This is a genomic window from Streptomyces sp. NPDC014801 (assembly GCF_043082085.1).
GTDB lineage: Bacteria > Actinomycetota > Actinomycetes > Streptomycetales > Streptomycetaceae > Streptomyces.
In genome coordinates, this window is the sequence record NZ_JBIBXG010000011.1 from 1 (window position 1) to 416,675 (window position 416,675).

A 416,675-nucleotide genomic window follows, 5' to 3' on the forward strand; every position below is an offset into this window, starting at 1 on the left:
GGTCGGCGTAGACGGCCACGCTCGCGATCCCCGCGTCCCGGCAGGCCCGGGCCACGCGGACAGCGATTTCGCCACGGTTGGCGATGAGCACCTTGGTCAGCATGCCGACTCCTGTACGTCCTTCAGGCCGGCGCTGAGCCGGTCCACCGTCTCGACGATCCCGCGCATGTCCGCGCCGGGGGTGAACACCGCGTGCACGCCCATCGCCTCGAGGGCGGTGACGTCGGCGTCCGGGATGATCCCGCCGACCAGCACGCGGACGTCGTCCGCCCCCTCCCGCGCCAGCAGCTCGATCACCCTGCGGACGATCGTCAGATGCGCGCCCGAGAGGATGGACAGGCCGAGGAGGGGGGCGTCCTCGGCGATCACGGTGGCGACGATCTGCTCCGGGGTCTGGTGCAGCCCGGTGTAGATCACCTCGTAGCCGGCGTCGCGCAGCGCCCGGGCGATGACCTTGGCACCGCGGTCGTGGCCGTCGAGCCCGGGTTTGGCGATGACCACGCGGGCGCGTGGCGCCAGGGCCGCAGCGCCGTGGTCAGGGCGCTGCTGCAGGACGTTCATGATGTCTCCGTTCCGGATGTTCAGCGAGGCAGGGCGGGCGCGAGCCAGCCGGTCGGGCCCCAGGAGTGGGCCGTACGCAGCTGGAGGCGGCGCGAGGCCCAAACACTGGTGGGACGCGCGGGCGCGGGAGGGGCGGCCGGAGTGCCGGCCACGGTCAGCACGGAGACCACGGCGGCCAGCTCCTCGGGCGTGGGCTTCCCACGGACGACCTTGATCACAGCTGCTCCTCAGAGGGGGATGTTGCCGTGCTTCTTGGGGGGCAGGGTTTCCCGCTTGGTGCGCAGTTGACGCAGGCCGCGGACGATGTGGCGGCGGGTGTCGGAGGGCTTGACGACGGCGTCGATGTAGCCGCGTTCGGCGGCGATGTAGGGGTTGAGGAGGGCGTCCTCGTACTCGCGGATGAGGCGGGCGCGTACGGCTTCGACGTCCTCGCCGGCTGCTTCGGCTTCGGCGAGGGTGCGGCGGTGGAGGATGTTGACGGCGCCCTGGGCGCCCATGACGGCGATCTGGGCGGTGGGCCAGGCGAGGTTGAGGTCGGCGCCCAGGTGCTTGGAGCCCATGACGTCGTAGGCGCCGCCGAAGGCCTTGCGGGTGATGACGGTGATCAGGGGGACGGTGGCTTCGGCGTAGGCGTAGATGAGTTTGGCGCCGCGGCGGATGATGCCCTCGTGTTCCTGGCCGACGCCGGGCAGGAAGCCGGGGACGTCGACGAAGGTGATCACGGGCAGGTTGAAGGCGTCGCAGGTGCGCACGAAGCGGGCGGCTTTTTCGGAGGCGGCGATGTCGAGGCAGCCGGCGAACTGCATCGGCTGGTTGGCGACGATGCCGACGGGGTGGCCCTCGACGCGGCCGAAGCCGGTGAGGATGTTCGGGGCGAACAGGGCCTGGGTCTCGAAGAACTCGCCGTCGTCGAGGACGTGCTCGATGACGGTGTGCATGTCGTAGGGCTGGTTCGCGGAGTCGGGGACGATCGCGTCGAGTTCGAGGTCCTCGCCGGTGACCGTGAGGTCGGCCTCTTCGGGGAAGGCGGGGGGCTCGGAGAGGTTGTTGGAGGGCAGGTAGGACAGCAGCTGCTTGACGTACTCGATGGCGTCTTTCTCGTCGCCGGCCATGTGGTGGGCGACGCCGGAGGCGCTGTTGTGGGTGCGGGCGCCGCCGAGTTCCTCGAAGCCGACGTCCTCGCCGGTGACGGTCTTGATGACGTCGGGGCCGGTGATGAACATGTGGCTGGTCTGGTCGACCATGACGGTGAAGTCGGTGATGGCGGGGGAGTAGACGGCTCCGCCCGCACAGGGGCCGACGACCAGGGAGATCTGGGGGATGACGCCGGAGGCGTGGGTGTTGCGGCGGAAGATCTCGCCGTAGGCGCCCAGCGAGGCGACGCCTTCCTGGATGCGGGCGCCGCCGGAGTCGTTGATGCCGATGACGGGGCAGCCGGTCTTGAGGGCGAAGTCCATGACCTTGCAGATCTTCTGGCCGTAGATTTCGCCGAGGGCGCCGCCGAAGACGGTGAAGTCCTGGGAGAAGACGGCGACGGGGCGGCCGTCGACGGTGCCGTAGCCGGTGACGACGCCGTCGCCGTAGGGGCGGTTGGCGTCCAGGCCGAAGTTGGTGGAGCGGTGCCGGGCGAACTCGTCGAGCTCCACGAAAGAGTCCTCGTCCAGGAGCAGTTCGATGCGCTCACGGGCCGTCAGCTTGCCCTTGGCGTGCTGCTTCTCGACGGCGCGTTCGGAGCCGGCGTGCGTCGCTTCCTGGATACGGCGCTGCAGATCCGCGAGCTTGCCCGCGGTCGTATGGATGTCGTTGTCGTTCACTTCTCGCTCCACCAGGACTTCCTCTAGCTCCACCGGGTCTTCGCTGGTCAGAATGTGTCGTGCGGGACGTGCACGCCCCACACGTCGCGCAGGGCGTGGGACACCTCGCCGACGGTGGCGCGCTGCCGCAGCGCCTCGCGCATCGGCGGCAGGACGTTGTCCGTGCCCCGGGCCGCGGCCCGCAGGTCGTCCAGGGCCCGCTCCACGGCGTCCTTGTCGCGCTCCTCGCGCAGCACCGCGAGCCGTTCGCACTGGTCGATCTCGATCTGCGGGTCGACCCGCAGCGGCTCGTAGGGCTCCTCCTCGTCGAGGACGTACTTGTTGACGCCGACGACCGTACGCTCCTGGTGGTCGATCTCCAGCGCGATGCGGTACGCCGACTTCTCGATCTCGGACTTCTGGAAGCCCTGCTCGATCGCGGCGACCGCGCCACCGCGGTCCTCGACGGCCTGGATCAGCTCCATCGCGGCCGCCTCGATGTCGTCCGTCATCGACTCCATGACGTAGGACCCGGCGAAGGGGTCCACCGTCTTGGTCACATCGGTCTCGTAGGCGATGACCTGCTGGGTGCGCAGGGCCAGGCGCGCCGCCTTCTGCGTGGGCAGCGCGATGGCCTCGTCGTAGGAGTTGGTGTGCAGGGACTGGGTGCCGCCGAGGACCGCGCCGAGGCCCTGGAGGGCGACCCGGACCAGGTTGACCTCGGGCTGCTGGGCGGTGAGCTGCACCCCGGCGGTCTGCGTGTGGAAGCGCAGCATCTGCGACTTGGGGTTCTTCGCGCCGAACTCGTCGCGCATGATCCGCGCCCAGATCCGGCGGGCGGCGCGGAACTTCGCGATCTCCTCCAGGAGCGTGGTGCGGGCGACGAAGAAGAACGACAGGCGCGGCGCGAAGTCGTCGACATCGAGCCCGGCGGCGATCGCGGCGCGCACGTACTCCTTGGCGTTGGCCAGGGTGAAGGCGATCTCCTGCACGGGCGTCGCCCCGGCCTCGGCCATGTGGTAGCCGGAGATGGAGATGGTGTTCCAGCGCGGCAGTTCCCTGTTGCAGTACGCGAAGATGTCGCTGATCAGGCGCAGGGACTGCTGGGGCGGGAAGATGTAGGTGCCCCGGGCGATGTACTCCTTGAGCACGTCGTTCTGGATCGTGCCGGTCAACTGGTGGCCCGACACGCCCTGTTCGGCGGCCACGAGCTGGTACAGCAGGAGCAGGGTCGAGGCGGGGGCGTTGATCGTCATCGACGTCGACACCTTGTCCAGCGGCAGACCCCGGAACAGGGTGCGCATGTCCTCGATCGAGTCGATCGCCACGCCGACCTTGCCGACCTCGCCGCGGGCGATCGCCTCGTCGGAGTCGTAGCCCATCTGGGTCGGCAGGTCGAAGGCCACGCTCAGTCCGCCGGTGCCGGCGGCGACCAGCTCGTGGTAGCGCTCGTTGGACTCCTTCGCCGTGCCGAATCCGGCGTACTGGCGCATCGTCCACGGCCGGCCCGTGTACATGGTCGGGTACACGCCCCGGGTGAACGGGAACCGTCCCGGCGCGCCGAGCTTGGCGTCCGCGTCGAAGCCGGCGAGCGACCCGCCGTCGTAGACCGGCCGGATCGGCAGGCCGGACTCGCTCTGCCCTACGGAATCCACACGGACCTCCTGTGGTACTCGATATCGATACGACGGTACTGAGTACCGTAGGGTGAGGGCAAGTGGTGTCCGGCGAACGGAACAGGGGAGGATGGGTGGTCATGAGCAAGTCACCCGCACGGATCCGGCTCGCGGACGCCGCCTTCGCCCTGTTCGACGAGCGGGGATACGAGCAGACGACCATCGACGACATCGCCGAACGGGCCGGTGTGGGGCGCACGACGTTCTTCCGGCACTACCGGTCCAAGGAAGCGGTGATCTTCCCCGACCATGACCGGCTGCTCGACCTGATCCGGGACCGGCTGGCCACCTCCAGTCACAGCACGGCGCTGGTCGCCGTCTCCGACGCGGTCCGCCTGGTGCTGCTGCACTACATCGACGAGGGTGACCTCGCGCGCCGCCGGTACGCCCTGACCAGCAAGGTCTCCGCGCTGCGGGACCGTGAGATCGCCAGCGTGGCGCGCTACCAGCGCCTCTTCCGCGAGTTCATCGCCGACTGGATGGGCGATCCGACGGAGTCGGCGTCCCTGCGGGCCGAACTGATGGCGGCGTCCGTGGTCGCGGCCCACAACCACGTGCTGCGCCGCTGGCTGCGCGGCGAGTCCGCCGACCCGGTCGCCGAGATCGACGAGGCGATGCGCGAGGTGCTGGCCCTGTTCCCGGCGCCCGCCGCCGGGGAGGGCTCCGGCGGGACGACCGTGATCGCCTTCCGCTCCGGGCAGGACCTGGAGGCGCTGCTGCCCTCCCTGCGCCGGGTCATCGAGGGAGCGCCCGGCCGCTGACGGGCGCGCCCGCCGCCGGTGCCCGCCGTCCGGGCCGGCACGTCAGGCGGCGTCGGACGCCACAGCGCGAAGGACGGACGCGAGGCCTCGCGGGTCGCGGCGGGCGATGTTGTGGCCGACGGGGATCTCGTGGAACCGCCAGTCGGCGTCGTGACGCAGCCGTTCGGTCAGGGCCGCGAAGGGGCTGCCCGGCCATGGGCCGCCGCTGACGAACGTACGAGGGGGCGAGCCGGCGCAGCGGCCGGCCAGCCGGACCGACTGCAGGAGGCTCGGCAGCGGGTGCGGTCGCGCACGCGGGTCGAGTCCCTCGGGGACGGCGACCCACCGGCCGTCGGCGCGGGAACCGGCGACGAACAGCTCCCGGAACGTGTCGCTGGTCAGGGACCAGCACGAATCGCCGTCGTCCGGCACGTAGGCGTCGATGAAGACCAGCCGGCCGAGGCGGTCGCCGAGCCGGTCCGCGACACCGGCGATCACGAGTCCGGCGTAGCTGTGGCCGCACAGCGCCACGGGGCCCGCGTCGCCGCGGTCGACGATCTCGGCGACCTGGTCGATGTGGGTGTCGAGGTTCGCCGGGCGGTCCGCGTCGGCGGGACCGTCCGGTTCCAGCCCCGACAAGGTCACCGCCTCGACGTGGTGACCGTCCCGGCGCAGCTCGGCGGCCACCGCGTCGAACGCCCATCCGCCTTGCCAGCCACCCGGCACCATCACGAACCTCACCGCGTCATCGTAGGGCGGGAAGCACCGCCGAACAGGCGCTTTCCCGTATCCGCCGGACCGGGCCGCGCGGCGGCGCCGACGGGACACGCCACCGGACGGACGAACGTGCGGGTGGGCGGCGTAGTCGGTCATACCGTGCCACATATGATGAAACGCCACTTCTCCTACCTGGCGTGCACCGCCGTGCTGGCCGGTGCGGGCATCGGGGCAGCCCCGCCCGCGCACGCCCCGCACACGCACGTCGTGCACCCCGGGCAGTCGATCCAGAAGGCCGTCGACGCCGCGCGTCCCGGCGACACCGTGCTCGTCGCCGCCGGCACCTACCACGAGAGCGTCACGGTGCGCACCGCCGACCTGACCCTGCGCGGCATGGGCCGGGACACGGTGATCGAGCCCTCCACCAAGAAGGCCGCCACCACCTGCGCCGCCAACGGCAACGGCATCTGCGTGATCGGCACCAAGAACCACAACCTCAAGGGCGTCACCGTCGCCTCCCTCACCGTCACCGGCTTCCCGAAGAACGGCCTGTTCGCCATGGGCACCGACGGGCTGACGGTGCGCCGGGTGCACGCGCTGAAGAACGGCGTCTGGGGCATCGCCCAGGAACGCTCCGTGCGCGGCGTGTTCGTGCACAACACCGCCCGCGGCAACGGCGACGCCGGCCTGTTCCTCGCCAACACCGTCGCCACCGAGGCCGGTGCCACGAACACCCAGGGCACGGTCGTCGAGTACAACCGGCTGCAGGACAACCGGATCGGCGTCACCGTACGCCGGCTGCGCAACCTGACCGTCGCGCACAACGGCATCACCGGCAACTGCGCGGGCGTCTTCGTCGTCGGCGACGAGAACAAGCCCAAGGCCGGCGACCTCACCGTGGCCGACAACCGCATCGCGCAGAACAACAAGTCCTGCCCCAAGACCGCGCGGCTGCCCGCACTCCAGGGCTCCGGCATCGTGCTGACCGGCGCCGAGAAGGTCCTGGTGACCGGCAACGAGGTTACCGGCAACTCCGGCACCTCCCCGCTGTCCGGCGGCATCGTGCTGTTCAAGTCCATGGTGGGCGCCACCAGCGAGCGCAACACCATCCGCGACAACAAGCTGTCCGGCAACTCCCCGGCCGACCTGGTCAACAGCGACACCGGCAAGAACAACACCTTCACGGGCAACGCGTGCGCGGCCTCCCGGCCCGCGGGCCTGTGCTGACCCCCGGACCCGACGCCCGGTGAACCCGGACAGGAAGGAAGGCGGCGCATGACGACCGCTCAGACCGCCCCGCCGCCGCCCATGCGGCTCAGGGAGCTCGTGTTCGGGGCGGCGTGTGCCGCCGCCCTCCGCGCGGCCGCCCGGCTGGGCGTCGCCGACGCACTGGGGGAGACCCCCATGGCCGTGGAGGACCTCGCGGCCGCCGTCAAGACCGAACCCAAGCCGCTGCGCCGGCTGCTGCGCGCCCTGACCTGCTACGGCGTCTTCGCCGAGCGGCAGGACGGCACGTTCGCGCACACGGAGATGTCCCGGCTGCTGCGCGAGGACGACCCGCACAGCCTGCGGGCCATCACCCTGTGGTGCACCGAGCCGTGGACCTGGGACGCCTGGCCGCGCCTGGACGAGGCCGTGCGCACCGGCCACAACGTCGTCGAGGAGCTGTACGGCAAGGAGTTCTTCACCTACCTGCACGAGGACGCCCCCGAGTCGGCGGCCGTCTTCAACCAGGCCATGACGACCTCCAGCCGCCAGTCGGCCGAGGACGTCACGCGCCTCCTCGACCTGTCGGGGAGCGCGTCCGTCGCCGACATCGGCGGCGGTCAGGGGCACGTGGTCGCCGGATTCCTGGAGAAGTACCCGGCGATGCGCGGCACCCTGCTCGACCTGCCCGGCGTGGTGGAGAACGCCGACCCGCGGCTGCGCCCGGGCGGCTCCCTCGCCGACCGGGTGGAGATCGTCGCCGGCGACTGCCGGGTGGCGATCCCGGTGAAGGCGGACGTCTACATCATCAAGAACATCCTGGAGTGGGACGACGAGAGCACCGCCCGGTGCCTGCGCAACGTCGTCGAGGCGGGCGGCCCGGGCGCACGGGTCGTCGCGATCGAGAACCTCGTCGACGACACCCCGTCGATGCGGTTCAGCACCGCCATGGACCTGCTCCTGCTGCTGAACGTCGGCGGCGCCAAGCACACCACCGACAGCATGGTGAGCCGGCTGACGGCCGCGGGGCTCGTCATCGACGGCATCAGCCCGGTCAACCCCTATCTGCACGCGTTCGACTGCACCGTGCCGAACTGACCGGCGGGCCACGGCCCGGCACACGACGGAGGCGGGACCGCCCGGGTCCCGCCTCCGTTCGCGTGCCGCCGCCGCGTCACTCCTCGGGGGAGCAGCGGTCCGTGATCGGCTCCATCCGGGCCAGCTCCACCACGTGCCGCAGATCGACCCCGTCGGCCACGGCGCCCTCGCCGTCCAGCAGCGTCGTCAGATCGGCGACCTGGCGCGCGTCGGTCAGGCCGAGCACCCGCGCCGGGTCGGCGTCCAGCCCGCCGCGCACGTCGAGCAGCCGTACCACGATCTCGTCGCGCTGGAAGATCGTGCTGCGCAGGACCGGGCTCCCCGGGTCCTCCGCCGCCGCCTCGTCGCGCTGCGCGAGCAGCTCGGCCAGCCGCATGCCCTCGCCGGGCCGGGCCGGGTAGTACAGGGCGTGCCGCTCGCCCTCGGCGCCCTGCCCGTGATCCGTCGTCACATGGTGGACGGCCGGCAGCCCGGCGCGCGTGAAGAACACCCGCGCGGAGTCCGGGTCGTCCAGGTCCCGGTCCTGCTCCAGATGCGGGTTGATGGCCTCCTCCACGGCCCGCACCTGCGGCTGACGCGCCACGTGGCGCAGCGCCGCGAGCAGGTCGCCGCGCACCTCGATGGCCCGCACGACCCGGTTGCCGTGCATGAACAGGGAGGTGCGGCACAGCCGGGTCGTGTCGTCGACGCGCGGCTCGGGCGAGGCGTAGTCGGCGAGGATCTTCGCGACGACCTCCTCGCTGCCCGGCTTGACCGTGAAGGTCAGCGCGTGCCGGATGATGCCGTCGCCGATCCGCGGGGAGGCCTGCAACTGCGCGGTGGGGGCCGTGCCGGGCGCCTCCGAGCCGGTCTCGCGCACCACGTGGAAGCGCAGCGAGCGGGTGTCGCGGACACAGCCGTGCAGCGGCCGCACCATCCGCACGTGCTCCTCGCTGTTGACCCAGGCGAGGAACGGCGGGGCGCTCTCCCACTCGCTGGTGATCAGCCACTGCGAGGGGTTCTCGATCGACTGGCACAGCTGCTCGCTGACATGCCCGGGCACGGACGCGACATGGCTGCACAGCTGCTCGTAGGCCTCCAGGAACTGCTGCTGGGCGCCGTCGTTGACGTCCACCAGCAGGACGACCCGCAGTCTGGAGCCGTCGAACACGGACTGGGAGACCCGCTGCGACACCTGCCGCGCCGGCGGTCGTTCTGAGGTGGTGGTCATCCTGCGCACGTCTCCTTCGCGGGACAGCGGAACACAAGGAACGGGGAACGGTAGGGAAGTGGGGGACAGAGCGGGTGGGGCGTTCAGAAGAGCGGACTGCGGGGACGCCGGCGAGGCCGGTCTGCGTCCGATCCTGGGCCGCCCGCCGCACCGCCGCGACTCGTGCGGACCACGCGGGTGAGTGCCGCCCCACCGCGGCCGTGGCCCCTCTCTCCAGGTGAGGAGAGGGCTCCGGAGGGTACTCGCGGGCCGTCTCACCCGCACCCGGAGGTGAACCGTGTCCCGATCCGCCGACCGCGTCCAGGACCCCTGGGGAGCCCGGACGCCGTACGCGCCCGGCAGCCCCTGGCCGGAGCGCATCGACCAGCACCTGGCCGAGGGGATCACCGAGGACCAGGTGGAACGCTGGGTCCCCGCGGCCTCGGTGCTGCACTCCAACGGCGACGCCATGGACATCGCCGTACGGCAGGGCCGCATCGTGGGCGTGCGGGGCCGGCCCGGGGACCGGGTCAACCGCGGCCGCCTCGGCCCCAAGGACCTCTACGGCTGGCAGGCCAACCACTCCGCCGACCGGCTCACCCGGCCCCTGGTGCGCGAGGGCGGGCGGCTCGTGGAGTGCGACTGGGACACCGCGATGGAACGCGTCGTCGCCCGCACCAAGGAGCTGCTGGACGACAAGGGGCCCGGTGCGATCGGCTTCTACACCACCGGCCAGCTCTTCCTGGAGGAGTACTACACGCTCGCCGTGCTCGCCCGGGCCGGCATCGGCACCCACCACCTGGACGGCAACACCCGGCTGTGCACCGCCACCGCCGCCGAGGCGCTGAAGGAGACCTTCGGCTGCGACGGGCAGCCCGGCTCCTACGAGGACATCGACCACTGCGACACGCTCGCCCTGTTCGGGCACAACATGGCCGAGACCCAGACCGTGCTGTGGGCGCGCGTACTGGACCGGCTGGAAGGCTCCGAGCCGCCCCGCCTGGTGTGCGTCGACCCGCGGCACACACCGGTCGCACGGCGGGCCGAGGTGCACCTCGCGCCCCGCCCCGGCACCAACGTGGCGCTGCTGAACGCGCTGCTGCACGAGATCATCCGCACCGGCCGCGTCGACCGCGACTACATCGAGCGCCACTCCGTCGGCTTCGACGAACTGGCCGCCATGGTCGAGCCGTGCACCCCGCGCTGGGCCGCCGGCATCTGCGACGTGCCGGCCGCCGCGATCGAGGCGGCGGCCGAGATCCTCGGCGGCGCCGAGCGCCTCACCTCCACCGTGCTGCAGGGCGTCTACCAGTCCCACCAGGCCACCGCGGCCGCCGTCCAGGTCAACAACCTGCACGTCATCCGCGGCATGCTGGGCCGCCCCGGCTGCGGTCTGCTCCAGATGAACGGCCAGCCCAGCGCCGAGAACACCCGCGAGTGCGGCGCCGACGGCGACCTGCCGGGCTTCCGCAACTGGGAGAACGACGAGCACGTCGCCGAACTGGCCCGCCTGTGGAACGTCACCCCGGACCGGGTGCCGCACTACGCGCCGCCCACCCACGCGATGCAGATGTTCCGCTACGCCGAGCAGGGCTCGATCCGCATGCTGTGGATCTCCGGCACCAACCCGGCCGTCTCCCTGCCCGAACTCGCCCGCATCCGCTCGATCCTGGCGCAGGAGCGGCTGTTCGTGGTGGTCCAGGACCTCTTCCTCACCGAGACCGCCCAGCTCGCCGACGTCGTCCTGCCCGCCGCCACCTGGGGCGAGAAGACCGGCACCCTCACCAACGCCGACCGCACCGTGCACCTCGCGGAGAAGGCCGTCGACCCGCCCGGCGAGGCCCGCGCCGACCTCGACATCTTCCTGGAGTACGCCCGCCGCATGGACTTCCGCGACAAGGACGGCGGCCCGCTCATCACCTGGCACGACTCCGAGTCCGCGTTCGCGGCCTGGCAGCGGTGCAGCGCCGGACGGCCGTGCGACTACACCGGCATGAGCTACGCACAGCTGCGCACCGGAGGCGTCCAGTGGCCGTGCACCCCGGACAGCCCCGAGGGCACCCGACGCCTGTACACCGACGGTTTCCCCTTCGCCCACCCCGACACCTGCGAGAGCTACGGCAGGGACCTGGTCACCGGCGCCTCGGTGGACCCCGTCGAGTACCGCTCCCTCAACCCGGACGGCAAGGCGGTCCTCAAGGCCGCCGAGTACCTTCCGCCGCACGAGGGCACCTCGCCCGAGCACCCGCTGGCGCTGATCACCGGGCGCACCGTCCACCACTTCCACACCCGCACCAAGACCGGCCGCGCCCCCGAACTGAACGCCGCCGCCCCCGACGTATGGGCCGAGATGAGCCCCGAGGAGGCGTCCCGGCAGGGCCTGGCCGACGGCGACCTCGTGCAGGTCACCACCCCGCGCGGCGCGATCCGCGCCCGGCTGCGCACCACCGCCATGCGCGACGGCACCGTCTTCGTGCCGTTCCACTACGGCTACTGGGACACCCCGCAGGGCCACCGCCCGCCCGACGACGGACCCGGCCGCGCCGCCAACGAGACGACGATCACCGACTGGGACCCCGTCTCCAAACAGCCGCTGTTCAAGACCGCCGCGGCCCGCGTCACCCTGGTCGCCCGCCGCGACGCCGCGGAGCGCGCCCGCACCGGGACGGATCGTGCCCGCACCGAGACAGGGAGCAGGACATGACCGGCATCAGCATGACGCTGCGCGCCCTGCACAACGGGGAGCGCGACCTGGAGGAGGCCCTGCTGGCCGCCGCCGAACGGCACCGCACCGACCACGAGTTCCACCACGTGGCCGTCGACTGCGCCCGCTGGTCGCGCGAGCACAGCACCCGGCTGGCCGCCATCGGCCACCACTACGGCCTCGACCTGCCCGGCCCGCACGACCACCCCACGCCCGGCGCCCTCGCCACGCTGCGGGAGAAGGCCGCCGAGGCGCTCGGCCGGCGCCCCGAGACCGGGCTGCTGCTCCTGCACGACCTGCGCGATCTGCACCTGGCCGCGGCCGGCAACTCCGTGCACTGGGAGATGCTGGCCCAGGCCGCGCAGGCCGCCCGCGACGAGCACTTGCTGGAGCTGGTCTCGTCCTGCCATCCGCAGACCCTGCGGCAGATGCGGTGGACCAACACGATGATCAAGGTGCTGTCCCCCCAGCTGCTGCTGAGCACGTAGGGATCGCCGGACCGCCTCGCGTAGGGTCGTACGCCTCAGCAGCACCGGCCCGCACCGTGCGCACGCCGACGCGCACCCCGGGCCGGGAGACGTGTTCCCGCAGGAGGACTGACTCATGACCGACCGGCCCTTGACGCTCATGGCCGTGCACGCCCACCCGGACGACGAGGCCACCGGAACCGGAGGGGTCCTCGCGCGGTACGCGGCGGAAGGCATCCGCACGGTGCTCGTCACGTGTACCGACGGCCGCTGCGGTGACGGGCCGGGTGGCGTCAAGCCGGGGCAGCCGGGCCACGATCCGGCGGCGGTGGCCCTGATGCGCCGTCAGGAACTCGAGGCGAGCTGTGACGTCCTGAAGATCAGCCACCTGGAGACGCTCGACTACGCCGACTCCGGGATGATGGGCTGGCCGACCAACGACGCCCCCGGCTCCTTCTGGCAGACCCCCGTCGAGGAGGGTGCCGCCCGGCTCGCGGACCTCATGCGTCACTACCGCCCCGACGTCGTCGTCACCTACGACGAGAACGGCTTCTACGGCCACCCCGACCACATCCAGGCCCACCGCATCACCATGGCCGCGCTGGAGACGACCTCGCTCGAACCGAAGGTCTACTGGACCACGATGCCCCGCTCGATGATGCGGCGGTTCGGCGAGATCATGCGCGAGTTCGGTGCGGACATGCCGGAACCGGACCCCGCCGAGGCCGCCGCGATGGCCGAGATCGGCCTGCCCGACGACGAGATCACCACGTGGGTGGACGCCACGGCTTTCAGCGGCCAGAAGTTCGACGCCCTGGCCGCGCACGCCAGCCAGGGCGAGAACATCTTCTTCCTCAGGATGGGCAAGGAGAGGTTCGCGGAGCTGATGGGCACGGAGACCTTCGTCCGCGTCCAGGACCCCACCGGCGCGCCCACCCCGGAGAACGACCTCTTCGCCGGCCTGCGCTGACCCGGACACGCTCGCCGGGCGCGGACGCTCACCAGGAGACGCGCAGACGCTCACCGGGAGACGCGCTCACCGGCCCCGCTCACCCCGACCGGAGGGGCGGGGCCTGACCCGGGTGGGTGAAGGTCTCGCCCGTCTGGCGGGCGCGCAGTTGCTCCAGGGTGCGTTGCTGGCGTCCGGCGCGGTCCAGGAGTTCGTCGAGACGGGCGGCGTCCAGGCGGGGGTCGACGTCGGCGAGGCGGCGCAGTGCCTGCCAGCCCGAGGTCTTGCCCTCCACGGCCAGGCGCAGCAGCTCCAGCTCCAGCAGCGTGCTCAGCGGGGAGCGGCGCACCAGGCGGCCGTTGGTCTTCAGCCGGCCCGCCTTCTCGCCGAGCCAGCCGGCGTACGCCTTGTAGCGGCGCACCGGCACGCCCACCGACCGCATGATGTCCAGCAGGCTGCGGCGGTCCTGGTCGATCTCGGCGGCGACCGGCCGCAGCGCCGCGCCGAGCGTGGTGCCCCGCTGCGCGTGGGTGAGGTGGCGGACGCGCTCCACGCCCGCGGTGGCGCCCGCCAGGTGGTCGTTGAGGTAGATCCCGAGCAGTTCCGTGTCGAGGGCGCGGGCCTCACCCGCGGCCGTGCGGTCGTTCATCGTTCCTCCTCGGGTTCCTCGGCGGGCGAGGCCCACGAGAACGCCGGACGCGCCGCCCGACACTCCCTGGCCCCTAGGCCGTGTCCGCAAAGTCCCGTCGTCCGCCCGGAGGGCGGGCCCCGCGGCGTCCGGTGCGTGCTCTCGGCGTGCCGGGCGGAGGCACTCGTACTGGACGTACTCGGGGCTTCGCCCGGTGCGGCGAGAGTGCGTGCCGGGCGCCGCGGGGCAGGCGGGACTTTGCGGACACGGCCTAGCCCCCGCCGTGCCCCGGCTCGGCCATCCTGCGGTGGACGGCGGCCTTGGCGGCGTCGGGCAGCACCCGGTCGGCCACGCCCTGCGCCTTGGTCTTCACCGACCCGGTGACCAGCTTCCTGCGGCCCTTCATCACCGCCGTGAACGCCTGCTCGGCGACCTGCGCCGGATCGTCCTTCTGCGCGCTGCCGACCCGGGTGTCCGCCATGCCGGCCCGGCGGAAGAAGTCCGTCTCGGTGGGGCCGGGCATGAAGGAGGTGACGGTGACGCCGGTGTCCTTCAGCTCCTCCTGCAGGGCCTGCGCGAAGGACTGCACGAAGGACTTCGACGCGTTGTACACCGGCTGGAACGCGCCCGGCATCATCGCGGCGACCGACGACGTGAACAGCACCCTGCCCGTCCCGCGTGCGACCATCCGCCGCAGCAGCGGCTTGGCCAGCCGGACCGTCGACGTCACGTTCAGGTCGATCACCGCCTGGTCGTCGTCCAGGTCCGTGTCCACGAACGCGCCGCCCTGCCCCACCCCCGCGTTCAGCGCGGCCACGTCGACCTCCAGGCCGGTCGTCGCGGCGACCAGCCGGTCCACGCCCGCCGGGTCGCGCAGGTCCTCGCGTATCGCCCGCACCGAGGCGCCCGTCTCGTCCCGCAACCGCTGCGCGGCATGCTCGAGGCGGTCGTCCTCGGCGTTCACCAGCAGGTCGAAGCCGTGGCCGGCGAACTGCCGGGCGAGTTCGAATCCGATGCCGCCGGAGGCCCCGGTGACCAGGGCGAGCGGCCGTGTCTCAGTCATGCGGACCAAGTAACCCCGCCGCGCCCCGCCAACCGTCGGGCACGCCGTGTTCGTCCAGCGGCCCCACCGCCAGGCCCGCCTCCCGGCAGCCGGCGACGATGTCCGGCAACGCGGCGAGCGCGGCGCGCCAGCAGCCGGGCGCCGAGGTGACGTCGGAGTCGTGCAGCAGGAGCGTGCCGCCGCCGCGCAGGTCCGCGGCCACCGTCGCCCGCACGGAAGCGGCCGTCGCGTCGTCCGTCCAGTCCCGGCCCCACGCGCTCCACAGCACCGGCCGCAGCCCGGCGGCCCGGGCGGCCGCCCAGCGCCCGGAGGTGAGGATGCCGTACGGCGGGCGGTACCAGCGCGGACGGCGGCCCGTCAGCTCCCGCACCGCCGAGACGCAGGCCCGCATCTCCCGGGTGTCGCGCACCGGGGACGGCAGCCAGGGGCGGCCGTGGTCCCAGCCGTGCACGGCGACCTCGTGGCCCCGCGCGACGGTCTCCCGCAGCACCGACGGGTGCGCCGCCGCGCGTGCGCCGAGCACGAAGAACGTCGCCCGCACCCCCAGCCCGTCCAGCGCGTCCAGGAAGCGCGGGGTGGACACCGGGTCGGGCCCGTCGTCGAAGGTGAGCGCGACATGGCCCGGGGCGCCCGCTCCGGCCAGCCCCGGCAGCCAGCGCCGCCGTGGCCCCGGCAGCCAGGTGGCGGCCGGCCCGATGTGCGCGAGCGCCAGGGCCGCGGCGGTCAGCAGCGCCGTACGGGGGCCGTGGCTCATCCGGTCTCCGCCTCCTCGTCGCGCGCCGGGGGCGCGTCCCAGGCGCCGGACACCGACGGCGCCCGGGCCAGGCCCACGCTGCCCAGCCCGATCAGCGTGACGCCGATCAGCTCCGGCAGCACACGCACCCCGAGCAGGATCTGCTCCTGGAACAGGGCCCAGCCCAGCGCCACGCTGGTCAGCGCGTCGCCCAGCGTCAGCGCCGGCTGCGACGCCGCCAGGGTGCCCGCCCGCAGCGCGCCCTGCAACAGCACGAACGCCGCCAGTCCGGCCACGGCGGTGGCATACGGCGGCCACTGCGCCAGGACCGCGCCCACCCCCTCCCCGAGCCGGCCCATGACCTCCTTCAGCAGGGCCGCCGTGCAGGCGAACGACACCGCCGACGCCAGGCCCAGCAGGGCGGCCCGGGGCGCGCCCACCACCGTGCGGGCCACCAGCACGACGACCGCCACCACCCCGAGGGCCACCGCCCCGGCCAGCAGCCAGCGCCCGGGCGAGGCGGTGGTCCGCGCCCCGGACGGCGCGGCCGTGCCCAGGAACAGCGCCAGACCGGCCGCGAGCGCCGTGAACGCCAGCCAGGTGCGCCGGTCGGGCCGGTGCCCGAACACCACGCTGCCCACCGCCAGCGTGAACAGCAGCTCGGCGGTCAGCAGCGGCTGCACCAGCGACAGGCTGCCCCCGGCCAGCGCCGCCGCCTGCAACACCGTGGAGGCGAGCAGCAGCAGCGCCCCGGCCAGCCAGTACGGCCGCCGCAGCAGCCGGCCGAACACCCGCAGCGCGCCGGCGGCGCCCTCCCCGTGCGGCGGTTCCTCGGCCGCGGCGCGGCGCTGGAAGACGGACGCGGAGGCGTTGGACAGCGCGGCCAGCAGCGCCAGGACGACGGTGAGCGCGGTCACCGTACGGTCACCCGGCGATCCGTCCGGTGCGGGGCCGCTGGGCGGATCGTCGCGTGGGCCGCCGGGCGGGCCGTCGGGTGGATGGTCCCGCGCGCCCTCGGGCGGGTCGCGCGGTGCTCCACCCCGTCGCTCGTCCGTCCGTTCATCCGGTGCCGCCCGTTGGTCCGGTCGTTCACCCCGGGCTCACCCGAACCGGGCGGCGAGCCGCCGGTACAGGCCCGGGGCCATGCCGTGCACGCGCACGGGCAGCCGCAGCCAGCCGGGTACGTACACCTCGTCCAGATCCCGGCGCACCGCGCGCCACACGGCCTCGGCCACCCGCTCCGGCGGGACCGGTTTGGGCCGCGCCCGCCGGTAGGGCTCGCCCCGCCGCTCGAAGAACGGCGTGTCCACGACCCCCGGCACCACATGGCTGACCCGCACACCGGTGCCCCTCAGCTCGTAGCGCAGCGCGTCGGCGAACACCCCCAGCGCGGCCTTCGCGGCCGAGTAGACCGCCTCCCCGCGCACTCCCACGGAGCCCGCCAGCGAACCGACCAGCACCACCCGTCCGGACCCCGCCTGGACCATGTGCGGCACCAGCTGCCGCACCACGCCGACGGTCGCCGTCAGATCCAGGTCGATCACGTCCTGGATGGCGCGCGGCGGCATGGTGCGGAAGTCCCCGGCCCAGCCGATGCCCGCGCCCGCCACCAGCAGATCGACCCGGCCGGTGCGGTCGAGGACGAAGTCGGCGAGCCGCCGGTCCGCATCGGGGGCGGTCAGGTCCGCAGGGAAGACCGCGCCGGACGCCTGCCCCGCGACCCGCTCCAGACGCAGCATGTCCCGGCCGTTGAGCACCAGATACCAGCCGCCGGCCGCGGCCAGCCGGCGGGCCACGGCCGCCCCGATCCCGGAGGAGGCGCCGGTGACCACCGCCACCCCCCGGTGCGCCGGACGCCCGTCGGCGCCGAGCAGCCCGGGGTCGGCGACCCGGCCGGGCACACCCACGGGCGGCTGGTCGGCGGATCGGGCGCTGAGCGGGGCACGGGGCATGTCGGAAGACCTCGCGGATGCGACGGAGGACGCCGGAGAGGAGTATCCCGTCCCACGCCCGCCGAAACGCCCCCCGGCGGAGGCCGTTTGGGTGTCGGCGGTCCGGGGGACAGCCGGAAGACGTGAACGCCACCTCCTCCGCCGCGGGCGCACCCGTGCGCCTCCTCGTCGTCAGCGCGAGCATGGGCGCGGGCCACGACACCGTGGCCGCCGAACTCGTGCGCCGGGCCCGCGAGCGCGGCCACGGGGCCGACGTCGTCGACGTCCTCCAGCTGCTTCCCCACCCGCTGGGCGCGGCTCTGCGGCACGGCTACCGGTCCGCCGTCCTGCACGCCCCCTGGGCCTACGCCGGCGTCTACCGGGCGATGCTGCGCCGCGGCGGCGGGCCGCGCCCCAGCGGTGTCCCGCTGGCCCGGCTGGCCGCCGGGCCGCTGACCCAACGGGTGGAGAGCGCCGGCGCCGACGTGGTCGTCCCCGTGTTCCACCTCGCCGCCCAGCTCACCGGCCATCTGCGGGAGCGCGGCCTGCTGCGGGTGCCGAGCGCCGTGTGCCTGGTCGACTTCGCGGTGCACCGCCAGTGGCTGCACCCCGGCAACGACCACTACCTCTGCCTCACCGAGCAGGCCGCCCGGGAGGTCCGCGAGGACATCGGCACCCCGGCCGAGGCGACCGGCCCGGTCGTGGCGCCCGCCTTCTTCGGGCCGCGGGACATCCGGTACGGCACCGAAGCCCCCGCCCGGAACGCCGGCGCGCAGGAAGTCTGCGCCGCCGGTGAGCGGGCGCCGTGCGCGGGCCTGGAGACCACCCCGCACAGCCCCTCCGCCTCCGGTGCCGCCCGCTGGCGGGAGCGGTTCGCCCGCCACGCCCACGGCGACCGGCCCGTCGTCCTCTCCGCGGGCGCCTGGGGAGCCGCCTCGCACCTGCCGGGCACCGCCCGGCTGCTCGCCCGCGCGGGCTTCCTGCCCGTCGTGCTGTGCGGGCGCAACGACCGGCTGCGCGCGCGGTGCGCCCAGCTCCCGGGCGTCCTCGCCCCGGACTGGGTCGACGACATGCCGGCGCTCCTGCACGCCGCCCGCGCGCTCGTCGACAACGCCGCCGGCCAGACCGCCGTCCAGGCGCTCGCCGCGGGACTGCCCGTGGTCGGCCACCGGCCGGTGCCCGGCCACGGCGCGGAAGGCGTGGCGCGCATGGCCGCGCTCGGCCTGTCCGACGCGGCGGACGACGAGGCCGCCCTGCTCGCCTCACTCGAACGGCTCACCGCCGACGGCCCCGAGCGCGCCCGGCGGATCGCGCACGGCCACGCGCTGTTCCGCCAGGACGTCCTCACCCGGGTGGCCGACATCGCGCGGTCGGCGGACGTGTAGGCCCCCACCCGCCGGGCCTGCGGCCACGCCGCCGGGGGCCGGGCGGGGGAGTCCGGTGATCGCCGCGCCGGGTGTCCCGCGCCCCGGGACGGGCACCCGGCGCGCATGAACGTCACAGAACGGCCCCTGCTCGACCGTTCCCTCACGGCCCTCGCCCAGGGATACACCTGGCTGCCCGCCCTGCTGCGCCACACCCCCGGCGGCGCGGCCGCCACCCGGGTGCTCGGCCGCCCCGCCCTCGCCCTGCGCGGTCCGGAGGCGGTGCGGTTCTTCTACGACGAGCGGCACGTGCACCGCGCCGGCGCCCTGCCGGGCCCCGTCCTGAGCACCCTGTTCGGCCACGGCGCCGTGCACACCCTCGACGGGGACGCCCACCGCGCCCGCAAGGCCCTCTTCCTGCCCCTGCTGCACGGCGACCGCATCGCCGCCCTCGTCGAGGAGGTGACCGCGGCCTGGGACGACGCCGCCCGGGAGTGGGCCGCAGCCGAGCAGGTGGTGCTGTTCGACGCGGCCGCCGAGGTGCTCACCCGCGGCGTGTGCCGCTGGGCGGGCATCCCGCTCGACGACGAGGCCGGCGAGCCCGAGCGCCTCGCGCACGATCTCGTCGCGATGGTCGACGGCTTCGCCACGGCCGGCCCCCGGCACTGGCGCGCCCGCCGCGCCCGCGCCCGGCAGGAGCGGCGCTTCGAGCGGCTCGTCGCGGACGTACGCGCCGGACGGGCCGAGGCCCCCGCCGGGTCGGTGCTGGCCGCGGTGTGCCGCCACCGCGAGGCCGACGGCGAACGGCTGGACGACCGCACGGCCGCCGTCGAACTCCTCAACGTCGTACGCCCCACGACCGCCGTGTGCTGGTTCGTCGCCTACGCCGCGCACGCCCTGCACCGGTGGCCGCAGCACCGCGAGCGGCTGCGCGACGGCGGCCTCGCCGAGGCGGTCGCCTTCGTGCACGAGGTGCGCCGGTTCTACCCCTTCGTGCCCTACCTCGGCGGCGTGGCCGCACAGAGGCTGACCTGGCGCGGGGTGTCGGTGCCCGAAGGCGGGCTGGTGCTGCTCGACGTCTTCGGCCAGAACCACGACGCCGGCCTGTGGGGCGACCCGTACACCTTCCGCCCCGCGCGGTTCCTGGAGCACGTCGTCGACCGCGACGAGCTGATCCCGCAGGGCGGCGGCGACCCCGCGACCAACCACCGCTGCCCGGGTGAGGGCCTGACCATCGGGCTCCTCAAGGCGCTCGCGCTGCGGCTGGCCGGCCTGGAGTACACGGTGCCGCCGCAGGACCTGCGGATCTCCCTGCGGCGCGTCCCCGCGCGGGTCGCCGACGGCTTCGTCGTCCGGGACGTGCACGCCGGCACCCACACCACGAGCCCCGCCGCCCGCGCGGCCTGAGCACACCCCCCGGGACGCGCCGCCCGCTCACACGCGCGGCGCGTCCGCCGTCCGTACCTCGAATCCGCCCCGCCCGTCGAACCGCACCTCGTACACCGCGTCGAAGCCGTCGGCGGGCCCGGGCCGGCGCAGCCGCCGCAGCGTGGCGTGGACGCCGACGTCCGGCACCCGCTCGCGGCCCTGCCGCGCGGCGTTGCGGCGCAGCGACCCGGCCAGGTCGGGCGGGAACCAGTAGGCCACGGCCCGCGCCCCGTGCGCGCGGGCCACGGCGATCAGGGGACCCCACTCCTCGGGCGAGGGATTGGTGTTGTCCACCGCCACCGACCGGCCCGCGGCGAGCGCCTCCTCGACCAGCCGCATCTGGCGGGCCTGCTTGTGCCGGGCCGAGCGCGGGAAGAGGTCCTTGCTCACCAGTACATGACGATCCGCCAGACACCGCCGGTGGAACGTGATCTTGCCGGACGCCTGCAGGCCCACCAGCACGGCCAGATCCGGCACCGCGCTCAGCCCTCCGTGCTCTGCTGCGCCCACGTCCAGGCGTACTGCAGCCAGTCCGCCGCCGTCAGCGCGGTCAGCCCGGCGCACACCAGCCGCGTGCCCCGGGGCGTGACGGCGTAGGAGCCGACGAGGACGCCCGCCACCCACGCCGAGACGCAGAACGGGCAGGAGACGAGGTCGCCGACGGCCCGCTGGGCGCCGCCGCCGCGCGGGGCGTCCATGACCTCGCTGCCCTCGCCCTGCTCGGTGCGCCGGGTGAACGGCGCCCGCAGAAAGCTGGTGATCTTGTCCCTGGAGATCAGCCGGGAGGCCTTGAACACCGCCGTGCCGAGCAGCGCGACGTCCCACGGGGGAACCTGCTCGGGCGGCCGTACGCCCCGGCGGTGGGCCAGCGCGGCGAAGAGCGCGGCGCCCGTGGTGAAGGTCGTGGCGAGGGCGGCGTACCCCCCGAGAGGGACCTCGCCCCCGTCGTCGTAGCGCGGCGCCGTCATCTGAGAACCTCCCTGGTCGGCCGGTCGGGCCGGGCCCGAGTGCCCGCCGCGCGCAGGGCCACACGCGACCGCACACTGAACACATCGCCCCTGCCGCAGGGGGTGCCCGTCCGCGAGTGGTTTCCCCCGGGCGGCGCAGGCAACCCGGTGCCGACGGCACGATCCGCGCCGGGGTTCCGTCCCCCGCCGTCGCGTTCCGAGGAGGTCCGGATGACCATCACCGAGCCCTCGCCGCCCGGCCCGGGCCGCCCGCGCATCGGTGTGCTCGGCTCCTACGGCGGCTTCAACACCGGCGACGAGGCCATCCTCACCTGTGTCCTCGGCTGCCTGCGCAGCCACCGGCCGCGGGCCCGGCTCGTCGTCTTCAGCCGCGACGCCGCGCACACCCGCGCCCACCAGCGGGAGGCCGACGAGGTCGTCGACTGGGAGAACGTCCCGCAACGCCCCGTCCTCGACGTGCTGGCCGGCCTGGACCTGCTGGTGCTCGGCGGGGGCGGCATCCTCTACGACGGCGAGGCCCGCCGCTATCTGCGCCTGGTCGGCGCCGCGCACGCCCGGGGCGTGCCCACGTTCGCCTACGCCGTCGGCGCCGGGCCGCTGCGCGAGGCCGACGACCGGGCCGCGGTGCGCGCGGTGCTGCCGGCCATGGCCGACGTCGTGGTGCGCGACGAGGAGTCCAGGCTCGTGCTGGAGGAGGTCGGCATCGACCGCGACCTCGCCGTCACCGCCGATCCGGCGCTGCTGCTGCCGCCCGAGCCGTTCACCGAGCAGATGATGCGGCAGGAGGGCGTGCCGGGCGGGGTGCGGCTGGTGGGCATGTCGGTGCGCGAGCCGGGCCGGGCCGCGGAGAAACTCGACGAGGGCGACTACCACGCGCTCCTCGCCGACGTCGCCGACTTCCTGGTGCGCCGGCTCGACGCGCACGTCGTCTTCGTCCCGATGGAGCGGCAGGACGTGCGGCACGCGCACGGCGTGCTGTCCCGGATGACGGCACCCGACCGCGGGCGGATCCTCCACAACGCCTACAGCCCCGGCCAGGTCCTCGGCTTCATGAGCCATCTGGACCTGGTGGTCGGCATGCGGCTGCACTTCCTGATCTTCGCAGCGCTGTCCGGGGTGCCGGTGCTGCCGCTGCCGTACTCGGGCAAGGTCTTCGACTTCGCCCGCCGGCTGGGCGCGCCGGCCCTGGTCGGGGTGGCCCGCGAGCAGGCCGGGCTGCTGCTGGCCGAGGTGGACCGGCTGTGGGACGAGTTCCCGCAGCGGCGCGCGGACTTCGACGAGCGGGTCCGGCTGCTGCGGGAACGCTCCCGCGAGACCTGCGTGCGATGCGGGACGCTGCTCGACGGCCTCCCGGCGCTCCCGGCGGACCCGGTGGACCCCGTGGATCCGGTGGACCCTGGGGAGCCGCCCGACCCCGCCGGTCCGGTGGGCGCCGCGGACCCGGTCGACGCCGGGGAACGGGCCGATCCGGCGGATCCGGTGGGCCCAGCCGGTCCGGGCGACCTCACCGGCGGCGAGCGCCCGCGCACGGAGGACCGGCGCTCGCGTGCCGGCTCGGCGTTCCGCGTCTGACGGGCCCTCGCGGAGCCCGGCGCGCAAGCGTCCGCCCCCGGCACCCCGCCCGACGCCCCGATACCGAAGCCTCCCCCCGATGTCCCGCCCGACGCCCCCGCCCGACGCCCTCGCCGGGCGACCGGCCCCGGCCGGCCCCGGCCGACCGCACCGGTCCACGGACCCAGCCGACGGGAAAAGCCATGCCCCTCCTGGAACCGCCCCCACAAGCCCGCACCGTCACCGTGCCGGCGCGCCCCGCACGGCACGGAGGGCGCACGGACGTCCTGGTCGTCGGCGGCGGCCCGGCCGGCACGGCGGCCGCCCACGCGGCCGCGCAGGCCGGCGCCGACGTCGTCCTCGTGGAGCGCTACGGCTTCCTCGGCGGCAACGCCACCGCCGCACTCGTGATGCCGCTGATGTCGTTCCACAACGAGCAGAAGCAGGCCGTGTTCGACGGGGCCGGCCAGGACGGCCGGCGGCTGCTGCCCTCCGACCACGGCGAGGGCGAGGCGGTCGTGGCGGGCTTCCTGTGGCTGCTCCTGGACCGGCTGAACGCCCGCGGCGGCTGTGTCCCGCCGTCCCTGGACACCGGCTACACCGTGCCCTTCGACCCGGAGATCTTCAAACTGGTCCTCCTGGACCTGCTCGACGAGGCCGGCGTACGGCTGCTGCTGCACTCCTTCGCCTCCACCGCTTTGCCCCTGGACGACGGCTGGCGGGTGGTGTTCGAGACCAAGTCCGGCCCGGTGGTCATCGACGCGTCCGTGGTCGTGGACGGCACCGGGGACGGCGACGTGGCGGCCGCCGCGGGCGCGCCGTTCGAGGTGGGGCGGCCGGAGGACGGGCGGGTGCAGCCGATGACGCTGATGTTCCGCGTCGCCGACTTCGACCCCGCGGGCTTCGCCGGGTACGTCCGCGCCCACCCCGGCCAGTGGCGGGGCGTGCACGGGCTGTGGGACCTGGTCGAGGAGGCCACCGCGTCGGGCGAACTGCGGCTCGCCCGCGAGGACATGCTCTTCTTCTCCACCCCGCATCCGCACGAGCTCAGCGTCAACAGTACGCGGGTCACCAACGCGCTGGGCATCGACGTGTGGGACCTGACGCGGGCCGAGTGCGTCGCCCGTCGGCAGCTGGAGCAGATCGACCGCTTCCTGCGCACCCGGGTGCCGGGTTTCGAAGCGGCGTACGCCGTGCAGAGCGGCACCCAGATCGGGGTCCGCGAGACCCGCCGGATCCTCGGCGACTACCAGCTCACCGGCCACGACATCCTCGGCGCCCGCTCCTTCCCGGACGTCGTCGCGCACGGCGCGTACCCGGTGGACATCCACAACCCGCGCGGCACCGGCACGGTCCTCAAACGCGTGCCGCGCGGCCGTTTCTACGACATCCCGCTGCGCTGCCTGCTGCCCCGCGGCACCGAACGGCTGCTGGTCGCCGGGCGCTGCATCTCCGGCTCCCACGTGGCGCACTCCTCCTACCGCGTCATGCCGATCGCCATGGCGACCGGGCAGGCCGCGGGCGTGTGCGCCGCCCTCGCCGTACGGCAGGGCAGCACGCCTCGCGAGGTCCCCGCCGCCCAGGTCCAGCAGGAACTCCTGCACCAGGGCGCCCGCCTCCAACGCCCTGTGCGGGGAGGGGTCCCGGCGGGAGGCGGCCAGGGCCGGTGAGCGGGGACGATCACCGAGACTGATCGCCCTGCTGCGCAATACCAGGCGCGCCGGGCGCCCGCCTGCTCCGCTTCCGTTCCCGTCCGCGGAAGACTCCTCGGGCAGACGGGCCCGTTCGAGGAGCGGCCCGCGTACCGCATGGGCCATACGGCGGTGCGGTCGCCGTCGCTGGCGCTCAGGCCTCGTTGTCGCGCCAGCGGCCGCCCTGGGGGGCCGCGTCGTAGCGGGTCGAGCGGTCGGCGTTGCCGGAGAAGTCGTTGTCGGTGACCCGGCCGCCCTCCCAGTGGCCGTCGGCCGTGATCCACAGGGCGTGGGACTGGGTGCGCGGCTCCTGGTCGTCCCAGAAGCGGTTGCCGTGCACATGCGGCCGGGTGAGCGGGGCCGCGATGGTGAGCCCGGCGCGCGGGGCGGGGGAGTCGGGCAGCCGGTAGGCGGTGCCCGCCGCCGGCGTGCTCCCGCTCCACGCGGTGTCCGCGCCGGGCCGGTGCGGTGCGAGGGTCAGCTCGCTGGCCGTGTTGCGCAGCACGACCGCGCTCTGCCCGCCCACCGTGACCCGTTTGCCCCGGTGGCCGTCGGCCGGCCAGCCGGCGTGCTCGTCGATCACCGACCGGGCCAGGTACCGCACCCCGTCCCCGCCGCCGGCCGCCGCGGGCGCGGCCCGCCGCCCGTTGCCGCGGAACCGGTTGCCGAGGAACGCCGGCTCGCGCAGCCCGGCGTCCACCCGCACCCCGTCGAGGGCGTTGCCGCGGATGTCGTTGGACTCCAGGACGACGTCCACGGCCGGTTCCTGCTCGCCGCCCGCAAGGTTGTGCTCCCAGTAGCCGTACCGCCCGTTGTCGCTGATCCGGTTGCCGCGGAAGGCGTACGGGCCCGGCGAGTTGCCGAAGCCGATCCCGTCGCGCACGTTGCCGTCGACGACACAGCCGGTGACGACCCCGCCCCGCCCGCCGATGCCCGACGTGCCCTGCGCCGACACGTCGAACCCGGCCTCGTGGTTGCCGATCATCGTGCAGTTCGCCACGAGCAGCCCGTCGGCGCCCCAGTCGGAGATGCCGAACCGGTTGTCCTCGGCGTGGCAGGCGGTGATCCGTACGCCACGCGGCGGCGTCCACCGCGCCTGCTGCAGCTCCAGGAAGATCCCGTTGGTGCCGTTGCCGGTCGCCGTGCACGCCGTCACGGTCAGCCGCTCGACGTCGCCCCAGCCGCCGATCCCGATGCCGATGCCGGCCCCGCCCATCTTCTCGCCGGGGTCCTGCGCGCCGCACCGCTCGGCCAGCACCCCCTCGACGACCGTGTCCTGCAGGAAGTCGCAGCCGAAGCCGGTCGCGGCCGAGTCGTGCACGTACAGGTCGCTGAAGCGGCCGCGCAGCACGTACTGCAGCCCGATCCCCTTGGCCAGCGGCTCGTACTCACGTGTCCGCGCGCGTGACGCGTCGATCTCGAAGTGCGCGAAGGTGACGTCGGCCAGGTGGTGGTCCGGTCCGGCGCCGTGCTGCTGCGCGGTGAACCACGCCAGCGGCACCGGATCGGCGGGCCGGCCGGGGTTGGCGAGCACGAAGCAGGTGGCCCCGCGCCCGGCGCCGATCAGCGACACGCCGCTGCGCCACACCACCGGCTCGTCGCGGATCAGGTACCGGCCCGGCGGGACGAGGATGCGGCGCGGCAGTCCGTCCGCCGCGCGGGCCGCGCCGAGCTCGTCCACCAGCGCGGCGAGCGCCGGCCGGTCGTCGGTGGTCCCGTCGCCGGCCAGCCCGTAGGCGCGCGCGTCGACCGTCCAAGGCGTGGACATCGGCATCCTCCTCCTCGCCGCGGACGAGGCCCGAGTACCGGAATTCGGCCGCGCACACGGCCCGAGTACCGGACTTGCGTCCTCCGCATGCGTGCGCCGGCCGGAGGGATGCACGGGGGTATGCCCGGACCCGCCGGGTACCCGGGCGGCCTGGACAGCACGGAGCGCGAGGAGTGAAACATGCCTCCGCAGGGACGAACGGCCCCCTTCGACACCCGCCGGCACGGCCGGGCACCGGCCCGCACGACCCGGCGCCGCGACCCGGTCGGCGGTCTCGACGACGAACCGGATCTGCTCGGCCAGTACCTGGCCCAGATCGCGGCCACCCCGCTGCTGGACGCGGAGCAGGAGGTGCGGCTCGCCCAGCGCATCGAGGCCGGCGTCCAGGCCCTGGAGGAACTGGAGCAGGCCGACGCCGGCGAGCGCGCGCTCACCCCGGGGCGGCGCCGCGAGCTGGAGGCCGCGGTCCGTGACGGGCAGGAGGCCAAGGACCACATGGTGCGGGCCAACCTGCGGCTCGTGGTGTCGATGGCCAAGCGGCACGCCCACCGCGGGCTGCACCTGCTGGACGTCATCCAGGAGGGCAACCTGGGACTGATCCGCGCCGTGGAGAAGTTCGACCACACCCGGGGCTTCAAGTTCTCCACCTACGCCACCTGGTGGATCCGCCAGGCCATCGAGCGGGGCCTGGCCAACCACGCCCGCACGGTACGGCTGCCGATGCACGTCGTCGAGCAGCTGCAGAAGCTCGCCAAGGTCGAGCGGCGCCTGCACCTGGACCTCGGCCGCGAGCCGACGCCTGAGGAGGTGGCCCGCGAGGGCGAGCTGGCCCAGGACAAGGTGGTCTGGCTGCGCCGGGTGGGGCGGCAGGCCGTCAGCCTGGACACCCCCGTCGACGACACCGGCGAGACGGTCGTCGGCGACCTCATCCCGGACACCGACGTCCTGCAGGCCCCCGAGGTCGCCGAGTACCAGGCGCTCGCGGAGGAGTTGCGCGACGCCGTCGGCACCCTGGCCCCCCGCGAGGCGATGATCCTCAGTCTGCGCTACGGCCTGCACGACGGCCGGCCGCGCACGCTCGACGAGGTGGCCCGCCACGTCGGCCTGACCCGGGAGCGGGTGCGGCAGCTGGAGAAGCAGTCGCTGGCGCTGCTGCGGGAGCAGGAAACGGGCGAACGGCTTGTGGCGTGGGCGAGTTGACCGTTCTCACCACCCGAATCCTCACGGGAAGATCACACTTCCCTCATCTCCTTGCCTAAGTCAATCAATTGTCCTACCTTCGTGGGCCGTATCGATGCGCGCTGCCCTCACGGAGGCCCCACCGTCATGTCCCACGCACACCCCCGGCCCGCCGAGGAGGTGTCCGCCCCCGGGCGGGCCAACCTCGTGGTGGCGGTGCTGGCCTTCGGCGGGATCGTCGTCTCGCTGATGCAGACCCTGGTGATCCCGGTCGTCCCGGAGCTGCCGAAGCTGCTCGGCGCCTCGGCCTCCGACGCGGCCTGGGCGGTCACCGCGACGCTGCTCGCGGCCGCCGTGGCCACGCCCGTGATGGGCCGCCTCGGCGACATGTACGGCAAGCGGCGGCTGCTGCTGGCCAGCGTGGTGCTGCTGATCGCCGGTTCGGTCACCGCGGCGCTCAGCGACAGCCTGACGCCGATGATCGTGGGGCGTGCGCTGCAGGGCCTGGCCTCCGGGGTGATCCCGCTCGGCATCAGCATCATGCGCGACGAACTGCCCGCCGAGCGCCTGGGCTCGGCGACCGCCCTGATGAGCGCCTCCCTCGGCGTCGGCGGCGCCCTCGGCCTGCCCGCCGCCGCCTTGATCGCGGACCACTTCGACTGGCACGTGCTGTTCTGGACCTCCGCGGCACTCGGCGCGGTGGCGTTCCTGCTGGTGGTGACGCTGGTCCCGGAGTCGGCGGTACGCACCGGCGGCCGCTTCGACGTCCTGGGCGCGCTCGGGATGGCCGGGGGCCTGATCTGTCTGCTGCTCGGCATCTCCAAGGGCGCGGACTGGGGCTGGAGCAGCGGCACCACGCTGGGCCTGTTCGCCGCGGCCGTGATCGTCCTGCTGTTGTGGGGCGTGTACGAACTGCGCACGACGGAGCCGCTGGTGGACCTGCGCACCACGGCCCGCCGTCAGGTGCTGGTGACCAACCTCGCCTCGATCGCGTTCGGTTTCTCCATGTTCGCGATGTCCCTGGTGCTGCCGCAGCTGCTGCAGCTGCCCGAGGCGACCGGCTACGGCCTCGGCAAGTCCATGCTCGACGCCGGCCTCGTCCTGGCGCCCACGGGCCTGGTGATGATGGCGACGGCCCCGCTGTCCGCCGCGCTCTCCCGCGCCCGGGGCCCCAAGGTGACCCTCATGCTCGGCGCGGTGATCGTCGCGGCCGGCTACGGGCTGAACATCTGGCTGATGGACGCCGTCTGGCAGCTCGTGCTGGTGTCGTGCGTGATCGGCGCGGGCGTCGGCCTCGCCTACGGGGCGATGCCCGCCCTGATCATGGGCGCGGTCGAGCCGTCCGAGACGGCCGCCGCGAACAGCCTCAACACCCTGATGCGGTCCATCGGGACCTCCGTGGCGAGCGCGGTGTCCGGCGTCCTCCTCGCCCATCTGACGACGGACTTCGCCTCCGTGGTGCTGCCCAGCGAGAACGGTTTCAAGGTCGTCATGGCCACCGGCTCCGGCGCGGCCCTCCTCGCCCTGCTGGTCGCCGCGTTCATCCCGGGCCGCCGCCCGGCCGCGACACCCGCAGCCGCTGAGGAGACGGCACCCGGCGAGCCGGCCGGCCGGGCCGACGGCCCGCAGACGGCCAGTGACTCCGGCGAGAACACCGACGGCGAGGACGCCGCCGGCCCGCGGACCGTCGGCGAGCAGGCCGTCGGCGCGGCGGTCGCCGTACCGCTCGCCCAGGCCGTCGCCGAGCTGGTGGCCGCCGTCCCCGGTCTGGCCGGCGAGGCACCGGCACCCGTCGGCGCCCTGGTGCGGGGCGAGGTGCGCGGCGCCGAGTCCGCGCCGGTGCCGGGGGCCGCGCTGACTCTGATCTCCCTGGAGGGACGGCAGCTGGGCCGTGCCGTCGCCGCCGACGACGGCTCCTACACGCTCACGGCACCCGGACCGGGTACCTACGTGCTGATCGCCGCCGCGGACGGCTGCCGGCCGCAGGCCACCACGCTGGTCGTCACCGCACGCGAGGTTTCCCACGACGTGCTGCTCGACGGCTCCGGCGGGCTGACCGGCGTCGTGCGGGCCGCCGAGGGCGGCGCGCCGGTCGCCGACGCGGTCGTCATCGTGACGGACGTGCGCGGCGACGTCCTGGCCACCGGACGCACCGACGCCCTCGGCGAGTTCACCGTCACCGACCTCGTGCCCGGCCCGGTCACCCTCGCCGTCAACGCGCCCAAGTACCGCCCGCTGGCGCTGGCCACCGCGATATCCGGCTCCGGCGTCACCCGCGTCGACGTCGAACTCACCTCTGGTGCGTACGTGCGGGGCACCGTACGCGGTGCCGGGGCGCCGCTCGGCGACGCCCGGGTCACGCTGGTGGACGCGGCCGGCAACGTCGTCGGCACCACCACGACCGGCGCCGACGGGGCGTACGCCTTCTCCGACCTCGACAGTGGCGCGTACACGGTGATCGCTACCGGCTACCCGCCGAGGGCGACCGGCGTCACCGTCGCCGGCGGGGGAGTGGGCGAGCACGACATCGACCTCGCCCACCCGTCGGCGTAGACGAAACCCGCCGGTCGGTGAAAGGTCCCCTTCACGTGGCCTGTTGGGGTCCCCGGTCGGTCGCTAGGCTGGCGCGGACGACGAGTCGGGAGGAGCACGGACGTGGCCGAGAGCACCATCCAGCAGCAGCCGCTCGCGGGCTGGGACAAGCCGGAGCTGGACCTCAGCAGCGCCCAGTGGCAGTCGACGAGCCGCGGCCTGGGGGATGTCCAGATCGCCTTTGTCGAGGGGTTCATCGCGATGCGCAACAGCCGCCGTCCGGAGAGCTCCTCGCTGATCTTCACCCCGGCGGAGTGGGGCGCGTTCGTCTCCGGCGCACGGGAGGGCGAGTTCGACCTGACCTGACCTGAACCTGACCTGACCTGAACCTGACCTCCTGACCCGCACCTGACCGGAGCCGCGCGCCCGTACTCCACGGGCCGCGACGCCGGGCGCGGATGCCCCGGCGCGCGCCGGGCCGGATCCGCGCCCCCCGGGACGCCGCACCCTTCGGCTTCCCTGAACCGCGCGCCGTCCTCCCGAGGCCCGCGCACCCCGGCTCCCGGCAACGCCCCTGTGCGGACGGACGACCACGGAAGAACCCCCACGGACTGCGCCCGCGCCCGGCTGGGCCCAGGATGAGGAAGGTCGTACCTGGCGGAGGTGAGGGACGCATGAGCACGCTGCCGGTCATCGCGGCGGTCGACGGCTCCGAGGGCAGTCTGCGCGCACTGGACTGGGCCGCCGAGGCGGCCCGCGGGCGCACGGCGACGCTGCGCGTGATCCACGTGCGCCAGTACGTCGCCTGGGCGCAGCCCGGCGCGCCCGTGGTCGTCCCGCCGCCACCGGAGGAGGACCCGGTTCTCGCCGAGGTCCGTGCCCACCTCGCGGACCGTTCCGGCCCGGCGGTCACGGAGTACGTCGGCATCGACGGCGCGCCGGGCGCGGCCCTGCCGGAGCTGGCCGCGGACGCCCAGCTGCTCGTGCTCGGCTCACGCGGCCGCGGAGGCTTCACCGCCCTGCTGCTCGGCTCCAACGGCATGACCGCCGCGCGTGACGCCGAGTGCCCCGTGGTGATCGTGCCCCGGCCCGATCGCACGGTGGAGGACACCGGACCTGTCGAACCGGGCCCGCGCGTCGTGGTGGGGCTGAACGCGGACGGCCCCGACGACGCCACCCTCGACTTCGCCTTCACGGAGGCCGCGCTGCGCGGCGCCCGCCTCCAAGTGATCGCCGCCTACCCCTGGCCCGCGCAGTCCTGGACCGCGCCCGGCGAGTTCCTGCCGGAGGCCGTCGACCAGGCGGCCGTCGAGGCCGAGACCCGCGCCCTCGTCGACGGCTTCCTCGCACCGCACCGCGAACGCCACCCCGACGTGGAGGCCGATCAGACGCTCCTGCCCGGCGACGCGGCGGGCCACCTCGTCGCGGCCTCCCGCGGCGCCGAACTGGTCGTCGTCGGCCGTCACCGCCGCAGGCTGCTCGCGCCCACCCGCCTGCTGGGCTCCGTCACCCACGCGGTGCTGCTGCACGCGGTGTGCCCGATCGCCGTCGTACCGCCGCAGCCGCCGCAGGAGTGACGCCGGCCCCCCGCCCGCACGCCCCCGCCCGCACGCCCCCGCCGGCGGCCGGACGCGGCACGCACCGGTCGTGCCGCGACGGAGTCGGAGCGCGCCCGCGCGACCGGGGCCGGGGCGCGTGCTCCCGCAAGATCACCTGGGTGGCGGCCCGCACGGCGCCGACCGGCCGCGGGCACGTACCATTGCGGCATGTCGTTCCTCCGTCGCCGCAGCGCCACCCCCGCCGGGCCCGACTTCGACGTGCTCGCCATGGACCCGGGCGACTGGCCCGGCAACCTGGGCGCCGGCCTGCTGCCCGCCCCCGACGGCACCTGCCAGGGCGTCTACCTGCGCTACGACCTCTTCGGCGGCCGTGGCCCCGCCATGATCATCGGCAATCTCCCCGAGGGCTCCCCGGCCCGTGAGGTCGGCGAGGGCGAGGTCCCCTTCGAGGTGGCCCAGCTGCTGCTGGCCCTGGAGAACGACGAGGAGGTGACCGTCGTCGGCACCGAGGACGTGCCCGTCCTGCAGGGCGACAACCTCCTCATCGTGCGCCGCCTGAAGCTGTCGGAGTCCCGGATCTCCTGCGTCCAGTTCGACCGCAGCGACAACGTCCTGGTCACCATCGCCGCCTGGGACCGGCCCATCACCGACGACCTGTACGCCCTGCTGAAGCCGCTCCCCGCGGAGCTGTTCCAGCAGGGCTGAGGCCCGCCGCGGCTAGCCGGCCGACTGCGTCACCCGCACGTCGGCCGCCCGCACGAACGCCACGCGGTGGCCGTACTGGATCTCGTAGTACAGGTCCTTGCCGACCACGACCCGGTGCGAGGCCTCGTCGAAGGTCACCGCGTAGTAGTACTCACCCGGCACCTTGTCCCCGACGACGTAGCGCTGCCCCTGCAGCACCTTGTACGGCAGCGGCGACACCGACTGGGCCGGCACGCCCGCCGGATAGGCGGAGGCCTCCGGGTAGGCCCGGCCGTACACCGGGATGCTCGCGGCGCCGTCCTTCGGCGTCACGACCAGGCCCGCCGCCGGGACCGCCGCCGGTGCGCCCTCGGGGTTCTTGAACCAGGCCTTCTGACCCAGGTACCAGATCGCCGTCCAGTCCCCTTCCCGCCCGGCCACCGCGAACTGCTGGCCGGTGGAGACCCGCGAGGACAGGTCGTTCACGCCGGTCGTCGGGGTCGTCCCCAGACCGATGTCCTTGATCAGCGGGGAGTTCTCGTCCGGCTGCGTGTACAGCCGCACCTCGCTGGAGCCGTGCGCCGGGCACGGCTGCCCGGCCTTGGTGCAGCCCGTGTACACCGGCTGGTTCGCGGCGTAGTCCGGCCGGATCGTGACCAGGCCGCCGCCGTTGCGCGCGGTCCGCTTGACCGGGTGGCCCAGCAGCTCGAAGTAGTGGCGCCAGTCCCAGTACGGGCCGGGGTCGGTGTGCATGCCCGGGATCGTCCCGGTGGTGGGGCCGGGCACCGTGTCGTGGCCCAGGATGTGCTGCCGGTCCAGCGGGATGCCGTACCGGTTCGCCAGGTACTTCACCAGCCGGGCGGAGGAACGGTACATCGCCTCCGTGTACCAGGCGTCCGGGTTCGCCAGGAAGCCCTCGTGCTCCAGACCGACCGACGCGCCGTTGATGTACCAGTTGCCCGCGTGCCAGGCCACGTCCTTGGCCTTCACGTGCTGGGCGATGTGCCCGTCGGTGGAGCGCAGCGTGTAGTTCCACGACACGTACGTCGGGTCCTTGATCAGGTTGAGGACGCCCTCCCAGCGGCCCTCGGTGTCATGGACGACGATGTACCGGATGCGCTGCGAGGCCGGCCGGTCGCCGAGGTCGTGGTTGCCGTAGTCGTGGTCGCCGAACTCCTCGTACGGCGCCGGCACCCACTCGCAGGACACCGACGGCGGGCACTCGGTGCCGGCGCGCTTCGCCCTGCGCAGCCCCGTGCGCTCCAGCTGCCCGGTGTCGGGGGCCACGCCGGGCTGCGCCGCGAGGGCCACCAGCTGCCCGGAGTCCGTGAAACGTTCCTGCCCGGTGTGGATCACGTCGTACACGTCGTTCGCGTACGCCGCCGCGGTGGCGGTGTCGTCGGCGCCGGAGAAGCGGGCGACGGCGCCGTACCACTCGGCCGGGTCGGCGCTCAGCGGCTCGCCCAGCTCCTTCTGCGCGGCGGCCAGCAGCGCGGCGCCGCCCTCGATGTTCGCGGCCGGGTCCGAGCGCAGCTCCTCCTGCGTCAGGCCGCTGAGTTCGGCGGCGCGCGGGAGGGTCTTCAGCCGCGCGGGCAGCGCGGACTCATCCGGGACCTTCGGCTCGGGGCGCAGCGCCGGGCGGGCCTCGTCGCCGCGCGCGTCCTCCGTGCCGTCGCTGTGGTGCGGGGTGGTGGCCAGGGCGGTGCGCGCGTCGGTGAGGTGCATGGGGCCGTAGCCGCCGGTGACGCTCGGCGCGCCGGCGTGCGTGTCCCAGCGCGACTGCAGATAGGAGACGGAGAGCAGCACGCTCTGCGGCACGTGGTACTCGGCCGCGGCGGCGGCGAAGGCCCGCTGGAGCGCGCCCGCCGAGTCGTCGGCGTGGGACGGGACGGCGCCGAGCAGCGGCAGCAGCAGCGCGCCGGAGGCCACGGCGACGGCGCCCCTGCGGGCGAGACGTCTGTGACCGGGGGAGTGGTGGGGGTCGGTGGCGGAACCGCGCAAAGCTGCCTCCAGAGACGTGCGGTCATGACGGGGCGTGCGGGGCCGAACCCGGTCAGTGGTACCGGCTGGCCGACGATCCGTCAATCATGCAAGCCTGGAGGTGATTTCCCACGTCACGCGGTGGGTGAGGCGGGTTTCGGGGCGGGTGGTTCACCCGCCTGCACGGCGTCAGTGGCCCATACCAGTGGTCGCGGGCCGGGCGACGGCCCGCGACCGCGGCACGTCGCCGTCCCCGGCGTACCGCGGGGCGCTGTCCCGGCCGACGAGCACCGACCGGCGAGGGGAGGGTGCCGGCGCTCGACGACCGGTGTACCGGGTGCCTTGCCCACCACGGGCAGGCGGGCCGGGGCGGGCCGCCGGGGAGGAGGGCGGCGCGCCTGCCGGTGGGGGTACGGCAGGCGGCTCCGCGCCCGCGTGGCCGTCAGCGAGTGCCGACCGCCGCGCGGACGGCCCGGCGGACCAGCTGGCAGTCGTCGTGCAGCCGGCGCAGCAGCAGCCGCAGTTCCTCCCCGGAGGGCACGGCGCCCGGGTGCGCCGCTCCCGGTGCCGCCGGGGCGGCCTCGTGCATCGAACGCTGCACGGCCGTCTCGTAGGTACGGATCTCCCGGGTGAGCACCAGCATCAGATTGACCAGGAACGCGTCCCGGGCCGCCGGTCCCGCCTGCTGCGCGAGCTGGCTGATCTGCCGCCGGGCCACCGGCGCGTCGCCGATCACCGACCACAGCGTCGCCAGGTCGTAGCCCGGCAGGTACCAGCCCGCGTGCTCCCAGTCCACCAGCACTGGACCGGCCGGTGACAGCAGGAGGTTGGACAGCAGGGCGTCGCCGTGGCAGAACTGGCCCATGCCGCCCCGGCCCGCCGCGTGCGCGATGCCGTGCAGCAGCTTCTGCAGGTCGCCCAGGTCGCGGTCGGTGAGCAGGCCCAGTTCGTGGTACCGGTTGATCCGGGCCGCGTAGTCCAGCGGCGCGTCGAACGTGCCGGCCGGCGGCCGCCAGGCGTTGACCCGGCAGATCGCGGCCAGCGCCGCCCGTACGTCCGTCAGCGGGGGTGTCTCCACCGGGTGCCGCTGAAGTGCCGCCACCCGTCCCGGCATCCGCTCGACGATCAGCGTGCCGTTGTCCGGATCCGCCGCGATCAGTCTCGGCACCCGCACCGGGGGGCGGTGCCGGACGAACGTGCGGTATGCGGCTATCTCGTGCCGGTACCGCTCGGACCACTCGGGGGAGTGGTCCAGTAAACACTTGGCGACGGCCGTGCTGCGACCGGTCGTACCGACCAGGAGCACGGAGCGTCCGCTGCGGCGCAGCACCTGCACCGGGGCGAACTCCGGGCAGATCCGGTGCACCGAAGCGAGCGCCGTGCGCAGCTGCGCGCCCTGGGGGCCGGACAAGTCGAGTCTCCCGCTGAGCGGTTGCGTCCCGGACCCCGGGCCGCGCCGCCCGCGGCCCGCGCCGAGCACGGGGGCGGCCGGCCGCGCGGGGGCCAGGTAGGGGCCGGTGCCGCCCGCCGCGGGGCGGGGGATCAGCGGCCGGGGCGGTGCGGACACGGAGGACGATGCTGCGTACATGGGCGAAACAGATCCCTTCGTGTGCCTGCGACGTCAAAGCGCCGTCCGGCCCGGCCGCCGTGGTGCACCCTGGGGAATGCGCCGGCCGTACGTCCGCGGCACAGGCACGTGCCGGGCCGTACGACCGGGTGGCGACCGGGTCGGGGTGGCGCATTCCTACCTGACACCCGATGGCCACTGGCACACCATCTGGCGGACCCTGGCGAACCCTGGCGAATAGTCGCCCGGCACCTTTCACCGGGCTAGTGTCAACTCAGCCGAGAACCTGGGGGCTTGAGTGAGCGGACAACCCAACACCCGTCTCGCGGACCTGTTCGGCCTGGCCGGCTGGTCCAAGGGAGAACTCGCGAGGCTGGTCAACAAGCAGGCGGCGGCCATGGGCCACCCCCAGCTGTCGACCGACACCTCACGGGTGCGGCGGTGGATCGAGACGGGAGAGATCCCGCGCGATCCGGTGCCGAGGGTGCTGGCGGCGCTGTTCACCGAGCGTCTCGGCCGTGTCGTGACCATCGAGGACCTCGGTCTGGTCCGGCACGGGCGCACGGGGAAACGGCAGGGCGACGGGAGCGTGGAGCATCCCGACGGTGTGCCGTGGGCGCCCGAGCGGACCGCGGCGGTCCTCACCGAATTCACGGGAATGGACCTCATGCTCAACCGACGCGGCTTGGTGGGCGCGGGTGCCGCGCTCGCCGCGGGATCCGCACTCAGCGGAGCCATGCACGACTGGCTGCACACCGACCCGACCCTCTCCGCCGACGCCCCCCACACCGACCGCCCCCTGCACGCCGACCCCGCTGGGTTCGACCGCTACGAGGCCGCCCCCATCGGGACGCAGGAGGTCGAGGAACTCGAACGCTCGGTCGAGGTCTTCCGCGCCTGGGACGCGGCCCGCGGCGGCGGGCTCCAGCGCAAGGCCGTCGTGGGGCAGCTCAACGAGGTGGGGGGCATCCTCTCCTACCACCACTCCCCGAACATCCAGCGCCGCCTGTGGGGCGTGGCCGCCAACCTCGCCGTCCTCGCGGGCTGGATGTCCCACGACGTGGGCCTGGAGCCCACCGCGCAGAAGTACTTCGTCATCGCCGCGCACGCGGCCCGTGAGGGGGGCGACCGGCCGCGCGCCGGGGAGGCCCTGTCCCGGGCGGCCCGGCAGATGGTGCACCTGGGCCGGCCCGACGACGCGCTGGACCTGATGAAACTCGCCCAGTCCGGCTCCGGTGACCGGCTGCTGCCGCGCACCAAGGCGATGTTCCACACCATCGAGGCCTGGGCGCAGGCGTCCATGGGCAAGGGCCAGGCGATGCGCCGCACCCTCGGCCGGGCGGAGGACCTGTTCGTCTCCGACAAGGGCAACGACGAGACGCCGGACTGGATGCAGACCTTCAAGGACGAGGATCTGTACGGCATGCAGGCGCTCGCCTACCGGACCCTGGCGGAGTTCGACCCGGGCGCCGCCGTGCACGCCCAGTACTACGCGCAGAAGGCTTTGGAGCTGCGGATCGACGGCCGGGAGCGGTCCAAGATCTTCGACCATCTGTCGATGGCGTCGGCCTGCTTCATCGCCGACGACCCCGAACAGGCCGACCGCTACGCCCGGCTGGCGCTGATGTCGATGGGCTCCAACTCCTCGCGCCGCACCTGGGACCGCCTGCGCCAGATGTACCGGCTCACCGCCGAGTACGCCGGCTACCCGAGGATCCAGGAGCTGCGCGAGGAGATCATGCAGGCTCTGCCCAAGACCAAGGGCGGCAGCTCGGGAGGCGGCGCACCGGCGTAGCGGGCGTGCGTGCGGCCCCGCGCACCGGCGCGGTCAGAACTCCGCCGCGGTCACGACTCCACGCGGGCCACCAGGACGCACGCGTCGTCCTGACGCTCCTGGGCGGCACCGAACTCCTCGACGACCGCGCGCACGCAGTCCCGTGCGTCGGCGGCTTCGGCGAGGCGCGGGGCGAGGTCGAGCAGGGCGTCGGAGCCGTCCGTCCCGGTCCGTCCGGGCACCAGGCCGTCGGTGTGCAGCAGGAGCAGGTCGCCGACGTGGAGGGTCTCCTCGGCCTGCCCGTAGGAGGCGGTCGGGGTGGCGCCGAGCAGCACGCCGTCCGGGGGTGTCAGCCGGCGCCCCGACCCGGCGCGGTAGAGCACGGGAGCGGGGTGACCGGCCTGGGCCCACACCAGGGTGCGGTCGGCCGGCCGGTAGCGGCAGCACAGGGCGCTGCCGAGGGCCGGGCGGGCGGTGGTGTCGAGCAACTGGTTCAGCAGGGCCATCAGCCGGCCGGGCTGCGCGCCCGCCATCGCCATGCCGCGCACGGCGCCCAGCAGCATCGCCATGGTGGACGTCACGACCGGTCCGCGGCCGGTGAGGTCGCCGACGCCGAGCAGGCTCTCGCCGGCGGGCAGTTCGAGGGCGTCGTACCAGTCGCCGCCGATCAGCTCGCTCGCCGGGGCGGGCAGATAGTGGGCGGCGATGTCGAGGGAGCCCGTGCCGCGGCGCGGGAGCCGCAGGGAGCCGTGCCACGGGGGGAGCACGGCTTCCTGCAGTTCGACCGCGACCCGGTGCTCGGTCTGCGCCCGCTGCCGGCGGCGCTGGAGCGAGTCACGGGTCTCGCTCACCGCCCGCTCGCTGCGGCGCAGTTCACTGACGTCGCGCAGCACCGCCCACATGGAGGCGGTGCTGCCGTCGGTGTCGAGCACCGGTTCGCCCATCATGTGCACCGTGCGGACCTCGCGGTCCGGGCGCACGACGCGGAACTCGCCGTCGATCGGCTTGGCGTCGATCAGGCAGTCCGTGACCATCGCCGTCAGCTTCGGGCGGTCCTCCTCCAGGACCAGGGAGGGCAGTTCGTCCAGGGTGAGCGCGGGGCTCGCCGGGTCGCGGCCGAGGATGCGGTACAGCTCACCGGACCAGGTGGCCTCGTCGGTCAGCAGGTTCCACTCCGCGCTGCCCACCCGGCTGAGCAGCGAACCGCTCGGCGGGTCCGCGGCACTCGGCGCGCCCGCGGGCGCGGCGGACGGCTCCTTCGGTGCGGGTCCGGCCGGAAGAGGGCCGTCGCGGAGTTGCGCCAGGTGCTCGTCGAGGTCGTTGAGCTGGTGCAGGGCGAGGTCGTACAGGGCCCGCTGCCAGCGCTCCTGTGGGTCGCCCGCATCGCCCTGCGTGCCGCGCCGTACGGCGTCCACGTCGCCCTTGAGCCGCCGCGTCTGCGTTATCAGCGCGTCCACCGAGCCGCGGGAGGGCGGCTGGGCGGAGGGGCGGTCCGCGGAGACATGGGACGGCATGACGCACTCCGATGCGGGGACGGTAGGGCCGGGTGGTGGGTGGGACCGGTTACGACTGTTGCACAGCCCGCGATGCCGTGTAAGGGATTTGGCGCCACACGATACGGTGGTGCTTCTGGCATATGCCACCGTCTTCCCGGAGCGGTGTCGCGGTACCGTTGACGTAGGCCGCCGGCACCGGCAAATCGTAGTGCACGTACGTGACTTGACGGACCGTCGGACGCCTCGCGCAGACGTTCAAGCGCGTGTTCGACGGGCATGTGTTCGCCTCGTGTTCGCCCCTGGGCGGAAGCCGTCCGACGGGTCCCGTTGCGCGCGGTGTTCCGGCGGGGCAGGGCCGGCTCACCGGTCACGTGGAGAGCGGCGCGCCCGGCGTCAGCGGCTGACCGTGTCGTACAGCGCCGGGCGCGGGGCGAGGCCGACGGCCACCCGCCCGCCGTCCTCCAGTGAGCGCACCCCGGCCTCGGCGACCACCGAGGCCGCGTAGCCGTCCCAGGCGCCGGGGCCGGCGACCCGGCCCGCGCGGGTGGCGTCGACCCAGGCCTGGACCTCGCGGTCGTAGGCGTCCGCGAACCGCACCAGGTAGTCCTGCGGCACCTCGACTCCCGCGGTGCCGCCGGTGGTGACCACCGTGCCGCGCTCCTCGCCGATCCGCGCGCTGCCCGCCTCGCACACGGCCTCGCACCGCACCTGGTAGCCGAAGCCGCAGTTGACGAAGACCTCGACGTCCACCAGCGCGCCCCGCTCGGTCTCGAACAGCACGAACTGCGGGTCGGCCAGGCCCTGCGGGGCGCCCGCCGAGGGGCGGGGGCGCAGCACGGTCACCGCGGTCAGCTCCTGTCCGAGCAGCCAGCGCGCGGCGTCGATCTCGTGCGAGACGGAGCTGTTGACCAGCATGGCGCTGGTGAAGCCGGGCGGGGAGGAGACGTTGCGGTGCACGCAGTGCAGCATCAGCGGCCGGCCCAGCGTCCCGCCGTCCAGCAGCGACTTCAGCCGCTGGTACTCGGCGTCGTAGCGGCGCATGAAGCCGATCTGCGCGAGGCGCCGGCCGAGCCGGGCCTCCGCCTCGACCACCCGCAGCGCGCCCGCCGAGTCCGGCACCATCGGCTTCTCGCACAGCACCGGCAGCCCGCGCGCGAACGCCGCGAGCAGCGCCTCCTCGTGGGCCGGCCCCGGGGAGGCGATCAGCACCGCGGCCACACCCGGTGCGTCCAGCGCCGCCTCGGCGTCCGCGTGCACGCTCACCCCGTCGATCCCGGCGGCCGCCTCCTTCGCACGCCCGGTGTCCGGGTCGGCCACGGCGGCGACCCGCGCCCCGCTCACCACCCGGTCCAGACGGCGTATGTGGTCGGCACCCATGTGTCCGGCGCCCAGCACGGCGACACCCAGCGGTTCTGCCACGGCTCCTCGGCTCCTTCCCCGGTCGCGTGCGCACGCCCGGCGGCGCACGCGACCCAGGGTGTCACGGCCGTCAAGGCCGCCCGGGGGAGCGGAGGGGCCGCTCAGAACCGCAGGACGCCCGCGATGCCGTCCGAGTCGCCCAGCGAGCCGTCGGGGACGAACCGCACGTCGGCGCCGGTCTCCAGGCACTGCTCGACGATCTCGTCGACGATGTCCTCCCGCGCGTCGAGCTCGTCGCCCGCCGCGGGTTCCAGATGGTCGCCGACGTCGCGGACCGTGACCTGGTAGTTCTCCTCGACGGCGAGCAGCCGCACCCGGGCCTCGCGGGCGCTGCGCCAGATCTCGTCCAGGCCCGCCGCGAACGCCCGCCGCCCGCGGGCCGCTTCGAGTTCCCGGGCGACGGAGTCGGCCGTCTGCCGCTCCTGCTCGGCCACGACCGGCCGCACGGCCTGCCACACCGCCTCCGGGGAGGCGTGCGCGAGGCCGCCGTGCCGGATGTGCACCGCGCACTTGGCGACCGTGCCGACGTCGTCGAACAGGGACAGCGCCGCCTGCTCGCCGGTGACGTACACCGGCCGGGGAGCGTCGCGCAGCACCTCGGTCATCGCCGTGTCCGCCTCGCGCAGGAATTGGCGGGTGCCCTCGTCGCGGAACGTGCTGGGCAGGTCGCCGATGCGTTCCTGGCGCTCGGAGTCGAAGTTCTCCCGGCTGCGCACGCGCGGGAAGCCGCCGACGTGCTCCTCGGCCACCCGGTCGTGGCCGCCGCTCCACAGCGTGACGCGGTCGGCGGAGACCGACAGCACCCAGAACGGCCGGTCGGCGGCCTGTGCCGAGACCAGGTTGCGGGTGAGGAAGGTGTCCGAGAGCACCACGCGTTCGGGCACCGGGCGGGCGAGCGACCACACCTGGTGCTCACCGGGAGCGGCGAAGATCACCAGCCCGTCCTCGGAGTGGGTGAGGTCCACTTCGGCCAGGGCCCGGTCGAGCTCGCGCGCGACCTCGGCGCGCCGCTCCCGGCTGACCGCCGGATCGGTCTCCAGCCGGCGCTTGGCCTCGGCCACGACATTGCGCAGCCGGACCCGGTCCTGGGTGTTGTCGGGTTCGCGGCGGTGCGTCGGCGTCAGCACGGACACCGCCGGATACGGGCGCGGTCGGCGCAGTTCGGCGAGAGTTGCTGGGCTGAGTGCGTGCTCCATGACAGCACCATAGGGCCGATTCACGTATCGGGCATTTGGGGTAATGGTGGTGACGCGGGCGGGAGATCCTCCGTCGGTACGGCGGTGACGCGCGCCTCGCGGACGGCTACGCTACCCGCCAGTAACCGCACCGCTCCCAGGAGACGCCCATGCCGCAGCTCGCAGTCGACGGCGCGACACTGACGTACGACGACGAGGGTCCCCGCGACGGCGACCTGGTGCCGCTGGTGTTCGTGCACGGCTGGACCGCCGACCGGCACCGCTGGGACCATCCGTTCGCGCACTTCGCCGAGCGGCGCCGGGTGATCCGGCTCGACCTGCGCGGACACGGCGACAGCGACGGAGCGGGCGTCCCCACCATCGCCGCGCTCGCCGACGACGTCCTCGCGCTGCTCGACCATCTCGCGGTGGAGCGCTGCGTCCTCGTCGGCCACTCCATGGGCGGCATGATCGCGCAGACCATCGCCCTGGCCCACCCCGCGCGGGTCGAGCGGCTGGTGCTCGTCGGCTCCATCAGCCGCATGACCTACAGCCGGGCCCGCGGCCTGCTGATGGCGGCCTCCACGCTCGTGCCGTACCGCCTCTTCGTCGCCGCCAACATCCAGCGGGCCTTCGCCCCCGGCCATCCGCGCGAGGAGATCCGCCGGCACATCGCGGCCTCCGCCGCCACCCCGCGCGAGGTCGTCATGACCCTCTACGGCGCCATGCGCGCCTTCGACGTCCTCGACCGCGTCGGCGAGATCCGTACGCCCACCCTGATCGTGCACGGCACCCACGACGTGCAGCTGCCCGTCGCGCAGATGCTGCGCATGGCCACGGCCTACCCGGACGCCGTGGTCCGCCTCATCGACGCCGGGCACGAACTGCCCCTGGAGAAGCCACGGGAGGTGACCCGGGCGATCGACCGGTTCCTCGCGGCGGCCTGAGGGGGCGGACCGCACCGGACGCCGCTCCCGTACGGCACGGACAGGGGGACGTCAGTCCTCCTCGTCCTCCCCGCAGGAACTGCCGCTCGGCGGGAGCGTGCCGTACAGCAGGAAGTCGTCGACCTTGCGGTGCACGCACTTGGACGACGCGTACCCGGTGTGGCCGTCGCCCCGGTTGTCCAGCACCACGGCCGACGAGCCGAGCCGGGCGGCGGTCTCCACCGTCCAGCGGTACGGCGTCGCCGGGTCGCCCCGCGTGCCGACGAGCAGCATCCGCGCCGAGCCGAGGTCCTTCACCCGCTCGCGGACGAAGTCGGTGCCCTTGGGCCGGCCGTAGCACATCAGCACCTGCGTCAGCCGGAACCGGCCGAAGACGGGGGAGGCCTGCTCGTAGGCGGCGCGCAGCCGGTCCAGGTCCGCCGTGATCCGCTCGGCGGACGGACGGTCGGGGTCGTCGGCGCAGTTGATCGCCATCAGCGCCGCCGGGAGGTTGTCCAGCGGCACGTCCTCGGCGTCCGTGAGACCGCTGTTGCCCTGGCCGCCGCCGGGGTGATCCCCCGCGGTGCGCCGCACGGGCGGGGCGAAGCCGCCGGACGTGAAGCCCAGGACACCGCTGGGGTCGCCGTCCTCGACCAGCTCGGCCAGCGCCCGCTCCAGCGAGGGCCACAGCTTCGTGCTGTACAGCGCCTGCGCGATCGCGGTCACCAGATCCTGGCCGGTGAAGGGCTTGCCGAAGTCGCTCGGCACCGGGTCCTCGTCCATCGAGCGGATCAGCTTCACGACCTGCTCGCGGCCCGAGCGCGCGTCCCGGCCGAGCGGGCACGCGATGTCCTGCACACACCAGTCGACGAAGTCCTCCAGGGCCACCTGCTGCCCCTGCGCCCCGGCGATGCCCTGCTCGGTCAGCGGCTCGGTGAGCGTGTCCACGCCGTCCAGCGCCATCCGGCCCACCTTGTGGGGGAACTCCGCCGCGTACACCGCGCCCAGCCGGGTGCCGTAGGAGAAGCCGAGGTAGTTGAGCTTCTTGTCGCCGAGGGCCGCGCGCATCACGTCCAGGTCCCGCGCCGCGTTCACCGTGCCGATGTGCCGCAGCACCGGACCCGAGTGCCGGACGCAGGCCGCGGCCGCCCGGCGCAGCTGCTCCAGCGCGGCCCGCGGATCGGCCAGCCCGTCCTCGCCCGCGGTCGCCGCCAGCGCGTCGTCCTCGCCCTCGCCGCAGCTCACGGGGGAGGAGCGGCCGACACCGCGCGGATCGAACGTCACCACGTCATAGCCGTTGGTGAGCCCCATGAAGTCCTTGCCGCCCTCGGCGAGCTGGGGGACGCCCGGGCCGCCCGGACCGCCGAAGTTCAGCACCACCGAGCCGCGCTTGTCGCCGGTCGCCCGGTAGCGGGCCAGGGCCAGATCGAGGGTGCCGGCCGTGGGGTGGGCGTAGTCGAGCGGGACGGTGATCTTCCCGCACTGCAGGTCCCGGGGCATCCCGTCGCCCTGGCAGCGGCCCCAGGTGATCTTCTGCTGGTAGAACCGGCTCAGGTCGGGCTGGGTCCCGGCACGCGCCGCCGGCACCCCGGCGCCCAGCAGGGCGAGCCCGAGGGCTCCGGAGAGCGCGCAGCGGCGTATCGCCGCGGACCGCGTTGACCGCTCGGACAGCATCCATGCCTCCCAGGGCGCCCCGTCGCGGACCGGAATCGGCGCCCTCGCTCACCATAAGCGGCCCTCGCGGCACCCGCCCGTTCGCCAGGAGGCCGCCGGGAGGCGCGCGCTGCGGATGGGCGGGAGGTGCCTTACGCTGCGGGTCGCGGGCAGGCGGGAGGTGCCTTGCGCTGCCGGTCGCGGGCAGGCGGGAGGTGCCTTGCGCTGCCCTGCCGGCGGGAGGAGCCGTACGCCCCCGGCGCCCCGCTTCCGGCATGCGCCCCGTTTCGGCCCCGCCCGCCCGCTTCGGCCACGCACTCTCGCCTTCGCGACGCCCTTCCCCCCGTCGCCATGCCCCTGCGGCCCCTCCGCTCCGCGTCCCGGTCGGCGGCTCCCTGACCGGGATGTCGCGTCCGGGCGGCTTTACCGCTTGTTCGACAACCATGCCGCTCGATGGGGTGAAGAAACCATGAACGTCCCATACGCCCTCGCCCGGGTCGTTGACTTGCGTGTCAGTCGGTGCGGGCGCGTGCCCGCGACCATGTCTGGAAGGCAGGGACCCCATGAAACGGGTGACCCGAAACGGTCTGATCGCCGTCGCCGCCGCTTCCGGCGCGATGGCGGTGACGGGGGCGGCGTACGCCTACTCCGGAGCGGACGCCGGCGCGGCCGGCTCGCCCGGGGTGCTCTCCGGCAACACCCTCCAGCTCCCGGTGCACGTGCCGGTGAACGTGTGCGGCAACACGATGAGCGTGGCCGGCGTCCTCAACCCGGCGGCGGGCAACCACTGCGCGAACACCTCCGGCGACACCTCGGCGGCGGGCGCCTCCACGGCGGCCCGGTCCGGCTCCGCGGGCCCGGCCGCCGCGCGCTCCGGTCACGGCTCCGGCTCCGTGACGTCCGGCGGGGCGACGGCCGCCGGTGAGACGGCCGGGTCCCCCGGGGTCCTCTCCGGCGACGGCCTCCAGCTCCCCGTCGACCTGCCGGTGAACGTCAGCGGCAACAGCGTCGACGTCGTCGGCGTCGGCAATCCGGCCACCGGCAACACGTCCGTGAACCACTCCGGCGACCACCCGGCCCCCGGCGCCGAGCGGCCCACCCCCCGGCCGGTCACGCCCCCGCAGCACCACCCCGCCCCGCACACCCCGCGGCAGCAGACCGTCATGTCCCTCGCGCACACGGGCGCGGACCTGGACCTGCCCGCCGCCGTCGGCAGCGCGGCCCTGATCCTCGGCGGTGCCGCCCTCTACCGGCGCTTCCGCCCGCAGACGGAACACTGACCGGGGCGGTGACCCCACCGCGGCCGGGTGCCCCACCAGGCTCCGGCCGCGGGGGGCGGGCCGCCCGACTCGGCCGGGGTAGGCGGACGGCCCGATTCGGCCGGGGTAGGCGGACCACCCGACTCGGCCGGGGTAGGCGGCCCGCCCGACTCGGCCGCGGTGGGCGGACCACCGCACCGGCCCGCCCGGCCGCCGGCAGGTGAACGGCGGTGCCGCTCCCGACGGACCGTCACCCCTGGTGGAACCGGACGTGCAGCGCCCGGACCTCCTCCGCCAGTTCCGGCACCGGTCCCTCGACCGTCACGCCCGGCGCGACCTCCCGCACGGACAGCATGCGCACCGGCGGCGCCGGCACCCGCAACTCCTTAAGCCAGCCGCCCAACTGCGCCGACGAGACGGCGTACACGATCCGGCCGAGCCCGACCCAGCCGTGCGCGGCGGCGCACATGGGGCAGTGTTCGCCGGAGGTGTACACCGTGGCGTCCGCCCGCTCCTGCGGCGTCATGTGGTCCGCGGCCCACCGGGCCAGCTCGAACTCGGGGTGCCGGGTGCGGTCGCCGCCCGCGACCCGGTTGCGGTCCTCGGCGAGCACCTTCCCGTCCGCGCCGACCAGGACGGAACCGAAGGGCTCGTCGCCCTCCTCCAGCGCCGTCCGGGCCAGTTCCACGCAGCGACGCAGATACGGCAACTCGGTTTCCCTGACCATGGCGTACGACCTTCCCGACGACGTGACCGACCGCGGCCCAGCCTAGAGAGCGTTCCCGGGGCCCGGCGCGTGGCCGGCCGGGGCGATCGGGGGAGCGCCCGGTCTGTTCACCTCGGCGTCATGCCATGTACCTTTCAACCGTCTCCACGCGTGTAGAACACTCCCGCTCGACCCGTTCTCTACGCGCGCAGAATCGGCGCCCGCACCGCCTTCTCTCCCCCCTCACCCGGAGGTTCGCCGGATGCCTGGATCCACCAGACCCCGCCGCACGGTCACCACCGTCCTCGCCGCTCTCGGTCTGTGTCTCACCGGAGCCGCGCTCCAGACCGGGGCCACCGCCACCCCGGCGCACGCGGCCACCCCCCACCGCGTCCTGTTCGACAACGCCCACGCCGAGACGGCCGGCAACGCGGACTGGATCATCTCCACCAGTCAGCCCGACCCGCTCGGGCAGGACTCCACCCCGTCCGCCGAGACGGACTGGACCGGCGCCCTGTCCTCCTGGGGCGTCGCCCTGCAGAAGACCGGCGACTACAGCCTGAAGACGCTGCCGTCGGGCTCCGGCCTGAGTTACGGCGGCACCTCGGCCACCGACCTGAAGAACTTCGACACGCTGGTGCTGCCCGAGCCCAACACCCTCTTCACCAGCGCCGAGAAGACGGCGATCATGAACTTCGTCAAGAACGGCGGCGGACTGTTCATGATCTCCGACCACACGGGGGCCGACCGCAACAACGACGGCGAGGACGCGGTCGAGATCCTCAACGACCTGATGACCAACAACAGCGTCGACTCCACCGACCCGTTCGGCTTCTCCATCGACGCGCTGAGCATCAGCTCGGACCACCCGGCCGCGATCGGCGACGCCGGCGACCCCGTGCTGCACGGCTCCTTCGGCACCGTCACCAAGAGCCTCATCGCCAGCGGGACCACCGCGACGCTCAAGCCCGCCGACAACCCGAACGTCAAGGGCCTGCTGTACCGCACCGGTTACTCCGGTACCACCGGCGCCTTCTTCGCCACGTCGACCTTCGGCAGCGGCCGGGTCGCCTTCTGGGGCGACAGCTCGCCCGTCGACGACGGCACGGGCCAGTCCGGCAACACCCTCTACGACGGCTGGAACGACACCAGCGCCACCAACGCCGCGCTCGCCCTGAACGCCACCGCGTGGCTCGCCGGCGCGAGCGGCTCCACCGGCGGCGGGACCGGGGGCGGCGGCACCTGCACGGCCGCCCAGCTGCTGGCCAACCCCGGCTTCGAGTCCGGCGCCACCGCCTGGACCGCCTCCAGCGGCGTCATCAGCAACGACACCGGCGAGGCCGCCCGCACCGGCTCCTACAAGGCCTGGCTGAACGGCTACGGCGCGGCCCACACCGATACGCTCGCCCAGTCGGTGACCATACCCGCCGGCTGCACCAGCGCCACCCTCAGCTTCTACCTCCACGTCGACACCGCCGAGACGACCACGACGACGGCGTACGACACGCTCAAGGCGCAGGTCCTCGACAGCAGCGGCACGGTGCTGTCCACGCTCGCGACCTACTCGAACCTGAACGCGGCGAGCGGCTGGACCCAGCGCAGCTTCAGCCTCGCGGGCTACGCGGGCCAGACGGTCACGATCAAGTTCACCGGCACCGAGGGGTCCACCCTGGAGACGTCCTTCGTCATCGACGACACGGCACTCAACGTCGCCTGATCGCCCGGGAGTCGTACGGACACCCCGAGGGAGGTACGTACGCCGGCACGCGAGGGGCCTGCCCGCATCGTGCGGGCAGGCCCTGTTCCGTCACCTTCCTCTTCCGTCACCTCTTCCGTGACCCTTGCGGGGTGTCATGGCCTGGGCGCGCTCCTCGCCGCCGTGCCGGCGCACAGCATGCCCAGGACCAGCGCCAGGGCGCCGATGATGATGTTGTTCACCACCACGCCCGCGTCCGGGCTGCTGCCGACGACCCACGGAGCGATGATCATCCAGATGCCCAGTGCGCACATGGCCCAGCTCAGGCCGTACATGCGCTCGGGGGCACGGGTGAAGCCGAGGGCCAGAAGGCCGATCGCGATGCCGATGATCAGGTTGTGCGTCACGAGCGGGGGCTGGCTGGTCGTGTAGTGGACCACCCACGGCGACACGGCGCAGTACAGGCCGAGCAGGAACACCGGTCCGTCCACGAGCGCCACATCACGACCGCCGAGCATGCGGGCGTAGCGTGCCCGCATCTCGGAGACATCAGGGTGAGTGGTGATGTCACCCCGGCTGTGCGAGAGGTTGGCCATGGCTCGTCTCCTTCGACTGGCTGGGTCCATTCTGCGCTTATATGACCCTTATGTGTAGAGGTCGCAGGGGGGTTGGCCGGTGAGCGGGCGCGCCCTCGCGGGGGTCCGCGATACGAGAACCGGCCGGGTTGTCCTTGACGGTCCTCGTGCGCGACTGCCACGATCCATGGCATGACCATGCGACTGGACCTCACGCGGCGACGCCACGTCGACCTCGCGCGCGTCTCCAGCGCCTCCTGTCGCCCCGCGGCCTGACTCCGCGCCGCGTCTCTTCACCCCACCGCCGCCTGAGTCGGGCGCTCCGCCGTCCGCGGCCCGCCGTGCGACCCTGCTGCTGCCCGACGTGAACCCGGCGTCCCGCCGTATGCCGCCCGCCGGGCACCTTGCCGCCCGCGGTGATCGGCCTGCCCGCCTTCCCGTTCCGGCGCCAGTCACCTGTGCCGCGTGCCCGCGCGCTCGCACCCTTGTCCCCGCGCCACCTTCTCTCACGCCCCCACGCGCTGCCCGTGCGCGCAGCCTCCTGCCCGCGCACACCCGCCGCTCCGCCCCGCGGAGTTCCGTAAGAAAGAGGACCCATGGCCACCGTCCTGTCCGTCTCCGGCAGCCCCTCCGCCACCTCCCGCACCGCGCGCCTCGTGCGCCACCTCGACCAGCGGCTGACCGCGCAGGGCCACGAGGTCGTCCCGCTCGACGTACGCACCATCCCCGCCGAGGCCCTGCTCGGCGCCGACTTCCGGCACCCCGCGATCGTCGAGGCCACCGAGCTGTTCGCCCGGGCCGACGGGGTCGTCGTCGGCACGCCCGTCTACAAGGCGGCGTACTCCGGCGTGCTCAAGGCGCTGCTGGACCTGCTCCCGCAGTACGCGCTCACCGGCAAGACCGTGCTGCCGCTGGCCACCGGCGGCAGCACCGCCCATGTGCTGGCCCTCGACTACGCGCTGCGCCCGGTGCTCAACTCCATGGGCGCCGCGCACATCGTCCCCGGCTGGTTCACCCTCGACCGGGACATCACCGTCCGCGAGGACGGCTCGGTGACCGTCGCGCCGGCCACCGCCGAGGCCCTGGAGCAGATCGTCGACCAGTTCGCCGCGGCCCTGGGGCGCAGCCCGGTCCTGGCCGCGGCGAGCTGACCGCGGCCGGCTGACCGAGGCGCGCGACCCGCCGTACGGTCCCGCGCCTCCCGGCACCCCGGCCGCCCCGCCCGGCGGGCCCCGAGAACGCCGTCCGCGGTCCGTCGTCCGCCGGTCTGCCGGTCTGCCGGTCCGTCGGTGCGCTGGTCCGCCGCCCCCCCGTTGCTCCTCCCCGACCCTCGTGAACGGAGCCCCCCCCGTGTCCCTCACCTTCCACTGGTTCCTGCCCACCAACGGCGACAGCCGTGACGTCGTCGGCGGTGGGCACGGCACGCCGGCCACCGCCTCCGGCCGGGACCGGCCGCCCACGGTCGGCTATCTGAGCCAGATCGCCCGCGCCGCCGAGGACCTCGGCTTCGAGGGCGCGCTCACCCCGACCGGGGCGTGGTGCGAGGACGCCTGGCTGACCACCGCCATGGTCAGCCGGCACACCGAGCGGCTGAAGTTCCTCGTCGCCTTCCGCCCGGGCTTCCTCTCCCCGACGCTCGCCGCGCAGATGGCGTCCACCTTCCAGCGGCACACCGGCGGTCGGCTGCTGCTCAATGTCGTCACCGGCGGCGAGAGCCACGAGCAGCGCGCCTACGGCGACTTCCTCGACAAGGACGCCCGCTACCGCCGTACCGGCGAGTTCCTGGAGATCGTGCGGGGACTGTGGGAGGGCAAGAGCGTCGATCACGACGGTGCCCACCTGCGCGTCGAGGACGCGACGCTCGCCCGGCTGCCCGACCCGGTGCCTCAGGTGTACTTCGGCGGCTCCTCACCCGCCGCGCTGGAGGTCGCCGCCCGGCACGTCGACGTCTACCTCACCTGGGGCGAGCCGCCCGCGCAGGTCGCCGAGAAGATCGCCCGGGTGCGCGAGCTCGCCGCCCGGCACGGCCGCACCCTGCGGTTCGGCATCCGGCTGCACGTCATCACCCGCGACACCTCCGCGCAGGCCTGGGCCGAGGCGGACCGGCTGCTCGCGGGCTTCGACCCGGAGACGGTGCGGGCGGTGCAGGCCGGGCTGGCCCGCAGCGAGTCGGAGGGGCAGCGGCGCATGCTCGCCCTGCACGGCGGCGGCCGGGACGGGCTGGAGATCCACCCCAATCTGTGGGCCGGCGTCGGTCTGGTGCGCGGCGGCGCGGGCACCGCCCTCGTCGGCAGCCACGACGAGGTCGCCGCGCGCATCCAGGAGTACGCGGCCCTGGGCATCGAGGAGTTCGTGCTGTCCGGCTATCCGCATCTGGAGGAGGCGTACTGGTTCGGGGAGGGGGTGCTGCCCCGGCTGGCGGCCGAGGGAGTGTGGCGGCATCCGCTGCACCCGGAGCCGGCGGCCGCGGCGCAGGTGCCGTTCGCGAGCTGAATTTCGGTGAACGGTCAATCGAGGAACGTTCAACTTGCCGTCGCGCCACGGGACTTGAGTCGAGAGATGACCGGTTTGTCACTAGGATGACGGTATGACCCAGACACCGGAGTTCTACGTGGTAAGGGAGGGCGACACGCTCTCCGCCATCGCGGCCCGGTTCCATGTGAGCCTGGCCCAGATCCTGAACTGGAATCCCCAGATCACGAATCCCGACATCATCCACCCGAGGCAGCGGATCCGGGTGTCCGCGCCCACCCCGAATCCCGTGTTCGACGACGAGCCCTTCCCCGGAAAGGACTTCTTCCAGCCGTCCGTGAGCAGCCCCATCATCGAGGTCATGGGCTGGCGTCTGATCGACGAGGGCTGCTCGGCGTACGCGGACGGACCCGACTTCCAGTGGAGCGAGGCGGACCGGAAGTCGTACGCGATGTGGCAGCGCAAGCTCGGCTTCAGCGGCTCCGACGCGGACGGCACCCCCGGCCGCACCAGTTGGGAGAAGCTGCACGTGCCCGCCCTGCCCGTGAACGACTAGCCCGTCGCCCGCCCGGCGAGGAGCCGCCATGGTCACCTCCGCGGCGGCCGGGGACAACCCCTGGGCCCGTACCCGCCGGCGGCTGGCCGCCGCGGCGCACCCGCGGCCGCCCCGATCCCCCTGGCGCGCACGGGCCCTGACCCAGCTCGCCCACCTCGACGTCCAGCTCGCCCGTGAGGAGGCGAAGCCCCCTTCCGAGGACCGACGGGTCCTCATCGAAGGCACCCGCGCCCATCTGCGGGCCGCCGGCGCGGCCGCCCACGAGACCTTCGGCTGGCGGCGGCCCTGGTCCGGCTCCACGGCCCGCGAAGGTGTCTGGTCCAACCTGCGCACCGCCGAGGTGCTGCTCCTGCGGCTGGTCTCCGACGACGAGGCCGTGGGCCGGGTCGACGAGGTCATGGCGATGGCCGAACGCCACCTGGACCGCCGCGACCCGCGGCGGGCCAGGCTCGCCAAGCGCCTGCGGCCCATCCTGGCCGGGGAGATGACCCCGAGCGACCGCGAGCTGATGGCCGGGACGCTCGACAGCTCCTACAAGGCGCTGGACGCCGAACTCGCCCGCGTCCGCAGCCTGCGCAACATCCTGTGGGCCGCCACCTTCGCCGTGCTGATCGGTGTGGCCTGCCTCGCGATCTACGGCTGGGTCTTCCCCCAGTCGCTCAGCCTGTGCTTCGCGCCCCGCAACGGCCCCGTCGGCAGCGACACGATCGACATCGTCTGCCCCAGCGCGGACTACAAGGGCCGCAGCCCGAGCGTGGTGCCCAGCGACTTGGCCCAGCCGCAGGACATCCTCTGCGTGGAGATCGCCGGACTGGCCGGCGCCGCCCTCACGGTGATCGCCTCCCTGCGGCGCATCCGGGGCACCAGCGCCCCGTACATGCTGCCGCTCGCCTCGACCGTGCTGAAGTTCCCCACCGGCGCGCTGTCCGGCTTCCTCGGCGTGCTGCTGATCCGGGGCGCGTTCGTCCCCGGGCTCAGCGACCTCGACAGCCGGGCGCAGGTCCTCGCCTGGGCCGCGGTCTTCGGCGCCGCCCAGCAGGTGGTGACCCGGCTGGTCGACGACCGCGCCCAGATGACGCTGTCCGAGGTGGGCCACCCCACCGCCGCACCGTCCGGCGCGCGGACCGGCGCCGCCCCGGACGACGACCTCGAGGAGGCCCCCGACGGCCGGGCCGCCCCCGGAGCCGGCGGTTCGGTGCACTGAGCGGTCCCGCGCGCGGCCGGAGTCGTGCGCGGGATTTTTCTGCGCTCCGGTCGGCCGGGTGTCGATCCGGGCGGGTGCCGTTCGTGTAGGAGGTGGAAGAACCCGACGAGGCCGAGGAGGCCGTCATGAAGTACTACCTGCTCAGCGTGATGCAGCCGGCCGGCGAGCCGCCCGCGCCCGAGGTGCTGGCCGGGATCGGCCGCAACCTGGAGGTCTTCCACCGGGAACTGCGCGAGGCCGGGGCCTGGGTGTTCGCCGGGGGACTGCACGGGCCGGAGTCCGCGACCGTCCTGCGGCCGAAGGCCGGCGACGTGCTGATCACCGACGGGCCGTACGCCGAGGGCAAGGAGCACCTCGGCGGGATCTGCCTGATCAAGGCGCCCGACCTGGACGCGGCCCTGGCATGGGGCCGCAAGGCCGCCCTGGCCACGACCCTGCCGATCGAGGTGCGCCCCTTCATGGGCGAAGCGGACGGATGACCGCCGACGTCGAGGCCGTCTTCCGCGCCGAGTACGGTCGCGCGGTCGCCGTCCTCGTCCGCTTCCTCGGCGACATCGACCTCGCCGAGGAAGCGGTCCAGGACGCCTTCACCACCGCCCTGCGGACCTGGCCGGAGCGGGGCGTGCCGCCGAGCCCCGCCGGATGGATCATCACCACCGCCCGCCGGCGCGCCATCGACCGGCTGCGCCGCGAGGCCGGCCGCGACGCCCGGCACGCCGAGGCGGCCCGGCTGTACGCCCCCGACCCGCCCGCCGAGGAGGGACCCGTGCGCGACGACCGGCTCCGCCTGATCTTCACCTGCTGCCACCCCGCGCTCGCCACCCCGGCCCAGGTCGCCCTCACCCTGCGGCTGCTCGGCGGGCTCGGCACCGACCGGATCGCCCGCGCCTTCCTCGTGCCCGAACCGACCATGGCCCAGCGTCTCGTCCGCGCCAAGGCCAAGATCCGCGACGCCCGCATCCCCTACCGCGTACCCCGGGACGCGGACCTGCCGGAACGGCTGCGCGGGGTGCTGGCCGTGGTGTACCTGATCTACAACGAGGGCCTCACGGGCGACCCCGAACTGTGCGCCGAGGCCGTACGGCTCGGCCGGCTCCTGGCCGACCTGATGCCGGACGAACCCGAGGTCCTCGGCCTGCTCGCGCTGATGCTGCTCACCGAGTCGCGCCGCCCGGCCCGCACCGACGCCTCCGGCGCCCTGATCCCGCTGCCGGAGCAGGACCGCTCCCGCTGGGACCGCGCGCTGGTCGTGGAGGGGCAGGAACTGGTCCGTCGCTGCCTGCGCCGGGGCCGGCCCGGGCCGTACCAGATCCAGGCCGCGATCAACGCCGTGCACAGCGACGCGCCGACCGCGCAGGACACCGACTGGGACCAGATCCTCCAGCTGTACGACCACCTCATGGCCCTCACGCCGAGCCCGGTCGTCGCCCTCAACCGCGCGGTCGCGGTGGCCGAGACGGAGGGCCCCGGGCCGGCCCTGGTCCTGGTCGACGCGCTGGACCTGGACGGTTATTACGTCCTGCACGCCGTACGTGCCGAACTGCTGCGCCGGCTGGGGCGCACCGCGGAGGCCGTCGAGGCCTACGACCGGGCGCTCGCGCTCGACCCGGGCCCGGCCGAGCGCGGTCATCTGGAGCGCCGCCGGCGAGCGCTGGCCGGGTGAGGTGGATCACCCTCGCACGCCCCGGGAATTCATTGCAGAACCTGAAAGGTTGGCATTTGCATCAACCTTCAGGAGGAACCGTGAACCAGAACCCCGAGCAGATCGCCGCCACCGTCGCCCGGCTGCGCGCGACCTTCCGCACCGGCCGCACCCGGCCCGTCGCCTGGCGCACCGCCCAGCTGCACGCCCTGCGCGCGATGCTCACCGAGCAGGGCGCCGAACTGGCCGCCGCCCTCCACGCCGACCTCGGCAAGAGCGAGCCCGAGGCCTACCGCACGGAGATCGACTTCACGGTCCGGGAGATCGACCACACCCTCGACCACCTCGACGCCTGGCTGCGCCCCGAGCCCGCCCCCGTCCCGGCCCACCTCGGTGCCGACGCCACCGCCTGGACGCAGGCCGACCCCCTCGGCGTCGTCCTCGTCATCGCGCCCTGGAACTACCCCGCGCAGCTTCTGCTCGCCCCGCTCGTCGGCGCCCTCGCCGCCGGCAACGCCGTCGTCGTCAAGCCCAGCGAACTGGCCCCCGCCACCTCGGCCGCGCTGGCCCGGCTGCTGCCCGCCCACCTCGACACCGAGGCCGTCGCCGTCGTCGAGGGCGGGGTCCCCGAGACCACGGCCCTGCTCGCCGAGCGGTTCGACCACATCTTCTACACCGGCAACGGCACCGTCGGCCGGATCGTCATGCGCGCCGCCGCCGAGCACCTCACCCCGGTCACCCTCGAACTCGGCGGCAAGTCACCGGCGTTCGTCGACGCCGGCACCGACCTCGACGTCGTGGCCGACCGGCTGGTGCGCGGCAAGTTCCTCAACGCCGGGCAGACCTGCGTCGCCCCCGACTACGTCCTGACCGACCCCGCCACGGCCGCCGCCCTCGAACCGGCCCTCGCCGCCGCCGTGGAGAAGGTCTACGGACCCGACCCGCGCACCGCCCCGCACTACAGCCGCATTGTCAACGAGCGCCACTTCGACCGGCTCACCGCCCTGCTCGACTCCGGCCGCGTGGTCACCGGTGGCGGCAGCGACCGGGCCGCGAAGTACATCGCGCCGACCGTCCTCGCCGACGTCGATCCGAAGGCGCCCGTCATGCAGGAGGAGATCTTCGGGCCGATCCTGCCGATCGTGACCGTCGACGGCCTCGACGAGGCGATCGCCTTCGTGACCGACCGCGACAAGCCCCTCGCCCTCTACGTCTTCTCCGCGTCCGACGACACCCGGCGCCGCTTCGCCGCCGAGACCTCCTCCGGAGGACTCGGCTACGGTCTGCCGCTCGCCCATCTCACCGTCCCCGACCTGCCGTTCGGCGGCGTCGGCGAGAGCGGCATGGGCAACTACCACGGCCGCTGGTCCCTGGAGACCTTCAGCCACCGCAAGGCCGTCCTGGACAAGCCGCTCGCCTGAGCACCGCCCCACCGCACGGATAGGATCCGCCGATGACCACGGAAACGATCACCGCCGAGCACGCGGGCACCTGGACTCTCGGCGACCTCACCGTCAGCCGCGTCGGCCTCGGCGCGATGCGGCTGACGGGCAGTGCCGCCTTCCACCACGGCACCCCCAGCGACCGCGACCGGGCGATCGCGGTGCTGCGCCGGGCGAGGGAGCTCGGCGTCGACCACATCGACACGGCCGCGTTCTACTTCTCCTCCCTGCGCTCGGCGAACGAACTGATCAACAGCGCCCTCGCGCCGTACCCGGACGACCTGGTGATCGCCGCCAAGGTCGGCCCGTTCCGCACCTACACGGGGGAGTGGGGCACCTCCGCCCGGCCCGAGGAGCTGCGCGGGCACGTCGAGGAGAACCTGCGCCAGCTCGGCCGCGACCACCTCGACCTGGTCTACCTGCGCAGGATGAGCCAGGAGTCCGTCGGCGAGCACTTCGGCGCCCTCGCCGCGCTGCGCGACGCCGGCCTGATCCGCCACCTGGGCCTGTCCAACGTCGAGCCGCGCCATCTCGCCGAGGCGCAGGCCATCGCCCCCGTGGTGGCCGTGCAGAACCGCTACGGGATCGACCACCGCACCCCCGCGAGCGAGGAACTCCTGCGCCTGTGCGGCGAACAGGGCATCGCCTTCGTCCCGTTCTACGCCGTCGCCGGCGAGGCCGCCGAACAGGGCGCGACCACCGCGCACGACGACGCGGTGCTCGACATCGCCCGCGCCCACGGCGCGAGCCCGGCGCAGATCCGGCTCGCCTGGACCCTGCACCAGGGCCCGCACGTGCTCGCCATCCCCGGCACCGGCAACCCCGCCCACCTCGCCGAGAACGTGGCGGCGGGCGCCCTGCGCCTCACGGACGACGAGCTCGCACGGCTGGGCAACGAGCGTGCCCGCTGAGGCCGTTCAGCCCGCGTAGGCCGTCACCGGGTAGTGGTCGGAGAGGTTCGTGTACGTGTAGTCGGTGCCCCAGCTCGACACCGTCCAGGGCGCCGACTCCTCCTTGACCACCTCGTTCTTCCACACCGCGGGGCGGACGTGACCCGCGCGGAACAGGACGAAGTCCAGGTCCTCGCGCGGATCGTCCGGGTAGCGGTAGCGGGCGACGGAGTTCTCCTGGGTGTCGAAGGAGTACGGGTGCCCGGTGCGCGCGTCCGCCCCGACGAGCCCCGCGTCGCCGAGCATCGAGCCGTACTCGGCGCTGCGCGAGTCCACGTTCATGTCCCCGGCGACCAGCACCTCCTCGTTCGCCGGGATGTTCTTGGCGTCGAGGAAGGCGTCGATCGCCTTGAACTGCCGGCTGCGCAGGGCCGCCGCCTCGCCCGGGTCGCAGCCCGGGTCGGTCGACTGCGCGTGCGTGCCGACGACGTGCACCTTGGTGCCGTTCACGTTCAGCACCACGTACGCGAAGCCCTTGTTCGACCACCAGTCCGCCCCGCAGGCGTCCCGGTAGACGTACTGCTCCTTGCGCAGGACAGGCCACTTGCTGAGCACGGTGACCCCGCCGTCCTCCGGCGTCGTCGCGCTGTACGCGCCGCCGGTCGCGTCCCAGCCGTCCTTGCCCCGCCCCACCACGGGCGTCTGGTAGGGGTACGCGCCGGCGGCGGCGCTCTTCAGCGCGTCCGAGGCCGAGTTGTCGAACGCCTCCTGCAGCACCACGACGTCGTTGCCCTGGAAGAAGGACGCCTTCGCGATCGCGGCGGCGCGGTGGTCCTGACCCCAATTCGGGTACAGGTTCCGGCTCATGAGGAACGTGTTGTACGTCAGCACCCTCAGCTTCGGCGCGGGGTCGGCCGCGGCCGCGGGCGCCGCGCCGGCCAGTGCGGCGGCGGGGAGGGCGAGGGCGAGCACGGCTGCGCCCAGGGTGCGGCGCGGTGCGGGTGGCGTCACTGGATCTCCCTGTGGGTGAGGGGCGTTGAGTGGCGCGGCACATCAAACCACCGGGAATTACCGCCGGGTAACCCCTGGGAGGGCGGAGGATGGCCTCCGGGCGGCGATCAGCCCGGGCATTCGCTTCAGGAGGTTCCGACGATCAAGCCGTCCGCTGTGAGGGTCGGGCCACTGTCTGGCCCCATGAGTGGGTGCGGGCCTCGTGCAGCAGCTCGTGCCCGCACGCCGGACCAGTAGCAGTCGCCTGCACCCTCCAGGGGGAGGCCGAGCGCCTCGACGAACAGCTTGCGGTACGTCTCCACGTCCCCGTCGACGAGCACGACGTCCTGCGTGTCGCCGAGCGCCGGCCGGGCACGCCGGCCGTGGTGCAGATCGCGGCCGGTGGGGTTGGCCGCCCGGGTCGACAGCCAGAAGGATTCGCCGTCCCGGGCGAACCAGAGCGCCACCAGGCACGGGATCCCGTCGGCGTCCGCCGACGCCACCCACACGTCCCGTTCGCGCCCCAGCCGCGCCAGCACGTCCCCCTTGCGCCGGGCCGCGTCCCGCGGCTCGTCCGTGATCTTCATGCCGGCGACGCCGGCCCCCGGCCGGGAGCGCCGCCTCGGCCCGGTCCCGGCCGGGATGCGGCCTTCGTCGTACGTCCGAGACGCCGGCGAACAGGCCTCCAGCCCAGGACTGGCGTCCCACACGTTTTACGTATAACCTCTCCCGCTAACCCCCCGCACGGAAGGTTCCGATGAGACGCATCGCCCTGGTCACCCTCGTCGTCGACGACTACGACGAGGCGGTCCGCTTCTACACCGAGGCCCTCGGGTTCCGTCTCGCCGAGGACGCCCCGCGCCCCGACGGCTCCCGCTGGGTCGTCGTCGAGCCCGGCGCCGGCACCTCGGGGACCGGGCTGCTGCTGGCCCGGGCCAAGGGCGAGGACCAGGCGGCCCGCGTCGGCGACCAGGCCGGCGGGCGCGTCGGCTTCTTCCTGCACACCGACGACTTCGCCCGCGACCACGCCCGGATGACGGCCGCCGGCGTGACCTTCCTGGAGCAGCCGCGGCACGAGCCCTACGGCACGGTCGCCGTCTTCCAGGACCTCTACGGCAACCGCTGGGACCTCCTCCAGCCCGCTGGCTGACCCCGCGCCGCCACCCCCGAACCACCCCGCTCGACGAAAGACACACCATGAACGCTACGCGCGTAGACGCCGATGTGATCCGCCGCCTCCCGAAGGCCGTCCTGCACGACCACCTCGACGGCGGCCTGCGCCCCGCCACCGTCGTGGAGCTGGCCGCCGAGGTCGGGCACACCCTGCCCACCACCGACCCCGAGGAACTGGCCGCCTGGTACTACGACGCCGCCAACTCCGGTGACCTGGTCCGCTACATCGCCACCTTCGAGCACACCCTCGCCGTGATGCAGACCCGCGAGGGCCTGCTGCGCACCGCCGAGGAATACGTCCTCGACCTCGCCGCCGACGGCATCGTCTACGCCGAGGTGCGCTACGCCCCCGAGCTGAACACGCGGGGCGGGCTGGCCATGAGCGAGGTCGTGGAGACCGTCCAGGAGGGTCTCGCCGCCGGTATGGCCAAGGCGGCCGCCGCCGGCACGCCCGTGCGGGTCGGCACCCTGCTGTGCGGCATGCGGATGTTCGACCGGGTGGGCGAGGCCGCGGACCTGGCCGTCGCCTACCGCGACGCCGGTGTCGTCGGCTTCGACATCGCCGGCGCCGAGGACGGCTTCCCGCCCGCCGACCACCTCGCCGCCTTCGAGCACCTGCGCCGCGAGAGCGTGCCGTTCACCATCCACGCCGGCGAGGCGCATGGCCTGCCCAGCATCCACCAGGCCCTCCAGGTCTGCGGCGCGCAGCGCATCGGGCACGGCGTGCGGATCACCGAGGACATCGTCGACGGCAAGCTGGGCCGCCTCGCCTCCTGGATCCGCGACCGGCGGATCGCGCTGGAGATGTGCCCGACGTCCAACCTGCAGACCGGCTGCGCCACCTCCATAGCCGAGCACCCGATCACCGCGCTGAAGGACCTCGGCTTCCGGGTCACCCTGAACACCGACAACCGGCTGGTGTCGGGCACCACGATGACCCGCGAGATGTCCCTGCTGGTCGAGCAGGCCGGCTGGACGCTCGCGGACCTGCGCACCGTCACGGTCAACGCCCTCAAGAGCGCGTTCATCCCGTTCGACGAGCGCAAGGCCCTCATCGAGGACGTCGTCCTGCCGGGCTACGCGCTCTGAAGCAGCCCGCGGACGTAGGCGGCCTGTCCGACGTGCTGCAGATCGTCGGACAGGACGCTCACCAGGCGCACCCCGAGGGTGACCGGCGGGTCCCAGCGCTCGTCCACGATGCGCTCCAGGTCCTTGGCGGCGAGGGAGCGCAAGGCGGACAGGGTCTGCTCGTGCACGGCGTCGTAGTAGCCGGTGAGCAGGTCGGGGGAGTCGACGCGGACCTTGCCGACCTTCGCGGAGGTGTGACCGTACCCGGTGTCCCGGCGCGGCAGGCCGAGGCCGAACCGCTTCTCCCAGTCCTGGGTCAGCCACACCTGGTCGAGGTCGAAGGCGTCCGCGATGTGGTCGTCCTGGACGCGGGTGAGGTGCCACACCAGCCAGGCGATGGAATTGGCGTCGGCGGAGGGGCGGGCGTTGAGCTCGTCCGGGCCCAGCCCCTCGACCACGGCATGGACTTCTTCCCGGATGCGGCCGATGCCGTCGATGAGGATGTCCTTCGCATGCATACGACCACCATCGCGCAGCCGGAGCCGCGGCGCCCCCTGTTCGCGGATCACCGTGCGCCGGGCAGGCCGGGTAGGCGGTCGCCCGTGTGCGTCCCTCGGGATCACGCGCCGTACGTCTCCCGCAGCGCCATCAGGGCCCTGGCCGCCGGGCTGGTGGACTGGGCGGGCGGCAGCAGGGCCACCGTCTCGTAGGCGGGGCGGTCCGCGCCCTTGACCGGGAGGGCGGTCAGGGACGGGCGCTTGTGGCGGAAGTGGCGCGGCACGACGGCGATCCCGAGGTTCTCGTCGACCAGGTCCAGCAGGCTGTGCACGTCGTTGACCTCCAGCGCGACCGTGCGCCGCACCCCGTCCGCGGTGAAGGCGGCGTCGGTGGCGCGGCGCGGGCCCCAGTCGGGGTGGAAGTCGACGAAGACCTCGCCGCCGAGGTCGTCGAGCGTGACCGGGGCGCCGGTGACGGCCAGCCGGTGCGTGGGATGGCACAGCACCGTCATCGGCTCGCCGGCCAGCGCCACCGAGCGCAGCTGGTCGCTGTCGGCCTGGGTGCGGTAGGCGAACGCGCAGTCCAGGCGCCCGGCCGCGACCTCCTCGGCGAGCGCGCCCGAGCCGGTCTGCCGCAGCCGGATCTCGACGTCCGGATGCCGCCGCCGGAAGGCCGCGAGCAGCCCGGCCACGTTCACCCCGGCGATGCACTGCTCGGTGCCCAGGGCCAGCGTGCCGCGCAGTACGCCCTGGACCGCGGCGACCGCCTCGTGCGCGGCCCGTACCCCGGCCAGGATCCGCTCGGCCTCGCGCAGCAGGGCGCGCCCGGCCTCGGTGAGGGTGACCCGGCGGGTGGTGCGCACGAACAGCGGGGTCTGCAACTCCCGCTCCAGTGCGCGGATCGACGCCGACAGGCCGGACTGGGACACCATCAGCCGTTCGGCCGCCCGGGTGAAGTGCTGGTCCTCGGCGACGGCCACGAAGTGCTGGAGATGGCGCAGTTCCATGATTGAGCAGCCTAACCGCTGAATCCCATCGGATTCTTCTGTTGGACCACTGCCCCCAGGTCAGGCCAGAGTGGGTACCGGTTCCCCGCACCGGAAACCGTGCCTTACCCCTCATGGAGTCGCGTTGTACACCGCACATCCCGACCGTTACGCGGACATGCCCTACCGGCGCACCGGACGCAGCGGCCTGAAACTGCCGGCGCTGTCGCTCGGATTGTGGCACAACTTCGGCCCGGACCGCCCGGCCGAGACCCAGCGGGCCATCCTGCGCACCGCCTTCGACCTCGGTGTCACCCATTTCGACCTGGCCAACAACTACGGCCCGCCGCCCGGCGCCGCCGAGGAGGCCCTCGGCGAGGCGCTGAAGGCGGACTTCGCCGCCTACCGGGACGAGCTGGTGATCTCCACCAAGGCCGGCTACCTGATGTGGCCCGGGCCGTACGGCGAGTGGGGCTCGCGCAAGTACCTGCTGTCCTCCCTCGACCAGAGCCTGAAGCGGATGGGCCTGGACTACGTCGACGTCTTCTACTCGCACCGCCCCGACCCGGACACTCCTCTGGAGGAGACGATGGGCGCGCTGCACTCGGCGGTGCAGCAGGGCAAGGCGCTGTACGTCGGCGTCTCCAACTACTCGGCCGAGCAGACCCGTGAGGCCGCCCGCATCCTGGCCGACCTCGGCACTCCGCTGCTGATCCACCAGCCGCGGTACTCGATGCTCGACCGGCGCCCGGAGGAGAGCGGCCTGCTCGACGCCCTCGACGAGCTCCAGGTCGGCTCGATCGCCTACTCGCCGCTGGAGCAGGGCCTGCTCACCGCCCGCTACCTGGACGGCATCCCGGAGGACTCCCGGGCGGCGAGCGACAGCCCGTTCCTGCAGCGGGACGCGGTCACCGCGGACCTGGTCGCGAGCCTGCGCGAGCTGAACGAGATCGCCTCCTCCCGCGGTCAGTCGCTGGCCCAGATGGCGCTGGCGTGGGTGCTGCGCGGCGGCCGGGTCACCTCCGCGCTGGTCGGCGCGAGCAGCCCGCAGCAGCTGCGGGACAGCGTCGCGGCCACGGCCAACCTCGCCTTCGACGACGAGGAGCTGGCCCGGATCGACGCGGCGATCAAAGGCTGAACCGCGCGTCCGGGCGCCGCGCGGGCGGCTGCGGCGGCTGATCAGCGGCCGAGGCGCTCGGTGAGCCGGACGGTCACCGTGTCGCCCGCCTCCTTGCCGATGGCCCGGCGGACGTCGGCCTTGACGGGGAGCTTGTGGGTGCCGTCGCCGAGCGCCATGAAGGAGCTCTCGAAGGGGTGGCCGTCGACGGTCCCGCGCACCTTCACCAGTCCGCGGGTGCCGAAGAAGGCGACCGATTCGGGCCAGAGCAGATAGGTCCAGCCGCCCTTGCTCGGGCTCTTGCGCAGGACGGCGGTGAAGGCGGCGTCCAGCGCGGTGTGCGTGGTCATGATGTCCTCCGGCGGTCGGTGGTCCTGCGAGTGCGGACCCCCGGCCGCCGGAGAACTCATCGGTCCGCCCGGTCAGGCCCCGGCCGGCACCCGGTCCAGGAAGCCGAGAACGGCACGGATGCGGCCCTCGCCGTCCAGGGTGATCACGTCGGAGCCGGCCACCGGCGCCGAGCCGTCCGCCTCGCTCACCAGCTCCCACGAGAAGCGGGCCGTGTCGTGGTGCCCGTCCACCGCGCCGGTCAGCCGGAAGACGAACCCCGGGAACTGCTCGCGGACGCCGGCGATCAGGGCGGCGACGCCGTCGTGGCCGCGCACGAAGGCGAGCGGGTCGGTGTAGGAGCCGTCGGCGGTCCAGGCGGCGGCCACCGCCTTGGCGCGGGCCTCGGCGCCGTCGGCGTTCCAGGCCTCGAAGTAGCGGGCGACGGCGGAGTCGTAGCGGTCGGTGGTCACGGACATGGGGAATCACCCTCCACGAGGTCGTACGTCCTGGTCGGAACCCGGACCGGGGCTCGGTGCGATCCGGTGACTCCACGGTGCCCGAGCGGGCCGGTGGGGTCGATTACCCCGGAGGTAAGGAGGCCCGGCCGGACCGTCCGCTGCGTTTCGGCCAGTAAGGGCCCGGAATATGCCAGGAGACTGGCCGGAAAGTCATGGTGACAGTGTTTCAGCCGTGAACATACTCGGACACGTGCGGTAGTCCACCGCACACGAGCCGCACCGAAAGCGAGGCCCGGCGCGCGAGCGACCGACGGGGGAGTGGGACGGTGCACGACGAATTCCTGTGCCATGTCACGGCGTACGGGGTCTGCGACGGCCGGCGCATCGGCGTACCGCTCGGCACCTACCGGGCGCCCACGCTGGCGCTCGCCCTGTGGTGGCTGCGCGACCGGGCCTCCTGGATCGCCGAACGGCTGGACCCGAGCCCGCAGAGCGCCGCCTATCCGCCGAGCGCCCTGGTGCCGGTCGCCGACACCGTTCCGGACGTGCCCGCCGTGCTGCGCGCCTGGTGCGCGGACCTGGCGGGGCAGGAGCAGGTCGCCGACGCGCTGGCCGCCGGGCGGCTGATCCGGGTCGCCGCCCGCGACGACACCACCGAGTACGAACTGCTCGCCGAGTCCGTCGACGCGCTGCGCATGCAGCGGGCCGCCCCGGTGCTGGTGGCGCCGGTCGCCTGACCCGCCGTCCCCGGCCCGCGCGACGCCCTTCGTCACTCGAACGGCGGAGAAGGGGCCGAATCGGTAGAATCCTGGCATGGCGGAGCGCCCTGTCGCGTCGACCGCGCCCGAGCTCGTGCTGGAGACCGACTCGGGTACCACGGTGATGACCCCCGGCCGTGACTACCACGTCGGCCGCGACCCCCTGTGCGACATCGTCCTCGACGACGCCCGGGTCTCCTGGCACCACGCGGTGCTCCACCCGGACGCCGGACACTGGACCCTCCACGACGACCACAGCACCAACGGCACCTGGGCCGACGGGCGGCGCGTGCACGAGTGGAGCGTCGGCCCCGGCACCGTCATCCGGTTCGGCAACCCCGCCGACGGCCCCTGCGTCGTCCTGGTCGGCGCGCCCACACCCGCGCCCGCGCCCGAGCGGCCCTCCGGCGTGTCGATGCCGGCCCTCACCGGCACCTTCGCCCGGCCCACCACGGTGCGCCCGCTGCCCACCCGGACCGTCCGCATCGGCCGCGCCTCCGACAACGACCTCGTCCTCGACGACCTCGTCGTCTCCCGCCGCCACGCCGAACTGCGCCACCTGCCCGACGGCACCTACGAGATCGCCGACCTCGGCAGCCACAACGGCACGTTCCTCAACGGACGGCCCATCGAGGTCGCCACGATCGGGCAGGGCGACATCGTCGGCATCGGCCACTTCGCGTTCAGCCTCGTCGGCGACCAGCTGCAGGAGTACGTCGACACCGGCGAGGTCTCCCTCGACGTCCAGGACCTCACGGTCGCCGTCGACCGGGGCCGCAAGACGCTGCTGGACCACGTCTCCTTCCCGGTCGGCCAGAAGTGCCTGCTCGCCGTCGTCGGCCCGAGCGGCGCCGGCAAGTCCACCCTGCTCGGCGCCCTCACCGGGCAGCGCCCCGCCGACCACGGCACCGTCCTCTACGACGGCCGCGACCTCTACCGGGACTACGCCGAGCTGCGCCAGCGCATCGGACTCGTCCCGCAGGACGACATCCTGCACCCCCAGCTGACCGTCCGCGCCGCGCTCTCCTACGCCGCCGAGCTGCGCTTCCCGCAGGACACCGTGAAGGCAGAACGGCGCGCCCGCGTCGAGGAGGTCATCCGCGAACTCGGCCTCGAACAGCGCGCCGGACAGCCCGTGCACAGCCTCTCCGGCGGCCAGCGCAAACGGGTCAGCGTGGCCCTGGAGCTGCTCACCAAGCCGTCGCTGCTCTTCCTCGACGAGCCGACCTCCGGACTCGACCCCGGCATGGACCGCTCGGTGATGCACATGCTGCGCGGCCTCGCCGACGACGGCCGCACCGTCATCGTCGTCACCCACAGCGTCCTCAGCCTCGACGTGTGCGACCGGCTGCTCGTCCTCGCCCCCGGCGGACGCGTCGCCTACTACGGGCCGCCCGACGAGGCACTGCCCTTCTTCGGCTTCGACCAGTGGCCCGAGGCCTTCGAGGCCTTCGAACGCGACCAGGACCGCGACTGGGCCGGCCAGTACCGCACCTCGCCGCAGCGCCGCCGCTACGCCGACGCCGGAGCGCAGCCGCGCGTGCCCCGCGAGGGCCCGGTGATCATGGAGCCGCCGTCCCCGCCGCGCAGCTGGAGCGCCCAGCTCGGCACCCTGATCCGCCGCTACACCGCCGCGCTCGCCGCCGACCGCACCTTCCTCGCCATCATGATCGCGCTGCCGTTCGTGATGGGCGCCATGGCCCGCGCGCTCGCAGGCAGCCACCTCACCCGCGACTCCGCGATGAACGCGCTGCTCATCCTGTGCGTCGGCGGCGTCCTGACCGGCGCGGCCAACGCCGTGCGCGAACTGGTCAAGGAACGGGTGATCTACCAGCGGGAGAGAGCCGTCGGCCTGTCCAGATCGGCGTACCTGATGTCCAAGGTCGTCGTCCTCGGCACGATCACGATCCTCCAGGCGGTCGTGCTGACCCTGGTCGCGCTGGCCGGCGTCGACCTGAACGCGCCCGGCGGCAAGGGCGTGCTGATGCCGCCGCTGGTGGAGATCACGGTGGCGGTCGCGCTGCTGGCGTTCACCGCGATGATGCTCGGCCTGCTGGTGTCCGCCCTGGTGCGCAAGGAAGAGGTCACCATGCCGCTGCTGGTGCTCCTCGCCATCGTCCAGGTGGTCTTCTGCGGGGCCCTGCTCAAACTCCACGGCGTGCCCGGACTGGAACAGCTGGCCTGGCTGGTTCCCTCGCGCTGGGCGCTCGGCGCGATGGCCGGCACCGTCGGGCTCGCGCGGATCGTGCCCGGCACCCTGACCTCCGACCCGCTGTTCAGGCATTCGGCCGGGGTGTGGCTGCTCGACATCGGGATGCTGCTCGTGCTGTCCGCGCTGTTCGGCTGGGTGGTGGCCCGGCTGCTGCGCCGCCACGAACCCGTCGTGATGCGGAAGTAGGGCCGCGATGAGCACGCCGGCACCCGGCTTCGCGCCCACCCACGTCGTCCCCCGGGCCGGCCTGCCCGCCTGGGAGGAGCCCGACCCGGCCCGCCCCACGGTCGCCCTCGACCCGCTGCTGCCCGTGCGGCTGGTGGAGCGGCGCGGCGACTGGGGCCACGTCGTGTGCGCCAACGGCTGGTCCGCCTGGGTCGACGGCCGTCTCCTCGTCGCCGTGCCCCAGGACCCGCCGCGCTCCGGCGGACCCCTCGCCGCGACGGCCGACCCGCGTCCGCTGCTCTCCGGCGCGGAAGCGGCCCTCGCCCGCTACCGCAGCGCCGTCGAGGACCTCGCGGCCGGCGCCCTGGACGGCGAGACCTTCCGCCGGCGCACCCACGGCACCCGTATCGGTGTCGTCGTCGACGGGGAGGACGTGTGGCTGTTCGACGCCGCGCACGAACGGTGGGTGTATGCGGACGGGACCCGGCTGACCCCCTACGCGGCCGACGGCGCCCCCCGCGCGGACGCCCGCCCGGCCGGCGGCGCACCCCGCGCGGACGCCCGTCCGGCCGGCCGTGCCGCCGGTGACGCGCCCGGCGCCGACCCGCCGGACACCCACGCCGCCACCCGCGTGGTGAGACCCGATGAGCCGTGACACCAGCCTGTTCTCCGGCCGCCCCTCCGACCTCATCGGCCGCCAGGTCGCCGGCTACCGCATCGAGGACGAGATCGGACGCGGCGGCATGGCCGTCGTCTACCGCGCCCACGACCTGCGTCTGGACCGCACGGTCGCGCTCAAGCTCCTCGCGCCGGAACTCGCCCGCAACGACACCTTCCGGGGGCGTTTCGTGCACGAGTCACGGGTGGCCGCCGCCATCGACCACCCGCACATCGTGCCCGTCTTCGAGGCCGGCGAGACCGACGGCATCCTCTACATCGCCATGCGCTACGTCGCCGGCAGCGACCTGCGCCACCTGCTGGACCGGCGCGGCCCGCTGCCGCTCGGCACCGCCGTGCGCATCGCCGCGCAGGTCGCCTCCGCGCTCGACGCCGCCCACGAGCACGGCCTGGTCCACCGGGACGTCAAGCCCGGCAACATCCTCGTCTCCCGCGGCACCGACAGCGACCACCCCGAGCACGTGTACCTCACCGACTTCGGCCTGACGAAGAAGTCGCTGTCCCTGACCGGCTTCACCACCGTCGGCCAGTTCGTCGGCACCCTCGACTACGTCGCCCCCGAGCAGATCTCCGGCCGCCCCGTCGACGGCCGCTGCGACGTCTACGGCTTCGCCTGCGTCGTCTACGAGTCCCTCGCCGGCCGTCCGCCGTTCCGCCGCGAGGACGACATGGCCCTGCTGTGGGCCCACCAGTACGACGACCCGCCCCCGCTCACCGAGGCCCGCCCCGACCTGGACCCGGCCGTCGACGCGGTGTTCGCCCGCGCCCTCGCCAAGAGCCCCGAGGAACGTCACCCGACCTGCCTCGTCTTCGTCGCCGACCTGCGCGCAGCGGCGGCGGGCGGCCCGGCCGGCGGCCACCCGCCGACGAAGGTGGACCTCGGCGCCGTACCCCGCGCGGCGCAGCAACCGAAGGCACCACCGGGCTGGGCACGGCCGGTGTTCGAACCCGGCCCCTAGGGGGGGCTAGACCGACGCCGGATCCGACGGGGCCGGGGCGCGGGGGCCCCTGCGGCCCACCCGCACCGCCGCCAGGGAGCCGAGGAAGCCGGCCACCAGGCCCCACAGCAGCGCCCAGCCCATCGCCGACCAGATGTCCGGCCGCAGGAACAGCTGTCCGGACAGCCCGCCCCCCAGGTCGCCGACGCCCAGCAGGGACAGGCCGTAGTGCGCGGAGATCCGCCCGACCAGACAGATCATCAGCACGGTCAGGGCGAGCGCGATCGCCAGGTGCACCGCGTGCTGCCACGGCCGGACCCGGGCCGGCGAGCGCACGGCCATCACGAACGCCGCCCCGAGCAGCAGCACCGCCACCACGACCACCAGCCACCACACCCTGCTGTCGTGCTCGGCGAGCGTGCGCAGGTTCAGCGTGGAGACGTCCGGGGTGCGCAGCACCTCGTCCAGCACATGCGGCATCGGCAGCCCGAACGGCCCGTCGACCCGGCCGTGCCAGGTCGCACCGAGACCCAGGGTGAACGCCAGCCAGACCACGTTCGGCAGCCCCAGCAAGATCACCGCGAACGTCTCCGCCGCGTGGCCGCGGGTCGCCGCGACGACCAGGCCGGCCACCGCGCCCAGGGCGACCGACGCGAGCAGCAGCGCCACCATCGCGTACGCCGCCGGGCGCACCGAGTCCGCGAACCGCACCGCGCGCGGCGGCAGCGGCGCCCCGCGGGCGACCAGCAGCGCCAGCGCCAGCACCCCGGCCAGCCACAGCAGACCGAACAGCACCGTCAGCGGCACGTCCGTGGTGAAGCCCACCTCGGGCCGGATGCCGAAGATCTCGCCGAGATCGCTCAAGGTCTCGTTGCCGATCGGGATCGCGAACGTGTGGCGGGCGGCGAAGGCCAGGCCGAGCAGGGCCGGCAGCCACAGCAGCGCGATCCGCCCGGCCCACCCCGCCAGCTCGGCACCCCCCGTCACGGCCCGGTGCCGCAGCGGCCGCAGGAAACCCCACGCCACCACCAGCGCGCCGACCAGCGTCACCGACAGCGGCATCACCGTCACCCCGGCGCCCGTGTCGGCGAGCGACCCGGCGCTGCCGGTCACCTCGACCGAACCGCCGACGGCCGTGACGAGGGTCGCGGCCACCACACGCCAGAAGCCGCCGTCCGGCAGATCCGCCGCGCCCGCCGCCCACAGCCCGAGCGCCGCCGTCACCCCCATCACGACGAGTCCGGCCACGACCGTGACCAGGGCCTGACCCCAGCCGTGCCGGGCCACCACCGGGGCGGACGTGGTTCGCTGGCTCACATCGCCACGCTAAGCAGGCCCCGGCCCGCCCGCGCGCCGGGAGAGCCGTCCGCGTCGGCCCGCCCCGTTCTCCCTGGTCGCCGTGGAGCGCCTCGCGTGCGCTCGCGAGCCGGGCCCCGGCGTGTCCACAATGAGGTTGGTGTGGATTGTGGTGGCCGACGGGACTGAGAGGCCGCGCAGAACCCACGCGGGAAGAGGAGCTCGTGAGCGTCCAACCCCCCTCCTCGGGCCGCCCGACCGGACCGCCGTCCGGTCCCCTCTCCGGCGGCGGCTCCGCCCAGCCGCCCTCCGGACCGCCCGCGCAGCCGTCCGGTGGCGGGCCCCAGGCCCCCGAGCCACGCCGCCCCTGGTGGAAATCCGTGCCCCGGGTCGCCGCGCTCGCCGCGGTGATCGTGGCCGCGGTGGTCGTCGCCGTCGTCCTCAGCCGCCCCGGCGGCGGCTCGGGCAACAGCGCCGGCAGCGACCGCAGCGGTGGCGAGGTGTTCCTGCAGCCCGCCGCCGCGACCGGGCCCGACCCGTTCACGCCGTCCACCGCCGTCGACAGCTCCGCCCCGCCCGCCTCCCCCTCCCCGGCCACCGAGTCGGCGCCCGCGAACGCGGTCCGCGCCGTCGACGGCGCGGCGCCCGGCCTGTACGGCGGAACCCGCAAGGTGTCCAGCTGCGACGTCGAACGGCAGATCCGCTATCTGCAGGCGGACCCGGAGAAGAACCGCGCCTTCGCCGCCGTGGCGGGCGTACGCGCCGACCAGGTGCCCTCCTACCTGCGCTCCCTCACCCCCGTGCAGCTGCGCATGGACACCCGGGTCACCAACCACGGCTACCGCGACGGCGCCGCCACCAGCTACCAGGCCGTCCTCCAGGCGGGCACGGCCGTCCTGGTCGACGCCCACGGCATGCCCGGCGTGCGCTGCGCCTGCGGCAACCCGCTCACCCCGCCGGTCGCCCAGCAGGGCAGCGTCCGCCGCGTCGGCGACGCCTGGCCGTCGTACCGCTCGTCGAACGTCGTCGCGGTCGAGCCGAGCACGCGGATCGTGGAGGTCTTCGTGCTGTACGACCCCGACCACCGCGCCTGGGTCGCCCGGGACCGCGGGGACACCGGAGCGCACGACAAGAACACGCACCCGCCGGCGTCCCCCACCCCCTCGGCAAGTGTGTCGGCCCCCACGAGCACGCCGCCGTCCTCCGGCTCCTCGACTCCGGGCCCGACACCGCCCTCCTCGCCGTCGACCCCCTCCTCGCCGCCGACGAGCGAGCCGCCGACCAGCGTGCAGCCCCCGTCGAGCGCGCCGCCTCCCTCCAGCGCGCCACCCCCGTCGAGCGTGCAGCCCCCGGCCAGCGCGCCCTCCCCGCTCAGCGTCCCGCCGCCGAGCAGCGCGCCGCCCGCGAGCTGATGCGCGCTGTGACCGACACCGCTCGGCGAGGCGACCGGCACGGGGAGTGCCCGGCGAGTCTCGGGGTAGGGGCACAGATGCATCAGACGTCCGGCCAGTCCGGCTTCCTAGAGAGACACGCATGACCGAGCACCTGGGCGAGGAAGTGATAACAACGGGTTTCGACGTGCCCGTGGAGCCCCTGAGACGGGCCACCCACTACACCGGGGAACCCGGCAGCATCGCCGAAGCACGCGGCTTCACCGCGCAGTTCGTCGAGCAGCTGCGCGTCGAGTGGTGCGCGCGGATCGGCGAGCGCGCCGAGGAGGCGCTGCTGCTCGTCGCCAGCGAGCTGGTCACCAACGCCGAACGGCACAGCAACGGGCCGTACATCCTGGAGCTGGAGGGCACCGACACCGCCGTCACGGTGTCCGTCTACGACAGCAGCGTCGCCCTCCCGATGCGCTTTCCGCGCGACCCGGAGCGGGTCGGCCGGCACGGGCTGGAGATCGTCCACGCCCTGGCGGCGGAGGTGACCGCGGAGCGGGTGCCCGTCGGCAAGCGGGTCCGCGCGCTCGTCCCTCTGCACACGGACTGAGCGGGCGGCACACCCTCCCGGCAGGTCGTCCTCCCGGGGCAGGTGCACCGCCCGCCGTCGTTCTTTCTCAGGCGCAGCCCAGCTCGCCCAGCATGCCCTGGCGCAGCCGCGTGATGATCCGCTTGATCAGCCGCGAGACGTGCATCTGGGAGCAGCCGAGCCGCTCACCGATCTCCGCCTGCGTGGCCTCCTCCACGAACCGCATGTGCAGGATCTGCCGGTCGCGCTCGTCCAGCTCGGCCATCAGCGGGGCCAGCGACTGGAAGTCCTCCACCAGCCGCAGCCCCTCTTCCTCGACGCCGATGAAGTCGGCGAGGACGGCCTCGCCGTGCTCCGGTCCGTCGCCGGTGAGCGCGGCGTCCAGCGAGGAGGAGTTGTACCCGTTCGCGGCGATCTGCGCCTCGACGACCTCCTTCTCGGAGATGTTCATCAGCGTCGCCAGCTCCGCGACCGTCGGCTCCCGGTCCAGCCGGCTCGCCAGCTCGTCGCGGGCCTTGGCCAGCTCCACCCGCAGCTCCTGCAGCCGCCGCGGCACGTGCACCGCCCACGTCGTGTCGCGGAAGAACCGCTTGATCTCACCGACGATGTACGGCAGCGCGAAGGAGGTGAACTCCACCTCGCGCGAGAGTTCGAACCGGTCGATGGCCTTGATGAGGCCGATCATGCCGGTCTGGACGATGTCCTCCATGTCGTCCCCGCGGCCGCGGAACCGGCCGGCGGCGAAGCGGACCAGGGACATGTTCATCTCGATGAGGGTGTTGCGGGCGTACTGGTACTCGTGCGTGCCCTCCTCGAGTTCCGCCAGACGCCGGAAGAACTGACGGGACAGTGCCCGTGCGTCCCGCGGGGCGATCGTCCGCGGGTCCTCGACTCCCGGCAGCGGACCCTCGCCCGTGCCGGTCCCGGCGGCCTTCGCGTCGACCTGTGCCTCAGACCCGATCACGGCGGTGGACATCGGCTTTCCCTCCCACGGAAGTAACAGTGCGGCTTTGGCGCTGCCCCTCCGCCTACCCGGAGTCGAGCGGGACATGCCACCCGGTTCGCGAGAGTGCCGGAAATCCTTTCCCACCGCCGGACGCACGACACTTCACCCAGGGCGGAACGCCGAGGCCTTCCGCCCGCCAACACGGCTTCTAGGCTGGGTGGGTGAGCACTCAGACGCCGAACCAGCCCGGCACCCGGACCGCCGACGAAGCCCGAGTCATCCCGTTGCGCCCCGCGGCCGCCCGCCCGCCGCAACGCCCCGCCGTCAAGGAGCCCCTGTGGCGCGACCTGGTCGGTGACGTCCTGCGCCGCGAACGCCAGGCGCAGGAGCGCACCCTCAAGGACGTCGCCGAGGCCGCCCGGATCTCCATGCCGTATCTGTCGGAGGTGGAGCGCGGCCGCAAGGAGGCCTCCTCGGAGGTCCTCGCGGCCGCCGCCCAGGCGCTCGGCCTGAGCCTCGCCGACCTGCTGGGGCGCGCCCAGGGCGAGCTGATCCGGCTCACCTCCCGGACCGCACCCCGGGGCCGCACGACGACGTCCACCGCGGCGCCGTACAACGGCCTGTGCCTGGCCGCCTGAGGGCGCGGCGGCTCACGGGATCCGGACCTGGCGCTTGCCGAGCACCTCGTCGGCCAGCCCGTACTCCACCGCCTCCCGCGCGGTGAACACCTTGTCCCGGTCCATGTCCGCGCGCAGCGTGGCGACGTCGTGGTGCGTGTGCCGGGACAACACCTCCTCCACCTGGGCGCGGATGCGGACCATCTCCTTGGCCTGCAGGGCGAGATCGGACACCGTGCCCTGCCGGCCGCCGGAGGCGGGCTGGCCGAGCAGCACCCGCGCGTGCTCCAGCACGAACCGCCTTCCCGGGTCCCCGCCGGCCAGCAGCACGGCCGCGGTGGAGGCGGCCTGGCCCACACAGAAGGTGGAGATGGGCGCCTGCACGAACGTCATCGTGTCGTAGATCGCCATCAGCGAAGTGAACGATCCGCCGGGGGAGTTGAGGTAGATCGCGATCTCGTGCTCCGGGGCCGCCGACTCCAGGTGGAGCAGCTGGGCGATGACGACGTTGGCGACGCCGTCGTCGATCTCGGTGCCGAGGAAGATGATCCGCTCGTTCAGCAGCCGGCTGAACACGTCGAAGGACCGCTCGCCCTGCGGGGTGCGCTCGATGACGTTCGGAATCGTGTAGGTGCCCATGCTCACAGTCCCATCCGTCGCCGGGTGGTGGCCGGGCGGACGTCCGCGAAGGACTCCACGACCCGGTCCACCATGCCGTACTCCCTGGCCTCCTCGGCCGTGAACCAGCGGTCGCGGTCGCCGTCCCGGGAGATGGTCTCCGGGCTCTGACCGGTGTGCTCGGCGGTGATCCGCTCGATGGTCCGCTTGGTGAACTCCAGGTTCTCCGCCTGGATCTCGATGTCCGCGGTGGTGCCGCCGATGCCCGCGGACGGCTGGTGCATCATGATCCGCGCGTTCGGCAGCGCGTACCGCTTGCCGGGCGCCCCCACGCTCAGCAGGAACTGGCCCATGCTCGCCGCGAAGCCCATGGCCAGCGTGGAGACGTCGTTGGGGATCAGCCGCATGGTGTCGTAGATGGCGAGGCCCGCGTGCACCGAGCCGCCGGGGGAGTTGATGAACAGGCCGATGTCGGTGCGGGGGTCCTCCGCGGACAGGATCAGCAGCTGCGCGCAGACCCGGTTGGCGGAGACCTCGTCGACCTGGGTGCCCAGCAGCACGATCCGTTGCCCGAGCAGCTGGGCGGCGAGGTGGTCGTCGAACCGGGTCGGCGGGGTGTCGCCCTCCTCGGCGCGGGGGGCGAGGGCGGTGAGTGGAGTCATGGGATCTCCCGTCGCGTGGTGATGGCCGTCGGCTTCACTCTCGTCGCGGGACGGCCCGCGCAGGCCATTTGTCTGCCCGTGGCAGATTCGCCCCGGGCAGAGCACGCGGAGAGGGGTGGCGTACGGGGAGAGCGGCCGGGCGCGCGGAGACGGGCGGGGCACGCGGTGGCGGCGGGCGTGGAGGCCGTACGGGGGAAGGTGACGCGTGGCCGATGAGTTTCGCCGTTCCGGCCGGTCGACACTGATGACCGCGTTCCGCGCCGCTTTTTCGCCCCAGGAGGTGTCGCATGACCACCGACGGATTCACCACGTGTCTCTGGTTCGACGGCCAGGCCGAGGAGGCCGCCCACTACTACGTGTCGATCTTCAAGAACTCCAGCATCGGCCGGATCGGCCGCTACACCGAGGCCGGGCCGGGCCCCGCCGGCTCGGTGATCGCCGTCGACTTCACGGCCAACGGCCAGAAGTTCGTCGCCCTCAACGGCGGACCGCAGTTCACCTTCAGCGAGGCGATCTCCTTCCAGATCTTCTGCGACAGCCAGGAGGAGGTCGACCACTACTGGACCAAGCTCACCGACAACGGCGGCGAGCCGGGGCCCTGCGGCTGGCTGAAGGACAAGTACGGGGTGTCCTGGCAGGTCATCCCGAACGGGCTGATCGACATGATCAGCGACCCGGACCAGGAGAAGGCGGCCCGCACGATGAAGGCCATGATGGCCATGGGCAAGCTCGACAAGGCCGCACTGGAGAAGGCCTACGCCGGCCAGGAGTGAGGCGGCGGGGGCGCCGCTCGCCGAGCCGCCGCCCCCCGCCGCCCCGGCTCACACCCGGTCGGCGGCGATCAGCAGGTACTGGAAGCTGCCGTTGCGGTAGGCGTCGAGGAACGTGTCCTCGATGCCCGTCACCAGGTGCTCCGCCTGCCGGCGCAGCTCCCAGTACGGGATCGTGGCCTGCGTCAGGTCCTCGACGTGCACCGGTACCAGCCGGTTGCGGGCCATCGCCCGGAAGTACTCCGACCTCGGATGGATGTCGCAGATGTAGTGGGCGTTGATCAGGGACACCTCGCGGGAGGCCTGCCCGTAGGTGTCGTTGTAGCAGCCGGTGATGACCACGTACCGGCCGCCGCGGCGCAGCAGCCGCGCGTGCTCGGCGAACAGCAGGTCCAGCTCGACGTACATCGTCGACTCGTTGTTCCAGGACGCCGCGTACGCCCCCGTCGGCAGCCCCGTGTCGAGCATGTTGCGGTGGTGGTAGCGCACCTTGCCGTCGATGCCCCGCTTGCGGGCCTGCGCGTTGGCGAACTCGGCCTGCTTGGCGGAGATCGTCACCCCGTCGGCGTGGCAGCCGTGGCGCAGGTGCGCGGTGACACTGCCGCCGCCGCGCCCGCAGCCGGCGTCGAAGACCCGGTCGGCGGGGGTGAGCGGACCCAGGTGGGAGGCGAGGAGCTCGGCCTGGGCGTGTTCCAGGCGGTGCAGTTCCGCGGTGATCCGTTCCTGGCGCAGGTCCGGGTCGCTCTCGTCGAGCACCGAGAAGTCGGCCGCGCCGATGCCGTAGTGGTGGTGGTAGAGGTCGTCGATCCGTCCGAGTTCGAGGTTGACCGGATTCTCCTCGGCGTTCCAGTACTCCGCCACGCGGTTCTGGTACGTCGACTGGGTCGGCACCGAGGCGGTGCCGGTGTCGGATGCGGTGGCCAACGATGACTCCTAGTGGTGCGTCTGACACGGGGTCAGCGAGCGGGCGTTACCAGTAGTTCGGCAGGGAGTAGCGGTGGGTGTTGGTGGCGTGCCAGGCGTGGTTGCCGGCGACCCAGTCGTCCAGGCCCTGGGCGTAGCGCTCCACGAGCGGGCTGAGGGCCGACAGCACGGCGGACTCCTCCTCGAACGCCGTCATGATCTCGTTGTGGATCTCCACGGCCCGCAGATAGGCGTTCTTCAGCCCGCACCGCTCGTTCGCGGCGATCACCTGCGGCAGGTTGAGATGGGTGGGGTCGGCGGCCAGCTCCTTGGTGAAGGAGTACAGGTCGTTGACGAGGGTGGTGGCGTTGCAGGCCAGCGCGGTGACCCGCTGCACCTCGGGGCGGGCGTAGAGCTGCTCGGGCAGTTCGTAGCCGTCCACCGCGTCGACGATCGACAGACACGGACGGAAGTTGTTGAACTGCCGCATCACCAGGTACTCCCACACGCGCGGGCGGTGCCGGGTGTGCGCCCAGGACGCCTCCGCCAGGTAGCCCAGGTGCAGCCGGGCGATGTCGTGCACGAACCGGTCGGTCTGGCTGGGGGTGGCGAAGGCGGCGAAGTCCTTCATCGCCTCGTGGTAGGAGCGCAGCGGTCCGTCGGCCTCCATGCCCCGCAGCCACTGCGCCTGGGTCGTGGGGGTGCCGTGGAAGGGGTCGAGTGCCGACTGGGCGAGGACCAGCCGGCCGCCGAGGCGGCCGCGGGAGGCGCCCCGGCCCTCGTCCTCCTCGCAGTAGCACGAGTCGACGAGGTTCTCGGCCAGCAGCAGCTTCCCGGCGACGGTGAGGCGCTCCAGGTCGGCGGCGCGCGGATGCTGCAGGACCACCGCGCGGCCGAACTGGAACCCGGCGAAGTCCCCGTTCCAGGCGGGCGGGAACAGCTCCAGGCGGCGCGCCCACTCCTCGAGCCGGCGGTCCACCTCGGCCACCTTCGCCGGGTCGGCGGGGGCGACGGGCCGGTGTTTCAGGCCGGGGATCGGCCCGCCGCGCCGGGCGCGCACGGAGCGGGCGAGGCTGGGCGGCCCCGGCGGGACGAAGGAGGTGGCCTCGGCGTCCGTGTCCTCGGCGTCGGGGGGTGTGCTCATCGGGTCCTCCGCGCGGTCAGTCGGCCGTCCGGCCGATCTGGACGTTCTCCAGGATTCCGGCCGCGTCCGGGACGAGGATGGCCATCGAGTAGTAGGCGGTGACGAGGTAGCTGATGATCGCGGCGGTGTCGATGCCCATGAACCGCACGTTCAGGCCGGGCTGGTACTCCTCCGGGATGCCCGTCTGGTAGAGGCCGACCACGCCTTGATCCTTCTCGCCGGTGCGCAGCGCGATGATGCTGCTGGTGTGGTGCTCGGTGACCGGGATCTTGTTGCAGGGGAAGATGGGCACCCCGCGCCAGGCCGGGATCTCGTGTCCGTCCACGTTCGCCGTGCCCGGCACCAGGCCCCGCCGGTTGCACTGGCGGAAGAACGCGGCGATCGCCTTGGGGTGGGCGAGGAAGAGCTTGGTCTTGCGCCGCATCGACAGCAGCTCGTCCATGTCGTCGGGGGTCGGCGGGCCGGTGAAGGTGCTCACGCGCTGGCTGTAGTCGATGTTGTGCAGCAGGCCGAACTCCCGGTTGTTGACCAGTTCCCACTCCTGCCGCTCGCGGATCTCCTCCACGGTGAGCCGCAGCTGCTGCTCGGTCTGGTCCATCGGGTCGTTGTAGAGGTCGGCGACCCGGGTGTGCACCCGCAGCACGGTTTGCGTGAGCGACAACTCGTACTCGCGCGGGGAGAGTTCGTAGTCGACGAAGCCGGCCGACAGGGTCGGCTCACCGGTGTGGCCGGCCTGCACCGGCACGTCGGCCTCGCCCTTGCGGTTCATCGGCCGGCTCTGCCGCTCGGCGTAGGCGGCCAGATGGGCCGCGAGCGAGGGCGCCCGCCGCTGGAACTCGGTGAGCACGTCCCAGGGCAGCGCGAGCACGGTCCCGGAGGTCTCCGCCCGCACCGAGGTCAGCCACAGCGGGTCGGCCCGCCCGACGGCCTCGTCGCCTAGCCCGTCGCCGTCGGTGACGACCCCGACGACCTCCTCCTCGCCGTACTTGCCGGGCACGAACCGGGTGAAGCGGCCGTGTGCGATCAGGTAGGCCTCGGTGACCGGCTGGCCGGCCTCGAACAGCACCTGCCCGGCCCGCACCTCGCGCACCTGGAAGCGGGAGGCGATCTGCGTCAGCACGTCGAGGTCGGCGTAGCCGCGCAGCACGGGCAGTTCGGTGAGGGTGGCGGGGACGACCCGGACGTCGTCGGCGCCGTTCTGCTCGAACCGCACCCGGCCCCGGCCGGTGCGCAGCTGGAGCCGCCGGTTGACCCGGTAGGCGCCGCCCTTGACGTCGACCCAGGGCAACCTCCGCAGCAGCCACCGGGAGCTGATGGCCTGCATCTGGGGTGGGGTCTTGGTGGTGGTGGTGAGCTGCCGTGCGGCCTCGGTGCCGAGGGACGTGAGCTGTCCGTCGGCCCGGGGCTCGGCGACGGGTTCGTCGGTGGCGGGACCGGTGGTGCTTTCCGGTGCGGACACTTTCCCCTCCCGGGAGGTGAACTGCGGTGTGCCGGCCGGTCGGCGGCGGCCGGCGGGCCTGCGCGGATCCAGCCAACCGGTGCGGCGGGCGCACCGGTACGGCGTGCGGGGGGCGGTTTGCGTCCGGAGAGGCGCAAACATCGGGTCGAGGCCTAGGGCGCACGCAGCGCGCCGCCGCACGCCGGAGGGCGGCGCTCCGGATAAGGGGTGCGCCTGTGCGACGGCACCCGGAAGAGATCGTTCGCCAGTACGGCGACGCCGAACGAAATCGTCCACCTGCACGGCCCACCGGTGCCGCCCACCTGTACGGCCCCGAGGAACGGCTCGCTCGCGCAGGGCGGCGGCGGTACGCCGCTCGGACGGATCCCGGCGAGGGAAGGCACCCGCCCGCTCCCGTGCCCGCAGCCGCACGTTCGGCGCGCGGGGGAGCGCGGGGGTGGCTAGCGTGAGGAACCGTGACGAACCCCACCGGACCGGAAGAGGGCCGCGATCATGGCCGTATCACCTGAGGGAACCCCCTGCTGGGCCGACGCGATGTTCGGCGACGTGGAGGCAGCCAAGAGCTTCTACGGCGACGTCCTCGGCTGGACCTTCGGCGAAGCGTCGTCGGAGTACGGCAACTACACCCAGGCCTACGTGGACGGCAAGGCGGTCGCCGCGGTCGTGCCGCCCATGCCGGGGCAGGAGGGACAGTCCGCGTGGTGCCTCTACCTCGCCTCCCCGGACGCCGCCGCGACCGCCGCGAAGGTGCGCGAGAACGGCGGCGAGGTGCTGATGGAGCCGATGCAGGTCGGCGAGTTCGGCACCATGGTCCTCGCCCGCGAGCCCAGCGGGGCCGTGTTCGGCGTGTGGCAGGGCGGCACCCATGAGGGATTCGAGGCGTCGCCGCAGCAGCCCGGCGCGTACTGCTGGGCGGAGGTGTTCACCCGCGAGCCGGAGAAGACCGACGCGTTCCTCAGCGCCGTCTTCCCCTACCGGGTCAAGGAGCTCAAGGACGACGCGGTCGACTACCGCATGTTCGACGTCGGCGAGGACACCGTCCTCGGCCGGATGAAGATGGGCGACGAGTTCCCGCCGGAGGTGCCCTCGTACGTCAACGTCTACTTCAACGTGGCCAACTGCGACGAGGCCGTCGAGAAGGCCACCAAGCGCGGCGGCGTACTGCGCTTCGGCCCCATGGACAGCCCCTTCGGGCGGTTCGCCGCGCTCAGCGACCCGCAGGGCGCGAACTTCTCGGTGATCGACATCAGCACCACCACGGGCGAGATGCCGCAGACCGGGGACGTCTCCTAGACCTGCCGACCTGCCGACCTGCCGACCTGCCGACCTGCCGACCCCGCCGTCCGCCCCCCCGCCCGGCGTGCGTGCCCCGGGATCCGGCCGGGCGGGGGGCGAGGACGGGCGCATGGCATGATCGGGCGCATGCGTGAACGTGTGGTGGCGGCCTGCGACGGGGCGTCGAAAGGGAACCCCGGACCGGCGGCCTGGGCCTGGGTGGTGGCCGACGACGCGGAGGCTCCGGCCCGCTGGGAGGCCGGCCCGCTCGGCCGGGCGACCAACAACGTGGCCGAGCTGACCGCCCTGGAGCGGCTGCTGGCGGCCACCGACCCCGGTGTGCCGCTGGAGGTCCGCATGGACTCCCAGTACGCGATGAAGGCGGTCACCACCTGGCTGCCCGGCTGGAAGCGCAACGGCTGGAAGACCGCGGCGGGCAAGCCCGTCGCCAACCAGGAACTGGTCGTGCGCATCGACGAACTGCTGACCGGCCGCGAGGTGGAGTTCCGCTACGTGCCGGCCCACCAGGTCGACGGCGACCCGCTCAACGACTTCGCCGACCGGGCCGCCAGCCAGGCGGCGAGCGTCCAGCAGGCCGCGGGCAGCGACCTCGGCTCGCCCGAGCCGCCGGCCGCGCCCGACACCCCGTCCGCCGGCGGGCCGCGCCGCCGCACCGGCGGCGGGAAGCCCGCGCGGGCCGGCAAGAGCACCTCGTCGTCGCGCACGATCAAGGCGAAGTTCCCCGGCCGCTGCGTGTGCGGCCGCTCCTACGCGGCCGGCGAGCAGATCGCCAAGAACGCCCAGGGCTGGGGCCACCCGGAGTGCCGCACCGCGGCGGCCGGCTGACCGACCGGTCCCACCGGTCCCACCGGTCCCACCGGCCCGACCGTTCCGGTCAGTCCGTGTCGAAGGCGTAGTGGGCCGTGTGGTCGAGCAGCGCCGCGGGGGTCGTGTCGTTCCACGGCTTCATCGGCTCGTCGCGGTCCACCACGTCCGGCGTCCCGCCCGCCGGCAGGTAACCGGCGTCCGGGTGCCGGCGCTGCCACTCGGCCCACAGCTTGTCGACGAAGGCGTGGTGCAGCCAGAACACCGGATCGTTGGGGGAGACCCCGGTGGCCATGTGGCCGCCGACCCACACATGCACCCGGTTGTGCAGGTTCACCCCGCGCCAGCCCTCCAGATGGTTGCGGAAACCGTCCGACCCGCTGTTCCACGGCGCCCGGTCGTACACCGGCATCGCCAGCACCGACTCCACCTCCGCCCGCGTCGGCAGCTCGCGCGTGCCCGCCCCGAGGGCGCGCCGCAGAAAGGCGCGGCTGTCCACCCGGACGGTGATCGGCCAGTTCCCGCCCGCCGCGGCGAACGGCCCGTCCGTCACCCGGCCGTCCAGGCTGCGGCCGGTGCCGCCGAGGAAGTCCGGCGCCCACAGCGCCGCCCGGGGCGTGCGGTCGGTCGTCCAGTCCCAGTACGGCAGCGCCACGCCCGCGTCCACCGACTGCAGCGCCCGCTCGAACTCCAGCAGGAATCTGCGGTGCCAGGGCAGGAAGGACGGCGAACGGTGGCCGGTGCGCTCGCCGTTGTCGGTGTCGGCGACGATGAACGCGTTGTGCGTGGTCACGAACGCGTCGTAACGGCCGCTGCGCTTCAGCTCCAGCACGGCGGCGACGAACCGCCGTTTCTCCTCGGCGGTCAGGGTGGCCTGGTTCTTGCGGACGGTCATCGGTTCAGGGCTCCGGGGTGGTCGGGTGCGGAGGGTGGGGCGGCGGGGTCGACAGGGCCGGCGGGGCCGACGGGTTCAGCCGGCTCGGCCGGTTCGGCGGGTCGGGCTTTTTCGGCCGGCCGCCGGGCGGGTGGGCCGGTCCGGTCAGCCGGCCGGGAAGGGGAGCAGCCGGGCGCCCTGCAGTTCGTCCACGGCGGCGCGGGCCGCGTCGCGCGGGGTCGGCACCGGGGCGTAGTGGCCGACGACGCTGATCCAGCTGCCGTCGGCGTTGCGCATCACGTGCAGTTCCACCCCGTCGACGAAGACGGCGTAGCCGCCGCCGTGGTGGTGCCCGGACCCGGCGGCGGGCCCGCCCTGTATCCGGCGGCCCCGGTACACCTCGTCGAACGGCTCCGGCGAGCCGTGCGGACGGTCGCCGTGCGCAGCGCCGTCCGGATGCGGCCGGCCGGCGGCGGTGGCGGACGGGGCGGCGACGGCCGTGGCGGTCGTGGCGGTCGCGGCGAGGGCGGCGGCGCCGCCGAGCGCACGACGACGGCTGAGTTCCGGCATGCGGACCTCCGGGAATGCGGTGATCGAAAAGGACTCCGCATGCCTATCGGGCCGCCGGGCGCACGCACGAACAGTTGGCCGTGATCCGGACAAGTGCCCACATGTCGTACGGCGTTGAATCAAGTCGATCTTGCTGTGCGCGACGGCCCGGCGGGTGCGGAACGGGCAATTCCTTCTTCCGGGACCGCTGTTCCGCGAGGTAACTTCCCGGGCTCCCGGGGCGGGCGTGGCGCGGCTCACCCTCCGGATCCGACGCAAAGCGGACCGTCGCGGCTGCTACCCTGCGCTGTCAAGCGAACGCTATGGGTCATTTCTCAAGAGGTGCGCGTGAAGGTCGCCATCGTCGGCGGCGGGCCCGCCGGGCTCTATCTGTCGATCCTGCTCGCACGGCAGGACCCCACCCACGACATCACCGTCCACGAGCGCAACGCGGAGGGCTCCACCTACGGCTGGGGCGTCACGTACTGGCGCGCACTGCTCGACCGGCTCCACGCGCAGGACCCCGAGTCCGCGCGGGCCGTCGAGGAGAGCTCCGTGCGCTGGAGCGAGGGCGTCGCCCATGTGCGGGACCGGCTCACCCGGCAGCCCGGCGACGTGGGCCACGGCATCGGCCGCCACCGGCTGCTGGAGATCCTCGCCGGCCGCGCCCGTGAGCTGGGCGTACGGCTGGAGTTCGGATCCGAGGTGCGCGCCGACGACCTGCCCGGGGCGGACCTGGTGGTGGCGGCCGACGGCGTGCACAGCGCACTGCGCACCCGGCACGCCGGCCACTTCGGTTCCCACCTCGCGGAGGGCCGCAACCGCTACGTCTGGCTCGGCACCACCCGCGTCTTCGACTCGTTCACCTTCGCCTTCGTGGAGACCGGGCACGGCTGGATCTGGTGCTACGGCTACCCCTACGACGCCGGCCACAGCACCTGCGTCATCGAGTGCGCACCCGAGACCTTCACCGGTCTCGGCCTCGACCGTCAGGGCGAACCCGACCGCCTCGCCCTGCTGGAGAAGCTGTTCGCGCACGTCCTGGACGGCCACCCGCTCGCCGGCCGGCCCGCGGGCGACGGCGGCAGCCCCTGGGCGACCTTCCGCACCCTCACCAACCGCACCTGGCACCGCGGCAACCTCGTCCTGCTCGGCGACGCCGCCCACACCACCCATTACTCCATCGGGGCCGGTACCACCCTCGCCCTGGAGGACGCCATCGCCCTCGCCGACGCCCTGCACGCGCACGCGGACCTCCCGCAGGCGCTCGCCGCCTACGAACGCACCCGCAGGCAGGCCCTGCTGCCCGCGCAGAGCGCCGCCCGCCACAGCGCCCGCTGGTACGAGAACCTTCCGCGCTATCTGCAGCTGCCGCCGGAGCAGATGTTCGCGCTGCTCGGCCAGCGCCACTCGCCGCTGCTGCCGTACGTCCCGCCCCAGCTGTACTACCGGCTCGACAGGGCGGCGGGCCGGGTGGAGGCGCTGCGCCGCCTCAAGCGCTGGCTCGGCCCCAGGCTCGCCCGCGGCGTACCGGCGCGGGAGGCGGCGGCGAAACCGGCGCGGGAGCCGGCGGCGAACCGGCCGGACTGAGAAAAGCCTCGGAAAAGAGTGGAGGGTGAATTCCCATTCACCGGCTATGGTGAATGGGAATTCACCCTGTCCCCGCTCTCGACCGTTCCGGCCGTCCGGCCGCTGGAGTGCCCATGGCGTCGCCCGTACCGATATCCCGGCCGAACGGTCTACGGGGCCGGCTCACCATCCCCGTGCTCGCCTTCGGCGGCATCCTCATGGCCGTCATGCAGACCGTCGTCGTGCCCCTGCTGCCGGACCTGCCCCGGCTCACCGGCGCCTCGCCCGGCGCCGTGTCCTGGACGGTCACCGCGACCCTGCTGTCGGGCGCCGTCCTCACACCGGTCCTCGGCCGGGCCGGCGACATGTACGGCAAGCGGCGCGTGCTCACGGGGGCGCTCGCGCTGATGACCGTCGGCTCGGTGATGTGCGCGCTCTCCTCGGACATCGGCGTGCTCATCACCGCGCGCGCCCTGCAGGGGGCCGCCGCCTCCGTCGTACCGCTGTCCATCAGCATCCTGCGCGACGAACTGCCGCCCGAGCGGCGCGGCTCCGCCGTCGCCCTGATGAGCTCCACCGTGGGCATCGGCGCCGCGCTGGGCCTGCCGCTGGCCGCGCTCGTCGTGCAGTACGCCGACTGGCACACCATGTTCTGGCTGACCAGCGCGCTGGGCGCGGTGGGCGTGACGGCCGTGTGGTGGGCGGTCGAGGAGTCGCCGGTGCGCGAGCCGGGCCGCTTCGACGCGCTCGGAGCGCTCGGCCTCGCCGCGGGCCTGGTCTGCCTGCTGCTCGGGGTCTCCCAGGGCGGGCAGTGGGGCTGGACGAGCCCGCGGATCACCGGCCTGTTCGCCGGGGCGGCCGTCGTGCTCGCGCTGTGGTGGTGGCACCAGCTGCGCGCCGTGAGCCCCCTGGTCGACCTGCGTCTCGCCGTGCGCCCCCGCGTCGGCCTGTCCCATCTGGCCGCCGTGCTCACCGGCTTCGCGTTCTACGCCAACTCCCTGGTCACCGCCCAGCTGGTGCAGGCCCCGAAGGCCACCGGGTACGGCCTGCAGCTGTCGATCGTCGCGACCGGTCTGTGCCTGCTGCCCGGCGGCGTGACCATGCTGCTGCTGTCGCCCGTCTCGGCCCGCATCTCCGCCGCGCGCGGACCGCGGATCACCCTCGCGCTGGGCGCCGCCGTGATCGCCTGCGGCTACGCGCTCCGCATCGCCGACAGCCGTGACCTGTGGATGATCGTCCTGGGCGCGACGGTGGTGGCGACCGGCACCACGCTCGCCTACTCGGCGCTGCCCACGCTGATCCTGCGGGCCGTGCCGGCGGGGCAGACCGCCTCGGCCAACGGCGTGAACGTCCTGATGCGTACCATCGGCCAGGCGGTCTCCAGCGCCGCCGTGGCCGCGGTGCTCGTCCACCACAGCAGTCCGGTCGCCGGAGTGCCGGTGCCGACCCTGCACGGCTACCTGCTGGCCTTCGCGATGGCGGGCGCCGTCGCCCTCGCCGCCTGCGCGGCGGCCCTGTCCATCCCGGGCGACGCGGCGTCCGCCGGGGCACGCCGGCCCGAGGACCCGGCCCGGGCCGACCGCGACCAGGCGGCGGCGGGAACATGAGGGAGTGAACAGGTCATCCCACGACACGGCGGCGGACGCGACGGACACGGCGGCGGGCCCGCCGGATCCGGCTGACACGGCTGCTGAGGCCGATACGGCGGGCGGGGCGGACCGGGGCGCCGCCGCCCCGGCCCGCCGTGACGCCGAGACGACCCGGGCGGACATCCTCCGCGCCGCCCGGTACCTGCTGGCCCGGCACCCGCACGCCGACATCACCCTCAAGGCCGTCGCCGAACGGGCCGGGGTGAGCGCGCCGCTGGTGCTGAAGTACTTCGGCAACAAGGACGCCCTCTTCGCCCGGGTGATGTCCTTCGCGAGCGACGCGGAGGCCCTGCTCGACGCCCCGCTCGACGACCTCGGCCGGCACATGGTCCGGCACGTCCTGGTCAGCCAGCGCGAGCAGGGCGCCGACCCGATCCTGCGGATCGTCTTCGCGCCCCTGCACGGCGAGCACGGCGAGGTCCTGCGCGCCAACTTCCGCGGCCAGGTCACCGCGCGGCTCGCCGCCCGCCTGACCGGCCCCGACGCGGCCCTGCGCGCCGAACTCGCCGTCGCCACCGTGCTCGGTCTCGGAGTGATGGTCGGCATCGCCCGCGGCGACGAGGTGCGCGCGATGCCGGTCGACGACCTCGTCGAACGGTACGGGCCGACCGTGCAGGCGCAGCTCACGCCATAGCGCCCGGACGGCTTTGGTGAGGGTGGTGGCGAGGCCGGTGCGGGTGGCTTCGAGGCGTCCGGCGGATCCGCGCTGTCCGCCCCGGGCGCCTCCGAGACGTCAGGAGCAGCCCGTTCCGCCGTGTCCCGCCGGCCGGTGACACACTGACGCCATGGAAGAGCGCGAATTCCCCAGGTCCGGTCAGCACGCGTCCGTCATCGGTCTCGGCACCTGGCAGCTGGGTGCCGACTGGGGCGAGGTCGACGACAAGGAAGCCCTGACGGTGCTGGAGGCGGCCGCCGAGTCCGGCGTGACCTTCTTCGACACCGCCGACGTCTACGGCGACGGACGCAGCGAGTCCACCATCGCCACGTTCCTCAGCAGCCGCCCCGACCTGCACGTCGAGGTCGCCACGAAGATGGGCCGCCGCGTCGAGCAGATCCCCCAGAACTACGTCCTCGACAATTTCCGCGCCTGGAACGACCGTTCCCGCCGCAACCTCGGCGTGGACCGCATCGACCTGGTGCAGCTGCACTGCCCGCCCACCCCCGTCTACTCCTCCGACGAGGTCTTCGACGCCCTCGACACCCTGGTCGAGGAGGAGCGCATCGCCGCCTACGGCGTCAGCGTGGAGACCTGCGCCGAGGCGCTGACGGCGATCGCCCGGCCGAACGTGGCCAGCGTGCAGATCATCCTCAACCCGTTCCGTATGAAGCCCCTGCGCGAGGTGCTCCCGGCGGCCCGGGAGGCGGGCGTCGGGATCATCGCGCGCGTGCCGCTGGCGTCCGGCCTGCTGTCGGGCAAGTACACCAAGGACACCGTCTTCCCGGCGAACGACCACCGCACCTACAACCGGCACGGCGAGTCCTTCGACCAGGGCGAGACCTTCTCCGGCGTGGACTACACCACCGGCGTGGAGGCCGCCGCCGAGTTCGCCGCCCTCGCCCCCGAGGGATACACCCCGGCCCAGCTCGCCCTGCGCTGGATCGTCCAGCAGCCGGGCGTCACCACGGTGATCCCGGGCGCCCGGTCGCCCGAGCAGGCCCGCGCCAACGCGGCCGCGGCCCGGCTGCCCGAGCTGTCGCAGGAGACCCTCGCGGCGATCCGCGACCTGTACGACCGGCGCATCCGGGAGCAGGTCGAACACCGCTGGTAGGCCGCACGACCCCAGCCGCCCCGGCCCCGGCACGCTCCGGCCCCGCCTCGGTCCGCCCCGTTCCGTACCGTCCGGACAAGTCCGCCGTTCACGGGGTACTCGCTGAAGGAACGTCGTTCAGAGGTTTCCAGCGGGAGGAATGGTGGCGGTCGCCGAAGAGGGGCCTGTCCGGCGCCGGGGGCGCAACGAGACCGAGGAGGAGCGGGCCGACCGGATGTGGGTCGAGCTGATCCAGGAGGTGCGGGTCGCTCAGACCGGTGTGCAGATCCTCTTCGGCTTCCTGCTGACCGTGGTGTTCACACCCAAGTACGAGCAGCTGCAGAGCGCCGACCAGGCCATCTACATCGTGACCGTGGTGCTGGGCGCGTGCGCGACCGGGGCGCTGATAGGGCCGGTGTCCCTGCACCGCCTGGTCGCCGGCCGCCGGGTGAAACCGCAGGCGGTGCGCTGGGCGTCCCGGCTGACCTTCGTCGGGCTGGTCCTGCTGCTCGCCGCCATGACGTGCTCGCTGCTGCTGATCCTGCGGGTGGCGACCCACGACAGCTACGTCCCCTACCTGGTGTCCGCGGTGGTCGCCTGGTACGTGATGTGCTGGTTCGTGCTGCCGCTGTGGACCCGCCGCCGGTACACCTCACGCTGAGCCGGCGTGCGGGCCACGGCCCCAGGCACGGAAAGGGGCCCCTCTGCGTACGCACGGAGAGGGGCCCCTCTCAGGGCCTCACGCACTGGGCCGGGGCGGTCACGGCCCCACGGAGAGCTGGGCGAGGAAGTCGTCGACACGCACCTCCTCGCGCCCCGGCGGCACCAGCTGCCAGGTTCTGCGCAGGAACGCGGAGACGGCGGGGGCCCAGGCGTAGACGACGGCATGGTGACGCCCGCCGTCCGGGTGGGCGTCACCGAGGAACTCCATGCGCAGTTCGTCCCACAGCCCCGCGTCGGCCGGGCGCAGCCGGACGTCCCCGATGCCGACGGGCCGCCGCAGCCCCTCGCCGAGCATCTCGCGGTCGAGTTGCCACCGGGCCAGCACCCGGCCCCGGTGGCTGAACACGGCTGTGACGACGAAGGGATCGGCCGTGTCGTAGCTCAGATGGGCGAGCACGGCGAAACGGTCCGTGTCGCCCGCCTGCAGTTCCACCACCAGGGTCGTGTGCGCGAAGGAGTCCACCAGCACAGGCCTTCCGAAAGAATGAACGGGAGCTCACCCCTGGTACCCCGCCTGCGCCGTTGATGCTCAGCCGGCCGGGTGATTTCCGCGGCCGGAGCGCAGGGCCGTGAGGCAGGAGCCGATCGCCTGCTGCAGTTCCTCCAGTCGGCGCAGCATGTCGTCCTCGTAGAAGTCCTCGAGGTCGTCGGCGTCGTCGAAGGTCAGCTCCTCGAAGACCCGGGTGGCCCGCTGCAGGCTGCTGTAGAACTTCTGCCGCCGCTCCCGCACCCGCAGATCAGGGTCGGCCTCCACGGTCTCGACGACGAGCCCCTTCATCGTGTCGTACGCCTCGCTCGCCCACTCCGCGGCATCCTCGCCCTCGTCCAGCTCGTCGAGCAGGGACAGGTGCCGCTCCGCTTCCTGGCGCACCTCGGCGGGCGCCTCCACGGTCTGCCCAGCGGGCGTCCTGATCTGCCCGGACTCGGCGATCTGCCGCACATAGCCGATGCGGTCGGCGGAACGGCTCTCGGACGCGACCGCCTTCTTCAGGTCGTCGGTGCGCACCACGTCACGGGCGAGCGCGGCCTGCAGCTCCGGGTCCTCGCGCACCCGGTCCAGCAGCGCCTGCTGGGCGGCGCGGGCGGTGGAGGGGTCGGCGAGGATCGCGGCGCGCAGCGCGGTGGGGTTCTCGGCCACCTCCAGCGCCTTGGTCGGCCGGATGCCCTCCGCCGCGGCGGCCTCGACGATGGCGGTGCCCCGCTCGGAGGCGGCGCTGGTGCGCGCGGTGTAGTACGTCAGCCAGACGTCGGCGTCCGGCAGGTCCACCTCCTGCCCGGGGCGCAGCGCCTCGAAGTGCGGGACGAGGCCGTCGTCGGCGGCCCGGTCCCACGCCTTGTAGTAGCGCAGCACCCGCTCCGGCGAGCACCCCGCCAGCTCGGCGAACTCCTTCGCGCTCACCTTCGGCGTCTCCTGCGCGCTCTGCCCGCCGGGCCGCACGCTGCGCGCCACCATCAGCGCGAACGCCCAGCCCCCGGTCCTCGCGTACGTCCCGAACTCGCGTGCGTCACGGGCGACGAGGTCGTCGAGGGCGGAGGCCGAGCCGGGGAGCGGGGCGGGGGCGGGCTCGGGGGCGGCGGGCGGCTCGGACGGGGCGATCGCGTGGGTCACCGGGACACTCCAAGGGGGCAAGGCCGACGGTTTGTGCAGACCGGCAGCCTATATCCCTCATTGGCCCGCTTGTACGGACCTGCCCCTGCCGTCCCGGGCGCGCGGCCCGCCGTACGCGCCGGGCGCGGGCGGCGTGGGTGCCGGCGCTCAGGCGAACGCGTCGCGCAGCGCCGGCAGCAGCGTCTTCTCCGACCAGTCCAGGAAGGGCGCCTGCGCGTCTCCGCCGATCTGCACCAGCGCGATCTCGGTGAACCCGGCCTCGGCGTACGGCCGTACGGCGTCCACAAAGGCCTCCGGGTCGTCGCCGCACGGGATCGACTCGGCGACGTCGTCCGGTGTGACGAACTGGGTCGCCGCCTCGAAGGAGTCCGGGTGCGGCAGCTCGGAGTTCACCTTCCAGCCGCTGCCGAACCAGCGGAACTGGGCGTGCGCCCGCTTGATCGCGGTGTCCCGGTCGGTGTCGTAGCAGACGGGCAGCTGCCCGACCCGCGGCTTGCCCTGCCCGCCGTGCCGGTCGAACGCCTCCAGCAGGCCCGCCTTGGGCTCCGTCGCGATGACCAGGTCGGCCAGCCGGCCCGCCAGGGCGCACGAGCGCTCGCCGGACACCGCGATGCCGATCGGCGGCGGCTGCTCGGGGACGTCCCACAGCCGCGCCGACTCCACGTCGAAGTGCGTACCGCGGTGGTTGACGTGACCACCCTGGAACAGCTCGCGGATGATCTCCACGGCCTCCTCGAGCATTTCGTGCCGGACGTCCACGGAAGGCCAGCCGCCGCCCACCACATGCTCGTTGAGGTTCTCGCCGGAGCCGAGCCCCAGCCGGAACCGGCCCTCGGACAGCAACTGCAGCGTGGCCGCCTTCTGCGCCACGACCGCCGGGTGGTAGCGGAAGGTCGGGCACGTCACGTACGTCATGAGCGGGATCCGCTCGGTCGCCTGCGCGGCGGCGCCCAGCACACTCCACGCGTACGGCGCGTGACCCTGCGAGCGCAGCCACGGGAAGTAGTGGTCGGACGTCACGGAGAAGTCGAAGCCCGCCTGCTCGGCGCGCACCACGTGGTCGACCAGCTCACGGGGGCCGGCCTGCTCGGTCATCATCGTGTATCCGATTTGCACCATGGGTGCCGAGTCCCCGTGGGGCCGGAAGTGAAAACGGCGCACTGCGCGTCACCGCCCGGCCACCATGCGCGGGGCGCCGGTGGCCGGAACTCGCCCTCGCCCGTGCGCCGCCGCACCGGGCAGGATGCGGTGCATGAGCGCACGCCCCCTGCCCACCTCGGCCCCCGCCGCCCAAGGTGTCGACGCCGCCGGCATCGAGGCCTTCCTCGACGCCCTGGACGCCGCCCCCGGCATCGAGCCGCACAGCCTGCTGGTGCTGCGGCACGGCCGCCTCGTCGCCTCCGGGTGGTGGGCGCCGTACACCCCGGACCGCCGGCAGCTGCTGTACTCGCTCAGCAAGAGCTTCACCGGTACGGCCGCCGGGCTCGCCGCGGGGGAGGGGCTGCTGCGGCTGGACGACCCGGTGCTGTCCCACTTCCCGGAGTTCGCCGACGAGATCACCGATCCACGGGTGCGCGCGCTGCGGGTGCGGCATGTGGCGTCCATGGCCAGCGGGCATGTCGCCGAGACCCTGGACCGGGCGCGCGCCCTGGACCCGGACGACCTGCTGCACGGATTCCTGCGCGTGCCGCCCGAGCGCGAACCGGGCACGGTGTTCGCCTACAACCAGCCCGCCACCTTCACCCTCGGCGCGATCGTGCAGCGGGTGACGGGCCGGACGCTCACGGCGTATCTGCGCTCGCGCCTGTTCGACCCGCTCGGCATCGGCGAGGTGGCCTGGGCGCGCGACCGCCACGGCCGGGAGCTGGGCTTCAGCGGGCTGCACGCCACCTCCGACGCCATCGCCCGGCTCGGGCAGCTGTATCTGGACGGCGGGGGCTGGGAGGGCCGGCAGGTGCTGCCCGCGGAGTGGGTCGCCGAGGCGACCCGCGCGCACGTCCCGACCGCGGGCGCCATGGCCGGCGGCGACTGGGATCTCGGCTACGGGCTGCAGTTCTGGATGTCCCGGCACGGCTACCGCGGCGACGGCGCCTACGGGCAGTTCTGCCTGGTGCTGCCGGAGCAGGACGCGGTGGTCGCCCTGACCTCGCAGACCGTGCGGATGCAGGCGGTCCTCGACCTGGTCTGGGAGCATCTGCTGCCCGCGTTCCGGCCCGCGCCGCTGGAGGGGCGCGAGCGAGCCGACGCGGCCCTGCGCGAGCGCCTCGCCGGCCTGGCGCTCCCCCCGGCCGCCGGCAAACCGGCGCCGCCGGAGCGGGCCGACGCCTGGGACGGCGCCCGGTTCACGCCGGCCGGCGGGAGCAGCGCCGGCCGACCGGGACTGACCACGGTGTCCGCGGCGGGCGGCGAGGACGGCTGGACGCTGACGCTGACCGAGGACGGGCACGCGCTGCCGCTCCGGCTCGGGGAGGGCGGCTGGGCCGTCGCCGAGGAGCCGCTGCCGACGGCCGTCAGCGGCGGCTGGACCGACGCCGGCACCCTCGCCGTGGACATCGCCTTCCTCGAGACCCCGCACTCGCTCCGCGTGACCTGCTCCCTCCCGGACCGCACGTTCACCGCCGACTGGAACACGGTCCCCTTGATGCCGGCACCCCTGCGCGCGCTCCGGGCCCCGAGCGTGTGACCCCGGCCCGGCAACCGTCCAGGCCCATCCGGCCCTGCGGCCAACGCCTCCGGCTCGGACCGTCGCCAGCCCGCCGCCCCCGGCTCGGGCCGTGCCCGGCTCGCTGCCCCGGTTCGCCGTCCTCGGCTCGTGCCATGCCTGGCCCGCTGACCCCGGCTCGCGCCGCTCCCGGCCCACTGTCCTCGGCTCGCGCCGTGCCGGGTCCGCTGTCCCTGGCTCGGGCCGTGCCCGGCCCGGAGTGCGGCCGCCGGCTCTAATCCGGCCGGAAGGACCGCAGGAAGACGTTCTGGGCCCGGCTCCGGGCGGGGGTGTTCCAGTCCGCCGCCGGTTCCGGCCGTGCCGGGCCCTCCGCACTCGGTTCGGGCCGTGCCGGGCCATCCGCACTCGGCTCCGGGCCGTCCCCGGACTGCCGTCCCCGGCCCGGGCCGCCCAGGGCCCGCCGTCCCCGGCTCGGGCCGTCCCCGGCCCGGAGGGCGGCCGCCCGCTCTAGTCCGGTCGGAAGGTCCGCAGGAAGACGTCCTGGGTCTGGCTTCGGGCGGGGGTGGCCCAGTCCGCTGCCGGTGCGGTGAAGCGCAGGGAGAAGCCTCTCCCGCCGCCCAGCACGACACCGCGTCCGAATGTGCGGAGCCGTGTGCCGTCGGCCGTCGTCGCCAGCCACTCCATGTCGGCGGCCGGCCGCCCCTGGTAGGTCGTCGCCCGGATCCCGCCCACCCGCCGGTAGGCGTCCGTCACCGTCCGCAGCCGGGGTTCCACGTCGTCCCGCCAGACCGCGACCGGGTCGGCGCCCACGCGCTCGCTGTAGGTCACCGCCAGCGTGCGCGGATCGTCCGCCGCGCCGAAGAGCACCCGGTACGCCCCGTCCTGCCCCGGGAACGTCCGCAGCCGCGCCCAGCCGTCCGGCAGCGCCACCGAGAAGCCCTCCGGCGCCCGGTACAGCCGGAAGCCGGACGGCAGCCCCGGGGCGGGCGACCCCGACGGTCGCGGTGCGGGCGTGCCCGACGGTCGCGGTGGGGAGGTCGTACCGGTCGCCGTGGGGGAGGGGAGAGGCGGCCGCGCGGTGTCGCGGACGGTCCCGTCATGGCGCAGGGCGACGGCAGCGACCGCCGCCACGACGACCGCGGCCGCCAGCGCGGTGCCCACCAGCGGCCACCGCCCGCGCCACACGGGCGCCGCGTGGCAGGCCGCGGTGTACGCCCGGCGCAGCCGGGGCGCGGGCACGGCGGGCACGACGGCCTCGGGGTCCTCGTGCAGCACCCGCATCAGCACCTCGCGCACCACAGGACGGGGCAGCCGCTCCCGGGAGTCCTTGCGCAGCAGCCCCTGCACCACCCGGGTCAGCGGACCGGAGCGCACCGGGGTCCGCAGCGGCAGCCGGTCCACGGCCTTCAGCGTGGCCTCCGGCCGGTCGCGCTCCCTGAACGGCGGCCGGCCCTCGACCATCGTGTACAGCAGCGCCCCGAGCGCCCACAGGTCGGCGGCCGGACCGATCCGCTCGTCCCGTGCCTGCTCGGGCGAGGCGTACGACGGTGCCGCGACGCGCGGCGCGAGGGTCGCGCCGGCCAGCCCGAAGCCCGTGACCGCGACGGGGCCGCGGTCGCGCACCAGCACCTGACCGGGGCTCAGCTCACCGTGGGTGATGCCCTGCTCGTGCGCGGCGTCCAGCACGTCCAGCAGGTCCAGCGCGATACGGGCCGCCCGCACCGGGTGCAGGGGGCCCTCCTGGGTGAGGAGTTCGCCGAGCGGGGTGCCCTCGGTCCACTCCGTGACCGTCCACAGCGCGCCCTCCTCGCACACCGCGTCGACGACGGCGGGGACGCGGCCCGGGCACAGCCGGCCGAGTGTCTCCGCGGTGCGCAGGATGCGCCCGGTGGCGCGGCGGGCCTGCACCCGCTCGGCCTCGTCCGTCCCGGCGGCGGGCAGTCCGGTCCGGGTGAGCAGGCGGGGCTGCCCGGCCGCCACGTCCTCGCCGTACCAGCAGACGCGGTTGGTCTCCTCGTGGACCACGTCGAGGAGCCGGTACCGTCCGGCGACCAACGCGTGCGTGGAGCCGTGCGCCTCGACCATGGCCATCCCTCGCTGAACCCCCGGTCCGCCTCTTTCCCTCAGGTACGGCGGCCGGGACGAGGTGCGTTCAACGGGGCGGGGATTCCTGTCCTTCGTTCAAAAGGGCGCCGGCGGACAGGCGGTGCGGGGCGCGGGGATCCGCCCCGACCCAGGGGGGAGTGGGCCGGGGCGGAGTCTGGTGCTGCCCCTCAAGACGCCGGATCGGCGGGCGGGGTTGCCTCCCGCCCGGGAGGCTTTCAGCGGCGGGTGACGGGCGCGGCGGCGTCCTCGGGCCGCTCCATGACCGTGCCGCTGCGGCGGGAGGTCGCCGGCGCGCCGCAGAACGCCGACTCCAGGGTGCGCAGCATCGTGGTGTGCACGGCGCCGTTGTTGGAGGTGTCGGCGAGCGCGGCGAGGCTGCGCCGCCCGTCGGCGGTGGTGAACGCGTAGCTGTAGTAGCCCTGGACGGCGCCCGTGTGCCCGTACACCGACACCCCGCAGGACAGGTCGCGGCGGCGCAGCCCCAGGCCGTACGCCTGTGCTGTCCCGGCCGGCACCCAGCGCCGCATCTGCTGCAACCGGGCCGCCGACGTCAGCTTGCCCCGCAGCAGGGCGGAGTAGAAGGTGTTGAGGTCCCGGGTGGTGGAGATGATCGCCCCCGCGCTCTGTGCCCACGACGCGGTCTGCCGGGTGGCGTCGACCAGGGCGGCGCCCGGGGTGTCGGGGGTGAGGTAGCCATGGGCGTGACGGCCGGGCAGGGCGGTGTCGGGGTGCACGTAGAAGGTGTCGCGCAGCTTCAGCGGCGTGAAGATCCGCTCCTGGTAGGCGGTGGCCACCGGCCGGCCGGTCAGCTTCTCCACGAGCATGCCGGCCACCACGAAGTTGGTGTTGGAGTACGAGTAGGCGCCGCCGGGCTTGCCGGTCGGTGCGTGCCGCAGGGAGCGGTCCACCAGCTGCCGGTAGGTGAACACCTTGGTGCGTACGGCCTCGAAACCGGGCACCGTCCGCGCGAACATCTCGTCGGTGTAGTCGTACAGCCCGCTGCGGTGGCTGAGCACGTGCCGTACGGTGATCCGCCGGTCGGGCAGCAGGCCCGGCAGGTAGCGGTCCACGGACGCGTCGAGGTCCAGCTTGCCCTCGTCGGCGAGCTGGAGCAGGACCACGGCGGTGAAGGTCTTGGTGATGCTGCCGACGCGGAAGCGGTCGGTGTCCGCGAGGGCCCGTCCGGTCGCCCGGTCGGCCACGCCCACGGACGCGCGCAGCACCGAGCCGCCGTCGTCGATGCGCGCCATCGCGCCGGGCGCGCCCCGGCGCTGCGCCGTGCGCAGGACCTCCCGCAGCCCGGCGAGGTCGGGCCGTGGCAGGCCCGCGGCGCCGGCCTCCGGGGCGGCGGACTGCGTGGCAGGCGTGGAGCGCCCGGAGTGCGCGGGGTGCGTGGGGGTGGCGTGTGCCGGGACCGTCAGGAGGGACAGCACGACGGCCCCCAGGGCCGTGCCTGTGCGCAGTGCTGCGGGGATCATCCATGGCCTTTCGTTCCGTCACATGACTGCGGTGCGGCCACGCCTGACTGCCCGTCGGGAACGGGACGGTGTGGCCGCGCACAGTATCGCGACGAAAATCAAGAAAAGCGACAATCCGGGCGGCAGGCGTCGGTGCCGGAGGTGTCAGCGCCGGCCGGCGCGCAGCGGGGCCCGCTCAGGCCGACGTGCTCGGCTCCGTCGTGAGCAGCCCGTCCCGGTAGGCGATCGCCACCGCCTCCGTGCGGCTCGCCGCGCCCAGCTTGGCCAGGATGTTGGAGACGTGCACGCTCGCCGTCTTGCCGGTGATGAACAGCTCCTCGCCGATCTGGCGGTTGCTGCGGCCACGGGCGAGCAGCCGCAGCACCTCCTGCTCCCGAGCCGTCAACGGCGAGGCCGCCCCGGCGTCTTCGGCCCGCGGCGCCTCGCCGAGGCGCCCGCGCCGGATCAGCTCCTCGACCCGCTCCCGCAGCGGAGCGGCGCCGAGCCGCACGGCCGTCTCCCGCACCGCGCCCGCCTGCTCGGCGGCCTCGGCGCGCCGGTCCTCGGTGAGCAGCGCCTCAGCCCACCGCAGCCGGCACCGCGTCTGCTCGTACACATCGCCGTAGCCGAAGGCCGCGACCGCCTTCTCCCAGGCCGCCGCGTCCGGGCCCGACACGGCCCGGATCCACTCCGCCTCGGCCCGGGCCAGCCACGCCTGCCCCTCGGGACCCTGCGGCGGCCCGGCCTCGCTGTGCCCGGCCGCCCGCCGCGCCGTCTCCACCAGCTCGCCCGCCGCACGGGCCCACCGTTCCGCCCCCGCCGCGTCACCGGCGTGCCGCAGCGCGGCCGCCCGGTCGGCGACCGCGGACAGCGCCAGCGCCGCGAGACGCACCGCCGCGTCCGGGACGGTCCCCGCTTCGTCGGTGAGTGCCGCCGTCGTCGTGCGCGCCTGCTCCACCGCGGCTTCGGCGTCGCCCCGCATCGCCGCGGCGTCCGTCAGGGCGATGCCCGCGACCAGCGTCGCCATCCACTCGAACGGGCCGTCCAGCAGCGCCCGCGCCCGCTCGGCGGCCCACGCGTCCCCGCGCGCCAGCGCCACATACAGCACCGGGGCCGCCGTGAACCCGCCCACCGCCGGCACCGCCCCGGCCCCGTCCGCCGCCCGCAGGCACTCCTCCCAGCGGCCCAGCGTGTACAGCACCAACTGCTGCAGATACCGCATCTCCAGCGGGTACGGCGAGGACAGCAGCCCCGCGTCACGGGCCCGCTCCAGCCCCTCCGCCGCCCACGGCAGGCTCTCCTCGAAGGCGCCCGCCTCGAAGCAGCCGACCGCGAGATGGAACAGCGCCCGCATCTCCACCGGGGCGTTGCCCGCGCGCCGGGCCAGCTCCCGCGCCTGAACCAGCCGCTCGCGGCCCTCGGCCGTGCGCCGCGCGCCGCCCTCCAGGCCCACCAGCGAGATCAGCAGGTCGGCCTGCGCGTCGGCCACGCCCAGCTGCTCCGCCGCCCGCAGCGCCCGCCGCGCCACCCGCAACGCGGTCCCCGTCTCCCCGACCTGACGGGCCGCCATCACATGGGTGGCCGCCGCCCACACCCACGTACGCGACGGCGGTTCCGCCGGGATCAGCGCCAGCGCCTCGCTGCTGTAGGCGAAGGCGGCGGTCAGGTTGTCCACCGTCAGCAGGTTCCCGGCGAGGGTGTAGCGCACCCGGGCCGCGAGCTCGGAGTCCGCGTCCTGCCCGATGCCGGCGAGCGCCGCCCGGGTCAGCGCGACCGCCCGGTGCACCTCCCCGGCGTGCGCGGCCGCCGCCGAGGCGCGCAGCGTCAGCGAGATCCGGTCGGCGCCCTCGCCGGTCGGGCGGGCGGCCGGCTCCACCGCCGACCACAGGTCCAGCGCCGCCTCCAGGTGCCGCAGCTCCTCCGCGGGCGCGCCCACCCGGCGGGCGTGGTCGGCGGCCTGGAGGGAGGCGGCGAGCGCCGCGGGCAGGTCGTGGCTCTCCCGGGAGTGGTGGGCGCGCTCCGCCGCGCTCTCGCCGGCGCCCCCGCGTCCGGCGAGCAGCCGCGCGAACGTGCCGTGCAGCCGGGCCCGCTCCCCGGGCAGCAGATCGGCGTAGACGGCCTCCCGGGTCAGCGCGTGCCGGAAGGCGTAGGTGTCCCCTTCGCCCGGCACCAGCAGCTGGCGGCCGACGGCCTCGCGCAGCGCCGACTCCAGCGCGTCCTCGGGCAGCCCGACCGCCTCGCGCAGCAGGTCGTGCTCGACGCGCCGGCCGGCGACGGCGGCGGTGCGCAGCACGTGCTGCGCGGTCTCCGGCAGCTGTTCCACCCGGATCAGCAGCACGTCCGCGAGGGCGCTCGGCACTCCGCTCGCCGCCATGTCGGTGGCGGCGAGCAGTTCCTGCGCGTAGAAGGCGTTGCCCTCGGCGCGGTCCACGATCCCGCGCACCGTCGTCTCCGGGAGGGGGCCGCCGCGCAGCTCCCGCAGCAGCCGGGCCATCTCGGCGTCCGGCATGGGCCGCAGCTCCAGCCGCTCCACGGCGGGCAGCCGGACCAGCTCGGCCAGCAGCGGGCGCAGCGGATGGCGGCGGTGCAGGTCGTCGGAGCGGTAGGAGGCGAGCACCGCCAGCCGGTGCCCGGGCGCGCCCAGCGTCCCGCGGGTCAGCAGGAACCGCAGCAGGTCACGGGAGGACTGGTCGGCCCAGTGCAGGTCCTCCAGCACGAGCAGCAGCGGGGCGTCCTCGGCGAGGCCGGCCAGCAGGGCGGCCATGCCCTCGAACAGCCGCAGCCGGGCGTCCGCGTCCCGCGCCGCGTCCCCCCCGCGCACCTCGTCCCGGCGCGGCTCGCCCCCGGGCGTCCCGGGTCCGCGCGCGTCGGTCCCGCCGCCGCGCAGCCGCTCCACCGCCGGGTGATCGGCGAGGCGCGGGGCCAGGTGCTCGTCGGCGGCGACCCGGCCGAGGATCTCGGTGAACGGCAGATACGGCAGGCCGACGTCGCCGAGGTCCACGCAGTGCCCGGTGAGCACGCGCACGCCCCGTCCGGCGGCCCGCTCGGCCACCTCGTCCAGGAGCCGGGTCTTGCCCACCCCGGCGTCCCCGGCGACCAGTACCGCCCGTGCCTCACCGGCGCGGGCATGCTCCAAGGCGCCGAGCAGCCGGGTCAGTTCCCGGTCCCGGCCGACGAGCGGTGAGGTGAAGTCGGTCTGCGACACGGGTCAATCCTGGCACGCGCCACCGACAACGCCGGCGGGACGGTCGCGGGCGCTCAGCGCAGCGTCCGCGCCCAGTCCGCCGGGACCCGGCCCGCCGGTCCGGGGGCGGGCTGGTCCTCGGGGTGGCTGTGCGGGGGAGCGAGGGCGGGCCCGGACTCGAACAGCTCGTCGGTGGCGAAGTTCCAGAACCACTCCTCGCCCGGCTCGTAGCTCTGCACCAGCGGGTGCCCGGTCGCGTGGAAGTGCGCGGTGGCGTGCCGGGCGGGGGAGGAGTCGCAGCAGCCGACGTGCCCGCACTGGGCGCACCGGCGCAGGTGGAACCACCATCCGCCGGACGCCTCGCACTCCGCGCAGCCGGTGCCGCTGGGCGCGGCGGTGGGATCGATGCCGTCGGCCTGGGTCATGCCGCCTCCTCGGGTGGCGTGCCGGGCTCCCGCTGGGGGGTGCCGGGCTCCTCGGGTGTGCCGGGCCCGCCGGGTGTGCCGGGCTCCTCGGATGTGCCGGGCGCCGCCGCGGTGAGCGGCAGCAGCACCCGGAAGCGGGTGTCGCCGGGCTCGGAGTCGACCTCGATGCCGCCGTGGTGCTTGTTCACCACGATCCGCCAGGAGATGTCCAGGCCCAGCCCGGTGCCCTCGCCGACCGGCTTGGTGGTGAAGAAGGGGTCGAAGATGCGGTCCCGGATCTCGGCCGGCACCCCGGGCCCGGTGTCGCGGAACTCCACCAGCAGCCGGTCGTGCTCCCGGGCCGTCCGCACGGTCAGCGTGCCCTCGCCGCCGGTGTCGCGGATCGCGGCGACGGCGTTGTCGATGAGGTTGGTCCACACCTGGTTCAGCTCCGCCGGGTAGGCGGGGATCCGCGGCAGCGTCCGGTCGTAGTCCTTGACGACGCGGATGCCCTCGCCGAACTTGCCGGACAGCATCAGCAGCGTGCTGTCGAGCAGCTCGTGCACGTCGGCGACCTGGTAGGGCGCCCGGTCGAGCTGGGAGTACTGCTTGGCGGCGTCCACGAGGTGCGAGATGCGGGTGGTGGAGTCCTCGATCTCGCTCATCAGGAGCTCGGTCTCGACCGTGTAGTTCAGCCAGCCGACCGCGCCGGGCAGGACCTCGGGGTCCACGGCGGCGGCGACCTGCTCCAGCCAGTCGACGTCCAGCCCGGCCTGCACGAAGGTGGGCGCGAGCCGCCAGCCGTCGGGGACGTCGTGGTCGTCGAGCCAGTCGCTGAGCGCGTCCTCCCGGTCGGCGGCCTCCAGCGGGCTGAGCGCGGGCGCCTTGCCGACACGTTCGGCGGTGCGCTCCTGGATCTCGATCAGACCCGCGAGGACCTCGCGCGGATACGGCCCCGAGGAGATCACGGCTAGCTTGTGCCGCATCTTGGCCACCCGCTCGCGCAGCGTCGCGGTGGCCCGCACGGCGGCCGCGGCCGGGTTGTTCAGCTCGTGGGTGAGCCCCGCGGACAGCGAGCCGAGCGCCAGCAGCCGCTCGCGCTGCCCGATGGTGCGCTGGGTGTTCTTCGAGCCGAAGAACAGGCCCTCCAGCAGGTGGACCGCCATCGGGAACCAGTCCTGCATGACGCTCGCGAACGTCTCGGCGGGCAGCACGAAGAACCGCGTCGGCTCGGTGACGCGCATCGAGTTGTTGTAGACCTGCCGCACCCGGTCGCCGAGATAGGCCTGCATGGCGCCCGAGTACACCCCGGGCTGCGAGGTCCGGGTCACCTCCACGTCCTCGCCGCCCACCCGGCGCGACAGCACCACGGTCCCCTCGATCATCACGAAGAAGCAGGTCGCGGGGTCGCCCTCGGCGTAGACCGGGCCGGGTTCGAACTTCTCCACCCGGCCCTCGCTGCACAGCCGGCCCAGCTGGTCCGGGGAGAGCTTCTCGAACAGGAACAGCGAGCCGATCTCCGCCGGGCTGCACGGCATCGGCCGCCCGCTCACGACTGCTCCAGGTAGCGGTGGACGAGCATCACGGCCATGGCTCCCTCTCCGACGGCGGACGCGACCCGCTTGGCGGACTCGGCGCGCGCGTCGCCCGCGACGAACACGCCCGGCACATTGGTCTCCAGGTGGTACGGCGGCCGGTCCAGCTCCCAGCCCGCCGGGGGCGTGCCGTCCGGCGTGAGGTCGGGCCCGGCCAGGATGAACCCGCGCTCGTCGCGCAGGACCGTGCCGTCGAGCCAGTCGGTCAGCGGGGCGGCGCCGATGAACACGAACAGCCAGCCCGCGTCGACCTCCTCGCTCTCACCGGTGTCGACGTCGCGCAGGGTGAGCCGCTCCAGCCGGCCCTCGCCGTGCGCGGCCTCGACGACGGTGCGGGGGCGCACCCCGATGTTGGGCGCCTCCTCGATCTGCTGGATCAGGTAGTGCGACATGGACGCCGACAGCGACGGGCCGCGCACCAGCAGCGTCACGGACTTCGCGCCCCGCGCCAGGTACATCGCCGCCTGGCCCGCGGAGTTGGCGCCGCCGACGATGTACACGTCCTGGCCGTGGCAGGCGGGCGCCTCGGTGAGCGCCGAGCCGTAGAACACGCCGCAGCCGGTCAGGTCCTCGGCGCCGGGCGCGGGCAGCTGCCGGTACTGCACGCCGGTCGCCAGGATCACGCTGTGCGAGGCGACGGCCGAGCCGTCCGCGAACCGCACGATCCGCGCGGCGCCGCTCGCCTCCAGCCCGGTCACCTCGCGCGCGGTGAGGATCTCCGCGCCGAACTTGGCGGCCTGCCGGCGGGCCCGGTCGGTGAGCTGGGCGCCGGAGACCCCGTCGGGGAAGCCCAGGTAGTTCTCGATGCGGGAGCTCTGCCCGGCCTGTCCGCCGGTCGCCGACCGCTCCACGAGCACCGTGCGCAGGCCCTCCGACGCGCCGTAGACGGCCGCGCCGAGCCCGGCGGGGCCGCCGCCGATGACGACGAGGTCGTAGAAGTCGGCCGTGGGCGTCGTCGCGAGACCCACGCGGGCGGCCAGCTCGGGCGGGTCCGGCTCGACCAGCGGCTCCCCGTCCGGGGTGACGACGAGCGGCAGCCGCTGCCCGTCCTGGCCCGCCGCCGCGAGCAGTCGCCGGCCCTCGGGCTCGTCGGAGGAGTACCAGCGGTAGGGCACCTGGTTGCGGGCCAGGAACTCCCGCACCTCCGAGGAGCGCGCCGAGAAGCGGTGCCCGACGACCTTGGTGCTGGGCACCGGCTTGAAGTCGCTGCACTTCCACGCCTGGAGCAGATCGTCCAGGACCGGGTACAGCTTCTCCTCCGGCGGGTCCCACGGCTTGAGCAGGTAGTGGTCGAGGTCCACGACGTTGATCGCGTCGATCGCCGCGTTGGTGTCGGCGTACGCGGTCAGCAGGATCCGGCGGGCGCCCGGGTAGACGTCCATGGCCTGTTCGAGGAACTCGATGCCGTTCATCTGCGGCATGCGGTAGTCGGCCAGGATCACCGCGACCAGGTCGCCGCGCAGCTTCAGCTCGCGCAGCGCCTCCAGCGCGGACTCGCCGGACTCGGCGCGCACGATCCGGTACGACTCGCCGTAGCGCCGCCGCAGATCGCGGGCGACGGCCCGGGAGACCCCCGGGTCGTCGTCCACGGTCAGGATGACGGTCCGCGCTGCGTCGGCGGCCTGTGCCATACGACTCCCACCCCGAGGTCGGATACCGGCCCGGCGCGCCCTCGCGACACGCCGGCCCGTGGCCATCGTATGTTCGATCCGTCCGGCCCGCTCGGGTATTCGCCAGGGCCCGGCGTCCGGCCCGCTCGTGCAGGTGCCGGGGCCTTCCCCTCCGGTTCGCGCTCGGATTCCTGCCGGGGCCTTCAGGCGCGGCGCTCGCCGAGGACGCAGAACTCGTTGCCCTCCGGATCGGCCAGCACCACCCACGGCTGCTCGCCCTGGCCGACGTCGGCGCGGCGGGCGCCGAGCGCCAGCAGGCGCTCCACCTCCGCGCGCTGGTCGACGGGACGGAAGTCCAGGTGCAGCCGGTTCTTGACCGTCTTCGCCTCCGGGACCGGCACGAACAGCAGCCCGGGCAGGCGGTCGGGCGCCGGGCGGATCTCGAACTCGTCCGGATCGTCAGTGACGACCGTCCACCCGAGGGCCTCGGCCCACCAGCGGCCCAGGGCCCCGGGGTCGGCCGCGTCGACGATCACCTGTTCCCACTCCAAGGTCATGAGGGCAGCCTAGTGAGGAAGACTGGGGGAGAAGGACACACGCGGGACGACACGAGGAGGCGGCCGGATGACGGGCCCGATCACGGCAGGGGTCGACGGGACGGACGAGAGCCGCGCGGCGCTGGACTGGGCGGCCCGGGAGGCCGTGCGCCGCTCGCTGCCGCTGCGGGTGGTGCACGCCTGGGAGTTCCTGCCGACGGCGCCCACCGACGTGGCGGGCCGCGAGGCGCAGGAGGGGTGGGCGGTCCGCGCGGCCGGCGACGCGGTGCGCGCCGTCACCGAGCGGCACCCGGACCTGGAGGTCACCACCGACGTCCAGGAGGGCCCGGCGGTCCGGACCCTGCTGGACGCGGCGGCCGGGTCGGAGCTGCTGGTGCTGGGCTCGCGCGGGCACGGCCGGCTGGTCGGCTTCCTGCTGGGCTCGGTCGGTCAGCAGGTGATCGCGGAGGTCACGCGGCCCGTGGTGCTGGTGCGCGCCGGCAGCGAGGCGAGCGCCGAGGCCGGGGGGCGGGAGATCGTCGTCGGCCAGCACGGGGAGCCGGAGGACAGCGCCGACGTGCTGCGCTTCGCCTTCGAGACGGCCGCCGCCCGCGGCGCCACCGTCCGGGCCGTCCGGGCGTGGACGCTGCCGCCGGTGTTCGCCTACAGCCCGGGCTCCCTCCAGCTGCTCGACGACGCCGGAGGTCTGGAGCCGTTCGAGCAGAAGGCGCTGACGGCCGCGCTGCAGCCGTGGCGGGAACGGTTCCCGGACGTGCCGGTGGTCGAGCACGTCGAGATCGGCAGCGCGGGGCAGGTGCTGCTCGCCGCGGCGGACGACGCCCAGCTGCTGGTGGTCGGGCGGCGCGCCCACCGCACGGCGGTCGGTGCCCGCATCGGCTCCGTCGCCTACGGCGTGCTGCACCACGCGGGCTGCCCGGTGGCCGTGGTCCCGCACGCCTGAGGCGGCCGGCCGAAGGCGCCGGGCGTCACTCCGGGACGGTCGGCTCCAGCGTCGCCCGCGCCTTCGGCAGGATCCTCTCGATGTAGTCCTTGACCGCCGTGTCCAGCCCGATGTCGTGCTGGGCCCGCTCGGACAGGTACCAGCGGTGCTCCAGCAGCTCGTGGTAGATCTCCGCCGGGTCCATGCTCCCGCGCAGCTCGACGGGTACAGCCCGCACGGTCGGCCGGAACACGTCGCGCACCCAGCGGTGGGCGAGCACCTCGGGGCGGGCCGCGAGGGGATCGCCCGGGGCGTAGTCGTCCTGGGTGGCCATCCAGCTCTCCAGGTCGTTCAGCAGCCGCCGCGCCTGGTTCTCCTCGGCGTCCAGGCCGGTGAGCCGCAGCAGCTGGCGCTGGTGGTGGCCCGCGTCGACGACCTTGGGGACGAAGGTGACCGAGTCGCCGTGGGCGTTGTGCTCGATCTGCATCTCGGCCACGTCGAACCCGAGGTCGTTGAGCCGGCGTATCCGGCGCTCTATGTAGTGGTACTTGCCCGCCGGATAGACCGACGTGCGGGTCAGCTCCTCCCACAGCCTCGTGTAGCGGGCGCAGATCTCGGTGCCGAAGTCGACCGGGTCCACCGACGGGTGCAGCGCGCCGGACGCCTCCAGGTCCAGCAGCTCTCCGCTGATGTTGACCCGGGCCAGATCGAGGTCGTAGTCGCGCTGACCGGGGCTCAGCCGCGGATGCAGCTCGCCCGTCTCGGCGTCCACCAGATAGGCGGCGTACGCGCCCGCGTCGCGGCGGAAGAGCGTGTTGGACAGCGAGCAGTCGCCCCAGGCGAACCCGGCCAGGTGCAGCCGCACCAGCAGCACCGCGAGGGCGTCCATCAGCCGGTGCATGGTCGCCGGGCGCATGGTCGTCTCGAACATCGACCGGTACGGCATCGAGCCGCGCAGATGGCGGGTGATCAGCACCGGCTCCAGCGGGGCGCCGGAGGCGTCGGTGCGCCCGGTGACCACGCCGAGGGCGTCCACGGCCGGGATGGACAGCCGGTCCAGGTCGCGCAGCAGCTCGTACTCGCGCAGCGCGGGACGCTCGGCCAGTTCCTTGACGGCGATCACCTCGTCGCCGGCGCGGGCGTAGCGCACGACGTGCCGGGAGATGCCCCGGGGGAGCGGCACGAGGTACTCCTCGGGCCACTCCTCCAGGGGCAGCTGCCAGGGCAGTTCGAGCAGGAGCGCGGGGTGCTCCGGGTTGGTCGCGCTGATCTGCAGAGCCATGGCACGAACCCTAAGTCACGCTAGGCGGCCCGCTGCCGGGCCTGTTCGGCGGCCGCGCGCACGGAGCCGCGGTGGACGGGGCCGTGGCCGGGCAGCAGGGTGTCGCCGTCGAGGGCGCCGATCAGCTCCAGCGAGGCGAGGGCCTGTTCGCGCTCGTGGTGGAAGAAGTCCAGGAGCATCTGGGGGCCCTTGAGCCGGGAGGTCGCGTGGCCGGTGGCCAGGGCGTCACCGGAGATCACGATGCCCGCCTCGGGCAGGTGGAAGACGCAGTGGCCGTCGGTGTGGCCCGGGGTGAGCACGGGCACGGGCCGGCCGGGCAGGTCGAGGGGGCCGTCGGCCGGGAACGGCTGCGGCAGGGCGACCGGGTTGTGCTGCAGGCCGCCGACGCGCAGGACGTGCACGGTCCACGGCACGATGCCGGGCCGCCAGATGTTGCGGACCACGTCGCCCACGTTCGCCTGCTGCAGGAAGTCCCGCCGGGCGTGCGGCACTTCGGCCGGGTGGAGGTAGACCGGGGTGCCGTGGGTGCTGCGCAAGTACTCCGCGGAGCCGATGTGGTCGTTGTGCGCGTGGGTGATCAGCACCGCCGCGACCGCCTCGGGTGAACCGCCCACCTGGGCCAGGGAGTCCAGCACCAGCTGCCGGTCCCCGGGATACCCGGTGTCGATCAGCGTGAGGGCGTCCCCTTCTTTCAGGATCACCCAGTTGGTGTTGCTGCCGTGGACCAGGTAGGTGCCGTCGGCGACTTGCCGTACGTCCGCCCGCATTCGTCGTCCCCCCGCCGGTGAGATGCCTGCATGTCGGCGAACAGCAAAGCAGATCATGGTGATGGCCGGGAGCCCGGCCCGCTTCAGCGCACGCCCTGCGGGCGGAACTGCACGCTGATGCGCGGTCCCGTGGCCCGCGTGGTCTTGGGCACGCAGTGTTCCCAGGTGCGCTGGCAGGAGCCGCCCATCACGATCAGGTCGCCGTGGCCCAGCGGCCGGCGGACGGTGCCGCCCCCGCCCCGCACCGGGCGCAGCAGCAGGTCGCGCGGGGCGCCCACGGACAGGATCGCGACCATGGTGTCCTCCCGCGCCCCGCGGCCGATCCGGTCGCCGTGCCAGGCGACGCTGTCGCGGCCGTCGCGGTAGTAGCACAGCCCGGCGGTGGTGAACGGCTCACGCAGCTCCCCGGCGTAGTGCGCGGACAGCTGGTCGCGGGCCTCGGCGAGCACCGGGTGGGGCAGCGGGTCCTCGGCGCCGTAGAAGCAGAGCAGCCGGGGGACGTCGACGACCTGGTCGTACATCTTCCGGCGCTCGGCGCGCCAGGGCACCTCGGCCGCCAGCCGCTCGAACAGGGCGTCCGCCCCGCTCAGCCAGCCGGGCAGCACGTCGATCCAGGCGCCGGAGCCCAGCTCGGTCCGGCGGATCCCGCCGAGGGAGCCGAGGCGCAGCTCGTCGGTCTGGTCGAACAGGGAGCCCTGGAGGTGCGTGGCCATGACCTCAGAGTACTCCTTAATCGAAATTATGTTCTAACCGGATCTTGGATTCTCCCCGTCGGGAGCTTTCACCTCGTGACCTCTTTCGATACACCGATGTATCGAATACATTCGTGCATCGAAAGGGAGGTGGTCCCGTGCCCGTGGAGCAGGCGGCCCCGCGTGTCACCCGGCGGCGGGTGCGCACCCGGGCGAATCTGCTGGACGCCGCCTTCGCCGTGTTCGCCGCCAAGGGCTTCGGACGGGTCTCCATCGAGGAGGTCTGCGACGCCGCCGGCTACAGCCGCGGCGCCTTCTACTCCAACTTCGCGAGCCTCGACGAGCTGTTCTTCGCGCTGTACGAACAGCGCGCCGGCCTGATCGCCGAGCAGGTCGCCGACGCGCTCGCCGAGGACGGCGGCGACCTCGACGTGGCGGCCTGCGTCGACCGGGTCACCGAGGTGCTGCTGCTCGACGTGGACTGGCTGCTGGTCAAGACGGACTTCCTGGTGCGCGCCGCCCGCGCCCCCGAGGTCGCCCGCACCCTGCTGGAGCACCGCGCACGGCTGCGCCGGGCCATCGCCGACCGGCTGGCCCGCGCCACCGCGCACAGCCCGCTGCCCGCCGTGCTCGGCGACGCGGACGGCGCCGCCCACGCCGTCGTCGCCGCCTACGACGGCGTCACCACCCAACTGCTGCTGGACAAGGACGTCGAGCACGCTCGCGCCTGGCTCAAGCAGCTCCTCACCGCGCTGCTGACGGACGGCAGCCACACCCCCCGACCCTGAAAGGGGACGCGCGCATGGACGCGGACGTCATCGTCGTCGGAGCCGGACTCGCCGGCCTGGTCGCGGCGCACGAACTGACCAGCAGGGGCCGGCGCGTCGCCCTCGTCGACCAGGAGAACGCCGCCAACCTCGGCGGCCAGGCGTTCTGGTCCTTCGGCGGGCTGTTCCTCGTCGACACCCCGGAGCAGCGGCGCCTCGGCATCAAGGACTCCTTCGACCTCGCCTGGAACGACTGGCAGGGCAGCGCGGCCTTCGACCGGCTCGCCGACGAGGACTCCTGGGCGGTGCGCTGGGCGCGCGCCTATGTCGAGTGGGCGGCGGGGGAGAAGCGGTCCTGGCTGACCGGGCACGGCATCGAGCTGCTGCCCACCGTCGGCTGGGCCGAGCGCGGCGACCTGCGCGCCGACGGCCACGGCAACTCCGTGCCCCGCTTCCACATCGCCTGGGGCACCGGCACCGGTGTCGTCGAGCCGTTCGCGGACCACGCCAAGCAGGCCGCACGCGACGGTCTGCTCACCTTCCACCACCGCCACCGCGTCGACGAGCTCGTCATCGAGGACGGCACGGCCCGCGGCGTGCGCGGCAAGGTGCTCGCCGACGACGCCTCGCCGCGCGGCGTCGCCTCCAACCGCGAGGAGACGGGCGACTTCGAGCTGACCGCCCAGGCCGTGATCGTCACCACCGGCGGCATCGGCGCCAACCACGACATCGTCCGCCGTCACTGGCCCGAGCGGCTCGGCACCCCGCCCGCCGAGATGGTCACCGGCGTGCCCGCCTACGTCGACGGCCGCATGCTCGACATCAGCGCCGAGGCCGGTGTCCGGCTGGTCAACCGCGACCGCATGTGGCACTACACCGAAGGCCTGCGGAACTGGAGCCCGATCTGGCCCGGCCACGGCATCCGCATCCTCCCCGGCCCGTCCTCCCTCTGGTTCGACGCCCTCGGCCGCCGCCTGCCCGACCCCTGCCTGCCGGGCTACGACACCCTCGGCACCCTGAAGCACCTGCGCACCACCGAGGACATCGCCGGGTACGACCACTCCTGGTTCATCCTCACCCGCAAGATCGTCGAGAAGGAGTTCGCCCTGTCGGGGTCCGAGCAGAACCCCGACATCACCGCCAAGGACAAGCGCGCCGTGCTGCGCGACCGCCTCCTCGGCAAGGGCGCGCCGGGGCCCGTCGCCGACTTCCTGCGGCACGGCGCTGACTTCGTCGTCGCCGACACCCTGGAGGAGCTGGTGGAGAAGATGAACGGCCTCACCGACAAACCCCTGCTGGAGGCCGGAACCGTCCGCCGCCAGATCGAGGCCCGCGACCTGCAGATCACCAACCCCTACAGCAAGGACGCCCAGGTGCAGGGCATCCGCAACGCCCGCCGCTACATCGGCGACCGCCTCGGCCGCGTCGCCACCCCGCACCGCATCCTCGACCCGGCGGCCGGCCCGCTCATCGGCGTCAAGCTGCACATCCTGACCCGCAAGACCCTCGGCGGCATCCAGACCGACCTCGACTCCCGCGCCCTGGGCCTGGACGGCACACCGATCGACGGGCTCTACGCGGCCGGCGAGGTCGCCGGCTTCGGCGGCGGCGGGGTCCACGGCTACAACGCGCTGGAGGGCACCTTCCTCGGCGGCTGCCTCTTCTCGGGCCGCGCGGCCGGACGGGCGGCCGCCGCGCAGACCGCCTGACGGCAGGCCCCGAGCCCGCTTCGGCAGGTCCTACGTCCGCTTCAGCAGGCCCAGCAGGACGGCGGCGTGGGACTCCTCGGGCGCCTTGGACGCGGTCAGCAGGGTGACCCGGCCCCGGCGGGCCGAGGCGCGCAGATGAGCGAGGAGTTCCGCCGCCTCCGGCTCCGCGAGCTCCGCCTCGTAGCGCTGCCGGAACTCCTCGTAGGAGCCCTGGCCCGCGTGGTACCAGCGCCGCAGCTCCGTCGACGGGGTGAGCCCTTTCGGCCACTCGTCGACGTGCGCGGCGTCCTTGGACAGACCGCGCGGCCACAGCCGGTCGACGAGGACCCGGACACCGTCGTCCGGCTCCGGGGGGTCGTACACACGACGGACGCGGACGCTCATGCGCGGCCCTTTCTGCGGGGTGCGGTCGCTGCGAGCGTAATGCGGGCCGGGCGGGCGACGCCGTACGGCGTGGCCTGAACGAGCGGCGCCCGGACCGCCCGCACCTCCTACGCTGAGGGCCGGTTGATCACCCGGCATCCCCCAAGGAGCGCACGTGAGCCGATCCTCGCAGCGACCCGCCAGACGCCGCCTCCTCGGCGGCCGCACCCGAGGCGGCCCCGCCCTCGGTCGCAGGGGCGTCCTCGCCACCGTCCCCGTCGCCCTCGCCGCCCTCCTCGCCACCGCCTCGCCCGCAGCGGCCGGCACCACGGGCGCCGCCGGCGCCGGCGATCCCTACTTCGCGCTCGCCGGCAACGGCGGCTACCACGTCCGCCACTACGATCTGACGCTGCGTTACGACACGCGCACCCGTCACCTCGACGGCCGGGCCGTCCTGACCGCCCGCGCCACCCAGCGCCTGACCCGCTTCGACCTCGACCTGAGCGGACTGACCGTCACCGGCCTCACCGTGGACCACGCCGAGGCCGCCCACCGGCGCGACGGCCAGGAACTCGTCGTGACGCCCCGCCACGCGCTGCGCAAGGGCCAGGAGTTCCGCGTCACCGTCACCTACCACGGCACCCCGAAGCCGGTCACCGACCCCGACGGCTCCCTCGACGGCTGGATCCCCACCGACGACGGGGCGTTCGTCGCCGGGGAGCCGCAGGGCGCCATGACCTGGTTCCCGGCGAACAACCACCCCACCGACAAGGCGTCGTACGACTTCACCCTCACCGTGCCGAAGGGGCGCACCGCCGTCGCCAACGGTGTCCTGCTCGGCACCCGCACCGCCGGCGGCACCACCACCTTCCGCTGGCACCAGGCCGAACCCATGGCCGCCTACCTGGCCACCGCCACCATCGGCGCCTTCCGGGTGCGGCAGTACACGACCCGCGACGGCATCCGGGTCTACGACGCCGTCGACCCCAGGGAGGCGGAGACGGCCGAGCCCGTGCTGCGGCAGCTTCCGGTGGTGCTCGCCTGGGGACGCGGCGTCTTCGGGCCCTACCCCTTCCGGGCCGCGGGCTCGATCGTGGACCGCGCGCCCGACGTCGGCTACGCGCTGGAGACCCAGACCCGGCCCGTGTACGACTCCGCACCCGACCTGGACACCCTCGTCCACGAGACGGCACACCAGTGGTTCGGCGACTCCGTCTCGCTCACCACCTGGAAGGACATCTGGCTCAACGAGGGCTTCGCCACCTACGCCGAGTGGCTCTACAGCGAGCAGCACGGCGGCCGCAGCGCCCAGCAGGCCTTCGACACGCTGTACGCCCGCCCGGCGGGCGACCCGCTGTGGGCGTATCCGCCCGCCGACCCCGGCAGCGGCGCCCGCATCTTCGGCACCCCCGTCTACGCGCGCGGCGCCATGGCCCTGCACGTCCTGCGCCGGGCCGTCGGCGACCGCACCTTCCTGCGGATCCTGCGGACCTGGGCGGCCGAGCACCGCGAGGGCCACGGGACGACCGCCGGCCTCATCGCCCTCGCCGAACGCCTGTCCGGCCGCGACCTGCGCGGACTGCTCCACACGTGGCTGTACACCCCGGGCAAACCCGTCCGGCCTTAGAACCGCCCGGCCGGCACCGGACCCCCTGATTTCCCGTGCGTCCCACGGGTACTCCGTCGGCCTGAACGGCGAAACAGGGAGGTCCTGCCATGCACGAAGGGGACGACCTGCCGGTGGTGCGCACGCTCGCCGAGCTCACCGACCTGGTCGACGACAACCGGCGGCTGTACGTCCGCTGGTCCAAGGGGCCGGGGACCGATCTCGGCAAGGTGTCCAGCACCGACGAGCTGACGGGCGTCCCCATGCCCGGCCTGTCCGCCAACCCGCTCGACGTCGAGCGCTGGTGGGAGGGCCGCCCGCTCCGGCTCTGGGTGGCCCGCCGGCTGTACGACTACGCCCATCTGCCCCACGAGAAGGGGCCCGGCATCCGGCCCTGGGTGCTGCAGGGCCACGAGACGGGACGCGGACCGGACAACGAGCCCCTGGTCGCCGACGTGCGTCCGCTGCGCTGGATCGATCAGTCCGTGATCGACGAGGCCCGCGCGGAGGTGGAGAACCAGCACAACGACTGGGGACCACTGGACCGCACGGGCCGCGGCCGGGGCTCCTGACCGGCACGGCACTCCGCCGGTCCGGGGAAGCGACCGGTCCGGGGAAGCGACCGGTCCGGGGAACCGACCGGGCCGGGAAGCGACCGGGCCGGGAAGCCACCGGGCCGTCCGCCCCGGGCCCGTGCCCGGGGCGGACGGCCCGCGTCGGCGGGGGCTCAGCCGGCTCCGAAGGTCGCCGGCGGGCCTACCCGCTCTTGCGGCTGCCCGCGCGGCGGCGCATCCGGCGGCGTTCGGTCTCGCTGGTGCCGCCCCAGACGCCGATCGCCTGGTCGGTGTCCAGCGCGAACCGCAGGCACGGCTCCTGCACCGGGCAATCCCGGCACACCGCCTTCGCCTGCTCGGTCTGAACCAGCGACGGGCCGGTGGTGCCGATCGGGAAGAACAGGTCGGGGTCCTCGTGGCGGCACGCGGCGTGCTCTCGCCAGTTGTCCATCAAAGTCACCTTCGATCGTGCATCGACGTCTTGCGTGGCCTTGCGGATGCATCACTCGCTGACGGGTCACCTGTCGATGCGGAGGTGAAACAACCCATTCTCCCGGCTTGTTGAGGCGATGGCTGTAAACGGTGCCCCGCAGTCAGCCGCGCAGCGCCTGTGCGGCGGTCGCGGCGACCGCGTCGGCGACGGCGGCCAGCGCGGGGGAGTCCAGCCGCCACTGCTGCCAGTACAGCGGGACGTCCACCGCCTGCCCGGGTGCCGGTTCCACCAGGCGCCCGGCCCGCAGCAGCGGCCTGGCCTGCGCCTCGGGCACCATGCCCCAGCCCAGCCCGGCGGCCACCGCCTCGGCGAACCCCTCCGACGTGGGCACGTGGTGCCGCAGCGCGCTCGCACCGCCGTCACCGTCGCGCAGCCGCCGTACGAAGGCGTCCTGGAAGTCGTCGCGCCGGTCGAAGACGATCACCGGTGCCTCGGCGAGGACGTCGGGCAGCGGAGCACCCGTCAGATACCGTGCGGCGAACTCCGGTGCCGCCACGGGCAGATACCGCATCCGGCCGAGGGCCCGCACCGAGCAGCCGGGCACCGGGTCGGGGGAGGAGGTCACCGCGGCCATCACCGCGCCGTCGCGCAGCAGCGTCGCCGTGTGGTCCTCGTCCTCACGGCGCAGTTCGAAGCAGAGCCGCAGCTCCCCGGGGACCCGGGTGAGCACGTCCAGGAACCAGGTGGCCAGCGAGTCCGCGTTCACCGCGATCGTCACCCGTACCGGCTCCCCGGTGCCGCTGAGCCCCAGCTCCGCGTGGGCGTCCCGCTCCAGCCGGGCCACCTGGCGGGCGAGCCGCACCAGCACCAGACCGGACTCGGTGGGCCGCACCGGCTTGGTGCGCAGCAGCAGCACCCGCCCGGTGCGCTGCTCGAGCGCCTTCACCCGCTGGCTGACCGCCGACGGCGTCACGTGCAGCGCGGCGGCCGCGGCGTCGAACGTGCCCTCGTCGACCACCGCCAGCAGGGTGCGCACCTGGTCGAGGGGGAGTTCGCCGATCATCGCACCTTCACATCGGCTAATGATACGTAAGAATCTTTAGCTGTACCTGGAATGTCTCCTTCCGTAGCGTCGGGGGCATGTCCAGCTCTCTCGCCGCCGCTGCCGCAGGCTTCGGCACCGGCCTGTCGCTCATCGTCGCCATCGGCGCCCAGAACGCCTTCGTCCTGCGTCAGGGCATCCGCCGGGACGCGGTCCTCGCCGTCGTCGGCATCTGCGCCCTGTCCGACGCCGTCCTCATCGCCCTCGGCGTGGGCGGCGTCGGCGCCCTGGTGGTGACCTGGCCGGGAGCGCTGACGGCGGTCGGCTGGATCGGCGGGGCGTTCCTGCTCTGCTACGGCGCCCTCGCCGCCCGGCGGGTACTGCGGCCGGGGACGCTGCAGGCCGCGGGGGAGGCGGCGGGCTCGCGCCGGCGGGCGGTGCTCACCTGCCTGGCGATGACCTGGCTCAACCCGCACGTCTACCTCGACACCGTCTTCCTGCTGGGCTCCGTCGCCGCCGGCCACGGCGCGCTGCGCTGGACGTTCGGCCTCGGCGCCGCCCTGGCCAGCGTGTGCTGGTTCGCCGCACTCGGCTTCGGAGCCCGCCTCCTCGGCCGCTTCCTCGCCCGCCCCGCCGCCTGGCGCGTCCTGGACGCCCTGGTCGCCGCCACCATGATCGTGCTCGGCGTGTCCCTGATCGCCCGGAGCTGAGCCGGCCCGGGAGAGGCGCACGGCCGGTGCCCGGCGAGGCGCACGGCCGGTGCCCGGCGAGGCGCACGGCCGGTGCTGCGATAGTGAACCCCGGACACGAAAGATGTAACGACCATCCAGGGACGTCGTGGACACGAGCGAGAGCAGCACCGAAGCGAAGCGGCACCCGTCGGCGGAAGCCGGCGGGGCATCACAGGAACCGGCCCCATCACAGGTACCGGCCCCTGAGGCGGGAGACGAGCGGCCGGGGGCCATCCACGAGGAAGCGGCCGACCGGCCGGCGTCCGCCCCGCGCACCGGCTGGCGCCGCTGGGCGATGGACACCCGGCCCCTGCGCCGCCCGGCGTACCGGCGGCTGTGGTCCTCGACCATCGTCACGGCCGTCGGCAGCCAGCTCACCGCCGTCGCCGTGCCCAAGCAGATCTACGACATCACCGGCTCCTCGGCCTGGGTCGGCTACGCCAGTCTCGCCGGCCTGGTGCCGATGGTGGTGTTCGCGCTGTGGGGCGGCGCGGTCGCCGACACCATGGACCGGCGCCGGCTGCTGCTGATCACCAACACCGGCATCGCCGTCACCTCGGTGCTGTTCTGGGCGCAGGCCGCGACCGGCCTGGACTCCGTCGCCGTGCTGATGGTCCTCCTCGCGGCCCAGCAGGCGTTCTTCGGGCTGAACTCGCCGGCCCGCAACGCCTCCATCGCCCGTCTGGTCCCCACCGGGGAACTGCCCGCCGCCAATGCGCTCGGCTCCACCGTCATGCAGACCGGGCTGGTCGCCGGGCCGCTCCTCGCGGGCGCGCTGATCCCGGTGATCGGGCTGCCGGAGCTGTACCTGATCGACGCGCTCGCCTTGTGCGTCACGCTGTGGGCGGTGTTCCGGCTGCCGGCGCTGCCGCCCCTCGGCGAGGCCGCGGCCCGCCGCGCGGGCGTACGGCAGATAGCGGAGGGCTTCCGCTACATCTCCGGGCACAAGGTGCTGCTGCTGTCCTTCCTCGCCGACATCGTGGCGATGGTCCTCGGCATGCCCCGCGCCCTGTTCCCCCAGCTCGCCGCCCAGACCTACGCGCCCTACGGCGAGGGGCTCGCCCTCGGCCTGCTGTTCGCCGCGATCCCGGTGGGCGCGGTGCTCGGCGGCCTGTTCTCCGGCACCTTCTCGCGGGCGCGCCGGCACGGCTGGATGGTGATCGGCGCGGTCGTCGGCTGGGGCGTGGCGATCAGCGGGTTCGGGCTCAGCGGCAACCTGTGGCTCGCGGTGGCGTTCCTGGCGGCCGCCGGCCTCGCCGACATGATCTCGATGGTCTTCCGCGGGGCCATCCTGCTGTCCGCGGCCACCGACGAGATGCGCGGACGCATGCAGGGGGTGTTCACCGTCGTGGTGGCGGGCGGCCCGCGTCTGGCCGACGTCCTGCACGGCACCGCCGGGTCGGCCTTCGGCCCTCGCGCGGCGGTGGCCGGCGGCGGCCTGCTCGTCGTCGCCGTCATGCTGCTCCTGGCGACGGTGATGCCGGCGCTGCGGAGGTACCGGATCTGAACGGGGCCACCGGATCGGATCCGGGCGGGCGGCGGACCCCCGGGGCGCGGGCAGGCGTCGGCCCCGCGCTCCCGGAGGGGCCGTGGGGTGCCGGCTAGCGGGTGCGGCGCATCGCGTACTGCTCCATCAGCTTGTTGCGGGTGCTCTCCAGCCGGTGTGCCAGGATCTCCGCGACGATCCGCATGAGCGACAGCCCCAGCGCCGGGTCTTCTTCGCACAGCCGCAGTACCGGCTGGGCGTGGAACTCGTAGGCGCGCACGGGGCTGAACGCCTCGGCGCCGAAGTCCCACTCGTACGGCGGGAAGAGCCAGGACCAGCCGAGGAGGTCGCCCGCGCCGAGGGAGGCGACGGTGACCCGCTGGATCGACGTGACCTGCTGGGTCAGGGAGACCGAACCGGAGCGGATGATCCAGAAGCGGTCGGCCCGCCCGCCCGCATGGAAGATCTGGGTGTCCTCCGCGAAGGACACCTCGTGGGCGAGTTCCATGAGGTGTCGGCGCTGGGGCGGGGGCAGGGCGGTCAGCAGTTTCGTCGCTTTGGTCATGGCACGGGGCTCCTCGCCGGCGATGCTTCCGGGGCTTTCCCTACGCCCATTTCAGCCGCTGGCGGGCCTGCGGGCACCTCGGCGGACGGCGGGTTTCCGCCGCGCGGCCCGGGCACCGGCCGGCGAGGGCATGAAAAAGCCCTGGCTGGACGGGGGAAACCAGCCAGGGCCGTAAAGGGTGGCGTACGGAGGACTTCGACGGTCGACCCCGTCACCACGTATGGATGAACCGTAAACCATCTGGGGGACGAAATCCCAGCCGGAAGCCGGTCACGTGACCCGTTTCACTTCGCCACCCGCACGGTCTCCAGCTCCGGGTCGCCCGGGTCGGGCAGGAACATCCCCGCCGCCAGCCCCGTCCGCAGATAGCGCAGCACCGGCTCGGTCAGCCGCTCGCCCGGCAGCACCGCCGGGATGCCGGGCGGGTACGGCGTGATCATCTCCGCCGCGATCCGCCCCGCGGCCTCGGCCACCGGCACGTCCTCCGCCGGGCCGAAGAACGCGTCGCGCGGCAGCCGCACCTGCTCCAGCCGCAGCTCCTGCGGCGAGGGCACGTCCACCGCGGGCGCCGGCCGCAGCTCGGGCGCCGCGGCGGCCAGGTCCTTCAGCGCGGCCAGCAGCACGCCCGTCGTCTCCCGGTCGTCCCCGTGGGTGATCTGCGCCCCGATCCGCCGGTGGTCCACCAGGTGCATCTCCACCTCGCGGTGCTCGCGCAGCCAGTCCGCCGCCCGGTAGCCGGTGATCCCGAGACCGGAGACGTCGATGATCGTGGGCAGCGGGTCGAAGTCGTCGGCGAGGCCCGGTCCGCAGAAGTCGTCCCGGTCGTTGACGTGCAGCCCCTCGATGTCCTCGATCGCGCCGCGCACCTCGGCGGCCAGCTCCAGCGCCCCGCCCATGATCTCGCGGCCGTGCAGCGCCATCTGCCGCCGCCAGCCGTCCAGGCCGGCGTAGATCAGCACCGACGGGCTCGTCGTGCCGAGCAGGTCGGACCGGTTCTTCAGCAGCTGCGGAGGCACCAGGTCGCCCTGCACATGGAAGACCGAGCCCTGCTCCAGCCCGCTGCCCATCTTGTGGATGCTCGTCACGCAGATGTCGGCGCCCGCGTCCATGGCCCACGACGGCAGGTCCGGATGGAAGGGCAGATGGGCGCCCCAGGCCTCGTCCACGATCAACGGCACCCCGTGCCCGTGGCACACCTCCGCGATGGCACGCAGGTCCGCGCAGGCCCCGTACGGGGTCGGCGAGGTGACCAGCGCGCCCTTGGCGTCCGGATGCGCGGCGAACGCCCGCGCGAAGTCCTCGGCCGCGGGCGGGTGCGCCAGATGGCGTTCGGCGTCCCAGCGGGGTTCCACCCACACGGGCTCGATCCCGGACACCACGAGCCCCGACACCACCGCCTTGTGCGCGTCCCGCCCGATCAGCAGCTTCTCGTGCGGACCGGCCACCGCGAGCATGGCCGCCTTCACGGACAGGGAGCTGCCGCAGGTGGTGAAGAAGGTGTGCTCGGCATGTACCGCGTCGGCCATCAGCTCCTCGGCCCGCTGCAGCACCTGCCCGCGCGTCAGCCGGTCGTCCAGCCCGCCGGTCGCCAGCACGTCACCGAGGAACACGGCGTCCCCCAGCACCTCCCGTACGGCCGGGTCGGCGCCGCGTGCCTGCTTGTGGCCGGGCGGGGTGAACGACAAACGGCCCCGGCGACGGTAGTCGACCAGGGCTTGGAGAACCGGTGCTCGGGTGTGATCAGCAGCCATGCGGGTGCGGGTTCCCCGCACCCGCCTCCGGCAACCAGGCCCACCCGGGTGACCGGTCCGCCCGGTCCCGGGCGGTCAGCGCTGTTCGGTATGGCTGCCGGGCCTGAGGATCTCGTCCAGCACCTGGAGCACCACCTCGTACGCCACCGTGCGCACCGCCGCATCGGGGGCCGCGTCGTCCGTGCCCGCACCGGTCTCCGGCTCTCCGGTCCCGCCCCTGGCCCGCCCGGCACGCGCCTCCTGCGCGGCATAGGCCCGGGCGCGCTGGATCCGGCGCAACAGCTCATCTGAGTCCACGACATCCGTCATGCCGTCCGACTACCCCCGCCGAACGGGTCAATGACCGGAACATGCCCGAAACGTCAGGTTTGCCGCGGCCGGGAGAGGTCAGCCGGACTACGAGGGCCTCACACGTCCCGGTGCCACCGGGGGATGCCGGGGGCCCAGGGCCATCAGGACATGGTCGGCAGCGGTCGCGTCGACGAGGCGTCGGGCCCGGCCCGGTCCGCCGCACGAGCCGACCGCGCGCACGATCCGGACCACCACGCAAATCGTGCAGACCACCACGGGGATCGTGCAGATCACGAAAACCATGCAGAGCACCACGACCACGCAGAGCACGAAGACCACGCAGATCACGACGCGGAACGCGCGGGAGCATTGTGAGGGAGCGAAAGGATGAGCGCGGAGTACGCCACCCCCCTGGACGTCGGGGACGCACCGTGCGAGCGGTGCGGTCCCTGCTGTCCGGCCGACGTCCGCGCGGCCGTCCGCAGCGCCGTCGACCGGCGCTGCCGGGACACCGGAGCGCGGTTCGACGAGGCGGCGCTGTCCGACGCGCTGCTCGTCGCCTCGGAGCTGACGTCCAACGCCATCCTGCACGGCGGCGGGGTCACCGGTTTCGCCGTGGACCTCGTGGCCGGAGGGGTGCGCGTGTCCGTCAGCGACCGCAGTCGCCGGCTGCCCGTGACCGAGGCGCCGCGCGACGCCGAGGGACGGCGCAGGGTCGGCGGCCGCGGCTGGCCGATCGTGTGCCGACTGTCGCGGGACGTGCACGTCACGGACCTGCCCGCGGGCGGGAAGCGGATCACGGCCGAGGTCCCCGTCTACTGACTCCGAGCGCCTCGCCGAGCGCCGACTGCTGGGCGAAGTGTTCCCTGCCCTTGTTCCGCGCGCTTCCGGACGTCCCCCTTCCGAGCGGTTTCCGCAGCTCAATTCATTCGCTGTGTTTGCTGCGGGGAGGGAGGGGCACACGCAATTTCGTGCTTCGGACCGGAGGCGCGTCAGCGGGAGCGGTACAGCTGCCCGGGGCCTGACGGCGAACCGGCGGCACCCTCACCCTCCCGCGGTAAGTCCCTGAAACCACCTGTTCAGGAGCAAATCCGCATCATGCTGAGCGACATGTCGACAAGCCGACCTGGCACGGACGTCCGACCCACCTCGTCCCCCGGGCGGTCGCACGACGACGCCCCCGACACCGCAGAGGCGTTCGCCCGCCTCGCCGCGCTGGAGGACGGCCCCGAGCGCGAGGCCCTGCGCGACGAGCTCGTCACCGCCTGGCTGCCCATGGCCCACCGCATCGCCGGCCGCTTCCGCGACCGCGGCGAATCGCTGGAGGACCTGCGCCAGGTGGCCGCACTGGGCCTGGTGAAGGCCATCGACCGTTACGACCCTAGCCGCGGCGCCTTCGAGAGTTACGCCGTGCCGACCATCACCGGTGAGGTCAAACGGCACTTCCGCGACCGCATGTGGGCCCTGCGCGTCCCCCGGCGCGTGCAGGAGCTGCGCAACAAGGTACGGATCGCCCGCCGCGACCTCACCCAGAACCCCGGCTCCCCGGAGCCCTCCGTCGCGGATATCGCCGCGCACACCGGACTGACCGAGGACGAGGTCAACGCCGGGCTCGAGGCGCTGGACAGCTTCAGCACGCTGTCGCTGGACGCGGAGGTGTCGGCCGACGACGACGGCTACAGCCTCGCCGACACGCTCGGCGCGCCGGACGGCTCCTACGACATCGTCATCGACCGCGAGTCCGCCAAGGAGGGCCTGCGCCATCTGCCGGAACGTGAACGCGCCATCCTGTACATGCGATTCTTCGAGGACATGACACAGAGCCGGATCGCCGACCAGCTCGGCATCTCCCAGATGCACGTCTCCCGCTTGATCAGCCGCAGCTGTGCCCGGGTGCGCGAGGAGGCCATGGGCCGCCGGCCGCGCCGTCCCGGTTCCTCACCGCGCCGCGGCTGAGACACCGCCGGCACCCCACGACGTCGTACGCCTTCCGGGCTCCGCACCGCACCAGCGGAGGCCGGGAGGCGTACGACGTCGTGCCGTCGTGTCCGGGCGGCCGGCACACCGCCCGCGGCGCCGGCCGCCCGGGGGCGGTGTGCCGGAGCGAAGTCGGGGCATCCGGGAGTCCGGGAGGCGAGCATGAACACATATGCCATGGGGCGGGGCGGCCGTGCCGAGGCCGAACGGATGGCCCGGGGGACGGTGACCGAGAGCGCGGCGCGTGCCGGACTGGCCGCGCGGGGCGTGATCTACCTGCTGGTCGGCGCGCTGGCGCTGCAGATCTCCTTCGGCGACGGCGGCCACCAGGCGGACCGCGGAGGCGCCCTCGCCGAGCTGTCACGGCAGCCGCTCGGTTCCGTGCTGCTGTGGGCGCTGGGCGTCGGCCTCGCCGGGATGGCCCTGTGGCGGCTGTCCGAGGCGGTCTTCGGATCGGCCGGCGCGGACGGGCGCTCGGCCAAGAAGCGGCTCCTGGCGGTGGTCCGCTGCGTGTTCTACTGCTGCGTCGCCTACTCCGTGCTGTCGTTCGCGGCCGGGTCGGGCGGCGGCGGGTCCAGCGACCGGCAGTCCCGCGACGTCACCGCCCGGGTGCTCGATCTGCCGGCCGGCCAGTGGCTGGTCGGCGTGGCCGGGGCCGGGATCGCCGTCGCCGGCGTGTGGATCGGCGTGGCGGCCGCCCGGCGCACCTACCGCAAGCAGCTGCGGCAGGCCGCCATGCCGCGGTGGGGCCGCCGGCTCACCGACGTCACCGGTGTGGGAGGCGGCGTCGCGCGCGGCCTGGTCTTCACCGCCGCCGGTGCCTTCGCCGTACGTGCGGCCGTCGACACCGACCCGGGGCGGGCCAAGGGGCTCGACGACACGCTCCGCTCCTTCGCCGGGACCCCGCTCGGACCCTGGCTGCTCACGCTGGTGGCGGCCGGTCTCGTCCTGTTCGGCGTGTTCTCCTTCGCACTGGCCCGCTGGCGGCGCGTCTGAGCGGCGCGGGCCGGGGAACCCGGGGGACATGGACGACTCAGACCTCCCGCCGGACGAGCGCCCCGTGGACGTCTACCTCGACCTGCTGCGGTTCAGGATGGACACCGACGACTTCCAGCTGCTGCTCAGCGTGGTGGAGCCCGTGCTGCGGGCCATCGAGGAGCAGCGGTTCGGAGGCATGGAGCTGGTGGTGGACTGCGAGCGCGCCGAGGGCCTGCCGCAGACCATCCGCGACGAGGCGGCCCTCGTCATCGCCACCGCCGTGACCGGCCGCCTGGACAACCAGGTCGTCGAGATCGACGTGGAGGGCACCGGCCCGGTCCGCGTCGTCACGGACGCGGACACCGCCTCCGACCCGAACAGCCTCGACCGGATCGCGGGCTACCTCCAGGAACGCCGCCACACCGACCAGGAACTCCGCGGCATCGCCGAGGCAAGCGGCCTGCCCACCGACTTCTGACCCCGGCCCCAGCGGGTCCGCTGCCGCGCGCCACCGGTCGGCCTCGCGGCGGGCCGGCAGGCGCCCGGCCGGCCGGGCCTGCGGCCGAGGCCTGCACCTGGCACGCTTCCGCCCGCGGGCACCTTGCGCGCGCTCGTCGTGCCGACGCAGGCTGCCGCCAGCCGGCTTGCGGCGGCCGCCGATGCCTGCCCGGCCGAACCTGTGGCCGGCGCGCGTGCGCCTGTCTGGCCGCGTTCGCCCGCGGGTGCCCTGGGCGCGCTTGTCAGGCCGACGCTTGCTGCCGCTGGTCCGCCTTGCGGTGGCCGCTGACGCCCCGGCCGAGCCTGCGGCCGGCGGGCGTGCGCCTGTGCGGCCGGTTCATCCACGGTCGACCGCCGGGCGCGCGTCGGCCCGACGTCAGGCGAGCCGGACGGGCGGATGCCGGGGTGAGGCAGACAAGGCCGCCGAACCGTCGTCCCGCCCGGCACACGTCACGCCCGCAGGCTCCGCCTGCGGGCGCCCCGCGCGCGCTCGTCAGACCGACGTCAGCTGCCGCCAGTCGGCCTTGCAGCAGGTGCTGACGCCTGCCCGGGGGGAGCCTGAGGTCGGCGGGCGTGTGCCTGCCCGGCTGCTTCAGCCACGCTCGACCGCCGCGCGCGCGTCGGCGCGGCGTCAGGCGAGCCGGACGGACCGAGGCCGACAGGCCGCCGAGCCGTCGTCCCGTCCCGCTTACCTCACTTCGCCGGTTCCGCTCGTGGGGCGCCCAGTGGGCGGGCCAGGCCCACGACTGCCTCGTCCAGGCGTTGCAGGTGCCGCAGCACGCGGTCGGTGATGCGGCCGTAGCGCGGTGTGCCGGGGTCGCCGGGCTGGAGCAGCGCGGCGAGGCTCGGCCCCGTCTGCACCTTCCCGGCCGCCTCACCGTCGGTGACATGCGCCGCGATGGTGCGGATGTTGTCCAGGATGCGCTGCCCCGCCCCGCGCAGCCGCGGGTCCGCCGCGATGGCCGGATGTGTGGGGAGCAGTTCCGCCATGGCCGCGAGCGAGCGCGCGTGGTACGCGCACGTCTCCAGCAGCGCCACCACATAGCGCGCGGTGTCGCGCCGTGAGCGCAGGGGCGTGACCGGGTGGGTCAGCGGCTGCGTCGCCGCACTGAGGTCCGCCAGCGCCTGGTCCAGGTCGCGCGCGAGGTCCAGCAGCTCCACCGCGGGGCCGCCGCTGAGCTGGTCCACGGCCCGCTCGGTGACGTCGGCCAGCCGCTCCAGCACCGTCCCCAGCAGTTCGTCCGTACGCCGGCCCGTGTGCACCGGCAGCACCAGCGCCGCCGCGATCACCCCGCAGGCCGCGCCCAGCGCCGTCTCCTCCACGCGCAGCACCAGCACGGAGGCGCTGTAGGTGTGCAGCAGCGTGTAGAGCAGCCCCAGCGCGGCCGTCACGAAGAACGACATCAGCGTGTACGACAGCGGCGCGGTGTAGAACATCGCGAACACGAACAGCAGCACCAGCGCGAACGCCGTCCATGTGTGGTGCCCGACCAGCCCCGCCAGCGCGATGCCCGCCACCACGCCGAGCACGGTGCCCACCAGCCGCCGGTAGCCCTTGACCAGGATCTCCCCGGTGGAGGAGGTGTTGATGAAGACGATCCAGCAGGTGAGCACCGCCCAGTACCAGCGCTGCGCGGACAGGAACTCCCCGCCGACGATGGCGAGCGACGACCCGACCGCGACCTGCACGGCCGCCCGGGTGGTGGGCCGCTTCAGCCCGGCGAGCTGCTCCTCCTCTTCCCGCTCGCCCTCCTCCGCGCTGCCGATCGCGGCATCCTCGGCGTCCAGCTCCTCGCGGGAGCGGGTGGTGGCGGGGGAGTCGTCGGACTCGTCCTGCGGCCCGTCCAGCGCGACCCGCAGACCCATCACCGCGCGGGCCGTCTCGCCGATGCCGCGGAAGACGTCCTGCACGGCGGTCGCCGCCTCCGGCAGGTTCTCCTCGTCGCGGTAGCCGAGCAGCCGGTTGCGCACCTGCGCGAGCCCGGTGCCGCGGGCCGCCGCGGCCGGCTGCAGCACCAGCATCCGCAGCGCCTGCAGATCGCGGCGCAGCGCGCCGGTCGCCTCGTCCCGCACCGGCAGATGCCCGCCGGTGGGCAGCGTGGCGCCCGGCAGGTGGAGCGTGAGGGTGTCGGCGCGCTCGGCGCTGCGCGCGGTGAGCAACAGCAGCCCGAGGCGTTCGGCGGCGATCTCGGCGTCCGCGATGCGCCGCTGCACCAGCCGGGCCACGGCCTCGTCGGAGGTGCCCTCCTCCAGGCGCCCCTGGATCATCATCGCCGTCTCGTGCAGCCGCCCCGTGCCCTCGCGGACCTCCTCCAGGGCCTTGTCGATGTCCTCGGGCCCGGCGTCCAGCAGTTCCACCTGGGCCGCCAGCAGCTGGGCGAGGCGGGCCCGGAACGCCTGCCGGAGCCGTTCCAGGATCCAGGTGGGCCCGGTCGGCACCACCGCGAACCGCATCAGCGCGCTCGCGGCGAACGCGATCGCCACCACCCCGCACAGTTCGGGCAGGGTCTCGGAGGTGGCGCCCACGAACAGGGACAGGAAGTACACCTGGAACGCGATCAGACCGAGCGCGGTGCCCCGGTCCCCGAACCGCCGTGCGTAGACCGCGCAGAAGATGAGGACGACGAAGAAGATGTCACCGGCCACTCTCAGCGAGGTCAGCACGGCCCCCAGCGACAGCGACACCAGCGCCATGGGCAGCCCCAGCGCCAGCGTCACCGCCTGCTGTGTGCGCTGCTTCTCCCGGATGGCGAACGTCGCGACCATCGCCGCGATGGCCCCGGCCACCAGGTGCTTGACCGGGGCGCCGAGCACGCCGAGCACGGCCAGCGTCAGGGCGATCGCGCCGGCCGTCCTGAGGCCGGCGACCAGCCGCAGCAGCCCCGGGTCGGACGCCGCGAGCGCGTCCCTCAGTCGTGTCCGGCCCGTCCGTCCCGCTGCACTCACGCCGCCGTGTCACTCCGCTCAGAAGGTCGTGGCTTACGGCCCTCAGCATGCCATGACGTGCGCGAACACGGTGCACCGCCTCACTGCCCGGACGTCTGGGCCCCCTCCACGCGCTCCCGCACCTGTTCCGGCGTCAGATACGTGTCGGTGTACTCGAAGTCCTTCAGCTTGGCCGGGCGGCGCGCCTGGAAGCCGGTGCGCACGAAGTCGTCGCCGGCGACCGCGTTGAGGGTCCAGTTGGTCAGCACCCGCGCCTTGGCGACGCCGGTGCGCAGCGCCGACCAGTGGTAGCCGCGGGCCACGGCCTGCGCGGGCACGCCCCGCAGTTCGATGCCGAGCGGCTTGGACACCGCGTCCTTGCCGCCGAGGTCGACGACGAGACCGAGGTCCTTGTGCTCGTAGGGCCGCATCGCGTGCCCGCGCAGGGTGGCGATGACGTTGTCGGCGACGACCTTGCCCTGCCGCATGGCGTGCTGCGCGGTCGGCGGGCACACCGCGTCGTCGCCCTTGGCGAGGTCCGGCACGGCCGCCGAGTCGCCGAGCGCGAACACCCCGTCGTGGCCGGGCAGGTTCATCTCGGCGTTCACCGCCAGCCGCCCGCGCACGGTCTCCGCGCCGAGGGTGGCGATGAGCGGGCTGGCGACGACACCGGCCGTCCAGATCAGGGTGTGCGTGGGGACCACCCGGCCGTCGGTGAAGGTGACCTCGGTCGGGCCCGCCTTGTCGATGGAGACCCCGAGCGAGATCTCGATGCCGCGCTTGCGGAGGATCTCCTGGGCGCTGCGGCCGAGTTTGTCGCCGAGCTCGGGCATCAGCTTCGGGGCGACGTCGATGAGGTGCCAGCGGATCAGCTTCGGGTCCAGGCGCGGGTAGCGCTTGACCGCGTTGCAGGTGAGCCGCTGCAGGCAGGCCGCGGTCTCGGTGCCGGCGTACCCGCCGCCGACGACCACGAACTGCAGGCGCGCGGCGCGCTCGGCCGGGTCGTGGCTGGCGTCGGCGAGGTCCAGCTGGGAGATGACGTGGTCGCGGATGTAGGCGGCCTCGGCGAGCGTCTTCATCCCGAAGGCGTTGTCGGTCAGCCCGGGGATGTCGAAGGTGCGGGTCACGCTGCCGGGAGCGAGCACGATGTAGTCGTAGCTCTCGTTGACGATCTCGTCGGTGATCGTGCGGATCACGCACACCTTGGACTTCAGGTCGACGCCGATCGCGCCGCCCGGGATGATCCGGGTGCGGTACTTGCGGCTGCGGCGCAGCGACAGGGCGATGGACTGCGGGGTGAGCACTCCGGAGGCGACCTGGGGGAGCAGCGGCAGATAGAGCTGATAGGAGAACGGTGTCACCAGGGTGAGATCGGCCTCGCCGGGGGAGAGCCTGCGCTCCAGGCGCCGTACGCACTCCACTCCCGCGAAGCCCGCGCCCACCACCAGGATCCTGGGTCGTGTCACGATGGTCTTCCCTTCTGCGGCTCCGGGCGGTTGATCGACGCCTGTGCGGGTGCCCGCCGGATCGCTGCTTCGCACCTCATCGATCCCACCGTGTTCGCGGCCGGCGCGCCAGTCGGGTGCGGCAGGCAGACGAACCCGCGACAGCCCCAGTCTGCTCCTTCCCGCCGCCCAGGGAGCCGTTTCCGCGGGATTGACCGCAGGTCAGCCCGGCGCGGGGAGCCTTCGCACGGGCGCGGGAGGGGCCGGGGAGCCGTATCGCACCCGCGCGCGGGCGCCCGGCGGAGCGAGCCGGAAGAAAATCCCGACAGCGCACGCGCGCGTGCGTCAGAGCGCCGCCGCGAGGTGACACAGCAGCAGGCAGACGTCGTCGTCGCGTTCCGAGTCGCTCAGCAGCGGCGGCAGGATGCGGTCGGCGGCGCCGTTCAGGTCGCGCTCCAGCTCGTGCGCGGGGAACGCGCCGAGCGCGTCGGCCAGCCGGCCGATGCCCGGGTCTATGCCCTGCGCCCGCCGCTCCACCAGGCCGTCGGTGTACAGCGCCAGTGTCGAACCGGGCTCCAGCGGCACGGTGTGGTCGGCGATCTCCTGCTCCAGCGGGATGCCGAGCATCGCGCCGGGCTTGTCGTCCAGGGTGCGCACCCGCCCGTCCGGGCCGCGCAGCACGGGCGGCGGATGACCCGCGGCCGCCCACGTCAGGCTCGCCTCCGCGGGGTGGAACCGGGCGATGACCGCCGTCGCGTACAGATCGGGCTGCAGATGGTGCAGGAAGCGGTGCAGCCGGGTCAGCAGCCGGCCGGGGCTGCTGCCGTCCACGGCGTAGGCCCGCAGCGCGGTGCGCAGCTGGCTCATCATCACCGCCGCGTGCAGCCCGTGCCCGGTGACGTCCCCGACGACGGTGATCAGCGCGCCGTCGGGCTGCAGGAACGCGTCGTACCAGTCACCGCCGATGTTCAGCCCGTACGTGGCCGGCAGATAGCGTGCCGCGAGCCGCAGCCCCGGCGTCACGGGCAGCTCGGTGAGCAGGGCCCGCTGCAGGGTCTCGGCGATGTCCCGGTTGTGCTCGAAGCGGCGGGCGTTGTCGATCGCCGTGCTCGCGCGGCGGAACAGCTCGATCAGCATCACCGCGTCGTCCGGGTCCCAGCGCTCCCCGGGCGGCGACAGCGTCACCACGCCCAGCGGCGCCCGCCGGGCCGACAGCGGCACGCACAGCAGCGGCCGCAGCGGATCCAGCGCGGAGGGCGGCTGGTCGTCCACACCGGGCAGCCCGCCGGGATGGTCGGCGGCGTACTGCGGCCGCCCGGTGCGCGCGGCGACCACCGCCGCGGCCGGATGCGCCACCGGCGGGGACCCGGGCGCGCGCTCGCCCTCCCCGTCGAACAGCCATACGTCGACGCTGCGGGCGTACTCCGGGACCAGCAGCCGCGGCAGCCGGCGCACGATCTCCTCGTGGTTGAGGGAGGCCGTCAGCTCCGCGCTCGCGTCGGCCAGGAACCGCAGCCGGCGCCGCGCCCGCTCCGCTTCCTCCCGGGCCGCGCGTTCCGCCGCGAACGCCTCGCGCTGCGCCCGCCCGGCCGCGTCCAGCTCCGCGTGCAACGCCAGCACGCCCTGGTTGGTCTGGTGCAGCTCCTCCCGGTGGAAGGCGACCAGGTCCTCCTGCTCGGCGAGTTTGCCGAGCACCAGCGCGGTGTCCTCGTCGGCGCCCAGCAGCGCCTCCGCGAACAGCTCACCGTCGTCCGGCACGCCGGCCACGCCGGTGCCGTCCCCGGGCTCCGGGCAGGGCACGGACGTCCGCCACGGCCCCTCGCCGGCACTGTCCGTGTCCGGCGCGGGCTCCACGACGGCGTGCAGCAGGCCCTCGGCCGCGTCCGGCTCCAGGGTGAGGCGCCAGGTGCCGCCCTTGGTCAGGCACTGCCGCAGCCGCCCGCTCAGGGCCGCCGCGAGCCGGGTGCGGTCCAGCGCGGACACGCCGTGCGCGGCCGCCACCCGGGCGGTGGCGATCCGCGCGCGGGCCGCGTCGGTGACCGAGTCGATCTGCCAGGTACGGATCATGGACGCTCCGGCGGGTTCGGCGCGAGCACGGCCACGGCCGTGTCGTCGCGCACCGGGCGGGCGCTGCTGCTCGCGTCACGGACCGTCACGGCGGCGACGACCGCGGGATCGGCCGCCAGCAGGGCCGGGTCGGCGGGCGGCACCCACCGGCTGGGCAGACCGTCGCTGTGCAGGATCAGCACCCGGTCCGCCGACCACGGCAGCAGGGTCTCGGCCAGCGTGGCCGGCCGGTGCACGCCCACGATGCCGGGCCGGGACAGCAGGGCACGCCAGCCGTCGCCGTCGCGCAGCCGCGCCCCGATGTTGCCCACGCCCGCGAACCGGAGCCGGGCCGCGCCCGTCTCCAGCTGGGCCAGCGCCACGGCCGCGCCGCGGGTGCCGGACAGTTCGCCGTGCATCCGGCGCAGCAGCTCGGGCGGCGGCAGGTGCGCCGAGCGGTGCAGCTCGCGCACCGCGGCGGCCGACGCCCGGGCCGCCTCGGGGCCGTGGCCGAGCCCGTCGGCCAGCATCAGCGTGAGCCGGTCCCCGGAGCGCGCCCACGCCCAGGCGTCACCGGAGAAGTCCGCCCCGGCGAACGGCACGACGACGCCGCCGGCCCGGGCCGTCGGGGCGTCCGGGACGTCCTCGTGGGCGAGCGCGGGCGCGGGCCGGGCGGGCCCGACGCGGGCCAGCGCCACCGTGCCGCGGCCGGGCACGCTGTACAGGTCGAAGTCGTCGGCGACCCGCCGGCAGGTGCCGAGGCCCGCGCCGAGCGAGTGCGTCGTGGAGAAGCCGTCGCGCAGCGCCGCGGGCACGTCGGCGATGCCCGGGCCGTGGTCGACAGCGGCGATCTGCACCACGCCCGCCTCCTCGGCCGCGGCCGGCCGGCCCGGCGGCGGAACCACGTCGACCAGCAGCAGGCCGCCGCCCGCGTGCTTGAGCAGATTGGTGGCCAGCTCGGTCGCCACCAGCGCCACGGCGGCCGTCCGCCGCTCGTCCAGTCCGGCGAGCGCGGCCGCGCCCTCCGCCGCGACCCGGGCGTCGCGCACCCGCGTCGAGTCCTGGACCGGCACGTCCCACACGCGGGCCATCAGCGCTCCTCACGCGGCAGGGGCGTACGGACCGCCCAGGACGTCACGGTGACCGTGGTGCCGGCGCCCGGGGTGCTGTCGATGGCGAACTCGTGCACCAGCCGGCGCGCCCCGCCCAGCCCCATGCCGAGCCCGTCCCCGGAGGTGTAGCCGTCGGTCAGCGCCCGTTCCAGGTCGGGAATGCCCGGTCCCTGGTCGGTGAAGGTGAGCCGCAGACCCCGCACGTTCCCCCTGTACACGGGCGCGGTGTGCACCTCGCCGCCACCGCCGTGGACCAGTGTGTTGCGAGCCAGTTCGCTCGCGGCGGTCACCAGCTTGGTCTGGTCCACCAGGCCGAAGCCGATCTGCGCGGCGGCCTGGCGGATGTGCTGGCGCACCCAGACCAGATCCATGTCCGACCGGATCGGCAGACGGGCCTCGACACCCGCAGCCGTCTCCATCAACGGCTCCCCGGCAGGGGGCCGTCGGGCCCGGTCAGCTTCTCCAGCGCGGCCTGCGTGGTCAGCGCGGTGCGCAGCCCCGGCAGCGTCAGCCCGAGCTCCACCAGCGTGATCGCGACGGCGGGCCGCATCCCGGCGACCACCGTCTGCGCGGCGAGCAGCCGGGCGTTCTCGGCGATCTCGGCCAGCACCCGCCCGAGGAAGGAGTCGACGATCTCGACACCGGACAGGTCGATGACGACCCCGGCGACCGGGCTGCGCGAGATCGCCTCGGTGATGTCCTGCAGCAGCTGCTGGGCCATGCTGTCGTAGAGGTCCCCCTGCAGCGTGACCAGGAGGACGTCACCGAGCCGGAGCACCGGTACGTGCCCCGCGCCCATCGGATGCGAAAAACCCTCGGTCACCGCGGACCCGCACCGCCGGGCTTCGGGCCGGTGATGCCGACGCCCAGCTCCTCCAGGGCGTAGGCCAGCGCGTCGGCGAGGGAGGCCCGCGTCTTCACCGAGCCGAGGTCCAGGCCGAGGTGGACGATGGTCTGCGCGATGGCCGGACGGATGCCGGAGACCACGCACTCGGCGCCCATCAGCCCGGCCGCCTGCACCGTCTTCATCAGGTGCTGCGCCACCAGCGTGTCCACGGTGGCCACACCGGTGATGTCCAGGATGGCGAAGCGGGCCTTCTGCTCGACGATCGCTTCCAGCAGCGTCTCCATCACGACCTGGCTGCGGGCGCTGTCGAGCGTGCCGATCAGGGGAACGGCGACCACGCCGTTCCACAGCCGGATCACGGGCGTCGCCACCTCCAGCAGCTGCAGCCGCTGACGGTCGATCAGCGCCTGGCCCTCCAGCACCGCGGTCTCCATGACGACCAGCCGGAGCGTGCCCAGCAGCACGATCAGCGCGTCGGAGCGCTCCCGCACCCGGTCCGCGGGCGCCTCGGCCAGGTCGCTCAGCAGCAGCTCCACGGCGGCCGGGCGCAGCCCGTCGACCTCGTTGGAGATCTGCGCCGGGCTCAGGCCCGTGCGGGCCCGTGCGGCGCCCATCCGGCCGAGCTGCTCGCGTACGGCGGCGAAGCCCGGGGAGTCGAGGGAGGAGACCCGCTCGGAGGCGGCCACCTCGGCCAGCGCGTCCACCACCGCCTTGCCCGCCTCCACCGCCTCGTCGCGCGAGACGGTGAACACGGTGCGGAACAGCGGCTCGTCGGCCCACCGCTGGGCGATCTGCTCACGGCGGCGGCGCAGGAACGCCGCGACATCCCGTGCGGGCGAGCCGTGGTCGGCTGGCGCTTCGTGCTCCGGCACGTGTGTCACTCCTCATCTGCGGTGCGTCGCCGGTGCCTTGGAAAGGCCACGAGACGGCGATGTGATCTCTGCCGGGCGCCCACTGTAACCATCCCGGGACGGTGGACGACACCGGGTCACGGCCATTGAACCCCGACGCGGCAGGGCGGTTGACCGCCCGTGCGACAGGCGGCGGACACCGGAACCCGTGTTCGGGGGCCGCCGCGCCCGGATGCGCACAGCCCGACGGCCCCGGCGGCGGCGCGGCCGCCCCGGGGTGAGAACTTTCACAGGCGGATCCGGCCGGCGGCCCGGCCGGATCCGTGCCCCGTCAAGCCTGGGGCGTCTCCGCCTCCTCGGCGTCCTCGCGGCCCTTGTCGATCAGCGCCAGCGCGCCCTCCACGGACTCCGAGATCGGCACCGTGATGCTCACGCCGGTCAGGTCGAGCACCCGCCGCACCGCCGGGGTGGGCGCGATCACGTGGACGGTCCCCGGCAGGTCACGGGCCTCCTGGTAGACGCGCAGGATGATGTTCATGCCCGAGGAGTCCATGAACGGCACCGCGGACAGATCCAGGAGGAAGTGCCGGCGGCCGTGATGCAGCTGGTTGGCCAGGTGCGCCTGGAACTCCGTGGCCGTGTCGAGGTCCAGATGCCCCTCGACCACGACCAGGGCGACGTCCTCGCGGGGCAGGGTGACCTCGACGGACAGCGGATTCTGGGCAAGGGGCACGGGTACCTCCAACAAGAGCGGGCGGCCGGGTCGGGCGGGCCGGCGGGTGCCGGTGCACCCGCCGGTCAGGGCTGCCGTGAATGGTCGTTTCATCGCCCACCGGCGGCTACCCCCGAACGGCCGGACCATGCATCCCTTTCCCGTCCGGCCGTTCGCCCAGGTCAGGTCACACGGATCCCGACGATGCAGGTATCGTCGTCCGTGTCCGACCGGCTGTACGTCAGCAGCCGGTCCAGGCGCCGGTCCAGCGCGGACGGGCCGCCGCGCGCCGTGGTCAGCATCTGGGCCAGCGAGTCCTCCACGGACCGGTCGCGCCGCTCGATCAGACCGTCCGTGTACATCAGCAGCGTGTCGCCCGCGGACAGCGCGATCTCCTCCTCCGCGTACGGCGCCTCCGGTACGGCACCCAGCAGCAGGCCCTTCACCAGCGGCAGGGTCGTCGCCTTGCCGTCGCGCACCAGGACCGGCGGCAGATGCCCGGCCCTGGCCCAGCGCAGCGTCTGCCGCTCGGGGTCGTACAGCGCGCACACGGCCGTCGCGGTGACGGCACCGGTCAGATGGTGGGCGACGATGTTCAGCCAGGACAGCAGCTGTCCCGGCCCGGCCCCGGTGACCGCGAGGCCGCGCAGCGCGTTGCGCAGCACCACCATGCTGGTGGCGGCCTCGATGCCGTGCCCGGCCACGTCGCCGACGCACAGCAGCACCAGCCCCGACGGCAGCATCACGGCGTCGTACCAGTCACCGCCGACCAGGTGCTCGGTCTCGGCCGGCCGGTAGCGGACGGCCACCTCGAGCCCCGGGACCGCCAGCGGATCATGGGTGGGCGGCATGATGGCGTGCTGCAACTGCAGCGCCAGCCGGCTGCGCTCACTGGCCTGCTGCTCGGTGTGCGCGAGCTGGTCCCGGGTCGCGGCGAGCGCCACCTCCGTCCAGTGCTGGGAGGAGATGTCCTGGTACGCCCCGCGTACGGCGACGAGCTGGCCGCCGGTGTCCAGCACCGGCTCGGCGACGATCCGCATGTGGCGGGTCACCCCGTCCCGCCGCTGCAGCCGGAACGCCGTCGAGGACGGCCGCCGCTGGTGCAGCACGGTGCGCAGGAACCGGCCCAGGGCGACGGAGTCGTCGGGATGCGCGTGGGCGGCCAGCTCCTCCAGCGGGACCGGGGCGGCCGAGGGGGAACGGCCGTACAGGTCGAACAGCTGCCCGTTCCAGGTGATCTCCCCGGTGAGCGCGTTCTCCTCGAAGCCGCCGATCCGGCCGAGCCGCTGGGCGTGCTGCAACAGGCTGGCCAGCCGCGCCGCCTCGTCCTCGATGCGCCAGATGAGCAGCACACAGCTGCCGTGCCGGCTGATGCTGATGTCCGCGACCGCCGACAGCGGCACCTGGTCCACGAGCGCCGTCAGGCTCATCCGCTGCGCCCGGAACGGCTCACCGGTGGCGTAGACCCGCTCGATCTGGTGGAACAGGTCGCTCTCGCCGGCGGCCATCGGATAGGCCTCCAGCAGCAGCGCCCCGCTCACGACCGCGCGCGACCGGCCCGCCGGGTCCAGGAAGCGGCTGTTGACGTGCTGGATACGGAAGTCCGCCAGCTGCCCCGAACCGTCGAGGTACGGCACCAGGACCAGGGCCGGGTCGTGCAGCCCGTCGGCCAGGTCGATCAGCTCGGCCGCGTCCGGCAGCAGCCTGGGCTCCGGGGAGGCGGCCCCCTCCGGCACATGCGTGTGCAGCGTGTGGGCGCACAGCTCCGCCAGCGCCTCCACCTGCCGTACCACCTGCGGCGGCACCGGTTCGAGCGGCTCGGGCCAGGCGATCTCCAGCACGCCGTGCACGCGCCCCGCGGTACGGGCGGGCAGGGCCACGCGCCCGCCGTCCGGGTGCTGCCGGCGGCCGATGGTGGGCAGCCCGCTCGCAGCCAGGGACGTCAGCCACTGCCCCTCCGGCTCGGTCAGGCCGCGGCGCGCCACGGTCGCCACCTCCGGCGGGACGTAACGCCAGCGCGCGGCCTCGGCCGCGGCGAACCCGGCGCTCCCGGCCAGCGTGAGGGAACCGTCCGGCCCGGCGGACCAGATCGCCACGGCCACGGCACCCAGCGGCTGCAGGGCGTGCTGCAGCAGGGACTGGGCGACGGCCTGGGTGTCGTCGGCGGCCAGCGCGCCGCTCTCCGCCGCCCGCAGCCGGACGGCCGCCGAGCCCTCGCCGGTGTCGCCGGAGTCGCCGGCCGCCTCGGCGGCGGTGGCGACGGCGTCCAGGAAGGTGGTCGCCACCTCCGACATCCGGTCGCGGGCGGCCTGGTTGATCACCTCGACGGCGAACTCCAGCGGCGCCAGACGGGCCTGCTCGGCCAGCTCGGTCAACTGCCGGGCCGCCTCGGCCGGCCCGCAGCCGAGGCGCTCGACGAGGATGCCCTTGGCGAGTTCGACCAGGGCACGCCCCTCCGCCTCGGCCTGCGCCGCCCGCACCTCGCGGCGCAGCCGTTCCACGGTGGCCGCGAGCCGGCCCGCGGGTGAGGTGGGATGGCGCGCGTCCCACTCCTCGGGCGCGGCGCCGGCGGGGACGGCGGGCGAGGCGCCCGCCGCCGACGCGGGCGTCTCGGACACTGCTCCGGCCTGGTCGGCCGGGTCCGCGGGAAGACTCATGACGCCCTCACGCGGTCAGCCAGCGCCGGACGCAGGCCATCAGGTCGTGGGTGTCGACGGGCTTGGTGACGTAGTCGCTGGCCCCCGAGGCGAGGCTCTTCTCCCGGTCGCCGGGCATCGCCTTCGCGGTCACCGCGATGATCGGCAGGTCGGCGTACTGCGGCATGCCGCGGATCTCGGCGGTGGCGGCGTAGCCGTCCATCTCGGGCATCATCACGTCCATCAGCACCAGCCCCACGTCCGGGTTGGCGAGCAGCGTCTCGATGCCCTCGCGGCCGTTCTCCGCGTGCAGGACCCGCAGGCCGTGCAGTTCCAGGATGCCGCTGAGCGCGAAGAGGTTGCGCGCGTCGTCGTCCACGACGAGGACGGTCTGCCCGGCCGCGTCGCCCTCGGCGGGGCGGGGCAGCACGGGCTGTGTCTCCTCGGGCCGCACCAGCGTCAGCGCCTCCCCGGGCTCCTCCGCGGACAGGTGCAGCGTGATGCGCTCGCGCAGCTCGTCCAGGCCGGCCACGAACTCCAGCGGCCGGTCCCCGGCGTGCTCCCGCAGTGCCTTCTCCTGGGCGGCGCCGGAGCGCCGGCTGCCGTGGTGGACCAGCACCGGGACGTTCGCCAGCGCCGGGTCGCCGCCCAGCGCCTGCAGGAAGCGGAGCGTCTCCTCCTCGGGCATGCCCAGGTCCAGGACGACGCAGTGGCTCGGCTTGGCGGCCAGCGCCCCCGCGGCCTCCTGCGCCCCCACCGCCGTCACCAGCTCGACGAACGGTGCCGGGGTGCCGTCGTCCCCGGCCTGCCCCATGTCGGCGATCACGCTCTCGGCGACCAGCGTCAGCAGGCCCCGCGGGCGCTCCTCCAGCACCAGCAGGCGCCGTGGCCGGGGCGCGGCCGCCAGTGCCGAACGGGCCGGGGCCGGCGGCTCGGCCACCGCGGCCGATTCCTGGTCCCCGGCGGTCTCCGGCCGGCGGGCGGCGCCGAGCGCCTCCTCGAAGTCGGCCCGGGCCACGGGCAGGAACAGGGTGAAGGTGCTGCCCCGCCCCGGGGTGCTGTCCACCGTCACGGCGCCGCCGAGCAGATGGGCGATCTCCCGGGTGATGGACAGGCCGAGCCCCGTTCCGCCGTACTTGCGGCTGGTGGTGCCGTCGGCCTGCTGGAACGCGCCGAAGATGGACTCCAGGTGCTGCTCCGGGATGCCGATGCCGGTGTCCTTCACCCGGAACGCCACGACCGTGCCGCCCCGGATCACGGAGGCCGGCACCTCGTCGTCGGCCGCCGGTTCGATGCTCAGCTCCACGCCGCCCTGCTCGGTGAACTTCACCGCGTTGGACAGCAGGTTGCGCAGGATCTGCCGCAGCCGGGTGTCGTCGGTCAGCAGGTCGGCGGGCGCGCCGGCCGCCGTCGTCACCTGGAACTCCAGGCCCTTCTGGCTGGTCAGCGGTCGGAAGGTGGCCTCGACGTAGTCGAGCAGGCGCTGCAGCGGCACCCGCTCGGGCGCCACGTCCATCTTCCCGGCCTCCACCTTCGACAGGTCGAGGATGTCGTTGATCAGCTGGAGCAGGTCGGAGCCGGCGGAGTGGATGATCTGCGCGTACTCCACCTGCTTGGCGGTCAGGTTGCGCGAGGGGTTCTGGGCGAGCAACTGGGCCAGGATCAGCAGGCTGTTGAGCGGGGTGCGCAGCTCGTGGCTCATGTTGGCCAGGAACTCCGACTTGTACTTGGAGGCGAGCGACAGCTGCTGCGCGCGCGTCTCCAGTTCCTGCCGGGCCTGCTCGATCTGCAGGTTCTTCGCCTCGATGTCGCGGTTGCGCTCGGCCAGCAGGGAGGCCTTCTCCTCCAGTTCGGCGTTGGAGCGCTGCAACTCCTCCTGCTGCACCTGCAGTTCGGCCGAGCGGGCCTGCAGCTCGGCGGTCAGGCGCTGGGACTCGCCCAGCAGTTCGTCGGTGCGGGCGTTGGCCACGATCGTGTTGACGTTGACGCCGATGGTCTCCATCAGCTGGGTGAGGAAGTCCTGATGGGTCTGCGTGAACGGGGTCACGGAGGCCAGCTCGATCACGCCGAGGACCTGGCCCTCCACCACGATCGGCAGGACCACCAGGGCGGACGGCGGGATCTGGCCGAGCCCGGAGGAGATGCTCACATAGCCCGGCGGCAGCTCGTCCACGGTGATGGTGCGGCGGCTGCGGGCGGCCTGCCCGACCAGGGTGCGCCCGAACCGGACCCGGGTCGGCCGCGCGTCGTCGTCGGGCCAACCGTAGGCGCCGACCAGCCGCAGCTCGGGCCCGTCGGGGCCCTCCTCGGCCAGGTAGAACGCGCCGTACTGGGCGGAGACCAGCGGCACCAGCTCGTCCATGATCAGCTCGGCCACCACGGGCAGGTCCCGGTGGCCCTGCATCAGGCCGGAGATCCGCGCGAGGTTCGTCTTGAGCCAGTCCTGCTCCTGGTTGGCCCGCGTGGTCTCGCGCAGGGACTCCACCATGGAGTTGATGTTGTCCTTCAGCTCGGCGACCTCGCCGGAGGCCTCCACCGTGATGGACCGCGTGAGGTCGCCCTCGGCGACGGCGCTGGCGACCTCGGCGATCGCCCGCACCTGCCGGGTGAGGTTGCCGGCCAGCTCGTTGACGTTCTCCGTCAGCCGCTTCCAGGTGCCGGAGACGCCCTCCACCTCGGCCTGGCCGCCGAGGCGGCCCTCGGTGCCGACCTCGCGGGCGACGCGGGTGACCTCGTCGGCGAAGGCGGAGAGCTGGTCGACCATCGTGTTGATGGTCGTCTTCAGCTCCAGGATCTCACCGCGGGCGTCCACGTCGATCTTCTTCGACAGGTCGCCGCGGGCCACCGCCGTCGTCACCAGAGCGATGTTGCGCACCTGGCCGGTGAGGTTGTTGGCCATGGAGTTGACGTTGTCGGTGAGGTCCTTCCAGGTGCCCGCGACATTGGGCACCTGCGCCTGGCCGCCGAGGCGGCCCTCGGTGCCGACCTCGCGGGCCACGCGGGTCACCTCGTCGGCGAACGCCGACAGCGTGTCGACCATCGTGTTGATGACGTCGGCCAGCGCGGCGACCTCGCCCTTGGCCTCGACGGTGATCTTCTGCGAGAGGTCGCCCTTGGCGACGGCGGTGGCGACCTGGGCGATGGAACGCACCTGACTGGTCAGGTTGGACGCCATCACGTTGACGTTGTCGGTCAGGTCCTTCCAGGTGCCGGAGACCCCGCGCACATGGGCCTGGCCGCCGAGGCGGCCCTCGGTGCCGACCTCGCGGGCGACGCGGGTGACCTCGTCGGCGAAGGCGGAGAGCTGGTCGACCATCGTGTTGATGGTCTCCTTGAGGTCCAGGATCTCGCCGCGCGCGTCGACGGTGATCTTCTGGGAGAGGTCGCCCTGCGCGACGGCGGTGGCGACCTGGGCGACGTTGCGCACCTGCGCGGTCAGGTTGCCCGCCATGAAGTTCACCGAGTCGGTCAGGTCCCGCCAGGTGCCCTTGACGCCCTTGACGTCCGCCTGGCCGCCGAGGCGTCCTTCGGTGCCGACCTCGCGGGCGACGCGGGTGACCTCGTCGGCGAAGGCGGAGAGCTGGTCGACCATCGTGTTGATGGTGTTCTTCAGCTCCAGGATCTCGCCGCGCGCGTCGACGGTGATCTTCTGCGACAGGTCGCCCTGCGCCACGGCGGTCGTCACCTGGGCGACGTTGCGCACCTGCGCGGTCAGGTTGCCCGCCATCAGGTTGACGGAGTCGGTGAGGTCCCGCCACACCCCGGCGACGCCCGGGACCTGGGCCTGGCCGCCGAGGCGGCCCTCGCTGCCGACCTCGCGGGCGACGCGGGTGACCTCGTCGGCGAAGGCGGAGAGCTGGTCGACCATCGTGTTGACGGTGTTCTTCAGCTGAAGGATCTCGCCCCGGGCGGGCACGTCGATCTTCTGCGACAGATCGCCCTTGGCGACCGCCGTGGCGACCTGGGCGATGTCGCGCACCTGCGTGGTCAGGTTGCCGGCCATGGCGTTGACGGAGTCGGTCAGATCCGCCCAGGTGCCGGAGACGCCCGGTACCTCCGCCTGGCCGCCGAGGGTCCCCTCGGTGCCCACCTCCCGCGCGACACGGGTCACTTCGGAGGTGAAGACGGACAGCTGGTCGACCATGCCGTTGAAGACCTTGGCGATGTCGCCCATCAGGCCGTCGACATCGTCGGGCAGTCGTGTGCCGAAGTCGCCGTCCCGGACCGCCGTCAGGCCGACCAGAAGCCTTCTGAGCTCCTGGTCGGCCGGGACCGTGTCCGCGCCCTCGGTCGTGTTGCCGGTCATCCGTCCCCTCGTTCCCAGGTCACAGCCGCTGTCAGATGGGTGTCTCCGCGGTGCGCGGAGGCTGAAGCGGTGAGAGAAATCCGCCGAAGACTAACGCACTCGGGGACACCGGAACACAGCATCCCGCCAACCAACGATCACACGAAAAGCGCACGTCACGCATCATGTGTGGAGTCCGTGAACCCGGGTACACGGTGGGGTTCGGCCGCACTCGGGCGCGGGTCGCGATGGGGGGCGCCGGGCCGGTGGGGCAGGTGGGCGATGCCCGGAAAGCGGCCGGAAAGCATCACTCGCGAAGACCCGCATGCGGGAGCGGACGGCGGGTAGCCGCACCGGCGGATCAGGGGGGCGTCGTGAGGCTGCCCGGGGCGGCCCGGACGGAGAGCGTGGGATGATCGTCGAGGACAGGAGCGGCCGCATGCCCGGACGGCCCGGAGCGGTGAAGGTGTGGTGAAACGGGAGACGAGCGAGGCGGCGCCCGGCGCCGCGTCGGTGACGACCTCGGGCGAGGCCCGCGCGCTGGTCCGCTCGGCCGTGGGCGAGCGCTGGGAGTCACCCTCGCGCCGCGCCCACGAACAGGACGTCGTCGACCTGCTGCTGGTCGTCTCGGAGCTGGCCGCCAACGCCGTGCGGCACGGCGGCGGGCTGGACGGTGTCGACGTCCACGTCAGCGACGAGGGTGTGCGCGTGGCCGTGCACGACCACAGCGACGTCGTCCCCGAGGCCGCGCACCGCCCGGGGGTGCTGCCGGTGCCGCACACCTCCGCGGGAGGATACGGCTGGCCGCTCATCCACCGGCTCGGCCGGGAGGTCCGGGTCACGCGGCGCCCACGGGGCGGCAAGACGATCAGTGTGCTGGTACCGCTGCGGGCGGTGCCCGTGGACGCAGGAGCACCGGAATCCTGAGCGCGGCGTCCGGGGCGCTGCGTCGCGGGGGAGTCGATCACGGCTCGCCGCTCGGGGGAGCGGGAGATCCCACCGGCTCACCGGAGCGAGAAATCTCACTGCCGTCTGCATCGAAGTGAACAAAGCCCCGGCGGTGCGGCTCGGCGGCGCGGGAGACCACTGCGGAGCGAAAGGGCCGGCCGGGGCGGAACGCCGGAGGCTCACCACGGCAGGAAGACGTGCACGTCCTTGCCGTCGTCCTCCGTCACCACGCTGACCTGCGTGCACAGGGTCTGTACCAGGTACCAGCCGATGCCCCCGCCCCCGCTCTTGGGGTGGAAGGGGCGCGGCGAGGGGGGAGTGGTGCTCGTGTCGTGGACCACCACGTGCACTCCGTCGAACGTCCGCCGCAGCCGCAGCTCGAACGGGCCGGGGGCGTACTGCACCGCGTTGGCGGCCAGTTCCGTAACGATCAGCACGATGTCGTGCCAGCACTCCTCGGCGGAGGGTGGCTCGATCCGGGCCAGGGCGCGGAGGAAGGCCTCCGCGGCCAGCCTGGCCCCCGTCACGTCCCGCGGCTCTCCGTCGAAACGTGTCGTCTGGTTCGGCATCTCTCGGGCGGTCAGTGCATCGTCCCAACGCGGCTCGGTTGCCATATGCCATCCACTACCCCGGCGTCCGCGGGGCGGTCGTCCCTTCTTGTGAGGGTCTGGTGCAGTGCCATCTGGAGGGTTCCCTGGGGTCAGGAAGGTACGCGTCCCGATCCGGCGCACGCTATCGAAAATTCATTCGCTTTCTGTGGGAATGTGCCCCCGTTCGCGGGGGCACCCGGAAGGCCGTAACAGACCCAATACCCCCGACTCAGGGAGAAACTGATGTCGAGTTACGGCAGTTCCCCTGCCGCCTCCTCGGGCTCGCGCACCAACGGCCTGGCCGTCGCGAGCCTCGTCTGCGGCGTCATCGGCGTGCTCTTCGCGAGCGTGATCCTCGGTCCGCTCGCGATCGTGTTCGGCGCCGTCGGACTGCGCCAGGCACCGGCCAAGGGCGGCGTCGGCCTGGCCAAGGCCGGTCTGGTGCTCGGCGTCGTCGACCTGATCATCTTCGTGGTGCTGATCGCGGTCGCCGCCTCCCACGGCGGCTTCAGCTGGTACGTGGGCGGCTGACCCGTCGCGTCACCGCGAGCGCCCACCGGGAGACGGTGCCGTGACCCCCACGCACCCACGGCGCCGTCACCCTCACCGGAAGACGTTGTCGGAGTCGTCCCAGCCGAGCACGTCGGGCGGCGCGGACGAGGACGGGGACGGACGGGAACGGGCCGCGTACATCGCCTCGATCTCGGCCGCGTACGTCCGCACGATCGCGTCGCGGCGCAGCTTCAGCGACGGAGTCAGCAGGCCGCTCGCCTGATCGAACGGCTCGGCGAGGATCCGGAAGACCCGGATGGACTCCGAACGCGACACCGCGCTGTTGGCCGCCGCGACGGCCCGCCCCACCTCCTCCCGCAGCGCGTTCTCCTCCCGCGCCTCCCGCAGCGGATGATGACCCGGCAGCGACAGCGAGCGGCGCCAGTGCGCGAGGAAGTCCGGGTCCAGGGTGATCAGCGCCCCCACGCACGGACGGTTGTCGCCGACCACGACGGCCTGGTGCACCAGCGGATGCATGCGCAGCCGCTGCTCCAGAAACGCCGGCGCCACGCTCTTGCCGCCGCTGGTGATGATCACCTCCTTCTTGCGGCCGGTGATCGTGAGATATCCCTCCTCGTCCAGCCGGCCGAGATCGCCGGTGGCCAGCCAGCCGCCGCGCAGCGCCGCCCGCGTGGCGGCCTCCGCGCCGACGTACCCCTGGAACACCGACGGCCCGCGCACCAGGATCTCGCCGTCCTCGGCGACCTGGATCTCCACGCCGGGCAGCGCCCGGCCGACCGTGCCCGCCTTCTCCCGGCCCAGCGGCTGCATGGTGATCCCGCCGGCGGTCTCCGTCAGCCCGTACCCGTCGTTCACGTAGATGCCCATGCCCTCGTAGAACAGGGACAGCTCGCGGCCCAGCGGCGAGCCGCCCGACGTCGCCCGCACCACCCGGCCGCCCAGCGCCGCCCGCAGCCGGCGGTACACCGTCCGCTCGTACAGGGCGTGTTGCAGCCTGAGGTCCAGCCCCGGACCCGCGCCGCGCCCCGTGCGCTGCCGCTCGCAGGCCGCCGCGAAGTCCCGCGCCGTCTGCGCCGCCCGCTCGAAGAGCGCCCCGCGCCCGGCCCGCTGCGCGGTGCGCAGGAAGTTCTTGTACAGCTTCTCGAACACCGACGGCACGGCGTAGAAGTACGTCGGCCGGAACGAGGTCAGGGCCGAGGCCAGCGCCTCCTCGCTCATGTCCGGCTCGTGCCCGAGCAGCACCCCGCCGCGTACGCACATGCCCTGGATCATCAGGCCGTAGACGTGCGAGAACGGCAGGAACGCGAGTACGGCCGGCTGCTGCCCGGGCGGCGCCGCGGTGTGCCCCCAGCCCTCCAGCAGGGTGTCGCAGGGATGCGCCAGGGCGCGATGGCTCAGCGCGCATCCCATCGGCCGGCCCGAACTGCCCGAGGTGTAGGCCACGACAGCGGTCGCGTCGGGCAGCACCAGCCGGCGCAGCGAGTCCACCGTGGTCGGCGCCACCGCGTCGCCGCGCCCCGCCAGTTCCTCGAGCGCCCCGGCGTCCAGCTGCCACACGTGCCGCAGCCGCGGCAGCGAGGCGCACACCGAGCCCACCGTCATCACGCCCTGCTCGTCCTCGACGACCACGCCCACACACCCGGCGTCGCGCAGGATGAACGCCACCTGGTCGCGGGAGGACGTCGGATACACCGGCACCACCTCGGCGCCCACCGCCCACAGCGCATGGCACAGCAGCGTCCACTCGTACCGGGTGCGGGCCATGATCGCGACCCGCTCGCCGGGCCGGATTCCCGTCGCCACCAGGCCACGGGCCAGGGCGAGCACCTGGTCGCGGAACTCGACGGCGCTGATCTCGTCCCATCCGCCGTCCGGGCGGCGCCGGGCCAGCACGGCGAGCACCGGGTCGCGGTCGGCGGCCGCGAAGACACTGTCGGCCAGCCCGCCGGTCAGGGGCGCGGCGGTCGGGGGAGCGAGGGCGGAACCGGGCATGCGCTGCTCCTGGGTACGAGGCGACTCCACCGCTGACCTGCGGGACCACCCGGGTCGGCGGTGGTCGGACTGTAGCCCCGGCGGGCGCCCCGTGGTGCCCGGTCCACGGAAGTGATGCAGGTTCGTTGATCTCGTCCGCTACGGGGGACTCGGGGGGCATGAGTTTCACGAACCCCGACCCCGAACCCGAACGCACGACCGGCCTGGAGCCGGGCGGCGGCGTCCCCCCGGGCGAGACCCCGCCCGCGGAGAGCAGCCTGCCCGAGGCCGGCCCGCGCGAGGTCCACAACCCGACCAAGGGCTGGGCCAAGGCCCCGCTGACGGTGATCCTCGTCCTCGTGGTGCTGGTGGCGGCCTTCTTCCTGGCCTACGCCATCTCCCTGGCGGTGTGAGCGCCGGCGGCCCCGGCCCGGCGGCGCCGCCGGGCGCTCAGGCCTGCGTGTGGCGCACGCACTCGGCGACCACGTCGCGCAGGCTGCCGGTGCGCTCCAGCAGCGCGCGCTGGATCCGCGCGCCGTTGCCCTCACGCAGCAGCCGCGCGCACGACTCCCGCACCGTCTCCAGGTCCCCGTAGCCTGCGAGGGCCTCCTCCACGTGCGTCACCAGCGCCTCCACGATCTCCTCGGCCGGCGCGGGCCGCAGGGTCAGCGGATGCAGCAGGTCGCCGTCGAGGCCCGAGCGGGCGGCCCGCCAGGCCGCGAGCCGCAGCAGGCTCACGCTGTGCGCGGCCGGCTCCCGGCCTTCCCGCCACTCGCGGGCCGCCGTCTCCACCAGGCCCCGCACCAGCGCGGCGAGCAGCACCGCGGTGTCCGCGTGCAGGCACACGTCCGCGACGCGCACCTCCACGGTGGGGTACCGCTCCGAGAGCCGGGCGTCGAAGTAGACCATCCCCTTGTCGAGGATCGCCCCGGTGGCCACCATGTCGTCCACCCGCCGGCGGTAGGCCGCCACGGATCCGAACAGCTCGGTCGGACCCGCCGACGGCCAGCGCCCCCACACCCGGCTGCGGTAGCTGCCGTACCCGGAGTCGCGCCCCTGCCAGAACGGCGAGTTGGCGCTGATCGCCGACAGCACCGGCAGCCAGGGGCGGATCCGGTCGACGACCGCCACACCCTCCTCGTCGGACTCCACCGACACATGGACATGGCAGCCGCACACGAGCTGCTCGCGGGTGGCGATGCCGTACTGCTCCGCCAGCCACTGGTAGCGCTCGTTCATCCCGATCGCCGGGCTGACCGGCAGGGGCGACGTGGCCAGCGCCGCGACGGAGCAGCCGATGCTCTCCGCGTGCCGGGCCGCCTCCTTGCGGCACCGCACGATCTCCTCGTGGAGGCCCGCCATCCCGGACTGCGGCCGGGTGGCGAACTCCAGCATCTGGTCGTACAGCTCCTTCTCGAAGACCTCCTGACCGGCGTCCTCGTGCTCGGCGCGGGCCAGGGCGGCCGCGGACAGAGCCTTGGGATCACCGGTCTCCGGGTCGACGAGGAGCAGTTCCTCCTCCACACCGACTGTGCGCACCTTCAGGCCGCCTTCCTGGCCGAGCCGCTACGGGACGCAACTGCGGGTTCCCCGTGATCGTCAGATGGAACGCGGAGGATACGGCGACATCCACACCGTCGCCAGCGGAGGCAGCGTGAGCCGGATCGTGCCGTCCTCCGGCTTGACGGGGTCGGACAGGGTGACGTCGCCGCCGCCGTACTTCGCCGCGTCGGTGTTCAGCACCTCCTGCCAGGCGGTGACGTCGTCGCCGTCGCCGACGTGCAGGACGTAGTCGTGGCGGACGACGGGCGAGAAGTTGGACACCGCCAGCAGCGGGCCGCCCTGCGCGTCGTAGCGCACGAACGCGAACACGTTGTCGTCGGCGGCGTCGCAGGCCACCCAGCGGAAGCCGCCCGGGTCGGTGTCACGCTGCCACAGCGCGGGCGTCCCCAGGTACAGGGTGTTGAGGTCGCGCACGAGCTCCTGCACCCCTCGGTGGTCACCGGCGGCCACGTAACCGGGGTCCATCAGCCACCACTCCGGCCCGTGCTCCACGTTCCACTCGCCGCCCTGGGCGAACTCCTGCCCCATGAACAGCAGCTGCTTGCCCGGGTGGGCCCACATGAAGCCCAGGTAGGCGCGGTGGTTGGCACGCCGCTGCCACCAGTCGCCCGGCATCTTCGACACCAGGGCCTGCTTGCCGTGCACCACCTCGTCGTGGGAGATCGGCAGCACGTAGTTCTCGCTGTAGGCGTACACCATCGAGAACGTCATCTCGTGGTGGTGGTACTTGCGGTGCACCGGCTCCTTGCTCATGTACTGCAGGGAGTCGTGCATCCAGCCCATGTTCCACTTCAGGCCGAAGCCCAGGCCGCCGCTGTCGGTGGGCCGGGTCACCCCGTCCCAGGCCGTGGACTCCTCGGCGATCGTCACGATCCCCGGGCAGCGGCGGTAGACGGTGGCGTTCATCTCCTGCAGGAACGCCTTCGCCGCGAGGTCCTCGTTGCCGCCGAAGATGTTGGGCGTCCACTGGCCGGAGTCGCGCGAGTAGTCCAGGTACAGCATCGAGGCGACGGCGTCGACCCGCAGACCGTCGATGTGGAACTCCTCGCACCAGTACACCGCGTTGGCGACGAGGAAGTTGCGGACCTCGGTGCGGGCGTAGTCGAACTCGTACGTCCCCCAGTCCGGGTGCTCGGCCCGCCGGTCGTCCCCGGGCTCGTACAGCGGGTCCCCGTCGAAGCGGGCCAGCGCCCAGTCGTCCTTCGGGAAGTGCGCCGGTACCCAGTCCATGATCACGCCGATGCCCGCCCGGTGGCAGGCGTCGACGAAGTACCGGAAGTCGTCCGGGGTGCCGAGGCGCGGCATCGGCGCGTAGTACGACGTGACCTGGTAGCCCCACGATCCGCTGAACGGGTGCCCGGCGACCGGCATCAGCTCCACGTGCGTGAAGCCCAGGTCCTTGACGTACGCCGGCAGCTCCTCAGCCAACTGACGGTACGTCAGACCAGGCCGCCAGGACGGCAGATGCACCTCGTACACCGAGAACGGCGCCTGGTGCACCGGTACGTCGCCGCGGTGCGCCATCCACTCGGCGTCACCCCACGCGTACTGCGACGACGTCACGATCGACGCGGTGTCCGGCGGCACCTCCGTGCACCGGGCCATCGGGTCCGCCTTCAGGAACCGGTGGCCGTGGCGCGAGGTGATCTCGAACTTGTACCGGGTGCCCTCGCCGACGCCCGGCAGGAACAGCTCCCACACCCCGGACGCGCCCAGCGAGCGCATCGGGAACTGCGTGCCGTCCCAGAACGTGAAGTCCCCGGCGACCCGCACTCCCTGCGCGTTCGGCGCCCACACCGTGAACCGGGTGCCGGCCACGCCCTCGTGGGTCATCGGGTGCGCGCCGAGCGCCTGCCACAGCTGCTCGTGCCGGCCCTCCCGGATCAGGTGCAGATCGAACTCGCCGAGCGCCGGCAGGAACCGGTACGGGTCCTCCACCACGTACTCGGCGTCCTCGTAGGCCACCGCCAGCTTGTAGCCGGGGATCTTCTTCAGCGGCAGTACGGCCGAGAACAGGCCGTCGCCGTCCGAGGCCAGCGGGTGCCGCTTGCGGCCCACCACCACGCTGACCGCGCGGGCGAACGGGCGCAGCGCCCGGAAGAGCACTCCGCCCGGCACCGGACGGGCGCCCAGCAGCGCGTGCGGATCGTGATGGGCACCCGCCAGCAGCCGGCCCCGGTCGGCCGGGTCCAGGTCGGTGGCCGCTGTGCGGGCCGGGCCCGACGGCTCGGGGAGTGAGGTGTCGCGCAGCGCCACGGGTCAGTCTCCTCTCACGGCGAGTCGTTCGATCGCCGCCATGGGTACGGGAAGCCAGGCAGGACGGTGCTTGGCCTCGTAGAGCACTTCGTACACGGCCCTGTCCGTCTCGTAGGCGCGCAGCAGGGCGTGCTTCTTGCGCGGGTCCCAGCCCGCCCGCGCGGCGTAGCCCGCGCAGTAGGCCTCCCGGCAGCGGCGCGCCCACTCGGGGCGCCACGGCCGGCGCTGCCGGGCCGCGTAGTCGAAGGAGCGCAGCATGCCGGCGATGTCCCGCACCGGCGAGTGCTCGCTGCGCCGTTCGGCCAGTGGCCGCGACGGCTCGCCCTCGAAATCGATGACGAACCACTCGCGCCCGGCGCGCAGCACCTGGCCCAGGTGCAGGTCGCCGTGGATGCGCTGGGCCGGCGGGCCCGGGTCGCAGGCCACCAGCGCGCCGAACGCCGCCCGCAGCCCCGGCACATGCGGCCGCAGCGCCTTGACCTGATGGGCGGCGGCGTCCAGCCGCTCGGTCATCGCCGCCGCCAGCCGGGCGTTCTCGGCGTGCGAGGCGGCCGGGAAGGCCGCGGCCAGCGCCAGGTGCACCTCTGCGGTGGCCGCGCCCAGGGCGCTCGCCTCGGCGGTGAAGTCCTCACCGCGGGAGAGCGCCTGCAGCGCCAGGGTCCAGCCGTCGGCGGCGTCCGGCAGGAACGGCTGGAGCACGCCCAGAGTGGCCTCCTCCGGCCGGCTGGTGCGCATCCAGGCCACCGGCGCCGGCACCCGTGCGCAGCCCTCGCGGGCGAGCGCCAGCGGCACCTCCAGATCGGGGTTGACGCCGGGCTGGATGCGCCGGAACAGCTTCAGGATGAACGCGTCGCCGTACACCAGCGACGTGTTCGACTGCTCGGCGTCCAGCAGCCGGGGCGCGAGCCCGGACGGGATCGGCACCGACGGGTCGGAGTCGAACAGCAGCGGCCCGAGCGTGCCGGTGTGCCGCATCCGCTCCAGCAGCAGATGCGCCGAGCGCGGGTCCAGCAGAGCGTCGTAGACCGTGAGGCCGGCCATCGGGCCGCTCTCCGCCCGCCCGATCAGCGCCTTGCCCAGCCGGGGCGAGAGGTGCTCCTGGAAGCCGAGCAGCAGCTGGTAGCAGTCGCCGCCGGCCGGGGTGGGGGAGGCCGGGGCGGCCGTGCCGCCGGGCGCGGGCACGCCGGCGTGCGGCCCGGGCGACCCGGCGTGCGCGGCATGGATGAGCACATGCAGACAGCCCGGGAACAGCTCGGTCACCGACAGCAGACGCAGATCCGTGACCGGCCGGTCCTTCCCGGCGAACCAGCGTTGCCGCGGCAGCCACTCGCGCAGCAGACCCGCGAGCGAGTCCAGATGCAGGAAGCCTCCGGTACTGCTCGGCTGGAGGGATGCGGTCTTCGGCATGGTGACGCGTCCTTTCCTCGGCGCGCTACTGTCGGCGGCCGATGCGGGATGCGACTCGGGCGAGCCGGAACCAGTAGAAGCCGTGGCCTGCGAGGGTGAGCAGGTAGGGCAGTTCTCCGATGGCGGGGAAGCGCACGCCGCCGAAGAGCTCGACCGGATGGCGGCCGTTGTAGGCCCGCAGGTCCAGCTCGGTGGGCTGGGCGAAGCGGGAGAAGTTGTTCACGCACAGCACGAGGTCGTCCTCGTACTCGCGCAGGAACGCCAGGACGGCGGGGTTGGAGGAGGTGAGCTCCGTGTAGGTCCCCAGACCGAAGGCGGGGTTTTGTTTGCGGATCTCGATCATCCGGCGGGTCCAGTGCAGCAGCGACGAGGGCGACGCCATGGACGCCTCGACATTGGTGACCTGGTAGCCGTAGACCGGGTCCATGATGGTCGGCAGGTAGAGCCGTCCCGGGTCGGCCGTGGAGAAGCCGGCGTTGCGGTCCGGGGTCCACTGCATGGGCGTGCGGACGCTGTCGCGGTCGCCGAGCCAGATGTTGTCGCCCATGCCGATCTCGTCGCCGTAGTACAGGATCGGCGAGCCGGGCAGGGACAGCAGCAGCGCGGTGAACAGCTCGATCTGGTTGCGGTCGTTGTCCAGCAGCGGCGCGAGGCGGCGGCGGATGCCGATGTTCGCGCGCATCCGCGGGTCTTTGGCGTACTCCGCGTACATGTAGTCGCGCTCTTCGTCGGTGACCATCTCGAGCGTGAGCTCGTCGTGGTTGCGCAGGAAGATGCCCCACTGGCAGCCCGAGGGGATCGGCGGGGTCTTCGCCAGGATTTCCGACACGGGGTAGCGCGATTCCCGCCGGACCGCCATGAAGATGCGCGGCATGACCGGGAAGTGGAACGCCATGTGGCACTCGTCGCCGCCGGCGGCGTAGTCGCCGAAGTAGTCGACCACGTCCTCGGGCCACTGGTTGGCCTCCGCCAGCAGCACCGTGTCCGGGTACATCAGGTCGATCTCCCGGCGCACCCGCTTCAGGAACTCATGGGTGGCCGGAAGGTTCTCGCAGTTGGTGTCCTCCTCGGCGTACAGGTACGGCACCGCGTCCAGCCGGAAGCCGTCGATGCCGAGGTCGAGCCAGAACCGCAGCGCGGCCAGGATCTCCTCCTGCACCGCCGGGTTCTCGTAGTTCAGGTCCGGCTGGTGGGAGAAGAACCGGTGGAAGAAGTACTGGCCGCGGACCGGGTCGAAGGTCCAGTTCGACACCTCGGTGTCGACGAAGATGATCCGCGCGTCCTGGTACTGCTTGTCGTCGTCGGCCCACATGTAGTAGTCGCCATAAGGACCGTCCGGGTTCTTGCGCGACTCCTGGAACCACGGGTGCTGGTCGCTGGTGTGGTTCATGACGAAGTCGATGATCACGCGCATGCCGCGCTGGTGGGCGGCGTCCACGAACTCCACGAAGTCCGCGAGGTCGCCGAACTCCGGCAGCACGGCGGTGTAGTCCGAGACGTCGTAACCGCCGTCGCGCAGGGGCGACTTGAAGAAGGGCGGCAGCCACAGGCAGTCCACGCCCAGCCACTGCAGATAGTCGAGCTTGGCGGTCAGGCCTTTCAGATCGCCCACGCCGTCGCCGTTGCTGTCCTGGAAGGACCGGACGAGGACCTCGTAGAACACGGCACGCTTGAACCACTCGGGGTCCCGGTCCTTGGCCGGGGTGTCCTCGAAGGTGTCGGGAACAGGCGAGTTGACGGACATGGGGCTGATCGACCTCCGTTTCGTGGGGTGGCTCACCGGACGTGGAACACGTGGGCCGGCGTCCGACCGGGGTCGAGACGCACGTAGTTGGCGCTTCCCCAGCGGTAGGTCGCACCGGTCAGTTCGTCGTGCACGGACAGCTCGGCGTGCCAGTCGCGGCCGAGTCGTGGCATGTCCAACGAGACCGTGGCCTCCTGGGTGTGGTGGGGGTCGAGGTTCACGACCACGAGCACCGTGTCGTCGCCCTCGCGCTTGCTGTAGGCGAGGACGGCGTCGTTGTCGGTGGTGTGGAAACGGAGGTTGCGCAGCCGGCGCAGTGCCGGGTGGCCGCGCCGGATGTCGTTCAGGCGGGTGATCAGCGGGGCGATGGTGCGGCCCTCGCGCTCGGCCGCCGCCCAGTCCCGGGACGTGAGCTGGTACTTCTCCGAGTCCAGGTACTCCTCGCTGCCCTCCCTGAGCGGCGTGTTCTCGCACAGCTCGTAACCGGAGTAGATGCCCCAGGTGGGGGAGAGCGTCGCGGCGAGCACCGCGCGTGCCTCGAAGGCGGGGCGCCCTCCGTGCTGGAGGTACCCGGGCAGGATGTCCGGGGTGTTCGCGAAGAAGTTCGGCCGCATGTAGGAGGCGGCGTCCCCCGACAGTTCGGTGAGGTAGTCCGTCAGCTCCTGCTTGCCGTTGCGCCAGGTGAAGTACGTGTACGACTGCTGGAAGCCGATCTGGGCGAGGGTGTGCATCATCGCCGGCCGGGTGAACGCCTCCGCCAGGAAGATCACGTCCGGGTCGCTCGCGTTGATGTCCGCGATCACCCGCTCCCAGAAGACCACCGGCTTGGTGTGCGGGTTGTCCACGCGGAAGATCCGCACCCCGTGGTCCATCCAGTGCCGCAGCACCCGCACCGTCTCCGCCACCAGGCCGTCCATGTCGGCGTCGAAGGCGATCGGGTAGATGTCCTGGTACTTCTTCGGCGGGTTCTCCGCGTAGGCGATCGTCCCGTCCGGCCGGTGGTGGAACCACTCGGGGTGCTTGTGCACCCAGGGGTGGTCGGGGGAGCACTGCAGGGCGAAGTCGAGGGCGATCTCCAGGCCGTGCGAGCGGGCCTCGGCGACGAACCAGTCGAAGTCCTCGATCGTCCCCAGCTGCGGGTGGACGGCCTCGTGGCCGCCCTCGGAGGAACCGATCGCCCAGGGCACGCCGACGTCGTCGGGTCCGGCCTCCAGGGTGTTGTTCTTCCCCTTGCGGAAGGTGGTGCCGATCGGGTGGATGGGCGGCAGGTAGACGACGTCGAAGCCCATCTCGGCGATCTTCGGCAGCCTGCGGGCGGCCGTGCGGAACGTGCCGTGCGGCTGCTCGGGCGTGCCCTCCGAGCGCGGGAAGAACTCGTACCAGGAGCCGAACAGGGCCCGCTCCCGCTCCACCAGCAGCGGCATGGCCTTGGAGGCCGTGACCAGCTCACGCAGCGGATACCGGGCCAGCACCTCGTCCACCTCGGGTGCCAGCGCGGCGGCGTAACGCTCCTGCACCGGCAGGGAGTCGTCCAGCAGCCGCTTCGCGGTCTCCCGCAGCAGCGTGCGCGCCGGGCCGCGCGGCGCCCGCGCCGCCGCCCGCTCGTACAGCTGGCCGCCCTCCTCCAGCACCAGGCCCGTGTCGATGCCCGCCGGGATCTTGATCGCCGCGTGCCGGCGCCAGGTGGTGACCGGGTCGCTCCACGCCTCCACCGTGTACGTCCAGTGGCCCTCGGCGTCCGGGGTCACCTCGGCGCCCCAGCGGTCGCTGCCCTCGGCCAGTTCACGCATCGCAGTCCACGGCCCCTTGCGGCCGTCCGGGCCGCGCAGGACGACGTTCGCGGCGACCGCGTCGTGTCCCTCGCGGAACACCGTGGCGCTCACCTGGAACGTCTCGCCCACGACGGCCTTCGCCGGTCGCCTGCCGCACTCCACGCGCGGATGGACGTCCCGCACGGGGATACGGCCGATGGGCCTGGTGGACTTCATCGTGAACCTCCTGCGTGCTCGAAGCCGGGCCGTGGCCCGGCTGGTGGATGTCCAAGCTGCACCGGAGGAGGGCTAGTGCTCCGCCGGGAAACGCCGGGTGGAGCGTGATCCACTCCTGCGCGCCACGTTTTTCGCCCGCCGCCGCGGGCTGCCCTGCCACAAGGAGCCGGCCGCGTCCGAGCGCAGATAGCGTTCCGCGGCGTCGGCGGCCTCCCGGGCGCAACGCTTGCCCATGAGCACGCACAGGGTGTATCCGGTGTCCTCGAAGGTGGCCCGTACCGAGCTGTCGGCGGGGGAGGCGAGCATGGCCCGCTCCCAGGCGCGGTACCGCTGCAGATGCCTGGCGACTTCGGCTTTCGCGGGTAGCAGCATGGCGCTGTTCACCTTCCGGGAGTGCGAGAGGTACGACGCCCGACAAACGGGCCGGCCGCGCGAGCAGAGGGGCATCAGCCGAAAAACCTCTCGTGGCCTTCACTTATGGTGCACGCGCGATGACCTACCGTCCTGTTGGATCTTGGCCGTGGTGTGCTCGTGTTGCACGAATGGCGTATCACCCTCAGTGTGGGAGGTGACTCAGAAGCGAACATCGCTCACGCTTCGTGTTCGGGGCTCCGCCCGCCAGGGCGTGGGGAACGTGAGCGTCGCCGGTGAGGAGCCAACGACGATGAAGACCGCAGTGCCCTGCTACTACCACCTAGACGTGGAAGTCAGCCCGGAGCGGGTCGGACAGGTCAAGCGCATTCTGGCCGCGCACCTGAAGTACTGGGACCTGGAGAACCTGGTCGAGCCCGTGTGCCGCAGCACCACCATGCTGCTGCAGGCCATCGACGAACACGCCACCGACAAGAACACCTCCATCGAGATGTGGTGGAACGGCCAGCACCTCATCACCGCGATCGGGGAGAACGACTGCGATCTGCGCCCGGACCAGGACCTGCGGGCCTGCCTGGAACGCATCGCGGCGAGCAGCGACGGGTGGGGCTGCTGCGCCACCGACACCGGCAGCAAGGTCATCTGGTTCTCGCAGCGCGCCCGCACCGGCGACCGCGAACCGCTGGTGCCGACCACTCCGGCCCCGGCCATGCGCGAGATGCTGCAGGTGCCGCGCGCGATGCCGGCCGTCGCACTGGCCGGCGAGACGGTGGGCGACGTGCTGGAGGTCAGCCGGTGACCGCCGCGCACCACAAGACGGCAGGGGTGCCCGCCTGGAGCGGGCACCCCTACCCGCTCGGTGCCTCCTTCGACGGGCAGGGCACCAACTTCGCGCTGTTCAGCGAGGTCGCCGAGCGGGTCGAGCTGGTCCTCGTCGACGAACGCGGCGGACACCGCACCGTCCCGCTGACCGAGGTGGACGGCTTCGTCTGGCACTGCTACCTGCCCGGCGTCGGACCCGGCCAGCGCTACGGCTACCGGGTGCACGGGCCGTGGGCGCCGACCCTGGGGCACCGCTGCAACCCGGCGAAGCTTCTGCTCGACCCGTACGCGCGGGCCGTCGACGGGCAGATCGACAACCACCCCTCGCTCTACGAGCGCAACCCGCAGGGCCCCGACCCGGCGGACAGCGCCGGGCACACCATGCTGGGCGTGGTCACCGACCCCTTCTTCGACTGGGGCGACGACCGGCCGCCGCGCACGCCGTACGCCGACAGCGTGATCTACGAGGCGCATGTGCGCGGCCTGACCCGCACCCACCCCGACATCCCGCCCGAGCTGCGCGGCACCTACGCGGGGCTCGCCCACCCCGCGATCCTCGACCACCTCACCTCGCTCGGGGTGACCGCCGTCGAGCTGATGCCGGTGCACCAGTTCGTGCAGGACGGGGTGTTGCAGGACAAGGGCCTGTCGAACTACTGGGGCTACAACACCATCGGCTTCTTCGCGCCGCACAACGCCTATGCCGCCCACGGCAGCCGGGGCCAGCAGGTCGCGGAGTTCAAGTCGATGGTCAAGGCGATGCACGCGGCCGGCCTCGAGGTGATCCTCGACGTGGTCTACAACCACACCGCCGAGGGCAACGAGAAGGGCCCGACGCTGTCCTTCCGCGGCATCGACAACGCCTCGTACTACCGCCTGGTCGACGGCGACTACGCGCACTACTACGACACCACCGGCACCGGCAACAGCCTGCTGATGCGCCATCCCTACGTGCTGCAGCTGATCATGGACTCGCTGCGGTACTGGGTGACGGAGATGCACGTCGACGGGTTCCGCTTCGACCTCGCGGCCACCCTGGCGCGCCAGTTCCACGAGGTGGACCGGCTGTCGGCGTTCTTCGACCTGATCCAGCAGGACCCGGTGATCAGCCGGGTCAAGCTGATCGCCGAGCCGTGGGACGTCGGCGAGGGCGGCTACCAGGTGGGCAACTTCCCGCCGCTGTGGTCGGAGTGGAACGGGCGCTACCGCGACACCGTGCGCGACTTCTGGCGCACCGAGCCCGGCTCGCTCGGCGAGTTCGCCTCCCGGCTCACCGGGTCCTCCGACCTGTACCAGCACAGCCGGCGCCGCCCGCGCGCCAGCGTCAACTTCGTCACCGCGCACGACGGGTTCACACTGCGCGACCTCGTGTCGTACAACGACAAGCACAACGAGGCCAACGGCGAGGGCAACCGGGACGGCGAGAGCCACAACCGGTCCTGGAACTGCGGGACCGAGGGCGAGACCGCGAACCCGGCGGTGCTGGAGCTGCGCGCCCGCCAGCAGCGCAACCTGCTGGCCACGCTGCTGCTGTCCCAGGGCATCCCGATGCTGTGCCACGGCGACGAACTCGGGCGCACCCAGCGCGGCAACAACAACGCCTACTGCCAGGACAACGAGATCTCCTGGATCGACTGGCGGCTGACCGAGGAACAGAGTGACCTCGCCGACTTCACCCGCCGGCTGATCCGGCTGCGCGCCGAGCACCCGGTGCTGCGCCGCCGCCGCTTCTTCCGCGGCGAGACGGCGACCAACGCCGACCAGCCGCTGCCGGACCTGGTGTGGCTGCTGCCGGACGCCCAGGAGATGACCGACGAGGAGTGGCAGCGCTCCGACGCCCACTGCGTCGGCGTGTTCCTGAACGGCGACGCCATCGCCGAGCCGGACCGCTACGGCCGCCCCGTCGTCGACGACTCCTTCCTGCTGCTGCTCAACAGCTACTGGGAGCCGATCGTCTTCCGCCTGCCCGACGCCCCGTACGGCGAACGCTGGACGGCCCGCGTGGACACCGCGGAGCCCGACGGCGTGCCCGACGAGACCGAGTACAAGGCCGCCACCGACGTCACGGTGGCCGCCCGCAGCCTGGTCGTCCTCTCCCGCCCCTCCCGCGACCACGGCAAGCGGCCGCCGGTGCCGGACCGGGAGTGAGGGCATGACACGGCGCCGCCGCCCCTGCTCGGGGCGGCGGCGCCGTGCTGTGTGCGGGACGGTGGCACCGGGCCGGCGCCGGCGCCGGTGCGGTGCGCCGGGCGCGAGCCCACTCGGGGCTCAGCGCGGAATGCGGGCCGTGATCGTGAACTGGGCGCCGTCCGGGTCGCGCAGGACCGCCTCGTCGGCGGCCTTGCCCAGCACCGCGCCGCCGTGCTGCTCGGCGGCCAGCGCGCAGGCGGTGACGTCGGTGACGGCGAAGTGGACCTGCCAGTGCGGGCGGATCGTCGGATCGGGTGCCGCCTCCAGGGCGCCGGACTCGATACGGGCGACGATCTCGCCGTCGCTGCGCAGCACGACCTCGTCGCGCTCGTAGCCGACCTCGCAGCAGCCGGGGCGGCCGGAGGCCCAGTCGAGGATCTCGCCGTAGAAGATCGCGGAGTCGAAGGCGTCCCGGGTGTGCAGCCGGATGAAGGCCGGGGCGGCGCGCCGCCAGTTCTCCCAGTTGGTGAAGAGCTCACCCTCCCAGATCCCGAACGTCGCCCCGTCCCGGTCCGCGATCAGCGCCGCCCTCCCCGGCGGCAGCGAGATCGGCCCGACGGCCACCGTGCCGCCGCGCTCCCGGGCCCGCGAGACGGCCTCGTCCGCGCTGGGCACGGCGAAGTACGGCGTCCAGGCGACCGCCATCTGCCACATCGTGGCGACCGCGGCGATCCCGGCGACCGGCACGTCGTCCGCGAGCGCGATCCGGAACCGGTCGCCCAGCTTGCCCTTGCGCCACTTCCAGCCCAGCACCGCCGAGTAGAAGTCCTGGGTCGTCTCCAGATCGCGACTGGTCAGGCTCACCCAGCAGGGCGCGCCGAAGACATGGTGGGAGGAGACGACCTGGGTCGCTCGCAGGGAGGGGGGCGTGTCGTGGTTCATGGCGCTCGCGTCCTGATCTCTTCGGCCGTTGTGCCGCCGGTCCTCCTCCAGTGTCCGACCGGATCCGTGGGGGCCGCCTGTCGAGTACGCCCGGTAGCGCCGGGAGGGCTGCGGGGGGAAGGATGGAGGAGTGGCACGAGTACCGCGTGAACCGGACGACGAAACCGGTCGGCTCTTCGAGCTCCAGGAGGAAGTCGATCAGCTGAAGGAAGCCGTCACCTCGCACGCCGTGGTGGACCAGGCGATCGGGATGATCGTGGCACTCGGCCGGGTGACGCCGGATCAGGGATGGCTGGTGCTGAAGGAGGTCTCCCAGCACACCAACATCAAGCTGCGCAACGTCGCCGAGCTGATACTGATCTGGGCCCGCGAGGGCGACATGCCGCAGCAGATACGTGCGGAGCTGGAGGACGCCCTCGACCGCCACGGCCCCACCCAGATCCCGGGGGCCCCGCCCGCCCCGTGACGCCGCGCGGGGGCCCGGCAGTCAGGGGAGGCTGCCGGTTCACCCGGTGTGCGGCGAGGGCCGCCGGCCCGGCGGGTCAGCGGTGGTCGGCGAGGATCTCCTCGCGCAGCTGGGCGAAGCAGCCGCTGAGGAGCCGCGAGACGTGCATCTGCGAGATGCCGAGTTGCTCGGCGATGCTGCTCTGCGTCATGCCCTGGAAGAACCGCAGGTAGAGGATGGTCCGCTCGCGCTCCGGGAGCGCCTGCAGACACGGTTTGACGGCCTCGCGGTCCACGACCGTGTCGTAGCCCGGGTCGAGGCTGCCGAGCGCGTCGCCGAGGGCGTAGCCGTCGGTCCCGGGCATCTCCGCCTCCAGCGACAGCGCGGAGAAGCACTCCAGGGCCTCCATACCGGTGCGCACCTCCTGCTCGGTGAGCTGCGCGTACGCGGCGATCTCGGCGACGGTGGGCTGTCGTCCCGGGATGGTCTGGCCGAGTTCCTTGACCGCGCGCCGTACCCGGTTGCGCAGGTCCTGGACCCGGCGCGGCACATGCAGCGTCCACATGTGGTCGCGGAAGTGCCGCTTGATCTCACCGGTGATCGTCGGCACGGCGTACGCCTCGAAGGCGCCGCCGCGCGAGGGGTCGAAGTGGTCGACCGCCTTGACCAGCCCGAGAGCCGCCACCTGGTACAGGTCTTCGAGCGACTCTCCGCGACCGCGGAAACGTACGGCGATCCGCTCGGCCATGGGCAGCCACAGGCGGACGAGTTCATCGCGCAGTGCCCTGCGCTCGGGGCCGTCGGGCAGCGTCACCAGCAGGGCGAAGTCCTCGGCGGTGTCGGGAGCGTCGTCGTGCGGGTGCTGCTGCGTCCTGATGGCGGTACGCATCGATGCGCGCCTCCCTCAGCGGGGTGCTGGGTGGACAGACACCGTGGGGCGAGCGCGCGGACCGGACAAGAAAGGGCATCAGGTCCGGCGGACCGATCCCACGGACGTGCCTCCTGTCCGAAGCACTGAAAACTGGATTCCCTGCTTCCGGATGGGTGAAACCGTCTCGCGGGAGTCGTGACGGAACGCGACCGGCAGGGCGCGCTGCGTGAGAGAGCCGGCCTTGACCCTCCCTTGGCTCACATACCTCTGACACAGAGCTAATCTCGGCGGTGTGAACACCGAGGACGCCCTGACCGCCGCGGACCCCGCCTCCCGGGACTCCTTCGCGGAAGAGCTGGCCGACACCCTGGTCGGCGTGCACCGGCTGACCCGGCGCCGGCTGCGCGCCGGGCTGACCGCCCCGCGGCTGCGCGGCGCGGAGGTCGAGCTGCTGCGGCTGGTCGAGGCCCGGCCCGGCATCGGGATCTCCGAGGCGGCCAAGGAGTTGAGCCTGGCGGGCAATTCCGTCTCCACCCTGGTCAACCACCTCGTCCGGGACGGCTACCTGGTGCGCGAGACCGACCCCGCCGACCGGCGCGCCGCCCGTCTGCTGGCGACCGACGCCGCCGCCGGAAGGCTGCGCGACTGGCGCGAGCGCCGGACCGAGCTGCTCGGCCGGCACCTCGCCGGCCTAGCCGAGTCGGACCGCGAGGCGCTGCGGTACGCCGTGCCGGCGCTGCGGCTCCTGGCCGAGAGCCTGCGCGAGGAGGCCGAGGCGCGATGACCGATGCCGTGACGTGCGCGGGGCTCGTCCACTCGTTCGGCGCCACCCGGGCGGTCGACGGGCTCGACCTGACCGTCCGGCAGGGCGAGGTCTTCGGCCTGCTCGGCCCGAACGGCGCCGGCAAGACCACCGCGATCCGCTGTCTGACCACCCTGCTCCCCGTCCCGCCCGGCACGGTCCGCGTCTTCGGGCACGACGCCGCCCGCGACCGCATGGCCGTACGGCGGCTGCTCGGCTACGTCCCGCAGCAGCTGTCCGCCGACGCGAGCCTGACCGGACGGGAGAACGTCGCCCTGTTCGCCCGCGTCTTCGACGTGCCGCGCCGCGAACGCGCCGCCCGGGTGGGGCAGGCACTGGCCGCCGTCGGCCTCGCCGACGCCGCCGACCGGCTCGCCGGCACCTACTCCGGCGGCATGGTCCGCCGCCTCGAACTCGCCCAGGCCCTGGTCAGCGCGCCCCGCCTGCTGATCCTCGACGAACCGACCATCGGCCTGGACCCCATCGCGCGCACCGGCGTGTGGGAACACATCGACGCCGTGCGCGCCGCCACCGGCATGACGGTCCTGGTGACCACGCACTACATGGACGAGGCCGACCAGTACTGCGACCGGGTCGCGCTCATGCACCGCGGCCGCGTCCGCGCCCTGGGCACCCCCGCCGAGCTGCGGCGGCGGCTCGCCGAGCGGCGCGGCACGACGACGCCGGCCACGCTGGAGGACGTCTTCCGCGATGTCGCCGGCAGCGGCCTCGACGACACCTCAGGAGACTTCCGCGATGTCCGAAGCACCCGCCGCACCGCCCGCCGCGTCGGCTGACCCCGCGCTCGGCCTGCTGCTGCGGCCACCGGAGCCGAGGGCGGCCTGGCGGCTGCTGCCGGCGCGGGTGTTCGCGATGTGCGCCGTCGAGCTGCAGAAGCTGCGCCACGACCGCACCGAGCTGTACACCCGGGCCGTGCAGCCCGCCCTCTGGCTGCTGATCTTCGGTCAGACCTTCACCCGCATCCGGGCCATCCCCACCGGCGGCATCCCCTACGTCGACTACCTGGCGCCCGGGATCATCGCCCAGTCCGCGATGTTCATCGCCATCTTCTACGGCATCCAGATCATCTGGGAGCGCGACGCCGGAGTCCTCAACAAGCTGCTGGTGACGCCCACTCCGCGCGCCGCGCTCATCACCGGCAAGGCATTCGCCGCCGGGGTCAAGGCACTTGTGCAGGCGGTCGTCGTCCTCGTCATCGCGGCGGTGCTCGGCGTCGCGCTGACCTGGAACCCGCTGAAGCTGCTCGCCGTCGCGGCGGCCGTGGTGCTCGGCTCGGCCTTCTTCTCCTGCCTGTCCATGACCATCGCGGGCATCGTGCTCAGCCGCGACCGGCTGATGGGCTTCGGCCAAGCGATCACCATGCCGCTGTTCTTCGGCTCCAACGCGCTCTACCCGGTCTCCGTGATGCCCGGCTGGCTGCAGGCCGTCAGCAAGGCCAACCCGCTCAGCTACCAGGTGGACGCCCTGCGCGGCCTGCTGCTCGGCACCCCCGCGCACCTCGCGGCGGACTTCGGCGTGCTCCTCGTGGCCGCCGCGCTCGGCATCGCCGCCGCCTCCTCGCTGCTGGGCCGGCTGGCCCGCTGATCATGACGCATCGTCAAGATCGCTGATCATGGTCGCGGACGTGATGTGCGGCACGCCCCCGAAAACCGGCCGAACGACCGGAAACCGATTGTCCCTGCGCACGGCTTGATCACCGATCATCCGGGCCGAATCCGCTGGCCACAGCGCCTGACGCGCATTTGACAGTGGACTGACCGCCTGGATAGACAGCAGCTCTCAGAAGTCGAGAGGTGGACTGTGTACGAGCCGCACGTGGTCGGGGACTGGCACGAGTACGAGGAGCATGCCGGTCTGCGCGTCCGCGTCCACCGTCTGGAGCAGGCGGAGCCGCCGCGCGGACGGGACGACGCGGCCGAGGGGCTGACGTACTTCGCGCTGCGGGTCACCGTCGAGAACCGCGGCCCGGAGCGCTTCGGCATCCACCTCGAGGACGGCCAGGTCGACGTGCGCATCGGGCCGGACGGCGAGGGCGCCTTCATCGACTGGCGCAACTCGCAGTTCGTCGAGGGCTTCGACGTCTACCCGCTGCGCCGCGTCACCGCCGTGCTCTACGCGGCCGGACCCGAGGACGCCCTGCGCCACGTGGACGTCCAGGTCCAGCTGCGGGTCGACGAGGAGTGGGCGGAGCGCCGGATGTGGACCGGCGGCCTGGGCGTTCAGGCCCAGCCCTCCCACGTCCCGGCCGGCGCGGGCCGCGACTGCCTGGCCCACCAGGTCAGCGCCTTCCTGCGCGACCAGGCCGAGGAGGGCACCGCCTGACGCGGCGGCCGCCCGCCCGGTGACGCGCGACGGCGTGCGCTCAGTGCGCGATGCCGTCGATGATCTCCCGGGCGCCCTGCCGCAGCAGCGCCACCGCCACCGACGTGCCCAGCGTCGCCGGGTCCAGCCGGCCGGCCCACTCGTGGGCGTTCAGCCGGGTCTTGCCGTCCGGGGTGAAGACACAGGCTCGCAGCGAGAGTTCGCCGCCGCGGTCCACGCGGGCGAAACCGGCGATCGGGCTGTTGCAGTGCCCCTGCAGCACGTGCAGGAACATCCGCTCCGCCGTGGCCTCGCGGTGCGTGGCCGGATCACCGAGCCCGCTGACGGCGTCGATCAGGGCGGTGTCGTCCTCCCGGCACTGCAGGGCGAGGATGCCCGCACCGATCGGCGGCATCATCACCTCGGGGGAGAGCACCTCGCTGATGACGTCCGGGCGCCCGATGCGCTCCAGGCCCGACACGGCCAGCAGCAGCGCGTCCGCCTCCCCGGCCGCCAGCTTCTCCAGCCGCCGGTTGGCGTTGCCCCGGAAGGGCACGCACGTCAGATGCGGGTGCGTGGCCGCCAGTTGGGCGATCCGGCGCACCGACGACGTGCCGATGCGGGTACCGGCCGGCAGCTCATCCAGGGTGAGCCCGCCCGGGTGCACCAGCGCGTCCCGGATGTCGTCCCGCTTCAGGAACGCGGCGAAGACCGTCCCGGCCGGCAGCGGCCGGTCGGCGGGCACGTCCTTGACGCAGTGCACCGCGAGGTCCGCCTCCCCGGCGAGCAGCGCCGCGTCGACCTCCTTGGTGAAGGCTCCCTTGCCCTCGACCTGGGAGAGATCCCCGAGCCACTTGTCACCGGTGGTCTTCACCGGGACCACCTTGGTGCGCACACCCGGATGCAGGGCGGCCAACTCGGCGCGGACCCGCTCCACTTGGGCGAGGGCCATCGGTGAGTCGCGGGAGACGATACGGATCAGTTCCGGAACGGACATGCGGGCCACGATAGACCCTCGGCACCGTCCCGCGTGCCACGGCCGGGCTCCCGCGGCTTCACTCCGCCGGGACGCGACTCACCGGCCCGCGGCCGGTGGTCATCGCACGGACCCCTCGACGGTGTCGGCCGTCCACGCCGCGAGGCGGCCGGCGAGCGGTCCGGTGCCGTCGAGGACATGACGGGAGAACGCCTCCCGCTCGTGAGCGAGGACGGCGGCCTCCCACACGCAGGGGGCGAGTCCCGCCCGCCCCGGCCGCAGCAGGTCAGGCTCGCCGGCCGGGCCGGTGAAGACCGCGAGGTCCGCCATGTGCCCCTCGATCCAGGTGTGGACCAGGACGTAGTCCCCGTCGCCGCCCGCGTGCACCAGCAGCACCGCGAGCCCGAGCGAGCCCCGCGCAGGGCCCAGCCCCAGGTGGTGCTCGGCGATCCGCAGCGCCTCCCCGGCGTCCCGTGCGGTGACCGTGCGGCCGGGCGCCTCGATCGCGTACGCCTTCACGAGGTGACCGGCCGCCCGGTGCGCGCCGAACGGCCGGACCGTCCGGGCGTGGTGGCCGTCGGCGAGGGCGAGGAGGGCCTGCGCCGGGACGGCGGCGGGCACGGCGTCGTGATGGTCCATGCCGGTCATCATGGGTCACGGGCCGTCAGCGGGCCAGGGGTTCGCTGAGTTCGACGGCGCGCAGCGCGGCGGCCAGGGCCTGCTCGTCCCCGACGTCCAGGGCCGTGTCCGTCAGCTTGATCACGTGCTCGTCGCCGTGTGCGAGGGCGCGCTCCACCACGTCCTCGGCCGTGACGGACCCCGGTGACCGCCAGGGGACCGCCTCCGCGGGGGCGTACATCGCGGTGACCGCCGCGGAGGCCGTCCACGCCACGCGCAGGCTGGGCACCCACATCGCGCGCGGCAGCGCGTCCAGCGTGCGCAGCACCGCGTTGGGGGCGGTGGCCGCGTGCACGAGCATCGTCTCCTCGCCGTGGCCATGGGTGGCGTAGCGGTGCGTGGCGGCCCGCACCAGCTCGGTCAGCCGGGCCCGGGCCGTGTCGGGGTCGGACACGTCCCCGGCCCAGCCGGGCAGCCGTCGTACGGCCGCCAGCCGCGTGGGGAAGCCGCCCTGGGCGCCTTCGGCCGGCGGCACGGCGTCGAGGGCGGCCGCCGCGCTGTCCGCGCCGGGCAGCGTGACGATGCCCTCGACGGGGTGGTGGCGGGCGGCCCAGTAGCCCAGGGCGTGGGCGAGTTCGGTCAGCCGGGGCTCGTTCTCCTCCTGGCCGAGGGCGCGCACGGCGTGGCCGAGCCGGATCACGGGGTGCGTGGAGCCGCCGTACAGACCGGGCAGCAGGCGCGGCCACCACTCGGCGAGGACGGCGCGCCAGGGGCGCTCGGCCAGCGCGCGGGAGAAGTGGTCGATCCAGTCGGCGGCCCGGCGCGGATCGCCCAGCGCCTCGCGCCAGTTGCCGTCCGTCACGGGGGCCACCCGCCTGGGGAAGTCCTCCAGCTTGGGGCGGTAGAGGTCCAGCCAGCGGTGCACGGCCCCGGCCCGGCCGCGCGCCGCCAGCGCCTCGACCACCATCGGCGCGTGGTTGGTGAGCCGGCCCAGCCGCTCCGGACCGGTGGTGTGCAGGCGTGCGAGCGCTTCGTCGAGGCGTCCGGTGGTGTCGTTCGCGGTCATGCCGCGGACGCTACGCCGCACCTCCGCGCGCCCGGATCGGCCCACGGCCCGAACCCGGCCCACGACGGGGGTCCTAGGCCTTCCGGGCCGTGCGGCCTTCCCGGGTCTCCGCGGGCGTCAGGCGTTCGGGTCGAAGGGGATGCCGGCCGGTTTCGCCGCGGCCAGGTGGGAGGCGAAGCTGTCGTCCTTCAGGCCGAAGTGGGCGCTGCCGAAGTCGTAGGCGCTCAGCTTCTCGCGGATGCCCGGCGGGTAGCCGTTCCAGCCGACGAGCGGCGGGTACTGCCAGGTGTGCTGGTGGTTCTCCGGCGGTTCGTCGCCCGCGCTCGCCAGCCGGAAGCAGTGCGTGCCGATGCCGTCCTTGTGATAGACGACCTTCGGGTGGGTGCCGTCGAAGCGCACCTCGGAGGCCGGGTGCACGGTGAACGAGCCGTGGTTGGACGTGGAGACGTACCTCACCTGGCCGTCCTGAACCCACACCGCCACGTGCTCCCAGTCGTGCCGGTGCCCGCCGATGCTGCTGCCGGGCAGGGCCTGGTCCTTCTCGAAGTACAGGCCGTACAGGACGGCGCACCAGCCGTTGTTGCACTTGGCGCGCGAGTACCCGTTGGTGTTGGTGAGGTCGGAGGCGTCGTGGCAGTTGCCGTTGAGGGCGCCGGTCGGCTTGAGGCCGCTGTTGACGGTGCCGTCGGGGCCGATCGCGGGCGTGGGGTAGCAGCCGTCGGTGTCGTAGTCGTAGGCGGGCTGGTAGGTGCTCTCCAGGCTGTCGGCGGAGGCCGGCAGGGCCTGCGGGACGGCGAAGGCGGCGGTCGGGAACGCGACGACGAGCGCGAGCGCGGCGCCGAGTCCGGTGAGCCATCTCCTGCCGTGTGTCCTGAACGTCACTGCGTCCTCCTCGGGGCGCGGGCGCAGCCGGGTGGCTGTGGGGGGCGTTCAGAATCCCGCGATTTACATGTTCGCGCCAAGAGGCAGGAGGTGTCGCGCCGGTGAAGTACCGGCCAAACAACGGATCATGAGGCAGCGTCAGGAAGGTCGGCCGCCGACTCCTCCGGGGTGAGGTCCTGCCGCAGCCGCAGCCAGGACGGCTGGCGCAGCATCCCCGCCCGGGTCCGCGTGCTGTAGCGCACCTCGCCGACGAGCCGGGGGAGCACCCACCGGGCGCCCGCCACCCGCGGGTCCGGCGTGAACGGGCAGGCGGGCGTCGCCAACTCGGCCAGGAGCGACGCCAGATGGGCGCGCTCCTGTGCGCTCCATCCGGTGCCCACCCCGCCGACGTACCGCAGCACGCCGGACGCGTCCCGCTGGCCGACCAGTACCGCCCCCGGCAACCCCGTGAGCCGCCCCTTCCCCGGGAGCCAGCCGCCGACGATCACGTCCACGCCGTGCATGTTGCGGATCTTGATCCAGGCGCGGGAGCGCACCCCCGGCTCGTACACCGAGTCCAGCCGCTTGCGCACCAGCCCCTCCAGGCCGTGCTCGCGGGTCGCGGCCAGCGCCTCGGCGCCGTGCCCGACGAGCGCCGCCGGCGTCGACCAGAACGGCCCCTGCAGGCCGAGCCCCTCCAGTTCGGCGCGCCGCCGCTCGTACGACAGGGGGAGCAGCGACCGGCCCGCGAGGTGCAGCAGGTCGAACAGCACCAGATGCACGGGCTGCTCGACGGCCTTGCGCGCGGCGCGGGCCGGGGCGTGGGCGAGCCCCATGCGCGACTGCAGCAGCTGGAAGTCGGCCCGTCCCCGCGCGTCCAGGGCCAGCACCTCCCCGTCCAGCACGGCCGGGGTGGTGCCGAGTGCCTCACCCAGGGCGTGCAGTTCCGGGTAGGCGCCGGTGATCACCTCGCCGGAGCGGGCCCGCAGCACCACGCTGCCGTCCCCGGCGAGATAGACCACGACCCGCTGTCCGTCCTGCTTGGTCTCGTAGGCCCAGCGCGCGTCCTGGGAGGCGGGTGGCAGCGTGCCGGGTGTGGCGAGCATGGGAGCGATCAGCGGCAGGGTCACGTCCTAAAGAGGTGAACAGAGCGGCGGCGGGTCACGCCCGCGGCCCGCCGGTTTCCCCTGAACGGACCGGCGCGCGGGGGAGCGGGCGAGACGCGGGCGGGGGAGGGGGCAGCCCGCGGCCGGGCAACGGGAATTACTTGAGTTACGCAACGATATGGTAAAGTGGCGTCATGGCAACGTCACCGCTCCCCGCCGCCCCCGCTGCCTCCCCGGAAGTCGCCGAGATCGAGCGGGCCCTGAACCGCATCACCTATCTCAGCACCCGGGCCCGGCAGCACGAGCGGCTGATGGCCCTGGCGGGCGTCCCGCTGGACCGGGCCGCGGTGGCGCTCCTGCGCCAGATCGCCGACTCCGAGCCGCTGCGCTCCGGCGAGCTGGCCAACCGGCTCGGCGTCGAGGCCTCGCACGTCACGCGCACCGTGCAGCAACTGCAGAAGTCCGGCTACGTCACCCGGGTCCCCGACCCCGACGACGGCCGCGCCCAGCGCATCCGGCTCACCGACACCGGCCGGCAGGCGGTCGACGCCATCCGGGACGCCGGCGCGCGCGGCATGCAGCTCGCGCTGGCCGACTGGTCGACCGAGGACCTGCGGCAGCTCGCCACCCTCTTCCACCGCATGGTCGACGACTTCCTCGCCCGCGCCGCCGCGGTCGAGTCCGAGGCGGAGGGGCAGGCGCCCGGCGCCTGACCGGGTCCGCACGCCTCGGGGCGGACCGGCCTCCCCACGCGCTCCTACTCTCCAGTAATATCGCGCGCCTGGCCCCCGGTCACCCCTGGAGGAACCGTGCCCCGGTCCCAACGCTCACCCCTGCTGCTCGCCGGTCTGCTGGCCACGGCGGGCGTCGCCCACTTCGCCGCCCCCCGCCCCTTCGACGCGACCATCCCGCGCGCCCTGCCCGGCCGGCCGCGGACCTGGACGTACGCCAGCGGCGCCGCCGAACTCGCCCTCGCCGCGGGCCTCGCCCTCCCGCGCACCCGCAAGGCCGCCGCGCTCGCCTCGGCCGCGTTCTTCGTCGGCGTCTTCCCGGCCAACGTGAAGATGGCCGCCGACTGGCGCCACCGCCCCACCCCGCAGAAGACCGCCGCCCTCGCCCGGCTGCCCCTGCAGGTACCCCTGGTGCTGTGGGCGCGCGGCATCGCCCGCGCCGCGGAGGTGCGGCCATGAGCGGCGCGCCCGCCCCCGGCGACCGAGTCGAGGACTTCACCCTGCCCGACGAGACGGGCACCCCCCGCCGGCTCACCGAACTCCTCGCCGACGGACCGGTCGTGCTCTTCTTCTACCCGGCCGCACTCACCCCCGGCTGCACCGCCGAGGCCTGCCACTTCCGTGACCTGGCCGCCGAGTTCGCCGCCGTGGGCGCCCGCGCGGTCGGCATCAGCGGCGACGGCGTGGACCGCCAGCAGGAGTTCGCGGCCCGGCACACCCTGGACATGCCGCTGCTGTCCGACACCGACGGCAGCGTGCGCGAGCGGTTCGGCGTCAAGCGCGGCTTCTCGCTCGCCCCCACCAAGCGGGTCACCTTCGTCATCGCCGAGGACCGCACGGTCCTGGAGGTCGTCCGCAGCGAACTGCGCATGAACACGCACGCCGACCGCGCACTGGCGGCGCTGCGGGCGCACCGGGGCTGAACGGGATCCGGGCTCGCCGCGGCGGCCCCAGGGCTCGCCTGGTGGGCTCCCGGGCTCGTCGGCGACCCTCCGGGGCCATCGCGGCGGGCGCCCGGGCTTACGCGGCGGGCGCCCCGACTTACGCGGCGGGCCCCCGAGCCCACCCGACGGCCCCGGGCCTGCCCGACGACCCCTGGGCCTACTCGGCGGCGTCCGCGAGTACCCGACGACCCCTGGGCCTACTTGCCGGCGTCCGCGGCGACCTGGGCCAGTGTGCGGCCCGTCCGCACCGAGCGGGCCCGGTGCGGGTCGGGTGTGGCCCGGCCACGCGCCCCGCGGCCGGCCCTGACCAGCAGCCAGTCGCCGTCCCGGAACCGGGTGAGCGCGTACTCGCCGCGCAGCTTGCTGCCCTTGAGCCGGAAGGTGGCGTGCCCGCGCTCCAGCGACTCGGCGAAGTCGACGGGGCGCCCGCGGCGGTCGTGGCTCAGCGGCTCATAGGTCCCGGCGTCCCAGACGATCACCGTGCCGCCGCCGTACTCGCCCGTCGGGATCACGCCCTCGAAGTCCTCGTACTCCAGCGGATGGTCCTCGGTGGGCACGGCCAGCCGTTTGTCGTGCGGATCGCCGGACGGCCCCTTCGGCACCGACCAGGACTTCAGCACGTCGCCGACCTGCAGCCGGAAGTCGAAGTGCATGCGGCGCGCGTCGTGGATCTGCACGACGAACCGGGGCTCGGCGCCCTCGGCGGCCGCGCGCCCCCGAGGCTCCGAGGTACGGGCGAAGTCCCGCTTGGCGTGGTACTCCCGCAACCGCTCCACGGGTTCCCTCCTTCCGACCGCCGCCCGCCGAACGCCGACCGTCGGCTTCCCTCTCCCGGTCCACGCTGCCGGTCTCCGGTCCCCGTCATGCGGTCTCCGGTCTCCGACGGTCGACACGGGTACCCCGCGGGCCGGGTCAGAACTCCTCGTGGACCTCCGGGTCCCCGCCCAGCCGGCGCGGACTGGAGTGGTGCCCGACGGCGGCCATCTCCTCGGCGTCCAGCTCGAAGCCGAAGACGTCCAGGTTGTCCCGCTGCCGCTCGTGGTCGGCCGACTTCGGGACGGGCAGCGCGCCCAGCTGGACGTGCCAGCGCAGCACCACCTGGCCGGGCGAGACGCCGTACTTGCGGGCGAGGTCCGCGATCCGCGGGTCGTCCAGCAGATGACTGCCCCGGCCGAGCGGGCTCCAGCTCTCGGTGACGATGCCCCGGTCCGCGTGGAAGCGGCGCAGCTCCGGCTGCGGGAACAGCGGGTGCAGCTCGATCTGGTTCACGCTCGGCAGCACCCCGGTCTCCTTCTCCAGCCGCCTGATGTGCTCCGGCGTGAAGTTCGAGACGCCGATCGAGCGGACCAGCCCGTCATCCCGCAGCTTGATCATCGCGCGCCAGGAGTCGACGTACTTGTCCACCCGGGGGTTGGGCCAGTGGATCAGGTACAGGTCCACGTACTCCACGCCGAGGCGCCGACGGGACTCCTCGAAGGAGGCGAGGGTCTCCTCGTAGCCGTGGTGCCGGCCCGGCAGCTTGGTCGTCACCACCACCTCCTCGCGCGGCACGCCGCTGCCCGCGAGGCCTCGGCCCACGCCGGTCTCGTTGCCGTAGTTCGCGGCGGTGTCCACCAGGCGGTAGCCCATGCCGAGCGCGCCGCGCACGGCCTGCTCGGCCAGCGCGTCGTCCATCGGCCAGGTGCCGAGCCCGAGGGCCGGGATCACCATGCCGTCGTTGAGGGTGTACGTCGGGATGTCGCTCACGGTCGGACCTTCCCTCGGCTGTGTCGTCCCTCCAGCGTCACGGATAGGGTGAGCAGTGATCAACCGGACCGGGTGGGGATGAGGGCAGCGGACGGCATGGGCGGCACCGAGGAGAAGCGCACCACGGGCACGCGCCCCACGTCACGGGACGTGGCGCGGCTGGCCGGCGTGTCGCACACCGCGGTCTCCTTCGTCTTCAACGGGCGGGCCGAAGGCAACCTCTCGCCCGCCACCCAGGAACGCATCCGGCAGGCCGCCGCCCAGCTCGGCTACCGGCCCGACCCGGTCGCCCGCGGGCTGCGGCGCCGCCGTACGGCCGTGATCGGGCTGGTCACCGACGAGATCGCCTCCTCGCCCTTCGCGGGACGGCTGCTGCGCGGCGCCATGGAGGTCGCGTGGGGCAAGGAGCACCTGGTGCTCACCGTCGACTCCGGGGGCGACCCGGCCAAGGAGGACGCGGCCGTCGCCGAACTCCTCGACCGGCGTGTGGACGGCATCATCTACGCGGCGATGTCGCTGCGCCGGGTCCGCGTCCCCGAGGGCCTGCACCGCACCCACTCCGTGCTGGCCAACTGCCTGCCCGAGGACGACTCCCTGCCGGCCGTCATCCCCGCCGAGCGGGCCGGCGGCCGCACCGCTGCCCAGGTGCTGCTGGACCAGGGGCACCGGCGCCTCGCGCACATCGGCGGCCTCGACGACATCGCCTCCGTCGAGCGCCTGCGCGGCTTCCGCGACACCCTGCGCGCCGAGGGCGTCACGGTGCCGAAGGAGTGGGTGGTGCGCACCGGCGGCGAGATCGCCGGCGGGTACGAGGGCGCCATGCGCGTGCTCGACGGGGTCCCGGCCGACCGCCGCCCCACCGGGATCTTCGCCTACAACGACCGCGTCGCGGCCGGCGTGCTGCACGCCGCGACCCGGCTCGGGATCGACGTCCCGGGAGAGCTGTCGGTGGTCGGCTACGACGACCAGGAGCACATGGCGGCCTTCCTCACCCCCGCCCTGACCAGCATCGCCCTCCCGCACCGCGCGATGGGCGAGACCGCGGCCCGCATCCTGCTCGACGCGATCGACACCGGCCGGACCCCACCGGCGACGGTACGCCGCATCGCCTGCCCGGCAGTCAGCCGCGACTCGGTGGGACCGGCACCCGGGCGGTGAGTGCCTGCCGGTCGGCGGGACCTGTCCGGCCGGTGAGGGCCTCCCCGCCGGCGGCATCCGTCCGGGCCGTGAGGCGGGCGTCGCCGGGCCTGGGCCCGGGCGGGACGGTGGGCCGGCGTCCGAGGCGGTGACGGAGAGAAGACGTATGCCTGGGCGATGAGCTGGGCGACGGGGACCCTGCGCCCACGCGGTGAGGCGGCGTCGGCGCGCCTGGGCCCGAGCCGTGTGCGGGTGGAGCCCGGACCAGCACAGCGAGACGGCGTCGCCGGGCCTGAACCCCAGGCCGGTGCCGGTGCCGGTGCGGGTGCAAACCCGCGCGCGAGCCGTGAGACGGGCGTCCGCCGACGGGGTGTAACCGGTGGGGTGGGTCGCGTCCCCGAGCCTGTGCCGGCGCGGTGGGGCCGGGGTCGGTGGCCCCTGTGCCCGGGGCGTGAGACCGGCGTTCCCGGGACGTGTGCCCGGGTGCCGCGGCCGGTGTCGCTCCACCCCGTGCCCCGCCGAGAGGCGGGCCCCGTCTCCGGCCGTGAGGCGGGCCCCGTCCCCGAACGTGAGGCGGCGCCCTGGACGGTCGAGTCCAGGCAGGCGCCTTGAACGGACGAGTCCGCCGCACCGTGCCGGGCGCGACCGTGGGTCGTGCGCGCCGGTGGCGTGCGGCGGACTCGTGGGCCCGGTGGTCAGCTCCGCGCCGGCGGCACCAGCTCCCAGCCGGTGACCGTCGCGCCCTCGCCCGTGACCGTCAGCTCGGGCACGTCGCCGTCCCGGCGGTAGACCCGCTCGGTGGCCATGACCCGGTCGTCGGCGAACAGCTCCAGCAGGGAGCCGTCGACCAGCAGACGCAGCGCGCGGCCCGGGGTGCGCAGCACGAGCGGCGCGGAGCCCTCCCGGCCCACCCGCGGCCAGGCCGAGCGGTCCAGGGTGACCGTCCCCGCGTCCGGGTCCAGGAGGACCTTCAGCTCCTCACCGGCCGCCGAGCGCAGCAGCGACACGGTGACCGGCGTGCTCACCGTGACCTCGAGGTCGTACGCCTCCGGCAGCGGCACGCGGTCCGCGGCGGTCACGAACGGCTGCGGAGCCCGCAGCAGCGCCAGCTCCGGGGCGGGTGAGACGCGCAACGAGCCGTCCTCGGCCAGGCCGACGACGCGCGGCGCGCTGAGCACCCCGGCCCAGCCCGCGCGCTCCACCTCGGCCGGCTCCCGCGCCTCCCACGACCAGCCCCACATCAGGGCACGGTCCGCCTCCTGCAGCACCGCGGGCGCGTAGAAGTCCCGGCCGTGGTCGAGACGGTCGCCGGCGACGGCTGCGAACGCCAACCCGCGTTCCTCCGACGGAACCAGACGGCCCGTCAGGTAACCGGTGGTGCACGGGTCGCCGTCCCACAGCGACACGACGAGCACGGCCCGCCCGTCCGGCATCAGGGCCAGCTGCGGGCACTCCCAGCCCACCGCCTTGTCCCCGAACGCGTCCGCGGCCACCGGGTCGTTGCCGTCCAGCAGCACCCCGGCGAACCGCCACGCCGACAGGTCGTCACAGTCGTACAGCAGGACCGACGGCGTACCGTCCGCGTGGCCCGCGCCGACCAGCGCCCAGCGGCGACCGGCGTGCCGGAAGACGAACGGATCGCGGAACATCACCACGTCCAGATCCTCCGGCGGCCCGGCCACCACGGGCTCGGCGAGTGTCTTCCACTCGGTGAGCGTCGCATCGTCCGGGTCGGCGGCGCGCGCGAGGCAGATGCTGCCCAGGCCGGTGTGGTGGCGGTCGATGCCGGTGTACACGGCGGTCGGCACCCCGCCGTCGTCGACCACGCACCCCGACCAGCAGCCCGCCTCGTCGGGGCCGCCGGGGACCGGCGTGAGCGCCACGGGGTGCGGGGTCCAGTGGGCGAGGTCGGCGCTGGAGGAGTGCCCCCAGTGGATGTCACCGTGCACCGGCGCCTCGGGGTTGTGCTGGTAGAACAGGTGGTACCGGCCGCGCCAAAGGAAGGGTCCGTTGGGGTCGTTGACCCAGTGGGCGGGCGGACGGACCCGGAAGCGCGGGGCGTGGGCGAGGCTCAACGGTTGACTCCTGCGGAGGTGATGCCCTCACGGAGAGGGCGCTGGCCGACGAGGAAGACGGCGACGGCGGGGAGCATGGACAGCACGACTCCGGCGAGGACGACGGAGATCGAACCGGTGCCGAGGTTGCCCTGGAGGGAGACCAGGCCCAGCGGCAGCGTGTAGTTCTGGTTGGAGGTCTCCAGGATCAGCGGCCGGAAGAACTCGTTCCAGTGATAGTTGAAGGCGAGGACGCCGACGATCGCGAGCCCGGGCGCGGCCAGCGGCGCGTACACGGACCGGAAGATCCGCCACGGTCCCGCGCCGTCGAGCATGGCGGCCTCGCCGAGGTCCTTGGGCATGCCGAGGAAGTACTGACGCATCAGGAACGTGCCGAACGCGGTCGGGAACGCCGGCACGATCAGCCCGAGCAGGGTGTCGGTCAGACCCATCGACTTCAGCACCAGGAACACCGGCACGATCGTCACCTGCAACGGCACCATCATCGTCGCCAGGACCAGACCGAACAGCGGCTTCTTGAAGCGGAACTCCAGCCGTGCGAAGGCGTATCCCGCCAGGCCGGCGGTGATCATCTGACCGACCGCGACCAGCGCGGTCACCAGGGTGGAGTTCAGCGCGAGCAGCCACACATCGATCTGGTCGAACACCCCGCGGTAGGCCTCGGCCGTGGGGTGCGCCGGGATGATCCGGGGCGGCAGGTCGAAGGACTCGGCGGGAGTGCGCAGCGAGGTGGAGACGGTCCAGATGACCGGGCCGAGGGTCAGCAGCGCGCACACCGCGAGGCCGGCGATGCGCGCCCAGGGCGCCAGGGACTGCCGGGCGCGGCCGAGGGTGGGGAGGGCTTGGCTCATGTCGCTCACCGGGCTCACTGGTAGTGGACGAATCGCCGGCTGAGCCGGAACTGGAGGGCGGTCACCGCCATGATCAGCACGAACAGCAGCACGCCCACCGCGGACGCCTCGCCGAAGCGCAGCTGCTCGAACGCCGTCTCGTAGATGACCATCACGACGGTGCGGGTGGAGTCGCCGGGCCCGCCGTTCGTCAGCACGTACGGCTGCTCGAAGACCTGGAGGGCGTTGATGATGCCGACCACGGACGCCACCAGCAGCGTCGGCGACAGCAGCGGCAGCGTGATCGACAGGTGCTTGCGCAGTCCGGTCGCCCCGTCGAGGGAGGCCGCCTCGTGCACCTCCTTCGGGATGTTGTTCAGGCCGCCCACGAACAGCAGGAACGAGAAGCCGAACTGCTGCCAGACGTAGACCAGGATCACCGCCGCCATCGCTGCGTGCTCCGAGGTCAGCCACGGCACCGGGGCGATCCCGACCAGGCCCAGCGCCCAGTTCACGACCCCGAAGTCCTGGTTGAACAGGTACTTCATCACCACGGAGATCGACGCCGCCGACAGCACCAGCGGGAAGAAGAAGGCCGAGCGGAACACCGAGCGCAGCCACACCGGCATCCGCCCGTTCACCACGATCGCCAGCACCAGCGCGATCAGCAGCTGCAGCGTGACGGCCAGCACCATGAACACCAGCGTGTTGCGGAAGGACACCAGCACCGTGGAGTCGCTGAAGACCTCCTTGTAGTTGGCGGTCCCGGCGAAGCCCGGCGGGTCGATCACGTTCCAGTGGAACAGGCTCAGCACCACCGAGCCGACGATCGGGACGACCGTGAAGACCACGATGCCGACGATCGTCGGCGCGAGGAACAGCGTGGCCAGCAGCCGTGTGCCGCGCTCGCGTCCGCCGGGGCGGGCCGCCGGGGCGGGCGGTGTCGCGGGCCTCGCCTGGCGCGCGGGCGGGATCTGGGTGTTCGTCATATCTCACGCTCCATGGCCTTCTCCAGGTCGCCCTGCATCCGGCGCAGCGCCGGGCGCACCGCGCGCGGGGCGGACAGCGCCGTACCGGTGTGCTTCAGCAGCACCTGCTCCACCTCGGCGACCTGCGGCGGCGCGGGGATCGGCCCGGTGTCCGGGAACCGGTCGAGGGTGTCGTAGAAGACCTGCCAGTGCGCCGGACCGGTCGTGCGGTAGCGGTCGGCGGTCAGCATCGAGCGCCGGGCCGGGGTCGTCTGGTTGGTGCTGAACAACTGCGTCAGGGTGTCGCGGCGGGCGGAGTACTTGATGAACTCCCAGGCCTCGTCCTGCCGCTTGGAGGTGCGCAGCATGGCGTAGCCGGCCGCGCCGTACTGCATGCGGTGGGTGCGCCAGCGCGGGAAGTACTGCGCGTCGAAGCCGTCCGCCGGGACCCCGGCCAGGTGCAGGCCGCCCGCCCAGAACCCGCCGGCGGGCGTGACGCCGACGCGGCCCGTGGAGAACACGCCGATGAGGTTCTGGCCGTTGCCGCCCTCCGGACGGCTGCACAGCCCGTCGCGCACCAGGGAGGCGAGGTAGTCGTAGACCTCCTCCACCCGGTCGCCGGTGGCCTGCGGGGTGGTCCAGCGGAAGCCGCCGCCGCGTCCTTGCCGCTGCGCTGCCGGGTAGAAGGAGTTCCACAGCCAGTCGCCGCCGGGCGCCTTGGACTCCGCGAGCAGGTTGGTGTCGTTGGCGAACAGCCAGGGCACCACACCGCCCCACAGCCGGTTAGTCCAGAAGTACGGCGTGAAGTGGGAGTCGCTGGCCCGCTTCATCCGGCGCAGCAGCGCGGTGAAGTCGTCCCGCGTCCACTCGGCGTCCGGGAAGTCGGCGCCGGCCCGCCGCAGCACCTGGGTGCTGAGGTACATGTCGGCGGCGTTGAACTCGATCGGCAGCTGGTAGAGGCTCCCCTCGTACATCATCGACTCGACCAGCGACGGGTGGACGTCCGCGAAGTACTCGCGCAGCTCGCCCGCGTCCCGCTTCACCCAGCGGTCCAGGGCGACCCCGAGCCGCTGCGCGAACAGCTGCACGCCCTCGGTGGCGACGTACACCAGGTCGGGCGCGGTGCCCGCGGCGATCTGCGTGAGGATCTTGGCGAAGAAGTCCGACCAGTCGACCGCCTGGACGGCGTTGATGCGGACCTTGATGCCGGGGTGCAGCTTGCGGAAGCCGTCGAGCAGCGTGCGCACGCCGTCGGGGGAGAACGCGGAGCCGAGGGTCGCGACGACGAGGGAGCCGTCGTCGCGGCCGGGAATGTCGGCTCCGGTGAGCCGGTCCCAGCTCGCGGCGGTACCGGCCACGGCCGCGGCGGCCGCGCCGTAGGCGCCGTACCGCAACAGGGTGCGGCGGGGGAGGTGCGGGTCGGTCATCGAGGGGCCTAACTCGTGTTAGTTACGCGGTGATGCCCCGATGATGAAAACCCCGTCACGTCCCTGTCAAGAGGTGCGCACGCCTTGACCTTTAACGAGTTAGGTCTACAGTCCTCATCCCGTGAGCCGCCGTTTCCGACGAGAGGAACGATCCCCGATGCGTGGCATGTCCAGAAGAGCCCTGTTCGCCGGCTCGGCCGCGGGAGCCACGGCCGCGCTGCTGCCGGCCACCCCCGCCGCGGCGAGACCCAAGGCCGCGGCCGGCTGCGCCAGCTACCGCGCCCGGTATCACTTCACCGTGCCCGACCAGTGGAAGAACGACCCGCAGCGCCCCGTCTGGATCGACGGCGAGTACCGGTACTACTACCTGTACAACGCCGACTACACCACCGGCGCCGTCGGCACCGCCTGGCGCCTGGCCACCAGCTCCGACCTGGTCTCCTTCGCCGACCGCGGCATCGCCGTGCCCAAGGACACCACCCCCAACGGCGACGTCTGGTCCGGCTCGGCGGTCGTCGACACCGACGGCACGGCGGGCTTCGGCAAGGGCGCCGTCGTCGTCCTGGTGACCATGTCGCCGGACGACGGCCCGACCTCCCAGGCACAGTTCCTGTACTACTCCACCGACGGCGGCCGCGCCTTCGCCCCGTACGGCACCGCACCCGTGCTGCCCAACCCCGGGGTGCGCGACTTCCGCGACCCCAAGGTGATCAGGGACGAGGAGCGCGGCCGCTGGGTGATGGTGCTCGCGGAGGGCGACAAGCTCGGCATCCACCACTCCGCGAACCTGCGCACCTGGACCCGGGCCGGCTCCTTCACCCACGACGGCATCGGCGTCCTGGAGTGCCCCGACCTGTTCCGCATCACCGCGGACGACGGCACCCGCAAGTGGGTCCTGGGCGCGAGCGCCAACGGCAAGGGCGCCGGCCTGCCCAACACCTACGCCTATTGGACGGGCGCCTTCGACGGGACGGCTTTCACGCCCGATGCCGCCGAACCGCAGTGGCTGGACCACGGCTGGGACTGGTACGCGGCGGTCACCTTCGACAAGCGGGACGCGCGCGGCAGGCTCGACGAACGCACGCGCTACGCGCTCGGCTGGCTGAACAACTGGGACTACGCGCACACCACGCCCAACATCGACTGCGACGGCTTCAACGGCACCGACTCCGTCGTCCGCGAGATACGCCTCGTCCACGAGCCCTCCGGCGGCTACCACCTGGCCTCACGGCCCGTCGCCGCGCTGGACTCCTACGTCTCCCGGACGGTGAACCTCGGCGACCTCACGGTCGACGGCACCCGCCTCCTGGACTACCGGGGCACCTCGTACGAGGTGAGCTGCGAGATCACCTGGGACCGGCTGACCGGCGCCGGCCTGCAGCTGCGCCGCTCGCCCGACGGCGTGCGGCACATCGACGCCGGCGTCTACGGCGACTACGCCTTCCTCAACCGCCGGCCCACCGTGAACCCGGACGCCTCGGCCCGCTGGCAGGAGAGCCACAGCCCCTTCGACCCGGCGGCGCGCTCGGTGCGGTTGCGCATCCTCGTGGACCGCACCAGCGTGGAGATGTTCGTCGACGACGGCCGCCACGTGCACTCCGCTGAGGTCTTCCCGTACCTGATCGACACGCATCTGGCGTTGTTCACCATCGACGGGCCGGCGGTGTTCCGGAACACGGTCATCCGCGAGTTCACCGTGTGACAGGCCGGGCGCGGCGGCGGCCGGATTCCGCCGCCGCGCAGCCGGCGGCGGCGACGCGCCCTCGCCTCCGCCCGTGTTCGCTGCCACGATCTTCGGCACAGGGGTACGGCCACGACCACCGGAGTGCGGATGACCACGGACAGCGCGGGAACGGACGGGACGGCAGGGGCGGCCGGGATCGAGGTGCGGCCGGCCGCCGGGTACATCGGAGCCGAGATCCACGGCGTCGACCTGGCCGGGGAACTGGACGACGCCGTGGTCGCGGCCGTCCGGGCGACGCTGCTGCGCTGGAAGGTGGTGTTCTTCCGCGAGCAGCACCTCGACCACGCCGCGCACGTGCGGTTCGCCCGCCGGTTCGGCGAGCCGGTGCTGCTGCGCAGGCGCGGCGGCGCCTCCCCGCAGGACGTGCCCGAGATCGAGACCACCGCCGACCGGCTGGAGCTGGGCGGCCGGTTCGGCATGGAGCACGACGAGTGGCTGCGGCGCCGCCGCCACACCCTGCTGCGCGGCTGGCACTGCGACCACGGCGCCCGCGTCGACCCGCCCGCGGCGACGATCCTGCGCGCCGAGACCGTGCCGCCCTACGGTGGCGACACCACCTGGTCCAACCTGGCCGCCGCCTACGCCGGGCTGTCCGCTCCGGTGCGCGCGTTCGTGGACGGGCTGCGCGCCGAGCACCGGCTGGGCGTCGGCTACCAGCCGCGCCCCGGCGACGACGCCTACGTCCGCCACCTGCTGGAGCACCAGATCGCCACCGAGCACCCGCTGGTACGGGTCCATCCGGAGACGGGGGAGCGGATTCTCTTCGTCAACGGCTACTACGTCGAGCAGATCACCGGCCTCTCCCGCGCCGAGAGCCGGGCGGTGCTCGACATGCTGCTGGAGCAGGCGGTACGGCCCGAGTACACCGTGCGCTTCCGCTGGGAGCCGGGCAGCGTCGCCTTCTGGGACAACCGGGCCACCATCCACCTCGCGCCCGGCGACAACGCCCACCTCGGCCACCCGCGGATCATGCACCGGGTGATGCTCGCCGGGGATGTGCCGGCCGGGGTCGACGGCCGCCCGTCGCAGGCGATCACCGGAAGCGCCCCCGGCCGCTGGTGACGTCAGCCGGCGGGCCGCCACCCGAGCGCCGGGCCGAGCCGCGTCGCCACATCGGTGAGGATCTGCACGTAGTCCTCGTGGCCGAAGGTGAACGGCAGCGCGAACGCCACCTCGTCCACCTCCCGGAACCCGGCGTGGGCGTGGAGGCGTGCGGCGATCTCCTCGGCGGGGCCCACCAGGTCGGGCGCGAACAGCAGGCGTCCGGGACCCTGCGGCCGCTCGGTGCGCGGCAGCCGCGCGGCGGCGTACGCCTCGTACCGGGCGCGCTGCCCGGGCGTGGCGGAGTCGGTCGGGATGACGACCAGCCCCTGCGAGACGCGCGCGGCGGCACCGTCCGGGTGGGCGGCGCGGAAGGCGCGGATCTGCTCCTGCTGGATCGCGGCGAAGTCCCACGGCCCGTCCGCGTCCTCGGCCTTGACGACGCTGCTGGTCAGCAGGTTCAGGCCGTGCTCGCCGGCCCAGCGCGCCGATCGCAGGCTGCCGCCGCCGTACCAGAGCCGGTCGCCGAGCCCCGGGGCGTGCGGCTGGACGCGGTCGGAGAACGTCTCGAAGCCCTCCGTGCCGCTGAAGTCCGTGACGGGCTTGCCCCGCACCGCGTCCAGCAGCCGCACCACCCGGCCGTAACCGAAGTCCTCGGCCTCGGCGCTGTCCGGGTACAGGGCGTCCTTGACGTGGTCGTAGTGCATCGGCGGGCCCACGCTCACGCCGGGGTTGAGGCGCCCGCCGGACAGGATGTCCACCGTCGCCAGGTCCTCCGCCAGCCGCAGCGGGTTCTCCCAGCCCAGCGGGATCACCGCGGTGCCGAGCTCGATCCGCCGGGTGCGCTGGGAGGCCGCCGCCAGCACGGCGACGGGGGAGGAGATGCCGAACTGGAGGTGCCGGTGCCGCAGCCACGCGCTGTCGAACCCGAGCCGCTCGCCGAGCTCGATCAGCTCCAGCGTCGACTCGTGACCACGGGCCGGATCGCTCTCGTCGAACAGCCCGATGGTCAGGAAGCCGAGCTTGCGCAGGGGGCGTGGGGTGGGCGGCACGGGCACCTCCGTCGTCCGGGCACGCAGGTGCCGTACACGGTCTCGAAGCGAGCCTACGACCCGATCGTTGCGATGGTGTGAACAGCGTGCGGGAGGGTCAGTTCAGCGGGTCCAGCGTCAGGTAGGCCTGCTGCGGGGCGCCGTCGTGGACCAGGGACTCCTGGTGACCGACGTCGTCGAAGGCGAAGGCGTACGCCTTCCCGTCGGCCATGCGGTCGTGGATGATCCGGGCGTAGTGGTTGGTGACCGCGTCCTGGTAGAAGCCGGCCGTGGAGGTGTCGGGCTGGTCGGGGTTGGTCAGCAGCGTGGAGCGGTTGAAGCCGGCGCACAGGGTGCGGGAGATCGGCCCGCGCACCGCGTCGTTCGGGGCGTCGAGCAGCTTGTGGCAGCCGAGGACGCTGTCCGCGTCCGGCTTGCTGAAGGAGGTGACGACCGCGCCCGTGCCGTCGGTGAAGTTCATGACCCCGCCGGAGACCCGGCCGTAGAACTTCTTTCCGGGCTGGTCGGCGAACGGGGTGACGGTCAGGGTGGATGCGGCGTACTTCTGCCAGACGCGGTTGATGTAGTCGTCCAGGACGGACGCCGGCAGCGCCCCCGTCTCCAGTCCGTGCCCGGGCGAGAGCGCCCGCAGCACCGTGCCGTCGGACCGGGTCTGGATCAGCCCGCCCCAGCCGCCCGGCTGGGCGCGCAGCGCGTCGAACACCGCCCGGTAGCCGCCGGCCTTGAGATGGCCGGTGCTCACCGTCGTGCCGTCGGAGCGCTGCACCCCGACCGCGTAGGGCGCGGAGAACATGTCCACCTGGGTGCTGTTGAGCCACAGACCGTCGCCGTTGAGCGTGTACTCGGACCAGTTGAACAGGGTGTCGCGGTTCGGGTCGCTCGGGTTCTGCACGGCGGGCTGCACCAGACCGCCGGTGGCCAGCCGGAAGTCGAGCTTGCGGCCGTAGGAGAAGTAGATCCGCCCGGACAGCTTCGGGATGCGGATCGTCTTCGACTGCCCCGCGGCCGGCCCCGGGATCGAGGCGTCCGGTGCGGGCACGGGCGGCACGCCGCCGGCCGGCCAGGCGTGGAAGGTGCCGCTCGCGTCGGCCCACCCCTGCTGACCCGTCGTCAGCGAGGTGCCCAGCGTGTAGACGTACACGGGGTCGGAGCGGCCGGAGTCGTTCTTGAGGGTCAGGGGGATCGTGTCGGGCACCGCGGCGCCCGCCGTCGACGGCGCTTCGACGGCGAGGACGCCACCGATCAGGGCCGCCGCCGCGGCCGCCGCGAGGACCCGGTGCTTGAGGCGTGCGAGCACGCTGCACCTCCGTGATGTGGGGGGAGGCGGCCCGGACTTGGTCCGGACCACTCTGAGAGCGCTCTCAGAATTACCGCGAGGCGCGTCCATGTCAACACGGTGGCCTGGACGTCCTCGACCGGATCGCCGCGGTGCCCGGTGGTTCCTCAGCCGGTCGCGCCGGCGGAACGCGGCACGCCCGCGGCGACGTCGGCCTCCCAGCGCAGCAGGTCCCCCGGCTGGCACTCGAGCACCTCGCACAGCGCGGCGAGCGTCGTGAACCGCACCGCCTTCGCGCGGCCGTTCTTGAGCACCGCCAGATTGGCGGGCGTGATCCCCACCCGGTCCGCGAGCTCGCCCACCGACATCTTCCGCCGGGCCAGCATCACGTCGATGTCGACGACGATGGGCATCAGATCACCCCGTCCAGCTCGGCCTGCATCCGCGACGCCTCGGCGTCGCGGGCCACGGCCTGGGCGAGGAGCATCCGCAGCACGAGCACGATGAGCGCGACGCCCAGGATGGCCACGCCGATGCCGCCCATGATGACGGTGACGCCCGGGTCGTCCCGCTGCCCCGGCGCGTTGACGGCCGTCACGGTGAACCACAGCAGAGCGGCCGCCGTGATCGCGCCGATCACGCCGTCGACGTACCGGAAGGCGGCGCCGGAGAAGACGGTTCCGCGTCGCACCATCGCCACCAGCCGCCAGACGCAGACCACGGCGACCTGCGCCGTCCCCATGCCCAGCATCGTGATCACGCGGAACGCGGTGAGCGGGAGCGACCCGTCCTCCGGATCGGTGGCCAGGGCCCAGACCATCAGCACCTGCACCAGCACGGTGCCGGCGAGCACCACCGCGAGCACGGCGCGCAACGCACGCACGGCCAGCTTCCCCATGGATCCTCCTATCGTCAAGCAATAGGAATCTATCGAATATCGATAGCCCCGGCAAGGGTCGGCCGCACCGCATACGCAGGTGGTACACCGTGGCGGGGCACCGCAAGCCCCCCGCGGGGCTGATGTCTCCCGCGTGAGCGACGACGACGCGAACCGGCGCTGGACACGGTCCATGCCCGACGCCTACGAACGCCACCTGGTGCCGGTCCTCTTCCGTCCCTTCGCCGCCGACCTGGCCGCCAGGGCGGCGGCGTCGCGGCCCCGCACGGTGCTGGAACTCGCCGCGGGGACAGGAGCGTTGACCTCGGCCCTGCTCGCCGCGGTGCCCACGGCCACGGTGGTGGCGAGCGACCTCAACGAGGCGATGGTCGCCGCCGGCTCCGAACGGGAACCGCGCGCCCACTGGCGGCAGGCGGACGCCCAGGCGCTGCCCTTCGCGGACGGCGGCTTCGACCTCGTCGTATGCCAGTTCGGGGTGATGTTCTTCCCCGACAGGCCCGCGGCCTTCACGGAGGTGCGCAGGGTGCTCACCCCGCGGGGAAGGTTCGTGTTCAGCAGCTGGGGTCCGCTGGCCTCACACGGATTCGACGCGGCGTTCCAGAGCGCCCTGGAAGAGGCCATGCCCGACGGAGCACCCACCTTCCTGAGGGACGTGCCCCACGGCTACACCGACAAGGCCGTGGTCGCCGCGGACCTCGCGGCCGCCGGACTGACCCTGACCACGGCGGAGGAGATCACGCTGCAGGGTCGGGCGGAGTCGGCGGCCTCCGTCGCCCTCGGGTTCCTGACCGGCACACCGGTGAGCGCGGCCGTGCAGGCCCGCGACGACGCGCACGCCCTGCGGGCCGCCGTCACGCGCGGGATGACCGACCGCCTCGGCCCCGGACCGGTGACGGCGCCGATGACGGCGACCGTCTACACGGCCCACCGCGGGTCATGACCGGCGGGACGGTCCCCGCCGGCACCCACGCCGCACCCCTCGTCGCCAGGGCCGGCGCGCGAGCCGGAGAGATCGGCTGCCGAGGCGGGACGCGTACTGCGAAGGCCCGGACGGGCACACGATCGCCCCGGCCGCACCGTCAGAAAGTGCGCTCCAGCAGGTCCACCAGCGCCGCCCAGTGCCGGGCCGCGCCCTCCTCGTGGTACGCGGCGGTGTCGGCCTGGGTGTAGCCGTGCGGCGCGCCCTCGTAGACCTCGCAGCGGTGCCGCACACCCGCCGCCGTCAGCGCGTCCTCCAGCCGCCGCATCTGCTCCGCGTCCATGGACGGGTCCTGGTCGGCGTGCCCGAAGTACAGCTCGGCCTTCACCCGGTCGGCCACCAGATGGGGGCTGTCCGGGGCATCCGTCGCGAGCCGCCCGCCGTGGAAACCCGCCGCCGCGGCGACCCGGTCCGGGTAGGCGCCGGCGGTGTACAGCGCCAGCCGCGCGCCCATGCAGTAACCGGTGATCGCGACCGGCCCGTCCACCGTGTACGGCGAGCCGGCCAGCCAGTCCAGAAAGGCGCCGGCGTCCCGCATCGCGAGGTCGGGCGTCAGCGACTGCATCACCGGGCGCAGCTTGGCCCACATGTCGGGGCGCGCGGCCGGGTCGATGAACTCGGGCAGCTCCACGACGGGGGCGCGGCCGTGCCGGTAGAAGACGTTGGGGACGAGGACCGTGTAGCCGCGGCCGGACCCGGCGATCCGGTCGGCCATCGACCGCAGATGCGGGCGCAGACCGAACGCGTCCTGATAGACCAGCACGGCCGGGCGGGGCCGCCCGTCGACGGGACGCGCCAGGTAGGCGTCGGCAGCGCCGTCCTGGGTCGGGATCTCGACGTCGGTTCCCTCAACGGAGGTCACGGGGCCACCTCTTCGCAGGTCGTACGGGACGGCGGCCCGGCCGGCGAGGCTCGGGCCACCCACATCGTTGCATGGGCCATCCGTCTGCCTGCGGCCGGCCCTCACTCGAAACGGCTGGGGTCCCCGGCACCCCGGCGGACGATCTCCGCCTCGCCGCCGGAGAAGTCGATGACCGTCGTGGGCTCGGTGCCGCAGTCACCGGAGTCCAAAACCGCGTCCACCACGTGATCGAGCCGGTCCTTGATCTCCCAGCCCTGCGTCATCGGCTCCTCCTCGCCGGGCAGCAGCAGCGTGCTCGACACCAGCGGCTCGCCGAGCTCGGCGACCAGGGCCTGGGTGACGATGTGGTCGGGGATGCGCACGCCGACGGTCTTCTTCTTGGGGTGCTGCAGCATGCGCGGCACCTCCCGGGTCGCCGGGAGGATGAACGTGTAGCTGCCCGGCGTCGAGGCCTTGATCGCCCGGAAGACGTCGTTGTCGACCCGCACGAACTGGCCGAGCTGGGCGAAGTCCTGGCACACGAGGGTGAAGTGGTGCCGGTCGTCCAGCTGACGGATGGAGCGGATGCGTTCCATGCCGCCGCGGTTGCCGAGCCGGCAGCCCAGTGCGTAGCAGGAGTCCGTGGGGTACGCGATGAGCGCGTCGTCCCGGATGCTCGCGGCGACCTGGGTGATGGTGCGGGCCTGCGGGTTGTCGGGGTGCACGTCGAAGTACTTCGCCATCCGCGCAGCCTATGCCCATCCGGGCGCGGCACGAATCCACGACCCGGGGTGCGGTGGCCCTCGGGGTGCGGTGTACGCCGTGGGCGCGGTGCCCTGGGGCGCGTGGCGCCCGGCGCCTTCGGTGACCGCCGTGGGGTGCGCGGCCCGGCGTTGCGGGGTGCCGCTGCGCCCACCCGTGCCGCCCCAGCGGCACGACTGCCCGCAGCTACGCGAGACGGCGGCCCGCGGCTACGCCAGCCACGATGGCGCTGTAGTCGCCGACGGCGAGGAGGGGACGTGGTGGGGGGTGTCCGCCCGCAGCGGACGGCATTGCCTTTCGTCAGCCTCTTGGAGAAACGTAGGGCCGTACCGAGGACGGACACCCCCCACCGCGGCCCCGACTCACCCACCGGCCGTAGGCGCTACCGCAACCGGCCACCGGACACGCGCAGGCCGCCGCAGGCATTCAGGGGCGCGGGGAACTGCGCGAGCAACCACCCACTCAGCCGCACCCGGCAACGAGCCGCACCCACCCGCAGAGGCGCCGCAGGCACACCGCGAGCAACCACCCACTCAGCCGCACCCGGCAACGATCCGCACCCACCCGCACAGCCGCCGCAGGCATTCGCCCCGTGTTGTCGCACCGCGCCCGGGTACCCGCCCCCCACACCGACGGCAACCGTTGATTCGGACGGAGGATGCCCGCATGACCAGCAACACGGAGACCGGCGGCGTCACCGGCACGCAGGACAAGGACTACAACCTGATCTGGTACGTCGAGGCCTGCCTGAGCAACGCGCTCCGGCTGGAGAGCTACATCCAGGACGCCGAGCGCGAGAAGGACGACCAGCTGGCCGACCTGTTCCGCAAGGCCCAGGCGGACAGCCGCAAGGGCGCCGAGCTGGGCAAGGAACTCCTGCGCGCGCGGCTGAGCGGGAGCTGACCCGCGCGGGACCAGGTCGGGGACGAGGGAAAGCGAAGGCCCGCATCCGGAGAGGGGCGCGGGCCTTCGCCGTGCCGCCACAAGGACGTAAGCACGTAAGGACGTAAGGCCGGCAAGAGCCACCCCAACCACCGGTGTGGCAGAAAGCACGCCCCCGCCGGGACCCCCACAGCCGCACCCCCGGGCTACCGTTTTGTGCGGTTCCCTTCCCCCAGCGGCTACGGACGGCCCCGCAGTGCACGCAGACCTCTCCCCGCTCATCGCGGCGACCGCCCACTGGCTGAACAACGCCTACCCGGCGTGCGGCGGCGCGCTCTCCTCCGCTCTGTGCGAGGTCCAGGCCCGGCAGGCCGTCACGGTCGCCGCCTGGCTGCGCTACCCGACCGCGATGGACGCGGCCCTGGTGGGCATGTCCGGCCCCGGGGGCTCCGCCCGGCTCGACTGGATCACGGGCGCGGACGGCGCCCCCACGGCAGACGACGAGGACGCCTGGCGGAGCTGGGTCGACGAGGTCGTCGCCAGCTGGGCGGCCTGCCTGCTGGTGGACGAGGAACTGGCCGCCCTGGCCGTGGACGCGCTCGTCGAGGGCGACCCCGCGGCGAGCGTCCCGGTGGAGTTCCGCCGCCTGGTAACCCCCGACGACCGTGACCGCCGTGCCGCGGCCCTGCTGCGCCACCCGGACCTGCTCGCCCCCGTGGCCGAGCTGCACCACGCGCAACTGCTGGACCGCCTGCGCCCCGGCCAGGCACTGGTCGCCTGAGCCGAAACCGCAGAGAGCGCGCCCCCGCCACATCCCCGTGGCCCGGAGGCTGCCCCCGCCACAAACCGTGGCTCCAAGGCGGGCCCCGCCACCCACCACGGCCCGCCACGGCCGACGCCCGCCGCGCCCCACGACCCCGAGCCCAGGCCCGTCACCCCACCGTGACGCTCAGAGCCGGCCTCCTCACGCCGCCGTCCCCAACGCCTCCCGCTCCGGCAGGTCCCCCTCCGCGCGGAGCGTCACCGGCGCCGGCGTGCGGCGGCCGCGTCGGAGCAGTCCCGCGCCGATGGTGCCGGCGATGAGGAAGCCACCCGCGACCAGCGCGCCACGGGCGCCCGCCCACTCCATCAGCAGACCGAGGACCGGCGGCCCGCCGAGACTCCACACCGTGCCGATGCTGCTCCACACCCCGAGCACCCGGCCGCGCAGATGGGCCGGCGGGTCGGTCTGGAGCACGGCCGTGCCCGCGGTGTCGGAGACGGATTCGACGACGGCCATCGGCAGCACCATCACCAGCAGCACCGCCAGCGACGGCGACAGCCCGGCGACCACCTGCAGCAGACCGCCCGCGGCGGCGAGCAGGCCCACCAGCCGCACCGACGGCCGGCTGAGCCGGGCGCCGAGGACCGCGCCGAGGATGCCGCCGACGGCGAGCACGGTGGAGACGGTGCCGAAGGACCCCGCGCCGCCCGCGAGCGGCCCGGTGACCAGGACGGCGAGCGTCAGCTGGTAGTTGCGGCCGAAGACCGCGCTGACGCCGGTGATGCCGGCCAGCGCCAGCAGCCGGGGCCGGCGCGCGAAGAAGACGAGGCCCTGCCGCACGGTCATGTCCTGCGCGCGGTCCTGCGCGGGCGCCGTGGCCAGGCGCGCGGCGCCCTCCCCACGGCCGATGGCGCCGGTGGCGCCGACGGCTCCGGGCGCGGGCCGCAGGAACGGGATCACCGCCGCGACGAACAGGAACGACAGGCCGTTCGCGGCGTACGCGGAGGCCGTGCCGAGGGCACCGACCGTGACGCCGGCCAGGGCGGCGCCCGCGAGCCGGCCCGCGTTGTGCACGAGGGCGCCCACACCGATGGCGGAGGGAACGTCCTCGGCGGGCACGAGGTCGTTGCCGAGCAGGGCGCACGCGGGACCGTCGACGGTCGCGACGATGCCCGTGACGGCCGCGAGGATCATCAGCGCGGTCATGTCCAGCCGGTCGAACGCCACGAGGAGCGCCGTGACGAAGGCGACCGCCCCGAGCAGCGCCTGGCTGACGCCCGCCGTGAGCTTGCGCGGCCAGCGGTCGACGGCGGCGCCGCCCAGCAGGCTCATGAACAGTGCGGGGGCGGCCTGGACGGACATCGACAGACCGGTCGCGGCGGCGGACCCGGTGATCTGCAGGACGAGCAGGTTCTGCACCGTGAGCTGCATCCACGTACCGGCGTTGGAGACGAAGTTCGCCAGGGACCACCAGCGCATGCTGCGGTGGCGCAGGGAACGCCAGGGCGAGCGGGACGCGCGGGTGCGCGATGCGGTGGTGGTGACGGTGACGGGGGCAGGTTTGGGCAGGGTGGAGTCAGGCGTGGAAGACACAGTGCGGTACTCGAAGACGAGTCGGGGACCCGGTGGGGCGAGTCGACGGTGACGGTGAACGCCGGCTGCGCTGCACGGTCGTCCGATGCCGGGATTTCGGCGCGGACCATCGTGGCAGAGCGGGATCCACAGTGCGGACCACCCGCCGCGCGGCACCTCCTTCGTACCTCCCAAGAGGCCACTGGAATACGGCACTTGGTGCCTGAGTGGGCTTGCTCACAAGGTCGTCACGCCGACCCCGGAACCGCCGCCCGGCGTGGCGGCCGTCACCTGCCGATCCCTCCCGAGGTGCTCCACGTCTCACCCGCAGCAGACGTCAGAGCATGGAGACGACTCGCAGGGGCACCCGGGAGCGGTCCGTCAAGGACGCGAGCAGGCACCGCCCGGGAAGGAGGGTCCCTTCTCATGACGTCGGCACCCACGCTCGGCCCTCCGCCTCCCTGGCGCCGGGCCCTGGTCACGGGCGGGGCCGGTTTCCTCGGCTCGCACCTCGTGACGCGCCTGCTGGATTCAGGGGTCGAAGTCGACTGTCTCGACGACCTCTCCACCGGACGCCCCGAGAACGTCGCCTCCGCCGCCGATCACCCCGGTTTCCGCTTCCTAGAGCTGGACGTGGCCGACCCCGGCTGCCCGGACGCCCTCACCAGCCCCTACGACCTGGTCCTGCACCTGGCCGGGCCGGCCTCGTCCGCCGACTGCCGGCGCCGCCCGCTGCAGACACTGGACGCGGGCAGCCTCGGCACCCGCAACGCGCTCGCCGTGGCCGACCGGGACGGGGCGCGCTTCCTGCTCGCCTCCGCCTGGGAGGCCTGCGAACTCGCCGGCGGGGCGGCCGCGGCCCCGTGCACCGGCGACGGACACGCCTACGCCGACCCGGTCGGCCCCTGCACCGCCTACGCCGAGGCCAACCGCTTCGCCGAGGCACTGGTCGCCGCGCACGCCGCGGCCCGCGGCAGCAACGCCGGCATCGTCCGGATCTTCGACACCTACGGTCCGCGGATGCGCACCGACGACGACCGCCCGCTCTCCCGGCTTCTCGCCCGGGCCGAGCGCGGAGCACCGGTCACCGTGCCCGCCGACGGCGGCCACCCCGTGTCGCTGTGCTACGTCGACGACGCCGTCGACGGCGTCCTGCGGGTGGCCGCGGCGCGTTCGGTACGGCCCGTGGACATCGGCGGCGAGGAGGAGGTGCCGCTCGTGGAGCTGGCCCGCCGGGTGATCGAGCTGACCGGCGGCGAGGCGCCGCTGGAGTTCGCCGACGGCACCCACGGCACCCACGGCACCGACGGCACCGACGGCACGCCCGCGCCGCACCGGCCCGACACCGGCTTCGCCCGGGAACTGTTCGGCTGGCGGCCGCGCGTGTCCTGGCAGGACGGCCTGGAACGCACCCTGACCGCCGCCCGGCCCGACCGCACCCCCGTGATCGTCGGGGCGCTCGGCGGAGGGTGGCTGACGTGACGGCGCTCGTCGTCCGGCTCGACGGATTCGACGGCGTCCTGCTGGCCGGCCCGGCCGTGCGCGCGGTCGCCGCCCGCACCGGTGACGTGACGCTGCTGTGCACCCGTGGCGGCGCACCCGCGGCCCGCCTGCTGCCGCACGTGGCCGACGTCGTCGTATGGGAACCGGCCGAGCCGGAGGGGCCGGACGGGGCGGGGGAGGAACTGCTGCGGCGGCTGCGGGCGACGACCTACGACACCGCGGTGGTGCTCACCGCGCACGGGCACAGCCCGTTGCCGGTGGCCCGGCTGCTGCGCGCGGCGCGCGGCACGGCCCGGATCGGCGCGGACGGGGACGAGCCCGCCGGTGTGCTCGACGTCTGCCACCGGCGCGCGCCCGGCCGGCACGAGGCCGAGGCCGCGCTCGACACGGCCGCCGCGATGGGTTTCCGGCCCCGCACCGGGGACGACGGCCGGCTGCGGGTGCTGCCCGCGCCGGACACCGCGCAGCTCACCGGCGGCAACGGTCCGTACGTCGTGCTGCATCCCGGCGCGGCCGCGGCCTCCCCCGAGTGGGGTGCCGAGCGCTGTGCGCGGACCGCCGCCCTGCTCGCCGACGCCGGGCACCGCGTCGCCGTGACCGGGACCCCCGAGGAGGCCGCCGTCACCCGCCGGGTCGCGGGCGGTATCGGCGTCGACCTCGGCGGGCGGACCTCGCCGCGCACCCTCGTCGGTGTCCTGCGCGACGCCGACTGCGTCGTCGCGGGCGACGCGGACACCGCGCACCTGGCGGCGGCCGTCGGCACGCCCGTCGTCTCCCTGCCGTCGAAGGCGGCACCCGTCGGGGACCGGGCGCCGTACCGGGTGCCCTCGGTCCTCTTCGGCGACGACACCTGCCCCGGTGCAGAGCACGAGGCGACACCGGAGGACGTGGTGGCCGCCGTCCGCCACCTTCTGACCGCGGCCTGAAACGCCGCAGGAACTGGAACGCGCAGGACAGGACCCTGGAACACGCAGGACAGGACCCTGGAACACGCAGGACCGGAACCCCGCCCGCGCCGAGGACACGACACACGCGAACGGCGTGACCGGCATGCGCGAGGCCCGCCGTCCCCGAGACGGCGGGCCTCGCGCAGGGGCCCTTGCGTGAAGGACGAGAGGAGCCGGTCAGGCGTGCTTGCCGCGTCCGGACAGGGCGTCGCGCACCCGGTCCACCAGTCCGGCGCCGGGCGCCAGCATCTTGTTGGCCGGCGGCTTGTCCGGCGCCATGGGGTGCGGGCGGGTCGGAGCCGTCTTCTTCGCCTGGCGCACCTTGTCGCCCAGCTTGTCCAGCGCCTCCGGAGGGCACGCGGCGATCAGCCGGGGGAAGAGGTTGCCCTCCTCGTCGGCCACGTGCGAGCGGATCTCGCTCATCAGCATGCCGATGAGCCGGTCGAACTCGGGGTCGGTCGCCTCACAGCCCTCGAGGTCCTTCATGATCTGCTCGGCCTTGGCGTGGTCCTCGAGCTCCTTGTCGGCGATGGCGTCGCCGCCGGGCACGTGCTCCCGCACGGCCGGGTAGAGGTAGGCCTCCTCGGCCACCGAGTGGCGCACCAATTCCATGGTCACCTGGTCGGCGTGGAGCTTGCGGTCCTTGCTGCCGGGCGGCAGCGCCTCGATCCGGCCGAACAGCTCCTCGACTTCACGGTGATCGGTCACCAGTTCGTCGATGACGTTTCCTCCATGGCCAGCCATGTTCTTCACCTCCGGGCAGAGCGCAGCGGTCCGGGTCGGAAGTCCGCCGTGCGCCCCGAGTGCCCCGGCCCCCGGGCGGTTAACGCCCCCGCGCGGGCGGTGCGGACCGCTCCCGTACGGCCGGACACGGCACGTCCATTGGACGAAACGGCGTGCCGGGAGGGGGCGGTACGGGACATTCCGTCAGGTGCGCCGACGCGGCGCCGCCCAGAGAATGACCGCCGCACGCCCCCGTCCCTCCCGGGCGCCCCGGCGCCCGCTCGGAAAGGCAGGCCGATGCCGCACAGCGCAGCCGCCCGCAGCCCTCTGACCGGTGTCCTCGTCGCCGACTTCGGACGCGTCCTGGCCGCCCCCTACGCCACGATGCTGCTGGCCGACCTCGGCGCCGACGTGATCAAGGTGGAGCACCCGGACACCGGCGACGACACGCGGGCCTGGGGGCCGCCGCACGCCCACGGGGAGGCGACGTACTTCCTGTCCGTCAACCGCAACAAGCGCTCCGTCGCGCTCGACCTGCGCGACGAGCGCGACCGGGCCCGGGCACGCGAACTCGTGCGCCGCGCCGACGTGCTGTTCGAGAACTTCCGGCCCGGCACGATGGACAAGTACGGCCTCGGCCCCGAGCGGGCACAGGAACTCAATCCGGGACTGGTCTACTGCTCGGTGACCGGCTTCGGCGACGGGCCGGGCGCGGCCCTGCCGGGGTACGACCTGCTGGTGCAGGCGGTCGGCGGGCTGATGAGCGTGACCGGACCGGAGCCCGGCCGGCCCGTGAAGACCGGGGTGGCCGTCGTGGACGTGCTGACCGGGCTGCACGCGGCCGTCGGGGTGCTCGCCGCGCTGCGCCACCGCGACGCCACCGGCGAAGGGCAGCACGTGCGGGTCAACCTGCTGTCGTGTCTGCTGTCCAGCCTGGTCAACCAGGCCGGCGGCTACGCCCTCGCCGGCAGCGTGCCGGGCATCCTCGGCAACCGGCACCCCTCGATCGCGCCGTACGAGGTGTTCCGGGCGAAGGACCGGCCCCTGGTGATCGCCGTCGGCAACGACCGCCAGTTCGCGGCGCTGTGCCGGGGCATCGGCGCTCCGGAACTCGCCGAGGACCCGCGCTTCGCGCGCAACGCCGACCGGGTGGCACACGTCGACGAACTCGCCGGGCTGCTGGGGGAGTCGCTGGCCGGGCGGACCGCGGCCGACTGGTTCGACCGGCTCACCCCGCTCGGCGTGCCGTGCGGGCCCGTCAACGACCTCGCGGGCGCCTTCGACCTGGCCGACTCGCTCGGCCTGCACCCCCGCGCCACGGTCACCGGGCCCGACGGGACGCCGATGGACCTGGTCGCGAACCCGATCGGGCTCTCCCGCACCCCGCCGCGCCACGACCACCGGCCGCCGCGCCTGGGCGAACACACGGACGACATCACCGCCTGGCTGGACAGCTGAGGCCACCGGCAGGACAGCGGAGGCCGTCGGCCGGACACCTGAGACCGCCGGCCGGTCAACTGGGACCCCCGCCCCGGCCGCGGGGGCATCCGGCTTCGTCGGCGCGTGCGCTGCCCGTCACCCGTCACCGTCACCCGTCGCCGTCGCCGCTGCCGCTCCCGGTCCCGTTCCTGTTCGAGCGCCACAGGTCGCCGGTCAGTCCGACCGGATTGCCCGAGGGGATGAGGCGGGCGGCGAGAACCCGGTGGGCCAGCGGCTCCAGCAGGGCGGCGAGGCGGAGGGCGGCGCTCTCGCCGAGGGCCTGCCACGGTTGCTCCGCGGCCGCGTCCGTGCCCGCCTCCACCGCGTCGCGCAGTGCCACGCCCTCGGGGGTGAGCCCGCCCGCGGCGTCCAGCAGGCCGCGGGCCCGCAGGTCCTCCTCCGCCGCCCGCCAGGCGGCGAGGTCCCACATGCGGCCCTCGCGCAGCAGGCCGGAGTCCGACTCGCCGGCCGCGGCCTTCAGCACCATCGCCGCGACCGGGCCGAGCCCGTGGCCGACCAGTGTGGCGACATGGCCGTCCCCCCGGTGCTCCCGCAGCGTGGTCAGCGCCTGCCACAGGCGCACATGCGGCAGCCGGGGTGCGGGGAGCGCCTGGTTCGCGGCGCCGAGCACCCGGCCCGCCGTGCCGGCGGCCTGCGCGGCGGCCCAGGCCAGCTCGGCCGCCTCGGCGACCTCCGGCGAGGCGACGGTGTCGGCGCCCAGCACCCGGGTCATGGCGGCGTCCATCGCGCTCTCCCGCGCCGCGAGCACCTCCCGCGGGCTCGCGTACCCCCAGGCGTCCGGCAGCGCCCGCGCCACCCGGTCCGGGTGGAAGACGTAGAAGACGCTGGTCACCACGGGCGCCGACACGGGACCCAGGGGCGCGGCGCGCAGCGCGAAGTAGCCCATCCAGAAACCGCGCAAGCCCAGGCCGGCGGCGGCCTGCCGGGCCTCCGGCGCGAAGTACACGAGGTCGTGCACCGGTTCGTACCGCTCCCACAGCGCCCGTGCCAGTCCGTCGCCCACGCCGTCCTCCCGCCGCCGGCCGGCACCGCCGCGGCGCCGGACACCTGTCCCTGGCAGCAGCATCCGTCATGACGGCTGTCATAACAAGCACGCCGGGCATCGCACCCCTCCGCCTCGCCGGGCATCGCGGCTCCCCGCCTCGCCGGGCAAGCAACCCTCCGCCTCGCCGGGCATCGCGACCCTCCGCCTCGCCGGGCATCGCGAGCCTCCGCCTCGCCGGGCGTCACGCCCCCCGCCCCGCCGGGCGACCCGGCCCCCGATCCGCCATGCACCGCGGCCCCCGCCCCGCCGAGCGTCGCGGACCCCGTCCGCCGCCGACCGGCGTGCTCTGACAGCAGATTCCCGGACGCCTGCGCCCCGGCCCGACGGCTCCCCTCCGTAACTCGCTCTGCGCACCCGCAATTAGACGCTGAGTCAAATTACTGAACCGTAACCTACTTGCCGGTACCCGCGGTAACCCCAGGCCGGGTAGCGTCCCGGCAACCCACCAGCAGCGGCGCGGGGGGCGGTCCGTGGGGCGACGGACTCCCGTGCGCCGCCGGCTCCGTGTGCCCGGGCGACGCGCGGTGCCCGGCGCACGGGAGCCTTCCTGCCGGCCGCTTCACAGGAGGTTCCCCACATGCCCGCATCCAGACGGCTCCTGGCCGTGTCGGTCACCGCCGCCGCCTGCCTCGGCGCCCAGGCCCTCGGGGCCTCGGCCGCCCGGGCGTCGGACCCCGTCGTCTCCCGGGGCGTTGCCATCCCGGCCTTCTACACGCCGCCCGCGACCCTGCCGCACGCCGACGGCACCCTCATCCGCAGCGAACCGCTTCCCCTCGCACTCAGCCTGCCGAGCCTGCACGGGCCGCTGCCCGGCAGGGCGACGCGGCTGATGTACAAGTCGACCGACGCGAACGGACAGCCGATGGCCGTCACCGGCGCCTACATCGAGCCGACCGCCGCCTGGAAGGGCGGCGGTCCCCGCCCGCTCGTCGTGCTCGCGCCCGGCACCATGGGCCAGGGCGACCAGTGCGCCGCCTCGATGGGCCTGGAGCACCCGATCCGCTTCAACGGCCGCACGGTCTCCGTCGGCTACGAGGACCTGTCCGTCTACCGGCTGCTGGCCTCCGGTACGGCCGTCGTCGTCACCGACTACGCCGGCCTGGGCGCCACCGACCGGCTGCACACCTACGTCAACCGCGTGGACGAGGCCCACGCCGTGCTGGACGCGGCCCGCGCCGCCCGCGCGGTGCCGGGGGCCTCGGTCACCGCCGCCTCCCGCGTCGGCCTGTTCGGCTACAGCCAGGGCGGCGGGGCGACCGCGGCGGCCGCCGAACTGCAGCCCGTGTACGCCCCGGAGGTGCCCCTGGCCGGAACCTACGCCGGCGCCCCGCCGGCCGACTTGTCGGAGGTCACCCGGGGGATCGACGGCACCGAACTCGTCGGCGCGCTCGGCTGGTCCCTCAACGGCTTCCTGCAGTCCGACCCGTCCCTGAAGCCGATCGCCGACGCGCACCTCAACGCGGCGGGCCGCGCGGCGCTCGCCGACCTGTCGACCATGTGCGTGGGCGACGCGATCTTCCACTACGCCTACCAGCGCAGCACCCGGTGGACCACGGACGGCTCCTCGCTCGCCGACATCATCGCCGCGACACCCCGGCTGCGCGCGTTCCTAGACACCCAGCGGATCGGCAAGCTCAAGCCGGCCGGCCCCGTGCGGGTGGCCACCGGCGTCAACGACAACCTCGTGCCGCACGCCCAGGCCCGCGAGCTCGCCGTGGACTGGTGCGCCAAGGGCGCCGACGTGACGTACCGGCCGGTGGGCCTGCCGAACCTGGTCAGCCCGCTGATCAACCATGTCGGCCCGCTGCTGGCCGACCAGGGCGAGGCGGTGTCCTGGCTGACCGACCGGCTGGCCGGACGGCCTGCCCAGAACACCTGCGCGAGCCTGCCCCGGCAGCGCTGAGACGTGCCGTGAGCGGATGCGCGGGGGCGTGGGCCGGGTGATCCTTGACCCATGTCCGCGCAGCGTCCCGTCATCGTGCACCCGCCGTCCCCGACGGGAGGACGGCGGGTGCGGGTGGACGGCGAGATCCTGGGGCTGGCGCACAGCCGGGCGGACGTCGTGGAGTTCCTGCGCCGGGCCGGCCTGGAGATCGAGGCGGAGGAACTGGCGGACTCCCCGCTGATCGACTGGCGGGGTGTGGGCCCCGACGACTGGGGCACGGACCGCGACTGACACCGGGAGTACGGCGCAGCCCTCCCGGCCGGCGTGTCACCGGGAGCGCGCGAGCCCCCGTCCCGACCGGCGGTCACCGGTGCCGCGCGGAGCCCTCTCCCGGCGGACGTGTCACCGGGCCCGCGTCGGCCCGCCTCCCCGTCCGTGCGACGCCCGGAGCCGTGCCGTCAGCTCCGTGTGGATCTCAGGCGCCAGGACGCCCGTCCGGCCCCAGGCGACCACCTGTTCGGCCACCCGCCGCAGCTTCACGTTGGTGCCCATCGACGTCTCGCGCAGCACGTCCCACGCCTGAGCCGCGGGCACCCGGCCGACGGCGATCACCACGCCGATCGCCTGGTCGATCACGGCGTGGGAGACGACGGCCTGCCGCAGCTGCGCGGCGGTCTCCTCCAGCTCCTTGATCCGTTCGGACGGACTCGGCGGCCGGGCACCCGTGGGCGTGCCCGACGGGCCGGCCGGGTCGGATGTCTTGTGCGGTTCCCGCAGCGCGGCGGGGAACCGGTCGGCGTGGCCGTCCACGTAGCCTCCGCGGTCAGGGGTCGGGATGGGTGCCGTCGGTGCGGTGCCATGCGTCTGCCCGGACAGGCCCGGGCCGACACCCGTGGGGGCGGTTCGGTGGGCTTCCACCCTCACCCCGGCGGCGGCTCGGCGCAACACCGCGACGCGGGGCCCTCATCCGCCGTTCAGCGTGCGCTGCGGTGTACGGCCGTACGCGGCGCGGTAGAGCGCGGCGAAGCGGCCGGGGTGGTGGAAACCCCAGCGCGCGGCGACCTCGGTGACGGTCGTCCCCGCGGCGAGGTCCGCGGCCCGCAGGTCCTCGTGGACGTGGGCGAGCCGCACGCGGCGCAGTTGGGCGAGGGGTGTGGTGTCCAGGTGCCGGCGGAAGGCGTACTGCAGGGCCCGGACGGTGACATGGGCCGCCGCGGCGATGTCGGCGACGCCGACGGGCTGGTCGGCGTGGTCCTCGATGTAGGCGAGCGCCCTCCGGAGCGTGCCGGGGTGGGCGTCGGCGCGGTCGCTTCCGGTCGGGTCCGTCAGCGCGGTGCTGGGGAAGCAGGCGAGGATGCTCGCGGCCAGGTGCTGGGCGGCGGTCGAGGCGATCAGCGGCTGGTCCGCCAGCGCCGGATCGGCGAGCACGTGCGCGCGCAGATAGCCGACGGCGGCCCGCAACTGCCGGGCCGCGGCGGGGGAGTGCGGCCGGTGCCCGGTGAGCCGCACCGGCTGCGGCGCGCGCCGCGGGGCGGCCTCGGCCACCTGGGACAGCAGCGCGGGGTCCAGCAGGGCGAGGGTGTAGCGGGCGGCGCAGACCCGCCCGGAGTACGGCTGGTCGGGCGGTGCCAGGGAGACGACGTCGCCGGGGCCGAAGGAGTCCTCCACGCCCCGGTAGGCGTGGTCCCGGATGGTTCCCGAACGCACCAGGCACAGGCAGATCCGGCCGAGCGGGGTCGCGGCGTAGTCCATGTCGAAGCCGAGGGTGACGTCGTCGACGCTGAACGCGGTGACGGCGGTGCGGTGGACGCGGGCCGGGGCGGCGTCCGGGGTGCTGCTGCCGATGCGCATCCGCGTGTAGGTGCGGCTGAGGAAGTCCTGTGTCGACGCGAGGTCGTCGCTCTCGAACACCAGCGTGTCCATGGCCCTGCCGTCCCGTCCTTCCGCGTCGGGGAACGCGTTCCGCGGCAGCGTACGTCCGCGCCGGTGCGGGCTGCCACGTCCGCCGGATTGCGTTTTGTGGACGGTGGCGGGCGGATCCTTCGTTCCGCGGGTGGTGCGCCGCACCGGCCGGGTGAAGGCTTGATCCGTTCTGTGCCGCGGTGGCCTGCGAGGACCGTGGCGGACGTGGACCCACGAAGGGAGCCGTGGCGGCGCGCCATGACGGAAGACCACGATCTCCTCGCGAAGATCACGGCCCTGCACGAGGAGGTCGCCCGGCTGCGCCAGGCCGTGGCGTCCCACGCCGTGATGGACCAGGCCATCGGCGTCGTCATCACGCTCGGCACCCTCCGCCCGGAGGAGGGCTGGAAGGTGCTGGAGGAGGTGGCCCGGCAGACCGGCACCCCTCTGCGTGAGGTGGCCACCCACCTGGTGGAGTGGGCGCACTGCGGCTGGCTGCCGGAGGCGATCGAGCAGGCCCTCGATGCGGCCCTGACCCGCGACGACCGCTGAACGGCCCCCGCAGCAGGCGTTTTTCCGAAGTCTTTGCCGATGGCCGATTCCTGACGAGCCCGCGCCGCAGCTGAGCCGCCGCAGGTTTTCGCGGACGTAAAGAGCGGCCGAAAAGGCGGGGGTGGCGAGGCCGTCCCCGGGATGTCCGCGTTGACCCGACCGGGCTTCGTGACGCACCGTCGGAATGTAGATGGCTCATACAACTGGTTCGCCCGAGCAACCTCACGCGTCCGTGCGAGCGCGGCACCCTGCGCGTCCGCGCGGACCGGCGGGGAGCCCTCGGCGCACCGCAAATCAGGAGGGCAGGACATGTGCGGCATCACCGGCTGGGTCTCCTTCGACCGTGATCTCGGCGCCGAGCGCGCCTCGTTGGACGCCATGACCGAGACGATGGCCTGCCGCGGCCCCGACGACGCCGGCACCTGGGTGCAGGGCCCGGCCGCGCTGGGCCACCGCAGGCTCGCGATCATCGACCTGCCCGGCGGGCGCCAGCCGATGACCGCCGACACCCCCGAGGGGACCGTCGCCCTCGTCTACTCGGGCGAGGCCTACAACTTCACCGAGCTGCGGCGCGAACTCACCGGCCGCGGGCACCGGTTCACCACCGACTCCGACACCGAGGTCGTCCTGCGCGGCTACCTCGAATGGGGCGAGGCCCTCGCCGAACGCCTCAACGGCATGTACGCGTTCGCGATCTGGGACGCCCGGCACGACAAGCTCGTGATGATCCGCGACCGGATGGGCATCAAGCCCTTCTACTACCACCCGACCTCCGACGGCGTGCTGTTCGGGTCCGAGCCCAAGGCGATCCTCGCCAACCCGCTCGCCCGGGCGCGGGTGCGCCTGGACGGGCTGCGCGAGCTGTTCACCATGATCAAGACGCCCGGGCACGCCGTCTGGGACGGCATGCGGGAGGTCGAGCCGGGCACCGTCGTCACCGTCGACCGCACCGGCCTGCGCACCCGCGCCTACTGGCGCCTGGAGACCCGCCCGCATGTTGACGACCGCGCCACCACCATCGCCACGGTGCGCACCCTGCTCGAGGACATCGTGCGCCGCCAGCTCGTCGCCGACGTCCCCCGCTGCACCCTGCTCTCCGGCGGCCTCGACTCCTCCGCCATGACCGCGCTGGCCGCCCGGCAGCTCGCCGAACACGGCGAGAAGGTGCGCAGCTTCGCCGTCGACTTCGTCGGCCAGAGCGAGAACTTCGTCGCCGACGAACTGCGCGGCACCCCCGACACGCCCTTCGTGCACGACGTGGCCCGCACCGCGCACACCGAGCACCAGGACATCGTCCTGGACGCGCAGGCGCTCGCCGACCCCGAGGTGCGGGCCAAGGTGATCCGCGCCCGTGACCTGCCCGCGGGCTTCGGCGACATGGACGCCTCCCTCTACCTGCTCTTCCGCGCCATCCGCGAGCACTCCACGGTGGCCCTGTCCGGGGAGTCCGCCGACGAGGTGTTCGGCGGGTACCTGCAGTTCTTCGACGAGGAGGCCCGCCGCGCCGACGCCTTCCCCTGGCTGGTGAGCATGGGCCGCCACTTCGGCGAGGACACCGAGGTGCTGCGCACGGACCTGCTGGACTCCCTCGACCTGCCGGGTTACGTCGCCGACGGCTACCGCGCGGCTGTCTCCGGCATCGAACGCCTCACCGGCGAGAGCGACTTCGAGTACCGGATGCGGCGGATCTGCCACCTGCACCTGACCCGCTTCGTGCGCATCCTGCTCGACCGCAAGGACCGCGCCAGCATGGCCGTCGGCCTGGAGGTCCGCGTCCCGTTCTGCGACCACCGGCTCGTCGAGTACGTCTACAACACGCCCTGGACACTGAAGTCCTTCGACGGCCGCGAGAAGAGCCTCCTGCGCGAGGCCACCGCCGACCTGCTGCCGCGGTCCGTCTACGACCGCGTCAAGAGCCCGTATCCGTCCACGCAGGACCCGAAGTACGCGGCCGCTCTCCAGGACCACGTCAAGGAGCTGCTCGGCCGCCCCTCCCACCGGGTGTTCGACCTGGTCGACCGCGACCGGGTGCGCCGGCTGGCCGAACGCACCGAGCCGGTCGCCACGCAGGCCGCGCGGCGCGGCCTGGAACGCACCCTCGACCTGGCGATGTGGCTCGACATGTACGCACCCGAGATCGTGACCGGCTGACAGCAGGTCAGTTCAGCCAGAACCCGGTCCGGCGCAGCCACAGGTCGAGCAGGGGACGCTCACCCCGGATCTCGAGACGGTCGCGGACGGGCCGGCCGTACAGGAGCAGCAGCAGGTCGGCGAGCGGGCCGCGCACGGTCACCGCCGCCGGCCCGCTGCCGTGCTCCCAGTGTGGCCCCTGCGAGCCGAGGCCGACGAACCAGCCCGGCCCCGGGTGATCGCTCGGCGTGAGGCACAGACTGCGCCCCTCGCCGAGCAGCTGCCCCTCGCCGTCGCCGCCCTGGTACACCTCGGGCAGCAGCCCGAAGCCCATCCACGCGTCGATTCCGTGCCGCGCGATCGCCGGGTCCAGGGTGTGGGCGGCGTCCACGGTCCAGGCGGCGTCGGCCCGGTGCACCACGGTCTCGAACAGCGCGTGGCGCCCCCAGAACGTCACCGGCTGGTCCGGCATCGCCGTCCACACCCGTACGTCCTCACCGGCGTCCGCGAACGCCTCCGCCAGCTGCCGCGCGCCGTCGGCCAGCCAGTCGCCGAGGACCGCGGGGTCGCGGTCGTCGTGGCCGAAGACGTCGTCCACCAGGTCGTGCGGCACCTCCCTCGTGGCCCGGGTCCGCACGACCGTCTCCACCCACCGGTGCGCCCCGCCCACGTGCCGCACCAACTGACCGAGGTTCCAGGCGGGGCAGGTGGGAACGCGGGCGGTGACGTCGGCGCCCGCGAGCAGGGCGCGCAACCGGCCGGTCTCGTCGAGGATCGCGCCGCGGTACCGGTCGAGGTTCCAGTGCGTCATCCGCCCACCCTACGCACGGCGTCCCGGACCGTCCGGTCACGGCAGTTCGTGCGCCACCGCGACCGGCTCGAACGCGATCCGGGTGCGTGCCGCGTCGTCCGCCCACACGACCTCGATCTGACGGTCCGTCACGGACACCTCCGTGACGGCGCCCGCCAGGCCGGCGTCGTCTCCCGTGCCGAGCGCGGCCAGGCAGACGTGCACCGTCGTGCCCCCGGCCGCCCCGGTGAGCCGCGGCACCTCCGCCCAGCGCGTGTACGCCGTGCCCTGCGGGGCGCGCACGGTGTCCGCCGGCCCGTCGAAGCCGTGCAGCGGGTGCAGCGCGGACACCAGACCCTCCTGCGGACCGGTCGCCCATCCCGTCTGGGTGACCAGCGCCCCGGCCGGCGCCCCCAGCACGCGGTGCACCCGCAGCTCGTACGGCCCGCGGGCGACGGTCACGCTCTCCACGCGCAGCCCCGGCACCGTCGGCGGGCCGGCCGCGAACACCGGCCGGTGCCAGGAGGCCGCCCAGCCCCAGCCGTCGCCGTGCCCCGCGCCCAGGGGACGGATGCGGCGCCGGACGCTGCCGTGCCCGCCCACCCGCACCGACAGATGGTTGTCCGCGACGTTGCCGGGCGCCGTCGGCCCGGTCCGCGTCGAGTACGCCTGCCGCCCGTAGTGCGGATCCTCCTCCGCCGCGCTCTCGCCCTCGTGCGGGCGCACATGGTCACTGCCGTGGTTGTGCAGCCGGACGATCCCGTCCGCGCGGGTCGTCTGCACCAGCAGGCCGGGAGCCGGCAGGGCCAGCACCCGGTCGGCCTCCTCCACCGGTGCCGGCTCCTCCCGCGCGGTCCACAGGGCGTGCTCGGCGGGGGCGAGCAGGGCGACGAACGCCTTCGAGGCCCAGTAGGGGGAGGCGGGACCGGAGTACGACTGCAGGCTCGCCTCGTGCGGCCCGTGCCAGCCGAGTGTCAGCAGGCCGTCCTCGCCGAGCGCCCCGCGGTCCAGGAAGTAGCGCAGGCTGCCGTTGGCCAGCCGCCGCGACACCCCGGGCGCCAGCGGGGTGTGCCCGGTCAGCGCGCCCAGCGAGACGGCCGCGGAGGCCGCGAAGCGGTACGTCAGGGAGCGGCCGAAGTGCACCGGCGCCCCGTCGGCGCCGAACATCAGCGCACAGCCCTCCAGGTGGGCGCGCAGCCGGGCGCCGTAGCGCTCCAGCAGCTCGCCGTCGCCGGACAGATGCGCGTCCAGCACCGGATACAGGTGCAGCGCCCAGCCGTTGTAGTGGTCGAAGGCCCGTCCGTCGCCGTCCGCGTACCAGCCGTCGCCCCGGTACCAGCCCTCCATCAGCTCCAGCGCCCGCTCCCGGGCCGCGGCGGTCTCCGCGTCCCCGCGGCCCACCGACTCCAGGAACCCGGCCACGGTGTAGGGGAAGAGGTACCAGTTGTTCGGCGCGGGCGTGTGCCGCAGCGCCCCGCGCAGCCACTCCTCGGCCCGGTCCTGCACTCCGGCGTCCAGGTGCTTCCACAGCCACGGCGCCGTCAGCCGCAGGCCGAGGGCGACCGACGCGGACTCCACCATCGGCTGGCCCTGCACGTCGTGGTCGAGGATCAGCGGCCAGGACTCGGTGTCGTCCCGCCCGGCGGTGCGGGTGCCCGCGGTCAGGCCCTCGGCGTACCGCTGAAGCCAGCCGTGCGGATCGTCCCCGCCCGCGCCGGCGACCCGGAACGCGGCGGCGAGGAAGGTGCGGGCGTACCCCTCCAGGCCGTCGGAGCGCACGCCCGAGCGGGACGGCCGGCCGGGCAGGTCCAGCAGCGCGCCGCCCGGGGTGCGCCAGCGCCAGGCCGCGGCGAGCAGCCCGTCCGCCACGGCCTCCCAGTGGGCGCGGGTGTACCCGGTGTGCGGGCTGGTGGCCCGGTCCTCCGGCGGCAGTTCGAAGGGGGTGCTCATGCGGTGAAGGCCAGCCTTTCGCGTCGTACGGGATGGAGGAAGCCGGCGCCGGAGGCCCAGCGGGCGGTCTCGGCGACGGCCAGATCGGCCAGCCGGCGCCACTCGTTGCCCTGGGAGCCGGCGAGGTGCGGCGTGATCAGCGCGTTGCGGCAGTCCCACAGCGGGTGGTCCGGCGGCAGCACTTCGGGCTCGGTGACGTCCAGGACGACGCGGATGCGGCCCGCCACCGCGGCCTCGGTGAGCGCGTCCTGGTCGATCACCGCGCCGCGGGCGGTGTTGATCAGCACCGCGTCCGGCCGCATCGAGTCGATCAGCGCCCGGCCGACCAGGCCCCGGGTCTCGGGCAGCAGCGGGGTGTGCACGCTGACCGTGTCCGACCGGGTGAACAGCTCGGCCAGGCCGACCCGCTCCACCCCCAGCGCGGCGGCGTCGGCGTCGGAGACGTACGGGTCGTGCAGCAGCACCTCGACGTCGTGCGGGCGCAGCAGCTCGACGACCCGGCGGCCGATGAGCGACGCCGACAGGATGCCCACCGTGCGGCGGTGGTTGCCGACCGAGCGGGGCGTGGCCAGCGGGTCGACCCGGCGGCGCTCGGACCGGTGGTCACGGGCCCGTTCCAGCGCCCGCTTGCCGGTGAGCAGGATCATCGCCAGCGTGTACTCGGCCACCGGCAGCGCGTTGGCCGCGGCCGCCGAGGACACCTCGATGCCGCGCGCCCAGCAGGCGTCGGTGACATGCCCGCGCACACTGCCGGCGGTGTGCACGACCGCCCGCAGCCGGGGCGCCGCCGCCAGGACCTCCTCGTCCAGCGGCGGACAGCCCCAGCCGGTGACCAGCAGATCGGCGTCGGCGAGCAGCGACCGGGCCCGGTCGGTGGTGAGGTCGTCCAGCACGGGCAGAGGGGCGAGGTCGCAGACCCGGCCGAGCGCGGCGAGCGAGTCGGGGTCCAGCACGGCCGCGGCGGCGGCGCGGGACATGGCGAGGACGGCGCGCGGGCGGAAGCCGGGGCCCGGCGTTGACACGGTCATGGAACTCCTGTCGAGCGGGGCTTACTTGACGGCGCCGGCGGTCAGACCGCTGCGCCAGAAACGCTGGAGGAGGACGAAGGCGAGGATGAGGGGCAGCACGGCGAGCAGCGAACCCATGATCACCACGGGGTAGTACTCCGGCGACACCGACGCGGAGCTGTTCCACGTGTACAGGCCGAGGCTGACCGGGTACAGGTCCTGGTCGGACAGCATGACCATGGGCAGGAAGAAGTTGTTCCAGATCGCCGTGAGCTGGAAGAGGAACACCGTGACCAGCCCCGGGCCGAGCATCCTGAACGCCACGCGCGCGTACGTCGTCAGCTCGCCCGCCCCGTCGATGCGGGCCGCCTCCAGCACCTCGTCGGGCACAAAGCCCCGGGCGAAGATCCGGCCGAGATAGACGCCGAACGGGTTGAACAGCACCGGCACGAACACCGCCCAGAAGGTGTTCACCAGCCCGGCCCGGGAGGCCATCAGGTACAGCGGCAGCGCGAGCACCGTCTGCGGCACCATCACCGCGGCCAGCACCAGGCCGAACAGCTTCTCCTTGTGCCGGAAGCGGTACTTGTCGAAGGCGTACCCGCAGGCCACGCTCACCAGCGCGCCGATCGCGGCGCCGAGCACCGCGTACAGCAGGCTGTTGAGGTACCAGCGGCCGTACTGCCCGTCGTCCATCGTGAACAGGTCGCGCAGATTGGCGGCGAAGGAGAAGCCGCTCGTCGAGAGCAGGTCGCTGCCGAACAGGGCGTCCCGGTTCCTCGCGGCGGCCAGCACCAGCCACAGCACCGGCAGCAGCGTGTACAGCACGGACACGCCGACGACGACGTTGACGGTGGCCCGGCCCAGCAGTCTCGGGCGCAGCAGGGTGCTGTCGGCGCTCATCGGGCCTCCTCGGCGTCGGCGCGTGCGGTGAACCGGGTCACGCCGTAGGACAGGGCGATCGTGCAGGCCAGCAGCACCACCGAGGCGGCCGCCGCCAGGCCGTAGTTGTTGCGGGTGAAGGCGGCGTCGTAGATGTACATGCTGGGCGAGAACCGGGAGCTGATCATCGGGGAGGACTGGCTGAGCAGCATCGGCTCGGTGAACAGCTGCAGCGCCCAGATCAGCGTGAACATCGCCACCATCACCAGCGAGGCGCGGATCAGCGGCGTCTTCACCTGGAGCGCGGTGCGCACCGGGCCGGCGCCGTCGACCACGGACGCCTCGATCACCTCGCGGGGCACGGCCTGCAGGGCGGCGTAGAAGACCACCATGTTGTAGCCGAGGTTGGACCACAGGGCGATGTTCACGATGGAGGGCAGCACGGTGTGCAGCCCGAGGAAGTCGAGGTGGATGTCGGCCCGGGCGAACAGGTCGATGACCGGGCTGATGCCCGGTGTGTACAGGTACAGCCAGATCAGCGCGGCGATGATGCCGGGCACCGCGTGCGGTAGGAACAGCCCGAGCTGCGCCCAGGCCCGCAGCCGTACGACGCCGGAGTCCAGCAGCAGGGCGAGGGCGAGCGCGCCGGCGACCATGAGCGGGATGTAGATCAGGCAGTACAGCGCGACCGTGCCGAGGCCGCCGAGGAAGGTCGGGTCGGTCAGCACGGCCGTGTAGCTGCGCAGGCCCACGAAGACCCGGCGTTCGGGCCCGAAGCCGAGGCCGGGCTGGTCGTCGCTGAAGAAGCTGAGATAGACGGCCGTCCCCACGGGGATCAGGAAGACGGTGACCAGCAGGGCGAAGAACGGCGTCATCAGCACGCCGCACGCGGACAGCTGCCGGCGCCGGGCCGCGCGGCGGGCACGCGGGTCGAGAGCGGGGGCGCCGGCGGTCGCCGTGCGCCGCGGGGTCTCGGTCATGGCCATGGGTTGCTCACCTGCCTCTCGGGCGGCTCAGGTGGTGTGCTCGGTGGTGGACAGGCCGAGCGCCCTCAGGTCGGGCATGGTGCCGTCCTGGGCCGCCCGCAGGGAGTCGACGAGGGTGCCCTGACCGGCGCCGACCCGGGCGAAGGAGTCCTGCATGACCTTCTGCGTGGCGGTCATCCGCGGGCCCCACACCCAGCCGTCGCGGATCTTCGCGGCCTCCTGCTCGAAGAGGCGGTAGATGTCCTGGCCGCCGTAGTAGGACCGGTCGAAGGCCTCCCGGCCGACGGCGACCAGGGCGGTCGCGGCCGGGTACTGGCTGGACGTGCCGCTGGACAGGCGGGCGCGCAGCGCGTCCGGGTGGGAGACCTGCCACTCGATGAACTCCATCGCGGCCTCGGGGTGGCGGCTGTCCTTGGTGACGGCGAACGTCGATCCGCCGTGCGTGCCCACGTACGGCCGCCCGGTGTCCCACTGCGGCAGCGGGGCGATCCGCCACAGGCCCTTCTGGCCGGGCCGCGCCTTCATCTGCGCGCCCGCGTCCCAGGCGCCGCTCAGCCGGGTCAGGACCAGGCCGCCCGCGATCTGCGCGTCCGCCTGGCGGCTCTCCACGGCGTTCACGAACACGTCGCCGCGGTCGATCAGGCTCTGCCAGTAGCCGGCCACCCGCCGGGAGGGCGCGTCGGCGAGGGAGACGTTCCAGGCCCCGCCCCGGGTGTCGAACCAGTGCGCGCCGGCCTGCCAGGCGTACGCGGCGAACTGCGTGCCGCCGTCGGTGGGGAACAGCACCAGCCGGCGGCCGGACGCCCTGCGCCGCACCGCTGCCGCGAGCGCCGCGAACTCCTCCCAGGTGCGCGGCACGCTGAACCCGTACCGCTCGAAGAGGTCGGCGCGGTAGTGCATCACCATCGGCTCCACGTCCAGCGGCACGCTGAACACCCGGCCTTCGAACGTGGTCAGGCCCAGCGCCTGCGGCAGCAGCCTGGCCCGCAGGGAGTCGCTGACCAGGCCGGTGATGTCGCGGGCGACGCCGTCGATGGCGAACCCCGGCACCTGCGGGTACTCCAGGGTGGCGACGTCGGGCGCGTTGCCGGCCCGGGCGGCGTTGCTGAGCTTGGCGTAGCCGCCCTGCCCGCCGGAGGGGATCTGCTGGAACTCGACCTGGACGGTCCGGTGCGTGCGGTTGAACGCGTCGACGACCTCCTTGCTGCCGCGCAGCGCGGACCAGAAGGTGATGCGTGTGACGCCGCCGCTGCGGGGCCGGTGCGCCCGCGGCGCCACGGCAGCCGCTGACGCCTGCGGCGAGCGGTGCCGCGGTCAACGCGGCGAGCACGGACCGACGGCTGGGTCGACCGGGCATGGGATGCCTCCCGCGGCTCCTGCGTGTCGGGGACACGACTGTTCGGGGACACCCGCATCCTCAGCCGGTCGACCGTAAACGGTCAATAGATCGATCAGAAGAAAATAAAACGTTCAAACGCTCAGTTCGAGGCCGGCTCCAGGGCCCGGGTCGAATCGCGCACCGTCAGCGACGGCAGCAGCTCCACCCGCTGCACGGCACCGGCCGCCGCGGCTCCGGTTCGCCCGAGGCGCCGCAGCAGTAGCTCCGCGGCCACCCGGCCCACCTCCGCCTTCGGCGGGGTCACCGCCGTCAGCGGGGTGGCGCCCAGCGAGGCCACCACGTCGTCGTACGCCACGACCGAGCAGTCCTCCGGCACCCGCACCCCGCTGTCCGCCAGCTGCTGCACCAGCATCAGCGCGTCCACGTCGCCGTGCAGCACGGCACCCGTCGCGCCCACCTCGCGCAGGACCGCAGACAGCTCAGCCGTCTCCTGCCCGGTGTACGGCCCGTCCTGCCCCGCCTCGGGCGCGCTGAGCAGCCACGCCCACTCCTCGACCAGCGGATGCTCCTCGGCGATCGCACGGAACGCCGAGCGCAGGGTGCGCGCGGTCGGGCTGTCGTCGCGCGTGGCGAACACCAGCCGCCGGTGACCGAGCCCGACGAGGTGCTCGACGGCGAGGCGGGCGCCGTGGACGTGATCGGAGCAGACGGAGTCCATGGCGTGCAGCGCGCTGCCCGGCCGGGGCCGCCGCTCCATCAGCACCGCCGGCACGTCCAGCGCGGCCAGCCACCCGTAGTCGGCCTCCTCCAGGGCCCGGCTGCGCCAGCGCGGCGCCAGCAGCAGCCCCCGCGCCCCGTCGGCGAGCGCGCGCTCCACCAACGGCCGCTCGGCGCCCGCGACTTGAGGCGCGATGTGCAGCGCGATCCGCAGACCGGCCTCCTCCAGCACCGAGCGGGCGCCGTGCAGGGCCTCGTAGAGGTACGAATGACGCTCGGGTACGACGACGGCGACCGCGTCTCCCTCGGCGGCGTCCCCGGCGGGCGGCTCCTGCCGGGGGGCGAGCGTCGCCGACCGCACCACGCCGTGGCCGCGGCGCAGCTTCCCCTCGCGGGTCAGCTCCTCCACGTCCCGGCGCACCGTCACCACGGACACCTCCAGCTCCGCGGCGAGGTCGCGCACGCGCGCGGAACCGCGGGCCTGCACCGCCGCGAGGATGCGTTGACGCCTGAGCTCGACCGGCTCCCGCACGAGGCCTCCCCGACCCGGAGATGTTCGTTTGAACGATTGCCCTCAGCATAACGATCGCTTCGGCGGCGGGAAGGGGCGCGAACGATTTCGGTGACCGTGACGCGGGATCAGCGAGGATGACCGTGACGCGGGATCAGCGGGGGAGCGGGCGCAGCCGGAGCGCCGGACGCACTACAGGGCGGCACGCCGGGGTGACGGGGGAGGAGCCGGGGCGGCGCGGCGGGTCAGTCCCACAGCGGGTAGGTGACCACCCGGGGGAACCCGCTCGGGCGGCCGTCGGTGTAGGTCAGCGTCATGCGCGTGTAGTGCTGCGTCCGCGGGTGCTTCTTCCAGGGACGGGGCTCGTCCAGCCGGACCGTGACGGCGTAGGAGTGGAAACGGCCCGCCGCGCAGTACGGCTTGCAGTCGTTGACCGCGTTGATCCCCTTGCCCACCGCGGCCTTGGCGTCCCACCGCTTCCAGTGCAGGGAGGTCAGGCGGCTGTTGCCGTCACCGCAGGCCAGGATGAAGTCGGCCGGGCGCACCTCGGGATGCCAGAGGCAGTCGACGAGCACGGGCCGCGGGGCGCGCCGCGCGGTCTCCGCGGCCGTCGAGGCGGAGGACACCGGTCCGGTCGCCGCCGCGAGCGAGGCGACGGCGCAGAGCGTGAAGGCCGCCCTCAGCATGTGTGTGCGCATGGTTCCCGCTCCCGCTGTTCGTCCGCACCGCACCCCGTCGCCCGGCAGGGAGGTTCGAACGTCTCGCGCCGGGCGACGGCTCTGGTGCGAGGCTACGACCGCACCGGACGAACCACCACTCGGACGGAGCAGCCTGCCCCTGGGACGCCGGTCCCCGTTATCATCCTCTAAACGCGATATCTGGTGCTTTGTCCTTGAAGCGGGCTTTCGTCCCGGCCGGAGTGATCATGTCCCGCAAGCGCCCGTCGGAGGACGGCGACGAGCTGCTGACCAGGCTCAGCGCCCTGACCGCCCAGGCGCGCGAGCGCGCGGAACTGCAGCGCTCGCAGGTCGAGCTGGCCATCGCCCTGCAACGCGGCATGCTCCCGGCGCATCTCCCCGCCGCCCCCGGCTTCCACCTGGCGGTGCAGTACACCCCGGCCACCTCCGGGCTGAGCGTCGGCGGGGACTGGTACGACGCGTTCACGCTGCCCGACGGCCGGATCGGGCTGTCGATCGGCGACGTCCAGGGGCACAACATCGACGCCGCCGCCTTCATGGGCCAGGTCCGGGTCGCCCTGCGCGCGCTGGCCTCCGTCACCAGCCACCCCGGCGAACTGCTCGGCCGCACGAACGACCTGCTGCTGTCCCTCGGCACGGATCTCTTCGCCACCTGCACCTTCATCCGGCTCGACCCGGCCACCGGGCTGCTGGAGAGCGCGCGGGCCGGCCACATACCGTTCGTCTGGGCCACGGCCGACGGGCGCTCCGGCATCGCCGAGGGGGAGAGCGGGCCGCCGCTCGGCGTCCTGGAAGGGGTCTCGTACCCGGTCGCCCGGCATCACCTCACCACCGGGGGCGTGTTCGTCCTCGTCACCGACGGCGTGGTCGAGGGCCCCGCGCTCGGCGTCGACGAGGGCCTCGACCAGGTCGTCCGCCTGGCCGGCATCGCCGCGGTGGCCGGCCTGGAGGCCACCTCCCTGGCCGCCGCCGTCATCAGGGGCGCGGAACGAGTGGGCCACGCCGACGACGCCGCCGTCCTGGTCGTCGGCCACGACGGCCTGGACCCGCACCGCCGGTGAGCGGCCCGGGACCCCGGGGCCGTCCCCGGCCGACACCATCCGGCCGCACGTCCCCTGCCGTGCCTGCGCCGAGCCTCGACCCTGCGTCCGCCGGCGGCGGCGGACCGGCCGAGCCGGTGTGACGGGCTGGTCCACTCAGCCATAGGCGGGATCCCGGCGCGTCCCGCCTCGACGTCGGGGCGGGGGCGGTGTCTCATGGCGGTGTGGTGGCTACCCAGGACCTGCGGCGACCGGCCGTGCTCGTGCTTCAGGCGCTGGTGGTCGCGGGCTGCTACTACGCCGCCGGCCGCCTGGGGCTGTACCGCCAGCTCGTCGTGGAGGGCGCGGTCGTCACCCCCATCTGGCCCGCCTCCGGCGTCGCCGTGGCCGCCCTGCTGATCCTCGGGCTGCGCGTGTGGCCCGGTATCGCCCTCGGCACACTGCTGATCATCGAGTCCATCGCCCCCGTGCACATCGACGTCCTCGGCACCGTCGTCGGCAACACGCTCGCCCCTGTGTGCGCCTGCCTGCTGCTGCGCCGGGCCGGGTTCCGGCTCAGCCTGAGCCGGTTACGCGACGGTCTCGCCCTGGTCTTCCTGGGCGCCCTGACCGCCATGCTGATCAGTTCCTTCGCCGGGGCCGGCCTGCTCGTCGCCACCGACAAGCTCTCCGCCTCCGACTTCTGGCCCGTCTGGCTCGCCTGGTGGGTCGGCGACGCCATGGGCGTCCTGATCGTCACCCCGCTGCTGCTGATGCTGTACACCCTGCGCCGCCTGCCTGCGCCGACCCGCTGGAAGGAGGCCCTCCTCCTCGCCGTCATCGCCGCTGTCGTCATCCCGCTGGCCAGCCACTCCACGCTCAGCGTGCTCTTCCTGGTCTATCCGCTGCTGATCTGGGCGGCCCTGCGCTTCCGCCTCGCCGGCAGCATGCTGTGCGCGCTGCTGACGTCCGTCCTGGCCACCATCGCCGCCACCGACCGCGTCGGCCCTTTCGAGCGGCTCAGCCGCATCGAGGTGATGATCAAGCTCCAGGCCTTCAACGGCTCCATGGCGCTGACCGCCCTGCTGCTGTCGGCCCTGATCACCGAGCAGCTCAACACCCGGCGGTCGGTGGAGAAGGCCTGCCAGGAGCTGGTCGAGGTCCTCGAACACCTCACCGCCGGTGAACCGCCGCCCCGCCGCGATTCCCGGGAGGGCACCGAACGCTGACTCCGGCCGGCCCCCACCGCCGCGCCGGTCGCCGCGCCCCTCGCCGCGCCGACCACCGACCCGGTCCGCGCCCCGTCGCCCCGCCCTCGCGTAAGCGGCGCGTGACCTGGAAAGATGAACGGCGTCACGAACGACTCGGACACGACATGACCGACAAGGGACCCAACCCAACCGGAGGAGCGGGCACACATGCAGCACGAGCGAGCGGGCAAGCAGGCCGGACCCGAGGACCTCGTCGACGTCGCCCGGCTGGTCACCGCGTACTACACGCTGCACCCCGACCCGGCCGAACCGGGCCAGCGCGTGGCGTTCGGCACGTCCGGGCACCGCGGATCGTCGCTGGCGACCGCGTTCAACGAGGACCACATCGCCGCCACCAGCCAGGCTATCTGCGAGTACCGGCAGGCCCAGGGCATCGACGGCCCCCTCTTCCTCGGCGCCGACACCCACGCGCTGTCCGAGCCCGCCAAGGCCACCGCCCTGGAGGTGTTCGCCGCCAACGACGTCACCGTCCTCGTCGACAGCGCCGACGGCTACACCCCCACCCCGGCGCTCTCCCACGCCATCCTCACCCACAACCGGGGCCGTACCTCCGGCCTCGCCGACGGCGTCGTCGTCACCCCCTCGCACAACCCGCCCGCCGACGGCGGCTTCAAGTACAACCCGCCGAACGGCGGCCCCGCGGCGTCCGACGCGACCTCCTGGATCCAGGACCGCGCCAACGAGATCATCCGCGCCGGCCTGAAGGACGTCCGCCGCGTCCCCTACGCCCGCGCCCTGGCCGCCCCCACCACCGGCCGCTACGACTTCCTCGGCACCTACGTCGCCGACCTGCCCAGCGTCCTGGACCTGGACGCCGTGCGCGCGGCCGGCGTGCGCATCGGCGCCGACCCGCTGGGCGGAGCGTCCGTGGCGTACTGGGGCCGGATCGCCGAGCAGCACGGCCTCGACCTGACCGTGGTCAACCCGCTCACCGACCCCACCTGGCGCTTCATGACGCTGGACTGGGACGGCAAGATCCGCATGGACTGCTCCTCGCCCAACGCCATGGCCTCGCTCATCGCCCAGCGCGACCGCTTCCAGATCGCCACCGGCAACGACGCGGACGCCGACCGGCACGGCATCGTCACCCCGGACGCCGGGCTGATGAACCCCAACCACTACCTCGCCGTCGCCATCCAGTACCTCTACAGCCACCGCGACCAGTGGCCCGCCGACGCCGGTATCGGCAAGACCCTGGTGTCCTCCGCGATGATCGACCGGGTCGCCGAGGGCCTCGGCCGCCGTCTGGTCGAGGTGCCGGTCGGCTTCAAGTGGTTCGTCGACGGCCTGCTCGACGGCTCCCTCGGCTTCGGCGGCGAGGAGTCGGCCGGCGCCTCCTTCCTGCGCCGCGACGGCTCGGTGTGGACCACGGACAAGGACGGCATCCTGCTCGCCCTCCTGGCCTCGGAGATCATCGCCGTCACCGGCAAGACCCCCTCCCAGCACTACGCCGACCTCACCGCCCGCTACGGCGAGCCCGCCTACGCGCGCACCGACGCCCCCGCCACCCGCGAGGAGAAGGCGCTGCTCGGCAAGTTGTCCCCGGCCCAGGTCGGCGCCGACACGCTGGCCGGCGAGGCCGTCACCGGCGTCCTCACCGAGGCGCCCGGCAACGGCGCGGCCATCGGCGGCATCAAGGTGAGCACCGCCAACGCCTGGTTCGCGGCCCGCCCCTCCGGCACCGAGGACGTGTACAAGATCTACGCCGAGTCCTTCCTCGGCCCGGACCACCTGGCCCGGGTCCAGGAGGAGGCCAAGGGCGTCGTCCTGGCGGCCCTCGGCGGCTGACGGACCGCGTCCCCGGCGGGCCCGGCGTGACTTGATCCGCTCATCGGGCGGTGACAGGATGCGGGCTCGCCGGTTGGTTTACTTCGGGACAGCCGCCCGGAGCGAGCACGGAGGGGTCGGCTGTGGCGCTGCAGGAACGTGCGGTCAGAACGCGCCGTACCATCCTCGTCGCCGCTGCCGCCGTCTTCGCCGAGGTGGGCTACGAGTCCGCCACCATCGCGCAGATACTGCAGCGCGCCGGGGTGACCAAGGGCGCGCTGTACTTCCACTTCTCCTCCAAGCGCGAGCTGGCCGACGCCGTGCTCGCCGACCAGCTCGGCGCCGTACCGCAGGTGCCGACGCAGGACCTGGTGCTCCAGGAGGTCCTGGACACCACCTTCCTGGTCGCCCATCTGCTCAGCCGCGGCGACCCGCTGGTGCGCGGCAGCATCCGGCTCACCGTCGAGCAGGGCGTGCGGTGCGACGAACTGGACCGCGAGGCGCCGATGCGCGGCTGGGTCGCGCGCAGCGCCGCGCTGCTGGCGCGGGCCAAGGCGCACGGCGAACTGCTGCCGCACGTCGACGTGGACGCGACGGCGCGCCTGTTCGTCGGCGCCTTCACCGGCGTCCAGCTCCTGTCGAAGATCATGACCGGGCACGCCGACCTGGCCGAGCGGATCGCCGACATGGAACGCCACCTGATGGCGAGCATCGCCGTACCCGCCGTCCTGCTGCAGCTGGACATGGCGCCCGACCGTGGCGCCCGCGTCCACGAGCGGGTACGCGGCCGGGCGGACGGGCCACCGGGCCGGCGCCCCTGAACACCAGCCCCCGCTCATGGCTCATGACCGGCGCGGGTACGTCTTCCTGACAAGCTGTCAGATCCAGCCGTCGAGCGCCTTCATGAACCCCTCCAGGTCGTCCCGGTGCAGCGTGTGCCCGGCGCCCGCCACGGTGCGCACCTCGAAGCCGCGGGCGCGCAGCACGTCCGCCTCAGCCGGACCGACGAGCAGGCTGGGATCGGCGAGTGTCACCAGCGACGGCACCTCGGCGCGCAGCGGCAGGAATCCCCGCAGCGGGGCCCCGCCCAGGAAGTGCGCGGTCCGCGGGTCCCAGTCGGCCAACGTGGCCAGTTCCACGTCCACGTCCTCCGCGGCCCAGCGCGGGTTGAGCGCGGTGATCTGCTCCCGCGAGGCGTTCTTGAACCCGGCGAACAGCGACGGGTCGACGGCCGCCTCCGGGTCGGCGGTGGACCAGGCCGGGTCGGCGTACACCGCGCGGCGCGGCCGCAGCCGGTCCACGGCGAGCAGCAGGGAGAGGCCCCCGAGGGAGTGCCCGATGGCCAGGTCGGCGCCCGTGGGCAGGGTGTCGACCAGGTCGTCGGCGAACAGCTCGGGGGAGTACACCGCGGCGCGCGGCGAGCGGCCGTGGCCGCGCAGATCGACGGCGATCACGCGGTAGCCGCGGTCGGCGAGCAGCGGGCCGACCCGGTGCCAGGTGCGGGCGTCGGACATGATGCCGTGGACCAGCAGCGCGGTCCGCTCGCCGGTGCCCCATGCGGTGGTGTCGAGCAGCACGGTCGTCGTCGTTCCCTTCCTGAGGGTCGGCGCAGGAATGACACGTGTCAGTGGCGCGTGTGCGTCCATTTCTTAACAGGCGGCCCGTGACCTGAACAGACCCCGTGCACCGAAAAGACTCGAACGGAAACGGACAACGAGGTGACCCCGTTCGGCTGCTCCGGCCGCCTCGGCGGCATGGGAGCGCGTTCAGGGGTTACCTGACGGTCATGGCGAAGCTGCATCTTCCGGGACGAAAGGACCACCGCGACGGGTCGGCGGAGCATCCGCCCGCGCCGCCGCCCGAGGACCTGGGCCCCGGGCCCGAGGTGGAACGGCGGGCGCCGGACACCCCGGCGAAGCTGCCGAAGGGGGCGTGGCGGCGGATCCTCAAGGGGAGCCTGCGGGAGTTCAAGGACGACGAACTGACCGACCGCGCGGCCGCCCTGACCTACTACGGCGTGCTGGCCCTCTTCCCCGGGCTGCTGGTCCTGGTGTCGATCCTCGGCCTCACGGGCCGCTCGACCACGGACAAAGTGCTGACCAACATCCGGCAGCTCGCGCCCGGCTCGGCGCGCGACATCCTCACCCGGGCCGTGGAGCAGCTGCAGGGAAGCGCCGGACTCGGCTCCCTCATGGCGGTCGTCGGCGTGGTGGTCGCCCTGTGGTCGGCGTCGGGCTATGTGGCGGCCTTCATGCGGGCGGCCAACGCCGTGTACGACATCCCCGAGGGCCGGCCCGTGTGGAAGATCCTGCCCGTACGGGTCGGGGTCACCGCCGTCCTGATGGTGCTCGCCATGGTGAGCGCGCTCATCGTGGTCTTCACCGGCGGCATCGCCCGCCGCGCCGGGGACGCCCTCGGGGTCGGTGACACCGCGCTGACGGTGTGGTCGATCGCCAAGTGGCCGGTGCTGGTCCTGCTCGTCACCGTGATGATCGCCCTGCTGTACTGGGCCGCCCCGAACGCCAAGGTCAAGGGCTTCCGCTGGATCACGCCGGGCAGCTTCCTGGCCCTGGTGATCTGGCTGATCGCCTCCGGCGGGTTCGCGGTCTACGTCGCCAACTTCGCGTCGTACAACAAGACCTACGGCACCATGGCCGGTGTCATCGTCTTCCTGGTGTGGCTGTGGATCGGCAACCTGGCGGTGCTGCTGGGGCTCGAGTTCGACGCGGAGACCGTGCGGCAGCGGGCCATCGCCGGCGGACTGCCGGCCGACGCGGAGCCGTACACCGAGCCCCGGGACACCCGGACCTGGGACGAGGACGATCTGCGCCGCCTGAGCGACACCTGACTCGGGGCGCCGAGCCCCCGCCGTACACACTCTTCGACTCCCCGCCGTACACGCGTTCTTCGGCTCACCGCCGCGTGTGGTCCCCGACGCGCCGGCGCCACCGAGGGCGGCCGTGCCGCGTTGGGTAGCCGTGGCGCCGTTGCAGAGACGGTTCTGCACCCGGGGCGGCCGACCCCCGGAGCGCCGCGCACGCCCTACGACGACGGGGAGTCACCCACGTGTGGACCAGTGTCGGCGCACCGGAGCCGCCGCCCGCGCCCGGCGAGCCCGGGCCCCCGCCGCTGCTCGGCCGCACCGCGGAGGCGGCCCGGCTGCGGGCCCTGCTGACCGCACACCGGCTGGTGACGGTCACCGGCACGGCCGGCCTCGGCAAGAGCCGGCTGGCCGCGACCGCGGTGGCCGGGGCGCCGGACCCGCCGTGGCGGCACACCCTCACCGTGCGCGTCCAAGGCAGCGGCCCGAGTGCCCCCGGCACGCTCACGGCCGCGCTGGTCCGTGCCCTCACCCGGGAGGCGGCCGCACCGCTCGACGATCCCGAGGCCGCGACCGACGCCGTCGCCGAGCCGGTCACCGCACCGCCGGGCACCCCGCTCGCCGGGCCGGCGGCTGCCACGGTCCCGGGGGTGGCGCCCGTCCCGGAGGCCGCCGCCGTTCCGGGGGTGGCCCCCGTCCCGGAGGCCGAAGCGTTCCCTGAAGGCTTCGCCGTCCCCGGGGTCGCAGCCTTCCCTGAAGGCGTCGCAGCCCCCGAGGATGCCGCCCTGCGGGAAGGGGCTGCCATCCCGGAGGTCGCAGCCGTCCCGGAGGCCGCAGCCGTCCCGGAAGGGATCACAGCCCCTGAGACCGGCGCCCTGCCGGAAGGTGCCGCCGTCCCGGAGACCGCCGCGACCCCCGATCCGGCTGCCGTCCCCGGCCCTGCCGCCGTTCCCGGCCCCAGCTCCGCCACCGTCCCCGGCCCCGGCTCCGGCTCCGCCACCGTTCCCGGCTCCGCCACCGTTCCCGGCTCCGCCACCGTCCCCGGCCCCGGCTCCGCCACCGTTCCCGGCTCCGCCACCGTCCCCGGCTCCGCCACCGTTCCCGGCCCCGCCACCCTTGCCGTCCCCAGCTCTGCCCCCGTCCCCCGCCCCGTCACCGTCCCCGACGTCGTCGCAGTGCTGCCGGATGCGCCGCTCCTGCTGCTCCTCGACGACGTCGACCCGGCGCACGGCGAGTGCACCCGGCTGGTGCAGCACCTGCTGATGGCCGCGCCCACGCTGCGCGTCCTCGTCACCTCCCGCCGCGCCCTCGGGCTCGGCGACGAACACGTCCTGCGGCTGGGCCCGCTGCGCACCGAATCCGCCGCGGGGGCTCTTTCCCCCGCGGTGCGGCTCTTCCTGGACCGCGCCCGGCGCGCCGCACCCGAGTTCGACCCGACGGACGCCGACCTGGCCGCGGTGGCCGCCATCTGCCGTCACCTCGAAGGCAACCCGCTGGCGATCGAGCTCGCCGCCGCGCAGGCCGCCCGCCATCCGCTGCGCCGGCTCGCCGCCCTGACCTCCCGCCGCCAGGGCTGGCTGGCCGACGCCCACGCCGCTCTGCGCCGGCACCGGTCGGTGCGGGCCGCCGTCGGTGCCGACTACGTGCTGTGCGACCGGGACCTGCGCAGGGTCTGGGACCGGGCCGGGGTCTTCGCCGGCTCCTTCGCCGAGTCCACCGCGGTGTTCCTGTGCGCCGGCGGCGGCGTCGAACCCGACCGGGTGCCCTCCTGTCTGGCCCGGCTCGCCGCGGCCGGCATCCTCACCCCGGTCACCGACCCCGGTGGTGTGGTGCCGGTCCGGTACCGGATGACGCGGGCCGCCCGCGAGTTCGGCGCCGAACGGCTGCGTGAGGCGGGGGAGTACCCGGTGGCCGCCGAGCGGCGGATGAGCCACTGCCGCCGCGTGGCCGCCGTCGCCGCCGACCTGTGGCACCACGGCAGCCAGAGCCAGGCCGTACGGCTCGTCCGGGACGAGCACGCCGACCTCACCGCCGCCGTCCGGCACGCCCTCACCGAGCCCGGCCACGCGCAGGCGGCCCTGGAGACGGTGACGGATCTGTGGTTCTGGTGGGCCGTGCACGACCGCGTCGCGGAGGGCGGCGACCACTTGCTGCGCCTGCTGCCGCTGTGCGACGACGGCGGTCCGCTGCCGGCCCGGGCGCTGTGGCTGGCGGCCTGGCTGCGGGCCGGCACCCACCCCCAGCAGGCCGGTGAGCTGCTGGGCCGGGCCTGGCCGGCCGCCGTCCGGGCCGGCGACGACGCGACCGTCGGCCGTATCGCCCATGTCCAGGGCCTGCTCGCGGTGCGCCGCCACGATCCGCGGGCCGCCGCCGAGCACTTCGCGGAAGCCGCGCAGGCCATCCCGCCCGGCGCGCCCGGCGGACCGTCACCGTCCGTCGCGCTGTCCGCCCTCGCCCTCGCGCAGACGGCGTTCGCTCCCGCCGCCGCGCGGCGCAGCGCCCGGCGCGCCCTGTCCCGGCCCGAGACACGCGACGACCCCTGGGCGTGCCTCGTCTCCCGCTGGGCCCGTGCCGTCGTCGACCATCACCAGGGCCGCACCGCCCGCGCCTGGCGTCGCGGCCGCCGGGCCCTGGCCGACCTGGACGGGCAGCCGTCGCCGCTCGGCGCGGCGGCGCTGCGCCGGCTGATCGGGGAGATCGAGGCGGGCCGTCCGGCCGGACCGCGCCCCTTCGTGCCGTGTCCGGCCGGCGAGGGGCGGGAGTATCGCCCGAACGGAGTCGACATGACACGACCGGCCGCGCAGATGCGCGCTCCATATCGTCACATGATGTAACAGTACGGTCATGAAATCGGTGCAGAGAGTGATGAGTGGTGCCGTCGGTCGCCCGTCCCATCGCGCCCGGTCGGCGCTGGTGCTCGTGACGACCCTGGCCGCGCTGGGCACGGCCGCCACGACGGCCGAGGCCCTGCCCCGCTTCGGGCCCGACTGGGACGCCATCGCGGCCTGTGAGTCCGGCGGCAACTGGAGGGCCAACACGGGCAACGGCTACTACGGCGGCCTGCAGTTCAGCCGGTCCAGCTGGGTCGCGGCCGGCGGGCTCAAGTACGCCCCGCGCGCCGACCTCGCCACCCGGCGGCAGCAGATCAAGGTCGCCCGGCGGCTGGCCGCGCAGCAGGGCATGTCCGCCTGGGGTTGCGCCTGACCGGTCAGCGGCGGATCAGGCCCAGGTCCGTGGCGGCCGCCACCGCGGCGGTGCGCGAGTCCACGCCGAGCTTGGCGTACACGCGCGCCAGGTGCGACTTCACGGTCCCCTCCGTGAGGTGCAGCCGCCGGGCCACCGCCAGGTTGGACAACCCCTCCGCCACGAGCGTCAGCACCTCCGTCTCGCGCCGGGTCAGCGAGGTGCCCGGCGTGCGCAGCCGGTGCAGCAGCCGGTCGGCGACGGCCGGGGCCAGCGCCGTACGGCCGGCCGCCGCGGTGTGCACCGCGGCGGCCAGGTCCTCGGGCCGGGCGTCCTTGAGGAGATAGCCGGTGGCGCCCGCCTCGATCGCGGGCAGGGTGTCCGCGTCGGAGTCGTACGTGGTGACGACGACGACCCGGGGCGCGCCCGGCCGTGCCGTGATCGCGGCGGTCGCCTCGGCGCCGTTCATGCCGCCCTTGAACTGCAGGTCCATCAACACCACGTCGATGTCGCCGGCGGCGGCGCGCACCACGGCCTCCTCGGCCGTGGCGGCCTCGGCCACCACGGCCAGCCCGGGTTCGGTCTCCAGGACGGCCCGCAGCCCGGCCCGCACCACGGGGTGGTCGTCGGCCAGCAGCAGTCGGATGGGGGCGTCGTCGCTCACGGGCGGGCCTCGGCGTCGGGGTCGGCGGACAAAGTCCTGGGCTCAGGGTCGGCGGACGACGTCCCGGGCTCAGCGGCGGCGGACAAGGTCTCGGGCCCGGGGACGGCGGACGGAGTCTCGGGGTCGTCCGGGACGGCGGACGGAGTCTCGGGGTCGTCCGGGCCGGTGGACGGGGTGAGGGGCAGCCGGACGGACAGCGCGGTGCCCCGGCCCGGAGCGGACGTCAGCGCGAAGGTGCCGCCGAGGTCCTGCACCCGCGCCCGCATGCCCGCGAGGCCGAACCCGCCGCCCTCCGTGCCGGGCGCGGGCAGCCGGTCCGGGTCGAACCCGGCGCCGTCGTCCACGACGTCCAGGGTCACGTACCCGCCGGCCCGGCCCAGGGTCAGGTCGACGCGCGACGCGTCGGCGTGGCGGACGGTGTTGGCCACGGCGGACTGGGCGACGCGCAGCAGCGCCACCTCGTGCGTGGTGGGCAGCGGCACAGGCGGGCCGGTGCGGTGCAGGCGTGCGGTGAGCGGATGACGCGTGGACGTGGTCGCGCACAGCCGCTCCAGGGCGTCGGCGAGCGTGCCGCCGTCCAGCGCCGGCGGGGCGAGCGCGACCACGAACCGCCGCGCCTCGGCGAGGTTGTCCACGGCGGCCTGCCGCGCCTGCTCGACATGGCGGGCGGCGGTGTCCGGCGCGCCGGGCAGCGCGCGCCCGGCGGCCGTCAGCAGCAGCTGGATGCTGGACAGGCCCTGGGCGAGCGTGTCGTGGATCTCGCGGGCCAGCCGCTCCCGTTCCGCGAGCACCCCGGCCGTGTGCTCGGCGGCGGCCAGGTCGGCCCGCGTCGACGTCAGCTCCTCGATCAGCCGGCGCCGCTGCTCGCTCTCCCGGTACAGCGCCTGGTAGCCCCACACCACGGCGACCGCGACGGCCGCGCCGAGCGCGGGCCCGATCGCCATCGCCGGACCGAACGCGCCCTGGTGCGCGGCGAACCCCGCGACGGCGGCCGCCGCGGTCGCCGTGACCGCGGTCAGCGCCGCACGGCGCGGCAGCAGATGCAGCTGCAGGAAGTACAGCGGGAAGGCGACCCACACCCCGTCGGCGGTCAGCGCCAGCAGCCCCAGCCATACGGCGCCCACGGCGCCCAGCCACGCCGCCGCGGCCCCGCGCGAGGTGCGCACCCGCGGCAGCAGCGGACCCGCCGCGTAGCCGAGCCCGCACACGACGGCGACGGCGACGACCGCGCCGGGCCGGGGCCCGCCCGCCGTGACGGTCCGGACCGCGGCCAGCGCGAGCAGACCGACGACCAGCAGGTGCAGGCACCAGGTCAGGGCGCGCATCGTCGGGGTGGCGACCGGGGTGGGGATCGTCGCCGGGATCGGGGCGGGGCGGGGTGCGGTGGTGGCGGTCACGGGCCTCGGGGATGTCTTCACGGTGCTCACGGGTCGGGGAGGTCTCCCGGCAACCTTACGGTGGGCCGCCGCGAGCGGCCTCTGTCGAAAGATGCAACCCCCGGCGCACCCTTCGGCCCGCGAAGTGCCCTCCGGCGCCGGATGCCCGCGCACCAGGGCCGGGGGCAGGCTGGAGACCTTCCTTTTCCCCAGAGAAAGGCCTGGTCACAGCCATGTTCGTCGCCTGGCGGGACCTCCGCTTCGCCAAGGGGCGCTTCGCCCTCATGGGCACCGTCATCGTCCTGATCACCCTGCTGGTCGGCCTGCTGTCCGGACTGACGGCGGGCCTGAGCCGGCAGAGCGTCTCGGCGATCACCTCCCTGCCCGCCGACCGGATCGCCTTCGACGCCCCCGACGGCGGCCGTGACCTGTCGTACACCGACTCCACGGTCACCGAGGAGCAGTGGCGGCGCTGGGCCGCGACGCCCGGCGTGACCAGGGCCGAACCCCTCGGCATCACGCCCGCCAAGGCCACCGCCGGGACCCGGAGCGCGGGCGTGTCCGTGTTCGGCGTCCGTCCCGGCTCCGCCCTCGCGCCGGCAGGCGACCGACTCGACGACCGTACGGCGGTGCTGTCCACCGGGGCCGCCGACGACCTCGGCGTCCGGGCCGGCGACACCGTCGCCCTGGCCGGGCGGCGGCTGACCGTGACCGGGGTGCGCGGGGACGCGTCCTTCAGCCACACCCCGGTCGTGTGGACCTCCCTCGCCACCTGGCGCGCCACCGCACCCCCGAGCGGCGACACGCGCGGCGCGACCGCGACGGTGATCGCCCTGACCACCGAGGACGGCACCGACCTGACCGCCGCGGACGCCCGGGCGCACACCCGGACCGTCACCAAGGACGCCTCGCTGTCCGCGATCGGCTCCTACACCTCCGAGAACGGCTCGCTGCAGCTGATGCGCGCGTTCCTGTTCGGCATCTCGGCCCTGGTGGTGGGCGCCTTCTTCACCGTGTGGACCATCCAGCGCAGCGGCGACATCGCCGTCCTCAAGGCCCTCGGCGCGTCCACCGCGACCCTGCTGAAGGACGCCCTCGGGCAGGCCGTCGCCGTCCTGGCCGGCGGGACGCTCCTCGGCACCGCGCTCGCCGTCGCGGTGGGCGCGCTGGTCGCCGGACGCGCGGTGCCGTTCGTGCTGACGCCCGCGACGGTCCTCGTGCCCGCCGGGGTCCTGGTCCTGCTCGGTGCGGGCGGCGCCGCCCTGGCCGTACGCCGCATCACCTCCGTCGACCCGCTGACCGCCCTGGGGGGCACCCGATGAGCCTGCGACTGACCGATGTCACCCTCACCTACCCCGACGGCGAGCGCCGCCTGACCGCCCTGGACCGCGTCGGCCTCACCGTGCCCAAGGGCAGCCTGACCGCCGTGGTCGGCCCGTCCGGCTCCGGCAAGTCCAGTCTGCTGGCCGTCGCCGCCACCCTGCTGACGCCCGATCAGGGCACGGTCACCGTCGACGGCATCGCCACCACCGGTCTGTCCCGCGCCGAGCTCACCGCGCTGCGCCGGCAGCGGATCGGCCTGGTGTTCCAGCAGCCCAGCCTGCTGGCCTCGCTGACCGCCGTCGAACAGCTGCAGGTCATGGCCCACCTCGCCGGACGCCGGCCCGGCGCCGCGCGCGAACGGGCGCTGGCCCTGCTGGACGCCGTGGGCCTGGCGGACCGGGCCGGGCACCGCCCGTACCAGCTCTCCGGCGGACAGCGCCAACGCGTCGCGATCGCCCGCGCGTTGATGAACGACCCGACGATCCTGCTGGTCGACGAGCCGACCAGCGCGCTGGACCGGGCCCGCGGCGCCGCCGTGATCGACCTGCTCACCCGCCTCACCCGTGAACGGGCCACGGCCACCGTCCTGGTCACCCACGACCTCGCGCACCTCGGTCGCGCCGACCGCGTCGTGGAGGTCCGCGACGGCCGGCTGCGGGAGGGCGGGAACGGGGACGGGGGAGCCCTCCGGGAGTAGGTCCGCGCAGGAGGGCGGGGCTGCGACCCGTGGCCCACGACGCGCTGGTGGGTCACCGCCCGCGGCGCGTTGAAGGAGGGGCCCGCCGTCACGGCGCCCAAGGGCCGTCCGTCGTGCGGCGGACGCGGGTTTCAGGCGTGGCCGACCAGGACGGCGAGTCCGGCGACGAGGCCCAGATAGGCCAGCGCGGCCAGGGCGCAGACCACCAGGACGAGCCAGCCGGTGAGGATGCCCGCGAGAGCCAGTCCACGTCCCTCGCCCCCCAGTCGCCGCCCGCGGAAGCGGCCCACGTGACCGGCGGGGACGGCGATCAGCGCGGCGAGCACCGCCATGCCGACGAAGACCCCCGGGTTCATCCAGGCCAGGCCGGTGGCGAAGTTGCCCAGGGACGCGACCGCCCAGAGCGCCGAGAAGCCGCTGACCTTGGCGGCCCGGTTGCGTCCCGCGAGCGGCCGCGCCGCGCCCTCGGTCACCGGCCGGGGCCGCGCCGCGCCCTCGGTCACCGGCCGAGTGTGGTCCGTACCGCTCACGTTCACTGTCCCCCGAAGTGCCTTTTTCCGTACCGGTCCGCTGCCGGCGCGCGACGCCGGGCCGGCGCTGCGGCGCGTCGGCCCGGCCTCCCGCGTGCCTCGGTCAGAGGTCGAACTCGTGCGGCGGCAGGTCCAGCGTGTAGCACGCCTCGCGGACCACGGCCTGCTCGTCCTTGTCGAAGTCGCCGTCGGCGCCGCCGATGACGATACCGATCTGTACGACCGCCCGTGCCTCGGCCGGCTTCTTCTTGGCCTTGGCGATCTCCTGCAACACGCTGACCTTGCCGAAGTCGAAGTCCGTGGTCAGCTTGTCGAGGTTCTCCTCGAACCGGCGGCGCAGGTCGTCCGCGGGGAAGTTCTGCAGCACCTCGTTGGTGGCGATGAGCTGGGCCACGCGCCGGCGCTCCGAGGGGTCGACGGTGCCGTCGGCTGCGGCGACCAGTGCGCACATCGCCATGCTCGCGTCGCGGAAGGCGCCGCTCTTCAGGTCGTTCTTCTTCGCCACGAGCTGGGTCTGCATCTGCGATGCGGACTCCTTGATGCGGTCCCACAGGGCCATGCCAACTCCATACGACTAGTGAGGTGACCCCGGCCGGGGACCGGCCGGAGCTGCCACGAACTTCTACAGCACTGTAGAAACTATCAGGAGGGGAGGTGCCGGGTCGCGCCGCTTCCCCTCCTGGAGACGAACACCGGCCCCGGGGTGTTCCTGCTCAGTCCTCGCCCTCGTCGCCGCCCTCGTCGTCGTCCTCGAAGAAGTCCCCGATCTCGTCGACGACTTCGGCCGCGACCATGCCGCCCGCCACACCGACCGCGAGCCCGGCGGCCCCCGCGGCGACGGCCGTGCCGACGCCCGGCCCCGAGCGGTGACCGGCGTGGTGGTGCTCCCCGTGCCCGCCCGGGACGTACTGGGCGGACGTGCCGTACGAGGACCGGTGTTCGATCAGCCGGCGCATCCAGCCGTCGATCTCGGCCTTCCAGTCGCGCACGTCGTCGTGACCGACGGTGAACCGGACGAGCGTGTCGTGCCCCTCGCCGAACAGGCCGCCGCGCCGGTCGGCCTCCAGGACGACCTCGACACCGGCGGGCCCGGCCAGGAACGTCACTTCGACCTCGTCGAGCGCGTGGGCGTACTGCGGTGCCGGGATCAGCTCGATCTCCTGGTAGAAGGGCAACTGCTGCCGGGTGCCGGAGATGTGGCCCCACTCGAGGTCGGCCGAGCGGAAACCGAAGCCGAGGTCACCGAAGGCCTCCAGGACCGCCTCCTGGACGGGCAGCGGGGCGACGGCGAGCGGGTCGAGGTCGCCCTTGTCCCGCGCCCCGGCCACCGACAACTCGGTGCGTACACCGAGGACGATGCCCAGCCCTTGGCCGTACAGCTCGGTGAGCGGGGTCTCCCACGGCAGCGTCACGCTGAACGGCACGCTGTGCGCCTCGCCCTCGCCGAGGCGGAAGCCGCCCCCGACGGTGAACCGGTCGAAGGTCACCAGGCCCTCGCTCTCCCCGTCGGCGTGCTCGGCCTCGACCCGGGCCACGAGCTCCAGGGTGAGGTGTTCTACGGTGAAGTCGGCCCGGCCGCCGCGGAGATGGACCTGGCCGGTGAGGGGGGAGCCGGGCCGGACCGGGCCGGGGTCGAGAACCGTGTCGACCGTGGGGCCGCCCACGCCGAGCGAGCCGAGCAGTCGCTTGAACACCATCGTGGCGTTCACTCCTTCTGATGCGTCCGTGCGTTCCTGACCAGGAACTCTCTACAGGCGAGTAGAAGAATACGGCGCGAGGAGCGACGCGGTGCCGCGCGGCTGATGATGCGTCATGCGAACGGCTGAAAAGCGCGGTCGGCACGTGTCGTACACAGCCGCCCACGACGTGCGGGTGCGCAGGACGACGCCTGCGCACCCGGTTCGGATGGGGACGGGTCGGGTCAGGGGCCGACGGTGATCTGCTGTGCGGGGTCGGTGGTGTCGGCCACGGTGTAGGCCAGGTTGACGGTGGACGTCGTCGCGCTGGTCGGACAGCCGAAGGTGCCGGTCACGGTCACCGGGACGACGGCGTTGGCGAAGGCGAGCGCGGAGGGCGCGCCGTTGGTCCAGGTGCCCGCGATGGACGCCGGGCCGCCGGGCGCGGAGACGATGGTGCAGGTGGCCAGGCCGCTGGTCTTGACGACCAGGCCGCCCTGGGGGACCGTCAGCGTCGCCGTGCTCGGGGAGCCGTTCTGGACGGAGATGCCCCAGGTGCCGCTGGTGGTCACCGTCGGCGTCACGCCCGCCAGGCTCGACGTGCAGGAGCTGAACGTGGGCGCGGCCAGGGTGGAGGCGACCGGGCCGGCGTCGTTGTGGTTGGCGGGTGCGGCGGGGACCTGTCCGGTCGTGGAGGAGACGGAGCAGGTCAGGGTCACGGAGCCGGCCTTGAAGGTGGCCTTGCCGGACAGCGTGGCCTGGTAGGCGTGGCCGGCCGGGGTGACCGTGGTCGAGGCGGCGGCGGTCTGCGCCTGGGCGGCCGTGCCGGTCAGCACGAGCGCGGCGGTCGCGGCGGCGCCGGTGGCGGTGGCGAGCAGCGCCCGGACACGGTGGGGACGGAGTGTCATGGTGGGGATGCCTTTCCGTGCGTGTCGACTGACGGGACATGCGCGAGGGACGCGCGGTGGTACCGGGTGGCGCCTGTGGGGGGTGGCGCGAAGGGGGTGCCGGCCTCGGGGGCGGCCGGCGCCGTGGTGGTGGATCCGTCCGGTGCGTCGGCGCGCGGGGTCCCGGCGGTGGGGCCGGCGGGCTGGTCCGCGCGCGGTGCTCCGGGGGCGGGTGGGGCGGGTTCGCCGGCGTCCCGCGCTCCGGGTGCCGGTCCGGTGGGTCCGTCCACGCCCGGCACCGGCTGCCAGGCGAAGATCATCGAGCCGCCGGCGATGCCGAGGAGCGTGCCGAACAGGAATCCGCCGAGGTTGGACATCACCAGGGCGGCGACGGCCAGCAGTACGGTGAGGGTGCCGGCCAGGCCGCGGTAGTGCGGGGCGACCCAGGCCGACAACCCGAGCACGATCATGACCAGGCCGAGCAGGACGGACGGGAGCCCGGCGATGCCCTGCTTGAGCATGACCTCCAGCGGGGCGAGGGGAAGGACGCAGATCTCGGTCCCGGCGAGGACGGTGGCCAGGCCGCCCCAGAAGGGCCGGCTGCGGCGCCAGCTGCGCCATGCGCGCCGGCTCAGAAACATTCCTTCTTCCCCTTGGCGATCTTCATCTTGAGGCCGGAGAGCTTGAACGTGCCGGCGTTCGCGGCCCACGCCACCTGCCTCAGGTTCTTGATCTCCAGGTCGTCGGCCTGCTGCGAGAAGGCGTCCTGCATGCCCTGCGCGCCCTCGGGCCCCTTGTCGAGCGTGGAGGCGTCGCGGCCGATCTCGAGGGTGTGGAAGGTGGCGTCGCCCTCCAGTTGGGTGGCGTCGAGGAAGAGGTTCTCCGCCTCCACGGGGGTGGCTCCGGCGCCGGCGGTCAGGGTCAGCGAGATGTTGCCGAGCACGGGCAGTTTGGTGACCACCGACTGGCAGAGGTTGTTGATCTTCGCCGTGCGGATGCCGACGGTGGCGACGGGCAGGAGGTCGTTGCGGGCGTTGGTGTCGATGTTGCCGTACTGGGCGAAGCCCTGGCCGGTGAGGCTGTCGGCCGACACCTTGAACTGCTGGCCCGACACGGCGAACGAGGCGGCGATGGCGCCCTGCGCGAGGGCGACGCCGAGGGCGGCGGTGGCCGCACAGCCGGGGACGGCCAGCACGGCGAACCGTCTCCACCGGATGCGACCGACCACCTGTCCGCCTTGCTGGTCTTTCATCCTCTTTGTCCTTTCGCTGGAGAAAAGGGCGCCCGAGGGCGAGAGGGGTGAGGGACCGGCGGCGCGAACAGGCGCAAGGAAGGGCTGCGTGGGCGGTCGCGCCGCGGGCAGTGCGGGGTTACTGACGAGTCAGGTTAAAGGCGCCAGCAGGCGTTGGCATAGTTGCCGGACGAACACTGTTTCGGTCATGTTTCCGCGGGACGGCAACCCGGTGAACGGCCAACTACCGCCGCTCAGAACGTAGTTGACCCATGAAGTGACCATGGCCGGTTCGTGGCGCGCGCCACGAACCGGCCTCTGGAGCGGCCTCGGTCAGGAGCGTTCGGCGAGGGCCCCGCCGACGATCTCCTCCACGCCCGGCAGGACCGCCGCGCGGTCCTGCGCCACCAGCCCGATACGGGTACGGCGGTCCAGGACGTCGGAGGCGTCCAGCGCGCCCTCGTGGCGCACCGCCCACAGCACCTCCGCGCCCGTGACGGGGTGGCCGTCCAGCACCGGTTCGGCCAGGCGCGGGTCGTGCGCGGCGAGCGCCTGCACGGCGGCGGCCTCCGTGCCGTGGCGCTGGACCAGGCGCCGCGGCGCGGGCAGGGCCGCCAGCCGGGCCGGGGCGGCGGCACCGACCAGCGGCAGCCCCGCGGTGGGGGAGGGGCCGGCGGACAGACCGCGGACGCGGACGGCGCGGTCGACGGCGTCCTGGGCCATGCGCCGGTAGGTGGTGAGCTTGCCGCCGACGACGGTGACGACCCCGTCGGGCGAGGTCAGCACGGCGTGCCGGCGGGAGATGTCGGCGGTCCTGGCCGCCGGGCCGTCGGGGGAGGTGTCCAGCAGGGGGCGCAGCCCCGCGAACGCGCCCACCACGTCCGCCCGGTGCAGCGGGATGTCCAGGACCGAGCCGAGGATGTCGAGCAGGAAGCCGATGTCGGTCTCCGGGACCTCGGGCACGTCGGGCACCGGCCCGTCGACGGGTTCGTCGGTGAGGCCGACGTAGACCCGGCCGTCGCCCTGCGGCAGCACCAGCACGAACCGGTTGGTCTCGCCGGGCACGGGGATGTGCAGGCCGGCCGGCAGCGGGCCGAGGCGTTCGGCGCGCAGCACCAGATGGGTGCCGCGCGAGGGACGGATGCGGATGCCCTCGACCAGGCCGTCCGCCCACACGCCGGTCGCGTTGATCACCGCGCGGGCGCGCAGGAACCCCTCCTCGCCGGTGAGTTCGTCGCGCACCCGGGCCCCGGACCCCGACAGCTCCAGCGCCCGCGTCCGGGTCAGGATCCGCGCGCCGTGCGCGGCCGCCGTGCGGGCCAGGGCGGTGACCAGCCGGGCGTCGTCGGTGAGCTTGCCGTCCCAGGACAGCAGCCCGCCGCGCAGCCCGTCGGTGCGCAGCCCCGGGGCCAGGCTGCGGGTCTCCACGGCCGACAGCCGGCGTGGCGCCGGCAACGTGGACCGGGCGGTGCGGGCGGCCAGCCGCAGCGCGTCCCCGGCCCGGAATCCGGCCCAGGCCAGCGCCGCCTGACCGCGCGAGACCAGCGGGGTCAGCGGCAGCACGAACGGCTGGGCACGCACCAGGTGCGGTGCCGTGCGCTCCATCAGCACCCCGCGTTCCACGGCGCTCTCGTGCGCCACGTCGAACTGCGCGGAGGCGAGATAGCGCAGACCGCCGTGGATGAGCTTGGAGCTCCAGCGCGAGGTGCCGAACGCCAGGTCGTGGGCGTCGATCGCGGCGACCGTCAGGCCCCGGGCGGCCGCGTCCAGGGCGGCTCCGGCGCCGGTCGCGCCGAGCCCGACGACGAGGACGTCCACCTCCGGGCCGCCGACGGTGACGGCGAGTTCACGGGTGCGGCGCGCGGCGGACAGGGACGAGCCGGGGCGCGGGGCGTCGGTGCTCATGGTGTGAGGGTCCTCTCCAGGATGGTCCGCAACTCCCCGAGCAGGGCGGCGGCGTCGAGGTCCGGGTCGTCCTCGTCGGTCATCGTCCGCAGCGACAGCGTGAAGGACTGGACGACCAGCAGCAGGGCACGGGCCTGGCGTTCGGGATGGCCTGCGCGGACGGACCCGTCGGCGTGCCCGTCGCGCACGCCGCCGGCCACCAGGTCCAGCAGGGCCTCCTGGCTCGCGCCGCGGCGGTCCAGCACATAGGGCAGGAGCAGTTCGGGGTCGACGTCGACGATCTTGTTGAAGAGCGGGTGGGCGCGGAAGGCCTCGACGCCGCGCACCAGCCCCTCGACGATGAGCTCGCGCGCGCTGCGGCCGGGCGTCCGCTCCGGCATGGCCGCGGTGGCCACGCCGATCCACTCGCGCGTCATCAGGTCGCCGACCAGGGAGCGCACATCGGGCCAGCGGCGGTAGAGCGTCATCCGGGAGACGCCCGCGCGGCGCGCCACATCGGTCAGGGTCGTGCGGCGGACGCCGACGGCCAGGACGCAGTCGCGCACCGCGTCGAGCACCGGATCGCTGTCCCCATCGTTGTGACGAATAGGCGTCATGTGTCACAGTGTAACGCCCCGGCGGCGCAGCCCGTCCCGCCCGGCGCCCGGCGCCGGACGGCCGGTGCCGCACGGGGCCGACAGATCGACACCTCGACGAACCGACGAACCGACGAACCGACGAACCGACGAAGCGACAGGTCGACAGGCCGGCGGACGTCGACGGACCGACAGATGAGGACAAGCGCCGTGGACATGCTGTGGAACGGCTGGGGCGACCCGGCCAAGGCGGCCCCGCTGCCCGAGCCGGTGACCGGCCTGCTGCACGACCTGCTGGGCGTCAAGCCCCGCGAGGCCGAGCCGCTCCGCCTGGCCGACATCCCCGTCCCCGACGCGCCGCTCGACCCGGCCGTACGGCAGGAACTGGCCGACGCCGTCGGCGGCACCGCCCAGGTGCGCACGGACGCGGAGACCCGGCTGCGGCACACCCGCGGCAAGTCCACGCCCGACCTGCTGCGCATCCGCGCCGCCGACCTCGACGGCCTGCCCGCCGCCGTCGTCCTGCCGGCCGGGCACGACGAGGTCGTCGCCGTCCTGCGGGTGTGCGCGCGCCACCGGCTGCCCGTCGTGCCGTTCGGCGGCGGCACCTCCGTCGTCGGCGGCCTCGCCCCCGAGTCGCGGGGCCCCTTCGTCGCCCTCGACCTGCGCCGCATGGACCGGCTGCTCGACATCGACCCGGTCTCGCGCACCGCCACCCTGCAGCCCGGACTGCGCGCCCCGCACGCCGAGGCCCTGCTCGCCGAGCACGGGTTCACCCTCGGCCACTTCCCGCAGTCCTACGAGTGGGCCACCATCGGCGGCTTCGCCGCCGCGCGCTCCAGCGGGCAGGCCTCCGCCGGGTACGGCCGCTTCGACGACATGGTCCTCGGCCTCACCCTCGCCACCCCCGAGGGGACCGTCGAGACAGGCCGCGCCCCCCGCTCCGCCGCGGGACCCGATCTGCGCCAGCTGATCCTCGGCTCCGAGGGCGCGTTCGGCGTCATCACCTCCGTCACCGTGCGCCTGCGGCCCGTCCCCGAGGTCCGCCGCTACGAGGGCTGGCGCTTCGCCTCCTTCGCCGAGGGCGGCGCCGCCCTGCGCCGCCTCGCCCAGGACGGCCCGCGCCCCACCGTGCTGCGGCTGTCCGACGAGACCGAGACCCTCGTCGGACTCGCCCAGCCCGACGCCATCGGCGCGGGCGGCCTGCCGAGCGACGCGGGCTGCCTGGCCGTCGTCGGCTTCGAGGGCACCGAGGAGGACACCGCCCACCGCCGCGCGGGCGCCGCCGCGGTACTGGCCGAACTCGGCGGCACCCCGCTCGGTACGGAGCCGGGGGAGCGGTGGGCCCACGGCCGCTACTCCGCCCCCTATCTGCGCGACTCCCTGCTCGACGCGGGCGCGTTCGCCGAGACCCTGGAGACCGCCGCCTTCTGGTCGCGCCTGCCCGGCCTGTACGCCGCCGTCCGCGACGCCCTCACCGCCACCCTCACCGAGGCGGGCACCCCACCCTTGGTGATGTGCCACATCTCCCATGTGTACGACAACGGGGCCTCGCTGTACTTCACCGTCGTCTGCGCGCAGGGCGAGGGCGACCCGGTGGCGCACTGGACGCGCGCCAAGCACGCCGCCAACGAGGCGATCCTCGCCGCCGGCGGCACGATCAGCCACCACCACGGCGTGGGCACGGACCACCGCGACTGGTACGTGCGGGAAGCCGGCCCGCTCGGTGTGGCGGCCCTCCAGGCGGTCAAACGGCGCCTCGACCCCGACGGCCTGCTCAACCCCGGGGTTCTGCTCCCCACCGACTGACTCCGCCTCAGCCCCCACCCGGCCCTCGGCGGCACTCCAGTCCGCATCGCCGCCCCCCGCCGCCGGCACTCCCGTCCGCCCGCGTCCCGCTCGACCGCCCCGGAGGTTCCCCCATGCGACAGTTCACCGCCGTCGTCAACCCCACCGCGGGCGGCTCGACCGCCGCGGCCGCGCTGCTGCGGGTCGCCCATGAGCTGCGGGCGGCCGGGGCCGGGCTCGACACGGAGTACAGCCGCAGCCTGGCCCACGCCCAGGACATCGCACGCCGCGCCGGGGAAGCCGGCCGGGTCGTGCTCGCGGTCGGCGGTGACGGCATCGCCGGCGGCATCGGCGGGGCCCTCAGCGGCACCGGGACCGTGCTCGGCCTCGTCCCCGCCGGCCGGGGCAACGACTTCGCCCGCGCCCTCGGCCTGCCCGCCGAACCCGAGGCCCTGGCCCGGCTGCTGCTGGAGAGCGAGCCGCGCGAGGTGGACACCATCGAGGTGGAATCCGCCGTCCACCACCGGACGGTCGTCCTCGGCAGCGTCTACGCGGGCGTCGACGCGCTGGCCAACCGGCACGCCAACCACTCCCGCCTGCTGCGCGGTTCGGCCTCGTACTACGCGGGCGGACTGCGCGCGGTGGCCGGCTGGCGCGCGGCGAACTACCGCGTCACCGTGGACGGGAAGGAGCACACCCACCGGGGCTACACCGTCGTCGCCGCCAACTCCCCCTACTACGGCTCCGGACGCATGATCGCCCCCGGCGCACGCGTCGACGACGGCCTGCTGGACGTGGTGCTGATCGAGGACGCCCCGCGCCGGCTCTTCTTCGCCCTGATGAACGAACTGGCCACCGGCGACCACGTGGCGCGTCCCCAGGTGCGGATCCTGCGCGGCCGGGAGATCCGCATCGAGGCCGACCGCCCGGTGCCGTACGGCGCCGACGGCGAGGTGGACGCCGTACTCCCCGTCACGGCACGGGTGTTGCCCGGGGCGCTGACCATGCTGTACTGAGCCGACCATGCTGTACTGAACGGCTTGTCGCCCGGACGCGGCGATGCCGAGGCGTCCGGGCGACGGGGTTCCACCGGCGGTCCGCCGGGGCGAGGGGACCTCACCGGGGCAGGCACCTGGGCAGGTGCCGGAGCGGACTCAGCCGCGCTGGGTGTACGGCGCCGCCATGCCCCCACGGGCCTTGCCGGACTCCGCCGCACGGGTGGCGGCACTGGCGGCCAGGGCCAGCAGGGCGGCTATCGCACCGGTGATGACGTTGTTGACGACGGTCTTCGTGGTGCTGACGTCACCCGCCACCACCCACGGCGCGACGATCGTCCACACACCCAGGGCGCACGCGCCCCACGCCATGCTGTGGGTGCGTTCGTAGGCCCGTCCGAACCCGCCGCTCATGAGCAGCGCGTAGGCCAGGCCCGCGAGGAGGTTGGTGACGGCGAGCGTCGACAGTCCGTTGAATCCGGTGATCCACGGGGAGGCGGCCAGGTAGATGCCGGTGAGGAAGGCCAGCGTCCCGACGGCCTGTCCCTGTGGCGTGCTGGTCGCCCGCTCGGCCATCTCATGGCGCTCACGCATTTCGACGATGTCCGGATGCGTCTCCATGGACGGCCGCGAAGCGGAAGTGGACATGGCGCGTACCTCTTGTCTCTTCTGTGCGAGGACGGCGGTGTGTTCACCGCACCGCCTGCCCCTTGATCTCGTGATGTGCTGCCTGGGCCGGGTGACTTCTTATGCACCTTTCACACATCTTTTATGGGGAGTTTCAGGACGATTTCCGGAAAGAGCGACCGGGGCGGCGGAGCGCTCGCGCACCGGCCCGTCCGCGGGCGACGCCCTCTGGCCAACGCGCGTAGATCTTCGGCATCATCGTCCTGCACCACCTGCACGGTCACCTCACCGGACGCATGACTCTTCGCAGGGAGGTTCCACGTGACACACGGGAAAGCGCTCAGGGGTGTTCCTCGCGTACCCGCACGCATCGGTGTCCGGATCAGATCGATCCTCACCGCGCTCGCCCTCGTCATCGCCCCCGGCGCCGTAGTGATCGGCACCGCGGGCGACGCCTTCGCCGTCACCAAGATCAGTCACGCCACCGCCACGTCGATGTTCCGCGAGGTCGGCATCACCTGGTCGTCCTCCGGCAACTGCTCCGACCGCTACAACTCCACCTGTACGTCCTTCGAGCAGCTCAACCTCGCCACCGCGCAGGGCGCCCAGACCCTGAAACGGGCCAGCGGGTGCGCGCTCAACATCACCGGCGGCACGGAGACCGGGCACGCCTCCGGCACCTACTCGCACTGGAACGGCTACAAGCTCGACTACGCCAAGTACACCTGCGTCGGGAACTACATCAAGAACACCTTCACCTACATCGGCCTGCGCGGTGACGGCGCCCCGCAGTGGAAGTCCGGCTCCGGCAACATCTACGCCGACGAGGGCAACCACTGGGACGTCCTCTACTACAACTGCGGCGGCTGCTGAGCAAGGCCCCGGACAGGCGTGAACCCCGGCCGTACGGTCCGGGGTTCACGCCTGTGCGGCTCGCCGCGCAACTTCTGTCAGGGCACGGCCCCGGTCAGGGGGAGACCTCCTCCAGCCGGCGCCCCGCCGTCTCCTCCGCGCCGACGCCGGCGACGACGGCCCCGGCCAGGGAGACCGCGGCCAACGTCGAGAACACGGCGCCGACATGACCGCCCGCGTAGACGGCACCGACGACGATGGGGCCGAGGATCACGCCGAGCCGGTTCAGGGCGCCGCCCACGCTGCTGCCCAGGGCGCGCATCCGGGTCGGGAACAGCTCCGGGGTGTACAGGTACAGGCTGATGTTGGAGCCGAAGAAGAACACCGCGGCGAGCGACGTCCACACCAGGACCTGCACCGGAGTGTCCGCGCCGAGGGCGGCGAGGACGCCCAGCACGACGGCCGCGCCGCCCAGGCAGCCGGTGATCACACGGCGCCGGCCGAGGCGGTCGACGGTGAGCGCGGCCACGAGGCAGCCGGCCAGGCCCGCGCAGGAGGTGACCGTGGAGTACAGCAGGGCGTCGGACAGGGTGAGGCCGTAGCGGTTCTTGTAGATCGTGGGCAGCCAGGACGTGATGCCGTAGTTCACGAAGTACCCGGCGAACCACAGGGCGCCGACGACCAGGGTGCGGCGCCGGTAGCGGCCGGTGAACAGGCCGCGCAGACCGGAGGAACGCCCCGCCCCGGTGACCGCCTCGGTGACCGCCTCGGTGGCCGTCCCGGTGATCGCCCCAGGGGCCGTCCCGGTGGCCGGCGCGGGGGACACGGGCTGCTCGGGCACGGGCGGCAGCGGTGCGCCCGTCGCCTTCCGCACGGCCGTCTCGATCCGGGTCATCACCTCGGCGGCCTCGGCGGTCCGCCCGCGGTCGGCGAGCCAGCGCGGCGACTCGGGCACCTTGCGGTGCACGACGACGGCGAGCACCCCGGGGATCGCGGCGAGGCCGTACATCCAGCGCCAGCCCAGCAGCGGAACGACCCAGGCGGCGACCAGCGCGCCCACGGTCAGGCCCGCCGGGAAGACCAGCTCGTACAGCAGGACGAAGCGGCCGCGCCGGTGGCTGCGGGTGATCTCGGCGATGAAGGTGGCGGCCACCGGGACCTCGCCGCCGATCGCCAGGCCCTGCACGAACCGCAGCGCCATGAACACGTCGGGGGAGGGTGAGAAGGCGAGCGCCAGGTTGGCGGCGCTGGAGAGGGCGACGCACAGGGCGATCACCCGGACCCGGCCGATCCGGTCGGCGACCCGCCCGGAGAGCAGGGCGCCGGCGAGCATGCCGAGGGAGCCCACGGTGAGCAGGAGCGTCGCGGCCGAGGTGGTCAGCTGCCAGTCGGCGCGCAGCTCGGGCAGGGCGTAGGCGATCAGGAGCTGGTCGAAGGCCTCGAAGAAGGTGACCGCGCCGACGACGAGCCGCACGGTGACGTGCCAGCGGGACAGGGGGAGTCGTTCGAAGCGGGCGGCTATGGAGGCTCTGATCGAGCTGTCGGGTACTGCTTCGGTCGTCATGCGGTACTCCGCTGGTCACGGGGGCAGGGGGACGACAAGCGCGGGGGAGGGGAGAGCGGGGACGGGGGGAGGATTTTCGGCCAGCGACGCGGGCCAGTGTCGCAGAGCGCACCGGGTCGCACCAGGGCCGACCGCAAACATCAGGTAAGCGCCAAGCTTCTAAGCGCTTAAGTTGTATCGCCCGTCGCCCCGACCCCGTCAAGGCTTGAAGCAGGAGTTTGTTCGCTGATTCTCTCCGCGACACCCCTTGCGCCGCAGATATTTAAGCCCTTAGATTTCTAGCGCTTGCTCAAGCAGCTTCCCCATCCCTGCGTCCAGGAGGCCCCGTATGCTCCGAACTCCCCCGGACGAGGCGCTCGTTGCGGGCCGGTGGCGGCGCGGCGGCGGTGCCCCGGCCCAGACCCTCGACCCGGCGACCGGCATCCCGCTGGCCACCGTGCACGCCGTCACCCCCGACGAGGTCGCCGAGGCGGCCGTCGCCGCGGCGCGGGCCGCCGCCGAGCCCGTCTGGCGCGATCTGCTGCCCCATCTGCGGGCCCGTCTCCTGCACCGCGTGGCCGCCCTCATCGACGACGAGGCCGAGTACCTCGCCGCGCTGCAGACCGCGGACACCGGCAAGGCGCTCACCGAGACCCGTGCCCTGGTCGCCAGCGCCGCCGGCACCTTCCGCTACACCGCCGCCGCGCTGGAGACCGCGGAGGACGCCCTCACCCCGTCCCGCGGCCCCTACGTCACCATGAGCGTGCACGAGCCCATCGGCGTCGTCGGCGCGATCAACCCCTGGAACTCCCCGGTCGCCAGCGACGCCCAGAAGCTTGCCCCCGCGCTCGCCGCCGGCAACGCGGTCCTGCTCAAGCCCGCCGAGTGGACCCCGCTGGTCTCCCTCGCCCTCGGCCGGCTGATCACCCGGGCGCTGACCGAGCACGGTCTGCCCCCGGCCCTGCTGTCGGTCCTGCCCGGCCCCGGCCGCGTCGTCGGCGACGCGATCGTGCGCGACCCGCGGGTCGGCAAGGTCGTCTTCACCGGCGGCACCGCCACCGGCCGCGCGCTCGCCCGGACCGCCGCGGAGAAACTCATGCCCGTCTCCCTGGAACTGGGCGGCAAGTCGCCCACGATCGTCCTGCCCGACGCCGACGTCGAACAGGCCCTCGCCGGGGTCATGTACGGGATCTTCTCCTCCAGCGGCCAGTCCTGCATCGCCGGATCACGCCTCTTCGTCGCCCGCGCCCTGTACGACGACTTCGTCGGCGCCCTGGTCGAACGCGTCCGCAAGCTGCGCGTCGGCCCCGGCACCCGGCCCGACACCCAGGTCGCCCCGCTCGTCCACCCCCGGCACCGCGACAGCGTCGCCGCCTACGTCGACCTCGCCCGCGAGGAGGGCGCCCGCGTGCTGTGCGGCGGAGCCGTCCCCGAGGGCCCCGAGTACGAGGGCGGCGCCTACTACCTGCCCACCGTCCTCGACGGCCTGCCGGGCACCGCCCGCACCTGCCGGGAGGAGATCTTCGGCCCGGTCCTGGTCGCCCTGCCCTACGACGACGAGGACGACCTGGTCCGCCAGGCCAACGACTCCGTCTACGGCCTCGCCTGCGGCATCTGGACCCGCGACCACCGCGCCGCCTGGCGGATCGCCCGCCGGATCGAGGCGGGCACCGTCTGGATCAACACCTACAAGCAGTTCAGCGTCTCCACGCCCTTCGGCGGCATGAAGGACAGCGGCCTCGGCCGCGAGAAGGGGCGCGACGGCATCCGCGCCTACCAGCGCCAGAAGTCCCTGTACTGGGGCACCTCCACCACGCCGCTGCCCTGGGCCGGCTGACCCCGACCGGAGAACCCATGTCCCACCCCACCGCCCCGCCCGGAGCGCCCGTCGCCCACCTGCGCGCCCTGCGCTCCGTCGAACTGCACACCCCGAACTTCGCCGAGGCCACCGGCTTCTACGAGGAGGCCTGGGGCCTGGAGGTCGTCGAGGCCGGCCACAGCGCCAGCTGGCTGCGCGGCACCGGCGAGGAACACCACGCCCTCCAGCTCACCCGCGCCGACCGCATCGGTCTCGGCCGGCTCTCCTTCGCCGTCGCCACCCCCGCCGAGATCGACGAGGCCGCCCGCCGGCTGGAACGCCGCGGCATCCGCCCCGTCACCGCACCCGGCCCCCTCGACCAGGTCGGCGGCGGCTACGGGCTGCGCTTCCACGACCACGAGGGCCGGCTGATCGAACTGTCCGCCGACACCTGGGCGGTCCCGCCACGCGGCCGTGACGACGCCGTCCCCGTCGGCGTCACCCACGTCGTCCTCAACACCCCCGACATCGACGCCTCCGTCGCCTTCTACCGCGAGGTGCTCGGCCTGCGCGTGTCGGACTGGTCCGAGCACCAGATGGCGTTCCTGCGCTGCAACAGCGACCACCACTGCGTCGCCTTCAACCAGGCGCCCTGGGTCTCCCTCAACCACGTGGCCTACGAGATGCGTTCGCTCGACCACTTCATGCGGGGCATCGGACGGCTGCGCCACCACGGCGTCACCCCGCAGTGGGGGCCGGGCCGGCACGGTCCGGGCAACAACACCTTCTCCTACTTCACCGACCCCACGGGCCTGGTGTGCGAGTACACCTCCGAGGTCGCCCAGGTCGTCGAGGACCGCTGGATCTGCAAGGTGTGGCGGCGCGTGCCCGAGCTGTCCGACCTGTGGGGCACCGCCGGACCGCCCTCGCGGCTGATCCGCGCCCACATGGCCGGCACCCCGGACGGCAGCCCCGTCCAGCCCCCGCTCGACGCCGCCGAAGACGGCGGCTCCCTCCCGCCGCCCGCCGACGCCGCGCCCGCCGCCCCGCAAGGAGCCCCCGCATGAACGCCGCCCAGCAAGGAGCCTCCGCATGAACCCCACCCCGCTCAAGGTCGGCCTGGTCGGCTGGGGCGCCATCGGCCGCGTCGTCGGCACCGCCCTCGCCGCGGGCGACATCCCGGGCGCCCGACTGCACTGCGTCGTCGACAACCGGCCGCTCGGTGACGCCACGCCCGCCGAGCAGGTCCCCTTCGAGAACGCGATCGACGCCTGCGACGTGATCGTCGAGGCGGCCGGCCAGGGCGTCGTCCGGGCCTGGGGCGAGCGCGTCCTCACCGCCGGCACCGACCTGCTCGTCGCCTCCACCGGCGCCCTCACCGACGAGGACCTCGCCAAGCGCCTGCTGGCCGCCGGACCGGGCCGGGTGTACTTCACCGGCGGCGCGATCGGCGGCCTCGACCTCCTTCAGGCCGTCCGCGCCCTCGGCCCCCTGCACGACGTACGGCTCACCACCACCAAGCTGCCCGGCACCCTCGAACAGCCCTGGATGGGCGAGGAGTTGCTGCACCGCCTGCGCACCGCGACCGGCCCTGTGGAGGTGCTCGCCGGCACCGCACGGGACATCCCCGTCAGGTTCCCGCGCTCGACCAACGTCGCCGCCTCCGTCGCGCTCGCCGTGGGCGACCTGGACGCCGTCCGCGTCCGCGTCGTCGCCGACCCGGCCGCCGTCCGCACCCGGCACGTCGTCGAAGCCTCCGGCCCCCACGGCGCCTACCGCTTCGAGGTGGCCCACACCCCGGACGCGGACAACCCCGCCACCAGCACCGTCGTGCCGTACGCGGTCCTGCGCTCCCTCGGCGCGATCGCCGGACGCCCGGGACAGATCCTGTGACCGCCGCCGAGGTGCACGTGGAGGAGGCCGGCAGCACCGGGCCGCTGCTGCTGTGCCTGCACGGCATCGGCTCCTCCTCCGCCTCCTTCGCCCACCAACTCCGGGCCTTCGCCGACGAGTTCCGGGTGGTCGCCTGGGACGCCCCCGGCTACGGCCGGTCCCCCGACCCGGGCGGCGCGCTCGGCCTCGACGACTACGCGGACGCGGCCGCCGAGGTGATCCGCGCCCGCGGTGGCAGCGCCCATGTGCTCGGCGTGTCCTGGGGCGGCGTCATCGCCCTGCGGCTCGCCCTGCGCCACCCGGACCTCGTCGCCTCCCTGATCGTGGCCGACTCCAGCCCCGGCTCGGGCACCGACCCCGGCAAGGCCGCCACCATGCGGGCCCGGGTCCCGGAACTGCGGACCCTCGGAGCGCGTGCCTTCGCCGAGCGGCGCGGCCCCCGCCTGGTCTCCGCCGACGCGCCCCCCGCGCTCGTGCGACGGGTCGTCGACATCATGGCCGACGCGGTCCGCCTGCCCGGCTACGCCCACGCCGCCGAGGCCATGGCCACCACCGACCTGCGCGCCGACCTGCCGCGCATCACCGCGCCCACGCTCGTGCTGTGCGGTGACAAGGACCAGGTCACCGGCCCGGACGCCGCCCAGGCCCTGGCCGGTGGCCTGCACAGATCCGCCGGCGTGGTCGTCAAGGACGCCGGCCACCTGGCCCACCAGGAACAGCCCGAGCGCTTCAACGCCTGGGTCCTGGCCCACCTCCACATCGTCACCAACCCCCGCACGGAAGGCTGAACCATCATGCCCCTGACCACCACCGACTACGACAACGGCGGCGACCTCGCGAAGTACACCGATTCGCTGATCGCCAGCCGCGACTCCCGCGAGCCCGACTGGGGCACCCTCTCCTTCCAGGAGAAGGCCGGCCCGCAGTACCGCCGCGCCCAGATCCGCTACGTCGGCTCCGGCGCCACCGGCAACCACGAGCACGACAGCCGGATCATCCCCTCCGGCGGCTTCACCTTCTCCAACATGCTCCTGCCGCCCGGCGCCGAGGGCCCGGCCCACACCCACCACGACGTGGAGGAGGCCTTCTTCGTCCTGGAGGGGCAGGTCCGCGTCGGCATCCACCGCGGCCCCGACGAGGTCGAGTACCGCACCCTCGGCTACCGCGACATGATCGTCGTCCCGGCCGGCGTCACCCGCTCCCTGAAGAACGAGGGCGACACCGACGCGCTGTTCTGCGTGATCATCGGCACGCAGAAGCCGCAGGTGCCGACCTACCCCGAGTACTCGCCGCTGTACGGCGTCACCCGTGACTGACGCGCCGCGCACGGTCGTCGTGACCGGGTCGGGCCGTGGCCTGGGGGAGGCCATGGCCCGCCGGGCCGGCGCCGACGGCCACCGGGTCGTCGTCGCCGAGCTGAACCCCGAGTGGGGCGAGCGCACGGCCGCCGCGATCCGGGCGGCCGGCGGCGCGGCACACTACGTGCCCTGCGACGTGGCCGACCCCGCGTCTGTGGCACAACTCGCCGCAGAGGTCGCCGAGTTCGGGCCCGTCTGGGGGCTGGTCAACAACGCGGCCCTCGCCAACGGCGTCGGCGGCAAGGAGTTCCAGGACATCGACATCGGCACCTGGGACCGTCTGATGACCGTCAACGTCCGCGGTCCCTGGCTCGTAGCCAAGGCCCTGCACCCGCTGCTCGCGCGGCCCGGACGCATCGTCAACATCGCCTCCGACGCCGCCCTGTACGGCTCGCCGCGCCTCGCGCACTACATCGCCTCCAAGGGCGCGGTCCTCGCCCTCACCCGCGGCATGGCCCGCGAGCTCGGCGCACACGGCATCACCGTCAACGCGGTGGCGCCCGGCCTCACCGAGTGCGAGGCCACCGAGACCGTCCCCGCCGCCCGCCACGCCCTGTACGCCGACCACCGGGCGATCACCCGTCCCCAGCAGCCGGACGACCTCGTCGGACTCGTCTCCTTCCTGCTGGGCGAGGAGTCCCGCTACCTCACCGGCCAGGTCATCGCCGTCAACGGCGGCTTCACGATGCACTGACCCCCCGCATAGCCCGCGCAGGTGCCCCCTCCCCGCAGGTGATCCCTCCCCGCACGGATCGCCTCCCGCATTCCCCGAAGAACCGGAGAACCCCATGGATCTGGGTCTCGCCGACCGGACCGTCCTGGTCACCGGCGGCAGCTCGGGCGTCGGCCTGGCCACGGTCCGCGCGCTGCTCGACGAAGGCGCCCGCGTCGCCACCTGCGGCCGTGACGCCGACCGCCTCGCCAAGGCCGCCGCCCGCCTCGGCGCCGGCGACCGGCTGCTGACCGGCGTGTGCGACGTACGCGACGCGGACGCCGTCACCGCCTTCGTCGAGCACGCCGCCCACCGCTTCGGCCGCCTCGACGCCCTGGTCAACAACGCCGGCCAGTCCCGCATGAAGCGGCTCGACGACACCGCTGCCGACGACTGGCGCGACGAACTCGAGCTGAAGTTCGCGGGCGTCCTCAACCCCCTGACCGCCGCCCGCCCCCACCTGCGGGCCTCGGACACGGCGAGCGTCGTCAACGTCAACGCCGTCCTCGCCAAGCAGCCCGAGCCCCGCCTGATCACCACCAGCGCGGCCCGCGCCGGGATCCTCAACCTCTCCAAGTCCCTCGCCACCGAACTCGCCCCCGAGGGCATCCGCGTCAACTCCGTCTGCCTCGGCCTCATCGACACCGGACAGTGGACCCGCCGGCACGCCGCCGCGGACTCCGGCCTGTCCTACGAGGACTGGCAGGCCGAGCTCGCCGCCGACCGGGGCATCGCCCTCGGCCGCCTCGGCCGGCCCGAGGAGGTCGCCTACGCGATCGTGACGCTGCTGTCGCCGCGCGCCTCCTACATCACCGGAACCGCCCTCGACGTCTGCGGCGGAGTCGGCCGCGGCGTCTTCTGAGCCGCCCTCACAGGCACCGAGAGGCCCGCATGACCTACCGCACCGGAGGCGACCTCCTCGTCGCCGTCCTGAAGGAACTCGGCATCGACACGGTCTTCGGCATCGTGTCCGTGCACAACCTCCCCCTCGTCGAGGCCGTCGACCGGGAGCTGCGCTTCGTGCCCGTGAGGCACGAGGCCACCGCCGTCAACGCCGCCGACGGCCACGGCCGCGCCCGCGGCGGCCTCGGCTGCGCCCTCACCTCCACCGGCACCGGCGCCGGCAACGCGGCCGGCTCCCTCGTCGAGGCGCTCGCCGCCGGCACCTCCGTCCTGCACGTCACCGGGCAGATCGAGACCGCGTACCTCGGCGGCGGCCGCGGCTTCATCCACGAGACCAAGGACCAGCTCGGCATGCTCCGCGCGGTCTCCGCGTACGCCGCGACCGTCCCCGACACCGCGAGCGCCGGCCGGCTGCTGCGCGAGGCCGCCGCCGCGGCCCTCGCCACACCCGGCGGACCGGCCAGCGTCGAGTGGCCCATCGACCTGCAGTACGCCACCCAGCAGGACGACGACCGCCCGGCACCGCACACCCCGGTCCCCGAGCCCGATCCGGCGGAACTCGCCGCCGCCCGCGAGGTGCTGGCCGGCGCCCGGCGCCCGCTGATCTGGGCCGGCGGCGGCGCCACCCGGGCCCGGGACGCCCTGCACGACCTGCTCACCGCCACCGGCGCCGGCCTGCTCACCTCCAACTCCGGCCGCGGCGCCGTCCCCGAGGACCACCCGCAGGTCGTCGGCAACTTCGCCACCACACCCGCGGTGCGCGCCCTGCTCGACGACGCCGACGTCCTGGTCACCGTCGGCACCCACTTCCGCTCCAACGAGACCGCCGACTACACGCTGCGGCTGCCCCGGGCCCACCTGCAGATCGACGTCGACGCCGCCGCCCTCGGCCGTGTCCACCCCGCCCGGCACGCCCTGCACGGCGACGCCGCCCGCGTCCTGCCCGAGCTGACCGAGGCCGCCGTACCGGCCGAGGACGGCTGGACCGCCCGCGTCACCGCCGTACGCGAGGAGGTGCGGGCGGCGCTGCGCGACGCGATCGGGCCGCAGGCCGCGATCTGCGAGGCCCTCGCGGCGGCGCTGCCGCCCGGCGCGGTCGTCGCCCGGGACGTCACCATCGCGTCCTCCACCTGGGGCAACCGGCTGCTGCCGGTCCACGACCCGCGCGGCAACGTCTTCCCGCGCGGCGGCGGCATCGGACAGGGCCTCGGCATGGGCATCGGCGCCGCCCTCGCCCGCCCCGACGAGCGCACCGTGGTCATCGCCGGCGACGGCGGACTCGCCGTCCACCTCGGAGAACTGCTCACTGTCGCGCAGGAGCGGCCCCGCCTGCTGCTGCTCGTCTTCAACGACGGCGGCTACGGCGTCCTGCGCAACACCCAGGACCGCTACAGCGACCGCCGCAGCGGGGTCGACCTGGTCACCCCCGACTTCGCCCGGCTCGCCGCCGCCTGCTCCCTGCCGTACGCGCGCATCGCCGCCGAGGCCGACGCCGCAGGGGTGATCCGGGACGCGCTCGCCGCCGGCGGGCCGGTCCTGGTCGAGGTGGACCTCGACGCGCTCGGCCCGATGAAGACCCCGTTCACCCCGCCCGTGAAGATCCCCACCGCGTAGGGAGGCCGTCTGATGAGCGTCACCGAAGAACAGGAACTCGACCTCCTCGTGCGCCGCATGACCTGGGAGGCGGAGGGCGTACTGTCCGTCGACCTGGTCGACCCCGCCGGCAAGCCCCTGCCGGGCTGGGCCCCGGGCGCCCACCTCGACCTGCACGTGGGCGGGTTCGTCCGCCAGTACTCGCTGTGCGGCGACCCCGAGGAGACCGGCGTCTACCGGATCGCCGTCCTCGACGAACCGGCCTCGCGCGGCGGTTCACGCCACGTCCACACCCGGCTGCGCCCCGGCGAGCGGGTGCGCGTCGCCGGCCCCCGCAACCACTTCGCCCTGGAGCCGGCCGCGTCGTACGTCTTCGTCGCCGGCGGCATCGGCATCACCCCGATCCTCGCCATGGCCCGCCGGGCCGACCGCGACGGCATCCCCTTCCGCCTGGTGCACGGGGGCCGCAGCCGCGCCTCCATGGCCTTCGGCGGCGAACTGGCCGCGCTCACCGGCGGCGAGGTCACCCTCGTCCCGCAGGACGAGCAGGGCCACATCGACCTGGACGCCGCCCTCGCCGGACTGCCGGCGGACGCCCTCGTCTACGTGTGCGGACCCGAGCCGCTGCTCACCGCCGTCCAGGAACGCTGCCCGCGGGAACAGCTGCGGCTGGAGCGGTTCGCCGCCCCGGTGGTGGAACGCACCGGCGACGGCACCGCCTTCGAGGTGGAGTGCCGCCGCTCCGGACTGACCGTCACCGTCGACGCGGACACCTCCGTCCTGGACGCGGTGGAGGCGGCGGGCGTGAGCGTGCCCTCCTCCTGCCGCGACGGGATCTGCGGCACCTGCGAGACCCGGGTGCTGGCCGGCACCCCCGAGCACCGCGACTTCCTGCTGTCGGAGACGGAGCACTCCGCGAACGCGACCATGATGATCTGCGTCTCGCGCTGCGCCTCCGACCGCCTCGTCCTCGACCTGTGAACCCCCTGCCCACGACGTCCCCGGAGGCCCCGATGACCGCCGACTGGCCCAGCCTCGACCCGCACCAGTCCCGCACCCACGAGCCCACCCCGTACGAGCTGAAGCTCGCCCGCACCCTCGAGGAGGTCTTCACCCAGGACGGACACGAACTCGCCGACGTGGTCGCCGGCCTCAACGCCCGCCAGGTGCGCACGCCCGACGGCACGCCCTGGACCGAGGAGACCTTCCGCGCCGAGATGCACCGCCTGGGAGCCTGAGATGACCCTGACCACCGACGTCACCGCCGACCACGTCTACGCCCACGGCCTGCGCAACCAGTGGCACCCCGTCGTCCCCTCGCACTTCGTCGAGCCGGGCGGCATGCGCAAGATCACCGCCCTCGGCGAGAACTGGCTGCTCTTCCGCAGGTCCGACGGCACCCTGTCGCTGCTCGCCGACCGCTGCCCGCACCGCGGCGCCCCGCTCTCCCTCGGCAAGCACCTCGGCGACCGCGTCGCCTGCTGGTACCACGGCGTGGAGGTGCGCGGCGACGGCACCGTGTCCTCGGTGCCCGGCCTGCCCGGCTGCAACCTGGAGGGCAAGAAGCTCGTCACCTCCCTGCCGGTGCGCGAGGTGGGCGGCGCGATCCTCGCCTGGTTCGGCGACGAGGAGCACCCGGAGCCGGCCGAGCTCACCCTGCCGGAGCCGCTGACCGACCCGGAGATCGCCTCGTTCCTGTGCTACGCCGAGTGGAACGTGCCGTGGCGATTCGCCATGGAGAACCTCCTCGACCCGATGCACGGCGCGTTCCTGCACCACGAGTCGCACACCATGTACGACGGCGACACCCAGGCCCGCTTCCGCATCCGGGAGACCGAGCGCGGCTACTTCTTCGAGAAGACCGACCAGCGAGGCGTCAACTTCGACTGGGTCGAGCTGTGCCGCACCGGCGTCGACTGGGTCGACCTGTCCATCCCGTACCCGCCCTCGGCGGGCCCCGGCGGCGCCTTCGGCATCGTCGGCATGGCCTGCCCGGTCGACGCGGGGCGCACCGGCGTCTTCTTCTGGCGCTACCGCAAGGTGTCCGGCTGGCAGCGCGACACCTGGCGCTTCCTGTACCGCACGCTCATCGAGGAGCGGCACTGGCAGGTGCTGGAGCAGGACCGGGTGATGCTGGAGGCCATGCCGGCCGACGCCGACCAGCGGGAGAACCTCTACCAGCACGACCTGGGCGTGGTGCGGCTGCGCCGGCTCTACCGGCAGCAGGCGGAGGCCCAGGCGGCACGCTGAGCGCGAGCGGGGCCGGCCCTCACTCCGGTGAGCCGTCCCCGGCGTCCGCCTCGGCCGCGTGGACGATGGAGCGCTCCAGCTTGGACAGCAGCCGGGCCAGCTGGCGCCGCTCGGCGGGGGACAGCTCGGCCAGCATCCGCCGCTCGTTGTCCAGGTGCTCGGCGAACACCTCGTCCACCTTGGCGAGACCGGCGTCGGTGAGCCGGGAGTACACCACGCGCCGGTCGTCGGCGTCGCGCTCGCGCACGATCAGGCCGTCCTTCTCCAGCCGGTCGATGCGCAGCGTGACGCCGGCGGAGGAGATCAGCCCGGAGTCGGCGAGCTGGCCGGCGGTGAGCCGGTACGGCTTCCCGGCCCGGCGCAGCGCGGTCAGGACGTCGAAGCCGGCCACGGCGAGCCCGTGCCGCTCGATGGCGGCGGTCAGCCCGGTCTGGTAACGCAGGAAGGTGCGGTGCAGCCGGGCCAGCACCTCCAGCGGGGAGGTGTCCAGTTCCGGGCGTTCCCGGGCCCAGTCGTCGATGATCGCCGCGACGGCGTCCCGCTGGGCCGCAGCCTTCTTCCCCGCCATGTAGCGCCCCTCCTGACCTCTCCGCACGCGCGGACCTGCGCAGAAATCTTAGCCCTGAAATAAGTGCGGTGGGGTACCGGGACCCGTGAGGAGCCGGAGGGCCCGGCGCGGTGGCCGGCCCGGCGTCACCGCGCCGGGCGCCCCTTAGCCAGCAGCCATCCCCACCGGGGGCGTTCCGTGAGCAGCGTGACGGCGGCCAGCACGGAGACGACGGCCGCCGCCCAGACCGGCCACACCGCCCACGCGGCGACCACGGCCGCGGCGAGCTGCAGCAGCACCAGCACAACGGTGACCGCACCCGGCACCGGGACGAGCACCTGCTTCTTGTCGCCCGGGGTGGAGAAGACGGTGGGCAGTCCGATCAGCACGGCCACCGCCAGCACGGCGAGCGTGCGCGAGTGGTCCCACAGCGCCCACGGCGTGGCGACCCAGGCCACGAGTTCCGTGGCGAAGCGCAGCACCGACGCGGTGCGGTCGTCCGGTCGTTCCACAGTGTCCCCCCGTCGGCGCCCCCGAGCCTGCCCGACGATGCTACGGCGACGGGGCCCCGGACGGGGCGGCTCCGTCAGCGTTCCCCGCCCGGCGCGGACACCGCCGCGAGGAACCGCTCCCGGTCGACGACCGTCCGGTCGATCTCGCCCGTCGCGATCAGCTGGCCCGAGCCGTCGACCGCCTGCACGGCGAAGGTGAGCCGGCGGCCGTCCGCGACGGACGGCGGCTGCGCGGTGACCTCCACCGTCTCACCCACCCGGGAGGCCCGCAGGTGCCTGATCCGCACCGCGGTTCCCACACTCGTCCGGCCCGCCCCCGCGAAGGGCGCGGCGGCCTCCATGGTCGCCGCCTCCAGCCACGCGATCAGCCGCGGTGTGGCGAGCACGGGCACATCACCGCTGCCGACCGCCGTCGCGGTGTCGGCGTCGGTCACCTCGTAGCGCATCGCACCACGCTAACCCGGCCGGTGCGCGGGGGGCCGCACCAAGGGCCGCCGACCTCGCGGACCGGCACCCTCAACGGAGGCTGTCCGCCCTGGTCAGGGCCCAGATAAGCGGCGCCTATCAGGTCATCGAAAAGGCCTCTTTGACAAGGCCTCGCCGACGCACGGAAGCTGCCTTCCGGCCATCGCGGACAGGCCGGAGAAGAGGCGGACGGCATCATGAGCGGCATCGAGGACCCGAGCGACGATCTGACGGTCACCCCGCCCAAGCGCTGGGCGACGGGCGTCCCGGCGGTGGCGCACGCGCTGGAGTACTCCCTGGAGCAGACCTCCGTGCGGCGCACCGCGCTGACCCTGCTGAACATCAACCAGGCCAAGGGATTCGACTGCCCTGGCTGCGCCTGGCCGGAGCCCGCGCCGGGCAAGCGGCACCGCAACGAGTACTGCGAGAACGGCGCCAAGCACATCGCCGACGAGGCGACCACGCGCCGGGTCACCGCCGACTTCTTCCGCCGCCACTCGATCGCCGAACTGGACGGCAAGTCCGACTACTGGCTCAACCAGCAGGGCCGGCTCACCGAACCCATGGTGAAGCGGCCCGGCGCCGAGCACTACGAGCCGATCGGCTGGGACGAGGCGCTGGACCTGCTCGCCCGGGAGCTGCGGGCGCTCGACTCACCGGACGAGGCCCTCTTCTACACCTCCGGCCGGCTGAACAACGAAGCCGCGTTCCTGCTGCAGCTGTTCGCCCGCGCCTACGGCACCAACAACCTGCCGGACTGCTCCAACATGTGCCACGAGTCGAGCGGTTCGGCCCTGATGGAGACGCTCGGCATCGGCAAGGGCAGCGTGTCCCTCGACGACATCCACCAGGCGGACCTCGTCTTCGTCGTCGGCCAGAACCCCGGCACCAACCATCCGCGGATGCTGACCGCGCTGGAGGAGACCAAGCGCAACGGCGGCAAGGTCGTCGCCGTCAACCCGCTGCCCGAGGCCGGGCTGATCCGCTTCAAGCACCCGCAGAAGGCGCGCGGCATCGTCGGCCGCGGCACGGCGATCGCCGACCGTTTCCTGCAGATCCGCCCCGGCGGCGACCTCGCCCTCTTCCAGGCGCTGAACCGGATGCTGCTGGAGGCCGAGGACGCCGCACCCGGGGCCGTGCTCGACCACGCCTTCATCGACGCCCACACCACCGGCTTCACCGAGTTCGCCGAGCAGGCCCGCAAGGTCGCCTGGGAGGACGTGCTCACCGCGACCGGCCTGAGCCGCGAGGAGATCGAAGGCGTCCACGACCTGGTCCTGGAGAGCAAGAAGGTCATCGTGTGCTGGGCGATGGGCCTCACCCAGCACAAGCACGGCGTCCCCACGATCCGCGAGGTCGTCAACTTCCTGCTGCTGCGCGGCAACATCGGCCGGCCCGGCGCGGGCGTGTGCCCGGTGCGCGGCCACAGCAACGTCCAGGGCGACCGCACCATGGGCATCTGGGAGCGCATGCCCCGGTCCTTCCTCGACGCCCTGGGCCGCGAGTTCGGCTTCACCCCGCCCACCGAGCACGGACTGGACTCCGTCGACGGCATCCGCGCCCTGCGCGACGGACGGGCGAAGCTCTTCCTCGGCGTGGCCGGCAACTTCGTCCGGGCCACCCCCGACAGCCGGATCACCGAGGAGGCGATGCGGCGCTGCCGGCTCACCGCGCACATCTCCACCAAGCTCAACCGCTCCCACACCGTGTGCGGCGAGACCGCGCTGATCCTGCCCACCCTGGGCCGCAGCGACCGCGACATCCAGGCCGGCGGCGAGCAGTTCGTCACCGTCGAGGACTCCATGAGCGAGGTGCACGCCTCCCGCGGCCGCCTGGAGCCCGCCTCGCCGCACCTGCTCAGCGAGGTCGCGATCATCAGCAGGCTGGCCCGCCGCACCCTCGGCGACACCCCGGACATCCCCTGGGAGGAGTTCGAGGCCGACTACGGCACCATCCGCGACCGCATCGCCCGCGTCGTCCCCGGCTTCGAGGACTTCAACGCCCGCGTCTCGCGGCCCGGCGGCTTCCGCCTGCCCAATCCCGTGAACCGGCGCGTGTTCCCCACCGCCGGCGGCAAGGCCGTCTTCACTCGCAACGACTTCACCACGCCGCGCATCCCCGACGGCCACCTGCTGCTGCAGACGCTGCGCTCCCACGACCAGTGGAACACCATCCCGTACGCCATGAACGACCGCTACCGGGGCATCCACAACGCCCGCCGGGTCGTCCTGGTCAACCCCGACGACCTCACCGCCCTCGGCCTCGCCGACCGCGACCTGGTGGACCTGGTGACGGTGTGGCACGACGGCATCGAACGCCGCGCGGAGAACTTCCGGGTCGTCGCCTACCCCGCCTCCCGCGGCTCGGCCGCCTCCTACTACCCCGAGACCAACGTCCTCGTCCCGCTCGACAGCGTCGCCGACATCAGCAACACCCCCACCTCCAAGAGCGTCCTGGTCCGGCTGGAACCCGCGCGCGTCCCGAGCACACAGGAGCCCGCATGGGACGCGTGACCGCCCGGCGCAAGGTGCTGCGCGTCCGCGACGGCGTGCCCTCGCACCGCCCGGACACCCTCGCCGCCGAGGAACCCATGGAGATCCGGGTCGGCGGACGCCCCCTCGCCGTGACCATGCGCACCCCCGGCGACGACTTCGACCTCGCCGCAGGGTTCCTGGTCGGCGAAGGCGTCCTGCACGCCGCCGGCGACGTCGCCGCGATCCGCTACTGCGCCGGCGCCACCGCGGACGGCGGCAACACCTACAACGTCGTGGACGTCGCCCTGGCACCGGGCGTGCCCGCCCCCGACGCCTCGCTCGAACGCAACTTCTACACCACGTCCTCGTGCGGACTGTGCGGCAAGGCCACGCTCGACGCGGTGCGCACCTCGGCCGCCTGGTCCGTGGCCGGTGACCCGCTGCGCGTCGGACCCGGCCTGCTGACCTCGCTGCCGGGCAAGCTGCGCGCCGCGCAGAAGGTGTTCGACAGCACCGGCGGCCTGCACGCCGCCGGCCTGTTCACCGGCGACGGCGAACTGCTGTGCCTGCGCGAGGACGTGGGCCGGCACAACGCCGTGGACAAGGTCGTCGGGCACGCGCTCCGCTCCGGGCTGCTGCCGCTGCGCGGAAGCGTGCTGATGGTCAGCGGCCGGGCCTCGTTCGAGCTGGTGCAGAAGGCGGTGATGGCCGGCATCCCGATGCTGGCGGCCGTCTCGGCGCCCTCCTCGCTGGCCGTCGACCTGGCCGCCGAGAGCGGGCTGACCCTGGTCGGCTTCCTGCGCGGGGAGTCGATGAACGTCTACGCCGGAGCGGACCGTCTCGACCGCGCCCCGCAGCCGGCACTCCACGCGTGAGTAGCCGGCAGCCCCGGCCGGCCGTCCTCGGGGCCGCGTTCACGACACCAGGGGGTCTCCCGGAAGGCGTTCCAGTGCGCCGGCGACATCCGTGCGCCGGGCGATGTCGGTGAGCGCCCGCGCCATCACCGAGCCCGGCTCCCGTGCCATGACCACCAGCCCGACCGGCACCGTGCGCGCCGGCTCCACCAGCGGCACCGCCCGCATGCCGTGCGGGACACCGAACACGTGCAGCCAGGCGTGCGCCACGATGCTCGCCCACCGTCCCGTCCTGACGTGCGCGAACAGTGCGGCCACCGAGTCCGTCTCGACCCGGGGCGAGGCTTGCGTCCCTGCCTCCGCGAACTGCTCGTCGAGCACCCGGCGCCCCTGCATCGACGGGTTCAGCAGACACAGCGGCAGCCGCGACGCCTCCGCCCAGGTCGCCGTCGCCCGGCGGGCCAGCCCGTCGGCCGCCGAGAGCAGCAGGACGTACCGCTCCTCGTACAGCGGGACGGACTGGAACTGCTCCGGCAGCGTCTCGCGCACATAGGTCAGGCCGGCGTCGATCTCGAAGTTCTGCAACTGGCGCAGGATGTCCACCGACTGCATGTCCGCGATGACCTCGACGGTGGTCAGCGGATGGGCCGCGCAGAACGGGTCGGTCAGCAGCGAGGCGGCGCCCGACGCGGTCGGCACGCAGCCGATCCGCATCCGCCCGCTCAGCCCGCTGCGCAGCGCCCCGGCCTCGTCCTTCAGCGCGTCCCGGTCGGCCAGGACGCGCTGCGCCCAGACGACGATGCGCTCTCCCTCCGGGGTGAGGCCCTCGAACTTGCGGCCGCGCCGCACCAGCGGCACGTCCAGCTCCTCCTCCAGCTTGCGGATCGCCTCCGACAGGGCGGGCTGGGAGACATAGCAAGCCTGCGCCGCGCGCGCGAAGTGACGCTCCCGGGAGAGGGCGACGAGGTACTCGAGTTGACGAAACAGCACGCCCTCGGTCTACCCGACGCCTCCCCGGAACGCCAATCAGCCGCCGATCGACACCACGACCGCGCTCGCGCCGCCCTCCGGGGCCTCGTAGTGCACGGTGTCGCCGGCGCCGTGGCCGAGGAGGGCCCTGCCGAGCGGACTGTCGGCGGTGACCAGCGACTGGTCCAGCGCGTCGGCGACCTCGGCGATGCGGTACGTCTCCTCGGCGCCGTCCGGGAAGCGGACGGTGACCGTGCTGCCCACGCCGACGACATCGGTGCGCGCGGGTCCCGCCCGGCCCGCCTGTTCCAGCCGCACGGTGAGGTCGCGGATGCGGTTGTCCAGCCGCTTCAGTTCCTCGGCGCGCTGCAACTGGTCCGCCTCGTCGGCGCGGTCGCCCACCGCGTCGCCGTCCTGCAGCGTCGCGGCGACCGTGGCGCGGTCGGCCCGCAGGTGGTCCAGCTCCTGTTCGAGGGTGCGGCGGGCGTCGGCGCTGATCGGCTCGATGTCACCGGTCATGCTCACTCCCAAGGGCGCGTGACCTGCGAAAACCGCAGGACGAAGGTGGGTGAAAGCGACATTTCGCAGCCTAGCAGGCCAGGCGGGGACCGGCGCCGGGGTGAGCGGTGGAGGGGTGACATGCCCCGGAGTATGGTGAGGGCGGGTACGTCAGTGACCTGTGTGTCCTGTCCTCCGTCCCTGTCGTGGGAGGTACTCATGTCGTCCAAGCGACGCCGCAAGAAGAAGGCCCGCCGCAGCCACGCCGCGAACCACGGGAAGCGCCCGCAGTGCTGAACGGCGGGACACCCGCAGTGCTGAACGGCGGGACATGCCCGCAGTACTGAACCGCGGGACACACCCCCGGTCCTTCAACGGCGGGATCCTCTCCCGCTGGTGACGGTGGCTCAGCTCTCCGGCTGGGCCGCCGTCTGCTCTCCCTCCGAGGCCGCCGGCGCCTGCGCCGCGGGTGCCGCCTGCGATCCGTTCGCCTCCTGCGAGGCCTCGGGGGCGGTGTAGAACACCGAGCTGCCCTGCTTCGTACGCTGCGCGTGGTTGCGGGCGACGAGGCTCTCGAGCGTGGTGCGCACGACCGTCGTCTTGAAGCTCCGCTGAGGATGCGCCTGCCCCAGCGCCTCGGCGACCTCCGCCGCCGAGCGCGGCTCCTTCTGCTCGGTGAGGTGCTGACGGACGAGCTCCACCAGCTTCGGCGCGCCACCGGCGGCCGGCGAGGTCCTGGCGGTGGACTTCTTGGCCGCCGCCTGCTTCTTCTTCGCACCGCCACGCGCGGCGCCCGCGGCCTTCGCTTCCGCCGCCTTCGCGGCGGGTGCCTTGGCCTCCGCCGCCTTGGCGGCCGGCGCCTTCGCTTCTGCCGCCTTCGCGGCCGGCGCCTTGGTCTGTGCTGCCTTGGCGGCCGGTGCCTTGGCCGCCGGCGTCTTCGTGGCAGTCGACTTGGTGGCTGCGGTCTTCGTGGACTTGGCGCGCGTCCGCTTGCCGGCGGCGCCGGCGCCGGTGCCCGTGCGCGGCTTGCGCGCGGCCGACCTGCGCGGAGCCGGCACGACGACCGACTCGGCCGCGCTCGAAGTGTCTTCGGCGGCGTCCGTGTTCGTGGTGTCCGTCGCGTCCGGCGTCGCGCCCTCCAGGGCCTGACGCACGTTCTGCAGCACGCCGAAGTCGTGCTGCAGCGCGGCGAGCTGTTCCTGCAGCGCGGAGATCTCCGCGCCGATGCGCTCGCGTTCCTTGGTGTTGTGTTCCAGGTCGCTGGTCACCTGGGCGAGGTACTGCGAGGTGAGGTGGGTGGCGGACACACTGGCGTCGGACATGACGCGGTTCTCCCTACGTTTCCTGCGGTGACACGGCAGGTCTGCGGCCGTGCCACGGCGCGATCAGGTTGGGAGACAGCATGCGGGGACGGCCGTTGCTCCTGCAAGGCCTTCACCACAGTCGCGACATGTGCGAGCCCCCCGACGCCACATGTGCGAGCCCCGAAACGGCATGGACGAGTCCCCGGTCGCGGCATGTGCGGGACCACGACCGCACCATGTGCGGGAGGGCAACGGCCGTATGTATGTGCGGGACCACATCCGTGGCATGCGCGAAACATGGACCCGGCACGGACGCGGCACAGACGAGTCGCGAGCCGTGGCATGCGCGAGGTGTGCGGCGGGCGTAGCCTGACCGCGGCGGTCGTCGTCGGCGCCGGGCCCAACGGGCTTGCCGCCGAGGCCCCGCCGGGCCGTCGCGGGCCTCGATGTGACCGTGCTGGACAAGCTCGACCTGGCCGTCGACGGCGGCGTGCCCTGGCGCAACGCGGCCGCCCGCCGTGCCGTCGCCGTGCATGTGGGCGGCCGCTACGCCGAAGTCGCCTGTGCCAAGCGGGAGGTGGCGGCCGGACGCATGCCCGAGCGCCCCTTCGTCCTGGCGGGCCGGCAGTACCTGGCGGACCCTTCCCGCTCGGCCGGCGACATCCACCCGGTCTGGGCCTACGCGCACGTTCCGCACGGGTGGGACCGGGACGCCACGCAGGCGATCCTCGCCCAACTGGAACGCTTCGCGCCCGGTGTGCGCGACCGGATCGTCGCCCTGCGCGCCGCCCCGCCCGCGGCCCTCGTCGCGGGCAACGCGAACTTCGCCGGCGGGGACATCCTCACCGGCGCGGAGACCGTGCCCCGGCTGCTGTTCGGCGCCGGCCCGGCCCGCGACCCCTGTGCGACGGGTCTGCGGGGTGTGTTCCTGTGCTCGGCCGCCACCCCGCCGGGTCCGGGCGCGCCCACGGCATGTGCGGTGCCGGGGCGGCGCGCTCGGCGCTGCGCCACCTCGGCATGCGGCCCGTACGGCTGCCGTCCGCGGGCCGTCCTACAGGTACGGCCGGGTGATCAGCTCGATCGCATGGCCGGAGGGGTCCTTGAAGTAGACGCCCCGCCCGCCGTGCTCGTGGTTGATCTCGCCCGGGCGGCGCATCTGCGGATCGGCCCAGTGCTCGACGCCCTGCTCGCACAGCCGCCGGTAGGCGCGGTCGAAGAGTTCGTCGTCGATGAGGAAGGCGTAGTGCTGCATCTGGATCTCCACCGGCGGTTCGGCGAACTGCAGCAGGACCCCGTCCGGGAGCTGGATGTTGGTGAAGGGGCCCCAGGACGGGGCCGCGGGCACCTCCAGCAGCTCGCGGAAGAAGCGAGAGGACTCTTCACGGTCCTTGGAGGCGATGATGGTGTGGTTGAAGCTGACGGACATGTTCGGCGGACCTCGCTGTCGTGTGCTGCGGATGTAGGGCTCGTGGTGCACGAGCGCGAGGAGGTCCGCGTGCCGAGGTGTGGGGGTGCCCGCCGGGCACCCGGGGAGGGATCAGTCCTCCACCGGATCGCCGATCCGTGCGTGGCGTAGAGCCGTTCCGGTGTTCACGTCGCGGAACTCTACGCGGTCATGGCCACCCCCACAACGCGGTTTCTCACACGGCCGGTTCGGCGGCCGGCTCCGTGCCCGTCCGCAGGCCGCGCCCCGGCAGGGCCAGCACCGCCAGCACCGCGAGGACCGCGACGGCGGCGAAGAAGTAGAAGCCCCACGGATGCCCGATTCCGGCGGCCACCAGCGCCCCGCTGACCGACGGTCCGACGATCGAGCCGATCCGGCCGATGCCGGAGGCCGACCCGAGCGCGGTGCCCCGCACCGCCGCCGGGTAGTACGACGTGACGTAGGCGTACACCAGCACCTGGGCGGAGAAGACGAACACGCCGGTGAGGAAGACGACCGTGTTCAGCAGCAGGTCGCTGTCCGTCCTGACGCTCAGCAGCGCCAGCATCACGGCGGAGACTGCGAACCAGCCCACCGTGGTGGCCTTGATGCCCCGGCGGTCGGCGACGGCCCCGGCCAGGACCAGTCCGACGACGCCGCCCACGTTGAGGACGAGCAGCTGGGTCACGGCCGTCGGCACCGGGTAGCCGGCGTCGTTCATCAGCTTCGGCAGCCAGGTGTTGAGGCCGTACACCAGCAGCAGGCCCATGAAGGAGGCGAGCCATATGCCGATGCCGGCCCGCAGGTACGCCGGCTTGAGCAGCTCCGTGAACGGGACGCGTGCCTGTGCGGTGTCGGCGCGCCGGGCGTGCACGAACGCCTCCGACTCCGGCAGCCGGAACCACTGCAGCGCGGCGACGGCCAGCCCCGCGACGCCCAGGACGTAGAACAGCACCTGCCAGTGGTCGGTCACCCGCAGGGCGAGCAGCGAGGTGATGACGGCGCCGGTGTGGTAGCCGGTCATGGTCAGGGTGCTGGCCCGGGCCCGCCGCTCGGCCGGCATGTGCTCGGCCATCATGGTCAGGGACACCGGCATGCAGGCGCCCAGGCCCAGCCCCGCGACCAGCCGCAGCGCGGCGAAGACGGTGACCGAGCCGGCCAGCGGCACCAGGATCGTGAACAGGGAGAAGAGCACCACCGAGCCGATGAGGACCAGCCGGCGGCCCCACCGGTCGGCGAGCGGGCCGGCGGACACCGCGCCGATCGCCACCCCGACGAGGGAGAGCGTGGCGACGGTCGTGGCGTCCCCGGCGGTCATGCCGAGGTGATGGGTCTTCAGCAGGGTGGGGATGATGGCGCCGAGGACGACGAGGTCGTAACCCTCGAGCAGGACGGTGATCCAGCACAGGACGACCGTCCAGGCGCTGCGGCTCGGTCTCGGGGACGGGAGAGCGGAGGTCATGGGGACGCGTACTCCTCTGAGGCGGCTGCGGGAGACGGGGAGGGGAGGGTCAGAAGGGGTAGTCGGCGATGTCCGCGCGGACGGTGAGCCACTGGGTCTCGGTGAAGGCCTCGATGTTGGCGGCGGCGCCGCCGAACCGGGACCCGGTGCCGGAGGCCTTGACCCCGCCGAAGGGCGCGTTCGGCTCGTCGGCGACCGTCTGCTCGTTGATGTGGACCTTGCCGGAGTCGACGAGGTCGGCGAGGCGCATGGCCGTGCCGACGTCGCCGAGGATGCCGACGGACAGCCCGTAGGGGCAGTCGTCGACGATCCGGGCGGCCTCCTCCACAGTGGAGAAGCCGACGACGGGCGCGACCGGACCGAAGATCTCCTCCTGCCAGGCGGGCATGTCCGGGGTGAGGTCCCTGAGCACGGTGGCCCGGTAGCCGGCCCCGGCGATCTCGCCGCCCGCGACCACCTTGGCGCCCGCCGCGACGCTGTCGGTGACGATGCGGTGGACGCGCTCCAGCTGGCCGCGGTCGATGAGCGGGCCCAGGGCCACGTCCTCGCGCGCCGGGTCGCCGACCGGCAGCGCCTCGGCCTTCGCGGCGAGCGCGGCGACGTACTCCTCCAGCAGGGACTCGTGGACGATGTGCCGGCCGGTGGTCATGCAGATCTGCCCCTGGTGCAGATACGACCCGAACGCTCCCGCGGACGCCGCCTTCGCCACGTCGGCGCCCTCCAGCACCACCAGCGCGTTGTTCCCGCCGAGTTCGAGGTGCGCCCGCTTCAGCAGCTGCCCGGCCCGCTCGCCGATCGCCCGTCCGACCGGCGTGGAGCCGGTGAACGACACCACCCGCACCTCGGGTGCCTCCACGACCGCCTGCCCGACCGAACCGTCCCCGGGCAGCAGGTGCAGCACCCCGTCGGGCAGCCCGGCCTCCTGGAAGATGCGCGCGATGACGACGCCTCCGCTGACCGCGGTGCGCGGATCCGGCTTGAGCAGTACCGCGTTGCCCAGGGCGAGCGCTGGTGCGACCGAGCGCAGCCCCAGGATCAGCGGGAAGTTGAACGGAGCGATCACGCTCACCACGCCGGCCGGCCGGCGCCGGGCGAGGGACCAGCGCGCCTCCTCGGAGGTGAGCACCTCGCCCTGCGGGTGCGTCGGCAGGCCCGCGCACTCGAAGCACTCGCCGATCGCGAGCCCCACCTCGAAGCCGGCCTTGGCCCGCACCGAACCGGCCTCCCGTACCAGCCACTCCTCGATCGCGGCGGCGTGTTCGGTGAACAGCTCGCCCGCACGCCGCAGCACCGCGGCCCGCTGCTGCGGCGAGGTGCGTGCCCAGGCCCGCTGGGCCTCGGCGGCCCGGGCGGAGGCGGCGCGCACGTCGTCGGGGGAGGCGAGGCCGATCGTGCCGAGCCGGTCGCCGGTGGCGGGCTCGGTCACCGGCTGCGCGGCGGGGGCGTCCCGCCAGCCGTCGCTGAAGAACTTCCCGTCCCAGACGGCGCTGTCCAGGAGAGTCATGGGCGTCCCTTTCTCGTGGGGTCAGTTGGGGGCGGTGAGCGCGGTGTCCACCTGGATCAGCCGCGGCCCGTCGGGGCGCCGGGCGAGCAGGGCCCGCAGCTCCTCCGGATCACGGGCGTGGGCGGCGGTGACGCCGTACCCCTCGGCGATCCGGGTGAAGTCCAGGCCGGGGATGTCCAGTCCCGGTGCGTCCGGCACGCCGAGCAGGCCGCCGAACCAGCGCAGCGCCCCGTAGGTGCCGTTGCGCAGCAGCACCACGGTCACCGGCAGCCGGTGCCGGGCCGCCGTCCACAGGGCCGTGATGCCGTAGTTGGCGGAGCCGTCCCCGGTCACGGCGACGACCGGCCGGTCGGGCCGGCCCAGGGCGACGCCCACGGCGCCGGGCAGGCCGAAGCCGAGGCCGCCGGCCGCCGGGAAGTAGTAGGAACCCGGCCGGCGCAGGTCCATCTGGCGCCACCACGCGGCGTTCGTCGACGTCGACTCCACGACGTACGCGGTGTCCTCGGGCAGCTCGTCGCGCAGCGCGGCGAACACCTCCTCCGGGTGCAGCCGGCCGCCGTCCCCCGGCTGCGGCGGCGGCACCGGCCGGTAGTCGCCCACGGGCGCGGCGGGCGCGCCGAGCGCGCCGAGCAGCAGCTCGATCACCGCGCCCGGATCGGCCACCAGCGCCTCGCCCATCGGTGCCCGCGCGGCGGCCGAGGCGTCCTCGGTGACCTGCACCAGCCGGGTGCCCTCGGGCAGATAGCGGCCCGGCAGGTACTCGTGGTAGCGGAACACCGGCGCCCCGAGGACCAGCACCAGGTCGTGGCCCTCGACGGCCCGGCGGACCGGTTCGATCCCGGCGGGCAGCACGCCCCGGAACAGCGGGTGCCGGTTGGGGAACGGCAGCCGGAACAGCGACGGCGCCGCCCACACCGGGCAGCCGAGGGCCTCGGCCAGCCGGACGGCCGCGCCGAAGTGCCCGTCGGTGTCGATGTCGCCGCCGAGCACCAGCGCCGGCCGCCGCGCGGCGGTGACCTGTTCGACGAGCCGGCGCGCCTGCTTCGCGCCGGGCTCGCCCGCCCGCTGGACCTGCCGGTCCAGGACGGCGAGGGCGTTGTCCCCGGCGTCGGCGGCCCAGTCGTCGTAGGGCACGGAGAGATACGTCGGGCGGCGCTGCAGCCGCGCCTCGAAGACCGCCTGGGCGAGGGCGCGCGGCACGTCCTGGGCGCAGGCCGGCTCGGCCGCCCACCCGACGAGGGGCTTCATCAGCGCGGGAGCGTCCACGTTCGTCAGGTTCGCCTCCGGGCCCACGGCGGGCCGTACCTGCTGTCCGGCGACGACGACGAGCGGGGTGCGGGAGGCCACGGCGTTGGTCAGGGCGCCCATGGCGTTCCCGGAGCCGGCGGCCGCGTGCAGGTTGACGAGCACCGGGTGGCCCGTCGCCTGCGCGTAGCCGTCGGCCATGCCGACGACCGCGCCCTCGTGCAGGCCCAGCACATAGCGGAACCCGTCGGGCAGCTCGGCGAGGAAGGGCAGCTCGTTGGAGCCGGGATTGCCGAAGATCGTGGTGAGTCCCTGGCGCTGCAGGAACTCGTGGGAGACACGGCGTACGGACGGCACGGCGACGTTCCTTTCCGAAGTGACCCACGCCACGCTAGGGATCTGGCGACATGGACTCCAATAGATGTTTCCGCGCGCCGATATAGAGTCCATCGATATGAGGAGCTTCGACCTCAACCTGGCCCGGGTCTTCGTCCTGCTGTACGAGACCGGCAGCGTCACGGCCACCGCCGACACGCTGCACCTCACCCAGCCGACCGTCAGCTACAGCCTGGGCAAGCTGCGCCGGCACTTCGGCGACGAGCTCTTCCACCGCACGGGCCGCGGACTGACGCCGACCGCCGGCGCGCGCCGGCTCTACGAGCCGCTGCAGCGCGCCCTCGCGGAGATCGACGGCACGGTCCGCCAGGCCGACGACTTCGACCCGGAGACCATGCCCGGCCGCTTCACGCTGGCCCTGTCCGACCTCGGCGAGGCCACACTGCTGCCCCGGCTGCTCGCGGCGGCCCGGCTGCGGGCCCCGCGCGTGTCCTTCACGGTGCGCGCCCTCGACGTCGAGGAGGCGGAGCACCAGCTGCGGCGCGGCGACCTCGACGCGTTCGTCGCCACCCCCGTGCTGACCTCGCACCGCACCGAGCGCATCCCGCTCTTCGGCGAGCGGTACGTCGCGATGGTCGCCGCCGACCATCCCCGGGTGCGCGGCGACGCGGTCAGCCTCGAACAGCTCGCCGCCGAGCACCACGCGACGGTGTACGGGCCGAGCGGCCACGTCGTCCCGCGCGAGGTGCTCGCCACGTACGGGCTGCTGGACCGGGTCGCGGTGGACGCCACCCGGTTCTCGATGCTGCCGTATCTGCTGGAGCAGACCGATCTGATCGCGATCGTGCCCGAGTTCGTGGGGGAGGTCTTCACCGCCTCGCGCCGGCTGCGCCTGGTGCGGCTGCCGTTCGAGACCGAGCCGATCGAGGTGGCGCTGTACGCCCGGCACGAGTCCTCGCGCAGTCCCTCGCAGCGCTGGCTGGTGCGGTTCATGGCCGAGGTGCTGGGCGAACGCGTCAGCCCCGCCCAGCTCCCGCCGACCACGGGCAGCGGCTGAGAGCCGCCTCATGCCCGCTCGACGGTGACCACCACCTCGCGGTCCGGCGCGGCGGCGATCCAGGCCCGCCCCGGCTCCCGGCGCGGCACCGCCCCGTCCGCGGTGACCCGCCAGCCGCCCGGCGGCAGGGACAGCTCGGTCAGCCGGGTGCCGTGCCGCGCGGCGCGGTAGGCCAGCCGGTACACGCCCGCCTGCGGGTCGTACGACGCCGAGCGGACCGTGCCGGCCACGCTCACCGCGTACGGCTCTACGGTCAGCTCCTTGTTGGCGCGGAAGGCGCCGGAGCCGTCGACCGCGCAGTACCCGCCGCCGTAGCACCACACATAGCCGGCCCAGCCGGAGGTGTAGCGGGCGAGGGAGGCCATCGCGTCGCCGTAGAACTGCCGCATGTGGGGCAGGGAGGTGTTCAGCGGCCCCCACTCGCCCACCACGACCGGCACCTTGTACCGCTTCGGGTACGCGACGACGGCCCGCTCGTACGCCTCGATCCACCCGGCGTCCGGGTCGTAGTCGGCTCCCGCCTCCATGGCGGTGTTGTAGAAGTGCGGCGCGTACACCACCTTCGGGTCGTCGACGCGTCCGAGGCCGGTCGGCACGCCCTCGCCGACGATCGGCGTGGGCTCGACGAACAGCCAGGCGTCCCGGTCCGCCGAACGCACCGCGCCGGCCAGGCGGTTGTACATCGGGGTCAGCTGCTCGCGCTCGATGCGGGCGGCCGCCGTGGGCAGGTCCTCACCCTCCTTGGCTTCGCCCATCGGCTCGTTGATGAGGTCGTAGCCGATGACGGCCGGGTGGTGGGCGAAGCGGCCGGCGAGCACCCGCCACGCGTCGGCCTGGGCGCGGCGCAGGTCGGGGTCGTCGTAGAGATGGGTGAACGCGCGCTGCACGGCGGGCTCGAAGTACTCGGCGAACCAGTCGCCGGGGTGCGGGCGGAACGGCAGGCCGTCCGTTCTGGTCGCCCACTCCGGGACGCCGCGATGGCCGAACGCGGGCCCGAACACGTCCTGGTGGGCATCGATCAGCACCTTGACGCGGTACCGCTGCGCCCAGTCGAGGATCCGCTCGATCCGGCGCAGGTACGCCTCGCTGTAGTGTCCCCGCCGCGGCTCCAGGTCGTCCCAGAACACCAGCAGCCGGGCGAAGTCGAACCCGTGGGCGCGCAGGTCCCGGAAGTGGCGCTCGGTGACGGCGGACAGCGCCTTCTCGCCCCGGTTCGCCTTGTCCTCGACGTTCCAGCCGCGCAGGGTCAGCACCCGTCCCTGCCGGTCGGTGAGGCGGGGGACGCCGGGGTCCTCCCGCGGGGCCGGGTGGGTCGCGGGGGCGAGCAGCGCGGCCACCGCCACGCCTGCCGTCAGGGTCGTTCGCAGCACGGACACCTCCGGGGGTCGGGGCTCGCGGAGCCGCGAAGCGGAACATGAGCCTCCCTCAACTTTGCTCGGCAGAGGTATTCCCAACGCGGCTACCGACCAGTAAATACCGTGGGTAACCCCACGTCCAGGAGGTGTCATGAGACGCTCCCGGTACCACGCCCGACGGACCGTCACCACCCTCGCCGCCCTGCTCGGCCTGGCGACGGCCGCCCTTCCCGCCACCGCGGCCGCCGCCGACGGCGCCCCGCGGCAGGCGACCGCCGCACCCCTGCCACCCGACCTCGAGGCCGTCCGCGCCGCCGAGGCCACCCGGCTCTACGGCGATCCCGCCGAACGCCCGCTCGCCGACCGCAAGACCGCGCTCATCTCCCTCGGCGACAGCGAGATCTCCGGCGAGGGCGTCGGCACGTACGAGGCACCCACCAACGGCCCCGACAACTGGTGCCACCGCTCACCCGACGCGGCCATCCACCGCACCGGCATCCCCGCCGACCTCACCTACAACGTCGCCTGCTCCGGCGCCTACACCGGCAACATCAGGATCGGCGGCACCAAGCAGTACGCCGACGAACTCGTCCAGAGCGACAGCCTCGCCGTCAAGGCCCGCAACACCCGCATCAAGATGATCCTCCTCGTCGCCGGCGCCAACGACGACCTCCAGTTCGGCCCCGTCATGACCGACTGCGTCGAGCGCTATCTGCTCTCCCAGGGGCCCTGCGCACCCAAGTACGCCCCCGGCTGGCAGGCCCGCGTCGACGCCCTGGTCCCCAAGGTCGAACAGACCGTGCGCGACCTGAAGTCCGTGATGCGCGACGCCGGTTACGCCGACGGCGACTACCGGCTCGTCCTGATGGGCTACCCCAGCCCCATCGGCCCCGACTTCCGCGACAACCCCGGCTACAGCGGCAAACTCGCCTGCGGCGGCCTCGGTTACGACTCCGACACCGTCTGGGGCCGCGACAGCGCCGTACCCGCCTTCGAACGCGGCCTGCGCAAAGCCGCCGCCGACACCGGCGCCTCCTTCCTCGACAACTCCCGCCTCTTCCACGGCCACGAGGTCTGCACGGAGAACACCTGGGCGCGCGGCCTGTACATCGACCTGTCCAAGCCCGGCCTGCCGGACGAGAACTCCGTGCGCCAGTCCTTCCACCCCAACGCCCGCGGCCACGCCGCCTTCGCCACCTGCCTCACCCGCTTCTACGCCGCCGGCCTGCGCGAGGCGTCCTGCGCCGACGTCGACTCCTCGGGTACGCCGGCGCTCTTCCCCTTCGCCTGGGACGACGTCTACGCCCCGGTCCGCAACCAGGCGACCGGCACCTGCATGGACGTCACCGCCTCCAGCAGTGCCGACGGCACCGGCGTCCTCGGCTGGGACTGCACCGGCAACCGCAACCAGCGCTGGTGGTACGACCCGGACCGGCAGACCTACCACACCGAACTCACCCAGGACCGCTGCCTGGACGTGCCCGGCGCGCAGTACCGCACCGGCGCCGCGCTCATCATCTGGAACTGCTCCGGCGCCGCCAACCAGAAGTTCGTCCGCGACGGCGCCACCATCCGCCCGGCCGCCGCGACGGGCCTGTGCCTGACCCAGACCACGGCCCGCGACCCGCTGCGCCTGCAGACCTGCGACGGCACACAGAGCCAGAGGTTCACCTCCTAGCCCCCCCGCCCAAGGGGCCCGAAGCGGCACTCTTCACCCCAACGAGTGAATTACGGGACGGATTTCCGGACGTCCGCCCCCGCGTCCGGTGTGCTGAGCCGCGCGGGGCCCCGACCGGACGGGGCCCCGCCGACGAGGCAGGGGGGAGTGGGACGGATGCGTCTCATCGTCTTGTGCGCCTGGCTGGTGACGGCCGCCCTCGGCGGCCACCTCGCCACCGTGTGGATCCGTCACGGCGGACTGCGCCAGCGCACGCCCGGCGTGACCCGGCTGCCGCTGTGGCTGGTGCTGGGGCACGTGGCGCTCGCGGTCTGCGGACTCGCCGCCTGGTGCGCCTACGTACTGGGCGGCGTGCGCAGTTCCGCGTGGGCGGCCTGCGCGGTCGTCCTGATCGTGGCCGCCTTCGGCTTCATGATGCTGCTGCGCTGGCTGCCCAGCTCCGGCCGGCACTCCCACGCCGGCGGCGCCACCGCCGAACGCCACTTTCCGCTGACCGCCGTCGTCGCCCACGGCGCGAGCGCCGGCGCCACGGTGCTGCTCGTCGTCCTTGTCGTCGTGGGACGCGCCTGACACGGCCCGCACCGATACGCCGGCGGCTCCCTCGGCCGGACCCGCACCGGTGCGCCGGTGGCTCCCGCCGCCGGGCCGGCGCCCCGTGGATCACGGGCCGGGCAGCCGCCGCACCGGCGGGACACCTCGCGTACGGGAACGGGTGAACCAGCCGTGCGCCGTGTCCCACAGACGGGCCCGCGCCGCCTCCCAGTCCGGCTCCCAGCCGGGCCGCACCCCTCGCGCCCCCCAGCCGTCCGGCCGGCGGCGCGGCACGTCGAGCCCGGCCGCGTGGGCGGCGAGCGCGGCGTCGCACACCTCGCGGGCGATCCGCACGGCTTCACGGCCGCTGTCCGCCTGGCCGGTGAAGACATAGCTCCCCCGGCGGTCCGGCTGCGCCCGGTGCGTGATCGGGACGTCGACCTGGAAGTACGGCTTGACCACCACGTCCACCTTCCTGTGTCGGTCGGGTCGGTGTGACGAACGTATGGGCGATCCGCGGGGCCTGCCATCCGGGGAGGGGGCGCTACGTATACGCAATTAACCCGCACCGCAGGCCGGAGCCACAGCCGATCGGTTCCGGGACCTTTCGTTCCGGCGCATTCCGGACGCAGAATCGACGTTCGAACGCATGCGGATCCGGGGGCCGACGGCTGGAGCTATGTGGTGGCGCTTGGTGACGCTCCGTGGACGAACAGGCTGCGGCGGACGCTGGACGGCGAGGACGGCCGGCCGGTGCTGGTGCTGGTCGAGGGACCCGCCGGGTACGGCAAGAGCCGCCTCGTGCGCTGTCTGGCCGGCGCGCCGTGGGCGGCACGGGCGGCACGCGAGGTGTGGGTGTGCGGGGACGGCGATCCGCCGGCACCGCCCGTCGGCGACCGGCCGCTCCTCCTCGTCGCCGAGGACCTGCACCGTGCCGGGGAGCGCGACCTGGCCTGGCTGCGCGGCGTCCTGGAGCGCGCGGGCCAGGGCCTGGCGGTCGTGGTGACCTACCGGCCCGAGGAACTGCCCGTGACGGGCCTGCCCCTGGGCACCCCGCCCCCGCGCTACCCCTCCCAGCTGTCCGTCCGCAGGCACCGCCTGGAAGCGTGGTCCGCCGACGCGGTGCGCCGGTACGCCGCCGAGGCCCTGGGCCGGCGCTGCACGCCCGAGGCCGCCGCCCGGCTGCACGAGCGCTCCGCGGGCGTGCCGCAGGTCGTCGCCGACCTGGTGGAGGCGCTGCGGGACTGCCCCGACCAGCCGTGGTACACGCCCGCCGACGTGGACGCGGTCGGCGTCCCGGTCCGGCTCGCCGACCTGGTGCTGGGCCGGGCCGGCGCCCTGCCCGCACCGCAGCGCCCCGTCGTGTGGGCGGCGGCCGTGCTGGAGCGGCCCGCGCCGGACACCGAACTGATCGCCGTGGCCGCCCTCACCCCGCGCGAGGGCCGCGCCGCCCTCGCCGGCGCGCTGGCGTCCGGGCTGCTGGTCGAGGCCGACGACGGCCGCTACCGGCTGATCTGCCCGCTCGCCGCGCAGGCGCTGCGGGAGACCCTGCCCGGCCCGCTGCGCAAGGAACTGCACGGACGGGCCGCGGACGCGCTGGCCGGCCACCGGCCGGTGTCCTGGCCCGCGCTGGCCCGGCACCGGCGCGCCGCCGGCCGGGTGCGCAGTTGGCTGCGGGCCGTGGAACAGGCCGCACACGAGGCCCACGTCCTCGGCGAGAGCGCCCGCTACCAGGAGGCCATCGGTCTGCTGGAGCAGGCGATGGCCTCCCCGCTCGTCTCCCCGCAGGCGCGGGCCCGGCTCGCGCCCGTGCTCGCCCGCAGCGCGGTCGACGGACTGCGCTCCGACCAGACCGTCGAGGCCCTCCAGCGCGTCGTCCAGGACGACAGCCTGCCGGCCGCCGTCCGCGGCGAGATCCGCCTCGATCTCGGGCTGCTCCTGGTCAACCAGGTCGGCGGCGAGGACGGCCGCGGCGTGCTGGAGCAGGCCGCGGCCGAACTGCGCGAGGAGCGCCCCGCCCTCGCCGCGCGGGCCATGTGCGCGCTCGCCTCACCGCGCTGGCCGGCCACCGGCGTGGCCGTCCACGACCGGTGGCTGCGCGCCGCCGACGAGGCCGCCGCCGAAAGCGGCGACCCGGCGGCCCACGCGGCCGTCGCCACGGCCCGGGTCACCCTCGCCACCATGCGCGGCGACCCCCGGGCCTGGACCCTGATCGAGGACCTGCCCACCACCAGCACCGACACCCAGGCCCGGCGCCACGCGGCGCGCGGACTGTGCAACGCCGCCGACGCCGCCGTCTGGCTCGGCCACTACGAGCGCGCCGAGAAACTGCTCGCCGAGGGCGTCGAACTGTCCGTGACCAGCGGTTCACCCTTCACCGAGCACACCGCGCTCGGCACCCGCCTGACGCTCGACTGGATGCTGGGACGCTGGCAGGGGCTCGCGGAGCGGTGCGAGGCGTTCGTCGCCGCCACCTTCGACATGCCGCTCATCTCCAGCGACGGACGGCTGGTGCTGGGCCTGCTGGCGCTCGCCCAGGGCGAGTGGGGCCGGGCCGTGTCCTGGCTGTCCGGCGAGCGCGGCACCGCACCGGAGTACGTCTCGCCCAGCCAGGCCGCGGCCATGTCCGGCGCGCTCGTCCGCCGCGAACTCGCCCGCGACGAAGTGGCGAACGCGGCCGCCGAGGCCCGCACCGCCTGGGAGAAGGTCGCCCGCAAGGGCATCTGGGCGTGGGCGGCCGAACTGGCGCCCTGGGCCGTGGAGGCGACCGCCCGCGCGGGGCGGGTCGCGGAGGCCCGCGCCATGGTCGACGCCTTCGCCGAAGGGCTCCACGGCGTCGACGCGCCCGGCGCGCGCGCCTCACTGACCTGGACCCGGGCCGCCCTCGCCGAGGCCACCGGCGAGCCGGCCCGTGCGGCGGGGCTGTACCGGGAGGCCTCGGCGTCCTACGCCGCACTCGGCCGGACGTACGCGCGGGCGCTGACCGCGGAGGGCGCGGGCCGCAGCGCGCTCACCGCGCACGCCCCGCACCCCCGCGCGGACGAGGCGAACGCGGCCGACGCGCACCCGCACCCCGACGCCGTCGACGGGGCCGCGCACACTCGCGCCGGCGACGTCCCAACGGCGGACCCGCGCATCGCCACCGGCGGCCGGCCGCTCTCGCTCACCGGGGACGGCGGCGACGGCCCGGACACCGACGCCATCGCCGAACTCGCGGCCTGCATCGAGCAGTTCACCGAACTCGGCGCGTCCTGGGACGCCGCACGGACCCGCGCCCTGCTGCGCGCGCACAGCCCCGCGCCCGAGCGCCGCCCGAACGGCCGCCCCGCCTACGGCGACCAGCTCTCCCCGCGTGAGCGGGAGGTGGCCCAGCTGGCCGGCGCGGGCCTGACCAACCGGGAGATCGCCGCCACCCTGCACCTGTCGCCCCGCACGGTCGAACAGCACGTCGCCCGCGCCATGCGCAAGCTGAACCTCGCCTCGCGCCAGCAGCTCGCGGAGACCGGCGACGACGCCTGACGGCCGGGTGCAGAACGGATTCCGGGCGGGCTAGAACCGGTCCCGGTGGTCCGTCGCCCACTGCTCGAACGTGCGCGCGGGGCGGCCGGTCACCTTCGCCACGTCCTCGTGGACCTGGGACTCGTCCAGCTCGCCGCCGCGGTTGAACCGGAAGAACGCCTCGACGTACTCGGCGGGCATGCCCGCCTCCATCTCGGCCCGCGCCTCCTCGTCCGACAGGCCCACGCACCGCAGCGGCCGGCCGAGCACCCGCGCGAGCACCGCGACCTGGTCCGCGGGCAGCAGGGACTCCGGTCCCGTCAGGTCGTAGACGCGCCCCTGGTGCCCGTCGCCGGTGAGCGACTCGGCGGCCACGGCGGCGATGTCCCGCGGGTCCACGCAGGCGCTCGCCACGTCCGGGAACGGCACCCGCACCTCGTCGCCCGCCTGCAGCTGCGGCAGCCAGCGCAGCGCGTTCGACATGAACGCGCGGGGCCGCAGCATGGTCCAGGTCAGCCCCGAGTCGCGCACGGCCCGCTCGGACAGCGTCATGTACCTCGAGACGGCGTTGGTGAGATCCTCCAGCGCGGCCGAACCCCCGGAGAGCAGCACCACGTGCTCCACGCCCGCCTCGCGGGCCCGCGCCAGCAGCCCCGCCATGTCGGCGTACCCCGGCAGCAGGAACAGCCCCCGCACGCCGTCCAGCGCGGCGCCCAGCGACCCGGGATCGTTCAGGTCGCCGGTCACCGCCTGCGCGCCCGGGGGCAGGTCGGCGTCGGGACGGCGGACGAGGGCACGCACCGGCGCGCCCTTCTCGGTCAGTTCCCGGACGAGTGCGGATCCGGTGTTGCCGGTGGCGCCGGTGACGAGGAACAACGTCTCTCCTTCGGGAGGTGCGCAGGGGTGCGACTCGCGCGTCCGGCCCGCTGCGGCGGGCCGGACGGGCGGCGACGAGTCGCCGACACTGTCGCACGGTCACCGCGGGGCGCCCGGGCGTACGCGCCGGAACGGCCGTACAACGTCAGGTCGGTACGCCGGATCAGTCGACGGGCCAGGTGTGCGCAGGGGCGTTGAGGTGCATGTAGTCGATGTACTGCTGGGTCATGCGCCGCAGGGCCTCGTGGCGGCCGGCGTGCGCGGTGGCGTCGATGTGGTGGAACATCTCCGTCTGCCACACCGCACCGTTGCGGGCGGTGACGCAGCGTTGCTCGATCACGCCGAGCAGCGGCTCGCGCCACGCCGCGTCCATGCCGGAGCGCTCCAGACCCCGGTGCGCCAGCGGCAGCAGCCGCCGCAGCACCAGCTCCGGCACGGGCACCTCGCCCATGCCCGGCCAGTACAGCCGCGCCTCGATGCCGTCGCGGGCGGCCGTGTGCAGGTTGTCCTCGGCGGCGGTGAACGACATCCGCGACCACACGGGGCGTTCCTCCTCGACGAGGGCGCGGGTCAGCCCGTAGTAGAAGGCGCCGTTGGCGAGGGTGTCGGCGACGGTCGGACCGGCGGGCAGCACCCGGTTCTCCACCCGCAGGTGCGGCTTGTCGTGGGCGATCGCGTAGACCGGCCGGTTCCAGCGGTAGATCGTGCCGTTGTGCAGGGTGAGCTCGGCGAGGTGCGGGATGTCGCCGCGTTCCAGTGTCTCGGCCGGGTCCTGCTCGTCGCACAGCGGCAGCAGCGCGGGGAAGTAGCGCAGGTTCTCCTCGAACAGGTCGAAGACGCTGGTGATCCAGCGTTCCCCGAACCACACCCGCGGCCGCACCCCCTGCACCTTGATCTCCTCGGGGCGGGTGTCGGTGGCCTGCTCGAACAGCGGGATGCGGGTCTCGTGCCACAGCTCCCGGCCGAACAGGAAGGGCGCGTTCGCGGCCAGCGCGACCTGGACGCCGGCGATGGCCTGGGCCGCGTTCCAGTAGTCGGGGAACTCCTGCGGGGAGACCTGCAGGTGGAACTGGGTGCTGGTGCAGGCGGCCTCGGGGGTGATCGTGTCGGCGTAGGTGCGCAGCCGGTCGGCACCGCCGATCTCGATGTGCAGGTCCTCCCCGCGCGCGGCGAAGATCTGGTCGTTGAGCAGGCGGTAGCGGGGATTCTCCGACAGCGCGGCCTCGCCGACGTCCTGCTGTCGCAGGGTGGGCAGGATGCCGATCATGATCAGGTGGGCGCCGACCGTCCGGGCGCGTTCCTCGGCGTGGTTGAGCGCCGCCCGGATCTCCGACTCCCAGGCGTCGGGGCCGCCCTCCGTCAGCCGGCGGGGCGGGATGTTGATCTCCAGGTTGAACCGGCCCAGCTCGGTCGACCAGGCCGGATCCGCGATGGCCTCCAGCACGTCGCAGTTGCGCATCGCCGGCTCGCCCCGGTCGTCGACCAGGTTCAGTTCGATCTCCAGGCCGACCTGGGGCCGCTCGGACTCGAAGCGTGCCTCGCGCAGCATCTGCGCGAGGACGTCGAGGCACTCCTGCATCTTGATCCGGTACCGGCGCCGGTCCTCACGGGTGAAGACCAGCGCCGGGACGTCCCGTCCCATGGGCCCTCCCGGTCGCGCCAGGTTGAGCTGCCTCCCCCCAGAATCGCACCGCCGGGGGGACGCGACCAGACGGGAGCAGACCCGGGCGGGGCGGCCGCGGGGTGGGGCCGCCGCTGGTCCGGGCTGCCGTGGGGGGGGGCAGGCGGGGCCGCCGCCGGGCCGGGGTGCCGTAGGACGGCCGCCGCCGGGCCGGGTGGGGCTGCGTCCGGGCTCAGACCTCCGCCGCGGCCCCCGTCCCGCCCTCCACGCCGCGAGCAGCGCTCGGCTCAGACGTCCGCTGTGCCCACCCGCCCCGTCTCCCGCCGCGCCATCCACGCCGCGACCAGCGCGCCGGAGATGTTGTGCCACACGGAGAAGACGGCGGCCGGCAGTGCGGCGAGCGGGGTGAAATGCGCGGTGGCGAGGGACGCGGCGAGACCGGAGTTCTGCATGCCGACCTCGAAGGCCATCGCGCGGGACGCCGGCCGGCCGAGGCGCGCTAGCCGGCCGCAGCCGTAGCCGAGGGCGAGCCCGCAGCCGTTGTGCAGGACGACCGCCAGCAGCACCGTGAGCGCGGCCGACTTCAGCGCGTCGGCGCTGCCCGCGACGACCACGGCGACGATCGCCGCGATCGCCAGCGAGGACAGCCAGGGCATGGCGCCGAGGACGCGCTCGATCCGCCGCCCGGCGACCAACCGCACCGCGAGTCCGGCGAGCACCGGCAGCAGCACCGTCTTCAGGATGTCCGTCACCATCGAGCCCGCGTCGACGGGCAGGTACTGGCCCGCGAGCAGCAGCGTCAGCGGCGGGGTGAGCAACGGCGCCAGGACGGTGGAGACGGTGGCGACGGACACGGACAGGGCCACGTCGCCCCGCGCGAGGTAGGTGACCACGTTGGAGGCGGTGCCGCTGGGTGCGCAGCCGACCAGGACGACCCCGGCGGCGAGCGCGGGAGACAGGTGCAGCAGATGCGCGATGAGCCAGCCCAGCCCCGGCATGATCACGTAGTGGGCGACGAGGCCCAGCAGCACCACCCAGGGCCGGCGGGCCACGCCCCGGAAGTCCTCCAGCGACATGGTCAGACCCATGCAGAACATGACCACACCCAGCAGGTACGGCACATAGGTGCCGTATCCGGTGAACGTGCCGGGGGAGAGGAGGCCGAAGGCGCCCGCCGCGACGACGAGGACGGGGAAGACGGTGACGGCGCGCCGGGCGGCGCGGTCCGCGGGATCGGGGCCGGCCGGGCGGGCGGCGGGATCGGTGGTCGTGGCCGGTGTGTCGGGGCTCTGCATAAGAAACATGTAAATGCCATGTATCAGTTCCGGGCAACGCCGTCTCGCGATCCGGGCCGACGCAACGGCCGGTGCGGCGTGCCCCTGGTGGGGTAGGAATACCCAGGAACTCGCCGGCGTCGACCGACACCGAACACCACTCGCTCCCGGTACCGTTGCCGACCCGCGCCGTGCGCGCGGAACGCTGACGACGACGCTGCGGGCCACTGGGGGAAAGCGACCGAACGACGATGGGCGTGTACTACGAGCGGATCGTGGACGTCGAGGCGACCGCCGAGGAAGCCGGCCCGCCGGCGGAGCGCATGGTGGACTGGATGGTCGCCGAGGGCGTGATCACGCGCCGGATGTCCGGCGAGCTGGTGTACAGCCGCCACGCCGACGAGGGTTACGTCCCGGGCCCGCACTGGGCGCGTGCCGTGGCCGACGCCTCCTGCACGGCCTGCGGCGCGGTCGTCCCGGTCACCGCATGGCGGTGGGACCCCACCTTCGCCCTCGGCACCCTGGCCTTCGACTTCTGGAACTGGCCCCCACTGTCCACCGACTTCCACACCGCATTCACCCACCACCTCCAGCACCGCACCACCCACATGGGCAAGCTCTGATGCGCACTCACTCCAGGACGTGGTGCACCCGCCCGTCGTCCGTCACCTCGTACACGTCGAGACGCAACTGCCTCCGAACGGCGACCGGAACGCGTTGGGCGGCCTTGACCGCGGAGGACGGCACCACGAGCGCGTAGCGCGTGCCCGGCTCCCAACGCGTCATTCTGCGCAGCAGTTGGCCGTAGGCGATGTCGACGTCGATGCCGGTCTCCCGCGTGCGGCCCTTGGCCTCGCAGATAAGCCGCTGCTCACCGCGCACGGCCTCCAGATCGGTCCACCGGTCCGTAGGAGTGTCCGGCGTCCAGCCCTCGCTCAGCAACCAGTCGCGGAAGGCGTAGAGCACACGGTCCTCGTCGCTGCGGATTCCCAGGAGCTTCGTGAGCGAGGCCATGTCCCTCTTCTCGTTGCGGCGCAACCGTCCACGTCCGTCCGCGTCGAGGTCGGTGGGGCGGACGACGACCAACCGCAGGCCGTGCGCTGGGATCTCCGTCTCGCGCCGCGCGTCGTACAGGGCTCGCTGCTTGCCGCGGTGGACGCCGCTGACGGTCAGGCGGTCCGGCTTGTCGAAGTGGGGGACCGCATGGTCGTGCTGGCGTTCGCGGTACTCGAGAACGAGCCGGTGGCCGGGCCAGTAGGCGTCGACCGGGAGTCTGGCGCGGCGGCCGTTCGGTGCAGGGTCGCCCAGCAACCAGTCGAAAGTGTGCTGCGTGAGGGCTTCTTCGCCGAGGATCCGCTCGCACAGACGCACGACGTAGGCCTCGTCACTGTTCTCTCTGCGGGGCATGCCGGCATTCAAGCGCCCGTCCGGTGCGCCCCGCCAGGTGTCGGGGGCAGGCCGGACGGGCGGTGGGGGAGAGGTGGGCCGCCGTCGGGGGTGGGGTCAGCGGAGGAGGGTGGTGAGGGCTGTGCTCGCTCCCGTGGCGCAGGCCAGGACGGCCGAGGCGCAGACGGCGTGGCGGACCAGCAGGCGGTGGCGGAGCTCGGCGTAGCGGGCCTCGTACTCCTGGCGCAGTTCGGCGGCGCGGCGCAGGGTCTGGCGCAGGCGCTGCCGGGTGAGTTCGATGTGCTCCTCGGTGTAGAGCCGGGCCACCTCCTCGGCCTGCGCGGTGGTCAGCCACGGCAGCCGGGCGCAGAAGGCCTCGGCGTCGCGCCGCGCCCGCTCCCGGTCCGCCTCGGCGAGGAGGAAGCCCTCGACCTCGTTCGCGAGCACCGCCGCCTGACGGCGGGCCAGGGACCGCGCCGAGTCGGTCACCGCTGCTCGCCCTCGTGTCCGGCCGCGTCGATGGCGTCGCGCCGCCCGGTGAGCTCCTTCTGGTCCAGCTCCGAGATCTCGGGGTGGTGCAGGTCGAACGCCGGGGATTCGCTGCGGATTCGCGGCAGGGTGAGGAAGTTGTGCCGCGGCGGCGGGCAGGACGTGGCCCACTCCAGGGAGCGGCCGAAGCCCCACGGGTCGTCGACGCCGACCGGCTTGCCGTACTTGGCCGTCTTCCAGACGTTGTACAGGAACGGCAGCATGGACAGGCCGAGCACGAAGGACGCGATCGTCGAAACCGTGTTCAGCGCGGTGAAGCCGTCCGAGGCCAGGTAGTCGGCGTACCGGCGCGGCATGCCCTCGGCGCCGAGCCAGTGCTGCACCAGGAAGGTGCCGTGGAAGCCGACGAACAGCGTCCAGAAGGTGATCTTGCCCAGGCGTTCGTCGAGCATCTTGCCGGTGAACTTCGGCCACCAGAAGTGGAATCCGGCGAACATCGCGAAGACGACCGTGCCGAAGACGACGTAGTGGAAGTGCGCCACCACGAAGTAGGAGTCGGAGACATGGAAGTCCATCGGCGGCGACGCCAGGATGATGCCGGTCAGACCACCGAAGAGGAAGGTGACCAGGAAGCCGGCCGCCCACAGCATCGGGGTCTCGAACGACAGCGCGCCCTTCCACATCGTGCCGATCCAGTTGAAGAACTTCACACCGGTCGGGACCGCGATCAGGAACGTCATGAAGGAGAAGAACGGCAGCAGCACCGCCCCGGTGACGAACATGTGGTGCGCCCACACCGTCGCGGACAGCCCCGCGATGGAGATGGTCGCGGCCACCAGACCCATGTAGCCGAAGACCGGCTTGCGCGAGAACACCGGGATGATCTCGGTGATGATGCCGAAGAACGGCAACGCGATGATGTACACCTCTGGATGCCCGAAGAACCAGAAGAGGTGTTGCCACAGAATGGGCCCGCCGTTGGCCGGATCGTAGACGTGGGCACCGAACTTGCGGTCCGCCTCCAGGGCGAACAGCGCGGCCGCGAGGACCGGGAAGGCCAGCAGGACCAGGACACCGGTCAGCAGCACGTTCCAGGTGAAGATCGGCATGCGGAACATGGTCAGGCCGGGGGCGCGCATGCAGATGATCGTGGTGATGAAGTTGACCGAGCCGAGGATGGTGCCGAAGCCGGAGAAGGCCAGACCCATGATCCACATGTCGGCGCCGATGCCCGGGGTGCGGATCGCGTCGGACAGCGGTGTGTAGGCGAACCAGCCGAAGTCGGCCGCGCCCTGCGGGGTGAGGAAGCCGCCCACCGCGATCAGCGAGCCGAACAGGTACAGCCAGTAGGCGAACATGTTCAGCCGCGGGAACGCCACATCCGGCGCACCGATCTGCAGCGGCATGATCCAGTTGGTGAAGCCGGCGAACAGCGGCGTCGCGAACATCAGCAGCATGACCGTGCCGTGCATCGTGAACGCCTGGTTGTACTGCTCGTTCGACACGATCTGCAGTCCCGGACGGGCCAGCTCGGCGCGCATGATCAGCGCCATGACCCCACCGATCAGGAAGAACGCGAACGACGTCGACAGATACAGGGTGCCGATCGTCTTGTGGTCCGTGGTCGTCAGCCACTTCACCACCACATTGCCCGGCCGCTTGCGATGGACGGGCAGTTCGTCCTGGTAATACGCCTCTTCGGCTGGGGAACCGTGAGGTTCGTTGAGGATGCTCACAGATGTGTCTCTCTCGAAAGACTGGCTTCGCCCACGTCGGTCTCGCCATCCTCGCGGTACACGGACCGGCGCGGGGCCCGGAGCGAGCGACACGCGGCCGTTCACGTGACGATCGCACACCAATGGAGCAGTGCACGCGGGCGTGGGCCGCGGCGCGCCCCGGCCGGGAGGGCGCGTGCCGCGGCCGGTGTCGTGCGCCGCGCGGGTGACCTGACGGCCCGGCTTCGGACGACACCGGCCGGCCGATCGTCATATTGACGCTCACCGTGTACGGCCGTGTCCCCCCGATCCCCAGAGAGGGCCTCATGCTCCGACTCCCCCGTCTGGCCGGTGCCGCCACCGCCGCCCTCGCCCTCGGCGCCCTGGCCGCGGCGCCGGCGGCGAGCGGCGAGCCGATCGTGTCCGCCCCGCGCATCGTCGCCCACTTCGACCTGGCCGCCGGCCAGACACCGGAGAACATCGCGCTGGAGCCGGACGGCTCGGCCGACCTCACCTTCGCCTTCGCCCGCCAGGTCGCCCACGTCACCCGGTTCGGCCAGGTGAGCGTCCGCGCCACCCTCCCGGCCGAGCCGCACCCGAACACGCCCCTCATCGGCAGCGCCATCGTCTCCGGCATCGCCCGGGCCCACGACGGCACGCTGTACGTCGCCTACGCCACCGGCACGAGCAGGACGGGCATCTGGCGGATCGCCCCCGACGGCCGCGCCCCCCGGCAGATCGCGCAGCTGCCGCCCGACGGGCTGCCCAACGGCCTGGCCCTGGACGAGCACCGGGGCATCCTCTACGCCGCCGACTCCGTACGGGGCGTCGTCTGGCGCGTCCCACAGGCGGGCGGCCGCCCCACGGTCTGGGCCGGCGGACCCGCGCTCGCCCCGCTGCCCCCGCCGGTCGCCGGCTTCGGCGCCAACGGCATCAAGGTCCGCCACGACGCGGTGTGGGTGACCAACACCGACCGCGGCACGCTCCTGCGCATCCCCGTGCGCGCGGACGGCTCCGCCGGTGCCACGGCGACCAGGGCGAGAGACCTCGGCGGCATCGACGACTTCGCCTTCGCCGGCCGCGACGAGACCGTGCTCGCCGCGCTGAACACCGACAGCGAACTCGTCGTCGTCCGCCCCGACGGCAGCCACCGGGTCGTCCTGCGGCGCGAGGACGGACTGTCCAACCCCACCTCGGTCGCCGTACGCCGCCACACGGTCTACGTGCCGAGCGCCGCCTACTTCACCCTGAGCGACCCCAACCTGCTGCTCGCCCGTCTCTCCACCCGCCAGGGACGGGGCCTGTGACCGCCCCGACGCCGGCCACGGAGGCGCCGCCGGCCCGCTACGACGACCTGCGCGCCCTGATCGTCAACTGCACCCTGAAGCGCTCCCCGGAGACCAGCAACACCCAGGGCCTCATCGACAAGAGCACCGCCATCATGGACGCGCAGGGCGTGCGGGTGGACGTCGTGAGGGCGGTGGACCACGACATCGCCACCGGGGTGTGGCCCGACATGCGGGAGCACGGCTGGGAGAGGGACGCCTGGCCGGAGCTGTACCGGCAGGTCATGGCCGCCGACATCCTCGTCCTGGCCGGGCCCATCTGGCTGGGCGACAACAGCTCGGTGATGAAGCGGGTCGTCGAGCGCCTCTACGCCTGCTCCAGCCTGCTCAACGACGCCGGCCAGTACGCCTACTACGGCCGGGTCGGCGGCTGCCTGATCACCGGCAACGAGGACGGCGTCAAGCACTGCGCGATGAACGTCCTCTACAGCCTGCAGCACCTGGGCTACACCATCCCGCCCCAGGCGGACGCCGGCTGGATCGGCGAGGCCGGCCCCGGCCCGTCGTACCTCGACCCCGGGTCGGGCGGCCCGGAGAACGACTTCACCAACCGCAACACCACGTTCATGACCTGGAACCTGCTGCACCTGGCCCGGGCGCTGAAGGACCTCGGCGGCATCCCCGCCTACGGCAACCAGCGCACCGCCTGGGACGCGGGCTGCCGCCACGACTACGAGAACCCCGAGCACCGCTAGGGGGTGTCTCGTCGATCACGCCGGGCTCGCGACGTCTGGCACCGCACCTCGCCGCGTTGTCGTCGGTCCCCGATGCTCCGCATCGGCTCCCTCCTCCGCCTTGCGATGCACGGCGCCAGACGCCGCTCCCTGATCCGGCGTGATCGACGAGACACCCCCTAGGTCTCCGGCGGTCCCAGGGCCGTCTCGTCAGAGCTCGCGGGCCGGCCAGTCCAGGAGGCGGGCCCCGATGACCGCGGTCTGGAGTTTGTAGCGGTGGGCCGGGTCCGCGGGGTCGGCGCCCGTGAGCTGGTGGATGCGCTCCAGGCGGTACGTCACCGCCCGCACGCTCAGCGACAGGCGCCTGGCCGCCTCGGCGGCCACGCATCCCGCGTCGAAGTACACCGTCAGCGTCTGCAGCAGCGGTTCGGCTCCGCCGCGGGCCGTGGTGAGCGGACCGAGCGTGTTCAGCACGAGGTCGGCCATGGCCTGCCGGTCCCGGGTCAGAACGGGATAGACGAGCAGGTCGGCCGCGTACAGTACCGGCTCGTCGAGTTCGAGCCGCTCGGCCATCTCCAAGGCGTTGAGGGCCTCTTCGTAGGAGTGGACGACACCGCCCGGGCCGGGCTGGGCGCGGCCGACGGCCACCCGGCCGCCGTCGGTCGCGGCGTGCGCCTGCTTGGCGAAGAAGGCGAGCACCTCGTCCTGGTGGCCGGGTGCGATGCACAGCAGCCGGCCCTCCTTGGTGGTGATCAGGATGTCGCGGTCACCGAAGCGCGTGAGGAGCGACCGCTCCACCTGCCGGGGGACCGGATCGCCCTCCTCGTACGCCGTCGGCCCCTGCGCGACGGCTACCGCGTGGGCGTGGGAGAGCCGGAGCCCGAAGCGTTCCGCGCGCTCGGCGAGGCGGCCGAGGTCGCTGCGCCCGTACAGCAGGTCGTCGACGAACTCGCGGCGGGCCGCCACTTCCTGACGGACCGCCAGACGCTGGGCTCGCTCGTAGCCCTCGGCGAAGGCGTCCACCATGCGCTGCAGGGCGGCGAGCGTGTCCGCGCCGGAGCCGACGGTGTGCGGCCAGGCCTCCCGGGCCGCGGACAGGTGTGCGTGGACGAGGCTGCGCAGCCCGTATCCGGCCTCCGCGGCCTGCTCGCCGAGGGAGCGGCGGAAGGCGACCTCCTCTCGGGTGAGCCGCCGGCCGGTGGCCGACACCTCGGCCAGGATCCGTGCGCAGCCGTCGAGGTAGTGCTCGGGTATCTCCGAGTCGGTCAAGGCGTTCCCCCTGGATGTCGCGTACCGGTGGCGGTTGTTCGGCGGTCCACCGGCATCAAGACCCTAATGAACGCTGCCGGAAACCGGCAATGCGCCCTCGCCGCCCGGGCGTGCACCATGACCTCGGGGAGCACCACGGAAGGATCCGATGCCGGACACCGGCAGGTGTCCGGCACCGGCTGCGTGGAAGCCGGGACCCGGCCGACCACCTCTTTTGAACGTGTTCAACTCCCGGCGTATGCTGCCGCCATGACCGATACGAGCGGCGAAACGGCCGCCCTGCTGAGGGGCGTTCGCGCCTGGCTGGTCCTCTTCGTCGTCTGCCTGGTGCTCAGCGGCGCCACGGCCTTCCCCCTGGTGCACGAACTGCGCTGGGCCGAGTCGGTGCTGCGCGCGCTGTCCGCGCCCGAGCACCTGCCGGGGCTGATGCGGTGGATCGAGCGGGTCCGCGCCGGACTCGACACCGCCGACGCCCGCTACCCCTTCCTCCTCTACGGCACCGACTGGCTGGCCTTCGCCCACCTGGTCATCGCCGTGGCCTTCTACGGCCCCTACCGCGACCCCGTCCGCAACATCTGGGTCGTCGAGTTCGGGATGATCGCCTGCGCCGGCGTCATCCCGCTCGCGCTGATCTGCGGGCCGCTGCGCGGCATCCCCTTCTGGTGGTCGCTGATCGACATGTCGTTCGGCGTGTTCGGGGTGATCCCGCTGTACGTCGTCCGCCGCAGGATCAAGCAGTTGGCGGCGGCGACGGCGGCGAGCCCGCCGGTGACGGCCGTGGCGTGACCGGCCTCCGTCAGGGGCCGGAGGCGTCGTCGCCCCGGCGGAAGCGGTGGACGAGCCACACCACCCCGTGAGCAGGGAGAGCGCGGCGAGCACCGGCGGGTCGACGACCGGTACGACACCACCATGAACGGCACCCACACCAGGGGCGCCACCACGCTCAGCAGCGCCGCATCGACCAGGCCCGGTACGCCTTCGACAAGATGCTCACCTACGCCGACGATGTCGGCTTGTTCGCCGAGGAGATCGGCCCCCGGGGTGAGCAACTGGGCAACTTCTCGCAGGCCTTCACCCACCTCGCCCTGATCACGGCGACGACGGCGCTCGACGAGGCCCTGGACCGGCTGGAGAGCCGACCGCCCGGAGGGCCGGCCGGCCGACGGGGAGGCGATCGAGGGCGGTACGGCGCGTGCGTGGCCGCGGGGCTCGGGGCCGGTGCCTCAAGGCCGGCCCAGTCGCCTCCAATGACGGGGCCAATCCCATCCTATGGAGGGGCAAAGAATTCCCCGCGGCACTGCCGGTCCGCGCTCCGCCGGGACTACGTTCCTCCCGCACCCTGTCATGTCAAGCTCAATCGGCAGACGGGGTTGAGTGTCATGCTCATGACTGCGCGGTACCGCCGCCGCTACGCGCGTCACGGGCCTGCCCACCCAGTGCGCATCCCCACATCACAACGGAGGCAGTACCCCCATGCGTGAGTCACGCCCGAGCACGCGCGGCAGGAGTCTGCGAAGACTCGTCGCCGTCGCACTCCCCGCGCTCGCCCTGACCGTCGCCGGATTCACCGCGGCACCCACCGCCGGGGCGGCACCCACCGCCGCGCCCGCACCGCAGGCCACCCGGGCCGCGCAGAACACCAAGGCGCTGACCGCCCCCGAGCGGCAGACGTACCACTCCACCGGCAAGGCCGGGCAGAAGGTTCCCACCACCCACCTGTGCGCCACGGCCGCACCGGGCCAGGCCTCCTGCTTCGCCCAGCGCCGTACCGACATCAAGCAGCGGCTCGCCTCCGCGCTCGCCGCCGCCACCCCCTCCGGCCTGTCCCCGGCGAACCTGCACAGCGCTTACAACCTGCCCACCACGGGCGGTTCCGGCATCACGGTCGCCATCGTCGACGCCTACAACGACCCCAACGCCGAGGCGGACCTCGCCACCTACCGCTCCACCTACGGCCTGTCCTCCTGCACCAAGGCCAACGGCTGCTTCAAGCAGGTCAGCCAGACCGGCTCCACCACCTCGCTGCCCACCAACGACACCGGCTGGGCCGGTGAAGAGGCCCTCGACCTCGACATGGTCAGCGCGGTCTGCCCCAACTGCAGCATCATCCTGGTCGAGGCGAACTCCGCCAACGACACCGACCTCGGCATAGCGGAGAACGAGGCCGTCGCGCTCGGCGCCAAGGTCGTCTCCAACAGCTGGGGCGGCTCCGAGGCGTCCTCCCAGACCACCGAGGACACCCAGTACTTCAAGCACCCGGGCGTCGCCATCACCGTCTCCTCCGGCGACTCCGCCTACGGTGCCGAGTACCCGGCGACCTCCCAGTACGTGACCGCCGTCGGCGGCACCGCGCTCACCACCGCCGCCAACTCCCGCGGCTGGAGCGAGTCGGTGTGGCACACCAGCTCCACCGAGGGCACCGGCTCCGGCTGCTCCGCCTACGACCCGAAGCCGTCCTGGCAGACCGACACCGGCTGCGCCAAGCGCATGGAGGCCGACGTCTCCGCGGTCGCCGACCCGGCCACCGGCGTCGCGGTCTACGACACCTACGGCGGCTCCGGCTGGGCGGTCTACGGCGGCACCAGCGCCTCCGCCCCGATCGTCGCCGGCGTCTACGCCCTCGCCGGCACCCCGGGCACGAGCGACTACCCGGCGAAGTACCCCTACCAGCACACCGGCAACCTGTACGACGTGACCAGCGGCTCCAACGGCTCCTGCTCCACCTCGTACTTCTGCACCGCCAGGACCGGCTACGACGGCCCGACCGGCTGGGGCACCCCGAACGGCACCGCCGCCTTCACCGCCGGCTCCGTCAGCGGCAACACGGTGACCGTCACCAACCCGGGCAGCCAGTCCACCACGACCGGTTCCTCGGTCAGCCTCCAGATCCACGCCACCGACAGCGCCGGCGCGGCCCTCACCTACAGCGCCTCCGGCCTGCCGACGGGGCTGTCGATCAACAGCTCCACGGGACTCGTCTCCGGTACTGCGTCCACCGCGGGCACCTACCAGGTCACCGTCACCGCAGCGGACGCCACCGGCGCCTCCGGTTCGGCGTCCTTCACCTGGACCGTCGGCTCCTCCGGCGGCACCTGCACTTCCTCCCAGCTGCTGGCCAACCCCGGCTTCGAGTCGGGCGCCACCGGCTGGAGCGCCACCAGCGGCGTCATCACCAACGACACCGGTGAGGCGGCGCACAGCGGCTCCTACAAGGCCTGGCTGGACGGCTACGGCTCCTCGCACACCGACACCGTGTCCCAGTCGGTGACGATCCCGGCCGGCTGCAAGGCCACGCTCACCTTCTACCTGCACATCGACACCGCCGAGACCGGCAGCACCGCCTACGACAAGCTGACGGTCACCGCCGGTTCCACCACCCTGGCGACGTACTCGAACGTCAACGCCGCCTCCGGTTACGCGCTCAAGACCTTCGACCTGTCCTCGCTGGCGGGTCAGACGGTCACCCTGAAGTTCAACGGGGTGGAGGACTCCTCCCTCCAGACCAGCTTCGTCGTGGACGACACCGCCCTGACGACCGGCTGACCGCACGGAAACCGGATGTGTCCCGCACGCGGCACCTCGCGCGTGCGGGACACGCCGTTCCCGCAGGCGGTGACCCGCGGCCGCGCTCTCAGGGATCGGTGAGCTGCGCCAACCGGCGCGCCAGGGTGGCGCGTTCGGGCTCGTTGCCGACGAGGGCCAGGGCCGCCCGGTAGGCGTCGGCCGCCTCGGACGTGCGGCCCAGGCGCCCCAGCAGCTCGGCGCGGGCGGCGGGCAGCAGGTGGTAGTCCCGCAGCTCCGCCGCGCCGGCGAGGGCGTCCAGCAGGGGCAGGCCCGCCTCGGGTCCGTCGCGCATGGCGATCGCCATCGCCCGGTTGAGCGCCACGAGCGGGGACGGCTCGATCCGCAGCAGCACGTCGTACAGCGCGACGATCTGCGGCCAGTCGGTCGACGCGACGTCCGGCGCCTCGTCGTGCAGCGCCGCGATGGCCGCCTGCACCGCGTACGGGCCGACCCCCGGCCCGGTCAGCGCCCGCACGACGAGCCGCTGCCCCTCGGCGATGAGGTCGGCGTCCCACAGACCGCGGTCCTGGTCCTCCAGCAGGACCTGGTTGCCGTCCGCGTCGGTCCTGGCGGCGCGCCGGGCGTCGGTGAGCAGCAGCAGCGCGAGCAGCCCCGTCACCTCACGCTCCCGGGGCAGCAGCCGGTGCAGTATCCGCGCCAGCCGCACCGCCTCGTCGGCCAGGTCCGGGCGCAGCAGGTCGTCGCCCGAGCTGGCGGCGTATCCCTCGGTGAAGACGAGGTAGACGACCCGCAGCACACTGGGCAGGCGCGCGGGGAGTTCGTCCGGACCCGGCACCCGGAAGGGGATGCGGGCACTGCGGATCTTGCGCTTGGCGCGCACGATGCGCTGGGCCATCGTGGCGGTCGGCACCAGGAACGCCCGGGCCACCTCGGGCGTGGTCAGGCCCGCGAGGAAGCGCAGGGTGAGCGCGGTGCGGGCCTCCGGTGAGAGCGCGGGGTGACAGCAGGTGAAGAACAGCCGCAGCCGCTCGTCGGGGATGTCGTCGAAGCCGGCCTCGTCGGGTGCCGGGGCCGTGGCCCGGTCGCTCTCCACCTGCAGCACCGCCAGCCGCTCCGCGTACGCCCGGTCGCGCCGGATCCGGTCGATGGCCTTGCGGCGTGCCGTGGTGAGCAGCCATGCCAGCGGCTTGTCCGGCACCCCGTCACGGGGCCACCGCTCCAGCGCGGCCTCGATCGCCTCGGAGGCGGCCTCCTCGGCGAGGTCGAGGTCCGCGAACCGGGCGGCGAGCAGCGCGAGCAGCCTGCTGCGGTCCTCGCGGAACACCGCTTCGACGGAGCGGGCCGCTCGCTGCCCGGTCATGACAGGTCCGGCTCCCAGACGGTACGGACCTCGACGGTGCCGTAGCGGGCGCCCGGGCAGCGGGCCGCCCAGTCGAGCGCGGCGTCCAGGTCGGGGACGTCGATCAGGTAGTAGCCGCCCACCATCTCCCGGGTCTCGGCGAACGGCCCGTCGGTGACCACGCGTTCCCCGTCGACGCGCACGCGTACGGTGGTGGCGTTCGAGAGGTCGAGGGCGTTGCCGTCGAGTTTGACGCCGGCGTCGGAGACCGCTTTGTCGAAGGCGATGAACTCCTCGACGGTCGGTCCCTCGGCGGGCTGTTCCTCGGTGGAGTCGGGCGACGATGTGTTGATCAGCAGCAGGTACTTCATGACACGCTCCTCGTGCGTCGGACTGGTGACGCGGGTATGACGAACGGCCGGAGGCGGAATCGACAGGACGATGGAAAATTCTTGGGTCAGGGTAGGGGGCGTGTGCGCCGAGGTGTCGCATGGAAGGACCGTCGGTGCCGGGACGCGGCGGGAGCGTCGGCGCCACGGCCGGGCATGTACGGCCCTTGGGCGGGAAGACGTGGGCTCAGAACGGGGGAACGCGAATGGACCCGGTGAATTCAGCGACGGGCGGTGAGGATGTGGCCGACCGCGAGCCGATGCGCGAGAGCGTCACGCTCGACGGCGGCGGCGGATGCATCGCCGAGGCGCGTCGGCGTGCGGCCGGATTTCTGACCCGGATGCGCGAGGAGTACGGCGTCGCGGTGTCGGACCGGGCGATGGACATCACCCGGCTGGTGGTCAGCGAACTGGTCACCAATGCCCGCAAGTACGCACCCGGACCGGTGCTCATGGAGCTGGCGGTCGCCGGCGGCCTGGTCGAGGTCGTCGTACGGGACGGCGATCCGGAACTGCCGGTGGCCCGGGCGGCCGATCCGTCGAGGGTCGGGCAGCACGGGCTGGAGATCGTGATGGCGGTCGTGCAGCAGTTCGAGGCGCAGCGGGAACCGACGGGCAAGCGCGTCACCGCCCGGATCGCCCTGGCCGATCCCTCGCAGGAGGAGCGGGCCGGACGTCAGCGGCCCGTCGGCGCCAGGCTGCCGGCCGGCCGGCACCGCGGCGCGGGCCGCTGATCCGGACCCGAGGCGGGACCGGGAGCCGGACCGGGGGCGGGCCGCCCTCGTCGTCCGGCGGCCCGGGCGCGGCCCCGGGCGGGCGCCCGCCCGGGACCGGGCCGGCCCCGTCGGCCAGAGGCCCACGAGGCCGGATGTCCCGGTTCACGCATGGCGCCGCGCCCACATCGGCGTGACGAGGGAGATCAGCACCGCCGCGACACCGATCTGCAGGATGTGGCGGATCCAGTCGATGCCGCCCGTGTCCCGCACCCCGAAGGCGGTCGCGAGCAGGTTGCCGACGACTCCGCCGACGATGCCGAGCAGGACCGTCATCCACAGCGGGATCGGCTGGCGGCCGGGGATGACGAGCTTGGCGAGCAGGCCGATGATCAGACCGGCGATGATGGCCCAGAGAAACGACACGCTTTTCTCCCTCCCTGATTCATCCGTGCACTTCACGGATGAGTGGTGGATCGGGTCTCACCGGAGAGGTCCACCTGCGGGGATCCACCGGTGAGTCCCTTGCACCGTCGGTGCATCTCCCGGATGCCCACACTCGCCGTCCGTACGCCTGGCCGTCCGCAGGCCGTGTCAGCGGCCGTCCGCGCGCAGGGCGCGGGCGCGCGAGTCGGTGACGTTGAAGTGCTCGCGCGTGCCGGTGAGCATGAACAGCCGCTCCACATGAGGGTGGAAGGGGCCGAGCAGGATCAGTTCGCGGCCGTCGGCCCGGTGACGGTGCCACGCCTCCAGCAGGGCGTTGAGCAGCCCGCTGTCGGCGAACGTGACGCGCGAGAGGTCCACCACGGTCACCGGGCGTTCCGACTCCTCGGCCTCGGCCCAGGCGGCCTGCAACAGGTCGCCCTCGTCGTAGTCGATATCGCCCCGCACGGTGATCTCGAAGACTCGGTCATGGCAGGTCACCTTCACGGTCGCCCTGTTCTCCCGATGCATCCGTCGTCCTCGTGCCCCTGGTCCGCTCGCGCGACGGCGCCGGTGCCGTCTGCTCCTGTGATCCTTTTACCCCGTCCGGGCGATGAGTTGCCTCGGGAACGCGAGACCGGCGCCCGAGCGCGCGTGCGAGGCCGCGCCGTCACCGGGCGGGCGGCCTGCCGGCGTGGTGCGGATCACGTGGCCGGGACCCCGGCGGCGCCGTCGTCGTCCGGGTCGGGCAGGGCCGTGAGGAGGTCCAGGGTGCCGGTCTGGCGCAGGAGGCGGTCCAGCAGGGCGGGCCGGTTGTCCAGGCGCAGCAGGCAGCCGCCGGAGTCGGCGCGCCGATGGACCATCAGCAGCGCCGACAGGCCCACGGAGTCGATCCAGGTCGGCAGCGCGCACTCCAGCCGGACGCAGCGCACGTCCCGGCCGTGGGCCAGGTGCCGCGTGACGGTGTCGACGAGCCGGCCCCGGTGTCGGGGTCGAGGCCGCCGGCCACGCCGACGGTCAGCTCGTGGGCCCGGCGGTGACGGTGAGGCGCAGTGCGGTGGTCGGGTCGGTCATGCGGTGGGGGCAGGACCGGGGGCCGGGGTCGGGGTGTGGCCCTTCAGGGCATCGGTGCCGTCGTGGAGCAGGCGCAGGGCCCGGGGGAAGTCGCGCAGGCTTGCGCCGAGGACGTCGAGGGCGACGGTCACCGAGTGCGGCGGTACCCGCCGCGCGTGCAGGACATCGGCGGTCCAGGTGAGGAAGGTGGTGAACAGGTCCGGGTCGTCTACGTAGAGGGCGGTGGCCAGGAAGTCGACGATGTGGGCCAGGTCCTGCGCGGTGTGCTCGCGCTGCTCGTCGGTGTAGTGGCGCAGCGCCGGGAAGCGCTCCTCCAGCTCCGTCAGCGTCTGCCTGACCAGGCGGCTGCGGGACTGGGCGACGAACGTGTACTCCTGGTCCGCCAGGTGCGGCAGGTCGTCCACGGCCTGCCGGGCCGACGCCGGGTCCGGCGGCCACAGCCCGTCGTCGAGGACGGCCGCCGCGGCGCGGGCGTCGGGCGCCCAGCGGTCGGCGCCCAGGGCGTGGGCGTAGCGCCCGTCGGGGCCGAAGGCCCTGCCGCCCGCCATGACGGGCACGCCGACGGCCTGGCACGCGGTGACGGCGGCGTGCGCGGTCGGCAGGTGCGTGGGCAGCGAACCCGACAGCAGCACCGCCTCGGAGCCGGTGTGGTGCAGGTGCGCGACCAAATGCGCGGTGGGTGTCTGGGCGCCGAGGTAGTCCACCTGCCAGCCCCGCAACCGCAGCACCTCGGCGACCAGCCGGGCCGGCAGCGCGTGCCACTCGCCGTCCACGCAGCTGACCGTGACCCGGCCCCGCGGCGCGGGCGCGCGGCGAGCGGCACGGGGGCGGGCGAGCGCCAGGGCGGTGACCACCCGTTCGCTGATGGCGGTCGCCGCGTGTTCCTGGGCGACGGTCAGACGGTCCGCGGCCCACTCGGCGCCCACCCGCTGCTGGACGACGGCGATCACGTCGAGCAGCAGCGTCTCCTCGTCGACGCCGTCGGCCAGGGCACCCCGAGCCAGGTCGACGGCGGCGTACTCGTCGCCGTGCGCCACCGCCTGCCACACCTCCTCCACCAGCGACCCGGTCGTCGTCACCGGGGGAGCGCTCACCCGTTCCTCCTCGTGTCCGCGACACCGGCGCGGGCCTGATCCCGCATCAGCGCCGGATCCGGCGAACGCGGGGCGCCGATGGCGACGGTGGCGATGTCGTCGTGGCTGCCCGGGCCCACCCACTGGGCGGTCAGCATCTGGATCCGCTCGACCACCGCCTGAGCCGGCATGCCCGCGCACTCGGCGACGGCACGCTGGAGCCGGCGCTCGCCGTACAACTCGTCCCCGAGCGGGCCGCCCCGCGCCTCGGTGACCCCGTCGGTGTACAGCACGCAGGTCTCCCCGGGGCCCAGCGTCAGCTCCGCGCTGACGGCGGTGACCTTCGGCAGCGCGCCGATGAGCGAGCCGTGCGTGAGGGCCTCCTCGACGGTGCCGTCGGCGCGCACGATCAGCGGCGCGAGGTGCCCGGCGCTGGTGAGCCGCAGACGCACCTCGCTGCCGCGCCGGCGCACGGAGGCCAGCACCAGGGTGGCGAACCGGGTGTGGTGGGAGGACAGCAGCGCCCCGTTGAGCAGCGTCAGCATCCGCAGGTGGTCCGCCGCCAGCGGCAGCAGGGCGTGCAGGGTGTTGCGGATCTTGCCGGTGAGCACCGCGGCTTCCAGGCCCTTGCCGGCCACGTCCCCGAGCACCACCAGGGTCTCCTGATCGGGATCCGCGCCGGGGTGCACGTCGTAGAAGTCGCCGCCGATCCGTTCGTTGTCGCGCGCGGGGCGGTAGGCGCCGGCGTAGTCGACGCCGTGCACGCTCTTCAGCGTCGGCGGCAGCAGCTCCCGCATCAGGGTGGTGGTGATGGAGGCCTGTTCCGTGTACAGGCGCGCGGCGGACAGGGCGGCACCGGCGCGGGCGGCGAAGAGCCGCGCGAACAGCTCCTCGTCGCTGCTGAAGGCCTGTTCGTGGCCGGAGCGGAGCAGGATGAGCGCACCGGCGGGCACCCCGTGCCCGGGCAGCGGGGTGACGATGACGGAGCCGACCGGTTCGGTGAGGTCCGGCGGGCGCACCCAGTCGGGCAGGACGGCCGGGTCGATCCAGCGGGCCGGGACCGGGGGGAACCCCTGCAGAGCCTCCGCCAGGCCGGGCACGCGGTCCACGTCGACCTGGGCGATCACCCGGGTCACCGGTCCGCCGCGATGGGCGTAGGTGAGGCAGTGGCGGTGCCCCTGCGGCGGGGCCACGAGCACGGCGGCCTCGGCGAGATGGTCGGTGGCCATGCGCGCCGTCATCTCCATGCAGCGGGGCAGGTTCAGCGTCGACAGCAACTGGCCGGCCACCTCGGACAGCAGCTCGGAGCGGCGCCGGGCGTCCGCGAGAGCCGCCCGCGCGATCCGCCGGTCGGTGTCGTCGACGAGCCACCACACCACACGGCCGTCGTCACGGGCCGTGGGACGGGCCTCGAAGTGGCGGTCGGCGACGGCCCCGTGGAGCGGCCGCACGGTCGCCGAGGGGTCCTCGGCGAGCCGCTCGTGCGCCTCGGTCAGCCAGGACGGCACGGTGTCGTGGAGACGGTCACCGGCAGCGGCGCGCGGCCACAACGCCCGGGCGGCGCCGTTGAGTTCCACGACGGTGCCGTCCCGGTCCGTGACGAGCGCCGGGTAGGGGGCCAGATTCCACGCCGCGCCGTCCTGGACGACGGCGCCGGCGGAAGGAGCGGGGGAGCCGCTGGCATCGAACACACGCGGGGGCGCGCCATCGGCGCGCCCCACCACCTCTCTACGACAGAAGACAGACGCTGAAGACAGACGTCCTGTGGTTCACGCTCCCGCATGCAGGCTTACGAAGCAAGCGCCTCGGCGGCCGGACCACGCACCGCGAAGGCCGGAGCCACCCCACCCGGTCGTGCTGACGAAGCATCAGGTCCAGGAGAGGTGCGCACCGCGCAGCCGGCGGCCCGGAACGTCGAGGGTTTCGCACGGGCGTACGCCTTGGCGCGCCGGGCGTGCCCTGCGGATGGCCCAAGAGATGATCACTCGCACGAGCGACGCATACGGTGCGTGCGCGAAGGCACACGTACAGTGCGCGCGCGTTCCGTCTGCGACCTCTTCCGAGCAGCCGGCGTCCTGCTCGCGCAGCGGTCCGGCGCCGGCCGATCCTGCCCACGACCGGGCCGGCGCCGGACCTCCTCCGCTTCCGTGCGGTGCGCGCGACCCACCGGCGCCCTCCCGGCGGAGCCGGCGCCGCCTGGCGTCGTCGCGGCTGTGACCAGGGGATCCGGTTGGACCGGTGAGACGGGGTACTCGGCAGCGGCCGGTCGGAGGGCCGGCTTCACACCGTGGAGGCGCCCGTGGCCGTACGTCACCGTCTGATCAGTGCCCACCCCGACGTGGTGTGGGAGGTGCTCGCCGACAGCGAGGCGTATCCGCGCTGGGTGGTGGGGCCGTCGACGGCGAAACCGGTGCGCGGACAGTGGCCCCAGGTGGACGCCGCGATCCGCTACGAGATCCCGATCGGCCCGCTGCGCCTGTCCAACGAGACCGTCGTACGCCACTGCGAGGAGGGCAGCATCCTGGAGCTGGAGGCGCACGCGGGACCCCTGGGCACCGCGCGCATCGCCCTCGAACTGCGCCCCTGGGGCGAGCACTGCCTGGTCATCGTGGACGAGCACCCGCTGCGCGGGGCGGGCAGTCTGGTGCACAACGCGGGCTTCGAGATCCTCATCCAGATGCGGCACCGGACCATGCTCGCCCGCCTCGCCCGGCTGTGCGAGGCGCGGGCCCGCGGCCGGGACGGCGCGGGCGGCGTGGCCGCCGCCTCCGGATCACCCGGGGCCGGTCATGCCTGACGCCGTGGTGATCGGGGCCGGGCCCAACGGGCTGGTCGCCGCGAACGTCCTGGCGGACGCCGGGTGGAGCGTGCTCGTCCTGGAGGAGCAGCCGGAACCCGGGGGAGCGGTACGGCACGACCGGGGCGTGGACCCGGACTTCGTCAACGACCTCTTCAGCTCCTTCTACCCCCTCGCCGCCGCCTCCCCGGTCCTGGCCGCGCTGCGGCTGCAGGACCACGGCCTGCGCTGGAGCCACGCGCCCAGCGTGCTCGCCCACCCGCTCACCGACGGCCGCTGCGCCGTCCTGGACCGGAACCTCGACGCCACCGCGGCGTCCCTGGACACCTTCGCGCCGGGCGACGGGGAGGCCTGGCGCCGACTGCACGACCTGTGGCAGGCCCTGCAGCCCGATCTGCTGAAGGCGCTGTTCACCCCCTTCCCGCCGGTGCGCGCCACCGCCGGCCTGGCCCTGCGCCTGCGGGCCGCCGGCGGGCTGCGCGCGGCGCGCTCGCTGGTGCTGCCGGTGCGGCGGATGGGGGAGGAGGAGTTCGACGGCGAGGGCGGCCGGCTGCTGCTGGCCGGCAACGCGCTGCACGCCGACCTCGCCCCCGAGTCGGCCGGCAGCGGAGGCTTCGGCTGGCTGATGGCGATGCTCGGCCAGACCCACGGCTTCCCCGTCCCCGTCGGCGGCTCAGGCGCCCTCACCCGGGCACTCACCGGGCGGCTGCGCTCACGCGGCGGCCGCGTGCGCTGCGGGCAGCGCGTCGAGCGGATCGTCGTACGCGACGGACGGGCCGTCGGCGTCCGTACGGCCGACGGGGAGACGTTCGCCGCACGCCGGGCCGTTCTGGCGGACGTGTCGGTGCCCGCCCTCTACGGCGAGCTGGTGCCCGCCGAGCATCTGCCCGCGCAGCTGCTGGCCGACCTGAAGCGCTTCCAGTGGGACTTCGCCACCTTCAAGGTGGACTGGGCGCTGGACCGCCCGGTGCCCTGGCAGGCCGAACCGGCGTGGCGGGCCGGCACCGTGCACCTGGCGGACGGCCTGGACGAACTCACCCGGTTCGCCGCGCAGATCGCGATGCGCCAGGTGCCGGACCGCCCGTTCCTGCTCTTCGGCCAGATGACCACCTCCGACGCCAGCCGCTCGCCGCGAGGCACCGAGTCCGCCTGGGCCTACACCCACGTCCCGCACGACATCCGCGGCGACGCCGGCGACGAGGGCATCACCGGCCGGTGGGACACCAAGGAGCAGGAACGCATGGCCGACCGCGTGGAACAGCAGGTGGAACGCTTCGCCCCCGGCTTCCGCGCGCTGATCCGCGCCCGGCGGATCCTGGCGCCCCCGACCCTTCAGTCCCTCGACGGCAACCTGGCCGGCGGCGCCATCAACGGCGGCACGACCGCCCTCCACCAGCAGCTCGTCTTCCGCCCCCTGCCCGGCAGCGGCCGCCCCGAGACCTGCGTCCCGGGCCTGTACCTCGCCTCCTCCGGAGCCCATCCGGGCGGCGGCGTGCACGGCGCCCCCGGCGCCAACGCCGCACGCGCCGCGCTGCGCCGGCACCTGCCCCCGGGTCGGGCCGGCCTGCAACGCCTCCTGACGCGCCGCGACCGCACCGGCACCCTTCGCTGACCACCACGCCCCTGCGGCACAGCCCCCGTGGAGGACCCATGCAGCAGCACCCCGACGGCCCCGACGGGGACCACCGTCGCCCCGACGGCCTCAGCGACAAGACCGTCGAGGCCCTCGGCGCGCTCTCCAAGGCCCTGGAGACCACCGAGCGGGCCCGAGGCCGCCTGTACGACTTCCACCAGCTGACCGGCACCGCCGACTTCCAGCTCGACCGCGCGGCGGAACTGCTGGAGGAGGCGGGCCACCCCGAGTGGGCGCAGAAGGTCCGCGAGGAGATCCTGGGCCGCAACGTCATCCCCGGGCACTGGACGTTCCAGATCGTCGAGGCCTACAACGCCACCTATTACCGGCCCTTCCAGCAACTGGAGGCGAGCGCCGTGGAACAGCTCGCGGACGGCCGCGACCACCTGCTGGAGGCGGAACTGAAGGAGCAGCGCCGCACGCCCGGCCACCCCCATCACACGTCCCGGCCGCCGGTGCCGGAGGAATGAACCGTCCCGGCCGCCGGTGCGCAGGAATGATCCCGTCCCGGCCGCCGGTGCCGGGGGAATGATCCCGTCCCGGCCGCCGGGGCCGGGGGAGTGACCCCTCCGAGGCCGCATCCGGTCGGCGCCCCCGCCGCGAAGAGGTCGGTGGGAGCCCGTGCCCCGGCGGACGTGACCGGGCGGAAAGGAAGGCCACCGGTGCCCAGCAGACCCTCGTCGCACGGCAGCCCGCTCACCGGCCGGACCGTGGTCGTCACCGGCGCCGCCCGGGGGCTCGGCGCGGCACTGGCACGCGAAGTCGCGGGCCGCGGCGCCCGGGTGGCCGCGCTCGGCCACGAGAAGGACGCCCTCGAGGCGCTGACCGCGTCCCTTCCCGGCCCGGCGCTCGCCCTGGAGACCGACGTCACCGACCCGGCGGCGCTCGACGCGGCCGCCCGCACCGTGCGCGCCCGCCTCGGCCCGGCCTCGGTCGTCATCGCCAACGCGGGCATCGCCGAGGGCGGCCCGTTCCTCGCCTCGGACCCGGAGACCTGGCGGCGCGTGGTCGAGGTGAACCTCGTCGGCAGCGCGCACACCGCCCGTGCCTTCCTGCCCGACCTGCTGGCCACGGCCGGGCACTACCTCCAGATCGCGTCGCTGGCCTCGCTCGGCGCCGCACCCCTGATGAGCGCCTACTGCGCCGCCAAGGCCGGGGTGGAGGCCTTCGCCCACAGCCTGCGCGCCGAGGTGGCCCACCACGGCGTCAGCGTGGGCATCGCCTACCTCAACTGGCTCGACACCGACATGGTGCGCGACGCCGACCGGTACGCCGTCCTGCGCGAACTGCGCGCCCACATGCCGCCGCCCGCCCGCCGGGTGCACAGCGCCGAAGCGGCGGCAGCCCGGATCGTCCGGGGCGTGGAGCGGCGCCGTACCGCGGTCTACCTGCCGGGGTGGCTGCGCCTGGTGCAGCCCGTGCGCGCCGCGCTGCCGCCCGTCGTGCTGCGCGTCGCGCGCCGCGAACTGCCCCGCATCGAGGCCGAGGCGCCCTTCGAGGACACCGGCCCGCTCGGCGCCGGCGGCCTGGCCGACCGGGCGGCCCGGCGACCGGACGGCTGAACCCACTGACCCACCGACCCACTGACCCGCGAAAGCGCGAACCCCGGCCGACCCTCACAGGCCCAGCCCGGCCCGGTGAAAGGACCCCCTATGAGCCGCAAGAAGAACACCGGCGACCGCCTCCGCAAAGGCGACGAGGTCACCTGGAAGAGCCACGGCAGCAGCACCGAGGGAACGGTCGAGCGGAAGATCACCGACCGGACCGAGGCCGCGGGCCGCACCGTGGACGCCTCCCCGGACGACCCGCAGTTCGAGGTGCGCAGCGCCAAGTCCGGCCGGACGGCCGTGCACAAGCCGTCGGCGCTGCGGAAGAAGAAGCAGTGACGCCGGACCGTACGGAAGGCGGACGCCCGGGATGCAGACCTTCCTGACCCGCGCCGACTTCGGCGGGTCGGCCCACGACCTCGACAAGCGCCGGCTGGGCAAGCAGCGGGTGGAGGCCCTCCAGGTCCTGCGCGGCCTGACCGTGCCCGGCTACGGCTGGCGCCGCCACCCGGCCGTACGCATGTGGACCGGCTACGAGGAAGCGCTCGTGCGGTACGGCCTGGAGGTCTGCCGGGTGTGGCGGGAGCTGGGGCACCAGGACAGCTGCGCCGCCTCCCTGGTCGCCGGATTCGCCGCACACCACCCCGGGTCCCCCGTACGCGACCAGCAGGCCCTGGCCGAGGCCGGGGAACTGCCGCCGTGGCTCGGCAACCGGGAGTTCCACCGCAGCCACCAGTCCGCGCTGGTCCGCAAGGCACCCGAGATCTACGCCGCCCGCTTCCCCGGCGTACCCGACGACCTGCCCTACGTCTGGCCCGCCTCCGACCGCGCCGGCCGGGACCTCCCGTCGGGCTGACCTCCGGCCGCCGCCCCTGGCGTCACCCGACCACCTCCCGCCCCCCCACCCCCGGCGTCACCGACCGCCTTCCGCCCCCGGCGTCACCCGACCGCCTCCGGCTCCGCGCGCATCCGGGCAGTGCGGCCGCAGCGTAGAGACCGGAGAAACCACACGACGACGGGCGGCAGAGGCGGGCACATGCGCGACGACCATCCCTCCACCACCGGGCAAGGGCCGCACGGCGGCGCACCCCTCACCTGCCTGGTGACCGGTGCCGGCGGTTACATCGGCGGACGGCTGGTGCCGGAACTGCTGGACGCCGGCCACCGGGTGCGCTGCCTGGTCCGTACGCCGGGCAAGCTGCGCGACCACCCCTGGGCGGACCGGGTGGAGATCGTCCAGGGGGACGTCACCGACGCCGAGTCCGTCGCGCGGTCGATGCGGGGGGTGGACGTCGCCTACTACCTCGTGCACGCCCTCGGCAGCGGCCACGACTTCGAACGCACCGACCGCGAGGCGGCGCGCGTCTTCGGCGAACAGGTCCGCCGGGCCGGTGTGCGCCGCCTGGTCTACCTCGGCGGACTGACCCCCCAGGGGGTGCCCGAGGAACACCTGTCACCGCACCTGCGCTCCCGCGCCGAGGTCGGCCGCATTCTCCTCGACTCGGGCGTGCCGACGGCCGTGCTGCGCGCCGCCGTCATCATCGGCTCCGGATCGGCCAGCTTCGAGATGCTGCGCTATCTCACCGAGCGTCTGCCCGTGATGGTCACCCCGCGCTGGGTGCACACCCGCCTCCAGCCCATCGCCGTACGGGACGTGCTGCGCATCCTGGTGGGCTGCGCCCGGCTGCCCGCCGAGGTCAGCCGCACCTTCGACATCGGCGGCCCCGAAGTGCTCACCTACCTGGAGATGATGCAGCGGTACGCCGCCGTCGCCGGACTGCGGCGCCGCCTGGTGGTGCCGGTGCCGGTGCTCACGCCCGGCCTGTCCAGCCACTGGGTGGGCCTGGTCACCCCGGTCCCGGCCTCGATCGCCCGGCCGCTCACCGAGTCGCTGCGCCACGAGGTGGTGTGCCGGGAGAACGACATCGAGCGGTACGTGCCCAGCCCGCCCGGTCACCCGCTCGGCTTCGACCGTGCCGTCTCCCTGGCGCTGGAGCGGGTGCGCGAGGCCCAGGTCGCCACCCGCTGGTCGTCCGCCTCCGTGCCGGGCGCGCCCAGCGACCCGCTGCCCACCGACCCGGACTGGGCGGGCGGCAGCCTCTACACCGATGTGCGCGAGCGTGCGGCCGAGGTGCCCGCCGAGGCGCTGTGGGAGGTCGTTGAGGGCATCGGCGGGGAGAACGGCTGGTACTCCTTCCCGCTGGCCTGGGCGGTGCGCGGCTGGCTGGACCGGCTGGTGGGCGGTGTCGGCCTGCGCCGGGGCAGGCGGGACGCCCGGCGGCTGCGGGTGGGGGACTCGCTGGACTTCTGGCGGGTGGAGGAGATCGAACGCGGACGGCTGCTGCGGCTGCGCGCCGAGATGCGGCTGCCGGGCCTGGCCTGGCTGGAGATGCGGGTGGACGACGACGGCGACGGGCCCGTGCGGTACCGGCAACGGGCGCTGTTCCACCCCCGCGGCCTCCTCGGCCACCTGTACTGGTGGAGCGTCTCGCCCTTCCACGCGGTCGTCTTCGGCGGCATGGCCCGCAACATCGTGCGGGCCGCGGAACGCGTCCGGCGCGAGCGCGGCCCCGGGGCGGACGCCCCCGGCGCCGACGGTGGCGGCGGGGACGGGGCCCGCACCGCATCCGGAGCCGCCGCCCGGCCGGAAGACAGTCCCGTCCGCACCGGCCGCCGCCGGCCCCCGGAGGGAAGCTGAAGCCCATGCACGTCTCGGTCGTCCTGTTCACCTCCGACCTGCGCCTGCACGACCATCCGCCGTTGCGGGCGGCGCTGGAGTCGACCGACGCGGTCGTCCCGCTGTTCGTGCGCGACCGGGCCGTGGCGGCCGCGGGATTCGACGCGCCCAACCGCAGCGCCTTCCTCGCCGACTGCCTCACCGACCTCGACGCCGCGCTGCGCGAACGCGGCGGACGGCTCGTGGTGCGCTCCGGCGACCTGGTGACGGAGGTGTGCCGCGCGGTGACCGAGGCGGACGCCGACGAGGTGCACTTGGCGGCGGCGCACAGCGCCTTCGCCGCGCGCCGCGAGGACCGTCTGCGGGGGGCCCTGGAGGCGGCCGGCCGCCGCCTGTTCGTGCACGACGCGGTCACCGTCGCCGTACCACCGGGCGAGCTGACCCCGTCCTCGTCGGACCACTTCGCCGTCTTCACGCCGTACCACCGGCAGTGGGAGCAGGTCCGGCTGCGCGCCGTCGTCGGCGCCCCGCGCCGGGTCCACGTCCCCGACCACGTGCGGGGCGAGCCGCTGCCCGTGCGCGACGAGGTGGCCGGAGTCTCGCCCGCGCTGCCGCGCGGCGGCGAGGCCGAGGGCCGCAGGCGGATGGCCGCCTACTGGCGACGCGGACTCGACGCCTACGACGACACCCGGGACGACCTGGCCGCCGACGCCACCTCCCGGTTCTCCGCCCATCTGCACTTCGGCACGCTGTCCCCGGTGGAGCTGGTGCACCGGGCCCGGCGCCGCGACGGCGCGGGCGCCCAGGCGCTGGTACGGCAGCTCGCCTGGCGCGACTTCCACCGGCAGGTGCTCGCCGCCCGGCCCGGCGCCGCCCACGCCGACTACCGCACCAAGCGGGACAACTGGCGCACCCGGCACACCGCGCACGCCGACATCGAGGCCTGGCGGGAGGGCCGCACCGGCTACCCGGTCGTCGACGCGGCGATGCGGCAGCTGCGGCACGAGGGCTGGATGCACAACCGGGCGCGGCTGCTGACCGCGAGCTTCCTCGCCAAGACCCTCTACGTCGACTGGCGGATCGGCGCCGCCCACTTCCTGCACTGGCTGGTCGACGGCGACATCGCCAACAACCAGCTCAACTGGCAGTGGGTGGCCGGCACCGGCACCGACACCCGGCCGAACCGGGTCCTCAACCCCGTCCTCCAGGCCAAGCGGTACGACCCCGACGGCTCGTACGTGCGCCGCTGGGTGCCGGAACTGGCCGGCCTGGACACCCCGCTGCTGCACGAACCATGGAAGCTGCGGGGCCCGGAGCGCGCGGCACTCGACTACCCCGACCCGGTGGTGGACCTGTCCGAGGGCCTGGACCGGTTCCGCCGGGCCCGCGCGGCCCAGCGGTGACGCACCCGGTGACACCCGCGGCGGATCAGCGCGCCCGCGCGCGGCGCACGCCGCCGTCGTCAGTGTGCAGACCGCTCAGCGTCTCGACGGCGTCCCGCAGACCGGAGCAGCGCGGGAAGCCCGCGGACGCCCGCCGGTCCCAGCCCGGCCCGGCCGGCAGCACCACCGGGCGGCTGCGCGCCCCCGCCGCCCCCCATTCCAGCCCGGCGACATGGCGGGCCAGCGGCAGGGACGCGGTGGAGCGGGTCTGCGCCCACAGCACGATCGCCGCCGCACCGGTGCGCCGTACGCACGCCAGCAGGGCCTCGGCGGGCACGGCGGCGCCGAGCATGCGGGTCGGCACGCCCCGCTCGCCCAGCGCGGCCGTCAGCGCCTCCAGCGCGAGCGAATGCTGCTCGCCGGGCGTGCAGGCCAGCACCACGGGCGGGCCGGAGTCCGGTGCGGTGCGCGGCAGCAGCAGCGGGGCCCGGCGCAGGGCGCCGGCGATGTGCCAGGACAGCAGGTGCTCGACCTCCACATAGCGGTCGCCTGACGACTCCCACTTGCGGCCGACGGCCCGCAACGTGGGCACCATCACCTCCTCCCACGCCACCAGCAGCCCGTGCCGTACGACGCTCTCGGTGAGCCGCTGCTCCAGCTCGGGCGCGTCCAGCCGTACCGCGGCACGGGCCAGCCCGCGGCACTCCTGGCGTACGTCGCCGAGCGGCAGCCCGCTTCCGGCGCCGCCGGGGCGGGCGGGGAGCGTGGGGAGCGCGGGTGATGACGGCGCGGTGGCTTCCGGGTGGGCAGAGGGGGCGGCCGTCGCTGCCGCGGTGTTCTGCGCCGGGGTGCCCTGTGCCGGGGTCCGGGGCGCCGCCGGGGCCGGTGACGTGCCACCGTACTCGGTGAAGCGCTCACGGGCCACGCGGGCGGCCTCGGCGGGTGGGGCGCCCGCCGCCGTGAGCCGGCACATCTCCTCCACCATCGCGATGTCGCGGGCCGTCCAGCGGCGGTGGGTGCCCTCGGCGCGCACCGCCGGGCCCAGTCCGTAGCGCCGGTCCCAGGACCGCAGGGTCGTCGGTGAGACGCCGAGACGACGGGCCAGCGCCCCGGTCGTCATCCCGGCCTCCGCGGGCATCCGCACGTCCTCGTCCTCGCCTTGTGTCCTACCGATGCAACTCTTACCGATCCGACTCGTACCGATGCGCTATCGATGCAAGTTGTCCCATCCTCCCTCCGGTGAGCACCCTGAAGCAAGACCAAGGGCCCGCATCCGCGGTGTCGCACAGGAGGCTCGCAATGAACCGGCTCCCGGCCCCCACCAGCTCCACCGCTCTGCTCGACGCCGATGCGTCGCGGCCCGCCGACACCTGGGCGCTGCTGCACCGGCAGTGGTCCGGGCTCGTGCACGCCCTGGCCCGGCAGGCGCTCGGCGATCCGCGCGAGGCGGAGGACGTCACCCAGCAGGTGTTCACCGCGGCCTGGCGCGGCCGCCACGGCTACGCCCCCGAGCGCGGCACCTTTCCCGCCTGGCTGGTGGGCATCACCCGGCGGAAGGTGGCGGACGCCCTCGCGGCGCGCACCCGCAGGGCCGAGCTGGTCGCGGCGGCGGCCGGCCTGCTGCCCGCGCCGGAGGAACGCGGCGGCGGCGACCCGGAGGCCGCGCTGGACCGCCTGGTCGTCGGGCGTGCGCTGGAGCGGCTGAGCGAGCCGCAGCGCAGGGTCCTGCGGCTCGCCTTCTACCAGGATCTGACCCAGACGCAGATCGCCGACGTCACGGGATGGCCGCTGGGGACGGTCAAGAGCCACACCCGCCGCGGCCTGGAGCGCCTGCGCCGCTCCCTGCAGGAGGACGGTGTGTCGGTGGCCTGAGGCCACCGGACCGTCTTCGAAGGCCCGGCCCGGGCGCCCTGTCGCCTCCGGACCACCGCAATCGATGCGCAATCAATGCGGCGCCGATGCGTCGGCGAAACGGCGATGTGTGCGCCGCACATCCAGCCCTCATCTGTAAATGCGATAAACCTGGACAAAGTATCGCTTTGTCCCTAATTTGAAGGGCACCTCTGCCGGGTGGACGACGCACGCCATCCCGGACGGCCCGGTCCGCGCCCTCGCACGGCTCCGGTCGCCGCCGGGCGACCCGCCATGGGAGGACCCGTGAACTGGCTCGACCTGGCCGCCTGCCGCTTCGAGGATCCCGAACTCTTCTTCCCGCTCACCGAGGACGGCGCGTCCCTGCCGCAGATCGAGCGGGCCCGGAAGATCTGCCACGGCTGTCCCGTCGTGCACGAGTGCCGCACGTCGGCCTTCCGGCGCGGCGAGAGCGACGGCGTATGGGGCGGACTGACGGCCGGCCAGCGCAAGGCGCTGTCCGCCTCCAGGACGCCCGACGAGCGCACCCGCGACCGCGAGGTGCCCGGCTGAGACCCCACAGACCGGCAACAACAGGAGGTCGTCCCGCTCCCGGGGCGAAGTGCCCGGCTTCTCCCGGCCTGCGCGCAGGCACACGTGACCCGGCCGCGACCGCGGGCCGGTTCGGCGGGTGCGGGCGCGTGCGACGTGGCATGCTCGGGTCCGCTTGACGTACGGTGGACGGTCAGCGAACCGCCAGGACACCGCAGGCCAGACGGCCCGCAAGAGTTGCCGAGGGAGCCGTCGGATGGCAGGGGCCGGACACACCGGGGGAACGGGCGCGCCGTCCGCCCCCATGGCCCCGGAGGAGCTGACCGCTCGCCTGGAGGCGATAGGGGCGGCGGCCTATGTCGTGGATCCGCAGGGATGCATCATCGCCGTCAACAGCCGCGCGCAGGCGCTGCTCGCCCTTCCGGCGGAAGACCTCGTCCGGCACGACGCCCACGACCTGCTCCACCGCGACCTGCACGGGCAGTCGCTCGCCCGGACGCAGTGCACCATGCGGCAGGCCTTCCTCGCCGGACGGCCCGCCCAGGCCGACCGGGACTACTTCCTCCGCGGTGACGGCGTCCTGCTGCCGATCTCCTGGCTCCTCGCGCCGTACGACCTCGGCGGCGAGCCCGGCACCCTGGTGCTGTTCCACGCGGCCGGTCGCACCGAGGAGAGCGGGCCGCCGGCCCGGCGGGCGGCCACGGGACAGCTGTCGGAACTGGCCCGGCTGGCGCTGCTCGCCGAGACCACCACCCAGCTGACCTCCACCCTCGACGTGGAGGAGGCGCTGCACCATCTGGTGCACCTGGTCGCACCCCGGCTGGCGGACTGGGTCGTCATCGACCTCATCACCGAACGCGACGAAGTGTGGCGCAACACGGTCGTGCACGTCGACGGGGACACCCTGACCCATGTGGAGGAACTCCAGGGGCCGATGCCGCCGATCCCGGAGGAGTCCCCGATGCCGCTGTCGCGCGCCCTGCGCGGCGTGGCCTCCACCGTCGCCGAGCCGCAGACCTACGACCGGGAGCCGGACTCCGGCATCGCGGTCGAGCAGCGCCGCCTGTTCGAGGTCACCGGCATGCGCTCCGCCGCCATCGCGCCCATCCGCAGCACCCGCGAGGTGCTCGGTGCCCTGACGATCGGCCGCGACGGCACCCGGCCGCCCTTCACCACCGAGGACCTGCCCCTGCTGGAGGACATCGCCCGCCGCGCCGGCCTGGCCCTGGACAACGCGCGCCTCTACCAGCGCCAGCGCAAGGTCGCCGAGACGATGCAGAACCACCTGCTGCCGCAGATGCCGCGGGTGCCGAACCTGCAGATGACCGTCCGCTACCTGCCCGCCCCGCACGCCTCGCAGGTCGGAGGGGACTGGTACGACGCCTTCCCGCTGGCCGACGGCGCCACCGCCCTGGCCATCGGGGACGTCGTGGGACACGACCTGGAGGCGGCGGCCGGCATGGCCCAGGTGCGGAACATGCTGCGCGCCTACGCCTGGTCCCTGCAAGAGCCGCCCAGCGGGGTCGTCGGACGGCTCGACGAGGCGATCCAGCACATCACCGAGGTCACCATGGCCACGCTGCTCTTCGCGCGGCTCGAGCGCGTCGAGGACGGCCGCTGGGAGCTGACCTGGACGAACGCCGGTCACCCGCCGCCCCTGCTGCTGAGCCGTGACGGCCTCGCCGAGTACCTCACCGGCGGGCACGGCCTCCTGCTGGGCACCGGTGCCGCGGCGCCCCGCTCCGACGGCAGCGTCTTCCTGCCGCCCGGCACCACCCTGGTCATGTACACCGACGGCCTGGTGGAGGAACGGGGGCACGTCCTCGACGAGGGCCTGGAGCGGCTGCGCCGGCACGCCGCCGCCCTCGCCCACCGTCCGCTCGACTCGTTCATCGACGAGCTGCTGAGCCGCGTCCGCCCGTCCGAAAACGACGACGACGTCGCCCTCCTCGCCCTGCGCACGCCCCTGTCCTAGAACACCGGTCCCGCCTGGTAGGCCCGCCGGAAGCGGTGTGCGCCCGCCGCGCCGCGGCCTCGCCGTGCGACGCCGCCCCGGGCCCGTGGGGCGGCGAGGCGCGGACGATAGGCTTGCGCCCGTGGTGCGTACCGATCTGCAGACGTTTGCCGTGCTGCTCAGGCGAATGAACAGCGAACTGAGCGAGATCGCCCACTCGTTCGCGCACGCCCACGGTCTTCACCCCACCGATGTCCAGGCCCTGATCGTCATCCTCGACGGTCCCGCGGCCGACCCGGTCGGCGACGAGCGCGACGGGCGTCAACCGGTCACGCCGAGGATGCTGGGAGAGCACCTGGGCCTCACGTCGGGCGCCGTCACGGCCTGCCTGGACCGGCTGGAGCGGGCCGGCCACATCCGCCGGGTGCGCGAGTCCTCCGACCGGCGGGTGGTCCACCTCTACTACGAACCCCGGGCGCGGGAGCTGGCCAAGGCGTTCTTCGCCCCCTTGGCGCAGGTCACTGAATCCGTTCGCGGCGAATTCACGGAAGAGGAGCTGCACACGGTCGTTCGGTTCCTCGCGGCGATGAACGGCCGGCTGACCGCCGTCCGGCAGCGGGGCCTGTAGCGACACGTCCCTCACCGGCGTGGTGATCGGCACAGGCATATATCTTGATGATTGAGATACTTCTCGATCGAGAGAGTGGGCGGCCAAGGTCCGCCCGCGCTGGATGGGGCGTGAATGAGCAACGTGCGACGACCGGTCCGATGGCTGGTCCCCCTGGCCCTGGTGGTGGTCTGTCTGGGCCTCGGAGGAGCCCTCGGTCCCTACGCGGGCAAGCTGGGGGAGGTCTCGACCAACGATCAGGCCGCCTTCCTGCCGCGCAGCGCGGAATCGACGCGGGTCGTCGAGGAGCAGAAGGCGTTCCGCCGGCAGGAGACCCTGCCGGCGATCGTCGTCTGGACCGTCACCGGCGGAGGCGGGATCACGACGGGGCAGCAGGCCGCCGCGACGCGTTCGCTGCTGTCCCTGGCCGGTGAGGACGGCGTGGCGGGCAGGCCCTCGCCGGCCCTGCCCTCGGCGGACCGGCTCGCGTTGCAGGGCGTCGTCCCGTTGCGGGTGGACCTCGGCGAGTCACTCCCCGAGGTCCTCGACTCCGTCAGGCGCGCCGCCGCCGAGGTGCCCGGCACCCGGGTCCAGGTCGCCGGGCCGGCCGCCACGCAGGCCGATCTCGGCGACGCGTTCGCCGGCATCGACGGCCTGCTGCTCGGCGTCGCGTTGGCCGCGGTCCTGGCCATCCTGCTGCTGGTCTACCGCAGTGTGCTGCTGCCCCTCGTGATCATCGTCAGCGCGGTGTTCGCGCTCGGGGTCGCCTGCGCCCTCGTGTACGTGCTGGCCGACCACGACCTGGTGCGCGTCGACGGCCAGGTGCAGGGCATCCTGTCCATCCTCGTGATCGGCGCGGCCACCGACTACGCGCTGCTGCTCACGGCACGCTTCCGCGAGGAACTCGCCACCGGGGACGACCGGGTCCGTGCGGCGCGGGCGGCGGTGCGCGGCTCGCTCGGGGCGATCACCGCCAGCGCCGCGACCGTCGCCCTGGGCCTGCTCGCCCTCCTGCTCAGCGACCTCACCAACAACCGGGCGCTGGGACCGGTCGGTGCCATCGGCATCGTGTGCGCCGCGCTGACCGCGCTCACCTTCCTCCCCGCGGTGCTCGCCCTGCTCGGCAGGGCGGCGTTCTGGCCGGCGAAGCCCCGGTCGGCGGACGCGAGCACGGGGGGCCACGGGATCTGGCGCCGGGTGGCCCACCGGGTCGACCGGCGACCGCGCCCGCTGTGGACGGGGACCCTCGCCCTGCTCGCCGCCGGTGCGGCCTTCTTCCCCGCCCTGCAGGCCAAGGGCGTGCCCCTCGACGAGCTCTTCGTCGGGGGTGCCCCGTCCGTCGCCGCGCAGCAGACGCTCGGGCGCCACTTCCCCGGCGGCTCGGGACAGCCGGTCGTGATCATCGCGGACGCCGCGGAGCTGACCCGGGTGGCCCGGGCCGCGTCCACCACGACCGGAGTGGCCTCCGCCCGCGCCGTCGGGGCCTCGGAGCAGCCGGGCGCTCGGCCGCTGGTCGTGGACGGCCGCGTGCGCGTCGACGCCGTGCTCACCGACGCGCCCGCCGGCGACGCGGCCAAGCGGACCGTCCAGCGGCTGCGGGAGAGCGTCCACGCGGTCGATCCCGGCGCGCTCGTAGGCGGTTACACGGCACAGCAGTACGACACCCAGCGCACCGCCGAGCACGACCGGACCGTGATCGTCCCGGTCGTGCTGGCGATCATCCTGGTCATCCTGATCGTGCTGCTGCGCTGTCTGCTGCTGCCGGTCCTGCTGGTCGCCACCGTGGCGCTCACCTACCTCGCCACCCTCGGTGTCGCGGGCCTCGTCTTCCAGCACGGCTTCGGCTTCTCGGGCACGGACGCCTCCGTCCCGCTGTACGGGTTCGTGTTCCTCGTCGCGCTCGGCGTCGACTACAACATCTTCCTCATGTCGCGTGTGCGCGAGGAGACCGTGCGCTTCGGAACCCGCCAGGGCGTGCTGCGCGGGCTCGTCGCCACCGGGGGCGTCATCACCTCGGCCGGAGTGGTCCTGGCGGCCACCTTCGCCGCGCTCGTCGTGATCCCGCTCGCGTTCCTCGCGCAGATCGCCTTCATCGTCGCCTTCGGGGTGCTGCTCGACACGGTGGTGGTGCGCTCGCTGCTCGTGCCCGCACTGGTCCGGGACATCGGTCCCGCCGTGTGGTGGCCCGGCCGCCTCGCCCGCAAGGACGACGGCGAGCGGGCGGCCTCCACGGCGCCGGTCGAACGGACGGGGGCGGGTGCGCCGCGGCAGCCGTGAGCCGACGGCTCGCCGGTCGTGTGCGCGAGGGCGGTCCGGGCGACTGGCGAGGCGGATCCGGGGTAACCGGCATCAGGCGTGTGCACGACAGCCCGGGAGGGGGAGCATGGAGACGGCGAAGCAGTTGCGCAAGCTGAGGACCCTCTACGCGTGGGGTGCGGCCGCCTGGACGGCGTGTCTGCTGCTCGGCGCGGTCGCGGGCGGATCGACGACCCGGCAGACCGTGGTGCTGCTGGGCCTGCTGGCCGTGTTCCTGACCCTGGTGCTGTGGACGACCTGGTGCCTGTGGGAGGCCGGTGCGACGGCCTCGGGCCGTGCGCGTGGGGCGCATACCGGTGCTGTGCGCGCGGCGCATGCGGGGGGTGTGGGCGCGGTGCGACCGGGCGTGCGGGCGGCGAGGGCGCAGCGTCCCGACGGTCCGGCCGGGTTCGCGCGGCGGGACCGGGTAGGCGAGGGGTGACCGAGGGAGGACCACCATGACGACGTTCGTCATTTCGGTGCCGGGCACGTTCATCGGCGGCGCGGACACCGGCGTGCGGGACGAGCTGGCACGCGCCCTGCGCCCGGCCGACCCGCACCGCACGCACCTGGGCTCCGCGGAGGACATCGACGTCCTCACCGTCAACGACGACGGCACCTTCACCGTCCGCCTCACCGTCGAGGCGGGCAGCGGCCCCGAGGCCGAGGGCAAGGCCCGCCGGCTCGCCGAGTCCGCCCTGACCGCGGTGGGCCTGGACGACAGCGCCGCACCCCTGGGCCCGGCCGTGGTCACGGGGATCGACACGGGGGAGTGAGCCGCCCCCCCCGCCCGCCGCCGGCGGACACGCCGCGCGCCGCGTCACTCGTTCGCGTGAAACAGCGCCCGCGGTCGTCCGTCGGCGCATGGCGGGCCCTTCCCGGGGGATGACCCCGTCGGCAGTGCAAGCCGAGGGGGAGGGGCCCGGACATGAACGACATCGTCTTCGCCGCCGACTTCGCCTCCGAGGAGCAGTGGGTCGCCGGGCGCTCCTGGGCCTACCCGGACGGCGGCCCCACCAACCCGGGCGACGACAAGCTCGACCACCTCACCGCGGATCCCGGCCACTCCCGCGGCGGCACCTTCCGCGCCACGCGGCGGCCCGACGGCCTGTGGGACACGGGCCTGCTCACCACGGAGGAGAGCCCCGAGGGCTTCACGGTGCGCACCGGGGACCGCCTCGACACCCGCGTGCGCCTGCCCGTCGGCGTCGGCGCCTGGCCCGCGATCTGGACCTGGCGGGACGGCGGCAACGAGGTGGACGTCTTCGAGTACCACCCGGACAACCCCGACCTGCTGGAGCTGAACAACCATGTGCGCCCCGCCGGTCGCTACGTCCACGACGACGCCGTGCGCCCCGGCGGCGTCGTCGACCTGAGCGTCACCTTCGGCAGACGGGACGTCGTCTGGCGGCTGAACGGCCGCCAGGTGTTCGCCGACGGCCGCGGCGTCGGCTCGCACTGGCGGGCCCACCTCATCGTCAACCTCTCGGTGTGCGCGGGCCGTTACCACCCGCCCCCCGAGGACTCCGTCGACGAACTGTCGTACGTGGTGGAGAGCCTGGTCGTGCACCGCACCGGGTGACGACGCCTTGGGGAGCACCGCCGCGAGGCCGTCGTGATCGCGCTCGGTAGGGTGAGGGCCACCGACCCAGGAGACGCCCCGTGCCCGCCCGCCCCCGTGTGCTGTACGTGACCGACCTCGCCTACCAGGCCCGCGGCCGCCGCTACTGCGACGAGGACATCCTCCTGTCGTCGCGGCTGCGCGAGGACTTCGCCCTCGCGCTGTGCCACCCGCTGGACGCCACCGCCCTCATGGACGCGTACGACGCGGTCGTGGTCCGCAACAGCGGGCCCGTGCTGCACTACCAGGAGCAGTACGACGCCTTCCGGACCCGCGCCCTCGCCCGCGGCACCCGCGTCTACAACCCGCTGACCGGCCGGGGCGACATGGCCGGCAAGCAGTACCTGCTGGACCTCACGGCGGCCGGATACCCGGTCATCCCCACCGTGGACCGTACCGAGGACCTCGGCGCGCTGCCGCCGTCCGAGCAGTACGTGGTCAAGCCCAAGGCGGGCGCCGACTCCATAGGCCTCGCCGTCGTGCCGGGCGACCGGCTGGCCGCGCAGCCCCAGGGCGACGTCCTGATCCAGCCCCACGTCGACTTCCGCCACGAGGTGTCGTTCTACTTCGTCGACGACGCCTTCCAGTACGCCCTGTACGCCCCCGACCCCGAGCGGCGCTGGGTCCTCGAGCCCTACCGGCCCACCGACGAGGACCTCGCCTTCGCCCGCCGCTTCATCGACTGGAACACCCTCGCGCACGGCATCCAGCGGGTGGACGCCTGCCGCACCCGCGAGGGCGACCTGCTCCTCGTGGAGCTGGAGGACCTCAACCCCTACCTGTCCCTGGACCGGGTCGGGACGGCCGCGCAAGACGCCTTCGTCCGCGCCATGACGGCCTCGCTGCACCGCTTCCTGGACGCGCCGGCGGCGCCCTGAACCGGCGCGCCCGCGCGCTCAACCGGGAAACCGTCCCGTGGAGCGCAGCCGCCAGCGGCGCTCCGCGTACGCGAGGTCGTCCCGCCACAGGCGGCCCGCCGCGGCGCGGACCAGCGGCCGCAGCAGCGGTGCGGTACGCCGCGCGACGGCGAAACCCCGGCGGTCCGAAGCGGCCAGCACCGCCTCGACGACCGCTGTGCGCGGCCGGCCGCGTTCGTCCACGCCGAGCGGGGTGGCGTGCGTCTCCACCACCGATCCCTCGCCCTCGCCCCGGGTGAGGTGCATGACGACCGTGCGTGGCTCGGGGGCGGTGAACACCGCGCGCACCGGCACCACCAGCCGCCCCGCGACCTTGAACGACACGTCGACGGTGAAGGCGTCGTCGCCGTCCGCGCCGTCCTCGGGAGCCCCGACCACGGTCAGGTCGACGAACGAGTACGGGTGCAACCAGGCGCCGTGCCAGGGATCCAGCCGGTTCGCGACCACGTCCTCGGGCTCGCACACACCCGTGCCGGTGTACACCGCGGTCAGGGCCCGCTCGCGTTCGGGCCGCCGCGGCACGAACGGGGCATCGGTCGGCGCCTCCCCGCCGGCCGCGTCCAGCCGCACCCACACCAGCACGCCGTCGTCGTGCACCGGCAGCGGCGACCAGCCGGCGTACGGCCTGCCGTCCAGCGCCAGCCCGTGCCAGTGGCACACCAGCGTGCCGCAGCGCACCGGACTGTCCCGCAGCGGCGCCCCCAGATGCGGGCACACCCCGGGGCCGCCCACCAGCCGGCCGTCGGCGCCGCGCCAGACGACGACCTCCTCGCCCGCGACCGTGCGCGCCCACGGGCGGTCGCCGCGCACGTCCCGGGACGCGCCGACGACGTACCAGTTGCCCGACGGACGCGCCTGCGCGCGCTTGAGCGCCTGCGCGATCACCGCGGGCTTCGCGTCGCGCCAGGTCGGCCGCTGACGCTCCCACGGCACGGCACCGCGGCGCAGCGACAGGGGGATGTGACGGGGACTCACGCGACCTCCTCCGGGACGGACCGGCCCGCCCGTACGGGCACCACGGCCGGCAGGGACACCCGCGCCGGGGCCGGCGGCGACGCGGGCCGGCCCCGGGCGCGCAGCCGGGCGAGCGCGACCCGGGTCAGCCCGTCGGCGGCCACCACGGCACGCTGCCGGCGCGGGACCACGGCACGGCGGTGCAGCACCGCGTACCCGTCCCGGGCGACGGCGTCGAGGATGCCGCCGTACAGGACGAACGCGGTGCGGATGCAGGGGCGCGAGACCGGGTCGAGCATGCCGATTCCCGGCGCCGCCTCCCGGTACACCCCGCGGGTGAGCGCGGCGAACTCCCGCAGCGCGGCGGTGATCCGGTGGTCGGAGCAGCCCGAGTCGCGGCTGCGGCGCAGCAGCTCCCGGTCAACGCCGTGCGCGGCGAGCAGGTCCGCGGGCAGGTAGACCCGGCCGCGGTCCAGGTCCTCGCCCACGTCGCGCAGGAAGTTGCTCAACTGGAACGCGACCCCGAGCGCGGCGGCGTGCGGCGCGGCCTCCTCGCGCGGCACCACCGTGCCCAGCACCGGCAGCATCTGCAGACCGATCACCGCGGCGGAACCGTGCATGTAGCGGCGCAGCGCGGCATAGGTGGGGTAGTCCGTGACGGTGAGGTCGCTGCGCATGGCGGTCATGAAGTCACGGAAGTGGGCGTGGTCGATGCCGTAGCGGCGGGCGGTGTCCGCGAGGGCGAGCACCACCGGCTCGTCGCTGTACCCGTCGCGCAGCCCCCTCGCCAGCGCGGCCTCCAGCCGTGCCAGCGCCGCGTCGCGGCCGGCGGTGTCCGCGGCCGGGTCGAGCGAGTCGACGATGTCGTCGGCCCAGCGGGCGAAGCCGTACAGGGCGTGCACGGCGGGCCTGCGGGCGACGGGCAGCAGCCGGGTGGCGAGGAAGTACGTCCTGCCGTGCCGCGCGTTGAGCTCCCGGCAGTGGCGGTACGCCGCGCGCAGCACCGGGTCGCCGATGCCCGCCGCGTCCAGTTCCCGCACGGTCATACGGTGCTCTCCTTCGACGGGGCCGGGCGCCGCGGGCGGGTGCCGGCCGGGGCCTTCGGTCCGGTGACGCGGGCGGCGGCGAGCTTTCCCGAGAGAAGCACGGTCGGCACGCCCACGCCCGGGGTGGTGCCGCAGCCGGCGAGGACCGCGTTCTCGGTGCCCCGCACCAGGTTGCGGGGCCGGAACGGGCCGGTCTGGGCGAAAGTGTGGGCCGCGGAGAAGGGGGTGCCCGCGGCGTGTCCCTGGGCCTGCCAGTGGGCGGGCGTGACGAGGCACTCCTCCTCGATCGCGTCCTCGATGCCGTCCAGCCCGCGCCGCTCAAGCTCCCGCAGCAACGAGGCCCGGTAGCGCGGGGCGAGGTCGCTCCACGCGGCGGCCCCGGGGCCGATGTCGGTGTTGGGGCAGGGCGCGAGGATGTAGTGCAGGTGCCGGCCCGGCGGGGCGAGCCCGGGATCGGTGGCGGTGGGGCGGGTGACGAGCAGCGAGGGATCGCTCATCAGCCGCCCGCTGTGCGTCAGTTCGTCGAACGTGGTGCGCCACGCCGCCCCGAACGACAGCGTGTGGTGGGCCAGCCACGGCCAGGTGCGGTCCGTGCCGGCGTGCAGCACCACCGCGGACGGGGAGTGCCGCAGCCGCACCGGGCGCCGGGGCCGGCGGCCGAGCAGACGGTAGGCGACGGGCAGGTCGGGGGTGAGGACCACCGCGTCGCAGGGGATGCGGTCCTGGTCGGTGACGACCGCGGTGACGCGCTGACCGGACCGTTCCAGCCGCAGCACCTCCTGCCCGAACCGCAGGTCGGCGCCCGCGCCGGCGGCGGCGTCCGCCATCGCCCGCGGCAGCGCGTGCATGCCGCCGCGCGGGAAGTACACCCCGGCGACGGTGTCCATGTAGGCGATGACGGCGTACGCGGCCAGGGCCCGGGCCGGTGGCACCCCCGCGTACAGCGCCTGGAACGAGAACACCCGGCGCAGCCGCTCGTCGTCCAGGAAACGGCCGATACGGGCGTCCAGCCGGCCGAAGCCGCCGAGCGCCGCCAGCCGGGCCAGGTCGGCGTTGAGCAGACCGAGCGGCGAGTCGAAGTTGGCGTCCAGGAAGCGGCCCATCTGCGCCCGGTACAGCTGCTCCAGCCAGGCGCGCAGCCGCAGGTACCCGGCCGCCTCACCGGCACCGGCGAACCGTTCCACCTCCGCGGCCATGGCGTCCGCGTCCGTGTGCACGTCCAGGCTGCTGCCGTCCGCAAAGCAGGCCCGGTACGCCGGATGCAGCGGGAGCAGCTCCACCCGCCGGTACAGGCTGTCGCCGACCGCCGCGAAGGCCTCCTCGGCCAGGTCCGGCATGGTCAGCACGGTGGGCCCGGTGTCGAGGAGGTAGCCGCCGAGCCTGCGGCGTCCCGCCCGGCCGCCGGGGAGGGCGTCCCGTTCGACGACGGTGACCCGGCGCCCGGCGCCCAGCAGGTGCAGGGCGGCCGCCAGTCCGGCGAGGCCGGCCCCCACGACCACGACGTGATCGGTACGGCCGGGCAGGGTGCGGGTCATCGCCGGCCCTCCCCGCCCCGCGCCGCGTACCCGGTCTGCCCGGGACCGCCCCGGCCGCCGTCGGCCGCCGAGCGGAGCAGCACCCGCAGCCGGCTCCCGGCCTCCGGGTCCAGCGGCGCCGCATCCAGATGCCGCAGCCCCCGCGCGACCAGCCGCCGGACCTTCGCCTCCACCACGGCCCGGGCACCCGTGGCCTCCAGCACCTTGCGCACCTCGTCGAGGTCCGCGTCCGTCAGCCCGGCGTCGCCCAGCGAGCCGTCCAGCACGCTCAGCGCGCGCTCGTCGCCGGCCGTCACGGCCCGCGCCCGGGCGAGGGCCGTGAGATACGTCGGCTTGCCCTCGCGGATGTCCGAACCGGGGCTCTTGCCCGTCCGCCGCGGGTCGCCGAAGACGTCGTCCAGATCGTCCCGCAGCTGGAACGCCACCCCCACGCAGCGACCTGCCGCGTCCAGCGCCCGCAGCGTCTCCTCCCCGGCGCCGGCCAGCGCGGCACCCAGCGCCAGCGGGCGCGCCACCGAGTACAAGGCGCTCTTGAGCGAGGCGGTGCGCAGCGCACGCGGCAGGCCCGGCGAGCCGGTGACCTGACCGTGCACGTCCAGGTACTGACCCGCCACCATCTCGGTGCGCATGTCGCTCCACAGCCGCCGCACCACCGGGGCCGTCGACGGCGCCAGGGGCGTCTCGGCGACCAGGTCGTCCGCCCACGCCAGCGCCAGATCGCCGGCCAGGATGCCGGCCGCGTCCCCGAACCGCCCGACGCGCCCGGCGGGGGCCGACCCGGCGTACCGGGCCCGCAGACCGGCGTGCAGGGCGGGCCGGCCCCGCCGTACCTGCGCGCCGTCCATCACGTCGTCGTGGACGAGGGCGCAGGTCTGCAGCAGTTCCAGCGCCGCGCCGACCCGCAGGGCCGCCGCGGCGGTCGCCGGATCGCCGCCGCCGCACGCGCGCAGGGACCACCACAGCAGCCGGGACCTGGTGCGCTTGCCGCCGGTCCGGGTGAACTCGGCGACCCGGACGGCGAGGTCGGTGGCGAACAGCTCGTCCACGGCGCGGGCGCGGGCGACACGCTCGTCGAGGACGCCGTCGAGGACCCGCCCGACGGCGGCGGAGACATCGGCGTCGACCCGGCGCACGGCGCGGGCGTCCCCGGGCAGCACGGCTTCCGCCTCGTCCGCGAAGAGGCCGTCACCGTCCCCGGCCGCGTGGACGGCGTCCCCCGCCTCGTCGTCGGCGGTCTCGCCGTCCACCCCGTCCGGGCGCGTCCGTCCGGGCGATCCCGGCAGGGGCACCAGGCGCGGGACGGGCGGCGGCGCGGCGCCGTGGTGTTCCTTCGCCTGAGTGGGACTCATCCCGCTTCCTCTCGTCGTGATCGCGATGCACTCCGTCGCCACCTGCTTCGGCCGGTGTGCGGGACACGGATGCGGCATCGGCCGGCGCAGTGCGCGGCGGCCACCGCGCACTGTCCTTTCCCCGGGGACCACCGGGGCGCGGCAGGCCACCCGCACACGAGTGACCCGCATCCGTAAGGGCACACGGGCGGGAAGAGCGGCCGGTGAGCGGGCGGACGAGGCACGGACGAGGAGGAGGCGCGGTGCGGGAGGCGGACGCGGAGGTGGCGGTGATCGGGGCGGGTGCCGCCGGGCTGTCCCTGGCCCACCGCCTGAGCGGGCCCCTGCCGGGGCAGCGGACGCCGTCCGTGGTGCTCCTCGACGCCCCGCCCGGCCCGCTGCGCCCCCCGCGCCGCACCTGGTGCTTCTGGGAGCGGGGGAAGGGGCGTTTCGACGCCGCCGTCACCGCGCGCTGGGGGCGGCTGCGGGTGCGTCCACCCGGGGGGCGTCCGATCGAGGACGCTCTCGCCCCGCTGCAGTACAAGATGATCCGCTCCGACGACTTCGAGAGGCTGGTCGGCCGGGACCTGGCGCACAGCCCGAACGTGCGCCGCGTCGAGGCCGCCGTCGAGTCGGTCGAGGAGGTGACGGGCGGCGCCCGGGTGCACCTGCGCGAGGCGGACGGCACGCCCCGCGCCCTGTACGCCCGCTGGGTCCTCGACTCCCGCCCCCTGGGCAGCCTGCCGGCCGCGCGCACCACCCTGCTCCAGCACTTCCACGGCTGGTTCGTTCGCACCTCCCGGCCGGCCTTCGACCCGGACGTCGCCGACCTCATGGACTTCCGTACGCCGCAGCCCGCCGCCGGCCTGTCCTTCGGCTACGTGCTGCCGACCGGAGGGCGCGAGGCGCTCGTGGAGTACACCGAGTTCTCGCCACGCACCCTGTCGGCGAGCGCCTACGAGGCGGCCGTACGCCACTACGTGACCGACGTGCTCCGGCTCGGCGACGTCGAGGTGCTCGCCACCGAGACCGGGGTGATCCCGATGACGGACGCCCCGATCGCCCGCCGCACCGGCGCGAGCGTCTTCCGCATCGGCGCCGCCGGGGGAGCCACCCGCCCCGCCACCGGGTACACCTTCGCCGGGCTGCAGCGGCAGACGCGCGCCGTCGCGGCCGCACTGCGCCACGGGCGCCCACCGCTGCCGCCGCCCGCCCACTCGGCCCGCTCCCGCGCCATGGACGCCGTACTGCTGCGGGCGCTCGCCAGCGGCCGGGTCGACGGCCCGGCCCTGTTCAGCCGGCTGTTCGCCGAGGTGCCCATGGCGAGGCTGCTGCGGTTCCTCGACGGGGACACCCGTCTGCACGAGGACCTCGCCATCGGCCTGCGCACACCGATCAGCCCGATGCTCCGCTCGGCACTGGAACTGCCCGCGCTGCCCCGCCGCCCCTTCGACTGACCGCCCGCCCTGCCTCCCTCCCTGCCACCGAGCCACCGAACGCCCTTCCGCCCTTGGAGACCGCATGACGCTGCTGCGCGACGAGGACCTCGCCGCCGCCTTCGACCACGCCTCCCGCAGTTACGACGCGCTGGTGGCCGCCAACCCCGGCTACCACGCCCACCTGCGGCGCTCGGTACGCCGGCTCGGCCTGCCCGGGCACGGAGAGGGGCTGCGCCTGCTCGACCTCGGCTGCGGCACCGGCGCCTCCACCGCCGCACTGCGCTCCGCCCTGCCGGCCGCGGACATCACGGCCGTCGACGCATCCGCCGGCATGCTGGAGAGGGCCGCCGCCAAACCCTGGGCGGACGGGGTGACGTTCGTGCACGCACCGGCCGAGCGGCTGGCCGAGGCGGGCGTCACCGGCCCCTTCGACGCGGTCTTCGCCGCCTACCTGCTGCGCAACGTCGACGACCCCGACGTCGTCCTCGCCCGGGTGCGCGACCTGCTGGCACCCGGCGGACGGCTCGGCGTGCACGAGTACACGCTCAGCGGCCGGCGCGCCGACCGCGCGGTGTGGACGCTCGTGTGCCGGGGCGTCGTGCAGCCCGCGGCGACCGTCCTCGGCGACGGCGCCCTCTACCGCCACCTGTGGCGCAGCGTCGTCGAGTTCGACACCGCGGGCCGCTTCGCGGACCGGCTGCGCGCGGCCGGGTTCGCGCAGGTCCGGGCCCTGCCTCTGCCGGGCTGGCAGACGGGCATCGCCCACACCTTCGTCGCCTCCCGCCCGCGGGACGGGCGGCACCCGGAGACCGAGCGGCACCCGGAGCGCGCCCACCGCCCGGACACCGTGCGGCCCCTGGGCAGCGTGCCCCGTCCGGAGGCCGGGCGATGACCGGTCAGGCACGTCCGGCGGCCGCCCGGCGCGGGCGGGACCGGCAGGCCCAGGTGCTCCCCGGCCCCGTGGGCAAGCGGCGCCCCGACGGCCCCCGGCCCACGGTGGCCGTCGTCGGCGGCGGCATCGCCGGACTCGCGGCGGCCACCGCGCTGGCCGAGCGCGGCGTGGCCGTCACACTGTACGAGCGCGAGCCCTACCTCGGCGGGCGCGTCGGCGGCTGGCCGACCCGCCTGCGCGACGGCAGCGCGGTCACGATGAGCCGCGGGTTCCACGCCTTCTTCCGCCAGTACTACAACCTGCGGGGACTGCTGCGCCGTACCGATCCGGCGCTGGAGCGGCTCACCGGTCTGCCCGACTACCCGCTGCTGCACGGCAGCGGTACCCGTGACGGCTTCCGCCACATCCCGCGCACCCCGCCCTTCAGCGCCCTCGGCTTCGCCCTGCGCAGCCCCTCCTTCGGGCTGCGCGACCTGCGGGCCCTCGACCCGGTCGCGGCGCTGCCCCTGTTCGACGTGCGGGTGCCCGACGTGTACACCCGCCTCGACGGCGTCAGCGCCCACGACTTCCTGGACGCCGTCCGCTTCCCCGCCAAGGCCCGTCACCTGGCCTTCGAGGTGTTCTCCCGCAGCTTCTTCGCCGACCCGCGGCAGCTGTCGGCGGCGGAGCTGGCGCTGATGTTCCACATCTACTTCCTCGGCTCCGCCGAGGGCCTGCTGTTCGACGTGCCCAGCGCGCCCTTCCCGGCCGCCCTGTGGGACCCGCTCGCCGACTACCTGCACCGGCACGGGGCGGTCATCCGCACCGGCACGCCGGTCGAAGAGGTCGCTCCGACGCCGGACGGCCGCCACCTGGTCCGTACGGGCCGGGACGAGTCCCGCCACGACGGCGTCGTCCTCGCCCTGGACGCCGCGGGGCTGCGCTCCCTCGTGGCCCGCTCCGGCCGGCTCGCCGACGCCGCCTGGCGCGCACGCCTGGCACGGCTGCGCACCGCCCCGCCGTTCCTGGTCACCCGCCTCTGGCTGGACCGGCCCGTGGCCCCCGACCGGCCCGGCTTCCTCGGGACGAGCGGCTTCGGCACGCTGGACAACATCAGCGTCCTGGAACGCTGGGAGGACGAGGCCGCCCGCTGGGCCGCGCGCACCGGGGGGTCGGTGGTGGAACTTCACGCGTACGCCGTACGGCCGGAGTCACCCCGCGACGTGGAGGAGAAGCGGCTCGTCGGCCAACTCCACCGCGTCTACCCGGAGACACGCGCGGCCACGGTCGTCGACAGCCGCCACGAGTGGCGCGAGGACTGCCCTCTGTTCCCGGTGGGCGGCTACCTGGACCGCCCCACCGTGCGCACCCCGGATCCCCGGCTGATGGTGGCCGGCGACCTGGTGCGCACCCCTCTGCCCGTGGCCCTCATGGAGCGGGCGGCGACCACCGGATTCCTGGCCGCCAACGCGCTGCTGCAGCAGTGGGGCCTGGCCGGCCAGACGCTCTGGACGGTGCCGGACCGTGGCCGCAGCGCCGTGCTGCGGGGACTGGCGCGGTGGAGGAGCGGGTGAACCGCCCCGTGGGAGGGAGATGGGGGAGGCGGAGGCGGAGGCCGGGGGTCCCGCCCGCTCCGGACGTCAGACCGGGTGCGCAATCGGGGCGATCCGCCCGGTGCGCCGCCTCTCCTCCCGGCGTCTGCGCGCCGCGCCCCCTACCGGCGTCTGCGCGCCGCCTCCGCTCCCGGGCGCCTGCGCGCCGTCTCTCACCGTGCCGGCTGACCGGCCCTGGTGCGCGCGTCGCCGCCCCGGGACCGCAGGGGTACGCCGGCCTCGCCGAGCACGCGATGCACGAAGCCGTACGACCGGCCGTGCGCCTCGGCTATCGCGCGGATGGAGCGCCCCTCCTCGTACTCCTTCTTCAGGACCTCGGCCAGCTCCTTGCGCGCCGTACCGGTGATCCATTTCCGCTTGTGCACGAAGCTCTCCTCTCGCGACGTCGGAACGTGATCACCGGATGCCCCTCAGGGCGCGATCCATGTCGCCCGGACAGAGGAACGAGGAGGAGGGTGAGGCGTCGGTGCCCGGCTCAGAACGCGTACCGGATTCGCAGCCAGGGGGCGTGCGTCGCGACCAGCTCGCGCAGGGCGTCCACCGCCTCCGCCTTGACGCGGTTGCGGTAGCGGACGTTCAGGGCGCCGTTCTGCGAGCGTTTGGCCTGCTGGATGCCGGGCTGCCACAGCAGGTCCTCGCCCTTGGGGTGCCAGCCGAGGTTGACCTCGTGCAGGTCTTGGTTGTGGGTCAGCATGATCACCTCGGCCGCGGCCTGCCGCTTGACGCGCTCGGGCAGTACGTCGTCCATGTGCCGCAGCAACTCGGCCCAGGCCGCCTGCCAGCCGGGGCGCAGGACGACGGGGGAGAGGTTGAAGTGCACCTCGTAGCCGGCGTCGAGGAAGTCGCCGGCGGCGGCGATGCGGTCGGCGACGGGTGAGGTGCGCAGGTCGAGGAGGCGGGAGTCGTCCGCGGGCATCAGGGAGAACCGGATCCGGGTCCGGCCGCGCGGGTCGTGGGCCAGCAGGTCGGGGTTGACGAACTTGGTGGCGAAGGATGCCTTGGCCGTGGGCCAGTGCCGGAAGGCGTGCACGAGGTCCGCGGTGTTGTCGCAGATCAGGGCGTCCACCGCGCAGTCGCCGTTCTCCCCGATGTCGTAGACCCAGGCGGTGTCGTCGCACTGGTTCGGTTCGGGCTTGGGGCCCTGGCGGGCGATGTGCCGGCCGAGGTGGGCGATGATCTTGTCGATGTTGGTGAAGACGGTGATCGGGTTGGCGTACCCCTTGCGGCGGGGCACGTAGCAGTACGCGCAGGCCAGCGCGCAGCCGTTGGAGGGGCCCGGGGCGATCCAGTCGGCGGACCGCCCGTTGGGCCGGGTGGTGAGCGTCTTCTTCTCGCCGAGGACCAGCGTCTCGCCCTTGATCCGGACCCAGCGCTCGACGTTGCCCTCGTTGCCGTGCAGGCCGGGGATGTTCCAGTGGGAGGCCACCTCGACCAGCCGCGCGTGCGGGAACCGCTCCCGCACCTGCCGGCCGCGGGCCGACGCGGCGGCGGCCGGCTCGGCGTAGATCTCCCGCACGGGCAGCAGCCGGCGGGCGGTGGCGCCGCCGCGGAACGTCTCCCCGTCGGCCGACGGCGGACCGGGCGCGCCGGCGCCCGCCGCGGCGCCCGGCGCGCCGAGGGCGTCGAGCCCGAACAGCGCGTCGGAGCCGTCGTCCGGTACGGCGTGGGACATGGAGGGCTCCGGAAGGGGGTCACGGTCGCGGGCGCGCCGCGGTCGGTGCAGGTCGGTCCACTGTAAGCCCGCCGTCGCGGAGGACGGCGGCCCGCGGGAAACCGCGCGCGGGCGTACCCGCGGCACACGGGAAACCGTGCGCGGGCGTACCGGCGCCACGCGGGAAGCCGTGCGCGGGCGTACCGGCGCCACGCGGGAAACCGTGCGCGGGCGTACCCGCGGCACAAGGGAAACCGTGCGCGGGCGTACCGGCGTGGCGGCTGGGCCGCCCGGGGCCGTACCGGCGGCGGCTGGACCGGCCGGAGCGTACCGCCGGAGGCGTATCCGTGGCGGCTGGACCGGCCGCAGGCGGGTAGACGAGCGGGACGAAGGGCGGGGCCCGCGGCCCCGCCGTGTGACCGACGACGAGGGACGAGGAGAGTCATGGCCGGTGTGATGGAACGCATCAAGCAGTTCGCCCGCAGCCCGCAGGGGCAGCGCACGGTGGAGCAGATCCGGCGCCAGGCGTCCGACCCGCGCCGGCGTGCCCAGGCCCAGCGCCTGTTCGAGCGGCTGCGCACCCGCCGCTGACGGAGCGTCCGCCGGATCACGGCCGGGGAGGGTGGCTCGGGGCGCTGTGCCGGATCGCACGGCCGGCCGCCAGGGCCACCCACCCGGTCGGCGCGGGGCGGCCACCGGGGCGTCCCCGACCGGCGAAGGATGAACTCCCCACCCTCACCGGGGTGTTGAGGAGATCCCGGTCAGCGCATACGGCGCCGGCCCCCGCGGCGGAAGCGCACCGCTCCGTAGACGATGTCGGCCAGCAGCACGACGATGCCGATGATCAAGAGGTAGAAGAGGCCGTGGGCGGCCACCCCGATGATGCCCAGGATCAGGGCGATGATGACCAACAGCAGGAACAGGCTCATCCTGTCCTCCCGACTCGGAGCCGATCAGCGGCGGGCGAGGCGCCGTTCGCCGCCGGCCCCAGGGGTGTACGCGATGTCGTAGTGGGCGAAGACGGCGGGTTCGTCCTCGGCGGGGAGCACTCCGTCGACGTCGATGGACGGAGCCTTCTTGATCACGTTCTTGGAGTGGGTCACCTTCAGATAGCCCGGGCCGACGGTCGCTCCGTCGAGCGGGACGAACACCAGACGGCGGCGCGTGGGCATACCGACGGTGACGGTCGCGAAGGACGGCTGGTCGGTCGCGGTGTCCACGTACACCGACTCCAGCGCTCCGATCTTGTGGTCCTCCGGATCGACCACGTCGTGCCCCCGCCAGTTGCGGATGTCGTCCGCCTCGAACATCAACGGCCTCCCGTCCGTACCCGCCCGGCGACCCGCGCCGGACCTCATGCCGGTACCACCGACTGCCGTGTCCCACACCCCGAGGGGAAAGAAACGCTCGCCCGGTGCACCCGCTCACGTGTTCAACGGCGCGGTCGCGCCGGCGTCGCCCATCGCGCTCCACGGGGCCGGTCCGCTGCCCTCGGTCCACGCCTGCAGATCCCACCGGTCCACGCACACGATGCCGCACTGGTCGGCGTACTCGGCGGCCGGTGCCGTGAAGTCGCTCGTCGTGACGAGGACCGCGACATCGGCCTCGTGCACGGTGTAGCAGGTGCCGCCGAACCGTTGCAGGTCCTGCGAACCCACCCGGTGCTCCACGCCGTAGTGCTTGCACTGGATCACCATCCGCCGCCCGTCCGGTGTCACCGCCAGCACGTCCGCGCCCAGGTCGCCCGCGCCGCCGACGACCTCGACGCCGGTGCAGCCGTCCCGCTCGCACAGCGCGGCCACGGCCTGCTCGAACTCGTCGGCGTCCAGGGCGTCGTAGGCGGCGAGGACGTCCTGGCCGACGAGGGCGTCTTCGTCGTCCGGGGTGTCTTCGGGGACGGAGCCGGTCGGCGCTCCGGGGGCGGCCGGGGTACAAGGCCGTCCGTCCGGTTGGGGAGTGAGGGGCACCGTGGCTTCGGGGGATGCGGCCTGCCGCGGCACGGTCCGCGCCGGTGGCTGCACGGCAGAGGGTGCCGTGTCCGGGGGCTGGAGTTCCTCCAGTGCCGTGTCCGTCGCCGCCTCCAGTGCCGCGGCGGCCCGCTGGGCGGCGCGGGCGGCCGAGCGGCGCCGCCGGCGGCGACCGAGGGCCAGGACGGCCGAGACGGCGAGCAGGCACAGGACGGCCTGCCAGACGGGCCGCCGCTGCGCGGACGCGATCAGGGTGCGCACCGCGAACCCCAGCGCGCAGACGACGAGTGCCAGAAGGCCGAAGTACATGGCGGTCGCCCGAAGGTCGAACCGTCGGCTGGCGGTGCGTCGTATGCGACGCGCTGGCGGCGTGGTCACGGTGAGGCGGCCCCCTCCCAGACGGAAACGTTGATCATTCCGCCGTGTGCCCCCGATCGGCGGGTTCAGCGTGCGGGGCCCCGCCCCGGGTCCCGGCTCGCCGCTGACGGGCGGTTGGGCGAGACGGGGACGCACCCCGCGTCCACCGCCTGCGCGGTGTCGCGCCCCCGGGACGTTCCCGGCCGACTTGCCCCGCCCGCCGCAGGGGCGGCCCACCGGTATCCGGACACCCGGACCCGGTCGGCGGTCGTCGTGCGGACGGCGGCGCCCGGTCCACGCCGGTCGCCCGCCCGTGTGACGCGCCCGCGCGCCGCCCACCCCTGGGCGTCGGTGCGGCACGTCTTCGGACAACCTGCCCGTGTGGCCGAAACGGGGGTGACCGGCGGCGCCGGAGTGATGGGGGGCGTGCAGTGGGGGAAGGCGTGGCGGAGGGACCCGCGCAGGGACCGGACAGGCCGCGCGGGGTGGGACACGACGGAACGGGACGGAGACGGCGATGGCCACGACGGCGGACAGCGGGCGGACGGTCGCGTCACCGAGCGTGCTGCGACTACCGGGCATCGTCCTCGGCGTCGGGCTCGGCGGTTTCCTCGACGGCATCCTCCTGCACCAGCTCCTCCAGTGGCACCACATGCTCACCAGCACCGACCACGACCACATCGGAGTGAAGTACTACGACCCCCACACCGTCTCCGGGCTGGAGATGAACACGGTGTGGGACGGAATCTTCCACACCGTGTGCTGGATCGCCGTGCTGGTGGGGCTGGCCGTCCTGTACTCCCGCGTCACCCACGACCGCCGGGCCGTGTGGACGTCGCGGGCCCTGTGGGGCTGGATCCTGGTCGGCTGGGGCCTGTTCAACCTCGTCGAGGGCCTGCTGGATCATCAGATCCTCGGCATCCACCACGTCCACGGCGGCCCCTACCAGGCCTGGTGGGACGCCGGGTTCCTGGTCCTCGGGGCTGTGCTCGTCCTCGGCGGCCATCGGCTCCAGCGCAGCGGCCGGCCGCTCTCCCCGGACGCGCCGGACGGGGCGGGCCGGGCGGAGGGCCACGCCTGATGCACGACATGCATCCGGCGGGCGGACAGCACTCCACCGGCGGCGCGTACGCGACGCTGACCGTCCTGCTCCTGCTGGCCGTGGCCGCCGGATACCTGCTGGCCGTCCGGCGCGCCCGCCGCCGTAACCCCGCCCTGGGCTGGAAGCGCGGGCGGACGCTGTCCTTCCTCGCCGGGCTGGCCGTGCTCGCCCTCGCCCTGCTGCCGCCCCTGGCACCGGCGGCGCACACCGACTTCCGCGCCCACATGGCCCAGCACCTGCTCGTCGGCATGTACGCGCCGCCGGCGCTGGTCCTGGCCGCCCCGGTCACCGTCCTGCTGCGCGCCCTGCCCCCGGCGAGGGCCCGCCGAGTCACGGCGGTCCTGCACAGCCCGCCCGCACGACTGCTCGCCCACCCCGCGGTGGCGCTGACCCTGAGCACCGGCAGCCTGGGAGTGCTGTACTGCACGCCGCTGTACAACAGCCTCATGGACCACCCGGCCGGGCACGGGCTGATGAACGCTCACTTCCTCGCGTCCGGGCTGCTGTTCGCGCACGTCATCGCCGGTCCCGATCCCGCGCCCGCCCGGCCCGGCGTGCGCGCCCGGCTGGTCTGCCTCGGCGTCGCGATCGCCGCGCACGCGCTGCTCGCCCAGGCCATGTACGGCGGCTTCTTCATCGACATCCACGCCCCCATCAGCCAGGTACGGCAGGGTGCCGAGCTCATGTACTACGGCGGTGACATCGCCGAACTGCTGCTGGCGGGCGCGTTGGTGACCACGTGGCGGCCGCAGCGCCACACCGCCCCGGCCGTCCCGGCGCGCGGTATGGCGGCCGGGTGACGGCGAGCGGAGCGCCGCCCGGCTGCCGCCACGGGAGCCGACTCCGGACGCCGGGTGCGGCGCCCGCACACCCCCTGGTGTGAGGGCGTGGAGCGGCCGCGGATCAGTCGTCGCCACCCGACGCGGTCTGGGAGAAGCCGTCGTGCCAGGCGGCCTTGGCCCCCGAGTCGCCGATGCGGTACACGTCGACCACGGCGCCCGCGGACACGACGAGCGCGAGCGCCGCGGCCGCGATACGCACAGGAGCGGCGACACCGCCCGCACCGGCGGTGGCCGCCCGCGCGGTGGCGCGCCGGGTCACCCACCACACGGCCACGGCCAGGACGAACAGCCCACCGGCCCAGGGGAGGAGACCGTCACCGAGTTCGGCGTGCCGGCGCACCAGCGGGTCCCGGCCGACGTGCCGCTCCAGCCACTCCCCGGCACCGGTGGTGAGCGGGACGCTGACGAGCGTGACCAGCGCCAGCAGGGGCAGCACCACCCCCATGCGCTGTGCCGCCTTCGGCCAGAGCGCGCCCGCCACGAGGGCCAGTGCGGTCAGTGGGACGAGGACGACGACGAAGTGCACGAGCAATATGTGCGCGGGCAGGCCGTTGACCAGGCTCATGAACAAGCTCCTCCGGGGAACTGGGGCACCCGTCCGGGTGATCGGCGCGACAGCCTGGCACAGGAAGCTCTCAGCTTCCTCTGAACCCGTGGGCCCCTGGCGGCTCAGGAGCCCCGGCCCACCGAGCACGCGTCCCGGCCGGACCAGGAGGCGGACCGTGCCCCGCCGTCCTCCTCAGCCGGCCGGCGGGGCTTCGGCCGCCGGCGGACGGGAGCGGGCGCGGAACGTGCGGCGATAGCCGGTCGGGGTCGTGGCGGCGTCCCTCGCCAGGTGCAGCCGGAGGTTGGCCGCGCTGCCCAGTCCGCACCGGCGGGCGATCTCCTCGACGGGCAGATCGGTCACCTCCAGCAGGCGCCGCACCTCGTGCAGCCGCTGCGCGGTCAGCCAGCGCAACGGGGTCGTGCCCATCTCGGCGGTGAAGCGGCGGGCGAAGGTACGCGGGGAGACGCCCGCCTGCCGGGCGAGACCTGCCACGGTCAGCGGCTGGTCGAGGCGGCGCAGCGCCCATGCGCACACGGCGGCCATGCCGGTGCCCGCGGCGGGCATGGTGCGGGTCAGGTACTGCGCCTGGCCGCCCTCCCGGTGCGCCGGGACGACGAGCCGGCGGGCCAACGCGGCGGCGGCCTCCGCGCCGTGGTCCTCGCGCACCAGGTGCAGGCACAGGTCGATGCCGGCGGCGAAACCGGCACTGGTGAGCACCGGCCCTTGCCCCGTGTAGAGCAGGTCAGCGTCGACGTCGACCTCGGGGTGGCGCCGGGCCAGTTCCTCGGCGTCCATCCAGTGCGTGGTGGCGCGCCGGCCGTCGAGCAGTCCGGCCGCGGCGAGCGCGAACGCGCCGGTGCACACCGACACCATCCGCGCGCCGCGGGCCGCCGCCGCACGCAACGCCTCCAGGACGGGCGGCGGCGGGGAGGCCAGCGGGTCGTAGCCCGGTACGACCACGGTGTCCGCCTCGGCGAGCGCCTCCAGCCCGCGGGGCGCGACCAGATCGAACCCGGTGGTCGTCGGCACCGGCCCGGCCGCCGGGGCGCACAGGGTGAACCGGTAGGAGCCGGGCCCGTCCGGACCGCCGAAGATCTGCGCCGGTATGGCCAGGTCGAAGGCCACCACCCGGGGGAGGGCGAGGGCCACCACATGATGCATGGCAGCAATCTTACGAAAGCTGTCATTGCTGCCACTCGTGCCGTCCGGGTGCCACGGGAGAGGCTGAGGCGTCCCGCACGGAGCGGGACGTCCCCCTCTTCCATCCGGAGCAGACCATGCGTTTCCTCGACGCCGCCGCGTACACCGCCGACCGCCCCTGGGGCGCCCTCGACCTGGCGGAACTCGACACGGCGACCGTCCGCCTGCACTGGACCGACCAGCCCTACGTCTGGCACGTCAACGACGGGCCGGAGGTCTTCGTGGTCCTGGACGGCGCCGTCGACATGCACTACCGCGAGGACGGCGTCGAACGCGTCGAGCGGCTGACGCCCGGGCGGGTGTGCTGCGTCGAACCCGGCGACGCCCATGTCGCCCACCCCCGGCCGCAGGCCCGCGTGCTGGTCGTGGAGCGCAAGGACAGCGTGTGACGCGGGGCGGGGCGGGCTGACCCGGACGGGTACGGCGGTGACGTGACCGACGCGGCCTGCGCGGCGCCCGTCCCCGGCGCCCATCGTCCCCCCGGTCCGTCCGTGCCTCCGCGCACGCGGACGACGGACGCCCACTGCTCCGTATGGGCCGCTCGGCCCTGTCGGGTACCCGGCGCACACGGCAGGGTGGGGAGGTGCGCACCGGCAGGCACCTCCCCCGACAACCGGATGCGGAAGGGACCCCGACATGTCCGTCGACACCCAGCAGGCGCCCGCTCGCCTCGGCGACGAGGAACTGAGGACGCTGGACGCCCACTGGCGCGCCGCGAACTACCTGGCCGTCGGCCAGATCTACCTCATGGACAACCCCTTGCTCACCGAGCCGCTGCGCCCCGAGCACATCAAGCCGCGGCTGCTCGGCCACTGGGGCACCTCGCCCGGCCTCAACCTGGTGTACACCCACCTCAACCGGGTGATCCGGGCCCGCGACCTGAACGCCCTGTGCATCTGGGGGCCCGGCCACGGCGGCCCCGCGGTGGTGGCGAACTCCTGGCTGGAGGGCTCCTACACCGAGACCTACCCCGACGTCACCCGCGACGCCGCGGGGATGGCCCGGCTGTTCCGGCAGTTCTCCTTCCCCGGCGGGATCCCGAGCCATGTCGCGCCCGAGACGCCCGGCTCGATCCACGAGGGCGGCGAACTCGGCTACGCGCTCTCCCACGCCTACGGCGCCGCGCTGGACAACCCCGACCTGGTCGTGGCCTGCGTCATCGGGGACGGAGAAGCGGAGACGGGGCCCCTCGCCGCGTCCTGGCACTCCAACAAGTTCCTCGACCCCGTGCACGACGGAGCGGTCCTGCCGATCCTCCACCTCAACGGCTACAAGATCGCCAACCCGACGGTGCTGGCCCGGCTGCCCGAGGACGAGCTCGACGACCTCCTGCGCGGCTACGGCCACGACCCCCTGTACGTCACCGGTGACGAGCCCGCCGCCGTGCACCGCGCGCTGGCCGCCGCCCTGGACACCGCACTCGACCGGATCGCCACGCTGCAGCGGGCCGCCCGCGAGGACGGGGCCACCGAGCGCCCGCGCTGGCCGGTGATCGTCCTGCGCACGCCCAAGGGCTGGACCGGTCCGCCGGAGGTCGACGGGCTGCCCGTGGCCGGGACCTGGCGCGCGCACCAGGTTCCGCTGGCGGCCGTCCGCGACAACCCGCAGCACCTGCGGCAGCTGGAGGCCTGGCTGCGCTCCTACCGCCCCGACGAACTCTTCGACGCGCAGGGACGCCCCCGGCCGGACGTCCTCGCCTGCGTTCCCGCCGGCCGCCGCAGGCTCGGCGCCACCCCGCACGCCAACGGCGGTCTCCTGCTGCGTTCGCTTCCGCTGCCGCCGCTGGAGAAGTACGCCGTCCCCGTCGACAAGCCCGGCTCCACCCTGCACGAACCCACCCGGGTCCTCGGCGACCTGCTCCAGGACGTGATGGCGGCGACCGCCGAGCGGCGGGACTTCCGGCTCGTCGGCCCCGACGAGACCGCATCCAACCGGCTCCAGGCCGTCTACGCGGCGAGCGGCAAGGCCTGGCAGGCGCAGACGCTCCCAGTGGACGAGCACCTCGACCGGCACGGCCGCGTGATGGAGATCCTCTCCGAACACACCTGCCAGGGCTGGCTGGAGGGCTACCTCCTGACGGGCCGTCACGGCCTGTTCTCGTGCTACGAGGCGTTCGTGCACATTGTGGACTCGATGGTCAACCAGCACGTGAAGTGGCTGCGGGTGACCCGCCGGCTGCCGTGGCGCGCCCCCATCGCGTCCCTGAACTACCTGCTCACCTCCCATGTGTGGCGGCAGGACCACAACGGCTTCTCCCACCAGGACCCCGGCTTCGTCGACCACATCCTCAACAAGTCCCCCGAGGCCGTCCGCGTCTACTTCCCGCCGGACGCCAACACCCTGCTCTCCGTCGCCGACCACGCCCTGCGCAGCCGGGACTACGTCAACGTCGTCGTCGCCGGCAAGCAGCCCTGCTTCGACTGGCTCACCCTCGACCAGGCTCGGGCGCACTGCGCCCGCGGCGCCGGGATCTGGGACTGGGCCGGCACCGAGGACAGCACCCGCGAACCCGACGTCGTCCTCGCCTGCGCCGGCGACGTGCCCACGCAGGAGGTGCTGGCCGCGGCACAACTGCTGCGCCGGCACCTGCCCGAGCTGGCGGTGCGGGTGGTCAACGTCGTCGACATCGCCCGGCTCATGCCGCGCGAGGAACACCCGCACGGCATGAGCGACTTCGAGTACGACGGGCTGTTCACCGCCGGCAAACCGGTCATCTTCGCCTACCACGGCTACCCGTGGCTCATCCACCGGCTCGCCTACCGCCGCACCGGCCATCGGAACCTGCATGTGCGCGGCTACAAGGAGATCGGCACCACCACCACGCCGTTCGACATGGTCGTGGGCAACGACCTCGACCGCTACCGCCTCGTCATGGACGTCATCGACCGCGTCCCCGGGCTGGCCGTACGGGCCGCGGCCGTACGGCAGCGCATGGAGGACGTGCGGCAGCGGCACCACGACTGGATCCGCGCCCACGGCACCGACCTGCCGGAGGTGGCCGACTGGACCTGGGACGGCTGAGCGGCCGCCCGGGGCCCTTCCAGGCGAGCCGGTCCCGCGGCCGCCTACGCCGAGGGAAGCCGCCGGCCGGTCGCGGAGGCGAAGCCCAGCCAGGTGTGCCGGTTGCCGGCCCAGCACCAGCCCACCTTCGGGGCGTTGCGGCGGTCGCGGCCGTCGCGCCCGGTGCCGTTGCTGATCCAGAGCGCCGGGGTGCGCGCGTCGAGCGCACCGCCGGCCTTGCGCAGCCGGGAACCGATGGTCATGAAGCAGTGGTTGCGCTCCAGGACCTGGGGCTGCTGCAGCACCCAGTGGATGCCCTCGGTGAGCAGCAGCGGCGTGCGGTGCCGTGCGGTGAGCGCGGGCAGGGCCTCGTTCGGGCTCCAGTCGGCCATGTCGTCGCCCCGGTCGAGGCCGGTGAGCAGGTACAGCGGGGCGTCGGGCAGCGGGACGCCGTCGAGCGGCGCGAAGAGGTCGACGTCGGCCATGTCGGCCACGACGAAGCCGGGCCTGCCGTCGTGGCGGAGCAGCGGGGCGAGGGCGGAGGCGGGGGCCCGGTCGGGGTGCACCGCCAGCAGGGCCCCCGCGCTGCCCGCGTCCCCTTCGGCGGCCTTGGCGAAGGCCCGCACCTCGGCGGCGGACAGCCCCGCCGCCTCCTGCACCCCCAGCTCGATCAACCGCTCGGCCTGAGCGCTCGGCGCCGGGAGTGCGGGCAGCGAGGGCAGGGTGGAGTGGACGGTGGACGGTGCGTGCGCGGCGTCGGACACGATGCTCCCGGGGTCGAGGACGAGGAGAGACCCCGGGGCAACGAAGGGGCGCTCGGGAAGGTTCCCGCGACCGGCCCTAGTCGTCGGCGTCGCGGGCGAGGAAGTACAGCGCCGTGTCCACCTCGCGCGGGGTCCAGGTGCGGACCGGGTCCGGGGCCGTGGCCAGCAGGCGGTCGATGATCCCGATGTAGCGGCCGTACCGGCCGGGGGTGTCGGTGAGGGTGATGCCCAGGCGGCGCAGCCCGGTGTGCGCGCGACGGTCGTAGACGGCCATGCGGGCGGGCGCGGCCGCCGTGAGGACGGCCGAGGCGAGCGCGTCGCCGGAGCGGAATCCCGGCAGTCCGCCCAGCGCCGCACGGCCGGCGCGGGCTGCGGCACCGCGGCCGAGGAAGGTGTTGCGTACGGCGGTGACGGCGGCGCCCGTGGCCCTGCGCACGTCGGTGTCGGGGAGCGCCATCAGCTCACCCGCCCAGGGCGTGTCGCCCCTGAGGCGCTTCCACAGCAGCAGGGCGCCGATCTCCGCCTTGCCGAGCGAGCCGTCGCGCACCGCGCGCTCGGTGACCTGGTGCAGGACCTCGTCGTAGTGCGGGCTGACCGTCGCGGTGTAGGCCGCCTGCGCTGCCACGAGCCGCTGCCACTGCTCACGGGAGAGCGCGACCTCCACGTCGTCCGCCACGTCCACCTGGTACCTCCCTGTCGCGATGGTCGTCCGGGGCCGGGGGGCCGGCCGCAGGGGTCTGCCCCCGCGACCGGCCCGCCTCAGGCCGTACGGGGCTCAGTCGTGGTACGTGATGTAGCCGTTGCCGTCCCGGTCATCGGCGCTCTTGGTGTACGCGTGGACGTCGGCCCGGGCGCCGCCCGGCTTGTACAGGTAGATGGTGTCCTTGTCGTTGTTCCATATGAAGTTGCAGTTCTGGCGGTAGACCACGTTGTCGCGGTCGGAGTCGGTGCCGCGGCCGCCGCGCAGCCGCACGTAGTCGCCGGGCTCCAGCACGTGGCTCGCGGTGAACGTGAACTTGTTGCCGGCGGCGTCCTTGACGACGTACCCCTTGAGGTTGACGGTCGTCCGCGAGTAGTTCTTGATCGTCAGGTACTCGTCCTTGGTGTTGCCCCCGTTGCAGCGGTTGCTGTCCCGGCCCGGCGCGTCGTACTGGACGCCCTTGATCTTCAGGGCCGAGGAGTACTCGGTGGCCTGGGCGGGCGCGGCGGCGAGAGCGGCCAGCATCCCGGAGGACGCGACGGAGGCCGCGATGGCGTAGCGCAAGCGCATGAGGTGATCCCCCCTCAGGTATGGCGATGATGCGGCGAGGAGCCTACCTGGCGTAAATACGATGTGCTGGCAATGTGTTGAAATTGTGAAGACGATCGGTCCTTGCGAGTCGTCACGCGGGCCGTTGCGCGGGGCGTCACGGAGGCCGTCGCGCGGGCCGTCACCCGTGTCGCGGGTCGCCCGGCGGCACCGCGTGTCGCTATGCGGGATCCGCATAGCCCATGCCTTTCGCGCGGTAGAGTGGCCCTCGTGGTGATGGGGCTCGATGAGACGGTGCGGTCCGCTGTGGCCGCCCTGCTGTATGCGTCGGGGGAGTCGCAGGCCGACCTCGCCGCCGGCCTCGGAGTGAGTCAGGCGCAGGTCAGCCGCCGTCAGTCCGGTGCGGCGGCGTGGAGCCTGGCGCACTGCGACGCGGTGGCCGCGCACTACGGTATCGACGTGCTCGATCTCCTGGCCGGACCGACCCGTGCGGTCGAGGCGCTGCCCGGGGAGCGCCGGCGGGTTCCCGGCCGCCGCACCGGCATGCCGGCCGGGGAGGCCGTGGCGGACGGAGGGGCGCGATGAGCGACTTCGAGGCGATCGACGCCCTGCTGGCCGGGGCCAGGAAAGAGGTGCCGCTCCCGCCCGCCGAGGAGCGGCGCGCCCTGCGCGAGGAACTGAACGTCTCCCGCGCGCAGCTCGCGCAGGCCCTGAGCGTGAGCCCGTCCACGGTCGGCGGTTGGGAGAGCGGACGCGACCCGAGCGGCGAAGTCCGCGAGAAGTACGCGTACTTCCTCAACGGCGCCCGGACCAAGCTGGCCGCCGCCGCGGACGACACCTCGGGCGAGAAGACGGCTGACGAGGAGCCGGCGGTCGAGGAGACGGCGGACGACGAGACATCCGGGGGCGAGGCGACGCCCGCGGACGATGGCGGCGAGTCCGGCCACGCCCTCCGGCCCGAGGCGGCTCCCGCCGAGGACGACGTCGACGACGTCGGCGCCCTGGCCGTGCCCGAGCCCTGCGTGCTGTGCGGGCAGCCCGCCGCGCACCAGGTGGCCGGATTCCCGCAGCACCTGGACCCCGCCGAGTGCGGCGCGGCCCGGCCCGCGCCGACCGCCCAGCGCCCGCAGGCCGGCCCGCCCCCGCAGGCCGGCCCGCCCCCGCAGGCCGGCCCGTCCTCGCAGGCCGGCCCGCCCTCGCGTGCTGTCGAGACACGGCCCTCCGCGCCGGCGCGACAGCCCCGCCGGCCTGCCCCCTCCGAGGTGCGGGTCGTCCCCGTCGGCCGCCGCCTCCAGCGCGCCGACGGCCCGGATCCGATCGCCGCGGCCGTGGCCTCCGCGCTCGCCGAGCACGAGGGCGACGTCGAGGAGGCGACGAAGGCGCTGGTGAAGCGGGCCATCCCGGATGCGATGGCGTTGCTCGACGCGACCCGCAAGGGCGGCCGCTACGAGATCGTCGCCCACCCCTGGCTGCCGGACATCCTGCGCAAGCAGAGCGCGCGCGGCGCCGACCAGATCTGGGAGGCCCGCCCCAAGTGGGCGCGCAGCCATCTGCCGCCCGGCGAGCACGAGGTGACCGCCCTCGACGTCAACGGCGCCTATCTGTCGGCGCTCAAGACCCACCTGCCGCTGGGGCAGTTGGAGCACAGCGTCGGCAACCACCACGACCGCCGCCGCGCCGGCGTCCACCTCGTCACGCCGCCCGCGTGGGAGCACGACGCGTACCTGCCCAACCCGATCGGCAGCCGGGACGAGCCGGGGCCGCTGTGGGTCACCGAGCCCACCCTGCGTCTGCTGCTGCGGCTCTCCGGCCCCCGGTACGGCCTGTGCGACCCGCCGGAGATCCACGAGTCCTGGACCTCGGGGGCCACGGAGAACCTGCTGGAGAAGTTCCGCGTGGCGCTGAAGGACGCCCGGGAGCGGGCGATCGCCGAGGGCGACGAGGTGACGCTGGAGTACGTGAAGGCGATGTACTCCAAGTTCGTCTCCACGATGGGGGAGTCGAACTACAACCGCGAGCTGTACCGCACGGACTGGATGCACCTGATCCGCTCGCAGGCGTTCGTGAACCTGTGGTGGAAGGCGCACCGGGCCTACGACGAAGGACTGCTGGTGGTCCGCGCGATGGGCACCGACGAACTCCATGTCATCGGTGACTGGCGGGCGGTGTTCCCCGAGGGGCGCGGTGTCACCGAGGTGAAGGTGAAGGACGTCTACACGGTGAGCGAGGGCGACAGTGGCTGACCTCTTCGAGCTGACGCTCTCGGTGGGCCTGAGGGACGGGCTGTCCGATCAGGAGCGCGCGGAGCTGTGCTGGCACCTCGGCACCGGCCCCGAGCCGGGGACCCTGCGCATCGTCACCGAGTTCCCGCTCGTGGTGGTGGACGACGACGGCGTTCCCGTGGTCGAGAACCACCCGGAGCCCCTTCTCGCCGGCCACGGTGAGGCGTTCAGGGTCGGCGGGGTGCTGCACTCCGCCCTCGTGCGGGAGGGCGGCGGCTGGACGCTGACGAGCCGTCAGGAGATCCACCCGGACGGATTCGCCGGGCTGGGCGACCTTCTCGTCTGGCTCGCCGCCCGGGCCGACGACCGCCATCGGCGCCCCGACGGCAGCGTCGAACTGGGCGGGATCCGGGCGTACGAGGACACCCGGCCCCGGCCGTTGCTGGTGCGTGACGGCTCGGTGACCTGGCCGTCGTGAGCGAGCAGGAGAGGGCGGGCGGTCCCCGGGGCCGGGTGCCGTCGGCGCGATCGCGGTCGCTGAGGGCCCGCCCTGCTCCGCGCGGGCGTCAGTCGGTGTAGTTGCGGCCCGGGGGCAGGCCCGGGATCGGCTTGGCGATCAGGGCGGCCGGGGTGAAGAAGCCGATGGAGCCGATCGCCGCGACCAGCGTCCACAGCGCCTTGGTGTCGTAGAGCGCGGCCGCCCGGGCGTACAGCTCGTCGGGAACGCGCTCCCCGGACGGGTTCGGCGTGAGCACGGCCTCCGCGAGCTCCAGCGCGACCCGTTCGGCCTCGCTGAAGCAGGGCGCGTCACGCCAGGTCGCCACGGCGGTGACGCGCTCCTCCGACTCGCCGGCCTCCCGCAGACCGTCTGCCTGGGCCAGGGTGAAGTAGGAGCTGCCGACGATCTGCCCCACGCGTAGGTGCACGAGGCCGATGGTGGCCTGCGGGAGGGAACCGTTGTGGACCATCTTGTGCAGGCTCCGGGCGATGTCCGTCACCTCGGGGATGTGGGGGAGGGGGTTGGACATGCGCGACCGCTGCCGGCCCGTCGCCTCGCCGGTCGTGGTGGGCGTGGACATGGGGTGGTCCCTTCTCGTACTCGTCTCACGGTGTGCCGCCGCGCCGGGCGTCGGCGCGGCGGTCTGACGAGCACGAGACGACCGCGCCCCGGCCGCTGTGACAGCACGGCGATGTGACGAGGGTCACCGGCCACCGCTGTCACACGGCGCGGCCCGGCGACGTCCCGTGCGTGTGGAACCGAGAGCGAGCAGGCGGGAGCCGGACATGAGCGAGCACAACGAACCCACGGCGGGCACGGGCGGGCCGCTCGACCCCGCCGCCCGCGCCGATTTCGCCACCCAGGCCTTCGTCACCCACCGGAACCTGCTCTTCACCGTCGCCTACGAGATGCTCGGTTCGGCCGCCGACGCCGAGGACGTGCTGCAGGAGGCCTGGCTGCGCTGGGCCGGCGTCGATCCCGCCACCGTGCGCGAGGTGCGCGCCTACCTGGTGCGGATCGTCACCCGGCAGGCACTGGACCGGCTGCGCGTGCTCAGCCGGCGCAGGGAGTCCTACGTCGGGCCGTGGCTGCCGGAGCCGTTGCTGACCGCGCCGGACGTGGCCGAGGACGTGGAGCTCGCCGAGAGCGTGTCGATGGCGATGCTGCTGGTGCTGGAGACGCTCGGGCCGACCGAGCGGGCGGTGTTCGTGCTGCGTGAGGTGTTCGGCCTGGAGTACGGCGAGATCGCCGAGGCCGTCGACAAGACGCCTGCCGCCGTGCGCCAGATCGCCCACCGGGCGCGGGCGCACGTCGCCGCCCGGCGGCCGCGCGGCGTCGTCTCCCCGGCCGAGACCCAGGCCGTGCTCGAAGCCTTCCAGCAAGCCCTGGACACGGGCGACCTGCAAGGCCTGCTCGACATCCTCGCGCCCGACGTCGTCGTCCTCAGTGACGGCGGCGGAGTCAAGCGCGCCCTGCTGCACCCCGTGGTCGGTGCCGAGGAGGTGGCCCGTCTGCTGGCCAACGGCTGGCGTATGACCCACCTGAAGCGGTCGGTGGAACCGGTGCGGGTCAACGGCGGCGCCGGGCTGCTCGTACGGCTGGACGGGGAGCTGGACGGCGTGCTGGCGGTGCGGATCGAGGAGGGCCGCGTCGCCGGCCTCTACCACGTGCGCAACCCGGAGAAGCTGGCGCGGGTGGGCCGGCAGACCGTCGTCAGCCGCTAGCCATCGACGTCGAGCGCCGTGCCGTACAGCCGGTGCACCTTCAGCCGGACGACCACGCGGCGCTCGGCGACCAACTGCTCCAGGAAGGCGGCCTCGTCCGCCGGCCTCGCCTCCGGCGGGACCATCGCGAGCAGTTCCCGGCCGACCTCGTCGCCGGGGGCCGTCGTGGGCGGGGACACCTCCGCCTCGCCCTCGGCGACGGCGAACGACCACACGTCGTCACCCTGGACGTGCACGGACGCGCGCGGGTCGCGCCTGAGGTGGCCGACCTTGACCCGGTCGGCCGTCGTCGAGAACCGCACGAGGCGGGCCTCGGGGTCCCAGCTGTACAGCATCGTGGTCAGATGCGGGTGGCCGCTGCGTTTGACGGTGGCGAGCGTGCCGAAGCGCCCTCTGGCGAGGAGGTCCTGAAGCGCTTGGTCGGCCAGGGGGCGCGGTGCCGGTCCTTGAGTCATGATCCGCTCAACCCTCGTACGTCCTCTGCTATTTCACGCGCGAGGATCACGCCTTCCGCTCCGGCCGGACCCACGCGGCCTCGCCGGCCGACAGGCGGTGGACGGCCCCGCAGGTCGCCGCCAGCAGGACCAGGGTCAGGGCGAGGGCCGCCACCAGGTGGCCGTGCAGCACGAGGGCCGCACCGACGAGGGCGCCCGCGAACATCGCCAGCACCGACAGCAGGCGCCGGCCCGGGCGGGACGGCTCGCCGCCGCCCGGGGTGTCGGCGGCCAGGCCCGTCAGCGTCTGCGTCAGCACGGTCGTGGTGAGGTCCGGCACCGCCAGCCGCCGGGCCACCGCGGTCTGCAGCCCCATGGCGAGGCCCAGGAACACGATCAGCGTGTACCGGACGGCGGGCGTCATGGGCGTGTCCTGGACCGCGGCGACCGCCACGGTCACCGCGACCAGCACCGTCTGCAGGCCGGTCGCCGCGCGCAGCAGGTGCCCGCGGTGCGTGGCGTGCCGGTCGGCGACCCGGCCTCCGGCGGCCGCGCCGGCGAGGAACGCGCCCAGCGCGACGACGGACGCCAGGGCGGACAGGCCGGCCGTGCCGCCGAGGGCGAAGCCCAGGAAGACCACGTTGCCGGTCATGTTGCCGACGAAGACCCGCCCGAGCCCCAGGTAGCTGACGGCGTCGACCAGACCGGTGACCGCGGTCAGCGTCAGCAGCAGCGCGGGCAGCGGCCCGTGCCGCTCCCCCCAGGCCGGCCGAAGACCCCGCACGGCGTCCGTCAGCATCCGGCTCATCGGTCATCCTCTCCTCGGGCCCCTCGTGGCGCCGGCGGCGAGCCGCCACGCTCCCCTCGCACACCGTGGTGGCGACGGCGAGCCGCACGCTCCCCACGTACGTCGTGGTCCGGGCGGCGAGCCGTCCCCGGCCCCCGTTCACGGCCGGGCGGCGGCTTCCGCCCGCGCTCCACCATTCTCCGCGCCGCCCACCCCTTCGGCGGGCGGGAAGCACTCCCGTGCACGGTCGGGAAAGCGGTGGTGCGCGCGTCGGCAATCCGGCGTCACCCGGCGGCTTTAGCGTGACTCACCGGCGTATTTCGACCCACACAGCCAGGAGCAAGACATGTCCGATGCCGTCGTGCCCGCGCAGCCCGTGCTGGAACCCGCGGCCGCCGCGTTCGCCGAGGCGACCGCCAACCCGCCCTACCTGTTCGACCTGACCCCCGCGGAGGGCCGCAAGGCCGTCGACGAGGTCCAGTCCGGGGAGATCGCCAAGCCGGCCGTCGACGAGGAGTGGGTGACCGTGCAGGGCGGGCCCACCGGCAGCGTCCGCGCGCGGATCGTCCGGCCCGCCGGCGCCACCGGCACCCTGCCCGTCATCCTCTACATCCACGGCGCCGGCTGGGTGTTCGGCAACGCCCACACCCACGACCGCCTGGTGCGCGAACTCGCCGTCGGCGCCGAGGCCGCCGTCGTCTTCCCCGAGTACGACCTCTCGCCCGAGGCCCGCTACCCGGTCGCCATCGAGCAGAACTACGCCGTCGCCCGCTGGATCGTCGACGAGGGCGCCGGCCGGGGGCTGGACGGCACGCGCCTGGCGGTCGCCGGCGACTCGGTGGGCGGCAACATGACCGCCGCCCTCACCCTGATGGCCAAGCAGCGCGGCGGCCTCCCGCTGCGTCAGCAGGTGCTGTTCTACCCGGTGACAGACGCGAACTTCGACACGTCGTCCTACCACCAGTTCGCCACCGGCTACTTCCTGCGCCGCGACGGCATGCAGTGGTTCTGGGACCAGTACACGACCGACGAGGCCGAGCGCGCCCAGATCACCGCCTCCCCGCTGCGCGCCACCACCGAGCAGCTCGCCGGCCTGCCCCCGGCGCTCGTCATCACCGGCGAGGCGGACGTGCTGCGCGACGAGGGCGAGGCCTACGCCAACAAGCTGCGCGCGGCGGGCGTCCCCGTCACCGCCGTCCGCTTCCAGGGCATCATCCACGACTTCGTGATGCTCAACGCGCTGCGCGAGACCCATGCCGCCGAAGCCGCCATCACGATGGCCGTCCGTACCCTGCACTCCGCCCTGCACGGCGCCTGACCCGAAGGACCACACCTCATGACCACGCCCACCGTCGTCCTCGTCCACGGCGCCTTCGCCGACGCCGGCAGCTGGACCGGCGTCATCGACCACCTCCAGCGGCACGGCATCCCCGTGATCGCCCCGCCCAACCCGCTGCGCGGCCTCGCCTCCGACGCCGCCTACATCGCCTCGGTCGCCGCGCAGATCGACGGCCCCGTGGTGCTCGTCGGGCACTCCTACGGCGGCGCCCTCATCACGGTGGCCGGCACCGCCGACAACGTCGTCGGCCTCGTCTACGTCGCCGCCTACGTGCTGGAGGAGGGCGAGAGCCTCGGTGAGCTGCAGGGCCGCTTCCCGCTCTCCCCGCTGGTGAGCAACCTCAAGCAGTGGACCTACCCGGGGCCGGACGGTGAACCGGCCGTCGAGGTCACCATCGCCGAGGAGGCCTTCCCGTCCGTCTTCGCCGCGGACGTGCCGGCCGGGACCACGAAGGTGCTGGCCGCGGCCCAGCGGCCGCTAGCCGCCGCGGCGTTCGAGGAGACGGCCTCCGCCGCCGCGTGGCGGACCAAGCCGTCCTGGGCGCTGGTGGCCGCGGCCGACGAGGCCATCAACCCGGAGGTGGAGCGCTTCGGCGCCAAGCGGGCCGGGGCGACGATCGTCGAGCTGGAGGGCGCCTCCCACGCGGTGGCCGTCTCCCGGCCCGAGGAGGTCGCCGACCTGATCCGTGAGGCGGTCCGCGCCACGGCGTGACCGGCCGGCCGGGAGAGCGGAACCCCCAGCTCGTACCGCCTCTGACCGGCCGTCGGGCAGGGGCGGTTCAGGGCAGGATGGAGTCGACGTAGCCGCCGTCCACCCGCAGCGCCCCTCCCGTGGTCGCGGAGGCCTGGTCCGAGCTGAGGTAGACCACCATGTGGGCGATCTCCTCCGGCTCGATCAGCCGCTGCAGCAGCGACTGCGGCCGGTGCCGGCGCATGAACGCGCGCTGGGCCTCGTCCCAGGGCAGGTCCCGGTCGACGAGCTCGTACACGAAGTCCTCGACGCCGCCGGTGTGGGTGGGGCCGGCGATGACGGAGTTCACCGTCACGCCGGTCCCGGCCGCCTGCTTGGCGAACCCGCGGGCGACGGCGAGCAGCGCGGTCTTCGACATGCCGTAGTGGATCATCTCCGCGGGGATGACCACGGCCGAGTCGCTGGCGATGTACTGGATCCGCCCCCAGCCGCGTTCGGTCATGCCCGGCAGGTACAGCCGGGTCAGCCGCACGGCGGTGAGCACGTTGACCTCGAAGTAGCGACGCCACTCGTCGTCGGTGATCTCCAGCGGGTCGGCGGCGCCGAAGATGCCGAGGTTGTTGACGAGGATGTCCACGTGGGGCAGCGCCTCGGCCAGGCGGGCCGTGCCCTGCTCGTCCGAGACGTCCGCGGCGACGGGGATCACGTCGGCGCCGGGCACCTCCTCGGCGAGCCGGGCCGCCGCGTCGTTCACGCGCTGCTCGGTGCGGCCGTTGAGCGCCACCCGGGCCCCGGCCCGGGCGAGACCGGCGGCGATGGCCGCGCCGATGCCCTGGGTGGAACCGGTGACCAGAGCGGTCCGTCCTGTCAGATCGATGCGCATGGCGACGACTCTCCCTCAGGTGACCTTGCGTGCCTTCGCATGCTAGGCGCGGGGGAGCGGGTCGGCCGTGCGCAATGCCGGGCCGGCGGCGGGCGGGTGGTCGTCCGGCCGCCGCCGGTGCGATCAGTGGGCGGGTGCCGGCCGTACCGGGTGCTTGCTCAGCACGGAGACGCGGTTGAAGGCGTTGATGGTGATCGCCACCCAGATCACGGCGGAGATCTCGTCGTCCGACAGGACCGGGCGGGCGAGCGCGTAGGCGGCGGTCTGCGCCTCGGCGTCCGCCGGATGGGTGGTGGCCTCGGCGAGGGCGAGGGCCGCGCGCTCGCGCGGGGTGAACAGCTCGGTGTCGCGCCAGGCGGGGAGCACGGCCAGCCGCCGGGTCGTCTCGCCGGCGCGCAGGGCGGCCCGGGTGTGCAGGTCGAGGCAGAAGGCGCAGGCGTTGAGCTGCGAGACGCGGAGGTTGACCAGCTCGACCAGGACGCGGTCCAGTCCGGCCTCGGCGGCGACCGCGCGGACCGCTTCGGCGGTCGCGGTCAGTGCGCGATAGGCGTCCGGGCTCTGCTTGTCGACGAACACCCGTCGGCCGGGGGTCGCCGTCACCGTCTCTGCCACGTGATCTCCTTCATCGCGCCGTCTGCCGAGGTACGTCCTATCATCATCCCGTGAATGTTGAAAATCGAACTTTCCTGCTCGGGGAAGGAGCAGACCGGTGAGCGCTACGGAAGCGACCCCACCCGACATCGAGGTCCTCACCCCGCGGGACGTGCCCCTGGGCGGTCCGCGCGCCATGCGCGTCCGGCGCACCCTGCCGCAGCGGGCCCGCACGCTGATCGGCGCCTGGTGCTTCGCCGACCACTACGGACCCGACGACGTGGCCGCGAGCGGCGGCATGGACGTCGCCCCGCACCCCCACATCGGCCTGCAGACCGTCAGCTGGCTCTTCAGCGGCGAGATCGAGCACCGCGACAGCCTCGGCGCGCACGCCTTCGTCCGGCCCGGCGAGCTCAACCTCATGACGAGCGGACACGGCATCTGCCACTCCGAGGTGTCCACGCCCGCCACCACCGTCCTGCACGGCGTGCAGCTGTGGGTCGCCCTGCCCGAGGAACACCGCGACACGGCACGGGACTTCCAGCACCACGTCCCGGCCCCGGTCCCCCTGAACGGCGGCGAGGCCCGCGTCTTCCTCGGCACCCTCGCCGGGGACACCTCCCCGGTGCGCACCTTCACCCCGCTGCTCGGCGCGGAGCTGCGCGTGGACCCGGGCGCCACGCTCACACTCGGCGTCGACGCCGCCTTCGAGCACGGCGTCCTCGTCGACACCGGCGACGTGCTCCTCGACGGCGCCGCGCTGCGGCCGGCCGAACTCGGCTACACCGAACCGGGCCGCACCACCCTCACCCTGACCAACCGGGCGGCCGAGCCGGCCCGGCTGGTGCTGCTGGGCGGCCCGCCGTTCGACGAGGAGATCGTCATGTGGTGGAACTTCATCGGCCGCACTAACGACGACATCGTGCGGGCCCGCGAGGCGTGGCAGGCCGAGTCGGACCGCTTCGGCCGCGTCGAGGGCTACGACGGCGACCGGCTCCCCGCCCCCGTGCTCCCCAACGCCACCCTCAGCCCCCGCAAGAACCCCACCCCGTCCACGAAGGGACAGCGATGACCGAGCAGACCGACGCCACCGTCACCGTGCGGCACGTACCCGAGCGGCACCGCTACGAGATCCGGGTCGGCACGGCCCGGGCCGGCCTCACCGCCTACCGGGACCACGGCGACCAGCGCGTGTTCTTCCACACCGAGACCGACGAGGCGTACGCCGGGCAGGGCCTGGCCTCCCGGCTCGTGGGGGAGGCCCTGACCGCCGTGCGCGAGGAGGGCCTGCGCGTCGTTCCGGTGTGCCCCTACGTCAAGAAGTACCTGTCTCGGCACGAGGAGTTCGCCGACCTGGCCGACCCCGTGACGCCCGAGATCGTCCAGTGGCTGGAGTCCGTCCTGAAGTGAACCGGCCGGTCGCCCCCTTCTTGATCGAGAAGACCTTCACATCTCCTACAATGTTCAAGCACTGAGGTGGGGTGGAAGGGGCGGGCATGTCCGCGCACGAGGCGGCCTTCGGGCCGCTGCTGCGGGAGCTGAGGCTGGCGCAGTCACTGACGATCGAGGCCCTGGCGGAGGCGTCCGGGGTCAGCGTGCGCGGCATCGGCGACCTGGAACGCGGACGGCGCGCCGCCCCGCAGCGGCGGACGGTCGCCGCGCTCGCGGACGGCCTCGGCCTCGGGGACACCGAGCGGGAACGGCTGCTCGCCGCCGCCCGGGCCGGCCGCACCCCCGGATACAGCCCCGTCGGCGTGCGCTCCTTCCCGCGCGGCATCGACGACTTCGTCGGCCGCGCCGACGAACTCGACCGCCTGGAGAAACTCGCCGAGCCGCAGACCGGGCCCGCGCACGCCCAGCCCGTCGTCGTCGCCGTCCACGGCGCACCCGGCGCCGGCAAGACCACCCTCGCCCTGCGCGCCGCCCGCCGGCTCGCCGACCGGTACCCCGACGGCCAGCTGCTGGTCGACCTGCGCGGCACCGACGACACCCCGCCCGCCCCCACGGAACTGATGGTCCGCGTCCTCAAGGCCTTCGGCGTGCCCGACCGCGACCTGGCCAAGCCCGGACCCCAGGCCCACCCCGCCCTCTACCGGCAGGTCCTCGCCGACCGGCGCTGCCTGCTCGTCCTGGACAACGCCCGCGACGAGGCCCAGGTGCGCCCGCTGCTGCCCGGCGCGGGCGGCGCACTCGTCCTGATCACCAGCCGCCGCATGCTCACCGGCCTCGACGACGTGCACCGGCTGCCGCTCGGCCGGCTCGAACCCGCCGAGTCGGCCGCCTTCCTGACCTCGCTGGTCGGCGAGGAACGCGCCACGGCCGAACCCGAGGCCCTTCAGGAGGTCGCCCGGCTGTGTGCGCACCTCCCGCTCGCGCTCAGGGTGGCGGGCAACTGGCTGGCCACCCGCACCGGCTGGAGCGTGCGCCGCCTCGCGGACCGGCTGGCCCGGGAGGAACGCCGCCTGGACGCGCTGACCGCCGGCGACGTCCGCGTCGCGGCCGCGTTCGACCTGTCGTACCGTCAGCTCACGCCCACCGCGGCCCGCCTCTTCCGGCGGCTGTCCCTCGTCCCCGGTCCCGACGTCGGTGCCGCCTGCGCCGCCCGGCTCACCGGCCAGGACCTGTACGACACCGAGGACACCCTGGAGGAACTGGTCGAGGCCGGCCTGCTCGGCGTCACCGGGGACCGCTACCGGCTGCACGACCTGCTGTGCCTGTACGGCCGCGCCCGGCTGGCCGAGGAGGAGAGCGCCGAGGACGCCGAGCGGGCCCGCCGCTCGATGTACGGCTGGCTGCTGGAGACGGCCGTCGTGGCGGGCCGGTGGTACGAACCCGGCCACGGGGCGCCGCCCGCCACCTGGCGGGGCACGGTGGACCTCTCCGGCGCCGACAAGGCCCGCGCCTGGCTGCAGACCGAGGCCGCCAACTGGCTCGCCGCCCTGCACGCCGCCGCCGCGGACGGCGCGCACGCCACCGTCGTCGAGGTCGCCGAATCCCTGCACTGGTTCTCCGACCAGTGGATCTTCTGGGGACACTGGCCCGAGGTCTTCGGCACCGCCGTCCGCTCCGCCGAGGCGCTCGGCGACCCCCTGCTGGAGGCCACCCAGCTCAACTACTACGCCTGGGCCGTGCTGCTGTGCGAGGGCAGCCCCCGGGACAGCCTGGAGTACTCCGCGCGTGCGCTCGCCGCCGCCCGGCGGGCCGGCGACACCGTCCAGCAGGCCTGGGCGCACCACTACGCCGGCTGGGCCCACCGCCTGCTCGGCGAGGACGCACCGGTCGCCGACCACATCACCCGCGCCGTCGCGCTGTTCGAGGCCGCCGGAGACCTGCACGGCGTGGTCCAGGGGCTGCTCGGACACGCCCTGCACCTGGAGGGCGCCGGACGCAGCGAGGAGGCCGTCGAAGGCTACCGGCAGGCGCTGACCCGGCTGGACGAGGCGGGCGGGCGCGTCGAGGAGCACATCGCCACGTTCGCGCGCATCAGCGCCCTCGCGGGCATGGGCCGCAGCTACAGCCGCCTCGGACGCTGGGACGAGGCGGTCGAGCACCTGCGGGCCTCCGTCGAACTCTCGCACACGGACGGCAACATCGCCCTGGAGAGCCGCTACCTCACCTCGCTCGGCGACGTGCTCACCTCCGCCGGCCGCCTCACCGAGGCCCGCGAGGTGCTCACCCGCTGCATCGCGCTCGGCCCCGACGCCGACCCGCACCGGGTCGCCGACGCCCGCGCCCGGCTCGCCCGCCTGGACACCGGCTGACGCGGCGGCTTCGCCACTTTAGCGGCGCACCAACGGTCCGACCTGCCCCGGCGCGCACGGCACTGTTCCCTGCGCGCACACCTCCCGCGCCACCCGGCAGCTCCCGTTTCTGCCCGCAGAGTGCCTGGTGCCCCCCGCCCGCCGACTGGTTGATTGCCTGCAGAACAGAAGGGAGAGCGCAGTGGAGCTCGCGCCGGCGACGGAGGCCGACAGCGCCGCGGACGGAGTCGACCGCCGACGGACCGCGCTCGCCGCGGCCCGGACGCCGACGACCGTGACACCCCAGGGCGACCGGCCCCTCAGCGGGCGGATCAGCGCCCGCACCCTCGGGCATCTGCGCGTCCGCTCCCTGGAGGGGGAGGCGCAGCGCCTCGGCCGGTCCGCACCTGCAGAGGCGTGCGTGGCGCTCCTCGTCCTCACGGCCGGCACGGCGACCCTCCTCCAAGACGGCCGCCACGCCGTCGCGCACGCCGGTGACCTGCTGCTCTACGACACGGCACGGCCGTACACCCTCGACTTCCCCGAGCGCTTCGCCGGCCACATCGTCCACCTGCCGCGTCCCGGACTGCAGCTCTCCGACGCGGAACTGCGCGCCGTCACCGTGACCACCATCCCCGCCACGGACGGGATCGGCGCCCTCCTCGGCCCCTTCCTCCTCCGGCTGCTCGACCCGGCCCAGACGTACGGCCCGGCCGTCGCCGCCCGGCTCGCGGCCGGTGTCGAGGACCTCGTCGGCACACTGGTCGCCGAGCGCAGCCCGTTCTGCGGCGACGGCGACGGCCGCCGCGCGCTCGTGCTGCGCGTCCGCGACCACATCGACCGCCGTCTCACGGACCCGGACCTGACTCCGGAGACGGTCGCCGCCGCCCACCACATCTCCGTGCGCTACCTGCACAAGCTTTTCGAGGCGGAGGGCGTCACCGTCGCCCGGCTCATCCAGCGCCGCCGGCTGCAGGAGTCCGCCCGCGAACTCGCCCGCGGCGGAGGGGAGGCGCCGGCCGTGGCGGCGGTCGCGCACCGCTGGGGCTTCGTCAACGCCGCCCACTTCAGCCGGGCGTTCCGCCGCCTGTACGGTCACGCCCCACGCGAATGGCGGCAGTTGAGGACGGCGCACGAGGAGCAGCCCGGGCACGACCCGGCCGCGCCCGTGGCCGGCACCGGGCGCACCACCCCCGGTGCCGGCCGGACCCCGTCCCGTGCGGCCTGACCCCGCACCGGAGCCCGCAGTGACACCACAGGACCAGCCGGGCAGCCACCCGCTCCTGCCCCAGGTCCGGCCGCCCGGGGACGCGCACACCCCGGACCGACCGCCGCTCGCCGGACGCGGACCCGAGAAGGCCCTGCTGCGGCGCGTCCTGCACGCCGCCCGGTCGGGCAACGGCGGCACGGGCACCCTCCTGCAGGGCGAGGCCGGCATCGGCAAGACCGCGCTGCTGGACTGGCTGCACGCCGAGGCACGCTCGCTGGACTTCACCGTGGTGCGCGCGGTGGGCTCCGAGGCCGAGGCCGGCGTGGCGTTCGGCGCGCTGCACCAGCTGCTGTGGCCGCTCACGGGCCGGATGCGGGCCCTGCCGGAACCCCAGCGACGGGCGCTCGCCTTCGCCCTCGGGCAGGCCGCGGAGCCGGTGCGCGGCGGCTTCCTGGTGGGCGCCGCCGTGCTGGCCCTGCTCGCCGGGGAGGCCCGTATGCGTCCCGTGCTGGTCCTCGTGGACGACCTGCAGTGGGTGGACTCCTCCAGCGCCGCCGTCCTCGCCTTCCTGCAGCGCAGGACCGCCGAGGTGCCGCTGGCCCTCGTCAGCGCCGGCCGCCCCGAGGGTCCCGCCGCGCAGAGCCGTCCCGGCACCGTGGTCGACCTCGGCGCCCTGGACGGCGAGGACGCCCGCACCCTGCTGCGCGCCCGTCACCCCCACCTGGCCCTCACCACCGCCGACCGCATCCTCAAGGAAGCGGCCGGCAACCCCCTGGCCCTCGTCGAACTGCCCGTGCACCTGCACCCCGACCAGGCCCGCGGCGTCATGCCGCTGCCGAGACGCTTCCCGCTCGGACACCGCCTGGAGCGGCTGTTCGCACCCCGCCTGGAGCGCCTGTCCGGCGCGGCCGCCCAAGTGCTGCTGGACGCGGCGCTGGGCGGCACGACCGCGCTGTGGGCGACCTGCGCCCCACCGGCCGGCCCCGACCCGCTCGGCGCCGACGACGTGCTCGACGAGATCGAGACCAGCGGCCTGGCCCGCCTGGACACCGACGGGCGGATCACCTTCCGCCACCCCTTGGTGCGCGGCGCCGTCGTCGCCCGCGCCTCCGGCTCCGCACGCCGGGCCGCCCACCACCGGCTCGCCGCCGCGCTGCCGCCCGACGACCCCCGCGCGCTCGGCCACCTGGCGGACGCGGCCGTACTGCCCGACGAGGACCTCGCCGCACGCCTGCAGGAGGCCGGCCGCCGGCTGGCGCTGCGCGGCGGCGACGCCGAAGGGGCCCTGCTGCTGCACCGCGCGGCCGCCCTGAGCACCGACCCCGCCGCCCGCGCCCGCCGGCTGACCTGGGCGGCGGCCATGGCGGCCCGCGGCGGACGCCTGCCGTACGCGGCGAAGTTGGTCGACGAACTGCGGCACGCACCCGTCCCCGCCGACAGCGCACCCCTGCACGCCTACGCCGTGGTCTACGTCGACCAGAGCCACCACGTCGACTTCGAGTCCTCCTTCACCCTGCTCCCGCAGGCCCTGGCCGCCCTGCCGGACACGGGCCCCGGCAGCGGTCCCTTCGACGACCTCGCCGAACAGGTCTACTTCAAGCTGCTGCTGGCGACCGTCTACACGGGCGACGCACGCGGCTGGACCGCCCTGCGCGCCCACCGGCACCGCGTGTCCCCCCTCGCCGACCTGTGCCGCCGGGCCTGGTCCGACCCCGCCCGCACCGCCCACGGCACCGGCGCCGAACTGCGCGCCACGGCCGCCGGCATGAGCCACGAACAGCAGGCCGGGGCCGCCTGGCTGCTGCTGTGGACCGCCACCGCGATCGACATGGCCGACGCGTCGCTGTGGCGCCGCTTCCTGGGCCAGCACGCCTACGCCACCCAGGGCAGCATCGCCAAGGCCGGCGCGTACCAGAACTATCTGCGCGGCCACTGGGACCAGGCCGAGGTGTGCCTGCGCGAGGCCGAGGCCGCCGACGCCCTCGGCTACCACTGCAACGCCCTGCTCTTCCGGCACCACTACGCCCACTTCCTCGCCGGACGCGGCGAGGAGGAGGCCCTGCTCGCCGTGGACCGTGCCGTGCGGCCCGTGGCCGAGCGGGCCCGCATGACGTTCGTCGCCGACCACCTCACCCACCTGCGCGCCCTGGCCGCCCTCGCCCACGGCCGCGACGAGGAGGCGTACACCGCCCTCGCCGGCCTCACCCCGCCCGGCGTGCTGCCGCCCGGACTGCCCTGGTTCCACCTGCCGTTCTTCGACTTCGTCGACGCGGCCCTGCGCACCGGACGGACCGCCGAGGCCCGGGCGCACGTCGCGGCGGGCCGCGCGGCACGCATGGGCGACATCTCCCCGCACCACGCGTTCCTGCTGGCCGCCGCCCGTGCGCTCGCCGCCGCCGACGAGGACGCCGACGCGCTGTACGACGCCGCGTACGCCGTCCCCGGCGCCGACCATTGGGCGTTCGAACGGGCCAGGCTGCGGCTGGCGCACGGCGTCCGGCTGCGCGACCGGCGCCGCCCGCGGGCCCGGCGGACGCTGGAGCAGGCCCGGGACACCTTCCGCGCGCTGCGCGCCACCCCCTGGGCCGAGCGGGCCGAGCGGGAACTGCGGCACGCCGGCACCCCGGCCGGCGGACCGGCGTCCCTGACCGCGCAGGAACTGCGGATCGCGCGGCTCGCGGCGGACGGCCTGACCAACAAGGAGATCGGTGCCCGGCTGAGCCTGTCGCCGCGCACGGTCGGCGGACACCTCGCGAAGGCCTTCCCGAAGCTCGGGATCACCACCCGCGCGGCCCTGGCCCGGGCACTGGAGGGGACGGCACCCGGGCGGTGATGTCCAGCGCGGTGCTGCCGGCCGTGGACGGCCGGCCACCACGTGTCCGCCGGTGTGCCCCGGGACGACGATGTCCGCGGCCGGTGTCCGCGTCACCCCGTGGGCCGACAGGTCACGCCGCCCGTACGAGACGGGTCATATGACCTACCCCCTCCCCGCCGCCCCCGGCCAGGCTGAAGGCGCGCACACATCCGGCCGCCCGGGCCGGAAGCGGCAGCGGAGGGGTGGCCATGGACGACGAGGTGAGCACGGCGTCGATGCCGGCCGCGGACCGGGCCCGCCAGTGGGAGCACGCGGTACGGCGGCGACTGGCCCCCGTGGAGGTCGTACCGCGCCCCGGTCCGGCGGACTTCCACGGCACGCTGGCCTCCGGCGACGTCGGCCACCTGCGGCTGCTGTCCCTGCGGGCCGGGCCGCTGCGCCTGGACCGGACCGCCCGGCTGGTCTCCGACGCCCGGGACGACCACCTGGTCCTGCTCGCCCAGGAGGAGGGCACCGCCGCCGTCCGGCAGGACGGCCGCCGGGCCGTCGTACACCCCGGTCAGCTGGCGCTCCTCGACCTGCGCCGGCCCTTCTCCCTGGACCAGCACACGCCGTTCCACCTGTACGGGCTGCGGCTGCCCGGGCGCGCCCTGGGGCCGTCCGCGCCCCACGTCCGGCACGTCACGGGCCGGGCCATCCCGGCGGCCGACGGCGTGGCGGCACTGCTGCGGCCCCTGACCACCGACGTCGCGTGCGGGGCGGCCCGGTTCGCCGGCCACGTCAGGGAACGTCTCGCCGGCGCCCTCGCCGGCCTCGTCGCCACGCTTGTCGACGAGCAGACCCGCGGGCACGGCGACGCCGCCGCGTCCGATGCGCCGCGGGACCCGCTCGTCGGCGAGATCCGCGCCCACATCGACCGGAACCTGCGGGACCCGGATCTCTCACCGGCGCGCGTCGCCGCAGCCCACGGCATCTCCCTGCGCCGCCTGCACGTGCTGTTCGAGGGCGAGGACACGACCGTGCACCGGCTCATCCAGCGGCGGCGTCTGGAGGAGTGCGCACGCGAACTGCTGCGCCGGGGCCGCGCAGGCCGCACCATCGCCGCGGTGGCCCGCGGGTGGGGCTTTCCCAACGCGGCCCACTTCAGCCGCGCGTTCAGGTCCCTCTACGGCTGCTCGCCGAGCGAGTGGCGCGACGGCTGCCCGACGGGCGGAGGGCTGCTCACGGCGTAGACGGTTCGCTCAGGGGACCTGACGCCGCCGCGCCTTGCCGGCGGCGAGGGGGGGCGGAACGGCAACGACGAGCGGTGAAGATTTCCGGCGGACGGCAGTGAAGTCCGGGTGGGAAACGGGTGACCATGGCCCGCGACTGGGGGAAGATCCCGCGTCCCGATCTCCGGAAGGATGGTTCACCCGTGAAGCCGACCCGCGCCGCCCTGACCGTCGCAGCCGCCGCCCTGGCGCCGGCCCTCCTGCTCGCGACTCCCGCCCTCGCCGCCGACACGGCCGGCACCTCGCCCACGAGCGTGGCGGCGACGGCGGACACCGGCACGGTGACCACGCCGGTGGACGAGATGTCCGACGACGACGTCCGCGTCGCCGTCTTCCGCATTCTCGGCATCGCGCAGCAGCGCAACGACAAGGCGGTGGTGCGGGAGGCGACGAAGGCGCTGGACGACGGTTCGCCGGAGGCGCTGCGGGCGTTCCTGGAGACGGGCTACCGCCTGGCCCAGGCCGAGGACGACCGCGTGGCCATCGCCCGGATCCTCGCCGACCCGACCATCAGCGACGCGCTGCGCGCGGCGGCCGGGCGGGCCCTCGACGACGGCTCGCCCGAGGCGCTGCGGTACTTCCTGGAGCACGGCCGGTACGAGGTGTGAGTCAGGGCGTAATTCGGTTGCCCGGCCGGCCGGACGTGGCCCAGGCTCTGCCCATGACCACGACGACCCTTTCCGTGCTGCCGGCGACCTCCTGCACGACCGCGGGGCGGGGCCGACAGCAGCAGGGCCGTCCGCGGAGGCCGAGCGCGCGCCGACGGTGAGCGCGGCCCTCGTCGCGGGGCTCCTGGCCGGCTACGGCATCGCCATGCCGGTGGGAGCCGTCGCGACGTACCTCGTGGCGCTGACGGCGCGCACATCATTGCGGGTCGGCGCCGGTGCCGCACTCGGCGTGGCGACGGCCGACGGCCTGTACGCCCTGGTCGCCGTCCTCGGCGGGGCGGCGCTCGCCCCGGTCGTCGAACCGGTCACGCTGCCCCTGCGCTGGGCGTCGGCGCTGGTGCTCCTCGCGCTGGCCTGCCGCGGCGCCGTGACAGCCGTCGTCCAGTACCGCGCGCGGTCGGGCACGGCCGGCGCCGACCGGGAGCCGCCGCGCGCGTCGCGGGCGTATCTGTCCCTGCTGGGCATCACGCTGCTGAACCCGATCACCGTGATCTACTTCGCGGCGCTGGTGCTCGGCGGCCAGGGCACCACCGCGCCGCACCCGGCGGACAAGGCCGTCTTCGTCCTCGCGGCCCTGCTGGCCTCCGCGAGCTGGCAGTTGCTCCTGGCCGGCGGGGGAGCGCTGCTCGGCCGCCTGCTGACCGGCCCACGCGGCCGGTTGTGCACCGCCCTGCTCTCCAGCACGGTGATCACCGCGCTCGCCGTCCACCTGCCGGCCACCCGCCCCTGAACACGCCGCACGGGCCCGGCGTCACCACCTCGGCCGCACGTCACGGCGCGGGCGAAGGCCCTTCGTCCACGGTGGTGCCGTCGGGCCTGCGCCCGAACGCGGCCTCGAGGACGGTGGCGAGGTCGTCCTCGGGCACCTCGGCGCGCACCTCGGCCAGAACGTGCGGGAACGTGTCGTCGTCGACGGAGCCGAGATGTTCCTGGCGCAACCGGTGGATGACGTCGACGAGTTCGGGCCGCAGCCGCATCCAGGCGCGGGAGACCCGGATCTCCCGCTCCACCTGGTCCATGAACCAGCGCATGACCTCGTAGGGCACGTCCGTGTGCGGCTCCTGGGGCGAGAAACACACCGTGGGCTCCCGCGCCGGGTCCTCGTCGGGGACGATGGCGGTCACGAGGTTGCGTTGTCCGGCCGCCTGGTCCAGCTCCAGGTACCAGGCCTCGTCGGGTACGGAGTACATCACCGTGATCGCGTAGTCACCGTCGGGGTGCGGGAAGGGCATGGCCGCATGCTGTCACGGGCGTCCGGTGGTGGAAGGTGCCGAGAGGCCGACCGCCCGCCGGTGTGACGCAGCTCTCGCTCAAAAGGTGACATGACGGTGTCGCGGGCGGGTGCGAGGGTGGGCCGCATGGTGATCACAGACGAGGACTGCCTCGCGGAGACGCTCGCTTTCAACGACGAGTTCGAGGCCGGTGCCGCGCGCCGGCCGGCGCGGGACGAGGGGCTGGACGCCGCCGCCCTGGCCGCGCTCCGGCGCAACCGGCTCGGCGGTGACACGCCGCCGGTGCGGCTGGCACAGGGCGAGGACCGGGTGGTCAGCGGCGGGGTGAGGGTGCGGGTCTTCGTTCCGGAGCACGTCGACGGCGTGTACCTCCATCTGCACGGCGGCGGCTGGACGTTCGGCTCCGCGGACGGACAGGACGAGAGACTGTGGGCGCTCGCTCAGCGGGCACGGCTCGCCGTTGTGAGCGTCGACTACCGGCTCGCACCCGAGCACCCGTTTCCCGCCGGACCCGACGACTGCGAGATCGTCGCCCGGTGGCTCGCACGGCACGCTTTGGCCGAGTTCGGCACCGAACGGCTGCTGATCGGTGGTGAGTCCGCCGGCGCCCACCTCAGCGTGCTCACGCTGCTCCGGCTGCGCGACCGGCACGGCATCACGGGCGCGTTCCGGGGCGCCCATCTGCTCTTCGGGCCGTACGACTTGTCCATGACGCCCAGTCAGCGCACCTTCTCCCGCAGGCTGGTGAGCAACACGGAGTCTCTACGGCGGACCTACGACCTGTTCACCCCGGGCATGAGCGCCGAGCAACGCCGTGACCCCCAGGTCTCACCGCTCTTCGCCGACCTCGCCGGGATGCCGCCGGCCCGCATCGTCGTCGGCACCGAGGACCCGTTGCTGGACGACTCGCTGTTCCTCGCCCAGCGGTGGCGGGTGGCCGGCGCGCCCGTGTGCCTCGGTGTGGTGGCCGGCGCCATGCACGGCTTCACCCTGTTTCCATTGACCGTGACCGAGCGTGAACTGCGGCGCCAGCAGGAGTTCCTGTCCACCGTGGGGCGGTAACGTCATGGCCATGAACCGCACAGCCCGGTTGTACGCTCTGGTGGAGGAGTTGCGTGCGGCGGCGCCGCGGCCGGTGACGGTCGCCGCGATGGCCGGGCGGTTCGGGGTGAGCAGGCGTACCGTGCAGCGCGATCTGCAGATGCTGATGGAGACCGGCGTCCCGGTGCGGGCGGCCCCCGGGCGCGGCGGCGGCTGGTCCATCGATCCCCGCACGACCCTGCCCCCGATCCACTTCACCGCCGAGGAGGCGTCGGCCCTGGCCGCCGCCCTGGCCGTCACCGACGCCCGGGCTCCGTACGCCGGTGCCGCCCGCACGGCGGCCCAGAAGATCGCGGCCTCGCTGACCGGCCCCGCCGCGGCAGCGGCGCGCCGACTCGCCGCACGGATCGTCACGCTGCTCCCACCGGCCGACCTCTCGGTTCGTTCCGCGGTCGAACAGGCCCTCACCACCGACACGGTCCTGCGCCTGTCGTACATCGACGCCGCGGGGCGGCTGAGCGACCGCGAGGTGGAACCGGCCGGACTGCTCACCGCCGGCGGCCACTGGTACCTCATCGGCTGGTGCCGCACCCGGCGGGCGGGTCGGGGCTTCCGGCTCGACCGCATCGCGGCGGCGGCCACCACCACCGAACCGGCCCGGCCCCACGACCTCACCGACCTTCTGCGCGGCTCGGCAGCCGCCGACGCCATCGCGCCTCCGGCGCTGACGACCCTCGGGGTTCCCGCAGGGGCCCGGACGGACGGACTCACGCCACCGGCTACGCACTGGACCACCCTCCAGTAAAAGCCGCTTGGCGTGTGTGCCGCCGTCCGGCACACCCGTCACACCGCCGTTCGCGCCGCACTGGCACATCGGTGGCGTCTTCCTGATCGCGGCGGGCGCACTCGCCACCGGCTGGCTGCTGATGTCGGCCGGCGCGCGCCTCGCGCCGCGCTACTTCGCCCGGACCCCGCACGGCGAAGGCGGCGGAAACCGCGGCGAGGAATGAACACCCGCTGAACGGTCATTCAGTACGCACGCTCATTGACAGCGGTGGCGCGCGCTCCGAATACTGAATGGCGATTCAGTAGTCGGCGCAGTGCGCGCAGCAGGCACACGCAGCAGTACAGCAGGACCCGTCACCGTTCCCATGTCTGGAGAGGCCATGTCAGAGCTGCCCACCGAACTGGTCCCGCTGAGCCCGCAGCAGCGGGACGTCATCGATCTCACCCGCTCCTTCGCGCGCGAGGAGATCCGCCCGCGGGCCCGCGCCGTGGACGAGGCCGACACCGAAACCCCCTGGGACCTGTGGCGCAAGGCCGCCAAGGTCGGCATCACCGGCTTCATGCTGCCGGACGAGTACGGCGGGGGCGGCTTCACCGACGTCTTCACCCAGGTCCTCGTCCAGGAGGAGCTCTGTGTCGGCGACCTGGGCATCGGCAACCTGCTGTGCTCCAACGGCTTCTTCGCCGACCCCGTGCTGGAACTCGGCACCGAGGAGCAGAAGCGCACCTGGCTCACACCGCTCACCGGTCCCGACACCCCCATGACCGCCCTGGCCACCACCGAGCCCGGCGCCGGCTCCGACGCCGCCTCCATCACCACCACCGCCACCCGTACCACCGGCGGCTACCGCCTGAACGGCCAGAAGGCCTGGATCTCCAATGCCGGAGAGGCCGATCAGTACGTGATCTTCGCCAAGACCGACCCCACCCTGCGCTCGCGCGGGGTGACCGCGTTCCTGCTGCGCAAGGACGCCGAGGGCATGGAGTTCGGCGCGCCCATGCGGAAGATGGGCCAGCGCGCCATCGTCTGCCGCGAGATCTTCCTGCGCGACGTCTTCGTACCCGAGGAGGACCGGCTGGGGGAGGAGGGCCGCGGCTTCCACGGCCTGATGCGCACCTTCGACATCTCCCGCGCGGTGCTGGGCGCCGCCGCGACCGGCGTGGCCCGAGCCGCGTACGAGTACGCCCGCGACTACGCCAAGAGCCGTGTGCAGTTCGGCAAGCCGGTCATCGAGCACCAGGCGGTCGCCTTCCGGCTCGCGGACATGCGCACCCGCGTCGAGCAGGCCCGGCTGATGACCTGGCGCGCGGCCAAGCGACTCGACGCCGGACTGGACGCCACCGCCGAGGCGGCGATGGCCAAACTCACCGCGTCGGAGACGGCGGCGTACTGCACCTGGGCGGCCGTCCAGACGCTGGGCGGCTGGGGCTACTCGCGGGAGTACCCGGTCGAGCAGTGGATGCGCGACGCCACACTGGAGGAGATCGAGGAGGGCACCTCCGACATCATGCGCCTGGTCATCTCCCGGAGCATGTGATGCCGTCCCACCTCCCGGAGCGCGCGATGACCGCTCATCCTCCGGAGCCCGCGACAGCCGCCCACCCTCCGGAGCCCGCGACGGCCGCGCATCCTCCGGAGCCCGCGACGGCCGCCCACCCTCCGGAGCATCTGATGATCTCTCATCCCCCGAAGCGCGTGACGACGTCCGTGCTCACGGCCCCCGGGGCCGTCCCCGCGGCGGCCGGCCCGCGCACCGGCGGCGAGGTCCTCGTGCGGGCCCTCGCCGCGCACGGCGTGACCCACGCCTTCGGCATCCCCGGCACCCACAACCTGGAGATCTACCGCCACCTCGCCGCCCACGGCATCGCCCACCTGGGCCCCCGCCACGAACAGGGCGCGGGCTACGCCGCCGACGCCTACGCCCGCGTCAGCGGGAAACCCGGGGTCGCCCTCACCACCACCGGCCCCGCCCTGCTGAACATCGCGGCCGCGGTCGGCCAGGCGTACTCCGACAGCGTCCCCCTCCTCGTCGTCTCGCCCGGCATGCCGCTGCGTCACCCCCGGCAGTCGACCGGCCTGCTGCACGAGATGCGCAGCCAGACCGAGGCCCTGCGCGGCGTGGCCGCCTTCAGCCACCGTGTGTCCTCCCTGGAGGAGATCGGCGCCGCGGTCGCCCGCGCCTTCACCCTCTTCCGTACGCGACGGCCCCGGCCGGCGCACATCGAGGTGCCCCTGGACCTGCTCACCGCCGCAGGAGAGGCCATCCCGGACCGCGCCGCGCCGGCGGCCGGCCCGGCCCCGGCGGACGCGGACGCCCTCGCGGCCGCCGCCGGGGCCCTGCGCTCGGCCGCCCGACCGGCGCTGGTACTGGGCGGTGGCGCACGCCGGGCCGCCGCCGAACTCCTCCGGCTCGCCGAGGAGTTGAGCGCCCCCGTGGTGACCACGGCCAACGGCAAGGGGATCGTCGGCGAGACCCACCCGCTCTCCCTCGGCGTGTCCCTGCACACCCGGGCCGTACGGCACTGGCTGGGGAAGCGGGACGTGGTGCTGGCGGTCGGCACGGAACTCGCCGAGTCCGACTTGTGGGACGCCCCGCTCACGCTCGGCGGCACCCTCATCCGCGCGGACCTCGATCCCGCCCAGATGTACACGGGCCTGCCGGCCGACATCCCGCTCGTCGGCGACGCCCGCGCCACGGTCCGTGCGCTGCTCGCCCACGGCCTCACCGCCGCCGGGCCCGGCACCCGCCCCGCCGGGCCGGACCCCGACGCCGTCCACCGGTCCGTCGCCGCACTGCGCGCCGAGCGCGACGCGGAGACACACGAGCGGGACGCCCACCTGCGGCCGTACATGGCCGCCATCCGCTCCGTGCTCCCCGCGGACGCCGTGCTGACCTCGGACAGCGCCCAGTGCTGCTACTACGGCGCCCTGCCGCACCTTCCCGTCGGCCCGCGCGGACGCTATCTGCACCCCACGGGCTTCGGCACGCTCGGCTACGCGCTGCCCGCCGCCCTCGGCGCCAAGACCGCCGACCCCGGCCGGCCGGTCGTCGCCCTCAGCGGCGACGGCGGGCTGCAGTTCTCCGTCCAGGAACTCGCCACCGCCGTCCAGCTCGCACTCCCGCTGCCCGTCGTCGTCTTCGACAACGGCGGATACGGCGAGATCCGCGACGAGATGCTCGACCGCGGCGACCGTCCCACCGCCGTCGACCTGCCGCCCGTCGACCTGCCCGCGCTGGCCCGGGCCTACGGCGGCCACGGCGTGCGCGCCACCTCGCCCGACGCGCTCGCCACCGCACTGCACCGGGCGCTGACCACCCCCGGCCCCACCCTCATCACCGTCCCCGAGGAGCCCTCCCGATGACCACGCCCGCCGCTTCCACGCCGACCACCGCCACCCCGCCCGGCGCCGCCGCCACGGCGAGCGCCTCCCGGCCCGGCACGGACGCGCCCGCCCCGCTGGTCTCCCTCACCTGGACCGACCCGGAGACCGGCCACCAGGGCTTCCTGGTCATCGACCGGCTCGTGCGCGGGGTGTCCAGCGGCGGTCTGCGCATGCGCGCCGGCTGCACGCTGGAGGAGGTCACGGGCCTCGCCCGCGGCATGACGAGGAAGGAGGCCCTGCACTACAACCCGCAGGGCCGGTACATCCCGCTCGGCGGCGCCAAGGGCGGCATCGACTGCGACCCGCGCGACCCCGCCGCCTACGGCGTCCTCGTCCGCTACCTGCGCGCCGTCCGCCCCTACATCGAGCACTTCTGGACCACCGGCGAGGACCTCGGCCTCACCCAGGACCTCGTCGACCGGGCCGCCGCCGAAGCCGGCCTCGTCTCCTCCATCCAGGCCGTCTACCCCCTCCTCGACGACGAGGCCGCCGCCCGCGAGCGCCTCGCCGAGGCCTTCGCCATCGACGTCGACGGCATCGGACTGGACGAGCTGGTGGGCGGCTGCGGCGTGGCCGAAGCCGTGCTCACGGCGCTGGACCGGGCCGGCGTCCCGCACGACGGCGCCCGCGTCGCCCTCCAGGGGCTGGGCACCATGGGCGGCGCCACCGCCCGCTTCCTGGCCCGCGCCGGGCTGCGCGTCGTCGCGGTCGCCGACATCAAGGGCACCATCGCCAACCCGGCCGGACTCGACGTCGAGGCGCTGCTCGCGGCCCGCGACGGGCACGGCTGCGTGGACCGCGCCGCGCTGCGCGCCGAGGACGAGGAGCTGCCCGCCGGTGCCTGGCTCACCGCCGACGCCGACGTGCTGGTGCCGGCCGCCGTCTCCTACGCCGTGGACACCACCAACCAGGCCGGCATCACCGCCCGGTGGATCGCCGAGGCCGCCAACATGCCGGTCGTCCCCGAGGCGGAGGAGCTGCTGACCGCCCGCGGCGTCACCGTGCTGCCCGACGTCGTGGTCAACTCCGGTACGAACGCCTGGTGGTGGTGGACGCTCTTCGGGGACATCGGCGCCGACGCCGACGAGGCCTTCGCCCACACCCGGCGCTCGATGCGGGCCCTGGTCGAGCAGATCCTCGCCCGCGCCGAGGCCGAGGGCTGCACGCCCCGCGCCGCCGCACACGCCCTGGCCGCCGACCGGCTGCCGGTCATCACCGGCCGCTTCGGGGTCTACCGGTGACGGCCCTGGGAGCCGGACCGCTCGCCGCGCTCTTCGACCCCCGGTCGGTCGCCGTCGTCGGAGCCTCCGACAACCCCGCCAAGTGGGGATACTGGCTCGCCTCCGGCGCGCTGGCCGGCCGCCACCGCCGTAGGGTCCACCTGGTCAACCGGCGGGGCGGCGCCCTGGACGGGACACCGTTCCTGCCGGACCTCGCCGCACTCCCGGACGCCGTGGAACACGTCGTCGTGGCGGTCCCGCCGGCGCACCTGCGGGCGGTCGTCACCGACGGGCTCACCGCGGGCGCGTGCTGCTTCACCGTCATCACCTCCCAGGGCGCGGGCACGGACGAGGAACGGGCCCTGGCGCGGCTGGTGACCGGCGGCGGCGCGCGCCTGCTCGGCCCCAACTGCATGGGCGTCGTCGACACCACCGCCGAACTGCGTCTGAGCTGGGGCGACTTCCCGTCCGGCGCGGTCGGTCTGGTCTCCCAGAGCGGCAACCTCGCCCTCGAGATCGGCCGCCTGCTGGCCCGCGCCGGACAGGGCTTCTCCCGCTTCGTCTCCCTCGGCAACCAGCGCGACATCGACGCCACCGACGCCCTCGAAGCCCTGATCCACCACGAGCCGACCAAGGTCGTCGCCGCCTACGTGGAGGACTTCCGCGACGGCCGCCGCCTGGCTCGCGCGCTCACCGCCGCACACGCCGCGGGCAAGCCCGTGCTGCTGCTCACGGTGGGCCGCAGCGAGGCCTCAGGGCGCGCCGCCGCCTCCCACACCGGCGCCCTCGTCACCGCCCGCGCTACGATCGAGGCGGTCTGCCGGGACGCCGGCGCGCTGCTGCTGGAGTCGGCGGGCGAGGTCGTGGACACCGCGGTGTGCCTGCTGGCCGGTGCGGGTCCCGGGCGCCAGACCCGGCGGGGGAGCACGGGCCGTCGGTCCAAGGTCTCCGGTGTCCTGGACGAGCCGGGCGCCCCCGCGGAGACCGGCACTCCCGGCGATCCCGCGGCCCCCGCTCCCGGTCCGGTACGCCCCGCCCGGGTCGCTGTCGTCGGCGACAGCGGAGGCCAAGGTGCCCTCGCCGCCGACGCCTTCGCCACCCGCGGCCTCGACGTACCCGCCCTGTCCGCGGCCACGCGAGCCGCTCTCGGCGCACTCCTGCCGCCCGGCGCCGGCTGCGGCAACCCCGTCGACCTGGCCGGCGCGGGCGAGGCGGACCTCGGCACGTACGCCCGGGTGGCCCGTGAGCTGCTGCTGTCCGGTGAGGCCGAAGCCGTCGTCCTGACCGGCTACTTCGGCGACTACGCCACCGCGCACCCCGCGCAGGAAGAGCACGAGTGCGCGGTCGCCGCCCAGCTCGCCGACGCCGCCGAGGAGTCCGGCCGCACCCTCCTGGTGCACACCATGGCCCGGGACACCCCCGCCCTCACCGTGCTGCGCGACCGCGGCATCCCCGTCTACGAACGCATCGAGAACGCGGCCGCCGCCTACGCCGGCACCCAGCGGCTCCGCATGACCCGGCCGGCACCACCGGCGCCCACACAACCGCCGCCGGCCGCCGCGCACCCCGTGACCGACGGCGGCTACCGCACCGTGCGGGCACTGCTGCGCGGCCATGGACTGGCCTTTCCCGACGCGGAGTTCGTCACCACCGAGGACGACGCCGTGCGGGCCGCCCGCCGGATCGGCCACCCCGTCGCGCTCAAGGCGATGGGCCTGGCGCACAAGACGGAGGCGGGCGGAGTGGCCCTGGCGCTCGCCGACGAGCAGGCGCTGCGCCACGCCTTCACCGGCATGCGTGCCGCGACCGGCGCCGCCGAGTACGCCGTCGAGGCGATGGCGAGCCCCGCCCACGCGGTCGAGCTCATCGCGGGCGTGCGGCACGACCCCGCGTTCGGGCCCGTCCTCATGGCCGGCATCGGCGGCGTCCGCGCCGAACTCCTCGACGACGTCGTGCTCGCCCTCGCCCCCCTCACCCCGGACCACGCCCGCGCCCTGCTGCGCTCGCTGCGCCACGCCCCCCTGCTGGCCGGCTGGCGCGGCGCACCCGCCGTCGACCTGGACGCGGCGGCGCGGGCGCTGTGCACCCTCGCACGCGCAGCGGTCGACCACCCGGAGCTCGCCGAGCTGGAAGTCAACCCGCTGTTCGTCCACCCGGGCGGCGCCCTCGCCCTGGACGCCCACGCCGTCCTCGCCCCGACCGAAAGGCCGCGCCCATGACGACCCCCGACACCGCCCCCGCCGGCGCGGAGTTCACCGGCCGCACCTACCTCGTCACCGGCGGCGGCAGCGGCATCGGCCGCGCCGTCGCCCTGGCGCTCGCCGCGGCGGGCGCCAGGCCCGTCGTCGCCGGCCGAACCCCCGAGCGCCTCGACGAGACCGTCGCCCTCGTGGAGAAGGCCGGCGGCAGCGCCCTCGCCGTGCCCACCGACGTACGTGACCCGCAGGCCGTCGACACCCTGGTCGCGGCCGCCGTCGACCGCTACGGACGCCTCGACGGCCTGGTCAACAACGCGGCGGGCAACTTCGTCGCGCCGGGCATCGACCTCAGCCCGAACGGCTGGCGCGCCGTCGTCGACATCGTCCTCAACGGCTCCTACTACTGCACCCGCGCCGTCGCCCGCCGGCTGCGCGAGCAGGGCGACGGCGGCGCGATCCTCTCCGTCATCGCGACCTACGCCTGGCACGGGCATCCGGGCACCGTGCACTCCGCCGCCGCCAAGGCCGGGGTGCTCGCCATGACCCGTACCCTCGCGGTCGAACTGGCGCCCCTGGGCATCCGGTTGAACTGCGTCGCACCCGGCCCGACCGAGACGGACGGGGCCGGCGCGGCGCTCTGGCCGACGCCCGAGGCGCGCGCCGACGTCCTCGCCTCCGTCCCGGCGGGCCGCTTCGCGACGGCGGCGGAGATCGCCGACGCGGCCCTGTTCCTGCTGGGCGACCGGGCCTCCTACCTGACCGGCGAGTGCCTGACCCTGGACGGCGGCCAGTGGCTGGGCAAGCAGGTCTACGGCCGCACCACGCCCACCGTGTGACCGACCCGCCCCCGCCCGTCGCGTAACCGGCCCACGCCCACCGCGTGACCGACCCGCCCCCCGCCGGACCCCGCCCGCACACCTCGCGCAGTACCCGAAAACCTGCGTCCGCCGTCTTGACGCCCCGCTGCCCGCCGCGCCACAGTCAGCCCACCACTACTGACTGTTCGTTCAGTAAGTTACCGCCAGGTCGTCCGCCCCCACCGGTCCACCACACCGCCACGCCCCCCAGGAGCCGTGCCCGTGACCCAAGCGACCCCGACCCCCGGCCCGAGCACCCCCGACCTGTCCGAGGGGTGGAGCGAGCAACGCTCCCACCTCCGCAAGGACCTGCGCCGCCTGGACGTGCTCTTCTTCCTGATCTGCACCCTCGTCGGCCTCGACACCATCGGTTCGGTCGCGGCCCAGGGCCCGCAGGGACTGACCTGGATGGCCGTCCTCGCCCTCGCCTTCTTCCTGCCCTACGGCCTGCTGGTGGCCGAACTCGGCTCCGCCTTCCCTGTCCAGGGCGGGCCGTACGTGTGGACCCGGCTCGCCTTCGGCCGCCTCGTCGCCGGCCTCAACCAGGTGCTCTACTGGCTGTCCAACCCGGTGTGGCTGGGCGGCAGCCTGTGCATCATCGCCCTGACCACCTGGGAGGAGTTCTTCACCCCGCTGCCGGGGCTGTGGAAGTACGCGGCCGGGCTGGTCTTCATCTGGGCCGGCGCGTTCGCCGTCGTGCAGTCCGTCCGCGTCGGCAAGTGGGTGCCCACCGCCGGAGCCGTGGCCCGGATCGTGCTGCTCGGCTTCTTCCTGGTCTCGGTCGTCGTCTACGCCGTCGAACACGGCGTCCACGCCCTGCCCGCCGCCGAGTTCACCCCCACCTACGCCGGGTTCGTCGCCCTGGTGCCCGTGCTGATCTTCAACTACGTCGGCTTCGAACTGCCCAGCTCCGCCGCCGAGGAGATGACCAACCCCAAGCGGGACATCCCCCTGTCCATCCTGCGCTCGGGCTTCGCCTCGCTCGTCCTGTACGGCGGCCCTATCCTCGGCATCCTCTTCGTCCTGCCCGCCCAGGAGATCGGCAGCCTCGCCGGCTTCATCGACGCCTGCAAGGCGGTCTTCACCGTCTACGGCGGCCACGTCGCCGCCGACGGCACCGTCGTGCTGACCGGGGCCGGCTCCGTGCTCGGCGGCATCGCGGCGGCCGGGCTCATCGTCGGCCTGCTCACCAGCGGCGTCACCTGGGCCATGGGCGCCCACCGGGCGCAGGCGGTGGCCTGCGCGGACGGCGCGGGACCCGCGTGGCTCGGCAAGATCTCCGAGCGCCACGGCACACCTGTCCGCGTCAACGTGCTCTCCTCGGTCCTCGCCTCCGTGCTGCTGATCGTCGCCCTGCGCCTCACCGGCGGCGACGGCGACAAGTACTTCGCGGCCGGCCTCGGCCTGGCGATCAGCACCACCTTCATCTCCTACGTCATCACGTTCCCCAGCCTGGTGGTGCTGCGCCGCAAGTACCCGGACACGCCCCGGCCGTACAGCGTGCCCGGAGGCCGGTTCGGGGCGTGGACGGTCACCGTCCTGGCCACCGGCCTGGTCGCCTTCACCGTCGTGGTCCTCGTGTGGCCGGGGTTCGGCGTCGGCTGGTTCGGCACCTCGGGCTCGGCGGCCGGCTCGCTGCCGCCGAGCTTCGCGGGCGAGCGGCTGCAGTACACCCTCAGCCAGGTGGTGCCGCTGCTGCTGTTCCTCGGCGTGGGCGGGCTGTTCTACGCCTGGGGCGCCCCGGCACGCCGCCGGGCCGCGGTCGCGGAGCGCACGCCCCGCGAGGTCCACGGCCCGGCCGGCGTCGCGTCACGTGAGGCTTCCACCGCCGAGCGGTGAGCGGGACCGGCCCGGCGGCCGGCCGCCCTGCTAGGGTGCCGCGTCGGCGTCACGCCGGGGTGCGCACAGCGCCCAGATGATGAAGCCGTCGATGACGATCAGCGTGATCGACCAGACGGGCTGGTAGGGCAGCCAGGCGAAGTTGGCCAGCATGCTGAGCCCGGCGAGGACGGCCGCGACCGCCCGCGCCCACACCGCGCCGGTGAAGAGTGCCAGGCCGCTGAGCACCACGACGATGCCGAGGATCAGGTGCAACCAGCCCCAGCCGGTGAGGCTCCATTGGTAGGTGTAGTTCCGGGTGGTGACGAAGATGTCGTCCTTGGCGATCGCGGCGATGCCCTCGAAGATCGCCATCAGCCCGCCGAAGATCAGCAGAACCGCCGCCGCGGCGGTCCAGCCGGTCGCCCACGCACTCCGTGCCTCCCAGCCGGTGTGGTGCTGGCGGGTGCCGCTCACATTGCTCGCCATGGGTCGTCCCTTCGATGAGGCGAGCCGCATCGTGCCCGAAGCCCCCGAGCGGTGCGGCTTCCCCTCCAGGCTCACATCCCTGCGGCGCCCCTGCACCTCGGTGCCGCGAGGGGCTGCTGAGGCCGGGGACGGACGCCGGTGCCTCAGCGGCGTCCGCGGGTGTTGAGCCGGGCCGCCCGGCGCATCAGATGGTCGCGTTCGGCGAGGTCCGTGGCCCGGTGGGCCGCCTCCGCGTACAGCCGCGCGGCCGTGGCCAGGTCGCCGTCGCGTTCGTGGAGGTGGGCGGCCACCGCGGTGTGGCGGGGCAGGGACGGGTCGAGTTCGGCGAGGGCGGCCAGGCCGGCGCGCGCCCCGTCGGCCTCACCGACGGCGACCGCCCGGTTGAGGCGGACGACGGGACTGCCGGTGAGCCGCACCAGCTCGTCGTACCACTCGACGATCTGCACCCAGTCCGTCTCCTCGGCGGTCTGCGCGTCGGCGTGGAGGGCGGCGATGGCGGCCTGGGCCTGGTACTCGCCCAGCCGGTCGCGGGCGAGCGCCGCCTGCAGGATCCCGATGCCCTCGGCGATCAGCGTGGTGTCCCACCGGCCGCGGTCCTGCTCGGCCAGCGGCACCAGGCTGCCGTCGGGTGCGGTACGGGCGGCGCGCCGCGCGTGGTGAAGCAGCATGAGGGCGAGCAGCCCGGCCACCTCGGGATGGTCGAGGACGGCCGCGAGCTGCCGGGTGAGCCGGATGGCCTCGGCGGCGAGGTCGACGTCCCCGCTGTAGCCCTCGTTGAAGACCAGGTACAGCACGCGCAGCACGGTGGCGGCGTCGCCGGGCCGGTCGAACCGGACACCGGAGACGGTGCGCTTGGCCCGGCTGATGCGCTGCGCCATCGTCGCCTCGGGCACCAGGTAGGCCTGCGCGATCTGCCGGGTGGTGAGACCGCCGACGGCGCGCAGCGTGAGCGCCACCGCGGAGGCCGGGGTCAGCGACGGGTGGGCGCACAGGAAGTACAGCTGGAGCGTGTCGTCCACCGCGGACGCCGGCCCGGGCCCCCGCTCGGCGTCCACGACGTCCTCGCGCCGCCGCCGGGCGGCCTCCGCGCGGGTGGCGTCGAGGAACTTGCGCCAGGCCACCGTCACCAGCCAGCCCTTGGGATCCCGCGGCGGGTCGTCCGGCCACACGCGGAGCGCCTCGACGAGCGCGTCCTGGACGGCGTCCTCGGCCGCCGCGAAATCGGCTCCGCGGCGGACGAGGACGGCGAGCACGCCCGGGGTGAGACTGCGCAGCAGGGCTTCGTCCATGGAGGGGGTCACTCCGTGAGGGTGGGCGGCGGTCACTCCGTGATGGTGGGCGGCGCCGCGAGGAAGGGGCGCACCTCGAGCCACTCGTGGAGGGGACGGCCGCCGGCGCCGGGCGCGGCCGACAGTTCCCCGGCCAGCTCGACGGCGCGCTCGTAGCTGTCGACGTCGATGATCATCCAGCCGGCGATGAGGTCCTTCGTCTCGGCGAACGGCCCGTCGGTGACCGGCGGGCGGCCCTCGCCGTCGTAGCGGACCCACGCGCCCTCCGGGGCGAGCGCCTGGCCGTCGACGAACTCGCCGCTCTTCTCCAGCCGGGCCGCGAAGTCCAGCATGTACCGCATGTGGTCGGAGATCTCCTGCGGGGTCCACTGGTCCATGGGGACGTCGTTGACCGGTGCCGGGGCGCCGCGGTAGTGCTTCAGCAGCAGGTACTTGGCCATGGTGGCTCTCCTCGGTGACGATGCGACCCATTGTGGTCGCGTTCACTGCGGGGACGGAGCCGGACGCGGATTCTCGACATCGTCACGCGAGATTCCTCCGAGAAATTTCCGCCCGGCCTTCGCGGCCTCCAGCACGGCCGTGCCTGGCCCCGGCCATCCCCGCTAGGGTGCCCCTGTGACCAGCGCGGACGAGCGCCCCCTCCTCTTCCTCGACATCGACGGCCCCCTGATCCCGTTCGGTGCGCCGCGGGCCGCCGCCGGCCTCCCGCCCTCCGGCGACCAGGGAAACCCGCTGCTGGAGCGGCTGGACCCGCGGCTGGGGCCGCGTCTGTCGTCTCTGGGCTGCAGGCTCGTGTGGGCCTCGACCTGGAGGGAGGAGGCGAACGAGGTCGTCGCGCCGCGCCTCGGCCTTCCGGAACTGTCCGTCGTGGAGTGGCCGGACGCCGAAGACGACGCCGACCCGGGACCGCGCGGCCTGCACTGGAAGACCCGCGCGCTCGCCGACTGGGCCGGCCGGCGGCCCTTCGTCTGGCTCGACGACGAGATCAGCGAGACGGACCGTCTGTGGGTCGGCGCACGGCATCCCGCGCCCGCGCTGCTGCACCGCGTGGATCCGGCCGCGGGTCTCACGGACACCGACTTCGCCACAGTCGCTGCCTGGCTGCGCGCCCTCCCGCCGCCGACCAGCCGGCGCCCCGCGGGAACGACCGCCCCGCCCCGGCGGGGGAGCCGGCGTTCCCCGGCCGACCGCGGGTGATCGCCATCCCCTACTCTTCCGCTGACCGCATGCCCCACCGGGCATGACACCGTTCACGGGGGACCGACATGACATATCGCCGCGCGGTGATACCGGCATTGGCCGGAGCGCTGCTGCTCACACTGCTGCTGTGGTGGGCGGGACAGAGCGCGCACGCACTGCAACTGCCGGGCAGCGGCAGCGCCTTGGACGCGCAGTCCCAGAGCGCGCTGCGGCGCTGGCTCGTCCCGTGGTCGTACGACCCTCCCGCGGGCCTGTTCTCCGACGGGGCGGCCGGTGGGGACACGACCGCGGGCGCGGGCACCGCGTACGGCGATCTGTACCGCACCGCGATGCAGATCCGGTTCGTCGCGCTCTTCGTGTTCCACCTCGCCGGCGCGCTGCTCCTGGTCCGCAGGATCCCCCCGGTGAACCGCCGTACGCCGGGCACCGTCCTCGCACTGTGGGCGTGGGGCCCGGTGGCCGCCACCGTGGCGGTGACGCTGTCCGCGCCGTGGCTCATCGCGTCCGGGGGCCACGGCAGCTTCCGCTTCCTGCCGCAGCTGGCCGCCATGATCGCGTCGGGCGGCCCCGTCACGGTGGGCGCGGCGCTGGTGACCGCCGTCGTGACCGTGCTCGTCGCCCGGGTCGCCGCCAAGGGCGAGGCATCGCCGCCCCGGCGTGCCGTGCCGCCACGCGCCGCCCGCATCGCCGCGAGCGCCGGGACGGCGGTGATCGCGCTGTCGCTCGTGGTCCTGTCCTACGAGTCGGTGGCGGCCTGGATCCAGACCTCCTTCCCCGGCCGGGGCGTCCTGTCGGAACCCGGTGATCTGCTGCGCGAGTGGCTGCTGCTCGGCGGCTGGTCGGGCCCGTCGACCACACCGTTCGGTCACTGGCTGCTGTACCGGGCCGCCGACGCGCTCACCCTGGCCGTGGTGTGGTGGGCCCTGCGGCTGCTGCCCGGCCTGCTCACCCGGATCACGGCACCGGCCATGATGGCGGGTGGAGTCTGCGCCACGGTGCTGGGCCTGCTGGCGAGCCAGATCGTGCACATGGCGATCGACGACACGGCCTCCGTGTGGGGCCCGGTGTATCTGTTCGCGCAGCTCGGCAGCGGTGTCCCCGCAGCCCTCACCACGGGCACCGTCGCCGGGCTCGCGGCCTGGGCGGCGCTGCGCCTGACCGCCGTCGACCCGTCCGTCGGCGCGGTGGCCCAGGAGCCCGCGCGCCCCCTGGCGTAGCGGGACCTACTCGTCGCGCCGCACCGACTCGGCCTGGCCGTCCCGCGCGTCACGGCTGCCCGGGATGCTGCCGCGCGCGGTGCCGTGCCCGGCGATGACGACGACCTCGTCGCCGGTGCTCCAGCGCTGGCGGCCGGCCTTCGGCGGATTGACGTGCAGCCCGAAGCCGGGGCCCGAGCCGGCCTCGGCGTGGCTGCGGTAGCCGATGGCGCACTCGCCCCGGTCGCGTGCCGCCGCGACGACCGTGGCGAAGGACGCCTCGCGGCCGGGGAGCACGTAGTCGGCGGCCGGCCGCAGATGGATCTGGGTGCCGCCGGCCGAGAACAGCTCGTCGAACACGGCCGCGAGCTGGCGGTTCTGGGAGATCTGCGCCATCAGCAGCCCGATGAGCTTGCCGCTGATGATCACGTCGGCCCCCGGGCCGAGCGGTGCCAGCGGACGGTTGCCGTCGTCGGTCAGCTCGGCGACCACCGGCAGTTCCCGTCCGGACTCCTCCTCCAGGTGCCGCAGGACGAGCAGGGTGACCAGCGTGCGGTTGTCCGGCTCCTGCGGGGACTGCCCCGGCAACGGATCGTGGCCGAGGACGACGACACTGCCGTACGAGCCGAGGTCGAGCTCCCGCAGGGTCTCCGGCAGGGTCGTGTCGCCCCTGCGGAAGACACAACTCCAGTCGGTCGCGCCGGTGTCGCACGCCGCCCGCATGGTGGACTCCTGCTCGTCCGCCACGACGTCGGCGACGGAACCGGGCGGTGCGTTGCGGCCCCACTCCCGCAGTACGAGCGGCGCCCGCTGGTTCCAGCCCAGCAGCAGCAACCGCTCCGGCCGCGCGCCCGGCGGCCGCACGCCCGCCACCTGCTGCCCCTCCACCAAGGGCGTGCAGTCGGCGAGTTCGGCGGTGTCGTCGTCGGCGGCGATCACGAGGATCCCATCGTCCGGGCCGATCACCGTCCGCGCCGGAGGGTTCAGCCACGGCATCCCGTCCCGGACCAGCCCGACGACACTCGCGTTGGCGTACCGCAGCAGCGCGTCCCCGAAGTCCCGGCCGGACAGCGCGGGAGGGAAGGTCGTGTAGAACTCGTCCCCGGCGAAGTCGAGCAGTTCCCGGTGGACGAGGGACAGCCCCGGGCGGCGCGCCGCCTGCGCGATGAGCCGGGCGGTGACCGTGTCGCTGTCCACGACGACGCCCCGCGCCCCCGCGGCCAGGCGGGCCGCCGTCAGATGGCGGCCGCCGCGCACCGCCGCCACCACGCATGCGCCGCCCTCCGCGCCGGACGCGGTGGCCCGCAGCGCCAGCAGGGTCTTGACCACGTCCGCGTCGCCGCGCATCTCGTCCGGCGGCAGGACCAGCACCGCGTCGGCCGTGCCCGGGCTGGTCAGCGCGAGAACGGCCGGATCGGTCGTCGGCCCGCTCCGGCAGATCAGCCGGGTCCGGCCGGTGGGCCCCGCCTTGGCGTGCAGCGCCTCCTCCATGGCCGTCTTGTCCCGGTCGGCCAGCACCGCGACGGCCGAACCACGCTGGTTGGCGTTCGCGGCGACCAGTTCGCTCACCACCGTGAACACCTGCTCCGACCAGCCCAGCACCACCACATGGCCGCGCTCCAGGAGCATGGACCGCCCACGGCGCAGGGCGATGAGCCGCTCGGTCAGCCCGGTGGTGATGAGACCGACGAGGGTGGAGACGTACAACAGGGCGACCAGGGCGAGCAGCACCGACAGCAGCACCCGCCAGGGCGTCCCGGTGGCCCCGCCCAGCCGCAGCGTCTCCCCGGTCAGCCGCCACACCGCGGCCAGTTTGCCGGGGAGGGAGGCGGGGGCGCCCGGGCCCGTCCACACCAGCGCCGCGCTCGCCGGGACGACCACGGCCAGGCACGCCACGACCAGCCAGCCCACCAGGGCCGGCGTCCCCCGCGCCAGGGTCGTGTCGAACCAGTACCGCGCTCGCGCACCCACCCCAGGCCGCCGCTGCTCCACCCTGCCCCCCTCGTTCTTTCCCTGCCCTTGCCGCTGCCCCTGCCCGGCGAGGGCGCTTGCGGCCCACGGGCCTTGCCGAGCCACCGCGCCCGTGTCCTGACCTCCCGGGGCCTTGCCGCCCCCCTGACGGCACTGTCCGCACCCGCCGAGCAGCCATGCGACCCCCGACGGCAGCGTCCCGGCCAGCCGGTTCCTTGCCGCACCCCTCGGGGCAGTCTCCTGACCGATCGCCCCCGCCCGGGCCCTCTCCCGGCGTGATTCATCCCTTCGCCGTAATCAGGCGCGCGGCGACCGGCTGACCGCGCCCCCGTACACCCCGCTGCTGCCGGTTTGAACTGCGGCTTTCCCTCGTCCGTGGCAATCCGAGCCGGAAGGCCGGGCACAGCAGCGCGCTCCGGCAGTAGAAGTGCGCCATGACCAAAGATCATCAGGTCGGCGTCGGCGACGACGGCCTGACCAGGCGCACGCTCACGGCCACGGTCGGCACGACCGCCGTCGCCGCCCTCCTCACCACCGGCTCCGCGGCGGCCCTGCCCGCGCGGGCCCCGGCCGTCCCCGCTCCGGCCGCCCCCTCCCGGGCGCGCGGCGCGGACTTCGACCGCTGTCTCGCCGTCGCCCGGGCCGTGCTCGTCGTGGACTCCGCCGACCGCCCCCTGGTGCCCGGCTACCGGCGTGTCCTCCACGACGGCCTGCCGCGGGCCCGGGCGGGCGCACCCAAGAGCGTCCTCGTCGTCGGCGCGGGCCCGGCCGGCCTGGTCACGGCGTGGCTGCTGAAGCGGGCCGGACACCGGGTGACCGTCCTGGAGGCCAACGGCAACCGGGTGGGCGGACGCATCAAGACCTTCCGCAGCGGCGGCCACGAGCAGGCGGCGCAGCCCTTCGCCGACCCCCTCCAGTACGCGGAGGCGGGCGCGATGCGGCTGCCCGGCAGCCACCCCCTGGTGATGGACCTCATCGACCTGCTCGGCCTGCGGAAAAGGCCGTTCCACTATGTCGACGTCGACGCCCAGGGACGCCCCGCCGCCCACACGTGGATCCACGTCAACGGCATCCGCGTGCGCCGCGCCGACTACGCCCGCGCGCCCCGACGCGTCAACCGCTCCTTCGGCGTCCCGCGCGCCTATTGGGACATCCCGGCCGCGGCCATCCTGCGCTCGGTGCTCGACCCCGTACGCGACGAGTTCTCCACGGTCGGCCCCGACGGCAAACGGGTCGACAAGCCGCTGCCCGAGCGGGTGCGCGGCTGGGCCCGGGTGATCCAGCGCTTCGGCGACTGGTCGATGTTCCGCTTCCTGACCGAGCACGCCGGACTGGACGAGCGGACCGTCGATCTCGTCGGCACCCTGGAGAACCTCACCTCACGGCTGCCGCTGTCGTTCGTGCACAGCTTCATCGGCTCCTCCCTGATCAGCCCGGACACCGCGTTCTGGGAGCTGGAGGGCGGCACCGCCGTGCTGCCGGACGCCCTGCTGGAGCGGGTCCGCGAGGAGGTGCGCTTCGACCGGCGGGTCACGCGGATCGAGTACTACGACCCCGACCGGGCCGGCGGCGACACCGCGCACGTCCGCCGCGGGGGACCGCGCGTGTGGGTGGACACCGTCTCGGAGGGGCGCGGCGGTCCCGTCGTGCGCGAGCAGTTCACCGCGGACGCGGCGGTCGTCACCGTGCCGTTCTCCGGCCTGCGGCACGTGCAGGTCAGCCCGCCGATGTCGTACCCCAAGCGGCGTGCGGTCACCGAACTGCACTACGACTGCGCGACCAAGGTGCTGCTGGAGTTCAGCCGCCGCTGGTGGGAGTTCGACGAGTCCGACTGGAAGCGGGAGCTGGACCGCGTCGAACGGGGTCTGTACGACGCCTACCGCACCGGGCGGACGCCCGGCGACGGCCGCCTGCTCGGCGCCCACCCGTCCGTCCCGCCCGGCCACGTCACCCCCGGCCAGCGCGTCCACTACGCCGCGAACCGCGCCGTCACCCGTGACCAGCCGGAGGCGGTGGACGTCATCGGCGGCGGCTCGGTGTCGGACAACGCCAACCGCTTCATGTACCACCCGTCCCATCCGGTGCCCGGCAGCGCGGGCGGGGTCGTCCTGGCCTCCTACAGCTGGGCGGACGACGCGCTGCGCTGGGACTCCCTCGACGACGACGCCCGCTACCCGCACGCCCTGTGCGGACTGCAGGAGGTGTACGGGCAGCGGATCGAGGTCTTCTACACCGGCGCCGGACGCACCCAGAGCTGGCTGCGCGACCCGTACGCCTACGGGGAGGCGTCCGTGCTCCTGCCCGGCCAGCACACCGAACTGCTGCCGTCCATCCCGGCACCCGAGGGCCCGCTGCACTTCGCGGGCGACCACACATCGGTCAAACCGGCCTGGATCGAAGGGGCGCTGGAGTCCGCGGTCCGCTCCGCCCTGGAGGTCCACACGGTCTGAACACGGGGGGCCGAAGCCTCCGTGATCACTCGGTCGCCCCCGCACCGCCGGAGAGTGCCGGCCGGTCCGCCCGGGAGGGTCAGCGCCCCTGAGGCGGACCGGTGGGGGAGGCGACGGGGTAGTACAGGGCGATGCGGGTGACGCGGCCGCCGCGACGCACGCGCACCTCGGTGTGCGTGGCCGGGCAGTGGTACGGGTCGTCCGGCGGATTCTCGTAGTCCCCCTCCCAGATCGTCACGCTGTCCCCGGCGACGTCGGCGGGGACAGCGAGCGGGTCACGGTCCACGTGGGGGCTCGGACGCGATGTGGGCGCCGTGCACACCGGCGCCCCCGCGCGGTGTTCCGGCGGCACAGTCGGCGCCCCCTTCCGGCGGGGCCCCGGCCACCCCTGCCGACGCGCCCTGACCGCTGTTTTCCCGCCCGGCCTGCGGGAACCCGGCCCGACCACCGAACGGATCGGAGAAACCGCCATGACCGCACACGCCGACGAGCCGGCCGACCGGCACGCCCGGGCCCGCGGCGACGAGGAGCCCGGCGCCCACTCGGGCGGCGAGAGCCAGGCCCGCGAACGGACGATCCCCGGGACGGCGAGCGCCACGGAGGGCTACCGGCCCGGGCGCGGAACGGCGGCCGGGGAACCGCTGGACGGCGTCGAGAGGGACGAGGAGCAGGAGGAGGACGACGGGGCGGGCCCCGGGTGAAAAGGCAGCGCATGGCGGCGAACGAGACATCGGCGGGGGAGACACCCGCGACGGAGACCGCCGAGACGCAGACACCCGGTACGGCCGTCGTGACGGGCGCGTCGTCCGGGATCGGCGCCGAATACGCCGCGCGACTCGCCGGACGCGGCTGGGACCTGGTCCTGGTCGCCCGCCGCGCCGAGCGGCTCACCGAACTCGCCGCGCGGCTGCGGGCGGACACCGGCGCGGCCGTGGAGACCCTGACCGCCGACCTAGCCCTGACCGCGGACCTCGCGGAGGTGGCCGACCGCGTCGCCGGCGACGACGTGGACCTGCTGGTCAACAACGCCGGCATCAACGGCTACGGGCCCTTCACCGAGGTCGACGGCACGCTGCTGGGCAAGGTGCTCGACGTGAACGTCACCGCCCCCACCCTCCTGGCGCGCGCGGCCGTCCCCGGCATGCTGGCGCGGGGGCGGGGCGCGCTCGTCAACGTCGCCTCGCTGCTGGCGTTCGCCGGCGACCTCCCGCCCGGCCCGCTCCCGTACCGGGCGGTGTACGCGGGGACCAAGGGCTACCTGGTGACCTTCACCAGGACGCTGGCGGCCGAACTGGCCGGCACACCGCTGCGCGTGCAGGTGGTGTGCCCCGGCCTCACCGCGACCGAGTTCCACCTCGGCCGGGGCGACACGCCGGTGGCCGGCGAGGCACGCGTGCACGACGAGGGCGGGATGCCCGCCGCCGACGTGGTCACCGCCTCCCTCACCGCCCTCGACACCGGGGAGGTCGTGTGCGTGCCGGGCCTGCACGACGCCGAGGCACTGACACGCTGGCGAGCCGCGGAACACAGCCTGCGCGAGAACTCGGGCCGCTCCTTGGCACCGCGCTACGAGGGCTGACGAGGCAGGAACACGCCTGCGCGTCACCCCACCTGCCGGCACCCTCCGCCGGTCCCACGCCCGCAACCGTCGTCCGGACCGGCAGAGAGCAAAAGCCGTTTCACGGCCGACCGCCGGCCGGGCAGGATGCCTTACGTGTCTCACGTACTGCGCGGGCTCGCCGCCAACCCCGCCCTCCCCACCGCGCTGGTCGACCGTCTCGTCGCGGTGGCGGACCCGGACATCGCCGAAGGCCTCGCCGATCGCGACGATCTGAGCGGGGCTCAGGCGGCGGCCCTGGCCTCGCGTGTCCCGGACGTCGCCGTCCGGCTCGCCTATGGGGGAGTGCTGTCCGCCGCCGACGTGGACCCCGTGGCGCAGCCGGACGCCGCGCTCGCCCTGCTCGACGAGGGACGCGGTGACCCCGAGTGGGCCCGGCTCTTCGCCGTGGACCAGGACCCCGCGATCCGTACGAGACTCGCGGCCTGCCCCGCGCTGCCGCCCGATGTGGTGGAACGGCTCGCCTACGACGATGACGTACAGGTCGTCGCGGAGCTGGCGTTGTGGACGACGGCGGCCGAGCCGGCCGCCCGCCTCGCGGAGCATCCGCATGCCGAGGTCCGCCGCGCGGTGGCGGGGAACGAGGCGACGCCTCCGGACGTGCTCACCCGGCTGCTGACGGGCGAGGGAATGCCGCCGGCCGAGCGGTGCCTGGTGTGCGACGTGGAGGAGACTCCCTTCGCGCACGATCCCCAGTGCCCGAAGCCCGACTGCGTCCTGCGCCCGGGCGCCTCGTGCGCGGGCTCCCACGAGTCCACCGTCCTGGAGACGGCGGAACGCGGCCTGTGGAACCCCGCGACGCCCGTCGCGACCGTTCTCCGGTTCGCCGACCACCCGTCACCCCTGCTGCGCTGTCCCGTCGCGGCCCGCCCGGACCTGCCGCCGGAGCTGTGGCGGCAGCTCGCCGGTGATCCCTGTCCGGCCGTCCGGGCGCATCTCGCCGCGAACGAGGGCATCGACGACGCCGCGTTCCGCGCGCTGGCCGCCGACACGGGGCACGACGTGCGCCGCACCCTCGCGCACAACGCCCGCGTGCCGCTCGATGTGCTCACAGCCCTGGCCGGTGCCGTCAGGATCGGCCCGACGCTGCTCCCGCGGAACGCCGCGGCGTCCGCCGAGGAGATCGAGGAGCTCGCGCGGTCGTCGCAGCCGGCGGCGCGGATGCTCCTGGGCGAACGGCGCGACCTGCCGGAGGAGATCCGCGACCGGCTGGCGGCCGACCCCGACGCGAAGGTGGTGAAGTCCGTGGCCCCGCACCCGGGCCTGACGGAGGCACTCCTGCGGGCGATGGTCGAGCGGCACGGGAGCCGGGTCGTCGTCAAGGTGGCGTCCAACCCGGACGCGCCCGCCGCGCTGCTGGAGGACGTGACCCGGCACGTCCCGCCGGTGGCCAAGGTGTTCCGCGTGGTGGCCCGCCATCCGCGTGCCACGGCTCCGGCCCTGCTCGCCTGCCTGGGCGACTGGCAGGCACGGCCCTTGGCGGCACGGCACCCGAACCTGCCCGGTGCGGTCATCACGGAACTCCTCACCGACGCCGACGAGCAGGTGGCGCAAGCGGCGGCCGCCAACCCGTCCCTGCCGGCGGACGTGATGCGGCGCCTGGTCGCCGAGGCCGGGCGGCGGGCGCCGGTCGCCGGGAGTGCCGGAGGTGACGACGCTCCCGGCGGCAGGTGACGAGCGCGGTGGCTTTTCGGGGCGGTGGGGTACCCAGCGCGCCATGGGATCTCTGAGCTCACCTGTGCTGCTGGTGCTGTTCGTCGCGAGCGCGGCGGTCATCTGGTACAGCGGGATCAAGCTGTCCGACACCACCGACGTGCTGTCCGAGCGGCTGCACCTGGGCAGCGCGCTCGGCGGGCTGATTCTGCTGGCGATCGCCACCAACCTGCCGGAGATCGCCATCACCGCGAGCGCCGCGTTGGCCGGCCAACTCGACGTCGCCGTGGGCAACATCCTCGGCGGCATCGCCGTCCAGACGGTCGTCCTCGCGGTCCTCGACGCGGCCGGGGTCCGGCCCCGCGCACCCCTGACCCGCCTCGCGGCCAGTCTCGTCCTGGTGCTGGAAGGCGTCCTGGTCGTCGTGGTGCTCGCGGTGGTCGTCATGGGCACCCAGCTGCCCCGCGACCTGTCCTTCGCCCGGCTCGCTCCGGCGCCGCTCGTCATCGCGGTCCTGTGGGTGATCGGCCTGGTGCTGCTCGACCGGGCCGGCCGGGGACTGCCCTGGCGCGAGGGCGGGGACGCTCCCGGCGCCCAGCCGGAGCCGCGCGGACACTCCAAGGGCAAGAAGGAGAAGAAGGCCACCGACCAGGGCGTCGGCACGGCCCGCGCCGCTGCGGTCTTCACCGCGGCGGCGGTGGCGACCCTGGTCGCCGGCGTGGTGATCGAGCGCAGCGGCGAGGAGTTCTTCGGCCGGCAGGGCCTGAGCGGCGTCCTGTTCGGCGCCACCGTGCTGGCCGCGGCGACCTCCCTGCCGGAGATCAGCACCGGGCTGACGTCGACCAGGCTGGGCGACTACCAGCTGGCCGTCAGCGACATCTTCGGCGGCAACGCCTTCCTGCCGGTGCTGTTCCTGCTCGCCGCCCTCATATCCGGCAAGCCGGTCCTGCCCACCGCGCACCACACCGACATCTATCTCACCGCTCTGGGCATCGTGCTGACCGCCGTCTACATCACCGGCCTGATCTTCCGGCCCCACCGCCAGTACCTGCGGATGGGCGTCGACAGCATCGCGGTCCTGGTCCTGTACGCCGTCGGCATCACCGGGCTGACCACCATCGCGAGTTGACCCGGCCGCCGGGCCCCCGGTGCAGCGGACCGCAAGCGGTCAGGGGGAGGCGCCGCCTGCCGTCCTGCTTCGACGGGCGGGAGAAACCCGTCCGCCCCATCAGTCACCGAACTCGGCGTTTCGGCCACCCGCGTCCCTCGCCCGGGCCCGTGCTCCACCGCGCTCCGTAGCCGTCGACCGCGGAAAGTCCGGGCCCGCACATCGTCCGGAACCGGGCGTGTTCGATTCTCCCGCGGCCTCGTTGGGCCGGGCACGCCGGACCATCCAGGTGCGGCGCCGACCCGAGGGAGGGACACAGGTGCCCCTGAGCGACGCCTCGACCGACCGTCCGAAGACCCCACCTCCGCCACCACCGGCCACGATCAGCTTCGAAGGCAAGTTCGGCAAGAACCCGCTGGAGGACGCCGGGTTCGCGACCATGTGCGCCCGGCTGCCTTCCGTCCTCGCGCACACCGCGCGCAGCGCGTGGTCCGTCGACCGGCCCGCGGCCGTCCTGCTGCTCGTCTCCCAGCTCCTCACCGGCGCCGCGGCCGCCGTCGTGCTGGCCTTCACGGCCCGGGCCATGACGCACATCCTCGGCACCGGCACGGTCCCCGCCCGCCTCCACGCGGCCCTGCCCGCCCTGCTGGTCGTCACGGCCGCCGCCGCGGTCGGCCGCACCAGCGGTGCCCTCGCCTCCTACGCCGACGGCAGGATCACCCCGCGCCTGGTGACCGAGGCCGACGTCGCCCTGGTCGCCGCCGTCTGCCGGGTGGAGTCCGCCGCGTACGGCGAGGACGGGTTCGCCGACCGGCAGGAGGCCGCCGAAGTCGGCGTCACCCGCACCACGATGCTCGTCAAGGACGCCCAGCGCTTCATGGCCGCCCTGATCCGCATGATCGCCGCGGCCGGTGTGATCACCGCGCTGCACTGGCTGATGCTCCCGCTGCTGCTGCTCGCCGTCCTGCCCGCCGGCGCGGGCGCCGTGCTGTCCGCCCGCGTCGACTACGAGACGCACTACGCCAACGTCGGCGACCGCAACGTCCGCGGCATGATGCGCTGGTGGGCCACCTTCTCCCGGCACGGCGACGAGGTACGCGCCAACGGCATGACCGACTACCTCGTCTACTGGTACCGCGCCCTGTCCGAACGCATCGACCAGCGCACCCTGACGGCGGCACCGCGCATGCTCCGCATCGTGCTCGCCACCTCGGCCCTGGGCGGAGTGTTCCTGCTGCTCACCTGGGCCTGCCTGGCCTGGCTGGCCGGCAGCGGGCGCATCGCCCTGCCGATCGCCGCCACCGCGGTGGTCGCCGTGCAGACCACGCTCGGCGCCCTGTCCCAGGTCGTGCAGAACGGCGCGGCACTGTTCCACACCTCCCTCTACCTCGCCGACATGCGCGCCTTCCTCGACCTGGCGGCCGAGCGGGCGCCCCGGCGGGGCCCGCTCACGATCCCGGAGCGGGTGGACGAGGTCCGGCTCGATGAAGTCGTCTACCAGTACCCGGGCAAGAGCGAGCCCGCCGTCGACGGGGTGTCCCTCACGCTGCGGCGCGGCGAGATCGTGGCGATCGTCGGTGAGAACGGCTCCGGCAAGTCCACCCTGACCAAGCTGATCACCGGCATCCTCCTGCCCGACAAGGGCCGCGTCCTGTGGGACGGCACCGACCTCGCCCGGGCCCGGCCCGACGCGGTGTGGGACCGGACCTCGCTGGTGCCGCAGAACTTCGCCTGCTGGCCGCTGCGCGCCCGCGAGAACATCACCCTCGGCCAGCCCCGGACGTACGACGACGCCCCGGTGTGGGACGCGGTCGACGCCGTCGGCATGCGCGAGGCCGTCGAGAAACTGCCCCGGCAGCTCGACACGCTGCTCGCCCGCGAACTCTACGGCGGCGCCGAGCTGTCCGGCGGCCAGTGGCAGCGCCTGGCCTGCGCCCGGGCCCTGTACCGCCGTACCCCGCTGCTGATCCTGGACGAGCCCACCTCGCAGATGGACCCGCGCGGCGAGCACCGCATCTTCCTGGAGATCAAGCGCATCGTCGCCACCCGCATGACGATCGTCGTCACGCACCAGCTGGAGAACACCCGCCTCGCAGACCGGATCGTCGTCATGCGCGACGGCCGCATCATCGAACAGGGCGCGTACGACGACCTCGCACACGCCGGCGGCCTGTTCGCCGAACTCCTCGCGCTGGCCAAGGACCGGTGAGCGGGAGCGGTGGCCCGTAGGGCGCCCTGCCTGTAGCGCCGCTGACCGCGTGCCGGGCGCTCGCTGGAACCGGCGGCCGCCCGGCGCTGCTCACGGCAGCACCGGGCGGTCCGACGGCGCCGGCGCGCCGGCTGCTCACCCGCCCGGCGGGCGCGGCGGCCCCGGCAGCGCAAGGGGCCGCCGACGTGTCCGGCGGGCGGGGTGGTCACGAGGTGGCGGCCCTGGCCAGGAGGGCGGCGAGCTCGCGAGGGCGGGTGAACATCGGCCAGTGCCCGGAGTCGATGTCCACGTACTCGACGCGGGCGGCGCGGGCGAGGTCGGGGCTCTCGCCGTCGGCGATCCACTCCCGCGCCTGCGCGGGGCTGAACTCGGGGCAGACGAGCGTGACGGGAACGTCGAAGCGCCGCTCGTCGGCGAGGCGCACGATGCCGCGGGCCACCGCCTCGGGCACCGGGACGGCGGCGGAGGCGAAGCGCTCCCGCATGGCCTCGTCCAGGTCGGCGGCGTCGGCGCCTTCGAAGGGCTCCCAGCCCGGGAAGGGCATGGCCCCGTCCTCGATCGGCAAGTGATCGGCGTAGGCCCGCCCGGACGGGGCGGGAAAGCCGCCGATCAGGACCGTCCTGGCCACCTTCCCGGGCCGTGCGTCGGCGGCCAGCCAGGCCAGGCTCGCCGCGGCGGAATGCCCCACCACCACGGGCTTCCCGGGCGAGGCGTCCACGGCCGCGAGCACGGTGGCCCGTTGGTCGTCGAGGGTCGCCGCGGTGGCGCCGTCGCCCTGGCCGGGCAGGGTGATCGGCACGGGGCGGTGGCCGAGGGCGGTGAGTTCGGGCACGACGTCGTCCCATGCCGTTCCGTCGAGCCACAGCCCGGCGACGAGCAGGATGTCCACGGTGATTCCCCCGGCGAGGAGTCGAAGGGCGGGTGCGCCGTGCACGCTATCGGCAGGCACTGACAACGGGCTGTGCCCTTTGGTCTGTTCGGGCCCGGAGTCGGCGCGCCTCGGTGGTGCGGCCGAGCGCCCGGGGAGGATCGGAACCGTTCCGGAACGCCCGGCTGTCCGTACCGCCCCGCACCTCCAAGGAGTTCCGGTCATGCGCCGTACCACCAGTGACTCCCTCATCGCCGCGGTGAACCGGTGAACGCCGCCACGGGCCCCGGCGCGCAGGGCGGCGGACGCTACGGCGAGGCCGTCTTCCGTCCCGGGCAGGCCGGCGAGGGCGAACGCATCGACTTCGGCGCCCTGGCCTACGACGACCTCACCGTGGCCCGGCTGCGCGCGCTCGGCGTCGGCCCCGGCTGGCGCTGCCTGGACGTGGGCGCCGGCACGGGCACGGTCTCCCGCCGACTGCTGGAGGAGGCCGAGGTGACGAGCGTGCTGGCCGTCGACCGGGACGTACGCTTCCTCGCCGAGCGGCCCGTGCCCGGGCTCGACCTGCTGGAGGCGGACGTCACCGCCGACGACTTCGCACCCGGCCGGTTCCGGCTCGTCCACGCGCGTTTCGTGCTCATGCACCTGCCGGAGCACCGCCGCCTGGTGACCAAGCTGGCCGAACTGGTCGAACCCGGGGGAGTCCTGGTGCTCGGCGACGCCGTCGACCTGACGAGCGACCGGACGCCCGGCACGCCGTACACCACCGTGATGCGGGCGATGTGGCAGGGACTGCGGGACACCATCGGCACCGACGTCTCCTGGGTGCCGGACTACCCGCACCTGCTGCGTGAGGCCGGGCTCGAGCCCGTCGCCGCCGAGATCCATGTGCCGCCGCTGCTGCCGGGCAGCCCCATCAGCCGCTTCTGGGCGGACACCTGGCAGCGGAGCAGAGCGGCGATGCTGGCCACCGGGCTTGTCGACGACGCGGCCGTCGACGAGGCGGTGCGCTATCTCGACTCCGACGCCTGCGCGGCGCTCTCGGCCGGCCTGCTCACCGCGTGGGGCTGGAAGGGCGAGAACGCCTCCCGCTGACCCGGGGCACGAGGAGAGGCGAAGGGGAATGACCGCAGGCGCCTGGAGGAGACCAGTCAGCGGGCGCGCCGGTCGGCCGGCGCGCCCGCCTCCGTCACCCGGGGGAGGCGGGTGACGGGTCCCGGTGCGGGATCAGGGGGTTGCGCGGACCACCATCGCCGAGCCGCCGCCGCGGCGCTTCGGCTCGGCCACCGCCGTGACCCTGCCGCCGGGCGCGAACTCCAGCGCGGCGACCGCGCCGATCTCCGGCGACGGCGTGAAGGTCTGGGGCGCCAACACGAAACGCTGGCCGAGGGCTTCGAGAGCGCGACGCTCGGGCGAGTCGAGGAAGGCGGGCTCCGCCTCCGTCGTGGTGCGGTTGCGCTGCGAGATACGCGGCGCGGCCACCGCCTCCGGCAGGCTCATGCCCAGGTCGAGCCGGTTGACCAGGGTCTGCAGCACGGTGGTGATGATGGTCGCGCCGCCCGGCGAACCGACCGCGATCAGCGGCGCGCCGTCGCGCATCACGATCGTCGGGGACATGCTGCTGCGCGGCCGCTTGCCCGGGCCCGGCAGGTTCGGGTCGGGCACACCCGGCGTCAGCGGCGTGAAGTCGAAGTCGGTCAGCTCGTTGTTGAGCAAGAACCCGCGCCCGGGGACGGTGATCGCCGAACCGCCGGTCTGCTCGATCGTCAGCGTGTAGGACACGACGTTGCCCCAGCGATCCGACGCCACCAGATGGGTGGTCGACGGTCCTTCGTACGGCTCCACGCCGCCCGTCCCCCGCGCGCACCCCTGGCCGGGGCCACGCGGATCGCCGGGCGCGAGCGGGCTGGACAGGGTCGCGTCCGGCCGGATCAGGCAGGCCCGGTCCTTGGCGAACTCCTTGGACAGCAGCTCCCGGGTGGGCACGTCGGAGAACGCGGGATCGCCCACCCAGCGGTTGCGGTCCGCGAAGGCGATACGGCTGGCCTCCAGATAGTGGTGCAGCGCCTGCACCCGGTCCGCGGAGGACAGATGGAAGTTCTCCAGGATGTTCAGCGCCTCGCCGACCGTCGTCCCGCCGGAGGAGGACGGCGCCATCGAGTAGACGTCCAGGCCGTGGTACGTCGTGTGGGTCGGGCGGCGCTGGATCGTGCGGTAACCGGCCAGGTCGGTGCGTTCCATCAGGCCCGGGCGCACGGTCCGCGTGGACCCCTCGGCGACCGGCGGATGCTGGACCGTGCGCACGATGTCCCGCCCGATGTCGCCGCGGTACAGCGCGCCCACGCCGTCCCGGGCGAGTTCCCGGTACGTCCGCGCCAGGTCCGGGTTGCGGAAACGGGTGCCCACCACGGGCAGTTCACCGCCCGGCAGGAACAGCCGGGCCGTCGAGCTGAAGTCGCGGAAGCGGGCCTCGTTCAGCTTCGTCTGGGCGCGGAACTCGTCGTTCACGACGAAACCCTCGTCGGCGATCCGGGTCGCCGGGCGCAGGGCCTTCGCCAGGGACACCGTGCCCCAGTCGTCCAGGGCCTTCTGCCAGGTCGCCGGTGTGCCCGGAACACCCACGGACAGACCGGAGTTGACGGCCTCGTCGAACGGGATCGCCTTTCCCGTGGACGGGTCGACGAAGGAGTCGGAGCGCATCCGGGCCGGCCCGGTCTCCCGGCCGTCGATGGTGTGCACCGTCTTGCTGCGGGCGTCGTAGTAGACGAAGTAGCCTCCTCCGCCGATGCCCGCCGAGTACGGCTCCACGACCCCGAGCGCGGCGGCGGTGGCGACGGCGGCGTCGACGGCGTTCCCGCCGTGCCGCAACACGTCGATGCCGGCCTGCGAGGCGTAGGGGTTGACGCTGGAGACGGCGCCGCCGCTGCCGACGGCGACGGCCTGCTTGGCGGGCGGCCGCAGCCCGGGCGGCGCCGGTGAACCGGTCGCCGCGGGTGACGCCGCGGCGGTGTGGGGGAGCAGCAGGGGAAGGGAGAACAACGCCGCGGACGCGGCCACCAGGGCACGGCGGTGGGTCATATGACCTCCGATACGCCCCTCCGTGGAGGGGGATCGCTACGGGGAGGTGGGGGGTGCCCGAAACCCTGGCAAACGGCAGTCGGCCAGGCAATGACACCAGACAAGGTTTGCGGAAGATCTGAGGTTTCCGGAGGTAATCCCTCCGAAGCCGCCGATGCCTCACCCACCAGGGCGAACACCGCCGGCCACACGGTCAGCCACCGCGGTGCGCGCCACGGGAGCGCTTGCTCATCCGCTCCCAGAACAGCCGCAGTTCCGCAAGATCCGTACGCTGCTGCCAGGGCGCCTGCGGGCGCGCGAAGGGCCGCGTGTGCGACAGCAGGGTGAACTGGGCCCGGCAGAAGGCCTCGGACAGCTCCGGACGCTGACCGTTCAGCCCCGACGGCGGGTAAGGACACAGCCCGAAGGCGCAGTCGTCACGGCAGTTGGAGCCCGCGTGGGAGGCGGCCGTGCGCACCAGGGCCCGGCCCGGGTCCAGCGGGCGGCGGTCCCGGCTCAGACACGGCGGCAGATCCGGCCGGTCGGTGCGGCGCAACCGTTGCAGCCGGTCCGCGGGCCAGTCGCCGCGCTCGGCCAGGTTCAGCAACAGCAGCACATCGGCGAGGAGTTGCTGCGCCCGGGGATGCAGCGTGCTCCACCCGGTCGACGGCGGAATCCACAACTGGTGCTTGCGCACCTCACCGCCCTCGGCGGGCTGCGAGCCGACCTGCGCGATCACCCCGGACTCGTCGATCCACAGATACCGCTCGGGCCGGCCCGTCAGCAGCGCCCACACGCACAGCTCGGCGGCCGCATCGACGAACGGGTGCTGCGCCTCCCCGGCCGGCAGCGCGAGCCACTGCCGGACCAGTTGCGCGGGGTCGGTACCGGCCCCGGTGCGGCCGGCGGACGCCTCGCCGTCGGGCAGCTCCCACAGCGTCAGCGCGTGCAGCAGGGTCAGCCGCGTGAACCAGAACCGCGAACGCCTGAGCATGTCCCAGGCCTGCTCGCTCAGATACTCGCGCGCCTGCGCCCGGGCATGCCGATGCCGGGCCCGGCGGTTGGCCGCGAACTTGAAACCCTGCGCCAGCGCCACCTCCAGCGTCAGGTCCAGCGCCGGCCCGCCGGCGTCCTGCGCGCCGACCCGCTGCACCCAGCTCGCGAGGATCTCGTACGGCGTGTCACGGTGGCGGCGCAGCGTGACCGAGCCGACCAGCAGCGGGATCAGCCAGGCGCACAGGGTGTCGTCGCGCCACTCGCGCTCCTCCTCCTCACGTTCCTCCTCCTCCAGCCGCTGCAGCGGCGCCAGCCCGTCCGGCGCGGACGCGTCCCGGTCCTCCCGGCGGTCGCCGGCCTCCCAGGGCTGCTGGCTCTCCCACAGGTCCAGCCGCCAGTCCCGCGTACGCTCCATAGGCCGCTGCCGTACGGTCTCCGGCAACCGCAACCGCGCCTGCAGCAGCTCGAACGCGCTGTCGCCGCCGGCCCCGATCTCCTGCGCGATGGCGACCCGAACGGCGTACGACGGCTCCAGCCGCCCGATCTCGAAGAGTTCCGTGTACGCCGGGTGCACGCTGCGTCCGCGGTCCACGGCCCGCAGGGCCTCGCCGAAACGGGAGACCAGCAGCGTCTTGGTCACGCTCAGCGTGTGCGGGTCGCGGGCCCGCAGATCCGGCCACGACGTCGTCAGCTCCATCGCGATGCGGTGCTGCTGCGGCTCGGCATCCACGCTGTCGATCTGCAGCGCCGTCGCGTACAGCTGGAGCGCCTTGGTGTGCAGGGTGCGGCGGAAGACGTCCGCGGGGGCGACCGGTTCGGGCTCCGGCGCGGGAGGGGCTTGCTGCGGGTCGCCGTCCGTGCGCGAGTCCCGGTCCGTGCGGGGGTCGCCGTCCGTGTGCGCGTCGCCGTCCGTGTGAGGGTCGCCGAATGGTGGGGTGCACCCCGGCGGGCCAGTTGCCGGGTGAGCAGCACCAGCAGCGCGGTCTTGCCCGTCCCGATGCCGCCGACCACGACGTGCGTTCGGCGGAAGCGGCTGTCGCGCAGGTCCTCCATGAGCACCGCGCACAGCTGGTCCCGCCCCACCACCCGCCCGAAGATCCCCCCGGCCGTCTGCACCAGATCCCGCGGATTCTCCCGGGCCTTGTGCAGATACGCCCTGCTCACCCGCGTGAACCGGAAGAAGAGGTAGGCGACGCTGGCGAGAGCGAGGGTGAGGAAGGGCATGACGATGCCCTGCAGAAGGCCGCAGGGGAGGTGGTCACCGGTTTTGCACTTCGTCTCCATCGCATAGAGCAGAGAGCCCTTGGGTTCGGCCATGATCAGCTGGGCCACGCTCATGGTGATGAGGAAAAGCTCGGCGAGGGCGCCCAGGAAGGTGAGGGCCAGAATCGGCCAGTACCAGCGGCTCTTGCGCACGCGCCAGGTGCGGGCACGGCCGTAGCCCTGTTGCATCAGCCGGGAGGAGGAAGGCATGCGCAGGTTCACACGACCGTAGCTTCCATGCCCGGCGGACCGAGATGTCCGTCCGGCCCGCGGGTTCGTTGCCGCTTCCCGGCACTTTTCACCCGACCGCAGCACGCGGGCGCCGCAGCCGCGTGCGCCCTGCGTCCGACTGGCCCGTCACCGCACCCCCCATTGCAGTGACGCGTGGCGCGAAACGATGATGGCCGCTATGGAACGACCGAGCGAGATCATCCCGTGTGACGACTTCGTCCTGCGGCGCTGGCAGGAGAGCGACGTCAGCGCGGCGTTCACCCTGATCCGGGAGTCCGCGGACCATCTGCTGCCGTGGATGTTGTGGGTGGCGGAGCACACCGAGCAGAACACGCGGGACTTTCTCGCCAAGGCCGAGGCGAGGTGGACGGCCTGTGCGGTGTTCAACTACGCCGTCATCAAGGACGGCACACCCGTCGGCATGTGTCAGGCGTACCGCGGGGGTGAGCCCCCGAGCTGGCGGCTGGGCTACTGGCTGCATCCCGCCGCCACCGGTCAGGGCATCGCCACGAGGGCGACGGCGGCCCTGGCCACGGAGATGTTCACACTGCCGGACGTGGACTACCTGGAGATCAGCCACGACCGGGCCAACGTTCCCAGCAGCGCCGTACCGCGCCGGTTGGGCTTCACACAGATCCGCCACGAGCAACAGCCGGCCCCCACGACACCACCGGCCACCGGCATCGAGGTGATCTGGCGCCTGAACCGCCCGAAGCCAGCTTCCGACCCGACTCCCGCCCCCTGACGCGTACACGCGGTGCCGCGCGCCGACGGTGTCTTCAGGCACCGGCAAGCGGCATTGACCGGCACGTGCGGGTGCTGTCAGAACCAGTGCAGGCAGTGTGGGGTGCGGTCGGGGTGGAAGAGGGCGTCGGCCTGGGCGGCCGCGTGTGGGTGGTGGGCGCGGATGTGGCCGGCGCGTACGAGCGTGCTGGGGGTGGTGCCGCCGAGGTAGATCGAGCCCAGGTCGCTCACGTCCAGGGACAGGTCGGGCTCGCGGTCCGTCGGCACGCAGTCGGCCTTTCCGTCCCGCACGGTCAGCAGGTAGCGGCCGTTCTCCCCGAGGAACGGGTCGTCGACGTCGAGGATGAGGTCGCCGTCCGTGAACCAGCCGCGTGCGGTCAGTGCTCGCGGGACGTCCAGCAGCCGCACCCAGAGCCAGTCGGTGTCGTTGCCGACTTGGCCCGCGCGGAAGTCCGCGAGCTGCCATCGCAGCGGGTGGCCGGGCGGGATGTGCTTGAACACGACCTGGCGGACGAGGTCGTGCCCCAGAACGAACCGGGCGAGGGCCGTGAAGGCGGTGTCGTCGGTGGCGATGGTCTCGTCGACGGTCAGGGTGTCGGGCTCGGTCAGCGAGTACGCGGCGTACCCGTCGGGAACGCCGTCCGCGTCCCGGTGGACGGCGACGTAGCGCGCCGCCGACGAGACCGGCGGCTGCCCGGCGCCCAGCGTCCACCAGCGGTGCGGCCGCGAGAGAGCGCCCGGTTGCGCCCGGCGGTAGCGGTCGTACACCTCTTCCAGGATCTCCCCGCACTCCGCCCGCCGCAGCAGCTCCACCGAGCCGGTCGCCGCCGTGCCGGCGGTGCCGCGCGCCCGGGGGACGCCGAGGGCCGCCTGGCGCCGCGGCACCGTCAACCGCTGCGTGTACGTCGCCGGCCCGTATCCGAACCGGCGGTAGATCAAGGCCTCGGACGCCAGCAGCACGGCAAGGAACTCGCCCCGCTCGCGCACCGCCGTGAGCTGATGCCGCATCATCCGGGTGAGCACGCCCTGCCGCCGGTGCGAGGGCAGGACCCCAACGGCGGTCACCCCGGCGACCGGGACGAGGACCTCTCCGGGCAGGGTCAGTTCGAAGGAGTACGCCCCGGCGGTGCCGACGGGCCGCCCGTCCGGCGCCACGGCGAACAGCCCGCGGTCCATTTCGAGCGCCGCCCACCAGACCCCGCCGCCGTCGGCCGGACTCTCCGGGAAGCGCCCGAACGCGGCGTGCAGCGTATCGACGAAGAGGTCGAAGTCCTGATCGGTCGTGGGACGGATCTCCACCACTGCCGCTGCCTCCCCGCATTCCCAGCACCACGACACGTGGCGTGACGCCACAGTGCAACGTCGCCCCGTCCACCAGGTCAAGCGAATTACCACCGCCCACAGTGCCAACGACCCGATTTCGGTTACGACCGGATGGCGATCGAGGCAGCGCTCGCCCTCCGCGTTCCTCAGCGCAGCCTTGTGACCTCGGCCAGGGCGTGGCATGCTCCCGGCCATGATCGAGAGAATCGAGTCCGCCGTCCGCCGATGAGCGAGACGACCGGGACAGGACTGCCCGGATCGCGGATCACGCTGTTCGCCCACGCCCTGCGGCTGCATGCGCCGGCCCCCGACGAGCCACTGCCGCGCGACGGGGAGCCCTACCCCGACGACGCACTGCACCGGTGCCGCCCTCGGCCGGAGCCGCCGGAGGATCGAAGCCTCGCCGGCAAGGACGTCGCGCGCATCCTGGACGCGCACTTCGCCCGGCCGGCAGCCCCTTCGAGCGCCTTGGCGGACGCCTTCCACGACGTCCACGTACCGATCCACCCGAACGAGAACATCGCCGAAGCGGCCCGGCGCGCGGACCCGGAACGCGCACGCAGGACCGGGCGTTGGCTGGTGCGGCACGGAACCGATCGATGCGCGGTCACCGTGGGGCTCGCCCTGCTGGCCGCCGTGGGAACAGGGGACGACATCCCACTGATCCAGACGATCGGACTGCTGTCGAACCGCTTCGGACCCCTGGCGGCCGACGCCTTGGAGCACATGCCGCAGGGGGCCGAAGCCCTCCTCTGGCTCGGTGAGCGGGTCAGCGGATGGGGGCGCGTCTACGTCGTGGAAGCACTGTGCCGCACGAGCAACCCCCAGGTCCGGACCTGGCTGCTGCGCCGGGCCTGCGACGGCGACTTCCTGAACGGATACTTCGCAGGGCGGGTTGCCACGGTGACACGGCTCCACGAGGCACTGGACGCCCTCGACACCGACAGCGAGATGGTGGACCACGTCGGGTGCCTGCTCCACTTCATGAGCGACTGCGGCGGGATGGGGCTCACCCTGGCCCACTACCCCCACTCCCCACAGGTCCTGGAGGCGTACGTGCGGCACGTGGCCGGGCTCGCCCCCACCTTGAAGCGCTACTTCACCGTGGCTCTGCTCGCGCAGCACTTGGTCGTGGGGTCTCCCGAAGCAGCGGGATGCACCACGGAGCAGCAACGGGCGCTGCGGGCGAGGTACACGGAGGTGCTCGACCAGGAGGAGTGGACGCGGAAGGCCCGCACCGGTCTCGCGGACGAGGAGCGCCGCATGCTGTGGCTGGCGAACCACCGCGCACCTCAGCTGAAGCTGCGCGGGTTCCCCGATCCCCGGCCGGCCGAGGAGTAACCCGGACCCCCCGCACGATCGGGCGCGGGCGACGGGCGGTCCGGCCCGTCGAAAACCATGTGACGCGTGGCGTGCCGGTCAACGACAATCCCCGCGTGGCCATCATGAGCGTCGACGGGACGGAGCCCGGTCCGTCCCCGCGCACCGTCCTGACCGCGTCGGCCGGTCGCGCCTTCGGTGCGATTCCGCCAACGGCCCTGGTGCTGCTCGGCATTGTCAGCGTCCAGCTGGGCTCGGCCGTGGCGAAGCAGTTGTTCGGGGCGGTGGGCAGTTTCGGCACGGTCTCGCTGCGGCTCTTCTTCGCGGCGGCGGTCCTGCTGCTGTTCTGGCGGCCGTCCCTGCGCATGAGCCGCCGCACCTGGACGGTCGTGGTCTGCTACGGTGTGACGCTCGGCCTGATGAACCTCTGCTTCTATCTGGCCCTGGCCCGCATCCCGCTGGGCGTCGCGGTGACCACCGAGTTCCTCGGACCGCTGGTGGTGGCGCTGGCCGGGTCGCGGCGATGGCTGGACGCCCTGTGGGCGCTGCTCGCCGCAGGGGGAGTGGTCCTGCTGATGGAGGGACGCGGGGACCTGAACCTCGCCGGTTTCCTGTTCGCCCTCGCCGCGGGCACCTGCTGGGGCCTGTACATCCTGGTCGGCGCGGCCCTGGGCCGGCACACCACGGAAGGCGGAGGCCTCGCCCTGGGCATGGCCGTCGCGGCGCTGGTGGCGGTGCCCTTCGGCGTGGCGGACAGCGGAACGGCGCTGATCCAGCCGTGGGTCCTGATCGCGGGGCTCGGCGTGGCAGTGCTGTCGTCGGTCATCCCCTACTCGCTGGACCTGGAGGCACTGCGCAAGGTCCCCCCACGCGCGTTCGGCATCCTCATGAGCCTCGAACCCGCGATGGCGGCCCTCATCGGCCTCGTCGTGCTCCAGGAATCCCTGCGCTGGTCGCAGTGGCTCGCGGTCCTGTGCGTGGTGGCCGCCTCCGCCGGCGCGACACGCGGCACCCGCGAAGACGGCTGATCCGGGCGAAGGACGTCAGGCTCTTCTGCGGGAGATCACCTGCGTCAGGGCGACCGCGGCCGCCAGGCAGCCCATGGCCGTGCCGAACAGGGCGGCCGTCGGGATCAGGGCCGCTGTCGCGTCGGACGTGTTCTGCAGGCGCGTGAGCATGAGGTTCACCGGAGAGACGCCCCGGCTCAGCAGCACGGCCAGCAAGAGGATCAGGGCGACGGCGAGGGCGTAACCCTGCCGCCGGAACACCAGCCGGGAACAGACCAGCCCTATGCCCACACCCATGGCCGCGCAGGTGAGTTGGGCCGCGAGTCCGAGCGTCAGGTCCGCGGGACCGGGGGAGTGCGCGCCGAACGCCAACGGCAGCGCGACACCGACGACGGCCAGCAGCAGGCACCACACCCCGGCCGCCGCGACCGTCGCCACGAGGACCCGCAGATCACCACCGGCACTGGCGATGACGATCGCCCGGTGCGGTCGGTCCTCCAGCGCGACCAGCGCCATGGTCAGCCACACCGACGACAGCAGCATGACGCCGGCCACCGGGGCGTACGTCGCCGTGAGCGGGCCGGTGTCGCCGCTGGTCAGCACCGCCACCAGACCGAGAAACAGCAGCACCGGCGCCAGGTAGCGCTGCGACAGGAGCAGTACCGTGCACAGATAGCGGACCAGAGGGATCACGAGAGGGCCCTCCCGGCATCGCTGCGCGGCCCCCTCGCCGGCACCGCCTCGGCCACGCTCACCACCGACCATCCGTGCCGCAGCGCCGTCAGCAGGGTCGCGTCCGAGTGTTCGCGCGCCACCCGCAGGACCACCTCCCCGCCGCGCCGGACCACGTCCAACACGCCTGGCTGAGCAGGCCAGTTCACCTCGACCGGCCGGCCGCCGGTGGCCGGCACGGTCAGGACCACGTCGATCAGGAGGTCCCCGCCGCCGTGGTGCACGGTGACGTGCCCCTTGCCGTCGAGGCGGTGGACGCTCTTCGCGTGCGCCTCGGTGATCGCCTCGCGGTGGTCGGTGAAGACGACCGCCCCGCCCTGCGCGGCCACCTCGTCGATGAGTTCGGCGAGGACACCGTGCGCCGAGGCGTCCAGACCCGACCAGGGTTCGTCCAGGACCAGCAGATCGGGCCGGACGAGCAGTGCCTGGGCCACCGCCACCTTCTGCGCGTTGCCTTTGGACAAGGTACGCAGCGACGCACGGGCCCCGCCCACCAGGGACAGCCGCTCCAGCAGGTGCTCGGCGCGGGCCCGGGCGGCGGACGCCGGCATGCCGCGAATACGCCCCATGTGGGTGAGATAGGAGAGCGCGGTCAGGCGGTCGTGCGCGGTGAAGCGGTCCGGCACGTAACCGATGCGCCGCGGCCGGCCCGACACACGCCCGGTGGTCGGCCGCGTCAGCCCGACGAGGATCCGCAGCAAGGTCGACTTACCGGAACCGTTGCCGCCCACCAAGGCGACGACGTCCCCGGGCGAGACCTCCAGGTCCACGTCACGCAGGACCCAGCGTCCAGAGCCGTAACGCTTCCCGACCCCCTCACACCGCACCGACTCGACTCCTCACCGTGGTCGACGACCGACCACTCCCTCACGCCGGGAGCCTACGCGCGCGGCGGAGTCCGTAGGGTGCGCCCATGACCGATGAGAGTGAGCGGGCCGTCCGAGCGGCCGTCGATGGCGAGATGCGGCTGCTCGACCCCGAGGTGCGGGCCTCCCCGGAGCGTGTACGGGAGCTGCTGGACCCGGAGTTCACCGAGATCGGGGCCTCCGGACGCCGGTGGGACGCGGAGTCGGTCACCGAGGCGACGGGCGACGGCTCGGTGACCCCGGAATCGCCTGTCGAGGTCGGTGACATGGCGGGCGTCGTCCTCGCCCCGGGCGTCGTCCACCTGACCTACCGCTCCGGCCACGCGGGCCGGCGGGTCTGGCGCAGCTCGCTGTGGCGTCTGACGGGCAGCGGCTGGAGGCTGTACTACCACCAGGGCACCCCGACCGGTTGAGCCGGGCGGAACCGGGTCACCCGCTGTCACCGCCTTCTCGTATGCTCCCGGCATGAACGACGGGGAGCCCGGCAGACGGGTGATCGACGGCCGCTTCGCGCTGCAGGCGCGACTCGGCGGCGGGGGCATGGGCACGGTGTGGCGGGCACTGGACCTCGTCCTGGACCGGCCCGTGGCGCTGAAGGAGGTGCGTCCGTCCGATCCCGGGCTCGCCGAGCACGACCCCGAGGCCGCGGCGCACCTGCGGGCCCGCGTCCTGCGCGAGGCACGAGCGCTGGCCCGCGTCGCGCACCCCAACGTCGTGACCATCCATCATGTCGTGGACGGCGGCGAACACACCTATCCCTGGCTGGTCATGGAGCTGGTCACCGGCGGCTCGCTCGCCGACCGGCTCGCCCGCGGCCCGATGGAGCCGCGCGAGGCCGCCGCGCTCGGTCTCGAGCTGCTGGGCGCGCTGCGCGCCGCGCACGCGGTCGGCGTCCAGCACCGGGACGTGAAACCGGCGAACGTCCTGCTGCGGGCCGACGGCCGCCCGGTCCTCACCGACTTCGGCATCGCCGCGATCCGCGACGCGACCGCGCTGACCGCCACGGACTCGATCATCGGCACGCCCGACTACATGGCCCCGGAGCGCATCTCGGGCGGCGAGGGCGGCCCGGAATCCGATGTGTGGTCGCTCGCGATGATGCTCTACGTCGCGGTCGAGGGTCACCATCCGCTGCGCAGAGGGACCACACTGGCCACGCTGGCCGCCATGCTGAGCGAGGAGCTGCCGCCGGCCCGCCGCGCCGGTGAGCTCGGTCCCCTGCTTACCGCAGTGCTGGTGAAGGACCCGGCACAGCGGCCGGGCACCGACGTCGTCGAAGCGATGCTGGCCCAGGCGGCGCAGGCACCGGCGCCTCGGACGCAGGGTTTCACGACCGCGGACGCCGGAACTACGTCGTACCACCTCGCCCCTCCCGGGGTCCCGGGGCCGCCGGGAGCAGGAGGGACCGCGCCCGCGGACGCGGTGCCCGCCCACGGCGCTGCCACGCGCCCGGTCGACCAGGGCCGCGAGGAGCGCGTGCGGCGGCGGGACCGCCGTCTCGCCGTCGGCTCGTCGGTCGCCGCGACGGTGCTCGTCGGCGTGCTGGTGTGGCAGTTCCTTCCCGGGGCCGGCGGAGGGACGGACGACGGGGGAGCGAAGCCACCGGGGGCCGCCGCGAGCGGCTCCCGTACGGCCGGTCCGACGCCGAGCAGCCACACCCCGGCCGGTTCCGGGACCGCCACCGGGGCCGGGCAGCAACCGGCGCACGGCGACCTGCTGACCCCGGCCGGCATCCGCACCGCTGTGGCGGCCCTCAAGGCCGCGACGGGCACGGACCAGATGTGCAGCCTCGCCGTCTATCCGGAATACGTCTCGGCCAAGGTCATGGCCGGCGGCAGCAGAACACGCTACGACTCCTGGACGTACCGCCCCGGAGAGGGCGCGAAGAAGGGAATCATCAGCGGCTCGGTGACTCCTCTGGAGAGCCCGTTCCGGGTGGACGACTTCGACTGGGACGCCGTTCCGGCCCTGTTCGAGCAGGCGCGGAAGAAGCTGAACGTGAAGGACCCCACCGCGCGGTACCTCCTGGTGGACGGGGCCGACCCGACCTTCGGCGATCCGATGGGCATGTCCGCCTACCTCTCGAACGACTACAACGAGTCCGGCTACCTGACGGCCGACCGCACCGGCCGGGTGACGAAGGTGATGCCGAACGACTCGGCAGGATGACGTCCGCTGTACGGAGGGAATCCGCTCACGGGCGGCTTGCGCTGGAGTGCGCTCCAGGCCGTAGCGTCGAAGACACGGCGGCACGCGGGTCCCCTGCCGCCCGGCGCCCTCACGGGTTGCCGGGCCACGCCATCCGTTGCCAGATGGACGGTGAGGTGGGGACGAGGGCCCTCGTGGCGCCGGAACGACGAACGAACGTGCGGAAAGGCTGGGACACGACATGCGCAAGCGCAGTCTGCGGGATCTTCAGGTATCGGCCATCGGCCTCGGGTGCATGGGCATGTCCGCCTTCTACGGAACCGCCGACCGGGACGAGGGCATCGCCACCATCCGGCACGCCCTCGACCTCGGGGTGACCTTCCTGGACACCGCGCAGATGTACGGGCCGCTCACCAACGAGTCGCTGGTCGGCGAAGCGATCCGGGGGCGCCGCGACGAGTACGTCATCGCGACGAAGTTCAACTACCGGATGGACCACGCCGTGCCCGGCGACATCAGCACGGTCGGCCGCCAGGACGGCTCGGCCGAGCACGTCCGCAGCTCGGTCCACGGCTCCCTGGAGCGCCTCGGAACCGATCACATCGACCTGTACTACCAGCACCGGGTCGACCCGAACGTCCCCATCGAGGAGACGGTCGGCGCACTGGGCGAGCTGGTCGCCGAGGGCAAGGTGCGCTACATCGGCCTGAGCGAGGCGAGCGCGCAGACGATCCGGCGCGCCCACGCCGTGCACCCCGTCACCGCGGTGCAGAGCGAGTACTCGCTGTGGTCGCGGGACGTGGAGGCCGAGGTGCTGCCCACCTGCCGTGAGCTGGGCATCGGCTTCGTGCCGTACTCGCCGCTCGGCCGTGGCTTCCTCGCCGGCCGGTTCACCTCGCCGGACGACCTGGACGCCAACGACTGGCGCCGCCAGAACCCCCGCTTCCAGGAGGACAACCTGGAGGCGAACCAGCGGCTCGCGGCGAAGGTGAAGGAGATCGCCGCGGAGAAGGACGTGACCCCGGCCCAGCTCGCCATCGCCTGGGTGCTGGCGCAGGGCGAGGACCTGGTGCCGATCCCGGGCACCAAGCGCCGCACCTACCTGGAGCAGAACGCCGCCGCCGTCGACATCACGCTGACCCCGGACGACCTGGCCCGCATCGACGCCGAGCTGCCCCAGGCCGCGGGGGACCGGTACGACGAGGCGGGGATGCAGTCCGTCAACCGCTAGCCACCGCCCCCGGGAGCACCGGCAGCCACCCGGCCACGCCACGGGCCGCGCTCCCGCCACGCATCGGCAGCCGCCCGGCCACGCTCCAGGTCGCACCGGCGGCCACGGGCCGCCCTCCCGGACGCACCGGCAGCCGCCCCGGGGGGCCATGCCTCCCGCGGCCGCCGGTGCGTCGCCTCCCGACCGGGCGGCCCGCGTTGACGCCGTCCCATAACCTCATGGCGGGGCACGTCAGACGTAGAGGGCGACGCACGTCCGGGAGGCGATGAATGCGCGGTATGGGCACGCGGGTGTTCGCGGGCGCCTGGATCGTGGTGTGTGTCCTGTTCGCCGGAGCCAGCGCACCGAGCGGTGCCCAGTTCGCCGGGTCCCTTCCCCTCGAGGCCGTCCGGGACGTCGTACCGAACCGGGTCATGACCTGGAACCTCTGCAACCCCTGCGACGAGAGCAACGTCGACCGGGCCGCGGAGATCGCCACCTACGCGCCGCAGGTCATCGGCATGCAGGAGGCGTGCGTGCGTGACGTCGAGAGGATCCGCGACTACCTGAAGAGCCGTCACGGGCTCGTCTACCACGTCGCCTACGGTTCGGTGCTGCGCAAGTGGGGGCGGTGCGGGGGAGCGCCGTGGCATCCGGGCGCGTTCGGCCAGGCGATCCTCTCGGCGGCGCCGATGACCGACGTCGTCACCGTGGAGTATCCCGACGGCGGGTCCGAGGACCGCGGGTACATGGCCGTCACCACCACGGTGGACGGCCGGCCCGTCCGGGTCTTCGACACCCACCTCGCCCAACGGCGCCAGGAATCGGTCCGCGCGGAACAGGCCCGCGTCCTCGCCGCGGCCGTCGCCCGTCACGACCGCGCGATCGTCCTCGGCGACTTCAACGCCGTACCGGAGGCCCCCGAGCTCGGCCCGATGTGGGCGCTGGCGAAGGACGCGGACCCCGGGTGCGGCCCCTCGTCCACGGGGAACTGCAAACCGACCACCGACTGGCGGAGCAAGTTCGACTACATCTTCCTGCGGGACGTCGTCGCGCTCCGGCAGCGGGTGCATCCGACCCGCTACTCGGACCACGATCTGGTGCACGCCGACGTGGCCGTGGCCCGCTGACCGCCGCGGAGCGCTACTTGGCGGCCCAGTAGCCCAGGTCGTTCACGCCGAGGGCGTCCGCCTGCTGGAGCGCCTGGGGCGAGCCCAGCACGTCGGACGGCAGGTAACCCGAGCGCACGCCGAGCTCCCAGCCGTGCACCTGGACCGCGAGGGTGGCCAGGGCGAGCGCGTCGAGCGGCAGCAGGGTCGCCGGGCCGGGGTCGGAGCCCACACCCTGCCGATGCTCCACGAGCCGGTTGGCGAGTGCGTCCTCGAAGCGGTCCTGGTCGTCGTCGAGGAGGATCCGCAAAAGGCGCTGGTCGGCCGTCAGGGGCCCGGCCGCATCCAGAACCCGGGCCGCTGCCGCGCGTTCGTCGTCGTCCGGCTTGCGCAGCGGCACGGTCGGCCAGTCCCGCGGCAGATGTCCCTCCGCCTCGGTGAGGTAGAGGCACAGGGCGTCCATCGCCGCGAGATCCGCGGGGCGGGAGACCGGGGTGAACGGCGAGTAGGGCACCCCCGCGCGGACGGCGGGCGCGTAGTCGCCGCGCAGCAGCAGGCCGATGACCCGCTCCCAGTCCCACACCACGCCGCTGACCAGACACAGGCCGAACGCGTCGAGCCAGGTCCGGGCGGTGGGGGCCTCGTCGACCACGTCCCGGAAGGCGTGGTCCTCGCTGGTGATCCGCCGGTCGACGAGCGGCAGGACGACCTCTTGGTCACCGCCGGGGAAACAACCGATGCTCAGCACACCGAGAGCGCACTCCGCCGCGGTCCTCAGCGCCGACTGCGAGGTCTCGTCGAGCGTGGGCGCGCGGACCGTCCGGGCGGCGACATACGCGAAGAGTTCGTCGCCCATCCGCCGCAACCGCCGCGGCGAGGGGTCGTCGTACCGCAGCCCGTGCCACCGGGCGAGGGCCCGCCCGCGGATGTCCTCGAGCGCATCGGCTATCCGCCGGTCGCCCACCTCGTGGCGCGTGACGTCCCGCATGCTCCGCCGTCCCTTCATGATCTTGTCGACAGAGCCGGCACGTTATCAGCGGCCACGGACATCACCATGCGGGCGGCGCGGGCGACGTCCACACGATCACGGCACGCCCGGACATCGGGCAGGGAGAACCTGTCCCCCAACTCCTTGCCGTATCCGTGGAGTCGATCACGCCTCGGGGCGGCTCTGGCGCTGCTGGGCCTCGCGGGTGGCCTGGGTCGTGTCCTGTACGGGTGACTCCTCCTCCAGGGAGCCGGGGGCGGCCCTGTTCGGGGCTGCGGGGCTGTGCGGGGTCTGGGGAGGCGGCGGCGGGCTGTGGTCCTCCGGGGCACCGGCCCCGGCGGCCGGCAGACGCAGGGCCAGCAGGGCGGTGTCGTCGCCGCTGGGGGCCAGGCGTTGCAGCAACTGGTCGCAGAAGACGTCGACACTCTTCCCGGGCAGCCGGCGGACCAGGACGGAGGCGTGGTGGCGCAGCTTGGCCATGCCGGCGTCGATGGGACGTTCCCGGCTCTCGACCAGGCCGTCGGTGTAGAAGAGAAGAGTGGACTCCGCAGGCAGGTCCTCGTGGGCGTCCGGCCAGCTCAGCCCCAGGTGCATGGTGGCGCTCATGCCGATCAGCGGGCCGTGCCCACCGGTGAGGAACCGCGTCCCGCCGTCCCGCGTGATCAGCAGCGGCGGCGGGTGACCGGCGTTGACCCAGTGCAGCTGCCACGGCCCCCCTTCGGGTCCCTCGACCCGGGCGAAGACCAGCGTGGCCATGGGGGCGTCGCTGGTGTGGGTCACCGCCTCGTCCAGCCGTCGCATGATCATGCTGGGCGGCTCCACGTGCGTCCAGGCGAGCGCGCGCAGCATGTTGCGAACCTCGGCCATGTGCGCCGCGGCCTGCAGATCGTGGCCCACCACGTCCCCGATCACCAGGGCCATCACACCGTCGGCGAGCAGGAAGGCGTCGTACCAGTCCCCGCCGATCTCCATGGCGCTCTCCGCGGGCAGGTAGCGGGCGGTCATCCGCAGATGGTCGACCTGGGGCAGCGGGGCGAGCAGCTGGCGCTGCATCGTCGCGGCGACGTTGCGCTGCTCGTCGTAGAGCGAGGCGTTGTCCAGTACGAGGGCCAGGCGGTGGCCGATGTCCGCGAGGAGCCGTACCTCGGCCTCGGGTGGCGTGTCGGAGTCGTCGGCGCAGGCGACCGTCAGCGTGCCGTAGTGCTGCCGCCGCGACCGGATCGGCACGACGGTGGCCGCGTGTCCCCCCAGCCGTTCGAACAGAGCGCGGTGCGTGTCGGCGAACGGCGCCCGGTCGTCCCGCACCTCGGAGGCGTGCAGCAGGAACGGATGCGGATCGCGGACGACCTCGGGGCGCGGCTTCGTCGCGGACAGGTGCAGCGGCCCCGTCAGATGCTTGGCCCGGCGCGGATGGGCCGGGCAGCGCACGGCGACCCGCTCCAGCGCTCCGGACCGGGTGTCGACCAGGTCCACGGCGGCCCACTCCCCGAGCCCCGGGACCAGCAGCGGCAGCAGGCGGCGCGCGGCGGCGGTGGCGTCCCTGCTGGACATGAGCACGGAGGACACCTCCGAGAGCAGGTTCAGCCGACTGGTCAGTGCTTCGAGCGCGGCCGTGTGGGCGGCGGTGCGGGCCTCGGCGTCCCGGTGCAGGCTGAAGTCGCTGAAGACGACCACCAGGCCGTCGCGCACGCCGTTCCTCATGAGCGGCGTCGTGGACCAGATGATCGGAAGGGCCGTGCCGTCGCCGCGCAGGAAGTACTCCTCGCTGCCCTCCACCGCGTCCCGGCTGCCCGTGAGAGGGGTCCGCATCAGGCATTCCTCGCGGGGCACGCGGCCTCCGTCGGGACGGCGGTGCAGCAGGTCGTGTGCGTCACGGCCGAGCATCCGCGCCGCCGACCGGGCCAGCAGGCGTTCCGCCCACGGATTGACGTACGTGATCAGACCGTCCGCGTCCAGCGTGAACACGCCCGCACCGAGGTCACGCAGGACGGCACCCGCGAAGTCGGGATCCACAACGTCGCTCGAACCGGTCATCGGCTTTCACTCCCTGTGGCACAGCTTCCCAGGAGAAGACCACACCGCGCCCCCTCGGTGGCGGCGACTCGCTGCGTGCCGGGTCCCCCGAGCGGGGGCGGCCCTGCCGGGTGGTGCGGGATCCGGGCCGAGCGTCCTTCCTGGCGGGAGGCGCGGGAGACGGGGCGAGGTGGCCGGGGTGGTGGAACGGTGCCGGGCCTGGTGACCTCCGTCCGGGCGCTCCGGGCTCTGCTTGCTCCGGTCGGGGGATCGGGGACATGGGGTGTACGCCGGGGCGGTCCGGGCGGTCCGGGCGGTCCGGCCGAACGGATCGCGGGCGCCTCGGCGGGGGCCGCCCGGACGACGGGCGCGCATGGTCCGGCCCGTACCGGGCATTGCTCGGTGCGGGCTGCCGTCCGACCGGGGACCGGCCACCGCGACGAAGGACGTCCATGACGCGCCACCATCCGCCCGAGCCATGGCATCTTCGCGGCGACATGTACACCGCGCTGTGGCTGGTGCCCGGCCGTGACCTGCCGACCTGGCCGCTGCCCGAGGGCGCCAGAGCGGTGTCCGTGTCGGGACGACGGCTGCTGGTCACCTTCTGGGTCGACTACACGGGCGGCGACCTCGCCTACCGGGAGCTGCTCGTCGCCGTCGTGGTGCGGCACGGGGTCCGCCTCGCGGCCACGGCGGTGCAGGTGTGGGTCGACGACGAGCGCTCGCTGTCCGGCGGCCGGCGGCTGTGGGCCCTGCCCAAGGAACCGGCGGTCTTCACGTTCACGCCTCTGCCCCCGGCTCGGCACCACCTCGGAGGACTGCACGCGACGGTGACCGCGTCCGGTCCGGCCGATGGGGCGGATTCCGCGTCCGGGCCCGCCCGGCAGGAGCCGCACGCGTCCGTCGTGAGCCGGGACCTGCTGCGTCTTCCTCTGCGGGTGCCGGTGCGCGCCCACCTGTCGCAACCCCGAGGGGACGGTACGGACTGCCGCGTACCGCTGCGTCTGGCCGGCCGTCCTTCGGTCAGCCGGTTGCGCATGCGGGTACGCCGCGACGGCCCACTGGCCTACCTCGCCGGCCGCAGGCCCGTCGCGGCCGCGTCCCTGCGTGACTTCCGCTTCACGGTCGGATCGCGCTGACAGCACGGCACCGAGCGGGTACCCCGGTACGGCCGCCGGCGGTCTCTGGTCACGGCACGAAGACAAGACTGACGTTGTGTCCGCCGAACCCGAACGAGTTGGCCAGCGCGGCGGACCAGCGGCCGGTGCGCGGCTCACCGCGGACCACGTCCAGCTCCACGCGCGGGTCGAGTGCGTCGAGATTGCGCGTGGCCGGCACCGTGCCGTCCTTGAGCGCGAACAGCGCGGCCATGGCACCCACCGTGCCCGACGCGCCCATCATGTGCCCGGTCATCGACTTCGTCGCCGTCACCGCGGCGTGACCGCCGATGACCCGGCCGATCGCCTCGGCCTCCGCGAGGTCCCCCGATTCCGTCGAGGTGGCGTGGGCGTGCACGACCCCGATGTCCGCCGGGTCGACGCCGGCGTCGCGCAACGCCAGGTGCATGGCGAAGGCCTGGCCGTCCGAGTCGGAGGCCGTGATGTGGTTCGCGCTCGAACTCACGGCACTGCCGGCCAGCGTGCCGTGGGCGCGTGCCCCACGGGCCCGGGCGAACTCGGCGCGTTCGAGCACCATCATCCCCGCGCCCTCGCCCATCACGAACCCGGATCGCTCGACGTCGAACGGCCGCGACACGGTCTCCGGGTCCGCGGACTGCGTCGACAGCGCCTTCATCTGGGCGAACGCGGCGAGGGTGAAGGGGTGCAGACACGCCTCCACGCCACCCGCCACGACCACGTCGGCCCGGCCGCCGCGGATCAGGTCCTGCCCGAGGGCGAGGGCCTCCGCCCCCGACGCACAGGCACTCACCGGCGTGCGGGCACCGCCCTTCGCGCCCAGGTCCATGCTCACCCAGGCGGCCGGCCCGTTGGGCATCAGCATGGGCACCGTGAACGGGGACAGTCGTCGCATGCCGGCGCGTTCGAAGACGTCGTCCTGCCCCAGGGTGGTGAGGACGCCTCCGGTCCCCGTGCCGATGACGACGGCGAGGCGTTCCGGCTCGACCCCGGGAGCGCCGGCGTCCCGCCAGGCCTCGCGCGCGGTGAGGAGGGCGAGCTGTTCACCCCGGTCCAGCTTCCTGGCCTCCGTCCGCGGTAGCAGGGACGCCGGGTCCACGGTGAGCCCGGCCGCAACGTGCACGGGCAGGTCCGCGGCCCACTCCTCCTCCAGGAAACGCACCCCCGACTTCCCGTCCAGCAGCCCTGACCACGTCGACGGCGCATCGGCTCCGAGCGGCGTCATCGCACCGACGCCCGTCACCAGGACACGATCATCACGGGCCATGCGAGCCTCCTTGAGTTGTATGGATGCTACAGAGCGCTGACTCGCTCTCGTGTCGATCATGCCAGCTCACCCGCAAGGGATCAGGGCAGGAGGCGACCGATTCGGTGGCCGGGTGTTGTGGTATCTCGACAATTGCGCGGGATCAGGTCAGAGGTCAGGTGCCCACGGACAGGAGATATGACCCGAGGAAGTGTGCGGCGCATGGGGGCCGGGTACGCGCGCCCTCTGGGCACGCCCGCACCGACGCCGAAGGCCGCGTCATGAGGTGGCCCGCAGAGAAGCACAGGCCGACGAGGCCCTGCCAAGGAGGAGAAGACGATGAAGACGACGCGACGGATTGCCCTGGTCGGCGCCTCCGCGATGCTCGCCGGAGGCGCTGTGCTGGCCGGCAGCGGTTCCGCGACCGCGGCCACTCCTCCGGCACCCGACCCGTGTGCGGCCGCCGGCGCCACCGCGGGCCAGGCGCCCTCCACCGGAGCCCCCGCGGGTCAGGCGCCCTCCACCGGCGGCCATCGTGCCGCCCGGCAGCCCACCGACCCGTGGATCGAGGACCAGCTCGCGACGTTCTGCCCGTCGTCCACCCACCGGCTCGCGGTGTTCGACCCGTGGGTCAAGGACCAGCTGGCGCAGTTCGAACAGGGCGCCCGGTGAGGGAGGCGGCTGCCGGGTGGCACCCTGACGGTGAGAGGTGACTACGCCGGACTACACCTCCTCGGTGGCGAACAATTCGAGGTGTCCGCACTTGGGGCAGCGATAGGCCTCTATCTGCCGCCGGGGCCGTCCCATCCGCTTGGCACCCCCGAACAGCCCGCGCTGCAACGCGCCTTCGATCCAGCGCGCGTATCCGCGTGAATGTTCGCCGGCGTCCTCGATGAAGCCTTCCGCCAGGCCGACGGTGCCGCATTGGGTGCACGTGTAGGTGTTCACGCGGTGAGTGTAGGGAAGGGCACCCGACCGCCATCCGCCCGCCGGGGACTCGTAGGGCTCTCGTCGGGGTCTCGTAGGGGAAAGGCCCACCCGAAGATGTGGACGGCGCGTTCATATTCGTGCTTATATGGACTCAGCGTTCACATCGAGTGGAGGAAGACCATGAGCACTTCTCCCCGCGCCCCGCGCGTCGCTCTCGTCACGGGTGGTTCCGGCGGCATCGGCAAGGCGGTCGTCGAGAAGCTGGCCGCGGACGGTTTCGCCGTCGGAGTGCACTACGCGGGCAACAAGGCCAAGGCCGAGGCCCTGGCCGAGCAGATCACGGCGGACGGCGGGCAGGCGGTCGCGGTCGGTGGTGACGTGGCCGACGAGCAGGCGATGGAGGCCGCCTTCGAGGACGTGGAGTCGGCGTTCGGCGGGGTCGACGTGGTGGTGAACACCGCCGGGATCATGCTGCTCGCGCCCATCGCCGAGCTGAATCTGGACGACCTGGACCGTATGCACCGCACCAACATCCGCGGCACCTTCGTCGTCTCCCAGCAGGCGGCGCGGCGGGTGCGCCGGGGCGGGGCGATCATCAACGTGTCGACGTCCGTCACCCGCACCCAGCTGCCCACCTACGGCGGCTACGTCGCGAGCAAGGCCGCCGTGGAGGGGATCACGCTGATCCTCGCCCGGGAGCTGCGCGGCAAGGACATCACGGTCAACACCGTCGCTCCCGGGCCGATCGCCACCCCGCTCTTCCTTCAGGGCAAGGACGAGGCCGCGATCGCCGGCTTCGCCAAGGCGGCCCCGCTGGAGCGGCTGGGCGAGCCGCAGGACATCGCCACCGCGGTCGCCTTCCTCGCGGGCCCCGCCCGCTGGATCAACGGGCAGGTCCTCTACGCCAACGGCGGCCTCGCCTGACGTACGCCCCGCAGGGAGCGCGGACGCACCGAGGCGCAGACCGGACCGGCCGCCGACCGGGCCGCGCAGACGGAGGCGCACGCCTCCCTACACTGTTCCGGTTCGTCAGCGAGTGAAGGAGAGACATCGTGGCGAAGCAGGCCGAGGGCGCCGACACGCGCCCGGCCCGTGGGCGCGGCCGTCGTCCGGCCGACGAGGTGCGCGCGGACGTCTTCCGAGTGGTGGGGGAGATCCTCCTCGACGAGGGCATCGCCGACCTGACCTTCGAGCGGGTGGCCCGCCTGTCCGGTGTCAGCAAGACGACCTTGTACAAGTGGTGGCCGTCCAAGGGGGCCCTGGCTCTCGACGGCTACTTCCACGCCGTCGAGCAGACCCTGGCGTTCCCGGACACCGGCGACATCCGAGCCGACCTGCTGAGCCAACTGCGCGCCTTCGCACGGATCATGACCGCGACTCCGGCCGGACGGGTGCTGACCGAGCTGGTGGGCCAGTCCCAGACGGACGCGGACCTGGCCAAGGCCTTCCGCACCCTGTACTCGAGCGAGCGGCGCCGCCTGGCCGCCGAACGGCTGCTGCGCGCACGGGAGCAGGGCCAGATCCGCGACGGCGTCGATGTGCAGGTCCTGGTCGACCAGTTGTGGGGTGCCGTCTACCACCGGCTGCTGATCCCCGACGAGCCGGTGACCGATGCCTTCGTCACGGCGCTCGTCTCCAACCTCCTCGACGGCATCGGTACCGCACCCGGTCAGCAGTGACGGGCCAAGGACCACCGGCCAGACGGAGGTTGTGCACCTTCGCCCGTCTGCGGACGCGCGCACGGGGCATACGGGCTTCACCCCCTTCGTGAGAGGAGCTCGATCATGGCCGGCATAGTCGCAGCGGTGCTGTTCTTCGTCGCCTTCCTGATCAACGCGGCAGACATCAGCACCAACGACGTGTTCTCATCGACCAACGTGATGCTGCTGGGCCTGACCGCCCTGGCCCTCCACGTGGCCGGTATCGGCGCGGGCCGCGTGCGCAGGCGCTGACGTCCGGCTCCCGCGCACGGCGGCTGCCTTCGAGAGAGCGTGTCCACGGTGTGCACACCGCGGGCGGAACTCCGGGTCAACACCCGTACGTCTCCTCGATCCAGGCGGATATCCGCGCCGCACCCCGGCGGACAGCGTCTCCCGGATCCTGGGCGAGGGTCCCGCAGGCCGCCGCGAGAGCCCCCGGACCGCCTGTGTCGATGAGCGCGTCCTGCACCCCGGTCTGCAACCAGTCGGCCTGATTGCCGTCGCCGTCCGCGACCGCGAGGGCGAGGAGCCGAACGGCGGCCACAGTGCCCACCGCAGCCAGGGCCTGTGCCGTCTGCCGTGTCACCGCGGTGTCCTCGGCATCCAGCAGCAGCCTCAACAGCACTGGGGCGGCCTGAGGCACATCGGCGTGAGGGGCGAGCTCTCGCCCCGCACGCGCACGCCGCGCCCAGGAAGCCGAGGACGCCTCCGCGAGGGCTGATCGCACGACACTCATGATCTCCGACACGACCGCACGGTCTCACACTTCCCCCCGCTCCAGGCGCAGTTCGCGGCCCTGCCAGCGGTGGCGCAGCCAACGGTCGTGGCTGGCTACCACGATCGCGCCCGGGGCCGTGCCCAGTGCCTCCTCCAGTTCGTCGCACAGGCGTGGGGAGAGGTGGTTCGTGGGCTCGTCGAGGAGGAGCAGGTGGGGTGGCCGGGCCATCAGCAGGGCCAGTGCCAGTCGGCGGCGCTGCCCCACCGACAACTGTCCGACCGGCTTGTCCAGGTCCGCCTCGGCCAGCAGACCGAGGCGGACCAGCGGCAGCCGCTCCGCCAGCTCCGGCCCCACCGTGAGGGCATAGGTGTCCCGGGCCGTACGCTCGGCCCGCTCGAACACGGTGTCCTGCGTGAGCAGTCCGACCGTCAGTCCGGGCCGTCGGTGCACTTCCCCCTCGGCCGCGAGGCGCCCGGCGAGCACCGCGAGCAGAGTCGACTTGCCCACCCCGTTGCCGCCGGTCACCAGCAGCCGCTCGGTCGCCGCCACCTCAAGGCTCGCAAGGCTGAGCCGGCCGGGCACCCGCACGTCGCGCAGCGACACCAACGGTTCCGGACCCTCCTCGGTGTCCGCGGCCGGCTGCGGCAGGACGAAGCGCAGCGGGGCCGGCGGCTCGGCGACCCGGGTGCGCTCCAGTTCCTCCAGCCGTCGGTTCGCGCTGCGCACCCGGCGGGAGATCTGGCTCTGCACGCGGCCCGCCCGGTGGCCGTACCCCATCTTCTCGTTGTCGCGCGGCCCCCGGTCGGGGGCGAGCCGGTGCGCGGTCACCCCTGCCGCGTGCCGCAACCGCTCCAGTTCCTCCTGCTCCTCTGCGTACCGACGCTCCCAGCGCTCGCGCTCCGCGCGCTTCTCGCTCACGTAGGCGCTGTAGTTGCCGCCGTAGCGCACGGGCCCGTCCACGGCCGGATCGAGGTCGACCAGATCGGTGCACACCGCGTCCAGGAACGCCCGGTCGTGGCTGGCGACGACCACGGTCCCCGGCAGGCCGCGCAGTTGCTCCTCCAGGAAGGCGGCGGCGCCGTCGTCGAGGTGGTTGGTCGGCTCGTCCAGCAGCAGCGCCGACGGCCGCCGTACGAGCAGCGCCGCCAGGGCGAGCCGGCCGCGCTGTCCGCCGGAGAGCGAGCCGAGCGTGCGGTCGTGCGCGACCGCCCCCAGACCCAGCCGCTCCAGCACCAGCGTGGCACGGCGGTCGGCGTCCCAGGACTCGCGGTCCTGGGCCTGCTCCAGACGCGCGCCATAGGCGGCGAGGAGTTCCCGGTGCGCGGGGTCGTCCTCCGGGACACGGGCCAGCTCCCGGCCGAGCCGGTCGAGTTCCGCGAGGTCCTCCCGCGCCTCGCGCAGCGCGTCCTGCAGTACGGCGCCGACGGTCGACGCGGCGTCGAAGGGCAACTCCTGGTGGAGGAAGCCGATATCGGCGGGGCGGGAGACGCTCCCGGCGTCGGGTTCGTCCACGCCGGCCAGCACCCGCAGGAAGGTGGACTTGCCGACGCCGTTCTCCCCGATCAGGCCGATGCGATGGCCGGGGGAGGCGGTGAGGCCGACGCCGTCGAGGACACGGCGGCCGCCGAGGTCGCGGACGAGGTCGTGGGCGAGCAGAGCGGGCTGGGGCACGGGAAACCCTTCCAAGAGGTGAGCGGTGCGGAGTGGGCGGCCCGCCGGGCGCACGGCCTCGGGCGCGGGCCGGGTCACACGCCGCCGCTCACACCGCGGGAGCCCCGGTTTCCGTGAGCGTTCCGTCGGCCAGCCGCAGCCAGCGGTTCACGCCGATCCCGGTGAGGAAGCGGTCGTCGTGGCTGACGACGAGGAAGGCGCCCTGGTAGGAGTTGAGCGCACTCTCCAGCTGTCCCGCGCTGACCAGGTCGAGGTTGTTGGTCGGCTCGTCGAGCAGCAGCAGGTGGGGAGCAGGCTCGGCGCACAGCACACAGGCGAGGGTGGCGCGCAGCCGCTCCCCGCCGGACAGCACGCCGACGGGCAGATGGGCCCGCGGGCCGCGGAACAGGAAGCGCGCGAGCAGGTTCATCCGCTCCGCCTCGGGGCGCCGGGGCGCGAACGCGGCGAAGTTCTCCGCGACCGTGCGGTCCGGGTCCAGCAGGTCCAGACGCTGCGAGAGGTACGCGACGCGACCGTCGCTTCGCCTGATCTCCCCGCGGTCCGGGGCGAGTTCGCCGGTGACCAGCCGCAGCAGGGTGGTCTTCCCCGCACCGTTGGGCCCCGTCAGCGCGATGCGCTCCGGTCCGCGAACGGAGAGGTCCACGCCGCCCTCGGCGAACACGTCCCTGCCGTCGTGCCGCCCCTGCATCCCCTCACCGAGGAACAGGTTGCGCCCGGCGGGCACCTGTGTGTCGGGAAGGTCCAGGGCGATGCGCTGTTCGTCGCGCACGGCCCGTCCGGCCTCGTCGAGGCGGGCCTTGGCGTGCTCGACCCGCGACGCGTGCATCTGGCCCGCACGGCCGGCGGACTCCTGCGCCCCGCGCTTCATGGTCCCGGCGAAGATGCGGGGCAGCCCGGCGCTCTTGAGGTTGCGGGCGGCGTTGCTCGCGCGCCGTTCGGCGCGCTCGCGGGCCTGCTGCAGTTCCCGCTTCTCCCGCTTCAGCTCCTGCTCGGCGTTGCGCACGTTCTTCTCGGCGACCTCCTGCTCGGCGCGCACCGCCTCCTCGTAAGCAGTGAAGTTGCCGCCGTAAAAGCGGAGTTGGCCGGCTCCCAGCTCGGCGATGGAGTCCATGCGGTCGAGCAGGGCGCGGTCGTGGGCGACCAGGAGAAGAAGGCCCTGGAAGTCCTCCAGCGCGTCGTACAGCTTGTGCCGGGCGTCACGGTCCAGGTTGTTGGTCGGCTCGTCGAGCAGCAGCACGTCGGGGCGCTTGAGCAGCTGCGCGGCGAGACCGAGGGAGACGACCTGGCCGCCGCTGAGCGTGCTCAGGCTGCGGTCGAGGGCTAGTCCGGCCAGGCCCAGGCGGTCGAGCTGGGCGCGGGTGCGCTCCTCGATGTCCCAGTCGTCGCCGATGGTGGTGAAGTGCTCCTCGCTGACGTCGCCGGACTCGACGGCGTCCAGCGCGCGGATCACGTCGGCGACGCCGAGCACCTCCCCGACGGTGAGGTCACCGGTCAGGGGCAGGCTCTGCGGCAGGTACCCGAGCGTGCCGCTGACGGACACCGAGCCGGCGGTGGGCTTGAGTTCACCGGCGATCAGCTTGAGCAGCGTGCTCTTGCCGGAGCCGTTGGGAGCGACGAGGCCGGTGCTGCCGGCGGTGAGGGCGAAGGACAGGTCGTGGAAGACGGGGGTGTCGTCGGGCCAGGCGAACGACAGGTTCGAGCAGACAAGGGTGGCGTCGGACATGGACGTGACCTCGGCAGGGCTGGGGGCGAAGACAGCTCCGCCCCGGGCAGACGGGGGGAAAGGAGGTACGACGAACCGGCCGCTTCGGCAGCGCGCTTCTTCAGCGCGTCCGGCGGCCGCGGGTCCGGATCTCACCCGGAGATGTCGTCGTCACCCACCACGTCTGCGACTCCTCTGTGCAAGGTCTATGGCACTGACACCTTAACAGGCTTGCCCCTGTGCCCCTTTGCGGGACGGTGATCGTGCCGCCCCGTTCCCTGTGAGCACCCCGGGTTCCGGGGGTGATGTCCGCATGGGGGAGGATGCGGGCCGGGGAGGGATTTGAATGCGTTCAAAAATACCGGAGTCGCAGGTGACGCAGGCGCACGGGAGGACGCGCGTGCGGGACAGATGCGGCGCCGTACTGACGGCTTCGATGTCGGTGCTGGCCGTCGAAGCCGTGATCGCGACGATCGGTGTCTTCGTCTGGGGTCAGACGCAGGAGAGCCCGGGCGCTTCCGTCAACGCCATGGGCTTCTTCCTCCTGATCCTCGTCGCGCCGTTCGTCGCCGCGGCCGGAGCGGCCATGGCCGCCCTGCTGTCGGTCGGCGTGGTGATCCCGCTGATCGTCGCGGCCCGATGGCTCGGTCGGCGGCTGACGGGGGACGAGGCCTGGTGGTGGATCCCGGCGGTGGCGGCCCTCGGTGCCGCCCCGGCGACCGTGGCGGCGGGCGCGGAAACCGGACTTCCGGCAGTCCTCGCCGTGTGGGTCGGCCTGACGGCGGGACTCACCGCGCCCGCCCTGGTCGCCCGGAGGCTGTTGCTGCCGCACTGCCGTTGGCTCTCCGGTGGAGCGATGGCCGGGCGGGTGGCGTGGTACGGAGCGCTCGCGGTCGTGGCCGCCGCGCTTGCCGGTGCCGGCGTCGTGGCGGAATGGGGATACGAGCCGCCGCGACTGAGTGCCGAACGCGTCGCGGGGACGTGGTCCGACGGGAAGGGCGGCACGCTCGCCCTCCTGGCCGGCGGGAAGGCCGTCGCGGCCGGTGTCGACACCTTCGACCGCGACGACACCTCCACATCGGTGACGCGCGAGTGCGCCGGGACCGGAACCTGGGAGTACGACCCCGGTTCCGGCCCCTGGACCCAGCAGGTCAGGGTCACTGTCGACGACTGCCCCATGGCGGCCTGGAGCGTGTTCGGGACCCGTGACCACCCGAAGCTGTTCGTCTTCATCGGCGACCCCGACGGCGGGGACCTGTACGTCATGCGACGCGGCGGCTAGCGAGCGTCCCCCTCGGGAGGGGCGCGGTGCCCGCAGGCGTGCGACGCGGAGGCGGTGCGGCGCTCATCCGCGGACGGCCGGTTCGAGCACCTCCTCGCACCACTGCCGGAACGTGGTCCGCCCCGCGTTGGCGGGAGTGCGGGGCACCCCGCCGTCCAGGCCCTCCTCCTTGGCGCGCACCATGTCGACGTACGCCTGCGCGACCTCGTGGCCGGCTCCCCGCGCGAGGAGCCCTGCGCGCACGTCTTCGAGCGACTGACGCTCGTAGCGGACCGGGCGGCCGAGCACCTCGGACATGACACGCGCCATGTCGTCGGCCGACAGATCCTCGGGTCCGAGCAGCGGCGCTTCGCCCGTACCGGTCCACGAGCGGTCGAGCAGCAGGCCGGCGGCCGCCTCGGCGATGTCCCGGGTGGCGACGAGCGGCGCCTTGAGGTCGGCGGCGAGCGTGCCGGTGAACACGCCGTCGTCGCGGATCGAGCCCGCCTGTCCAAGCAGGTTGTCCATGAAGGTCGTGCAGGCCAGCGCGCGGTAGGCCACGCCCGTGCTCGCGATGAGGTCGTCCATGGCGAGCGAGGCCGTCACCTGCCCGGCCCGCCCCGCGAGGGGAGTGCCGCGGCCGAGCGCCGAGACACCGACCACGTGTCCGACCCCGTGGGCGGCGAGCGCCTTCGCGGCGGGACGGGTGAAGTCGAGGTACACCGACTCCAGGCTCGGTGCCCGCAGGTCCGGCGGGGCGAGCCAGAAAACGGCGTGCGCGCCCGCGAAGGCCCGGTCGACGACCTCGGCGTCGCCGTGCGAGCCGGCGACGACGTCCACGCGGGACCTGACGCCGTCGGGAAGCCGTGCGGGATCGCGCACGACGACGCGCAGTTCCTCGCCGCGCGCGGGCGCCCGGTCGAGCAGGAGGTGCAGCAGCCGGGAGCCGATCTGTCCGGTGGGTGCGGTGATGACGATCATGTGTCGAGTGTCCGGGCGGCATCCCGCGGCGGTCCAATACCTTCCCCGACGATTGATACCGTGAAGGTATGGATCTGGATCTGCGCAAGCTCCGCTACTTCGCCGCGGTGGCCGAGCATCGGCACTTCGGCCGGGCGGCCGAGAAGCTGTACATCGCCCAGCCCGTGCTCAGCCGACAGATCAAGGCGTTCGAGCAGGAACTCGGGTGCGCGCTGCTGGTGCGGACCACCCGTACTGTGGAGCTGACCGCTGCCGGCCGTCAGCTCTACGAGGAGGCGCAGGGGATCCTCGACGCGGTCACCGCGGCGGTACGGCGCGTCCACGACGCCGACCGGGGCGTCCAGCGGCTGGTCGTCGCCTTCTCTCCCGGGCTGCACGTCTCGGACGCGATCCGCGCGTTCGGCGCACGCCACCCCGACGTGCAGACCGACGTCGTACCGGCGCGCTGGTGGGAGCAGGACGCGCCCCTGAGGGACGGACGGGCCCAAGTCGGCTACCTGTGGCGGACGTTCGACGAGACGGGACTGCGCACGATCCCCATCGGCCGCGAGCCGAGGGTCGCCTGCATGCCCGCGGTGCACCCGCTGGCGAACCGCCCGGACATCACCCTGGCCGACCTCGACGGCGAGCGGATGATGGACGCGCCGACGCGGCGGACGTCCTCGCTGGAGGAGAAGTTCGAGCTGATCGCCGCGGGGCAGGGCATCGCGCTCGTCCCGCGGAGCGTCGCCCGCTCCTACTCCCGCGACGACCTTGTCCACCTCCCCGTCACCGACGCCCCCGGCATGGAAACGTGCCTGGCCGTGTGTGCGGACCGCCGCGAGAAGCCGCTGCGCGACTTCCTGGCCATCGCCACCGCGATCCTGCGCGACGATCCGGACACCGGGGCAGGCGCGTCGCGCTGAGCACGGGTGGGTTGGCACCGAGGGGCTGCGGCGCGCTGGCGTGTCCTTGCGGGCGATCGCGTGAGGATCACCCGGCACCTCAGCCGGTGTGGAGGACTCGGAACCGGTCGGGTCGCGCGGGGTCCCGGTCGACGACCTGGACCGGTGGCCAGGCCCATTGCCACACACCGATGCCAGGCACGCGGGAGAACCCGATCCGCCCGCGGGTGCCCTCGACGGCGACCCGCGGCCAGGCTTCGGCCATGCGCGCCCGGTCCGTGCCGTGGGTGCGCAGGACATCGGCGAGGACGGTGATCGCGTCGTAGCCCTCGAAAGCGACGAAGGACGGCGGTTGGGAGAGCCGTCGGCGGAGGGCCGTCTCGACTCGGGTGCCGAGCGAGGTGAGCCGTTCGGGCAGGTAACGCAGGAAGGGGACGGCCGCTCCGTCATCGCCCAGCAGCGCCGCCCATTCGGCGAACTCCGGCTGGCCGGCCGGAGCGCCGATCAGGAGGTCGGCGAGGCGCTGGTCGAGGCGGACGGACCGGACGAGCGGCACGGCGGGCTCGGGATGGCCGACCAGAAGCAGGAGCGCTGTCGCACGGTGGTCCACGAGTGCGTCGCAGACGGCCGAGGGGCTGAGCTCGGTCATGTCGAGTGCGACGACGGTGCCGCCGTGCGGGGCCAGGTACTCCCGCAGCAGGCGGGTGCCCGACGCCCAGTAGACGCTCGGCTGGGTGACCACGGCGACACGGCTGTGGCCGGCCCGGCGGAGGAAGTCCGCGTAGATCCGCCAGCCGTGGGACTGCGCGGGACACAGGCGCGCGACCCGGTCCGTCGGCTCCTCGGTGAGTGCGTCGAGTACCGCCGACGAGCACAGGTACGGCAGGCCGAGCGCGTCGGCGCGGGCCGCCGCCGTACGGGCGACGACGCTGTGATACTCGCCGGTCAGGGCGGCCACGCCCAGCTGAGCCAGCTCGTCCACGGCCGCCGCTGCCCTCTGCGGATCGGCTGCGGTGTCCCGCACCACCAGCTCCAGCGGCCTGCCGTCGATCCCTCCCGCGTCATTGACCTCCTCTACGGCCAGCTCCATCCCGGAGAGGAGATGCCGGCCGGCCTCGACCCAACCAGGACGCGTCAGCGGTGCGAGGGCGCCGATCCGGAGGGGAGGGGAGACGGTGCCCGGTGTGCCCACGGGCGATGGCGGCGTGTTCATGTGGTGGCATCTCCGGACTGACCGTGCGATCGCAGGGTGATCATGAAACGGCAGCCTAGCCGTGCTACTTGGAAAAACAAAGTGGATTGTCTCCGGCTTCGAGGAGGACCGGGTCGGGCCCGGGCGGGTGTCACGGAGCGGTGATCTCTGACGTTCGGAAACGGAGACGGGTCGCCCCCTGGTCGCAGGCTTGATCCGGTAGTCTTGACGCACCCAGACTTGTGCTTGAAGGGCCGTCACCTTCGCGCAGACCGAGGAGGCGAGCGATGCCGGAGAGGAATCTCGAGTTCGGCCGGTACGGCGCTCGCGGCATCAAGGGTCATGAGGCCGTGGCCCGCCAGCTCGATGCCCTCGCCAACTTCGTCGCCACTCCGATCACGGCCCGTCGTGGCCTGCTGGCGCGCCTGCATTACCTGACCCGCACCGAGCATGCCCGCCAGGCGGCCCGCGAGGCCGGTCTGACGGTCACCGACCGCACCCTCAGGGCCTGGCTGGACGGCCGGCGCAGCCCGTCGAGGAAGAACCTCGAGCGCATCGAAGCGGTCTACCGCACGGTGCGGCGTCACAACGTCGCCCGCTATCTGCTCGCGCGCCTCAACCGCGAGGGCCGTGGCACACGCGTGGAGTTCCACCCGCTCAACCAGTCCCAGGTCACGCGGCCCCGCCAGCGTGTGATCTCCTACCGCACGCTCAACGTCCGCCGCTGGGACCGCATCGTCGAAGCGTGGGCCGACGACGACGCGGAGGCCCTGGACGACGCCTGGATCAGCGACGCGGTGGTGGACCTGGGTTCCGAGTGGGGCCAGTACGAGTACGTCACCAACATCGGCTTCGCCGCCTGACGCGAGAGACGGCAGTCACTGGGCGTTTTTCCCCGCCAAGCACGCGCCGAGGCCCCTTAGGCGGTACCTCATTCCCGCCTCGTCCGTCTCCGCCATCGCCATCGCCGGTCGTCGCGATGACCCTGGCGGGAAGGGCACTTGGACAGGAAAAACGCAATATCGACATGGCCCACCGAGGCAGCTACCTTCATCTGGTCTTCAGCGATCGCACACGGTCGCACGAGAGTTCCTCCACTCGCTCCCGGGCGCCATCGAGCCCGGTCCTCGCCAAGCACCCCCAGACCAGGGAGAGATGCATGCCCCACCTCGCGCTGTACACCTTCGGCGTTCTCAAGTCACCTCTCGCCGATCCCACACCTCGTACGCGCGAGTTCTACGAGATCGGTGAGGCTGTCTACCGAGAGATCAGTCAGCAACCCGGCTACCTCGCGCGTGCTGAAGCCGCGGACGGTCAGCAGGGACTGCTCTTCGGGGCCGACTGGGGAGCATGGGGAGAGTTCGTCGTACCGGCGTGGTACGACAAGGGCCGCACGGTGGAAACCACCGCCCTGGCCGCGACCCTCTCCCTCTGGACCGGCCTGCGCCCCGCTTTCGACGCCGTGTACACCGGTCTGCACCGCACGGCGCTGAACAGGCGTTACGACTGGTTCGAGAGGACAGACCACCCGAACTACGTGGCGTGGTGGGTCTCCGAGGGCGTGATACCCACCTGGCAGGACGGGGTCTCCAAGCTGGAACATGTCCAGGACCACGGCTCCGCGCCCCACGCCTTCACCTTCCACCGCTCGTTCACCCCGGACGGAACGCCGACCGGGATCGAAGGCCTCGGGCCGAAGAGCGGCCGCCCCTCCGCCGTCAACCTGCGAAGTCCGAGGTAGGCATCGGCTCTCCACGTGCGCAGACTTCGATCAGCTACCACGACGGTCTAGCCATGGAGGAAACGAACGATGCGTACGCTCAAGAAGACCGGGGCCGCTCTCTCGGCGGCGGCGCTGCTGTCCGGTCTGCTGACTCTGGCCGGCGCCTCGACCGCCAGTGCCGCTGACGGCTGCAACAACGACAACGGCCGGACCGTCCGCACCGCGTTCGGCGGCAGCGGACAGGGCATCGAGCTCCGGGCGAACGGCTCGGGCAACAGCACCTGCGCCTGGGGCCGCATCGTCGGTGGCGCGCCGGGGATGCACGTGTGGGTCGACCGCAGCAGTGACGGCGGCCGGACCTGGGAGCCCCAGCTGGGCTGGACGGAGATCAGCAGCGGCGGCAGCGTCTGGACCGAAGCGTGGCGGGACAGCAACGGCAAGCTGATGCGCGCCTGCGGCGACTCGGGCTACAACACGGCGATCACCTGCACCGCCTGGTACTGACCGGGACCAGCGAGGGACGGCCGCCCGGCGGTCGGCCGCCCCTCGCTGGCACGGCCCGTCCGGCGGTCGGCCGCCCCTCGCTGCCGCGGCACGTCCGGCAACCAGCCGCCCCTCGCTGCCACCGCCCGACCTCAAATCGCCCTCAGAACAGGCCCGTTGTCTCTCGTCGGAGACCGCGTGTGGCACATAGTGGCGGGTGATGTGACCGTCCGCGGGGGCGGTCGCGGTAGGGGGAAGCTGCCCGTGACCTTTCGTTCCAGGGTGATCGTGACCACTGCCGCCGTACTGTGCAGCCTGACCCTGGTCAGCTGTACCGGATCGGGACAGGCCCACCGTCCTTCCCCGAGCGGGCCATCGGGGACCGTCGCTGACACTGCCGGTCCACCCGGCCGGAGAGCTGAGCGCATCGAGGGGGAAACCGTCACCGCTGCGCCGAAGCTGCCCTCCGGTGAGCCGCTGGCCCAAGTGGCTGCGGTCAAGGGGAACCGCCGGATCGACCTCGGAGAGGTCGCCGCACGGCCTCTGGGCGTGGTGGTCAACTGTCAGGGGAGGGGCACTCTCACCGTGCAGGTGCTGCCGGTGAACCTGAGCTTCGCCCTCGCGTGCTCGCCGGGGGAGGTCAGCGGTACGTACAACGAAGTGCGGCTCAGTCGTACCCATCCCGACGCCACGGTCTCGGTGACCGCGCCGTCCTCCGTCTCTTGGTCCCTCGCGGTCGGCCAGTAGCCGAAGCGCCGGCTGTACAAACCGCCCTCGACGCCGCACTGTTGGCCCGTATTCGTCTGGACGGTCAGGAGATCCGGTTTGTCTTCCCGTACGCCCGCCCCTGTCGGCGACGCCACCACGTCTGCCGGCGCCGCCACGCCCGCCGGCGGCCACGTCGTCGACCCCGCCGGCGGCTGCCCGCACGCGCTGAACGCCGAGCTGCGGGCCCAGGGGTCCGTCGCCGACATCGTCCTGCCCGGTGGCGTGCCCGCGGCGGTCGTCCTGGGGCACGACACGCTCAAGGAGTTCCTCTCCCACCCCGACGTGGCCAAGGACGCCCGCCACTGCCCCGCCCTGAACGACGGGACGATCCCCGCCGACTGGCCCCTGCGCGTCTTCGCCAACGCGCAAGGCATGCACACCGCCGACGGCGCCGACCACCGCCGGCTGCGCTCCCTCGTCGGCAACGCCTTCACCGCGCGCCAGGTGGAGCGGCTGCGGCCGCGCATCGAGGAGCTGACCACCGGCCTCCTCGACGACCTCGCCCGGGCCGCCGACGAGGACCCGGACGGCGTCGCGGACCTGCGCACCCACGTCGCGCTCCCGCTGCCCCTGAGCGTCATCTGCGAGCTGCTCGGTGTGGACGCCGAGCACCGCGGCCGGCTGCACGACCTCACCTACACCGTGATCGTCGCCACCGACACCACTCCCCAAGAGGTGACGGCCGCCGTACGCGAACTCGTCGAGCTGCTCGGCACCGTCGCGGCCGCCCGCCGGACCGCCCCCGGCGACGACCTGACCAGCGCCCTGATCGCCGCCCGCGAGGACGGCGGCGACCGGCTGAGTGAAGCCGAACTCATCGGCACCATGCGCCTGATGCTGGTCGCCGGGCACGAGACCACCCTCAACCTGATCAGCAATGCCGTACGGGCACTGTGCACCCACCGCGACCAGCTGACGCTGGTCCTCGAGGGCAAGGCCACCTGGGCCGCCGTGGTCGACGAGACGCTGCGCTGGGACGGCCCCGTGAGCTGGTTCCCCTTCCGCTACCCCACCCGCGACCTCGCCCTCGGCGGCAGCGTGATCCCGCAGGGCACCCCGGTCCTCGCCGGCTACACCGCCGCCGGACGCGACGAGGACTTCCACGGCCCGGACGCCGACCGCTTCGACATCACCCGGCCCGGAGCGGCCCGGCACCTCTCCTTCGGCCACGGCGCGCACTACTGCGTCGGAGCACCGCTCGCCCGCCTCGAAGCCACGATCGCTCTCGAACGGCTCTTCACCCGCTTCCCGGACCTCGAACTGGCGGTCCCCGAGGCCGACCTGCTGCGCCAGCGCAGCTTCATCGGCAACAGTGTCGAAGCCCTCCCGGTGCGCCCGGTCCGGCGCTGACGGGCCCCAGCCGTCGACCGGGTGGGTACTGCCGAGTCGGCGGCGGGTCAGTGGCCGTGTGCGGCCGGACGGTCAGACGCCGTGGTGCCGGCCGCCGTACCGCAGCCGCTCGACCAGGGCGAGGAAGAGGAAGAGATTCGGGATCTTCTTGACCGGCACTCTCGCCCACGGCAGCTTCTTGCCGGCCTTGCGCAGCACCAGCACCCCCTGCGAGAGCTCGACCTGCTCGATCTCCGGCCAGGTCAGGCTGCCCTTGGCGGTGGCCACCCCGCCCAGGTTCACCGACAGCTCCCCGTAGGCCAGCGTCCCGCCCTGTTCCAGCCCGGCGAGCAGGGCGGGCAGCTGCGCACGGGTGATCTCCTGCTGGAGCAGGGGTCCCCAACGCTCGGGCTGGGCGTAGAACTCGGTCACCTTGAGCGTCGTACCGTCGCCGCGGTGGAGCGTGTACACATAGGTGGTCCCGACATAGACCCCGTTCGCGTAGCGCTCGGTGATCTCCTGGAGCACCGTCGTCGAGTCCCAGCGGAAGACGGAGACCTCACCGTCGCGTCCGACCTCGGCGACGCCGTGCTCGAAGACGTGCAGCCGGTGGGCGGCCTGCTTGCGGGAGAGGTTGGGTGTCCGGAAGGCGAGCCAGAAGAAGTAGGCACCCAGGGGCGGCAGGATCAGGGAGACGGTCGCCATGAGCAGGAGAACGGCCAGCCGCACGCTGCCGAACCTCTTCGGCACAAACGTCTCCCGCCACTGCCCGAGCCCTTCGGTCCCGGGAAGCACCGCATGAGGGGGCGCTGTCTGCCCGGGCCCCTGCTGGGCGGTCGATCCTGTCATGAGCCGTGCTCCTTGCCGTGGTGATGCGGAATTGCGGCGACCATTGTGCGGGCACGGCCGACGCCCGTACGCGCCGGGGCCTCCGACAGTCGCCTCCGCCCCGGCCGACCGGGTCCTGGCTACCGTCCCCACCAGGACGGAGACACGCTCAACGCCCAGACGTCACCGGCTTGATGGAGCTCCGGGTCGTCGACGTCGTGTTCGCCGTCGCCGTAGGGGTCGGGGTCGTCGATGACGAAGATGCGGGCACCGGACTCGGCCACGCGAAACCGGTGGACGTCCCCGGAAAGATCGTCGGGAACGACCTCGCAGCCCGAGGACCGGATCACCGACCGCAACTCCTCGAAGCGGACACGGGGGCGGAATTCCCCGTACGTGTCCACGAGCGACGACGGCACACAGGGGCCGTGGATCAACCGGTGGACCTGCACAGTGAGCCCGAAGCAGGACATGAGCCCATCGACCTCGGAGAACGACAGCTCCACGAGCCCGTAGTCGCGGCGCAGCTGCTTCTTGCCGGGGTCGTCGAGATAGTCGCGCCCGACGGTCGCCTCCCATGCGCCGGGTGCGGATCCGATGCCGACTCCGAGGACGTCGCCGTGAGTGGCGACGTGGGCGTAGAAGTCCAGATCGGACACGCGGTGATCTCCTTGGTCGGGGCTCTGCGCACCATAGACCTCGCCGCTCCGGCAGCGGTCGCCGGGTCGCCTCCTCGCCGGCCGCATACCAGGCTGTTCGGTGACGGCCCCCGACGGCACCGGCACCGGCCCGGCGCACGCGGTCGAGGTCTTCCGCGTCCGGGTGCGAAAGACGCTGGATCGGTGAGCGCGGGCCGCCGTACGGTGGCGCCATGAGCGATCATTCGGAAGCGCCCATCGCACCCGTCGAGGCCTTCGACCCTCCCTACTACGTCGCCGTCTTCACGACCGTGCGGTCCGAGGACCAGAGCGGGTACGGCGAGACCAACGCCCGGATGGAAGAGCTGGTCAAGGAGGTCCCCGGGTACTTGGGGATGGACCATGCGCAGACGCCCGGTGGTCTGGGCATCACCGTCGGGTACTTCCGCGACGCCGACGCCCTGGCGCAGTGGCGGAGCAACGCCGAGCACCGCGCGGCGCAGCAGCGCGGGCGGGCCCAGTGGTACCAGAGCTACACACTGCACGTGGCGAAGGTCGAGCGGAGCCACGGGTTCACGCGCGAGTAGGGCCCACGCGCGCAGGGACCAGGGCCCGCTCGGACGACCCACGCGACGCGCACGGCGACGAAACGTCGGCTACGGCTGCCGGCCCGTCGCTTCCGACGGGGACGCCGCGCGTTCCGCCGGCCTCGACGTGGTCATGTCGAGCAGGAGCAGCGCGTCGTGGTCCGGTGTGCCGGGCTCGGCCGTGTAGACGCCGAGTCGCTGGCCGGGGGTTCCTTCCACGTGCAGGGGCTGCGAGGTGAGGGTGAGCGTGCCGACCCGGGGATGGCGGAACGTCTTGCGGGCGGGCTTGCGTCCGGTCACCTCGTAGCGTTCCCACAGGCCCGCGAAGTCGGGGCTCTTCAGGAGCAGCTCACCGACGAGTCCGGTGAGGTCGGGAGCGTCCGGGGCGGTGCCCGCGACGGCGCGCAGACGGGCCACACACCCGGTGATCTGCCGTTCCCAGTCGGGGAAGAGATCGCGGGCCGCCGGATGCAGGAAGAGGTAGCGCGCCAGGTTGCGCTGCTTGAGCGGCCAGTCGTCCAGGCCCGCGTACAGGGCGAGACCGCCGGGGTTCCAGGCCAGCACGTCCATGCTGCGGCTGATCACGTACGCCGGATTCGGGCGCAGTGACTCGAGCAGCAGCCGGAGGTGGGGACGCACGGTGCGGCCGGGCGCGGGCGGCGGTTCCGGGACGTAGCGTGCGGCGCGTGCGGCGAGCTCGCGCAGGTGCTGGTGCTCCTGGTCGTCCATGCGCAGGGCACGGGCGAGGGAGTCGAGGACCGCGGGGCTCGGGCGGGTCTCCTTGCCGCGCTCCAGGCGGACGTAGTAGTCGATGCTGATGCCGGCGAGGGTGGCCAGCTCCTCGCGGCGCAGCCCGGGTGTGCGCCGGATGCCGGTGCCGACGGTGAGGCCGACGTGCTCGGGGCTGGTCTGGGTGCGGCGGGCGCGCAGATAGCGGCCCAGCTCGGCGCCCTCGCTGTTCACGCTCTCGGATGCCATGACCCCAGTCTCACCCCGCGCGCCCGCGCCCCACGGAGGTGAGAGGGGCCCTGTCATTACCCCTGAAGGGCCCGCCCTGCCGCACGGCCGCGAGGGGGGCGAAGGTGGAAGGGCAGGACACCGGTACCCCGGTCGACCACGGGTCCGAGGAGGCCGACCCAGGCCGAGCGAGATGCCCGGCCCGGCTGGAGCGAGATGCCCGACCCAGGTCGAGCGAGATGCCCGACCCGGGTGGAGGGAGATGCTCGGCCCGGGGGAGACAAGGTGCCGGGAACGCCAGGAAACCGCTTTGGAGTGAACCCGTCATGCGTGCAGCAGTGATGTACGGAGCCGGAGACGTCCGCGTCGAGGACCGGCCCGACCCGAAGATCGTCAAGCCGGCCGACGCCGTGGTGCGTACCGTCGCCGCGTGCGTGTGCGGCAGCGACCTGTGGCCGTACCGGTCGCTGCCGGCCGGCGAGACAGGCCGCCCCATGGGGCACGAGTTCCTCGGCGTCGTCGAGGACACCGGCGCCGACGTGACCGGCCTGACGGCGGGCGACCTGGTCGTCGCCCCGTTCACCTACTGCGACAACACCTGCGACTACTGCGCCAAGGGACTGCACATCTCCTGCCGCAACGGCGGCCGGTACGGCTTCGACGGCGTCGACGGCGGGCAGGGCGAGGCCGTCCGCGTCCCCTACGCGGACGGCACCTTGGTGAAGCTGCCGGTGGCGGCCGACTCCGCGCTGGTGCCGTCACTGCTGGCGCTGTCGGACGTGATGACCACCGGCCACCACGGCGCGGTCACCGCCGGCGTGGGCCGCGGCGACACCGTGCTGGTCGTCGGCGACGGTGCGGTCGGCCTGTGCGCGGTGATCGCCGCGAAGCGGCTCGGCGCCGAACGGATCGTCCTCGCCGGACGCCACGAGGCCCGCACCGACCTGGGCCGCCGCTTCGGCGCCACCGACGTGGTCGCCGCGCGCGGCGAGGAGGGCATCGCCCGCATCCGCGAGCTGACCGGTGGTGTGGCCAAGGTGATCGAGGCCGTCGGCACCCGCCAGGCCCTCGACACCGCCCTCGGGGCGGTCCTGGACGGCGGCACCATCAGCCGCCTGGGCGTCCCGCAGTACGAGCAGGGGCCGCTCGGCCCGGCGGAGTTCATGCGCAACATCACCCTGACCGGCGGCGCCAGTCCCGCCCGCGCCTACATCGAGCAGCTCCTGCCCGACGTCCTCGACGGCACCATCGCCCCCGGCCGCGTCTTCGACCGGACGTTTCCCCTGGAGCAGACACCGGACGCCTACCGCGCCATGGCCGACCGGGAGGTCCTGAAGGCGCTGATCCGGCCCTGATCGGACGACCGGGGCACCGGAAGGGGGGCGGTCCCGCCGGCCGGCCGCGCGACGGAGCCGATGTCCCTCCGGGGTCGGCCACGCGACGGAGCCGATGTCCCTCCGGGGTCGGCCAGGACGCCCCGCCGGGCGCCGTGTTGGGCCGGATGCAGCAGCGCGCAGCGCTGGCGTCGCGCGCCGGGGCGAGGCTGGGCCTGCTGGATCGCTCACCCCCCTGGGAGACCCGATGCCCCTTTCCTCTCCTGCCGGCGGTCGCACCGCGTGCGGTCCCCGTGCCCGCGCGGCCGTCGTCGTCGCAGCGTGCCTGGCCGTCCTCGGCCCGGCAACCGTCGCCACCGCCGCGCCCGCCGATCCCTATGACGACCGCGCGCTGCAACAGCAGATCGAGCAGCTGGTGCACAGCGACGGCGGCCCGCCCGGCGTCATCGCCGTGCTCCAGCGTGACCGGGACACCCGGGTGCTGCGCGCGGGCGTCGCCGACCTCGCCACCGGCCGGCCGCCACAGATCAACGACCACATGCGCATCGCCAGCACCGCCAAGGCGTTCAGCGGGGCGGTGGCCCTCAGCCTCGTCCACCGGCACCGGCTGCGCCTCGACGAAACCCTGGGCGAGCGGCTGCCGCAGCTGCCGCGGGCGTGGAGCAGCGTGACCCTGCGGCAGCTGCTCAACCACACCAGCGGACTGCCGGACTACAGCGAGGACCCGGAGTTCCTCAGCATCGTCACGGCCGATCCGCGTCACCACTTCGACTCGCGCCACCTGCTGGACTTCGTGGCCGACGAGCCCCTGCTGTTCCCGCCCGGCAGCCGGTACCACTACTCCAACTCCGACAACATCGCCGTAGCGCTGATGGCGGAAGCGGCCACCGGCACCCGGTACGAGCAACTGCTGCGCGAGCTGGTCTACCGGCCGCTCGGGCTGCGCAGCACGAGCCTGCCGCAGGGCTACCGCATGCCCGAGCCGTACCTGCACGGCTACGACGTCACCCCGCCCGGGCCGCCGGAGGACGTCAGCGAGGTCCTCAGCGCGTCCGGGGTGTGGGCGTCCGGAGGGATCATCTCCACGCCGGCCGACATGACGCGCTTCATTCGCGGTTACGCCTCCGGTGCCCTGTACGGGCCGGCCGAGGTGCGCGCTCAGCGCCAGTGGATCCAGGGCTCCTCCGAACCCGCCGGTCCGGGACGCAACAGCGCCGGGCTCGCGATCTTCCGTTACGAGACGCGATGCGGAGAAGTCCTGGGGCACACCGGCAACTTCCCCGGCTACACCCAGCTGATCGCCGCCACGCCGGACGGCCGGCGCTCGCTGACCTTCTCCGTCACCACCCAGATCAACCGGACCGTCGCCCCCGCCCTGCTGGAGCGGCTGCGGGCCGTCCAGGAGAACTACGTCTGCGCCCTCCTGCGCGGGAGACACTGACGACCGCCCGCGCCAGGGGGGCTGCGCCGGTCAATTGCTGCGGGCGGTGATGTCGCCGCTGGTGGTGGTGGCGTGGATGTCGAGGGTGGAAGCGCCGTCGTTCTTGAGGGTGTTGGCGATACGGCCGTGGCTGGTGCCGGCGTCGAGGGTGGCGGAGACGCCGGCGGCGGCGGTGACGGTGATGTCG

At 73.8% G+C, this 416,675-nt stretch carries 387 protein-coding genes and 3 pseudogenes; 199 read left to right on the plus strand and 191 right to left on the minus strand.

What is annotated here, in order from left to right; translation table 11 throughout:
• The 5 genes from ACF1AL_RS25850 to ACF1AL_RS25870 form a co-directional block, all read right to left on the minus strand.
• Positions 1 to 100 (minus strand): biotin carboxylase N-terminal domain-containing protein (locus tag ACF1AL_RS25850; RefSeq protein ID WP_359486257.1); only part of this gene is annotated, 100 nt, incomplete at its 3' end.
• Entirely contained in the window at positions 97 to 561 is a 465-nt protein-coding gene (locus tag ACF1AL_RS25855; protein WP_386586686.1) for a cobalamin B12-binding domain-containing protein, read from the minus strand. The genes ACF1AL_RS25850 and ACF1AL_RS25855, both read right to left, overlap by 4 nt.
• A 20-nt stretch (positions 562 to 581) precedes the next feature.
• Positions 582 to 779: an acyl-CoA carboxylase subunit epsilon gene (locus ACF1AL_RS25860; RefSeq protein WP_391825175.1), complete on the minus strand. Its 198-nt coding sequence runs from the start codon at positions 777 to 779 to the stop codon at positions 582 to 584.
• A gap of 9 nt (positions 780 to 788) precedes the next feature.
• On the minus strand, positions 789 to 2,387 hold the full coding sequence (locus ACF1AL_RS25865) for an acyl-CoA carboxylase subunit beta (protein ID WP_391827585.1): 1,599 nt from the start codon (positions 2,385 to 2,387) through the stop codon (positions 789 to 791).
• Between the two features lie 35 nt (positions 2,388 to 2,422).
• Positions 2,423 to 4,009 (minus strand): methylmalonyl-CoA mutase, encoded by a 1,587-nt coding sequence (locus tag ACF1AL_RS25870; protein ID WP_391827587.1) that lies wholly within the window; start codon positions 4,007 to 4,009, stop codon positions 2,423 to 2,425.
• Positions 4,010 to 4,110: 101 nt separating this feature from the next.
• On the opposite strand from ACF1AL_RS25870, the gene ACF1AL_RS25875 reads away from it, so the two are divergent.
• Positions 4,111 to 4,791, plus strand: a complete 681-nt coding sequence (locus ACF1AL_RS25875) for a TetR family transcriptional regulator (protein ID WP_366839887.1) — start codon at positions 4,111 to 4,113, stop codon at positions 4,789 to 4,791.
• A gap of 42 nt (positions 4,792 to 4,833) precedes the next feature.
• Here ACF1AL_RS25875 and ACF1AL_RS25880 read toward each other — a convergent pair whose 3' ends face one another.
• The gene (locus tag ACF1AL_RS25880) at positions 4,834 to 5,511 is read right to left on the minus strand and encodes an alpha/beta fold hydrolase (protein ID WP_391827589.1); all 678 of its coding nucleotides are present in this window, start codon (positions 5,509 to 5,511) and stop codon (positions 4,834 to 4,836) included.
• Positions 5,512 to 5,655: 144 nt separating this feature from the next.
• Between ACF1AL_RS25880 and ACF1AL_RS25885 the strand changes: the two genes are divergently transcribed.
• Together ACF1AL_RS25885 and ACF1AL_RS25890 are read left to right on the plus strand one after the other, a co-directional pair.
• Positions 5,656 to 6,714, plus strand: a complete 1,059-nt coding sequence (locus ACF1AL_RS25885; RefSeq protein ID WP_391707565.1) for a nitrous oxide reductase family maturation protein NosD — start codon at positions 5,656 to 5,658, stop codon at positions 6,712 to 6,714.
• Positions 6,715 to 6,762: 48 nt separating this feature from the next.
• Positions 6,763 to 7,791, plus strand: a complete 1,029-nt coding sequence (locus tag ACF1AL_RS25890) for a methyltransferase (protein WP_366839884.1) — start codon at positions 6,763 to 6,765, stop codon at positions 7,789 to 7,791.
• Positions 7,792 to 7,867: 76 nt separating this feature from the next.
• Here ACF1AL_RS25890 and ACF1AL_RS25895 read toward each other — a convergent pair whose 3' ends face one another.
• Positions 7,868 to 9,001, minus strand: coding sequence for a SchA/CurD-like domain-containing protein (locus tag ACF1AL_RS25895; RefSeq protein WP_366839883.1), 1,134 nt, complete (start codon positions 8,999 to 9,001; stop codon positions 7,868 to 7,870).
• Positions 9,002 to 9,278: 277 nt separating this feature from the next.
• Here ACF1AL_RS25895 and ACF1AL_RS25900 point away from each other — a divergent pair, with 277 nt between their 5' ends.
• The 3 genes from ACF1AL_RS25900 to ACF1AL_RS25910 all read left to right on the plus strand — a co-directional run bounded on the left by ACF1AL_RS25900 (position 9,279) and on the right by ACF1AL_RS25910 (position 13,121).
• Positions 9,279 to 11,684 carry a molybdopterin oxidoreductase family protein gene (locus ACF1AL_RS25900; RefSeq protein WP_391827591.1) on the plus strand — a complete coding sequence of 802 codons (2,406 nt, stop codon included), beginning with the start codon at positions 9,279 to 9,281 and terminating at the stop codon, positions 11,682 to 11,684.
• A complete protein-coding gene (locus tag ACF1AL_RS25905; RefSeq protein WP_366839880.1) occupies positions 11,681 to 12,172 on the plus strand; it encodes a hypothetical protein in 492 nt (163 codons plus the stop codon). Before ACF1AL_RS25900 ends, ACF1AL_RS25905 begins: the two co-directional genes overlap by 4 nt.
• A gap of 115 nt (positions 12,173 to 12,287) precedes the next feature.
• Positions 12,288 to 13,121, plus strand: coding sequence for a PIG-L family deacetylase (locus ACF1AL_RS25910; protein ID WP_391778268.1), 834 nt, complete (start codon positions 12,288 to 12,290; stop codon positions 13,119 to 13,121).
• 79 nt (positions 13,122 to 13,200) lie between these two features.
• On the opposite strand, the gene ACF1AL_RS25915 is transcribed toward ACF1AL_RS25910, so the two are convergent.
• The 5 genes from ACF1AL_RS25915 to ACF1AL_RS25935 form a co-directional block, all read right to left on the minus strand.
• Complete coding sequence (locus ACF1AL_RS25915) at positions 13,201 to 13,749, minus strand: hypothetical protein (RefSeq protein WP_366839878.1); 549 nt, start codon at positions 13,747 to 13,749, stop codon at positions 13,201 to 13,203.
• Positions 13,750 to 13,999: 250 nt separating this feature from the next.
• A complete protein-coding gene (locus ACF1AL_RS25920; RefSeq protein ID WP_391827593.1) occupies positions 14,000 to 14,791 on the minus strand; it encodes an SDR family NAD(P)-dependent oxidoreductase in 792 nt (263 codons plus the stop codon).
• Complete coding sequence (locus ACF1AL_RS25925; RefSeq protein ID WP_391661930.1) at positions 14,784 to 15,545, minus strand: polysaccharide deacetylase family protein; 762 nt, start codon at positions 15,543 to 15,545, stop codon at positions 14,784 to 14,786. Before ACF1AL_RS25925 ends, ACF1AL_RS25920 begins: the two co-directional genes overlap by 8 nt.
• Positions 15,542 to 16,441, minus strand: a complete 900-nt coding sequence (locus ACF1AL_RS25930; RefSeq protein ID WP_366839875.1) for a DMT family transporter — start codon at positions 16,439 to 16,441, stop codon at positions 15,542 to 15,544. The genes ACF1AL_RS25925 and ACF1AL_RS25930 overlap by 4 nt, the downstream gene beginning before the upstream one ends.
• A 183-nt stretch (positions 16,442 to 16,624) precedes the next feature.
• Positions 16,625 to 17,476 (minus strand): SDR family NAD(P)-dependent oxidoreductase, encoded by an 852-nt coding sequence (locus tag ACF1AL_RS25935; protein WP_391820247.1) that lies wholly within the window; start codon positions 17,474 to 17,476, stop codon positions 16,625 to 16,627.
• Positions 17,477 to 17,658: 182 nt separating this feature from the next.
• On the opposite strand from ACF1AL_RS25935, the gene ACF1AL_RS25940 reads away from it, so the two are divergent.
• Positions 17,659 to 18,840, plus strand: coding sequence for a galactosyldiacylglycerol synthase (locus ACF1AL_RS25940; RefSeq protein WP_391827925.1), 1,182 nt, complete (start codon positions 17,659 to 17,661; stop codon positions 18,838 to 18,840).
• A gap of 105 nt (positions 18,841 to 18,945) precedes the next feature.
• The gene (locus tag ACF1AL_RS25945; RefSeq protein ID WP_391827595.1) at positions 18,946 to 20,226 is read left to right on the plus strand and encodes a cytochrome P450; all 1,281 of its coding nucleotides are present in this window, start codon (positions 18,946 to 18,948) and stop codon (positions 20,224 to 20,226) included.
• A gap of 27 nt (positions 20,227 to 20,253) precedes the next feature.
• Here the strand turns inward: ACF1AL_RS25945 and ACF1AL_RS25950 are convergent, their stop codons facing one another.
• Positions 20,254 to 20,724: an AAA family ATPase gene (locus tag ACF1AL_RS25950; RefSeq protein WP_391827597.1), complete on the minus strand. Its 471-nt coding sequence runs from the start codon at positions 20,722 to 20,724 to the stop codon at positions 20,254 to 20,256.
• A gap of 5 nt (positions 20,725 to 20,729) precedes the next feature.
• Positions 20,730 to 21,215, minus strand: a complete 486-nt coding sequence (locus tag ACF1AL_RS25955) for a DUF1360 domain-containing protein (RefSeq protein ID WP_391827599.1) — start codon at positions 21,213 to 21,215, stop codon at positions 20,730 to 20,732.
• Between the two features lie 210 nt (positions 21,216 to 21,425).
• On the opposite strand from ACF1AL_RS25955, the gene ACF1AL_RS25960 reads away from it, so the two are divergent.
• Together ACF1AL_RS25960 and ACF1AL_RS25965 are read left to right on the plus strand one after the other, a co-directional pair.
• A complete protein-coding gene (locus ACF1AL_RS25960; RefSeq protein WP_391827601.1) occupies positions 21,426 to 22,787 on the plus strand; it encodes a polysaccharide pyruvyl transferase family protein in 1,362 nt (453 codons plus the stop codon).
• A gap of 182 nt (positions 22,788 to 22,969) precedes the next feature.
• Positions 22,970 to 24,436, plus strand: a complete 1,467-nt coding sequence (locus ACF1AL_RS25965) for an FAD-dependent oxidoreductase (RefSeq protein ID WP_391705590.1) — start codon at positions 22,970 to 22,972, stop codon at positions 24,434 to 24,436.
• Positions 24,437 to 24,611: 175 nt separating this feature from the next.
• Here the strand turns inward: ACF1AL_RS25965 and ACF1AL_RS25970 are convergent, their stop codons facing one another.
• Positions 24,612 to 26,225, minus strand: a complete 1,614-nt coding sequence (locus ACF1AL_RS25970) for a right-handed parallel beta-helix repeat-containing protein (protein ID WP_391827603.1) — start codon at positions 26,223 to 26,225, stop codon at positions 24,612 to 24,614.
• 180 nt (positions 26,226 to 26,405) lie between these two features.
• On the opposite strand from ACF1AL_RS25970, the gene ACF1AL_RS25975 reads away from it, so the two are divergent.
• The 5 genes from ACF1AL_RS25975 (at position 26,406) to ACF1AL_RS25995 (ending at position 32,200) form a co-directional block, all read left to right on the plus strand.
• Complete coding sequence (locus tag ACF1AL_RS25975) at positions 26,406 to 27,425, plus strand: sigma-70 family RNA polymerase sigma factor (RefSeq protein ID WP_391827605.1); 1,020 nt, start codon at positions 26,406 to 26,408, stop codon at positions 27,423 to 27,425.
• A 126-nt stretch (positions 27,426 to 27,551) separates the two neighbouring features.
• On the plus strand, positions 27,552 to 29,957 hold the full coding sequence (locus ACF1AL_RS25980) for an MFS transporter (protein ID WP_391827607.1): 2,406 nt from the start codon (positions 27,552 to 27,554) through the stop codon (positions 29,955 to 29,957).
• Positions 29,958 to 30,059: 102 nt separating this feature from the next.
• On the plus strand, positions 30,060 to 30,302 hold the full coding sequence (locus ACF1AL_RS25985; protein ID WP_391827609.1) for a DUF397 domain-containing protein: 243 nt from the start codon (positions 30,060 to 30,062) through the stop codon (positions 30,300 to 30,302).
• Between the two features lie 308 nt (positions 30,303 to 30,610).
• Positions 30,611 to 31,513: a universal stress protein gene (locus ACF1AL_RS25990; protein WP_391827611.1), complete on the plus strand. Its 903-nt coding sequence runs from the start codon at positions 30,611 to 30,613 to the stop codon at positions 31,511 to 31,513.
• 189 nt (positions 31,514 to 31,702) lie between these two features.
• Positions 31,703 to 32,200, plus strand: coding sequence for a hypothetical protein (locus ACF1AL_RS25995; protein WP_384202741.1), 498 nt, complete (start codon positions 31,703 to 31,705; stop codon positions 32,198 to 32,200).
• Between the two features lie 12 nt (positions 32,201 to 32,212).
• Here ACF1AL_RS25995 and ACF1AL_RS26000 read toward each other — a convergent pair whose 3' ends face one another.
• Together ACF1AL_RS26000 and ACF1AL_RS26005 are read right to left on the minus strand one after the other, a co-directional pair.
• Positions 32,213 to 34,180, minus strand: coding sequence for an N-acetylmuramoyl-L-alanine amidase (locus ACF1AL_RS26000; protein ID WP_391827613.1), 1,968 nt, complete (start codon positions 34,178 to 34,180; stop codon positions 32,213 to 32,215).
• 421 nt (positions 34,181 to 34,601) lie between these two features.
• Positions 34,602 to 35,747 (minus strand): aminoglycoside phosphotransferase family protein, encoded by a 1,146-nt coding sequence (locus ACF1AL_RS26005; protein WP_391661941.1) that lies wholly within the window; start codon positions 35,745 to 35,747, stop codon positions 34,602 to 34,604.
• 277 nt (positions 35,748 to 36,024) lie between these two features.
• Between ACF1AL_RS26005 and ACF1AL_RS26010 the strand changes: the two genes are divergently transcribed.
• Positions 36,025 to 37,521, plus strand: a complete 1,497-nt coding sequence (locus ACF1AL_RS26010; protein ID WP_386419580.1) for a hypothetical protein — start codon at positions 36,025 to 36,027, stop codon at positions 37,519 to 37,521.
• A gap of 50 nt (positions 37,522 to 37,571) precedes the next feature.
• Here ACF1AL_RS26010 and ACF1AL_RS26015 read toward each other — a convergent pair whose 3' ends face one another.
• From ACF1AL_RS26015 to ACF1AL_RS26025, 3 genes are all read right to left on the minus strand, one after another.
• Positions 37,572 to 39,014: a PP2C family protein-serine/threonine phosphatase gene (locus ACF1AL_RS26015; protein WP_391827615.1), complete on the minus strand. Its 1,443-nt coding sequence runs from the start codon at positions 39,012 to 39,014 to the stop codon at positions 37,572 to 37,574.
• Positions 39,015 to 39,389: 375 nt separating this feature from the next.
• The gene (locus ACF1AL_RS26020; protein WP_391705607.1) at positions 39,390 to 40,415 is read right to left on the minus strand and encodes a Gfo/Idh/MocA family protein; all 1,026 of its coding nucleotides are present in this window, start codon (positions 40,413 to 40,415) and stop codon (positions 39,390 to 39,392) included.
• A 101-nt stretch (positions 40,416 to 40,516) separates the two neighbouring features.
• Positions 40,517 to 41,611: a chemotaxis protein gene (locus ACF1AL_RS26025; protein WP_391705610.1), complete on the minus strand. Its 1,095-nt coding sequence runs from the start codon at positions 41,609 to 41,611 to the stop codon at positions 40,517 to 40,519.
• Between the two features lie 149 nt (positions 41,612 to 41,760).
• Between ACF1AL_RS26025 and ACF1AL_RS26030 the strand changes: the two genes are divergently transcribed.
• Positions 41,761 to 42,537 (plus strand): alpha/beta fold hydrolase, encoded by a 777-nt coding sequence (locus ACF1AL_RS26030; RefSeq protein ID WP_391827617.1) that lies wholly within the window; start codon positions 41,761 to 41,763, stop codon positions 42,535 to 42,537.
• Between the two features lie 51 nt (positions 42,538 to 42,588).
• On the opposite strand, the gene ACF1AL_RS26035 is transcribed toward ACF1AL_RS26030, so the two are convergent.
• A complete protein-coding gene (locus ACF1AL_RS26035; RefSeq protein WP_386419582.1) occupies positions 42,589 to 44,190 on the minus strand; it encodes an alpha/beta fold hydrolase in 1,602 nt (533 codons plus the stop codon).
• Between the two features lie 542 nt (positions 44,191 to 44,732).
• Here ACF1AL_RS26035 and ACF1AL_RS26040 point away from each other — a divergent pair.
• Positions 44,733 to 45,449: a chaplin gene (locus ACF1AL_RS26040; protein WP_391827619.1), complete on the plus strand. Its 717-nt coding sequence runs from the start codon at positions 44,733 to 44,735 to the stop codon at positions 45,447 to 45,449.
• A 229-nt stretch (positions 45,450 to 45,678) separates the two neighbouring features.
• On the opposite strand, the gene ACF1AL_RS26045 is transcribed toward ACF1AL_RS26040, so the two are convergent.
• Positions 45,679 to 46,155, minus strand: a complete 477-nt coding sequence (locus ACF1AL_RS26045) for a nucleoside deaminase (RefSeq protein WP_391661312.1) — start codon at positions 46,153 to 46,155, stop codon at positions 45,679 to 45,681.
• Between the two features lie 241 nt (positions 46,156 to 46,396).
• On the opposite strand from ACF1AL_RS26045, the gene ACF1AL_RS26050 reads away from it, so the two are divergent.
• The gene (locus ACF1AL_RS26050; RefSeq protein ID WP_391827621.1) at positions 46,397 to 47,851 is read left to right on the plus strand and encodes a hydrolase; all 1,455 of its coding nucleotides are present in this window, start codon (positions 46,397 to 46,399) and stop codon (positions 47,849 to 47,851) included.
• 134 nt (positions 47,852 to 47,985) lie between these two features.
• Here ACF1AL_RS26050 and ACF1AL_RS26055 read toward each other — a convergent pair whose 3' ends face one another.
• Positions 47,986 to 48,426, minus strand: coding sequence for an SPW repeat protein (locus ACF1AL_RS26055; protein ID WP_366839850.1), 441 nt, complete (start codon positions 48,424 to 48,426; stop codon positions 47,986 to 47,988).
• Positions 48,427 to 48,603: 177 nt separating this feature from the next.
• On the opposite strand from ACF1AL_RS26055, the gene ACF1AL_RS26060 reads away from it, so the two are divergent.
• The 9 genes from ACF1AL_RS26060 to ACF1AL_RS26100 all read left to right on the plus strand — a co-directional run bounded on the left by ACF1AL_RS26060 (position 48,604) and on the right by ACF1AL_RS26100 (position 56,632).
• Complete coding sequence (locus ACF1AL_RS26060) at positions 48,604 to 48,681, plus strand: putative leader peptide (RefSeq protein WP_352346049.1); 78 nt, start codon at positions 48,604 to 48,606, stop codon at positions 48,679 to 48,681.
• Between the two features lie 320 nt (positions 48,682 to 49,001).
• The gene (ssuE, locus tag ACF1AL_RS26065; RefSeq protein ID WP_366839849.1) at positions 49,002 to 49,556 is read left to right on the plus strand and encodes an NADPH-dependent FMN reductase; all 555 of its coding nucleotides are present in this window, start codon (positions 49,002 to 49,004) and stop codon (positions 49,554 to 49,556) included.
• Positions 49,557 to 49,755: 199 nt separating this feature from the next.
• On the plus strand, positions 49,756 to 50,898 hold the full coding sequence (locus tag ACF1AL_RS26070; protein ID WP_391827623.1) for an LLM class flavin-dependent oxidoreductase: 1,143 nt from the start codon (positions 49,756 to 49,758) through the stop codon (positions 50,896 to 50,898).
• Positions 50,899 to 50,992: 94 nt separating this feature from the next.
• On the plus strand, positions 50,993 to 51,433 hold the full coding sequence (locus ACF1AL_RS26075) for a peptidoglycan-binding protein (RefSeq protein ID WP_391705630.1): 441 nt from the start codon (positions 50,993 to 50,995) through the stop codon (positions 51,431 to 51,433).
• Between the two features lie 28 nt (positions 51,434 to 51,461).
• Positions 51,462 to 52,637: a hypothetical protein gene (locus ACF1AL_RS26080; protein WP_391827625.1), complete on the plus strand. Its 1,176-nt coding sequence runs from the start codon at positions 51,462 to 51,464 to the stop codon at positions 52,635 to 52,637.
• Between the two features lie 125 nt (positions 52,638 to 52,762).
• On the plus strand, positions 52,763 to 53,116 hold the full coding sequence (locus ACF1AL_RS26085; protein WP_366839894.1) for a YciI family protein: 354 nt from the start codon (positions 52,763 to 52,765) through the stop codon (positions 53,114 to 53,116).
• Positions 53,113 to 54,300, plus strand: a complete 1,188-nt coding sequence (locus tag ACF1AL_RS26090) for an RNA polymerase sigma factor (RefSeq protein ID WP_391827627.1) — start codon at positions 53,113 to 53,115, stop codon at positions 54,298 to 54,300. The genes ACF1AL_RS26085 and ACF1AL_RS26090 overlap by 4 nt, the downstream gene beginning before the upstream one ends.
• An 80-nt stretch (positions 54,301 to 54,380) precedes the next feature.
• Complete coding sequence (locus ACF1AL_RS26095; RefSeq protein ID WP_391827629.1) at positions 54,381 to 55,700, plus strand: aldehyde dehydrogenase family protein; 1,320 nt, start codon at positions 54,381 to 54,383, stop codon at positions 55,698 to 55,700.
• Between the two features lie 32 nt (positions 55,701 to 55,732).
• Positions 55,733 to 56,632, plus strand: coding sequence for an aldo/keto reductase (locus ACF1AL_RS26100; RefSeq protein WP_391827631.1), 900 nt, complete (start codon positions 55,733 to 55,735; stop codon positions 56,630 to 56,632).
• Positions 56,633 to 56,638: 6 nt separating this feature from the next.
• Here the strand turns inward: ACF1AL_RS26100 and sph are convergent, their stop codons facing one another.
• Both sph and ACF1AL_RS26110 read right to left on the minus strand, forming a co-directional pair.
• Entirely contained in the window at positions 56,639 to 57,622 is a 984-nt protein-coding gene (gene sph, locus ACF1AL_RS26105) for a sphingomyelin phosphodiesterase (RefSeq protein ID WP_391827633.1), read from the minus strand.
• Between the two features lie 125 nt (positions 57,623 to 57,747).
• On the minus strand, positions 57,748 to 58,188 hold the full coding sequence (locus tag ACF1AL_RS26110; RefSeq protein WP_391705649.1) for a pyridoxamine 5'-phosphate oxidase family protein: 441 nt from the start codon (positions 58,186 to 58,188) through the stop codon (positions 57,748 to 57,750).
• Between the two features lie 170 nt (positions 58,189 to 58,358).
• On the opposite strand from ACF1AL_RS26110, the gene ACF1AL_RS26115 reads away from it, so the two are divergent.
• Entirely contained in the window at positions 58,359 to 58,751 is a 393-nt protein-coding gene (locus ACF1AL_RS26115) for a VOC family protein (RefSeq protein WP_391827635.1), read from the plus strand.
• Positions 58,752 to 58,798: 47 nt separating this feature from the next.
• Positions 58,799 to 59,863, plus strand: coding sequence for an adenosine deaminase (locus ACF1AL_RS26120; RefSeq protein WP_391827637.1), 1,065 nt, complete (start codon positions 58,799 to 58,801; stop codon positions 59,861 to 59,863).
• On the opposite strand, the gene ACF1AL_RS26125 is transcribed toward ACF1AL_RS26120, so the two are convergent.
• Both ACF1AL_RS26125 and ACF1AL_RS26130 read right to left on the minus strand, forming a co-directional pair.
• Positions 59,851 to 60,360, minus strand: a complete 510-nt coding sequence (locus ACF1AL_RS26125) for a DinB family protein (RefSeq protein WP_391661292.1) — start codon at positions 60,358 to 60,360, stop codon at positions 59,851 to 59,853. The genes ACF1AL_RS26120 and ACF1AL_RS26125 overlap by 13 nt on opposite strands.
• Before the next feature lie 101 nt (positions 60,361 to 60,461).
• Complete coding sequence (locus ACF1AL_RS26130; protein ID WP_391827639.1) at positions 60,462 to 61,346, minus strand: LysR substrate-binding domain-containing protein; 885 nt, start codon at positions 61,344 to 61,346, stop codon at positions 60,462 to 60,464.
• A 124-nt stretch (positions 61,347 to 61,470) separates the two neighbouring features.
• Between ACF1AL_RS26130 and mgrA the strand changes: the two genes are divergently transcribed.
• Positions 61,471 to 62,463, plus strand: coding sequence for an L-glyceraldehyde 3-phosphate reductase (mgrA, locus tag ACF1AL_RS26135; protein WP_386419592.1), 993 nt, complete (start codon positions 61,471 to 61,473; stop codon positions 62,461 to 62,463).
• 41 nt (positions 62,464 to 62,504) lie between these two features.
• Here mgrA and ACF1AL_RS26140 read toward each other — a convergent pair whose 3' ends face one another.
• Positions 62,505 to 62,792: a DUF1905 domain-containing protein gene (locus tag ACF1AL_RS26140; protein WP_391705655.1), complete on the minus strand. Its 288-nt coding sequence runs from the start codon at positions 62,790 to 62,792 to the stop codon at positions 62,505 to 62,507.
• 72 nt (positions 62,793 to 62,864) lie between these two features.
• Positions 62,865 to 63,248: a nuclear transport factor 2 family protein gene (locus ACF1AL_RS26145; protein ID WP_391705657.1), complete on the minus strand. Its 384-nt coding sequence runs from the start codon at positions 63,246 to 63,248 to the stop codon at positions 62,865 to 62,867.
• A gap of 308 nt (positions 63,249 to 63,556) precedes the next feature.
• On the opposite strand from ACF1AL_RS26145, the gene ACF1AL_RS26150 reads away from it, so the two are divergent.
• The 4 genes from ACF1AL_RS26150 (at position 63,557) to ACF1AL_RS26165 (ending at position 68,002) form a co-directional block, all read left to right on the plus strand.
• Positions 63,557 to 63,967 carry a hypothetical protein gene (locus ACF1AL_RS26150; protein ID WP_391705660.1) on the plus strand — a complete coding sequence of 137 codons (411 nt, stop codon included), beginning with the start codon at positions 63,557 to 63,559 and terminating at the stop codon, positions 63,965 to 63,967.
• Between the two features lie 76 nt (positions 63,968 to 64,043).
• Positions 64,044 to 66,386, plus strand: a complete 2,343-nt coding sequence (locus ACF1AL_RS26155; RefSeq protein WP_391705663.1) for an FHA domain-containing protein — start codon at positions 64,044 to 64,046, stop codon at positions 66,384 to 66,386.
• 7 nt (positions 66,387 to 66,393) lie between these two features.
• Positions 66,394 to 67,020: a hypothetical protein gene (locus tag ACF1AL_RS26160; protein WP_391705666.1), complete on the plus strand. Its 627-nt coding sequence runs from the start codon at positions 66,394 to 66,396 to the stop codon at positions 67,018 to 67,020.
• Positions 67,010 to 68,002: a serine/threonine-protein kinase gene (locus ACF1AL_RS26165; RefSeq protein WP_391705669.1), complete on the plus strand. Its 993-nt coding sequence runs from the start codon at positions 67,010 to 67,012 to the stop codon at positions 68,000 to 68,002. The genes ACF1AL_RS26160 and ACF1AL_RS26165 overlap by 11 nt, the downstream gene beginning before the upstream one ends.
• A gap of 6 nt (positions 68,003 to 68,008) precedes the next feature.
• On the opposite strand, the gene ACF1AL_RS26170 is transcribed toward ACF1AL_RS26165, so the two are convergent.
• On the minus strand, positions 68,009 to 69,298 hold the full coding sequence (locus ACF1AL_RS26170) for a streptophobe family protein (RefSeq protein ID WP_391827641.1): 1,290 nt from the start codon (positions 69,296 to 69,298) through the stop codon (positions 68,009 to 68,011).
• Between the two features lie 203 nt (positions 69,299 to 69,501).
• Between ACF1AL_RS26170 and ACF1AL_RS26175 the strand changes: the two genes are divergently transcribed.
• Both ACF1AL_RS26175 and ACF1AL_RS26180 read left to right on the plus strand, forming a co-directional pair.
• The gene (locus ACF1AL_RS26175) at positions 69,502 to 70,689 is read left to right on the plus strand and encodes a DUF6777 domain-containing protein (protein WP_391705672.1); all 1,188 of its coding nucleotides are present in this window, start codon (positions 69,502 to 69,504) and stop codon (positions 70,687 to 70,689) included.
• A gap of 121 nt (positions 70,690 to 70,810) precedes the next feature.
• Positions 70,811 to 71,266 carry an ATP-binding protein gene (locus tag ACF1AL_RS26180; protein WP_366839829.1) on the plus strand — a complete coding sequence of 152 codons (456 nt, stop codon included), beginning with the start codon at positions 70,811 to 70,813 and terminating at the stop codon, positions 71,264 to 71,266.
• Positions 71,267 to 71,333: 67 nt separating this feature from the next.
• Here the strand turns inward: ACF1AL_RS26180 and ACF1AL_RS26185 are convergent, their stop codons facing one another.
• Positions 71,334 to 72,221 (minus strand): RNA polymerase sigma factor SigF, encoded by an 888-nt coding sequence (locus tag ACF1AL_RS26185; protein ID WP_391778294.1) that lies wholly within the window; start codon positions 72,219 to 72,221, stop codon positions 71,334 to 71,336.
• Positions 72,222 to 72,412: 191 nt separating this feature from the next.
• Here ACF1AL_RS26185 and ACF1AL_RS26190 point away from each other — a divergent pair, with 191 nt between their 5' ends.
• Positions 72,413 to 72,829 carry a helix-turn-helix transcriptional regulator gene (locus tag ACF1AL_RS26190; RefSeq protein ID WP_366839827.1) on the plus strand — a complete coding sequence of 139 codons (417 nt, stop codon included), beginning with the start codon at positions 72,413 to 72,415 and terminating at the stop codon, positions 72,827 to 72,829.
• 12 nt (positions 72,830 to 72,841) lie between these two features.
• Here ACF1AL_RS26190 and ACF1AL_RS26195 read toward each other — a convergent pair whose 3' ends face one another.
• Both ACF1AL_RS26195 and ACF1AL_RS26200 read right to left on the minus strand, forming a co-directional pair.
• Complete coding sequence (locus ACF1AL_RS26195) at positions 72,842 to 73,447, minus strand: ATP-dependent Clp protease proteolytic subunit (protein ID WP_366839892.1); 606 nt, start codon at positions 73,445 to 73,447, stop codon at positions 72,842 to 72,844.
• Positions 73,448 to 73,449: 2 nt separating this feature from the next.
• Positions 73,450 to 74,088 (minus strand): ATP-dependent Clp protease proteolytic subunit, encoded by a 639-nt coding sequence (locus tag ACF1AL_RS26200; RefSeq protein ID WP_366839826.1) that lies wholly within the window; start codon positions 74,086 to 74,088, stop codon positions 73,450 to 73,452.
• A 287-nt stretch (positions 74,089 to 74,375) separates the two neighbouring features.
• On the opposite strand from ACF1AL_RS26200, the gene ACF1AL_RS26205 reads away from it, so the two are divergent.
• Positions 74,376 to 74,861 (plus strand): VOC family protein, encoded by a 486-nt coding sequence (locus ACF1AL_RS26205; RefSeq protein WP_391705676.1) that lies wholly within the window; start codon positions 74,376 to 74,378, stop codon positions 74,859 to 74,861.
• A 48-nt stretch (positions 74,862 to 74,909) separates the two neighbouring features.
• Here the strand turns inward: ACF1AL_RS26205 and ACF1AL_RS26210 are convergent, their stop codons facing one another.
• The 3 genes and pseudogenes from ACF1AL_RS26210 to ACF1AL_RS26220 all read right to left on the minus strand — a co-directional run bounded on the left by ACF1AL_RS26210 (position 74,910) and on the right by ACF1AL_RS26220 (position 78,364).
• Positions 74,910 to 75,782, minus strand: coding sequence for a geranyl diphosphate 2-C-methyltransferase (locus ACF1AL_RS26210; protein WP_391778296.1), 873 nt, complete (start codon positions 75,780 to 75,782; stop codon positions 74,910 to 74,912).
• Positions 75,783 to 75,828: 46 nt separating this feature from the next.
• A pseudogene (locus ACF1AL_RS26215) lies at positions 75,829 to 76,956 on the minus strand (family 2 encapsulin nanocompartment cargo protein terpene cyclase); the annotation flags it as partial.
• Positions 76,922 to 78,364 (minus strand): family 2B encapsulin nanocompartment shell protein, encoded by a 1,443-nt coding sequence (locus tag ACF1AL_RS26220; protein ID WP_391705679.1) that lies wholly within the window; start codon positions 78,362 to 78,364, stop codon positions 76,922 to 76,924. The pseudogene ACF1AL_RS26215 and the gene ACF1AL_RS26220, both read right to left, overlap by 35 nt.
• A gap of 492 nt (positions 78,365 to 78,856) precedes the next feature.
• On the opposite strand from ACF1AL_RS26220, the gene ACF1AL_RS26225 reads away from it, so the two are divergent.
• The gene (locus ACF1AL_RS26225; RefSeq protein WP_391827643.1) at positions 78,857 to 79,657 is read left to right on the plus strand and encodes a VOC family protein; all 801 of its coding nucleotides are present in this window, start codon (positions 78,857 to 78,859) and stop codon (positions 79,655 to 79,657) included.
• Positions 79,658 to 79,774: 117 nt separating this feature from the next.
• Positions 79,775 to 80,485, plus strand: a complete 711-nt coding sequence (locus ACF1AL_RS26230) for a ribonuclease H (RefSeq protein ID WP_366839823.1) — start codon at positions 79,775 to 79,777, stop codon at positions 80,483 to 80,485.
• Between the two features lie 49 nt (positions 80,486 to 80,534).
• Here the strand turns inward: ACF1AL_RS26230 and ACF1AL_RS26235 are convergent, their stop codons facing one another.
• Positions 80,535 to 81,359 (minus strand): tyrosinase family protein, encoded by an 825-nt coding sequence (locus ACF1AL_RS26235; RefSeq protein WP_391661280.1) that lies wholly within the window; start codon positions 81,357 to 81,359, stop codon positions 80,535 to 80,537.
• Positions 81,360 to 81,503: 144 nt separating this feature from the next.
• Positions 81,504 to 81,908: a tyrosinase cofactor gene (locus ACF1AL_RS26240; RefSeq protein ID WP_391705691.1), complete on the minus strand. Its 405-nt coding sequence runs from the start codon at positions 81,906 to 81,908 to the stop codon at positions 81,504 to 81,506.
• A 327-nt stretch (positions 81,909 to 82,235) separates the two neighbouring features.
• Between ACF1AL_RS26240 and ACF1AL_RS26245 the strand changes: the two genes are divergently transcribed.
• From ACF1AL_RS26245 to ACF1AL_RS26265, 5 genes are all read left to right on the plus strand, one after another.
• Complete coding sequence (locus tag ACF1AL_RS26245; RefSeq protein WP_391778299.1) at positions 82,236 to 83,477, plus strand: FAD-dependent monooxygenase; 1,242 nt, start codon at positions 82,236 to 82,238, stop codon at positions 83,475 to 83,477.
• Positions 83,478 to 83,590: 113 nt separating this feature from the next.
• Entirely contained in the window at positions 83,591 to 85,063 is a 1,473-nt protein-coding gene (locus ACF1AL_RS26250; protein WP_391827645.1) for an MFS transporter, read from the plus strand.
• A gap of 4 nt (positions 85,064 to 85,067) precedes the next feature.
• On the plus strand, positions 85,068 to 85,739 hold the full coding sequence (locus ACF1AL_RS26255; RefSeq protein ID WP_391778301.1) for a TetR family transcriptional regulator: 672 nt from the start codon (positions 85,068 to 85,070) through the stop codon (positions 85,737 to 85,739).
• Between the two features lie 151 nt (positions 85,740 to 85,890).
• Positions 85,891 to 86,874 carry an aldo/keto reductase gene (locus ACF1AL_RS26260; RefSeq protein WP_366839817.1) on the plus strand — a complete coding sequence of 328 codons (984 nt, stop codon included), beginning with the start codon at positions 85,891 to 85,893 and terminating at the stop codon, positions 86,872 to 86,874.
• Between the two features lie 139 nt (positions 86,875 to 87,013).
• The gene (locus tag ACF1AL_RS26265) at positions 87,014 to 87,514 is read left to right on the plus strand and encodes a DUF6328 family protein (RefSeq protein ID WP_391661275.1); all 501 of its coding nucleotides are present in this window, start codon (positions 87,014 to 87,016) and stop codon (positions 87,512 to 87,514) included.
• Between the two features lie 99 nt (positions 87,515 to 87,613).
• On the opposite strand, the gene ACF1AL_RS26270 is transcribed toward ACF1AL_RS26265, so the two are convergent.
• The 3 genes from ACF1AL_RS26270 to ACF1AL_RS26280 all read right to left on the minus strand — a co-directional run bounded on the left by ACF1AL_RS26270 (position 87,614) and on the right by ACF1AL_RS26280 (position 90,304).
• Positions 87,614 to 88,039: an SsgA family sporulation/cell division regulator gene (locus ACF1AL_RS26270; protein WP_366839890.1), complete on the minus strand. Its 426-nt coding sequence runs from the start codon at positions 88,037 to 88,039 to the stop codon at positions 87,614 to 87,616.
• A 66-nt stretch (positions 88,040 to 88,105) separates the two neighbouring features.
• Positions 88,106 to 89,185: a hypothetical protein gene (locus ACF1AL_RS26275; RefSeq protein WP_391705704.1), complete on the minus strand. Its 1,080-nt coding sequence runs from the start codon at positions 89,183 to 89,185 to the stop codon at positions 88,106 to 88,108.
• A 147-nt stretch (positions 89,186 to 89,332) separates the two neighbouring features.
• Entirely contained in the window at positions 89,333 to 90,304 is a 972-nt protein-coding gene (locus ACF1AL_RS26280) for an LLM class F420-dependent oxidoreductase (RefSeq protein WP_391820224.1), read from the minus strand.
• Positions 90,305 to 90,437: 133 nt separating this feature from the next.
• Between ACF1AL_RS26280 and ACF1AL_RS26285 the strand changes: the two genes are divergently transcribed.
• Positions 90,438 to 91,868, plus strand: coding sequence for a serine hydrolase domain-containing protein (locus tag ACF1AL_RS26285; protein WP_391827647.1), 1,431 nt, complete (start codon positions 90,438 to 90,440; stop codon positions 91,866 to 91,868).
• Between the two features lie 486 nt (positions 91,869 to 92,354).
• Here the strand turns inward: ACF1AL_RS26285 and ACF1AL_RS26290 are convergent, their stop codons facing one another.
• The 7 genes from ACF1AL_RS26290 to ACF1AL_RS26320 all read right to left on the minus strand — a co-directional run bounded on the left by ACF1AL_RS26290 (position 92,355) and on the right by ACF1AL_RS26320 (position 102,760).
• Positions 92,355 to 93,938 carry a protein kinase gene (locus ACF1AL_RS26290; RefSeq protein ID WP_391827649.1) on the minus strand — a complete coding sequence of 528 codons (1,584 nt, stop codon included), beginning with the start codon at positions 93,936 to 93,938 and terminating at the stop codon, positions 92,355 to 92,357.
• Positions 93,939 to 94,168: 230 nt separating this feature from the next.
• Entirely contained in the window at positions 94,169 to 95,431 is a 1,263-nt protein-coding gene (locus tag ACF1AL_RS26295; RefSeq protein WP_391820221.1) for a serine hydrolase domain-containing protein, read from the minus strand.
• A 175-nt stretch (positions 95,432 to 95,606) separates the two neighbouring features.
• A complete protein-coding gene (locus ACF1AL_RS26300; RefSeq protein WP_391827651.1) occupies positions 95,607 to 98,615 on the minus strand; it encodes an AAA family ATPase in 3,009 nt (1,002 codons plus the stop codon).
• 53 nt (positions 98,616 to 98,668) lie between these two features.
• A complete protein-coding gene (locus tag ACF1AL_RS26305; protein ID WP_366839810.1) occupies positions 98,669 to 99,019 on the minus strand; it encodes a UBP-type zinc finger domain-containing protein in 351 nt (116 codons plus the stop codon).
• On the minus strand, positions 99,016 to 100,551 hold the full coding sequence (locus ACF1AL_RS26310) for an ATP-binding protein (protein WP_366839809.1): 1,536 nt from the start codon (positions 100,549 to 100,551) through the stop codon (positions 99,016 to 99,018). The genes ACF1AL_RS26305 and ACF1AL_RS26310 overlap by 4 nt, the downstream gene beginning before the upstream one ends.
• Positions 100,548 to 102,224 (minus strand): FAD-dependent oxidoreductase, encoded by a 1,677-nt coding sequence (locus ACF1AL_RS26315; protein WP_391705720.1) that lies wholly within the window; start codon positions 102,222 to 102,224, stop codon positions 100,548 to 100,550. Before ACF1AL_RS26315 ends, ACF1AL_RS26310 begins: the two co-directional genes overlap by 4 nt.
• Before the next feature lie 182 nt (positions 102,225 to 102,406).
• Positions 102,407 to 102,760 (minus strand): VOC family protein, encoded by a 354-nt coding sequence (locus tag ACF1AL_RS26320; RefSeq protein WP_366839807.1) that lies wholly within the window; start codon positions 102,758 to 102,760, stop codon positions 102,407 to 102,409.
• A 67-nt stretch (positions 102,761 to 102,827) separates the two neighbouring features.
• Between ACF1AL_RS26320 and ACF1AL_RS26325 the strand changes: the two genes are divergently transcribed.
• On the plus strand, positions 102,828 to 103,700 hold the full coding sequence (locus tag ACF1AL_RS26325; RefSeq protein WP_391705726.1) for a universal stress protein: 873 nt from the start codon (positions 102,828 to 102,830) through the stop codon (positions 103,698 to 103,700).
• Between the two features lie 25 nt (positions 103,701 to 103,725).
• Here ACF1AL_RS26325 and ACF1AL_RS26330 read toward each other — a convergent pair whose 3' ends face one another.
• From ACF1AL_RS26330 to ACF1AL_RS26340, 3 genes are all read right to left on the minus strand, one after another.
• On the minus strand, positions 103,726 to 104,961 hold the full coding sequence (locus ACF1AL_RS26330) for a DUF4032 domain-containing protein (protein WP_391705729.1): 1,236 nt from the start codon (positions 104,959 to 104,961) through the stop codon (positions 103,726 to 103,728).
• 20 nt (positions 104,962 to 104,981) lie between these two features.
• Positions 104,982 to 105,728: an MBL fold metallo-hydrolase gene (locus ACF1AL_RS26335; protein ID WP_386585937.1), complete on the minus strand. Its 747-nt coding sequence runs from the start codon at positions 105,726 to 105,728 to the stop codon at positions 104,982 to 104,984.
• An 83-nt stretch (positions 105,729 to 105,811) separates the two neighbouring features.
• Positions 105,812 to 106,441, minus strand: coding sequence for an alpha-ketoglutarate-dependent dioxygenase AlkB family protein (locus tag ACF1AL_RS26340; RefSeq protein ID WP_386419617.1), 630 nt, complete (start codon positions 106,439 to 106,441; stop codon positions 105,812 to 105,814).
• Positions 106,442 to 106,578: 137 nt separating this feature from the next.
• On the opposite strand from ACF1AL_RS26340, the gene ACF1AL_RS26345 reads away from it, so the two are divergent.
• Both ACF1AL_RS26345 and ACF1AL_RS26350 read left to right on the plus strand, forming a co-directional pair.
• Positions 106,579 to 107,208, plus strand: coding sequence for a TetR/AcrR family transcriptional regulator (locus ACF1AL_RS26345; RefSeq protein WP_366839802.1), 630 nt, complete (start codon positions 106,579 to 106,581; stop codon positions 107,206 to 107,208).
• Positions 107,209 to 107,222: 14 nt separating this feature from the next.
• Positions 107,223 to 108,896: an FAD-binding dehydrogenase gene (locus tag ACF1AL_RS26350; protein WP_391705733.1), complete on the plus strand. Its 1,674-nt coding sequence runs from the start codon at positions 107,223 to 107,225 to the stop codon at positions 108,894 to 108,896.
• A 30-nt stretch (positions 108,897 to 108,926) separates the two neighbouring features.
• On the opposite strand, the gene ACF1AL_RS26355 is transcribed toward ACF1AL_RS26350, so the two are convergent.
• Positions 108,927 to 109,280 carry a DUF488 family protein gene (locus ACF1AL_RS26355; protein WP_366839800.1) on the minus strand — a complete coding sequence of 118 codons (354 nt, stop codon included), beginning with the start codon at positions 109,278 to 109,280 and terminating at the stop codon, positions 108,927 to 108,929.
• Positions 109,281 to 109,434: 154 nt separating this feature from the next.
• On the opposite strand from ACF1AL_RS26355, the gene ACF1AL_RS26360 reads away from it, so the two are divergent.
• Both ACF1AL_RS26360 and ACF1AL_RS26365 read left to right on the plus strand, forming a co-directional pair.
• A complete protein-coding gene (locus ACF1AL_RS26360) occupies positions 109,435 to 110,886 on the plus strand; it encodes a M1 family metallopeptidase (protein ID WP_391705736.1) in 1,452 nt (483 codons plus the stop codon).
• Between the two features lie 89 nt (positions 110,887 to 110,975).
• A complete protein-coding gene (locus ACF1AL_RS26365) occupies positions 110,976 to 111,437 on the plus strand; it encodes a DUF6098 family protein (protein ID WP_384202892.1) in 462 nt (153 codons plus the stop codon).
• A gap of 184 nt (positions 111,438 to 111,621) precedes the next feature.
• Here ACF1AL_RS26365 and ACF1AL_RS26370 read toward each other — a convergent pair whose 3' ends face one another.
• Entirely contained in the window at positions 111,622 to 111,870 is a 249-nt protein-coding gene (locus tag ACF1AL_RS26370) for a WhiB family transcriptional regulator (protein WP_366841767.1), read from the minus strand.
• Between the two features lie 142 nt (positions 111,871 to 112,012).
• Complete coding sequence (locus ACF1AL_RS26375; protein WP_384202898.1) at positions 112,013 to 112,915, minus strand: LysR family transcriptional regulator ArgP; 903 nt, start codon at positions 112,913 to 112,915, stop codon at positions 112,013 to 112,015.
• A 77-nt stretch (positions 112,916 to 112,992) separates the two neighbouring features.
• Between ACF1AL_RS26375 and ACF1AL_RS26380 the strand changes: the two genes are divergently transcribed.
• Both ACF1AL_RS26380 and ACF1AL_RS26385 read left to right on the plus strand, forming a co-directional pair.
• Entirely contained in the window at positions 112,993 to 113,604 is a 612-nt protein-coding gene (locus ACF1AL_RS26380) for a LysE/ArgO family amino acid transporter (RefSeq protein ID WP_391661260.1), read from the plus strand.
• A 127-nt stretch (positions 113,605 to 113,731) separates the two neighbouring features.
• The gene (locus ACF1AL_RS26385; RefSeq protein ID WP_391827653.1) at positions 113,732 to 115,132 is read left to right on the plus strand and encodes an MFS transporter; all 1,401 of its coding nucleotides are present in this window, start codon (positions 113,732 to 113,734) and stop codon (positions 115,130 to 115,132) included.
• Between the two features lie 94 nt (positions 115,133 to 115,226).
• Here the strand turns inward: ACF1AL_RS26385 and ACF1AL_RS26390 are convergent, their stop codons facing one another.
• From ACF1AL_RS26390 to ACF1AL_RS26400, 3 genes are all read right to left on the minus strand, one after another.
• Positions 115,227 to 115,676 (minus strand): cyclic nucleotide-binding domain-containing protein, encoded by a 450-nt coding sequence (locus tag ACF1AL_RS26390; RefSeq protein ID WP_391705748.1) that lies wholly within the window; start codon positions 115,674 to 115,676, stop codon positions 115,227 to 115,229.
• Between the two features lie 284 nt (positions 115,677 to 115,960).
• The gene (locus tag ACF1AL_RS26395) at positions 115,961 to 117,427 is read right to left on the minus strand and encodes an aminotransferase class I/II-fold pyridoxal phosphate-dependent enzyme (protein ID WP_391827655.1); all 1,467 of its coding nucleotides are present in this window, start codon (positions 117,425 to 117,427) and stop codon (positions 115,961 to 115,963) included.
• A gap of 75 nt (positions 117,428 to 117,502) precedes the next feature.
• The gene (locus ACF1AL_RS26400) at positions 117,503 to 117,736 is read right to left on the minus strand and encodes a hypothetical protein (protein ID WP_391661257.1); all 234 of its coding nucleotides are present in this window, start codon (positions 117,734 to 117,736) and stop codon (positions 117,503 to 117,505) included.
• A gap of 369 nt (positions 117,737 to 118,105) precedes the next feature.
• On the opposite strand from ACF1AL_RS26400, the gene ACF1AL_RS26405 reads away from it, so the two are divergent.
• From ACF1AL_RS26405 to ACF1AL_RS26420, 4 genes are all read left to right on the plus strand, one after another.
• A complete protein-coding gene (locus ACF1AL_RS26405) occupies positions 118,106 to 118,540 on the plus strand; it encodes an ATP-binding protein (RefSeq protein WP_384202911.1) in 435 nt (144 codons plus the stop codon).
• Positions 118,541 to 118,816: 276 nt separating this feature from the next.
• Complete coding sequence (locus ACF1AL_RS26410; RefSeq protein WP_391661256.1) at positions 118,817 to 119,674, plus strand: SigB/SigF/SigG family RNA polymerase sigma factor; 858 nt, start codon at positions 118,817 to 118,819, stop codon at positions 119,672 to 119,674.
• A gap of 183 nt (positions 119,675 to 119,857) precedes the next feature.
• Entirely contained in the window at positions 119,858 to 120,691 is an 834-nt protein-coding gene (locus ACF1AL_RS26415) for a DUF1206 domain-containing protein (RefSeq protein ID WP_366841758.1), read from the plus strand.
• A 28-nt stretch (positions 120,692 to 120,719) separates the two neighbouring features.
• Positions 120,720 to 121,151 (plus strand): hypothetical protein, encoded by a 432-nt coding sequence (locus ACF1AL_RS26420; protein ID WP_366841757.1) that lies wholly within the window; start codon positions 120,720 to 120,722, stop codon positions 121,149 to 121,151.
• A 713-nt stretch (positions 121,152 to 121,864) separates the two neighbouring features.
• On the opposite strand, the gene ACF1AL_RS26425 is transcribed toward ACF1AL_RS26420, so the two are convergent.
• The 10 genes from ACF1AL_RS26425 to ACF1AL_RS26470 all read right to left on the minus strand — a co-directional run bounded on the left by ACF1AL_RS26425 (position 121,865) and on the right by ACF1AL_RS26470 (position 138,051).
• Positions 121,865 to 124,117, minus strand: a complete 2,253-nt coding sequence (locus ACF1AL_RS26425) for an FUSC family protein (protein ID WP_391820215.1) — start codon at positions 124,115 to 124,117, stop codon at positions 121,865 to 121,867.
• Between the two features lie 80 nt (positions 124,118 to 124,197).
• A complete protein-coding gene (locus tag ACF1AL_RS26430) occupies positions 124,198 to 125,565 on the minus strand; it encodes an NAD(P)/FAD-dependent oxidoreductase (RefSeq protein WP_366841768.1) in 1,368 nt (455 codons plus the stop codon).
• 321 nt (positions 125,566 to 125,886) lie between these two features.
• Positions 125,887 to 127,608, minus strand: coding sequence for a PP2C family protein-serine/threonine phosphatase (locus ACF1AL_RS26435; protein ID WP_391820214.1), 1,722 nt, complete (start codon positions 127,606 to 127,608; stop codon positions 125,887 to 125,889).
• Positions 127,605 to 128,678 (minus strand): SpoIIE family protein phosphatase, encoded by a 1,074-nt coding sequence (locus ACF1AL_RS26440; protein ID WP_391705766.1) that lies wholly within the window; start codon positions 128,676 to 128,678, stop codon positions 127,605 to 127,607. Before ACF1AL_RS26440 ends, ACF1AL_RS26435 begins: the two co-directional genes overlap by 4 nt.
• Complete coding sequence (locus ACF1AL_RS26445; protein WP_384202924.1) at positions 128,678 to 129,118, minus strand: anti-sigma regulatory factor; 441 nt, start codon at positions 129,116 to 129,118, stop codon at positions 128,678 to 128,680. Before ACF1AL_RS26445 ends, ACF1AL_RS26440 begins: the two co-directional genes overlap by 1 nt.
• On the minus strand, positions 129,118 to 129,498 hold the full coding sequence (locus ACF1AL_RS26450) for an STAS domain-containing protein (RefSeq protein WP_384202927.1): 381 nt from the start codon (positions 129,496 to 129,498) through the stop codon (positions 129,118 to 129,120). Before ACF1AL_RS26450 ends, ACF1AL_RS26445 begins: the two co-directional genes overlap by 1 nt.
• A gap of 20 nt (positions 129,499 to 129,518) precedes the next feature.
• The gene (locus tag ACF1AL_RS26455) at positions 129,519 to 130,418 is read right to left on the minus strand and encodes an STAS domain-containing protein (RefSeq protein WP_391705769.1); all 900 of its coding nucleotides are present in this window, start codon (positions 130,416 to 130,418) and stop codon (positions 129,519 to 129,521) included.
• Between the two features lie 310 nt (positions 130,419 to 130,728).
• A complete protein-coding gene (locus ACF1AL_RS26460; protein ID WP_391820213.1) occupies positions 130,729 to 131,130 on the minus strand; it encodes an STAS domain-containing protein in 402 nt (133 codons plus the stop codon).
• Between the two features lie 161 nt (positions 131,131 to 131,291).
• Complete coding sequence (locus ACF1AL_RS26465) at positions 131,292 to 133,766, minus strand: SpoIIE family protein phosphatase (RefSeq protein ID WP_391820212.1); 2,475 nt, start codon at positions 133,764 to 133,766, stop codon at positions 131,292 to 131,294.
• A 7-nt stretch (positions 133,767 to 133,773) separates the two neighbouring features.
• The gene (locus ACF1AL_RS26470) at positions 133,774 to 138,051 is read right to left on the minus strand and encodes a HAMP domain-containing protein (RefSeq protein ID WP_391820211.1); all 4,278 of its coding nucleotides are present in this window, start codon (positions 138,049 to 138,051) and stop codon (positions 133,774 to 133,776) included.
• Positions 138,052 to 138,501: 450 nt separating this feature from the next.
• On the opposite strand from ACF1AL_RS26470, the gene ACF1AL_RS26475 reads away from it, so the two are divergent.
• Positions 138,502 to 138,957, plus strand: a complete 456-nt coding sequence (locus ACF1AL_RS26475) for an ATP-binding protein (RefSeq protein ID WP_391705777.1) — start codon at positions 138,502 to 138,504, stop codon at positions 138,955 to 138,957.
• Between the two features lie 200 nt (positions 138,958 to 139,157).
• Here the strand turns inward: ACF1AL_RS26475 and ACF1AL_RS26480 are convergent, their stop codons facing one another.
• The gene (locus tag ACF1AL_RS26480; RefSeq protein ID WP_366841744.1) at positions 139,158 to 139,592 is read right to left on the minus strand and encodes an ATP-binding protein; all 435 of its coding nucleotides are present in this window, start codon (positions 139,590 to 139,592) and stop codon (positions 139,158 to 139,160) included.
• 219 nt (positions 139,593 to 139,811) lie between these two features.
• On the opposite strand from ACF1AL_RS26480, the gene ACF1AL_RS26485 reads away from it, so the two are divergent.
• A complete protein-coding gene (locus ACF1AL_RS26485) occupies positions 139,812 to 140,099 on the plus strand; it encodes a DUF4190 domain-containing protein (protein WP_391827657.1) in 288 nt (95 codons plus the stop codon).
• Between the two features lie 72 nt (positions 140,100 to 140,171).
• Here the strand turns inward: ACF1AL_RS26485 and ACF1AL_RS26490 are convergent, their stop codons facing one another.
• A complete protein-coding gene (locus ACF1AL_RS26490; RefSeq protein ID WP_391827659.1) occupies positions 140,172 to 142,073 on the minus strand; it encodes an AMP-dependent synthetase/ligase in 1,902 nt (633 codons plus the stop codon).
• Positions 142,074 to 142,231: 158 nt separating this feature from the next.
• Here ACF1AL_RS26490 and ACF1AL_RS26495 point away from each other — a divergent pair, with 158 nt between their 5' ends.
• Positions 142,232 to 142,465 (plus strand): DUF6480 family protein, encoded by a 234-nt coding sequence (locus ACF1AL_RS26495; RefSeq protein WP_384202945.1) that lies wholly within the window; start codon positions 142,232 to 142,234, stop codon positions 142,463 to 142,465.
• A gap of 37 nt (positions 142,466 to 142,502) precedes the next feature.
• Here ACF1AL_RS26495 and ACF1AL_RS26500 read toward each other — a convergent pair whose 3' ends face one another.
• The 6 genes from ACF1AL_RS26500 to ACF1AL_RS26525 form a co-directional block, all read right to left on the minus strand.
• Complete coding sequence (locus ACF1AL_RS26500) at positions 142,503 to 143,591, minus strand: glutamate--cysteine ligase (RefSeq protein ID WP_366841738.1); 1,089 nt, start codon at positions 143,589 to 143,591, stop codon at positions 142,503 to 142,505.
• Between the two features lie 60 nt (positions 143,592 to 143,651).
• The gene (gene glgB, locus ACF1AL_RS26505; RefSeq protein ID WP_391705783.1) at positions 143,652 to 145,871 is read right to left on the minus strand and encodes a 1,4-alpha-glucan branching enzyme; all 2,220 of its coding nucleotides are present in this window, start codon (positions 145,869 to 145,871) and stop codon (positions 143,652 to 143,654) included.
• A gap of 3 nt (positions 145,872 to 145,874) precedes the next feature.
• Entirely contained in the window at positions 145,875 to 147,278 is a 1,404-nt protein-coding gene (locus ACF1AL_RS26510; RefSeq protein ID WP_391705786.1) for a maltokinase, read from the minus strand.
• Between the two features lie 25 nt (positions 147,279 to 147,303).
• The gene (gene treS / locus ACF1AL_RS26515) at positions 147,304 to 149,022 is read right to left on the minus strand and encodes a maltose alpha-D-glucosyltransferase (RefSeq protein WP_384202956.1); all 1,719 of its coding nucleotides are present in this window, start codon (positions 149,020 to 149,022) and stop codon (positions 147,304 to 147,306) included.
• A gap of 32 nt (positions 149,023 to 149,054) precedes the next feature.
• Entirely contained in the window at positions 149,055 to 151,010 is a 1,956-nt protein-coding gene (locus ACF1AL_RS26520; RefSeq protein WP_391827661.1) for an alpha-1,4-glucan--maltose-1-phosphate maltosyltransferase, read from the minus strand.
• Positions 151,011 to 151,082: 72 nt separating this feature from the next.
• Positions 151,083 to 151,382, minus strand: coding sequence for a DUF5133 domain-containing protein (locus ACF1AL_RS26525; RefSeq protein ID WP_366837690.1), 300 nt, complete (start codon positions 151,380 to 151,382; stop codon positions 151,083 to 151,085).
• A 292-nt stretch (positions 151,383 to 151,674) separates the two neighbouring features.
• On the opposite strand from ACF1AL_RS26525, the gene ACF1AL_RS26530 reads away from it, so the two are divergent.
• The gene (locus ACF1AL_RS26530; protein ID WP_366837691.1) at positions 151,675 to 152,181 is read left to right on the plus strand and encodes a pep a2; all 507 of its coding nucleotides are present in this window, start codon (positions 151,675 to 151,677) and stop codon (positions 152,179 to 152,181) included.
• On the plus strand, positions 152,178 to 154,352 hold the full coding sequence (glgX, locus tag ACF1AL_RS26535; protein ID WP_384202968.1) for a glycogen debranching protein GlgX: 2,175 nt from the start codon (positions 152,178 to 152,180) through the stop codon (positions 154,350 to 154,352). Before ACF1AL_RS26530 ends, glgX begins: the two co-directional genes overlap by 4 nt.
• Positions 154,353 to 154,472: 120 nt before the next feature.
• On the opposite strand, the gene ACF1AL_RS26540 is transcribed toward glgX, so the two are convergent.
• A complete protein-coding gene (locus ACF1AL_RS26540; RefSeq protein WP_366837692.1) occupies positions 154,473 to 155,276 on the minus strand; it encodes a VOC family protein in 804 nt (267 codons plus the stop codon).
• A gap of 130 nt (positions 155,277 to 155,406) precedes the next feature.
• Between ACF1AL_RS26540 and ACF1AL_RS26545 the strand changes: the two genes are divergently transcribed.
• On the plus strand, positions 155,407 to 155,742 hold the full coding sequence (locus tag ACF1AL_RS26545; protein WP_391778322.1) for an ANTAR domain-containing protein: 336 nt from the start codon (positions 155,407 to 155,409) through the stop codon (positions 155,740 to 155,742).
• Positions 155,743 to 155,818: 76 nt separating this feature from the next.
• On the opposite strand, the gene ACF1AL_RS26550 is transcribed toward ACF1AL_RS26545, so the two are convergent.
• Positions 155,819 to 156,610, minus strand: coding sequence for an RNA polymerase sigma factor SigF (locus tag ACF1AL_RS26550; RefSeq protein WP_391820203.1), 792 nt, complete (start codon positions 156,608 to 156,610; stop codon positions 155,819 to 155,821).
• Between the two features lie 274 nt (positions 156,611 to 156,884).
• Here ACF1AL_RS26550 and ACF1AL_RS26555 point away from each other — a divergent pair, with 274 nt between their 5' ends.
• From ACF1AL_RS26555 to ACF1AL_RS26570, 4 genes are all read left to right on the plus strand, one after another.
• The gene (locus ACF1AL_RS26555) at positions 156,885 to 157,376 is read left to right on the plus strand and encodes a MarR family winged helix-turn-helix transcriptional regulator (RefSeq protein WP_391827663.1); all 492 of its coding nucleotides are present in this window, start codon (positions 156,885 to 156,887) and stop codon (positions 157,374 to 157,376) included.
• On the plus strand, positions 157,373 to 158,191 hold the full coding sequence (locus ACF1AL_RS26560) for an ATP-binding cassette domain-containing protein (protein WP_391827665.1): 819 nt from the start codon (positions 157,373 to 157,375) through the stop codon (positions 158,189 to 158,191). The genes ACF1AL_RS26555 and ACF1AL_RS26560 overlap by 4 nt, the downstream gene beginning before the upstream one ends.
• A complete protein-coding gene (locus tag ACF1AL_RS26565) occupies positions 158,151 to 158,999 on the plus strand; it encodes an ABC transporter permease (protein WP_366837697.1) in 849 nt (282 codons plus the stop codon). The genes ACF1AL_RS26560 and ACF1AL_RS26565 overlap by 41 nt, the downstream gene beginning before the upstream one ends.
• Positions 159,000 to 159,215: 216 nt before the next feature.
• Positions 159,216 to 159,737 (plus strand): hypothetical protein, encoded by a 522-nt coding sequence (locus ACF1AL_RS26570; protein WP_391827667.1) that lies wholly within the window; start codon positions 159,216 to 159,218, stop codon positions 159,735 to 159,737.
• A 40-nt stretch (positions 159,738 to 159,777) separates the two neighbouring features.
• On the opposite strand, the gene hemC is transcribed toward ACF1AL_RS26570, so the two are convergent.
• The 5 genes from hemC to ACF1AL_RS26595 form a co-directional block, all read right to left on the minus strand.
• The gene (gene hemC, locus ACF1AL_RS26575; RefSeq protein WP_391827669.1) at positions 159,778 to 160,713 is read right to left on the minus strand and encodes a hydroxymethylbilane synthase; all 936 of its coding nucleotides are present in this window, start codon (positions 160,711 to 160,713) and stop codon (positions 159,778 to 159,780) included.
• Positions 160,714 to 160,812: 99 nt separating this feature from the next.
• Positions 160,813 to 161,331: a hypothetical protein gene (locus tag ACF1AL_RS26580; protein ID WP_391827671.1), complete on the minus strand. Its 519-nt coding sequence runs from the start codon at positions 161,329 to 161,331 to the stop codon at positions 160,813 to 160,815.
• 25 nt (positions 161,332 to 161,356) lie between these two features.
• Positions 161,357 to 162,376, minus strand: a complete 1,020-nt coding sequence (locus ACF1AL_RS26585; RefSeq protein ID WP_391827673.1) for a questin oxidase family protein — start codon at positions 162,374 to 162,376, stop codon at positions 161,357 to 161,359.
• 117 nt (positions 162,377 to 162,493) lie between these two features.
• Positions 162,494 to 163,258 carry an NPP1 family protein gene (locus ACF1AL_RS26590; RefSeq protein WP_391820197.1) on the minus strand — a complete coding sequence of 255 codons (765 nt, stop codon included), beginning with the start codon at positions 163,256 to 163,258 and terminating at the stop codon, positions 162,494 to 162,496.
• Positions 163,259 to 163,383: 125 nt separating this feature from the next.
• Positions 163,384 to 164,367, minus strand: a complete 984-nt coding sequence (locus ACF1AL_RS26595) for an ATP-dependent DNA ligase (RefSeq protein WP_391827675.1) — start codon at positions 164,365 to 164,367, stop codon at positions 163,384 to 163,386.
• A 170-nt stretch (positions 164,368 to 164,537) separates the two neighbouring features.
• Here ACF1AL_RS26595 and ACF1AL_RS26600 point away from each other — a divergent pair, with 170 nt between their 5' ends.
• The 3 genes from ACF1AL_RS26600 (at position 164,538) to ACF1AL_RS26610 (ending at position 165,997) form a co-directional block, all read left to right on the plus strand.
• Positions 164,538 to 165,056, plus strand: a complete 519-nt coding sequence (locus tag ACF1AL_RS26600; protein ID WP_366837705.1) for a MarR family transcriptional regulator — start codon at positions 164,538 to 164,540, stop codon at positions 165,054 to 165,056.
• Positions 165,057 to 165,152: 96 nt separating this feature from the next.
• Positions 165,153 to 165,533, plus strand: coding sequence for a DoxX family protein (locus ACF1AL_RS26605; protein WP_366837706.1), 381 nt, complete (start codon positions 165,153 to 165,155; stop codon positions 165,531 to 165,533).
• Positions 165,530 to 165,997: a peroxiredoxin gene (locus ACF1AL_RS26610; protein WP_366837707.1), complete on the plus strand. Its 468-nt coding sequence runs from the start codon at positions 165,530 to 165,532 to the stop codon at positions 165,995 to 165,997. The genes ACF1AL_RS26605 and ACF1AL_RS26610 overlap by 4 nt, the downstream gene beginning before the upstream one ends.
• Before the next feature lie 218 nt (positions 165,998 to 166,215).
• Here ACF1AL_RS26610 and ACF1AL_RS26615 read toward each other — a convergent pair whose 3' ends face one another.
• Both ACF1AL_RS26615 and ACF1AL_RS26620 read right to left on the minus strand, forming a co-directional pair.
• Positions 166,216 to 166,794, minus strand: a complete 579-nt coding sequence (locus tag ACF1AL_RS26615) for a DNA polymerase ligase N-terminal domain-containing protein (protein WP_391827677.1) — start codon at positions 166,792 to 166,794, stop codon at positions 166,216 to 166,218.
• Positions 166,795 to 166,930: 136 nt separating this feature from the next.
• Positions 166,931 to 167,764: an aldo/keto reductase gene (locus tag ACF1AL_RS26620; protein ID WP_391827679.1), complete on the minus strand. Its 834-nt coding sequence runs from the start codon at positions 167,762 to 167,764 to the stop codon at positions 166,931 to 166,933.
• 96 nt (positions 167,765 to 167,860) lie between these two features.
• Between ACF1AL_RS26620 and ACF1AL_RS26625 the strand changes: the two genes are divergently transcribed.
• A complete protein-coding gene (locus tag ACF1AL_RS26625; protein ID WP_386914909.1) occupies positions 167,861 to 168,922 on the plus strand; it encodes a LacI family DNA-binding transcriptional regulator in 1,062 nt (353 codons plus the stop codon).
• A gap of 674 nt (positions 168,923 to 169,596) precedes the next feature.
• Here ACF1AL_RS26625 and ACF1AL_RS26630 read toward each other — a convergent pair.
• Genes ACF1AL_RS26630 through ACF1AL_RS26645 form a run of 4 tightly spaced genes read right to left on the minus strand, consistent with a single transcriptional unit; the run spans position 169,597 to position 174,201 of the window.
• Positions 169,597 to 170,976 (minus strand): glycoside hydrolase family 32 protein, encoded by a 1,380-nt coding sequence (locus tag ACF1AL_RS26630; protein ID WP_391827681.1) that lies wholly within the window; start codon positions 170,974 to 170,976, stop codon positions 169,597 to 169,599.
• Entirely contained in the window at positions 170,973 to 171,827 is an 855-nt protein-coding gene (locus ACF1AL_RS26635) for a carbohydrate ABC transporter permease (protein ID WP_384203007.1), read from the minus strand. Before ACF1AL_RS26635 ends, ACF1AL_RS26630 begins: the two co-directional genes overlap by 4 nt.
• 14 nt (positions 171,828 to 171,841) lie before the next feature.
• A complete protein-coding gene (locus ACF1AL_RS26640) occupies positions 171,842 to 172,795 on the minus strand; it encodes a carbohydrate ABC transporter permease (RefSeq protein ID WP_391827683.1) in 954 nt (317 codons plus the stop codon).
• A complete protein-coding gene (locus ACF1AL_RS26645) occupies positions 172,792 to 174,201 on the minus strand; it encodes an extracellular solute-binding protein (RefSeq protein WP_391827685.1) in 1,410 nt (469 codons plus the stop codon). Before ACF1AL_RS26645 ends, ACF1AL_RS26640 begins: the two co-directional genes overlap by 4 nt.
• A gap of 157 nt (positions 174,202 to 174,358) precedes the next feature.
• Here ACF1AL_RS26645 and ACF1AL_RS26650 point away from each other — a divergent pair, with 157 nt between their 5' ends.
• Positions 174,359 to 175,903, plus strand: coding sequence for a glycoside hydrolase family 32 protein (locus tag ACF1AL_RS26650; protein WP_391827687.1), 1,545 nt, complete (start codon positions 174,359 to 174,361; stop codon positions 175,901 to 175,903).
• Between the two features lie 129 nt (positions 175,904 to 176,032).
• Entirely contained in the window at positions 176,033 to 177,007 is a 975-nt protein-coding gene (locus tag ACF1AL_RS26655) for a TauD/TfdA dioxygenase family protein (protein ID WP_391827689.1), read from the plus strand.
• Positions 177,008 to 177,009: 2 nt separating this feature from the next.
• On the opposite strand, the gene ACF1AL_RS26660 is transcribed toward ACF1AL_RS26655, so the two are convergent.
• From ACF1AL_RS26660 to ACF1AL_RS26675, 4 genes are all read right to left on the minus strand, one after another.
• Complete coding sequence (locus ACF1AL_RS26660) at positions 177,010 to 178,038, minus strand: LLM class flavin-dependent oxidoreductase (RefSeq protein ID WP_391827691.1); 1,029 nt, start codon at positions 178,036 to 178,038, stop codon at positions 177,010 to 177,012.
• A gap of 97 nt (positions 178,039 to 178,135) precedes the next feature.
• The gene (locus ACF1AL_RS26665; RefSeq protein ID WP_391778332.1) at positions 178,136 to 179,335 is read right to left on the minus strand and encodes a glycoside hydrolase family 64 protein; all 1,200 of its coding nucleotides are present in this window, start codon (positions 179,333 to 179,335) and stop codon (positions 178,136 to 178,138) included.
• 146 nt (positions 179,336 to 179,481) lie between these two features.
• On the minus strand, positions 179,482 to 179,727 hold the full coding sequence (locus ACF1AL_RS26670; protein WP_391827693.1) for a helix-turn-helix domain-containing protein: 246 nt from the start codon (positions 179,725 to 179,727) through the stop codon (positions 179,482 to 179,484).
• The gene (locus tag ACF1AL_RS26675; RefSeq protein ID WP_391699697.1) at positions 179,727 to 180,212 is read right to left on the minus strand and encodes a DUF2975 domain-containing protein; all 486 of its coding nucleotides are present in this window, start codon (positions 180,210 to 180,212) and stop codon (positions 179,727 to 179,729) included. The genes ACF1AL_RS26670 and ACF1AL_RS26675 overlap by 1 nt, the downstream gene beginning before the upstream one ends.
• A gap of 172 nt (positions 180,213 to 180,384) precedes the next feature.
• Between ACF1AL_RS26675 and ACF1AL_RS26680 the strand changes: the two genes are divergently transcribed.
• A complete protein-coding gene (locus ACF1AL_RS26680) occupies positions 180,385 to 181,152 on the plus strand; it encodes a class I SAM-dependent methyltransferase (protein WP_391827927.1) in 768 nt (255 codons plus the stop codon).
• A 139-nt stretch (positions 181,153 to 181,291) separates the two neighbouring features.
• On the opposite strand, the gene ACF1AL_RS26685 is transcribed toward ACF1AL_RS26680, so the two are convergent.
• Together ACF1AL_RS26685 and ACF1AL_RS26690 are read right to left on the minus strand one after the other, a co-directional pair.
• Positions 181,292 to 182,053, minus strand: a complete 762-nt coding sequence (locus tag ACF1AL_RS26685; protein WP_391827695.1) for a dienelactone hydrolase family protein — start codon at positions 182,051 to 182,053, stop codon at positions 181,292 to 181,294.
• Positions 182,054 to 182,154: 101 nt separating this feature from the next.
• Complete coding sequence (locus ACF1AL_RS26690; protein WP_366837723.1) at positions 182,155 to 182,775, minus strand: L-threonylcarbamoyladenylate synthase; 621 nt, start codon at positions 182,773 to 182,775, stop codon at positions 182,155 to 182,157.
• A 685-nt stretch (positions 182,776 to 183,460) separates the two neighbouring features.
• Between ACF1AL_RS26690 and ACF1AL_RS26695 the strand changes: the two genes are divergently transcribed.
• Complete coding sequence (locus ACF1AL_RS26695; RefSeq protein WP_391699694.1) at positions 183,461 to 183,697, plus strand: hypothetical protein; 237 nt, start codon at positions 183,461 to 183,463, stop codon at positions 183,695 to 183,697.
• Positions 183,698 to 183,932: 235 nt separating this feature from the next.
• Positions 183,933 to 184,457, plus strand: coding sequence for a hypothetical protein (locus ACF1AL_RS26700; protein ID WP_391699692.1), 525 nt, complete (start codon positions 183,933 to 183,935; stop codon positions 184,455 to 184,457).
• A 183-nt stretch (positions 184,458 to 184,640) separates the two neighbouring features.
• Here the strand turns inward: ACF1AL_RS26700 and ACF1AL_RS26705 are convergent, their stop codons facing one another.
• Positions 184,641 to 185,918, minus strand: a complete 1,278-nt coding sequence (locus tag ACF1AL_RS26705) for an MFS transporter (RefSeq protein ID WP_391827929.1) — start codon at positions 185,916 to 185,918, stop codon at positions 184,641 to 184,643.
• A 519-nt stretch (positions 185,919 to 186,437) separates the two neighbouring features.
• Between ACF1AL_RS26705 and ACF1AL_RS26710 the strand changes: the two genes are divergently transcribed.
• Positions 186,438 to 187,493 (plus strand): NAD-dependent epimerase/dehydratase family protein, encoded by a 1,056-nt coding sequence (locus tag ACF1AL_RS26710; RefSeq protein ID WP_391827697.1) that lies wholly within the window; start codon positions 186,438 to 186,440, stop codon positions 187,491 to 187,493.
• Complete coding sequence (locus ACF1AL_RS26715) at positions 187,490 to 188,440, plus strand: glycosyltransferase family 9 protein (RefSeq protein WP_391827699.1); 951 nt, start codon at positions 187,490 to 187,492, stop codon at positions 188,438 to 188,440. The genes ACF1AL_RS26710 and ACF1AL_RS26715 overlap by 4 nt, the downstream gene beginning before the upstream one ends.
• A gap of 198 nt (positions 188,441 to 188,638) precedes the next feature.
• On the opposite strand, the gene ACF1AL_RS26720 is transcribed toward ACF1AL_RS26715, so the two are convergent.
• A complete protein-coding gene (locus tag ACF1AL_RS26720; RefSeq protein ID WP_366837728.1) occupies positions 188,639 to 189,205 on the minus strand; it encodes a hemerythrin domain-containing protein in 567 nt (188 codons plus the stop codon).
• A 276-nt stretch (positions 189,206 to 189,481) separates the two neighbouring features.
• Between ACF1AL_RS26720 and ACF1AL_RS26725 the strand changes: the two genes are divergently transcribed.
• Positions 189,482 to 190,642 carry a CaiB/BaiF CoA transferase family protein gene (locus ACF1AL_RS26725; RefSeq protein WP_391827701.1) on the plus strand — a complete coding sequence of 387 codons (1,161 nt, stop codon included), beginning with the start codon at positions 189,482 to 189,484 and terminating at the stop codon, positions 190,640 to 190,642.
• 130 nt (positions 190,643 to 190,772) lie between these two features.
• Here the strand turns inward: ACF1AL_RS26725 and ACF1AL_RS26730 are convergent, their stop codons facing one another.
• Entirely contained in the window at positions 190,773 to 191,687 is a 915-nt protein-coding gene (locus ACF1AL_RS26730; protein ID WP_391827703.1) for a hypothetical protein, read from the minus strand.
• 619 nt (positions 191,688 to 192,306) lie between these two features.
• Here ACF1AL_RS26730 and ACF1AL_RS26735 point away from each other — a divergent pair.
• Positions 192,307 to 193,632, plus strand: a complete 1,326-nt coding sequence (locus ACF1AL_RS26735) for a lipase family protein (RefSeq protein WP_391827705.1) — start codon at positions 192,307 to 192,309, stop codon at positions 193,630 to 193,632.
• Between the two features lie 51 nt (positions 193,633 to 193,683).
• A complete protein-coding gene (locus ACF1AL_RS26740; protein WP_366837733.1) occupies positions 193,684 to 193,905 on the plus strand; it encodes a hypothetical protein in 222 nt (73 codons plus the stop codon).
• A gap of 111 nt (positions 193,906 to 194,016) precedes the next feature.
• On the opposite strand, the gene ACF1AL_RS26745 is transcribed toward ACF1AL_RS26740, so the two are convergent.
• Both ACF1AL_RS26745 and ACF1AL_RS26750 read right to left on the minus strand, forming a co-directional pair.
• Positions 194,017 to 194,424, minus strand: a complete 408-nt coding sequence (locus ACF1AL_RS26745; RefSeq protein ID WP_391699680.1) for an ANTAR domain-containing protein — start codon at positions 194,422 to 194,424, stop codon at positions 194,017 to 194,019.
• A gap of 153 nt (positions 194,425 to 194,577) precedes the next feature.
• A complete protein-coding gene (locus ACF1AL_RS26750) occupies positions 194,578 to 195,537 on the minus strand; it encodes a helix-turn-helix transcriptional regulator (protein ID WP_391827707.1) in 960 nt (319 codons plus the stop codon).
• Positions 195,538 to 195,774: 237 nt separating this feature from the next.
• Here ACF1AL_RS26750 and ACF1AL_RS26755 point away from each other — a divergent pair, with 237 nt between their 5' ends.
• On the plus strand, positions 195,775 to 196,068 hold the full coding sequence (locus ACF1AL_RS26755; protein ID WP_391827709.1) for an ANTAR domain-containing protein: 294 nt from the start codon (positions 195,775 to 195,777) through the stop codon (positions 196,066 to 196,068).
• Between the two features lie 309 nt (positions 196,069 to 196,377).
• Positions 196,378 to 198,219 (plus strand): asparagine synthase (glutamine-hydrolyzing), encoded by a 1,842-nt coding sequence (gene asnB, locus ACF1AL_RS26760; RefSeq protein WP_391827711.1) that lies wholly within the window; start codon positions 196,378 to 196,380, stop codon positions 198,217 to 198,219.
• A 7-nt stretch (positions 198,220 to 198,226) separates the two neighbouring features.
• Here asnB and ACF1AL_RS26765 read toward each other — a convergent pair whose 3' ends face one another.
• The 8 genes and pseudogenes from ACF1AL_RS26765 to ACF1AL_RS26800 all read right to left on the minus strand — a co-directional run bounded on the left by ACF1AL_RS26765 (position 198,227) and on the right by ACF1AL_RS26800 (position 207,078).
• Positions 198,227 to 199,009, minus strand: coding sequence for a maleylpyruvate isomerase family mycothiol-dependent enzyme (locus ACF1AL_RS26765; RefSeq protein WP_391699672.1), 783 nt, complete (start codon positions 199,007 to 199,009; stop codon positions 198,227 to 198,229).
• 36 nt (positions 199,010 to 199,045) lie between these two features.
• The gene (locus ACF1AL_RS26770) at positions 199,046 to 200,938 is read right to left on the minus strand and encodes a DUF2264 domain-containing protein (protein ID WP_391827713.1); all 1,893 of its coding nucleotides are present in this window, start codon (positions 200,936 to 200,938) and stop codon (positions 199,046 to 199,048) included.
• Positions 200,935 to 201,966: a hydroxyacid dehydrogenase gene (locus tag ACF1AL_RS26775; RefSeq protein WP_391778346.1), complete on the minus strand. Its 1,032-nt coding sequence runs from the start codon at positions 201,964 to 201,966 to the stop codon at positions 200,935 to 200,937. The genes ACF1AL_RS26770 and ACF1AL_RS26775 overlap by 4 nt, the downstream gene beginning before the upstream one ends.
• A 21-nt stretch (positions 201,967 to 201,987) precedes the next feature.
• A complete protein-coding gene (locus ACF1AL_RS26780) occupies positions 201,988 to 202,848 on the minus strand; it encodes a carbohydrate ABC transporter permease (RefSeq protein WP_391827715.1) in 861 nt (286 codons plus the stop codon).
• Positions 202,845 to 203,813 (minus strand): carbohydrate ABC transporter permease, encoded by a 969-nt coding sequence (locus ACF1AL_RS26785; protein ID WP_391827717.1) that lies wholly within the window; start codon positions 203,811 to 203,813, stop codon positions 202,845 to 202,847. Before ACF1AL_RS26785 ends, ACF1AL_RS26780 begins: the two co-directional genes overlap by 4 nt.
• A 27-nt stretch (positions 203,814 to 203,840) precedes the next feature.
• Positions 203,841 to 205,170: pseudogene (locus tag ACF1AL_RS26790) on the minus strand (ABC transporter substrate-binding protein).
• 121 nt (positions 205,171 to 205,291) lie between these two features.
• Entirely contained in the window at positions 205,292 to 206,401 is a 1,110-nt protein-coding gene (locus tag ACF1AL_RS26795) for a substrate-binding domain-containing protein (RefSeq protein WP_391827720.1), read from the minus strand.
• Positions 206,402 to 206,625: 224 nt separating this feature from the next.
• Positions 206,626 to 207,078, minus strand: coding sequence for a hypothetical protein (locus tag ACF1AL_RS26800; protein WP_366837744.1), 453 nt, complete (start codon positions 207,076 to 207,078; stop codon positions 206,626 to 206,628).
• 227 nt (positions 207,079 to 207,305) lie between these two features.
• Between ACF1AL_RS26800 and ACF1AL_RS26805 the strand changes: the two genes are divergently transcribed.
• The 4 genes from ACF1AL_RS26805 to ACF1AL_RS26820 all read left to right on the plus strand — a co-directional run bounded on the left by ACF1AL_RS26805 (position 207,306) and on the right by ACF1AL_RS26820 (position 211,956).
• A complete protein-coding gene (locus ACF1AL_RS26805) occupies positions 207,306 to 208,139 on the plus strand; it encodes a PP2C family protein-serine/threonine phosphatase (RefSeq protein WP_366837745.1) in 834 nt (277 codons plus the stop codon).
• Between the two features lie 203 nt (positions 208,140 to 208,342).
• Positions 208,343 to 209,326 carry an MASE1 domain-containing protein gene (locus tag ACF1AL_RS26810; protein WP_366837746.1) on the plus strand — a complete coding sequence of 328 codons (984 nt, stop codon included), beginning with the start codon at positions 208,343 to 208,345 and terminating at the stop codon, positions 209,324 to 209,326.
• A 189-nt stretch (positions 209,327 to 209,515) separates the two neighbouring features.
• The gene (gene pgm, locus ACF1AL_RS26815; RefSeq protein ID WP_391827722.1) at positions 209,516 to 211,156 is read left to right on the plus strand and encodes a phosphoglucomutase (alpha-D-glucose-1,6-bisphosphate-dependent); all 1,641 of its coding nucleotides are present in this window, start codon (positions 209,516 to 209,518) and stop codon (positions 211,154 to 211,156) included.
• A 122-nt stretch (positions 211,157 to 211,278) separates the two neighbouring features.
• Positions 211,279 to 211,956 (plus strand): ScbR family autoregulator-binding transcription factor, encoded by a 678-nt coding sequence (locus ACF1AL_RS26820; protein WP_391778351.1) that lies wholly within the window; start codon positions 211,279 to 211,281, stop codon positions 211,954 to 211,956.
• A gap of 57 nt (positions 211,957 to 212,013) precedes the next feature.
• Here ACF1AL_RS26820 and ACF1AL_RS26825 read toward each other — a convergent pair whose 3' ends face one another.
• Positions 212,014 to 212,712, minus strand: coding sequence for an alpha/beta fold hydrolase (locus tag ACF1AL_RS26825; protein WP_391827724.1), 699 nt, complete (start codon positions 212,710 to 212,712; stop codon positions 212,014 to 212,016).
• Between the two features lie 209 nt (positions 212,713 to 212,921).
• Between ACF1AL_RS26825 and ACF1AL_RS26830 the strand changes: the two genes are divergently transcribed.
• The 3 genes from ACF1AL_RS26830 to ACF1AL_RS26840 all read left to right on the plus strand — a co-directional run bounded on the left by ACF1AL_RS26830 (position 212,922) and on the right by ACF1AL_RS26840 (position 217,160).
• Positions 212,922 to 213,983, plus strand: coding sequence for a YihY/virulence factor BrkB family protein (locus ACF1AL_RS26830; RefSeq protein WP_391699648.1), 1,062 nt, complete (start codon positions 212,922 to 212,924; stop codon positions 213,981 to 213,983).
• 218 nt (positions 213,984 to 214,201) lie between these two features.
• Entirely contained in the window at positions 214,202 to 216,790 is a 2,589-nt protein-coding gene (locus ACF1AL_RS26835) for a hypothetical protein (RefSeq protein ID WP_391827726.1), read from the plus strand.
• Between the two features lie 10 nt (positions 216,791 to 216,800).
• Entirely contained in the window at positions 216,801 to 217,160 is a 360-nt protein-coding gene (locus tag ACF1AL_RS26840) for a transglycosylase family protein (RefSeq protein WP_386585157.1), read from the plus strand.
• Positions 217,161 to 217,164: 4 nt separating this feature from the next.
• On the opposite strand, the gene ACF1AL_RS26845 is transcribed toward ACF1AL_RS26840, so the two are convergent.
• The gene (locus ACF1AL_RS26845; RefSeq protein ID WP_391827728.1) at positions 217,165 to 217,803 is read right to left on the minus strand and encodes a response regulator; all 639 of its coding nucleotides are present in this window, start codon (positions 217,801 to 217,803) and stop codon (positions 217,165 to 217,167) included.
• A complete protein-coding gene (locus tag ACF1AL_RS26850) occupies positions 217,800 to 219,128 on the minus strand; it encodes a sensor histidine kinase (RefSeq protein ID WP_391827931.1) in 1,329 nt (442 codons plus the stop codon). Before ACF1AL_RS26850 ends, ACF1AL_RS26845 begins: the two co-directional genes overlap by 4 nt.
• A gap of 284 nt (positions 219,129 to 219,412) precedes the next feature.
• On the opposite strand from ACF1AL_RS26850, the gene ACF1AL_RS26855 reads away from it, so the two are divergent.
• Both ACF1AL_RS26855 and ACF1AL_RS26860 read left to right on the plus strand, forming a co-directional pair.
• Positions 219,413 to 220,501 (plus strand): ABC transporter permease, encoded by a 1,089-nt coding sequence (locus tag ACF1AL_RS26855; protein WP_391699642.1) that lies wholly within the window; start codon positions 219,413 to 219,415, stop codon positions 220,499 to 220,501.
• On the plus strand, positions 220,498 to 221,199 hold the full coding sequence (locus ACF1AL_RS26860) for an ABC transporter ATP-binding protein (RefSeq protein WP_391827730.1): 702 nt from the start codon (positions 220,498 to 220,500) through the stop codon (positions 221,197 to 221,199). Before ACF1AL_RS26855 ends, ACF1AL_RS26860 begins: the two co-directional genes overlap by 4 nt.
• 131 nt (positions 221,200 to 221,330) lie before the next feature.
• Here ACF1AL_RS26860 and ACF1AL_RS26865 read toward each other — a convergent pair whose 3' ends face one another.
• The 8 genes from ACF1AL_RS26865 to ACF1AL_RS26900 all read right to left on the minus strand — a co-directional run bounded on the left by ACF1AL_RS26865 (position 221,331) and on the right by ACF1AL_RS26900 (position 228,024).
• On the minus strand, positions 221,331 to 221,702 hold the full coding sequence (locus tag ACF1AL_RS26865) for a DUF4190 domain-containing protein (RefSeq protein WP_391827732.1): 372 nt from the start codon (positions 221,700 to 221,702) through the stop codon (positions 221,331 to 221,333).
• A gap of 130 nt (positions 221,703 to 221,832) precedes the next feature.
• Positions 221,833 to 222,288 (minus strand): tellurite resistance TerB family protein, encoded by a 456-nt coding sequence (locus tag ACF1AL_RS26870; protein WP_386418681.1) that lies wholly within the window; start codon positions 222,286 to 222,288, stop codon positions 221,833 to 221,835.
• 154 nt (positions 222,289 to 222,442) lie between these two features.
• The gene (locus tag ACF1AL_RS26875) at positions 222,443 to 223,426 is read right to left on the minus strand and encodes a sporulation protein (RefSeq protein WP_391827734.1); all 984 of its coding nucleotides are present in this window, start codon (positions 223,424 to 223,426) and stop codon (positions 222,443 to 222,445) included.
• A 224-nt stretch (positions 223,427 to 223,650) separates the two neighbouring features.
• Positions 223,651 to 224,313 carry a hypothetical protein gene (locus tag ACF1AL_RS26880; RefSeq protein WP_391778358.1) on the minus strand — a complete coding sequence of 221 codons (663 nt, stop codon included), beginning with the start codon at positions 224,311 to 224,313 and terminating at the stop codon, positions 223,651 to 223,653.
• Positions 224,310 to 224,933, minus strand: a complete 624-nt coding sequence (locus ACF1AL_RS26885) for a DUF6114 domain-containing protein (protein WP_391827736.1) — start codon at positions 224,931 to 224,933, stop codon at positions 224,310 to 224,312. The genes ACF1AL_RS26880 and ACF1AL_RS26885 overlap by 4 nt, the downstream gene beginning before the upstream one ends.
• Positions 224,924 to 225,544: a DUF6230 family protein gene (locus ACF1AL_RS26890; protein WP_366837762.1), complete on the minus strand. Its 621-nt coding sequence runs from the start codon at positions 225,542 to 225,544 to the stop codon at positions 224,924 to 224,926. Before ACF1AL_RS26890 ends, ACF1AL_RS26885 begins: the two co-directional genes overlap by 10 nt.
• A 312-nt stretch (positions 225,545 to 225,856) precedes the next feature.
• A complete protein-coding gene (locus ACF1AL_RS26895; RefSeq protein WP_391827738.1) occupies positions 225,857 to 227,428 on the minus strand; it encodes a glycerol-3-phosphate dehydrogenase/oxidase in 1,572 nt (523 codons plus the stop codon).
• Complete coding sequence (locus ACF1AL_RS26900) at positions 227,425 to 228,024, minus strand: TetR/AcrR family transcriptional regulator (RefSeq protein WP_391827740.1); 600 nt, start codon at positions 228,022 to 228,024, stop codon at positions 227,425 to 227,427. Before ACF1AL_RS26900 ends, ACF1AL_RS26895 begins: the two co-directional genes overlap by 4 nt.
• A gap of 189 nt (positions 228,025 to 228,213) precedes the next feature.
• Here ACF1AL_RS26900 and ACF1AL_RS26905 point away from each other — a divergent pair, with 189 nt between their 5' ends.
• The gene (locus tag ACF1AL_RS26905; protein ID WP_391827933.1) at positions 228,214 to 229,812 is read left to right on the plus strand and encodes an FAD-binding oxidoreductase; all 1,599 of its coding nucleotides are present in this window, start codon (positions 228,214 to 228,216) and stop codon (positions 229,810 to 229,812) included.
• Between the two features lie 113 nt (positions 229,813 to 229,925).
• The gene (locus ACF1AL_RS26910) at positions 229,926 to 230,807 is read left to right on the plus strand and encodes a diacylglycerol kinase family protein (RefSeq protein ID WP_391699629.1); all 882 of its coding nucleotides are present in this window, start codon (positions 229,926 to 229,928) and stop codon (positions 230,805 to 230,807) included.
• Between the two features lie 138 nt (positions 230,808 to 230,945).
• On the opposite strand, the gene ACF1AL_RS26915 is transcribed toward ACF1AL_RS26910, so the two are convergent.
• On the minus strand, positions 230,946 to 231,407 hold the full coding sequence (locus tag ACF1AL_RS26915; RefSeq protein ID WP_391699755.1) for an SPW repeat protein: 462 nt from the start codon (positions 231,405 to 231,407) through the stop codon (positions 230,946 to 230,948).
• Positions 231,408 to 231,734: 327 nt separating this feature from the next.
• Here ACF1AL_RS26915 and ACF1AL_RS26920 point away from each other — a divergent pair, with 327 nt between their 5' ends.
• A complete protein-coding gene (locus tag ACF1AL_RS26920) occupies positions 231,735 to 232,286 on the plus strand; it encodes a hypothetical protein (protein ID WP_366837766.1) in 552 nt (183 codons plus the stop codon).
• A gap of 94 nt (positions 232,287 to 232,380) precedes the next feature.
• Here ACF1AL_RS26920 and ACF1AL_RS26925 read toward each other — a convergent pair whose 3' ends face one another.
• A complete protein-coding gene (locus ACF1AL_RS26925; protein WP_391827742.1) occupies positions 232,381 to 233,829 on the minus strand; it encodes an MFS transporter in 1,449 nt (482 codons plus the stop codon).
• Between the two features lie 328 nt (positions 233,830 to 234,157).
• Between ACF1AL_RS26925 and ACF1AL_RS26930 the strand changes: the two genes are divergently transcribed.
• From ACF1AL_RS26930 to ACF1AL_RS26980, 11 genes are all read left to right on the plus strand, one after another.
• Complete coding sequence (locus tag ACF1AL_RS26930) at positions 234,158 to 235,645, plus strand: aldehyde dehydrogenase (protein ID WP_391820173.1); 1,488 nt, start codon at positions 234,158 to 234,160, stop codon at positions 235,643 to 235,645.
• A gap of 17 nt (positions 235,646 to 235,662) precedes the next feature.
• Complete coding sequence (locus tag ACF1AL_RS26935) at positions 235,663 to 236,673, plus strand: VOC family protein (RefSeq protein WP_391699623.1); 1,011 nt, start codon at positions 235,663 to 235,665, stop codon at positions 236,671 to 236,673.
• Between the two features lie 25 nt (positions 236,674 to 236,698).
• The gene (locus ACF1AL_RS26940) at positions 236,699 to 237,499 is read left to right on the plus strand and encodes an aspartate dehydrogenase domain-containing protein (RefSeq protein ID WP_391699621.1); all 801 of its coding nucleotides are present in this window, start codon (positions 236,699 to 236,701) and stop codon (positions 237,497 to 237,499) included.
• Positions 237,496 to 238,287, plus strand: a complete 792-nt coding sequence (locus ACF1AL_RS26945) for an alpha/beta fold hydrolase (RefSeq protein ID WP_391699619.1) — start codon at positions 237,496 to 237,498, stop codon at positions 238,285 to 238,287. Before ACF1AL_RS26940 ends, ACF1AL_RS26945 begins: the two co-directional genes overlap by 4 nt.
• 6 nt (positions 238,288 to 238,293) lie before the next feature.
• Entirely contained in the window at positions 238,294 to 238,815 is a 522-nt protein-coding gene (locus ACF1AL_RS26950) for a cupin domain-containing protein (protein WP_391661596.1), read from the plus strand.
• Positions 238,808 to 239,551, plus strand: coding sequence for an SDR family oxidoreductase (locus ACF1AL_RS26955; protein ID WP_391699616.1), 744 nt, complete (start codon positions 238,808 to 238,810; stop codon positions 239,549 to 239,551). Before ACF1AL_RS26950 ends, ACF1AL_RS26955 begins: the two co-directional genes overlap by 8 nt.
• A gap of 94 nt (positions 239,552 to 239,645) precedes the next feature.
• Positions 239,646 to 240,431: an SDR family oxidoreductase gene (locus tag ACF1AL_RS26960; protein WP_391820172.1), complete on the plus strand. Its 786-nt coding sequence runs from the start codon at positions 239,646 to 239,648 to the stop codon at positions 240,429 to 240,431.
• 29 nt (positions 240,432 to 240,460) lie between these two features.
• Entirely contained in the window at positions 240,461 to 242,086 is a 1,626-nt protein-coding gene (locus ACF1AL_RS26965) for a thiamine pyrophosphate-binding protein (protein ID WP_391827744.1), read from the plus strand.
• A 12-nt stretch (positions 242,087 to 242,098) separates the two neighbouring features.
• Complete coding sequence (locus ACF1AL_RS26970; RefSeq protein ID WP_391827746.1) at positions 242,099 to 243,046, plus strand: PDR/VanB family oxidoreductase; 948 nt, start codon at positions 242,099 to 242,101, stop codon at positions 243,044 to 243,046.
• A gap of 32 nt (positions 243,047 to 243,078) precedes the next feature.
• Positions 243,079 to 243,303: a recombinase-like helix-turn-helix domain-containing protein gene (locus ACF1AL_RS26975; protein WP_391778366.1), complete on the plus strand. Its 225-nt coding sequence runs from the start codon at positions 243,079 to 243,081 to the stop codon at positions 243,301 to 243,303.
• Between the two features lies 1 nt (position 243,304).
• Positions 243,305 to 244,315, plus strand: coding sequence for a Rieske 2Fe-2S domain-containing protein (locus ACF1AL_RS26980; protein ID WP_391827748.1), 1,011 nt, complete (start codon positions 243,305 to 243,307; stop codon positions 244,313 to 244,315).
• 19 nt (positions 244,316 to 244,334) lie between these two features.
• On the opposite strand, the gene ACF1AL_RS26985 is transcribed toward ACF1AL_RS26980, so the two are convergent.
• The 3 genes from ACF1AL_RS26985 to ACF1AL_RS26995 all read right to left on the minus strand — a co-directional run bounded on the left by ACF1AL_RS26985 (position 244,335) and on the right by ACF1AL_RS26995 (position 245,820).
• A complete protein-coding gene (locus ACF1AL_RS26985; RefSeq protein ID WP_366837779.1) occupies positions 244,335 to 244,883 on the minus strand; it encodes a MarR family transcriptional regulator in 549 nt (182 codons plus the stop codon).
• A 125-nt stretch (positions 244,884 to 245,008) separates the two neighbouring features.
• Positions 245,009 to 245,374: a hypothetical protein gene (locus ACF1AL_RS26990; RefSeq protein ID WP_391827750.1), complete on the minus strand. Its 366-nt coding sequence runs from the start codon at positions 245,372 to 245,374 to the stop codon at positions 245,009 to 245,011.
• A 74-nt stretch (positions 245,375 to 245,448) separates the two neighbouring features.
• Positions 245,449 to 245,820: a thioesterase family protein gene (locus ACF1AL_RS26995; protein ID WP_391827752.1), complete on the minus strand. Its 372-nt coding sequence runs from the start codon at positions 245,818 to 245,820 to the stop codon at positions 245,449 to 245,451.
• A gap of 216 nt (positions 245,821 to 246,036) precedes the next feature.
• On the opposite strand from ACF1AL_RS26995, the gene ACF1AL_RS27000 reads away from it, so the two are divergent.
• Positions 246,037 to 248,352, plus strand: coding sequence for an FdhF/YdeP family oxidoreductase (locus tag ACF1AL_RS27000; RefSeq protein ID WP_391820168.1), 2,316 nt, complete (start codon positions 246,037 to 246,039; stop codon positions 248,350 to 248,352).
• Entirely contained in the window at positions 248,340 to 249,188 is an 849-nt protein-coding gene (gene fdhD, locus ACF1AL_RS27005) for a formate dehydrogenase accessory sulfurtransferase FdhD (protein ID WP_391827754.1), read from the plus strand. Before ACF1AL_RS27000 ends, fdhD begins: the two co-directional genes overlap by 13 nt.
• 39 nt (positions 249,189 to 249,227) lie before the next feature.
• Here the strand turns inward: fdhD and ACF1AL_RS27010 are convergent, their stop codons facing one another.
• From ACF1AL_RS27010 to mdlC, 7 genes are all read right to left on the minus strand, one after another.
• Complete coding sequence (locus ACF1AL_RS27010) at positions 249,228 to 250,157, minus strand: LysR family transcriptional regulator (protein ID WP_391661605.1); 930 nt, start codon at positions 250,155 to 250,157, stop codon at positions 249,228 to 249,230.
• Positions 250,158 to 250,193: 36 nt separating this feature from the next.
• Positions 250,194 to 250,655, minus strand: a complete 462-nt coding sequence (locus tag ACF1AL_RS27015) for a GreA/GreB family elongation factor (RefSeq protein WP_366837785.1) — start codon at positions 250,653 to 250,655, stop codon at positions 250,194 to 250,196.
• 386 nt (positions 250,656 to 251,041) lie between these two features.
• Positions 251,042 to 251,956: a hypothetical protein gene (locus ACF1AL_RS27020; protein WP_391827756.1), complete on the minus strand. Its 915-nt coding sequence runs from the start codon at positions 251,954 to 251,956 to the stop codon at positions 251,042 to 251,044.
• Between the two features lie 1,033 nt (positions 251,957 to 252,989).
• Complete coding sequence (locus ACF1AL_RS27025; protein WP_366837788.1) at positions 252,990 to 253,364, minus strand: VOC family protein; 375 nt, start codon at positions 253,362 to 253,364, stop codon at positions 252,990 to 252,992.
• 214 nt (positions 253,365 to 253,578) lie between these two features.
• Entirely contained in the window at positions 253,579 to 254,823 is a 1,245-nt protein-coding gene (locus ACF1AL_RS27030) for an aromatic acid/H+ symport family MFS transporter (protein WP_366837789.1), read from the minus strand.
• Between the two features lie 49 nt (positions 254,824 to 254,872).
• Entirely contained in the window at positions 254,873 to 256,327 is a 1,455-nt protein-coding gene (locus tag ACF1AL_RS27035) for a benzaldehyde dehydrogenase (RefSeq protein ID WP_391778370.1), read from the minus strand.
• A gap of 21 nt (positions 256,328 to 256,348) precedes the next feature.
• Positions 256,349 to 257,929 carry a benzoylformate decarboxylase gene (mdlC, locus tag ACF1AL_RS27040; RefSeq protein ID WP_391827758.1) on the minus strand — a complete coding sequence of 527 codons (1,581 nt, stop codon included), beginning with the start codon at positions 257,927 to 257,929 and terminating at the stop codon, positions 256,349 to 256,351.
• A 97-nt stretch (positions 257,930 to 258,026) separates the two neighbouring features.
• On the opposite strand from mdlC, the gene ACF1AL_RS27045 reads away from it, so the two are divergent.
• The gene (locus ACF1AL_RS27045; RefSeq protein WP_366837792.1) at positions 258,027 to 258,965 is read left to right on the plus strand and encodes a LysR family transcriptional regulator; all 939 of its coding nucleotides are present in this window, start codon (positions 258,027 to 258,029) and stop codon (positions 258,963 to 258,965) included.
• A gap of 8 nt (positions 258,966 to 258,973) precedes the next feature.
• Here the strand turns inward: ACF1AL_RS27045 and ACF1AL_RS27050 are convergent, their stop codons facing one another.
• On the minus strand, positions 258,974 to 260,335 hold the full coding sequence (locus ACF1AL_RS27050) for a cellulase family glycosylhydrolase (RefSeq protein WP_391827760.1): 1,362 nt from the start codon (positions 260,333 to 260,335) through the stop codon (positions 258,974 to 258,976).
• 136 nt (positions 260,336 to 260,471) lie between these two features.
• On the opposite strand from ACF1AL_RS27050, the gene ACF1AL_RS27055 reads away from it, so the two are divergent.
• Both ACF1AL_RS27055 and ACF1AL_RS27060 read left to right on the plus strand, forming a co-directional pair.
• Positions 260,472 to 261,998, plus strand: coding sequence for a ricin-type beta-trefoil lectin domain protein (locus ACF1AL_RS27055; protein WP_391827762.1), 1,527 nt, complete (start codon positions 260,472 to 260,474; stop codon positions 261,996 to 261,998).
• A 156-nt stretch (positions 261,999 to 262,154) separates the two neighbouring features.
• Positions 262,155 to 262,568, plus strand: coding sequence for a hypothetical protein (locus tag ACF1AL_RS27060; protein WP_391778375.1), 414 nt, complete (start codon positions 262,155 to 262,157; stop codon positions 262,566 to 262,568).
• A 90-nt stretch (positions 262,569 to 262,658) separates the two neighbouring features.
• Here ACF1AL_RS27060 and ACF1AL_RS27065 read toward each other — a convergent pair whose 3' ends face one another.
• Positions 262,659 to 262,994 carry a hypothetical protein gene (locus ACF1AL_RS27065; protein WP_384203212.1) on the minus strand — a complete coding sequence of 112 codons (336 nt, stop codon included), beginning with the start codon at positions 262,992 to 262,994 and terminating at the stop codon, positions 262,659 to 262,661.
• A gap of 219 nt (positions 262,995 to 263,213) precedes the next feature.
• Between ACF1AL_RS27065 and ACF1AL_RS27070 the strand changes: the two genes are divergently transcribed.
• Positions 263,214 to 266,048, plus strand: a complete 2,835-nt coding sequence (locus tag ACF1AL_RS27070; protein ID WP_391699578.1) for a LuxR C-terminal-related transcriptional regulator — start codon at positions 263,214 to 263,216, stop codon at positions 266,046 to 266,048.
• A gap of 30 nt (positions 266,049 to 266,078) precedes the next feature.
• Here the strand turns inward: ACF1AL_RS27070 and ACF1AL_RS27075 are convergent, their stop codons facing one another.
• The 3 genes from ACF1AL_RS27075 to ACF1AL_RS27085 all read right to left on the minus strand — a co-directional run bounded on the left by ACF1AL_RS27075 (position 266,079) and on the right by ACF1AL_RS27085 (position 269,819).
• Complete coding sequence (locus tag ACF1AL_RS27075) at positions 266,079 to 266,903, minus strand: NAD(P)H-binding protein (RefSeq protein ID WP_391820161.1); 825 nt, start codon at positions 266,901 to 266,903, stop codon at positions 266,079 to 266,081.
• A gap of 163 nt (positions 266,904 to 267,066) precedes the next feature.
• Positions 267,067 to 268,545: a glutamate--cysteine ligase gene (locus ACF1AL_RS27080; RefSeq protein WP_386418619.1), complete on the minus strand. Its 1,479-nt coding sequence runs from the start codon at positions 268,543 to 268,545 to the stop codon at positions 267,067 to 267,069.
• Positions 268,546 to 268,811: 266 nt separating this feature from the next.
• Entirely contained in the window at positions 268,812 to 269,819 is a 1,008-nt protein-coding gene (locus ACF1AL_RS27085) for a bile acid:sodium symporter family protein (protein WP_391827764.1), read from the minus strand.
• A 230-nt stretch (positions 269,820 to 270,049) separates the two neighbouring features.
• Between ACF1AL_RS27085 and ACF1AL_RS27090 the strand changes: the two genes are divergently transcribed.
• Positions 270,050 to 270,421: a hypothetical protein gene (locus ACF1AL_RS27090; protein WP_391827766.1), complete on the plus strand. Its 372-nt coding sequence runs from the start codon at positions 270,050 to 270,052 to the stop codon at positions 270,419 to 270,421.
• A 7-nt stretch (positions 270,422 to 270,428) separates the two neighbouring features.
• On the opposite strand, the gene ACF1AL_RS27095 is transcribed toward ACF1AL_RS27090, so the two are convergent.
• The 3 genes from ACF1AL_RS27095 to ctaD form a co-directional block, all read right to left on the minus strand.
• On the minus strand, positions 270,429 to 271,205 hold the full coding sequence (locus ACF1AL_RS27095) for a hypothetical protein (protein WP_391699571.1): 777 nt from the start codon (positions 271,203 to 271,205) through the stop codon (positions 270,429 to 270,431).
• A 96-nt stretch (positions 271,206 to 271,301) separates the two neighbouring features.
• Positions 271,302 to 271,673 (minus strand): hypothetical protein, encoded by a 372-nt coding sequence (locus ACF1AL_RS27100; RefSeq protein WP_391699569.1) that lies wholly within the window; start codon positions 271,671 to 271,673, stop codon positions 271,302 to 271,304.
• Complete coding sequence (gene ctaD / locus ACF1AL_RS27105) at positions 271,670 to 273,409, minus strand: cytochrome c oxidase subunit I (protein ID WP_384203233.1); 1,740 nt, start codon at positions 273,407 to 273,409, stop codon at positions 271,670 to 271,672. The genes ACF1AL_RS27100 and ctaD overlap by 4 nt, the downstream gene beginning before the upstream one ends.
• A 305-nt stretch (positions 273,410 to 273,714) precedes the next feature.
• On the opposite strand from ctaD, the gene ACF1AL_RS27110 reads away from it, so the two are divergent.
• Both ACF1AL_RS27110 and ACF1AL_RS27115 read left to right on the plus strand, forming a co-directional pair.
• The gene (locus tag ACF1AL_RS27110; protein WP_391827768.1) at positions 273,715 to 274,695 is read left to right on the plus strand and encodes an SMP-30/gluconolactonase/LRE family protein; all 981 of its coding nucleotides are present in this window, start codon (positions 273,715 to 273,717) and stop codon (positions 274,693 to 274,695) included.
• Entirely contained in the window at positions 274,692 to 275,429 is a 738-nt protein-coding gene (locus ACF1AL_RS27115; RefSeq protein WP_391827770.1) for a flavodoxin family protein, read from the plus strand. The genes ACF1AL_RS27110 and ACF1AL_RS27115 overlap by 4 nt, the downstream gene beginning before the upstream one ends.
• Positions 275,430 to 275,618: 189 nt before the next feature.
• Here ACF1AL_RS27115 and ACF1AL_RS27120 read toward each other — a convergent pair whose 3' ends face one another.
• Positions 275,619 to 276,677, minus strand: a complete 1,059-nt coding sequence (locus ACF1AL_RS27120; protein WP_391778380.1) for a PucR family transcriptional regulator — start codon at positions 276,675 to 276,677, stop codon at positions 275,619 to 275,621.
• Positions 276,678 to 276,926: 249 nt separating this feature from the next.
• Here ACF1AL_RS27120 and ACF1AL_RS27125 point away from each other — a divergent pair, with 249 nt between their 5' ends.
• The 3 genes and pseudogenes from ACF1AL_RS27125 (at position 276,927) to ACF1AL_RS27135 (ending at position 280,220) form a co-directional block, all read left to right on the plus strand.
• Complete coding sequence (locus ACF1AL_RS27125; RefSeq protein WP_391699561.1) at positions 276,927 to 277,463, plus strand: hypothetical protein; 537 nt, start codon at positions 276,927 to 276,929, stop codon at positions 277,461 to 277,463.
• A 167-nt stretch (positions 277,464 to 277,630) separates the two neighbouring features.
• Positions 277,631 to 277,825, plus strand: a pseudogene (locus ACF1AL_RS27130) (glycoside hydrolase family 15 protein); the annotation flags it as partial.
• A 325-nt stretch (positions 277,826 to 278,150) separates the two neighbouring features.
• The gene (locus tag ACF1AL_RS27135) at positions 278,151 to 280,220 is read left to right on the plus strand and encodes a putative Ig domain-containing protein (protein ID WP_391827772.1); all 2,070 of its coding nucleotides are present in this window, start codon (positions 278,151 to 278,153) and stop codon (positions 280,218 to 280,220) included.
• A gap of 88 nt (positions 280,221 to 280,308) precedes the next feature.
• On the opposite strand, the gene ACF1AL_RS27140 is transcribed toward ACF1AL_RS27135, so the two are convergent.
• Together ACF1AL_RS27140 and ACF1AL_RS27145 are read right to left on the minus strand one after the other, a co-directional pair.
• Positions 280,309 to 281,562 carry an RNA polymerase sigma factor gene (locus ACF1AL_RS27140; RefSeq protein WP_391657733.1) on the minus strand — a complete coding sequence of 418 codons (1,254 nt, stop codon included), beginning with the start codon at positions 281,560 to 281,562 and terminating at the stop codon, positions 280,309 to 280,311.
• Complete coding sequence (locus ACF1AL_RS27145; protein ID WP_366837809.1) at positions 281,559 to 281,912, minus strand: YciI family protein; 354 nt, start codon at positions 281,910 to 281,912, stop codon at positions 281,559 to 281,561. Before ACF1AL_RS27145 ends, ACF1AL_RS27140 begins: the two co-directional genes overlap by 4 nt.
• 224 nt (positions 281,913 to 282,136) lie before the next feature.
• Between ACF1AL_RS27145 and ACF1AL_RS27150 the strand changes: the two genes are divergently transcribed.
• Entirely contained in the window at positions 282,137 to 282,664 is a 528-nt protein-coding gene (locus tag ACF1AL_RS27150; RefSeq protein ID WP_391699555.1) for an ATP-binding protein, read from the plus strand.
• A gap of 144 nt (positions 282,665 to 282,808) precedes the next feature.
• Here the strand turns inward: ACF1AL_RS27150 and ACF1AL_RS27155 are convergent, their stop codons facing one another.
• From ACF1AL_RS27155 to ACF1AL_RS27175, 5 genes are all read right to left on the minus strand, one after another.
• Positions 282,809 to 283,069, minus strand: a complete 261-nt coding sequence (locus tag ACF1AL_RS27155; protein WP_366837810.1) for a GlsB/YeaQ/YmgE family stress response membrane protein — start codon at positions 283,067 to 283,069, stop codon at positions 282,809 to 282,811.
• A 168-nt stretch (positions 283,070 to 283,237) separates the two neighbouring features.
• Positions 283,238 to 283,597 (minus strand): STAS domain-containing protein, encoded by a 360-nt coding sequence (locus ACF1AL_RS27160; RefSeq protein ID WP_391657731.1) that lies wholly within the window; start codon positions 283,595 to 283,597, stop codon positions 283,238 to 283,240.
• Between the two features lie 173 nt (positions 283,598 to 283,770).
• Positions 283,771 to 283,998 (minus strand): hypothetical protein, encoded by a 228-nt coding sequence (locus ACF1AL_RS27165; protein WP_391820152.1) that lies wholly within the window; start codon positions 283,996 to 283,998, stop codon positions 283,771 to 283,773.
• Positions 283,999 to 284,136: 138 nt separating this feature from the next.
• Entirely contained in the window at positions 284,137 to 285,234 is a 1,098-nt protein-coding gene (locus tag ACF1AL_RS27170) for a B12-binding domain-containing protein (protein WP_391820151.1), read from the minus strand.
• On the minus strand, positions 285,231 to 286,904 hold the full coding sequence (locus ACF1AL_RS27175) for a PP2C family protein-serine/threonine phosphatase (protein ID WP_391820150.1): 1,674 nt from the start codon (positions 286,902 to 286,904) through the stop codon (positions 285,231 to 285,233). Before ACF1AL_RS27175 ends, ACF1AL_RS27170 begins: the two co-directional genes overlap by 4 nt.
• Positions 286,905 to 287,512: 608 nt before the next feature.
• Here ACF1AL_RS27175 and ACF1AL_RS27180 point away from each other — a divergent pair.
• From ACF1AL_RS27180 to ACF1AL_RS27215, 8 genes are all read left to right on the plus strand, one after another.
• Complete coding sequence (locus tag ACF1AL_RS27180) at positions 287,513 to 288,010, plus strand: SRPBCC family protein (RefSeq protein ID WP_366837814.1); 498 nt, start codon at positions 287,513 to 287,515, stop codon at positions 288,008 to 288,010.
• Positions 288,003 to 289,622 (plus strand): phytoene desaturase family protein, encoded by a 1,620-nt coding sequence (locus ACF1AL_RS27185; RefSeq protein ID WP_391820149.1) that lies wholly within the window; start codon positions 288,003 to 288,005, stop codon positions 289,620 to 289,622. The genes ACF1AL_RS27180 and ACF1AL_RS27185 overlap by 8 nt, the downstream gene beginning before the upstream one ends.
• Positions 289,623 to 289,660: 38 nt before the next feature.
• Positions 289,661 to 290,113, plus strand: coding sequence for a hypothetical protein (locus tag ACF1AL_RS27190; protein WP_366837816.1), 453 nt, complete (start codon positions 289,661 to 289,663; stop codon positions 290,111 to 290,113).
• A gap of 192 nt (positions 290,114 to 290,305) precedes the next feature.
• Positions 290,306 to 291,205 (plus strand): SDR family oxidoreductase, encoded by a 900-nt coding sequence (locus tag ACF1AL_RS27195; protein WP_391827774.1) that lies wholly within the window; start codon positions 290,306 to 290,308, stop codon positions 291,203 to 291,205.
• Positions 291,206 to 291,295: 90 nt separating this feature from the next.
• Positions 291,296 to 291,529 (plus strand): DUF2945 domain-containing protein, encoded by a 234-nt coding sequence (locus ACF1AL_RS27200; protein ID WP_391778389.1) that lies wholly within the window; start codon positions 291,296 to 291,298, stop codon positions 291,527 to 291,529.
• A 31-nt stretch (positions 291,530 to 291,560) separates the two neighbouring features.
• A complete protein-coding gene (locus ACF1AL_RS27205) occupies positions 291,561 to 292,046 on the plus strand; it encodes an MSMEG_6728 family protein (protein WP_391827776.1) in 486 nt (161 codons plus the stop codon).
• Between the two features lie 180 nt (positions 292,047 to 292,226).
• A complete protein-coding gene (locus ACF1AL_RS27210; protein WP_391827778.1) occupies positions 292,227 to 293,888 on the plus strand; it encodes an SDR family oxidoreductase in 1,662 nt (553 codons plus the stop codon).
• 5 nt (positions 293,889 to 293,893) lie between these two features.
• On the plus strand, positions 293,894 to 295,270 hold the full coding sequence (locus tag ACF1AL_RS27215; protein ID WP_391827781.1) for a cryptochrome/photolyase family protein: 1,377 nt from the start codon (positions 293,894 to 293,896) through the stop codon (positions 295,268 to 295,270).
• A 25-nt stretch (positions 295,271 to 295,295) separates the two neighbouring features.
• On the opposite strand, the gene ACF1AL_RS27220 is transcribed toward ACF1AL_RS27215, so the two are convergent.
• Positions 295,296 to 296,387, minus strand: a complete 1,092-nt coding sequence (locus ACF1AL_RS27220) for a MerR family transcriptional regulator (RefSeq protein ID WP_391827935.1) — start codon at positions 296,385 to 296,387, stop codon at positions 295,296 to 295,298.
• A gap of 161 nt (positions 296,388 to 296,548) precedes the next feature.
• On the opposite strand from ACF1AL_RS27220, the gene ACF1AL_RS27225 reads away from it, so the two are divergent.
• From ACF1AL_RS27225 to ACF1AL_RS27265, 9 genes are all read left to right on the plus strand, one after another.
• Complete coding sequence (locus tag ACF1AL_RS27225) at positions 296,549 to 297,121, plus strand: RNA polymerase sigma factor (protein WP_391827783.1); 573 nt, start codon at positions 296,549 to 296,551, stop codon at positions 297,119 to 297,121.
• A gap of 285 nt (positions 297,122 to 297,406) precedes the next feature.
• Positions 297,407 to 297,673, plus strand: a complete 267-nt coding sequence (locus tag ACF1AL_RS27230; RefSeq protein ID WP_366837823.1) for a WhiB family transcriptional regulator — start codon at positions 297,407 to 297,409, stop codon at positions 297,671 to 297,673.
• Between the two features lie 235 nt (positions 297,674 to 297,908).
• Positions 297,909 to 299,627: a SpoIIE family protein phosphatase gene (locus tag ACF1AL_RS27235; RefSeq protein ID WP_391827785.1), complete on the plus strand. Its 1,719-nt coding sequence runs from the start codon at positions 297,909 to 297,911 to the stop codon at positions 299,625 to 299,627.
• A 121-nt stretch (positions 299,628 to 299,748) separates the two neighbouring features.
• Positions 299,749 to 300,234 carry a MarR family winged helix-turn-helix transcriptional regulator gene (locus ACF1AL_RS27240; RefSeq protein ID WP_384203289.1) on the plus strand — a complete coding sequence of 162 codons (486 nt, stop codon included), beginning with the start codon at positions 299,749 to 299,751 and terminating at the stop codon, positions 300,232 to 300,234.
• Between the two features lie 114 nt (positions 300,235 to 300,348).
• Entirely contained in the window at positions 300,349 to 302,490 is a 2,142-nt protein-coding gene (locus ACF1AL_RS27245; RefSeq protein ID WP_391827787.1) for an MMPL family transporter, read from the plus strand.
• Positions 302,491 to 302,596: 106 nt separating this feature from the next.
• A complete protein-coding gene (locus ACF1AL_RS27250) occupies positions 302,597 to 302,950 on the plus strand; it encodes a hypothetical protein (protein WP_386915954.1) in 354 nt (117 codons plus the stop codon).
• Between the two features lie 16 nt (positions 302,951 to 302,966).
• Entirely contained in the window at positions 302,967 to 303,284 is a 318-nt protein-coding gene (locus ACF1AL_RS27255) for a hypothetical protein (protein WP_366837826.1), read from the plus strand.
• 152 nt (positions 303,285 to 303,436) lie between these two features.
• Entirely contained in the window at positions 303,437 to 304,090 is a 654-nt protein-coding gene (locus tag ACF1AL_RS27260) for a beta-glucanase (RefSeq protein ID WP_391827789.1), read from the plus strand.
• An 80-nt stretch (positions 304,091 to 304,170) separates the two neighbouring features.
• Positions 304,171 to 305,007: a hypothetical protein gene (locus ACF1AL_RS27265; protein WP_391827791.1), complete on the plus strand. Its 837-nt coding sequence runs from the start codon at positions 304,171 to 304,173 to the stop codon at positions 305,005 to 305,007.
• Positions 305,008 to 305,025: 18 nt separating this feature from the next.
• Here the strand turns inward: ACF1AL_RS27265 and ACF1AL_RS27270 are convergent, their stop codons facing one another.
• From ACF1AL_RS27270 to ACF1AL_RS27285, 4 genes are read right to left on the minus strand one after another with little or no spacing between them, the layout of a single operon-like run.
• Positions 305,026 to 306,021, minus strand: coding sequence for a DUF5914 domain-containing protein (locus ACF1AL_RS27270; RefSeq protein ID WP_391699522.1), 996 nt, complete (start codon positions 306,019 to 306,021; stop codon positions 305,026 to 305,028).
• Entirely contained in the window at positions 306,018 to 307,046 is a 1,029-nt protein-coding gene (locus ACF1AL_RS27275) for a phytoene/squalene synthase family protein (RefSeq protein ID WP_391827793.1), read from the minus strand. Before ACF1AL_RS27275 ends, ACF1AL_RS27270 begins: the two co-directional genes overlap by 4 nt.
• Positions 307,043 to 308,581 (minus strand): phytoene desaturase family protein, encoded by a 1,539-nt coding sequence (gene crtI / locus ACF1AL_RS27280; protein WP_391827795.1) that lies wholly within the window; start codon positions 308,579 to 308,581, stop codon positions 307,043 to 307,045. Before crtI ends, ACF1AL_RS27275 begins: the two co-directional genes overlap by 4 nt.
• On the minus strand, positions 308,578 to 309,930 hold the full coding sequence (locus ACF1AL_RS27285) for a polyprenyl synthetase family protein (RefSeq protein ID WP_391827797.1): 1,353 nt from the start codon (positions 309,928 to 309,930) through the stop codon (positions 308,578 to 308,580). The genes crtI and ACF1AL_RS27285 overlap by 4 nt, the downstream gene beginning before the upstream one ends.
• Before the next feature lie 242 nt (positions 309,931 to 310,172).
• Between ACF1AL_RS27285 and ACF1AL_RS27290 the strand changes: the two genes are divergently transcribed.
• The 3 genes from ACF1AL_RS27290 (at position 310,173) to ACF1AL_RS27300 (ending at position 313,793) form a co-directional block, all read left to right on the plus strand.
• Positions 310,173 to 311,366, plus strand: coding sequence for a lycopene cyclase family protein (locus tag ACF1AL_RS27290; protein WP_391827799.1), 1,194 nt, complete (start codon positions 310,173 to 310,175; stop codon positions 311,364 to 311,366).
• A 64-nt stretch (positions 311,367 to 311,430) separates the two neighbouring features.
• Positions 311,431 to 312,240 carry a class I SAM-dependent methyltransferase gene (locus ACF1AL_RS27295; protein ID WP_391699512.1) on the plus strand — a complete coding sequence of 270 codons (810 nt, stop codon included), beginning with the start codon at positions 311,431 to 311,433 and terminating at the stop codon, positions 312,238 to 312,240.
• The gene (locus ACF1AL_RS27300) at positions 312,237 to 313,793 is read left to right on the plus strand and encodes an FAD-dependent oxidoreductase (RefSeq protein ID WP_391699511.1); all 1,557 of its coding nucleotides are present in this window, start codon (positions 312,237 to 312,239) and stop codon (positions 313,791 to 313,793) included. Before ACF1AL_RS27295 ends, ACF1AL_RS27300 begins: the two co-directional genes overlap by 4 nt.
• A gap of 191 nt (positions 313,794 to 313,984) precedes the next feature.
• On the opposite strand, the gene ACF1AL_RS27305 is transcribed toward ACF1AL_RS27300, so the two are convergent.
• Positions 313,985 to 314,197, minus strand: a complete 213-nt coding sequence (locus tag ACF1AL_RS27305; protein WP_391657707.1) for a helix-turn-helix domain-containing protein — start codon at positions 314,195 to 314,197, stop codon at positions 313,985 to 313,987.
• A 110-nt stretch (positions 314,198 to 314,307) separates the two neighbouring features.
• Positions 314,308 to 315,504: a spore photoproduct lyase family protein gene (locus tag ACF1AL_RS27310; RefSeq protein ID WP_391827801.1), complete on the minus strand. Its 1,197-nt coding sequence runs from the start codon at positions 315,502 to 315,504 to the stop codon at positions 314,308 to 314,310.
• Between the two features lie 423 nt (positions 315,505 to 315,927).
• Between ACF1AL_RS27310 and ACF1AL_RS27315 the strand changes: the two genes are divergently transcribed.
• Positions 315,928 to 316,074 (plus strand): hypothetical protein, encoded by a 147-nt coding sequence (locus ACF1AL_RS27315; RefSeq protein ID WP_366837841.1) that lies wholly within the window; start codon positions 315,928 to 315,930, stop codon positions 316,072 to 316,074.
• Between the two features lie 170 nt (positions 316,075 to 316,244).
• Here ACF1AL_RS27315 and ACF1AL_RS27320 read toward each other — a convergent pair whose 3' ends face one another.
• From ACF1AL_RS27320 to ACF1AL_RS27330, 3 genes are all read right to left on the minus strand, one after another.
• Positions 316,245 to 316,412 carry a hypothetical protein gene (locus tag ACF1AL_RS27320; RefSeq protein WP_391827803.1) on the minus strand — a complete coding sequence of 56 codons (168 nt, stop codon included), beginning with the start codon at positions 316,410 to 316,412 and terminating at the stop codon, positions 316,245 to 316,247.
• A 24-nt stretch (positions 316,413 to 316,436) separates the two neighbouring features.
• Complete coding sequence (locus tag ACF1AL_RS27325; RefSeq protein ID WP_366837843.1) at positions 316,437 to 316,793, minus strand: PRC-barrel domain-containing protein; 357 nt, start codon at positions 316,791 to 316,793, stop codon at positions 316,437 to 316,439.
• A 114-nt stretch (positions 316,794 to 316,907) separates the two neighbouring features.
• Positions 316,908 to 317,759, minus strand: a complete 852-nt coding sequence (locus ACF1AL_RS27330; RefSeq protein ID WP_391827805.1) for a restriction endonuclease — start codon at positions 317,757 to 317,759, stop codon at positions 316,908 to 316,910.
• Positions 317,760 to 318,324: 565 nt separating this feature from the next.
• Between ACF1AL_RS27330 and ACF1AL_RS27335 the strand changes: the two genes are divergently transcribed.
• Positions 318,325 to 318,888 carry a DUF2243 domain-containing protein gene (locus tag ACF1AL_RS27335; RefSeq protein ID WP_391827807.1) on the plus strand — a complete coding sequence of 188 codons (564 nt, stop codon included), beginning with the start codon at positions 318,325 to 318,327 and terminating at the stop codon, positions 318,886 to 318,888.
• The gene (locus tag ACF1AL_RS27340; RefSeq protein WP_391827809.1) at positions 318,888 to 319,709 is read left to right on the plus strand and encodes a cytochrome c oxidase assembly protein; all 822 of its coding nucleotides are present in this window, start codon (positions 318,888 to 318,890) and stop codon (positions 319,707 to 319,709) included. Before ACF1AL_RS27335 ends, ACF1AL_RS27340 begins: the two co-directional genes overlap by 1 nt.
• Before the next feature lie 103 nt (positions 319,710 to 319,812).
• Here ACF1AL_RS27340 and ACF1AL_RS27345 read toward each other — a convergent pair whose 3' ends face one another.
• Both ACF1AL_RS27345 and ACF1AL_RS27350 read right to left on the minus strand, forming a co-directional pair.
• Entirely contained in the window at positions 319,813 to 320,316 is a 504-nt protein-coding gene (locus ACF1AL_RS27345) for a DUF2231 domain-containing protein (protein WP_384203342.1), read from the minus strand.
• A 174-nt stretch (positions 320,317 to 320,490) separates the two neighbouring features.
• Positions 320,491 to 321,459: a GlxA family transcriptional regulator gene (locus tag ACF1AL_RS27350; protein WP_391820132.1), complete on the minus strand. Its 969-nt coding sequence runs from the start codon at positions 321,457 to 321,459 to the stop codon at positions 320,491 to 320,493.
• Positions 321,460 to 321,575: 116 nt separating this feature from the next.
• Here ACF1AL_RS27350 and ACF1AL_RS27355 point away from each other — a divergent pair, with 116 nt between their 5' ends.
• A complete protein-coding gene (locus tag ACF1AL_RS27355; RefSeq protein ID WP_366837848.1) occupies positions 321,576 to 321,887 on the plus strand; it encodes a hypothetical protein in 312 nt (103 codons plus the stop codon).
• Between the two features lie 247 nt (positions 321,888 to 322,134).
• Positions 322,135 to 324,519, plus strand: coding sequence for a phosphoketolase (locus ACF1AL_RS27360; RefSeq protein ID WP_391827811.1), 2,385 nt, complete (start codon positions 322,135 to 322,137; stop codon positions 324,517 to 324,519).
• A gap of 44 nt (positions 324,520 to 324,563) precedes the next feature.
• Here ACF1AL_RS27360 and ACF1AL_RS27365 read toward each other — a convergent pair whose 3' ends face one another.
• From ACF1AL_RS27365 to ACF1AL_RS27375, 3 genes are all read right to left on the minus strand, one after another.
• Positions 324,564 to 325,262, minus strand: coding sequence for a DUF5701 family protein (locus ACF1AL_RS27365; RefSeq protein WP_391827813.1), 699 nt, complete (start codon positions 325,260 to 325,262; stop codon positions 324,564 to 324,566).
• A gap of 76 nt (positions 325,263 to 325,338) precedes the next feature.
• The gene (locus ACF1AL_RS27370; protein ID WP_391778404.1) at positions 325,339 to 325,944 is read right to left on the minus strand and encodes a hypothetical protein; all 606 of its coding nucleotides are present in this window, start codon (positions 325,942 to 325,944) and stop codon (positions 325,339 to 325,341) included.
• A gap of 93 nt (positions 325,945 to 326,037) precedes the next feature.
• The gene (locus ACF1AL_RS27375; protein WP_391827815.1) at positions 326,038 to 326,532 is read right to left on the minus strand and encodes a lamin tail domain-containing protein; all 495 of its coding nucleotides are present in this window, start codon (positions 326,530 to 326,532) and stop codon (positions 326,038 to 326,040) included.
• Positions 326,533 to 326,787: 255 nt separating this feature from the next.
• Between ACF1AL_RS27375 and ACF1AL_RS27380 the strand changes: the two genes are divergently transcribed.
• The 3 genes from ACF1AL_RS27380 to ACF1AL_RS27390 are packed head-to-tail and all read left to right on the plus strand — an operon-like array spanning position 326,788 to position 329,211.
• A complete protein-coding gene (locus ACF1AL_RS27380) occupies positions 326,788 to 327,096 on the plus strand; it encodes a helix-turn-helix domain-containing protein (RefSeq protein WP_391827817.1) in 309 nt (102 codons plus the stop codon).
• The gene (locus ACF1AL_RS27385) at positions 327,093 to 328,754 is read left to right on the plus strand and encodes a helix-turn-helix domain-containing protein (RefSeq protein ID WP_391827819.1); all 1,662 of its coding nucleotides are present in this window, start codon (positions 327,093 to 327,095) and stop codon (positions 328,752 to 328,754) included. The genes ACF1AL_RS27380 and ACF1AL_RS27385 overlap by 4 nt, the downstream gene beginning before the upstream one ends.
• Positions 328,747 to 329,211, plus strand: coding sequence for a hypothetical protein (locus ACF1AL_RS27390; protein WP_391699488.1), 465 nt, complete (start codon positions 328,747 to 328,749; stop codon positions 329,209 to 329,211). Before ACF1AL_RS27385 ends, ACF1AL_RS27390 begins: the two co-directional genes overlap by 8 nt.
• Positions 329,212 to 329,299: 88 nt before the next feature.
• On the opposite strand, the gene ACF1AL_RS27395 is transcribed toward ACF1AL_RS27390, so the two are convergent.
• Positions 329,300 to 329,812, minus strand: coding sequence for a carboxymuconolactone decarboxylase family protein (locus ACF1AL_RS27395; RefSeq protein ID WP_391778407.1), 513 nt, complete (start codon positions 329,810 to 329,812; stop codon positions 329,300 to 329,302).
• 205 nt (positions 329,813 to 330,017) lie between these two features.
• Between ACF1AL_RS27395 and ACF1AL_RS27400 the strand changes: the two genes are divergently transcribed.
• Positions 330,018 to 330,956, plus strand: coding sequence for an RNA polymerase sigma-70 factor (locus tag ACF1AL_RS27400; RefSeq protein ID WP_391699485.1), 939 nt, complete (start codon positions 330,018 to 330,020; stop codon positions 330,954 to 330,956).
• Here ACF1AL_RS27400 and ACF1AL_RS27405 read toward each other — a convergent pair.
• Both ACF1AL_RS27405 and ACF1AL_RS27410 read right to left on the minus strand, forming a co-directional pair.
• Positions 330,953 to 331,411 (minus strand): TIGR03618 family F420-dependent PPOX class oxidoreductase, encoded by a 459-nt coding sequence (locus ACF1AL_RS27405; protein ID WP_386420786.1) that lies wholly within the window; start codon positions 331,409 to 331,411, stop codon positions 330,953 to 330,955. The genes ACF1AL_RS27400 and ACF1AL_RS27405 overlap by 4 nt on opposite strands.
• A 46-nt stretch (positions 331,412 to 331,457) precedes the next feature.
• Positions 331,458 to 332,198, minus strand: a complete 741-nt coding sequence (locus ACF1AL_RS27410) for a YoaK family protein (RefSeq protein ID WP_391827821.1) — start codon at positions 332,196 to 332,198, stop codon at positions 331,458 to 331,460.
• Positions 332,199 to 332,523: 325 nt separating this feature from the next.
• Between ACF1AL_RS27410 and ACF1AL_RS27415 the strand changes: the two genes are divergently transcribed.
• Both ACF1AL_RS27415 and ACF1AL_RS27420 read left to right on the plus strand, forming a co-directional pair.
• A complete protein-coding gene (locus ACF1AL_RS27415; protein ID WP_391827823.1) occupies positions 332,524 to 333,495 on the plus strand; it encodes an alpha/beta hydrolase in 972 nt (323 codons plus the stop codon).
• Between the two features lie 18 nt (positions 333,496 to 333,513).
• A complete protein-coding gene (locus ACF1AL_RS27420; protein ID WP_391827825.1) occupies positions 333,514 to 334,227 on the plus strand; it encodes an alpha/beta fold hydrolase in 714 nt (237 codons plus the stop codon).
• A 67-nt stretch (positions 334,228 to 334,294) separates the two neighbouring features.
• Here ACF1AL_RS27420 and ACF1AL_RS27425 read toward each other — a convergent pair whose 3' ends face one another.
• Both ACF1AL_RS27425 and ACF1AL_RS27430 read right to left on the minus strand, forming a co-directional pair.
• A complete protein-coding gene (locus tag ACF1AL_RS27425; protein WP_366840328.1) occupies positions 334,295 to 335,089 on the minus strand; it encodes an SDR family oxidoreductase in 795 nt (264 codons plus the stop codon).
• 123 nt (positions 335,090 to 335,212) lie between these two features.
• A complete protein-coding gene (locus tag ACF1AL_RS27430) occupies positions 335,213 to 335,701 on the minus strand; it encodes a carboxymuconolactone decarboxylase family protein (RefSeq protein WP_366840329.1) in 489 nt (162 codons plus the stop codon).
• Between the two features lie 97 nt (positions 335,702 to 335,798).
• On the opposite strand from ACF1AL_RS27430, the gene ACF1AL_RS27435 reads away from it, so the two are divergent.
• The 8 genes from ACF1AL_RS27435 to ACF1AL_RS27470 all read left to right on the plus strand — a co-directional run bounded on the left by ACF1AL_RS27435 (position 335,799) and on the right by ACF1AL_RS27470 (position 346,114).
• Entirely contained in the window at positions 335,799 to 336,752 is a 954-nt protein-coding gene (locus tag ACF1AL_RS27435) for a pirin family protein (protein WP_391827827.1), read from the plus strand.
• Positions 336,749 to 337,090: a GNAT family N-acetyltransferase gene (locus ACF1AL_RS27440; protein ID WP_391699472.1), complete on the plus strand. Its 342-nt coding sequence runs from the start codon at positions 336,749 to 336,751 to the stop codon at positions 337,088 to 337,090. The genes ACF1AL_RS27435 and ACF1AL_RS27440 overlap by 4 nt, the downstream gene beginning before the upstream one ends.
• An 86-nt stretch (positions 337,091 to 337,176) precedes the next feature.
• Complete coding sequence (locus ACF1AL_RS27445; RefSeq protein ID WP_391827829.1) at positions 337,177 to 339,441, plus strand: ATP-binding protein; 2,265 nt, start codon at positions 337,177 to 337,179, stop codon at positions 339,439 to 339,441.
• Between the two features lie 181 nt (positions 339,442 to 339,622).
• Positions 339,623 to 340,648, plus strand: a complete 1,026-nt coding sequence (locus ACF1AL_RS27450; protein ID WP_391827831.1) for a helix-turn-helix domain-containing protein — start codon at positions 339,623 to 339,625, stop codon at positions 340,646 to 340,648.
• Positions 340,649 to 340,667: 19 nt separating this feature from the next.
• Positions 340,668 to 343,463: an ATP-binding protein gene (locus ACF1AL_RS27455; protein ID WP_391827833.1), complete on the plus strand. Its 2,796-nt coding sequence runs from the start codon at positions 340,668 to 340,670 to the stop codon at positions 343,461 to 343,463.
• Positions 343,464 to 343,693: 230 nt separating this feature from the next.
• The gene (locus ACF1AL_RS27460) at positions 343,694 to 344,677 is read left to right on the plus strand and encodes a helix-turn-helix domain-containing protein (RefSeq protein ID WP_384212213.1); all 984 of its coding nucleotides are present in this window, start codon (positions 343,694 to 343,696) and stop codon (positions 344,675 to 344,677) included.
• A 182-nt stretch (positions 344,678 to 344,859) separates the two neighbouring features.
• The gene (locus ACF1AL_RS27465) at positions 344,860 to 345,324 is read left to right on the plus strand and encodes an ALF repeat-containing protein (protein WP_391827835.1); all 465 of its coding nucleotides are present in this window, start codon (positions 344,860 to 344,862) and stop codon (positions 345,322 to 345,324) included.
• A 157-nt stretch (positions 345,325 to 345,481) separates the two neighbouring features.
• Positions 345,482 to 346,114, plus strand: a complete 633-nt coding sequence (locus ACF1AL_RS27470) for a LysE family transporter (RefSeq protein WP_391827837.1) — start codon at positions 345,482 to 345,484, stop codon at positions 346,112 to 346,114.
• Between the two features lie 40 nt (positions 346,115 to 346,154).
• Here the strand turns inward: ACF1AL_RS27470 and ACF1AL_RS27475 are convergent, their stop codons facing one another.
• Positions 346,155 to 346,616 carry a hypothetical protein gene (locus ACF1AL_RS27475; protein ID WP_391827839.1) on the minus strand — a complete coding sequence of 154 codons (462 nt, stop codon included), beginning with the start codon at positions 346,614 to 346,616 and terminating at the stop codon, positions 346,155 to 346,157.
• Positions 346,617 to 346,742: 126 nt separating this feature from the next.
• Between ACF1AL_RS27475 and ACF1AL_RS27480 the strand changes: the two genes are divergently transcribed.
• From ACF1AL_RS27480 to ACF1AL_RS27520, 9 genes are all read left to right on the plus strand, one after another.
• On the plus strand, positions 346,743 to 347,678 hold the full coding sequence (locus ACF1AL_RS27480) for an alpha/beta hydrolase (RefSeq protein WP_391827841.1): 936 nt from the start codon (positions 346,743 to 346,745) through the stop codon (positions 347,676 to 347,678).
• A 10-nt stretch (positions 347,679 to 347,688) separates the two neighbouring features.
• Entirely contained in the window at positions 347,689 to 348,462 is a 774-nt protein-coding gene (locus ACF1AL_RS27485) for a helix-turn-helix transcriptional regulator (protein WP_391827843.1), read from the plus strand.
• 7 nt (positions 348,463 to 348,469) lie between these two features.
• Entirely contained in the window at positions 348,470 to 348,667 is a 198-nt protein-coding gene (locus ACF1AL_RS27490) for a hypothetical protein (protein WP_391827845.1), read from the plus strand.
• Between the two features lie 156 nt (positions 348,668 to 348,823).
• Positions 348,824 to 349,981 (plus strand): acyl-CoA dehydrogenase family protein, encoded by a 1,158-nt coding sequence (locus ACF1AL_RS27495; protein WP_391827847.1) that lies wholly within the window; start codon positions 348,824 to 348,826, stop codon positions 349,979 to 349,981.
• Positions 349,982 to 350,115: 134 nt separating this feature from the next.
• Positions 350,116 to 351,807, plus strand: coding sequence for a 5-guanidino-2-oxopentanoate decarboxylase (locus ACF1AL_RS27500; protein ID WP_391827849.1), 1,692 nt, complete (start codon positions 350,116 to 350,118; stop codon positions 351,805 to 351,807).
• The gene (locus ACF1AL_RS27505; protein ID WP_391827851.1) at positions 351,804 to 353,069 is read left to right on the plus strand and encodes a Glu/Leu/Phe/Val dehydrogenase dimerization domain-containing protein; all 1,266 of its coding nucleotides are present in this window, start codon (positions 351,804 to 351,806) and stop codon (positions 353,067 to 353,069) included. The genes ACF1AL_RS27500 and ACF1AL_RS27505 overlap by 4 nt, the downstream gene beginning before the upstream one ends.
• Positions 353,066 to 355,267 (plus strand): acetate--CoA ligase family protein, encoded by a 2,202-nt coding sequence (locus ACF1AL_RS27510; protein WP_391827853.1) that lies wholly within the window; start codon positions 353,066 to 353,068, stop codon positions 355,265 to 355,267. The genes ACF1AL_RS27505 and ACF1AL_RS27510 overlap by 4 nt, the downstream gene beginning before the upstream one ends.
• Complete coding sequence (locus ACF1AL_RS27515; RefSeq protein ID WP_391827855.1) at positions 355,264 to 356,082, plus strand: SDR family oxidoreductase; 819 nt, start codon at positions 355,264 to 355,266, stop codon at positions 356,080 to 356,082. The genes ACF1AL_RS27510 and ACF1AL_RS27515 overlap by 4 nt, the downstream gene beginning before the upstream one ends.
• Before the next feature lie 243 nt (positions 356,083 to 356,325).
• On the plus strand, positions 356,326 to 357,942 hold the full coding sequence (locus ACF1AL_RS27520; RefSeq protein WP_391827857.1) for an APC family permease: 1,617 nt from the start codon (positions 356,326 to 356,328) through the stop codon (positions 357,940 to 357,942).
• 30 nt (positions 357,943 to 357,972) lie between these two features.
• On the opposite strand, the gene ACF1AL_RS27525 is transcribed toward ACF1AL_RS27520, so the two are convergent.
• The 3 genes from ACF1AL_RS27525 to ACF1AL_RS27535 all read right to left on the minus strand — a co-directional run bounded on the left by ACF1AL_RS27525 (position 357,973) and on the right by ACF1AL_RS27535 (position 360,139).
• Positions 357,973 to 358,410, minus strand: coding sequence for a hypothetical protein (locus ACF1AL_RS27525; RefSeq protein WP_366840347.1), 438 nt, complete (start codon positions 358,408 to 358,410; stop codon positions 357,973 to 357,975).
• A 143-nt stretch (positions 358,411 to 358,553) separates the two neighbouring features.
• Positions 358,554 to 359,699: an RNA polymerase sigma factor gene (locus ACF1AL_RS27530; RefSeq protein WP_386420767.1), complete on the minus strand. Its 1,146-nt coding sequence runs from the start codon at positions 359,697 to 359,699 to the stop codon at positions 358,554 to 358,556.
• A 32-nt stretch (positions 359,700 to 359,731) separates the two neighbouring features.
• Positions 359,732 to 360,139 (minus strand): YciI family protein, encoded by a 408-nt coding sequence (locus ACF1AL_RS27535; RefSeq protein ID WP_384212177.1) that lies wholly within the window; start codon positions 360,137 to 360,139, stop codon positions 359,732 to 359,734.
• A 175-nt stretch (positions 360,140 to 360,314) separates the two neighbouring features.
• Here ACF1AL_RS27535 and ACF1AL_RS27540 point away from each other — a divergent pair, with 175 nt between their 5' ends.
• Positions 360,315 to 360,896 (plus strand): HAD domain-containing protein, encoded by a 582-nt coding sequence (locus tag ACF1AL_RS27540; protein ID WP_391827859.1) that lies wholly within the window; start codon positions 360,315 to 360,317, stop codon positions 360,894 to 360,896.
• 68 nt (positions 360,897 to 360,964) lie between these two features.
• On the plus strand, positions 360,965 to 362,116 hold the full coding sequence (locus ACF1AL_RS27545; protein WP_391827861.1) for a hypothetical protein: 1,152 nt from the start codon (positions 360,965 to 360,967) through the stop codon (positions 362,114 to 362,116).
• 6 nt (positions 362,117 to 362,122) lie between these two features.
• Here the strand turns inward: ACF1AL_RS27545 and ACF1AL_RS27550 are convergent, their stop codons facing one another.
• Positions 362,123 to 364,087: an NAD-binding lipoprotein gene (locus tag ACF1AL_RS27550; RefSeq protein WP_391827863.1), complete on the minus strand. Its 1,965-nt coding sequence runs from the start codon at positions 364,085 to 364,087 to the stop codon at positions 362,123 to 362,125.
• A 413-nt stretch (positions 364,088 to 364,500) separates the two neighbouring features.
• On the opposite strand from ACF1AL_RS27550, the gene ACF1AL_RS27555 reads away from it, so the two are divergent.
• Positions 364,501 to 366,516, plus strand: a complete 2,016-nt coding sequence (locus ACF1AL_RS27555) for a flavin monoamine oxidase family protein (RefSeq protein ID WP_391827865.1) — start codon at positions 364,501 to 364,503, stop codon at positions 366,514 to 366,516.
• 79 nt (positions 366,517 to 366,595) lie between these two features.
• On the opposite strand, the gene ACF1AL_RS27560 is transcribed toward ACF1AL_RS27555, so the two are convergent.
• Complete coding sequence (locus ACF1AL_RS27560) at positions 366,596 to 366,802, minus strand: hypothetical protein (protein WP_391820104.1); 207 nt, start codon at positions 366,800 to 366,802, stop codon at positions 366,596 to 366,598.
• Between the two features lie 184 nt (positions 366,803 to 366,986).
• On the opposite strand from ACF1AL_RS27560, the gene ACF1AL_RS27565 reads away from it, so the two are divergent.
• From ACF1AL_RS27565 to ACF1AL_RS27585, 5 genes are all read left to right on the plus strand, one after another.
• A complete protein-coding gene (locus tag ACF1AL_RS27565; protein WP_384212162.1) occupies positions 366,987 to 367,217 on the plus strand; it encodes a hypothetical protein in 231 nt (76 codons plus the stop codon).
• Positions 367,218 to 367,228: 11 nt separating this feature from the next.
• Entirely contained in the window at positions 367,229 to 368,095 is an 867-nt protein-coding gene (locus ACF1AL_RS27570; RefSeq protein WP_391827867.1) for an SDR family NAD(P)-dependent oxidoreductase, read from the plus strand.
• 135 nt (positions 368,096 to 368,230) lie between these two features.
• On the plus strand, positions 368,231 to 369,808 hold the full coding sequence (locus tag ACF1AL_RS27575) for a hypothetical protein (protein ID WP_391827869.1): 1,578 nt from the start codon (positions 368,231 to 368,233) through the stop codon (positions 369,806 to 369,808).
• A gap of 43 nt (positions 369,809 to 369,851) precedes the next feature.
• Positions 369,852 to 370,916, plus strand: coding sequence for a sodium:calcium antiporter (locus ACF1AL_RS27580; protein WP_391778432.1), 1,065 nt, complete (start codon positions 369,852 to 369,854; stop codon positions 370,914 to 370,916).
• Between the two features lie 304 nt (positions 370,917 to 371,220).
• Positions 371,221 to 373,104: an ABC transporter ATP-binding protein gene (locus ACF1AL_RS27585; protein WP_391827937.1), complete on the plus strand. Its 1,884-nt coding sequence runs from the start codon at positions 371,221 to 371,223 to the stop codon at positions 373,102 to 373,104.
• 205 nt (positions 373,105 to 373,309) lie between these two features.
• On the opposite strand, the gene ACF1AL_RS27590 is transcribed toward ACF1AL_RS27585, so the two are convergent.
• On the minus strand, positions 373,310 to 373,993 hold the full coding sequence (locus ACF1AL_RS27590; RefSeq protein ID WP_391827871.1) for an alpha/beta fold hydrolase: 684 nt from the start codon (positions 373,991 to 373,993) through the stop codon (positions 373,310 to 373,312).
• 246 nt (positions 373,994 to 374,239) lie between these two features.
• Here ACF1AL_RS27590 and ACF1AL_RS27595 point away from each other — a divergent pair, with 246 nt between their 5' ends.
• A complete protein-coding gene (locus ACF1AL_RS27595; protein ID WP_391827873.1) occupies positions 374,240 to 375,067 on the plus strand; it encodes a class I SAM-dependent methyltransferase in 828 nt (275 codons plus the stop codon).
• Between the two features lie 132 nt (positions 375,068 to 375,199).
• Here ACF1AL_RS27595 and ggt read toward each other — a convergent pair whose 3' ends face one another.
• From ggt to ACF1AL_RS27610, 3 genes are all read right to left on the minus strand, one after another.
• Complete coding sequence (gene ggt / locus ACF1AL_RS27600) at positions 375,200 to 377,050, minus strand: gamma-glutamyltransferase (RefSeq protein WP_391699422.1); 1,851 nt, start codon at positions 377,048 to 377,050, stop codon at positions 375,200 to 375,202.
• A 193-nt stretch (positions 377,051 to 377,243) separates the two neighbouring features.
• On the minus strand, positions 377,244 to 378,755 hold the full coding sequence (locus ACF1AL_RS27605) for a hypothetical protein (protein ID WP_391827875.1): 1,512 nt from the start codon (positions 378,753 to 378,755) through the stop codon (positions 377,244 to 377,246).
• The gene (locus ACF1AL_RS27610) at positions 378,713 to 379,510 is read right to left on the minus strand and encodes a hypothetical protein (protein WP_391827877.1); all 798 of its coding nucleotides are present in this window, start codon (positions 379,508 to 379,510) and stop codon (positions 378,713 to 378,715) included. Before ACF1AL_RS27610 ends, ACF1AL_RS27605 begins: the two co-directional genes overlap by 43 nt.
• Before the next feature lie 187 nt (positions 379,511 to 379,697).
• Here ACF1AL_RS27610 and ACF1AL_RS27615 point away from each other — a divergent pair, with 187 nt between their 5' ends.
• Entirely contained in the window at positions 379,698 to 380,264 is a 567-nt protein-coding gene (locus tag ACF1AL_RS27615) for a GNAT family N-acetyltransferase (protein WP_391827879.1), read from the plus strand.
• 77 nt (positions 380,265 to 380,341) lie between these two features.
• Here the strand turns inward: ACF1AL_RS27615 and ACF1AL_RS27620 are convergent, their stop codons facing one another.
• The gene (locus ACF1AL_RS27620; RefSeq protein ID WP_391827939.1) at positions 380,342 to 381,562 is read right to left on the minus strand and encodes a GNAT family N-acetyltransferase; all 1,221 of its coding nucleotides are present in this window, start codon (positions 381,560 to 381,562) and stop codon (positions 380,342 to 380,344) included.
• A gap of 249 nt (positions 381,563 to 381,811) precedes the next feature.
• Between ACF1AL_RS27620 and ACF1AL_RS27625 the strand changes: the two genes are divergently transcribed.
• On the plus strand, positions 381,812 to 382,927 hold the full coding sequence (locus ACF1AL_RS27625) for a hypothetical protein (RefSeq protein ID WP_391827881.1): 1,116 nt from the start codon (positions 381,812 to 381,814) through the stop codon (positions 382,925 to 382,927).
• Between the two features lie 104 nt (positions 382,928 to 383,031).
• Positions 383,032 to 383,934, plus strand: coding sequence for a DMT family transporter (locus ACF1AL_RS27630; RefSeq protein ID WP_391827941.1), 903 nt, complete (start codon positions 383,032 to 383,034; stop codon positions 383,932 to 383,934).
• A 15-nt stretch (positions 383,935 to 383,949) separates the two neighbouring features.
• Here the strand turns inward: ACF1AL_RS27630 and ACF1AL_RS27635 are convergent, their stop codons facing one another.
• The gene (locus ACF1AL_RS27635; protein WP_391827883.1) at positions 383,950 to 384,606 is read right to left on the minus strand and encodes a hypothetical protein; all 657 of its coding nucleotides are present in this window, start codon (positions 384,604 to 384,606) and stop codon (positions 383,950 to 383,952) included.
• A complete protein-coding gene (locus ACF1AL_RS27640; protein ID WP_391827885.1) occupies positions 384,603 to 385,415 on the minus strand; it encodes an ATP-binding cassette domain-containing protein in 813 nt (270 codons plus the stop codon). The genes ACF1AL_RS27635 and ACF1AL_RS27640 overlap by 4 nt, the downstream gene beginning before the upstream one ends.
• Before the next feature lie 143 nt (positions 385,416 to 385,558).
• Here ACF1AL_RS27640 and ACF1AL_RS27645 point away from each other — a divergent pair, with 143 nt between their 5' ends.
• The 4 genes from ACF1AL_RS27645 to ACF1AL_RS27660 all read left to right on the plus strand — a co-directional run bounded on the left by ACF1AL_RS27645 (position 385,559) and on the right by ACF1AL_RS27660 (position 389,999).
• Positions 385,559 to 385,924, plus strand: a complete 366-nt coding sequence (locus ACF1AL_RS27645; protein ID WP_391827887.1) for a DUF4440 domain-containing protein — start codon at positions 385,559 to 385,561, stop codon at positions 385,922 to 385,924.
• 52 nt (positions 385,925 to 385,976) lie between these two features.
• Positions 385,977 to 387,680 carry a serine/threonine-protein kinase gene (locus tag ACF1AL_RS27650; RefSeq protein WP_391827889.1) on the plus strand — a complete coding sequence of 568 codons (1,704 nt, stop codon included), beginning with the start codon at positions 385,977 to 385,979 and terminating at the stop codon, positions 387,678 to 387,680.
• Positions 387,681 to 387,900: 220 nt separating this feature from the next.
• A complete protein-coding gene (locus ACF1AL_RS27655) occupies positions 387,901 to 388,890 on the plus strand; it encodes an aldo/keto reductase (protein ID WP_391827891.1) in 990 nt (329 codons plus the stop codon).
• A 269-nt stretch (positions 388,891 to 389,159) separates the two neighbouring features.
• A complete protein-coding gene (locus ACF1AL_RS27660) occupies positions 389,160 to 389,999 on the plus strand; it encodes an endonuclease/exonuclease/phosphatase family protein (protein ID WP_391827893.1) in 840 nt (279 codons plus the stop codon).
• Positions 390,000 to 390,012: 13 nt separating this feature from the next.
• Here the strand turns inward: ACF1AL_RS27660 and ACF1AL_RS27665 are convergent, their stop codons facing one another.
• Both ACF1AL_RS27665 and ACF1AL_RS27670 read right to left on the minus strand, forming a co-directional pair.
• Positions 390,013 to 390,966, minus strand: coding sequence for an immunity 49 family protein (locus tag ACF1AL_RS27665; RefSeq protein ID WP_391699405.1), 954 nt, complete (start codon positions 390,964 to 390,966; stop codon positions 390,013 to 390,015).
• Positions 390,967 to 391,131: 165 nt separating this feature from the next.
• Positions 391,132 to 393,000, minus strand: coding sequence for a SpoIIE family protein phosphatase (locus ACF1AL_RS27670; RefSeq protein ID WP_391820096.1), 1,869 nt, complete (start codon positions 392,998 to 393,000; stop codon positions 391,132 to 391,134).
• 431 nt (positions 393,001 to 393,431) lie between these two features.
• Between ACF1AL_RS27670 and ACF1AL_RS27675 the strand changes: the two genes are divergently transcribed.
• Complete coding sequence (locus ACF1AL_RS27675; protein WP_391778444.1) at positions 393,432 to 394,118, plus strand: acetoacetate decarboxylase family protein; 687 nt, start codon at positions 393,432 to 393,434, stop codon at positions 394,116 to 394,118.
• Positions 394,119 to 394,167: 49 nt separating this feature from the next.
• On the opposite strand, the gene ACF1AL_RS27680 is transcribed toward ACF1AL_RS27675, so the two are convergent.
• Entirely contained in the window at positions 394,168 to 395,382 is a 1,215-nt protein-coding gene (locus ACF1AL_RS27680; RefSeq protein WP_391827895.1) for a beta-ketoacyl-[acyl-carrier-protein] synthase family protein, read from the minus strand.
• Positions 395,383 to 395,700: 318 nt separating this feature from the next.
• On the opposite strand from ACF1AL_RS27680, the gene ACF1AL_RS27685 reads away from it, so the two are divergent.
• Positions 395,701 to 396,033: a hypothetical protein gene (locus tag ACF1AL_RS27685; protein ID WP_391699398.1), complete on the plus strand. Its 333-nt coding sequence runs from the start codon at positions 395,701 to 395,703 to the stop codon at positions 396,031 to 396,033.
• A 51-nt stretch (positions 396,034 to 396,084) separates the two neighbouring features.
• Here ACF1AL_RS27685 and ACF1AL_RS27690 read toward each other — a convergent pair whose 3' ends face one another.
• A complete protein-coding gene (locus ACF1AL_RS27690; RefSeq protein ID WP_384212111.1) occupies positions 396,085 to 396,309 on the minus strand; it encodes a hypothetical protein in 225 nt (74 codons plus the stop codon).
• A gap of 162 nt (positions 396,310 to 396,471) precedes the next feature.
• Here ACF1AL_RS27690 and ACF1AL_RS27695 point away from each other — a divergent pair, with 162 nt between their 5' ends.
• The 3 genes from ACF1AL_RS27695 to ACF1AL_RS27705 all read left to right on the plus strand — a co-directional run bounded on the left by ACF1AL_RS27695 (position 396,472) and on the right by ACF1AL_RS27705 (position 398,243).
• Positions 396,472 to 397,215 carry an SDR family oxidoreductase gene (locus ACF1AL_RS27695; protein WP_391827897.1) on the plus strand — a complete coding sequence of 248 codons (744 nt, stop codon included), beginning with the start codon at positions 396,472 to 396,474 and terminating at the stop codon, positions 397,213 to 397,215.
• 128 nt (positions 397,216 to 397,343) lie between these two features.
• Positions 397,344 to 397,970, plus strand: a complete 627-nt coding sequence (locus ACF1AL_RS27700) for a TetR/AcrR family transcriptional regulator C-terminal ligand-binding domain-containing protein (protein WP_391657644.1) — start codon at positions 397,344 to 397,346, stop codon at positions 397,968 to 397,970.
• A 105-nt stretch (positions 397,971 to 398,075) separates the two neighbouring features.
• Positions 398,076 to 398,243 carry a hypothetical protein gene (locus tag ACF1AL_RS27705; protein WP_366840376.1) on the plus strand — a complete coding sequence of 56 codons (168 nt, stop codon included), beginning with the start codon at positions 398,076 to 398,078 and terminating at the stop codon, positions 398,241 to 398,243.
• A gap of 76 nt (positions 398,244 to 398,319) precedes the next feature.
• Here the strand turns inward: ACF1AL_RS27705 and ACF1AL_RS27710 are convergent, their stop codons facing one another.
• From ACF1AL_RS27710 to abc-f, 3 genes are all read right to left on the minus strand, one after another.
• Positions 398,320 to 398,739 (minus strand): hypothetical protein, encoded by a 420-nt coding sequence (locus ACF1AL_RS27710; protein WP_391827899.1) that lies wholly within the window; start codon positions 398,737 to 398,739, stop codon positions 398,320 to 398,322.
• 12 nt (positions 398,740 to 398,751) lie between these two features.
• Positions 398,752 to 400,380 (minus strand): ABC-F family ATP-binding cassette domain-containing protein, encoded by a 1,629-nt coding sequence (locus ACF1AL_RS27715; RefSeq protein ID WP_391827901.1) that lies wholly within the window; start codon positions 400,378 to 400,380, stop codon positions 398,752 to 398,754.
• Positions 400,381 to 400,468: 88 nt separating this feature from the next.
• A complete protein-coding gene (gene abc-f, locus ACF1AL_RS27720; protein WP_391827903.1) occupies positions 400,469 to 402,103 on the minus strand; it encodes a ribosomal protection-like ABC-F family protein in 1,635 nt (544 codons plus the stop codon).
• A gap of 379 nt (positions 402,104 to 402,482) precedes the next feature.
• Here abc-f and ACF1AL_RS27725 point away from each other — a divergent pair, with 379 nt between their 5' ends.
• Entirely contained in the window at positions 402,483 to 403,364 is an 882-nt protein-coding gene (locus ACF1AL_RS27725) for a hypothetical protein (RefSeq protein ID WP_391827905.1), read from the plus strand.
• Between the two features lie 63 nt (positions 403,365 to 403,427).
• Here ACF1AL_RS27725 and ACF1AL_RS27730 read toward each other — a convergent pair whose 3' ends face one another.
• Positions 403,428 to 404,324, minus strand: coding sequence for an NAD(P)H-binding protein (locus ACF1AL_RS27730; protein WP_391827907.1), 897 nt, complete (start codon positions 404,322 to 404,324; stop codon positions 403,428 to 403,430).
• Positions 404,325 to 404,392: 68 nt separating this feature from the next.
• Between ACF1AL_RS27730 and ACF1AL_RS27735 the strand changes: the two genes are divergently transcribed.
• A complete protein-coding gene (locus tag ACF1AL_RS27735; protein ID WP_391657639.1) occupies positions 404,393 to 405,229 on the plus strand; it encodes a LysR family transcriptional regulator in 837 nt (278 codons plus the stop codon).
• Positions 405,230 to 405,308: 79 nt separating this feature from the next.
• On the opposite strand, the gene ACF1AL_RS27740 is transcribed toward ACF1AL_RS27735, so the two are convergent.
• Positions 405,309 to 406,421, minus strand: coding sequence for an ABC transporter substrate-binding protein (locus ACF1AL_RS27740; RefSeq protein WP_391827909.1), 1,113 nt, complete (start codon positions 406,419 to 406,421; stop codon positions 405,309 to 405,311).
• Positions 406,422 to 406,687: 266 nt separating this feature from the next.
• On the opposite strand from ACF1AL_RS27740, the gene ACF1AL_RS27745 reads away from it, so the two are divergent.
• The 5 genes from ACF1AL_RS27745 to ACF1AL_RS27765 all read left to right on the plus strand — a co-directional run bounded on the left by ACF1AL_RS27745 (position 406,688) and on the right by ACF1AL_RS27765 (position 410,724).
• Complete coding sequence (locus ACF1AL_RS27745) at positions 406,688 to 407,263, plus strand: transcriptional regulator (RefSeq protein ID WP_391827911.1); 576 nt, start codon at positions 406,688 to 406,690, stop codon at positions 407,261 to 407,263.
• A 296-nt stretch (positions 407,264 to 407,559) separates the two neighbouring features.
• The gene (locus ACF1AL_RS27750; RefSeq protein WP_391820085.1) at positions 407,560 to 408,141 is read left to right on the plus strand and encodes a DUF3291 domain-containing protein; all 582 of its coding nucleotides are present in this window, start codon (positions 407,560 to 407,562) and stop codon (positions 408,139 to 408,141) included.
• Positions 408,142 to 408,210: 69 nt separating this feature from the next.
• Positions 408,211 to 408,627, plus strand: a complete 417-nt coding sequence (locus tag ACF1AL_RS27755; protein ID WP_384212090.1) for a glycosyl hydrolase — start codon at positions 408,211 to 408,213, stop codon at positions 408,625 to 408,627.
• Between the two features lie 243 nt (positions 408,628 to 408,870).
• Positions 408,871 to 409,353, plus strand: a complete 483-nt coding sequence (locus ACF1AL_RS27760) for a hypothetical protein (RefSeq protein WP_391827913.1) — start codon at positions 408,871 to 408,873, stop codon at positions 409,351 to 409,353.
• A gap of 186 nt (positions 409,354 to 409,539) precedes the next feature.
• A complete protein-coding gene (locus ACF1AL_RS27765) occupies positions 409,540 to 410,724 on the plus strand; it encodes a cytochrome P450 (RefSeq protein WP_391827943.1) in 1,185 nt (394 codons plus the stop codon).
• 72 nt (positions 410,725 to 410,796) lie between these two features.
• Here the strand turns inward: ACF1AL_RS27765 and ACF1AL_RS27770 are convergent, their stop codons facing one another.
• Together ACF1AL_RS27770 and ACF1AL_RS27775 are read right to left on the minus strand one after the other, a co-directional pair.
• Complete coding sequence (locus ACF1AL_RS27770; protein ID WP_391827915.1) at positions 410,797 to 411,453, minus strand: DUF6585 family protein; 657 nt, start codon at positions 411,451 to 411,453, stop codon at positions 410,797 to 410,799.
• A 218-nt stretch (positions 411,454 to 411,671) separates the two neighbouring features.
• Positions 411,672 to 412,190 (minus strand): hypothetical protein, encoded by a 519-nt coding sequence (locus ACF1AL_RS27775; RefSeq protein WP_391827917.1) that lies wholly within the window; start codon positions 412,188 to 412,190, stop codon positions 411,672 to 411,674.
• A gap of 212 nt (positions 412,191 to 412,402) precedes the next feature.
• On the opposite strand from ACF1AL_RS27775, the gene ACF1AL_RS27780 reads away from it, so the two are divergent.
• On the plus strand, positions 412,403 to 412,756 hold the full coding sequence (locus tag ACF1AL_RS27780; RefSeq protein WP_391827919.1) for an antibiotic biosynthesis monooxygenase family protein: 354 nt from the start codon (positions 412,403 to 412,405) through the stop codon (positions 412,754 to 412,756).
• A 69-nt stretch (positions 412,757 to 412,825) separates the two neighbouring features.
• On the opposite strand, the gene ACF1AL_RS27785 is transcribed toward ACF1AL_RS27780, so the two are convergent.
• The gene (locus tag ACF1AL_RS27785; RefSeq protein WP_391827921.1) at positions 412,826 to 413,734 is read right to left on the minus strand and encodes a helix-turn-helix transcriptional regulator; all 909 of its coding nucleotides are present in this window, start codon (positions 413,732 to 413,734) and stop codon (positions 412,826 to 412,828) included.
• A 305-nt stretch (positions 413,735 to 414,039) separates the two neighbouring features.
• Here ACF1AL_RS27785 and ACF1AL_RS27790 point away from each other — a divergent pair, with 305 nt between their 5' ends.
• Together ACF1AL_RS27790 and ACF1AL_RS27795 are read left to right on the plus strand one after the other, a co-directional pair.
• A complete protein-coding gene (locus tag ACF1AL_RS27790; protein WP_391827923.1) occupies positions 414,040 to 415,068 on the plus strand; it encodes a zinc-binding dehydrogenase in 1,029 nt (342 codons plus the stop codon).
• Between the two features lie 226 nt (positions 415,069 to 415,294).
• A complete protein-coding gene (locus ACF1AL_RS27795) occupies positions 415,295 to 416,488 on the plus strand; it encodes a serine hydrolase domain-containing protein (protein ID WP_386420855.1) in 1,194 nt (397 codons plus the stop codon).
• Positions 416,489 to 416,675 lie beyond the last annotated feature (187 nt).

Excerpts from the sequence above, each read along its gene's own strand:
- ACF1AL_RS27315 (WP_366837841.1), top strand. The coding sequence starts at position 315,928 with ATGGCCGGTGTGATGGAACGCATCAAGCAGTTCGCCCGCAGCCCGCAG.
- ggt (WP_391699422.1), bottom strand. The coding sequence starts at position 377,050 with ATGACCCACCGCCGTGCCCTGGTGGCCGCGTCCGCGGCGTTGTTCTCC.
- ACF1AL_RS26285 (WP_391827647.1), top strand. The coding sequence starts at position 90,438 with ATGAGCGCACGCCCCCTGCCCACCTCGGCCCCCGCCGCCCAAGGTGTC.
- ACF1AL_RS26780 (WP_391827715.1), bottom strand. The coding sequence starts at position 202,848 with ATGAGCGCCGACAGCACCCTGCTGCGCCCGAGACTGCTGGGCCGGGCC.
- ACF1AL_RS26690 (WP_366837723.1), bottom strand. The coding sequence starts at position 182,775 with ATGGCGAAGTACTTCGACGTGCACCCCGACAACCCGCAGGCCCGCACC.
- ACF1AL_RS26195 (WP_366839892.1), bottom strand. The coding sequence starts at position 73,447 with ATGGGCACCTACACGATTCCGAACGTCATCGAGCGCACCCCGCAGGGC.
- ACF1AL_RS27740 (WP_391827909.1), bottom strand. The coding sequence starts at position 406,421 with ATGAACACGCCGCCATCGCCCGTGGGCACACCGGGCACCGTCTCCCCT.
- ACF1AL_RS27400 (WP_391699485.1), top strand. The coding sequence starts at position 330,018 with ATGAGCGAGCACAACGAACCCACGGCGGGCACGGGCGGGCCGCTCGAC.
- ACF1AL_RS26765 (WP_391699672.1), bottom strand. The coding sequence starts at position 199,009 with ATGACGCACTGGAACCTCGACCGGTACCGCGGCGCGATCCTCGACGAG.
- ACF1AL_RS26130 (WP_391827639.1), bottom strand. The coding sequence starts at position 61,346 with ATGGAACTGCGCCATCTCCAGCACTTCGTGGCCGTCGCCGAGGACCAG.
- ACF1AL_RS26880 (WP_391778358.1), bottom strand. The coding sequence starts at position 224,313 with ATGACACTCCGTCCCCACCGTGTCCGGGCGCTGCTCGCCACCGCCACC.
- ACF1AL_RS26240 (WP_391705691.1), bottom strand. The coding sequence starts at position 81,908 with ATGCCGGAACTCAGCCGTCGTCGTGCGCTCGGCGGCGCCGCCGCCCTC.
- ACF1AL_RS26975 (WP_391778366.1), top strand. The coding sequence starts at position 243,079 with ATGACCGCCGACTGGCCCAGCCTCGACCCGCACCAGTCCCGCACCCAC.
- ACF1AL_RS26480 (WP_366841744.1), bottom strand. The coding sequence starts at position 139,592 with ATGGCAACCGAGCCGCGTTGGGACGATGCACTGACCGCCCGAGAGATG.
- ACF1AL_RS25890 (WP_366839884.1), top strand. The coding sequence starts at position 6,763 with ATGACGACCGCTCAGACCGCCCCGCCGCCGCCCATGCGGCTCAGGGAG.
- ACF1AL_RS26875 (WP_391827734.1), bottom strand. The coding sequence starts at position 223,426 with ATGGTGTTCAAGCGACTGCTCGGCTCGCTCGGCGTGGGCGGCCCCACG.
- ACF1AL_RS25975 (WP_391827605.1), top strand. The coding sequence starts at position 26,406 with ATGCCTCCGCAGGGACGAACGGCCCCCTTCGACACCCGCCGGCACGGC.
- ACF1AL_RS26560 (WP_391827665.1), top strand. The coding sequence starts at position 157,373 with ATGACCGATGCCGTGACGTGCGCGGGGCTCGTCCACTCGTTCGGCGCC.
- ACF1AL_RS27025 (WP_366837788.1), bottom strand. The coding sequence starts at position 253,364 with ATGTCCGTCAGCTTCAACCACACCATCATCGCCTCCAAGGACCGTGAA.
- ACF1AL_RS27200 (WP_391778389.1), top strand. The coding sequence starts at position 291,296 with ATGAGCCGCAAGAAGAACACCGGCGACCGCCTCCGCAAAGGCGACGAG.
- ACF1AL_RS25895 (WP_366839883.1), bottom strand. The coding sequence starts at position 9,001 with ATGACCACCACCTCAGAACGACCGCCGGCGCGGCAGGTGTCGCAGCGG.
- ACF1AL_RS26040 (WP_391827619.1), top strand. The coding sequence starts at position 44,733 with ATGAAACGGGTGACCCGAAACGGTCTGATCGCCGTCGCCGCCGCTTCC.
- ssuE (WP_366839849.1), top strand. The coding sequence starts at position 49,002 with ATGGCCACCGTCCTGTCCGTCTCCGGCAGCCCCTCCGCCACCTCCCGC.
- ACF1AL_RS26235 (WP_391661280.1), bottom strand. The coding sequence starts at position 81,359 with ATGACCGTCCGCAAGAACCAGGCCACCCTGACCGCCGAGGAGAAACGG.
- ACF1AL_RS26340 (WP_386419617.1), bottom strand. The coding sequence starts at position 106,441 with ATGGCCACGCACCTCCAGGGCTCCCTGTTCGACCAGACCGACGAGCTG.
- ACF1AL_RS26205 (WP_391705676.1), top strand. The coding sequence starts at position 74,376 with ATGACCACCGACGGATTCACCACGTGTCTCTGGTTCGACGGCCAGGCC.
- ACF1AL_RS26450 (WP_384202927.1), bottom strand. The coding sequence starts at position 129,498 with ATGGGCGCGGGGCACGTACCGGTGCTCCGGCTCGGTGACGTCCTCCTG.
- ACF1AL_RS26935 (WP_391699623.1), top strand. The coding sequence starts at position 235,663 with ATGTCCCACCCCACCGCCCCGCCCGGAGCGCCCGTCGCCCACCTGCGC.
- ACF1AL_RS27185 (WP_391820149.1), top strand. The coding sequence starts at position 288,003 with ATGCCTGACGCCGTGGTGATCGGGGCCGGGCCCAACGGGCTGGTCGCC.
- ACF1AL_RS26740 (WP_366837733.1), top strand. The coding sequence starts at position 193,684 with ATGTCCGCGCAGCGTCCCGTCATCGTGCACCCGCCGTCCCCGACGGGA.
- ACF1AL_RS26755 (WP_391827709.1), top strand. The coding sequence starts at position 195,775 with ATGACGGAAGACCACGATCTCCTCGCGAAGATCACGGCCCTGCACGAG.
- ACF1AL_RS26800 (WP_366837744.1), bottom strand. The coding sequence starts at position 207,078 with ATGCGCACACACATGCTGAGGGCGGCCTTCACGCTCTGCGCCGTCGCC.
- ACF1AL_RS27330 (WP_391827805.1), bottom strand. The coding sequence starts at position 317,759 with ATGTACTTCGGCCTTCTGGCACTCGTCGTCTGCGCGCTGGGGTTCGCG.
- ACF1AL_RS27045 (WP_366837792.1), top strand. The coding sequence starts at position 258,027 with ATGAGGAGCTTCGACCTCAACCTGGCCCGGGTCTTCGTCCTGCTGTAC.
- ACF1AL_RS27310 (WP_391827801.1), bottom strand. The coding sequence starts at position 315,504 with ATGTCCCACGCCGTACCGGACGACGGCTCCGACGCGCTGTTCGGGCTC.
- ACF1AL_RS27650 (WP_391827889.1), top strand. The coding sequence starts at position 385,977 with ATGAACGACGGGGAGCCCGGCAGACGGGTGATCGACGGCCGCTTCGCG.
- hemC (WP_391827669.1), bottom strand. The coding sequence starts at position 160,713 with ATGTCCGTTCCGGAACTGATCCGTATCGTCTCCCGCGACTCACCGATG.
- ACF1AL_RS27255 (WP_366837826.1), top strand. The coding sequence starts at position 302,967 with ATGACGACGTTCGTCATTTCGGTGCCGGGCACGTTCATCGGCGGCGCG.
- ACF1AL_RS27545 (WP_391827861.1), top strand. The coding sequence starts at position 360,965 with ATGACATATCGCCGCGCGGTGATACCGGCATTGGCCGGAGCGCTGCTG.
- ACF1AL_RS27625 (WP_391827881.1), top strand. The coding sequence starts at position 381,812 with ATGAGCGAGACGACCGGGACAGGACTGCCCGGATCGCGGATCACGCTG.
- ACF1AL_RS27145 (WP_366837809.1), bottom strand. The coding sequence starts at position 281,912 with ATGAAGTACCTGCTGCTGATCAACACATCGTCGCCCGACTCCACCGAG.
- ACF1AL_RS26075 (WP_391705630.1), top strand. The coding sequence starts at position 50,993 with ATGACCCAGACACCGGAGTTCTACGTGGTAAGGGAGGGCGACACGCTC.
- ACF1AL_RS27615 (WP_391827879.1), top strand. The coding sequence starts at position 379,698 with ATGGAACGACCGAGCGAGATCATCCCGTGTGACGACTTCGTCCTGCGG.
- ACF1AL_RS27565 (WP_384212162.1), top strand. The coding sequence starts at position 366,987 with ATGACCGCACACGCCGACGAGCCGGCCGACCGGCACGCCCGGGCCCGC.
- ACF1AL_RS27655 (WP_391827891.1), top strand. The coding sequence starts at position 387,901 with ATGCGCAAGCGCAGTCTGCGGGATCTTCAGGTATCGGCCATCGGCCTC.
- ACF1AL_RS26280 (WP_391820224.1), bottom strand. The coding sequence starts at position 90,304 with ATGGTGCAAATCGGATACACGATGATGACCGAGCAGGCCGGCCCCCGT.
- ACF1AL_RS26260 (WP_366839817.1), top strand. The coding sequence starts at position 85,891 with ATGGAAGAGCGCGAATTCCCCAGGTCCGGTCAGCACGCGTCCGTCATC.
- ACF1AL_RS26015 (WP_391827615.1), bottom strand. The coding sequence starts at position 39,014 with ATGCCGTCCCATGTCTCCGCGGACCGCCCCTCCGCCCAGCCGCCCTCC.
- ACF1AL_RS26530 (WP_366837691.1), top strand. The coding sequence starts at position 151,675 with ATGAAGACCGCAGTGCCCTGCTACTACCACCTAGACGTGGAAGTCAGC.
- ACF1AL_RS27375 (WP_391827815.1), bottom strand. The coding sequence starts at position 326,532 with ATGCGCTTGCGCTACGCCATCGCGGCCTCCGTCGCGTCCTCCGGGATG.
- ACF1AL_RS26900 (WP_391827740.1), bottom strand. The coding sequence starts at position 228,024 with ATGACGCCTATTCGTCACAACGATGGGGACAGCGATCCGGTGCTCGAC.
- ACF1AL_RS27235 (WP_391827785.1), top strand. The coding sequence starts at position 297,909 with ATGGCAGGGGCCGGACACACCGGGGGAACGGGCGCGCCGTCCGCCCCC.
- ACF1AL_RS27385 (WP_391827819.1), top strand. The coding sequence starts at position 327,093 with ATGAGCGACTTCGAGGCGATCGACGCCCTGCTGGCCGGGGCCAGGAAA.
- ACF1AL_RS26160 (WP_391705666.1), top strand. The coding sequence starts at position 66,394 with ATGAGCACGCCGGCACCCGGCTTCGCGCCCACCCACGTCGTCCCCCGG.
- ACF1AL_RS27320 (WP_391827803.1), bottom strand. The coding sequence starts at position 316,412 with ATGAGCCTGTTCCTGCTGTTGGTCATCATCGCCCTGATCCTGGGCATC.
- ACF1AL_RS27210 (WP_391827778.1), top strand. The coding sequence starts at position 292,227 with ATGCGCGACGACCATCCCTCCACCACCGGGCAAGGGCCGCACGGCGGC.
- ACF1AL_RS25960 (WP_391827601.1), top strand. The coding sequence starts at position 21,426 with ATGACCATCACCGAGCCCTCGCCGCCCGGCCCGGGCCGCCCGCGCATC.
- ACF1AL_RS27660 (WP_391827893.1), top strand. The coding sequence starts at position 389,160 with ATGCGCGGTATGGGCACGCGGGTGTTCGCGGGCGCCTGGATCGTGGTG.
- ACF1AL_RS26970 (WP_391827746.1), top strand. The coding sequence starts at position 242,099 with ATGAGCGTCACCGAAGAACAGGAACTCGACCTCCTCGTGCGCCGCATG.
- ACF1AL_RS25970 (WP_391827603.1), bottom strand. The coding sequence starts at position 26,225 with ATGTCCACGCCTTGGACGGTCGACGCGCGCGCCTACGGGCTGGCCGGC.
- ACF1AL_RS27295 (WP_391699512.1), top strand. The coding sequence starts at position 311,431 with ATGACGCTGCTGCGCGACGAGGACCTCGCCGCCGCCTTCGACCACGCC.
- ACF1AL_RS27205 (WP_391827776.1), top strand. The coding sequence starts at position 291,561 with ATGCAGACCTTCCTGACCCGCGCCGACTTCGGCGGGTCGGCCCACGAC.
- ACF1AL_RS26305 (WP_366839810.1), bottom strand. The coding sequence starts at position 99,019 with ATGACCCAGGCCGACGGCATCGATCCCACCGCCGCGCCCAGCGGCACC.
- ACF1AL_RS27300 (WP_391699511.1), top strand. The coding sequence starts at position 312,237 with ATGACCGGTCAGGCACGTCCGGCGGCCGCCCGGCGCGGGCGGGACCGG.
- ACF1AL_RS26200 (WP_366839826.1), bottom strand. The coding sequence starts at position 74,088 with ATGACTCCACTCACCGCCCTCGCCCCCCGCGCCGAGGAGGGCGACACC.
- ACF1AL_RS26770 (WP_391827713.1), bottom strand. The coding sequence starts at position 200,938 with ATGAGCACCCCCTTCGAACTGCCGCCGGAGGACCGGGCCACCAGCCCG.
- ACF1AL_RS26995 (WP_391827752.1), bottom strand. The coding sequence starts at position 245,820 with ATGCGCTACGAGGTGACCGACGCCGACACCGCGACGGCGGTCGGCAGC.
- ACF1AL_RS27260 (WP_391827789.1), top strand. The coding sequence starts at position 303,437 with ATGAACGACATCGTCTTCGCCGCCGACTTCGCCTCCGAGGAGCAGTGG.
- ACF1AL_RS27555 (WP_391827865.1), top strand. The coding sequence starts at position 364,501 with ATGACCAAAGATCATCAGGTCGGCGTCGGCGACGACGGCCTGACCAGG.
- ACF1AL_RS26850 (WP_391827931.1), bottom strand. The coding sequence starts at position 219,128 with ATGCGCGCCCTGACCTGGTGCCTGCACCTGCTGGTCGTCGGTCTGCTC.
- ACF1AL_RS26725 (WP_391827701.1), top strand. The coding sequence starts at position 189,482 with ATGCCGCACAGCGCAGCCGCCCGCAGCCCTCTGACCGGTGTCCTCGTC.
- ACF1AL_RS26720 (WP_366837728.1), bottom strand. The coding sequence starts at position 189,205 with ATGGCTGGCCATGGAGGAAACGTCATCGACGAACTGGTGACCGATCAC.
- ACF1AL_RS27680 (WP_391827895.1), bottom strand. The coding sequence starts at position 395,382 with ATGGCCCGTGATGATCGTGTCCTGGTGACGGGCGTCGGTGCGATGACG.
- ACF1AL_RS27630 (WP_391827941.1), top strand. The coding sequence starts at position 383,032 with ATGAGCGTCGACGGGACGGAGCCCGGTCCGTCCCCGCGCACCGTCCTG.
- ACF1AL_RS27405 (WP_386420786.1), bottom strand. The coding sequence starts at position 331,411 with ATGACTCAAGGACCGGCACCGCGCCCCCTGGCCGACCAAGCGCTTCAG.
- ACF1AL_RS26525 (WP_366837690.1), bottom strand. The coding sequence starts at position 151,382 with ATGCTGCTACCCGCGAAAGCCGAAGTCGCCAGGCATCTGCAGCGGTAC.
- ACF1AL_RS27020 (WP_391827756.1), bottom strand. The coding sequence starts at position 251,956 with ATGTCCGACGCCAGTGTGTCCGCCACCCACCTCACCTCGCAGTACCTC.
- ACF1AL_RS26410 (WP_391661256.1), top strand. The coding sequence starts at position 118,817 with ATGCTGAGCGACATGTCGACAAGCCGACCTGGCACGGACGTCCGACCC.
- ACF1AL_RS27415 (WP_391827823.1), top strand. The coding sequence starts at position 332,524 with ATGTCCGATGCCGTCGTGCCCGCGCAGCCCGTGCTGGAACCCGCGGCC.
- ACF1AL_RS27220 (WP_391827935.1), bottom strand. The coding sequence starts at position 296,387 with ATGCCCGCGGAGGCCGGGATGACGACCGGGGCGCTGGCCCGTCGTCTC.
- ACF1AL_RS27480 (WP_391827841.1), top strand. The coding sequence starts at position 346,743 with ATGGTGATCACAGACGAGGACTGCCTCGCGGAGACGCTCGCTTTCAAC.
- ACF1AL_RS26885 (WP_391827736.1), bottom strand. The coding sequence starts at position 224,933 with ATGTTTCTGAGCCGGCGCGCATGGCGCAGCTGGCGCCGCAGCCGGCCC.
- ACF1AL_RS27440 (WP_391699472.1), top strand. The coding sequence starts at position 336,749 with ATGACCGAGCAGACCGACGCCACCGTCACCGTGCGGCACGTACCCGAG.
- ACF1AL_RS26140 (WP_391705655.1), bottom strand. The coding sequence starts at position 62,792 with ATGACCACGCACACCGCGCTGGACGCCGCCTTCACCGCCGTCCTGCGC.
- ACF1AL_RS26005 (WP_391661941.1), bottom strand. The coding sequence starts at position 35,747 with ATGTACGCAGCATCGTCCTCCGTGTCCGCACCGCCCCGGCCGCTGATC.
- ACF1AL_RS26645 (WP_391827685.1), bottom strand. The coding sequence starts at position 174,201 with ATGACCGACCCGCACCTCCCCCGCCGCACCCTGTTGCGGTACGGCGCC.
- ACF1AL_RS26550 (WP_391820203.1), bottom strand. The coding sequence starts at position 156,610 with ATGCGTACCGCCATCAGGACGCAGCAGCACCCGCACGACGACGCTCCC.
- ACF1AL_RS26060 (WP_352346049.1), top strand. The coding sequence starts at position 48,604 with ATGCGACTGGACCTCACGCGGCGACGCCACGTCGACCTCGCGCGCGTC.
- ACF1AL_RS26025 (WP_391705610.1), bottom strand. The coding sequence starts at position 41,611 with ATGGAGCACGCACTCAGCCCAGCAACTCTCGCCGAACTGCGCCGACCG.
- ACF1AL_RS26915 (WP_391699755.1), bottom strand. The coding sequence starts at position 231,407 with ATGGAGACGCATCCGGACATCGTCGAAATGCGTGAGCGCCATGAGATG.
- ACF1AL_RS26225 (WP_391827643.1), top strand. The coding sequence starts at position 78,857 with ATGGCCGTATCACCTGAGGGAACCCCCTGCTGGGCCGACGCGATGTTC.
- ACF1AL_RS26655 (WP_391827689.1), top strand. The coding sequence starts at position 176,033 with ATGACCACGGACAGCGCGGGAACGGACGGGACGGCAGGGGCGGCCGGG.
- ACF1AL_RS26860 (WP_391827730.1), top strand. The coding sequence starts at position 220,498 with ATGAGCCTGCGACTGACCGATGTCACCCTCACCTACCCCGACGGCGAG.
- ACF1AL_RS26635 (WP_384203007.1), bottom strand. The coding sequence starts at position 171,827 with ATGAGCCAAGCCCTCCCCACCCTCGGCCGCGCCCGGCAGTCCCTGGCG.
- ACF1AL_RS26265 (WP_391661275.1), top strand. The coding sequence starts at position 87,014 with ATGGTGGCGGTCGCCGAAGAGGGGCCTGTCCGGCGCCGGGGGCGCAAC.
- ACF1AL_RS27380 (WP_391827817.1), top strand. The coding sequence starts at position 326,788 with ATGGGGCTCGATGAGACGGTGCGGTCCGCTGTGGCCGCCCTGCTGTAT.
- ACF1AL_RS26465 (WP_391820212.1), bottom strand. The coding sequence starts at position 133,766 with ATGAGTCTTCCCGCGGACCCGGCCGACCAGGCCGGAGCAGTGTCCGAG.
- ACF1AL_RS26435 (WP_391820214.1), bottom strand. The coding sequence starts at position 127,608 with ATGATCCGTACCTGGCAGATCGACTCGGTCACCGACGCGGCCCGCGCG.
- ACF1AL_RS25955 (WP_391827599.1), bottom strand. The coding sequence starts at position 21,215 with ATGACGGCGCCGCGCTACGACGACGGGGGCGAGGTCCCTCTCGGGGGG.
- ACF1AL_RS26145 (WP_391705657.1), bottom strand. The coding sequence starts at position 63,248 with ATGTCCGTGACCACCGACCGCTACGACTCCGCCGTCGCCCGCTACTTC.
- ACF1AL_RS27505 (WP_391827851.1), top strand. The coding sequence starts at position 351,804 with ATGACCACGCCCGCCGCTTCCACGCCGACCACCGCCACCCCGCCCGGC.
- ACF1AL_RS26415 (WP_366841758.1), top strand. The coding sequence starts at position 119,858 with ATGAACACATATGCCATGGGGCGGGGCGGCCGTGCCGAGGCCGAACGG.
- ACF1AL_RS26710 (WP_391827697.1), top strand. The coding sequence starts at position 186,438 with ATGACGTCGGCACCCACGCTCGGCCCTCCGCCTCCCTGGCGCCGGGCC.
- ACF1AL_RS26585 (WP_391827673.1), bottom strand. The coding sequence starts at position 162,376 with ATGACCGCGAACGACACCACCGGACGCCTCGACGAAGCGCTCGCACGC.
- ACF1AL_RS26695 (WP_391699694.1), top strand. The coding sequence starts at position 183,461 with ATGACCAGCAACACGGAGACCGGCGGCGTCACCGGCACGCAGGACAAG.
- ACF1AL_RS27140 (WP_391657733.1), bottom strand. The coding sequence starts at position 281,562 with ATGACCGGGCAGCGAGCGGCCCGCTCCGTCGAAGCGGTGTTCCGCGAG.
- ACF1AL_RS27225 (WP_391827783.1), top strand. The coding sequence starts at position 296,549 with ATGAACCGGCTCCCGGCCCCCACCAGCTCCACCGCTCTGCTCGACGCC.
- ACF1AL_RS26185 (WP_391778294.1), bottom strand. The coding sequence starts at position 72,221 with ATGTCCACCGCCGTGATCGGGTCTGAGGCACAGGTCGACGCGAAGGCC.
- ACF1AL_RS26125 (WP_391661292.1), bottom strand. The coding sequence starts at position 60,360 with ATGCATGCGAAGGACATCCTCATCGACGGCATCGGCCGCATCCGGGAA.
- ACF1AL_RS26375 (WP_384202898.1), bottom strand. The coding sequence starts at position 112,915 with ATGATCGGCGAACTCCCCCTCGACCAGGTGCGCACCCTGCTGGCGGTG.
- ACF1AL_RS25990 (WP_391827611.1), top strand. The coding sequence starts at position 30,611 with ATGAGCACGCTGCCGGTCATCGCGGCGGTCGACGGCTCCGAGGGCAGT.
- ACF1AL_RS26405 (WP_384202911.1), top strand. The coding sequence starts at position 118,106 with ATGAGCGCGGAGTACGCCACCCCCCTGGACGTCGGGGACGCACCGTGC.
- ACF1AL_RS26495 (WP_384202945.1), top strand. The coding sequence starts at position 142,232 with ATGAGTTTCACGAACCCCGACCCCGAACCCGAACGCACGACCGGCCTG.
- ACF1AL_RS27360 (WP_391827811.1), top strand. The coding sequence starts at position 322,135 with ATGTCCGTCGACACCCAGCAGGCGCCCGCTCGCCTCGGCGACGAGGAA.
- ACF1AL_RS27645 (WP_391827887.1), top strand. The coding sequence starts at position 385,559 with ATGACCGATGAGAGTGAGCGGGCCGTCCGAGCGGCCGTCGATGGCGAG.
- ACF1AL_RS27475 (WP_391827839.1), bottom strand. The coding sequence starts at position 346,616 with ATGCCCTTCCCGCACCCCGACGGTGACTACGCGATCACGGTGATGTAC.
- ACF1AL_RS26250 (WP_391827645.1), top strand. The coding sequence starts at position 83,591 with ATGGCGTCGCCCGTACCGATATCCCGGCCGAACGGTCTACGGGGCCGG.
- ACF1AL_RS27780 (WP_391827919.1), top strand. The coding sequence starts at position 412,403 with ATGAGCGATCATTCGGAAGCGCCCATCGCACCCGTCGAGGCCTTCGAC.
- ACF1AL_RS27160 (WP_391657731.1), bottom strand. The coding sequence starts at position 283,597 with ATGCATCGGGAGAACAGGGCGACCGTGAAGGTGACCTGCCATGACCGA.
- ACF1AL_RS27350 (WP_391820132.1), bottom strand. The coding sequence starts at position 321,459 with ATGCATCATGTGGTGGCCCTCGCCCTCCCCCGGGTGGTGGCCTTCGAC.
- ACF1AL_RS26675 (WP_391699697.1), bottom strand. The coding sequence starts at position 180,212 with ATGGGGAAGCTGGCCGTGCGTGCGTTGCGCGCCGTGCTCGCGGTGGTG.
- ACF1AL_RS26120 (WP_391827637.1), top strand. The coding sequence starts at position 58,799 with ATGAACGCTACGCGCGTAGACGCCGATGTGATCCGCCGCCTCCCGAAG.
- ACF1AL_RS27285 (WP_391827797.1), bottom strand. The coding sequence starts at position 309,930 with ATGAGTCCCACTCAGGCGAAGGAACACCACGGCGCCGCGCCGCCGCCC.
- ACF1AL_RS27150 (WP_391699555.1), top strand. The coding sequence starts at position 282,137 with ATGGACCCGGTGAATTCAGCGACGGGCGGTGAGGATGTGGCCGACCGC.
- ACF1AL_RS27060 (WP_391778375.1), top strand. The coding sequence starts at position 262,155 with ATGCGTCTCATCGTCTTGTGCGCCTGGCTGGTGACGGCCGCCCTCGGC.
- asnB (WP_391827711.1), top strand. The coding sequence starts at position 196,378 with ATGTGCGGCATCACCGGCTGGGTCTCCTTCGACCGTGATCTCGGCGCC.
- ACF1AL_RS26290 (WP_391827649.1), bottom strand. The coding sequence starts at position 93,938 with ATGGCCATGGTCGAGGCGCACGGCTCCACGCACGCGTTGGTCGCCGGA.
- ACF1AL_RS27085 (WP_391827764.1), bottom strand. The coding sequence starts at position 269,819 with ATGCAGAGCCCCGACACACCGGCCACGACCACCGATCCCGCCGCCCGC.
- ACF1AL_RS26395 (WP_391827655.1), bottom strand. The coding sequence starts at position 117,427 with ATGGCTGCTGATCACACCCGAGCACCGGTTCTCCAAGCCCTGGTCGAC.
- ACF1AL_RS27015 (WP_366837785.1), bottom strand. The coding sequence starts at position 250,655 with ATGACCGGTGACATCGAGCCGATCAGCGCCGACGCCCGCCGCACCCTC.
- treS (WP_384202956.1), bottom strand. The coding sequence starts at position 149,022 with ATGTCCGTCAACTCGCCTGTTCCCGACACCTTCGAGGACACCCCGGCC.
- ACF1AL_RS27675 (WP_391778444.1), top strand. The coding sequence starts at position 393,432 with ATGACGCGCCACCATCCGCCCGAGCCATGGCATCTTCGCGGCGACATG.
- ACF1AL_RS26925 (WP_391827742.1), bottom strand. The coding sequence starts at position 233,829 with ATGACGACCGAAGCAGTACCCGACAGCTCGATCAGAGCCTCCATAGCC.
- ACF1AL_RS26090 (WP_391827627.1), top strand. The coding sequence starts at position 53,113 with ATGACCGCCGACGTCGAGGCCGTCTTCCGCGCCGAGTACGGTCGCGCG.
- ACF1AL_RS26440 (WP_391705766.1), bottom strand. The coding sequence starts at position 128,678 with ATGGCCCGCGTGTGGGACGTGCCGGTCCAGGACTCGACGCGGGTGCGC.
- ACF1AL_RS25965 (WP_391705590.1), top strand. The coding sequence starts at position 22,970 with ATGCCCCTCCTGGAACCGCCCCCACAAGCCCGCACCGTCACCGTGCCG.
- ACF1AL_RS26510 (WP_391705786.1), bottom strand. The coding sequence starts at position 147,278 with ATGCCGAAGACCGCATCCCTCCAGCCGAGCAGTACCGGAGGCTTCCTG.
- ACF1AL_RS27750 (WP_391820085.1), top strand. The coding sequence starts at position 407,560 with ATGCCCCACCTCGCGCTGTACACCTTCGGCGTTCTCAAGTCACCTCTC.
- ACF1AL_RS25905 (WP_366839880.1), top strand. The coding sequence starts at position 11,681 with ATGACCGGCATCAGCATGACGCTGCGCGCCCTGCACAACGGGGAGCGC.
- ACF1AL_RS27535 (WP_384212177.1), bottom strand. The coding sequence starts at position 360,139 with ATGGCCAAGTACCTGCTGCTGAAGCACTACCGCGGCGCCCCGGCACCG.
- ACF1AL_RS27425 (WP_366840328.1), bottom strand. The coding sequence starts at position 335,089 with ATGCGCATCGATCTGACAGGACGGACCGCTCTGGTCACCGGTTCCACC.
- ACF1AL_RS26115 (WP_391827635.1), top strand. The coding sequence starts at position 58,359 with ATGAGACGCATCGCCCTGGTCACCCTCGTCGTCGACGACTACGACGAG.
- ACF1AL_RS27340 (WP_391827809.1), top strand. The coding sequence starts at position 318,888 with ATGCACGACATGCATCCGGCGGGCGGACAGCACTCCACCGGCGGCGCG.
- ACF1AL_RS26805 (WP_366837745.1), top strand. The coding sequence starts at position 207,306 with ATGTCCCGCAAGCGCCCGTCGGAGGACGGCGACGAGCTGCTGACCAGG.
- ACF1AL_RS27525 (WP_366840347.1), bottom strand. The coding sequence starts at position 358,410 with ATGGCGAGCAATGTGAGCGGCACCCGCCAGCACCACACCGGCTGGGAG.
- ACF1AL_RS26640 (WP_391827683.1), bottom strand. The coding sequence starts at position 172,795 with ATGACGAACACCCAGATCCCGCCCGCGCGCCAGGCGAGGCCCGCGACA.
- ACF1AL_RS26365 (WP_384202892.1), top strand. The coding sequence starts at position 110,976 with ATGCACGAAGGGGACGACCTGCCGGTGGTGCGCACGCTCGCCGAGCTC.
- ACF1AL_RS27035 (WP_391778370.1), bottom strand. The coding sequence starts at position 256,327 with ATGACTCTCCTGGACAGCGCCGTCTGGGACGGGAAGTTCTTCAGCGAC.
- ACF1AL_RS26600 (WP_366837705.1), top strand. The coding sequence starts at position 164,538 with ATGGCAACGTCACCGCTCCCCGCCGCCCCCGCTGCCTCCCCGGAAGTC.
- ACF1AL_RS25980 (WP_391827607.1), top strand. The coding sequence starts at position 27,552 with ATGTCCCACGCACACCCCCGGCCCGCCGAGGAGGTGTCCGCCCCCGGG.
- ACF1AL_RS27460 (WP_384212213.1), top strand. The coding sequence starts at position 343,694 with ATGGACGACGAGGTGAGCACGGCGTCGATGCCGGCCGCGGACCGGGCC.
- ACF1AL_RS27275 (WP_391827793.1), bottom strand. The coding sequence starts at position 307,046 with ATGACCGTGCGGGAACTGGACGCGGCGGGCATCGGCGACCCGGTGCTG.
- ACF1AL_RS25910 (WP_391778268.1), top strand. The coding sequence starts at position 12,288 with ATGACCGACCGGCCCTTGACGCTCATGGCCGTGCACGCCCACCCGGAC.
- ACF1AL_RS26565 (WP_366837697.1), top strand. The coding sequence starts at position 158,151 with ATGTCCGAAGCACCCGCCGCACCGCCCGCCGCGTCGGCTGACCCCGCG.
- ACF1AL_RS26100 (WP_391827631.1), top strand. The coding sequence starts at position 55,733 with ATGACCACGGAAACGATCACCGCCGAGCACGCGGGCACCTGGACTCTC.
- ACF1AL_RS26735 (WP_391827705.1), top strand. The coding sequence starts at position 192,307 with ATGCCCGCATCCAGACGGCTCCTGGCCGTGTCGGTCACCGCCGCCGCC.
- ACF1AL_RS26785 (WP_391827717.1), bottom strand. The coding sequence starts at position 203,813 with ATGGCCATGACCGAGACCCCGCGGCGCACGGCGACCGCCGGCGCCCCC.
- ACF1AL_RS26380 (WP_391661260.1), top strand. The coding sequence starts at position 112,993 with ATGTCCAGCTCTCTCGCCGCCGCTGCCGCAGGCTTCGGCACCGGCCTG.
- ACF1AL_RS27110 (WP_391827768.1), top strand. The coding sequence starts at position 273,715 with ATGCTCCGACTCCCCCGTCTGGCCGGTGCCGCCACCGCCGCCCTCGCC.
- fdhD (WP_391827754.1), top strand. The coding sequence starts at position 248,340 with ATGGGACGCGTGACCGCCCGGCGCAAGGTGCTGCGCGTCCGCGACGGC.
- ACF1AL_RS27030 (WP_366837789.1), bottom strand. The coding sequence starts at position 254,823 with ATGACCTCCGCTCTCCCGTCCCCGAGACCGAGCCGCAGCGCCTGGACG.
- ACF1AL_RS26855 (WP_391699642.1), top strand. The coding sequence starts at position 219,413 with ATGTTCGTCGCCTGGCGGGACCTCCGCTTCGCCAAGGGGCGCTTCGCC.
- ACF1AL_RS27485 (WP_391827843.1), top strand. The coding sequence starts at position 347,689 with ATGAACCGCACAGCCCGGTTGTACGCTCTGGTGGAGGAGTTGCGTGCG.
- ACF1AL_RS26035 (WP_386419582.1), bottom strand. The coding sequence starts at position 44,190 with ATGCTGTCCGAGCGGTCAACGCGGTCCGCGGCGATACGCCGCTGCGCG.
- ACF1AL_RS26470 (WP_391820211.1), bottom strand. The coding sequence starts at position 138,051 with ATGACCGGCAACACGACCGAGGGCGCGGACACGGTCCCGGCCGACCAG.
- crtI (WP_391827795.1), bottom strand. The coding sequence starts at position 308,581 with ATGACCCGCACCCTGCCCGGCCGTACCGATCACGTCGTGGTCGTGGGG.
- ACF1AL_RS27250 (WP_386915954.1), top strand. The coding sequence starts at position 302,597 with ATGGAGACGGCGAAGCAGTTGCGCAAGCTGAGGACCCTCTACGCGTGG.
- ACF1AL_RS27245 (WP_391827787.1), top strand. The coding sequence starts at position 300,349 with ATGAGCAACGTGCGACGACCGGTCCGATGGCTGGTCCCCCTGGCCCTG.
- ACF1AL_RS27730 (WP_391827907.1), bottom strand. The coding sequence starts at position 404,324 with ATGATCGTCATCACCGCACCCACCGGACAGATCGGCTCCCGGCTGCTG.
- ACF1AL_RS26580 (WP_391827671.1), bottom strand. The coding sequence starts at position 161,331 with ATGGACCATCACGACGCCGTGCCCGCCGCCGTCCCGGCGCAGGCCCTC.
- ACF1AL_RS27395 (WP_391778407.1), bottom strand. The coding sequence starts at position 329,812 with ATGTCCACGCCCACCACGACCGGCGAGGCGACGGGCCGGCAGCGGTCG.
- ACF1AL_RS27795 (WP_386420855.1), top strand. The coding sequence starts at position 415,295 with ATGCCCCTTTCCTCTCCTGCCGGCGGTCGCACCGCGTGCGGTCCCCGT.
- ACF1AL_RS26045 (WP_391661312.1), bottom strand. The coding sequence starts at position 46,155 with ATGGTCAGGGAAACCGAGTTGCCGTATCTGCGTCGCTGCGTGGAACTG.
- ACF1AL_RS26895 (WP_391827738.1), bottom strand. The coding sequence starts at position 227,428 with ATGAGCACCGACGCCCCGCGCCCCGGCTCGTCCCTGTCCGCCGCGCGC.
- ACF1AL_RS25935 (WP_391820247.1), bottom strand. The coding sequence starts at position 17,476 with ATGCCCCGTGCCCCGCTCAGCGCCCGATCCGCCGACCAGCCGCCCGTG.
- ACF1AL_RS26030 (WP_391827617.1), top strand. The coding sequence starts at position 41,761 with ATGCCGCAGCTCGCAGTCGACGGCGCGACACTGACGTACGACGACGAG.
- ACF1AL_RS26350 (WP_391705733.1), top strand. The coding sequence starts at position 107,223 with ATGGACGCGGACGTCATCGTCGTCGGAGCCGGACTCGCCGGCCTGGTC.
- ACF1AL_RS26315 (WP_391705720.1), bottom strand. The coding sequence starts at position 102,224 with ATGGCACAGGCCGCCGACGCAGCGCGGACCGTCATCCTGACCGTGGAC.
- ACF1AL_RS26370 (WP_366841767.1), bottom strand. The coding sequence starts at position 111,870 with ATGGACAACTGGCGAGAGCACGCCGCGTGCCGCCACGAGGACCCCGAC.
- ACF1AL_RS26390 (WP_391705748.1), bottom strand. The coding sequence starts at position 115,676 with ATGACCAAAGCGACGAAACTGCTGACCGCCCTGCCCCCGCCCCAGCGC.
- ACF1AL_RS27095 (WP_391699571.1), bottom strand. The coding sequence starts at position 271,205 with ATGCCCCGCAGAGAGAACAGTGACGAGGCCTACGTCGTGCGTCTGTGC.
- ACF1AL_RS26985 (WP_366837779.1), bottom strand. The coding sequence starts at position 244,883 with ATGGCGGGGAAGAAGGCTGCGGCCCAGCGGGACGCCGTCGCGGCGATC.
- ACF1AL_RS27345 (WP_384203342.1), bottom strand. The coding sequence starts at position 320,316 with ATGAGCCTGGTCAACGGCCTGCCCGCGCACATATTGCTCGTGCACTTC.
- ACF1AL_RS26910 (WP_391699629.1), top strand. The coding sequence starts at position 229,926 with ATGCGACAGTTCACCGCCGTCGTCAACCCCACCGCGGGCGGCTCGACC.
- ACF1AL_RS27515 (WP_391827855.1), top strand. The coding sequence starts at position 355,264 with ATGACGACCCCCGACACCGCCCCCGCCGGCGCGGAGTTCACCGGCCGC.
- ACF1AL_RS27745 (WP_391827911.1), top strand. The coding sequence starts at position 406,688 with ATGCCGGAGAGGAATCTCGAGTTCGGCCGGTACGGCGCTCGCGGCATC.
- ACF1AL_RS26705 (WP_391827929.1), bottom strand. The coding sequence starts at position 185,918 with ATGCGCTGGTGGTCCCTGGCGAACTTCGTCTCCAACGCCGGTACGTGG.
- ACF1AL_RS26155 (WP_391705663.1), top strand. The coding sequence starts at position 64,044 with ATGGCGGAGCGCCCTGTCGCGTCGACCGCGCCCGAGCTCGTGCTGGAG.
- ACF1AL_RS27325 (WP_366837843.1), bottom strand. The coding sequence starts at position 316,793 with ATGTTCGAGGCGGACGACATCCGCAACTGGCGGGGGCACGACGTGGTC.
- ACF1AL_RS26650 (WP_391827687.1), top strand. The coding sequence starts at position 174,359 with ATGCGTGGCATGTCCAGAAGAGCCCTGTTCGCCGGCTCGGCCGCGGGA.
- ACF1AL_RS26230 (WP_366839823.1), top strand. The coding sequence starts at position 79,775 with ATGATCGGGCGCATGCGTGAACGTGTGGTGGCGGCCTGCGACGGGGCG.
- ACF1AL_RS27755 (WP_384212090.1), top strand. The coding sequence starts at position 408,211 with ATGCGTACGCTCAAGAAGACCGGGGCCGCTCTCTCGGCGGCGGCGCTG.
- ACF1AL_RS25920 (WP_391827593.1), bottom strand. The coding sequence starts at position 14,791 with ATGACTGAGACACGGCCGCTCGCCCTGGTCACCGGGGCCTCCGGCGGC.
- ACF1AL_RS26325 (WP_391705726.1), top strand. The coding sequence starts at position 102,828 with ATGACGGGCCCGATCACGGCAGGGGTCGACGGGACGGACGAGAGCCGC.
- pgm (WP_391827722.1), top strand. The coding sequence starts at position 209,516 with ATGCAGCACGAGCGAGCGGGCAAGCAGGCCGGACCCGAGGACCTCGTC.
- ACF1AL_RS26965 (WP_391827744.1), top strand. The coding sequence starts at position 240,461 with ATGACCTACCGCACCGGAGGCGACCTCCTCGTCGCCGTCCTGAAGGAA.
- ACF1AL_RS26485 (WP_391827657.1), top strand. The coding sequence starts at position 139,812 with ATGTCGAGTTACGGCAGTTCCCCTGCCGCCTCCTCGGGCTCGCGCACC.
- ACF1AL_RS27055 (WP_391827762.1), top strand. The coding sequence starts at position 260,472 with ATGAGACGCTCCCGGTACCACGCCCGACGGACCGTCACCACCCTCGCC.
- ACF1AL_RS26750 (WP_391827707.1), bottom strand. The coding sequence starts at position 195,537 with ATGGACACGCTGGTGTTCGAGAGCGACGACCTCGCGTCGACACAGGAC.
- ACF1AL_RS26520 (WP_391827661.1), bottom strand. The coding sequence starts at position 151,010 with ATGAAGTCCACCAGGCCCATCGGCCGTATCCCCGTGCGGGACGTCCAT.
- ACF1AL_RS26625 (WP_386914909.1), top strand. The coding sequence starts at position 167,861 with ATGGGCGGCACCGAGGAGAAGCGCACCACGGGCACGCGCCCCACGTCA.
- ACF1AL_RS26775 (WP_391778346.1), bottom strand. The coding sequence starts at position 201,966 with ATGACCGTGTCAACGCCGGGCCCCGGCTTCCGCCCGCGCGCCGTCCTC.
- ACF1AL_RS26080 (WP_391827625.1), top strand. The coding sequence starts at position 51,462 with ATGGTCACCTCCGCGGCGGCCGGGGACAACCCCTGGGCCCGTACCCGC.
- ACF1AL_RS26335 (WP_386585937.1), bottom strand. The coding sequence starts at position 105,728 with ATGCGGGCGGACGTACGGCAAGTCGCCGACGGCACCTACCTGGTCCAC.
- ACF1AL_RS26610 (WP_366837707.1), top strand. The coding sequence starts at position 165,530 with ATGAGCGGCGCGCCCGCCCCCGGCGACCGAGTCGAGGACTTCACCCTG.
- ACF1AL_RS27580 (WP_391778432.1), top strand. The coding sequence starts at position 369,852 with ATGGGATCTCTGAGCTCACCTGTGCTGCTGGTGCTGTTCGTCGCGAGC.
- ACF1AL_RS26050 (WP_391827621.1), top strand. The coding sequence starts at position 46,397 with ATGCCTGGATCCACCAGACCCCGCCGCACGGTCACCACCGTCCTCGCC.
- ACF1AL_RS27695 (WP_391827897.1), top strand. The coding sequence starts at position 396,472 with ATGAGCACTTCTCCCCGCGCCCCGCGCGTCGCTCTCGTCACGGGTGGT.
- ACF1AL_RS26490 (WP_391827659.1), bottom strand. The coding sequence starts at position 142,073 with ATGCCCGGTTCCGCCCTCGCTCCCCCGACCGCCGCGCCCCTGACCGGC.
- ACF1AL_RS27190 (WP_366837816.1), top strand. The coding sequence starts at position 289,661 with ATGCAGCAGCACCCCGACGGCCCCGACGGGGACCACCGTCGCCCCGAC.
- ACF1AL_RS27125 (WP_391699561.1), top strand. The coding sequence starts at position 276,927 with ATGACCGATACGAGCGGCGAAACGGCCGCCCTGCTGAGGGGCGTTCGC.
- ACF1AL_RS25875 (WP_366839887.1), top strand. The coding sequence starts at position 4,111 with ATGAGCAAGTCACCCGCACGGATCCGGCTCGCGGACGCCGCCTTCGCC.
- ACF1AL_RS26355 (WP_366839800.1), bottom strand. The coding sequence starts at position 109,280 with ATGAGCGTCCGCGTCCGTCGTGTGTACGACCCCCCGGAGCCGGACGAC.
- abc-f (WP_391827903.1), bottom strand. The coding sequence starts at position 402,103 with ATGTCCGACGCCACCCTTGTCTGCTCGAACCTGTCGTTCGCCTGGCCC.
- ACF1AL_RS27790 (WP_391827923.1), top strand. The coding sequence starts at position 414,040 with ATGCGTGCAGCAGTGATGTACGGAGCCGGAGACGTCCGCGTCGAGGAC.
- ACF1AL_RS27090 (WP_391827766.1), top strand. The coding sequence starts at position 270,050 with ATGGGCGTGTACTACGAGCGGATCGTGGACGTCGAGGCGACCGCCGAG.
- ACF1AL_RS25925 (WP_391661930.1), bottom strand. The coding sequence starts at position 15,545 with ATGAGCCACGGCCCCCGTACGGCGCTGCTGACCGCCGCGGCCCTGGCG.
- ACF1AL_RS25995 (WP_384202741.1), top strand. The coding sequence starts at position 31,703 with ATGTCGTTCCTCCGTCGCCGCAGCGCCACCCCCGCCGGGCCCGACTTC.
- ACF1AL_RS27530 (WP_386420767.1), bottom strand. The coding sequence starts at position 359,699 with ATGGACGAAGCCCTGCTGCGCAGTCTCACCCCGGGCGTGCTCGCCGTC.
- ACF1AL_RS27735 (WP_391657639.1), top strand. The coding sequence starts at position 404,393 with ATGGATCTGGATCTGCGCAAGCTCCGCTACTTCGCCGCGGTGGCCGAG.
- ACF1AL_RS26830 (WP_391699648.1), top strand. The coding sequence starts at position 212,922 with ATGGCGAAGCTGCATCTTCCGGGACGAAAGGACCACCGCGACGGGTCG.
- ACF1AL_RS27685 (WP_391699398.1), top strand. The coding sequence starts at position 395,701 with ATGAAGACGACGCGACGGATTGCCCTGGTCGGCGCCTCCGCGATGCTC.
- ACF1AL_RS27495 (WP_391827847.1), top strand. The coding sequence starts at position 348,824 with ATGTCAGAGCTGCCCACCGAACTGGTCCCGCTGAGCCCGCAGCAGCGG.
- ACF1AL_RS25885 (WP_391707565.1), top strand. The coding sequence starts at position 5,656 with ATGATGAAACGCCACTTCTCCTACCTGGCGTGCACCGCCGTGCTGGCC.
- ACF1AL_RS27665 (WP_391699405.1), bottom strand. The coding sequence starts at position 390,966 with ATGCGGGACGTCACGCGCCACGAGGTGGGCGACCGGCGGATAGCCGAT.
- ACF1AL_RS26320 (WP_366839807.1), bottom strand. The coding sequence starts at position 102,760 with ATGACCTTGGAGTGGGAACAGGTGATCGTCGACGCGGCCGACCCCGGG.
- ACF1AL_RS27355 (WP_366837848.1), top strand. The coding sequence starts at position 321,576 with ATGCGTTTCCTCGACGCCGCCGCGTACACCGCCGACCGCCCCTGGGGC.
- ACF1AL_RS26330 (WP_391705729.1), bottom strand. The coding sequence starts at position 104,961 with ATGGCTCTGCAGATCAGCGCGACCAACCCGGAGCACCCCGCGCTCCTG.
- ACF1AL_RS26180 (WP_366839829.1), top strand. The coding sequence starts at position 70,811 with ATGACCGAGCACCTGGGCGAGGAAGTGATAACAACGGGTTTCGACGTG.
- ACF1AL_RS26295 (WP_391820221.1), bottom strand. The coding sequence starts at position 95,431 with ATGATCCCCGCAGCACTGCGCACAGGCACGGCCCTGGGGGCCGTCGTG.
- ACF1AL_RS26840 (WP_386585157.1), top strand. The coding sequence starts at position 216,801 with ATGAAATCGGTGCAGAGAGTGATGAGTGGTGCCGTCGGTCGCCCGTCC.
- ACF1AL_RS26445 (WP_384202924.1), bottom strand. The coding sequence starts at position 129,118 with ATGGAGACGGCTGCGGGTGTCGAGGCCCGTCTGCCGATCCGGTCGGAC.
- ACF1AL_RS27500 (WP_391827849.1), top strand. The coding sequence starts at position 350,116 with ATGATCTCTCATCCCCCGAAGCGCGTGACGACGTCCGTGCTCACGGCC.
- ACF1AL_RS26940 (WP_391699621.1), top strand. The coding sequence starts at position 236,699 with ATGAACCCCACCCCGCTCAAGGTCGGCCTGGTCGGCTGGGGCGCCATC.
- ACF1AL_RS27000 (WP_391820168.1), top strand. The coding sequence starts at position 246,037 with ATGAGCGGCATCGAGGACCCGAGCGACGATCTGACGGTCACCCCGCCC.
- ACF1AL_RS27215 (WP_391827781.1), top strand. The coding sequence starts at position 293,894 with ATGCACGTCTCGGTCGTCCTGTTCACCTCCGACCTGCGCCTGCACGAC.
- ACF1AL_RS27785 (WP_391827921.1), bottom strand. The coding sequence starts at position 413,734 with ATGGCATCCGAGAGCGTGAACAGCGAGGGCGCCGAGCTGGGCCGCTAT.
- ACF1AL_RS26870 (WP_386418681.1), bottom strand. The coding sequence starts at position 222,288 with ATGGCCCTGTGGGACCGCATCAAGGAGTCCGCATCGCAGATGCAGACC.
- ACF1AL_RS26110 (WP_391705649.1), bottom strand. The coding sequence starts at position 58,188 with ATGAAGATCACGGACGAGCCGCGGGACGCGGCCCGGCGCAAGGGGGAC.
- ACF1AL_RS26085 (WP_366839894.1), top strand. The coding sequence starts at position 52,763 with ATGAAGTACTACCTGCTCAGCGTGATGCAGCCGGCCGGCGAGCCGCCC.
- ACF1AL_RS27335 (WP_391827807.1), top strand. The coding sequence starts at position 318,325 with ATGGCCACGACGGCGGACAGCGGGCGGACGGTCGCGTCACCGAGCGTG.
- ACF1AL_RS26930 (WP_391820173.1), top strand. The coding sequence starts at position 234,158 with ATGCTCCGAACTCCCCCGGACGAGGCGCTCGTTGCGGGCCGGTGGCGG.
- ACF1AL_RS27570 (WP_391827867.1), top strand. The coding sequence starts at position 367,229 with ATGGCGGCGAACGAGACATCGGCGGGGGAGACACCCGCGACGGAGACC.
- ACF1AL_RS25915 (WP_366839878.1), bottom strand. The coding sequence starts at position 13,749 with ATGAACGACCGCACGGCCGCGGGTGAGGCCCGCGCCCTCGACACGGAA.
- ACF1AL_RS26055 (WP_366839850.1), bottom strand. The coding sequence starts at position 48,426 with ATGGCCAACCTCTCGCACAGCCGGGGTGACATCACCACTCACCCTGAT.
- ACF1AL_RS26420 (WP_366841757.1), top strand. The coding sequence starts at position 120,720 with ATGGACGACTCAGACCTCCCGCCGGACGAGCGCCCCGTGGACGTCTAC.
- ACF1AL_RS26670 (WP_391827693.1), bottom strand. The coding sequence starts at position 179,727 with ATGCCCATCGTCGTCGACATCGACGTGATGCTGGCCCGGCGGAAGATG.
- ACF1AL_RS26540 (WP_366837692.1), bottom strand. The coding sequence starts at position 155,276 with ATGAACCACGACACGCCCCCCTCCCTGCGAGCGACCCAGGTCGTCTCC.
- ACF1AL_RS26400 (WP_391661257.1), bottom strand. The coding sequence starts at position 117,736 with ATGACGGATGTCGTGGACTCAGATGAGCTGTTGCGCCGGATCCAGCGC.
- ACF1AL_RS25945 (WP_391827595.1), top strand. The coding sequence starts at position 18,946 with ATGAACGTCACAGAACGGCCCCTGCTCGACCGTTCCCTCACGGCCCTC.
- ACF1AL_RS25940 (WP_391827925.1), top strand. The coding sequence starts at position 17,659 with ATGGGCGCGGGCCACGACACCGTGGCCGCCGAACTCGTGCGCCGGGCC.
- ACF1AL_RS27080 (WP_386418619.1), bottom strand. The coding sequence starts at position 268,545 with ATGGGACGGGACGTCCCGGCGCTGGTCTTCACCCGTGAGGACCGGCGC.
- ACF1AL_RS26680 (WP_391827927.1), top strand. The coding sequence starts at position 180,385 with ATGCCCGACGCCTACGAACGCCACCTGGTGCCGGTCCTCTTCCGTCCC.
- ACF1AL_RS27135 (WP_391827772.1), top strand. The coding sequence starts at position 278,151 with ATGCGTGAGTCACGCCCGAGCACGCGCGGCAGGAGTCTGCGAAGACTC.
- ACF1AL_RS27410 (WP_391827821.1), bottom strand. The coding sequence starts at position 332,198 with ATGAGCCGGATGCTGACGGACGCCGTGCGGGGTCTTCGGCCGGCCTGG.
- ACF1AL_RS27670 (WP_391820096.1), bottom strand. The coding sequence starts at position 393,000 with ATGACCGGTTCGAGCGACGTTGTGGATCCCGACTTCGCGGGTGCCGTC.
- ACF1AL_RS26960 (WP_391820172.1), top strand. The coding sequence starts at position 239,646 with ATGGATCTGGGTCTCGCCGACCGGACCGTCCTGGTCACCGGCGGCAGC.
- ACF1AL_RS27420 (WP_391827825.1), top strand. The coding sequence starts at position 333,514 with ATGACCACGCCCACCGTCGTCCTCGTCCACGGCGCCTTCGCCGACGCC.
- ACF1AL_RS25855 (WP_386586686.1), bottom strand. The coding sequence starts at position 561 with ATGAACGTCCTGCAGCAGCGCCCTGACCACGGCGCTGCGGCCCTGGCG.
- ACF1AL_RS26950 (WP_391661596.1), top strand. The coding sequence starts at position 238,294 with ATGCCCCTGACCACCACCGACTACGACAACGGCGGCGACCTCGCGAAG.
- ACF1AL_RS26890 (WP_366837762.1), bottom strand. The coding sequence starts at position 225,544 with ATGAAAGACCAGCAAGGCGGACAGGTGGTCGGTCGCATCCGGTGGAGA.
- ACF1AL_RS27705 (WP_366840376.1), top strand. The coding sequence starts at position 398,076 with ATGGCCGGCATAGTCGCAGCGGTGCTGTTCTTCGTCGCCTTCCTGATC.
- ACF1AL_RS27445 (WP_391827829.1), top strand. The coding sequence starts at position 337,177 with ATGTCCGCGCACGAGGCGGCCTTCGGGCCGCTGCTGCGGGAGCTGAGG.
- ACF1AL_RS26980 (WP_391827748.1), top strand. The coding sequence starts at position 243,305 with ATGACCCTGACCACCGACGTCACCGCCGACCACGTCTACGCCCACGGC.
- ACF1AL_RS26165 (WP_391705669.1), top strand. The coding sequence starts at position 67,010 with ATGAGCCGTGACACCAGCCTGTTCTCCGGCCGCCCCTCCGACCTCATC.